This window comes from Gordonia hydrophobica NBRC 16057 (genome assembly GCF_001592365.1).
Lineage (GTDB): Bacteria > Actinomycetota > Actinomycetes > Mycobacteriales > Mycobacteriaceae > Gordonia > Gordonia hydrophobica.
In genome coordinates, this window is record NZ_BCWU01000002.1 from 1 (window position 1) to 461373 (window position 461373).

403 protein-coding genes, 1 tRNA gene, 3 pseudogenes and 1 riboswitch (1 of these 408 only partly in view) are annotated in these 461373 nt (G+C 67.8%); of the genes and pseudogenes, 182 read left to right on the top strand and 225 right to left on the bottom strand.

The genetic code is table 11. The features are described 5' to 3' along the window. Positions 1-412 precede the first annotated feature (412 nt). Positions 413-1759, top strand: coding sequence for a cobyrinic acid a,c-diamide synthase CobB (locus tag GH2_RS03625; protein WP_084247283.1), 1347 nt, complete (start codon positions 413-415; stop codon positions 1757-1759). Positions 1760-1769: 10 nt separating this feature from the next. Here GH2_RS03625 and GH2_RS03630 read toward each other — a convergent pair whose 3' ends face one another. Beyond that, positions 1770-2228 (bottom strand): hypothetical protein, encoded by a 459-nt coding sequence (locus GH2_RS03630; RefSeq protein ID WP_066163335.1) that lies wholly within the window; start codon positions 2226-2228, stop codon positions 1770-1772. Next, entirely contained in the window at positions 2225-2866 is a 642-nt protein-coding gene (locus GH2_RS03635; RefSeq protein WP_066163336.1) for an RNA polymerase sigma factor, read from the bottom strand. The genes GH2_RS03630 and GH2_RS03635 overlap by 4 nt, the downstream gene beginning before the upstream one ends. A 94-nt stretch (positions 2867-2960) precedes the next feature. Here GH2_RS03635 and GH2_RS03640 point away from each other — a divergent pair, with 94 nt between their 5' ends. The 6 genes from GH2_RS03640 to GH2_RS03665 are packed head-to-tail and all read left to right on the top strand — an operon-like array spanning position 2961 to position 5518. Beyond that, complete coding sequence (locus tag GH2_RS03640) at positions 2961-3452, top strand: Asp23/Gls24 family envelope stress response protein (protein WP_066163338.1); 492 nt, start codon at positions 2961-2963, stop codon at positions 3450-3452. Next, positions 3452-3790 (top strand): Asp23/Gls24 family envelope stress response protein, encoded by a 339-nt coding sequence (locus tag GH2_RS03645; protein ID WP_066163341.1) that lies wholly within the window; start codon positions 3452-3454, stop codon positions 3788-3790. Before GH2_RS03640 ends, GH2_RS03645 begins: the two co-directional genes overlap by 1 nt. Further along, positions 3783-3965 carry a hypothetical protein gene (locus GH2_RS03650; RefSeq protein WP_066163343.1) on the top strand — a complete coding sequence of 61 codons (183 nt, stop codon included), beginning with the start codon at positions 3783-3785 and terminating at the stop codon, positions 3963-3965. Before GH2_RS03645 ends, GH2_RS03650 begins: the two co-directional genes overlap by 8 nt. Then, a complete protein-coding gene (locus GH2_RS03655; protein WP_066163347.1) occupies positions 3958-4395 on the top strand; it encodes an Asp23/Gls24 family envelope stress response protein in 438 nt (145 codons plus the stop codon). Before GH2_RS03650 ends, GH2_RS03655 begins: the two co-directional genes overlap by 8 nt. Beyond that, positions 4392-4964 carry an Asp23/Gls24 family envelope stress response protein gene (locus GH2_RS03660; RefSeq protein ID WP_066163349.1) on the top strand — a complete coding sequence of 191 codons (573 nt, stop codon included), beginning with the start codon at positions 4392-4394 and terminating at the stop codon, positions 4962-4964. Before GH2_RS03655 ends, GH2_RS03660 begins: the two co-directional genes overlap by 4 nt. Then, the gene (locus tag GH2_RS03665) at positions 4961-5518 is read left to right on the top strand and encodes a hypothetical protein (RefSeq protein ID WP_066163351.1); all 558 of its coding nucleotides are present in this window, start codon (positions 4961-4963) and stop codon (positions 5516-5518) included. The genes GH2_RS03660 and GH2_RS03665 overlap by 4 nt, the downstream gene beginning before the upstream one ends. A 10-nt stretch (positions 5519-5528) precedes the next feature. Here GH2_RS03665 and GH2_RS03670 read toward each other — a convergent pair whose 3' ends face one another. From GH2_RS03670 to GH2_RS03700, 7 genes are all read right to left on the bottom strand, one after another. Beyond that, positions 5529-6260 (bottom strand): cobalt-precorrin-6A reductase, encoded by a 732-nt coding sequence (locus tag GH2_RS03670; protein WP_066163352.1) that lies wholly within the window; start codon positions 6258-6260, stop codon positions 5529-5531. Then, a complete protein-coding gene (locus GH2_RS03675) occupies positions 6257-7693 on the bottom strand; it encodes a cobyric acid synthase (protein ID WP_066163353.1) in 1437 nt (478 codons plus the stop codon). Before GH2_RS03675 ends, GH2_RS03670 begins: the two co-directional genes overlap by 4 nt. Before the next feature lies 1 nt (position 7694). Continuing rightward, positions 7695-8480 (bottom strand): precorrin-6A synthase (deacetylating), encoded by a 786-nt coding sequence (gene cobF, locus GH2_RS03680; RefSeq protein ID WP_066163355.1) that lies wholly within the window; start codon positions 8478-8480, stop codon positions 7695-7697. Next, positions 8473-12075 carry a cobaltochelatase subunit CobN gene (gene cobN, locus GH2_RS03685; RefSeq protein ID WP_066163356.1) on the bottom strand — a complete coding sequence of 1201 codons (3603 nt, stop codon included), beginning with the start codon at positions 12073-12075 and terminating at the stop codon, positions 8473-8475. The genes cobF and cobN overlap by 8 nt, the downstream gene beginning before the upstream one ends. A gap of 22 nt (positions 12076-12097) precedes the next feature. Beyond that, positions 12098-12291, bottom strand: a riboswitch (cobalamin riboswitch). Positions 12292-12398: 107 nt separating this feature from the next. Further along, entirely contained in the window at positions 12399-13925 is a 1527-nt protein-coding gene (gene purT, locus GH2_RS03690) for a formate-dependent phosphoribosylglycinamide formyltransferase (RefSeq protein WP_066164226.1), read from the bottom strand. A gap of 228 nt (positions 13926-14153) precedes the next feature. Next, positions 14154-15725, bottom strand: coding sequence for an adenylate/guanylate cyclase domain-containing protein (locus tag GH2_RS03695; RefSeq protein ID WP_066163358.1), 1572 nt, complete (start codon positions 15723-15725; stop codon positions 14154-14156). Positions 15726-15737: 12 nt separating this feature from the next. Continuing rightward, the gene (locus GH2_RS03700; protein ID WP_066163361.1) at positions 15738-17024 is read right to left on the bottom strand and encodes an adenylosuccinate synthase; all 1287 of its coding nucleotides are present in this window, start codon (positions 17022-17024) and stop codon (positions 15738-15740) included. Positions 17025-17104: 80 nt separating this feature from the next. Here GH2_RS03700 and GH2_RS03705 point away from each other — a divergent pair, with 80 nt between their 5' ends. The 3 genes from GH2_RS03705 (at position 17105) to GH2_RS03715 (ending at position 19550) form a co-directional block, all read left to right on the top strand. Next, entirely contained in the window at positions 17105-17740 is a 636-nt protein-coding gene (locus GH2_RS03705; protein WP_066164228.1) for a hypothetical protein, read from the top strand. Next, the gene (locus GH2_RS03710) at positions 17737-18516 is read left to right on the top strand and encodes a site-2 protease family protein (protein ID WP_066163363.1); all 780 of its coding nucleotides are present in this window, start codon (positions 17737-17739) and stop codon (positions 18514-18516) included. The genes GH2_RS03705 and GH2_RS03710 overlap by 4 nt, the downstream gene beginning before the upstream one ends. A 101-nt stretch (positions 18517-18617) precedes the next feature. After that, positions 18618-19550: a cation diffusion facilitator family transporter gene (locus GH2_RS03715; protein ID WP_066163365.1), complete on the top strand. Its 933-nt coding sequence runs from the start codon at positions 18618-18620 to the stop codon at positions 19548-19550. Positions 19551-19560: 10 nt separating this feature from the next. Here the strand turns inward: GH2_RS03715 and GH2_RS03720 are convergent, their stop codons facing one another. Together GH2_RS03720 and GH2_RS03725 are read right to left on the bottom strand one after the other, a co-directional pair. Continuing rightward, on the bottom strand, positions 19561-20643 hold the full coding sequence (locus GH2_RS03720; protein ID WP_066164230.1) for an FUSC family protein: 1083 nt from the start codon (positions 20641-20643) through the stop codon (positions 19561-19563). Positions 20644-20744: 101 nt separating this feature from the next. Continuing rightward, entirely contained in the window at positions 20745-21188 is a 444-nt protein-coding gene (locus GH2_RS03725) for a DUF3151 domain-containing protein (protein WP_066163367.1), read from the bottom strand. A gap of 119 nt (positions 21189-21307) precedes the next feature. Between GH2_RS03725 and GH2_RS03730 the strand changes: the two genes are divergently transcribed. After that, a complete protein-coding gene (locus GH2_RS03730; protein WP_066163369.1) occupies positions 21308-22561 on the top strand; it encodes an Rv0361 family membrane protein in 1254 nt (417 codons plus the stop codon). Positions 22562-22628: 67 nt separating this feature from the next. Here GH2_RS03730 and GH2_RS03735 read toward each other — a convergent pair whose 3' ends face one another. Both GH2_RS03735 and fbaA read right to left on the bottom strand, forming a co-directional pair. After that, positions 22629-23306 (bottom strand): class F sortase, encoded by a 678-nt coding sequence (locus GH2_RS03735; RefSeq protein WP_066163371.1) that lies wholly within the window; start codon positions 23304-23306, stop codon positions 22629-22631. 168 nt (positions 23307-23474) lie between these two features. After that, positions 23475-24509, bottom strand: coding sequence for a class II fructose-bisphosphate aldolase (gene fbaA, locus GH2_RS03740; protein WP_066163374.1), 1035 nt, complete (start codon positions 24507-24509; stop codon positions 23475-23477). A gap of 146 nt (positions 24510-24655) precedes the next feature. Here fbaA and GH2_RS03745 point away from each other — a divergent pair, with 146 nt between their 5' ends. Next, positions 24656-25357 carry a DedA family protein gene (locus GH2_RS03745; RefSeq protein WP_066163376.1) on the top strand — a complete coding sequence of 234 codons (702 nt, stop codon included), beginning with the start codon at positions 24656-24658 and terminating at the stop codon, positions 25355-25357. An 82-nt stretch (positions 25358-25439) separates the two neighbouring features. Continuing rightward, the gene (locus GH2_RS03750) at positions 25440-25709 is read left to right on the top strand and encodes a Rossmann-fold NAD(P)-binding domain-containing protein (protein ID WP_066163379.1); all 270 of its coding nucleotides are present in this window, start codon (positions 25440-25442) and stop codon (positions 25707-25709) included. On the opposite strand, the gene GH2_RS03755 is transcribed toward GH2_RS03750, so the two are convergent. Further along, positions 25702-27327: a GMC oxidoreductase gene (locus GH2_RS03755; protein WP_066163380.1), complete on the bottom strand. Its 1626-nt coding sequence runs from the start codon at positions 27325-27327 to the stop codon at positions 25702-25704. The genes GH2_RS03750 and GH2_RS03755 overlap by 8 nt on opposite strands. Before the next feature lie 133 nt (positions 27328-27460). Between GH2_RS03755 and GH2_RS03760 the strand changes: the two genes are divergently transcribed. The 4 genes from GH2_RS03760 to GH2_RS03775 all read left to right on the top strand — a co-directional run bounded on the left by GH2_RS03760 (position 27461) and on the right by GH2_RS03775 (position 31610). Then, positions 27461-28102, top strand: a complete 642-nt coding sequence (locus GH2_RS03760; RefSeq protein ID WP_066163381.1) for a TetR/AcrR family transcriptional regulator — start codon at positions 27461-27463, stop codon at positions 28100-28102. A gap of 424 nt (positions 28103-28526) precedes the next feature. Continuing rightward, the gene (locus GH2_RS03765) at positions 28527-29954 is read left to right on the top strand and encodes an LVIVD repeat-containing protein (RefSeq protein WP_066164233.1); all 1428 of its coding nucleotides are present in this window, start codon (positions 28527-28529) and stop codon (positions 29952-29954) included. Further along, positions 29951-30592 (top strand): DUF305 domain-containing protein, encoded by a 642-nt coding sequence (locus tag GH2_RS03770; protein ID WP_066163383.1) that lies wholly within the window; start codon positions 29951-29953, stop codon positions 30590-30592. Before GH2_RS03765 ends, GH2_RS03770 begins: the two co-directional genes overlap by 4 nt. A gap of 127 nt (positions 30593-30719) precedes the next feature. After that, entirely contained in the window at positions 30720-31610 is an 891-nt protein-coding gene (locus GH2_RS03775) for a PDDEXK family nuclease (protein ID WP_066163387.1), read from the top strand. A 63-nt stretch (positions 31611-31673) separates the two neighbouring features. Here the strand turns inward: GH2_RS03775 and GH2_RS03780 are convergent, their stop codons facing one another. The 3 genes from GH2_RS03780 to GH2_RS03790 all read right to left on the bottom strand — a co-directional run bounded on the left by GH2_RS03780 (position 31674) and on the right by GH2_RS03790 (position 33983). Beyond that, a complete protein-coding gene (locus GH2_RS03780) occupies positions 31674-32312 on the bottom strand; it encodes a TrmH family RNA methyltransferase (protein WP_244885297.1) in 639 nt (212 codons plus the stop codon). A gap of 76 nt (positions 32313-32388) precedes the next feature. Next, positions 32389-32970: an orotate phosphoribosyltransferase gene (gene pyrE / locus GH2_RS03785; protein WP_066163392.1), complete on the bottom strand. Its 582-nt coding sequence runs from the start codon at positions 32968-32970 to the stop codon at positions 32389-32391. An 86-nt stretch (positions 32971-33056) separates the two neighbouring features. Then, on the bottom strand, positions 33057-33983 hold the full coding sequence (locus tag GH2_RS03790; RefSeq protein WP_066163394.1) for a TtfA family protein: 927 nt from the start codon (positions 33981-33983) through the stop codon (positions 33057-33059). 91 nt (positions 33984-34074) lie between these two features. Here GH2_RS03790 and GH2_RS03795 point away from each other — a divergent pair, with 91 nt between their 5' ends. Next, positions 34075-35274, top strand: a complete 1200-nt coding sequence (locus GH2_RS03795; protein ID WP_066163395.1) for a M20 family metallopeptidase — start codon at positions 34075-34077, stop codon at positions 35272-35274. A gap of 7 nt (positions 35275-35281) precedes the next feature. Here GH2_RS03795 and GH2_RS03800 read toward each other — a convergent pair whose 3' ends face one another. The 9 genes from GH2_RS03800 to GH2_RS03835 all read right to left on the bottom strand — a co-directional run bounded on the left by GH2_RS03800 (position 35282) and on the right by GH2_RS03835 (position 45436). Then, the gene (locus GH2_RS03800) at positions 35282-35659 is read right to left on the bottom strand and encodes a PPOX class F420-dependent oxidoreductase (protein ID WP_066163396.1); all 378 of its coding nucleotides are present in this window, start codon (positions 35657-35659) and stop codon (positions 35282-35284) included. A gap of 31 nt (positions 35660-35690) precedes the next feature. Next, positions 35691-36386, bottom strand: coding sequence for a response regulator (locus GH2_RS03805; RefSeq protein ID WP_066163398.1), 696 nt, complete (start codon positions 36384-36386; stop codon positions 35691-35693). Continuing rightward, positions 36386-38914: a DUF4118 domain-containing protein gene (locus GH2_RS03810; RefSeq protein ID WP_066163399.1), complete on the bottom strand. Its 2529-nt coding sequence runs from the start codon at positions 38912-38914 to the stop codon at positions 36386-36388. The genes GH2_RS03805 and GH2_RS03810 overlap by 1 nt, the downstream gene beginning before the upstream one ends. 10 nt (positions 38915-38924) lie before the next feature. Then, positions 38925-39617, bottom strand: a complete 693-nt coding sequence (locus GH2_RS03815; protein WP_084247286.1) for a potassium-transporting ATPase subunit C — start codon at positions 39615-39617, stop codon at positions 38925-38927. Between the two features lie 4 nt (positions 39618-39621). Continuing rightward, complete coding sequence (gene kdpB, locus GH2_RS03820; protein ID WP_066163401.1) at positions 39622-41676, bottom strand: potassium-transporting ATPase subunit KdpB; 2055 nt, start codon at positions 41674-41676, stop codon at positions 39622-39624. Further along, complete coding sequence (kdpA, locus tag GH2_RS03825) at positions 41677-43365, bottom strand: potassium-transporting ATPase subunit KdpA (RefSeq protein WP_066163403.1); 1689 nt, start codon at positions 43363-43365, stop codon at positions 41677-41679. It abuts the gene before it with no gap. Between the two features lie 11 nt (positions 43366-43376). Beyond that, on the bottom strand, positions 43377-43475 hold the full coding sequence (gene kdpF / locus GH2_RS21195; RefSeq protein ID WP_084247287.1) for a K(+)-transporting ATPase subunit F: 99 nt from the start codon (positions 43473-43475) through the stop codon (positions 43377-43379). A 459-nt stretch (positions 43476-43934) separates the two neighbouring features. After that, positions 43935-44729, bottom strand: coding sequence for an ABC transporter permease (locus tag GH2_RS03830; protein WP_066163404.1), 795 nt, complete (start codon positions 44727-44729; stop codon positions 43935-43937). Further along, positions 44726-45436 (bottom strand): ABC transporter ATP-binding protein, encoded by a 711-nt coding sequence (locus GH2_RS03835; protein WP_157085990.1) that lies wholly within the window; start codon positions 45434-45436, stop codon positions 44726-44728. Before GH2_RS03835 ends, GH2_RS03830 begins: the two co-directional genes overlap by 4 nt. A gap of 152 nt (positions 45437-45588) precedes the next feature. Between GH2_RS03835 and GH2_RS03840 the strand changes: the two genes are divergently transcribed. Together GH2_RS03840 and GH2_RS03845 are read left to right on the top strand one after the other, a co-directional pair. Continuing rightward, complete coding sequence (locus tag GH2_RS03840; RefSeq protein ID WP_066163407.1) at positions 45589-46218, top strand: hypothetical protein; 630 nt, start codon at positions 45589-45591, stop codon at positions 46216-46218. 331 nt (positions 46219-46549) lie between these two features. After that, the gene (locus GH2_RS03845) at positions 46550-47131 is read left to right on the top strand and encodes a TetR/AcrR family transcriptional regulator (RefSeq protein WP_066163409.1); all 582 of its coding nucleotides are present in this window, start codon (positions 46550-46552) and stop codon (positions 47129-47131) included. A gap of 7 nt (positions 47132-47138) precedes the next feature. Here GH2_RS03845 and GH2_RS03850 read toward each other — a convergent pair whose 3' ends face one another. The 12 genes from GH2_RS03850 to GH2_RS03900 form a co-directional block, all read right to left on the bottom strand. Further along, on the bottom strand, positions 47139-47948 hold the full coding sequence (locus tag GH2_RS03850) for an enoyl-CoA hydratase/isomerase family protein (RefSeq protein ID WP_169802418.1): 810 nt from the start codon (positions 47946-47948) through the stop codon (positions 47139-47141). Beyond that, positions 47941-49497, bottom strand: a complete 1557-nt coding sequence (locus tag GH2_RS03855) for a class I adenylate-forming enzyme family protein (RefSeq protein ID WP_066163413.1) — start codon at positions 49495-49497, stop codon at positions 47941-47943. Before GH2_RS03855 ends, GH2_RS03850 begins: the two co-directional genes overlap by 8 nt. A gap of 6 nt (positions 49498-49503) precedes the next feature. Further along, entirely contained in the window at positions 49504-50406 is a 903-nt protein-coding gene (locus tag GH2_RS03860; protein ID WP_066163415.1) for an SMP-30/gluconolactonase/LRE family protein, read from the bottom strand. Positions 50407-50449: 43 nt separating this feature from the next. Continuing rightward, the gene (locus GH2_RS03865; protein ID WP_066164236.1) at positions 50450-51592 is read right to left on the bottom strand and encodes an acyl-CoA dehydrogenase family protein; all 1143 of its coding nucleotides are present in this window, start codon (positions 51590-51592) and stop codon (positions 50450-50452) included. Positions 51593-51622: 30 nt separating this feature from the next. Beyond that, positions 51623-52381 carry an SDR family NAD(P)-dependent oxidoreductase gene (locus GH2_RS03870; protein WP_084247289.1) on the bottom strand — a complete coding sequence of 253 codons (759 nt, stop codon included), beginning with the start codon at positions 52379-52381 and terminating at the stop codon, positions 51623-51625. Between the two features lie 3 nt (positions 52382-52384). Then, positions 52385-53161 carry an SDR family NAD(P)-dependent oxidoreductase gene (locus GH2_RS03875; RefSeq protein WP_066163419.1) on the bottom strand — a complete coding sequence of 259 codons (777 nt, stop codon included), beginning with the start codon at positions 53159-53161 and terminating at the stop codon, positions 52385-52387. Continuing rightward, on the bottom strand, positions 53151-53942 hold the full coding sequence (locus tag GH2_RS03880) for an enoyl-CoA hydratase/isomerase family protein (protein ID WP_066163421.1): 792 nt from the start codon (positions 53940-53942) through the stop codon (positions 53151-53153). The genes GH2_RS03875 and GH2_RS03880 overlap by 11 nt, the downstream gene beginning before the upstream one ends. A gap of 5 nt (positions 53943-53947) precedes the next feature. After that, positions 53948-55081, bottom strand: coding sequence for a thiolase family protein (locus tag GH2_RS03885; protein WP_239588348.1), 1134 nt, complete (start codon positions 55079-55081; stop codon positions 53948-53950). Between the two features lie 34 nt (positions 55082-55115). Then, the gene (locus GH2_RS21545; RefSeq protein ID WP_157085991.1) at positions 55116-55316 is read right to left on the bottom strand and encodes a hypothetical protein; all 201 of its coding nucleotides are present in this window, start codon (positions 55314-55316) and stop codon (positions 55116-55118) included. A 10-nt stretch (positions 55317-55326) separates the two neighbouring features. Further along, positions 55327-57207 carry a hydantoinase B/oxoprolinase family protein gene (locus tag GH2_RS03890; protein WP_066163423.1) on the bottom strand — a complete coding sequence of 627 codons (1881 nt, stop codon included), beginning with the start codon at positions 57205-57207 and terminating at the stop codon, positions 55327-55329. Beyond that, complete coding sequence (locus tag GH2_RS03895; protein WP_066163425.1) at positions 57204-59273, bottom strand: hydantoinase/oxoprolinase family protein; 2070 nt, start codon at positions 59271-59273, stop codon at positions 57204-57206. The genes GH2_RS03890 and GH2_RS03895 overlap by 4 nt, the downstream gene beginning before the upstream one ends. Before the next feature lie 403 nt (positions 59274-59676). Beyond that, the gene (locus tag GH2_RS03900; protein ID WP_157085993.1) at positions 59677-59874 is read right to left on the bottom strand and encodes a hypothetical protein; all 198 of its coding nucleotides are present in this window, start codon (positions 59872-59874) and stop codon (positions 59677-59679) included. Positions 59875-60040: 166 nt separating this feature from the next. On the opposite strand from GH2_RS03900, the gene GH2_RS03905 reads away from it, so the two are divergent. Then, a complete protein-coding gene (locus GH2_RS03905) occupies positions 60041-60220 on the top strand; it encodes a hypothetical protein (RefSeq protein WP_066163432.1) in 180 nt (59 codons plus the stop codon). A 75-nt stretch (positions 60221-60295) separates the two neighbouring features. Here the strand turns inward: GH2_RS03905 and clpB are convergent, their stop codons facing one another. The 6 genes from clpB to GH2_RS03930 all read right to left on the bottom strand — a co-directional run bounded on the left by clpB (position 60296) and on the right by GH2_RS03930 (position 66537). Then, the gene (clpB, locus tag GH2_RS03910) at positions 60296-62851 is read right to left on the bottom strand and encodes an ATP-dependent chaperone ClpB (RefSeq protein WP_066163434.1); all 2556 of its coding nucleotides are present in this window, start codon (positions 62849-62851) and stop codon (positions 60296-60298) included. Positions 62852-63337: 486 nt separating this feature from the next. Further along, positions 63338-63544 carry a hypothetical protein gene (locus GH2_RS03915; protein ID WP_157085994.1) on the bottom strand — a complete coding sequence of 69 codons (207 nt, stop codon included), beginning with the start codon at positions 63542-63544 and terminating at the stop codon, positions 63338-63340. A 258-nt stretch (positions 63545-63802) separates the two neighbouring features. Then, positions 63803-63955 (bottom strand): DUF1059 domain-containing protein, encoded by a 153-nt coding sequence (locus GH2_RS21200; protein WP_084247291.1) that lies wholly within the window; start codon positions 63953-63955, stop codon positions 63803-63805. Between the two features lie 185 nt (positions 63956-64140). Then, a complete protein-coding gene (locus GH2_RS03920; protein ID WP_066163438.1) occupies positions 64141-64737 on the bottom strand; it encodes a carboxymuconolactone decarboxylase family protein in 597 nt (198 codons plus the stop codon). A gap of 110 nt (positions 64738-64847) precedes the next feature. Then, positions 64848-65405, bottom strand: coding sequence for a TetR/AcrR family transcriptional regulator (locus GH2_RS03925; RefSeq protein ID WP_066163440.1), 558 nt, complete (start codon positions 65403-65405; stop codon positions 64848-64850). Between the two features lie 121 nt (positions 65406-65526). Continuing rightward, positions 65527-66537, bottom strand: a complete 1011-nt coding sequence (locus GH2_RS03930) for a zinc-dependent alcohol dehydrogenase (RefSeq protein ID WP_066163442.1) — start codon at positions 66535-66537, stop codon at positions 65527-65529. 99 nt (positions 66538-66636) lie between these two features. On the opposite strand from GH2_RS03930, the gene GH2_RS03935 reads away from it, so the two are divergent. Beyond that, positions 66637-67791 (top strand): alcohol dehydrogenase catalytic domain-containing protein, encoded by a 1155-nt coding sequence (locus tag GH2_RS03935; RefSeq protein WP_066163444.1) that lies wholly within the window; start codon positions 66637-66639, stop codon positions 67789-67791. A gap of 72 nt (positions 67792-67863) precedes the next feature. Here the strand turns inward: GH2_RS03935 and GH2_RS03940 are convergent, their stop codons facing one another. The 3 genes and pseudogenes from GH2_RS03940 to GH2_RS03950 form a co-directional block, all read right to left on the bottom strand. Beyond that, positions 67864-68604, bottom strand: a complete 741-nt coding sequence (locus GH2_RS03940) for an RCC1 domain-containing protein (protein WP_244885298.1) — start codon at positions 68602-68604, stop codon at positions 67864-67866. Positions 68605-68886: 282 nt separating this feature from the next. Beyond that, positions 68887-70505 (bottom strand): annotated as a pseudogene (locus tag GH2_RS03945) (long-chain fatty acid--CoA ligase). Positions 70506-70589: 84 nt separating this feature from the next. After that, positions 70590-71729 (bottom strand): acyl-CoA dehydrogenase family protein, encoded by a 1140-nt coding sequence (locus GH2_RS03950; RefSeq protein ID WP_066164241.1) that lies wholly within the window; start codon positions 71727-71729, stop codon positions 70590-70592. A gap of 299 nt (positions 71730-72028) precedes the next feature. Here GH2_RS03950 and GH2_RS03955 point away from each other — a divergent pair, with 299 nt between their 5' ends. The 3 genes from GH2_RS03955 (at position 72029) to GH2_RS03965 (ending at position 74238) form a co-directional block, all read left to right on the top strand. Next, positions 72029-72544: a hypothetical protein gene (locus GH2_RS03955; protein WP_066163446.1), complete on the top strand. Its 516-nt coding sequence runs from the start codon at positions 72029-72031 to the stop codon at positions 72542-72544. After that, positions 72544-73083: a hypothetical protein gene (locus GH2_RS03960; RefSeq protein ID WP_066163448.1), complete on the top strand. Its 540-nt coding sequence runs from the start codon at positions 72544-72546 to the stop codon at positions 73081-73083. The genes GH2_RS03955 and GH2_RS03960 overlap by 1 nt, the downstream gene beginning before the upstream one ends. A 93-nt stretch (positions 73084-73176) precedes the next feature. After that, on the top strand, positions 73177-74238 hold the full coding sequence (locus GH2_RS03965; RefSeq protein WP_066163450.1) for an alpha/beta fold hydrolase: 1062 nt from the start codon (positions 73177-73179) through the stop codon (positions 74236-74238). Between the two features lie 42 nt (positions 74239-74280). Here GH2_RS03965 and GH2_RS03970 read toward each other — a convergent pair whose 3' ends face one another. After that, positions 74281-74952 (bottom strand): GAP family protein, encoded by a 672-nt coding sequence (locus GH2_RS03970; protein ID WP_066163451.1) that lies wholly within the window; start codon positions 74950-74952, stop codon positions 74281-74283. 2 nt (positions 74953-74954) lie between these two features. Beyond that, complete coding sequence (locus tag GH2_RS03975; RefSeq protein ID WP_244885299.1) at positions 74955-75905, bottom strand: DUF1214 domain-containing protein; 951 nt, start codon at positions 75903-75905, stop codon at positions 74955-74957. Positions 75906-76125: 220 nt separating this feature from the next. Between GH2_RS03975 and GH2_RS03980 the strand changes: the two genes are divergently transcribed. Further along, positions 76126-76902, top strand: coding sequence for an alpha/beta fold hydrolase (locus tag GH2_RS03980; protein WP_066163452.1), 777 nt, complete (start codon positions 76126-76128; stop codon positions 76900-76902). A gap of 89 nt (positions 76903-76991) precedes the next feature. On the opposite strand, the gene GH2_RS03985 is transcribed toward GH2_RS03980, so the two are convergent. Next, positions 76992-78791, bottom strand: a complete 1800-nt coding sequence (locus tag GH2_RS03985) for a helix-turn-helix domain-containing protein (RefSeq protein ID WP_157085996.1) — start codon at positions 78789-78791, stop codon at positions 76992-76994. Between the two features lie 195 nt (positions 78792-78986). On the opposite strand from GH2_RS03985, the gene GH2_RS03990 reads away from it, so the two are divergent. The 7 genes from GH2_RS03990 (at position 78987) to GH2_RS04020 (ending at position 85883) form a co-directional block, all read left to right on the top strand. Further along, positions 78987-80615: an AMP-binding protein gene (locus GH2_RS03990; RefSeq protein ID WP_066163457.1), complete on the top strand. Its 1629-nt coding sequence runs from the start codon at positions 78987-78989 to the stop codon at positions 80613-80615. Between the two features lie 53 nt (positions 80616-80668). Next, complete coding sequence (locus GH2_RS03995) at positions 80669-80914, top strand: hypothetical protein (protein WP_157085997.1); 246 nt, start codon at positions 80669-80671, stop codon at positions 80912-80914. Then, on the top strand, positions 80911-82326 hold the full coding sequence (locus GH2_RS04000; RefSeq protein ID WP_066163462.1) for an amidase: 1416 nt from the start codon (positions 80911-80913) through the stop codon (positions 82324-82326). Before GH2_RS03995 ends, GH2_RS04000 begins: the two co-directional genes overlap by 4 nt. 74 nt (positions 82327-82400) lie before the next feature. Then, positions 82401-83024, top strand: a complete 624-nt coding sequence (nthA, locus tag GH2_RS04005) for a nitrile hydratase subunit alpha (RefSeq protein WP_066163464.1) — start codon at positions 82401-82403, stop codon at positions 83022-83024. A 37-nt stretch (positions 83025-83061) separates the two neighbouring features. Continuing rightward, entirely contained in the window at positions 83062-83715 is a 654-nt protein-coding gene (gene nthB / locus GH2_RS04010; RefSeq protein WP_066163466.1) for a nitrile hydratase subunit beta, read from the top strand. Positions 83716-83844: 129 nt separating this feature from the next. After that, entirely contained in the window at positions 83845-85062 is a 1218-nt protein-coding gene (locus GH2_RS04015; RefSeq protein WP_066163468.1) for a GTP-binding protein, read from the top strand. Further along, positions 85059-85883, top strand: coding sequence for an enoyl-CoA hydratase/isomerase family protein (locus tag GH2_RS04020; RefSeq protein ID WP_066163470.1), 825 nt, complete (start codon positions 85059-85061; stop codon positions 85881-85883). The genes GH2_RS04015 and GH2_RS04020 overlap by 4 nt, the downstream gene beginning before the upstream one ends. A gap of 49 nt (positions 85884-85932) precedes the next feature. Here GH2_RS04020 and GH2_RS04025 read toward each other — a convergent pair whose 3' ends face one another. Beyond that, positions 85933-86733 (bottom strand): crotonase/enoyl-CoA hydratase family protein, encoded by an 801-nt coding sequence (locus tag GH2_RS04025; protein ID WP_066163474.1) that lies wholly within the window; start codon positions 86731-86733, stop codon positions 85933-85935. A 39-nt stretch (positions 86734-86772) separates the two neighbouring features. Continuing rightward, positions 86773-87516 (bottom strand): helix-turn-helix domain-containing protein, encoded by a 744-nt coding sequence (locus GH2_RS04030; RefSeq protein WP_244885300.1) that lies wholly within the window; start codon positions 87514-87516, stop codon positions 86773-86775. Between the two features lie 163 nt (positions 87517-87679). Between GH2_RS04030 and GH2_RS04035 the strand changes: the two genes are divergently transcribed. From GH2_RS04035 to GH2_RS04045, 3 genes are read left to right on the top strand one after another with little or no spacing between them, the layout of a single operon-like run. Then, positions 87680-88831 carry an acyl-CoA dehydrogenase family protein gene (locus tag GH2_RS04035; protein ID WP_066163480.1) on the top strand — a complete coding sequence of 384 codons (1152 nt, stop codon included), beginning with the start codon at positions 87680-87682 and terminating at the stop codon, positions 88829-88831. A gap of 26 nt (positions 88832-88857) precedes the next feature. After that, positions 88858-89961: an acyl-CoA dehydrogenase family protein gene (locus GH2_RS04040; RefSeq protein ID WP_084247296.1), complete on the top strand. Its 1104-nt coding sequence runs from the start codon at positions 88858-88860 to the stop codon at positions 89959-89961. Between the two features lie 4 nt (positions 89962-89965). Continuing rightward, positions 89966-90304, top strand: a complete 339-nt coding sequence (locus tag GH2_RS04045) for a DUF1801 domain-containing protein (RefSeq protein ID WP_066163482.1) — start codon at positions 89966-89968, stop codon at positions 90302-90304. A 209-nt stretch (positions 90305-90513) separates the two neighbouring features. Here the strand turns inward: GH2_RS04045 and GH2_RS04050 are convergent, their stop codons facing one another. From GH2_RS04050 to GH2_RS04060, 3 genes are all read right to left on the bottom strand, one after another. Next, positions 90514-91566, bottom strand: a complete 1053-nt coding sequence (locus GH2_RS04050; RefSeq protein ID WP_204700932.1) for an amidohydrolase family protein — start codon at positions 91564-91566, stop codon at positions 90514-90516. 41 nt (positions 91567-91607) lie between these two features. Next, positions 91608-92399, bottom strand: a complete 792-nt coding sequence (locus GH2_RS04055; RefSeq protein ID WP_066163484.1) for an SDR family NAD(P)-dependent oxidoreductase — start codon at positions 92397-92399, stop codon at positions 91608-91610. Between the two features lie 100 nt (positions 92400-92499). Beyond that, positions 92500-93852, bottom strand: a complete 1353-nt coding sequence (locus tag GH2_RS04060; protein WP_066163486.1) for an MFS transporter — start codon at positions 93850-93852, stop codon at positions 92500-92502. A gap of 385 nt (positions 93853-94237) precedes the next feature. Here GH2_RS04060 and eutJ point away from each other — a divergent pair, with 385 nt between their 5' ends. Beyond that, the gene (gene eutJ, locus GH2_RS04065) at positions 94238-95059 is read left to right on the top strand and encodes an ethanolamine utilization protein EutJ (RefSeq protein WP_066163488.1); all 822 of its coding nucleotides are present in this window, start codon (positions 94238-94240) and stop codon (positions 95057-95059) included. Between the two features lie 34 nt (positions 95060-95093). Continuing rightward, a complete protein-coding gene (locus GH2_RS04070; RefSeq protein WP_066163489.1) occupies positions 95094-97280 on the top strand; it encodes a helix-turn-helix domain-containing protein in 2187 nt (728 codons plus the stop codon). Positions 97281-97304: 24 nt separating this feature from the next. On the opposite strand, the gene GH2_RS04075 is transcribed toward GH2_RS04070, so the two are convergent. The 6 genes from GH2_RS04075 to GH2_RS04100 form a co-directional block, all read right to left on the bottom strand. After that, on the bottom strand, positions 97305-98339 hold the full coding sequence (locus GH2_RS04075; protein ID WP_066163491.1) for an alcohol dehydrogenase catalytic domain-containing protein: 1035 nt from the start codon (positions 98337-98339) through the stop codon (positions 97305-97307). Then, on the bottom strand, positions 98336-99670 hold the full coding sequence (locus GH2_RS04080) for a malate dehydrogenase (protein ID WP_066163494.1): 1335 nt from the start codon (positions 99668-99670) through the stop codon (positions 98336-98338). Before GH2_RS04080 ends, GH2_RS04075 begins: the two co-directional genes overlap by 4 nt. Continuing rightward, positions 99667-100302, bottom strand: a complete 636-nt coding sequence (locus GH2_RS04085) for a hypothetical protein (protein WP_066163495.1) — start codon at positions 100300-100302, stop codon at positions 99667-99669. Before GH2_RS04085 ends, GH2_RS04080 begins: the two co-directional genes overlap by 4 nt. Before the next feature lie 41 nt (positions 100303-100343). Next, a complete protein-coding gene (locus GH2_RS04090) occupies positions 100344-101720 on the bottom strand; it encodes an aldehyde dehydrogenase family protein (protein WP_066163496.1) in 1377 nt (458 codons plus the stop codon). A gap of 67 nt (positions 101721-101787) precedes the next feature. Then, the gene (locus GH2_RS04095; protein WP_066163499.1) at positions 101788-102105 is read right to left on the bottom strand and encodes a BMC domain-containing protein; all 318 of its coding nucleotides are present in this window, start codon (positions 102103-102105) and stop codon (positions 101788-101790) included. A 101-nt stretch (positions 102106-102206) separates the two neighbouring features. Continuing rightward, positions 102207-102500, bottom strand: coding sequence for a EutN/CcmL family microcompartment protein (locus GH2_RS04100; RefSeq protein ID WP_066163501.1), 294 nt, complete (start codon positions 102498-102500; stop codon positions 102207-102209). 193 nt (positions 102501-102693) lie between these two features. Here GH2_RS04100 and GH2_RS04105 point away from each other — a divergent pair, with 193 nt between their 5' ends. From GH2_RS04105 to GH2_RS04120, 4 genes are read left to right on the top strand one after another with little or no spacing between them, the layout of a single operon-like run. After that, a complete protein-coding gene (locus tag GH2_RS04105) occupies positions 102694-103704 on the top strand; it encodes a DUF7064 domain-containing protein (protein WP_066163502.1) in 1011 nt (336 codons plus the stop codon). Positions 103705-103719: 15 nt separating this feature from the next. Then, positions 103720-104706 carry an HAD family hydrolase gene (locus GH2_RS04110; protein WP_084247299.1) on the top strand — a complete coding sequence of 329 codons (987 nt, stop codon included), beginning with the start codon at positions 103720-103722 and terminating at the stop codon, positions 104704-104706. Beyond that, entirely contained in the window at positions 104703-105488 is a 786-nt protein-coding gene (gene surE / locus GH2_RS04115; protein ID WP_066163504.1) for a 5'/3'-nucleotidase SurE, read from the top strand. Before GH2_RS04110 ends, surE begins: the two co-directional genes overlap by 4 nt. Positions 105489-105544: 56 nt before the next feature. Next, positions 105545-105826, top strand: coding sequence for a BMC domain-containing protein (locus tag GH2_RS04120; RefSeq protein WP_066163505.1), 282 nt, complete (start codon positions 105545-105547; stop codon positions 105824-105826). Positions 105827-105978: 152 nt separating this feature from the next. Here GH2_RS04120 and GH2_RS04125 read toward each other — a convergent pair whose 3' ends face one another. The 5 genes from GH2_RS04125 to GH2_RS04145 all read right to left on the bottom strand — a co-directional run bounded on the left by GH2_RS04125 (position 105979) and on the right by GH2_RS04145 (position 112063). Next, complete coding sequence (locus tag GH2_RS04125; protein WP_066163507.1) at positions 105979-108474, bottom strand: pyruvate, phosphate dikinase; 2496 nt, start codon at positions 108472-108474, stop codon at positions 105979-105981. A gap of 4 nt (positions 108475-108478) precedes the next feature. Beyond that, complete coding sequence (locus GH2_RS04130) at positions 108479-109099, bottom strand: hypothetical protein (protein WP_066163508.1); 621 nt, start codon at positions 109097-109099, stop codon at positions 108479-108481. Positions 109100-109208: 109 nt separating this feature from the next. After that, positions 109209-110645, bottom strand: coding sequence for a hypothetical protein (locus GH2_RS04135; RefSeq protein WP_066163511.1), 1437 nt, complete (start codon positions 110643-110645; stop codon positions 109209-109211). Between the two features lie 23 nt (positions 110646-110668). Beyond that, entirely contained in the window at positions 110669-111082 is a 414-nt protein-coding gene (locus GH2_RS04140; RefSeq protein ID WP_066163513.1) for a PEP-utilizing enzyme, read from the bottom strand. Positions 111083-111253: 171 nt separating this feature from the next. Further along, a complete protein-coding gene (locus GH2_RS04145; protein WP_066163515.1) occupies positions 111254-112063 on the bottom strand; it encodes an SDR family NAD(P)-dependent oxidoreductase in 810 nt (269 codons plus the stop codon). A gap of 218 nt (positions 112064-112281) precedes the next feature. On the opposite strand from GH2_RS04145, the gene GH2_RS04150 reads away from it, so the two are divergent. Further along, positions 112282-113034 (top strand): IclR family transcriptional regulator, encoded by a 753-nt coding sequence (locus GH2_RS04150; RefSeq protein WP_066163516.1) that lies wholly within the window; start codon positions 112282-112284, stop codon positions 113032-113034. A gap of 78 nt (positions 113035-113112) precedes the next feature. On the opposite strand, the gene GH2_RS04155 is transcribed toward GH2_RS04150, so the two are convergent. Next, entirely contained in the window at positions 113113-114582 is a 1470-nt protein-coding gene (locus tag GH2_RS04155) for an MFS transporter (protein ID WP_066163519.1), read from the bottom strand. Between the two features lie 296 nt (positions 114583-114878). Between GH2_RS04155 and GH2_RS04160 the strand changes: the two genes are divergently transcribed. Further along, positions 114879-115472, top strand: coding sequence for a nuclear transport factor 2 family protein (locus tag GH2_RS04160; protein ID WP_066163520.1), 594 nt, complete (start codon positions 114879-114881; stop codon positions 115470-115472). Positions 115473-115520: 48 nt separating this feature from the next. Next, the gene (locus tag GH2_RS04165; protein WP_169802419.1) at positions 115521-116360 is read left to right on the top strand and encodes an enoyl-CoA hydratase-related protein; all 840 of its coding nucleotides are present in this window, start codon (positions 115521-115523) and stop codon (positions 116358-116360) included. A gap of 123 nt (positions 116361-116483) precedes the next feature. On the opposite strand, the gene GH2_RS04170 is transcribed toward GH2_RS04165, so the two are convergent. The 3 genes from GH2_RS04170 to GH2_RS04180 are packed head-to-tail and all read right to left on the bottom strand — an operon-like array spanning position 116484 to position 120721. Continuing rightward, positions 116484-117869, bottom strand: a complete 1386-nt coding sequence (locus tag GH2_RS04170) for an MFS transporter (RefSeq protein WP_157085998.1) — start codon at positions 117867-117869, stop codon at positions 116484-116486. Positions 117870-117900: 31 nt separating this feature from the next. Next, entirely contained in the window at positions 117901-118689 is a 789-nt protein-coding gene (locus GH2_RS04175; RefSeq protein ID WP_157085999.1) for an enoyl-CoA hydratase/isomerase family protein, read from the bottom strand. Then, entirely contained in the window at positions 118682-120721 is a 2040-nt protein-coding gene (locus GH2_RS04180; protein ID WP_066163526.1) for a CoA transferase, read from the bottom strand. Before GH2_RS04180 ends, GH2_RS04175 begins: the two co-directional genes overlap by 8 nt. A 205-nt stretch (positions 120722-120926) precedes the next feature. Between GH2_RS04180 and GH2_RS04185 the strand changes: the two genes are divergently transcribed. Continuing rightward, entirely contained in the window at positions 120927-121682 is a 756-nt protein-coding gene (locus GH2_RS04185) for an enoyl-CoA hydratase/isomerase family protein (protein ID WP_084247300.1), read from the top strand. Between the two features lie 433 nt (positions 121683-122115). Here the strand turns inward: GH2_RS04185 and GH2_RS04190 are convergent, their stop codons facing one another. From GH2_RS04190 to GH2_RS04200, 3 genes are all read right to left on the bottom strand, one after another. Next, on the bottom strand, positions 122116-123144 hold the full coding sequence (locus tag GH2_RS04190) for a zinc-dependent alcohol dehydrogenase family protein (protein WP_066163528.1): 1029 nt from the start codon (positions 123142-123144) through the stop codon (positions 122116-122118). 25 nt (positions 123145-123169) lie between these two features. Then, on the bottom strand, positions 123170-124636 hold the full coding sequence (locus GH2_RS04195; RefSeq protein WP_066163529.1) for an aldehyde dehydrogenase: 1467 nt from the start codon (positions 124634-124636) through the stop codon (positions 123170-123172). A gap of 150 nt (positions 124637-124786) precedes the next feature. Further along, complete coding sequence (locus tag GH2_RS04200) at positions 124787-125686, bottom strand: aldo/keto reductase (RefSeq protein ID WP_066164251.1); 900 nt, start codon at positions 125684-125686, stop codon at positions 124787-124789. 336 nt (positions 125687-126022) lie between these two features. Here GH2_RS04200 and GH2_RS04205 point away from each other — a divergent pair, with 336 nt between their 5' ends. From GH2_RS04205 to GH2_RS04225, 5 genes are all read left to right on the top strand, one after another. Next, a complete protein-coding gene (locus tag GH2_RS04205; RefSeq protein WP_066163532.1) occupies positions 126023-127207 on the top strand; it encodes an acetyl-CoA C-acetyltransferase in 1185 nt (394 codons plus the stop codon). A gap of 47 nt (positions 127208-127254) precedes the next feature. Continuing rightward, complete coding sequence (locus tag GH2_RS04210; protein ID WP_084247332.1) at positions 127255-127593, top strand: carboxymuconolactone decarboxylase family protein; 339 nt, start codon at positions 127255-127257, stop codon at positions 127591-127593. Positions 127594-127829: 236 nt separating this feature from the next. Then, complete coding sequence (locus tag GH2_RS04215) at positions 127830-129731, top strand: flavin-containing monooxygenase (RefSeq protein WP_066163540.1); 1902 nt, start codon at positions 127830-127832, stop codon at positions 129729-129731. Positions 129732-129952: 221 nt separating this feature from the next. Then, positions 129953-130900, top strand: a complete 948-nt coding sequence (locus tag GH2_RS04220) for an NAD(P)-dependent oxidoreductase (protein WP_066163542.1) — start codon at positions 129953-129955, stop codon at positions 130898-130900. A gap of 47 nt (positions 130901-130947) precedes the next feature. Beyond that, entirely contained in the window at positions 130948-131856 is a 909-nt protein-coding gene (locus tag GH2_RS04225) for an alpha/beta hydrolase (protein ID WP_169802420.1), read from the top strand. An 83-nt stretch (positions 131857-131939) separates the two neighbouring features. On the opposite strand, the gene GH2_RS04230 is transcribed toward GH2_RS04225, so the two are convergent. The 4 genes from GH2_RS04230 to GH2_RS04245 all read right to left on the bottom strand — a co-directional run bounded on the left by GH2_RS04230 (position 131940) and on the right by GH2_RS04245 (position 135350). Further along, a complete protein-coding gene (locus GH2_RS04230; RefSeq protein WP_066163546.1) occupies positions 131940-132329 on the bottom strand; it encodes a carboxymuconolactone decarboxylase family protein in 390 nt (129 codons plus the stop codon). 1 nt (position 132330) lies between these two features. Beyond that, positions 132331-133212 (bottom strand): NAD(P)-dependent oxidoreductase, encoded by an 882-nt coding sequence (locus GH2_RS04235; RefSeq protein ID WP_066163548.1) that lies wholly within the window; start codon positions 133210-133212, stop codon positions 132331-132333. A gap of 27 nt (positions 133213-133239) precedes the next feature. Further along, positions 133240-133638: a cupin domain-containing protein gene (locus GH2_RS04240; RefSeq protein WP_084247301.1), complete on the bottom strand. Its 399-nt coding sequence runs from the start codon at positions 133636-133638 to the stop codon at positions 133240-133242. 119 nt (positions 133639-133757) lie between these two features. Then, positions 133758-135350: an MFS transporter gene (locus tag GH2_RS04245; RefSeq protein ID WP_169802421.1), complete on the bottom strand. Its 1593-nt coding sequence runs from the start codon at positions 135348-135350 to the stop codon at positions 133758-133760. Between the two features lie 202 nt (positions 135351-135552). Between GH2_RS04245 and GH2_RS04250 the strand changes: the two genes are divergently transcribed. From GH2_RS04250 to GH2_RS04265, 4 genes are all read left to right on the top strand, one after another. Further along, complete coding sequence (locus tag GH2_RS04250) at positions 135553-136869, top strand: uracil-xanthine permease family protein (RefSeq protein WP_084247303.1); 1317 nt, start codon at positions 135553-135555, stop codon at positions 136867-136869. A gap of 859 nt (positions 136870-137728) precedes the next feature. Beyond that, complete coding sequence (locus GH2_RS04255) at positions 137729-139081, top strand: HNH endonuclease signature motif containing protein (protein WP_066163553.1); 1353 nt, start codon at positions 137729-137731, stop codon at positions 139079-139081. 376 nt (positions 139082-139457) lie between these two features. After that, entirely contained in the window at positions 139458-140090 is a 633-nt protein-coding gene (locus GH2_RS04260; protein ID WP_066163556.1) for an LGFP repeat-containing protein, read from the top strand. A gap of 277 nt (positions 140091-140367) precedes the next feature. Then, positions 140368-142194: a YhgE/Pip family protein gene (locus tag GH2_RS04265; protein WP_066164253.1), complete on the top strand. Its 1827-nt coding sequence runs from the start codon at positions 140368-140370 to the stop codon at positions 142192-142194. A 12-nt stretch (positions 142195-142206) separates the two neighbouring features. On the opposite strand, the gene GH2_RS04270 is transcribed toward GH2_RS04265, so the two are convergent. Next, positions 142207-143037: a cytochrome c biogenesis CcdA family protein gene (locus GH2_RS04270; protein WP_066163557.1), complete on the bottom strand. Its 831-nt coding sequence runs from the start codon at positions 143035-143037 to the stop codon at positions 142207-142209. A 2-nt stretch (positions 143038-143039) separates the two neighbouring features. Beyond that, complete coding sequence (locus GH2_RS04275) at positions 143040-143744, bottom strand: DsbA family protein (RefSeq protein ID WP_066163559.1); 705 nt, start codon at positions 143742-143744, stop codon at positions 143040-143042. Positions 143745-143825: 81 nt separating this feature from the next. On the opposite strand from GH2_RS04275, the gene GH2_RS04280 reads away from it, so the two are divergent. The 4 genes from GH2_RS04280 to GH2_RS04295 are packed head-to-tail and all read left to right on the top strand — an operon-like array spanning position 143826 to position 146387. Further along, entirely contained in the window at positions 143826-144356 is a 531-nt protein-coding gene (locus tag GH2_RS04280) for a hypothetical protein (protein ID WP_066163560.1), read from the top strand. Beyond that, a complete protein-coding gene (locus GH2_RS04285) occupies positions 144353-144724 on the top strand; it encodes a BlaI/MecI/CopY family transcriptional regulator (protein WP_066163561.1) in 372 nt (123 codons plus the stop codon). Before GH2_RS04280 ends, GH2_RS04285 begins: the two co-directional genes overlap by 4 nt. Continuing rightward, on the top strand, positions 144721-145698 hold the full coding sequence (locus GH2_RS04290; protein WP_066163563.1) for a M56 family metallopeptidase: 978 nt from the start codon (positions 144721-144723) through the stop codon (positions 145696-145698). Before GH2_RS04285 ends, GH2_RS04290 begins: the two co-directional genes overlap by 4 nt. Then, positions 145695-146387 (top strand): DsbA family protein, encoded by a 693-nt coding sequence (locus GH2_RS04295; protein WP_157086000.1) that lies wholly within the window; start codon positions 145695-145697, stop codon positions 146385-146387. Before GH2_RS04290 ends, GH2_RS04295 begins: the two co-directional genes overlap by 4 nt. Positions 146388-146407: 20 nt before the next feature. Here GH2_RS04295 and GH2_RS04300 read toward each other — a convergent pair whose 3' ends face one another. Then, positions 146408-146899, bottom strand: coding sequence for a hypothetical protein (locus tag GH2_RS04300; protein WP_157086001.1), 492 nt, complete (start codon positions 146897-146899; stop codon positions 146408-146410). Between the two features lie 58 nt (positions 146900-146957). Here GH2_RS04300 and ilvD point away from each other — a divergent pair, with 58 nt between their 5' ends. From ilvD to GH2_RS04325, 5 genes are all read left to right on the top strand, one after another. Further along, entirely contained in the window at positions 146958-148670 is a 1713-nt protein-coding gene (gene ilvD, locus GH2_RS04305; RefSeq protein WP_066163569.1) for a dihydroxy-acid dehydratase, read from the top strand. Positions 148671-149222: 552 nt separating this feature from the next. Beyond that, a complete protein-coding gene (locus tag GH2_RS04310) occupies positions 149223-149633 on the top strand; it encodes a helix-turn-helix domain-containing protein (protein WP_066163572.1) in 411 nt (136 codons plus the stop codon). A gap of 119 nt (positions 149634-149752) precedes the next feature. Further along, positions 149753-150559 (top strand): hypothetical protein, encoded by an 807-nt coding sequence (locus tag GH2_RS21550; protein WP_169802417.1) that lies wholly within the window; start codon positions 149753-149755, stop codon positions 150557-150559. Positions 150560-150562: 3 nt separating this feature from the next. After that, positions 150563-151120, top strand: coding sequence for an ImmA/IrrE family metallo-endopeptidase (locus GH2_RS04320; protein WP_066163577.1), 558 nt, complete (start codon positions 150563-150565; stop codon positions 151118-151120). Next, positions 151117-152061, top strand: coding sequence for a hypothetical protein (locus GH2_RS04325; RefSeq protein ID WP_066163579.1), 945 nt, complete (start codon positions 151117-151119; stop codon positions 152059-152061). Before GH2_RS04320 ends, GH2_RS04325 begins: the two co-directional genes overlap by 4 nt. A gap of 12 nt (positions 152062-152073) precedes the next feature. On the opposite strand, the gene GH2_RS04330 is transcribed toward GH2_RS04325, so the two are convergent. Then, positions 152074-152703 (bottom strand): hypothetical protein, encoded by a 630-nt coding sequence (locus GH2_RS04330; RefSeq protein WP_066163583.1) that lies wholly within the window; start codon positions 152701-152703, stop codon positions 152074-152076. 475 nt (positions 152704-153178) lie between these two features. Between GH2_RS04330 and GH2_RS04335 the strand changes: the two genes are divergently transcribed. Together GH2_RS04335 and GH2_RS04340 are read left to right on the top strand one after the other, a co-directional pair. Beyond that, the gene (locus GH2_RS04335) at positions 153179-154648 is read left to right on the top strand and encodes an amidase (protein ID WP_066164256.1); all 1470 of its coding nucleotides are present in this window, start codon (positions 153179-153181) and stop codon (positions 154646-154648) included. A 52-nt stretch (positions 154649-154700) separates the two neighbouring features. Then, positions 154701-155354 (top strand): GntR family transcriptional regulator, encoded by a 654-nt coding sequence (locus GH2_RS04340; protein WP_066164259.1) that lies wholly within the window; start codon positions 154701-154703, stop codon positions 155352-155354. Between the two features lie 27 nt (positions 155355-155381). Here the strand turns inward: GH2_RS04340 and GH2_RS04345 are convergent, their stop codons facing one another. From GH2_RS04345 to GH2_RS04355, 3 genes are read right to left on the bottom strand one after another with little or no spacing between them, the layout of a single operon-like run. Continuing rightward, positions 155382-156845 (bottom strand): NAD-dependent succinate-semialdehyde dehydrogenase, encoded by a 1464-nt coding sequence (locus GH2_RS04345; protein ID WP_066163585.1) that lies wholly within the window; start codon positions 156843-156845, stop codon positions 155382-155384. Beyond that, entirely contained in the window at positions 156842-159775 is a 2934-nt protein-coding gene (locus GH2_RS04350; protein WP_066163587.1) for an FAD-binding and (Fe-S)-binding domain-containing protein, read from the bottom strand. The genes GH2_RS04345 and GH2_RS04350 overlap by 4 nt, the downstream gene beginning before the upstream one ends. Positions 159776-159779: 4 nt before the next feature. After that, on the bottom strand, positions 159780-161066 hold the full coding sequence (locus GH2_RS04355; RefSeq protein ID WP_066164262.1) for an aspartate aminotransferase family protein: 1287 nt from the start codon (positions 161064-161066) through the stop codon (positions 159780-159782). A 79-nt stretch (positions 161067-161145) separates the two neighbouring features. Here GH2_RS04355 and GH2_RS04360 point away from each other — a divergent pair, with 79 nt between their 5' ends. After that, positions 161146-162117, top strand: a complete 972-nt coding sequence (locus GH2_RS04360) for a D-2-hydroxyacid dehydrogenase (protein ID WP_066163588.1) — start codon at positions 161146-161148, stop codon at positions 162115-162117. A gap of 143 nt (positions 162118-162260) precedes the next feature. Here GH2_RS04360 and GH2_RS04365 read toward each other — a convergent pair whose 3' ends face one another. Next, entirely contained in the window at positions 162261-163175 is a 915-nt protein-coding gene (locus GH2_RS04365; protein WP_066163590.1) for a LysR substrate-binding domain-containing protein, read from the bottom strand. 133 nt (positions 163176-163308) lie between these two features. Between GH2_RS04365 and GH2_RS04370 the strand changes: the two genes are divergently transcribed. The 4 genes from GH2_RS04370 to GH2_RS04385 all read left to right on the top strand — a co-directional run bounded on the left by GH2_RS04370 (position 163309) and on the right by GH2_RS04385 (position 167144). Then, positions 163309-164559, top strand: a complete 1251-nt coding sequence (locus tag GH2_RS04370) for a Glu/Leu/Phe/Val dehydrogenase dimerization domain-containing protein (RefSeq protein ID WP_066163592.1) — start codon at positions 163309-163311, stop codon at positions 164557-164559. 46 nt (positions 164560-164605) lie between these two features. Next, entirely contained in the window at positions 164606-165691 is a 1086-nt protein-coding gene (locus GH2_RS04375) for an ATP-binding protein (RefSeq protein WP_066163593.1), read from the top strand. A 74-nt stretch (positions 165692-165765) separates the two neighbouring features. Further along, positions 165766-166416 carry an NAD(P)H-binding protein gene (locus GH2_RS04380; RefSeq protein WP_066163596.1) on the top strand — a complete coding sequence of 217 codons (651 nt, stop codon included), beginning with the start codon at positions 165766-165768 and terminating at the stop codon, positions 166414-166416. 101 nt (positions 166417-166517) lie between these two features. Continuing rightward, positions 166518-167144 carry a TetR/AcrR family transcriptional regulator gene (locus GH2_RS04385; protein ID WP_066163599.1) on the top strand — a complete coding sequence of 209 codons (627 nt, stop codon included), beginning with the start codon at positions 166518-166520 and terminating at the stop codon, positions 167142-167144. 2 nt (positions 167145-167146) lie between these two features. On the opposite strand, the gene GH2_RS04390 is transcribed toward GH2_RS04385, so the two are convergent. After that, positions 167147-168361, bottom strand: a complete 1215-nt coding sequence (locus GH2_RS04390) for an oxygenase MpaB family protein (RefSeq protein WP_066163600.1) — start codon at positions 168359-168361, stop codon at positions 167147-167149. 144 nt (positions 168362-168505) lie between these two features. Between GH2_RS04390 and GH2_RS04395 the strand changes: the two genes are divergently transcribed. Together GH2_RS04395 and GH2_RS04400 are read left to right on the top strand one after the other, a co-directional pair. Then, complete coding sequence (locus GH2_RS04395) at positions 168506-169426, top strand: TIGR03564 family F420-dependent LLM class oxidoreductase (protein ID WP_066163602.1); 921 nt, start codon at positions 168506-168508, stop codon at positions 169424-169426. Between the two features lie 169 nt (positions 169427-169595). After that, entirely contained in the window at positions 169596-170573 is a 978-nt protein-coding gene (locus tag GH2_RS04400) for an ABC transporter substrate-binding protein (protein ID WP_066163604.1), read from the top strand. 261 nt (positions 170574-170834) lie between these two features. Here the strand turns inward: GH2_RS04400 and GH2_RS04405 are convergent, their stop codons facing one another. The 11 genes from GH2_RS04405 to GH2_RS04455 form a co-directional block, all read right to left on the bottom strand. Then, complete coding sequence (locus GH2_RS04405; RefSeq protein WP_066164268.1) at positions 170835-171131, bottom strand: GIY-YIG nuclease family protein; 297 nt, start codon at positions 171129-171131, stop codon at positions 170835-170837. Positions 171132-171505: 374 nt separating this feature from the next. Then, complete coding sequence (locus tag GH2_RS04410) at positions 171506-175990, bottom strand: non-ribosomal peptide synthetase (RefSeq protein ID WP_244885301.1); 4485 nt, start codon at positions 175988-175990, stop codon at positions 171506-171508. Further along, a complete protein-coding gene (locus GH2_RS04415; RefSeq protein ID WP_066163608.1) occupies positions 175987-181218 on the bottom strand; it encodes a non-ribosomal peptide synthetase in 5232 nt (1743 codons plus the stop codon). The genes GH2_RS04410 and GH2_RS04415 overlap by 4 nt, the downstream gene beginning before the upstream one ends. An 82-nt stretch (positions 181219-181300) precedes the next feature. Beyond that, the gene (locus GH2_RS04420; protein ID WP_066163610.1) at positions 181301-182056 is read right to left on the bottom strand and encodes an MTB12 C-terminal domain-containing protein; all 756 of its coding nucleotides are present in this window, start codon (positions 182054-182056) and stop codon (positions 181301-181303) included. 213 nt (positions 182057-182269) lie between these two features. Next, complete coding sequence (locus GH2_RS04425) at positions 182270-185329, bottom strand: SDR family NAD(P)-dependent oxidoreductase (RefSeq protein ID WP_066163613.1); 3060 nt, start codon at positions 185327-185329, stop codon at positions 182270-182272. Next, complete coding sequence (locus GH2_RS04430) at positions 185322-186635, bottom strand: beta-ketoacyl [acyl carrier protein] synthase domain-containing protein (protein ID WP_066163614.1); 1314 nt, start codon at positions 186633-186635, stop codon at positions 185322-185324. Before GH2_RS04430 ends, GH2_RS04425 begins: the two co-directional genes overlap by 8 nt. Next, the gene (locus tag GH2_RS04435; RefSeq protein WP_066163618.1) at positions 186632-187429 is read right to left on the bottom strand and encodes a thioesterase II family protein; all 798 of its coding nucleotides are present in this window, start codon (positions 187427-187429) and stop codon (positions 186632-186634) included. The genes GH2_RS04430 and GH2_RS04435 overlap by 4 nt, the downstream gene beginning before the upstream one ends. Positions 187430-187482: 53 nt before the next feature. Then, complete coding sequence (locus tag GH2_RS04440) at positions 187483-188091, bottom strand: GNAT family N-acetyltransferase (RefSeq protein WP_066163620.1); 609 nt, start codon at positions 188089-188091, stop codon at positions 187483-187485. Beyond that, a complete protein-coding gene (locus tag GH2_RS04445; protein ID WP_066163622.1) occupies positions 188088-189416 on the bottom strand; it encodes a SidA/IucD/PvdA family monooxygenase in 1329 nt (442 codons plus the stop codon). The genes GH2_RS04440 and GH2_RS04445 overlap by 4 nt, the downstream gene beginning before the upstream one ends. Beyond that, on the bottom strand, positions 189413-192907 hold the full coding sequence (locus tag GH2_RS04450; protein WP_066163624.1) for a non-ribosomal peptide synthetase: 3495 nt from the start codon (positions 192905-192907) through the stop codon (positions 189413-189415). The genes GH2_RS04445 and GH2_RS04450 overlap by 4 nt, the downstream gene beginning before the upstream one ends. Beyond that, a complete protein-coding gene (locus GH2_RS04455) occupies positions 192904-194265 on the bottom strand; it encodes a salicylate synthase (RefSeq protein ID WP_066163626.1) in 1362 nt (453 codons plus the stop codon). Before GH2_RS04455 ends, GH2_RS04450 begins: the two co-directional genes overlap by 4 nt. Positions 194266-194365: 100 nt before the next feature. On the opposite strand from GH2_RS04455, the gene GH2_RS04460 reads away from it, so the two are divergent. After that, a complete protein-coding gene (locus GH2_RS04460; RefSeq protein ID WP_066164271.1) occupies positions 194366-196006 on the top strand; it encodes a (2,3-dihydroxybenzoyl)adenylate synthase in 1641 nt (546 codons plus the stop codon). Positions 196007-196112: 106 nt separating this feature from the next. On the opposite strand, the gene GH2_RS04465 is transcribed toward GH2_RS04460, so the two are convergent. Genes GH2_RS04465 through GH2_RS04480 form a run of 4 tightly spaced genes read right to left on the bottom strand, consistent with a single transcriptional unit; the run spans position 196113 to position 200161 of the window. Then, positions 196113-197165 carry a FecCD family ABC transporter permease gene (locus tag GH2_RS04465; protein ID WP_084247333.1) on the bottom strand — a complete coding sequence of 351 codons (1053 nt, stop codon included), beginning with the start codon at positions 197163-197165 and terminating at the stop codon, positions 196113-196115. A gap of 10 nt (positions 197166-197175) precedes the next feature. Further along, positions 197176-198252, bottom strand: coding sequence for a FecCD family ABC transporter permease (locus GH2_RS04470; RefSeq protein ID WP_084247305.1), 1077 nt, complete (start codon positions 198250-198252; stop codon positions 197176-197178). A 17-nt stretch (positions 198253-198269) separates the two neighbouring features. Continuing rightward, the gene (locus GH2_RS04475; protein ID WP_084247306.1) at positions 198270-199136 is read right to left on the bottom strand and encodes an ABC transporter ATP-binding protein; all 867 of its coding nucleotides are present in this window, start codon (positions 199134-199136) and stop codon (positions 198270-198272) included. Then, positions 199133-200161 (bottom strand): ABC transporter substrate-binding protein, encoded by a 1029-nt coding sequence (locus tag GH2_RS04480; protein ID WP_066163628.1) that lies wholly within the window; start codon positions 200159-200161, stop codon positions 199133-199135. Before GH2_RS04480 ends, GH2_RS04475 begins: the two co-directional genes overlap by 4 nt. Positions 200162-200451: 290 nt before the next feature. Between GH2_RS04480 and GH2_RS04485 the strand changes: the two genes are divergently transcribed. The 3 genes from GH2_RS04485 to GH2_RS04495 are packed head-to-tail and all read left to right on the top strand — an operon-like array spanning position 200452 to position 203005. Then, positions 200452-201657 (top strand): cytochrome P450, encoded by a 1206-nt coding sequence (locus GH2_RS04485; RefSeq protein WP_066163630.1) that lies wholly within the window; start codon positions 200452-200454, stop codon positions 201655-201657. After that, positions 201654-201845: a ferredoxin gene (locus GH2_RS04490; protein ID WP_066163631.1), complete on the top strand. Its 192-nt coding sequence runs from the start codon at positions 201654-201656 to the stop codon at positions 201843-201845. Before GH2_RS04485 ends, GH2_RS04490 begins: the two co-directional genes overlap by 4 nt. A gap of 20 nt (positions 201846-201865) precedes the next feature. Then, entirely contained in the window at positions 201866-203005 is a 1140-nt protein-coding gene (locus GH2_RS04495) for an NAD(P)/FAD-dependent oxidoreductase (RefSeq protein WP_244885302.1), read from the top strand. A gap of 233 nt (positions 203006-203238) precedes the next feature. Here GH2_RS04495 and GH2_RS04500 read toward each other — a convergent pair whose 3' ends face one another. Both GH2_RS04500 and GH2_RS04505 read right to left on the bottom strand, forming a co-directional pair. After that, positions 203239-204207, bottom strand: a complete 969-nt coding sequence (locus tag GH2_RS04500) for an alpha/beta hydrolase (protein ID WP_066163635.1) — start codon at positions 204205-204207, stop codon at positions 203239-203241. A 53-nt stretch (positions 204208-204260) separates the two neighbouring features. Next, entirely contained in the window at positions 204261-205850 is a 1590-nt protein-coding gene (locus tag GH2_RS04505; protein WP_084247307.1) for an FAD-dependent monooxygenase, read from the bottom strand. Positions 205851-205897: 47 nt separating this feature from the next. Here GH2_RS04505 and GH2_RS04510 point away from each other — a divergent pair, with 47 nt between their 5' ends. Further along, positions 205898-206689, top strand: a complete 792-nt coding sequence (locus GH2_RS04510; protein ID WP_066164284.1) for an IclR family transcriptional regulator — start codon at positions 205898-205900, stop codon at positions 206687-206689. 8 nt (positions 206690-206697) lie between these two features. Here GH2_RS04510 and GH2_RS04515 read toward each other — a convergent pair whose 3' ends face one another. Beyond that, positions 206698-207390, bottom strand: a complete 693-nt coding sequence (locus GH2_RS04515) for a GntR family transcriptional regulator (RefSeq protein ID WP_066163637.1) — start codon at positions 207388-207390, stop codon at positions 206698-206700. A gap of 165 nt (positions 207391-207555) precedes the next feature. Here GH2_RS04515 and GH2_RS04520 point away from each other — a divergent pair, with 165 nt between their 5' ends. From GH2_RS04520 to GH2_RS04530, 3 genes are read left to right on the top strand one after another with little or no spacing between them, the layout of a single operon-like run. Next, complete coding sequence (locus tag GH2_RS04520; RefSeq protein WP_066163639.1) at positions 207556-208413, top strand: fumarylacetoacetate hydrolase family protein; 858 nt, start codon at positions 207556-207558, stop codon at positions 208411-208413. A 17-nt stretch (positions 208414-208430) separates the two neighbouring features. After that, positions 208431-209372 (top strand): VOC family protein, encoded by a 942-nt coding sequence (locus tag GH2_RS04525; protein ID WP_066163640.1) that lies wholly within the window; start codon positions 208431-208433, stop codon positions 209370-209372. Beyond that, entirely contained in the window at positions 209369-211399 is a 2031-nt protein-coding gene (locus GH2_RS04530) for an acetoacetate--CoA ligase (protein WP_084247308.1), read from the top strand. Before GH2_RS04525 ends, GH2_RS04530 begins: the two co-directional genes overlap by 4 nt. Before the next feature lie 34 nt (positions 211400-211433). On the opposite strand, the gene GH2_RS04535 is transcribed toward GH2_RS04530, so the two are convergent. Continuing rightward, on the bottom strand, positions 211434-212282 hold the full coding sequence (locus tag GH2_RS04535) for a sulfurtransferase (protein WP_066163641.1): 849 nt from the start codon (positions 212280-212282) through the stop codon (positions 211434-211436). A 114-nt stretch (positions 212283-212396) separates the two neighbouring features. Here GH2_RS04535 and GH2_RS04540 point away from each other — a divergent pair, with 114 nt between their 5' ends. Next, positions 212397-212990 (top strand): TetR/AcrR family transcriptional regulator, encoded by a 594-nt coding sequence (locus tag GH2_RS04540; RefSeq protein WP_066163645.1) that lies wholly within the window; start codon positions 212397-212399, stop codon positions 212988-212990. Here GH2_RS04540 and GH2_RS04545 read toward each other — a convergent pair. Continuing rightward, a complete protein-coding gene (locus GH2_RS04545; protein WP_066163647.1) occupies positions 212975-213844 on the bottom strand; it encodes an SDR family oxidoreductase in 870 nt (289 codons plus the stop codon). The genes GH2_RS04540 and GH2_RS04545 overlap by 16 nt on opposite strands. A gap of 43 nt (positions 213845-213887) precedes the next feature. Further along, on the bottom strand, positions 213888-215027 hold the full coding sequence (locus GH2_RS04550) for an amidohydrolase family protein (RefSeq protein WP_066163649.1): 1140 nt from the start codon (positions 215025-215027) through the stop codon (positions 213888-213890). Between the two features lie 124 nt (positions 215028-215151). On the opposite strand from GH2_RS04550, the gene GH2_RS04555 reads away from it, so the two are divergent. Continuing rightward, the gene (locus GH2_RS04555; RefSeq protein ID WP_066164290.1) at positions 215152-216306 is read left to right on the top strand and encodes an FAD-binding oxidoreductase; all 1155 of its coding nucleotides are present in this window, start codon (positions 215152-215154) and stop codon (positions 216304-216306) included. A gap of 5 nt (positions 216307-216311) precedes the next feature. Here GH2_RS04555 and GH2_RS04560 read toward each other — a convergent pair whose 3' ends face one another. From GH2_RS04560 to dnaK, 5 genes are all read right to left on the bottom strand, one after another. Next, positions 216312-216707 carry a DoxX family protein gene (locus tag GH2_RS04560; RefSeq protein ID WP_066163651.1) on the bottom strand — a complete coding sequence of 132 codons (396 nt, stop codon included), beginning with the start codon at positions 216705-216707 and terminating at the stop codon, positions 216312-216314. A gap of 214 nt (positions 216708-216921) precedes the next feature. Then, positions 216922-217338: a heat shock protein transcriptional repressor HspR gene (locus GH2_RS04565; RefSeq protein WP_084247309.1), complete on the bottom strand. Its 417-nt coding sequence runs from the start codon at positions 217336-217338 to the stop codon at positions 216922-216924. A gap of 7 nt (positions 217339-217345) precedes the next feature. Further along, positions 217346-218524: a molecular chaperone DnaJ gene (dnaJ, locus tag GH2_RS04570; protein WP_066163655.1), complete on the bottom strand. Its 1179-nt coding sequence runs from the start codon at positions 218522-218524 to the stop codon at positions 217346-217348. A gap of 141 nt (positions 218525-218665) precedes the next feature. Continuing rightward, positions 218666-219262 (bottom strand): nucleotide exchange factor GrpE, encoded by a 597-nt coding sequence (gene grpE, locus GH2_RS04575; protein WP_066163657.1) that lies wholly within the window; start codon positions 219260-219262, stop codon positions 218666-218668. After that, positions 219259-221100 (bottom strand): molecular chaperone DnaK, encoded by a 1842-nt coding sequence (gene dnaK / locus GH2_RS04580; protein ID WP_066163659.1) that lies wholly within the window; start codon positions 221098-221100, stop codon positions 219259-219261. Before dnaK ends, grpE begins: the two co-directional genes overlap by 4 nt. A gap of 298 nt (positions 221101-221398) precedes the next feature. Here dnaK and GH2_RS04585 point away from each other — a divergent pair, with 298 nt between their 5' ends. The 7 genes from GH2_RS04585 to GH2_RS04615 all read left to right on the top strand — a co-directional run bounded on the left by GH2_RS04585 (position 221399) and on the right by GH2_RS04615 (position 228398). Continuing rightward, positions 221399-222142 carry a nuclear transport factor 2 family protein gene (locus GH2_RS04585; protein WP_066163662.1) on the top strand — a complete coding sequence of 248 codons (744 nt, stop codon included), beginning with the start codon at positions 221399-221401 and terminating at the stop codon, positions 222140-222142. 94 nt (positions 222143-222236) lie between these two features. Further along, positions 222237-222548, top strand: coding sequence for an EthD family reductase (locus GH2_RS04590; RefSeq protein WP_066163664.1), 312 nt, complete (start codon positions 222237-222239; stop codon positions 222546-222548). Positions 222549-222591: 43 nt separating this feature from the next. Next, on the top strand, positions 222592-223386 hold the full coding sequence (locus tag GH2_RS04595; protein WP_066163669.1) for a crotonase/enoyl-CoA hydratase family protein: 795 nt from the start codon (positions 222592-222594) through the stop codon (positions 223384-223386). Positions 223387-223389: 3 nt separating this feature from the next. Next, the gene (macS, locus tag GH2_RS04600) at positions 223390-224604 is read left to right on the top strand and encodes a MacS family sensor histidine kinase (RefSeq protein WP_066163671.1); all 1215 of its coding nucleotides are present in this window, start codon (positions 223390-223392) and stop codon (positions 224602-224604) included. After that, entirely contained in the window at positions 224601-225254 is a 654-nt protein-coding gene (locus GH2_RS04605) for a response regulator (RefSeq protein WP_066163673.1), read from the top strand. The genes macS and GH2_RS04605 overlap by 4 nt, the downstream gene beginning before the upstream one ends. 91 nt (positions 225255-225345) lie before the next feature. Then, positions 225346-227361 (top strand): DUF2339 domain-containing protein, encoded by a 2016-nt coding sequence (locus GH2_RS04610; RefSeq protein ID WP_066163675.1) that lies wholly within the window; start codon positions 225346-225348, stop codon positions 227359-227361. Positions 227362-227510: 149 nt separating this feature from the next. Further along, complete coding sequence (locus GH2_RS04615) at positions 227511-228398, top strand: type IV toxin-antitoxin system AbiEi family antitoxin domain-containing protein (RefSeq protein ID WP_066163677.1); 888 nt, start codon at positions 227511-227513, stop codon at positions 228396-228398. Between the two features lie 64 nt (positions 228399-228462). Here the strand turns inward: GH2_RS04615 and lon are convergent, their stop codons facing one another. The 3 genes from lon to GH2_RS04630 all read right to left on the bottom strand — a co-directional run bounded on the left by lon (position 228463) and on the right by GH2_RS04630 (position 232706). Beyond that, a complete protein-coding gene (lon, locus tag GH2_RS04620; RefSeq protein WP_066163679.1) occupies positions 228463-230811 on the bottom strand; it encodes an endopeptidase La in 2349 nt (782 codons plus the stop codon). Positions 230812-230902: 91 nt separating this feature from the next. Next, on the bottom strand, positions 230903-231508 hold the full coding sequence (locus tag GH2_RS04625; protein ID WP_066163681.1) for a VOC family protein: 606 nt from the start codon (positions 231506-231508) through the stop codon (positions 230903-230905). Between the two features lie 73 nt (positions 231509-231581). Beyond that, positions 231582-232706 (bottom strand): NDMA-dependent alcohol dehydrogenase, encoded by a 1125-nt coding sequence (locus GH2_RS04630; protein ID WP_066163683.1) that lies wholly within the window; start codon positions 232704-232706, stop codon positions 231582-231584. Between the two features lie 183 nt (positions 232707-232889). Here GH2_RS04630 and GH2_RS04635 point away from each other — a divergent pair, with 183 nt between their 5' ends. The 4 genes from GH2_RS04635 (at position 232890) to GH2_RS04650 (ending at position 237758) form a co-directional block, all read left to right on the top strand. Further along, complete coding sequence (locus GH2_RS04635; protein WP_066163684.1) at positions 232890-233882, top strand: alpha/beta hydrolase family protein; 993 nt, start codon at positions 232890-232892, stop codon at positions 233880-233882. 79 nt (positions 233883-233961) lie between these two features. After that, positions 233962-236124, top strand: a complete 2163-nt coding sequence (locus tag GH2_RS04640) for an acyltransferase family protein (RefSeq protein WP_066163686.1) — start codon at positions 233962-233964, stop codon at positions 236122-236124. A 124-nt stretch (positions 236125-236248) separates the two neighbouring features. After that, complete coding sequence (locus GH2_RS04645) at positions 236249-237457, top strand: acyltransferase (protein ID WP_066163688.1); 1209 nt, start codon at positions 236249-236251, stop codon at positions 237455-237457. A 73-nt stretch (positions 237458-237530) separates the two neighbouring features. Beyond that, positions 237531-237758, top strand: a complete 228-nt coding sequence (locus GH2_RS04650) for a hexameric tyrosine-coordinated heme protein (RefSeq protein ID WP_066163690.1) — start codon at positions 237531-237533, stop codon at positions 237756-237758. A gap of 7 nt (positions 237759-237765) precedes the next feature. Here GH2_RS04650 and GH2_RS04655 read toward each other — a convergent pair whose 3' ends face one another. Further along, positions 237766-238485 carry a hypothetical protein gene (locus tag GH2_RS04655; RefSeq protein WP_066163692.1) on the bottom strand — a complete coding sequence of 240 codons (720 nt, stop codon included), beginning with the start codon at positions 238483-238485 and terminating at the stop codon, positions 237766-237768. Positions 238486-238547: 62 nt separating this feature from the next. Continuing rightward, positions 238548-239177, bottom strand: coding sequence for a SanA/YdcF family protein (locus tag GH2_RS04660; RefSeq protein WP_066163694.1), 630 nt, complete (start codon positions 239175-239177; stop codon positions 238548-238550). A 132-nt stretch (positions 239178-239309) separates the two neighbouring features. Between GH2_RS04660 and GH2_RS04665 the strand changes: the two genes are divergently transcribed. Together GH2_RS04665 and GH2_RS04670 are read left to right on the top strand one after the other, a co-directional pair. Further along, positions 239310-240704 (top strand): WS/DGAT/MGAT family O-acyltransferase, encoded by a 1395-nt coding sequence (locus tag GH2_RS04665; RefSeq protein WP_066163696.1) that lies wholly within the window; start codon positions 239310-239312, stop codon positions 240702-240704. A gap of 444 nt (positions 240705-241148) precedes the next feature. Next, complete coding sequence (locus GH2_RS04670; RefSeq protein ID WP_066163698.1) at positions 241149-244496, top strand: (Fe-S)-binding protein; 3348 nt, start codon at positions 241149-241151, stop codon at positions 244494-244496. Between the two features lie 81 nt (positions 244497-244577). Here the strand turns inward: GH2_RS04670 and GH2_RS04675 are convergent, their stop codons facing one another. Next, positions 244578-245414 (bottom strand): type IV toxin-antitoxin system AbiEi family antitoxin, encoded by an 837-nt coding sequence (locus tag GH2_RS04675; RefSeq protein WP_244885303.1) that lies wholly within the window; start codon positions 245412-245414, stop codon positions 244578-244580. A 175-nt stretch (positions 245415-245589) separates the two neighbouring features. After that, on the bottom strand, positions 245590-246465 hold the full coding sequence (locus GH2_RS04680) for an exodeoxyribonuclease III (protein ID WP_066164292.1): 876 nt from the start codon (positions 246463-246465) through the stop codon (positions 245590-245592). 67 nt (positions 246466-246532) lie between these two features. Between GH2_RS04680 and GH2_RS04685 the strand changes: the two genes are divergently transcribed. The 5 genes from GH2_RS04685 (at position 246533) to GH2_RS04705 (ending at position 252593) form a co-directional block, all read left to right on the top strand. Next, positions 246533-247786: a pyridoxal phosphate-dependent aminotransferase gene (locus GH2_RS04685; RefSeq protein ID WP_066163702.1), complete on the top strand. Its 1254-nt coding sequence runs from the start codon at positions 246533-246535 to the stop codon at positions 247784-247786. A gap of 138 nt (positions 247787-247924) precedes the next feature. Then, positions 247925-249697, top strand: coding sequence for an SDR family oxidoreductase (locus GH2_RS04690; protein ID WP_066163703.1), 1773 nt, complete (start codon positions 247925-247927; stop codon positions 249695-249697). Positions 249698-249737: 40 nt separating this feature from the next. After that, a complete protein-coding gene (locus GH2_RS04695; RefSeq protein WP_066163705.1) occupies positions 249738-250646 on the top strand; it encodes a metal-dependent hydrolase in 909 nt (302 codons plus the stop codon). Between the two features lie 5 nt (positions 250647-250651). Beyond that, positions 250652-251779 carry a PDR/VanB family oxidoreductase gene (locus tag GH2_RS04700; protein ID WP_066164294.1) on the top strand — a complete coding sequence of 376 codons (1128 nt, stop codon included), beginning with the start codon at positions 250652-250654 and terminating at the stop codon, positions 251777-251779. Positions 251780-251822: 43 nt separating this feature from the next. Continuing rightward, positions 251823-252593 (top strand): MerR family transcriptional regulator, encoded by a 771-nt coding sequence (locus GH2_RS04705; protein ID WP_066164297.1) that lies wholly within the window; start codon positions 251823-251825, stop codon positions 252591-252593. 4 nt (positions 252594-252597) lie between these two features. Here the strand turns inward: GH2_RS04705 and GH2_RS04710 are convergent, their stop codons facing one another. The 3 genes from GH2_RS04710 to GH2_RS04720 form a co-directional block, all read right to left on the bottom strand. Beyond that, the gene (locus tag GH2_RS04710) at positions 252598-253728 is read right to left on the bottom strand and encodes a hypothetical protein (RefSeq protein ID WP_066163707.1); all 1131 of its coding nucleotides are present in this window, start codon (positions 253726-253728) and stop codon (positions 252598-252600) included. 41 nt (positions 253729-253769) lie between these two features. Then, entirely contained in the window at positions 253770-254336 is a 567-nt protein-coding gene (gene dcd / locus GH2_RS04715; protein WP_066164300.1) for a dCTP deaminase, read from the bottom strand. 442 nt (positions 254337-254778) lie between these two features. Continuing rightward, positions 254779-255696: an ABC transporter substrate-binding protein gene (locus GH2_RS04720; protein WP_066163709.1), complete on the bottom strand. Its 918-nt coding sequence runs from the start codon at positions 255694-255696 to the stop codon at positions 254779-254781. Between the two features lie 49 nt (positions 255697-255745). On the opposite strand from GH2_RS04720, the gene GH2_RS04725 reads away from it, so the two are divergent. The 4 genes from GH2_RS04725 to GH2_RS04740 all read left to right on the top strand — a co-directional run bounded on the left by GH2_RS04725 (position 255746) and on the right by GH2_RS04740 (position 260290). Continuing rightward, positions 255746-256834, top strand: coding sequence for a FecCD family ABC transporter permease (locus tag GH2_RS04725; RefSeq protein WP_084247312.1), 1089 nt, complete (start codon positions 255746-255748; stop codon positions 256832-256834). Then, a complete protein-coding gene (locus GH2_RS04730; protein ID WP_084247313.1) occupies positions 256831-257925 on the top strand; it encodes a FecCD family ABC transporter permease in 1095 nt (364 codons plus the stop codon). Before GH2_RS04725 ends, GH2_RS04730 begins: the two co-directional genes overlap by 4 nt. After that, on the top strand, positions 257922-258731 hold the full coding sequence (locus tag GH2_RS04735; protein WP_066163711.1) for an ABC transporter ATP-binding protein: 810 nt from the start codon (positions 257922-257924) through the stop codon (positions 258729-258731). The genes GH2_RS04730 and GH2_RS04735 overlap by 4 nt, the downstream gene beginning before the upstream one ends. A gap of 62 nt (positions 258732-258793) precedes the next feature. Continuing rightward, positions 258794-260290, top strand: coding sequence for a phospholipase D-like domain-containing protein (locus GH2_RS04740; protein ID WP_066163713.1), 1497 nt, complete (start codon positions 258794-258796; stop codon positions 260288-260290). A gap of 14 nt (positions 260291-260304) precedes the next feature. On the opposite strand, the gene GH2_RS04745 is transcribed toward GH2_RS04740, so the two are convergent. Next, positions 260305-260568 carry a hypothetical protein gene (locus tag GH2_RS04745; protein ID WP_066163715.1) on the bottom strand — a complete coding sequence of 88 codons (264 nt, stop codon included), beginning with the start codon at positions 260566-260568 and terminating at the stop codon, positions 260305-260307. Positions 260569-260714: 146 nt separating this feature from the next. Here GH2_RS04745 and GH2_RS04750 point away from each other — a divergent pair, with 146 nt between their 5' ends. Further along, a complete protein-coding gene (locus tag GH2_RS04750) occupies positions 260715-263387 on the top strand; it encodes a helix-turn-helix transcriptional regulator (RefSeq protein WP_084247314.1) in 2673 nt (890 codons plus the stop codon). Here GH2_RS04750 and GH2_RS21555 read toward each other — a convergent pair. Further along, positions 263382-264269 carry a hypothetical protein gene (locus GH2_RS21555; RefSeq protein WP_066163720.1) on the bottom strand — a complete coding sequence of 296 codons (888 nt, stop codon included), beginning with the start codon at positions 264267-264269 and terminating at the stop codon, positions 263382-263384. The two genes, GH2_RS04750 and GH2_RS21555, sit on opposite strands and share 6 nt — an antisense overlap. Positions 264270-264614: 345 nt before the next feature. Here GH2_RS21555 and GH2_RS04760 point away from each other — a divergent pair, with 345 nt between their 5' ends. From GH2_RS04760 to GH2_RS21220, 3 genes are all read left to right on the top strand, one after another. Continuing rightward, the gene (locus GH2_RS04760; RefSeq protein ID WP_157086003.1) at positions 264615-265298 is read left to right on the top strand and encodes a hypothetical protein; all 684 of its coding nucleotides are present in this window, start codon (positions 264615-264617) and stop codon (positions 265296-265298) included. Between the two features lie 956 nt (positions 265299-266254). Beyond that, entirely contained in the window at positions 266255-267127 is an 873-nt protein-coding gene (locus GH2_RS04765; protein ID WP_084247336.1) for a restriction endonuclease, read from the top strand. A 522-nt stretch (positions 267128-267649) separates the two neighbouring features. After that, entirely contained in the window at positions 267650-268135 is a 486-nt protein-coding gene (locus tag GH2_RS21220; RefSeq protein ID WP_341264544.1) for a site-specific integrase, read from the top strand. Here the strand turns inward: GH2_RS21220 and GH2_RS21560 are convergent. Next, entirely contained in the window at positions 268125-268928 is an 804-nt protein-coding gene (locus tag GH2_RS21560) for a DUF5677 domain-containing protein (RefSeq protein ID WP_157086004.1), read from the bottom strand. The two genes, GH2_RS21220 and GH2_RS21560, sit on opposite strands and share 11 nt — an antisense overlap. 130 nt (positions 268929-269058) lie before the next feature. Further along, positions 269059-269132 (bottom strand) — tRNA-Gly (locus GH2_RS04780). A gap of 152 nt (positions 269133-269284) precedes the next feature. Between GH2_RS04780 and GH2_RS04785 the strand changes: the two genes are divergently transcribed. Continuing rightward, complete coding sequence (locus GH2_RS04785; protein WP_066163727.1) at positions 269285-270619, top strand: family 1 glycosylhydrolase; 1335 nt, start codon at positions 269285-269287, stop codon at positions 270617-270619. Between the two features lie 19 nt (positions 270620-270638). Here GH2_RS04785 and GH2_RS04790 read toward each other — a convergent pair whose 3' ends face one another. From GH2_RS04790 to GH2_RS04800, 3 genes are all read right to left on the bottom strand, one after another. Continuing rightward, complete coding sequence (locus GH2_RS04790; RefSeq protein WP_066163729.1) at positions 270639-270818, bottom strand: type II toxin-antitoxin system antitoxin; 180 nt, start codon at positions 270816-270818, stop codon at positions 270639-270641. Beyond that, positions 270818-271702: an SPFH domain-containing protein gene (locus GH2_RS04795; RefSeq protein WP_066163731.1), complete on the bottom strand. Its 885-nt coding sequence runs from the start codon at positions 271700-271702 to the stop codon at positions 270818-270820. The genes GH2_RS04790 and GH2_RS04795 overlap by 1 nt, the downstream gene beginning before the upstream one ends. A gap of 92 nt (positions 271703-271794) precedes the next feature. Beyond that, a complete protein-coding gene (locus GH2_RS04800) occupies positions 271795-273462 on the bottom strand; it encodes an alkaline phosphatase D family protein (protein WP_066164315.1) in 1668 nt (555 codons plus the stop codon). Positions 273463-273580: 118 nt separating this feature from the next. On the opposite strand from GH2_RS04800, the gene GH2_RS04805 reads away from it, so the two are divergent. Beyond that, a complete protein-coding gene (locus GH2_RS04805; protein WP_066163733.1) occupies positions 273581-274645 on the top strand; it encodes a metallophosphoesterase in 1065 nt (354 codons plus the stop codon). Here GH2_RS04805 and GH2_RS04810 read toward each other — a convergent pair. The 3 genes from GH2_RS04810 to GH2_RS04820 all read right to left on the bottom strand — a co-directional run bounded on the left by GH2_RS04810 (position 274623) and on the right by GH2_RS04820 (position 276858). Beyond that, a complete protein-coding gene (locus GH2_RS04810; protein WP_066163735.1) occupies positions 274623-275330 on the bottom strand; it encodes a DUF998 domain-containing protein in 708 nt (235 codons plus the stop codon). The genes GH2_RS04805 and GH2_RS04810 overlap by 23 nt on opposite strands. A gap of 114 nt (positions 275331-275444) precedes the next feature. Further along, positions 275445-275780 (bottom strand): carboxymuconolactone decarboxylase family protein, encoded by a 336-nt coding sequence (locus tag GH2_RS04815; RefSeq protein WP_066163737.1) that lies wholly within the window; start codon positions 275778-275780, stop codon positions 275445-275447. Positions 275781-275901: 121 nt separating this feature from the next. Next, a complete protein-coding gene (locus GH2_RS04820) occupies positions 275902-276858 on the bottom strand; it encodes an ArgP/LysG family DNA-binding transcriptional regulator (protein WP_066163739.1) in 957 nt (318 codons plus the stop codon). A 73-nt stretch (positions 276859-276931) separates the two neighbouring features. On the opposite strand from GH2_RS04820, the gene GH2_RS04825 reads away from it, so the two are divergent. From GH2_RS04825 to GH2_RS04840, 4 genes are all read left to right on the top strand, one after another. Beyond that, positions 276932-277555, top strand: a complete 624-nt coding sequence (locus GH2_RS04825) for a LysE/ArgO family amino acid transporter (RefSeq protein ID WP_066163741.1) — start codon at positions 276932-276934, stop codon at positions 277553-277555. 61 nt (positions 277556-277616) lie between these two features. Continuing rightward, entirely contained in the window at positions 277617-278861 is a 1245-nt protein-coding gene (locus tag GH2_RS04830; protein ID WP_066163744.1) for an NAD(P)/FAD-dependent oxidoreductase, read from the top strand. A 32-nt stretch (positions 278862-278893) separates the two neighbouring features. After that, positions 278894-279253: an arsenate reductase (glutaredoxin) gene (gene arsC / locus GH2_RS04835; RefSeq protein WP_066163746.1), complete on the top strand. Its 360-nt coding sequence runs from the start codon at positions 278894-278896 to the stop codon at positions 279251-279253. Then, positions 279250-280128 (top strand): alpha/beta fold hydrolase, encoded by an 879-nt coding sequence (locus GH2_RS04840; RefSeq protein WP_066163748.1) that lies wholly within the window; start codon positions 279250-279252, stop codon positions 280126-280128. Before arsC ends, GH2_RS04840 begins: the two co-directional genes overlap by 4 nt. Before the next feature lie 260 nt (positions 280129-280388). Here the strand turns inward: GH2_RS04840 and GH2_RS04845 are convergent, their stop codons facing one another. Then, complete coding sequence (locus tag GH2_RS04845; protein WP_066163750.1) at positions 280389-281558, bottom strand: ATP-grasp domain-containing protein; 1170 nt, start codon at positions 281556-281558, stop codon at positions 280389-280391. 82 nt (positions 281559-281640) lie between these two features. Between GH2_RS04845 and GH2_RS04850 the strand changes: the two genes are divergently transcribed. Both GH2_RS04850 and GH2_RS04855 read left to right on the top strand, forming a co-directional pair. Continuing rightward, positions 281641-282582 carry a hypothetical protein gene (locus tag GH2_RS04850; RefSeq protein ID WP_066163753.1) on the top strand — a complete coding sequence of 314 codons (942 nt, stop codon included), beginning with the start codon at positions 281641-281643 and terminating at the stop codon, positions 282580-282582. A gap of 969 nt (positions 282583-283551) precedes the next feature. Continuing rightward, on the top strand, positions 283552-284919 hold the full coding sequence (locus tag GH2_RS04855) for an HNH endonuclease signature motif containing protein (protein WP_066163755.1): 1368 nt from the start codon (positions 283552-283554) through the stop codon (positions 284917-284919). A gap of 22 nt (positions 284920-284941) precedes the next feature. Here the strand turns inward: GH2_RS04855 and GH2_RS04860 are convergent, their stop codons facing one another. From GH2_RS04860 to GH2_RS04870, 3 genes are read right to left on the bottom strand one after another with little or no spacing between them, the layout of a single operon-like run. Continuing rightward, entirely contained in the window at positions 284942-285715 is a 774-nt protein-coding gene (locus GH2_RS04860) for a thiazole synthase (RefSeq protein WP_066163758.1), read from the bottom strand. A 2-nt stretch (positions 285716-285717) separates the two neighbouring features. Next, on the bottom strand, positions 285718-285915 hold the full coding sequence (gene thiS, locus GH2_RS04865) for a sulfur carrier protein ThiS (protein ID WP_066163760.1): 198 nt from the start codon (positions 285913-285915) through the stop codon (positions 285718-285720). Then, positions 285906-286994 carry an FAD-dependent oxidoreductase gene (locus GH2_RS04870; protein ID WP_066163763.1) on the bottom strand — a complete coding sequence of 363 codons (1089 nt, stop codon included), beginning with the start codon at positions 286992-286994 and terminating at the stop codon, positions 285906-285908. Before GH2_RS04870 ends, thiS begins: the two co-directional genes overlap by 10 nt. Positions 286995-287154: 160 nt before the next feature. Here GH2_RS04870 and thiE point away from each other — a divergent pair, with 160 nt between their 5' ends. Further along, entirely contained in the window at positions 287155-287832 is a 678-nt protein-coding gene (gene thiE / locus GH2_RS04875) for a thiamine phosphate synthase (RefSeq protein ID WP_066164318.1), read from the top strand. 256 nt (positions 287833-288088) lie between these two features. Beyond that, positions 288089-288454 (top strand): hypothetical protein, encoded by a 366-nt coding sequence (locus tag GH2_RS04880; protein ID WP_066163765.1) that lies wholly within the window; start codon positions 288089-288091, stop codon positions 288452-288454. A gap of 7 nt (positions 288455-288461) precedes the next feature. Here GH2_RS04880 and GH2_RS04885 read toward each other — a convergent pair whose 3' ends face one another. Continuing rightward, a complete protein-coding gene (locus GH2_RS04885) occupies positions 288462-288917 on the bottom strand; it encodes an NUDIX hydrolase (protein ID WP_066163768.1) in 456 nt (151 codons plus the stop codon). Positions 288918-289047: 130 nt separating this feature from the next. On the opposite strand from GH2_RS04885, the gene GH2_RS04890 reads away from it, so the two are divergent. The 3 genes from GH2_RS04890 to GH2_RS04900 are packed head-to-tail and all read left to right on the top strand — an operon-like array spanning position 289048 to position 293934. After that, positions 289048-290496 (top strand): GlnX family signal transduction membrane protein, encoded by a 1449-nt coding sequence (locus GH2_RS04890; RefSeq protein ID WP_066163772.1) that lies wholly within the window; start codon positions 289048-289050, stop codon positions 290494-290496. Then, positions 290493-291482 carry a glutamate ABC transporter substrate-binding protein gene (locus tag GH2_RS04895; RefSeq protein ID WP_066163774.1) on the top strand — a complete coding sequence of 330 codons (990 nt, stop codon included), beginning with the start codon at positions 290493-290495 and terminating at the stop codon, positions 291480-291482. Before GH2_RS04890 ends, GH2_RS04895 begins: the two co-directional genes overlap by 4 nt. A gap of 4 nt (positions 291483-291486) precedes the next feature. Beyond that, positions 291487-293934: a serine/threonine-protein kinase gene (locus tag GH2_RS04900; RefSeq protein WP_066163777.1), complete on the top strand. Its 2448-nt coding sequence runs from the start codon at positions 291487-291489 to the stop codon at positions 293932-293934. Between the two features lie 20 nt (positions 293935-293954). Here the strand turns inward: GH2_RS04900 and GH2_RS04905 are convergent, their stop codons facing one another. From GH2_RS04905 to GH2_RS04935, 7 genes are all read right to left on the bottom strand, one after another. Next, positions 293955-294764, bottom strand: a complete 810-nt coding sequence (locus GH2_RS04905; RefSeq protein ID WP_244885305.1) for a putative endonuclease domain-containing protein — start codon at positions 294762-294764, stop codon at positions 293955-293957. Positions 294765-295058: 294 nt separating this feature from the next. After that, on the bottom strand, positions 295059-296750 hold the full coding sequence (locus tag GH2_RS04910) for an AMP-binding protein (protein WP_066164319.1): 1692 nt from the start codon (positions 296748-296750) through the stop codon (positions 295059-295061). Between the two features lie 66 nt (positions 296751-296816). Continuing rightward, a complete protein-coding gene (locus GH2_RS04915; RefSeq protein WP_066163781.1) occupies positions 296817-297359 on the bottom strand; it encodes a DinB family protein in 543 nt (180 codons plus the stop codon). A gap of 87 nt (positions 297360-297446) precedes the next feature. Beyond that, on the bottom strand, positions 297447-298658 hold the full coding sequence (locus GH2_RS04920) for an acetate kinase (protein WP_066163784.1): 1212 nt from the start codon (positions 298656-298658) through the stop codon (positions 297447-297449). Beyond that, positions 298655-300757 (bottom strand): phosphate acetyltransferase, encoded by a 2103-nt coding sequence (gene pta / locus GH2_RS04925; RefSeq protein ID WP_066163787.1) that lies wholly within the window; start codon positions 300755-300757, stop codon positions 298655-298657. The genes GH2_RS04920 and pta overlap by 4 nt, the downstream gene beginning before the upstream one ends. Positions 300758-300784: 27 nt before the next feature. Next, positions 300785-301333, bottom strand: a complete 549-nt coding sequence (locus tag GH2_RS04930; RefSeq protein ID WP_066163789.1) for a TetR/AcrR family transcriptional regulator — start codon at positions 301331-301333, stop codon at positions 300785-300787. 45 nt (positions 301334-301378) lie between these two features. After that, complete coding sequence (locus GH2_RS04935) at positions 301379-301780, bottom strand: DUF5709 domain-containing protein (protein ID WP_066163791.1); 402 nt, start codon at positions 301778-301780, stop codon at positions 301379-301381. 146 nt (positions 301781-301926) lie between these two features. On the opposite strand from GH2_RS04935, the gene GH2_RS04940 reads away from it, so the two are divergent. Then, positions 301927-302844 carry a homoserine O-succinyltransferase gene (locus GH2_RS04940; RefSeq protein WP_066163794.1) on the top strand — a complete coding sequence of 306 codons (918 nt, stop codon included), beginning with the start codon at positions 301927-301929 and terminating at the stop codon, positions 302842-302844. Between the two features lie 12 nt (positions 302845-302856). Here the strand turns inward: GH2_RS04940 and GH2_RS04945 are convergent, their stop codons facing one another. Next, positions 302857-303759 (bottom strand): cation diffusion facilitator family transporter, encoded by a 903-nt coding sequence (locus GH2_RS04945; protein WP_244885306.1) that lies wholly within the window; start codon positions 303757-303759, stop codon positions 302857-302859. Positions 303760-303863: 104 nt separating this feature from the next. On the opposite strand from GH2_RS04945, the gene GH2_RS04950 reads away from it, so the two are divergent. Next, a complete protein-coding gene (locus GH2_RS04950) occupies positions 303864-304433 on the top strand; it encodes a hypothetical protein (protein WP_066163799.1) in 570 nt (189 codons plus the stop codon). A gap of 12 nt (positions 304434-304445) precedes the next feature. Here GH2_RS04950 and GH2_RS04955 read toward each other — a convergent pair whose 3' ends face one another. After that, positions 304446-305042, bottom strand: coding sequence for a DUF308 domain-containing protein (locus GH2_RS04955; RefSeq protein ID WP_066163802.1), 597 nt, complete (start codon positions 305040-305042; stop codon positions 304446-304448). A gap of 24 nt (positions 305043-305066) precedes the next feature. Between GH2_RS04955 and GH2_RS04960 the strand changes: the two genes are divergently transcribed. Then, positions 305067-305909, top strand: coding sequence for an acyl-CoA thioesterase domain-containing protein (locus GH2_RS04960; protein ID WP_066163807.1), 843 nt, complete (start codon positions 305067-305069; stop codon positions 305907-305909). 7 nt (positions 305910-305916) lie between these two features. Here the strand turns inward: GH2_RS04960 and GH2_RS04965 are convergent. Next, positions 305917-307127: pseudogene (locus tag GH2_RS04965) on the bottom strand (phosphatase PAP2 family protein). A gap of 198 nt (positions 307128-307325) precedes the next feature. Here GH2_RS04965 and GH2_RS04970 point away from each other — a divergent pair. After that, positions 307326-308093 carry a deoxyribonuclease IV gene (locus GH2_RS04970; RefSeq protein WP_066163809.1) on the top strand — a complete coding sequence of 256 codons (768 nt, stop codon included), beginning with the start codon at positions 307326-307328 and terminating at the stop codon, positions 308091-308093. Positions 308094-308261: 168 nt separating this feature from the next. Beyond that, entirely contained in the window at positions 308262-310088 is a 1827-nt protein-coding gene (locus GH2_RS04975) for an acyl-CoA dehydrogenase (protein ID WP_066163812.1), read from the top strand. Between the two features lie 253 nt (positions 310089-310341). On the opposite strand, the gene GH2_RS04980 is transcribed toward GH2_RS04975, so the two are convergent. Continuing rightward, positions 310342-310638 (bottom strand): ArsR/SmtB family transcription factor, encoded by a 297-nt coding sequence (locus GH2_RS04980; protein ID WP_157086005.1) that lies wholly within the window; start codon positions 310636-310638, stop codon positions 310342-310344. Positions 310639-310732: 94 nt separating this feature from the next. Between GH2_RS04980 and GH2_RS04985 the strand changes: the two genes are divergently transcribed. After that, positions 310733-311971, top strand: coding sequence for an MFS transporter (locus tag GH2_RS04985; protein ID WP_066163818.1), 1239 nt, complete (start codon positions 310733-310735; stop codon positions 311969-311971). Positions 311972-312042: 71 nt separating this feature from the next. Here GH2_RS04985 and GH2_RS04990 read toward each other — a convergent pair whose 3' ends face one another. After that, positions 312043-312711 carry a hypothetical protein gene (locus tag GH2_RS04990; RefSeq protein WP_157086006.1) on the bottom strand — a complete coding sequence of 223 codons (669 nt, stop codon included), beginning with the start codon at positions 312709-312711 and terminating at the stop codon, positions 312043-312045. A 726-nt stretch (positions 312712-313437) separates the two neighbouring features. Here GH2_RS04990 and GH2_RS04995 point away from each other — a divergent pair. The 3 genes from GH2_RS04995 to GH2_RS05005 all read left to right on the top strand — a co-directional run bounded on the left by GH2_RS04995 (position 313438) and on the right by GH2_RS05005 (position 316063). Beyond that, on the top strand, positions 313438-313929 hold the full coding sequence (locus tag GH2_RS04995; protein ID WP_066163823.1) for a MaoC family dehydratase: 492 nt from the start codon (positions 313438-313440) through the stop codon (positions 313927-313929). A gap of 77 nt (positions 313930-314006) precedes the next feature. Beyond that, a complete protein-coding gene (locus GH2_RS05000) occupies positions 314007-315680 on the top strand; it encodes a PHA/PHB synthase family protein (RefSeq protein WP_066163826.1) in 1674 nt (557 codons plus the stop codon). 101 nt (positions 315681-315781) lie between these two features. Then, positions 315782-316063 carry a hypothetical protein gene (locus GH2_RS05005; RefSeq protein ID WP_066163829.1) on the top strand — a complete coding sequence of 94 codons (282 nt, stop codon included), beginning with the start codon at positions 315782-315784 and terminating at the stop codon, positions 316061-316063. An 83-nt stretch (positions 316064-316146) separates the two neighbouring features. Here the strand turns inward: GH2_RS05005 and GH2_RS05010 are convergent, their stop codons facing one another. From GH2_RS05010 to GH2_RS05030, 5 genes are all read right to left on the bottom strand, one after another. Next, the gene (locus GH2_RS05010) at positions 316147-316521 is read right to left on the bottom strand and encodes a helix-turn-helix domain-containing protein (RefSeq protein WP_066163832.1); all 375 of its coding nucleotides are present in this window, start codon (positions 316519-316521) and stop codon (positions 316147-316149) included. 71 nt (positions 316522-316592) lie between these two features. Then, positions 316593-317111 carry a glycine cleavage system transcriptional repressor gene (locus GH2_RS05015; protein ID WP_066163834.1) on the bottom strand — a complete coding sequence of 173 codons (519 nt, stop codon included), beginning with the start codon at positions 317109-317111 and terminating at the stop codon, positions 316593-316595. 110 nt (positions 317112-317221) lie between these two features. Next, positions 317222-317998, bottom strand: coding sequence for an SDR family NAD(P)-dependent oxidoreductase (locus GH2_RS05020; RefSeq protein ID WP_066163838.1), 777 nt, complete (start codon positions 317996-317998; stop codon positions 317222-317224). Between the two features lie 61 nt (positions 317999-318059). Next, on the bottom strand, positions 318060-319706 hold the full coding sequence (locus tag GH2_RS05025; RefSeq protein WP_244885307.1) for a VanW family protein: 1647 nt from the start codon (positions 319704-319706) through the stop codon (positions 318060-318062). Between the two features lie 273 nt (positions 319707-319979). Next, positions 319980-321287 (bottom strand): acetyl-CoA C-acetyltransferase, encoded by a 1308-nt coding sequence (locus GH2_RS05030; protein ID WP_066164321.1) that lies wholly within the window; start codon positions 321285-321287, stop codon positions 319980-319982. A gap of 215 nt (positions 321288-321502) precedes the next feature. On the opposite strand from GH2_RS05030, the gene GH2_RS05035 reads away from it, so the two are divergent. From GH2_RS05035 to GH2_RS05045, 3 genes are all read left to right on the top strand, one after another. Then, positions 321503-322870: a 3-oxoacyl-ACP reductase gene (locus GH2_RS05035; RefSeq protein ID WP_174545327.1), complete on the top strand. Its 1368-nt coding sequence runs from the start codon at positions 321503-321505 to the stop codon at positions 322868-322870. A 12-nt stretch (positions 322871-322882) separates the two neighbouring features. Then, positions 322883-323767, top strand: a complete 885-nt coding sequence (locus GH2_RS05040) for a MaoC/PaaZ C-terminal domain-containing protein (RefSeq protein ID WP_066163845.1) — start codon at positions 322883-322885, stop codon at positions 323765-323767. Positions 323768-324042: 275 nt separating this feature from the next. Continuing rightward, positions 324043-324840, top strand: a complete 798-nt coding sequence (locus GH2_RS05045; protein WP_157086007.1) for a hypothetical protein — start codon at positions 324043-324045, stop codon at positions 324838-324840. A 7-nt stretch (positions 324841-324847) separates the two neighbouring features. On the opposite strand, the gene GH2_RS05050 is transcribed toward GH2_RS05045, so the two are convergent. Together GH2_RS05050 and GH2_RS05055 are read right to left on the bottom strand one after the other, a co-directional pair. Then, complete coding sequence (locus GH2_RS05050; protein ID WP_066163850.1) at positions 324848-325468, bottom strand: TetR/AcrR family transcriptional regulator; 621 nt, start codon at positions 325466-325468, stop codon at positions 324848-324850. A 30-nt stretch (positions 325469-325498) separates the two neighbouring features. Beyond that, positions 325499-326716, bottom strand: coding sequence for a glycoside hydrolase family 3 N-terminal domain-containing protein (locus GH2_RS05055; RefSeq protein WP_174545322.1), 1218 nt, complete (start codon positions 326714-326716; stop codon positions 325499-325501). Between the two features lie 74 nt (positions 326717-326790). Between GH2_RS05055 and GH2_RS05060 the strand changes: the two genes are divergently transcribed. Beyond that, positions 326791-326991, top strand: coding sequence for a DUF2613 domain-containing protein (locus tag GH2_RS05060; protein WP_066163852.1), 201 nt, complete (start codon positions 326791-326793; stop codon positions 326989-326991). Between the two features lie 29 nt (positions 326992-327020). Further along, positions 327021-331358, top strand: a complete 4338-nt coding sequence (locus tag GH2_RS05065) for a DUF3367 domain-containing protein (protein WP_066163854.1) — start codon at positions 327021-327023, stop codon at positions 331356-331358. A gap of 28 nt (positions 331359-331386) precedes the next feature. Here the strand turns inward: GH2_RS05065 and GH2_RS05070 are convergent, their stop codons facing one another. Together GH2_RS05070 and GH2_RS05075 are read right to left on the bottom strand one after the other, a co-directional pair. Continuing rightward, positions 331387-331815: a hypothetical protein gene (locus GH2_RS05070; protein WP_157086008.1), complete on the bottom strand. Its 429-nt coding sequence runs from the start codon at positions 331813-331815 to the stop codon at positions 331387-331389. A 47-nt stretch (positions 331816-331862) separates the two neighbouring features. Beyond that, on the bottom strand, positions 331863-333050 hold the full coding sequence (locus GH2_RS05075; protein ID WP_066163859.1) for an acyltransferase family protein: 1188 nt from the start codon (positions 333048-333050) through the stop codon (positions 331863-331865). Positions 333051-333108: 58 nt separating this feature from the next. On the opposite strand from GH2_RS05075, the gene pgfA (GH2_RS05080) reads away from it, so the two are divergent. Further along, positions 333109-334191 carry a cell envelope lipid trafficking protein PgfA gene (pgfA, locus tag GH2_RS05080; RefSeq protein WP_066163861.1) on the top strand — a complete coding sequence of 361 codons (1083 nt, stop codon included), beginning with the start codon at positions 333109-333111 and terminating at the stop codon, positions 334189-334191. 2 nt (positions 334192-334193) lie between these two features. On the opposite strand, the gene GH2_RS05085 is transcribed toward pgfA (GH2_RS05080), so the two are convergent. Beyond that, on the bottom strand, positions 334194-335450 hold the full coding sequence (locus tag GH2_RS05085; protein ID WP_239588353.1) for an MATE family efflux transporter: 1257 nt from the start codon (positions 335448-335450) through the stop codon (positions 334194-334196). Positions 335451-335489: 39 nt separating this feature from the next. Between GH2_RS05085 and GH2_RS05090 the strand changes: the two genes are divergently transcribed. Both GH2_RS05090 and GH2_RS05095 read left to right on the top strand, forming a co-directional pair. Further along, entirely contained in the window at positions 335490-336404 is a 915-nt protein-coding gene (locus tag GH2_RS05090) for an HpcH/HpaI aldolase/citrate lyase family protein (protein ID WP_066163864.1), read from the top strand. A gap of 4 nt (positions 336405-336408) precedes the next feature. Continuing rightward, entirely contained in the window at positions 336409-338058 is a 1650-nt protein-coding gene (locus GH2_RS05095) for an MmpA family trehalose lipid delivery protein (protein ID WP_239588354.1), read from the top strand. Here GH2_RS05095 and GH2_RS05100 read toward each other — a convergent pair. From GH2_RS05100 to GH2_RS05130, 7 genes are all read right to left on the bottom strand, one after another. Continuing rightward, positions 338040-339074 carry an ABC transporter substrate-binding protein gene (locus tag GH2_RS05100; RefSeq protein ID WP_066163870.1) on the bottom strand — a complete coding sequence of 345 codons (1035 nt, stop codon included), beginning with the start codon at positions 339072-339074 and terminating at the stop codon, positions 338040-338042. The genes GH2_RS05095 and GH2_RS05100 overlap by 19 nt on opposite strands. Before the next feature lie 64 nt (positions 339075-339138). Beyond that, the gene (locus GH2_RS05105; RefSeq protein WP_066163873.1) at positions 339139-339963 is read right to left on the bottom strand and encodes an SDR family NAD(P)-dependent oxidoreductase; all 825 of its coding nucleotides are present in this window, start codon (positions 339961-339963) and stop codon (positions 339139-339141) included. 23 nt (positions 339964-339986) lie between these two features. Next, the gene (locus GH2_RS05110; protein WP_084247317.1) at positions 339987-340406 is read right to left on the bottom strand and encodes a carboxymuconolactone decarboxylase family protein; all 420 of its coding nucleotides are present in this window, start codon (positions 340404-340406) and stop codon (positions 339987-339989) included. Next, a complete protein-coding gene (locus GH2_RS05115) occupies positions 340406-341218 on the bottom strand; it encodes an ABC transporter ATP-binding protein (RefSeq protein WP_084247318.1) in 813 nt (270 codons plus the stop codon). The genes GH2_RS05110 and GH2_RS05115 overlap by 1 nt, the downstream gene beginning before the upstream one ends. Further along, positions 341218-342117, bottom strand: coding sequence for an ABC transporter permease (locus GH2_RS05120; RefSeq protein WP_239588355.1), 900 nt, complete (start codon positions 342115-342117; stop codon positions 341218-341220). The genes GH2_RS05115 and GH2_RS05120 overlap by 1 nt, the downstream gene beginning before the upstream one ends. Further along, on the bottom strand, positions 342114-343136 hold the full coding sequence (locus tag GH2_RS05125) for an ABC transporter substrate-binding protein (protein ID WP_169802422.1): 1023 nt from the start codon (positions 343134-343136) through the stop codon (positions 342114-342116). The genes GH2_RS05120 and GH2_RS05125 overlap by 4 nt, the downstream gene beginning before the upstream one ends. Before the next feature lie 25 nt (positions 343137-343161). Next, positions 343162-344214: a beta-keto acid cleavage family enzyme gene (locus tag GH2_RS05130; protein WP_066163879.1), complete on the bottom strand. Its 1053-nt coding sequence runs from the start codon at positions 344212-344214 to the stop codon at positions 343162-343164. A gap of 157 nt (positions 344215-344371) precedes the next feature. Here GH2_RS05130 and GH2_RS05135 point away from each other — a divergent pair, with 157 nt between their 5' ends. Both GH2_RS05135 and GH2_RS05140 read left to right on the top strand, forming a co-directional pair. Beyond that, a complete protein-coding gene (locus GH2_RS05135; protein ID WP_066163884.1) occupies positions 344372-345376 on the top strand; it encodes an AraC family transcriptional regulator in 1005 nt (334 codons plus the stop codon). A gap of 290 nt (positions 345377-345666) precedes the next feature. Then, positions 345667-346338 (top strand): ScbR family autoregulator-binding transcription factor, encoded by a 672-nt coding sequence (locus GH2_RS05140; protein ID WP_066163887.1) that lies wholly within the window; start codon positions 345667-345669, stop codon positions 346336-346338. Here the strand turns inward: GH2_RS05140 and GH2_RS05145 are convergent. Then, on the bottom strand, positions 346307-347440 hold the full coding sequence (locus GH2_RS05145) for a glycosyltransferase family 4 protein (protein WP_157086009.1): 1134 nt from the start codon (positions 347438-347440) through the stop codon (positions 346307-346309). The two genes, GH2_RS05140 and GH2_RS05145, sit on opposite strands and share 32 nt — an antisense overlap. A gap of 28 nt (positions 347441-347468) precedes the next feature. Here GH2_RS05145 and GH2_RS05150 point away from each other — a divergent pair, with 28 nt between their 5' ends. Beyond that, entirely contained in the window at positions 347469-348245 is a 777-nt protein-coding gene (locus tag GH2_RS05150; RefSeq protein ID WP_066163892.1) for a class I SAM-dependent methyltransferase, read from the top strand. Positions 348246-349161: 916 nt separating this feature from the next. Next, a complete protein-coding gene (locus GH2_RS05155) occupies positions 349162-350529 on the top strand; it encodes an HNH endonuclease signature motif containing protein (protein WP_066163895.1) in 1368 nt (455 codons plus the stop codon). 108 nt (positions 350530-350637) lie between these two features. On the opposite strand, the gene GH2_RS05160 is transcribed toward GH2_RS05155, so the two are convergent. From GH2_RS05160 to GH2_RS05190, 7 genes are all read right to left on the bottom strand, one after another. Then, entirely contained in the window at positions 350638-351138 is a 501-nt protein-coding gene (locus GH2_RS05160) for a hypothetical protein (protein ID WP_066164337.1), read from the bottom strand. Positions 351139-351171: 33 nt separating this feature from the next. Beyond that, positions 351172-353742, bottom strand: coding sequence for an ABC transporter permease (locus GH2_RS05165; protein ID WP_066163898.1), 2571 nt, complete (start codon positions 353740-353742; stop codon positions 351172-351174). An 18-nt stretch (positions 353743-353760) separates the two neighbouring features. Further along, positions 353761-354591 carry an ABC transporter ATP-binding protein gene (locus GH2_RS05170; protein WP_239588357.1) on the bottom strand — a complete coding sequence of 277 codons (831 nt, stop codon included), beginning with the start codon at positions 354589-354591 and terminating at the stop codon, positions 353761-353763. A 125-nt stretch (positions 354592-354716) separates the two neighbouring features. Next, a complete protein-coding gene (locus GH2_RS05175; protein ID WP_066163901.1) occupies positions 354717-356549 on the bottom strand; it encodes a phosphoenolpyruvate carboxykinase (GTP) in 1833 nt (610 codons plus the stop codon). A 116-nt stretch (positions 356550-356665) separates the two neighbouring features. Next, positions 356666-356959 (bottom strand): DUF6802 family protein, encoded by a 294-nt coding sequence (locus tag GH2_RS05180; RefSeq protein WP_157086010.1) that lies wholly within the window; start codon positions 356957-356959, stop codon positions 356666-356668. Between the two features lie 99 nt (positions 356960-357058). Next, positions 357059-358183 carry a hypothetical protein gene (locus GH2_RS05185; protein WP_066163907.1) on the bottom strand — a complete coding sequence of 375 codons (1125 nt, stop codon included), beginning with the start codon at positions 358181-358183 and terminating at the stop codon, positions 357059-357061. Continuing rightward, positions 358180-358794, bottom strand: a complete 615-nt coding sequence (locus tag GH2_RS05190) for a hypothetical protein (RefSeq protein WP_244885308.1) — start codon at positions 358792-358794, stop codon at positions 358180-358182. Before GH2_RS05190 ends, GH2_RS05185 begins: the two co-directional genes overlap by 4 nt. Before the next feature lie 296 nt (positions 358795-359090). Between GH2_RS05190 and trmB the strand changes: the two genes are divergently transcribed. From trmB to GH2_RS05215, 5 genes are all read left to right on the top strand, one after another. Beyond that, positions 359091-359876 (top strand): tRNA (guanosine(46)-N7)-methyltransferase TrmB, encoded by a 786-nt coding sequence (trmB, locus tag GH2_RS05195; RefSeq protein ID WP_066163913.1) that lies wholly within the window; start codon positions 359091-359093, stop codon positions 359874-359876. Continuing rightward, a complete protein-coding gene (locus GH2_RS05200) occupies positions 359876-360529 on the top strand; it encodes an NYN domain-containing protein (protein WP_066163917.1) in 654 nt (217 codons plus the stop codon). Before trmB ends, GH2_RS05200 begins: the two co-directional genes overlap by 1 nt. A 95-nt stretch (positions 360530-360624) precedes the next feature. Further along, positions 360625-363750 (top strand): MMPL family transporter, encoded by a 3126-nt coding sequence (locus GH2_RS05205; RefSeq protein ID WP_066163920.1) that lies wholly within the window; start codon positions 360625-360627, stop codon positions 363748-363750. Positions 363751-363783: 33 nt separating this feature from the next. Beyond that, a complete protein-coding gene (locus GH2_RS05210; protein ID WP_084247338.1) occupies positions 363784-364980 on the top strand; it encodes a lysylphosphatidylglycerol synthase transmembrane domain-containing protein in 1197 nt (398 codons plus the stop codon). Positions 364981-364984: 4 nt separating this feature from the next. Next, positions 364985-365395 carry a DUF3054 domain-containing protein gene (locus tag GH2_RS05215; RefSeq protein WP_066163923.1) on the top strand — a complete coding sequence of 137 codons (411 nt, stop codon included), beginning with the start codon at positions 364985-364987 and terminating at the stop codon, positions 365393-365395. Here GH2_RS05215 and GH2_RS05220 read toward each other — a convergent pair. Next, entirely contained in the window at positions 365388-367022 is a 1635-nt protein-coding gene (locus GH2_RS05220; protein WP_066163926.1) for an NTF2-like N-terminal transpeptidase domain-containing protein, read from the bottom strand. The genes GH2_RS05215 and GH2_RS05220 overlap by 8 nt on opposite strands. Positions 367023-367152: 130 nt before the next feature. On the opposite strand from GH2_RS05220, the gene GH2_RS05225 reads away from it, so the two are divergent. From GH2_RS05225 to GH2_RS05235, 3 genes are all read left to right on the top strand, one after another. Next, positions 367153-367878, top strand: coding sequence for a pirin family protein (locus tag GH2_RS05225; protein ID WP_157086011.1), 726 nt, complete (start codon positions 367153-367155; stop codon positions 367876-367878). A gap of 31 nt (positions 367879-367909) precedes the next feature. Then, a complete protein-coding gene (locus GH2_RS05230) occupies positions 367910-369892 on the top strand; it encodes a M13 family metallopeptidase (RefSeq protein ID WP_066163931.1) in 1983 nt (660 codons plus the stop codon). A gap of 489 nt (positions 369893-370381) precedes the next feature. Then, the gene (locus GH2_RS05235; RefSeq protein WP_066163934.1) at positions 370382-371338 is read left to right on the top strand and encodes a R2-like ligand-binding oxidase; all 957 of its coding nucleotides are present in this window, start codon (positions 370382-370384) and stop codon (positions 371336-371338) included. A gap of 68 nt (positions 371339-371406) precedes the next feature. Here GH2_RS05235 and GH2_RS05240 read toward each other — a convergent pair whose 3' ends face one another. Beyond that, positions 371407-372510, bottom strand: coding sequence for a L,D-transpeptidase (locus tag GH2_RS05240; RefSeq protein ID WP_157086021.1), 1104 nt, complete (start codon positions 372508-372510; stop codon positions 371407-371409). Positions 372511-372635: 125 nt separating this feature from the next. Next, positions 372636-372941 (bottom strand): hypothetical protein, encoded by a 306-nt coding sequence (locus GH2_RS05245; protein ID WP_066163936.1) that lies wholly within the window; start codon positions 372939-372941, stop codon positions 372636-372638. Positions 372942-372994: 53 nt separating this feature from the next. On the opposite strand from GH2_RS05245, the gene GH2_RS05250 reads away from it, so the two are divergent. Beyond that, positions 372995-373852, top strand: a complete 858-nt coding sequence (locus GH2_RS05250) for an alpha/beta fold hydrolase (RefSeq protein WP_066163939.1) — start codon at positions 372995-372997, stop codon at positions 373850-373852. Positions 373853-373861: 9 nt separating this feature from the next. On the opposite strand, the gene GH2_RS05255 is transcribed toward GH2_RS05250, so the two are convergent. From GH2_RS05255 to GH2_RS05275, 5 genes are read right to left on the bottom strand one after another with little or no spacing between them, the layout of a single operon-like run. Continuing rightward, positions 373862-374479 (bottom strand): TetR/AcrR family transcriptional regulator, encoded by a 618-nt coding sequence (locus GH2_RS05255; RefSeq protein ID WP_066163942.1) that lies wholly within the window; start codon positions 374477-374479, stop codon positions 373862-373864. After that, positions 374476-375654, bottom strand: coding sequence for an NAD(P)/FAD-dependent oxidoreductase (locus GH2_RS05260; protein WP_066163945.1), 1179 nt, complete (start codon positions 375652-375654; stop codon positions 374476-374478). The genes GH2_RS05255 and GH2_RS05260 overlap by 4 nt, the downstream gene beginning before the upstream one ends. Further along, complete coding sequence (locus tag GH2_RS05265; RefSeq protein WP_062394457.1) at positions 375651-375830, bottom strand: rubredoxin; 180 nt, start codon at positions 375828-375830, stop codon at positions 375651-375653. The genes GH2_RS05260 and GH2_RS05265 overlap by 4 nt, the downstream gene beginning before the upstream one ends. 1 nt (position 375831) lies before the next feature. Next, the gene (locus tag GH2_RS05270; protein WP_066163947.1) at positions 375832-375999 is read right to left on the bottom strand and encodes a rubredoxin; all 168 of its coding nucleotides are present in this window, start codon (positions 375997-375999) and stop codon (positions 375832-375834) included. A gap of 2 nt (positions 376000-376001) precedes the next feature. Next, positions 376002-377246: an alkane 1-monooxygenase gene (locus GH2_RS05275; RefSeq protein ID WP_066163949.1), complete on the bottom strand. Its 1245-nt coding sequence runs from the start codon at positions 377244-377246 to the stop codon at positions 376002-376004. A 130-nt stretch (positions 377247-377376) separates the two neighbouring features. Between GH2_RS05275 and GH2_RS05280 the strand changes: the two genes are divergently transcribed. Beyond that, on the top strand, positions 377377-378150 hold the full coding sequence (locus tag GH2_RS05280; protein WP_066163953.1) for an SGNH/GDSL hydrolase family protein: 774 nt from the start codon (positions 377377-377379) through the stop codon (positions 378148-378150). Positions 378151-378510: 360 nt separating this feature from the next. Here GH2_RS05280 and GH2_RS05285 read toward each other — a convergent pair whose 3' ends face one another. The 4 genes from GH2_RS05285 to GH2_RS05300 form a co-directional block, all read right to left on the bottom strand. Beyond that, complete coding sequence (locus tag GH2_RS05285; RefSeq protein WP_307825340.1) at positions 378511-378783, bottom strand: hypothetical protein; 273 nt, start codon at positions 378781-378783, stop codon at positions 378511-378513. A 100-nt stretch (positions 378784-378883) separates the two neighbouring features. After that, on the bottom strand, positions 378884-379423 hold the full coding sequence (locus GH2_RS05290; RefSeq protein WP_066163956.1) for a hypothetical protein: 540 nt from the start codon (positions 379421-379423) through the stop codon (positions 378884-378886). Positions 379424-379658: 235 nt separating this feature from the next. Beyond that, positions 379659-381857 carry a 3-hydroxyacyl-CoA dehydrogenase NAD-binding domain-containing protein gene (locus GH2_RS05295; protein ID WP_066163959.1) on the bottom strand — a complete coding sequence of 733 codons (2199 nt, stop codon included), beginning with the start codon at positions 381855-381857 and terminating at the stop codon, positions 379659-379661. Positions 381858-381890: 33 nt separating this feature from the next. Continuing rightward, the gene (locus GH2_RS05300) at positions 381891-383099 is read right to left on the bottom strand and encodes an acetyl-CoA C-acetyltransferase (RefSeq protein WP_066163962.1); all 1209 of its coding nucleotides are present in this window, start codon (positions 383097-383099) and stop codon (positions 381891-381893) included. Positions 383100-383226: 127 nt separating this feature from the next. On the opposite strand from GH2_RS05300, the gene GH2_RS05305 reads away from it, so the two are divergent. The 3 genes from GH2_RS05305 (at position 383227) to GH2_RS05315 (ending at position 387502) form a co-directional block, all read left to right on the top strand. Beyond that, positions 383227-384417, top strand: a complete 1191-nt coding sequence (locus GH2_RS05305; protein ID WP_239588359.1) for a TetR/AcrR family transcriptional regulator — start codon at positions 383227-383229, stop codon at positions 384415-384417. A gap of 48 nt (positions 384418-384465) precedes the next feature. Beyond that, entirely contained in the window at positions 384466-385374 is a 909-nt protein-coding gene (locus GH2_RS05310) for an adenylate/guanylate cyclase domain-containing protein (protein WP_066163968.1), read from the top strand. Positions 385375-385462: 88 nt separating this feature from the next. Continuing rightward, positions 385463-387502: a TerD family protein gene (locus tag GH2_RS05315; protein WP_157086012.1), complete on the top strand. Its 2040-nt coding sequence runs from the start codon at positions 385463-385465 to the stop codon at positions 387500-387502. An 18-nt stretch (positions 387503-387520) separates the two neighbouring features. Here GH2_RS05315 and GH2_RS05320 read toward each other — a convergent pair whose 3' ends face one another. Further along, positions 387521-388984 (bottom strand): MFS transporter, encoded by a 1464-nt coding sequence (locus GH2_RS05320; RefSeq protein WP_084247323.1) that lies wholly within the window; start codon positions 388982-388984, stop codon positions 387521-387523. Between the two features lie 216 nt (positions 388985-389200). On the opposite strand from GH2_RS05320, the gene GH2_RS05325 reads away from it, so the two are divergent. Further along, entirely contained in the window at positions 389201-389776 is a 576-nt protein-coding gene (locus tag GH2_RS05325) for a TetR/AcrR family transcriptional regulator (protein ID WP_169802423.1), read from the top strand. Positions 389777-389878: 102 nt separating this feature from the next. On the opposite strand, the gene GH2_RS05330 is transcribed toward GH2_RS05325, so the two are convergent. Further along, complete coding sequence (locus tag GH2_RS05330; RefSeq protein ID WP_066163977.1) at positions 389879-390307, bottom strand: hypothetical protein; 429 nt, start codon at positions 390305-390307, stop codon at positions 389879-389881. Positions 390308-390369: 62 nt separating this feature from the next. Continuing rightward, complete coding sequence (locus GH2_RS05335; RefSeq protein WP_084247325.1) at positions 390370-391641, bottom strand: ROK family transcriptional regulator; 1272 nt, start codon at positions 391639-391641, stop codon at positions 390370-390372. Between the two features lie 349 nt (positions 391642-391990). On the opposite strand from GH2_RS05335, the gene GH2_RS05340 reads away from it, so the two are divergent. Next, positions 391991-392650: a histidine phosphatase family protein gene (locus tag GH2_RS05340; protein WP_066163980.1), complete on the top strand. Its 660-nt coding sequence runs from the start codon at positions 391991-391993 to the stop codon at positions 392648-392650. 670 nt (positions 392651-393320) lie between these two features. On the opposite strand, the gene GH2_RS05350 is transcribed toward GH2_RS05340, so the two are convergent. The 4 genes from GH2_RS05350 to GH2_RS05365 form a co-directional block, all read right to left on the bottom strand. Then, positions 393321-394337 carry a phosphotransferase family protein gene (locus GH2_RS05350; protein WP_066164346.1) on the bottom strand — a complete coding sequence of 339 codons (1017 nt, stop codon included), beginning with the start codon at positions 394335-394337 and terminating at the stop codon, positions 393321-393323. Between the two features lie 14 nt (positions 394338-394351). Then, positions 394352-395557, bottom strand: a complete 1206-nt coding sequence (locus GH2_RS05355) for an acyl-CoA dehydrogenase family protein (protein ID WP_066163989.1) — start codon at positions 395555-395557, stop codon at positions 394352-394354. 88 nt (positions 395558-395645) lie between these two features. After that, on the bottom strand, positions 395646-396245 hold the full coding sequence (locus GH2_RS05360) for a TetR/AcrR family transcriptional regulator (RefSeq protein ID WP_066163992.1): 600 nt from the start codon (positions 396243-396245) through the stop codon (positions 395646-395648). A 4-nt stretch (positions 396246-396249) separates the two neighbouring features. After that, positions 396250-396912, bottom strand: coding sequence for a TetR/AcrR family transcriptional regulator (locus tag GH2_RS05365; protein WP_066163995.1), 663 nt, complete (start codon positions 396910-396912; stop codon positions 396250-396252). Between the two features lie 75 nt (positions 396913-396987). Here GH2_RS05365 and GH2_RS05370 point away from each other — a divergent pair, with 75 nt between their 5' ends. Further along, positions 396988-397851: an oxygenase MpaB family protein gene (locus GH2_RS05370; protein WP_066163998.1), complete on the top strand. Its 864-nt coding sequence runs from the start codon at positions 396988-396990 to the stop codon at positions 397849-397851. Between the two features lie 37 nt (positions 397852-397888). On the opposite strand, the gene GH2_RS05375 is transcribed toward GH2_RS05370, so the two are convergent. The 4 genes from GH2_RS05375 to ku form a co-directional block, all read right to left on the bottom strand. Continuing rightward, entirely contained in the window at positions 397889-399205 is a 1317-nt protein-coding gene (locus GH2_RS05375) for an alpha-hydroxy-acid oxidizing protein (RefSeq protein ID WP_066164001.1), read from the bottom strand. Positions 399206-399233: 28 nt separating this feature from the next. Continuing rightward, entirely contained in the window at positions 399234-399710 is a 477-nt protein-coding gene (locus GH2_RS05380) for a DUF4334 domain-containing protein (protein ID WP_066164004.1), read from the bottom strand. A gap of 54 nt (positions 399711-399764) precedes the next feature. Beyond that, entirely contained in the window at positions 399765-401231 is a 1467-nt protein-coding gene (locus GH2_RS05385) for a flavin-containing monooxygenase (protein ID WP_066164009.1), read from the bottom strand. Positions 401232-401325: 94 nt separating this feature from the next. Further along, a complete protein-coding gene (ku, locus tag GH2_RS05390; RefSeq protein WP_174545325.1) occupies positions 401326-402252 on the bottom strand; it encodes a non-homologous end joining protein Ku in 927 nt (308 codons plus the stop codon). A gap of 39 nt (positions 402253-402291) precedes the next feature. Here ku and ligD point away from each other — a divergent pair, with 39 nt between their 5' ends. Beyond that, the gene (gene ligD / locus GH2_RS05395) at positions 402292-404271 is read left to right on the top strand and encodes a non-homologous end-joining DNA ligase (protein ID WP_066164349.1); all 1980 of its coding nucleotides are present in this window, start codon (positions 402292-402294) and stop codon (positions 404269-404271) included. A gap of 10 nt (positions 404272-404281) precedes the next feature. On the opposite strand, the gene GH2_RS05400 is transcribed toward ligD, so the two are convergent. After that, positions 404282-404707, bottom strand: coding sequence for a nitroreductase family deazaflavin-dependent oxidoreductase (locus GH2_RS05400; RefSeq protein ID WP_066164014.1), 426 nt, complete (start codon positions 404705-404707; stop codon positions 404282-404284). A gap of 107 nt (positions 404708-404814) precedes the next feature. Here GH2_RS05400 and GH2_RS05405 point away from each other — a divergent pair, with 107 nt between their 5' ends. The 7 genes and pseudogenes from GH2_RS05405 to GH2_RS05435 all read left to right on the top strand — a co-directional run bounded on the left by GH2_RS05405 (position 404815) and on the right by GH2_RS05435 (position 411779). Next, on the top strand, positions 404815-405408 hold the full coding sequence (locus tag GH2_RS05405) for a CHAP domain-containing protein (protein WP_066164351.1): 594 nt from the start codon (positions 404815-404817) through the stop codon (positions 405406-405408). Between the two features lie 230 nt (positions 405409-405638). After that, a complete protein-coding gene (locus GH2_RS05410; protein WP_066164017.1) occupies positions 405639-406385 on the top strand; it encodes an SDR family NAD(P)-dependent oxidoreductase in 747 nt (248 codons plus the stop codon). A gap of 26 nt (positions 406386-406411) precedes the next feature. Beyond that, positions 406412-407656, top strand: a pseudogene (locus GH2_RS05415) (AMP-binding protein); the annotation flags it as partial. An 81-nt stretch (positions 407657-407737) separates the two neighbouring features. Further along, positions 407738-408109, top strand: a complete 372-nt coding sequence (locus tag GH2_RS21960; protein ID WP_239588403.1) for an AMP-binding enzyme — start codon at positions 407738-407740, stop codon at positions 408107-408109. Continuing rightward, a complete protein-coding gene (locus GH2_RS05425) occupies positions 408106-410136 on the top strand; it encodes an NADPH-dependent 2,4-dienoyl-CoA reductase (RefSeq protein ID WP_066164028.1) in 2031 nt (676 codons plus the stop codon). The genes GH2_RS21960 and GH2_RS05425 overlap by 4 nt, the downstream gene beginning before the upstream one ends. A 25-nt stretch (positions 410137-410161) precedes the next feature. Then, on the top strand, positions 410162-410950 hold the full coding sequence (locus GH2_RS05430) for an enoyl-CoA hydratase/isomerase family protein (protein ID WP_066164030.1): 789 nt from the start codon (positions 410162-410164) through the stop codon (positions 410948-410950). A gap of 31 nt (positions 410951-410981) precedes the next feature. Then, positions 410982-411779, top strand: coding sequence for an enoyl-CoA hydratase/isomerase family protein (locus GH2_RS05435; RefSeq protein ID WP_066164352.1), 798 nt, complete (start codon positions 410982-410984; stop codon positions 411777-411779). Between the two features lie 26 nt (positions 411780-411805). Here the strand turns inward: GH2_RS05435 and GH2_RS05440 are convergent, their stop codons facing one another. Next, positions 411806-412438 (bottom strand): TetR/AcrR family transcriptional regulator, encoded by a 633-nt coding sequence (locus GH2_RS05440; RefSeq protein ID WP_066164033.1) that lies wholly within the window; start codon positions 412436-412438, stop codon positions 411806-411808. A gap of 346 nt (positions 412439-412784) precedes the next feature. On the opposite strand from GH2_RS05440, the gene GH2_RS05445 reads away from it, so the two are divergent. After that, the gene (locus GH2_RS05445; RefSeq protein WP_066164036.1) at positions 412785-413366 is read left to right on the top strand and encodes a TetR/AcrR family transcriptional regulator; all 582 of its coding nucleotides are present in this window, start codon (positions 412785-412787) and stop codon (positions 413364-413366) included. A gap of 130 nt (positions 413367-413496) precedes the next feature. On the opposite strand, the gene GH2_RS05450 is transcribed toward GH2_RS05445, so the two are convergent. Next, a complete protein-coding gene (locus GH2_RS05450) occupies positions 413497-415335 on the bottom strand; it encodes a flavin-containing monooxygenase (protein WP_066164040.1) in 1839 nt (612 codons plus the stop codon). Positions 415336-415534: 199 nt separating this feature from the next. Here GH2_RS05450 and GH2_RS05455 point away from each other — a divergent pair, with 199 nt between their 5' ends. Both GH2_RS05455 and GH2_RS05460 read left to right on the top strand, forming a co-directional pair. Beyond that, positions 415535-416734 carry a GAF domain-containing protein gene (locus GH2_RS05455; RefSeq protein ID WP_239588360.1) on the top strand — a complete coding sequence of 400 codons (1200 nt, stop codon included), beginning with the start codon at positions 415535-415537 and terminating at the stop codon, positions 416732-416734. Positions 416735-416895: 161 nt separating this feature from the next. Then, the gene (locus GH2_RS05460; RefSeq protein WP_066164047.1) at positions 416896-417645 is read left to right on the top strand and encodes a metallophosphoesterase family protein; all 750 of its coding nucleotides are present in this window, start codon (positions 416896-416898) and stop codon (positions 417643-417645) included. A gap of 11 nt (positions 417646-417656) precedes the next feature. Here GH2_RS05460 and GH2_RS05465 read toward each other — a convergent pair whose 3' ends face one another. The 10 genes from GH2_RS05465 to nadB all read right to left on the bottom strand — a co-directional run bounded on the left by GH2_RS05465 (position 417657) and on the right by nadB (position 432291). Further along, complete coding sequence (locus GH2_RS05465; protein WP_066164050.1) at positions 417657-420488, bottom strand: hypothetical protein; 2832 nt, start codon at positions 420486-420488, stop codon at positions 417657-417659. 87 nt (positions 420489-420575) lie between these two features. Then, positions 420576-422339, bottom strand: a complete 1764-nt coding sequence (locus tag GH2_RS05470; RefSeq protein WP_066164053.1) for an HSP90 family protein — start codon at positions 422337-422339, stop codon at positions 420576-420578. 66 nt (positions 422340-422405) lie between these two features. Further along, complete coding sequence (locus GH2_RS05475) at positions 422406-423254, bottom strand: ERCC4 domain-containing protein (RefSeq protein ID WP_244885310.1); 849 nt, start codon at positions 423252-423254, stop codon at positions 422406-422408. A 141-nt stretch (positions 423255-423395) separates the two neighbouring features. Continuing rightward, the gene (gene pntB, locus GH2_RS05480) at positions 423396-424853 is read right to left on the bottom strand and encodes a Re/Si-specific NAD(P)(+) transhydrogenase subunit beta (RefSeq protein WP_066164058.1); all 1458 of its coding nucleotides are present in this window, start codon (positions 424851-424853) and stop codon (positions 423396-423398) included. A gap of 6 nt (positions 424854-424859) precedes the next feature. After that, complete coding sequence (locus GH2_RS05485) at positions 424860-426392, bottom strand: Re/Si-specific NAD(P)(+) transhydrogenase subunit alpha (RefSeq protein WP_066164061.1); 1533 nt, start codon at positions 426390-426392, stop codon at positions 424860-424862. Between the two features lie 273 nt (positions 426393-426665). Then, positions 426666-428129 carry an FAD-binding protein gene (locus GH2_RS05490; protein ID WP_066164063.1) on the bottom strand — a complete coding sequence of 488 codons (1464 nt, stop codon included), beginning with the start codon at positions 428127-428129 and terminating at the stop codon, positions 426666-426668. A 115-nt stretch (positions 428130-428244) separates the two neighbouring features. Further along, entirely contained in the window at positions 428245-428727 is a 483-nt protein-coding gene (locus GH2_RS05495) for a ferritin (protein WP_084247339.1), read from the bottom strand. 245 nt (positions 428728-428972) lie between these two features. Next, complete coding sequence (locus tag GH2_RS05500) at positions 428973-429308, bottom strand: metal-sensitive transcriptional regulator (RefSeq protein WP_066164068.1); 336 nt, start codon at positions 429306-429308, stop codon at positions 428973-428975. 94 nt (positions 429309-429402) lie between these two features. Then, a complete protein-coding gene (locus GH2_RS05505; protein WP_066164071.1) occupies positions 429403-430623 on the bottom strand; it encodes a hypothetical protein in 1221 nt (406 codons plus the stop codon). Between the two features lie 87 nt (positions 430624-430710). Next, positions 430711-432291, bottom strand: a complete 1581-nt coding sequence (gene nadB / locus GH2_RS05510) for an L-aspartate oxidase (protein ID WP_066164074.1) — start codon at positions 432289-432291, stop codon at positions 430711-430713. Between the two features lie 97 nt (positions 432292-432388). Between nadB and GH2_RS05515 the strand changes: the two genes are divergently transcribed. Both GH2_RS05515 and pgfA (GH2_RS05520) read left to right on the top strand, forming a co-directional pair. Continuing rightward, on the top strand, positions 432389-433786 hold the full coding sequence (locus GH2_RS05515) for an ABC1 kinase family protein (protein ID WP_372434376.1): 1398 nt from the start codon (positions 432389-432391) through the stop codon (positions 433784-433786). Positions 433787-433833: 47 nt separating this feature from the next. Continuing rightward, on the top strand, positions 433834-435390 hold the full coding sequence (pgfA, locus tag GH2_RS05520; RefSeq protein WP_066164077.1) for a cell envelope lipid trafficking protein PgfA: 1557 nt from the start codon (positions 433834-433836) through the stop codon (positions 435388-435390). A gap of 19 nt (positions 435391-435409) precedes the next feature. Here pgfA (GH2_RS05520) and GH2_RS05525 read toward each other — a convergent pair whose 3' ends face one another. Beyond that, a complete protein-coding gene (locus GH2_RS05525) occupies positions 435410-437077 on the bottom strand; it encodes an FAD-binding dehydrogenase (RefSeq protein ID WP_066164359.1) in 1668 nt (555 codons plus the stop codon). A gap of 246 nt (positions 437078-437323) precedes the next feature. Here GH2_RS05525 and GH2_RS05530 point away from each other — a divergent pair, with 246 nt between their 5' ends. The 6 genes from GH2_RS05530 (at position 437324) to GH2_RS05555 (ending at position 446080) form a co-directional block, all read left to right on the top strand. After that, positions 437324-439096 carry a long-chain-acyl-CoA synthetase gene (locus tag GH2_RS05530; RefSeq protein WP_066164080.1) on the top strand — a complete coding sequence of 591 codons (1773 nt, stop codon included), beginning with the start codon at positions 437324-437326 and terminating at the stop codon, positions 439094-439096. A 266-nt stretch (positions 439097-439362) separates the two neighbouring features. After that, a complete protein-coding gene (locus GH2_RS05535; protein ID WP_066164083.1) occupies positions 439363-440319 on the top strand; it encodes an alpha/beta hydrolase in 957 nt (318 codons plus the stop codon). A gap of 105 nt (positions 440320-440424) precedes the next feature. After that, the gene (locus GH2_RS05540) at positions 440425-441429 is read left to right on the top strand and encodes a Dyp-type peroxidase (RefSeq protein ID WP_066164085.1); all 1005 of its coding nucleotides are present in this window, start codon (positions 440425-440427) and stop codon (positions 441427-441429) included. Positions 441430-441503: 74 nt separating this feature from the next. After that, on the top strand, positions 441504-442301 hold the full coding sequence (locus GH2_RS05545; RefSeq protein WP_066164087.1) for a family 1 encapsulin nanocompartment shell protein: 798 nt from the start codon (positions 441504-441506) through the stop codon (positions 442299-442301). Positions 442302-442421: 120 nt separating this feature from the next. Next, the gene (locus GH2_RS05550; RefSeq protein WP_066164090.1) at positions 442422-444155 is read left to right on the top strand and encodes an ABC transporter ATP-binding protein; all 1734 of its coding nucleotides are present in this window, start codon (positions 442422-442424) and stop codon (positions 444153-444155) included. Next, positions 444152-446080, top strand: a complete 1929-nt coding sequence (locus tag GH2_RS05555; protein ID WP_066164093.1) for an ABC transporter ATP-binding protein — start codon at positions 444152-444154, stop codon at positions 446078-446080. Before GH2_RS05550 ends, GH2_RS05555 begins: the two co-directional genes overlap by 4 nt. Here GH2_RS05555 and GH2_RS05560 read toward each other — a convergent pair. Both GH2_RS05560 and rnhA read right to left on the bottom strand, forming a co-directional pair. After that, positions 446077-446736 carry a hypothetical protein gene (locus tag GH2_RS05560; protein WP_066164097.1) on the bottom strand — a complete coding sequence of 220 codons (660 nt, stop codon included), beginning with the start codon at positions 446734-446736 and terminating at the stop codon, positions 446077-446079. The genes GH2_RS05555 and GH2_RS05560 overlap by 4 nt on opposite strands. 24 nt (positions 446737-446760) lie before the next feature. Then, positions 446761-447228 carry a ribonuclease HI gene (rnhA, locus tag GH2_RS05565; RefSeq protein WP_066164101.1) on the bottom strand — a complete coding sequence of 156 codons (468 nt, stop codon included), beginning with the start codon at positions 447226-447228 and terminating at the stop codon, positions 446761-446763. A gap of 32 nt (positions 447229-447260) precedes the next feature. Here rnhA and GH2_RS05570 point away from each other — a divergent pair, with 32 nt between their 5' ends. Together GH2_RS05570 and GH2_RS05575 are read left to right on the top strand one after the other, a co-directional pair. Next, entirely contained in the window at positions 447261-447791 is a 531-nt protein-coding gene (locus GH2_RS05570) for a DUF1697 domain-containing protein (protein WP_066164104.1), read from the top strand. Between the two features lie 190 nt (positions 447792-447981). Further along, a complete protein-coding gene (locus tag GH2_RS05575) occupies positions 447982-448662 on the top strand; it encodes a hypothetical protein (protein ID WP_066164364.1) in 681 nt (226 codons plus the stop codon). Positions 448663-448704: 42 nt separating this feature from the next. On the opposite strand, the gene GH2_RS05580 is transcribed toward GH2_RS05575, so the two are convergent. Further along, a complete protein-coding gene (locus GH2_RS05580) occupies positions 448705-450714 on the bottom strand; it encodes a YhgE/Pip domain-containing protein (RefSeq protein WP_066164107.1) in 2010 nt (669 codons plus the stop codon). Further along, positions 450714-451448 carry a hypothetical protein gene (locus GH2_RS05585; RefSeq protein WP_066164110.1) on the bottom strand — a complete coding sequence of 245 codons (735 nt, stop codon included), beginning with the start codon at positions 451446-451448 and terminating at the stop codon, positions 450714-450716. Before GH2_RS05585 ends, GH2_RS05580 begins: the two co-directional genes overlap by 1 nt. Positions 451449-451654: 206 nt before the next feature. Here GH2_RS05585 and GH2_RS05590 point away from each other — a divergent pair, with 206 nt between their 5' ends. Both GH2_RS05590 and GH2_RS05595 read left to right on the top strand, forming a co-directional pair. After that, positions 451655-452023 (top strand): RidA family protein, encoded by a 369-nt coding sequence (locus tag GH2_RS05590; protein WP_066164113.1) that lies wholly within the window; start codon positions 451655-451657, stop codon positions 452021-452023. A gap of 43 nt (positions 452024-452066) precedes the next feature. Continuing rightward, the gene (locus GH2_RS05595) at positions 452067-452600 is read left to right on the top strand and encodes a MarR family winged helix-turn-helix transcriptional regulator (protein ID WP_066164367.1); all 534 of its coding nucleotides are present in this window, start codon (positions 452067-452069) and stop codon (positions 452598-452600) included. A gap of 72 nt (positions 452601-452672) precedes the next feature. Here the strand turns inward: GH2_RS05595 and GH2_RS05600 are convergent, their stop codons facing one another. The 10 genes from GH2_RS05600 to GH2_RS05645 form a co-directional block, all read right to left on the bottom strand. After that, positions 452673-453704, bottom strand: a complete 1032-nt coding sequence (locus GH2_RS05600; protein ID WP_066164116.1) for a Rieske 2Fe-2S domain-containing protein — start codon at positions 453702-453704, stop codon at positions 452673-452675. Next, entirely contained in the window at positions 453704-453922 is a 219-nt protein-coding gene (locus GH2_RS05605) for a recombinase-like helix-turn-helix domain-containing protein (protein WP_066164119.1), read from the bottom strand. Before GH2_RS05605 ends, GH2_RS05600 begins: the two co-directional genes overlap by 1 nt. Positions 453923-453933: 11 nt before the next feature. Further along, a complete protein-coding gene (locus GH2_RS05610; RefSeq protein WP_066164121.1) occupies positions 453934-454917 on the bottom strand; it encodes a PDR/VanB family oxidoreductase in 984 nt (327 codons plus the stop codon). 123 nt (positions 454918-455040) lie between these two features. Beyond that, positions 455041-456678, bottom strand: coding sequence for a thiamine pyrophosphate-binding protein (locus tag GH2_RS05615; RefSeq protein ID WP_066164123.1), 1638 nt, complete (start codon positions 456676-456678; stop codon positions 455041-455043). A gap of 60 nt (positions 456679-456738) precedes the next feature. Continuing rightward, entirely contained in the window at positions 456739-457524 is a 786-nt protein-coding gene (locus GH2_RS05620; RefSeq protein WP_066164126.1) for an SDR family oxidoreductase, read from the bottom strand. Between the two features lie 62 nt (positions 457525-457586). After that, positions 457587-458336 (bottom strand): 3-oxoacyl-ACP reductase family protein, encoded by a 750-nt coding sequence (locus tag GH2_RS05625; protein WP_066164131.1) that lies wholly within the window; start codon positions 458334-458336, stop codon positions 457587-457589. Between the two features lie 5 nt (positions 458337-458341). Beyond that, positions 458342-458842 carry a cupin domain-containing protein gene (locus GH2_RS05630; RefSeq protein ID WP_066164134.1) on the bottom strand — a complete coding sequence of 167 codons (501 nt, stop codon included), beginning with the start codon at positions 458840-458842 and terminating at the stop codon, positions 458342-458344. A 42-nt stretch (positions 458843-458884) separates the two neighbouring features. Further along, entirely contained in the window at positions 458885-459679 is a 795-nt protein-coding gene (locus GH2_RS05635) for an alpha/beta fold hydrolase (RefSeq protein WP_066164137.1), read from the bottom strand. Continuing rightward, positions 459676-460611: a VOC family protein gene (locus tag GH2_RS05640; RefSeq protein ID WP_066164140.1), complete on the bottom strand. Its 936-nt coding sequence runs from the start codon at positions 460609-460611 to the stop codon at positions 459676-459678. Before GH2_RS05640 ends, GH2_RS05635 begins: the two co-directional genes overlap by 4 nt. A 100-nt stretch (positions 460612-460711) precedes the next feature. Further along, positions 460712-461373 carry the 3' portion of an aldehyde dehydrogenase gene (locus GH2_RS05645; protein WP_066164143.1) on the bottom strand. The gene runs 850 nt beyond the window's last position, so 662 of the gene's 1512 nt are visible here — the last part of the coding sequence; the start codon falls outside the window, past its right edge; its stop codon occupies positions 460712-460714.

The following is a 461373-nucleotide window of genomic DNA, read 5'->3' on the forward strand; positions in this document are numbered from 1 at the left end:
CGCGGCACTCGACCAACGTGGAGAAGGCTCCCTCTACGCTGGTCGAGTTCGACGCTGCGAGCCTGCGAGCAACGACGAGTATCGAGACCAACCACACCACACGACCCAGCACACCGCGGTCTCGATACACCACGCACTCGCTACGCTCCCACGCGGCACTCGACCAACGTGGAGAAGGCTCCCTCTACGCTGGTCGAGTTCGACGCTGCGAGCTTGCGAGCAACGACGAGTATCGAGACCGCCACACACCACGACCCAGCACACCGCGGTCTCGATACACCACGCACTCGCTACGCTCCCGCGCGGCACTCGACCAACGTGGGGAGGACTCCTACGCTCCCACGCGGCACTCGACCAACGTGGGGCGCACTCCATCGCTCCCGCGCGGCGCTCGACTGATGGGGCCTGAGCTATGACGTCACTCCCGCGCGTTCTGCTCGCCGCACCCGGCACCGGGCAGGGTAAGACGACGGTCGCGACCGGGCTCATGGCGGCCCTGCGGGCGGCCGGTCATCGGGTCAGCGGGCACAAGGTCGGGCCCGACTACATCGACCCCGGCTACCACGCGTTGGCGTGCGGTCGCCCCGGGCGCAACCTCGACCCGCATCTGGTCGGCGAGGACCTCGTCGTCCCCCTGCTGCAGCACGGCGCGCGCGGCGCCGACATCGCCGTGATCGAAGGCGTGATGGGGTTGTTCGACGGCCGCCTCGGCACGCAGGGGTTCGCATCATCGGCGCATGTGGCGACGGTGACGCGGACACCGGTGATCCTGGTGGTCGACGTCGGGCGCGCGTCACGGTCGATCGGCGCGATCGTGCACGGGATGGCGACCTGGGATCCGGGGGTCGGCGTCGCCGGCGTGATCCTGAACCGCGTCGGCTCGGCCCGTCAGGTCGCCGAGATCCGCGACGCCGTCGGACTGCCCGTCCTCGGTGAGATCCCGCGCGACCCCGACCTCGCCACCCCGTCCCGCCACCTCGGGCTGGTGACTGCGGCCGAACGCGGCGAGTCCGCCGCCGTGGTCGCCCGGCTGGCCGACGTCGTCGCCGAGCACGTCGATCTCGATGCCGTCCTGGACATCGCCCGGGGTGCGGCCGACCTCGACGGCGAACCGTGGAATCCCGCGACGGCCCTGGGCGACGCGGCCGTCGCCGAGCCCGGTCGACGACCCGTGGTCGCGGTGGCCGCGGGCCGTGCGTTCACGTTCCGGTACGCCGAAACCCTCGAACTGCTGGAGGCCGCGGGCTGCGACATCGTCACCTTCGATCCCGCCCACGACCAGCGTCTGCCCGACGGCACCGCCGGCCTGTACCTCGGCGGCGGGTTCCCCGAGGAGCACGCTGCCGAGTTGGTCGACAACGCGGCACTGCGTCAGCAGATCCGCGACGCCGTCGTCGACGGGCTGCCCACCGTCGCCGAATGCGCCGGGCTGCTCTACCTGTGCGCCACCCTCGACGACCGTCCGATGGCCGGCGTCCTCGACGCACACGCCCGCATGACCTCCCGACTCACCCTCCGCTATCCCGAAGCCGTCGCAACCGAGCGAACACTGCTGACCCGACCGGGCGAGCGCATCAGCGGGCACGAGTTCCACCGGACTCAAGTGACGCCCGGAACCGGTTCGACGCCCGCGTGGTTCATCGACCGGGAACCGGTCGGCTTCGCCTCCCCCACGCTCCACGCGTCGTACCTGCACACGCACTGGGCCGGGCACCCGCAACTGGCCGCCCGATTCGCGGCCGCGGTGCGCGCCCGCTGAGCGTCCGACCTCAGTTCAGCCACTCCCGGGTGTAGACGTCCTGCCAGCGGACATGGATGTCGGTGCACGCGGTCGCACTGGTCGACGACCCCAGGGTGTCGACGAGGACCGTCCGGGCGGCCTCGCGCACCGCGTCGGCGCGCCCGTGCAGATCGTCGCGGTACCGCGCGATGAGACCGAGGGTGACGCCGGTCAACACCCCGTCGTCGCCGTGCAGATCGACGCGCACCACCAAGCGGCCCACACCGGCGCGCACACGGGTGGCGAGCAGCTGTCTCACCACCCGGTCGTTGACGGTGACGCGGTGATCGTCGGTCGCCAGTTCCCGCCCCGGTCGGCGTACCCGCGGCAGACCGGTCGTGATCGCTGAGATCAGTCGCGCGACGTCGCCGGAGGGTTCGTCGAGGCGCCGGCTGGCGTCGACCAGCCAGGCATCGGTCGGTTCGTCGCTCGGATTCGGATGCGTCACCGCTGCCCCCTCTCTGATCGTGGTTCGGCGCTCGGTTCACCGGCGTGCACGCTCGCTCCCGGTTTCCACGGTGCCAGGCGAGTGGTGAGAAAAGCACGACTTCGCTGCAGATGGCCGCGGACCGAGCCGTCGGTGAGGGATAGAACCGTCGCGATCTCGGCCAACGACAATCCCTCGACCTCGCGCAGCCACCAGACCGCACGCGGGGTCGCCTGCATCTGCGACAACTCGGTGCGCAGGGCATCACGCAACGCCGTCTGTTCGGCGGCCTCCGCGGGCAGCGGTTCCGGCGCCTCCAGATCGGCGAACCTGGTATCCGGCGCGGGGACATCGCGCCGCCGGCGGTAGTGATCGACCACCTTGCGATGCGCGATGCCCAGGACCCAGGTCCGCACGGTGCTGCGGAACGCGAACTCGGGCAGGCCGCGCCAGAGCGCCAGCACTGTCTCCTGCGCCAGATCCTCACCCGTCTGCGCGTCGCCGACCATGCGCCGCACAAAGCGGAGGACGATCGGCGCCATGCGGGTCACCAGCACCTCGAACGCCTCCGGGTCGCCTGCGGCCGCAGCCGCCGCCAACTCTTCGTCGGTGAACCCGTCGAGTCCGACGTCGTCACCGCCCACCCCGATGTGATACACGTCACCCCCGTCATCGTGTGCAGACTTACCGCCCGGTCGCGACTGACTTTATACCCGCGCCGAGAGCCGCGACGGGATCGAGAAGGGACCTGCGATGACTGACCAGACCACCTCCGAGCGAAACGGAACTGAGACTGTGCCGACGCCGAGCACCAAGGGCAAAGACCTCGAACTCTCGAAGAACTCCAGCACCTCGCTGAACGGTCCGCACGGCACCACGTCGATCGCCGACGTGGTGGTCGCGAAGATCGCGGGCATCGCCGCTCGCGAGATCGACGGCGTCTACGACCTCGGCGGCACCACCGAGCGGGCCGTCGGCAAGGTTCGCGACGTGATCCCGGGTACCGGCCAGAGCGTCACCCAGGGCATCGCCGTCGAAGTCGGTGAGCGCCAGGCGGCCGTCGACGTCTCGATCGTCGCCGAGTTCGGCGTCGCCATCCATCAACTCGCCGGCGCCATCCGCCGGAACGTCATCACCGCGATCGAGCAGATGACGGGCCTGGAGGTGACCGAGGTCAACGTGACGGTGCACGACGTGCACTTCTCCGACGACGACGTCGACTCCGGGGAACCGCGAGTCCAGTGATGTCGTCGCTCGAGAACCGGCTCAGCGACGACGCGCCGCTGGCCAAGCAGGTGGCGCAGGCCGTGTTGGCCGTGCCGGGTGTCGTCGGGCTCGACGGTGGACTGTTCGGAGAAGTCGCGACCTACCTGCCCGGAGAACGGGTCAGCGGGGTGCAGCTCTCCGACGACGAGGGGTCGGTCCACATCGTCGTCGACCTTCGACACGACCTGCGAGCCGTCGCCGCACAGGTCGCGGATGCCGCCGCGGACCTGTGCGGCGTCCCGGTCTCGGTGACGGTCGAGGACGTTGCCGTTCCGCAGCCGACGCAGGAATTGACCGAAGGAGAGTCAGATGGATAAGCCGGCCACGATCGGAGTTCTGGTGGGACTGCTGCTGGCCTTGGCCGCGACGACGGGCGGGTTCGGCGGCTTCCTGCTCGCCGTCGGTCTCGGTGCGGTCGGCCTGCTGGTCGGTCTCCAGCTCCAAGGCACGATCGACGTGCGCGCTCTGGTGCGCAGCGGCAGCCGTGGCTGAGTCGGCGGCGAGTCCCACCCGGACCGGACCCGCCGGACGACTGGTGGTCGACGACGTCGTCTTCGAGAAGATCGCCCTCGGCGCGGCACTCGACGTGGACGGGGTGGTGCGGACCGACGAGTCCGGCGCCGCCCGCCTCGGCACGCTGATCAGTCGGGACACGACTGTCGGCGCCGCCTATCCGCGTGCGCGCGTGGCGAGCGCGGGCGGCGCCGCGCATGTGGTCGACGTGACGCTGGCGGTGGCGTGGCCGTCGCCGATCGCACGCGTCTGTCGCGACGTGCGGTCACGCGTCGGAGACGAACTGCAGCGGCTGACGGGCAACCGACCGCTCCGCGTCAACGTCGCCGTCGCGCGCGTGGTTCCGGAGTCCCGACGGACAGGCGGCCGCACGTTCGTGGAGTTGCCCGACCCCGAGGTGAACTCATGACCGCCCCGCACGACCACCCCGCGCCGACCACCCGCGACGTCGCCGACGAGCCCGCCGCCGGTCCGGTCGCCTTTCCGGGCGCCGCCGTCGCAGGCGGACTGCTCGCCGTGCTGCTGCTGGTCGGGTGCGGGCTGCTGGTGCGCGATCTGCTCGCCGAAGCGGGCGTCATCGACGGCGACACCTGGGTTCACCGGGCAGCCGTCGCCCTCGGAACGCAGACGTGGACCACCTGGATGTGGGCGGTGCCGATCGGCTGCGCCGTGATCGGACTCGGGACACTGTGGCTGGCGCTGAAGCCCCGCCGTCGTACCCATGTGATGATGGCCGATCACCCGATCGTGTGGACGCGGCCGGTCGACGTCGCGCGCCGAATCAGCGCCGCCGTCTCCGACCTGCCCGACGTCCGTCACGCCGTGACCGTCGTCGGCCGCCGACGCATCCGAGTGTTGGTGACCGCCACCGGTCCCGTCGACTCCGAACGAGTCGCTCAGAGCGCCCGCGAGGCCGCCGGTTCGGCCGCCGTCGCCCACCGGATCGGTGTCAAGATCAGGAGAGGAGTCCGCTCATGAACCGTGGCGCCGCCGCCCTGCATCGGCTCTCGATCGCCCTGATCGGGGCGCTGTGCGTCGTCATCGCCGTCGCCGTGGTCCTGACCCGGTTCGCGGTGGATCCGGTGTCGCGGTGGGTCTCCCGGATCGACACCGACGCCGTCGCCGACACCACCGGCGCGACCTGGTTCACCGCGGTGATCGCGGCGGTCGTGCTGGTGGCCCTGTACTGGGCGTGGCGGCTGATCCGCACCACCGTCGCACCGCATCGCCCCGATGTGCTGACCCTGCCCGACAGCGGCCCGGAGGGGACGTTGACCGTGCCGTTGCAGGAGGTGGCCCGCGCCGTCGAGGAGAAGCTCAGCAGTCAGACGGTGCTGCGACAGGTGCGCGTGCAGGCGGTCGACGACCGCGGCGCCAAGATCGTCCGCATCGTCGTCGAAGCGCGTCCCGAACGGTCGTACGACGAGATCATCGCGATCCTCGCCGACCCGATCGAAAGCCTCCGTGAGGCCTTCGCCGGGACCGACGTCCACGTGCAGGCGATGGTGCATTTCGACCGTCTGGAGAAGTGACGGACTCCCGTCATCCGGTGCGCAGCGCCCAGTCGCGCGCGGCCGCGACCTCGGCGACCGTTGCCAGTCCCGCCGGCGTGGCGGGCCGCCGGACGACGACCACCGGGATCCCCAGGTGTGCGGCCGCGGCCATCTTCGGCCAGGTGTAGGCGCCCCCGGAGTCTTTCGTGACCAGCACGTCGGTCGCGTGCTCGCGCATCAACGCCAGCTCCCCGTCGAGCGCATAGGGGCCGCGGCGCAGCAGCAGTTGCCACCGCTCGGGGAGGGTGAAGTCGGGGTCGTCGACGACGCGCGCCAGTGCCGCGGCGTCCGCCAGGGCCGGCACGAATCGTGCCAGTTCCTGCCTGCCGATCGTCAGGAACGGACGCGTCCCGAGGCGCGCGGCCGTCGACGCCGCCTCCTCGTGCGTATCGACCCAGTGCCACGCCGGGGTGCTCGCCGACGCCCACCCCGGTCGAGCCAATCGCAGCAACGGTTTGCCTTCCGCCGCACAGGCTTGCGCCGCATTGCGGGTGATGCCCGCGGCGAACGGATGGGTCGCGTCGACGACGGCGTCGTACTCCACCAGCGCCGCGCGCAGACCGTCGACGCCGCCGAATCCGCCGATCCGGACCTCACCGACCGGCAGCCGCGGATTCTGGACGCGACCGGCGAGCGAACTCGTCACCGCGACTCCGCGTTCCACCAGTTCTGCGGCGAGCGCACGGGCCTCGGCCGTTCCGCCGAGAATCAGGACCGTCATGCCACACCGGCGATCTGCAGGAGGGCCTCCACGTCCAGATGGTCCTCGACGAGGTCGCCGAGCAGATCCAGCCGGCGTTCGCGGGCCGCCGGAAACGACGCCGTCGAACCGATACCCAGGGCCGCGGCGAGGTAGGCCGCGCGGAGGTCGTCGTCCTCCAGAGCGCCGTGCACCATGGTCCCCACAACTGCGTCGACGCTGCCGTCGATCCACCCGTCGCGTCGCGTCGACCCATCCCGGGCGGCGACGGTCCCGTGATGGATCTCGTAGCCCGCGGGGTGATTGAGTCGCAGTGTCTTGTCGGCGCCGAAGACCGTGTCGACGTCGAGCAGTCCGAGGCCTGCGACGCGAGCGCCCGCATCCCCTTCGGTCCCGTCCGGATCGGCGATGGTCTGCCCCAGCATCTGGCAGCCGCCGCAGATCCCGAGCACCGGTCGTCCGGATCGCGCATGCGCGATCACTGCGCGATCGAGTCCGCGGTTGCGCATCCACTGCAGGTCGGCGAGGGTGGCGCGCGTGCCGGGGAGCACCACCAGATCGGCTTCGGCGATTCGTGCGGCGTCGGTGACGAACCGGACGTCCAACTCCGGTTCCAGACCGAGTGCGTCGACGTCGGTCAGGTTGCTGATCCGCGGCAGCCGCACCACGGCGACGACCTTGGCTCCGTCGCTTCGGGTGCGCCGTCCTTCCAGATCCAGCGCGTCCTCGGAGTCGAGCCACAGGTCCGGGTGCCACGGCAGTACCCCGAACGTGGGACGCGAGGTCCGCTGCTGCAAGTCGTCCAACCCGGGCTGCAGCAGGCTCACATCGCCGCGGAACTTGTTGGCGATGAAGCCTTTCACCAGACGCTGGTCGGCGTCGTCGAGCAATGTCAGGGTCCCGTAACTGGCCGCGAACCAGCCGCCGCGATCGATGTCGCCCACAACCACCGTCGGCACGTCGCCGTGCTGCGCCAGCCCCATGTTCACATAGTCGCCTGCGCGGAGGTTGATCTCGGCGGGACTGCCCGCCCCCTCGGCGAGCACGATGTCGTAGCGGCTCACGAGATCGTCGAAGGCGGCGAACGCGGTGGCGGCCAAATGCCGTCGGCCGTCGACGAAGTCGCGCGAGGACACCTCACCGTCGGGCCGACCCATACGGACCACGTGACTGCGCCGGTCGCCGCCCGGCTTCAGGAGGACGGGGTTCATCGCGACCTCGGGGACCGCCCGCGCCGCGAGCGCCTGACTCCACTGGGCGCGCCCGATCTCCCCGAACTCGTGCGTCCCAGATTCGTCCGCCTGCAGCGGCACCACCATCGAGTTGTTCGACATGTTCTGCGCCTTGTACGGCGCCACCCGCAGCCCGCGGCGCGCGAACGCCCGGCACAGGCCGGTGGTGACCACCGATTTCCCCGCATCCGAGGTAGTGCCCGCGATCAGCAGTGCCGCCACGTCAAGCGTCCTTCCGGAGCAGGAAGACGTCCATCATCCAGCCGGCCTTCTCCCGCAGCGTCCCGCGCGCGTTTGCGATCTCGGCGCGGACGTCGCCGACCCGTCCGGCCACCAGGATCTCGTCCGCGGTGCCCAGGTTGCCGCCCCACCAGATCCACCAGTCGTCGAGCCCGCGCAGGGCGACGTCGCGGTTGAGCATGACGACGATGTTGTCGGCCCCGCCGTCGACCGCCTCAGCGAGTGCGCGGCCGGTGGTGACGTGCAGCGGTCGTCCCACGCCGTGCAGCACCAGCCGATGTCGAGCGGCGAGGAGTTGCAGCGCGGAGATCCCCGGGATCACGTCCACCTGAACGTCGGTCCGCTCCGCGATCTGGTCGACGATGCGGATGGTCGAGTCGTAGAACGCGGGATCGCCCCACACCAGGAACCCGACGTCGCCCGCATGCTCGGCGAGGGCGTCGAGGTATTTGTCGACGCGCGCCTCATGCCATGCACGGACCGCCGCGCGGTACTGCTCGTCGGTGCCGGTGAACTGCGCGCGCCGCTCCCGCGAGGCGTCGCTCACCCGCACCAGCGTCGGCGGCTCGTCCAGGTGCCGGGCCAGCAGACGTTCGCGGGCCGCGACCAGCGGATCGGGCCCGTCGGTGCTGACGCCGGACTTGTCGACGATCAGGAAGAAATCGACGGATCGCATCGCCGCGATCGCCTCGACGGTGACCTGGTCCGGGTCGCCCGGCCCGACCCCGATGATCCGCAGACGACGCCGATCCGCCGGCCGATCACTCATCGTCGTCCTCGAGATCCCCCTCCACGTCCAGGTACACCTGCTGCATCTGGGCGAGGGTGTCCGGATCCGGCGACTCCCACAGTCCGCGCGACGACGCCTCGTGCAGCCGTTCGACGATCCCGCGCAGCGCCCACGGATTCGACTTCTTCAGGAACGCCTGGTTGGTCTCGTCGAGCACGTACTCGCGGGCCAGCGACTCGTACATCCAGTCGTGGACCACGCCCGCGGTCGCGTCGAATCCGAAGAGGTAGTCGACGGTCGCGGCGAGTTCGAAGGCGCCCTTGTAGCCGTGGCGCTGCATCGCGGTGATCCAGCGTGGGTTCACCACGCGGGCGCGGAAGACGCGGTTGGTCTCCTCCTGCAGCGTCCGCGTGCGGACGGCGTCGGGCGAGGTGGAGTCGCCGACGTACGCCTTCGGATTGCTGCCGGTCAGCGCGCGCACCGTGGCGATCATGCCGCCGTGGTACTGGAAGTAGTCGTCGCTGTCGGCGATGTCGTGCTCACGGGTGTCGATGTTCTTGGCGGCCACCCGGATGCGCCGGTAATTGGCGCGCATGTCGTCGGTCGCGGGCACCCCGTCGAGGTCGCGGCCGTAGGCGAAGCCGCCCCACGCCGTGTAGACCTCGGCGAGGTCGTTGTCGTCGCGCCAGGATCCCGCCTCGACCGCCTGCAGGATGCCTGCGCCGTACGAGCCCGGTTTGGAACCGAAGATGCGGGTGGTGGCGCGCCGCTGGTCGCCGTGCTCGGCGAGGTCCGCGAGCGCGTGCTTGCGGACGAAGTTCTGCTCCACCGGCTCGTCGAGGTCGGCGACCATGCGGACGGCGTCGTCGAGCATGGCGACCACGTGCGGGAACGCGTCGCGGAAGAAGCCGGAGATCCGCACCGTGACATCGATGCGCGGGCGGCCCAGTTCGTCGAGCGATACCACGACCAGGTCGCGAATGCGGCGCGACGCCTCGTCCCACTCCGGTCGGACACCCAGCAGCGCAAGCACTTCGGCGATGTCGTCGCCCGCGGTGCGCATGGCCGACGTGCCCCACACCGAGAGGCCCACCGAGTCCGGGTATTCGCCCTCATCGTCCAGGTAACGCTTGATCAGCGAGTCGGCCATCGACTGACCGGTCTCCCATGCCAGGCGCGACGGAACGGCCCGCGGATCGACGGTGTAGAAGTTGCGGCCGGTCGGCAGCACGTTCACCAGTCCGCGCAGCGGCGATCCCGACGGGCCCGCGGGTATGAATCCGCCGTCCAGTGCATGGAGCAGCGCGCCGAGCTCGTCGGTGGTGCCCGCCAGGCGCGGCACCACCTGGGTGGCCGCGAACTCGAGTACCGCCTGCACCTGCGGATCGTCGTGCAGGCGGGTGGCGTCGTCGACGTTCCAGCCGCCGGCCTCCATCGCCTCGATCAGCGTGCGTGCCTGCGCCTCCAGTCGGTCGATCTCCGGCAGCGGCAGATCGGCGACGTCGCCGCCCGCGAGCGCGGTCCGCAGCCCGGGGACCGCGCCGCGCTGTCCGCCCCAGATCTGGGAGGCGCGCAGGATCGCGAGCACCAGGTTCACCCGCGCCTCGCCGTCGGGCGCCTGTCCCAGAATGTGCAGGCCGTCGCGGATCTGCGCGTCCTTGATCTCGCACAGCCAGCCGTCGACGTGCAGCAGGAAGTCGTCGAAGGCGGCGTCGTCGGGGCGCTCGTCGAGCCCCAGGTCGCGGTGCATCTCGGCGGCGTGCATCAGCTGCCAGATCTCGCCGCGGATCGCGGCGAGCTTGCCCGGGTCCATCGCGTTGATGCGGTCGTACTCCTCGAGGAGCCCCTCGAGGCGGGCGATGTCGCCGTACGATTCGGCCCGCGCCATCGGCGGCACCAGGTGGTCGACGATCGTCGCGTGCGCACGCCGCTTCGCCTGCGCGCCCTCCCCCGGATCGTTGACCAGGAACGGGTAGATCAGCGGCAGATCGGCGATCGCGGCGTCGGTCCCACACGCCGACGAGAGCGCGGCGTTCTTGCCGGGCAGCCATTCCATCGACCCGTGTTTGCCCAGGTGCACCACGGCGTGCGCGCCGAAACCGTGCGCCACCCAGCGGTAGGCGGCGAGGTAGTGATGGCTCGGGGTGAGGTCCGGGTCGTGGTAGATCGCCACCGGGTTCTCCCCGAATCCGCGCGGCGGCTGGATCATCACCACCACGTTGCCCGCGCGCAGGGTCGCCAGGACGATCTCGCCCGCGTCGTTGACGAACAGCGAACCGGGCGACGGCCCCCACGCCGCGACCATGTCCTCGCGCAACTGCTGCGGCAGATCCGCGGTCCACGCGTCGTAGTCGTCCTTGCCGACCCGGACGTGCGCGTCGGTCAGCTGGGCATTCGTCAGCCACTCCTCGTCCTGGCCGCCCGCCGCGATCAGCGCGTGGATCAGGGCGTCGCCCGCCGCGGTGTCGTCGCCCGAGGCGGACGCCTCGTCGAGGATCCGCACCACATCATTGTCGACGCCGAGGTCGTAGCCCTGCGCGCGCATCTCGCGCAGCACCCGCACCGCACTGACCGGGGTGTCGAGGCCGACGGCGTTGCCGATCCGCGCGTGCTTGGTGGGGTAGGCACTGAGCATGACGGCGATCCGCTTGTCGGCGTTCGCGGTGCGCCGCAGACGGGCGTGGTTCACCGCGATCCCCGCCACGCGCGCGGCGCGTTCGGGGTCGGCGACGTAGTGCGGCAGCCCGTCCTCGTCGATCTCCTTGAACGAGAACGGGACCGTGATGATGCGGCCGTCGAACTCCGGGATCGCGATCTGGCTGGCGTAGTCCATCGGTGTCACGCCGTCGTCGGACGCCTCCCAATCGGCGCGGCTGCTGGTCAGGCACAGACCCTGCAGCACCGGGATGTCGAGGGCCGCCATGCGCGCAACGTCCCACGCTTCGTCGTCCTGCCCCGCACTCGCTGCGGCGGGAGTGCTTCCGCCTGCGGCGAGGACGGTGACGACGACGGCGTCGAGCCCGCCGAGTTCGGCGTAGAGGTCGTCGGACGCGGTGCGCAGCGATCCGGCGAAGATCGGGACGGCGGACCCGCCGCGGGTCTCGATCGCATCGCACAGACCGTGGACGAAGTCGGTGTTCCCGCTGGCGTGGTGCGCACGGTAGTAGAGGACGCCGACGCGGGGGCCGTCGTTGCTGCCGACGGCGGGACGGTCGAGGTGTCCCCAGGCGGGGATCACGGCGGGCGGTTCGAAACCGTCACCGGTCAGCAGCACCGTGTCGCTGAGGAAGGCGTGCAGTTGCCGCAGATTGGCGGGTCCGCCCTCGGCCAGGTAGCGGTGCGCGTCGGCGGCCACGCCGGACGGAACGGTCGACGCCGCCATCAGTTCGGCGTTGGGCGTCTGCTCGCCGCCGAGGACGACGACGGGCTTGCCCGCGGCGCGGATCGCGTCGAGTTCCTCGGCGTACTCCTGGACAGAGCCGAGCAGGCGGACGACGGTCAGGTCGGCCTCGGCCGCATACTCCCCGAGTTGCGCGACGGTGGCGCGCGACGGGTTGGCCCATCGATAGTCGGCGCCGCTGGCGCGCGCAGAGATCAGGTCGGTGTCCGACGTCGACAACAGGGCAACGCGCATGGTGAGTTCTCCAAAACCCTCGTGGAACCATTACGCCGCGGCCGGTCTCCTGGCTTCCGCGTCATCGGCGGGCGGTCGGCCTTCCCGGACTCGCGTCCAGTGGCCCGCACGCACCGAGGTGCGTACGCGAGGACCGCCGTTTCTCTGCGGCTACAGTGGCGAGGGCCGCGCCGGCATCGGACCGGCTTCCCGTACACCACGGCTGGGTCAAGGGTACTAAACGCGGCTACCGAACACGGAGGCCGCTGGTGCGGCCCGATCACTTCCTGCCGTTGATCGGGCCCCGCTGCGGGACCTGAGCAACGGTGGAGAGCTGACAGTGGTCACCCGCGGGGCGGCGGTGGGGGCGCGAAGCCCGGGCGCGGAGGCGGCGGGCCTGCGGGACGCTGTCCACTCGGGCCGACGGGGCCGCGCGGGCCAGGCCGAGCCATCGGTCCCGGACGCATCGGCGGACCGGGCGGCATCGGCGGGCGCGGCATCGGCGGCGCGTCACGTCGAACACCCTGTTCCGGATGGCGAGCGATCTGCGGGCTCGCCTCGATCGTCGTGGTCGGCGCGTCGCCTGCGTCCGAAGCCTCCGGATCCGGCACCGGCTTGATCTCGGTGGGCCCGCCGCCGTCGGCGTGATCGGCACGCAGCGGCTTCACCAACCCGGCGGCGTGCGTCGCCTTTCTGCGGGCCTCCTCGATCGTCGCAGCGCTCGCCACGGCGACGCCGACGCGTCGTCGCGCGAAACTCTCCGGCTTGCCGAACAAGCGCAGATCCACATCGGGGTCGGCGAGTGCGTCGGCGACGCCCGCGAAGGCGATGCCCTTGTCCTCGTGCTGGCCGTAGACCACGGCCGAGGCCCCGGGCCCGCGGGTGGCGGTCGAGACCGGCAGACCGAGGACCGCACGCGCATGGAGCTCGAACTCCGACAGCCGCTGGGAGGCGAGGGTCACCAGCCCGGTGTCGTGCGGGCGCGGGCTGACCTCAGAGAAGTAGACCTCGTCGCCCTTGACGAACAGTTCGACGCCGAACACTCCGCGGCCGCCGAGCTCGCCGTCGCCCATCGCGTTCACGATGCGCGCGGCGATGGAGCGGGAGATATCGTAGGCGGGCAGGCTCATCGGCTGCGGCTGCCAGCTCTCCACGTAATCGCCGTCCACCTGGCGATGCCCGATCGGGTCGCAGAAGTAGGTGGCGAGCGCACCCGTCGCCGGATCCACCGCACGGACGGTGAGCAGGGTGATCTCGTAGTCGAACTCCACGAATCCCTCGACGATCACCCGCTCGTTGTCCACCCGGGCGCCGGTGCGCGCGTACTCCCACGCGGGGTCCACGTCGTCCGGTCCGTGCAGCACCGACTGGCCCTTGCCGGACGACGACATCACCGGCTTCACCACGCACGGGAAGCCGATGCTGCCCACGGCGGTCCGCATCTCGTCGAGGGAGCTGGCGAACAGGTACGGCGACGTCGGGATCCCGAGCTCCTCGTCGGCGAGCCGACGGATCCGTTCCCGGTTCAGCGTCGCCGACACCGCCTTCGCGCTCGGAATCACCTCGGCGATCCCCTCCGCTTCCACCTCTTCGAGAGCGTCGGTCGCGATGGCTTCGATCTCCGGCAACACGTAATGCGGACGGTGCTTGTCGATCACCGAACGCACCTGCGCGGCATCGGTCATGTCGATGACTTCGGCGTGATGCGCCACCTGATGGGCGGGCGCGTCGGCGTACCGGTCGACGGCGATCACCTCCACACCGAGGCGCTGCAACGCAATCGTGACTTCCTTGCCGAGTTCGCCGGAGCCGAGGAGCAACACCTTCACCGCGGTCGGACTCAGTGGAGTCCCGATCACCTTTGCCACCATGCCGAACAGTCTACGGACACCGCCGGGCATCGCACCGGCGCTCCGCCGCACGCGCTATCGACGCCGGCCTTCGAGACGGCATCCATGGTTGGTCGAGCGCGGCCTTCGAACCAGCGGAACTTACGACAGTCTCGATACACCGCCGACTCGCTCCGCTCGCAGGCGGCACTCGACCAACGTAGGAGGCGACCGCCGGCACTCCGCCAACGTGGGACGCTCGCAGGCGGCTCACTGATCGCTCTCGGGCGACGAGTCGCCGATCGGGGTGAAGATCTGGGTGCTCTCGGTGCGGCCGCGCAGCACCGTGGCGCTGCGGACCTGCCAGCGCGCCGCCTCCCCTTCGTCCGCGGCCGCCACTACCCGCTCCGATGCGAACGGTTTGCGCGGCTCCTCCTTCGCGACCTCCGACAACCGCGCACTCTCGTTCACCGGATCGCCGATCACCGTGAACTCGAACCGCTGAATGGCGCCGACGTTGCCCGCGACCACGGTGCCGTAGCTGACACCGATCCCGGCCTTCAGCTCCGGGACCTCGACGGTCAGCCGGTCGGCGATCTCCCGCGCCGCGCGCAATGCCGCGCCTGCGGAGTCGTCGAGTTCCAGCGGGGCGCCGAAGATCGCCAGGACCGCGTCGCCCTCGAACTTGTTGACCAGCCCGCGGTGGGCTTCCACGGCCTCGACGATGACCTGGAAGAACCGGTTGAGCACCTCGACGACCTCGGTCGGCGTGCGCTGGGTGGCGAGCGTCGTCGAACCGATGACGTCGACGAAGATCACCGCGACCGTGCGCTCCGCACCCCCGAGTTCGGGATCCCGGCGCAACGCGGCCGCGGCCACGTCGCGCCCCACGTGGCGGCCGAAGATGTCGCGCATCCGCTCCTGCTCGCGTAGCCCGGACACCATGGCGTTGAAGCCGAGCTGCAGTTCGCCGAGCTCGGACGCGTCGTACACCACGAGGTCGACGTCGTCGCTGACGTCGCCGCCGCGCACCTTCGCCATCCCGGTCTGCACGTTCTGGATGGGTCCGGTGACGTCCCACGCGAACAGGAACATCGTGAGCAGGCCGACGCCCGTCGCGACCAGGACGAGAACGGTGACCGAGATGAAGAAGCTCGTCACCGAGACCGACTGCCCGAGCGCGGCGAACAGGGTGAGAATGAAGATGCCGCTGAGCGGCACACCGGTCCCGATCAGCCAGGCGTTGACCGCCCGCGACCGGACGGTGCTCGCCCGCACCTGAAAATCGGCCTGCACGATCTTCGCGTAGACCGGCCGCAGCAGCACGTCCAGGAACAGGTTGACGATGGCGATGACCACCAGCCCGCTCATCAGCACGATGAGCACGGCTTTGACGATCAGATGGGCGTCGACGACGCCGTACCAGACGCCGATGAGCACGGCCGCTCCCACCCAGAGCAGCCCCTGCAGCGCGGTCAGGCGGCGGCGCGCCCACACCGTCCGTTTCACATCCTGACGGGTCGGCACCCTGTCGTCGATGGACCAGCGCAGCGATCGGACCGTCATGATGGTCCCGACCAGCACGCCGATCAACAGCGCACCGACGATGTAGATCGGGATCGCGACGAAGTTGACCCAGATCAGGTCTCTTCGCAGAAACGACGGGTCGGGGATGCCGACGGTCGCTAATGCGATCGCGATGACGATGCCGATCACCTGCGCGATGACGATGGTCGACGTCATCAGCAACTGAATACGGATCCGCTGCTTCCGGCCGCCTTCGTCCACTCGCCCCAACAGCAATGAGCCGTAGTCACGGCTCAAACCCCGACTACGGCTCATGTGCTGCTCGGCTCAGACGATCTCGTGCCGCACGATGGTCTGGTCGCGACCGGGGCCGACGCCGATGCACGAGATCCGGGCGCCCCCCAGCTCCTCGAGACGGTGGATGTAGTTCTGCGCGTTCTGCGGCAGATCCTCGAAGGTGCGGCAGCCGGAGATGTCCTCCCACCAGCCGGGCATCGTCTCGTAGATCGGCTTCGCGTGGTGGATGCCGGTCTGCGTCATCGGCCAGTCCTCGACGCGTTCTCCGTCGACGTCGTAGGCGACGCAGATCGGGACCTGTTCCAGACTCGACAGCACGTCGAGCTTGGTGAGGAAGTAGTCGGTGATCCCGTTGACGCGCGTGGCGTACCGCGCGATGACGGCGTCGAACCAGCCGCACCGGCGAGCACGACCGGTGGTCACGCCCACCTCGCCGCCGGTCTTGGCCAGGTACTCGCCCCACTCGTCGAACAGCTCGGTCGGGAAGGGACCCTCGCCGACGCGCGTGGTGTAGGCCTTCAGGATGCCGAGCACCGTGGTGATCTTGGTGGGGCCGACGCCCGAACCCACGGCGGCGCCACCCGCCGTGGGGTTCGACGACGTCACGTACGGGTAGGTGCCGTGATCCACGTCGAGCAGAGTGCCCTGCGAGCCCTCGAACAGAACGGTCTCGCCGCGTTCGAGCGCCTGGTTCAGCAGCAGCTGGGTGTCGGCGATGCGGTGCTTGAAGCCCTCCGCGAGCTCGAGCGTGCCGTCGACCACCTGCTGGGGGTCGAGGCCCTTGCGGTTGTAGATCTTGGTGAGGATCTGGTTCTTGATCTCCAGCGCCGCTTCGACCTTCTGGGTGAGGATCTTCTCATCCAGCACGTCGGCGGCGCGGACGCCCACGCGAGCGACCTTGTCCTGGTAACAGGGGCCGATCCCGCGACCGGTGGTGCCGATCTTGCTGTTGCCCAGGAAGCGCTCGGTGACCTTGTCGATCGCGACGTGGTACGGCATCAGCAGATGCGCGTCGGCGGAGATCATCAACGACGAGGTGTCGACGTCGCGATCTTCCAGCCCCTTGAGTTCGGTGAGCAGCACGCTCGGGTCGACGACGACGCCGTTGCCGATCACATTGTTCACGCCCGGCGTCAAGATCCCCGACGGAATCAAGTGCAGCGCGAACTGCTCGCCGTTCGGCAGGACAACCGTGTGTCCCGCATTGTTCCCGCCCTGGTAGCGCACCACCCACTGAAGCTGTCCGCCCAGTAGATCGGTCGCCTTACCTTTGCCTTCGTCGCCCCACTGGGCGCCGATGAGCACAATCGCAGCCATATCAGGTGCTCCTCCTAACGTGCCTACCCTACTGGGTCGCCTCCGGAATGTCGGTCTCAGCCGCGTATATCCTCGTGGACGTGTCCTCACTGCTGATCACCGTGGTCGATGGCGACCATGCGCCGACCTCCCTGACCCGCCGGGTGGCCGGACTGCTGAGCGATTCCTCGGTGACGCGTCTGATCGTCTCACCCGGGTCTGACAGCGCGATGGCGCCCGATGCCTTCTTGGCCCGGGTCGTCGCCGCACTGATGAAGCTGGAGCGCCTCGACGTCGAGGTGGCATACGTGGCTCCGCGCTCCACCCGCGCCACCCGGAACTTCGGCCTCCCGCACGGCGCCGCCGCCGAGCGGCTCGCGACAACCGGGACCGCGCACCAACTTCCACTGATCCGCGACGACGCCGCGACCGTGCTCGTCGGACGCGCGCGCCACCTCGGCGCCGACGGTGCCGCACTCCACGGCGAGTGCATCGCCGACTCCGACACGATCTTCAACGGCGATGCTCGCGGCGTCGAGATCGAGCCGTTGCCGAGCGAGCCGGGTGTCCGCGGGCGCCTGATCCGCCGCCTGCCCGGCGGCTGGAAGACCGGGCGCGCCGTCCAGACCGGCGGCACCAACGTGACCGTCGAACGGGAGGGCGAGCTCACCGAACGGGTGGTGAAACGCTCCACCTTTTATCGCCATCACGTCGACTGGCACCTGGTGCGGCCGTGACCACTCCGACCGCCGTCGCGCTCAAGTCGGTCCGCCCCGGACCCGTCTTCGCCGCGTTCTGCATCGCCGTCGCGGTGGGCGGCTATCTGCTCTACGACACCGGGGCCGACCGCACCGGGACCGCAATGTTCGGCGCGTTCCTCTTCGTCGTCGGCGGGTGGATGATCTCGCTGTCGCTGCACGAATTCGCCCACGCCTTCACCGCTTTCCGGTACGGCGACCGGTCGGTGGAGGTGCGCGGCTACTTGACGCTCGACCCGCGCAAGTACACGCATGCCGCGCTCTCGATCGTGCTGCCGCTGCTGATCGTCGCGATGGGCGGCATCGGCTTCCCCGGCGGCGCGGTGTATCTGAACACTGCAGCCTTCACCCGCGCGCAGCGGAGCAAGGTCTCGCTCGCCGGCCCCGCCACCAACCTCGCGCTCGGCGTGGTGCTGCTACTGGTGCTGCGCGCCGTCGAACCGACCAGCGACAATGCGAACCTCATGGCCGCGACGGCCGCCCTCGCGTTCCTGCAACTGACCGCCACGCTGCTGAACATCCTTCCGGTGCCCGGGTTCGACGGCTACGGCGCGATCGAGCCGTATCTCTCGCACGCGACCCGCGCCGCGGCGGCCAAAATCGCGCCCTTCGGCTTCCTCGTCGTGTTCGTGCTGCTGTTCGTCCCGGCACTCAACCGCGCGTTCTTCTCGCTGATCTATGCGGTGTTCGACGCCTTCGGGGTGAACAGCGTCTTGGTCGCCTACGGCCTCGATCTGTTCGCCTTCTGGCTGTAGACACGTAATTCCCGGCGCCGCTGGGCCATGGCCGATCCCTTCTCCGGACCGGCCTCGTCCAACCGCTTGAATACATGCGTACTTGCGCATATATTGAGGTTATGAGTGAAGCCACGGAGCACGGACACAGTCACGGCCCCACCGCCGCCGACCTCGCGGCGGGCGGCGGCGCCCACCGTCGTATCTGGCCGATGGTCGTCTCGCTGGGGATCATCGCCTTCTTCTTCGTCGTCGAGTTGATCACCGGCATCCTCTTCGGGTCGCTGGCGTTGATCGCCGACGCGGGTCACATGGCGACCGACCTCGTCGCCCTCTCGATGGGACTGCTCGCGCTGCTGCTGGCCCGTCACGGGAGCCTGACCGACGACCGGAGCTTCGGCTGGTACCGCGCCGAGGTGTTCACCGCCGTCGTCAACGCGGTCCTGCTGCTAGGCGTCGGCGCCTACGTACTGTACGAGGCCGTCGAACGGCTCGGCACCGATCCGGAGGTCCCCGGCGGACCGATGATCGTCGTCGCACTCCTGGGCCTGGCCGCCAACGTCGTCGTCATGTATCTGCTGCGCGCGGACGTCGGAAAGTCCCTCGCCGTGCGCGGCGCCTACCTCGAAGTCCTGGCCGACGCGGTCGGCAGCGTGGGCGTCCTCGTCGCGGGCGTCGTCGCGATGACGACCGGGTGGGGATATGCGGACCTGATCGTCGCCGTCCTCATCGCGCTCTGGGTGGTGCCGCGTGCGGTGAAGCTCGCCGTCGACGCCCTGAAGATCCTCAATCAGCAGGCACCGAAGTCGCTGGACCTGGCCGCGCTGCGGATCGAACTGGAAGAGCTCCCGGAGGTACAGGACGTGCACGACCTCCACGTGTGGTCAGTGACCAGCGGTATGGACGTCGCGACTGTCCACCTCAGCAGCACCGGCGACCACTGCGCCGCACTCACCGCCGCCCAGCGGGTGTTCGCAGGACACGGGCTGGCCCACGCGACGGTGCAGGTGGAGCGGCCGGGCGCCGACGGTCAGTGCGAGAGCCTCACGTGGTGATCGGGCGGGCTCACTTGTCCAGGTGCAGCTGAGCGATCGCCGACATCCGCGACAGCCCGGCCACCATCAGCAGATCGACGAGGAGCGAGCGCAGTTCGGCCAGCAGGGCCGCCTCGGACAGGTCCTCGACGTTGTCGGCCAGTGAGGTGCGCGCCTTGCGGACCACCGACCGCACCACCCGCGCGGCGTCGGCCTGATCGGGTTCCTCGCCCGGTTCGGCGAGCATCATCTGCCGCAGCACCTCGAAGACGTCGCCGATGTCGTCGATGATCTCGATCATCGGCGCCTCCACCGCCACGCCACGTTGCGTCAAGCCGAGTGCCCGGCGATTCACCACGCGGAAGTTGCGGACGGCGTTGTCGATCGGGTCGGCGGTGGCCGCGATCTTGCTGAGCCGCTTGCGCGACCGCCAGTACAGCGGCGACAGCAGACCCACCTCGCGGCCCGCGAGGACATCGGCGCGCAGCGTGTCGATCGACCCCTGCGTTCCGCGGGCCCGTGCCAGCACCCGGTACACGCCGTCCTCGTCGTCCTCACGCAAGGCGGTCGCGAGGTCGTGGCTCAGATCGCGGAAGGTGTCGAGGATGCCCGCGGCGTCGCGGCGGGCGCGGCGTGCCGGATTGACCGGTACCAGCGCGCCGACCAGGATCCCGATCAGACCACCGATCACCGCGTCCACGGCCCGTTCGTAGCCCGCGGCGTCGCCCGGCGGCAGCAGTGTCGCCACCAGGACGGCCGACGAGGCCGCCTGGGTCGGCAGCATCGGACCGTTGTCCGCGAACACCGCGACTGCCATGGCGATCGCGACCACCACGGTGATCTGCCAGGCGCCCGAACCGATCCACGTGATGACGACGTCGCCGACCAGGATGCCGATCGACACCCCGAAGATCAGCTCCACTGACCGTCGCCAGCGGCGCGCCAACGACAGTCCGAGCGACACCACCGCCGCGATCGGCGCGAAGAACGGTCGCTGGTGATTCAGGAGGTCGAACGCCACGAACCACGCCAGGCCCGCGGCGATCGCGCACTGGGCGATCGGGACCGACGACAGCCAGAGGCGCCGGACTCGGTCGCGGACCGTCGGATGCAGACCCGCGACGGCCTGCGACCCGAACTCTCGGACCGTCGGCCTCTCGTCAGGCTCTGTGGATTCTGTCACTGCGGCTCTCGGCCGTCACCGACGCCGTCGACTCAGTCCAGCCCCAGCTCGGTGATGGCGCGCGGATCGCTGTCGTTGAGCAGATCCAGGCATCGCACGTACTCGTCCTCCTCGCCGACCGCCTGCGCCGCGCGAGCGAGGGCGCCGACGCAGCGGAGGAATCCGCGGTTCTCCTCGTGACTCCACGGCACCGGGCCGAAACCCTTCCAGCCGTGGCGTCGTAGCTGGTCGAGGCCACGGTGGTACCCGGTCCGCGCGTACGCGTAGGCGGCGATGACCCGCTCGATGTCCGGCTCGGTGCCGTCCAACGCACCGTCGAGCGAGGCCTCGGCGAGGTACGCCCACGCGATCGACGCGGACGGATGCTCCGCAGCCACCGCGGCGGGGCTCTTCCCGTTCAGCAGGTCCGACTCAGCGTCGTCGTCTCCCGGGAGCAGGGTGGGCGGGGGTCCGAGCAGATCTCCAAATGACGTCACACAGTCATTCAATCATTCGTCGGCCGATGCGCCGAGGAGGATCGGTAGCCGCAGGTCCGATATCCTGGCGCTTGCGCTGTTGCGCGATTGTCCCCGACGAACATTGGATTTTAGAGAGAATGTCTGATTCGGATAAAGACACGTCGGCTGCCATCGACAAGGTGGTCGGCGCCTTCCGTGCTCAGCGCGAGCAGGGCAAGGCCGCTGCCTCAGCGGCAGACGAACCCCAGGCAGACACTCCCGCGGCCGACGCGCAGGCGCAGCCCGGACCCACCCCGATCACCAAGCTCGACGATCCCGCACCCACACCGCAGGGCGGCGGCGGGTCCGATGCCCCGACCAAGGCGTTCAAGATCCCGGCCGAGGTCGCTGCAGCAGCCAAGGGCGACGCCGCAGCGAAGGCTGCCGACTCCGGCGCGGAAGACAGCGCTGACGCGGACGACGCCGATGCTGGCGGCGACGATGCTGCCGATGATGCTGCGACCGACGGCACTACGACCGACGACACTGCGACCGGACTCCGCGAGGAGATCGTGGTCGGCGACCCGCTCGCCGCCGGAATCGCACCGGACCCGGCGCCCGCCGATCCGACCGACGCAAAGGCCGACCTCGTCGAACAGTCCATCGAACTGTCCGCCGACGCCGACGGATCCGACGACGACCAGCCGTCCGAGGATGAGACGCCGACCGAGGCCATCTCTGCTGATGAGGTCGCCGCCGCGGCAGCGCAGGCCGGCAAGGACGACGCCGCGGAGCAGGACGCGCCTGCCGCCGACGAGGCCCCGACCACCAAGATGAAGGTCCCTGCGGCAGCCGCTGCGGCAGCAGCCACCGCAGCGACGGCGACTGCCGCGACCGCGAAGCCGAAGACCGACACCGCGCCTGCGCCTGCGCCTGCCCCGAAGTCGGAGCCCCAGGTCGTCGCACCGGCGCAGCCCGAACGCACCAAGCGCAAGACCGGCAAGCTGGTCGCGATCCTGCTCGCCGTCCTGGTGGTGATCGCCGTCATCGCGGTCGGCCTCTGGTACCTCCTGGTCGGCAGCTCCGACCAGAGCAAGGTCGCCGACGCCGCACAGTCGTACCAGAACGCGATGAACGACGGCGACCTCGACGAACTGCGTTCGCTCACCTGCGGCGAGAAGTACGCGTACTACTCCGAGGTCTCCGCGGAGGACTTCCAGAAGGCGTTCGCCGCGCAGAAGGCGCGCAACGAGCTGATGACCTTCGACGACGTCAAGGCCGTCCAGATCGACGGCGACATCGCCCGCGTCGGGGTCGACATGTACCCGAGCAGCGATCCGTCGCAGACCGCACCCGCGCAGATCACCCTGCACAACATCGACGGCGAGTGGAAGGTCTGCACCGAACCCTGATCCTCACGCGAGGATGCGATGCGGGCCGCCGAGATCCTCGGCGGCCCGCTGTCGTCTCCCCGTCGGGTCAGTCCGTACGCAGATGCCCGAAGACCACGACGTCAGCCAGTGCCGGAACGGCGGCGAGGTCGGTCACCGCGTCGTAGGTCACCAGCGCGACCGCCTTCGCGACCCGGCGGGATTCAAAGGTCTTCTGCAGGTTCGCCGGGTCACCGGCACGAACCCCGGCCACCACATCGCTCACCAGATAGGTGACGACCTCGTCTCGGGCGGAGCGCAGCACGATCTCGTCGCCGCGGCGCATGTCGCCGATGGCGTCGAAGGCGCCCGGATCCGTGCGGTTGCCGGATTCTCCGACGAAGACGGAGATGCCGTCCGACCCGGGGCGCGGCCCGTTGGACCACCAGGCTGCGCTCGCCCTGCGCGACGGGAGGCCGAAGATCGAGACCGTCTGCTGCCGGTCCTCCGAATACACGGCCGTCGTCGGCGTGGGCTCCACCCCCGTCTCGACGCCGACCGTCGGCAGGGAGATCCGCGTGGGGAACAGTCCGTCCGCACCCACCGCGGGCGACGGCGTGGCCGTCGCGGACTCGTCCAGCGTGCCGACCGCCTCATGAGCCGGTCCGTCGGGTCCCACCAACCAACACGAGACAGCGACGGTGCAGACTGCCACCGCCGTCAGCACGACCACGGCGAAGACGGTGGCCGTCCTGCCCGACCGGACTCGCGCATCGTGCTCCCCCACCAGAATTCCTCCGTTCGAATCACCCCATCGGCTACTAGACGCTAACACCCGGGGAAAACGGCATCCTCCTCGATGCCATCAACCGATGGCAAATACGCCTCTACGACAAAGAGGACGCCCGGATTGCTCCGGGCGTCCCCTCTACTGCGACTGCGGTGGATCAGATGGTCAGCGACCGATCGTCTTGCCGGACGAGCCGAGGTCGTTGCAGGCCTCGACGACGCGCTCGGCCATGCTGGTCTCGGCCTTCTTCAGGTAGCTGCGCGGGTCGTAGACCTTCTTGTTGCCGACCTCGCCGTCGATCTTCAGCACACCGTCGTAGTTGCCCAGCATGTGGCCGGCGACGGGGCGAGTGAAGGCGTACTGGGTGTCGGTGTCGACGTTCATCTTGATGACGCCGTAGCCGACGGCCTCCTCGATCTCGCTCTTGGCCGAGCCCGAGCCGCCGTGGAAGACGAAGTCGAAGGGCTTGGCGTCGGCGTCGAGACCCAGCTTGGCGATGGCGGCGTCCTGACCTTCCTTGAGGACGCTCGGGCGCAGCTTCACGCCGCCCGGCTTGTAGACGCCGTGCACGTTGCCGAAGGTCGCGGCGAGCAGGTACTGGCCCTTCTCGCCGGTGCCGAGCGCGTCGACGGTCTTCTCGAAGTCCTCGACGGTGGTGTACAGCTTCTCGTTGATCTCGTTCTCGACGCCGTCCTCTTCGCCGCCGACGACACCGATCTCGACCTCGAGGATGATGTTCGCCTCCTTGGCCTTGGCCAGGAGTTCCTGCGCGATCTCGAGGTTCTCGTCGATCGGCACGGCCGAGCCGTCCCACATGTGCGACTGGAACAGCGGGTTCTGTCCGTTCGCGACGCGCTCACGCGAGATCTCGATGAGCGGGCGGACGAAGGTGTCCAGCTTGTCCTTGGGGCAGTGGTCGGTGTGCAGGGCGATGGTGATGTCGTACTGCTCGGCGATCACGTGCGCGAACTCGGCGAGCGCGACCGCGCCGACGACCATGTCCTTGACGCCCAGGCCGGAACCGAACTCCGCGCCGCCGGTCGAGAACTGGATGATGCCGTCGCTGCCGGCGTCGGCGAAGCCCTTGATGGCCGCGTTCACGGTCTCCGACGAGGTGCAGTTGATCGCCGGGTAGGCGTAGCCCTCTTCCTTTGCCTTCTTCAGCATCTCGGCGTACTTCTCGGGGGTTGCGATCGGCATTCTCACGTCCTAGAACCGGTGGATGTTGTCCACGCATCTGTAACTGGTCTCCCCCAGTATGACGGTTCCGGGTGGTCGTCGGGCCAGTCCCCTGCCAACAGGCGGTTTAAGGGTTCTCGAAGGTTGTCGCGGTAGTGTTACGGCCTGTGATCGACACTCTGCTCGCTGAGACCACGACCAATGTGGCGCTGATGCCCGGCTTCATGGACCCGTTCAACCTGATCGGCTACTTCGGAACATGGGCCCTCGCCGGCCTTTTGCTCGTCATCCTGATCGAGTCCGGTGTGCTGTTCCCAGTCCTTCCCGGCGACTCCCTCCTCTTCGTCGCAGGCCTGATCGCCGCGGGCAGCCAGAGCGGCGATCACGCCGCGAAGGTGGCCGACGCCAACTTCAACATCGTGCTGCTGTGCATCGCCGTCCCGATCGCCGCGATCATCGGCGGTCAGATCGGTTACTGGATCGGCCGCTACGCGGGCACGTCGATGTTCAAGCCCGATGCCCGCTTCCTGAAGCAGAAGTATCTGGACGAGGCGCACACCTTCTTCGAGAAGCACGGTCCGATCACCATCCTCCTGGCTCGGTTCGTGCCGATCGTCCGCACGCTCGCACCGATCGTCGCGGGTGCCGCCAAGATGAAGTTCGCGGTCTTCACCGTCTACAACGTGATCGGCGCCATCGTCTGGGGCGCGGGCATCACGCTGCTCGGCTACTGGCTCGGCCAGTTCGAGATCGTGCAGAAGCTCATCGAGCCGATCTTCATTCTCATCGTCCTGGTCTCGGTCCTGCCGATGGTCGTCGAGTGGCTGCGCCGACGCCGGAACAGTTCGGCCGAGTCGGTCGTCGACTGACCGTCTACCGGGCGGTTCGACGCCCAGCAGACGCACAGCTGTCCGGCACGTTCGCGCCAGGTTCACGCGCGATCGTAGAGCCATGAAGAACGCAACGCTCACCCCGACCGACATCCCACTCCTGGTCCTCGGTGACGACGACGTCGCCGCCGTCGCCCGCGATCTGTCCGCACAAGGACTGCCGATGGCCGTGGTCGGAAGCGATTACGCCAGCGTGGTCCCGTTCATGACCGGGCGACGCATCGGGTACACGGTGGCACTGGTCGCGGACGTCGACGATCCGATTCAGCTCGCCGACGTCCTCAGCCGCGTCGAGTCCCGACTCGGCCCGGTGACCCGAACCGTCAGATGATGCTGCCGACGTCGTTCGCGACGATCGAATCGAGGGCGCGCTCCGCGACGGCGGCGATCGTCATCGACGGATTGCAGGCGGCCGCGGTGCCCGGAATCAGCGCGCCGTCGACCACGTACAGACCGCGCTGACCGCGGACGCGGCCTTCCCGATCGCATACCGACCCCATCGCGGCGCCGCCGAGTGGATGCCATGTGGTGTTGAGGAACCGGTTGGAATCGGTGAGCACCGACCCCGCTCCGGCGATCTTCACCGCCGTCGGATGGATGTGTCCCCACTGGATGCGGCGGTCGCCGTCGGCGGGCCAGTGCAGGCGGGCGTCGCCGGTCGCCGAGTCGTAACGGAACTGCCCGCGGGCCCGGCTCACGCCGTAGCCGACCATCATCGTGCTGTGCAGGTCCGGCCCCATCGGCGGGATCGACGCCTGGATCACCGTGTGCGCGTCGGTCGGCTTGTCCCAGTTCAGACTCCCGTAGACCACCGGACCGCCCTGTTCGGCGCCGAAGTCGATCGCCGGGTTCGACCACACGTAGATCCGGTCGCCGTTGGTGCCCCACCCGGTGCCGACGCCGTCGGGGAGATCGTTCACCGCACCGGACTCGCGGGCGCGCAGCAGCAGTCGGGTGGTGTGGACGCTGCCGGCGGCCATCACCAGCGTCGGCGTGGTCATCGTCTTGTGCGTGATCGGCGAGCCGTTCACGTCCGTCTCGGTGACATGCAGGCGCCACGCACCGCTCTTGGTCCTCGCGAGGTCGGTGACCTCGTGCAGCGTCGCGACGGTCAGGAGTCCGGTCGCTCGCGCCTGACGCAAATAGGTCACGTCCACGCTGTGTTTGCCGCCGTTGTTGACCCCGAGCGCCCCCGACCCGTCGGTGTACGACGGCCGCATCTTCCCCGCGAGCTCGTCCAACGCGAACTGCCAGTCGATCGGCATCGGAATCTTCGACACCGGGAGTCCGGCGCGTCGCGCGTGCGCGGCGAACTGTCGCGCCGCGCGATACTGTGGCGTCCGGATCAGCCGGTCCGGCGCCGTCGCCAGGCCCAGCATCTGCGCGACCCGCGGATAGTGCACCCGATGCATCTTCTGCCAATCGAGCTGTTCCGGGAGGAACTCGTTGAAGACGGACTCGATCGGCTCCAGCGTCATGCCCTGGTAGACCAAGCTGCCGCCGCCGAGCCCCGCGGCCGTCACGGCGGTCATGTTGTCGCCGACGACGGCATCGACGAGACCCGCGTACGGCTCGGGCGAGAACGGCCGACCGAACAATTGCGGCGCACTACCGTGCCACAGGGCCCGCTTGTCGGGTCGCGTCGGATTCGGGAAGGTGTTCGCGTTGGGGCCCGTCTTCCATTCACGACCGCGTTCCAGCAGCAGCACGGGAACTCCCGCCTGCGTCAGCCGAAGTGCGGCCACTCCACCGCCGAATCCCGAGCCCACGACGATGACCCGGTGTTCCGACGACGTCGACCGGATACGACGGGGCGCGGCGACCGCCGACCCGCTGGTGCCGGCGACGGCGAATCCTGCCGCCGCGGCCGCCGCACCCGCCAGGAAGGTCCGTCGGGTCACAGACGGGCGGGCCGAGGTCGGTTCAGCAGGGGGAGGAAGTGTCGGCATGGCGGACCTTTCAGTGGAGTTCGGGACAACATTCGGGAGACGGATGGAGAAGAATGCCTAAGTCGGTCGACTTAGTGTTTGGGCAAAGGACGCCCTCGACCGTCCGCGTCGGACGATGAGGGATCATGGAGGGGTGAGTGCCGACCGCAGCCGCAGGGCCGACGAGACCCGGGCCCGCCTTCTGGCGGCCGCTGAACGACTGTTCGCCGAGCGCGGCCTGGCGGCGGTGTCGAATCGGCAGATCAGCGAAGCCGCCGGGCAGAGCAACAACTTCGCGGTCGGCTACCACTTCGGGTCCCGAGCGGAGCTGATCCGCGAACTGCTCCGCTCACATCAGCAACCGATCGACACGATCCGAGCCCGCATGGTGTCCGAGGTCGGCTACGTCTCCCAGGTTCGCGACTGGCTGCGCTGCCTGGTTCAGCCGCAGCTGGAACACATCGGAACCCATGTGGGCCCAACGTATTTCGGTCAGTTCTGGCGGCAGTTGGCGCACGATCCCACCATGGTCGAGGTGGTGTATCGGGAGGCCGCCGAGTCCGCCCCGTTGGCAGAGATCCTCAGCGGCCTCTACCGCACGCTGCCCGCACTGCCCGAGGAAACCGTCCGCATCCGCAACCTGATGTCGCAGAACACCCTGATCTCGACATTCGCCGACTTCGAACTCAGAAGGAACGAACTCGACGCCCTCGACATCACGTCGTGGTCAGGATTCTCCGAATCGATGGTCGACGGCCTGGTGGGACTGTGGCTCGCACCGGTCACCGCGGGCTGACGCCTGAAATCGTGGCGCACCCCCTCTCCGCTTCCGCACTCGACACAGCATCACGCTCACCCATAATCAGTCACGCGACTTAGAAATGGAAGAGTCGTCGGCAAATGTGATTCACAACACTACTCACGAGTAGACCTGCACGCGCCATACCTGTACGGCACACTGACCGAGCCGACACAGGTTCCCCCGACCCTTCCGCGACGACGATGTGGCATCACGCTTCCCATCCGAATCACTCAGGACGGTCAGCGTGCAGACCTGCAATTCCCTTTCCTCATCCCCGTTCACGGCGCCTCGTCGCCGCTGTCGTACTCGGCGCCATCGCTCCGGACCTGCGAGACCCAGCTCTGCAGGCGCCGGGGCGCTGGTGGCGACGATCGCATTCGCGGCGACGCTCGTCGTCGCACCGGCTGCGGCCGCCCCGATGACCGCCGTGCCCGAGGCGCGCTGCGGGCCGGGGTCGTCGCCGGTCGTCGGCGTTCAGGGCGAGGTGCCCGCCGCGGACCGGGCATCGGGCCGCAGCAAGCGCGGCTACTCGTGCAACGTTCACCCCGTCTCGGCCTTCCCCGGCCACGGCGGAGGCATCGTCTCGACGTCGTACGACCACTGCGGGTACCTCGGCACCGTGTTCCCCGGTGCCGCGATCGCACGCGACCCCGGCGTCGAAGTGGTCGACGCGAGCGATCCCCACCGACTCCGCAAGTCGACGACATTGACCGCCCCGGCGCTCCAGGCAGGCACCTGGGAGACGCTGAAGGTGAACACGCCGCGCAAACTGCTCGTGGGCACCGGCGTTCCGTTCCTGTTCGGAGCGGGTTTGATCTCGGTGTACGACGTCTCCGACTGCGCTCGTCCGCGACTGCTGAATCATGTCGCGGGCACTCCGAAGGCGCCGCTGCCGATCACCTCGCACGAGGGTGGGTTCTCCCCCGACGGACGCACGTATTGGACGTCCGGTCTGGGACCGGGCCTGCTGACCGCGGTGGATCTGTCCGTACCCGCGCGGCCGCGCGTGATCTGGCAGGGGCTGACCGGGCTGGAGGCGCATGGTTTCGGCATCAGCCAAGACGGGTCGACGCTGTACCTCTCGCACAACTTCGGCGGCATCAGCATCTACGACATCCGCCAGGTGACCGAGCGGAAGGCCCACCCGAACGTCCCGCTCCGGGGCCGGTTGACGTGGAACGACGCCGGCTGGGCCACCCAGCATTCGGTGCCCGTCGATTACGGCGACCAGCGGGTGCTCTTCACGCCGACCGAGGGCGGATCCGGCGGTGTGAAGGTGATCGACGCAACCGACCCGCGTCGGCCGCGATTGATCAACACGATCAAACTCGCGATCAATCTGCCCGAGAACCAGGACCGCGGCGTGGCTTCCACTTCGGGCGGTGGCATCTTCGGCTACGAGTCGCACTACTGCGCCGCCGACCGCCCGCGGAACCCGACCGCGCTCGCCTGCGGCTGGACGTCGTCCGGTGTCCGCGTGTTCGATGTGCGAGACCCGTTGCACGTCAAAGAGATCGCCTATTACGTACCACCCGCTCGACCCGCGAGCCCGCTCACGGCGTGGAACTCGCCGCATGTGATGAGCGCCGTGATCGGTGTCCCGGTGATGAGCGCGCCGTCGATCCTCGACAGTCTGCGGAAGGGCCGGTTCGATCCCGCGCAGGCCCGCAGCCGTCGCAACGGCATACTGCTGAGCGATCTCTCGACCGACGGCTGCTTCTCGCCTCCCGAATGGCGGGGGAACCGGCTGTACGTCTCGTGCGCGGACAACGGTTTCCAAGTCATCGAACTGACCAACGATGTGTACCGGGCGCCCGCCGACCAGCAGTCGACGGTCGGCTCGTGAACGGCCGGACGGTCGTCACGTCGCTGGGTGCGGTCGCAGTCGCCGTGCTGGCCTTCGTTATCGGCGTGGCCGTTCGCCCGGCGCTGGTCCAAGACCCCTCCGCAGCTCCGTCGCTCACGGTGGTGGAAGTCGGCTACCTGCAAGACATGCTCAGCCACCACCAACAGGCCGTCACCATGTCGCAGCTCGTCGATCGGGACGGTCTGTCGACGCCCATCCGCAGCCTGGCGCGGCAGATCGTTCAGGAGCAGTCGATCGAGATCGGCACCATGGTCGGCTACCTCCAACTCGCCGACGAGCCGATCCAGTCGTCGACCCCGATGGCCTGGATGCACCGCGACGTCGACGGATCGCACCATGCCGACACCACAGCCGAGCACCCCATGCCCGGCATGGCTTCGGCCGACGAGGTGGCGTCGTTGGGGACGTTGGTCGGCGTCGCGGCGGAGAACGAGTTCCTGCGATTGATGCAACGCCACCACTACGGCGGGATCGCGATGACGCAGGATCTGCTGAGCTACGGCTCGGCCGGCGGACCCGTCGTGCGGCTGGCGCGGTCGTCACTGACGATGCAGACCAAGGAGACCGGGCTGATCGGCGCGATGCTGCTCGCCCGCGGCATCAGCGACGGCGGTTGATTCCGAGTGCTCCGGAACGCTGTGGACCGGACTTCCCAGAATTTTGTCGTCGCATCGGTCGTGGCGACCGATGCGACGACGAAATTCTCACATGGAACCGATCCGGCCTCCGCTGCGTCTAATTTGAGTGGGAGATTCTGGGGAGATCGCGAACATTCTGGCCGCCAATGACGGCATCATCACCACGGCGCAGGCGCTGACGGCCGGGCTGACACACGACCAGCTGCGTGGTCGCGTCCGGAGGCGCGAGTGGTTCCGCTTGGCGACCCGGTTGTACCGATCGGCGTCACACGACTTCACCGAGGCTGCGATGGTCCGAGCCGTGGTGCTGGCCTTGCACGGATGCGCCGACAGGACGACGGCGGCCTGGTGGCACGGCATGCTCGAGACGCTGCCGTCGCCGCTGACCGTCAGTTGCGCATCCCGACCGGTCACGCTCGACTGGGCGGTCTCGCTCACCGTGGTGCGCCGACGGCACCGGTCCGACGCCATCGTCCAAGTGCGCGGACTGCCCGTCACGACCAAGCCGCTCACGGCGCTGATGGCCGCCGCCGACCTCCCCGACGGGAGCACGTACCTGGACCGGTGGCTGCAGACCCGCCAGGTCACGCTCGCCGACCTGCAGCGAGCCCTCGAAGCGCACGCCGGGATCCGGGGCATCGTCGAGGCCCGGCGGCTGGTGCAGATCGCGAGCTCCGACAGCGAGTCCGAGGCCGAACGACTCTTCGTGCGCCTGCTGTCCGATCGCAACGTCACGGGGTGGGTCCAGCAGTTGCCGCTCGGCCGCTGGCGGCTGGACTTCGCCTGGCCCGACCAGCAGGTCGCCGTCGAGATCTCCGGTTGGGCTTTTCACCGCGACCCCCGGCGGCGCCGGAACGACCTGTCGAAGGCCAACTACTTGGAAGGCGTCGACTGGAAAGAACTCGAATACGACTGGCATATGCTCAACGACAGCGGCGCCGACTGCGTCCAGGAGGTCATCGATCTGCTGAACAGTCGTGGCGGCGACATCGCGTGACCCCGTGGCAAGAAAAGTGTCGTCGCATCGGTCGTGGCGACCGATGCGACGACACTTTTCTGGTCACCATGCCTGGTCGAGGTCGGCGTGCTGCGCCACCCAGGTGTGCATCACGATCCCGGCGGCGACGCCGGCGTTGATGCTGCGCGTGGACCCGAACTGGGCGATGGAGACGGTGACGTCGGCGCTGTCCTGCGCTTCCTCGCTGACGCCGGGCCCCTCTTGTCCGAACACGAGCACGCACCGCTGCGGGAGTCGGGTGCGTTCCAGCGGCACCGACCCGGGCGTGTTGTCGACGGCGACCACTGCGAGATCCTCGCTGCGCGCCCATGCCATGAGGTCGTCGACGGTGGCGTGGTGCCGGATGTGCTGATAGCGGTCGGTGACCATGGCACCGCGCCGATTCCAGCGGCGTCGGCCCACGATGTGCACCTCGGCGGCCAGGAAGGCGTTCGCAGTGCGGACCACGGTACCGATGTTCGCGTCGTGGCCCCAGTTCTCGATGGCGACGTGGAAGTCGTGGCGGCGGGTGTCGAGGTCCGCGACGATCGCCTCGCGAGTCCAGTAGCGGTACTGGTCCACCACGTTGCGCCGATCGCCCTCGGCGAGCAACGTGCGGTCGTAGCGGGGTTCACCGGGCAGCGGGCCCTCGGACTCCTCGAGCCACGGGCCCACTCCGATCGCGGGCCCGACACCGGTCACCCACTCGGTGGGGCCGGGTCCAGCCTCGGGTGCGGGCCCCGAAGAGTCAGGCCCCGAAGAGTCAGGCCCAGTAGATTCAGGCAAGGCCGAGGTCGGCGAGTCCCAGCAGGGAACGGTAGGGAACGCCGAGTTTCGTGATGACCTCGTCCGCGCCGGTGGCCCGGTCGACGACGGTCGCGACGCCGACCACCTCGGCGCCGGCTTCGCGCGCGGCTTCCACCGCCTGCGACGGCGAGGCTCCGGTGGTCGAGGTGTCCTCCACAACCAGCACGCGGCGGCCGGTGATGTCGGGGCCCTCGATACGACGCTGCATGCCGTGCGTCTTCGCGGCCTTGCGGACGACGAAGGAGTCGATCGCACGCCCGTCGGCGTGCATGATCGACGTCGCGACGGGGTCGGCGCCCAGTGTCAGGCCGCCGACGGAGACGTAGTCCCAGTCCGCGGTCAGCTGTCGCATCAGCGAGCCGATCAGCCTGCTGGCCTCGGCATGGAGGGTGGCGCGTCGCAGGTCGACGTAGTAATCGGCGATCTTGCCCGACGACAGGGTCACCGTTCCGTGAACCACCGCCAGTTCGGTGACGAGCTCGGCGAGGCGTGCTCGCGCGGCCGCGTCGAGCTCGGGTGCACCGGTCGCAGGGGTGGCGTCGGATGACGACATGGGTCACCAGCTCCTAGTCAGCGGAAATTCAGGAAGGGGAAATTCAGGAAGGGGAAATTCAGGAAGGGGAAATCAGTGAGAGACGGTCAGCGGTCGCGCGGGTCGGTGAGCGGCGGCAGGTCCGGCGGCGCGAAGCGCTCCCGACCGGATCGGGGCTCGGGCGCCGGGCGGGGTGAGCGGCCACGGATCGGTTCGATGCGCGGCGGACCGGGGCGGGTCTGCGGCTCAGCCGGGCGCGGCGTCGCATCCAGCAGCGACGGCTTGGGTTCGCGCGGCTCGGCCGCGGCAGCCTCCTCGGAGCGACGGCGTCGTTCCTTGTCGCGCAACGACTCGGTCTTCTCGTCGGCGAGCTCATCGTTGGTCGGGCCGTGCGGGTCACGCGGGTCCGGGGCGTCCTGCGGAACCACGGCGGGCGGCAGCACCCGCAGCAGGTCGACGAACCGGCGGACCGTGTCGAGGGCGACGTCGAGGCGCTCGTCCTCGGTCGTGACCGGCATCGCGCCGAGCGCCCAGTTGCCCTCGTTCCAGAGGATCTCGATGTACGACGGCGTCTCGGTGGCCAGCGTGACCATGCGGCGGTCGCAGATGCGGCGGGCGGCGTCGAGGTTGCTCGCGAACATCACGCGCGACCCCATGGCTCCGAGCAAGTCCACGTCGTCCTCCGCGGGCGCGAGGACGTCCTCGTAGCGCAGGTCGACGGTGACCGACGAGGCGGCCGGGCGACGGACGGCGACGATCGTCGCGGTGTCCTCGAGGTCGAAGACCACGGCCTCGGCGCCGTCGTACACACCGTAGGCGACATCGCGCACCTGGACGTGTTCCGGCGCATCCATCGCGGCACGATGGAAGACGGTCCGCAGCTTGCTGTCGGTCTCGCGGAACTTGAAGGAATGCGTCTCGCCCCACACAGCGCGCTGGTGGTGAACCTGCTGCGACCGGTTCCGGTCCAACCACAACAGGGCGCCCGCACCGGCGAGGGCGAGCACCGCAATCACGAAATACACAATGGCCATCGGACATAGCCTACTATCGAGGCCCCTGAGTGCGCCCGACGACTCGTTGGTCCGTACTCCGATCCCCCGACGTCCAAGGAGATGGCGACCGATGTCCACGCACCCGCACGATCGCATCGACGCTCTGACCCACGCCGTCGACGCCGAGCGGATCGCCGCGCTCACCTGCGCGCTGGTCGCCGAACCGAGCGTGAATCCCGGTGGGACGGAAGAGGAAGCGGTCGCGGTGTTGGCGCAGGCCTGCCGCGACGCCGGCTTCGATGTCGCGTTGTCCGAAGCGGCTCCCGGCCGCCCGAATCTGATCGCCACCGTCAACGGCGACACCGACGGGCCCGGGCTGATGTTCCTCGGCCATTCCGACGTGGTGCCGCCCGGTCCGGGGTGGACGGCCGATCCCTTCGTCCCGCGCCGCGACGGCGACCTCATCATCGGGCGCGGCACCAGCGATATGAAGGGCGGCATCGCCGCTGTCGTCGAAGCGATGATCCTCATCGGCCGCGCCGTCGACGAGGGCATGCCGGTGTCGGGTCCGGTGCGGTTGGTCGTCACCGTCGACGAGGAGGAGCACGGCGTCGGCGTCCGCCATCTGGTGCAGAATCCGCCGCCCGGCGAGTACGTCGGGTGCATCGTCGCCGAGCCCACTCGGCTCGATGTGGTCCGCGGCTGCCGCGGGGCGTCGTACTTCACCGTCGAGGTGACCGGCCGCGCCGCCCACTCGGGACGGCCGAGCGACGGCGCCAGCGCGATCGACGCCGCGGCGAAGGTGATCGGAGTGATCGGCGACGATCAACGCCGGATGGCCGCCGACCCCGACCCGCTGCTCGGATACGGCACCTGGAACGTCGGGACCATCGAGGGCGGGCAGGGTATCTCCGTGGTGGCGCCGACCTGCACGATGGGGGTGGATCGGCGTCTGATGCCGGGCGAGGACGTGGCGGAGATCGGTGAGGCCCTCGCCGCCGAGGTCCGGGCGGCGGGCATCGACGGCGACGGCATCGCCGTCTCGGTCACGCCCACGATGTACCTGCCGGGTTTCGCGACCGCCGAGGACCACCCGCTGGTCGCAGCCTCGGCACAGGCCATCCGCGACGCGGGTGCTGCGACGACCGTCGGCGGCTGGTCTGCGGCCTGCGACGGCGGTTGGACCAGTACCGCCCTCGGCATCCCCACGGTGGTGCTCGGCCCTGGCGACATCAACGGTCAGGCCCACCAGCCCGACGAGTCCGTGCCGCTGAGTGAACTGGTGACGGCCGCGCGAACCTACGTGCGCGCCGCGCTCACGCTGCTCTGAGCGGGCGCTACACCACGTCCCGCACGCGCACGCCGACGGTCGCGTCGGCACCGCGCCGCAGCTTGGACCCGAACGTCGTCAGTCGGCCGATGATCCCGTACTTGCGGTTGATCGCGTCCACCGCACCGCGGCGGTCGACGACCTCAGCCAACCCCGCGACCTGCGGTCCGGTGGTCTTCTTGCCGCTCGCATTGCACGCCTGCACCAGCACGTTGTTGTTGCGGCGGAGGCGCTTCACCTTCCACGAGTCGTCGACGGTCCACAGCAGCATGCTGTCGCCGTCGGGCGCGGCCCACAGTGGCGACGACACCGGCGTCCCGTCCTTCTTGTAGGTGGTGAGCATGACGTACTGGGCGTCGGCGATCTGAGCGACGGTTGCGGCCATGCGCCCGAGCGTACTGCAGGCCGGGCGGCCTTCACCGGACGAAGCGGTAGCCCATTCCGGCTTCGGTGAGCAGATGCTCGGGGCGTGACGGATCGGCCTCGAGCTTGCGCCGCAGGGCGGCGAGGTAGACGCGCAGATAGTTGGTCTGACTGACGTACGTCGGCCCCCACACGGTCGTCAGGATCTCGCGCTGGCTCACCAGATTCGGCTCTGCTCGAACCAACAGTTCCAGCACCGCCCATTCGGTCGGCGTCAGCCGGACGGGCATACCGTCGCGGGTGGCCCGTTTGCCGACGAGGTCCACGGCGATCGATCCCGCGGTGACGATCGGAGTCGCCGCGGCACCGACCGTGGTGGTGCTGCCGCGTCGGATCGCAGCCCGCAGTCGCGCCAGGAACTCCTCCATCCCGAACGGCTTGGTGACGTAGTCGTCGGCGCCGGCGTCGAGGGCGTGGACTTTGTCTGCGGCGTCGGTCCGCGCCGAGAGCACGATCACCGGTACCGACGTCCAGCCTCGCAGGCCGTCGAGCACGGTGAAGCCGTCCATGTCCGGGAGCCCCAGGTCCAGCACGACCACGTCGGGCGTCGACCGGCTCACCGCTTCGAGAGCGTCGGCGCCGGTCGCCGCGGTGGTCACCTCGAAGCCGCGGGCTCGGAGGTTGATGCGCAGCGCGCGCAACAGCTGGGGTTCGTCGTCGACCACCAGGACGTGTCCGTGCTCGGCCATCACCGGTCCTCTCCCCGCACGGGCTCGGTTCCGGCGGGCAACAGCATGGTCATGGTGGTTCCCCCGCCCGGCGTGTGCTCGGCGGTCAGGGTGCCGCCGACGGCGGTCACGAAGCCGCTCGCCACCGACAATCCCAGCCCGACGCCCGACGTCTGCCGGTCCCGATCACCGTACTGGTGGAACGGCACAAAGACGCGGGCACGCTCGTCGGCAGGGATCCCCGGCCCGTGATCGATCACCCGGATGCGACAGCACGCCTTGCCGGTCGGCGCGTCGCTCGGCACCAGGTCGGTGCGGACCGCCACCGCACCGCCGCCATGCCGGAGCCCGTTGTCGATGAGATTGGCCAGTGCGCGTTCCAGCAGGCCCGCGTCGGTGCGGGCCCAGTCGCACGCGAGGTCGACTGAGATGGCCGCGCCGCCGTGCGCAGCGGCAGCGCCCGCTCGATGGATCACCTCGGCGAGGTAGGTGCGGGTCAATTCGGGGCGGACGACGCCCGCGGCGAGGCGCGACGAGTCGAGGAGGTTTCCGACCAGCGATGACAGCTGGTCGACGGATTCCTCGACGGTCGCCAGCAGCTCAGCGGTGTCCTCGTCGTTGAAGACGACGTCAGGGCTGCGCAGGCTCGACGCCGCGGCTTTGGCGGCGGCGAGCGGCGTGCGGAGGTCGTGGCTGACGGCGGTGAGCAGTGCGCGGCGCAACTCATCGGTCCGGGCGAGTTCGTCAGCGACCGCGGCCTCGGCCTCCAGCCGGTCCCGTTCGACGGCGGCAGCCACCTGGCTCGCGACGGCGGCGAGGACGCGCTGGTCGGCCGCACCGACTGCCGGTCCGCGCAGCAGCAGTTCGTATTCGCCGCCCGTTGCCGGGCACACGGTGTCGGCTGCGGCCCCGGACGCGGGCGGGTGCTCTCCCACCGACGCCGCGACGGTCGCGCCTCGGTCGTCGCGGCGCGCAACGGCGACCGCGGTCTGCTGGTACGTCTCTCGGACGCGTTCGAGCAGTCCGGAGACGCCCGCACCGTCGAGCACCGCACCGGAGAACAGCGTCAGCAGTTCCGCATCGCGGGTCGCGCGCTGCGCTTGACGCCTGCGGACAGTCGCCGAATCGACCAGGGCCGCCACCGCGATCGCAATGATCAGCATGACGATCAGAGTGATGACGTTGTCGGGTTCGGCGATGGTGAACGTGAACCGCGGCGGCGCGAAGAAGTAGTTGAGCAGCAGTCCGGAGGTCACCGCCGACAGCGCGGCGGGCACCATGCCGCCGAGCATCGCGACGGCCAGCACCACGACGAAGAACAGGGCAGTCTGGCTCGAGAAGCCGACCAGCGGGTCGATCACGCTGAGCACTCCGGTCAGTGCCAGCGGCAGAAGCACCGCGAGGATCCAGCTGCCCGGCCGATGGAAGCGGGTCCGGCGGATGTCGAGACGCCGCCGGACGGCGGCCCTGTCGTGGGTCACCATGTGGACGTCGATCCGGCCGCTGTCCCGGATCACCGCCGCACCCACGCCCTCGTCGAACAGTCGCTGCCACCGCGACCGGCGCGAGGTGCCGAGAACCAATTGCGTGGCGTTCATGGCACGCGCGAACTCCAGGAGCGTCTGCGGGACGTCGTCGCCCACCACCGAGTAGACGCCCGCGCCGACACCGGTCGCGAGGGCACGCAACGCTGTCAGGTCGGCGGCCCCGCGGTCGGCGAGGCCGTCACCGCGGACCACGTGCAGCACCAGCAGTTCGGCGCTCGACCGCGACGCGATGCGGCTCGCCCGGCGGATCAGGGCCGACGACTCGGGGCCGCCGGTCACTGCCACGACGACCCGTTCGCGCGCCTCCCAGGTGTCGGTGATCGCGTTGGCGGCACGGTAAGCCGCGAGCTTGTCGTCGACGCGATCGGCCAGCCACAGCAGCGCGAGTTCGCGCAATGCCGTGAGATTGCCCTGCCGGAAGAAGTTGGCGAGAGCGTCGTCGATCCGGCCGGCGGCATAGACCTTGCCCTGCTCGAGCCGCTGCCGGAGGGCTCGCGGCTCGATGTCGACGAGCTCGATCTGGTCGGCGGCGCGGACCACGTCGTCGGGGACGGTCTCACGCTGGGTGATCCCGGTGATCTGCGCGACGACGTCGTTGAGGCTCTCCAGGTGCTGGATGTTGACGGTGGACAGGACGTCGATCCCGGCGGCCAGGAGCACGTCGATGTCCTCCCACCGCTTGGCGTTCCGCAGTCCGGGGGCGTTGCTGTGGGCGAGCTCGTCGACCAGCACCACGGCCGGTCGGCGCGCGAGGATCGCCTCCAGATCCATCTCGTGCAGAACGGTGCTGCGATGCTCCACCGCCCGCCGGTCGACCACCTCCAGGCCGTCGATCAGCGCCGCGGTGGCCGTACGACCGTGCGTTTCGACGACGCCGATCACCACATCGACGCCGTCGTCCCGCAGCGTGCGGGCCTGCTCGAGCATCTCGTACGTCTTTCCGACGCCGGGCGCGCAACCGAGGAAGATCTCCAGCTGGCCGCGTTCCTCGGTGTCGGGCATATCGCCGATACTAACGGCATCCGGGGTCATGGAAGGCCTTCGGCGCAGCCACATCAAACGCCTTCGGCGCAGCCACATCAAACGCCTTCGGCGCAGCGGCGGCGAGGTCACGGTTCACCTGTTGGACGTTGACCCGCTCCTCACCGAGGAAACCCAGCTGACGACCCTCCGTGTGCGCGGCGACGATCTCGCGGACCCGCTCCACCGGCAGCCCGGTGACGCGGGCGATGCGCGGGATCTGCAGCGCGGCGTACGCCGAGCTGATGTCCGGATCCAGGCTCGATCCCGAGCCGGTGACCGCGTCCGCGGGGACCTGCGACGGCGCCACGTGCTCGCGCTGCGCGATCATCGCGCGTCGGGCGGCGATGATCTTCACCAGTTCCGGACTGTTGGGTCCCAGGTTGCTCGCGCCGGACGATGACGGGTCGCCGGGCGCCATCGGGTCGTCGACTCCGCCGGCGACGCGGTTGTGCAGGAACGGGTCCGGGTGTCCGGCGGGCACACGCTGGTCGACGCCGATGAGCGTCGACGTGGTGCAGCCCCGCACGTCCGTGACGAAGGACCCCTCGGCGGCGGTCGCGTCGACGCGGGAGATCCCCCACACCGCGACGGGGTACAGGCCGCCGACCACGACGGTCAGGGCGATCAAGGCGAGCAGCGCGACCGCGCACTGTCGCGCGAATCCGGTGACGAAGTTCTTCATGATGTCAGCCCATCCCCGGCAGCAGCCGGTCCAGCAGGTCGATCAGCCAGATCCCGATGAACGGGGTCACGACGCCGCCGAGCCCGAACAGCAGGAGATTGCGGCGCAGCAGGTCGGCGGCGCTCGCCGCCCGGTACCGGACGCCCTTCAGCGACAGCGGGATCAGCGCGATGATGATCAGCGCGTTGAAGACGACCGCGGAGACGATCGCCGACTGCGCCGAGTGCAGCCGCATGATGTTGAGCGCGTCGAGCTGCGGGTCGGTGGACGCGAACAGCGCGGGCAGGATCGCGAAGTACTTGGCGAGGTCGTTGGCCAGCGAGAACGTCGTGAGCGCGCCGCGGGTGATCAGCAGCTGCTTCCCGATCGCCACCACCTCGATGAGTTTGGTCGGGTCGGAGTCGAGGTCCACCATGTTGCCCGCCTCCTTGGCGGCCATGGTGCCGGTGTTCATCGCCAGGCCGACGTCGGCCTGCGCCAATGCGGGCGCGTCGTTGGTGCCGTCGCCGGTCATCGCGACCAGGCGGCCGCCGGACTGCTCGGCGCGGATCAGGTCCAGCTTGTCCTCGGGCGTGGCCTGCGCGATGAAATCGTCGACGCCGGCCTGCGCGGCGATGGCCTTCGCGGTGAGCGGGTTGTCGCCGGTCACCATCACCGTGCGGATCCCCATCGCCCGCAGTTGTGAGAAGCGCTGCGCCATCCCCGGTTTCACGACGTCGGACAGTTCGATCACGCCGAGGACGTGAGCGCGCAGCCCGGTCTTGGTGGCGACCACGAGCGGGGTTCCGCCGCGGGTGGAGATCTCGTCGACGGTGGCGCGCACCTCCTCGGTCAGGCGTCCGCACCACTTCTCGACGGCGTCGGCGGCTCCCTTGCGGAAGCTGCGCCCGTCCGCGTCGACGCCGCTCATCCGGGTCTGCGCGGTGAACGGCACCACCGTCGCGCCGGAGTCGTCGGCGGCCGTGACCTGGTACTCGTCGCGGGCCAGGTCGACGATGCTGCGCCCCTCGGGGGTCTCGTCGGCGAGGCTGCAGCGGTGGGCGACCGCGGCCAGCTCTGCGGTCGAGACGCCGTCGGCCGGGTGGAACGCGGTGGCGCGCCGGTTGCCGAAGGTGATGGTGCCGGTCTTGTCCATGAGGAGGGTGTCGATGTCGCCTGCGGCTTCGACGGCGCGACCGGACATGGCGAGCACGTTGCGCTGCACCAGACGGTCCATGCCCGCGATGCCGATCGACGACAGCAGCGCGCCGATGGTGGTGGGGATCAGGCAGACGAGAAGGGCGATCAGCTTCACCGGGTCGGGGGCCTGGCCCGCGAATCCCTGCATCGGACCGATCGCGAGGACCGCGAGCAGGAAGACGATGGTGAGGGCCGTCAGCAGGATGTTGAGGGCGATCTCGTTGGGCGTCTTCTTGCGCGAGGCGCCCTCGACCAGCGCGATCATCCGATCGACGAAGGTGCTGCCCGGTTCGGCGGTGATCCGCACGACGATCCGGTCGGAGAGGACCACGGTGCCGCCGGTGACCGCCGAGCGATCGCCGCCCGATTCGCGGACGACGGGCGCGGATTCGCCGGTGATCGCGGACTCGTCGACGGTCGCGATGCCGTCGATCACGTCGCCGTCGCCCGCGATGGTCTCGCCGGCCTCGACGACGATCCGCATCCCGACGTGCAGGTCGGATCCCGGCGTCTCGACGATGACGCCGTCGTCGGTGAGCACGCGGGCCACGGTGTCGCGCTTGACCTTGCGGAGGCTGGCGGCCTGCGCCTTGCCGCGCCCCTCGGCGACGGCCTCGGCGAGGCCCGCGAAGATCACCGTGAACCACAGCCACGCGACGATCAGCCACGCGAAGACCGAGCTCGACGCCGCGGCGAGGATCGTCGACACGATGGCGCCGAGGTAGACGACGAACATGACGGGGTTCCGCGCCTGGTCGCGCGGCTTCAGCTTCCGGACGGCCTGCGGCAGCGAGGCGATGAGCTGTCGGGCGTCGAACGCGCCGCTGTGGACGAGTTCGGTGTCGCTCGACGGGGTGTGGGGAACGAGTGTTGCGGTCATCTAGAGTGCCTCCGCGATGGGTCCCAGCGCCATGGCCGGGAAGAAGGTGAGTCCGGCGACGAGGAGCGCGGTGCCGAGGAGCAGGGCGCCGAACAGGACGCCGCTGGTCGGCAGTGCCGCGGCCTGCTGCTCCCCAGTCTTGGGCTTCTGCCGAGCGAGCGATCCGGCCAGGGCGAGGACCAGGACGATCGGCACGATCCGGCCGAGGAGCATGGCGAGGCCGAGGGAGATCTGCAGCCAGTCGCTGGTGGCGGTGAGGCCGCCGAAGGCGCTGCCGTTGTTGTTGGCCGCCGACGCGAAGGCGTACATGACCTCGCTGAATCCGTGTGCGGCGCTGCGGCTTCCGACGGGACCGTCGTTTCCGAGGGCGTCGCCGGTGGAGCCGAGGAGGACCGTGATCGACGCTCCGGTCAGCACCAGGGCGGGCATCACGAGAACGTACAGCGCGGAGAGAGTGATCTCGCGGCGGCCGACCTTCTTGCCGAGGAACTCCGGCGAGCGCCCGACCAGGAGACCGCCGACGAAGACCGTGATGATCGCCAGCACCAGCAGACCGTAGAGGCCGGAGCCGACGCCGCCGGGCGCCACCTCGCCGAGGAGCATGTTCCAGAGGAGGCCGCCGCCGCCCGCGGCGGAGAAGCTGTCGTGCGCGGAGTTCACGGCGCCGGTCGAGGTGCCGGTCGTCGCCACCGCGAACAGCGCGCTGCCGGGGATCCCGAAGCGCGTCTCCTTGCCTTCGAGCATCGCGCCGGCCGCCTGCGATGCGGCGCCGTCGGTACGCGACTCCATCGTCCAGACCAGCGCGAGCATGCCGCCCCAGATCGCGGCCATGACGCCGAGGAGGGTGAGGCCCTGCCTGCGGTCGTGCACAAGGGTGCCGTACGTCCGCGTGAGGCTGACCGGGATGATCAGGATCGCGAGGATCGAGATCACGTTGGTCAACGGCGTCGGGTTCGAGAACGGGTGCGCCGAGTTGGCGCCATACGTGCCGCCGCCGTTGGTGCCGAGCAGCTTGATCGACTCCTGCGAGGCAAACGGCCCCAACGGGATTCGACTGCGCGTGCCGTCGAGCATGGTGATGCCCGCCCCGGTGTGCCACGACTGGACCGCGCCCTGGAACACGAGGATCGCCGCGACGGCCACGGCGAGCGGCAGCAGGATGCGAACGGTGCCGCGGATCAGGTCCACCCAGAAGTTGCCGATCTCGCCGTTGCCGCGATGGTTCGCGATGCCGCGGATCAGGGCGACGGCGACCGCCATCCCGACCGCCGCGGACAGGAAGTTCTGCACCGCGAGACCGAGCATCTGAGTCAGGTTGCTGATGGTGGTCTCCGGCTCGTACGACTGCCAGTTGGTGTTGGCGATGAACGAGATCGCGGTGTTGAACGCGACGGCGGGCGACATCCCCGGCTTGCCGTCCGACCACGGGAGGTGTCCCTGGAGCCGTTGCAGCGCGTAGAGCGACGCGAGCGAGACCGAGGTGAAGGCGAGCACCGACAGCCCGTAACCGCGGGCGGTCTGGTTGCCGCGCGGGTTCACGCCCAGCGCACGGAACATCAGGCGCTCGGGAGCTGCGTCGCGCGGCGTCAAGTAGACGCGCGCCATGTAGTCGCCCAGCGGCACGTACGCCGCGGCGAGGATGACGAGAACGGATGCCAGCTGCAGGAGGCCGGCCGAAAGATCTGTCAACGCACCGGCCTTCAGAACTTGTCCGGGTACAGCAGCGCTGCCACCAGATAGCCGATGAGAGCGACCGCGGCCGCCACCAGGAGCACCGCTACGGTGCCTGCGGCGGTCATCGTCCGGTCCCCCGTTCGAGCACGTACAGCAGGCCGGAGCAGATCGCCATCGCGATCACTCCGATCCCCAGCATCAGCAGATCGGCCATCGTCCTCGCCTCATTCGTCGACGGCCCGCCGTTCGGCGGGCTCGACTCTCACGCTCGCCCGCGGCGGTCGTGCGCGCTAGAGGCCTTAACGCGATCTATACGGCGCCGCGGCGGATCTTGACGGGCCCGCTACGCCCCGCCCCGCATCACGTGGTTTCGACTCACTTCGTTCGCTCAACCATCGGTGGGGACCGCCCCTCCCGCTGGTTGAGCGAGGCCCCTCCCGCTGGTTGAGCGAGGAGCGCAGCGAAGCGAGCACCGCAGTCGAAACCCCTCGCCGCGGGCCGGAAGACTGCAACGCACCAGAATCAGCGATTACGCACGCGGTTTCGACTCACTTCGTTCGCTCAACCATCGGTGATCGGCGGAACTACGGGCTGCGCCTGCTCAGCGTCCCCGCCGCCAGCGCGAGCGCGATGAGGATGCAGGCCGCGACGATCCCGATGTCGCGCCACATCAGCGCCGTCGCTGAGACGTTCGCGGCCACCTCCTGCAGCGCCTGCACCGCGTAGGTCAACGGCATCACCGTCGACAGCGCCTGCATCCAGCCGGGCAGGTCTTCGCGCGCGACGAACAGGCCGCACAGGAACAACTGCGGGATCACCACGACTGGCAGGAACTGCACCGCCTGGAACTCGGTCTGGGCGAACGCGCTGCACAGCAGACCGAGGCCCACGCCGAGCATCGCGTCGAGCATGGCGATGACGAAGACCCAGCCGATCGATCCGGCGAGTTGCAGGTCCAACAGCCAGTACGAGACGCCGACGGCCAGGACCGCCTGCACCGCGGCCAGGATCGAGAACGCGAGGCCGTATCCGCCGAGGAGGTCGAGCCTGCCGAGCGGCGTCGTCAACAGCCGTTCCAGAGTCCCCGAGCGACGTTCGCGGAGCATGGCGATCGACGTGATCAGGAACATCGTGGTGAACGGCAGGATGCCGAGCATCACGGTGCCGATGCGGTCGAACGGGTTCGGCGCGAACGGATTGTGCGGGGCCTCCGAGAACATGAAGTACAGCAGCGTCATCAGGATCACCGGGATCCCGAGGATCAGTGCGACGGTCCGCGGATCGGCGCGGAGCTGCCGCAGCACGCGCACCGCCGTGGCGAACAGCAGCTTCGGGCGGATCGGACCGGTGCGGGTCGTCGTCTCGGTCGAGCCGGTCATGCCGTCGCCCCCTCGATCAGGGTCAGGAAGGCTCTCTCCAGGTTGGTCTCCCCGGTGCGCGCCCGCAGTTCCGCCGGAGTCAGTTGCGCCACCAGACCGCCTGCGCGCATCAGGATCAGCTCGTCGCAGTGCTCGGCCTCGTCCATCACGTGGCTCGACACCAACAGGGTGACCCCGGTGTCGGTCAACCGAGTGAACCGCTGCCAGAGGTCGGCGCGGAGCACCGGGTCCAGGCCGACGGTCGGCTCGTCGAGGATCAGCAGCTGCGGACGTGTGACCAGCGCGCAGGCGATGGAGACCCGGTTCAGCTGCCCGCCCGAGAGGTCCCCGGCCAGATGGCCGACATGGGAGCCGAGGTCGACTGCTTCGATCGCCTCCGCGATCCCGTCCTCCGCGTCGTAGATCTGCGCGAAGTAGCGGACGTTCTGCTCCACGGTGAGGTCGCCGTAAACCGACGCCGCCTGCGTCACGTAGCCGACCTCACGGCGCAGGCTCGGGCTTCCGGCGGGGCGGTCGAGGACGTCGATCCGCCCCGACACGTTCTTCTGCGTTCCGACGATCGCGCGCATCAGGGTCGTCTTGCCGCACCCGGACGGCCCCAGCAGGCCGGTCACCGATCCGCGCGGCACCGAGACCGTGAGGTCGTCGACCGCCGTGACCTTCCCGCGTTGGACGCTGACGTTCTCGCATCTGATCGCCGCAGACATGTCGCCTCGATTCCTCGACGGCCGATAATTCATCGTGCGTTGAATTTAACGCCGATGGTCCCACACCGTCAAGAGTCGCGCCGATTCGATTTGCGCACCGTCGCAACCGTCCGTTTTAGTTGGATGGTCTGTCTCACTCTAGGGAGTTCCACGTGAAGCGTTTGGCAAAGCTCGCCACCGTCGCCGCAGCGTCCGCCGCTGTCGCCACCGTCGGTCTCGTCGCCGTCCCCGGCGACGCCGTCGCAGGCACCGTCTCGACCTACACGCAGCCGGCCTCCGGCGCGGTGTCGATCACGTCGGGCAACAACGAGATCAACGTGATGGTCATCAACCGCACCGACGCCGACAAGTGCACCGTCACCGCCACCCGCAAGGACGGCAAGACCGGCACCAAGACGCTGACCCGCACGGTTTCGCTCAACACGCTGAACCAGCACACCGGCATCGCCAACTTCGGCGGCATGCTGAACAACACCACGTACACCGTCTCCGGCACCTGCGTCGGCCCGAAGCCCGCCCCGGCCGAGGAGAAGAAGGACGGCGAGAAGACCGACGGCACCAAGACCGACACCGTCAAGAACGACGCGGCCGAGACCACCGAGACCGTCACCACCAACCTGCTCGGCGGCACCAACAAGGCAGCCGTGAAGGTCGACAACTCCGTGGTCCCGAAGTACGACCAGTGCCTCCAGATCGTCAAGGGCACCGCCTGGGATCTGGGCCTGCGCGGCAGCACGCTGCAGTTCGTGATGGGCGTCGCGACGCAGTTCTGCCCGCGGTAGTCGCCGCTCTCCGACCCCACGACGGTCCGGTTCCCTTGCGGGAGCCGGACCGTTCGTCGTCTGCCACCGGGCTCCGTGTGGAAACCGCAGCACGCGGACCGACATGAGGCTCGCGTGAACTTCGGCACTTTTCGTCCTAACCAGTCGGATACCCAGTCGGACTAAAAGCGCCAAGATTCGCACACCCGAAGGCCATCGGGAGGCTGGCCCCTGCAGCACCGCGGGTCGCGCCACAGAACCGACTCCGCATCCGAGGAGCGCCTGACCACCGATTGGGTTGCTTAACCGGATAGTATTGAATGGCTCCGGTCCCGAACAGAGATGAGAAGCCATGGCCCGCAAACGTGCGACGACGGTCGACGCCGTCGTCGACGCTGCGGCCCGAGTCTTCGAGCGCAAGGGATACGTCGACGCGACCATCGCCGACATCGCCGCCGAGGCTGGAGTCAGCAAGCCGACGGTTTACCAGTACGCACCGAACAAGCGCTGGCTCTTGGAGACGATCGTCGAGCAGGTGATCTATCCACTCCGCGCGAGCATCGACGAGATCGTCGAGTCCGACGATCCCCTGCGGGAGAAGCTGCTGCGCTACCTGGCCGTGCAGGTCGATTCGACTGTCCGCTACCGCGGCTACTACGCGGTGCTGATCGCCGACCAGCACCAGCTCTCGCCCGAAGCACTGGCCGACTACAAGTCCTGGGCGCACGACGTCAATCGCATCACCGCGGACCTGCTCGAGTCGTGCGCCGACGCCGGTGTGGTCCGGGCCGACGTCGACCCCACCACCATGGCGAACCTGATCATCGGCATGATGATGTCGGTCTCCCGCTGGTACGACGAGGACGGGAAGTTCGGTCCGGACGAGATCCTCAGTCAGTCCGTCCGGCTGCTGTCCGGCTACATCGTTTCCTGACGGTCCGTCACCGTCGGGCGAAGCTCGGCTTCCTCCGGTCCCGAAACGCGCGGAGCCCCTCGTCGAAGTCGCCTCCGGCAGCGATGTAGGCCTCGCACTCCGCGAGTTCTAGCTCCAGCGCCCGTGCCGCGGGCAGATCGGCGGCCCGTTCGACGACGCGCTTCATCCCTGCGATTCCGGCGGCGCTGAACCCGGCGAGCCGCATGCCCAGCCGCTGCACCGCGGATTCCAGATCCGCGCGTGGCACCACCTGGTTCACCAGTCCCACCTCGCGCATCTGTTCCGCACCCCACGACTCGGCGGTGAACAGCAGGTACTTGGCCCGGGTCGCGCCGATGCGCGCGGGCAGTCGTACCAGACCACCGGCGCCGGGAAACATCCCGTAGCGGGCATGGCCGTCGCCGATCCGCGCGTCCTCCGAGGCCACCACCAGATCGCAGGCCAGCAACAGCTCCAGACCACCGGCAACCGCATTGCCGTGAACGGCGGCGATCACCGGCAGCGGATGCTCGGCGATCCGGGTGCAGACCCGACCGATGGACCGGAGGAAGTCCGGGAGCTCCAGCCCCGCGCCGTCAGCGTCACGGTCCAGGACTCGCGACAGATCGGCCCCGGCGCAGAACGACGATCCCGCGCCGGTGAGGGCGATGACGCGCGCCTCCCGGTCGGCTTCCGCGCGGTCGAGCGCCACAGCCAGTCCGTCGACCGCCTCGGGACTCAGCGCGTTCAACTTGTCGGGTCGATCCATCACGATCCACGCCACCGCGCCGTCCCTCGCATAGCGGACCGGTGCGCCGTCCGCCTCCCGATCAAACACGACCGAACCCGCTCTCACCCGGGAAGTGCTCTTCCCGCACGCGGCGGCGCAGGATCTTGCCGAGCGGAGTCTTCGGCAGCGCATCCGCGAACCGCACCGCCGTGACCTTCTTCTTGGCACCGACCCGCTCGCGAGACCAGGCGATCAGCTCGTCGGGTTCGACGGCGCGTCCGTCGCGGACCACGACCACGGCGTGTGGACTCTCACCCCACTTCGGATGGGGGACGCCGACGACGCAGACCTCCTGCACCGCCGGATGCGCCGCGAGCGCATTCTCCAATTCGGCAGGCCAGATGTTGAATCCGCCCGAGTTGATGAGATCCTCCTTGCGGTCGGCGAGGAACAGGAAGCCGTCGTCGTTCACGTATCCCATGTCGCGGGTCCGCACGCCGCCGTCGGCGGTGAGCCGCTGCTTCGTGGCGGCCGGATCGGCCCAGATTCCGGACATGGTGCACGGAGATCCCGCGATCACCTCGCCGACCTGGCCGCGCGGCAGTTCAACGCCGTCCTCGTCCTCGACCCGGAACCAGGCGTTCGGGGTCGCCCGACCCGCCGACGTCAGCAGCCCCAGATCCGCGCGGTGCTGGCTCGGTTTCAAGACCGAGATCGGCAAGACCTCGCTCTGCCCATAGATCTGGTACATCACCTCGCCCCACAGTGCCGCAGCTTTAGCCAGCGAACTCTCCGAGATCGGTGCGGCGCCGTACATCACCGCTCGGAGCGAACTCAGGTCGTAGTCGCGGGCGCGCGGATGCTCGGTGATCAGTTGGATCATGGTGGGCACCACGAGAGTCGACGTGACGCGGTGGCGCTGGACGTTCGCCAGGAAGTCCTCCGCATCGAACGACGGCATCACCACCGTCGCTGCGCCGGCCGCCAGAATCGCGTAGACGAACATGCCCGCCGCGTGGGTCAACGGTCCCGCAGCCAGGTAGCGGTCGGTCTCGTCCATGGCGGGCAGCACCATTGCGTACTCGTCGCCCATGCCCATCGTCGCGGCCACCGAGATCATGATCCCCTTCGGGAATCCCGTAGTGCCCGCGGAGAACCGGATCACGTCCAGGTCACCGGGTGCGAGTTCCACCTCGGGGATCTCCGGCGACGCCGCCGCCACCATCTCGTCGTAGTCGACGACCGCGGATTCGCCGGAGTTCTCGACGTCGCCGATCACGATCACCGTCCGCACCGAGGCCGCTCCTTCCAGGTGCGGCGCGAGGGTCGGATAGTGCGCGGCCTGCACCACCACGGCCGACGCCTCGACGTGGTCGATCAGGTAGCGGTGCCGTTCGGGGACGTCGTGCGCGTGCAGCGAACACCGGACGAAGCCGCCGATCGCACATCCGACCAGAAGCTCGAGCGACTCGAGAGAGTTGTCGCCGAGGAGTGCCACACGGTCGCCCTGGGCGACGCCTCGCTCGGCGAGGGCGTTCGCAAAGCGACTGGCACGCTCGCCCAGCATCCCGTAGGTCAGTTCCCGGTCGCCGCAGATCACGGCGGTGAGGTCGCGGTAGTCGCGACTCACCTTGCGAATCAACCGATTCGGATTCACGACAGCTCACCGCCCTTCCACGGCGGGGACGTCGACGCGGGTGGACACCAGCGACGCCGTCCCCGTCACGCCCTGCGCCGCCTCGAAGAAGCCCTCCGCCAGCGCCAGCATCAGATGGTCCCCACCGGGACCGCCGAGCGCACAGGAATAGAGGTTGACGCCACCGGGCGCGGCCACCTCGTCGACGATCTCCCCAGCCGGCGATACGCGCACACATCGCCGATTCGCCGCGTCTGCGACCCAGACGTGATCCTCCCGATCGATGGTGAGTCCGTCCGGAGCCAGAGCGAGACCTCCAAGCATGGCGGCGGCGCCGCCCGACGGATCCGGCATCGGCCCGAACTCGCCGAGCACGCGGCGACCGCTCAGCGCGCCGTCGTCGCCCACGGTGAAGGCAGTGAGCCGCCCCGCGAAGGTCTCCGCTACGACAAGTGTGGATCCGTCGTCGGTCCCGACGATCCCATTCGGAAACCACAGGTCCTGGGCCGCGATGTGCGCAGAGCCGTCGGGATCGACCCGATAGAGGGCGCCGGTCTCCGGCGGCGCCCCGTTGACGATGTCGAAGCCCATGCCTCCGATCCAGGCGCGGCCCGCCGCATCGACGAACATGTCGTTGATCCAGTGCTCCGACAGACCCGAGAGGTCGGCGTGCACTCGGGTGACGCCGTCGGCGGCGCTGTGTCGCAGCACCGTTCGGTCTTTCAGCGAGACCACCAGCAGGTCGTCGTCGGGGAGCCAGCCGATGCCCGAGCACAGGGCGTCGACTTCCAACAGTTCGGTGCGCGCTCCCCCGTGCTCGACTCGGAACACCGTGCCGCCGAAGGCGTCCGAGGCGTACCAGTGGCCGCGATGCCAGCGCAGCCCTTCAAAGTAGTCGCCGCCGGCGACATGGGTGGTGAAGTCCCTCATCTCTCTTCCTTTCCGACAAGTGGCACCGCGTGCGGTCGCCCCTTCAGAGGCCGTAGGAACGGCCGATGATCTCTCGTTGGATTTCGCTGGTTCCGGCGTAGACCGTCGACACGACGGTTTGCCGCAGGTGTCGTTCCATGTCGAAGGCGGTGGTGTATCCGGCCGCCCCCATGAGCTGCATGCCCTCCATCGCCAGGCGTTTCGCCGTCTCGGTGACCTTGAGCTTCACCATCGACGCCGCGCGGGGCGGTGGGGCCGTCGGATCGTCGTCGAGTCGGCGGGCGAGGTCGTCGACCAGTAGGCGGCAGCACTCCAGTTCGGTGGCCAGGTCGGCAACGCGATGCCGGACCGCTTGGAAGCTCCCGACCGGGCGTCCGAACTGCTGCCGTTCGCGGATGTACTCGAGCGTGTCGTCGAGGATGCGGCGGCCGTGCCCCAGGAACATGGTTCCGCACATCAGTCGATCGGTGTTCAGACACTGCATCATCTGTTCCCAGCCCGAACCGACAGTCCCGATCACCCGATCGACGGGCACCTCGACGTCGGTGAAGAAGACGTCGTTGACCTCGTCGCCGCCGAGCGTCTGGATCGGCCGGATCTCGACGCCGGGCGTGTCTGCTGGAATGTCGAGGACGGTGATTCCGCGATGGCGGTCGGTCTCCTCACTCGTCCGGCACAGGACGAGGATCCGGGATGCGATGTGCGCACACGAGATCCATGTCTTCTGCCCGTTCACCAGGTAGTGATCGCCGCGCAGTTCGGCCCGGCAGCGCAGCGAGGCCGCGTCCGATCCGGTGTCAGGTTCGCTGATCGCCGTCGCCAAGATCTGCCCATCGCAGACACCGCCGAGGATGTCGGTCTTCTGCGCGGGCGAGGCCCACCGCTCCACGATCGTCGAACTGACGAGGCTGATCACCAGTCCGTAGAGCGGAGCTCGTCCGTATGCCATCTCCTCAACGAGTCGGCATGCGTCGACCACCCGGCCGCCGCCACCGCCGTACTCCTCGGGGATCCAACTGCCGGCCCACCCGAGGTCGGTGACCTTTCGGTACAGGTCGGCACTGTGCGTGAGCCGACCGCCGTCGGTCAGCCGATCCCGCTGCTCCCGGGTTCCGCATTCTCGTTCGGTGAATTCTCTGATCGCCGTGACGAAGTCGCGACTGTCCGCGTCGTCGGAGTGGTTCATCGTGTCCTTTCCCATGCTGTTCGCGCGATCTCACGCGCCGTTGTCCAAGCGATAGAGCAGTCCGGAGGTGAATCGCGCGGAATCCGACGCCAGGTGCACCGCCACGTCAGCGACGTCGCGAGGCGTGCCCCAGCGGCCCTGCCGGGTGGCGACGAACTCAGCGGTGTCCATCCCGAGCGCCCGCGCCAGAACTGAGTCGCCGACGGCCACCGCCTCGGTGCGCACCACTCCCGGGACGATCGCGTTCACCCGAATACCGAGCGCGCGCAGTTCGGTCGCGCCAGTCCTGGTCAGTGCTTCCACGCCGGATTTCGCGGCAGCGTACGCGCCCATTCCGCGCAGTCCACGGCCCGCGACGAGCGAGGAGAGGTTGATGATCGCTCCCCCGCCGCCCCGGGCCATGACCGGTGCCGCGTGCTTCATGCCGAAGAAGGTTCCATCGAGGTTCACCGCCAACACGCGCCGCCACTGCGCTGCGTCCAGCTCGACGAGATCGGTTCCCGAGCCGAGACCGGCGTTGTTGACCAGGATGTCGAGGCGACCGTCGCCGATCGCCGCGCGCACCTGCTGCTCATCGGTGACATCGCAGTGGACGAAGCGGCATCGCTCGCCGAGCGCCTCGGCGAGCGCGGCCCCCGCGTCGGCGGCCCGGTCGGCCACCGTCACCGTGGCGCCCTGCGCCACCAGGGCGGTGACGATCGCCGCGCCGATGCCGTTGGCGCCGCCGGTCACCACCGCGGATCGACCGGCGAACTGTTCCCGGCCGGTCATGGTTTCGCACTTCGTCATCGCTCACACCATCCGAATTCCGGCGTCGAGGTCCAGGACCGTGGCGTTGAGGTAGCGGTTGGCGGCGATGTGCTCGACGAGGCTCGCGAACTCCGCCGGATCTCCGAGGCGGGACGGGAACAGGACCATCTGCTCCAGCTCGGCCCGCAGTGCGTCGGAGAATCCCGCGGCCATCGACGTGTCGAACAGGCCCGGCGCCACCGTCACCACCCGGATGCCGAACTCCGCGAGATCGCGGGCCAGGGGCAGGGTGAGGCCGACGACGCCGGCCTTGCTGGCCGCGTAGGCGGCCTGCCCGCGCTGGCCCTGATGCCAGGCGCCGGAGGCCACGTTGACGATGACGCCGCGTTCGCCCTCGTCCGCGGTGTTGCCGCACATGGCCGTCGCACAGTGGCGGATCACGTCGAGCATGCCGACGAGGTTGATATCGACGACCTGTCGGAACCGCTCCAGCGGCAGTGGTCGCACGCCGTTCGTGACCCGTCCCGGGGTCGCCACGCCGGCCGCATTGACGCAGATCCGGATCTCGCCGAGAACATCGACAGCGGCCGCCATCGCCCGTTCCACCGACTCGGGCTCGGTGACGTCGACGTCGATCGGTGTCGCGGCAACGCCGAGTTCGTCCGCGAGGTCTGCCAGCGCCTGCCGGTCGCGGTCGAGCAGCGCCAGTCGGGCGCCGCCCGCGGCCAGTCGCCGCGCGGTCGCGGCGCCGAGACCGGATGCGGCGCCGGTGATCAGCGCGGTGCGTGAGTCAGCGGTCAGCAACGAGTCAGGCGTCATCAGCGGCTCCGTCCGTTCGTCGATCGTTCCGTTCGCGGAACCGCGCGACCGCCGCTCGGTGGTCTGCGCTCCGCAGCGTCTGCCGTTCCAGGTCGAGACCGAACTGCAGCGCTTCGTCGAGTGCGCTCAGCAGGATGCGATTGGCGGTCGCCTTGGTTCCGGCGATCGCCTCGCGAGGACCGTCTGCCAGTCGACGCGCCAGGCCGACCGCGGTGTCGATCGCCGCGCCGGTCGCCACCACTTCGTCGATCAATCCGAACTGGAGCGCTGCGGGGGCGTCGAGCCGGTCCCCGGTGAGCAGGAATCGTTTGGCGCGCAACCCCATCAGCAGCGGCCAGATCACCGCGCCGCCGTCGCCCGCCACCACGCCCATCCCCACGTGCGGGTCGGCGAAGACCGCGGTCTCATCTGCGACGACGATGTCGGCGAACAGGGCCAGGGTGGCACCGAGCCCGATGACCGGACCGGTCACGGCCGCGATCACCGGAACCTCGATCCGCACCAGGTCCTCGATGAGCGATCTGCCATCAGCGAAGAAGTCGTCGAGCTGGTCCTCGTCGGCGGAGCCGATCCAGTCGGCGTCGCCGCCGGCACTGAACGCGCGGCCGACGCCGGAGAGCACCACTGCGCCCGCGCCGCAGTCGCGGCGCAGACGCCCGATCAGGTCGGTGAGCTCACGGTGCATCGGGCCGTCGAAGGCGTTGAGTCGGTCCGGCCGATTCAACCGGATGTGCAGGATGCCGTCGTGTTCCTCGACGAGGAGGGTCGTGTACTCGGTCATCTTCCTCACCTCACCAGCACGCTGACGGTCACGGCCGCCGGTTCCGGGCCGAGGTAGCCGCCGGCGTTCTCGGCGACGGCCACCCGCGCGCCGTCGACCTGCCTGGTGCCGGACTCGCCCCTCAGCTGCTCCACGAGCTCCACGATCTGCGCCGCGCCGGTCGCACCGAGCGGGTGCCCGCGGCTGATCAGACCACCGCTCGGATTGGTCGGTACCGATCCGCCGATGCCGGTCTTCCCCGCGCGGACCAGTGCGACGGCCTCGCCGTGCTCGGCGAGGCCGAGTTGTTCCAGCGCGATCAGCTCGGCCGGCGAAGCGGCATCGTGAACCTCCACCACGTCGACATCTCCGGGTGCCACCCCGGCACGGTGGAACGCCCGCTTCGCGGTGTCGGCCACCACCTGTTCGGCACGGCCGCGCACCCCGGCGCCCACCACGCACGACCGCAGTTCGACGGACCTCGGCGACGGTGCCGACGACACGACCACGGCGGCGGCGCCGTCTCCGATGGGTGCGCACATGGGGACCGTGAGCGCACCCACCACGGGGCGCCCGGCCATGACCTGTTCCACCGAGATCGCCTCGCGCACCTGTGCGCGTGGGTTGGCGGCGCCGTGCGCGCGGTTCTTGGCCGCCACGCGAGCGAAGTCCTCGGCGGTTGCACCGGACGATGCCGCGTACTCGTCGGCGTAGCGCGCGTACACGTGCATGAACGGCGACGAGTCGTCGTCCAGTCCGAACTCCCGCCTCAGTTCCGGGAGCCGATCCTGCGCCATCGCTCCGATCATCGCCCGCACCGCCCGCCGCCGGTCGGCGTGGGTCAGCTGCTCCGTGCCGACGACCAACGCCGTCTCCACGTCGCCCGCCGCCACCGCCGTACGCGCCAACGCCAGTGCCGAAGAGCCTCCGGCACAGGCGTTCTCGATGTTGACCAGCGGAACTCCGGCGAGCTCGGTTCCGTCCAGCCAGGCCTGTCCGCGCACCGACTCCTGTCCGTGCATCGTGCCCGCGAACGCGTTCGCGAGAAAGACCATGCCGACATCGACCGCGCGCAGATCGGCGTCGGCGAGCGCCCGACCGACGGCTTCCCGCACCATGGTCGCGGCGGTCCGGTTCGGAACGGTTCCAAAGTCGGTCATCCCAATGCCTCTGATCAGCACTCTCGTCGGCATGTCACCCTCCCTGGGCGGGCGCGAGGATGCGCGTCCGGTCCGCGGTCGTCAGGCAGTCTTGGCACTTCACCACGCGGAGCCACCCCTGGTAGTCGGCCGCGCGGTACGTGGCCAACGATGCTGCGCCGCAGTGCGAGCAGGCTCCGTCCACCGGATGGCGTTCCTCATGGATCTCTGGCGATTCTGGTTGTGGGAACAGCACGGCTCCTCCTTCAGCTCTCGGGATTCAGCGACACCGCACCGCGGGCGTGCGCTTCGGTCGAATAGATTCCGTTGCGGACATCGGCGACGACGGCGACGGCATCGCGATCGGCAGGATCGCCGTACCCTGCGGCGCCCGGCATCCGAACGTGGATGAAGTCGCCGCCGCCGAAGGGCACCCGGGCGTTCTTGCTCGATCGGAACTCCGCACCGGGGACTGCTTCCGACTCCACCGGTGCACCTGTCTCTGCGTCGGCGAACCCGGCGAGAACCTCGGGAGGCGCCAGATCGGCTCCATCGACCCAGGCGTCCAGCGAGTTCCGGTGCACCCGGATCCAGCCCGTTGCGCCCGACTTTCCGCCCAGCACGCCGATCGTCGGGAATCGACACTGCTCCAACTGCCACATCCCCTCCGACGGGACCAGACTCACCAGGTGGACGTCGATGCCGGCACCTCCCCGATGCTGTCCGGGACCCGCGGTGTCTTCCACGAACTCTCGCTTCAGGACGAGGATCGGATAGGACTCCTCGTCGTATTCGATGGACGGTTCAACGTTGTTGGCGCCCTCGACCATGGTGTGCGCACAGCCGTCACCGTGGGCACTACCGCCGTAGGGCCCCGACAGGAGTCGCATGGTGATGAAGGTGGCCGGCGTCTCCTGACGCGTGTCCAGACCGGCGAGGCCGATGACTCCGACGTCGTCGAAGTTCTCGCCGACAGCCAGTTCCGGCCCGGCCTTCGAGAGCGCGATCTTCACCAGGTTCAGGGCCTTGGTGAACAGGAACGTGTGACCGGAGTTCGTCGACATCGGCGGAAGCGCATGCAGGCACGACCCGGCCGGGACCACGACGTCGATCGGCCGGAAGCTGCCCGCGTTGGGAAGAATCCCCTTGTCCTGCAGCATGTTCGCGACGCCCAGGTGCGCTGCGGAGACCGTGTCCGACCACTGCGAGGCGTACCCGCCCCACTCTTCACGCGAGGATCCGGAGTAGTCGATCTCCAATCGGTCCTCGCATTTACGGACGGTGCATCGCAGCACCATCGGGTCGCCCGCCATGTTGTTGTCGAGATGGTCCTCGGCCTCATAGACGCCGTCGGGGATCTCCCGCAGCGCATGCCGCAAGGCGCGTTCGGAATAGTCCAGGGTGTACTGCACCGCTCCGCGATAGGCGTCGAGGCCGTACATCGCGACGTAGTGCTGCACCATCTCGGCACCCAGTGCCAGTGCCGAACGCACCACCTGGATGTCGTTGACGCTGATCTCCGCGATCCGCGTCTGCTCGCAGAACAGGTCCAGTGTCTCGCGCTGCAGTTCGCCCTGCCGGTAGATCAGTCGCGGCGACATGCGGATCCCCTCGGAGTACATGTCCTGTTGCAGCCCGGCGCCCATGCCCGCGGGTACGGGGCCGCCGATGTCCATCCAATGGGTGATGGCTGCGGCGAATCCGATCAGCTCGTCGCCGACGAAGATCGGCATGCAGGAGCCGATGTCGTTGGCGTGGCTGCCGCCGCGAAAGGCGTCGTTGTAGACGATCATGTCGCCGGGCCGGAAGTTGTCCTGACCGTAGTAGTCGATCGCCATGCGGGCGTAGTACTGGTTGATGACGAAGTGTGCCGGCGCGGCGGTGCCCATCGCGATCGCATCGTGGTCCACGCCGAGAGCGGGGTCGCTCGGCGAGAGCAGCCCGATCCCGAAGTCGTTCACCTCGCTGAGAAGCGGACTCAACGCCGCGGTGTTGATCTTGCGTTGCATCTGCAGCGAGATGAAACGAAGTGCGTGCCTGATGACCTCGGCGGTCGTGAGATCGACGCCGTACCGGTCCAGGACGTCTGCAGCGGCGAGGGGCGCGGCGTCGTCGCTGCGGCCGTCTACCGTGATCGAGGTGCTCATGCTGTCGTCTCCTGTCCTCGTGTCTGTGCTTCATGAGCGTCGCCGAGCTCCACGACGATGTCTCCGACGTCGTTGACCCGTCCCACGTCGCCGGGGATCAGGACCCCGGTGTAGCTCGATCCCTCGATCACCGCTGGGCCGGGCAGCTCCTGTCCGGCTGCCAGGTCCGCGACCCGATAGATCGGCACGGCGGGATGCCGTCGGCCGCCGATGACCATTGGTCGACGCCCGCGGGGGACGCCCGGAGTCGACGTCCGAAGCGGTGCCGGACGCACGGTGCGGTCGTGCTGTGCGACGACGCGCACGCGCGCGTTGGCAAGGTAGATCGGTGCGGGGAGGCTGTAGCCGAACTGTCGCTCGTGCGACTTCGCGAACTCGTCCTGCAGATGCGCCATCGGGTCGTCGTGCGACGGATCCACCACGGTGGCCAACTCCCACCGCTGCCCGTGATACATCGCGTCCACGTAGAACTCGACGTGCGCCCGGTCCGGGCCGCCGGCTGCGTCGAGAAGATCAGCGGCCCGTCCGGTCATGTCCGCGAAGACCCCGGCCAGCAACGCACTGTCGGCGGCAGCCATGACCGGGATGATCTGTTCGTCGAACTCCGCCCCTTCCAGCAGCCCATACGCGGAAAAGACGCCGGCCAGCGCCGGGATGACGACGCGCTGCATCTGCAGGACCCGAGCCACCTGCGTCGCAGCAAGCGGCCCCGCCGCGCCGTAGGCGACGAGCGAGAAGTCGCGCGAGTCGATTCCGCGGTACACCGTCAGATGCCGGATGGCTTCGGCCATGTTGTTGACACCGACACCGACGACCATGGATGCGACGTCCTGCGGACTCGTGTCGAGTTGCTCCGCGAGCTGCGTGTAGGCCTGTTCCGCGGCCGCGCTGTCCGGCACGATCTCACCGCCGAGCGGAGTGTCCGGGTCGAGCCAGCCGAGCAGAAGCAGTGCATCGGTGACAGTCGGCTGCGTTCCGCCGCGCCCGTAGCAGGCCGGACCGGGATCGCTGCCCGCACTCTGCGGCCCTACTTCCAGACCGCCCGCTGGATCCAGGGTGACGATGCTGCCGCCGCCCGCACCGATGCTGTGGATCTCCAAGACCGGCATGCTGACCAGGATGTCGTGCTCGATCTCCAGCTCACGCTGAGTCGACGCCCGACCACCGGTCACTACCGCGACATCGGTGCTCGTCCCGCCCATGTCGAAGCCGACCAGGTTCGGCAGATCCAGCGCACGCGAGTAGCTCTGGACACCCATCACCCCTCCGACCGGACCGCTGTTGAGGGTCGTCACTGGCTTCGCTTTGACGACCGCGGGTGCGCTCAGGCCGCCGTCGTTCGTCATGAACATCAGAGGCGCCCGGTATCCACCCTCTTCCAGACGGTCTGTCAGGACATCTGCGTAGGACTCCATCATCGGTCGCGAGTAGGCATTGAGCACCGCGGTGGAGAGCCGATTGTACTCCTTCGGGTACGGTGCCACCTCGTGTGAGGCACTGACGCTGACGTCCGGGTACGCTTCCCGGATCAGTTCGACGGCACGTTGTTCGTGCGCCGGAAACTTGTATGAATGCAGGAAGCAGACGGCGATGCTGCGGCATCCGTCGCGGTACAGTTCGTCGACTTCCCTGAGCAGCGCATCCTCGTCGAGGGGGACCAGGGCCTCGCCCGACACCGTGTGCCGCTCCCGGACGCCGCGACGGTGCACCCGTTCGACGATCGGCCGGATCTCGTGCGGGCGCCGCCACCGCGGATCTGCCACGGCGTCCGCCGTTCGCGCCGCACGTCCCATGTCGAGCATGTCCCGGAAGCCGTCGGTCGTGATCAGGCCGGTCGGCGCACCGCGGCGGGTCAGGATCGCATTGAGTGCGACAGTGGTCCCGTGCACGATGCCGTCGATCGCGGCGTCGTCGTCCAGTTCCGCTTTCCCGAGCGCCTTCAGCAAGCCGTCGGCCAGCTGGTCGTGGGTGGTCAATGACTTCTCGGCGATCACCGCCGTCTCGCCATCCGCGACGACGAGGTCGGTGAATGTGCCTCCCGTATCAACTCCGATTCGCAGTGACACCGGGTCTCCTCTCCTGTTCGGCTGCGCGCATCGGTCGCGCCGACTCGAATTTCTTAACCAACTATGCAGTAAAGTAACAGAGGTCACAGAGTCGGTCAACCAGATGACGGCAAGGCGATCGTCCGCGAGCACGACACCGTCATTCACGAACCGGACCCACGACGGAGACGAAATCTGCATCCCTGCTGATCGTCGACGACACCGGCCCGGCGCAGGACCGCGCACAGGCCGCGTTAACTGCGATCCTCGACGCCGCCAACGAACTAGGCGGAACAGTGACCGGCGAGCACGACAACCTGGGCGGAGAACTCCCTCGAGGCTCGCGCGATGCACTGCGCGGTGAAGTCCGCGCTGGACACGCAGGGGAACCAGAATCCAGCGAAGGCGTTCTAGGCCCGATCTCTCACAGCTTCTCGATCCGGCCCGCCACCATCTCAACCCACTGACGCACGAGTTGCTCATCGGTGGTCCGACTGGACTCCGCGCCGACAAACCTGCCCATCAGGCGACAAGCAGAGAGTACGGCCAGCGCCACCGTCGCGATCGCCTCGGCCACCGAGCGCTCGACGTCCGGCGCCCGATGCACGATCCATTCGGCCATCCCCTGATACGACTCGAAAACGAGCGCGACCAACGCGTCTGCAAGTCACCGAACAACCACACCGCTACGTCCCGACGGACACCACTACTGCGGTCCTCCGGTCGATGTTCGACGACACCGACGACTCGTCGTCGGTCGCGAACTCGCCGTTCCCGGCGAATTCATCATGCTCGCCCGGATCAACCTCAGCGTGGACGCGGTCTTCGTCGGTCTCGACGCCTCCATCGACTCCTTCAACATCGCGAGCACGCTCGACATAGTGGGCGGGCCGCGCACCGAGGCGACCCGCGAACACCGTCGTTGGGCGCTCGCCCGGGGCCTGCCGTTCGGATTCGATCCACGGTGAGTGGCGCACGTCCGCCGAACGACGACGGTCCCGCTCCCGAAGAGAAGGGAGCGGGACCGTACGTGTTCCGCGGGGTCAGCCGATCGTGAGCGTCTCCCCGTCGGCGCCGACGTTCACCGGGACGGTGTCCCCGTCGCGCACGTCACCGGCCAGCAGCGCCTTGGCGAGCTGGTCGCCGATGGCCTGCTGCACCAGGCGGCGCAGCGGACGCGCACCGTAGAGCGGATCGAACCCGCGCTCGGCGAGCCATTCCTTCGCCTTCGGCGTGACCGCCAACTCCAGGCGACGCTGCCGCAGGCGCTTGGCCAGGCCGTCGAGCTGGATGTCTACGATCCGGACCAGCTGCTCGGGCGAGAGCGCGTCGAAGATGACCACATCGTCGAGCCGGTTGATGAACTCCGGCTTGAACGCCGCGCGGACGGCCGCCATCACCACGTCCTTGTCACCGCCGGCGCCCAAGTTGGACGTCAGGATGAGGATGGTGTTGCGGAAGTCCACCGTGCGCCCCTGACCGTCGGTCAATCGACCTTCGTCGAGGACCTGCAGCAGCACGTCGAAGACGTCCGGGTGGGCCTTCTCGACCTCGTCGAACAGGACCACCGAGTACGGGCGACGACGCACGGCCTCGGTCAGCTGACCGCCGGCCTCGTAGCCGACGTAGCCGGGAGGCGCGCCGACGAGCCGTGCGACGCTGTGCTTCTCGCCGTACTCGCTCATGTCGATGCGAACGATCGCCCGCTCGTCGTCGAACATGAACTCGGCGAGGGCCTTCGCGAGCTCGGTCTTACCGGTACCGGTCGGGCCGAGGAACAGGAACGATCCCAGCGGCCGGTTCGGGTCCGCTACGCCCGCACGGGCACGACGGACCGCGTCCGACACCGCCTTCACCGCGTCGAGCTGCCCGATGACCCGCTTGCCCAGTTCGTCCTCCATGCGCAGGAGCTTGGCGGTCTCGCCCTCGAGCATCTTGCCCGCGGGCACGCCCGTCCACGCCGAGACCACCTCGGCCACCTGGTCGGGACCGACCTCTTCCTGCAGCATCACGTCGCCGGTCTCGGGGTCGCCGCCGCTGGACTCGATCGCGGCGTCGAGCTGCTTCTCCAACCCCGGGATCTTGCCGTAGCGCAGCTCGGCCGCCTTGCCGAGATCACCGTCGCGCTCGGCGCGATCGGCCTCGCCGCGGAGACGTTCCAACTCCTCCTTCACGTCACGGACCGCATCGATGGCGGTCTTCTCCGACTGCCAGCGCGCCGACAGCTCGTTGAGCTTCTCGCGATGGTCCGCGAGTTCGCGACGCAGCGCTTCGAGGCGTTCCTTCGACGCAGCGTCGGTCTCCTTCTCCAGGGCCACCTCTTCCACCTCGAGACGTCGGACGACGCGCTCCACCTCGTCGATCTCGACCGGACGCGAGTCGATCTCCATCCGCAGCCGCGACGCGGCCTCGTCGACCAGGTCGATGGCCTTGTCGGGCAGGAATCGGGATGTGATGTACCGGTCCGACAGGGTCGCGGCCGAGACCAGCGCCGAGTCGGTGATGCGCACGCCGTGGTGCACCTCGTAGCGTTCCTTCAGGCCGCGCAGGATGCCGATGGTGTCCTCCACCGACGGCTCACCGACGTAGACCTGCTGGAAGCGACGTTCCAGCGCCGCGTCCTTCTCGATGTACTTGCGGTACTCCTCGAGGGTCGTCGCACCCACCAGTCGCAGCTCACCACGCGCGAGCAGCGGCTTGATCATGTTGCCCGCGTCCATCGCGGACTCGCCCGTCGCACCGGCGCCGACGATGGTGTGCAACTCGTCGATGAAGGTGATGATCTGCCCGTCGGCGGCCTTGATCTCGTCGAGCATGGCCTTCAGTCGCTCCTCGAACTCACCGCGGTACTTGGCGCCCGCGACCATCGAGCCGAGGTCCAGAGAGATCACGGTCTTGCCACGCAGCGACTCCGGCACATCGCCGGCGACGACCCGCTGGGCCAGACCTTCCACGATCGCCGTCTTGCCGACGCCGGGCTCACCGATCAGCACCGGGTTGTTCTTGGTACGACGCGACAGCACCTGCACCACGCGGCGGATCTCCGAATCGCGGCCGATCACCGGATCGAGCTCGCCCTCGCGCGCCCGCTTGGTCAGGTCGGTGGAGTACTTCTCCAACGACTGGTAGGTGGATTCGGGGTCTTCGCTGGTCACCCGGGCGGTACCGCGCACGGCGACGAACGCGTCGCGCAGCGCCTCCGGCGTCGCACCGGCCCCGCTGAGCAGCTTTGCCGCCTCCGACTCCCCCGTCGCCAATCCCACCATGAGGTGCTCGGTGGAGACGTACTCGTCGGTGAGCTCGGTCGCGAGCTTCTGGGCCGCGGTCACGGCCGCGATGGACTCGCGACTCAACTGCGGCTGAGCGCTCGCGCTCGACACCGTCGGAGCCCGATCGACCAGGTTGCGAGCCTCGTTGCGAATCCGCACGGGGTCGACGCCGACAGCCTTGAGCAGCGGCGCGGCGATGCCGTCGGTCTGCTCGAGGAGCGCGACGAGGATGTGAGCCGGCCGCACATCGGAGTTGCCGGCGGCTGCTGCGTCTTGGACGGCCGCCTGCAGCGCAGCCTGAGTCTTGGTGGTGGGGGTGAAACTGTCCACTGGCGTTCGCCTTCCTGTTGGTCTGTCACGTTCGGTCCATCCAAACTTAAGTCTACGAGGCTCATGTTTGCCTCACGGCATGTTCAACCGATACAGGGTTGAGCGTATTCCGCTTAAGTTTGATAATGGAGTGACGTGCAGCACACAGGCAGTAGCTGGCGCAGGGGACGACAAGGCCAGACGAGGGAGGGGCGCTACTGCAGCGCAGCTGGACCCGACCCCAGTCTCGGCAATTACTTTCGGTGCGCCTCTACCTGCAGGTGGCCCCGCTTGCCATGGTGGAACTACAACTAGGTGACCTGCGGGGTGAATCCGGCGCCTAGTCGTTGGGCGAGGTCACCGAGCTCGAGGTGGGTCGAGCTGGCCTCGATGATGAGGTCGTAGGCTGCGTGCCGCTTTACATGAGCCCGGCGTCGCGGACTTCAGGATCGTTGCCGTAGATCGCGCGGTAGACGAGGAAGATGTCGGCGATCTGGGGCGTCCAGGTCACTGCACGTTGCCCAATCGGTCCAGTAGTGCCTTGTCATCGCTGACGATGTCGTTGATGGCGTCGTCCATGGAGTGCAGAGCCTGCTCACGCAGACCGCGCTGGACTTGTTTGGTGACGAAGTTGCTGACCTGCCCCTTGGGGATCGTCGCACCCAACTCGTCGGCGACGTCGTCGGGCAGGGTGATGAGGATTCGAGCAGTCACGATGGCCTCCAACAATCAGACGGCTATATATACCGAATATATGCCCACGGGTGGAGTCCCTGGCCCCGCCAAGGCAAGCTGAACACTGCGCTGCTGTGTGCGTTCAACGCCATCGTCGAATCCGAGATCCAGGAGACAGACACGACTGGTCGACAGCGCCGACGGCCGCGAAGGGTGCACGACCCTTCAGCGAACGCCGCCGCCCCACCTTCACCGGCGACAGGCATCGGGAGTCCCAGCGGGGGCCGGTCGCCCAGCTCACGCCTCGTCGGCGTACAGCAGAATCTCTTCGCGGGTGTAATCACGGTCCGGGTGCTTGTCGGCCAGATGCTGCTTGACCGCCGCAACCAATTCGTCTTCATCGGCTCCTGCCATGTCATCGCCGCAAGGGCACATGAACTCGGTCTTCATCGGACAACCTCCATCGACAGTCGGGGTAACACAACGACCGTATGAGTTGCCCACATCCATGTCAACACTATGTACATACACTATGTATTGCACATCGTCGCCGATCATAGAACGCCGAGCATTCGAGGGAGAAACTGCAGGTCAGCGACCGGGCGAGTCCAGCCGTTCCACCACGTGATTGCGGTTCACCGTGTGTCTGTGGACTCCGGTGCGCACTGACCAGTCGGCGGATCGGGCAGACTGGGCGTCCCCGGTTCGACGGGAATGCTCAACAGGCGGCATTGAGCCGATATCGCCAGATACTGGGCGGCGATCGCGATGAACTCGGTGCGCTCATCGTCAGGGAGTTCCTGTGCGACGAGGGATTCATCGCCCTCGCCCAGCGGACGCAGGCCTGCGATGGCGTCGGCGACGGCGATGATCGCGCGCTGGCGGGCGGTCCAATCGGGGGCCGGATGTTCGTCGGTGACCGTGGCTCGCACCTGGCTATCGGTCAGTCCGGACGTCTTGCCGAAGTAGGCGACGTGTACGCCCCACTCGTGCTCCGCGCGCAGCCGTCCGGTGACGCGCAGAATGCACAGTTCGCGGTCGGCGTTGCTGATCTGGCCGGTGTAGAGCAGTCCGCGCAGTCCGAGGATCGGGCCTTCCGCGTATTGACGCAAGACTTCGGAGTTCGCCGCCATCGCGAGGTAGAGGAGGGGTGGCCGGTGGGGCGGCGGCACGATGCGGTCAAGGATCTCCCGTGAAGCATCCGGGATCTCGGGTAGCCGAAACTCAGCCATGTCGACTCCTTCGTCGGTCTCGGAGGGTGCGTTGTCCGAGGGCTACCAGTGGCCGCCCTCGACAGTCCCGATCTGTCTCATCGCTCATTCATGCAGTCGACGTCGGTCACTCATGTAGTCCGCAGGGAGTGGCGTACATTCGTCAGCGCTTCGACTGACCGGTGTAGGCGGCAGAGGATGAGCGCACCTTCGATGGCGCAGATGCTCAGTTCTGCCCGGGTCGCGGCGTCGCGGCGCGAGTATCCCTCGGCCGCAAGGATCTCCGCCAAGATCGTGGTCCATTCGTCGATGACATCCGTCGCCGCGTCATGCAACTTCGTGTCCGTGTCGACGTCGAGCGCAACTGCCGCCACCGGACACCCGGCCCGGTACTCCGACTGGAGGAGACCTTCCTGGAAGTAGTCGCAGAACGCGCCGATGACCGTTGAATAGTCGACGCCGCCGTCGGCCGCCTGGCGGAGCCGGCGGGTGACGCGCCCTCCAGCGACCGAGATCGCGGCGAGAAGCATCTCGTTCTTGCCGCCGGGGAAATGGTGGCCTATCGAGCCGCGTGGTGCACCGGAATGATCGAGCACTCTGGTGAACGACGTGCCGTGCACCCCGAGAACCGGGAGAAGGGCAGCGGCGCTGGCGATCATCTTGTCGCGGCTGTCACTGTGCGGCGGCATGATTCGGCCCCTCCTGCGCGCATGGATGCTGACCCGAGGTCGTTGATATGCCATGCATCATACTCGGTCCGCACCGGCTCCCTTCATGGACGGCGTTGAGCCGGCTGTCCCTGTTGCCCCCTCACGTGAGGTCTCGAACGAAGACGGGTTTCGCATGCCGCTCGGGTAGCCGTTCGGGAATCTCATCCCAGCCGAAGACATCGCTCACCACGTCGCGAGGAGTGACCGTTCCGGACGCGGCGAGATCGAGCGCCGCGGGAATGTTCGGTCGCACGTTGTCCCGCGCGATGCGCAAGGACATGCTGTTGAGGTACATGTTCAGCAACGGGAGCTCACCTGGACGGAAGTGGTTGCCCGCGCTCTCACAGAAGCCCTCGGGCTTGAGAGACTGGGCGGCGACCGCCAGCTGGTCCACCCGGCCCGTCGCCTCGACTGCGAGGTCGAAGCCTTTGGGGATCGGCTGGGTCTCAGCGAGGGTGCGGGCACCGTACCGTGCGGCGAGGGCGCGATGCTCCTCGTTCGGCGAAACGTAAACCACCTCCGATGCGCCGAGGGCTCGTGCGATGTCGCAGACGTAGAGGCCGATGCTTCCTCGCGCCATCACCAGGACGGATGCGCCGGGCAGTCGGCGCAGATGGGGAGCGACAAGCCGCCAGGCAAGAGTCCAGTTATCGCTGGCCGAAGCCATCGCGATCGGATCGAGTCCGTGTGGCAGCGGCACCAGCATCGCGTCGGCATAGGGAACTTTGACGAGATCTGAGAGCAGGCCGCCCCACTCCCCGCCGATCGGCGTGCCGTACATCGCCATATCCGGAACGGACGTGCAGTGCGCGGTGTGTCCGGCGCGACACTGATCGCACGTCCCGCAACTGATCGACCAGGGCACCACCGCCAACTGTCCGGGCTCCACGACAGAGACGTCATCGGCAACGTCGATCACCCTGGCGACGCATTCGTGCCCCAACGCGAATGGGGCCGGGATCGGTCCGTGGCCGGCGAGGATCTGCGAGTCCACATCGCAGGTCGTCGCGGCAACGGGAGCGACGATCGCTTCGCCCGGCCCATCGACCGTCGGATCCTTCGCTTCGCGCCACTCGGTCGTCCAGCGTCCGGTGTACATCAGTTCTCGCATGGTTCAGCTCCTCGGATCGGGTGTCACAACACTTGCACTATGAAGGTCATCATATGATGATCGTTATATCAACCGAACCGTGAATGACGAGGAGCAGTTGTGCGAGAGTTGGTTTTCGTTCGGTCGGGTCGACTGGCATGGGCCGAACGCCCGCCCCCGAGCGTCGTCGACGACACTGATGCGCTCGTCCGTCCGTTCATCGCCGGGCGGTGCGACGGGGACACGCTGTGCATACACCGACCGGTGACCCGCGCGATGCAGGCCGGGCTCCGGCTGGGACTGATCGATCCGGTTGTCGCCTCAATCGTCGGCCACGCACCATTCCACGGCCCCTTCGCCATCGGACACGAATGCGTCGCCCAGGTGACCGCCATCGGCTCCCAGGTGCAGAGTCTGTCGGTCGGCGACATCGTCGTCGTGCCCTGGGCGGTGTCGTGCGGTACGTGCGAACGGTGCGCGGCCGGCCTGACGGCAAAGTGCTCGACCATGGCGGCGCAGAGTCCCGGCCGAACGCTCGCGGCGTTCGGCTTCGGCGACGCGACCGGCAGATGGGGCGGAATGATCAGCGATAGTCTGCGGATCCCCTACGCAGACCACATGCTCGTTCCCGTGCCGCAGGGCGTCGATCCGCTGCGGGTGGCGGCTGCGAGCGACAATCTGTCCGACGCCTGGCGCTCGGTCGTCGTGCCGCTTCAGGACAGGCCAGGCGGTTCGGTGCTCGTCGTCGGCGGGGGTGCCCACAGCATCGGACTGTATGCGGCAGGGCTCGCTGTGGCTCACGGTGCCGCTTCTGTCGACTACTTCGACACGGACCAATCGCGCCTTGCCATCGCTGAGTCGTTAGGTGCGAACCCTCGTCCGGTGCGGTCCCTGCGACATCTCGCGAGGCTCGACGAACTCGCCGACCGGTACGACGTCGCCGTCGAAGCGTCGTCCCGTTCCGTCGGGTTGCAGATCGCGCTACGTGCACTTCGGCCCGGAGGGTGCTGCCAGGCGACGGGATACTACCTCGGTCCGGGAACAAAGGTCCCGGTCATGAACATGTATGCCACGAGCTCCACGTTGCAGGCAGGCGTCTCGCACGTGCGCCCCGTCCTGCCCGATCTACTCGCCTTCATCTCAAAGACAGGCTTTCCCGCAGAGCGGGTGACGACCCTCCTCGCGGACTGGAACGACGCCCCTGACGCTTATGCAGAGAAGGCCACCAAAGTCGTACTGCACCGACCTCCGCTACCTGTCGGGGAAGTTCGGTAAGCGATGGGTCGATCCCTCGACGGGCAGTTCAGGAGCTCTCGCACCGATCAAGGAGTTTGAGACGCAGTCCGCTCAACCGAGCCGAAGTCGCCACCGTGCCGTCTCGCACTGACCGTCGTCATTGTTGCCGGCCGCGAGAACGACTCCGTCGCTCCGCAGCCCGAGAGTATGTGTCGACCCCGCGGCCACCGATACGATCTCCCGCCAGGTCGACACGTCGCATTGCCCGTAACTGTTGTCCCCAGCAGCCCACACCCTTCCTCGGGCATCGACGGCGACCGTGTGCGTGCTGCCGGCCGACACTGCGACCACCTCACGCCAGTCCGACACCGCAGGGCCGCCGCACGACGCGTCTCCCGCAGTGAGCACTCCGCCGTCCTCGGTCACGGCCACGGTGTGGAGGTATCCGGCCGCGACCGCACGCACATCGCGCCACCCGGAAACACGGCACTGTCCTCGTCGATTGACGCCGGCCGCGGCGACGGTACCGTCTGCGCGAACGCCGACTGAATGCCAGTCACCAGCGGCAACGTCGATGATCTCGTTCCACCCGTCGACCTGACACGCGCCTTCTTTATCTCGCCCGACGGCGCGGACAGTGCCGTCGCCGAGGAGCGCGAGAGTGCGCCGCCAGCCGGCGGCGATACTCGTGACGCCGACCCAACCCTCGACATCGCACTGACCAGCACCGTTCCAGCCGACCGCGACGACTGTGCCGTCAGCACGCAGACCGACCGTGTGCGAACGTCCGGTGTTGGAGAACGTGTGCACATTCCCTGCGGCCACCGCAACGATGTCCGTCCAGGTGCCCACTCCGCACTCGGCGGTCCGGGGAATCCCCGCTGTCACGACCGTCCCGTCCGAACACACTCCGACTGAGTGACGCCGCCCAGCGGCAATCACCGGCCCCAGCCCTCTCCGGCCGCCCGCTGTCAACACAACTGTGACGTTCGAAGGAGGTGAGGATTCTTGGCGATGCTCGGTGACATACCTTGCCATCGTAACTTTTGAATCTTCGCCGGAAGCCCCGCGTCAACCGGCCATGATGGAGTCAGCCGTCGACCTCCGTGCCCCAGCCATTCAATCGGCGAGCCGTCACAGCTGGACGACGTCGAGCTCTCCTTCGCGGAACCGAGTGCGCAGCTGCTTCTTATCGAACTTTCCGACGCTGGTCTTGGGTACCTCGTTCACCACGGCCCAGCTGTTCGGGAGCTGCCATTTGGCGACCTTTGTCGAGATGAACTCCCGGAGATCGTCCATGTTCAACTCGGAACCTGCTTGCACGACGACCGCGACAAGGGGGCGTTCGTCCCAACGTTCGTCGGGGATGCCGATGACCGCGGCTTCGACGACCTCGGGGTGGGCCATGACCGCGTTCTCCAGGTCGACCGAGGAGATCCACTCGCCGCCCGACTTGATGATGTCCTTGGTTCGATCAGTGAGCGTGAGGAAGCCTTCGGACGTGATCGATCCGACGTCGCCGGTACGCAGCCAGCCGTCATGAAACTTCTCGGGTGCGTCGACTCCGTAATACGCGCCGGTGACCCAGGGCCCGCGAACCTCGATCTCGCCGATGCCGACCCCATCGTGCGGGAGTGGTTCGCCCAGGTCGTCGACGACCCGAGCCTGCACCGATGCCGGCAATCGGCCCTGGGTGTAGCGATACGCCCACCGGTCCTCCCCCTCGGTCCCCTCCGGCGGGCGTGCCATCGAGGCAATAGGAGAGGTCTCGGTAAGGCCCCATGCGTGCAGTACCTGCACCCCCAGTTCTGCGTACGCATGCATGAGCGCCGGGGGCACGGGTGAACCCCCGATGAGCACTTCGCGCATCGACGAGATGTCTGCCGGCGACTGTTGGAGGTGGAGCCGGATGCCTTGCCAGACAGTGGCCACCGCGGCACCGTACGTGGGCTTCTCTGCGGTGATGAGTTCGACCAGTGGCTCGGGCTGGAGGAATCGGTCGGGCAGGATCAGCGATGCACCGACCATGAAGGCCGTGTAGGGCAACCCCCAGGCCATCGCGTGGAACTGCGGGACCACCGCGAGCACCCGGTCACCCTGGGCGATGTTGAGCGACTCGGACATGCAGGTCTCCATCGAGTGGAGGTAGATGGAGCGATGCGAGTAGGCGACGCCTTTCGGATCCCCGTCGTGCCCGATGTGTAACACATCGCGGCTGCGGACCGTTCGTTGATGTCGGGCCAGTCGAAGGAATCGGATTCACGGGCGAGCAGGTCTTCATAGGCATGGACCTGAACCTTGTCCCCAGCAGTGATCGTCGCGGTGCCGTCGCCGGTGACGACGATGTGCTCGACGGTCGGCATCTGCGGCATATGCGGTTCCAGGAGGTCGATCAACGACGGGTCGACGATGATGACCCGGTCTTCCGCGTGATTGACCACGTGGATCAGCTGCTCGGGGAACAGCCTGATGTTCAAGGTATGGAGGACCGCCCCCATCGACGGCACCGCCAGATACGCCTCGAGATGCTCGGCGTTGTTCCACATGAACGTCGCCACGCGCTGGTCGGCGTCGATTCCGAGGCCCCGCAGAGCGTGTGCGAGGGCGGCGCAACGACGGCCGACGTCGGCGTAGCTTCGGCGGCGGGTGCCGCGGTCGGTCATGGTGACGACTTCGGCGGAACCGTGGATCGTGCTGCCGTGGCGCAGCAGCGTTCCGATCGACAGGTCGACATCCTGCATGGTGCTCAGCATGAGTACTCCTGGTGGTAGCGGGGATTGCCGAAAGTGGACGGTTCGGCAGCAAACGTGGCTGAAAGCGATGGGTGGCCCGGGCGATCAGGCTGATAGCGCGCGGCCGATCACCAATCGCTGAATCTGGTTGGTGCCTTCGAAGATCTGCATGACCTTGGCCTCGCGCATGTACCGCTCGACGGGCCAGTCCTTCGTATAGCCGGCGCCGCCGAAGACTTGCACGGCATCGGTGGTCACCTTCATCGCGTTGTCGGTACAGACCAACTTGGCGATCGAGGCTTCCCGGGAGTACGGGCGGCCCGCGTCGGCAAGACGAGCAGCGTGGAGGTAGGTGGCCCGCGCGGATTCGACTGCGGCGGCCATGTCTGCCAACAGGAAGGTCAGGCCCTGATGGTCGATAATCCTGCGGCCGAATGCCTCCCGTTCTTTTGCGTAGGACACCGCTTCGTCGAGCGCTGATTGGGCGAGCCCTACGGCGACCGCGGAGACACCGAGTCGCCCGTTGTCGAGCGCGGAGAACGCGACGCGCAGTCCGGCGCCTTCCATGCCGATGCGTCGCGCCGCCGGGACGCGGGCCCCGTCGAAAAGCATGGTCGCCGTCGTCGAGCTCATCAGACCCATCTTGTCCTCGGACGTGTCAGCGTTCAGTCCGGGAGTGTCGGCGTCGACGTGAAAAGCCGAGATGCCCCCGCTCCCTTCTCCGGTGCGGGCCAGAACAAGGTAGAAGTCGGCTTCGCCACCGTGGGTCGTCCAGGCTTTAGCACCAGTGATCACGTAGTCGTCGCCGTCTCGAACGGCGCGTGTCTTCATTGCGCCGGCATCGGAACCCGAGGGGGGTTCGGACAGGCAGTAGGCACCGAGGAGGTCACCGCCGAGCATGGCCGGCAGCCACCGATCCTGCTGCTCCTTGGTACCGCCATTGACGAGGCCGAGACAGCTGAGGGTGTGGAGGCTGACCCCGAGGCCGACAGCCGACCACGCCGAGGCCAACTCTTCGACGACCTGGAGATAGACCTCGTTGGACTGCCCGCCGCCGCCGTAGTGCTCGTCGAACGGCAGGGTCAGAAGCCCGGTTTCACCCAGGAGCCGAAAGACGTCTCGGGGAAAGCGGTGTTCGCGCTCGTATTGGTCAACGAGTGGACGCATCTCCTTATCTGCGAGGTCGCGGGTCAGTTCGATGAGGTCGGCCGACTCCTGCGTCGGCATCATGCGCGTTGCGGGCAAGGTGACTCCTCCTGGGGTGGTCGGGAATTCGATGAAGTCAGGAAGCGGCGACACCGATCTCGATGCAGCCGATGAGCAGTTTCTGACGTGGAGAGGCGCCCACGATCGGAACGATAGCACGACACCCAACCCATTAGATGGTTGTTCAACTGTCTAGATTGGTTTTCGACCTATTGGTCGACTTTCGATACGAGCCGTACTACAGTCCGGATTCGTGATAGCCGAGTCCCGCACCCCCAGATCCGTTAGCCTTGAGACCAGGCCGGGGTTCGCTGACCACCTCGATCACGGGGGTACCCATGACGACAGCAGCACGACGCGCCATCGCGTGCTTGACCACGATCGCCGCCGTCGCGGCACTGATGTTCGGCACCAGTCCGCATGCCGCGGCCCAGCCCGGCGACCTCCTTCCCAAACCGCAGCGCGTCGACCAGCTCGGCGACTTCGTCTACGCCCAGTTGTTCACTGTCGGTGTGCAGGTCTATGAGCGCGTCGCCGTCAAGGAGAGCATCGTGTACGCGCCGAAGCCGACGAAGCTGTACACGCCGGTCCTTGAACGACTTCACTCGCCGACGGACGGGCATCGGGGCACGCTCCGGTACGGGTTCATCGGATCCCGCCTGCCGGAGGCGTTCTCGACCCAGGGCACGCTGTACAAGCCGTCGACGCTGTTGGGTTCCGGCCACATCTCAGCGCTCGACCCGAAAACCCATGAACCACGCGGCTTCTCGGAATTGTGCGTGAACGACCCCACCAACGGTCGGCCGATCGGACCGCTCGCCGGCGGCAGCCTGGCCCTCTGGTGCCCGTCATAATGAGATCAGACGAGACCGCCCGATCACGGAACGCCGTCTCGAGCTCCTTCTCCCGCCTGCGCACCGTCGCCGCACGCGGCGGCCTGATCGCAGTGGTCGGATCAGCCGGACTTTGCGGCGTCGGACTGGGTGTGGGCGACGCCGGTGCGAGCCCCTTCGTTCCCGGCGGTCGGGATGCCCGGTCCGCGCCGGTGCCGTCGATCGCCTACGGACCCGCCTGCGCGGGCCAGGTGGTGGCGTTCGCCCACGCGCCGGCCGAACGCCCCGGAGTCGTCCGGTTCGGTCCCACCGGGCAGTTCTTCGGAATCAGCGGAACCGGCCGGCCGTGCGCGGTCACCGTGACGATCCACTGGCGCAACCTCGCCACCGGGCGGCACGGCGCGGTCAGCGGCCCGGCCAGTGGCAACCTCCCCGGGCTGGGCGAGAATCAGAGCGGGTTCTCCCGGGAGGTGCGCACCGGCAGCGGCGTCGTCCGGTTCACCGTCACCACCGATCGTCCGCACCTTCGTCAGCCGGCGACCACCATCCGCGCGTACTGAAGGAGCGCGACAGTCCCGAGGCGACGGGATTCCCCCTCTTCCTGCCCTTCGCGCCGAGCACCTCGACGACCACCCGCGAACAAAGGAGACCCGATGATCGACAACCCGTTCTACAGCCACGAGTTCCACGGCGACTACGACCTCATCAGCATCGGCGAACTCACCCTCGAAGAAGGCGGCGTCATCCCCGACTGCACGCTGGCCGTGGCGACGTTCGGCACCCTCAACGACGCCGGGGACAACGCGATCCTCATCCCCACCTGGTACTCGGGCACCCACCAGATCTGGCGCGATGTCTACATCGGCCCCGATCACGCCCTGAATCCGGAGAAGTACTTCATCGTCTGCGTCGACCAGATCGGCAGTGGACTGTCGACGTCGCCGCACAACGCGGACGGGCCGAACGCCGCGCTCTCGATGTCGACGTTTCCGCGCGTACGGATCGGCGACAACGTCGTCGCGCAGGAACGCCTGCTGCGCGAGCACTTCGGGATCGACCGTCTCGCGCTCGTCGTCGGCGGGTCGATGGGCGCGCAGCAGACCTACGAGTGGGCGGTGCGTTTCCCGGACAAGGTGCTGCGTGCCGCGCCCATCGCAGGCACCGCGCAGAACACGCCGGGCGACTACCTGATCGCGGAGGCCATGCGGGAGGCGATCATGTCCGACCCGGGATGGAACGGCGGCGAGTACACGTCGAACGCCGACGTCGTCGACGGCCTCACCCGCCAGGCCCACATCTGGGCGATCTCCGGATTCTCCACCGAGTTCTGGAAGCAGGAGGTCTGGCGTGCACTCGACTTCGGCTCCCGGGAGGAGTTCCTCGCCGGCTTCCTGGATCCGTACTTCACCGTGATGGATCCGAACGCGCTCCTGACCCAGTCGTGGGCGTGGCAGCGCGGCGACGTCGCCCGGCACACCGGCGGCGACCTCGCTGCGGCGCTCGGTCGGATCACCGCGAAGGTGTTCGTGATGCCGATCGACGAGGATCAACTGTTTCCGCCGCGCGACTGCGAACCCGAACAGCAGCTCGTCGCAGGCAGCGAACTGCGGCTGATCGAGGACGTCCTGGGCCATCTCGGGTTGTTCGGGGTGTCGCCGACCTACATGCCGCAGATCGACAAGCATCTGGGAGAGCTACTCGCCATCCCGGTGTGAGCCCGCCGCCTGGGAAAGCAACGCCTGTCACAGCAACGACGGCTACAGCAACGCCAGCCCGTCACCGAAGTTCTGCGTCGCGAGCAGCGCGAACACCACGGTCATGATGGTGGCGTTGTTCGCCACCAGCCACGTCCGGGTGGTGGCGAGAGCGCTGGCCGACGCCGCCGGGGCGATCACGGATGCGAGGACGGGCAACGCGACCGACGCGCCGGCGACCAGCGTGAACACCAGAATCACCCAGGCCGAATCGCCGACCACGGTGCGGGACGCCCCGATGACGGTGCCCGCGGTCGCCGCCATCACGAGATTCTTCGGATTGGCGGCGAGGCCGAACGACAGCGCGACCGTCGTCGCAGGCCGGAGCCCGTCGAGCCGCGACATCCACGACGGCATCTCCGGCTCCGCGCCGGGCGTCGGACGCTTGCGCCACTGACGCACGGCGAGCCACACCAGGAGCAGGCCGAGCGCGATCTTGATGCAGGCGAGGATCGGCTGCGCCTCGTCCTCCGACGTCGCGTCCACCCCGACCCGGGTGAGGAACGAGAACACGGTCGTCGCGACGGCGATCCCGACCAGCCAGCCGAGCAGATACAGGATGCCGAGCCGTCGCGAGTTCGGCGCCATGAGGATGATGATCACCGCGATCACCGGAAGCGGACTCGCCGCGATCCCCACGGCTTGGGGCAGCGTCGAACCGATGGATTCGAGCACGGTCAGTTCCCCGAGTCAGTGACCAGCGGCGGCGGGGTCCACGACGCCGCCTCGGGGCGGGGCCGGTACAGCCGGAACAGGTAGTTCCAGCCGTCGACGATCGGCAGGGTGTTCGGCGCCGTCGGGTCGCCGCCGAACCGGACCGTCACCGCGCCGTCGGCGTCGGGCACGGCGGTGATGCTGTTCAGGTTGTAGCTGTCAGTGTCGTTCGGTTCGAAGAAGCCGTCGGCGTTGTACACCGAGACCGACCAGAAGGCGTCGACCGGCACGTCCGCCACCCGCAGGTGGTAGTCGCCGACCGGGAGTTGCGGCGACACGGTGAGATACAGCGCCTCGCTCTTCGGCAGGCCGCCCCACCCGAACGCGGCACCGATGAGGTGACTCAACCGCTCCACTTCGCCCTTGCGGCCGAACGCCTCGCCGATGTCGTTGACACCGCGCGCGAGGATCTTCAGCGCGCCGCGCACCTCGTCCAGCGTGACCGGGTCGTATTCCGGCGAGACGAACTCCGCTCCCCTGGTCGACGTCGCACTCAGTCCGTCCTGGATGCCCGCGACCACGGCGACGTCGTCCGCCGACTGCGGATCCACGAGAATACGTGCCGCCACCAGGACGAAGTCGCTGCCCACCTCATCGGCGGTCAGTTGGTAGGTCCCCGCGTCGTGCAGGATGCGCGGGATGTGATGCTCCTCGGTGACGATCATGACGGAGATGTAGCGTCCGTCGGCGTCCGGGACGGTCACCGTTCCGCCGTGCGCAACGTCGAGGACGGCGAAGCTGTACAGCGTGTCCCGGTTCATCCGGATGACGGTCTGTTCCTCCACACGCGTCGGTGTGCGCGCGTGCTTCCACCGATTGGACCCGCCCGCACTCTGCGCCAGCGCTGCGAACATTCGTGCGGTTTCCGCACGGGCGAAGTTGTCGACGGTCACGGGGATCGGATTCTGCGACACAGTCCTACTCTCTGCGCTCGCACGCCGAGCACACCGGGGATGGCGAAACCTGGATGGGAGACACCGGTCAAGCGCTGGCGAACCAGTGCCCGAGTGTATCGCGGGAGCGGGTCGTCGTCTCGGAGCGGCGTGCGCTTCCCCAGCGCGGAGTCCACTGAGCCGCACCACAACCGGGTGTCGGCGACATAGAGTGGAGGTAGAGCGAGCCGGAGGCCACGAGATGATCCAGTACACCCAGACCACCGTCGCCGCCGATCACGTCCGGCTCGCAGTCCAACTGCGCGGCCACGGACCGACTCTTCTCCTGCTCCCCGGGCAGGCCAACGATCACCATTGGTGGGACCGCACCCGCAACGACTTCGCCGCCTCCTTCACGACCGTCACCTTCGACTATCGCGGCGCGGGCAAGAGCGAGGAGTCCGACCGCTACAGCACTCGACTGTTCGCCGAAGACGCCCTCACCGTGATGGATTCACTCGCGATCGAGCACTTTCACGTCTACGGGGCGTCGATGGGCGGCCGCACCGCCCAGTGGCTGGCGATCATCGCGCCCGACCGGGTCAGGCGACTCGTTCTCGGGTGCACCACACCGGGCGGCGAGCACGCAGTGGAACGCGGCGACGACGTCCGCCTCCTGCTCGCCAGCCACGAACGCGACGCCGCGCTCGAAGACATGATGTACACGCCGGAGTGGCGCGCCGCCCATCCCGGCCCCTACCAGACCCTCGGCGATCCGACGATGTCCGCCAAGGCCCGGCACGGGCACCTCGCCGCGAGCAATCAGCACGACGCCTGGGATCGCCTCCCTGAGATCGTTGCGCCGACTCTCATCCTGCACGGCACCGACGACCGGTTCGCCCCCGTGGTGAACGCGCAGCTCCTCGCCGACCGCATCCCCGGTGCCCGCGTGCACACCTTCGACGGCGCCCGCCACGGCTACTTCGACGAGTGCCGCGACGAAGCGAGCCCGATGGTGGTCGACTTCTTGTCGGAGTGATCGGGAGGGTTCGGTGGCGGTGGAGCGCTGGGGCAAGAGTCGCGCTTTCCCGTCGACGGCTGTCACCGGGTGGAGGTACCGAGTAGCCGTCAATTCTCCGCCGACGTCGACAACGCCTTCAACCGCAACGCGAGCTGGATCTCCAGCGAGCGGTCACCAGTGCGCCAGTCGGGACCGAGGATGCGATCGACACGGTCCAGCCGCTGGTAGACCGTGTTGACGTGGACGAACAACTCCTCCGCCGTCGCCGAAGCACTCTGCTCGCACTCGAAGTAGACGCGCAGCATGTGCACGATCTCGGTTCCGTGGTCGCGGTCGTAGGTGCGGACGGGGTCGAGGCACTGATCGACGAAGGCCATCAGCGTCGTGGGCCTCACGTCGCTGAACAACGCACCGTACATGCCCAGTTCGCTGGTGGCCGCTCCGTCGCCGGCTCGGCCGAGCGCGACGAGCAGGCGGGCAGCGCTGCGCGCCGCATCGACGTTGCCGGCGACCTCGTCGATCCGATCCGTCGGCCCCGAGGTACCGACGGTCGCGCCGTGCTGGCCCAATCGCACAGCAGCCGCGCGGGCAATCACGCGTGGATCTGCCCCTGGGATCAACAACGCCATCCCGTCGCTGTACGAGGTGACCAACCCTGACAGCTCGCGGGCCACCGCGGTGGTCTCGGCGCGGAGTGCTTGGCTCACCGACTGCTCTGCGGCGATGACCGCTACCGCAATCAGGTCACCGCTGAGGTCGACGTCCACGAGGCCGGCCCGCCGCTCGATGGTGTCCAGATCGTTGGGAGTCGGAGCCAGGATCTCCGCCAGGAGCTCCCCGCGCAGCCGGTTGTCGGCCTCGTCCCGAGCCCGCTGTCCCAGGAGGATCAGCGCGATCAACGCCGACGCGTGGTCGAGGACTTCCTCGATGTCCTCTGTCTCGGCTCGGCTGGCGTATCCGAGTACCCCCAGGGTCTCGGACCCCACCGACACGGGTGTGCAGAAGACAGTCGCCACCGCGTCCTCGCGGCCGTCGGCCGTCGTACTCGCCAGTGACACGGCAACGCGGGTGTGTCCGACCGGGCTCGACGCCGTCCCTTCGTCGACGACGCGCCGTACGACGTCGACCAGCGAGTCTCCGGGCTCACCTGCGGCGTCGATCAGACGACGCCGGTCGTCGTACAGGGCCGCCGCACCGCCGATCAGGGAGACCAGATGGTGGACCAACGCCGGCGCATCCGTGTCCTCACGGACCAGCGTGGTGAGCTCTTTGAGTAGTTCGACCGTGGTGCGCCAACGACGATTCGAGCGCGTCGCCTCACCCAACTGAGCCCGGCTGGCAGCGAGGTCGGCCACCAATGCCGTGTGCCTGGCCGCTGCGGTGATCGTGACCGAGGCGTGTTCGGCGAGCAGGGTCAACAACATGACCTCGTCGTCGGTGAAGTCGCGCTCGGATCGGTCGGACACGAACAGCACCCCGGTGAGTTGACCGTGCTTCTCGACCGGTGCGCCGAGGATCGCCATGACCCCCTCTTCCACGACGATCGGGTCGATGACGTGGGTGTACTGCTGGTCCCGCAGGTAGTTGCGCGTCCACCGCGGCGCCATGGATTGCGCGACCTGCCCGCCGAGGCCGAATCCTCGCCCGAGCCGGATCGTGTCGAAAGCGGGGCCGATCGCACCGTCTGACGCACGCATGTACGTGTCACCGCGATCGGGGTCCACCAGCATCAGGTAGGCGAGGTCGGTACCGATCAACTGTCTCGCCCGCCTGATGAGGGTGTGGATCACGGTGTCCTCGTCCGTGGTCGACGACAGTTCACCGGCGGTCTCGATGAGTTCCCGCTGCAGCAGCGTGTGACGGCGCAGGCGAGCGATCTCGCCGGACACCTCGTTCCTGGAATCCACCACTTGCACACCTCGTTCAGTTGTGGTTTCGGGACGTTCGTCCGCTATCGATCACGTCCGCGACCACCGTAGACGCATGTAGAGGCATCTACAGATACATGGATATTTATAGACGTTCCGATATTGAATGTGAAGGATCTCACTCTTACGGTCGAAGGCAAGCCAATGACATGGAACACACTTGAAAGGACGGCAATGTCGGGATCACACCTCATCGACCGGCCGTGGTTGCCCAGTCTCGCCGTCGATGACTTCGAGTGGCGCATCGACGGACAGTTCAACATCGCAGTGGCCTGCGCGGAGGTTCACCCCGCCGACACCCCAGCGGTCATCGTCGACCGCGGCGACGCCGCACCGGAGGTCTGCACGTTCGGGAATCTCGTCAACCGGTCGCGCCGACTGATCGCCTTCCTCCGGAGTCGCGGCGTCGACCGCGGTGACCGTGTCGCGATCATGTGCGCGCAGTCCGCAGAGACCGTCGTCGCCCACCTGGCGGTGTACCGAATGGGTGCCATCGCGGTACCGCTGTCGGTGAAGTTCGGTCCCGAGGCGGCGCTGTTCCGCATGGCCGACTCCGGTGCCACGGCTGCGGTCTTCGACTCCGCGTGTTTCTCCCGACTCGCCGCCGAACTCCCGGCGCTGGGTGCGCTGACCACGGTGATCGTCACCGGGGAGCAGAGTTCCTCGTCGTCGGTGACCGGATTCGACCACATCGACACCTTCGATCCGGCTGACGACCTTCCAGTCACCGGCCCGGACGACCCGGCGCTACTCATCTACACCTCCGGAACCACGGGGTCGCCCAAGGGCGCCCTGCACGGCCACCGCGTCGTGCTCGGCCACCTACCCGGCGTCCGCCGATCGCAAGACGGATTCCCCCGCCCCGACGACGTCTTCTGGACACCCGCCGACTGGGCGTGGGCCGGCGGTCTGCTCGACGTCCTGCTGCCCAGCCTCTACTACGGGCGACCGGTAGTCGCAGCGGACTCCCGTCCCACCGCCGCCACCATCGACCGCATCCTCCGACAACACCGCGTGACGTGCTCGTTTCTGCCTCCGACACTTCTCAAGACGATGCGCAACTCCGAGGTCGACTATTCCGGTACGGCGCTCCGGGCCTGCTGTTCCGGCGGCGAAGCACTCGGCGAAGCCCTGGTCGACTGGGCACAGCAGGCGCTGGGAGTCAGGATCAACGAGATCTACGGGCAGACCGAGATCAACCTCATCCTCGGCACCTGCCACTCGAACTCGTACAGTCCACCGGGATCGCTGGGGATCGCGACCCCCGGCTTCGACGTCGTGCTCCTCGATGAGGATGCTCACCCCGTCGCGACCGGCGACACCGGCGAGATCTGCGTGCGACTCCCGAGTCCCAACGCCTTCCTCGGCTACTGGAACGCCGTCGAGAAGACCGCCGAGAAGACCGCAGGCGGCTACCTCCACACCGGCGACCTCGCCGTCCAAGACAGTGACGGCTTCTATTGGTTCACGGGACGCAACGACGACCTGATCTCCACCGCGGGGTACCGCGTCGGACCCGGGGAGATCGAGGAACAGATCCTGCGGCATCCGTCGGTCGAGATGGTCGCCGTCGTCGGTGTGCCGGACGAGCTCCGGACCGAGGCGATCGTCGCCTACGTCGTCGCCCGCGACGGCGTCGACACCGGCAATGGCCTCGCCGCTGAACTCCAGCAGTTCGTCAAGAACCGGCTCGCCTTTTACCAGTACCCGCGTGAGGTCGTCTTTCTCGACGCGCTGCCGACCACTGCGACGGGAAAGATCCAGCGCAGTCGACTGCGCGCCGATCACGCGCCGCAGCGGTGACCGGTTCGACCGACCGTTCCCCACGCATCCAAACTCCCGAGGAGGCCCACCTCATGAATCCGAATGACGACGCCACCGTCTCGACCGACGAGGTGGTCGCGGCTGCAGCACTCGTCGACTTACCACTCAGCGACGACGACGCGACCGCGGTCGGCGCACTGCTCAGTCAGTGGATCCCGGCAGCCCAGGAACTCAATGCACGGATGCGTGCCGCCGAGAACACTGCGATCGCCCCCATCACGACCTTCACCACACCCGATTTCCCCCACCAGACATCCGAAGGCGCAGGAGCACCGTGAACCCGCTCGACCTGGACATCATCACCGCCTCGAAGCAGATCGACGACCGCGACCTGTCTCCGGTCGACCTGGTCGAGGCCTGCCTCGACCGCGTCGACCGCGTCAAGGAGACCAATGCCTTCATCACGGTCAACGCCGACGAGGCGCGCGCCGTGGCCCGCGCGTGCACCGATCTCATTGCGGCCGGCTATCGAATCGGTCCTTTGCACGGCATCCCGATCGCTCTCAAAGACAACGTCGGCGTCGCCGGACAACTGACCACAGCGGGCAGCGCCGTGCTGGCCGATCACCGGCCGACGTACGACGCCACTGTGGTGCGGAAGTTGCGCGCGGCAGGCGCGATCATCATCGGTAAGACGAACATGCACGAATTCGCTTGGGGCGGAACATCTGCCAACCCCCACTACGGCTCGGTGAAGAGCCCGTGGGATCTCAGCCGGATGCCCGGTGGATCCAGCGGTGGTTCCGGCGTTGCCGTGGCAACAGGCGCGGGTATGGCGGCGGTGGGCACCGACACGGGCGGATCAGTCCGCCTGCCCTCGTCGCTCAACGGCATCACCGGATTGCGCCCGACCATCGGTCGGGTCAGCAACTACGGTGTGATTCCGTTGGCCTGGACCATGGACACGGTGGGACCGATGGCCCGTTCCGCTCAGGACTGTGCGATCCTCCTCGACGCGTTCGCCGGCCACGACCCGAACGATCCCGGCTCCTCGACGGCGCCCACGGAGCACTACTCGGCTGCGGTGCGTCATCCGAGCGTGGCCGGCCTGCGGATCGGTCTGATCGACGACTACTCCCTCACACACGTTCAGCCGAGTGTCGGCGCGGCCGTCGAGCAGGCACTGCGCACCCTGCTCGAACAGGGCGCAGTCCAGACCGCGGTGCAGGTACCCGACATCGAGGGCAACATCTCGGCCCAGTTGACAATCGAGGCCGCCGAGCCCAGCACCTACCATCAGCGCACCCTGCGTGAGCAGCCCCAGAACTACGGCGACGATGTGCGCCTGCTCCTGCAGACCGGTGAACTCCTGCCGGCGGTGCACTATCTGCAGGCGCAGCGATACCGCGCGATGCTGCGCACGCAGATGCTCGCAGCGCTGGAGCGCGTCGACGTCATCGTCTGTCCCACCCTCCCGTTCACCGCCACCCCGCTCGGCGAGACCACCGTCGAGATCGACGCCGGTGTACCGGAGGACATGCTCGCGGCGATCATGCAGTTCACCGGACTGCCGTCGCTCACCGGGCTGCCCGCGATGAGTGTGCCCTGCGGCTTCGACGACGCCGGCCTGCCCATCGGATTGCAACTCATCGGTCGTCCCTTCGCGGAAGCGTCCCTGCTCCGGGTGGCGGCCGCGTTCCAGAACGCCACCGATTTTCACCGACGGCAGCCGCCCTTTCCCGCAGTTTGATCCGGATCCCCGTCCACGTACTACGCATCCCCACTCCGCAGCCCGCGGCTCCATCCCCACAGGAAGGCAACACCATGTCTGTCACCATCGATCACGCAGTCGACAACGATCTCGGCGAGAAGGCTCCGCGCTCGGCGCGCGGCGAGGCGCTCCGCCGCGCGCTGGAGGCCAAGGGCCTGCTGCCCGAGGGCTATCTCGACGAGTGGAACAACACCGCAGAGAACGTCTTCAGTCCGCGGCGCGGCGCCGAACTCGTCGCACACGCATGGACCGACCCGGAATTCCGCGAGCTCTTGCTCACTGACGGGACGGCTGCGGTGGGCCAGTACGGTTACCTCGGCCCGCAGGGCGAGTACATCGTCGCGTTGGAGGACACGCCGACGCTCAAGCACGTCATCGTGTGCTCGCTCTGCTCGTGCACGGCCTGGCCGATTCTGGGACTCTCGCCGTCGTGGTACAAGAGCTTCGAGTACCGGTCCCGGGTGGTGCGTGAACCGCGCACGGTGCTCGCCGAGATGGGCACCCAGATTCCGGACGGCGTCGAGATCCGGGTCGTCGATGTCACCGCGGACACCCGCTTCATGGTTCTCCCGCAGCGGCCGGCGGGCACCGAGGGGTGGAGCCGCGAACAGCTGGCCGAGATCGTGACCAAGGACTGCTTGATCGGCGTGGCGGTCCCACAGGTCGAATCCGTCTGATCGCGCTCTACTCACTACTTCACGAAGGAATATCATCATGCACGGAATTCACGATCTCGGCGGCGTCCAGAACTTCGGGCCGGTTCCGCATCGGGTCAATGAGTACCCCGACGGTCCGTTCCAGACGGCCGAGTACCACGAGGACTGGGAGCCTCTGGCCTACGGTCTGCTGTTCGCCTGCGCCGACGCCGATCAGTTCAGCGTCGATCAGCTACGGCACTCGATCGAGCGTATGGAGCCGCGCGACTACATGACGAGCAGCTACTTCGAACGCATTCTGGTCGGCACCGCCACTCTGATGGTGGAGAACGGCATGCTCACCCAGGAAGAGCTCGAAGACTTGGCCGGCGGACCGTTTCCGCTCTCGCGCCCAGTGAGCTCGGCCGGGCGGCCGGCGAATCCGAATCTGCAGCAGTTCGAGGTCGGCGACCGGGTACGGGTGGCGACCGAACAGGTACCCGGCCACATTCGGGTGCCCGGATACTGCTTCGGCAAGGAGGGCGTGATCGACCACCGCACCGCACACGAGTGGCGGTTCCCCGACGCGATCGGACACGGCCGCGACGACGGTGGTTCCGAACCCACCTACCACGTCCGATTCGATGCCACCGACGTCTTCGGCACCGACACCGAGGCCGAGTCCATCGTCGTCGACCTCTTCGGCGGCTACCTGGAGCCGGTGCCGGCCTGATCCACCGATGACGGAGACCGCACGACCCGCTCCGCGCCATTGCCCGCGGTGCGGGTCGGCGGTCGCCCCGCCCAGCCCCATCGACGACGCCCCAGACGCTCGCCTGTCTTGTTTCGAAGGAATTCAGCCATGACCGACAACCGGCTTCCCGTCACCGTGCTCTCCGGCTTCCTCGGCGCCGGTAAGACGACCCTGCTCAACCGAGTGCTTCACAACCGCGACGGCCGCCGGATCGCCGTCGTCGTCAACGACATGAGCGAGGTGAACATCGACAGCGCCGAGATCGAGCGCGAGGTGACGTTGAGCCGGTCCCAGGAGAAGATCGTCGAGATGTCCAACGGGTGCATCTGTTGCACCCTGCGAGAAGACCTGCTCGTGGAGATCACCGAACTCGCAGCGAAGGGGTCCTTCGACTACCTCCTCATCGAGTCGTCCGGCATCTCCGAACCACTGCCGGTGGCCGAGACGTTCACGTTCGTCGACACCGACGGCAACGCATTGTCGGATGTGGCACGGCTGGACACCATGGTCACCGTTGTGGACGGCTACAGCTTCCTCCGCGATTTCCGATCTGGCGGCGACATCGTGGCCGAGGCGCCGGAGGATCAGCGCGACTTGTCGGATCTGCTCGTCGATCAGGTCGAGTTCGCCGACGTCATCCTGGTCAGCAAGGCCGACTTGATCAACGCAGCCGAGCTGGCCGAGCTGACGGCGGTGCTGCGTTCGCTCAACGCCACGGCCCGGATCGAGCCGATGATCGACGGCGACGTCCCCCTCGACACCATCATGGACACCGGGAGGTTCTCCCTGGTGAAGGCCGCACAGGCGCCCGGCTGGCTGCAGGAGTTGCGGGGCACCCATATACCCGAGACGTTGGAGTACGGAGTCAGCTCGGCGGTGTATCGGGAGCGCGCGCCGTTCCACCCGGTCAGGTTCCACGACTTCCTCACCGCGGAGTGGACGAACGGTGTGCTGCTGCGCGCCAAGGGCTATTTCTGGAATGCGGCTCGGATGACTGAGATCGGCAGTGTCTCGCAGGCCGGGCATCTCATCCGCCACGGCTACATCGGGCGATGGTGGCAGTTCCTGCCGCCGAGCTACTGGCCCGACGACGAGGAGCGGCGCACCGCGATTCTCGAGAAGTGGGAAGATCCCGTCGGTGACTGCCGCCAGGAGATCGTGTTCATCGGACAGGGAATCGACTGGGACGTCCTGTTCGCCGCTCTAGACGCCTGTCTGCTGACCCAGGAGGAGATCGAACTCGGCCCGGACGCGTGGGAACAGTGGCCGGACCCGCTCGGCGACGGCGACGCCGCCGGTGTCACATCGAAGATCGCACAGGCATGACCGGCAACGCAGCGCCGACGGCGCAGTCTCGGGCAGGCACCGACTATCGGTACCTGACGCTGGATATTCGCGACGGAATCGCGCTGATCACCCTCGACCGCCCGCCCGTCAACGCGCTGAGTCGGGACATGCAGGAAGAGATCCGCGCCGTCGCGCAGACGGTCTCGGCCGACGATCGGGTCGACGCGGTGGTGTTCAGCGGCAGTGAGCGCATCTTCGCAGCCGGCGCGGACATCAAGGAGATGAGCCGGATGTCGTTCTCGCAGATGCGGGCCGAAGCGGGGGCACTCCAGTCGGCGTTCAGTGCGGTTGCCGCGATCGGTCAGCCGACCGTCGCCGCCATCACCGGAGCGGCGCTCGGCGGCGGGATGGAGCTCGCGCTGTGCTGTGATCGTCGGATCGCTGCCGAGACCGCGATGCTGGGGCAGCCCGAAATCCTGCTGGGGATCATTCCTGGCGCGGGCGGTACGCAACGCCTCACCCGGCTCATCGGTCCGGCGGCTGCGAAAGAACTGTGCCTGACCGGGCGCATCCTGAGCGCCGAGGACGCCCTCGACGCGCGCATCGTCGAAGAGGTGGTTCCGGCGGGGACGGCGACCGATCGAGCGGTGGCGTGGGCGCGACAGTTCATCGGTGGGCCACGGGCCGCGTTACGCGCCGTCAAGGAATCCGTCGACCGTGGCGGCGAGGTGGATCTGGCGACCGGCCTCAGCATCGAGCGAGCACTGTTCGAAGGACTCTTCGCCACCGAGGACCGAGACATCGGCATGGCCTCGTTCATCAAGGAGGGGCCGGGGAAGGCGAAGTTCGTCGGTCGCTGAGGGTGGTGATCCCCGCAATCCCTCGATCAACGACTGCGGGGATCGTCGCTCAGCGACCGCTGAAGTCGCCCGGCCGCTTCTCGACGAAGGCGGTCATCGCTTCATCGTGATCGGCGGTGTGGTGCGCGAGGGCCTGCATCGTCGCCGACAGTTCCAGGACTTCACGCAGATCCGAGGTCCGCGACTCCTTCAGCAACCGCTTGGCCATCCGCGTCGCGTGCGGCGGGTTCTTCGCAATGCGCTTCGCCAACGCGACGGCGGTGGGCAACAGTTCGTCGGGCTCGACGACATCGGCGACCAGTCCCCACTCCACTGCGGTCTTGGCGTCGACGCGATCGCCGGTCAGCGCCATCTGCGCCGCACGCTGCGGTCCGATCGCGTGGCTGAGAAGCCAGGCGCCGCCGTCGCCGGGAATGATGCCGAGTTGCACGAACGATTCGGCGAACCACGCCTTCGTCGACGCGATGCGGAGGTCTGCCATCACCGCGAGGTCGCAACCCGCACCGACGGCGGGTCCGTTCACCGCGGCGACCACCGGCACCTCGAGGTCGTTCATCGCAAGCGGAATCCGTTGGATGCCACCGCGATAGCCGTTACGCAGCTCGTACGGCGACCCGGCGAACATGCCCGCCTTCTCGCGCATGTCGTTGACATTGCCGCCCGCCGAGAACGCGGAGCCCGCACCCGTCAGCACGATGCACCGCGTGTCGAGATCGCCTTGCACGCGGCGCGCGTTCTCCACGAACGCCTCGATCACCTCAGCACTGGAGATCGGATTGCGCTGGTCCGGCAGGTTCACCGTCCAGGTCTCCACGTGGTCGGCACGTTCCACCAGCAGCGGTTCGGTCATGATGTTCCCTTTCCTAAGTGTTCACGTCTGCGAACGAGTTCAGTCGCGCTCATCCCATTCCATCGCCTGCTCGCGCAGTGCGGTGATGATCTGCTCTCGGTCGCGCGCCAGATCGGCATGCCGTCCGACGACGCCGACCGCGGCCACCACCCGATCCCCCTCGCGCACCGCGATGGAGATGCCGTCGAGCTCGGGATCCTCGGCGATGTTCGGCAGCACCGACATGTCGGTGGCCCGGATCGACTCCAGCTCGTCGAGGAGCAGTCGTACCCGCGACTGGTCGTCGTCGCCCAGCGTCTCGAGGTAGGCCCAGAGGTCGCGGGGCTCCCAGTCCGCCATCAGGACCAGTCCGCTCGACGTCCTGATCAGCGACCGGCGAAGGAAGCGTTCGGCCAGGTATGCGGTGCGCGGATCGTCGGAGACGTGGTCGATGTACACGATGTCGGAACCGATGGCCACCGCCAGGACGACGCTGGTACGACCCGTCCGTTCGTGCAGGCGCACCAGGTCGTCGTGCACGATGCGATTCACCGCACCGCGACCGGCGACCAGGTTCAGGAAGTGGGGCGCGGCACCGAGTCGATACACCCGGGAGCGCTCGTCGAGATAGCCGGTGGCGACCAGACCGTTCACCAGGCCCTGCACAGACGAGACCGGCGCACCGACATGGCGGGCGATCTCGGTGAGCGAGGCACCCTCGGAGCGCGCGACGAATTCCAGGATGCCCGAGACGCGGTCGACCATCCGATGTCGCGGTCGTACCGTAGCGGGTCGCTGTGTCACCGGAGCCCCTTTCGCAGCATCGACACTGTGTCCATGTGCAGTCACAGCCATCGTCGATGGAGAGACGTTGACCGCGCCGCAGCATGTGAACTATTCTAACACGAGTTATGTATTTACGTAAGTATCAACCCATAGACGTAACCTACCGACCGAAAGAGCGACGATGCCCGCATTGATGCCTCCTGCCACGAGGGAGACGACGGAACTGATCGACCTGCGTCGCCGGGTGCGCGAGTTCCTCCGTGAGCGCCGCGATTCCGGCACCGTCTCCCCGACGGTCGACACCTGGCTCAGCGGGTGGGACGTCGACTTCACCCGGGCGCTCGCCGCGCAGGGCTGGCTCGGCATGACCATCCCCACCGAATACGGCGGGCACGGCCGCACCTTCCTCGAGCGGTTCGTCGTCACCGAGGAACTCCTCGCCGCGAGCGCACCTGTCGCCGCACATTGGATCGCCGACCGGCAGGTGGCGCCGACCATCCTGCGGTACGGCAGCGAAGCCATCAAGCGCGACTACCTGCCGCGCATCACTCGGGGCGAGATGTTCTTCGGCATCGGGATGAGCGAACCTGATTCCGGATCGGACTTGGCGAGCGTCCGCACCCGAGCCGAACAGGTCAACGGCGGCTGGCGCGTCCACGGGACCAAGCTGTGGACCTCCGGCGGCCACGAAGCCGACGCGTTCATCGCCCTGGTGCGGACCGCTCCCGTCGCCCCGACCGCACCGGGCGAGCGCCCGAACCGCCACGCCGGCCTGAGCCAGCTGCTGGTGCGGCTGTCCGACCCGGGCGTCGAGATCCGCCCGGTGATCTCGGCCAACGGTCTGCACCACTTCAACGAGATCCACCTCGACGGCGTGTTCGTCGCCGACGATCATGTGATCGGCGAGCTCGGCGACGGCTGGCGGCAGGTCACCTCGGAGCTGAGCTTTGAACGCAGTGGGCCGGAGCGGTTCCTGTCCACCTACGGACTCGTCGAGGCGATCACCCACACCGACGACGTCGACGTCGACGACACCGAGCTGGGGCGGATCGTCGGACGGCTCGGAGGGCTGCACCAGATGTCGCTGTCGGTGGCCACCGCACTGCAGCGCGGCGACGCCGCCGACGTCCCCGCCGCGCTCGTCAAGGTGCTGGGGACCTCCCTCGAGGGCGACATCGCCGACCTCGCCGACCTCGCTCTGCCCGCAGGCGGAACCGACACGGTGTCGGCCCTCACCCGACGCGCCGTGACGCAGCGACCCGGATTCACCCTGCGCGGCGGGACCAACGAGATTCTGCGGGGCGTCATCGCCCGCGGACTGGGCATGCGGTGAACCGCGACAGCGAAGGAGACCCTCTCATGAACAGTCAGACCCTGCAGACCGCGACGGTCGACTCCGACCTGTTGCAGATGGTGCGCGAAGTCCTCGCCGGCGACGTCACCGACCGCCTCGCTGCCGCGGGCACGGGCGTCGTCTTCGATGACGCCCTGTGGAAGCAGTTGGCCGAGCTCGGCCTCGTCGCGCTGACCACCCCCGAGTCCGACGGCGGATCCGGGGCCGGCTGGCTCGAGGCCGCCGCGCTCTACAGCGAGGCGGCGGCCACGGCCCGGCATCTGCCGCTCGTCGAGACCGATCTGCTCGCCAACTGGTTGCTGCGCACCGCGGGGCTGCCCGCGGGCGACCCGACCACGCCGCGCACGGTGGCGGTGGTCGGCGCCGACGGTCGCGCCGCCGCCGTGCCGTGGCTCGGCGTCGTGGAGTCCGTCGTCATCGTGCGACGCGGCAGCGGCGGCTCCGCGTCGCTCGTCGAGATCGAGTCGACCGCCCTGTCGGCCGTCGCCGACATCACGCCGGTGCCGACCAACTCCGGACAGCCACGCGCCGATCTCACCCTGACCGGTGAGCTTCCCACCGGAACCGACCTCGACGACGCCGCCGCCGTGCTCGACGAGCTCGCGCTGCGCGGCGCCCTCGCCCGGGCGGCGTCGTGCGCAGGCGCCCTCGAGAAGGCCGTCGACCTCGCCGTCGAGCACACCAGTGTTCGCGTTCAGTTCGGCCGTCCGCTCGCCGCGTTCCAAGCAGTACAGCAACTGGTTGCCGACAGTGCCGCCGAAGCGGCACTGGCCCGGGCCGCGGTCGACGCCGCCGTGCTGGAGACCGAGGCCACCGGACTGCGCACACCGGCCGCGGCGACCCGGGTTGCCGTCGCACGATCGTGCGCCGGTCATGCCGCCTCGGTGGTCGTGCGCAACACCCATCAGGCGCACGGCGCGATCGGCACCACGCAGGAACACCCGCTGCACCTGTTCACCCTGGCGGCACTCGACTGGCGCAGCGAGTTCGGCACCACTCGCGCATGGGATCGCGTGCTCGGCCGGCTGGTCCGCCAGGATCCGCCGCAACTGTGGCCGGTCGTGACCGGACAGGCCGAGGCGCAGACCAGCCCTCATCCACTACCGTGATTCCATGACCGCAGACTGGAGGCACGCTCGCGTCGCCGAGATCCGCACCTTGATCAACACGGCGGCGCCGGGCGTCGTCGAAGAGGCCAAGTGGAAGAAGGCGTCGAATCCCGACGGCGTTCCAACGTTCTCCCTCGACGGGCTGATCTGCACGGTCGAGACCTACAAAGCCAAAGTGAAGGTCACGTTCGCCAAGGGCGCGTCACTGCCCGATCCGACAGGCCTGTTCATTCCGACGACCGGCGGCACTCGACGAGCGATCGACACCGTCGAGGACGACGACCTCGACGCCGACGCCTTCGTGGCGATCGTCCAGGCCGCGGTGGCGCTGAACCAGTCGTAGGCACCCGCCGTCGGGCCGGAATAGATCCCGCACCGACGGCGTTGACCCGACTGGATCGGTTGCGTTCCGTGTCCCCCGGGCTCAACCCTTCGCCTTCGCGGAGTTCCGTACGGCTGGAGCCGCGTTGCGCCTTTCGCCGAGAGGCGACCGAACGCGACCGGTCCGCTAACTTCTTTCCGGCCGCGCCCTGACCGCAGCGCTCGTCACCCCTACGAGCGAGACGGCCTGTCGATCCGGTAAACACGCTCTGCCGTCAGCTGAAAGAGTTGCTCCTTCTCCTCGCGTGACGCGCCGCGAACGATGTATTTAAGCGCGTTCCAATACGGAACGAACCCGCACGATCGCCCGTCCACCGGGAAGTTGCTCATCATCATGCAGCGGTCGGCCCCGAACGCGTCGATCGCCTCGACGACGAACGGTTCCCAGGCGCTCGCGAGTTCGCGAGACGTCGGGGGCACCGGCCTCGAATCGAAGCCGAAGCCGAGAAAGACCTGCCCGAGACCGCCCACTTTGCAGACGACGTTCGGTCGTGACGCCAGTTCACGAAGGTCACGACGCCACGCAGCGATCTCCTCCCGGCGTTGGTCTTCCGACAGGCCGATGAGAAGCGGAAAGCCCGTATGGTTCAGCGCGAAGACGGTCTCGGGCACCTCATCGGCGAGACGACTGAAGTCGCTCAGCCGATGATGAAACGCATTCGCGTCGTAGACGAGCCCTCGACGTCCCAACTCGCGTAACCCGGCGACGAGGTCGGGATGATCCAGGATCCCCCGCGGCGGAGGGTTGCTGATGTACGCGCTCATGGCCGGGTCGTCGTACTCGAGCGTGATCTGGCGAATCCCGCGGAAGCGTTCCGGCGCGCGGGCGATGGCTTCGTCGAGCACCTCGCCAACCGCGTGTCCGCGGCGCAGGTCCGCGTAACCGACGATCGCCGCAGCGACGTCGCAATCGCCGTAGAACCCCGTCGCCGCCATCGCCGCGATTCCATTCGCGAACTCGATCTCGCCGATCGAGCGGAGGTGTTCGGGTCCCCAGGTGCGCGCCATCGCCATGATCTCGATGTAGACGGAGCCGACGATCCGGTGGCCGAGAGCCACGTCTCCGGCGTATTCGTCGAGCAGGTAACGCGCGCCGGGGCGGTCGTACAGATGGTGGTGCGCATCGATGATCTCCAGGTCCGGATCGAGAATCTCCTCGTCAGACCTCTCATGACGACGCTCGGTGGGCGGCAGATACGACCCCGCCGGTGCGGCTTCACGCACGATAGGCCTCCCTGCCTCTTGCTGTGCTGTACTCGTCATCCTCAACGTCCTTCGGCGACGCCGGCCGCGAGCATGAGCACCGTCGACATCCCGCCGTCGACGAGGAGGTCCTGACCGGTGATCTGCGAGGCGGCATCGCCGGCCAGAAATATCGCAGCTCGGGCGACGTCGTCGGGTTGACCGATGCGCCGGAGCGGGAGGTTCGCCTCCCGCTTCTCTCTGATGGCCCGCTGCCGCGGATCGCTCATGTCATTGAAGACGCCCGCCGTGGCCCCGGTGATCGTCGGCCCCGGCGAGACGCTGTTGACACGAATCCCATCGGGCCCCCACTCCAGCGCCAACTGACGCACGAGCATCAACAAACCCGCCTTGGCAACCGAGTACGCACCCTGCGGCGGCGCCGGATGGTGCCCGCAGATCGACGCGGTGGCAACGATGCTGCCCTGACTGGCGGACAACAGCGGATGCGCCGCCTGCGCCAGGAGCCAGGTCGCGCGGACGTTCAATGCCACCATCCGGTCGAAGGTCGCGACATCAAGATCCTTCATCGTTGCGAACGCCGCGGCACCCGCGTTGCTCATGAGGGCGTCGAGCCCGCCGAGGACTCGCTCGGCTTCACGGACCACGCGGCCTGGCTCGTCGGGGTCGGTGAGATCGGCGACAACGCTCCCGACCCGGCCGTCGCGCCCCTGGAGTTCGGCAACGACTTCGTTCAAGCCGACGGCGTCGACATCCACGAGAAGCAGATCGCTGCCGTCTGCCGCGGCGATCTCGGCGATGGAACGGCCGATTCCACTGGCCGCGCCCGTGACGATCATTCGGGCACCGGTCATAACACTCTCCTTAGATCAGATTGGGCGTAACGACCCTGCTCAGGATTCGACTCATCACGCCAGTTCGAGAAATTCTTGAACACCATCGAGATGCGCACCTCTAAGCCCGCTGCGCTTGTTCCACTACCGCGTCAGAAGCACTGGCAGTTAGCGGCACCGCCACGTCGTTCTCCTCGCTGTCGTCGAACATCGACTTCGAGTGCCGCCACAGCACGAATGCGATCACGCCGGACAGGAGAACAACCATCGAAGCCGTCAGATACATCGCTTTCGGAGAGACGACAGCAAGCAGCACGCCGACCAACAGCGGTGCGGCGATGGCCCCGATTCGACTGATTCCGCCCATCAAGCCGAGCGCTCGGGCTCGAATGGCGGCCGGGTACAGCCGCGGAGCCGACGTCATGTAGGCCGCGAGTCCCGCACTCATCCCCATGCCGAGGATGACAGCGGCCACGTAGGCGACACCGTTCTGCAGATTCATCGCAAAGACGATCTGCCCGATAACCGAGATACCGATCGAGATCCAACACAGCTTGACCGGAATGATCTTCATGGTCGCCAGAGCCATCAGGAATGCGCCGATAATCGCACCGAAACTGATCACCGTCGCCATCAGCGCGCCGGTCTCCTGGCTCGATGTCGCATCCGAGATCAGTTGCGGGGTCCAGCTGCTGATGAAGAACGATCCTGCAATACCGAAGGTGTAGCCGAACCAGATGAGCAGCGACCGTGCACGGTACTGGGGAGCCAAGACGCCCACGGCAGATTCTTCGTCATCGGTGTCGTCATGCGCTTCGACCTTGGGCGGGATCGAGGTGTCGACACCAACCAGTCCCATGCGACGGACCAACGAATCGAGGCGACGATCGTCCGGCCGCTCCGCGAGGAAGACGGGACTCTCCGGCAGACAGATGAAGGCGATCGCCGCAACCACGAACGAGAAGAGTGCCCCGAAGATGAACAGGGACTGCCACGAACTGTCGAACTGCCGGATGACGACCAGGCTGGCGAATCCGCCGAGAGTGGTTCCCACGGGGTAACCCAGGGTGATCAATCCGACCGCCAGCCCACGACGGTTCTGGCTCGAGCATTCATCACCGAGTACGTGAAGCAATGGGAGCACCGCACCGATGGCGATACCGCTCAGCAGTCGAGTGACCATCAAGAATTCGGCATTCGGCGACAATGCACCGAGCAGCATGCATGCTCCTGCTCCGACGAGCCCGAGTACGATCACCGGCTTTCTGCCGATCCGATCAGCCATCGGCGCCACAACCACCGAACCGATGGCATACCCGACGAATCCCACGCTGATCAACAGCCCCTTCTCGCCTCCGCCGATGAATCCATCCGGCAGGTACGGAAGAGCGTAAGGGACCAGCAATAGATCCAATCCGTCGACAACACCGCAGACGACGCATAAGAGCACCACGGACCACCGGTAGGGATTCATTCTCTGCGACCGCAGAGCAGACACGACATCCATCGGCAAACAACCTTTCGTCATGGACTGAGAACAGACTCTCGAACCCGCACGGGGTGACGAGTCGCGTACGTACACACCCAAGAATTGGACGTATATGTGTACGTTCATCCGCATCGATGAATGTACTCCAGGTCACACTGCTGCACAAGCATTCAGAATGTCGAACGGGGCCGGGTTCGCTGCATCCCGCTCGGAGAGGCAACTCGGTGCATCCGGACCGACGTCGGCCGCTCCTGCCGCATCGGACAACGGTAGCGCATCCGGCTATCCGCCGAAGATAGCCCGCCTCGGCAGGCCCGAGCGATACCCTCATCGCTACCAGCAGTGTGATCCAGACCTCAGGACGTGAACCGTGGCCGTATCTCTCAAGCAGTCGATATCTGACGTGTTGCGGGCCGCAGGCTCCCTCTCGGACAACGCGGCCGCGCAGGTCAGCGGTCCGGTTCGCACGGGCATCGACCTCGGGACAGCGACCTGTGTGCTCGTCACGATCGACGAGGAGGGCGCCCCGGTGTGGATCGACGCGACGCCGACCGCAGCCATCCGAGACGGGGTGGTCGTCGACTTCGCCGAAGCCGCAGCGGCGACGACTCGCCTGCGCGCTCGCGCCGAGGAGCGCCTGCAGCGGGAGCTGACCACCGCGGCGACCTGCTACCCGCCGTGCGTCGGTGAGGCCGAGAGTCGCGCCTGCCGATTCGTTCTCGAAGCAGCGGGATTCGAGGAGGTGTCGTTGATCGACGAGGTGAGCGCGGCCAACCTGGCGCTCGGGGTCAGGGACGGGGTGGTGGTCGACGTCGGCGGCGGCTCCACCGGCGTCGGAGTCTTCCGCAACGGATCCCTGGAACTGCTGGACGACCGTCCCGGCGGCGGGCACCACCTGGATCTCATTCTCTCGGGCGCGTTCGGCATCGACCAGGACGAAGCCGAGCGTCGCAAGCGGGAGGGATCCGACGGCGAGTTCCTGTCGATTCTGCGCCCCGGCTTCGAACGCATCGCGCAGAACATCGCAGACCTGACACGCGGTGCCGACGACCTCGACGTCCACCTCGCAGGCGGTGCCCTGATGTACCCGGGCGCGGACTCGGTGATCGCCGCATTCCTGGACCGGACGGTGCACAGCTATCCGAACGCCAACCTCATCACGCCGCTGGGAATCGCACGATCGGTGGCCTGACCGGGCGGTGCCCGGCGAGACGAGGAGGCATTCGATGACCGTTGAGAACAGCGACGCGGGCAGGGCACTGCCCGACGAGTTCGCCGCACTCCTGGGCCGCGCGCTCGACGACCCCGTGCTCGCCGAGCGCGCCGTCGTCGCGCTGTTGGCCGAGATCGGTGGGGCTCGACTGGCGCGACGGACTGCGGACGGCTGGCACCTCGTGACCGCTCCCGGCGACCTCGAACCGATCAATTCGCAGCTCGCCTCACTCGAGATCGCCGCCGAGTTGTCGAGCGGAGCGGACACCATCGCACCGGCTTACGCGATCCTCGCTGCGGAGCCGGACCACACCCCGCTGACACAGACCGCCGTGCAGCAGATCTGCACCTGGCTCACGCTCTGCCGCACGGCCTCCGAGCGGCACGACGAGCGAGACGAGTACCGCGAAGAACTCGATGCCCTGACCGTTCTGGTCAAACACATGCTGACCGTTCGCGACCTCGACCAGGTGTTGTTGACGATCACCACCGAGACCCTGCGCATGAGCGAATCGGACATCTGCGGGGTGTTTCTCCGCGAAGGCGACGAGATCCACATGCGGTCGTGCGTGGGGCACCGCTTGATGGAGACCGCACGACTGCGCATGAGCGCGGGGCAAGGCGTCGCCGGAATGGTGTTCGAGACGCGCGCCCCCGCTCGCGTCGACAGCTATCTCCAGGACCGGCGCATCAGCACCCATTTCATGTCCCTCGCCGAACAGGAGGAGACGCGCTCGGCACTCGCGGTGCCGCTGATTCTCGGCGACGACCTCATCGGCGTCCTCGAGGTCTGGCGGCGCCGGTATTCGAATTTCACCGAACGCGACGTCCGCCGTCTCGAAGAACTCGCCGACCTCGCGACCATCGCCATCGACAACGCCCGCCTCTACGACTCGCAGCGCACCGCACTCACCGCGCTCGAATCCACCAGGGTGCGGTTGAAGGATCAGGTCGACCTTCTCGACGAGACGGCCCGGCTGCAGAAGTCGTTGATCGACATCGTCCTCGACAACGGTCCGGTGTTTCCGCGGGTGGCCCGGACGCTCGCCGAACACCTGAACTGCACCGTCGCGGTCCTCACCCCGGACGGGACGGTGGACGCCGTCTACCCGCGCGAGACGCCGACCGCTCAGATGGAGCACGCGTTCGCCCGGCATCGTGAATCGGTGAACGTCGGACCTCGCCTGTTGGCGACCGGCTCGGACGATCCGGTCTGGCTGCAGCCCATCGAGATCGGCAGCGATCACTTCGGCGCCGTCTGCGTCCAGGGTCGCGATCTCAGTCGGGAACGGATCGGCGTCGCGTGTTCCCAAGCGGCCGTCGCCTGCACGCTCTTCTATCTGCAACAGCGGGCGGCGAGCCTGGCCCGCGCCGAGGCTCTCGACCAGATTCTGTGGGACCTCATGGACGGCTCGGCCGAGCAGCGCGCTGCAGCGCGCGGCCGCGCCCAGCAGATGGGCGTCCGGCTGAAGGGCTGGCACCGCGTCCTGTACGGCGCGATCGAGAATCTCGAGTCGACCACCGGCAGAGGCGAGGCCAGCGTCTCGGCGGCGGATCGCTCACGCCGAGCAATCCTGCGCACGGTCCGCGACGTCTCACTCCCGCCGCAGGTGACCCTCGCCAGTGTGCGGGGAAACCGCCTCGTCGCACTGGTGCCGATTCAGGACCGCGACCGGTCGCGGTCGTTCCTGAAGGCGTTGAACACCCAACTCGGCACCGACCACGCCGGCGTCACGATCTCGTGGGGCCTGAGCACACCGCGCGAACACCCCGGCCAGTACACCGAGGCGTATGCGGAGGCACGCACGGCGCTCGCCGCGGCGCGCCGCTTGGGCGGAGCGTCGTCGCTGTACGACGACCTCGGCATCGTTCGTCTCCTGCTGGGCCACGAGGACGCCGACTTCCACTCCTTCGTCTACGAGATCACCGGCCCGCTGCAGGCGTACGACCAGAAGAACGACGGTGCGTTGATGAAGACGCTGCAGGCGTACTTCGATGCGAACTGCTCGCAGAAGGACGCCGCCGAACTCCTGTACGTGCACCACAAGACTCTCGCGTACCGCCTCGACCAGATCCGCAAGCTCACCGGGCTCGACCTGTCACAGCACTCGGATCGCATGCGGGCCGATTTGGCTCTCCGCCTGCTCGACGTATCGGAGCAGGCCGAAGAGCCCGGGGGCGACGTGGACCGCGTCGAGTGACGCGCTCGAGGCGGTCCCGCTCGCTCACATCACGATGATCGTCTTGACGCTGCGTCGCTCGTGCATCGCGGTGTAGCCGCGGACCGCGTCGGCCAGCCCCACCCGACCGTCGATGATCACGGTCGGATCGATGACGCCGGCGCGCAGCAGCGCCGTCAGCGCATCGCGATCGCGGATGGCGTTCCCGATCGCGAACGAGAGGGTGATCTCGTCCGCGAAGCACCTCGCCAACGGCATCGTCCACTGGTCTTCGGACGGAACGCCGACCGACACCACCGTGCCGCGACGCCGGACCACACCGAGCGCGGCTTCGAGCCCTCGGGCGCCGCCCGCCGCCTCGATGACCGCATCCGCACCGCGCCCGTCGGTGAGCTCGTCGATCGCCGCACGCGCAGCGTCGGGCGCAACGGCGAGTGCACCGCACCTCTGTGCGAGCTCGCGTCGCTCGGCGACCGGCTCCACGACCACCACGAAGCCCGCTGAGCAGGCCTGCGCGGCTTGACTGGCTATCTGCCCGACTGGACCCCCGCCGACGACTGCCACGGTCGAGCCGGGTGCGAAGTCCGCGCGCTGGACGGCGCCGTAGCCGGTCGCGACGATGTCGCCGAGGAACAGCCCCGCCTCGGGATCGGTGTCGGCGGGAAGTCGCTGCAGCGTCACATCGGCGAACGGAACCCGCACGTATTCGGCCTGCGCGCCGTCGATCTGCGCTCCGAACGCGGTGCCACTGCCGAAGAAGGTTCGCTCCGCGCACTCCCAGTGATATCCACCCCGACACCACCAGCACGCCCCGCAGGCCGTGAAGTCGGCGCCGGTCACCCGATCACCGACCGCGAGTCCGCGGACCGCGGCGCCCGCCTCCACGATCACCCCGACGAATTCGTGGCCGAGTCCGTCGCCCGGAGCCAGCGCTCCGTCCTGATGGATGAGGTGGAGGTCGGTGCCGCAGATTCCCGCGTACTCGACGCGAACGATCGCATCCGCCGGATCGGCGAGCACCGGCTCCGGCACGTCCCGTACCTCGACCTCACCGGCCCCGCGGAACACCACCGCCTTCATCGCGCGCCCGCCCCGTCCAACGCGCCGACCCGGTCACCGATGTGGCGTGCGGCCGTCTGGAGATCGTCGAGCTCTGCCGCGGTGAGGTCCACTTCGACGATCTCGGCGAGACCGGAGCGATCGAGCCGCACCGGCAGGCCGACGTAACCGCCGTCGATGCCGTACTGCCCGCGCGCCGAAACGGTGGCGGTGAGCAGTTCGCCGGTCTGGTTGACCATCGCCAGCACCATCCTCGCGGCCGACAGACCGGGAGCGAAGAACGCGCTGCCTGATTCCAGGAGTCCGACGACCTCGGCCCCCGAGTTTCGCGCCCGATCGACGAGCGCATCCACCGTCCCCGACCCGAGGCGGTCGGCCACCGACCGCCCGGCCACGGTGGCCTGCGACAGCGGAATCACCATCTCGTCGCCGTGACTGCCCAGCGCCAGAGCCGTCAGCTCACGCGGATGGACGCCGGCCACCTGCGCCGCCAACGCTTCGAAGCGCGACGAATCCAGTACTCCGGCCATTCCGATGACCCGGTCGGTCGGCAGACCGGACGTCCGCCAAGCGTGTTCGGTCATCTCGTCGACCGGATTGGTGACGATCACGAAGACCGCGTCGGGCGAGACCGCGACCGCATCGGACACCAGCGAACCGACGATCCCCGCGTTGACGCCGACCAGGTCGCTGCGGGTCATGCCCGGAGTCCGGGCCTTGCCCGCGGTGATCACGACATAGTCCGACGGGCCGGCCTCGGCGAGCGTGCGTACTCCACGGATCCTGGTCGAGAAGCCGAGGATCGGAGCCGAATGGGAGAGGTCGAGGGCGATGCCTGCGGCCCGTTGGCCGGCGATGTCGACGAGGACCACTTCGTCGATCGCGGCCGACTCGGCCAACCGCATCGCCGCGATCATGCCGACGTTGCCCGCGCCCACGACCGTCACCCGCCGGACACGTCCCGACGTCGGTGTCGATCCCGGCCCGCCCACCGCTCGGGTGTCGATGCGCACGTGCGCGGGAAGCGGAGCCCCCCGCCTGTAGAGGGCGGGCGACGGAGGGAACAACGGCGGCGGCGGTGGTCCCTCCCCGGGCATGAAGGCGCGCAGGCTCGTCAGCCGACCGGCGGGCCCCGTCGACGGGGTCGGATCAGTCCGCGTCGACACCGGACCGGTCGCCGGCCCCGACGCGGGTCGCGGCGCAGGAGCCGCGGCGCCGACCACGATCTCGATCCCGGTGTCGCGGGCACGCTCGCGGGCGAGGGGCGTGACGATGTCGCTGCGGCCCACCACCAGTTGGGTACGCCCAGCGCTCTGGGCCGCGTCGACGGCGTCGGCTCCGTGCACGGTCATTTCTTCACCGCCTCGACTCCGGTGAGCTCCTCCAGCGCTCCGATCGCCGCGTCGCGCGCCGCAGCCACTTCGCTCTCGCCGCCCGAGATGAAGAGTCGCCCGAATCGACCGACCGCCCGGATCTCGATGACGCTGATGTCCGCCGCCTTCTCGGCCTCGTTCGCGGCCAGGGCGATGTAGGCCGCCGGCGCACATTCCAGGACGAAGAGGCTGTCACCAGGCATGAGCAGCGAGCCCTTGCGCCACTTGTTGAGCAGTTGCGCCTGGTAGCCGTGCACATTGGAGATGAACTGGGTCGAGGCGATCGTGGGCTTGATTCGATCGGCCTCGGTCATTCCGAGGCCTTCGAGCATGGCGCTGCCTGCTGCGAGCACTTCCGCTTGTTGTTCGGAGTGCAACTCCAACAGCCCGAACTCCCGCTCGATGATCTGCATCGCGGGCCGGACGCCCGCGGCTTTCAACGCGATGTCGGCGGCTTTGAAGACCTCGTTGCCCGGGGCCATCTCGACGAACAGTTCGGCCATGCCCGCGAGCGGCGGGTCGCCGGGGCTGGTCGCCGCGACGTGGGCGGCGCATTGCGGCTGCATGCGATCGATGAACGCATAGGCGCGCAGGGTTGCTTGATGGCTCATGTTTGATCCTTTGTGGAGGTTGGCCTGTGGAGGTGGGCCGGCTACTCGTACACGCCGCGCCAGGGGCGGGCCAGATGAGCCACGCGCTTGATGTTGACCAGATGCAGCGGCGTCACGTTGTCCGAGCAGATGGAGCCGCTCCACGTCCCGGTCCCCAATTGGAACGACGGGTCGACGTTGCAGGAGTAACCCATGCCGCCGAAGAGCGCCGGGCTGTTGACGATGATGCGGCCCGCAGGCAAGTCGCTGAAGCGAGCGACGACGGTCGGCTCGGACGCGTGCAGCGCCACCGTGTGGCCTTCGCCCCCGAGCGCCAGAATCTCCCGGCAACGCCGGTGACCTGCCGCCGCGTCGACTTCGCGATAGACCGTCAGGACCGGTCCCAGGATCTCACGCGAGAGCAGAACATCACGTCCCACGCGGTCGAGTTCGGCGCCGAGCACCTTGGTGTCGGCGGGAACAGTGAATCCCGACATCTCGGCGAGGCGCTTCGCCGTCTGCCCGACCGAATCGGGCCGCAGACCGCCACGCTCGTCGAAGATGGTGCGGGCGAGGGCCGACTGCTGATCGGCCGTCAACCACGCCACGCCGGCGCGCGTCATCTCCCGAATCAGTTGATCGGCGATCGGCGCATCGGCGACGACCGACTGTTCGGCGACGCACGCGGTGCCGTTGTCGAACGATTTCGACGCGACCAGCATCGTCGCGACCTCGGTGATGTCCGCCGCCGACCGGTCGACGTAGGCGGGCACATTGCCTGCACCCACCGCGATCGTCGGTTTGCCGCTGGAGTAGGCCGCCGCCACCATGCTCGGGCCACCGGTCGCCAGTACCAACCGGACGTCACGATGCGACATCAGTTCCTGCGTCGCTGCCAGCGTCGGCTGGTGCAGGCACGACACCAGGTTCTCCGGCGCTCCCGCGGCGACCGCAGCGGCCGCCATGATCTCGGCGGCACGGACCGAGCACTTGACGGCTCGGGGGTGCGGCGCGTGAACGATCGCGTTGCCGGCCTTCACCGCCGCGAGACTCTTGAAGAGAACGGTCGCCGTGGGATTCGTGACCGGAATGATCGCCGCGATCAACCCCATGGGCGAGCCGATGGCCGTGACCTTGCTGGCCTCGTCCGCCCACAGGACGCCGACAGCGCGACGCTCCAGCATCCAGTCGGCAACGAACCCGGTGTTGAACCGGTTCTTGATGATCTTGTCTTCGTACACCCCGTAGCCGGTCTCCTCGGCGGCGAGCCGAGCCAATTCGTCCGATGCTTGGTAGCCGGCTTCAGCCATCGCACGCACGATGGTGTCCAGGAACTCCTGATCGGCACCGTCGATGGCTGCGAACGCGGCCTTGGACGCGGCGACCTGCGTGCGCACATCGGCGATCGCCGCAAGGTCGGGATCGAGCACAGCTGTCATTTCACTTCGCCTCTCTCGTCACCTCCGCCACGGCAGGCGCCGCGGGCGAAGGCATCAGCAGGTGCTCTCACGCGCCCTTCGGACGGGTCAGCAGTGCGAGCACGGACTCGGTCTCCTCATGGGGGCGGGGGATGACGTGAACCGAGACCACATCGCCGGCCTTGCCTGCGGCCACTGCGCCGGCATCGGTCGCGGCCTTCACCGCGCCGACGTCGCCGCGCACCATGATCGTCACCAGACCGCCGCCGATCTCGCGGTGACCCACCAGCTGCACATTCGCGGCCTTGACCATCGCGTCCGCGGCTTCGATCGCACCGACCAAGCCCTTGGTCTCGATGAGTCCCAATGCGCCTGATCCGCGAGCGGATCCATTCTGAACTGCCATTTCTCTGCCTGCTCTCCGTCTGGTTCGATGAGACGCGGGGGCTTTCCCCGCCCTCGTGGGTCCACTGATTTCGAGACGTCGGCCGCCGGTGCGGCCGCCGCTCATTTCTCGTAGGTGACGCTGCCGTCGACGATGAGGCTGTCGACGATGCCGACCACCGCCGCGTCGACCGGGGTGTCGCGGTCGTCGAGACCGACGCGGGCAGCGCTGCCGGTCACCACCAGCACCACCTCGCCGCGTCCGGCCCCGATCAGGTCGATCGCCGCATAGGCTCCGGCGCTCTCCTGGTCCGGCAGTGCCGGATCCAGATCCTGGAGGAGAAGGAGGCTGCGGCCGGCGATCGAGTCGAGCTTCGCTGACGAGACCACCTGTCCCACTACGCGTGCGGTTCGCATTGCGTCTCCATCCGGTCGTTTCTCCGGGCCCGGCGAGGCCCGCATCCACAGTTAAGACCGGCGCAGTGCCGTACTCCCTATCACTGCAAGACAAAACCACGGCACGTCGTTGTCCCCAAAGGAGGTGATGACCATCCCGAGAACAGGCACGCTAAGCAGACGGACACCTGTCCCCGACGAATGAGGAGCCATCATGATCCACGACCACGACGCCGACTTCCACACCCCGACGAGCGACTCCCCGACGTGGGCCGAGACCAACTACTTCGGCTTCTACATCCCCGAGGCGAACATGAACGTCGGCGTGTACGCGCTGTTCCGGCCCAACGTCGGCGTCGTGATCTCGACGATCTCGATCAACTCGAAGTTCGTGGAGGCGCCCTGGCAGGCCGAGTACTGGGATGCGCAGCATCACCTGGCCATCCCGAAGCCGTACAACCTCCGCGACTACTCCCTCGCCAACGGATTGTCGGTGACCTCCGTGGTGCCGAACAAGGTGTGGGATGTGTCGTACGACAACGGCGACGGCGTCAGCCTCTCGTTCCGGTACACCGCGCTGGCCGACGCGTTCGACATCCATGACCCGGAGCAGGACCCGATGGTCGCCGCGGCGTTGGCCAATGCCTCGGCCGACGACACCTTCGCCTGGGGCGAGGCCTACGCCGGGCACTTCGACCAGACCGGAAAGTTCGAAGGCGAACTCCATCTCCGCGGCAAGAAGTACGTCATCGACTGCGTGTCGACCATGGACCACAGCTGGGGGCTGCGCACCGAGCACCAGGGGCACACCATGAGCTGGCTGCACGCACACTTCTCAGACGACTTCGCCATCCACGGCATCTTCGATTTCGACCCGGAGCTGGGCCTCGACGCGGTGACGCCGTTGGCCTTGGAACACGGCTACGTGCTGGAGAACGGCCAGTTGTACGGTCTGTCGCATGCGGAGGGCCGCAGCATCCGCAACCGCGGCTTCTACCCCCACGCCATCGAACTCGAGGTCACCGACAGTCGCGGCAAGAGCCATCGACTCACCGGCCTCGGTCGCACCGCGTTCCCCTGGCAGGCCGGCCCCGGCACCGTCGGCTACAACGTGCTGCTCGAATGGCAGTACGGCGGTGACAAGGCCAGCGGGTGGGGCGAGACGATGGACTTCATCGGTCCCCAGGACGTGACCCGGATCTACAGCGGCCACGCGCGGCGTTGACGCGGAGGAACCACCATGTGCTCACCACCCAAGGCTGTGATCTTCGATCTCGACGGCACCCTGGTGCAGACTCGAGAGTCCTCATGGAAGGTCTTCTCCCCCATCAATTCCCGCCATCAGTTGGGCATCGACACCGCGGAACAGTTCTACGAGCTCTTCGCCCACAACTTCTTCGGATCGCTGCGCCGAGCGTGCGGCGATCCGGCGACGGCCGACGTCGTCACCGCCGAGTTCATGCAGGCGTTGAACGAGCACTACTCGCCGACCATGGTGCCGGGACTCAACGACGTCGTGACGGCGATGGTGCCGCACTCCAAACTCGCGGTGCTGTCGTCGAACACCACCGCGGTGGTCCGCCGCATCCTGCGGCAGAATCGGCTCGAGTACTGCTTCGCCCACGTCTTCGGCGGCGACGTGGAACCGGACAAGACGATCGGGATCGCCCGGTTCCTGGCCGACGCCGCCACCGGGTCCGGGCGCATGTGCCGGGCCTACTATGACGAGCCGAGCGATTCCGCGAGCGACGTCGGCGGCGAGACCGGCCCCCGCGACGTGGTGCTCATCACCGACACCGTCGGCGACGTGGAAGCCGCCGTGTCGGCGGGGATCCGGGCCGTCGGCGTGGCGTGGGGAATGCACACCGAGGAGCAGCTCATCGCAGCGGGCGCCGAGTTCGTCGCGATCTGGCCGCAGGAGTTGCTCGCCTACCTCTACTCCGACGCCGAACCCGCGTGCGGCGGCTCGTGTGCCACTCGGCACGCCGACCCGCCCTCCGCCTCGGTCCGGGAGGCCTCGCGCTCCGCCGCCGAGGTCCGGCACGACCGCCGGCGTCGAACGGCGGCGAAGTTCGCTGCCACCTCCGCCGCATCGGCCGTCACGACCTCGGCACTCGCCACCCCGGCACTCGCCGTCTCGGCACGTGCACTGAATCGTGTTCCCCCGCCGGTCACCGCCCGCGTCGACGATCGACTCCTCGCAGCCATCGGCAGGACGATGCGATGAGCGCCGCGCCCCGCCGCCGGATCCTCGTGACCAACGACGACGGCGTCGACAGCCCCGGGCTGATCGCGCTCGCGGTGACGGCGGCGAACGCGGGCCACGACGTCCTCGTCGCCGCGCCGCACCGTCAGTCCAGCGGCGCCTCGTCCGGCCTCGGCTTCTCTCCCGAGGTCCACCCGGTGGTCGATCGGCGGCGGGTCGACGGCCTGCGCACCGAGGTCATCGCCGTCGCCGCCCAGCCCGGGCTCATCGCACTGCTGGCGATGACCGGGCAGCTCGGTCCGGTGCCCGACGTGGTGCTCTCGGGGATCAACGACGCCTCGAATCTCGGCGCCGCTGTTCTCCATTCCGGCACGGCGGGCGCCGCGCTGGTCGGTGCGGCCCACGGCGCCGTCGGCGTCGCGGTCTCCCTGTACCTCGACGATCAACCCGACAGTGCGGAACGCTCCTGGCACACCGCGGTGAGCGTGGTCGCCGATGTCCTCGACCACCTCGTCGCATCGAGCCCCGGGACCGCGTACAACATCAACGTCCCGAACGTTCCTCATCTCGAGAAGCCCCTGGTGCACGCCGAGTGGCGGCTCGACGGCTGCGTCCCGACGCTGGTGCCGTTCATCGCCGCCGTCACCGACGCCGCGGGGATCGACATGATCTCGCCGGAGATCTCTCGCGGCTCCGGCACCGACATCGCGCTGGTCGGCGCAGGGCACCCCACCGTCTCCCGACTGAGTCTGGTCGGCGACCGCCGCGTCGAATGGGCGCAACAGCCGCCGGACCAGCCGTAGCACGCACGGCGGCCGCTGATCTCGACTCGAAGACCCCACAACATCAAGGAGGCGTCATGGCAGGCGCAGTAGGAATGATCGAATGCCGCGGACTCGTCGGAGCCTTGGAGGCCGGCGATGCGATGGTCAAGGCGGCCAACGTGACGCTCGACGGTTGTCGTGCACTCCGGAACGGTCAGGTCACCGTCCTGGTCCACGGCGACGTCGGCGCGGTGCAGGCTGCGGTCGACGCCGGTGTCGCCGCCGTCCAGCGCGTCGGTGAGCTCTGCGCCGCGCACGTCATCCCCCGCCCGCACTCGGAAGCCGAGACGATCATCGCCGAATCGTTCCCGACCTGATCCACGACCCGCACGAGGAGTGCCCCTGCCGAACCGGCAGGGGCACTCCTCGTCTGTGCGGGTCTGTGCGTGTACGGCAGCGGGCTGTCCACATGGAAACCGGTCGGCGCATCCATCCACGGATGCGCCGACCGGAGTCGGTGCGCTCGCGCTTACCTCGAGGCGGCGAGCCGCGTCGGGCGGATCTCGTCGACCGCCACGGCGAACTGGGTGAGACCCTTGGCCCGCAACGTCGCCATCGTCTGATCCGAGACCTGCCCGGACAGCCTCACCCAGAGATCGTCGGGGGTGCTCAGCCGGCCGATGACCTGGTCGAGCAGTCGCTCGACGTGATCGCTGAGCTGCGTGCGCGGGTCGATGTCGATCAGCTTGTCGCGGACGTAGCTGTCGAGCGGTTCGGCCGCGAGGAGGTGCCGCGTCGGAATCCCGTAGGTCTCCGCCTGCAGCCGGTGCAGTTCCAGCCACACGCGATCCACCTGCGCCACCATCTCTGGCAGGTTCAACAATCCCTGTGTGTTGGTCACGTAGCAGCCCACCTTGATCGGCACGCCGAGGTCGTCGCGAAGCTTCGCCAGCGCGGCAGCCTCAGCGACACCGCTGGTCCGCGGACTCACGAAGCACACGTCGATCTGTCGGTCCGACGACGCCCGCGTCAGCCCGCGCAGCTGCGCGGCCACCAGTTCCGGAGCGCCCAACGGCATCGCGATCTGTGGGTGCAGCGCGAAGAGCCCGGCGCCCGAGAGGAGTTCGGCCACGTCGTCGGAATGGAAGTCGAGCCCGCGGATGTCGATGGCGGTGACCTCGGGATGCGACAGCAGCGGCGCGAACGCCTCCGCCACCGCGTTCTCGAGTTCGATCGCCACCGACGACAGGTCATTGCCCTGGTCCAGGCTCGCCACGATAGCACTGAAGTGCCCGGATGTGACCAGGACGTCGTCGACCGCGGTCACCAACCCGGTCCCTCCGCGCCGGAAGATGTCGCCGACCTGCGCTGCGGTGTGCGCCCGTCCGAGCACGGCCAGATCGGCGGTGCTCGTAGCGGTCATCGCCAGCAGGCGATCGAGTCCGTCGCCCTGGCCGGAGGCACCGTCGACCAGATCGAGGGAGCCCTCGATGACCTCGCCGGTCGAGCCGTCGAGACTGACGGTGTCGCCAGCGCGCCACTGGCGGTCCCCGACCGACATCACGCCGGTCGCCGGGTCGATCACCAACTCGGCGCATCCGACGATGCAGGTGGTGCCGAGCGCTCGCGCGACGACGGCGGCATGCGAGGTGGAGCCGCCCGTGGCCGTGACGATGCCCTTCGCCGCGATCATTCCGTGCAGATCGGTCGGGCTGGTCACCGGACGTGCCAGGATCACCGGTGCACCGGCTTTCGCCGCGTCCTCGGCCGCATCCGAATCGAAGGCCAGCGTGCCGACGACTTGGCCGGGCGACGCGCCGACTCCGACGGTGATCACCCGGCCGGCCGAGCGCGCGTCGGACAGTTGGGTCGGATCGAAGCCGGGCCGCTGGACGTCACGGATGTGGTTCAGCGAGACCGACGCGAGCGCGGTCGCATCGTCGACGATGCCTTCGTCGCGCATGTCGGCGGCGATGCGGATCGCGGCCCGCGCGGTTCGTTTGGCGCTGCGGAACTGCAGCATGTAGAGCTTTCCCCGCTCGACGGTGAACTCGATGTCGAGCATGTCACGCCGCAGTCGTTCCAGGTCCGCGCAGGTCTGCACCAGATCGCGGTAGGCGTCGGGCGCGTTCTCCGCCATCGTCGAGACGGGGTCGGGCGTGAACGTTCCCGACACCACGTCCTCGCCCTGGCTGGCTTCGAGGTACTCGCCGAACATGCCCGGCTCGCCGGTCACCGGGTTGCGGGTGAACACCACACCCGACCCGCTGTCGGCGTCGAGGTTGCCGAACACCATCGTCTGCACCACGACCGCCGTGCCCATGTCGTGTGCGATTCCGTGAAGATTGCGGTAGGTGATCGCGCGCCGGGTGTTCCAGGATCGGAACACCGCCTCCACCGCACCGACCAGTTGGTCGTGCGGATCGGTCGGCACGACGTCGTCGCACTCGTCGGCGAGCCGGTCCGCGCAGAACCCCCACACGGCGTCGTACACCTGTCCCGGATCGGCGCCGTCCGGCAGCGAGCCGAGCAATTCGAGGAACTCGTCGCGCTCGGGTACGTCGAACGCGCCCAGAACGGTCTCGGCGTACATGCCGTGGAAGCGGAAGACGACGTCGGCCATGAACGTGGTCGACCCCGTCGCCTCCGCCAACGCCACGGCCGCGTCGCGGTTGAGCCCGAGGTTGAGCACCGTGTCCATCATGCCCGGCATCGAGACCGGCGCACCGGAGCGGACCGAGAGCAGCAGCGGCATCGGGCCGGCGCCGAACGTCTTCTCCGTCGCTTCTTCCACCGCACGCAGTCGTGCATCGATCTCGTGAGTGAGGTCTTCCGGAACCGATCCGACGTTCAGATAGCGGTGGCAGGCCGCAGTGGAGATCACGAAACCGGGCGGCACGCGGAGTCCGGCCCGCGTCATCTCGATGAGGCCGAACCCCTTGCCGCCGACCTCGTCGAGCTGGACGTCCCCGGGTTGATCGAAGGCGCGGGTGAATTGATATGCGGGGACGGTCGCATTGCTCATCTCGTCATTCCTTCCGCTTGAGGCCGAGGGTGCGGAGCAGGTCTTCGTGGAACTCGAACCAGATGTTGTGCACGGAGTCCCGCGTGGGATCGGACACGAAGGCGATGTCGCCGCCGTCGACCTTTGCGAGAGAGTCGCGGAAGCGGTCGATGTAGATGAGGAATCGCGGGTCGCGGTCGCCCAGGATCTCGAGCAGATTCGACAGCCGGGAGACCAGCCGATCGATCTGCGCGATCATCTTGTTGTCGTAGTCCGGATCGGAGTGATCGTTGACGATCTTCCGGCCGCCGACGTCGATCTGCTGCCAGGCCGACATGGTCTTGAGGAAGCGAGCATTCACATCCTCGAACTTGCTCGCGACGGTCTGGACTGCGGGATCGGTGCGGACGGCCGCATAGACCTCCGCGGCCGATGCGGTGAGCGCGTCGGCGCAGGCATCGGTCGGCAGCGCGTTCTCGCCGACCCGGGCGATGAGGTTGCGTTCGGCGAGCGCGTCGAGCGCGCTCTGCGCGACACCGGCGTCAAGCGTGGTGGTGTCCACGACACCGGTCACGGTGGCCATCTTCTTCAGGGCGACGGCGTTGAGGGCCTCGTAGAGAGTCTTGTCGAGTGCGGTGTACTGCATGTGTGTTTTCCTTGCGAATTGCTGGGACGACTCAGCGGTGGTCGGTGCCGTGGTGGAGCCACGCACCGACCACCGCCGAGTCACGACGTCGTCGAGGAGTTCGGACGGGTCAGGTCCAGCGATACTTGGACGCGCGAAGATCGGCGCCCTCACCGAACGGCAGGTACCCCTTGCCGGAGAAGATGCGCTGCGGCACCACTTCCTGCGCGAACCCGCGCTTATTGATGTCGTAGTAGTAGTTGGCGACGCGCTGGTCCACCTCCCACATGTCGTAGTCGCGGCACGCCTTCTCGTACACGCCGGCCTTGCGCAGGTGCGGCGCGATCATGTCGATGTAGTACACGTACTGCCCCGACCAGATCAGGTCGCGTCGAGGCATCCGCGAGATCTTGCGGTACAGCTTCATCGTCGCCTCCTGCACCTTCGGCACCTCTCCGGCGAGTTCGGCGAAGCTCAGCGATCGCAACTGCTCCATGGGCGTATCGAACTTCTCACGCGCGAAGACGGCGCCACCGACGATGTGCGGCAGGTAGTTCTTGGGTCGCGTGAACGTGGTGGAGATGTCGTTGACGCGGATCTCCTGCAGCCCCATCCCGTTCGGGTCGATCTCGAGGGCGACCGTGTACGAGTACGGCAGACCCGCGTCCTCGCAGACGTCGGCCCAGTGGAAGATCGGCTCGTTGACGAAGAGGTCGCGGAGGATCAGAACGTTCCCGTTGGGCAGCTCGTACGGTCCGGTGTCGCCCAAGCCGAGCCGGTTGTCGAAGTGCTGCAGGAAGGCCAGCAGTTCGGCCGCCGCGTTGAAGCGGGTGAAGCCCTGGTAGTCCGGGCTGCCCTCCTCCAGCGGCGACAACTGTCCGGTGAGCGTGGCGAGGAAGTCCGCATCGTGGATGTTGCAGCGGAAGTTGTCCTGCGAGTTGAGAATGTAGCCGTCCTGCCGCTTGCCCCACAGCACACGCTGCATGAACTTGAGCATCGTGTTGGACTCTTCCACATAGTCGTCGGGGCCGATCGCTTCCAGCGCCAGCAGCGCACAGCGCCCCATGCCGAATCCGACCGCGCCGATCGCCCAGTCGTGGACGGCGTTGACCTTGGTGCCGATCTCGCGCCGCGCCGAGGCGCCGATGTCCATGACGCCCTGCGCGCCGACTTCATCGGTCGCCAACCGGAGGAACTCCGGCCAGCGGTAGAACTCGTGCATGAACGCCAGGATCTCGTACTCCTGGCGCGGGATCATTCCCGATGCGCCCTCGGTGGCGCGCATGACGAGCGTGTCCCAGATGTTCCACGCCAGGTAGTTGTTCAGGTCGTTGAGCTCGTCGATCGTGAACTGGTCCTTGAGGACCTCGTCCTTCGAGACCCGCTCCAGCACGCCGGACTTCGCGCGCTCCCGCATCATTCGGTCGCCCAGGATTCCATCGGCGACCGGCTCCAGACCGACGAAGTTCCCTTCGAAGGTCAAGTCCTGGAAGCGGAGTCCGTTGTCGTCCGGCTGGTAACGCTGCTTGTAGGTGGCTGCTGCGACGGCTTCGGTGTTGCTGCTCATGGTGATTCGTCTCCTGTTCCAGTTCAGACCAGGACGACGCGGCCGGTCTCGGGGTCGTCGCAGACCAGCTGCACCTTCTTGCCGACCAGGGCTTCGATCATCTCGTCGAAGTGGGCCTCGTCGGCGCCACCGACCTCATAGCGAGAGTCACTGTCGGTCAAATACGCCGTCATGACGCACGGCGTTTGAAACTCTCGCGAGAGGATCCCCAGGTGGGATTCGGGTGCGCCGGACATCGTGACGATGCCGAGCGCGCCCATGCTCAGCGCCGGAGTGAGGAATGTGGTGGTCCCGCCTCGTACGAGGAGGATGTGATCAGCCAGCTGACCCGAACTCACGATATCGATGACGTCCTGAGGAGTTTCGAGATACTTGACCTCGCCGACCGGAGTCTTCGACGTTTCGAAGGCATTGAAGCCCTCCGCAACTACCTGCATGGTGTTCCTTCCAGAAACGGACAGTGATGTTCCGTAGCTCACAATGCCCCAAGGGTATGTGTCAGCTCACTTCTCCGCAGGACAGAGATGCCCGGCCTCAACTATCCGTGACGGATAACAGGTGATGCAGCGTCCGCACGCCGTGAGAATCAGTCGGCGAGACCGGCCCACTCACCCGATCGTGACGAGCGAGCCGCCGTCGACGGGCAGACTGACACCGGTGATGAACGCTGCCTCGTCCGAGGCCAGGAACAGCGCAGCGTTCGCGATGTCCCACCCGGTCGGCGTGTGGCCCGCGAGCGGAATCCGCGCAGCCCGCTCCGATGCGATCTCCTCCCGCGATCGGCCACTGCGTTCGGCGCGCGCGTCCACGGCGACCGCGGTCTCGATCCGTCCAGGCAGGATCGCGTTGCACCGAATCCCATACTCGGCGTTGCGCACCGCGAACTGCTGACTGAAGGCGATCATCCCCGCCTTGCTGGTCCGGTACGTGACATACGGGGTGGTGGTCTCGATGGCCGACATCGACGACACGTTCACGACGACCCCGGACCGCTGCGCCCGCATGATCGGTTCGACGGCCTGCGCCGCCATGATGGCCCCGCGCAGGTTGATCGCATTGACGGAGTCGAAGATGTCTTCGGTCAGGCTCTCGAGCGGCTGATCGTTGCCCAACACATTGACGCCGACGTTGTAGTGAAGGATGTCCACCCGCCCCCATCGTCGCATCGTCTCGTCGACGGCCGCCCGAAGCGACTTGGCATCGGTGACGTCGGCGGCGAAGTATGCGCCGTCGGCCCGCGCCGAGTCGTTCGCCATCTCGACGGTCTCCCGAGCAGCATCCGCATTGCGGTCGACCGCCATCACGGCCGCCCCCTCCTGCAAGAATCGCAACGCCGTCGCACGACCGTTGCCGATCGTCGGGCCCGGACTCTGTCCCGCACCGATCACTATCGCGACTTTGTCCTGCAACCTCGTCATTGCTCATCCTCCATGCCGGTCGACTTCCAAACGGTCCATCAGACCAGATGAACCACGTGCGTACATATTACCGTATATGCGTACGTGAATTGGTAGATTTTTCGACCGACTCGCGAACATGCGTACGTCATTTGAGACAGCGATGCGTAAACCGACTACGCTCGTTCGTAACTGAGGACAGTCCCGGCCGAGCCGCGACCGGACACGAAGGATGCTGAATGTCAGTGAACACCCGCGAGGCCAAGCCCGCACCCGCATCGAACGAACATCGGACCGTCAGCCGCGTGATGACGATCCTGGAACTCGTCATCGCCAACGAACCCTCCGGACTTCGGCTGGCCGACCTGCCGGAGATGCTCGACGCCCCCAAGTCGTCGATCCACGGCCTCGCCCGAGGTCTGGTCGCCACCGGCTACCTCCGGGAGCACCAGGGTCGGTATTTCCAGGGTCCCGCCGTGGCGATGCTGGCCTTCAGCGGCCAGGAGGTCCCGGCGGCGTTTCACCATGCACTCGAGGAACTGGTCGAGATCTCGAAGGAGACCGCGATCCTGGCCACGCTGGCCGGCGACACCGTGATCAACATCGACATCATCGAGCCGCAGCAGATGATTCGCGCCACCCCGCCGCTCCATGTCCGCCGCCCGCTCTGGCCCAACAGTTACGGGAAAGTGTTCCTCGCCCACATGAGCGAGCAGCGCCGGAACTCCTATCTGCGCAGAAAGCACGCGGACGAGACCGAACAGGAGCAGATCCGTGCGGAGCTGGAAACGATCCGTACCTCCGGCTTCGCCGTCAACAAGGGCGAAGCCGACGCGGACCTCTACGGCGTCGCGTGTCCGATCGTCACCGGCGGATCGGACGTGACCCTGGCGATCGGTGTCGCGGGCCCCGCGTCGCGGATCGCCGACCGCATCGATGAGATCGCACTGTCCGTCCAACGCGTCGCCCAGGAACTGTCGCCCCCGAACTGATACCGGCACACCGCAGACAGACTTCAGGGCGATTCCACGACGTGCGTCGTGGAATCGCCCTGAGTCGTCGGGAGACGATCAGTCGGTCAACAGCTTCTGTTCCGGCCGCGACTGTGCGGGGATCGTGCGATCCATCTCTTCGAAATCGCTCGTCGTCGGGCTCTGGACCGCCCCCGACTCCGCTTGGTCGACCGACCCGGCAGCCGTGTCGCCGATCTCTTCGAGATCGATGCCGCCGCCTTCGCGCAGCCTCGTGATCACGAAGGCCGACAGCGCGATGATCACCAGCGTCAGCGCCATGACGGCGTAGATGCCGAACGAATCGGCCAGGGCGGTCGCCACGAACGGCGCCGGCGCCGAGAAGACCAGGTTCGAGAAGGTGATCGAGATGGCCGAACCGGAGAAGCGGTACTTGGTCGGGAACTGCTCAGCGTAGAACGCCGCATACGGACCACCGGCGAGCTGCGTCGAGCACATGGCGATGATCACCGCGAGCCCGACCAGCGGCACCGAGCCGAAATGCATGAACGAGAAGAACGCGCCCATACCGATCGCGCAGCCGGCGAGTGCCGTCAGAATCGTCTTACGACGCCCGACGCGGTCGGAGATCCATCCACCGAAAAGGCACGCGGGGACCGCGAGAGCCGAACCGACGACCAGGATGAGGAAAGCGGTGTTGCTCTGCATGCCGCCCTCGGACTTCATCAGACTCAGTCCGTACACGGTCACGAGGTAGAAGGTCGACAGCACGCCGCCCCAGGCGAGCGTGAGCAGGAAGACCGTCTTCGGGAAGGCCGCCACGACTCCGAGCCCGGAATCGCGTTCGATGGCGCCCGCCTGCTGCACGTCGTCCTTCACGACGGTGAACACCGGCGTCTCGTCGAGCTTCATTCGCACCACCGCGGCAACCGCCACGATGGCGATGCTCATCAGGAAGGGCAGTCGCCAACCCCACGACTCCCACTGCTGTTCGGTGAGAACCGACGTCAACAGAACCAGGAGAAGATTGGCGCAGACCTGGCTGATCGGCGAACCCGACGACGGGATGGACCCGAAGAATCCGCGACGGTTGGACGGAGCGTGCTCCATGACCATCAGCTGACTGCCCGTGGCCTCGCCGCCCAACGAGAATCCCTGAAGGAATCTGAGCCCCACAAGAATGGAGGCGATGACGATTCCCTGACCCGTCGGCAGCAGGCCGATGACCACCGATGAGACACCCATGAGAAGCAGAGTCAGGTGAAGCACCGGGCGACGGCCGTACTTGTCGCCGAGGTGACCGAACACGATCGCACCCAGCGGCCTGGCAAGGAATCCCGCACCGAACGTTGCGAACGACGCGAGCAGGCCTGCCGACGGCCCGAGGTCGTGGAAGAACAGTTTGGGGAACAACGTGGCGGCCAAGAGGCCATAGACGGTGAAGTCGAAGTACTCGAGCGCCGAACCGAGCGTTCCGCTGACGACAGCGCGCTTGCTCATCACCGTCACCTGGGTGGCACCGTGAGACTGAGACTCCGGATCACCTGCCTGCGATTGCGACAAGGTCATGCCGCCTCCTTAAGTCGTTCTGCGAACCATGGTGCGCCTTACTGAAGCCAACCACCAGTGTTCTTGATTACGTACGAGCCTACGATATTCTGTACGTAACAGTGTGTCAAGAGTCTCACTCGACAAGAATTCGTGACGGGTCACGCAGACGACCGAGTTCCCCCTCCGTCGCCGAACCGCCTAGTGACGGCCGGCCGAACCGGGCGATGATCGCAGCGTCAAACGTCTGGCCATTCATATTCTCGTTCACTATAGTGAATGCACATACCTATTTATGGCCATAGGAGGTTGCTTAAATGACGAAGCCAGGAGCCGGTGAGTGGCGTGAACCGGAGACGGTCGACGACCTGCTCGCCCTCGCGCAGATCAATGCGGTGCTCGTCGCGTATTGCCAGGGAGTCGACCGACGCGACTGGGACCAGGTACTGAGTTGTTACCACGAGGACGCGTACGAATCACACGGCCAGTACGTCGGCGGGCCGACCGGATTCGTGGACTGGTTGCGCACCAACCACGAGCACGTCGTCTCGAGCATGCACGTCCTCTCCAATGTGACGATCAAACTGTCCGCTACGCATCCGGGCTTCGCGCGCGCCGAGAGCTACTGCCTGAGCAACAAGACCGTGGCCTCCACGAAAGCCGACACGTTCTTCAGCTCGGTCGGGACCGACGACGTCCTCCGCAGAACCGTCGCCGTCCGCTACATCGACACCCTGCAGGAACGCCCCGGCGTCGGCTGGCGCATCCTCCGCCGTGACGTCGCTTTCGAGTGGGTGCGACGAGAACCGAACGAGCACTACTTCCCCTTGACGGACGCGATGGACAACTCGCGCCGGGACGAGGGCGACCTCTGGTTCTCGCCCCTCGCCATCCCTGGCAACGACGCCTGACCCACCCCACCGACTGCGCGCTCACGCGTAAGGAAAGGAGCCATGACCATGGCACCCGCAACTGATTCCACCGATCTCGTCCTGCTTGAGGAGGTCGCCGAGCACGTCTGGCGCGCCACCCTCAATTCACCGGCAGATCTCAATGCACTGTCCGGCGCCATGCGCACCGCGATCTTGAACGCGCAAGCCACGGCACGCGAGAACGGCGCCACCGTGCTGATCCTGAGCGGCGACGACCGCGCGTTCAGCTCCGGGTACAAGCTCGATCCCGGCGTCATGCGGCCCAAGACCGCCGTCGAGGACCGCGCACGACTCGTCGAGGTCACCGACTTCATGAGCGCGTTCCGCGACTCTCCGGTCGTCACGATCACCGAGATCCGCGGCTACTGCCTCGCCGGCGGCACCGACCTGATGCTCGCCAGCGACCTGGCGTTCGCCGCGAACGACGCGGCGCTCGGCGTCCCCAATGTCCGCGGCGTCGGCATCACACTGTTGTTGCCGCTGTGGTCGTGGCTGCTCGGTCCGCAGCGGGCGAAGCTCCTGGCGTTGACCGGCGACACCATCCGCGGCGACGAAGCGGCCGACCTGGGTCTGGTGACCGGCGCGTACGAATCAGATGTTCTCGCCGAGAAGGTGCTCGCCGTCGCGCAACGCATCGCCCAGGTGCCCCATGAACTGACCGCGGTGACGAAGCATGCGCTCAACACGGCGTGGGACAACGCAGGCTACCGCTCGACGGTGGCCCGCGCGGCAGAGCTCGATGCGCTGTCACACGCCACCGACCCGGTGGTGGAGTTCTGGGACAACGTCGTCGAGAACGGGATGAAGGCGGCGTTGACCGAGCGCGACGCCCCGTTCCGCACCGGCCGGGTCCTCGACGTGATCTGACACCTGCAGAACGAGGCGGGGCGTAGGTTGATTCCTACGCCCCGCCTTTTGTCGTTGTCATGGTGTTGTCGCTGCCATCTCGGTGTCGCTGCCATCTCGCGCCCGCTGCGATGGTGCGCGAGTTCAGTTCGCCACGGGGTCACTCTCTGCGCTCGGCGTCGGACCGGAAACGAGGACGACGTCGACGGGAGGTTTCAGATACAGTGCCGCCACCCCGGCCGCGACGACGCAGAGCACCCCGAGGATCAGACCGATCCGCATGCCGGACTCCATGCCGAGATCGCCGGCGATCAGGGCGCCGAAGACCGCCACCGCCGTCGCGCCGCCGAATTGGCGGATCGCATTGAAGAGCGCCGTGGCGGTTCCCGAGTTCTCGTGCGACACGCTGTTCACCAGGAGGCCGATCGCGGACGGCATCGCCAGCGGCCCGGCCATGCCCGCGGGCACCATGACGATCGCCAACCACCAGGGCGGAGCGTCACTCGGCGCGAACGCGAGGAGCGCGAGTCCGACAGCCGACACGAGCATGCCCAGGATCACCGGGCTTCTCGGTCCCCACCGCTCGGCCAGCCGGACCGAGACGATGTTCGCTCCGACCGCCGTCACGGCCATCGGCATGAAGACCAGGCCCGCTTCGAACGATGACAGTCCGCGCGCCTGCTGCAGGTAGAGGCTGAACAGGAAGACCATGCCGAAGAGAGTGCCGATCGCAGCGAACCCGACGAGCGAGGTGAGGATGACGTTCCTCGACCGCAGAATCTTCCGGGGCAGCACCGGGCGCGAACCCCACTTCTGCAGCGCGACGAAGGCGATGATCGCCGCGAGACCGGCCGCCGCAGCGACGACGACAGAACCCGACGTGAAGCCGTGTACGCCGCCCTCGATGGCGACGAAAGTGGCCGCCCCCAGCGCGATGAAGATCGCCAGATGGCCGGCGGCACTGAGTTTGACGGCATTCGTGGGCGATCGCCCGACACCGATGAGCAGTACCAGAATGATGATCCCGATCGGAATGTTCATCAGGAACACCGCACGCCAGCTGACGGCGCTCATCGCTCCACCGACGATGGGTCCGGCCGCGGCGCCGATGGACCCGCCGACCGCCCAGACCCCGATCGCGCGAGCCCGCTCGGCGGGATCACGGAAACCGGTGCTGATCAGAGTGACCGACGCAGGCATCATCAAGGCGGCTCCCGCGCCCTGCAGCAGACGTGCGCCGATCAGTATCTCGATCTCTGGCGCCACGCCGCAGACGACCGAGGCCACCGTGAAGACGGCGACCCCGATCGCGTAGGCCTTCTTGGCCCCGATGCGATCGGTGACGCCGCCCGCCGCCATGAGAAGAGCCGCGAAGGCGAGGGTGTAGGCGTCGACGACCCACTGGAGACCCGTCGCACCGGCACCGAGGTCCGCCTCGATCGAGGGCAGCGAGACACCGACGATCATCACGTCCAGCGTGATGATGAACGACCCGAGCAGGCCGGTGAGGAGCACTAACCGAGTTCGCACACTGACTCCTGCGTGATCGACCTGCGTGGCATCAGTCGCCCGAGAACTGCGGACGCCGCTTGTCTCGCCAGGCCGCGACGCCCTCGGCGAAGTCCGGACTCGCGAGCATCGGATCCTGCAGCTCGCGCTCGCCGTGGAGAATTGAGGCGATGGCGTCGTTCACGTCGGCTCGCAGCGATCGTCGGGTCGTCTGCACGGCGACGGGTGACGAGGTCGCGATCTGTGTCGCCCACTCGATCGCCGTCGCCAGTTGCGCGTCCGGCTCGACGAGTCGGTCGGCGAGACCTCGCGTCACCGCCTCCTCTCCGCCGACTCGTCGTGCGCTGTAGAACATGTCGGCACTGAACTGACCGCCGACGAGGCGTGGAAGAGTGACCGACAGTCCGAAGCCGGGGCTGATGCCCAGCCGATTGAAGTTGGCGAGGAAGTACGTCTCGGGCGCGGCGACCCGGAAGTCCGCGGCCAGCGCCAGGCCCAGTCCCGCGCCGATTGCGGCTCCCTGCACCACGGCGATCATCGGCAACGGCTGCTGGAAGAGTCGAGGCACCACGTCGAACACATGCGGTGCCGTCGTGTTCTTCTCCCGGCTTCCGGTGAATTTCGCGCCGGCGCAGAAATGCCGTCCCTGCGACCGGAGAACAATCGCGCGGCTTCCCTGCGCAGCGACGCGTTCGAACGTCGACGCGAGTTCATCGACGAGATCGAAAGTCAGGTAGTTGTTGCGGCCGTGCCCGAACGTCACGACCGCCACCCGGCCGTCGTCGACCGATTGGACGTCGACGGTCACCCGATCATCCACCGGTGAGTCGCCCTCAGACATCGGCACGCTCTGGCGCCGCGCTCAGGCCGAATCGGTCCGTCCCCACGAACTGCCACGGCAGGCCGGTCAAGCGGTGGCGTCCGAGCGCCGCACTCTCCACCGTCTGGAACAGCCCGGTCCCCTGCAGGTAGGGGTCGGCGGCGAGGTCGTGCGCCGTGTAGACCACCGATGCCGCGATGCCTGCGGCCAACAGTCGCTGGTCCAGCACCGGATCGACGGCGCCGCCGAGGTCGACCAGCTCGCCGAGGACCGTGAGCTGCGGGAGTTCTCGCCCGACGATGCTCTCGAAGTCGCGGACCTCGTCCTCGGTGGACAGGCTCACCGCCATCAGTTGTGCTCCGTTGCGGAAGAAGAAGTCGCCGCCGACCTCACGCGCACGGTAGATCTCGTCCGCATCGAGATCCTTCAGATCCGCGAGCTGTGCCGCGGTGAGTTCGGCCATCGAGATGTCGACGCCGACGTGGGTGGGCCGCGAGTCGGTCAGTGCCCAGGCAAGCGTCCAGGCCGCCACACAGACGCTGGTCAGCGGATCGGCCCAGGGGGTTCCCATGTCGCCCATCTCGCCCTTGGCGTCGCGGGTCGCCGCCACCATGCCGGAGAACGCGTGGATGTTGTGTCCGTAAGCCCGGTACCCGGCGAACGGTCCGGTGCCGCCGAATCCGCTCGACGAGATCGCCAGAACCTGTGAACCCGTCCCTGCGAACACGCTGTCGGTGTCGATGCCGATGGACTTCGCACGCCTGGGCGTCACGTTCTTCATCACGACGTCGAACCCGGTGTAGTCCAGCGCGGGCTTGCCGTCGATGCGCGGCAGATCGAGGGTCGTCTTGTTGAAATTGAGCTGGTTGAAGTACGCGCTCCGGTTGAGCCCCTCGACGCCCTGCGCGAACGGACCTCGTCGACGATAGATGTCGAGACGATCCGGATCCTCGAGCTTGATCACCTGGGCGCCCATGGCGCCGAGCCACGCGGCCCCGAGCGGCACGGCGAGGACGTTCCCCGCATCCAGCACGCGCAGGTCCGACAGTGCGACAGCCGCCGACGCACTATCCGGTGCACCGTCCTCGACGGTCAGCGCGGCCGGCAGCGGCGGCGCAGTCGGACTGGTGAGATCGAGCTCGCGCCCGCCCCGACGTGTCCGTTCTTCCAGCGAAGTGAGGGTGTTGACGACGGTGCACGGCACTCCCTGCCCCTGCAGAATCTGCTCGCACTCCTCCGCGGTGCGGGTGGCCGCCCACTCGGCGAGCTGCGCGTTGACGAAGTCGGCGTTGTCCCGAGCTTCGCTGAGCGTGGCGACCTCGTCGAGCCTGGGCTGCAACGCGCCTTGGAACGCCCACCACTGGTGCTGCTCCAGGACGAGGACGTAGATGCGTCCGTCGAGGCAGTCGAAGAATCCCGACGGGGCGCCGTACCGCGCGCTTCCGCCCTCGTCCGGGCAGTCCGAGAGCGCGTGAGCCATTTCGAGGGAGAGGCCGGTGGCCACCACGGCCTGCTGCGCAGACAGGTCGACATGCAGTGGACCGCCGCCCGCCCGCCGGACGTGCAGTGCGTGGAGCGCACTGACTGCCGCGACGTAGCCGACGAGCTTGAGTCCGATCGAGCCCACCGGAACCGTCGGCGCCCATTCGTCGCCGATCCGCGAGTGTCCCAGGATTCCGCCTGCCGCCAGGAGGCTGAACTCGCTGGCGACGGCGTCGCGTCGGTCAGTGGTGAGTCCGTAGGCGCTCACCGACACCCACACGGCGGTGTTCGCCTCAGCGACGTTCCGGAGATAGTCGTCGGCGGCGGTGTCGACCCCGTTCAGACCGGTCCGCCGGGTCACTCGGTCGACGAGGACCACGTCGTACGCGCTCGCCTGCCGGGCGTCCTCACCGCGGACCACGTCGGCGCCGAGCTGTCGGAGAACCCTCGCCGCGACCGAGGCGACGGTGCTGTCGCCGATCGTCAGGACGCGGGTGCCCTTCAGCCAGTCGACGTCGTTCGGCGCCGACCGAGGCGCTTGCCGGACCTTCACATCGGATGCCAGTGTCACGGGAATCGTCCTTTCGAAGTTCGTTCCGCTTCAGCCGCGGCAATCGACCGGAGAAGGTGGTCGGACCGGGGGTTGATCACCCGTGCGAGGCGGAATAGTGTGAATCACTAGATTCAGAATAACGTACGGTCGTTCCGAATGCCATACGTTTTCTTGGATTCTCGCAGCCCACCCACTGACCGAGGCTTTCTGAAGGAGCGCGACGATGCCCGTTGAGAACCCGACCACCACACCCGATTTGATCGTCGAGGACGCCGCTGTCTACGGCGGCGTCGTCCGCGTGCTGATCCTCAACCGCCCGCGCAGCCGAAACGCGCTGGACACTGCGCTCGCGGCGACCCTGCGCGAGCAGCTCGCAGCGATCAACGACGACCACGCCGTGCGAGCCCTCGTGATCGCCGGGAACGGCGCGCACTTCTGTGCAGGCGGCGATCTCAAAGAGTTCGACTCGCATGCAACGCCGCGGGCGGCCATGCTCAACCGCGCCACCGTGGTCGCCGACGTCCTGCAATCGATCCCGGACTTGCGGGTACCCGTCGTCAGCGCCGTGCACGGCGCCGCACTCGGGGCCGGCGCCGCACTCGCCCTCGCCGCGGACATGACCGTCGTCGGCACCGACTTCTCGCTCGGGTATCCCGAGATCACCGACGGGGTAGCGCCGGCCCTGGTCATGGCACATCCGGTCCATCTGCTGGGGCGAAAGCTCGCCTTCGAGATGCTCACCACCGGTCGCCGGCTCACCGCGGCCGAAGCCCTCGATCACGGACTCGTCAACAGCGTCGTCGACAACGCCGACCTCCGCCGAACGGCTCTCGCGATCGCGACGACGTGGGCGACATCGGATGCCCAGGCACTCCAGACCACCAAGAGCCTCTTCTACCGGGTCACGGAGCTGCCCTTCGCCGCCGCAATACGCGCCGGACTCGACGTCACCGGCGCCACCTGGCAGCCGAAGGCCTGAGAGACGACTGATTCCCGGTGGGCCGTCACTCCTCGGGTCGGTCACGTCCCGCGCCTGCAAGCGCAGCGAGCGCGAGGCTCGATCGAGATCTGCGGCCGTGCGCCGCCGACTACTGTCCCATGGTGCTGAGAACTGCTTGCTCAGCGCCCTCCGACGGCAATATTCCGTCGGAGGCGCCTGAGCGTGCAGTTCTCAGCCGGGATCAGTCGGACGAGGCCTCGCCGATGACCACCGCGTCCCGCCACGGGAGGGGGCCGCGGCTCACGATCCGTCGGAGCACCGCTGGGATCACCACACGATGGCAGCGCAGACCCCCTTGATGCCGGCGGAACTCACGACGGTCTCATCAGATGGGTGCTCGCTCCGCTCGCAGGCAGCACTCGACCGACGTGGGGACGACCATCACCGGGAATCGATCATTCAGTGTCCTGCACTAGACCGCCTCGAAGACGCCCTTACCGGCGTCCTGCCGATCGAACCACTCATACGCCTCGACTGCTTGGTCCAGCGTCCAACGATGCGAGAACAGGTCTTCGACAGGCAGTTTCATCCGGTCCACGTACTCGGCGCAGCGCATCTGCTCGACAGTCGACATCGTCCACGACGTGACGATCGTCAGCTGCCGCCGCAGCGTGTCCTTGGTGTTGAAGGCGATGTCCGCGCCGATTCCGATGAAGCAGATCCGCCCCCACGGTGCAGCCACATCGAGCGCCTGCTGCGCCACCCTGGTGACGCCGGACGTCTCGAGCACCAGCTCGGGCCCGCGTCCGGCCGTCGCTGCGCGGATCGCCTCCACCGCGTCGACCTCCGCCGAGTTGACGACGACGTCGGCACCGAACGCGCGGGCCTGATCGAGCCTGCCCTGCGCGATGTCGACCGCGATCACCCGGGCGCCCAGCGACGCCGCGAACATCGTCGCCGACAGCCCCACCGGTCCTTGCCCGAACACCGCGATGGTCTTCCCCGAGATGTCCCCGAGCCGCAGCAATGCGCCCCATGCGGTGCCGGTGCCGCAGCCGATGGCGGCTCCCGCCGCATAGCTCAGCGAGTCGGGCAGCGGCATGGTCTGGATCGCGGGAATCCGCATGTACTCGGCGTGCGCACCGTGCTCGTTCAGCGTGGGAACGCGGGGCTCCGCCGTCCGACACATCTGCGGCCATCCCGTGCGGCAGTCGATGCACGTGCCGCAGCCCCAATAATGATGAATCATCACGCGGTCGCCCACCTTCGCGGTGGCGGCAGACACCCCGGCGCCCACCTGCACGATCTCTCCGCACGGCTCATGTCCCTGAACCAACAGCTCCGCCGACGGCTTCACTGCCGCCCCGCGGTACACGTGCAGATCGCTGCCGCACATTCCCGATGCCCGGATCTTGACGATCACCTCGCCCGGGCCGGGAGAAGGGACCTCGAAGTCCCGGACTTCCACACCCTTGTCTCCGGTGAAGACGATGCCTTTCATTGGCCAAACCTCCGTAGCGTCCGTCTCAGGACAGTCGATCGGCGAGTTCCGCCGAGATGCCGATGGATTTCGCTTCGACGTACGCCTCGAGACCCTCAGGACCGGCCTCTCGGCCGATGCCGCTCGCCCGAACGCCGCCGACCGGCGCCCGCCAGCCGACAGGAGCGCCGTTGACCTCTACCGCGCCTGTGTGGATCCGCAGCGCGACTCCCACCGCGCGCTCCTCATCGACGGAGAAGACCGAACCGCTGAGCCCGAAGTCCGTTCCGTTCGCGAGGGCGATCGCCTCGTCGACGTCGGTGTATCCCTGCACCGTGAGCACCGGACCGAAGATCTCCTCCTGGACGATCTGCATCGACTGCTGCACATCGGTGAAGATGGTGGGCTCCACGTACCAGCCCTTCCCGAGCTCTGCGGGCCGGCCGCCGCCGATCAGCACGGTGGCGCCGTCACGCCGTCCCGCGTCGACGTAGCCTTCCACGCGACGGCGGTGCGCCTGCGTCACCATCGGCCCGATCTGGGTCGCGGGATCCGCGGGATCGCCGACCGGCATCGACTCCACCATCGCGACCAGTCGGTCGTGCAGATCGTTCTCGCGCTCGCGCGGCACCAGAATGCGCGTCTTGTTGCTGCACGTCTGACCGCTGTTGCGCAGTGAGAGGTTGCGGACGTTCTCCACGACGAGGTCCATGTCGGCGTCGTCCAGAATGAGGGCCGCCGACTTGCCGCCGAGTTCGAGCGTGACCCGGCGCAGATCGTTGCCGCACACAGCCGCGATCCGCCGACCGGCAGCCGTCGACCCGGTGAAGCTGACCTTGTCGACGCCCGGGTGGGAGACCAGGTGTTCGCTCGCCTCGCGATCGGCAGGCACCACGTTCAGCACACCGTCCGGCAGTCCGGCTTCCTGGAAGATCTCGGCCACCAGGTACGAGCTGAGCGGAGCCTCCGGCGACGGCTTCAGAACGACGGTGCAACCGGCGAGCAGCGCCGGAACGATCTTGATCATCGTCGCCAGGACCGGCACGTTCCAGGGCACCACCGCAGCCACCACGCCGACTGGATTGCGTGTCACCAGTGCCTGTCCGATCCCCGAGCGGCGAACCGCGTTCCAGGGGAAGGACTCGGCGACGTCGACCATCGTGTCGAGGAAGATCCGCGGGTTACGCGACTGCATCGTGCGCGCAAGAGTGATCGGGCAGCCCATCTCCGCGCTGACCGTCTCCGCGATGAGCTCTTCACACTGTTGGAAGAGGTCGCTCGCTGCGCGCAGCACTGCGATCCGCCCGTCGACGCTCATCCGCGACCACGAACCGCCGTCGAACGCCGTCCTGGCCGCCGCGACGGCCCGATCCATATCCTCTGCCGAGCCCGACGGAACGGTGGCGATCACCTGTTCCGTCGTCGGTGACACCACGCTGAGCACGTCGCCCGAACTCGGATCCTCCCATTGTCCGTTGATGAACAGACTGTCGTACTTGCCTTGCCAGACCATGCCATGACCTCCTCGTGGCCGGCGGAAACAGCACGTCGTGACAGTCCACCAGCTCGTATCAAATCTATTTCGTTGGGATGTTTCGGTGTGTCAGGAGAGTTCCCGGCCGCACCGCGGCGCGGTCCCCAGCACACTCGTCGTCGGCTTCGCTCACGTGCTCGGGATGTCGATCGCGAAGTCGTCGAGGTTGTAGGCGTCGGGCTCGTTTCCGCCGCGAACGCCCGTGTTCAGCGCATTGATCGCCGCCGCGTCGTCGGGAGACAAGGAGAAGTCGAAGATGTCGAGGTTCTCCCGCATGCGCGCCGGATTCACCGACTTCACGATCGGCTGTCGCCCCGACTCGATGTGCCAGCGCAGCATGATCTGCGCCGGACTCTTGTCGTGACGGGAGGCGATCTGCGCGATCGTCGGGTCGTCCAGCGTGCTCCGTCCCACGCCGGAGTCTCGATAGAACGTGATGCCGCCGATCGGCGACCAGGCTTGGGTCGCGATGCCGCGTGCAGCATTCGCGTCGGCGACTGCCGATTGCTGAAAGTAGGCGTGATATTCGACCTGATTCACCGCGGGTACCACCTCGACCTCGGCGAGCAGTCGGTCGAGATGGTCGGCCATGAAGTTGCTGACACCGATCGCCCCGACCACACCGTCGGCGAGGAGTCGCTCCAAGGCGCGGTACGCGGCAACGGTGAGATCGAATCGTCCCGGCAGCGCCTGATGCAGCAGCATGAGATCGATCCGCTCCACGCCGAGCTTGGCTCGCGAGACCTCCACCGCGCGCATCGTGGACTCGAATCCGTAATCGCTGATCCAGACCTTGCTCTCGACGAACACGTCGTCCCGCGCAACATCGGACTGCGCGATGGCCTGCCCGACTTCACGCTCGTTCAGATAAGAAGCGGCCGTATCGATGTGTCGGTAACCGCAGGCGAGTGCCGCCGTCACCGCATCGACGGTCTGCTCCGGCGGAGCCTGAAACACCCCGAATCCAATGCCGGGCATCAGGCTGCCGTTGTTGAGGGCCCGCGTCTGCAGTCCGTCGAAACCCGCCATCATCGTCTCCTCACCGCAGCACTCATTCGTACTTGTATGTGAACGTTCATACTTTATTTCGTACAATACTAGCGCGCTCCGAGCAGGCGGACAACCACTTTCGACACCGGGAAAATGCGTTCATCAAGTGAACACTGGCAACGAGAAACCTCCGGCGATCGAGCAGATCCAGCCGTTGTCGGCTCAACTATTGCCTGTTCACCGACCTGTCCGCACACTGGTTGAACGGCTTGTCGGCGTTCACTCCTGGATGGCGTTCAGCGCAGTGTCACCCACTCCGGCACCGCCGTCATCCATTCCGGCGCACCGTTGCGCCTCGTTCGCTGAGGAGTCTCCATGACCACAGTTATCGTCGCAGGCGCCCGCACGCCAGTCGGCCGCCTCTCCGGCGCACTCTCCAGGTTCTCGGGGGCAGACCTCGGAGGCATCGCGATTCGTGCAGCTCTGTCCAAGGCCGGAGTCGACGCGGATCAGGTCGGCTACGTCATCATGGGACAGGTCCTCACCGCCGGCGCCGGACAGATCCCGGCCCGTCAGGCCGCCGTCGCCGCAGGCATCGGCATGCAGGTGCCCGCTCTGACGGTCAACAAGGTCTGCCTCTCCGGCATCGACGCCATCATGCTCGCCGATCACCTCATCACAGCGGGGGCGGCGGACATGGTTGTCGCCGGCGGCCAAGAATCGATGTCCCAGGCACCCCACCTGCTGCCCGGCTCGCGCACCGGCTTCAAATACGGCGACACGCCTCTCGTCGACCACCTTGCGCACGACGGCCTGCACGACGCATTCACCGATCAACCGATGGGCGCCCTCACCGAAGACGCCAACTCCTGCTCCCGGGAGGACCAGGACGCCTTCGCCGCCCAGTCCCACCACCGCGCAGCCGCAGCATGGGACGCCGGCATCTTCGACGACGAAGTAGTGCCGATCGAGATCGCGCTGCCCAAGGGGAAGACGCAGACGGTGACCCGCGACGAGGGCGTCCGCTCCGACACCACCGTCGAGACACTGGGGCGCCTGCGCCCCGCCTTCCGAAGCGATGGAACGATCACGGCCGGAAACGCGTCGGCGATCAACGACGGCGCAGCAGCCGTGGTCCTGACGAGCAAGGAGACCGCACAGCGGCTGGGCCTGACCTGGCTGGCCGAGATCGGCGCACACGGTGTGGTCGCCGGCCCCGACTCCACCCTGCAGCTGCAGCCGGCCAACGCGATCGCGGCCGCGTGCGCCGCGGAGGGGATCGAGCCCACCGACCTCGATCTGCTCGAGATCAATGAGGCCTTCGCCGCGGTGGGCATCGCGTCGACGCAAGCCCTCGGCGTCGACCCCGCTCGCGTCAACGTCAACGGCGGCGCCATCTCCATCGGCCATCCGCTCGGCATGTCCGGCGCGCGGATCACCCTGCACCTGGCGCGCGAACTCGCGCGCCGAGGCGGCGGCACCGGTGTCGCCGCACTGTGCGGCGGAGGCGGTCAAGGCTCCGCAGTGATCCTGCGGTCGCCGACCGGAGTCGCGTCGTGACGAAGAGCGTCGAGTACACCGCGGGGCTCGCCATCCGGCGCGAAGTAATGGGAGACGAGTTCGTCGATCGGGCACTGGCCCGGACCTCGGGCACCCACCAGGAAGCCCTGCAGGACGCGATCACCGAGCACGTCTGGAACGGCGTCTGGTCGCGCACCGGCTTGAGCCGACGCGATCGCAGCCTGCTCACCATCGCCTTTCTCACCGCCACGCGCGCACACGCCGAACTGACCGGCCATGTGCGCGGCGGACTCACCAATGGACTGACGCCGGACGAGATCACGGAGGTCATGGTGCACGCCGTCGGCTACTGCGGAGCGCCGGCCGCACTCTCCGCGATGGCGGTGGCGCAGGACGTGTTCGACTCCCAGAAGTCCAGCGACTGACGCACTGACACCCAGCGACCCGGCCACCGCCGCGCACCATCGGAGAAAAGCCGCCGACCGAAAGGTCGGCGGCTTTTCTCGTGCCGAAGTGTTGACTCGGATTCGTCGTACGTTATATCGTATGGACGTACATGATTATGAACATCGTTGAACCCGGCAGCTCCGGAGACGACCGACGGAAGGCACATGCGGTGACCGAGGCAAGCACCCAACCCAGCACCCCCCAATTCACGGAAATGCTCGCCGCAGCACTCGAGCAGGCGAACGTTCCGACGCTGCAGGCGCTGCTCGTCCAGCTGACGGGAGACGAACAGTGGATTCGCGAACCGTTCCTGTCGACACGACCGAAGGGCATCGACGACAACGACTCCGGCGGGCTTCCGGAAGACCTGCAGAAGCGTGTTCGTGACGCCGCTTACCGCGCGATCGCCGACTGGTACGAGGGCAAGACCCCTGCCGTCGAGCGGCCCGATGCCGACCTGATCATTCGCGTCATGTCGGCGACCATGGGCGAAGAGGTTCCCGCCGATTACGGTCCGTTCATGGAGTCCAAGATGGACGCATTCACCCAGCGCACGGCGTCGACCATCCAGAATCCGGTACCTGCGGGCTTCAGCGCGACGATCGTCGGGGCCGGCATGTCCGGCATCTGCGCCGCAGTGAAACTCAAAGAGGCCGGGGTTCCGTTCACGATCCTGGAGAAGGGGTCCGACGTCGGTGGCGTCTGGCGCCAGAACAGCTACCCGGGATGCGGCGTCGACACCGCCAGCCACCTGTACTCCTACTCGTTCGCCCAGGGACACTGGAGTCGCTACTTCGCCGCCAAGGACGAGATCCAGGGCTATTTCCGCCGTGTCGCCGAAGACTTCGGCATCATCGAGCACATTCGGTTCAACGCCGAGGTCGTCGACACCCGATACGACGAGACCACCCAGCGGTGGACCGCCGAGATCCGCAACCCGGACGGCTCCGACGAGCTCGTCGAATCCAACGTCCTGATCGCTGCGGTCGGTGCGTTCGGCACACCGAAGTGGCCGTCCATCGAGGGCATCAACGATTTCGACGGCACGATGATGCATACCGCCCAGTGGGACAACAGCGTCGATCTCACAGGCAAGCGCGTCGCCGTCATCGGCAACGGCGCGAGTGCGATGCAGTTGGTGCCCGCCATCGCCGAGCGGGTCGAGAGCTTGACCGTCTTCCAGCGGTCCAAGCAGTGGGCGGCGCCGTTCGCGAAACTCCACCGTCCGATCCCCACCTCTGTTCAGTTCCTGCTCGACGAGGTTCCGCTGTACGAGTGGTGGTACCGGTTGCGTCTGAGCTGGATCTTCGACAGCAAGGTGTACGAGTCGCTGAAGGTCGATCCCGCGTGGGATCACCCGGAGCGGTCGCTGAACCCGATCAACGACGGACACCGCCGATTCTTCACTCGCTACATCAAGGAACAGCTCGGCGACCGCCAGGACCTGGCCGACAAGGTGATTCCCGACTTCCCGCCGTACGGCAAGCGCATGCTGCTCGACAACGGCTGGTTCCGCACCCTCACCCGCGAGAACGTCGAACTGGTCACGACACCGATCGAGAACATCTCGTCGAGTGGCATCGTGACCGACGACGGCGCCGAGCGCGAGTTCGACATCATCGCCATGGCGAGCGGATTCGACGTGGCGCGATTCCTGGCACCGGTCCCGGTTCACGGTCGCGGCGGCGTCTCGATCCGCGAAGCGTGGGGCGACGAGGACCCGCGCGCCTACCTCGGCACCGTGACCCCCGGGTTCCCGAACTTCTTCACGCTGTACGGACCCAACACGGCGCTCGGTCACGGCGGCAGTTTCATCTTCGTCGTCGAGTGCCAGGTGAACTACGTGCTGGCCGTGCTGAATGAGATGTTCGCCAACGACGTCACCGAGGTGGAGTGCCGCACAGAGGTGTGCGCCGACTACAACGCGCTGATGGAGGACATGCACAGCCGCATGATCTGGACACATCCGGGCATGAGCAGCTACCTCCAGAACTCTCGCGGCCGCGTCGTGATGAACAGCCCGTGGCGGACCACCGACTACTGGCAGTTGACCAAGTCGGCAGATCTCGCCGATTTCGAGACCAAGCAGGCCCCTGCTCTCCTGCCCGTTTCGTAAGTCGATTCTTCGGCGGTAGTGGCTCCCGCCCGATTACGGAACACAGAGGCGCACAGCCGGCGCTCGTCGTTCTCCTCAGACGAGCGTCGGCTTCTGCGTATCCGCGCCACTCGGCGACGCCGGGCGGATCGCGCACTGGCCGCGGGGTGTTGACGCTCACAATTGGACGTCATATCGTATGTATGTACGTATTACTGAATGACGAGGATAAGGGAAAGCACATGCCGAACGTCAAAGTCGGTTACATCGGACTCGGCCACATGGGCCGAGGAATGGCACTGAACATCGCGCGCCACGGATTCGATCTCACGGTCTTCGACCAGTCCGACGACGCCCTCGCGCCCCTCGTCGAAGCGGGTGCTCGACGCGCTGCGAGCATCGCCGACCTCGCCCAGAACGTCGACGTCGTCTTCACCTCCCTCCCCGGCCCGCCCCAGGTCGAGTCCGTGGTGTTCGGCGACGACGGGCTCCTCGCCAGCATCTCCGCCGGTCAGGCCTACTTCGATCTGTCGACGAGTTCACGCGCGCTCGCCTTGCGGATCCACGACGCCTTCGCGGAGAAGGGCGCTCACATGCTGGACGCACCGGTCAGCGGCGGCCCGGCAGGCGCGGCGTCGGGCGACATGGCGTTCTGGGTCGGCGGCGACCGCAGCGTGTACGACGAGCATCTTCCGGTCCTCCTCGCGATGGGCGACAAGCCGCGTCACTGCGGCCCCATCGGGTCCGGCACCGTCGTGAAGCTCGCCAACAACATGACCGGCTACATGATCCTGGCCTCACTCGCCGAGACGTTCTCGACGGCGGTCAAGGCGGGGGTGGACCCGCTCGAACTGTGGGATGCACTGCGGTTGGGCGTCGTCGGGAAGAGCTCGCCGCTCGACATGCTCACCAAACAGTTCCTGCCGGGTCAGTACGAGCCGCCGGCGTTCGCGCTCAAGCTCGCCTTCAAGGACGTCAACCTGGCGACGGAGATGGCGCGCGATCTCGGGGTGCCCATGCGCCTGGCGAACATGACCATGGCCGACATGACCGAGGCATTGGGCCGCGGACTCGGCGAACAGGACTCCCGCGCCTACCTGAAGCTCCAACTCGAGCGTGCGGGGGTGACGATCGCCGTCGACCCGGACGAGCTGGCTCGACGCATGAACGAGACGACGCATCGAACCTAGGGCCGATGGCACGGCATTCCAGGCTCGACAAGAAAGCAGGTGAAACCATGGAGAGTCCGCAGGCATCGGTTCGCTACGACTTCCCCATCCGAATCGTCGACGGTCAGGCCGACCATCTCAGTGCATTCTTCACCGCCGCCCGAGGGCGGCGCACCGGGATCCTGCAGATTCTGGTCCACGGGGTCTCCTACGACCACCGGTACTGGGATGCGGGGCGGATCAACGGCGTCGACTACTCGTACGCGAACTACATGGCCGCGCAGGGATTCGACGTTCTGGCAGTCGATCTTCCGGGCGTGGGAGCCAGCTCCCGCACGAACGGTGGATCGGTCACGATCGACGTCGTCGTCGACGCTCTCAGCGGGCTGATCGGCAGGCTGCGGGAGGGTCCCGATCCGCTCGGCCGCGAGTTCGCGCACATCTGTCTGGTCGGCCACTCCATGGGCGCAGCATTGTCGGTCTGCACCCAGGCGGCGACTCGGTCCGCGGACTCGGTGATCGTGACCGGGACGGGTTTCTCGCCCATTCCCTCGGGGAGCGGGTGGCCGGACGGAACGCGGGAGAAGCTGCTGACGGCGGATTACGCCCTCGTTCCGCCGGAACTGCGGAGAACGTATTACCACTTCGCCCAGACGGATCCCGCCGTGTTCGACTTCGACAATCGTGAACTGCGGACACCGCTCCCCAGCTCACTGTGGGAGGACTGCATCCGCCTCCGCGCGAACCCGAACGGCGTCGCCGGCCGCGTCGACTGCCCCGTTTACCTCCAACTGGGCGGCGACGACCCGATCATGCCCGGAGCGTATGCGGAGCAGGAGGGGCGCGAGTACGCAGCGTCCGCAGAGATCGTGACGGAGTCCATTCCGGACATCGGGCACTGCTTCAACCTGCACCTCAACCACGAGGCCAGTTGGCGGGCGATCGTCCGCTACCTGCAGCGACACGTTCCGGCATAGAATTCGCCCCCGGTCCGATCGGACCGGGGGCGAACTTCTGTCTCATGGGCGATCATGCGCGACGCGGGTGTGAAGCGAGCCGCTCATTTCGCCGCAGCGTTCTCCATCTCGTCGAACACCGTGCGGGCCGTGCTGAACGCAGCGAGCCCCGCAGGCATCCCGACATAGATCGCGATCTGCAGCAGGCACTCTCGGATCTCGTCCTTGGTGAGACCGTTGTTGATCCCTCCGCGAATATGGCCTGCCAGGGCGTCTGGTCGATTGAGAGCCGCGAGCATGCCGATGTTGAGAATGCTGCGGCTGCGGCGATCCAGTCCTGGACGGCCCCACACCTCTCCCCAGCAGTATTCGGTGACCAGGTCCTGGATCGGACGCGAGAACTCATCGGTCGAGGCGAGAATCCGGTCGACGACCTCGTCGCCGTTCACCTCCCGACGAACCTTCAAACCCTCTTCGTACCGACTCTCTGACATGTCATTTCCCTTCTCTGGTGATTGCTTGCCCGCGAACGCTCAGGCAGGTTCGTAGTCGTTGTCCGCAGGCACCACCGAGCTCGTTGACGTGCCACTGGTAGAGGTCGCGTGTCAGATCGCCGAGAAACATCGGGACGCCGGAGGCGGAGCCCAGTTCGCAGACCAGGCGCAGGTCCTTCAGCAGGAGGCCCAGGGTGAAGCCCGGAGCCAGCGCACCGTCGATCACGCGAGGCATGAACTTCTCGAGAAAGACGTTCCGTCCTCCTCCTGCGGTCAAGATCTCGGTGGCGCGGGTCGGATCGATCCCGTTCTTCGCGGCGAGGGCGACGCCCTCCAAGGTGAGAAGCCGTTGCGCACCGGACAGCATGTTGTTCACCAGCTTGATCACCTGACCGGCCCCGGTGTCACCGGCATGAAAGACGTTGCAGGTCACGTCATCGAGGACCGGCTTGATCCGTTCGAAGTCCGCGTCGGGCGCGCCGACCATGATCGCGATCGTGCCCGCCTGCGCTCCACGCCAGCCACCGCTGACCGGTGCATCGATCAGTGCGATGCCGCGCTCGCGCAGTACCGCGGCCATGTCACGGGTCGCATTCGGATTGCCCGTGGTCTGATCGACGATGATCGTGCCCGGTGTCAGCCGCGCGCTGAACTCCGCGTCGAAGACGACGCTCCGGACATGCTCCGAGGTCGGTAGACACAGGAAGATGATGTCGCAGTCGGCGGCGATCTCACCGGCGTTGCGGCAGGCCGTCGCACCCGCGTCGACGAGTCTGCGCACGGCATCGGCGTTTGCGTCGTACACCTTGAGTGGTCGGGCGAGTTGCAGACGCTCAGCCAGCGCGCCGCCCATGTTCCCGAGTCCGATGTATCCGATCTCCATCGCGATTGCTCCTGTCCTCGTCTGGATTCAGTCCGTCGCGTCGTGGTTGGCGCCGTCGTAGTACGCGTCGGGCACTTCCTCGGCCCACTCGGCACCGCCGAACGTCACAGCGAGATGCATCATCGACTGGCCGTCTGTCGCGCCGTGCCAGTGGCGCGTGTTCGGCGGGGTCCACACCATGTCGCCGGTCCGCAGCCGGACGGTTCCGTTCTCGTCGCCGACCAGCGCTTCGCCGTGCTCGACGATGAGCAACTGACCGCCGGGGTGGCTGTGCCAGTGAGTGCGGGCGCAGGGTGTGAAGAACACGCGCCCGAATGAGTTGCCTGCGTCGTCGGCCTGAAGGATGTCGCGCCACATCTCGCCCGTGTACGGCCCCTTCGATCGTTCTGACGGGCTGCCGTCGCCCCGCCTCACCACGGTCAACATCTACTGCCACCTCTCGTCATGACGCCGTGCGCCAGATTTCAGAATTGAACCACTGAGATATACCTAATTCGGTACGTTCATACTTTATTTCGTACGTCCTCGGTGTGTCAACAGTCACGTCAGTGGCGCATGGCGGCGACGCCGGCCACATCGACGCGGAAGGCGTACGACGTCTCCGGATCTCCCCGGACCAGCTCGCGCAGCCGCATCTCGACCTCGTGATCTGCGGCGATCGCCCGCATCCTGATCTGCATCTCATGGTCGACCCACGATGCGACCATGTACTCCTCGTAGTACCGGCCGTCCACGGCGGGATCGGCGAGCAACTGCCACCGCAACGCTCCGGTGCGCAGACGGATGAGCCGGATGTGCGCCATGATGTCGACGAACTCGCCCTCCGTGGCGAAGGGAACGTCGTAGAGCACCCGCACCTGCATGGGACGGGCCTGCGCCTCGGCATCCACCACGATCTCCGGGCTGACCCACGCGGGCACCGCCGACACGTCACGCTCCCCGAGATCACGCAATGGCAGGAACACGCCCAGCAGCGACCCGGTCAGCAGCCACACCGCCGCGATCACCAGCATCGCGACCATCGAGAACGCGCTGCCGATCCAGCCGAACACCGCCGCGCCGAAGGCCTGGCCGGCAAAGGTCGCGATCATCATCACGGAGATTCCACGAGCCCGAACCCAGCCCGGGAGATACATCTGCAGCGCAGCCTGATCCGTGGCCAACACCGTGGTCCACGCCCAGCCTGCCAGCACGGTCGCCGCGCCGAGTACCACCGTGTTCGGAGCCGCCGCGGCAACCGCCAGCGACACACCGGCAACCACGAATCCGATCGTCACGACGGTGTTCTGTCTCGCCATCGCATCCAGACGCGGGAGCGTGACGGCGCCGAGCACGGCACCCGCCCCCTGACAGGCGAGCACGAGCCCGAGCGCCGATGCTCCCGCACCCAGTCGGGTCGCGAGCACCGGCAGCATGCTCAGGAGCGCCATGACGCCGAAGGTGAACCAGAACGTCCTGGAGATCAGCTTCAGCGCCTGGGGCGAGTGTTGAACAAACCTCACACCGATGACAGCCGCCGACAGCCATCGCTCCTGCATCCGATCGGCAGCCGGTGGCGGTATCTTCAGCACCGAGAGCACGATCAACAACACGACCGTGGCCGGGATCGCGGCGGCGAAGGCGACGCCCACCGAGGTCGCGGCCAGAATGAATCCGGCGATCGCCGGGCCGAGCACCCGAGTGCCGTTGGTCGCGATGGTGAGCAGCGCCGACGCACGGGGAATCGCGTTCGTCTCGACCAGATCCGGAACCATCGAGCTGAGCGAGGTAAAGGTCACGACGATCCCGCCCGCCAGAAGGGCCAGCAGCGCGAGCATCGACCACGGGTTCAAGACGCCGCCCAGAGTCAGGCAGACGAGTACCACCTCGCCGGCGAGCACGACCACCTGAACGCCGATGACGAGCACTCGACGATCAAACCGATCCGCCATGACGCCCGCGGGGATGGCTAGGAGCGCCATGGGCAGCGTCATCGCGACCTGAACGTACGGCACCAGCACGTCGCCACCCGGTCTACCCACTAAGAACCATTGCGCCGCGACCGGGAGCATCCATTGCGCCAAGTACGCGGCAGCGACAGCCGACCACAGCACCATGAATCGTCGATCGCGGAGCGGGGACGCAGTCCGATCAGCCACCGCAACCTCCATGTACATACTAATGAATGCGTGTACTTAATAGAGTACAGGCACGAGTCGTTCGCGATGGCCTAACCAGCACTCTCCCGCATCCTCGAGGCCCTCGTTGAGGAGGACACCCGCGGCAGCGGCTGCATCAGGGACACGTCGTCACATCGCGAGTCGTCGTATGTCGCGCCCCGAACATCGCTAATCTCGCTCCATGCTCTCGTGGAAGTCGGTCGACGCCGACGCCGCCGTGGTCGCACCCGATGAACGCCTCTCCTGGCCTCGCACCGTCGGCATCGGCGCGCAGCACGTGGTCGCGATGTTCGGCGCAACGTTCCTGGTCCCAGTCCTCACCGGTTTCCCGCCGTCGACGACGCTGCTGTTCTCCGGAATCGGCACGGTCGTCTTCCTGATCATCACCGGCAATCGGCTCCCGAGTTACCTCGGTTCGAGCTTCGCGGTGATCGCTCCCGTGATCGCAGCGGTCGGCTCACACGGAACCGGCAGCGCACTGGGCGGTTTCATCGTGCTCGGCGCCACCCTGGTCGCCATCGGTGCGGTGGTCCACCTCGTCGGCACTCACTGGATCGACGTCGTTCTTCCACCCGTCGTCACCGGCGCGATCGTCGCATTGATCGGGTTCAATCTCGCGCCCGCCGCGAAGGACAATTTCGAGAAGGGGCCGATCGTCGGGCTGGTCACCCTGGTGTTGATGGTCTTCATCCTCGCCTTCTTCCGCGGGCTGCTCGGCCGACTCGCGATCTTCGTCGCCGTCGTCGCCGGGTATCTGCTGGCGCTGGCGATGGGCGACGTCGACACCGACGCCATCGCGTCGGCCGCCTGGATCGGACTCCCCGAGTTCACCGCCCCGACCTTTCACCTCTCAGTTCTGCCGCTCTTTCTGCCCGCGGTGATCGCGCTGGTCGCCGAGAACATCGGCCACGTCAAGTCCGTCTCTCAGATGACCGGTCGTGACCTCGACCCGATCACCGGTCGCGCGCTGATGGGCGACGGCCTGGCGACGATGCTCGCCGGCGCCGGCGGCGGCACCGCGACAACGACGTACGCCGAGAACATCGGCGTCATGGCCGCGACGCGCGTGTACTCAACGGCCGCCTATTGGATCGCAGCATTCGTTGCGATCGCACTGTCGCTGTGCCCCAAGATCGGTGCGATCATCTCCGCCATTCCGCCGGGCGTCCTGGGCGGCGCGACCATCGTTCTATATGGGCTCGTCGGCCTGCTCGGGGTTCGGATCTGGGTGACCAATCACGTCGACTTCTCCGCGCCGCTCAATCAGATGACCGCCGCCATCCCCCTCATCATCGGCATCGCCGATTTCACGTGGCAGCTGGGCGACCTCACCTTCACCGGTATCTCGCTCGGCTCGATCGCCGCGCTCCTCGTCTACCACGGAATGCGCCTCGCGACCGCCGCGCGGAACGCGGCCGACAGCTCTCGGGATTCCGGCGCGATGGTCGTGCCGAAGTCCGGGCCGACGGGCGCGGACGCGCTCGAGAAGGACCACTGATCCCAGGCCACTCGCCCATCCCCAATCCTCCCTGCGCCGATGCCGCCGCCGAAATAACCTGTGATCGCAGGCCTGACGATAACGGCTGCCTCTGACAATCCGGCCCTGTGCTGATATCCCGATCAGCGCACGGCATCGTTATCGAACCCTTGTTCTTATTCAAAGTGAGGCGTATCATAGTTGTTACAGCTTCATTGGGATGACTGGAAGGTCGTCTCGTGTTGTTTGAGAACTTCATAGCCGTCGCGCACAGGCGACACGGACTGCTTCCGTAGCACGGGGCTTTAAGGGGTGGTCGGTGGGTGCGCACGGAAGCGGGACCGCCGTCGGTTCGAGGGTTCGGCCGGCAGGGGTTTGCGGATCGACGCCGAATCGCCGTGAGTTGCCTCCTTGGGTTGGAGTCACTCCTCGGGTCGGCCCCTGTGGTAAGGGGTCGCGTCTCGGGTCGGCTCCTTGGGTTGGGGCCGGGTCTCGGGTCGGTCTCCTTGGGTTGGAGTCGCGGCTCGGGATGGCTCCTTCGGTTGGAGTCGCCTCTCGAGTAGGCCCCCTGGGTTGGGGCCGGGCGATGCGGGCGATCCAGTGCCGGGCCTTCGGGCCGGCGGCCTGTCCTGCGACGTCGCCAGACCACCCTCCGTTTCGGGTTTCGGGTGGGTCTGGCGGCGGGGGGTGACTGCTTGCGTCGGATCGGTGTCGTGCGTGTTGTCCAACGTCAGCGGCGCATCCGCCCTCGGGCTCGGCGATCCCGGGCCGGAGGCGATGCTCCGCTACACATCTCGGGCGCGCTCCCCATCGGAGCGAGCCCAGCCAGATCGCGACCCGCAACGGGTCGCGTTCGCCAACAAAGGCAAGGGGGATTGCCATGGCTATTGTCGACGTCATCACTGAATTCGCTGACGCGCTCATCGAAGCGCTCAGCCCACCCACACTCGCTGCACCCGGAGGAGAACTCGCGTGCTTGTGTGCGAGTCCTTCGACGGTCGGTTTCGATGACGCTGTCATCGGGCAGACCATGGTGCAGTTGACCCGGGTGGTCAATCTCGCTGGGACGGCGATGTCGGGGTTGACCGACGCCGCCGGCCGGGCCGGACTACCGGCTCGGAAACGAGTCAAAACCAGCACCGACCTGCTCAAGCAGTTGGGCATCACGCCGGCAGCCGCGCATCGATACGCGCGGACCGGGCACGCCGCGCACACGATGCCAGGCGTGATGGTTCACGCACGAACCGGCGGCGTTCCGATCGAACAACTCGATGCCATCGGAAAAGGCATCACGTTCGTGGGTCGACGGGTTCCGCTGGATGAGGATCGACGCGCTGATCTGGCGCGGCGACTCTCCTGCCAGGTTACTCCGGCGGATGTCTCCCAGCGCGCTCGGGAACTCGCCCTGGAATGGCAGCCGGAGATCGATGAGACTGATCCCGATGCGGTACCGGTCGCGGAGAATCCGGATCTCAACGAGATGACGTTGGTGACCGGGGACGACGGCCGCACCACCGGGACGTTCGATCTGGACGCGCTGACCGGCGAGGAACTCAATCAGGCGCTCGATCCATTGTGTAAGCCGATTCCGCAGCCCGATGGTTCGCGGGATCCGAGTACCGCTAAGCAACGTCGATCCGACGCGCTCGCGCAGGTCATTCGCACCTACCTGAACGGGAAAGAGCGGCCGACCGTGTCCGGAGGAGTTCTCCCGCACGTCACCATGATCGTCCCGACCCACTGCGGTGACAGCAGCGCAGCTGGAAGCTCGTCCCAAGTCGCGTCACTCGGTTTCACCGGCCCGATCTCCCCGGCGACCGTCGGACTCGTCCTCTGCGAAGCCGCGATGCGCCGAGTCATCCTCGACCAGAACTCGGCACCGCTGGACGTCGGCCGCGAGCACCGCCTGGTGACCGCCGGACTCCGCCGAGCGCTGGAAGCCCGCGACCGAGGTTGCGCGTTCCCGGGCTGCGGACGCCCGATCTCCTGGACCGACGCTCACCACTGCACACCCTGGTCGGAGGGCGGAGACACTGCGATCGACAACTGCGTCCTCCTCTGCCGCATGCACCACACCCTGATCCACCAAACCGGCTGGGAAGTGTTCATCGGCCACGACCGCCACCCCTGGTTCCGCCCACCCCTCGACCAAGCGAACCCGGACCGCCAGCGCGAACCGATTCGCTCCAACGCGAGAAGGACCATGACCGCCGCGCCAACAGCGGCAGCGTGACCTTCACGCCGCTCCCCACGCGGGCGTGACCAGCTGCCCCCGCGCGGGCCGACCTTCACGCCGCTCCCCACGCGGACCGACACGCGCCGACCTCTCAACTATCACGCGTTCCGGTTCGCGAAAACCGACAAGAATGGCCCGATTCGTCAGATCTTCGAATCCGCCACGGCACCGAATCCGAGGTCGCCGCGGAATCGCGTCAGGCTCACAGCGCTGACCTGCACAAACCCTTCCACCGTTCGGACGACAATCCGCATGGCATGTGCACCACCGGATTTCAATTGAGGCCACTCCCACCGAAGTCCACTGCACGACCCGCCGCACAGCGTTAGGGTGACCCCACCCAGCAACTGCTGGAGAACCGAGAGGGGATTTCATGAATCACGTTGCTCGACGAGTGGCCGGGGTAGTGGCCGCAGCTTCGCTCACCGCGACCGTCGTCGTGGGTTGCAGCAGCAATGACGACGACAACGCTTCCGCATCGTCGGCATCCATGTCGGCGACCGCGACCGATGGTGCAGGCTCCACCGACGCCACCGATGGCGCCGACGCAGGAAACTCGGCAGACAAGGCCGAAGTCACCGCCGCAGACGGATCCACCGTGACCTTGACCGGCTCGATCGCGAAGAAGTACAACTCCGCGACCGAAGCACAGAAGAAGGACCTCGGCAAGGCGCAGACCGGTGCGGACGCATCCGGCACCAGCTCCACCGGCCTCATCTTCCAGCAGTTCGACGGCGGCGTCATCACGGCGAAGTCCGCGGACGCTCCCGGATACATCACCTGGGGCAAGATCCGCGACGCGTGGAACGTCAAGCGCGACGACACGGGCAAGCCGGCAGCCGACGGCAAGGGCGGCTCGGAAGGCCCGCTCGGCGCACCGACCAGCGACGAGACCGACGAGGGCTCGATGAAGGTCTCGACGTTCGACAACGGCAAGATCACCTTCAGCCCGAGCGAGAACAAGACCGAGGTCACCGTCGACGGCAAGGTCGTCGACACCGAGTAACACCGAGTGGCCTGCAGGACACAGGAGACACGTCGCCCGATTCGCCGATCGCGAACGGGCGACGTTTCTCTTCTTCGAATCGACGAGACGCCCGACGCCGACGCCAGTTCAGTGCCCGGGTTCGTGCGCCCCGACACAGAAGTTACTCGAAAGTAGCTTTTCTTTAAGAATCGTTTAAGATCACCGGGTACGCCTGATGCCCGGTGCTGCCGCGGTGGTCGACGACCGACCACCACACGGCCATCGCTCCGGAGCAGTGACCCCTCCGGAGCAGACGATGACCACCGCGCACCCCCGCCCGAAGATTCAGCGATCCCGGCTCGCCCGCCTGATCGTGGCCTTGCTGGTGACCATTCCGCTGGTCCTGGCGGCCGTCTACATGTGGGTGCTGTGGGATCCCACCAAGAAGGTCGACCAGATGCCGGTCGCGATCGTCAACAGCGACACCGGTTTCGTGAAGGACGGCGAGCCGATCGAGGCGGGCAAGAGCGTCGCCGACAATCTGCTGGAGTCCCAGGCACTGGGCTTCCGACTCGTCGACAGACAGACGGCCGTCCGCGGGCTGAACACCGGCGACTTCTACTTCACCATCGAGATCCCCGCCGACTTCAGCGAGACGCTCGGCACCATCGCGACGGTGGCCGACGCACCCGCCCTGATCACCGTGACGTTCAACGACTTCAACACCATCAAGGCGTCGCAGATCGGCGGCGCGGCGATGGAGAAGATCCACCAGTCGGTTCTCCGTGGCGTCGCCACGACCACCGTCGGCGGACTCGTCGACGGCGTGCAGACCCTCGGGGACGGCCTTCGGAAGGCTGCCGACGGTTCGGTGAAGCTCTCCGACGGCGCGGGCACCCTCGCCGACGGCATCACCAACGACCTCCAGCCCGGCGTCCGCACCGCACGCGAGGGCGGAGCCAAGCTCGCGACCGGTGCCGGCACTCTCGCCGACGGCCTCGTCACCTTGCGCGCGGGCACCGATCGCCTCGGCGACGGCGCCACCCAGGTGGCCGACGGCATCGAACGCCTCACCGGCCGGATCCCCCTCGCCGAGGTGGAACGACTGCTGGCACAGGCCCAGACCGTGCTCCCGAACTCGTCACAGCTCTCGACGGTCACCGAACTGATCGAAGGACTCAAGGCCCTCGAGGCGGGCAGCAGGCAGATCGCGACGGAACTCACCGATCCCACCGCGCAGTACCGCAGCGGGCTCAACCGCCTGGTCGACGGCGGCGGCGAGCTCAGCACGGGCGCTTCGGCATTGGCCGCCGGTCTGGTCAAGATCGACGACGGCGTCGCCAAAGTGGCCGACGGCGCCGCCCGGCTCGACGACGGCGCAGGCGAGTTGCGAGAAGGACTGGTCGCCGGCGCAACCAAGGCGCCCGACTTCGGCGACGACGCGTCGCGCATCTCGCTGGCCCGACTCATCTCGACGCCGATCGACAAGCAGACCGTCCACGTCGCGCAAGCACAGTTCCAGGGTCCCGGTGGCGCTGTCACCATTCTGATCATCGCCACCATGCTGATCCCGATCGTGGTGTTCATGAGTTTCCGCGGCCACCGCTTCGTCACCGACGACGAGACCCCGCGCAGCCTGCGCAACACCCTGCGTCGCGGCCTGCTGATCAGCGGCATCAGCCTGGTCGGCGTCCTGGTCGTCGGAGTCGGCGCCTGGCAGTGGCTCAGTCCCGCACCCGACCCCGTCCACTTGTGGCAGGTGGTGCTCATGTCCGCGGCGGCGACGCTCATGAACGTCGCGGCGATCTCGGTCCTGTTCACCCTGTTCGGTTACGTCGTCGGCTCGTTGAGCTCGTTGGCGTGGCTGATGCTGCAGCTGTTCTCGTACGGCGGCATCTGGATGATCGAGACCGTCCCGGCGCCGTTCCAGTGGCTGCACTGGGTCTCGCCGATGACGGTGATGCGGCACGGGTACATCGCGGCCTTCAACGGCGTACCGGGATTCGCGGCCGCGCTCGTCAGCGTGCTGATCCTCGCGACGGTCGGCGGCCTGGCGGTCGCTGCTGCCGTCCGCTACCAGCGCAAGCGGTTCCCCGAGCAGCTCGCCGATCATCCGAACGCGCCGGAGCCCGCGACGGTGTAGGCGGGCCTGCCGCTACTGCGTCGTCGTGCGGCGGCGAGACCTCGCCCACCACAGCAGGGCTCCGGCCGCGATGGCAACGATCACGACGACGTCGACCACCGGGTTCGCCAACACAGAGGCGCCGTCCTGCAGCCGCAGCTGCACCTCGGGATCAACGGGTTCGCTGATCGCGATGAACCCGTTGCTGAACCAGAAAGCGACGCCGACGACGATCAACGCGATCCCGGCGATGAGGTTGGTGGTGTGCAACCGGACCCGGCCGAGCACCACCTCGCGTCCGCGCAGCACGGCACGGACGCGGTCGCCGATTCGGTTCCACAGCGCCGCGATGAGCAGCAGTGGAACCACCATGCCCAGCGCGTAGACGGCCAGCAGCACGCCGGCGCCCGCCATGCCCCGGGTCGCGGCCATGGTCAGCACGGCGCCCAGGATCGGCCCGGTGCAGAACCCGGCGACCCCGCTGACCGCGCCGAGCACGAAGGTCTTGAGCAGGCCCGCGCGACGCACCGACTCCTGTTGCAGTCGGGACATCCCGGGAAGGGCTCGTCCCAGGTCGAATCCGCGGCCCGCGAGCTGGATGACGCCCATCAGCACGATCACCACCGATGCCACCGCGATGATCGTCGTACGATGCTGTGCCACCGCCCCGGCGAGCGCTCCGACCCCGATGCCCACCGGCAGCAGCGTCACCAACAGCCCGATATAGAAGACTCCACCGTGGACCAGCAGCGCGCCGCGGGCGCCCACCGTCGAGGCGAAGAATGCGGGCAGCAACAGTGCAGCACAGGGGCTGAGCAGCGCCAGGATTCCCCCAGCGAACGCTGCGACCAGACCGATGTCCATGGCTAATCTCCGTCGACGGGCAGCATCGCGTCGAGCTTGTCGAGGTAGGTCTCGGGCGGACCGGCACCGGCGATCGGCTGACCGCCGAGGATGAACGACGGCGTGGAGTACGCCCCGACCGTGGCGGCCTCCTGCTCGCTGCGATCGACGGCGGACTTCGTCTCCGGTGACTGCAAGTCCGTGCGGAACCGCTCGACGTCCAGATCGAGAGTCGCCGCTGTGGCGACCAGCGCGTCGTCGGTCAGTTGGTCCGGTGAGGGCTTCTTCCCATCCGCGAACAACGCCCCGTGATAGTCCAGGTAGCGATCTTGGAGAGCCGCGGCGTAGGCGGCCTCTGCGGCCCGCCGCGAGGCGTCGCCGAAGACGCTGATGTCGCGCATCTCCAGCCGCAACTGCCCGGCGTCGACCCGTTCGAGGATCGCGGGCAGCGCATCCCGAGACCACTGGGCGCAGTACGGACACTGGTAGTCGCTGAACGCGACCATCGTGACCAGCGCGTCGACCTTCCCGAACGCCAGTGGATCGGCGGCATCGCGCCGTTCGATACCGATGTCGTACGGATAGACCTCACCGGCCGACGGTTGCGCGGTCGGCGCGTCATCGTCATCGCCGTTGTAGACGACGACGAAGCCGATCAGCGCCGCCGCCACGATCACGACCAGGCTCGGCACCAGCCAGACCGGCCCTCGCGACTCCGTGTTCGACACAGCTTCCCCTCTCCTTTTGATTACTAAGCAAGATAGTAATCAACTATGCACGATAGTCGTCAATGGGGCATACTTGCCGACATGATCGATTCCTCTGTGACCGTGCGAGCGCTGCGCGAATCGCCGCGATTGATCGCACAGGCGGTGCGCGAGGCCACACTGCGCCAGGCCGCGACCGCGGTAGTCGTCGCCATCGCCGTGGCAGCCGTCATCGGCTCGGTGACGGTTCTGATTCCCAACGACGTCTTCGGTCGCGAGATCGCACCCGTCGCCTGGAACTACCCGGTGCTGGCGGTGACCGCGGTGCTGTCCGGCCTGTTGGCGGCCACCTATGTCCGTCCCGACCGCACCACTGCGACCGTCGAGTCCTCGCACGCGACGCGGCCGGGCCGATTCGGTTCGGTCGGGGTGGTCGTATCGTGGTTCGCCGTCGGCTGCCCGGTGTGCAACAAGTTCGCGCTGCTCGCTCTCGGTTACAACGGTGCGCTGTCATGGTTCGCTCCGCTGCAACCGCTGCTCGCCGTTGTCGGCGTGGCGTTGCTCTGGACCGGCCTCGCACTCCGGCTCGCCGCTCAAGACAGGTGCCCCCTGCCGAGCGGGGCCGCGGCATGAGCGCCCAGCCCATGCGGCTCGGGCCGCTGGAACAGCAGGTGATGGACATCCTGTGGGACGCCGGTCCGTCGACCGTCCGCGAGATCATCGACGCCCTGCCCACGCCGTCGGCCTACACCACGATCGCCACCGTCCTGCACAACCTCGACCGCAAGAAGTTGGTCAGCGCGCAGCGCCGCCGCCGCTCGGTCCACTACCGGGCCAAGCACAGCCGGGACCAACACGCCGCGCAGTTGATGAACCAGGCCCTGGCCTCGAGCAAGGATCGGGCAGCTTCGATCCTGCACTTCGTGGACACGATCTCCGACGACGACGCCGCGCTGCTGCGCGAGTACCTGCAACGACCCCGGACGGACGACCAGCCATGAGTCCGTCCGTGCTCCCCGTCCTGTTGGTCGGAGCGCTCGTGATCAGCGCCGTCACCGCACCCCGACTGATCCGCATGGCGGCGCCCGCACTCGCCCCACGACCCCGACTCGCGGTCGGACTGCTGGCCGGCGGCGTCCTGGCGTGGCTGCTCTCGTTCATGGCGCTGGGTCCGCTGTTCGCCTGGATGACGACCGCCAAGCGCGGAGCCGACTCCGCGGGCTTCTGCCGCAAGTGCCTGGAATCGTCGAACCCCTGGGCCACCCCCGTCTTCGACACCGGCATACCGACGACCATCGTCATGGCCGGGCCCGCCCTGCTGGTCGGCATCGGACTCGCCACGCTCGTCGCCCGCGTGATCGCCGGCGAGATCGACGCCGGGCGGGATGCCGCACGGATTCGCCGCCGCGCGCGCCCCGAGCTGATCCGCGGGCACCGGGTGCTGGTCCTCGACGATCCCCGCGCCGAAGCCTTCGCCTTGTCGTCGCGGCACGGTGGCATCGTGCTCAGCACCGGCACGTTCGAGGCGCTCGACCCCGACCAGCTCGACGCCGTCCTCGCCCACGAACAGGCTCACCTGTCGCAGCGCCATCATCTGATCGCGGCGATCAGTCGCCACGCGACGCAGGTGTTCCGACCGATCCCCGCCCTCCACGCCGCGGCGGCGGCCATCCCGCTGTACCTGGAGATCGCCGCCGACAACGCCGCGCGCGACCAGATCGGCACCCGCGCCCTGGTCTCGGCACTGCTCCGACTCGACACGCACCGTCGAACCGCCGACCGCGCATCAATCGTCGGAGTCGCGGCCCTGCATGCCACCGGTCCCGACCGATTCCGCACCCTGGTGTGCGCCCCGTCGTCGACCGGTGGTCGAGCCACGGCGATCGCGACGTCGCTGCAGAGTGCGGTCCTCGTCGCGCTCACCGCGGCGGTGGCGCTGCCGTGGCTCGCCGCGATGACGAGTGGGTGTGCGTGAGGTCCACGCGTCGATCGCTCCTCGTCGTGGCGCTAGCGGTGATCGCGGCGGTGGCCGTCGTGCTCGCGGCCTATCTGCTGCGCGACTCCACCTCCACGCCCGCATCCCCGGCCCCGTCGACGACCCTGCACAACACCGGACCCGCCGGTGATGTGCCGCGGCGCGCTGCCGACGACCCGATGGTCCTCGGCGACGACGACGCGCCGGTGACGTTGGTCGTGTTCAGCGAGCTCACCTGCCCGTACTGCACCCATTTCGCGACCGAGATCCAGCCGAAGCTCGAGGACCGCTACGTGGCAACGGGGCGCCTGCGCATCGAATGGCGCGACGCTCCGACGTCCGGTCCGACCGCCCGGCTGACCGCGCGCGCCGGCCGGGCCGCCGCAGCGCAGGACCGCTTCTGGCCGTTCATGCGCACCGTCGTCCGCAGCGATCACCAGGCGTCGCCTACCATCGACACGCTCGTCCGTCTCGCCGAGACCGCCGGGGTGACCGATCTCGATCGCTTCCGTCGCGAGGCGACCAGCGACGTGTTCGACGCCGAGATCGACGCCGATCTGCAGACCGCGCAACGCTTGTTCATTCCGCCGTCCCCGGCCTTCTGGGTCGACGGCACGCCGCTGCTCTCCGGCCTCCCGTTGCGCGCGTTCACCGATGTCATCGATGGGAAGCTCGCCCTCGGCGGGTGACGACGCGCCCCGACTCGCCGTCAGATCTGCCGGAGCCAGCCGACGATCACGAACACCGAGACGACGGCGACGACCGCGGTCACCACGATCGCCCACAGCGCCGGGCGTCGCCCCTCCACGAGGACCGCCCACCGTCGCTGAAGAAGCCCGAGACCCGCGAACAGCGCGACACAGCAGAGGACGATGCCGACGGCGACGCCGACGTGCGCGGCCCACGCGCCCGCCCGCGACGGTCCGCCCCACGAGTTGTCGTAGGGCCCGCGGTCGACGACACCGTAGAGCAGTCCGCGCAGCACCGACAGCACTCCCGCCCCCAACACGATGAGGTAGGCCGGCAGGCAACTGCTCAGTGCCGCGCCGAACACTCGAACGGACCGCCGGCGGCTCGGATCCGATTCGTCCACGGCGTCGCGGTAGCGTGCGCGGATCAGAGCGCGGCCTGCCGTCGCCGGCAGCAGCGCACCGTCGCGCACCAGCGACACCAGACCGGAGGGCGTCGTCGAACGGCTCACGTCGCCATGCTAGTGAGAATCCGGCCCAAACGGTCCGCGACACTCCTATCGTCGAAGCATGGGCATCGATCCGCACGTCACCGGTCCAGACATCAAACCGCGCAGTCGCGACGTCACCGACGGTCTGGAGCGCAGCGCCGCGCGCGGCATGCTCCGCGCCGTGGGGATGGGCGACGACGATTGGGCCAAGCCGCAGATCGGCGTCGGTTCGTCGTGGAACGAGATCACTCCGTGCAATCTCTCGCTCGACCGCCTCGCGAAAGCCGTTAAGGAAGGCGTGCACGAGGGCGGCGGCTATCCCCTCGAGTTCGGGACCATCTCGGTCTCCGACGGCATCTCGATGGGGCACGAGGGCATGCACTTCTCGCTGGTCTCGCGGGAAGTCATCGCCGACAGCGTCGAAACGGTGATGAGTGCCGAACGGCTCGACGGATCGGTGCTGCTCGCCGGGTGCGACAAATCGCTGCCCGGCATGCTGATGGCCGCTGCCCGCCTCGATCTGGCTTCGGTCTTCCTCTACGCCGGGTCCACGCTGCCCGGCTATGCCGCGCTGTCCGACGGGTCCGAGCGGCAGGTGACGATCATCGACGCCTTCGAAGCGGTGGGCGCCTGCGCACGCGGTTTGATGAGCCGCGAAGACGTCGACACCATCGAGCGGTCGATCTGCCCGGGTGAGGGCGCCTGCGGCGGCATGTACACGGCGAACACCATGGCCAGCGCGGCCGAGGCCTTGGGCATGTCGCTGCCCGGCAGTGCCGCGCCGCCGGCGCCCGACCGCCGGCGTGACCGCTACGCCCGCGAGTCCGGGGCCGCGGTGGTCGAGCTCCTGCGCCGCGGCATCACCGCCCGCGACATCATGACCACAGAGGCTTTCGAGAACGCGATCGCCGTGGTGATGGCGTTCGGCGGTTCCACCAACGCGGTGCTGCACCTCCTCGCGATCGCGTACGAGGCGCAGGTCCCCTTGACTCTCGACGACTTCGCCCGCATCGGTGCACGGGTGCCGCATCTCGCAGACGTGAAACCGTTCGGCAGGCACGTGATGACCGACGTCGACCGCATCGGCGGCGTCCCCGTCATCATGAAGGCGCTGCTCGACGCGGGGCTCCTCCACGGTGACTGCCTCACGGTCACCGGTCGGACCGTCGCCGAGAATCTGGCGAGCATCGCGCCGCCCGATCCCGACGGTCTGGTGCTCCGCGCCATCGGATCCCCGATCCACCCGACCGGTGGCATCACCATCCTGCACGGCAGCCTCGCCCCCGAGGGCGCAGTGGTGAAGTCGGCGGGCTTCGACACCGATGTCTTCGAGGGGTCCGCCCGCGTCTTCGATCGGGAACGCGCCGCGATGGACGCGCTCGAAGACGGCACGATCACCGCGGGCGACGTCGTGGTGATCCGTTACGAGGGCCCGAAGGGCGGGCCCGGGATGCGCGAGATGCTCGCGATCACCGGTGCCATCAAGGGCGCTGGGCTCGGCAAGGACGTGCTGCTCCTGACGGACGGCCGCTTCTCCGGCGGCACCACCGGTCTGTGCGTGGGCCACGTGGCGCCCGAAGCCGTCGACGCCGGTCCGGTCGCCGCGGTTCGGGACGGCGACCGCATTCGCCTCGACGTCGGCCGCGGCACCCTCGATCTGCTGGTCGACGCTGACGAGATCGCTGCCCGCCTCTTGGGATTCGAGCCTCTCCCGCCGCGCTACACCCGCGGTGTGCTGGCGAAGTACTCGAAGCTGGTCACGTCGGCATCGCAGGGCGCCGTCTGCGAGTGAGATACGCGGTCCGACCACGACAGCTCAGATGTCCACAGACCGGCACCGGTGGCGGGTGCTCCCCCCTGGATCACCCGCCACCGGCGGTCCTGCCGCACTCACTTCCCCGACGCCAGGGGTGAAAGTTGGATGGCACCAACACCATCCACGTAGTCGAAACCCTAGGCACCCGGCTCAGCGAGGCACGTCAGTTACCGTACAGCAAACAGACCCCGTCAACCAGTCAGAATCCGGGAAATCCCCGTTAACACGGCACGAATTCGAATCAAAGTCACTGCTCAAGAACTATTTATAGGCGTCGAAAATTTCTTTGATCAGGCATCCCGATGCGCCGATTGCGGCAATTGAAGTTTCCCACAGCAACATCTGATTGCTAGACTGGCAAACGGCAGGGAGGAACGCATGCCGCGGGCTGCGACGAACCGCACCGGGTCTGGTGGAAGTTCTGGGCGAGATGTGAAGTTCGGCGCCGGTCATGGGCGTTACCATGTGTCGGGCATCAATCAGGGGTGACGACCGCCTCCTCGGCAACGAAGGAATCAAGAAGGCACGATGGACGACGGCTTTGCACGACGGCTCAACAAGCTGTTCGAGACTGTGCACCCGCCGGGGCGCAAGCCGCACTCGAACGCGGAGGTCGCGGATGCGGTCACCGCCGCGGGCCACAAGATCTCCAAGCCATACCTGTCGCAGTTGCGCAACGGGCACCGCACCAACCCGTCCGACGAGACCGTCGCTGCGCTCGCACGATTCTTCAAGGTCAAGTCCGACTACTTCTACGACGATCTGTACGCCGCCAAGATCGACCACGACCTGGAACTGCTGTCGCAACTGCGCGGCCGCGGCCTTCGGCGGCTGTCGGCTCGCGCCTTCGACCTCTCCGAAGAGTCCCAGGACATGCTCACCGCCTTCGCGGAGAAACTGCGGCGAGGCGAAGGCCTGCCGGAGAGCCCCCTCGACTGAGAGGCCGGACCGTCCACGTGCAGCCACTCGTTTGAGCGGCCTGAAGTCCCCCGGTAGTTTGGAGATCGATGCTGTCTCGGAATCTCTCGCGCGTCGCGCGACCGTTGAGTGTCGCCGCGATGACCGTGGGCACCCTGTTCGCCCTGCCCGCGGCGGCGCAGGCGGCGCCGCCGTCGTCGTGCGTACCCGGCAGCTGTTCCGACACGACGGGCGCCTCGTCCGTCCCGGAGCTCCCGGAGGCCGCCATCGTTCTCGTACCCGACGGTGACGATCAACCGACCGACGACGAAGCCGACGACCCCGGAATCAGCATCACCGCCGATGACGATGACGGCGGTATCGGCGTTCCCGGTTTCCCAGGCTTCCCCGGCAATAACGGGAACGGGCCCGGCAACAACAGCGGCAGCAACGGCGACAGCCCGGGGAACAACTCCGGCAACGGTCCGGGCAGCAATAACGGAAACGGCAACAGCGGAAACGGTCCGGGCAGCGACGGCCAGATCACGGTGACCAACGAGCCCGACACGCCGAAATCACCCGCCCCCACACGGCGCGTTCCCACGACGACGCCGCGCACACCGTCCGCCGCCGTTCCGGTGCCGACAGCACCCAAGCGGACGACCTCGAGAAAGAAGAGGCCTCGCACCACCACGCCGACCAAGCCCACGACGTCGCGTAAGGCTCCTGCCGCGAGCGCGCCGGCGGCCGAGCCCGCACCTCCCACGCCGTCCGAGACGGTCATCGAACCGGTGGTCACGACTGCGTCGTCACCGACCGCGGGCGACTACGCGGCAGCTGGCGGCGGGATCGGCGCCATGGTCCTGGTCGCCGCCGCCGCGGGCGGCCTCACCTACCGCAACGCCCGAGCACAGCGCGCACAGGTGAACGCCGCTCGTGCCGAATTCCTCTCCCCCGGCGGGCGGTAGTCGATGAGCGGTCCCGTCGACGACGCGCCGAGAGCACGCCGCTCCCACCGCCGGATACACGCGGCGGTCGAAGCCGTCCTCGACGTCGCCGCACAGAAGCACGCCAACTCGCTCGAAGACATCGTCACCGCGGTCGGTGAGAGCCGTCGTCGACCGATCGCCGTCGTCGTCGAAGATCTCGCGCCCGGTGTCTGGGGGCAGCGCCGCGAGTTCGACGACCACGACGAGATCGTGCTGGCGAGGTCGCTGCCCAGCGAGGCCCGGACGCTCGCGCACGAGTTGGGACACGTCGTCTTCCGCCATCCGGGCGCTGCCGCCGACGCGTCGACCGTCGCGGCCGACGACGACCTGATCGCCTACATGCTCGGTTTGGAAGTCGGCAGCGACGACGAGTCCGAATCCGCAGAGCCTGAATCCGAATCCGCGGAATCCGCCGCCGACCACGACCTCCAGGAATGGGAGGCCGAAGCCTTCGCGTCCCGACTGCTGCAGCGAATCGCGCAACTGTATCGTCGGCACTCCTGGCGACCCATGCTCCGCTACGACGAGGCTCTCGGATGACCTGGCTCACCTGGGTGATCGCCGTCCTGTGCGCTGCCGCCGTCGGCGCCCGGCTGGGTCGCCTGACCGTCCGTCCGCCGTCCCTCGCCCGGACCTCCGTGGCGATCGCGGCCATCGCCGTCGCTGCCGCAGCCGCCGTGCGCACCCCCACGGTCGCCACCGTCATCGGCCCGCCGGGCAGCAACGCACCCACTCTCGTCTTCGTCGGCTGCTGGGTGGTGGCCTCCACAGCGACCGCGCTCATCGCGTTCTCCGCGCTGTCACAACTGGGACGACGTGCACTGTCCGTCGCCACCGTCGCGCTCTCGGCCGTTGCGGTGGCCGACCTCGTCGCCCTCGCACTGCTCGGCGAAACAATGGTCGGCGCCACCTTGATCGTCCTGACCGGCCTGTTCGCGCTCGGCGTCGGCCTGCGGTATGCGGCGTGGAATCCACTCGGTCGCGCCATCGCCCTCTACCTGGTCGGCGTCGCCATCATGGTGGTCACCCTGGTGGTGTCACCCGACCACGTTCAGCCCGACGGTGTCTGGTGGGCGGCCACGATCATCATCCTCAGCGCCGCCTGCTGCTCGGTGATGGTCGAGAGTTGGGCGGTCGCTCGTCTAGATCTGCGTCGCACGCTGACACTGCACCGGGCGTTGATCGCCGCACATCCCGAGCTGGCCGATCCTGACTACCGCTCGGCGACGCCGGTCCTGCAGGCCAACGATCGCGTATCCGAGATCCTCGACGGCCTCTACCTCCATGCCGGTGCGGGCCTGGTGCCTGCGGAGGGCTCCGACGTCGACGACAGCCCGCGGACCCGCGCCCGAGCGATCGCCGCCTGGCTGCACGCCACCGATCCAGACCTGATCGACCCCGATCTGCTGAGCACTCCCGCACCGCTGTCGGACCGTCGCTGGGTCCGGTTGATCGCCCGCGAGTACGACCGAGTCGGCTGACCGGCTCTCTGTTCAGACCCGCTGGCCCGCCCGCGCAGTCAGCGGCCGTTCAGAGACCAGCCCGTACATCGTCATGCCGTTCCACTCTCGTGTCGCGAACTGCGATCCGTGCCAGCCGGTGAGGAACCAGTCGCGCAGCCGCGGCGACCCGGTCCAGAGGTAGACCGGGCGATGGTGTTCGCGGCAGAAGTCCTCCACCGTCCGCATCATCTCGATCATCGTGCGCACGCCCCGGGCTTCGGGCGTCGCGGTGATGAACAGGCAGTTCACCGCATCGTCAATCGGCGTCGGCAACGGGGGCGCGGTCCACAGTTCCAGCAGTCGTTCTCGCAGGCCGGGGCTGCGCACTGCGAGTTCGACGTCCTCGGGCGTCAACGGCGGTCGACCATCGGGCGAGACGCTGACGTCGTGGGGTTGCCAGGTCAGCACACACACCAGGCGGCCGTCCCGCTCACCGCCCAAGGCGTACCCGACCCGCAGCAGCGGCTTCAGGAAGAGTTCGGCGAGCCACTCACGCTTATCCTTCTCCTCGACGTACTCGCCGAGCAACCAGCGGTACAGTGGGATGTCGGCAATGCCTTGTTCCATGACCGCGATCGCTTCCGGCAAGCGCGTTTCGTCGAGTGTCACCACGTCGACCATCAACAGACTCCTTCCATCGCAAACGGACCGCCCCGCGCAGTCGCGAGACGGTCCGCTGCTTCCGCGAAGCTCGAACTCAGACGTTCGTGCTCACGATGCAGAATCGCTGCTTCCGCCGGCGGAGCCGGTGGTCAGAGCCTCGATGATCGGGGTAAGGAAATCGATTTCAATACGAGCAGGTCCACCATCAGCCATGTCTTCACTTCTCTCTTTCGGACAGCAGGGACGTTTTACGTCCATAGGACGTACAGAACAGACTGCTCGTAGCGACGTAACCCAGATCACAGTTCTGCGGTGAATGTCACCCGTTTACACTAATCCAGACAGATAACAAGCAGACACACTTGATTCGGCGCTAAATCTGAGTCGGCCATCCACCGGGGACCAGATCACGCCCCCTTGTCGACACCGTTGACTCCCCTCACACTCGGCGTACGATTGTCGACAATCGACACGTTCGGTGGGAGGGATCATCATGGCGCCAACACGGACCGACGTCTGCGCATTCAGTGCTCTGGAACTGTCCAAGGCCTATCTCGACGGGTCGCTGTCTCCGGTCGAGGTGGCCACCGAGGTGCTCGACGCCGTCGGCCGCGTCGACGGCGAGCTGAACGCCTTCTGTCTGGTCGACCGGGAGGGCGCCCTCGCATCGGCTCGCGCCGCCGAAGAGCGCTATCGGGCAGGCTCGCCCCGCGGCCCGCTCGACGGCGTGCCAGTGTCGATCAAAGACATCTTTCTCACCGCCGGACATCCCACCCGCCGCGGCTCACGGCTCGTCGCCGACCGTGACGACGGCACCGTGCCGACGGTCGACGCACCGGTCGTCGCCGCAGCACTCGCCGCCGGATGCGTCCCGTTCGGCAAGACCACCACGCCCGAGCTGGCATGGAAGGGCGTCACCGATTCACTGCTCACCGGGATTACACGCAATCCGCATGATCCGGCCACCACGCCCGGCGGATCCAGCGGCGGGTCGGCCGCCGCCGTCGCCGCCGGTCTCGGACCGCTCTCGATCGGCACGGACGGCGGCGGATCGGTCCGGATCCCGGCGTCGTTCACCGGAACCGTCGCGTTGAAGCCGACCTACGGCGTGGTCCCGATGTATCCGTCGAGTCCGTTCGGCACCCTCGCGCACGCGGGTCCGATGACCCGATCGGTGACCGACGCCGCCGCGTTCATGGACGTCCTCATCCGCCCGGACGCCCGCGACTGGTCGGCCATGCCGCCGTCCGCGACGTCGCCCGACGTCGACGGCTATCTGGTCGCTGCCCTCGACGGGACGCTGGGAGCCCGGCCGCTGGAGGGGCTGCGCGTCGCCTACAGTCCCACCCTGGGTTTCGCGACCAACCAGCCGGATGTGGAGCGCACGGTGGACGCCGCGGTCGCGACCATGGCGGAGCTGGGGGCCACCGTCGAGTCGGTGGATCCGGGACTGTCCGATCCAGTCGACGCCTTCCACATCCTCTGGTTCGCCGGCGCCGCCGCCGTCCTGAAACCCTTCGGCGACGACGCCGTCGACCACGTGGATCCCCGCTTGCGTGAGGCACTCGCCCGCTACCACGACTACACCGCGCAGGATTACCTCGACGCCGTCGCCGAACGGATGGCGTTGGGACGACGGCTCGGCGCACTGCACGACGACTACGACGTCCTGGTCACGCCCACCATGCCGATCACGGCGTTTGCCGCCGGCGCCGACGTGCCGCCCGGGTGGCACAGCCCCGATTGGACCTCGTGGACGCCGTACACCTACGTTTTCAACATGACTCAGCAACCTGCGCTGTCGATCCCGTGCGGCGTCGCCGACAACGGTCTCCCGGTGGGCCTGCAGATCGTCGGCGCCCGCTTCGCCGACCGCCTGGTGATGCGCACCGGTGCCGCGCTCCACGAGCGGATCGCCGACCGCACGCCGCGCCCGCGAGTCCATGCCTGCCAGGGAGCCTGACGCCGTGCCGGAGCAGGCAGCGCGTCGTGCCGACGTGACGGACTATTCGACGATGTCGTTGGAGCCCGTGGTGCAGGAGTCCACGCCGGCGATCATCGCGCGAGCCCTTCGCCAGGCGATCTCCGTCGGCGACTTCCCGCCCGGCTCGCAGGTCGGGGAAGCCGCCCTCGCGAAGCATCTCGGCGTGAGCCGAGGGCCGTTGCGCGAGGCGATGCAGCGCCTGACGCAGGAGGGTCTGCTGGTCTCACACCGCAACCGCGGGTTGTTCGTCCCGGAACTCTCCCCCGCCGCGGTCTCTGACATGTATCTGCTGCGGACCACCGTCGAACGTGCGGCGATCGAGCAGATCTTGCGCGCGGGCGACGGCGCGGTGTGCGCGGCCCGGCTCGACGCGGTCGTCGCACGGATGACCGGGCTCAGTCCGGACTCCTCGGAGATGCTGGTCGCCGACCTGGACTTCCATCGCGAGTTGGTGGAGGCCGCCGACAGCGAACGCCTGTCGCGGGTGCATCAGACGGTGCTGGTCGAGACCAGCATGTGTCTGCGTGCCATGTCGTCGACCTACGGGCCGGACGAGGATCGCGTGTCCGAGCATCGCGCCCTCGCCGACGCGATGAGAGCAGGCGACGTGGCGCGGGCGACGTCGGCCCTCACCGATCACATGCGTGACGGTCTGGGGCGGCTCGTCGGGACTCCCCGCTCGTGAACGTTTGCGCGGGGCGAGACTTTTTCGTCACCGCACCGGAATGGCCACGTACTTCGTCTCCAAGAACTCGTCGATCCCGGTGAGTCCCCCTTCGCGGCCGAGGCCCGACTGCTTCACCCCGCCGAACGGTGCGGCGGGGTTGGAGACCAGGCCGGTGTTGAACCCGACCATGCCCGCCTCCAGCTGTTCGGCGATGCGGAATCCCCGATTCACCGATTCGGTCATCACGTACGAGACCAGGCCGAACTCGGTGTCGTTGGCGAGGGCGACCGCGTCGTCGTCGGAATCGAACGGCACCAGCGCGGCGACGGGCCCGAAGATCTCGGTGCGCATCAGATCGGCGTCGGCCGAGACCGAGGTCAGGACGGTCGGCGGATAGAAGTGTCCGGGACCGTCGGACCGCTGACCACCGCAGACCACCTGCGCTCCGCGTTCCACCGCATCCCCGACGAGGGCCTGGACCTTGTCGACCGCCTTGGCCTCGACCAGCGGCCCGACGTCGGTGCCCGCGACGGCGCCGTCGCCGACCGTCAACGACTGCATCCGGTCTGCGAGTCGTTGCGCGAAATCGTCGATCACACTGCGGTGCACCAGAATCCGGTTGGCAGCGGTGCACGCCTCGCCCATGTTGCGCATCTTGGCCGCCATGACGGCGTCGAGCGCGACGTCGAGATCGGCGTCCTCGCAGACGATGAACGGCGCATTGCCCCCAAGCTCCATCGACGTGCGCAGGACACCGCGCGCACACTGCTCCAGCAGCAGCTTGCCCACCGCCGTGGATCCGGTGAAGGAGAGCTTGCGCGCCTTCCCCGAATCGATCCAGGGCTCCACCACGCTGCCCGCCGACGACGTGGACACCACCGACAGCACGCCGGCGGGCAACCCCGCCTCCACCAGCAGGTCCGTCACATACAGCGAGGTCAACGGGGTCAGTGCGGCCGGCTTGTAGACCATCGTGCAGCCCGCGGCGATCGCCGGGCCGATCTTGCGGGTGATCATCGCCAGCGGGAAGTTCCACGGGGTGATCAGGATGCACGGTCCCACCGGCTCCTGGGTCACCACGAAGCGTGTCTTGCCGTCGGGGCTGCGCCGCGCGTCGCCGCGAATCCGCACGGCCTCCTCGCCGAACCATCGGAAGAACTCGGCGCCGTACGCCACCTCGCCCCGCGCCTGTTCGAGCGGCTTGCCCATCTCGGTCGTCATCAGCAACGCCACCTCGTCGGTGCGTTCGATGAGCAGCTCGTAGGCGCGTCGCAGGATCTCCGACCGCTCGCGGGCGGGCACGGCGGCCCAGTCCCGCTGATGTGCCGCGGCCGTATCGATGGCGGCGACGGCATCGTCGTGACCGCCGTCGGCGAGGGTCGCGATCGTTTCTCCGGTGGCCGGGTTCTCCACGGAGAACGTGGCTCCGGACGTCGCGGTCCGCCAGCGGCCGTCGATGTGGATGCCGGTGCCGAGCCCGGCGATGATGTCAGCGACCTCACGGGTCATGACGCACCTCCTGGTTGGGTGACTGGGTTTCGGATGGGCGTGAGGGGGTCGGGGTCGAGCAGTTCCAGCAGGTGTCTGCCGCGGCGACGGTCGCCGTCGTTCCCGCGCACGGTGGGGTCGACGGTGGCCAGGCGCATGATCTGGGTGGCGCACGAGAAGCCGTCGGTGAGGACCGGGGCGTCCGGGTGTCGGCGCAGCGCGGGTGCGAGCGCCTGCTCGGCGACGGCGTCCGAGACGGCTTCGTGTCCGGCGGTGAAGCCGAAGTCGCCTGCGACACCGCAGCAGCCGGTCGCCTCGACGACGCTGCCGACACCGAGCGCGGTCAGCGCGGCGCGCTGCACGCGGTTCCCGAAGGTCGCGTACTCGTGGCAGTGGGTCTGCACCACCACGTACTCGGGCGGCTCACCCGGCCACTGCGGAGCACATCCCTGCGCCGCCAGTTCACCGAGATACGCGGCGGCGGAACGGACGCGTCCGCCCACCCGACGAGCCCGTGCGGCTTCGTCGACGCCCACGGCATCGACAGTCAGCAGCCGCGGCAGGTCGTCGTGCAGGGTGGCCGCGCAACTCGGTTCCACGACGACGATCGGGGCGTCGCCGCCGAGCTCGTCGAGATGCCGGGCGGTGCGCCGCAGCGTCTTTCGTGCGGCGTCGAGCCGTCCGGTGGTGATCTGAGTGAGGCCGCAGCAGTGGTCCGCGGTGCAGGCGACCGAGCCGTGAACGCCGCCCAGGACGCGGACGGCGGCGCCCGCGACCTCCGGGCGCAGCCCGCGGGTGAAGGAGTCGAGGAACAGCACCACCTCCGGCGGCGCGGGCGCGTTGATCGAACGCGGCGCGTGCCGGAGCTGGTCGCGGAGCGACGCCGCGGACGCGAACTCCGGGAGCACGCGGTCGGCGCCGAGACCGCCGAGCCGCGCCCCGGCACGGCCGACGCGAGTGCGGGTCAGGGCGTTGAGCGGCCGAGCCAGGTACGGCGTCACCCGCAGCCAAGTCGGCAGCATGCCGAGGGTGTAGTGCTCACGCGGGCGGATGCGCCCCCGATAGCGGTGGTACAGGACCTCGGACTTCATAGCGGCCATGTCGACCCCGGTCGGGCAGTCGGACGAGCACGCCTTGCACGCGAGGCACAGATCCATCGACTCGGCGAGCGCGGGCGCGCGCCAGTCGACGGTGTCGACGCCGTCGCGCGTGGCCTCCTGCAGCACCCGGGCACGACCGCGGGTGGAGTCCTTCTCGTCGCCGGTCGCGCGGTACGACGGACACATCACTCCGCCCGTGTGCGTACGGCAGCGGCCGACGCCGATGCACGCCTGCGAACCATGCTCCGCGGTCACGTCGGCGAGGGCGAGGTCGACGTCGATCGGCCGGGTCTGCCGCAGCCCGCCCGGTGCCAGAATCCCTGCGGGATCCCAGATGTCGCCGAAGCGGTCGAAGGCCTGCAGCATCTCGGGCGAGTACATGATCGGCAGCAGCTCCGACCGGGCGCGGCCGTCGCCGTGCTCGCCGGACAGTGATCCCTCATACCGCACGACCAGGTGCGCGGCGTCGGTGCAGAACGCCCGGAAGACGCTGCGGCCCTGCGCCGTGCGGAGATCGAAGTCGATGCGGATGTGCATGCACCCCGCACCGAAGTGGCCGTACATGACACCGGTGAGTCGATGACGATTCAGCAACTCGCGGAACTCGGCGAGGTAGTCGCCAAGCAGATCGGGGCGGACCGCGGCGTCCTCCCATCCGGGCCAGGAAAGGATGGTCTCGCCGGTGTCGGGGTCGGTGAGCCGGGAGCTCAGTCCGGCGCCGTCCTCCCGAACGCGCCACAGGTCGGCGCGTTCGGTCGGATCCGCCACCTGCCGCAGGTCCACGGCCCGGCCGTCGGCGCGCAGGTCCGCCTCCAACGCCACGGCCCGACCGTCGCTCTCACCCGTCTCGTCGATTTCGATGAACAACCAGGCGCTGCCGTCGGGGAGGTCGGCGACCGCGTCGTCGCCGCGCCGCTCCCGCATAGTCGCAACGATCACCTCGTCGACCCCTTCGACGGCCGTCGGTCGGTTCTTCAGCAGGAGCGGGACGTCGCGGGCGGCGTCGACGATGTCGGCGTATCCGGCGACGATCAGCGACGTGCGGGCCGGTCGATCGGCGAGTGCGACGGTCGCAGCCGTCACGACCACGCAGGTGCCTTCGCTGCCGACGAGTGCTCGGGCGACGTCGAAGCCCTCTTCCGGGAGCAGGTGTCGGAGGTGGTAGCCGGACACCTGCCGCGGGATGCGGCCGAGTTCGGTGCGGATGGCGGCGAGATGGTCCGCGGCGAGCGATCGCAGTTCGGCCTCGAGGTGCTCGGCGCGGGCGGCTGCGGCCGCGTCGCCGGGGATCGTCGCCCGAATCCCCGTGCGCGTCGCGGTGATTCGCAGGCCGTCCGCCGTGACGGCGCGCAACTCCACCACGTGGTCGGCGGTACGGCCGTAGCGGACCGAATGGTTCCCGCAGGCGTCGTTGCCGATCGCACCGCCCAGGCAGGCGCGCGTCTGGCTGGACGGATCGGGGGCGAAAGTGAGGCGACGGTCGGTGGCGTCGAAGACCGCGGCACGCAGGCGCGTCAACACCACGCCGGCTTCGGCGGTCGCGGTCCGCGCCTGCTCGTCGACGGCGAGGACGCGGTTGAGGTGGCGGGAGAGATCGACGACGAGTCCACTGCCGATCGAGTTGCCGGACATGGACGTGCCTCCGCCGCGCGCCGTCACCGGGACACCCAACCGATGGCAGACCCGTAGTGCGACAGCGACGTCGTGCTCGGTCTGCGGGAACAGCACCGCCGCGGGCGTCACGCGGTAATTGGACGCGTCGTACGAGTACTCGGCGAGTCGTCGCCGATCATGGTCGGGATTCAGGCCTTCCGCGCGCAGTGCCGTGATCAATGCGTTCGGAGGAGCCATGGTCTCAGCTTTCCACCGTGCGGCGCACGGCGCGAACAAACCGCTCGGTGCCGGTGACGATCTCCTCCTCGGTGACGGTGAGCGCCGGGATGATCCGGACGATGGATCCCAGCGGGCCGCAGGTCAGCGTCAACAGGTCCTCGTCGATGCAGGCCTGTTGCACGGCACCCGCCAGTCGGACCGCTTCGAGGGACTCCGGGCCACCCGCGTTGGCGGTCGGATCCCCGAACTCGACGGCCAGCATCAGGCCGATGCCGCGGACGTCGCTGATGGCGTCGATGCCCGCGAGTCCCTCGCGCAGCCCGGCCAGGAGCTGCCGGCCACGCACCCGGGAGTTCTCGACGAGCCCCTCCCGTTCCACCACATCCAGCGTCGCAACGCCCGCGGCGGCCGACACCGCGTTGCCGCCGTAAGTGCCGCCCTGGGAACCCGGCCAGGCCTTTGCCATGATCTCCTCGGGCGCGGCGATCGCTGAGATCGGGAAGCCCGACGCGATCCCCTTCGCGGTGATGATGACGTCGGGGACCAGGCCTTCGGTGTGCTGGTGTCCCCAGAACTCGCCGGTGCGGCCGACGCCCGCCTGCACCTCGTCGAGCACCAGGAGCGCCCCGTACTTCTCGGTGCGTTCGCGCAGGCCTGCGAGGTACGCGGGCGGCACCTGCAGGTAGCCGCCGTCGCCGAGGACCGGCTCGATGAGGACCGCAGCCAGCTCCTTCGGATGGATGCGGGTGGACATCATGTAGTCGAACTCGCCGAGCGCATAGGCGACGGCGTCGGCCTCCGAGAGCTGCAGGCGCCGTGCGTCGGGGAACGGTGTGGACGCGACGCCCGCCATCATGGGTCCGAAGCCCGCCGAGAACTTGGTGCCCGCGGTGGTCAGCGACGCCGCGGCGACGGTTCGTCCGTGGAAGCCGCGCTGCACGGTGACGATGTACTGCCTCCCGGTGGCCATCCGCGCCAGCCGGACGGCGGCCTCCACCGCCTCGGATCCGGAGTTGGCGTAGAAGACCGAGTCGATGCCGTCGGGCAGATGCTCGCCCAGCTTCTCGGTCAGTTGCAGCAGCGGCTGGTGCATCACGGTCGTGTACTGGGCGTGAATGATCTTGGCGCATTGCTCCTGCGCTGCGGCCACCACGTCGGGATGACAGTGGCCCGTGCTGGTGACGCCGATGCCCGTCGTGAAGTCGAGGTAGCGGCGGCCGTCCGTGCCGTGGATCCACGAGCCGAGCGCGTGGTCGACGACGACAGGCGTCGCCTGCTTGAGAACCGGGGAGAGGGATGCCTTCGTCATGAGGCCAGTGTGTGCCCGTACCGACAGGTTGTCAACGGTCGGATTGTCGACAATCATTGCTGACGTTACGGTGGTGTGCATGAGCGCTGATTCTCCGGTCGTCGTGCTTCTGACCGCCGACGATGTTCCTCCTCCCGCCGACCTCGAGCAGATCCGGCAGCTCGCCGACGTGCGGGATGCGACCGCCGACTCCCTCGCCGACGCACTGCCCGGCGCCGACGTGCTGCTGGTGTGGGACATCTTCTCGGGCGCTCTCGCCGACGCCTGGCACGCCGCGGACTCGCTGCGATGGGTGCACGTCGCCGCGGCCGGGGTCGACACACTGCTCTTCGACGGCCTCCGCGACTCGGACGTCGTCGTCACCAACGCGCGCGGCGTCTTCGACCAACCGATCGCCGAGTACGTCCTGGCCTGCGTGCTCGCGAACGACAAGCAGTTGCATCGGACCGAAGAGTTCCGGCGGCGCGGCGAATGGGTGCACCGCGAAACGCTGCGCGTGGCGGGTCGACGCGCACTGGTGGTCGGCACCGGCGGCATCGGTCGGGCGATCGCGCGGATGCTGACCGCCGTCGGCCTCGACGTCCGGGGCGCGGGCCGCACTCCGCGGGCGCAGGACCCGGACTTCGGCGTCGTGCTCGACGCCGCTCACCTCGCCGATCACCTCGGAGCGGTCGACCATGTGGTGATGGTCGCACCGTTGACCGACGCGACGCACGGCATGCTCGGCGCACGCGAACTCGCGGCACTCCCCGACGGCGCCCACGTCGTCAATGTGGGCCGCGGGCCGCTGATCGATCAGCGGGCCCTGACGGCCGAGATCGCTGCCGGTCGTCTGACCGCGCACCTCGATGTGCTGGTCGACGAGCCGCTGCACGCCGACGATCCCCTGTGGACCCTGCCGGGCGCCCACATCAGCCCGCACATGTCGGGCGACGTGGTCGGCTGGCGCGACACCCTGTCCGCCCAGTTCGTGGCAAAGCTCCACGATTACCGAGCCGGCCGTACGCCCGGCCCCGCAGTCGACAAGCATCGCGGCTACGTCCCGCACTGATCCCAGCCCGCGGCGGTCTCGATGCGCTCCTCCGTCGCTCACTCGACCAACGTGAGAAGCCCAGCGCCACCCCCACGCTGATCGAGTAAGCACGCGAGCGCAGCGAGCCTGCGCATCGAGATCGCCGACCACGACCAGCCGCGTCAGCCCGGCACCGTCAACCCCACCGCCGCTGCGCCGTCGATCATCGCCTCGATGAAGGCGTGCACCGACGCGCGGTCCGCGTCGCGGGCGCGGTAGGCGATCGAGAGATTGCGGTGGAAGTGCCCGGCGAGCGGGGTCACCTCGATGCCGTCGGGCAGCGTCATGGCGCCCAGATCCGACACCAGGGTCACGCCGAGACCGGCTGCGGCGAGAGCCAGGGCCGTCGACTGCTCCCCGGCCGTGTGGTGGACGTCGGGGTCGAAACCGGCTTCGCGGCACGCCAGTCGGACGGCGCGGCCGAAGTGCGACCGCGCGTCCGCCAAGATCCACGGCAGCCCCGCGAGTTCGGCGAGCTCGATCGGCTCGGTCCCGAAGGTGCCGGCGCGCGCGGCCACCGACATCTGTTCGACGGCGATCGGCCGCCACTGCAGCGTGCGGATCTGCGGCATCGCATAGTTGGAGTAGTCGATGACGAACGAGAGGTCGAGCGAGCCGTCGCGCACCGCGTCGGACCCGGCCTCCGGCTCCAGTTCCGTGGTCTGCACGGCGATTCCCGGCGACCGCTCCGCCAGCAGCGCGAGTCCCGTCGGCAGCAGTCCCGACGCGACCGACGCCCAGACCCCCGCGGTCAGCGACGCGGCCGAGCCGTCCCGCAGCGATTCGATGGCATTGCCCGCGCTCTCGACGGCGTCGAGGATCTGTTCGGAGTGGTCGGCGAGGACGCGGCCGGCCTCGGTCAACATGATGCGTCGACCGTGCTTCTGGAACAGCGGGGTCTGCGCTTCCCGCTCCAGCTGCGACAGTTGCTGGGACACCGCGGACGCCGAATAGTGGAGCGCGTCGGCTACCGCAGTCACCGTGCCGCGATACCGAAGCTCCCGAAGCAGTTTGAGTCGATGCAGCGAGACCTCCATACATCGAGGTTACTGAACGATTCACTCCACAAAGTCGACATGGACGCGGCGGTCGGTCCACCACGACCATGAAGGGGAGGAGGTTCCGACCGGACTCCTCGAATTGCCGCACGCGACTCGTGAGGAGGCGGACATGACGCTCACCCCGATGGACCCGACAGCCCTCGGAACCGGGACCCCGAAGACCACGACCCCGGACCCGACGACGACACCGTCGGTCCTCCCCGCGTCGGATCGGCGGCCGCCGTACCTGCGGATCGAATGGGTCGACGAGGTGACCGGCGCCGTCGGCTATCTGGTGGTCGACTCGCTGGTGCACGGCATGGCGACCGGCGGCACGCGGATGCGCGCCGGATGCACCATCGACGAGGTGGCCGACCTCGCCCGCGGCATGTCGAACAAGACCGCCGCCTTCAACCTCCCGGTCGGCGGCGCCAAGGGCGGCATCGACTTCGATCCCAAGGATCCGCGCGCCGTCGACGTCCTCACCCGCTACTGCGAGGCGATGCGCCCGTTCCTGGACCGGCACTGGGTCACGGCCGAGGACCTCGGCGTCTCGCAGGAGACCATCGACGTCGTCTTCGACCGCCTCGGGATGCGGCAGTCGTACCACGCGGCGATCGAGCGGTCCGCTGATCCGGCAGCGACTGCGGACCGGGTGCTGCACGGCCTGCACGCGCACGCCCCGGGCGGGCTGCTGGGCGATGTGATCGGCGGATACGGTGTCGCGCAGGCGTGTCTCGCGGTGACACGAGTCCGCGGTACCGCACCCGCCGAGACCAGCGTCGCCGTGCAGGGCGTCGGCACGATGGGCGGCGGCGCCGCGTTCTACCTGCACGAGGCGGGCATGCGCGTGGTCGCGCTGGCCGACGCCGTCGGCACCCTCTACGACGCCGACGGCCTGGACGTGCCGCTGCTGTTGGCGTCGCGGAACCGCTACGGCGAGATCGACCGCGCCGTGGTGCCGGAGCGGGTTGCCCGCTTCCCCCGCGAAGCGGTCCTCGCGACGCACTGCGACATCCTGGTGCCTGCCGCGGTCTCGTACGCGATCACTGCCGAGAACGCCTCCGACGTGGCCGCCGCGGTGATCGTGGAGGCGGCGAACGCACCGACGACCGCGGACGCCGAGCTGGATCTCACGGCGCGTGGCATCGCGGTGATCCCGGACTTCATCGCCAACGCGGGCGCCGTCGCCTGGGCGTGGTGGCTGTTGCTCGGTCACGTCGGCGACGACTACCGCGACTCGTTCACCCGGCTGCGCACCGAGATGGACGCGAAGGTGTCGTCGCTGCTGCACGGCTGGACCTGCGCCGCCGGGCCCATCCGCTGGGCGGCCGACGTCTCCCAGACCGTCCGATCGCCCGAACCGCTCGTGGTGCCCTGAGCGCAGAAGGGTCACCGAGCGCGCACGCCGCTTAAGATTCTTCACTATGGCCCCCACCCTGCCGATCGGCGCTCTCCTGAACTCAGCGAACCCCGCCCTCCTCGACCCGCGAAAGCTCAACCGCCACACCTTCTGGTGCGGCCAGAGCGGATCCGGTAAGACGTATGCGCTGGGGGTCCTCCTGGAACAGGTGCTGCTGCACACCCGACTGCCGATCGTCGTGCTGGATCCGAACTCCGACTTCGTCCGGCTCGGCGAGATCCGCGACGACGCCCCGGCGACCGACGCCGCGACGCTCGCCGACCGCACCATTCGGGTGCTCCACTCGAAACCGGGTGTGGGAGAGCAACTCCGCATCCGGTTCTTCGGGATGGATGTGCGCTCCCGCGCCGCCATTCTCAAACTGCATCCGATCCACGACGCGGCCGAGTACAACACGCTGCTGCGCGCCGAGGGGCGGGGCGTGGAGATCCTCGACGGCGAACCGCTGATTCAGTGGCTCCGCAGCGGGGACGACCCCGACCTGCACGCCATCGCCCTGCGGCTGGAGAATCTCGGCGTCACCGACTGGGATCTGTGGGCGTACGAGAACGAGGATGTCACCGAGGTGGTCGACGAGAAGGCCGACGCCACGGTCATCGACCTCGGTTCGTTCGACGCCAAGGAACAGATGCAGACCGCAGCGCTCGCCGTGCTGGAACACCTGTGGAACCACCGGCACGAGCGGACCGGACGCCTCATCGTGATCGACGAGGCGCACAATCTGTGCTCGCCGAATCCCAGCACTCCGCTGGAGAAGCTGCTGACCGAGCGGATCGTGCAGATCGCCGCCGAGGGGCGCAAGTACGGGATCTGGCTCCTGTTGTCGACGCAGCGGCCGTCGAAGGTGCATCCGAACGCGCTGTCGCAGTGCGACAACCTGGCGCTGATGCGCATGAGTTCGGCGCACGACCTCGCCGAACTGGGGCTGGTCTTCGGGTACGCCCCCGCCGATCTGCTCGAGCGGGCCATGCACTTCACCCAGGGCCAGGCGCTGTTCGCGGGCGGTTTCGCTCCGGAGCCGCAGCTGATTCAGGTCGGCAGTCGCCTCACCGAAGAAGGCGGATCCGACGTCGCGGTGCCGCTGCGCTGACCCGTCCGGGGCGGAACCCCGCAGACCGACGCGGACGCCGCCCCGTCGGTCGCGACGCGGGTACGGTCGACGGCATGGCTAACATCACGATCATCGGCGGTCACGGAAAGATCGCCCTGCTGCTGGCACCCCTCCTCGTCGGACGCGGCGACACCGTCACCTCGATCATTCGCAACGCCGATCACGCCGCCGAGGTCGAGGCGACCGGCGCCACCGCGCTGGTCCTCGACGTGGAGACGGCCACCGAGCCCCAACTCACCGACGCGCTGCAGGGCGCGGACGCCGTCGTCTTCAGCGCGGGCGCCGGCGGCGGCAACCCACCGCGAACCTATGCCGTCGACCGCGACGCCGCGATCACCTCGATGCGTGCCGCGACCGCTGCGGGCGTGCGCCGATACGTGATGGTGTCGTACCTGGGCGCCGGACCCGATCACGGAGTGCCTTCGGACAACTCGTTCTTCCCCTACGCCGAGGCGAAGGCCGCCGCCGACACCGCGCTGCGCGCGACCGACCTCGACTGGACCATCCTGATGCCCGGCGCGCTCACCCTGGATCCGCCGTCCGGCGCCATCGACCCGACCGCCCAGCGGGCCTCCGACAACCCCGGGACCGCTCGCGCGAACGTCGCCCTGGTCGCCGCGGCCGCCCTGGCGACGCCGTCGACCATCGGCAAGGACATCCCCTTCACCGACGGAGACGTGCCGATCGCCGACGCCGTGCGCTGAGTCGCCGCGCTCGGGACATCGAATCTCAGGGCACATCAGGCTCGGGCCATTACCGGCTTTCGCTGGTCCACGCGGCACCGAGAACTTAAACTCCTATCCTGATGCCTCCCAGTACCACCCGCCGCAGACGGGCCGAACATCTCGGCCCGGAACGTCGTCGACCACAGATTCTGGACGCGGCGCTCGAGATCGCCGTCAACGAGGGGATCTCCTCGGTGACGATCGCGTCGGTCGCGGAGAAGCTCGACGTGACCCGGCCGGTCATCTACACGTGCTTCGCGAATCGCGTCGACCTCATCGCCGAACTGGTTCGCCGCGAGGAGGAACGGCTGAACCAGACGGTCGGAGCGGTCCTGCGACGGCGGGCCGTGAACGCCGACGCCGAGGTGTTCGTCGAGGGCTTCCGCGCCCTGCTGAGCACCGTCGTCGACCATCCGAACACGTGGCGGCTGGTGTACGGCGCCCCGGACTCCGCGGTCGCCGAGTACTTCGGGCGCGGTCGTGCCGCATCGGTGAAGCGCTGCACCGAACTGCTGCGACCGACGCTGCTGAAGTGGGGGATGCCCGCCGACGAGGTGGCCCACAAGCTCGGCGCGCTGGTGGAACTGTGGGTGTCGTCCAGCGAAGGCATGGTGCGCACGTATCTCGCCGACAGCAGTTGGGATCCGGACGAACTCGCCGAGTTCATGGGCACCAGCGTCTATCGGGCGTTGCGCACCACGGTCTGAGGTCAGCGACGCAGCGCCTTGGTGGCGTCGAACTTCTCTTCCCGCTGTCCCAGGTGCCACGCGTGCCAGCGGCGCCACCGCCGCATCTGCCCGGCCTGCCAGCGTTCGTCGACGCCCGGCACTGCACGTCGCAGCACTTCGACGACGGCGATGAGCGGCGCGCGGCCGATCAGGATCATCAGTCCCGGAATCCCACTGGGCAGTCGGTACCGGCGGCGGTTCCACGGCAGCATGAACAGCCGGGTGTACCCGGCCTGCAGGTGCAGGTGGAACAGTCCGCGCAGGCGGGCCCGACCGCGCACGCCGGCGGGCGGGCGGAACGACGGGACGAACGACTCGACGAGTTCGGGACCGAGGTCGCCGGAGTCGTGTTTGCGGGTCGCGTCGAAGTAATACAGCAGGCGCAGACCGTCGGCGTAGCTCTGCGGATACATGTCGTCGACGCTGCAGCCGACGAGATGGCCGAGGTAGCGATTGAAATGCAGGACGGCGCGTACTTCCGCGGGGCTGGTCAGGAAGCCGAGCGCCGTCAACCCGAACGCCGGTCCCACGCTGCCGCCGAGGAGGGTCAGGAGCATCTCGCTCTGACTGATCGGCAGACCGTGCGCCTGCGCGTTCCACTCGGGGTGCGCGGCGACGCGGGCCCGGACCGACACATGCATCACCCGGACCTTCAGGGAGACCTCGCGCGCTCTGGAGCCGGGAGTGAGGACGGCTCCTGGCTTGCACACCTCGAGCCACCAGCGGCTGGTCTCCAGATAGCGGTTCAGTGCGCTGGCGCCGGCGTATCCGCCGGAGAGCGACAACGGCACGGCGAGCGACCCCTCGGTGTAGGTGTCCATGGTTCCGGCGTTGCCGACGGCACCGAGGTTGTACCCCCACCGCCGCCACACGGCGGCGCCCTGCTCGATCAGATCGGCATCCAGCCAGTCGGGAATCGTCTCGAACTCGGCGAACAGCGCGCGCATCGAGTCCGGCGCATCGGGCACGTTGTCGATACCGACGCGCAGCGCCTCGTCGAGGAGTGCGCCGGCCTTCTCGCCGCCCATCGCGCCGTGGTAGGTCTCGGCGACGAACCGCTCGGCGGTCGGATCGCCTGCGGTCTGGCCTGCGAGGAAGGCGGACTGGACGGCGGGAGTCGGGAACAGGTCGATCCGGGTCGCCCGTTTGACGCGATCGCGCACTCTCTGGTGCGCCGGAGAGATCATCAGTTCCATCGCCGTTCCCGTCGTTCCGTGGCGGTCGTACGACCACCACCTCAGCAATGAGACTACTTGAGAAATTCATCTCATGGCAGTGGTGAACTCGATCGCTATGATCGGCACACAGTCATCCCCATCCGAGACCGCAGGAGCCCTCGCATGCAGACCAGTGTCGTCTGGACCGTCAATGCCCGCACCGCTTCCATCGACAAGGCCGTTGCCGGCCTCGCAGAGATCAAAGAAGACGGCTTCCGTCGGGTCTGGACCACGCAGATGCCGAACGAACCCGATGCACTGACGATGATCACCGCCGCCGGTCGCGAGATCCCCGACATCGAGTTCGGCACCAGCGTCCTGCCGATTCAGGTGCAGCACCCGATGCTGTTGGCGCAGCGCGCACTGACCACCCAGGCGGCGATCGGACCGCGCCTGCACCTCGGACTCGGCCTGAGCCACCAGGTGGTCACCGAAGGCATGTGGGGCGTCTCGTACAAGCGTCCCGTCCAGCGCACCACCGAGTACCTCGACGGCCTGCTCCCCCTCCTCAACGGCGAGAAGGTCAGCGCCGCAGGCGAACTCATCACCACCCGCGGCACTCTGACGATGGCCGACATCCCTGCGCCGCCGGTCTACTTCGCCGCCCTCGGCCCCAAGATGCTCGGTGTCGCGGGAAGCCGCACCGCAGGCACCGTCACCTGGATGACCGGCCCCAAGACTCTCCGCGATCACATCGTCCCCACCCTGCGCGCCGCGGCCGTCGACGCCGGTCGTGCCGCGTCGGACGTCCGGACCGTCGCGATGCTCCCGGTGTCGGTGACCGACGACGCCGACGCCGCCCGCGCGGCCGCCGCAGAGCAGTTCGCCATCTACGACACGCTGCCCTCCTACAAGGCGATGCTCGATCGCGAAGGTTTCACCGGCCCTGCCGACGCCGCGATCGTCGGTGACGAGGCGACCGTCGCCGACCGCATCCGCGAGCTGGGCAGCTTCGGCGTCGACGAGTACGTCGGCATCCTCTTCGACCGGGATCCGGAGGTTCGCGCCCGGACGCGCGCACTGCTGCGAACGCTGGATCAGTAGCGCTCGCACCGGGTAACCGTTCCCACCTGAGGCGTTGGTTCCCGCTCATCGTCGGACAATGAGCGCGAACCAACGCCGCAAGCGGGAACGACGAGGTGCAGCGGGAGCAGCGTCGTACTACCCAGTACCGGCTTACCTAACTTAGGCAAGCCTGCGTTATGCTTCTGGAATGAAGTCGACAGTCAAGACTCTCCTGACCGTGCTCGCCGGCGTTCTGGCCCTGGTGCTGACGGTGTCTGCGTGCAGCCCGCCCGCAGAGGACGAGGACAGCGGCGGCCCCATCCAGGTGAACACCGCGAACGGGTCGGTCACGATCAACGGCACCCCCAAACGGATCGTCACGCTCGGCTCGCAATGGATGGACACCGCGCTGGCCTTCGGGGTCACACCTGTCGCCTACCTCGACAACATCAAACTCCTGACCGGCTCGCCGTCGCCCTGGGTCGAGAACAAGCTCGACGGCGCCACCGCACTCGACCCGGAGAACCTGGTCGCCGAGATCGCCAAGGCCGATCCCGATCTGATTCTGGCCGAGGGTTACATGCCCACGTCGCAGCCGGAGAACTTCAAGAAGATCCAGGAGATCGCACCCACCATCCCCGGTATCACCGGCAAGCAGGTCGATCCCTGGCAGGACTTGGTGAAGCTGATGGGCACCCTCCTGCGCGATGACGCGAAGGCCACGCAGATCACCGACGACGTGAACGGCCAGATCGCGGAGCTCAAGGCGTCGCTGCCGGGCATCGAAGGCAAGACCTACGCGATGGCGTACATGTACTCCGACGACCAGATCCAGGTGCTGGCCGACCCCGACGACGGCGCCGCTTACCTCTTCAACGAACTCGGTATGAAGGTCGCACCGAAGTTGCTGGCTGAGTTCCGAAAGACCAAGAACCCGCGATTCCCGATCTCGACCGAGAACGTCCCGATGCTGGAGGCGGACGTCCTGATCATCACCGCCAACTCGCCCGCACTGAAGAAGGCGCTGGCGAAGCTCCCCGGATACTCGGACCTGACGTCGGTCAAGAATGGCGCAGTCGCAGACATGTCGCTCGCCGACATCACCGGCATCAATCAGCCAACGCCGCTGGCGATTCCCTACCTGCTCGACAAGCTGAAGCCGGCGTTTGAGAAGGCCGCCAAGTGACTCGATGACCGTGAGCCCGCACGCTGGTCGAGTAAGCCGCCCCCTCACGTTGGTCGAGTAAGCCGCCCCTCACGCTGGTCGAGTAAGCCGCACCTTACGTTGGTCGAGTAAGCGGAGCGCATCGAGACCGCCCAACAGCGCACCCCCTCACCGCACGTCTCACGCTGGTCAGGTAAGCGGCCCCTACGCTGGTCGAGTAAGCCGTCCTCCCACGCTGGTCGAGTAAGCGAAGCGCATCGAGACCGCCGTACAGCGCACCCCTCACCGCTGACCCGGCCGAAATCCCTTCTTCGACGCACGGTGGAGCGCCTCGAAGTCACCCGCGATCAATGCTTCACGCTTCGCTCGCGACCAGTTCTGCACCCGCTTCTCCATGGCGTATGCATCACCGATCGTGTCGAACTCTTCGCAGAAGACCAGCTCCACCGGGCGACGCGAACTCGTGTACCCGCAGCCCTTTCCCGATTGGTGCTGCTCGAAGCGAGCCTCGACGTTCTTGGTACTTCCGACGTAATAGCTGCCGTCGCTGCATCTGAGGATGTACATGTAGCCGCGCATGAAGAAACTGTGGACCGCCCGGATTCCCGCCGACAACAGCGTTGTCCACAGGTTCCGGCACTTCATCCACAGTTCCAGCCAGCGGCGGTCTCGATGCGCTTCGCTTACTCGACCAACGTAGGGGGCGGGCCCCACGCTGATCGAGTGTCACCTGCGAGCGCAGCGAGCACGTGACGAATCGAGATCCACGCAACGACCGGCTGGATATCGTGCGCTCCAAGCCGTGCTCGCGGCGGTCTCGATGCGCTCCGCTTACTCGACCAACGTAAGGGGCGACTTACTCGACCAACGTAGGGGGCGACTTACCCGAGCAACGTAAGGGGCGACCTGCTCGACCAACGTCAGGGCGCGGCCCACCTACCAACGTAAGGCGTTCACGAGAGGGCGGTCACTGATCTTGACCACAGGGTCGAGAGTGTGGCTATGTCGGCGGGCGAGAGGAGTTCGGCGCTGTGGCGCCAGTTCGTCACCAGCTGGGGGCCGTCGTCGGTCGCCCGCACCACGGCCACGATGTCCAGGGCGTAGCGCAGCGGCAGGTCGGGTTCGGGGTCGGTCGGCAGGTGCTCGTTCAACTCCAGGTCGACGACCGGCTGCCAGGGGCCGGGCTCCTCATCGGCGACGCCGAGGTCGAACCTGCCCAGATAGTTGAACTCCACCTGCGGGTCGACGCCCGCGATCAGCTCGGGATCGGCGTCCGCATACCGGAGCAGACCGTAGTCGAGCCCGCGGTTCGGAATCGCCTTCAGTTCCGCGGCAACCGATTCCAGCAGCGCCCGCCCGCGATCACGATCGGCCTCCACCACGTCGACCGTCACGACCTCACCCGCCGCCAGGCGGACCGGGAACACCGTCGTGAACCAGCCGAGAGTGCGGCCGGTGTCGACGTCGTCGCCCACCGTCGCATCCTCACGACCGTGGCCCTCCAACGCGATCAACGACCCCGCGGCGGGATCCTGCCCGCGCTCCGCGCGCCATGACGCGAACGTCACCGCCAACGCCGTCAGCAGGAACTCCCGCAATCCGATCCGCTGGCCGACACCGTCGAGGATCCGGGCCGTCACCGCGGTATCGGTCAGCACCGGCGCCGCACACAGATCAGCCCACGTGTCGCGACCGATCTCCGGCGTCCGAGCACCGATCACCGGGTCGTCGGCGCGCACCTGCGACCGCCAGTAGTCACGCTGCGCCGACACCTCATCGGACCCCGTGCGGGCCAGCAGCTCTCGGCTCCACGCGCGATAGTCGGTGTACTCGTGCACCGGCCTCGGAACACTTCCGTGCATCACCGCAGCCCCGGCTTCGACGAGGTCAGCGAATAGGATCTGCCAGCTCACCGCGTCAACGGCCAGATGGTGGATCGCCAGCAGCAGGAGATCACCGCCGGGTTCGACGATCCGCACCGCGGCGAGCATCTCCCCCCGATCCGGGTCGACGGCCTCGTTCGCCTGCCGTGCGGCGAGGGTGACGAGTTCGCCGCGGGTCCGGGGTTCGTCGAGGGTCCAGAACCGGCTGGCGGCGTCGACGACGCCCGGCTCCCTCGTCACCAGCGCACCCCCGGCACGGGTGGCGCGGAGCATGTCGTGCCCGTCGAGCACCGCCTGCAGCACCGCCGTCACCTGCGCGTCGGTCACCGCGTCGGGCAGCCGGAACAGGACGGTCTGGGTGAAGCGTCGCCAGTCGCCACCCTCGTACATCCACTGGACGATGGGCAGCTCCGGCACCACGCCGTACTCACGGTCCGCAACGATCCGCGACAGGCGTTCGCCGCGCCGGACCGCAGCGGCCAGATCGCGCACGGTGGGGAACGTCATCACATCGCGGGCGGCGATCTCGTCGCCGCCCGTCCGCAGCGCGGTCACCAGCGCCATCGCGACAATGCTGTCCATCCCGAGATCGAAGAAGTCGTCGTCCAGACCGGGCCGGGCCCCGAGGACCCCGGCGACCGAGTCCGCGACCCGCTCCTGCACGTCGTCGAGCTCCTCATCAGACGCGCCGCCGCCGGCCAACGCGGCCTTCGCCGACTCCCCGAGCACCACCGCGTCGGTCTTGCCGTTGGCATTGACCGGGAGCACCGGCAGCACCAGCACCCGCGTCGGAATCATATGCGCGGGAAGCCGATACGACAGCCCCTCGCGCACTGTCGCGGCATCGAGATCGCGACCCGCGACGACGCCGACGAGCGCCGCACCGATCGGACGGTCGACGACGACCACGGCGGCATCGCGCACCCCGGGGACCGACCGCAAACCGGCCTCCACCTCGCCCACTTCGATGCGGTAGCCGCGGATCTTGACCTGGTGGTCACCGCGCCCGACGAACAGGATGTCGCCGATCGCATTGCGGCGCACCAGGTCTCCGGTCCGGTACATCCGCTGCCCGGGACGGTCGGGGTCGGCGACGAACGCTCCCGCGGTCTGACCGGGCCGCCCCTGGTACCCGCGCGTCACCTGATCACCGGTCAGATACAGCTCACCGATGACCCCGTCCGGCACCGGGCGCAGCCGGGAGTCGAGGACCCGCGCGGTCATCCGGTCGGTGGCTCCGGCGATGGTCGGGACGGGCGACGCCGACACGCGCGCGACCAGTGCCTCGACCGTGGTCTCGGTGGGTCCGTAGCAGTTGAAGACCGCGGTCCGCGGCAGACCGCCGAGCTGGTTCCACAGGGCCGGTCCGATCGCTTCGCCGCCGAGCGCGAGCACCGTCAACGTCGGGCGTCCCGGCTCCCCCGACACCAGTCCGGCGGCCGAGAGCTGCCCGAACATCGACGGCGTCGTGTCGATCATGTCGATCTCCCGCGCGCCGAGCGCCGCGACGAGGCGCGCAGCGTCGCGCGTCTCGGCGTCGGCGAACAGGTGCACTTCGTGGCCGTCGAGCAGTGCGGCGAGCGGCTGCCAGGAGGCGTCGAAGGAGAAGGTCCAGGCATGGGCCACCCGCATCGGACGACTCAGGCGTTCCCGGCCGACGGACAGCACCCGATCCCGATGGTCGCGCGCGTACGAGGCGAGCGCGCCCTGCGTCCCCACGACGCCCTTCGGCTCGCCGGTGGATCCTGAGGTGAAGATCAGATACGCGGCATCTCCCGGCGCCCGGGAGGCTGTCGCCATCGCGGATGCTTCACGTGGAACATCGTCGCGCACAGCCCAGTCCGCGATGACGGTGCGCCCGGTGAACATCTCGACCGAATCGGGATCGGTGAGCACCACCTCGGCACCGGACTGGGTCAACAGATTCTCGATGCGCGCTGCGGGCATGGCGACGTCGATCGGAACGTACGCGGCACCTGCGAGCATGGCGGCGAGGATGCCTGCGATCGAGCGCCCGGATCGGCGCGGTGCGAGGGCGACGACCGAGCCCCGGTCGACGCCGGCGTCGCGCAGGTCGGCGGCGAGGCTCGCGGACCACCGCAGCAGTTCCGTGTACGTCCAGGCGCCGTCGTCGGCGACGAGCGCGACCGCGTCGGGCGTCGCCGCGACCTGGTCGAGAAACAGGCCGATCGCCGTCGTGCCCGCGGGCAGCGCGGATCCGCGGGACGGCTGTGCGGCCCATGCCTTCTCGTGATCGAGCAGGACGTCGAGCCGTCCGGTGGGAGCGTCCGCGGCGGCGGGCAGCTGCGCGAGCACGCTGATGACGCGGTCGACGAGTTGCGCGGGGTCGATGGCCCCGAGTGCGTCCGGAACCGATTCGGTCATCACCACCAGCTCGCCCGCGGTCTCGTACGCCACGACGGTGAGCGGATAGTGCGCCAGGGATTCCATCGCGAGCGGCAGGAAGCGGGTGCCGTCGGCCGCGGTGACCGGATCGGTCGCCGTCCCGATGGGCGCGTTCTCGTAGACGAAGAGCGTGTCGAAGAGCGTGGGTGTTCCGGCGGCACGGGCGATGTCGGCGAGACCGAGGAAGCCGCGATCGCGCATCTGCGCCGACGACCGCTGCATCGCGGTGATCGCCTCCAGCACCGTGCCGGTCGATCGCAGATCGGCGCGGACCGGGACCGTGTTGATGAACAGACCGACCATCTCCGACGCGCCGGGCAGACTCTGCGGTCGACCGGAGATGGTGGTGCCGAAGACCACGTCGTCGGTGTCGGCGAGGCGCCCGAGCACCACCGACCACGCGTACTGGGTCACCGCCGCGGGGGTGAGTCCGTGTCTGCGCGCCCAGCCGAGGATGCGGTCGGTCTCCGCGGCGTCGATCGTTCGCCGGTGCCGAATCGGTTCGGCGGCAGGCGTTCCCGGTGCACCGATCAGCAGCGGTGCGACGCCGTCGAGGTAGCGCGTCCACTCGGCGAGGGCCGCGTCGTGATCCTGCTGCGCCAGCCACGCGATGTAGTTGCGGTAGGGCTTCGCGGGCGCCAGGCCGGCGACCGAACCGCCCGCGCTGTATGCGGCGAGGAGTTCGCGGAAGAAGAGGGCGACGGCCCACCCGTCCATGAGGATGTGGTGCGCGGTCAGCAGCATCCGGTGGCGGCCGCCGGGCAGTGCGGCGAGCACCACCCGCAGTGCGGGACCGCGGCGGAGGTCGAAGCGCTGCATGCGTTCGGCGCGGGCGAGGTCGTCGAAGGCCTCGGGCGTGGTCTGCACTGCGCGCCACGGAACACTGACCTGCGCCGGCACGATCTGCACCGGGTGCGGCACGCCCTGATCCCACAGGCTTACCCGCAGGTTGGGGTGCCGTGCCAGGAGTGCGTCGACGCTGCGCTGCAGCACATCGGCGTCGAGCGGTCCGCTGATCTCGACGACGAACTGCATGCTGTAGACGTCGAGTCCGTCGCCGGCCATCTCCGACAGCGAGAACAGTCCCGCCTGCAACGGGGAGAGCGCGAGGACGTCCTCGATCGCGGCCTTGGTGGTCTGCGTGGTCACTGCTGTGCCTCCCATGCGGAGCCGAGCGCCGACAGCATGTCACCGGACAGACCGGAGGCCGCCATCGGCGCGGCGTCGACCGTGAGTCGGTGCGACGCGTCGGATGCCTCGTCGCGGGCCGCGTCGACGGCGTCGGCGAGCTCGGCGATCGAGTAATGATCAAAGATCTGCTGCGGATCCAGCGCGATGCCCGATGCGGCGGCCCGCGCCGACCACTGGATGGAGATCACGCTGTCGCCGCCGACGGCGAAGAAGTTGTCATCGCGGCCGATTCCGCTGACGGACAACAGTTCTTCGAGCATCGCGACGAGTGCGCGTTCGGTCGCGGTCTGTGTTCCGCCACCGGCGGTGAAGACCTCGGCGACCTCTGCCGCGGCCGGGGCCGCCGCGTAATTGTCGATCACCGTCGAGCCGGGCGAGAGCGCCCGGAGCGTCTCGGCGAGCGCCTCACCTGCGCCGGGGCCGTCGACGATCCACGTCGCGACGGACGCGCAGTGGGTCAGCCCGGCGTGCGGGAGTCCGGTGAGGGTGGTCGGGCGCGCCTGGATCCGGCGAGGAGATCCGGCGGCGATGAGTTCGGCGAGCACCGCGGGATCGTCGCCGTGCGTCGACGCGTCGAGGGTGTCCGGGAGCGGCACCACGACCAGGTCGCCGAGCCGTCGTTCCGGATGGCGCGCGAGTTCACCGAGCAGCGCGACGAAGCGGTCGACGATGCCGCGTGCGGTGTCGGCGTCGTACAGGTCTTCGCTCGCGACCAGCCGTACCTGCAGGCTGCCGTCGTCGCGGGTGATGGCGATGAGGTTCAGGTCCAGGAACGAGGTGTCGACGTCCATCGGGAGCACCCGCACGCTCGTGCCGTCGGCGAGGGCGACCGGAGCTTCTCCCGCCGCGTCGCGGAAATGGACCATGCTCTGGAACAACGGGTTTCGTGCTCTGGTGCGGCGCGGATTGAGGGCTTCGACGAGCCGCTCGATCGGGACGTCCTGGTGCGCGAAGGCGTCGAGGACGGCGTCTCGAGAACGGTGCAGCGTCTCGGCGAGCGTCGGGGCGCCGGACAGGTCGGTGCGCAGGACCACCATGTTCGCGAGGAGACCGACGATCCGGTCGGTGCCCGCGTCCACGCGCCCGGCGGCGGGTGTGCCGACGGCGATGTCGTCTCCGCCGCCGAGGCTGCTCAGCGTTGCCGACCAGACAGCGGTGAGCGCCATGAAATCGGTGACTCCGTTGGCCGCGAAGACGGTTTTCAATTCCGCGTACCGGGCCGCCGAGACCTCGGCGTCGACCACGTGTCCACGGTGACTGAGTCCTTCGGGACGCGGCCGGTCGGCGGCCACCAGGATCTCGTCGGGCAGACCGGCCAAGCGGTCGCGCCAGAAGTCGATCTGCGCGCGCCCGAACCGCGCGGCCGCGCTGTCCGGATCGGTGTCGAGGCCGAAGATCCGGTGCTGCCAGACGGCGACGTCGGAGCACTCGACGCCCGCCTCGCGCGCGGGCAGCGCGGTGCCCTCCACGCGTGCCCGATAGGCGGCCGCGAGGTCGTCGACGATGAGGGCCACGCTGCCGTGGTCCACCACCATGTGGTGGATGACGAGGGTGAGCCGGGTGGTCTGTGCGCCGCGGATCAGGTGCGCCCGCAGCAACGACGGTTCGGTCAACGAGTAGACGACGGCACCGGCTTCGGCGACCGCGGCGTCCACGTCGTCGACCGTGGTCACGGTCAGGTCTGCCGCGACGCTGTCGGCGACCACCTGCACGGGCAGCCCGTCGACCTCCCGGAACGAGGTCCGCAGCGACGGATGCCGTGCCACCACGTCGCCGACGGCCCCGCGCAGCACGTCCGGATCGACGGGGCCGTCGACCCCCAGCGTCACGACGATGTTGTTCTCCGCGGTCGCTCCGCTGAAGCGATGGTTGAACCACATGGCCAACTGCGAGAACGACAGCGGCGGCTGCGGGCCCGCGACACCGGCTTCCAACGGCGGTCGAGACGGCGTCGGATCGGCGACGGCACCGCGCGCGATGCTGCCGAAGGCGTCGGCCCGGTCGGAGCCCCCGTCCGAACCGCTGTCGGCATCGAGGTCGACGCCGAGTTCGGCCTGCGCTTTCGCGGCGAGCAGAGTGGCCAGTCCGGCGACGGTCGGCTTCTCGAACGGTGCACGCACGTCGACGTCGAGACCGAACTCCGCGGTCAGCGCGGTCACCAGTCGAGCGGCGAGAAGCGAGTGCCCACCGAGGTCGAAGAAGTTGTCGTCGGCGCCGATCTCCCGCCCGGCGAAGAGTTGGGCGAAGACCGCGGCGACCCGGCGTTGAGTCGGCGTCGACGGTTCGACGAATGCAACGACCTCCGGCTCCGGAACTGGCAGTGCGGCGCGATCGAGCTTGCCGTGCACCGTGATCGGGACCTCGCTGATCGGCACGATCGCCTCCGGAACCATATGTGCAGGAAGCCGTCCGGCCACGTGATCACGAACGGCGCCGCCGTCGACCACCCGGCCCGGCTCGGCGATCACATAGCCGAGGAGCCGATCGTCGACGACGATCACCAACGCGCGCTGCACCTCGGGGTGCGCGGTGAGGACGGCTTCGATCTCGCCCGGCTCGATGCGGAAGCCGCGCACCTTGATCTGGTCGTCGGAACGGCCGACGAAGCGGAGTTCGCCGTCCGAGCCGCGGCGGGCGAGATCGCCGGTGCGGTACAGCCGCTCCCCCGCTGCGAAGGGGTTCGCGACGAACCGCGACGCCGTGAGCGCGGCGCGCCGCAGGTAGCCGCGGGCCAACTGTCGACCGCCGAGATACAGCTCGCCGACCACGCCGTCGGGCACCGGCTGCAGTCCGCCGTCGAGCAGGTGCGCGGTGACCCCGGGATTGGGGCGGCCGATCGGGACCACCGCACCGCCGCGCGGACCGTCGACCCGGTGGTGGGTGGCCGCCACGACGGCCTCGGTGGGGCCGTAGTTGTTCGAGAGGTCGGCGGTGAACCCCGTGGTGAACGCGTCCGCGACCTCGCCCGGCAGCGCTTCGCCGCCGACGGGCACGGTGCGCAGGGTGGTCCATTGCTTCACTTCTGGGATCAGGAGGAGGGTCGAGAGCATGCTCGGCACCATGTGCATCACCGTGACGTGTTCGCGGACCAGCAGGTCGGCGAGGTATTTGATGTCGGTGAGGGCGCCGCGCTTGGGCACCACCAGGGTGGCGCCGGCGGTGAGGGTCGCGAAGATCTCGAACATCGAGGCGTCGAAGCTGACCGACGAGGTCTGCACCAGGCGGTCGTCGGGGCCGACGACGCTCGTGGCCCCGAAGGCGCGGAGATGTTCGGCGATCGCGCGATGGTCGACGGCGACGCCCTTCGGTGTGCCGGTGGAGCCGGACGTGTAGATGATGTACGCCAGCGACGACGCCGTCGGACCGGTCAGTGCGGCAGTGTCGGTCTCGGGTGCCGCGTCGGCGCGCAGGCGAGCGACCGCGTCGGCATTGAGCACCAGGGCGGGGCGAGCGTCCTCGAGGAGGAAGGCGGCGCGGTCGGCGGGGTACTCGGGGTCGACCGGAAGGTACGCGGCTCCGGCTTTCATGACGGCGAGGGCGGCGACGACGAAGTCCTCGCTCGCCGACATCCGGAGGGCGACGATAGAGTCCGGTTCGAGGACGGCGCCCGCCTCCGTCCGGATCCGTCGCGCGAGCCGGGTGGCAGCGTCGTCGAGGTCGGCGTACGTCAGGCTCCGCTCATCGGTGACGAGCGCGGGATGCGTCGGCCGGTCGGCGACGGCGGCGGCGAACATGTCGACGAGCGTTTCGGGGCGATCGGCGACGGCGGGTCCGGATGCGGCGGCGACGGCGGCGGCGCGCGCTGCGTCGTCGAGCAGTCGGGCATCGCGGATCGGCCGGTCCGGGTGCGCCAGCGCATCGGTGAGGAAGGTCGCGTACGACGACAGCAACGCCTCGGCATCGGCGGCGTCGAAGCGGTCGGTCGCATACTGCAGTTCCAGGATCGGCGCGCTGCCGGAGACGACGGCGAACTCCAACGGCAGTTGTGCGGTCGGTGTGTGGAGGTCGTCGAGGTGCGTGCCGGTGACGCCGTCGAGCTGCAGCCCGCCGAGATCGCTGCGGAGGGTGAGGCTGGCGGAGACCAGCCCCGCCAGCCCGGCGGCACGGTCCTGCGCGGTGGCGGCGACCACCCGATCGATGGGCGCGCGATTGGCGGCGAGGCCGGCGGCGAGCGTCTCGCGGGAGGCGTCGATCAGCGAGGTCAGCGATGCTCGGGAGTCCACGGCACCGCGGAGCAGGACGGAGTTGCCGAAATAGCCGATCAGGTTCTCGGCGCCCGCCGGGCGGACGGTGGTCGGGACGGCCAGGACGACGTCGTCGGCGCGGTACACCCGGTGCAGGAAGGCCTGGGTCGCGGCGACGAGGACGGCGAAGACCGTGGTGCCCTGCGCGCGGGCGAGTTCGGTTGCGGCGTCGGAGAGGCGACGGTCGAGCGGGCGGTGCGCGCGGCCGCTCCCCGCGGCGCCGGTGGCGGCGGGCAGATCCAGCAGTTCGGGCACCGGGCTCAGCGCCTGCGTCCAGTAGGCGAGGTCGGCGTCGAGGTGGTCGGCGGTCGGGTCGGGGATGTCGGCGTAGTGGCGAGGCAGCGGCGGGAGGTCGTCGCCGCGGTAGGCGATCACCAAGTCGGCGAACAGCACCCGCCACGACTCGTCGTCCCACGCCACGTGATGCACGGTCAGCAGGACCACGCGGTGATCGTCGGCGAGTTCGAGGACGCTCACGCGCAGCGGAGCTTCGGCATCGAGGCGGAACGGTGTCCGAGCCTCGCGTGCGGCGAGGACGCTGATGCGTCGCTGCGCCGCGCTGCCGGAGAGTTCGCGCAGGTCGACGACGCTCCACGCGATCGGCTCGTCGACCCGGTGCTCCATGACCGGCTCGCCGTGGTCCCCCAACAGATAGTGCGCGCGGAGCGTCTCGTGCCGCGCGACCACGGCGGTGAGCGCGGCGTGGAGCCGTTCGGTGTCGATCTCGCCGCGCAAGCGGAATCCGACGGAGACGTTGAGCGAGGTGTCGAGCGGGTTGCGGTGCCCCGCGAACCAGAGTCGCTGTGCGGCGATCGGCAGCGCGGTCCGTTCCCCGTGGGCGCGCGCGGGCACCGTCGGCGCCTCCTCGGTGCGGGTCAGCCCTGCGTCTTCGAGTCGCTGGCGCAGAAGTTCACGGCGGCGGGTGGCGCGGTCAATCGTCATATCGATACTTTAGCCTAGCCTAACCTAATCAAACGACCCGGGGCGCAAGCCCCGGGTCGTTTCATTTCGCTACTGTCTCAGGTCATAGACTGCACGGAATATTCGCGTACGACCCCAGCTGACACACCGATTTGTTGGTCATCTTCCAGCGGCCGTCCTGCCAAACCCACGTCAGCGTCATGTACGCGGGCTGGTAGCCGGGCGAGGTGAACTTGATGCGCGCGGACGCCGTGGTTCCGTTGACGGTGACCGGATCGATGATCGTGTACCTGAAGCCCATCGGCTTGAACTTGCTGGCGAGCGTCAAGACGCCCTGCGCCTGGTTGACCGCGCGCATGCCACCCTCGAGTCGCTGCGCCTTCTGCGAGTTCGACGCCCCCGAGGCGATGAAGTCGAGGTCGTTCTGCAACTGCGCGGCAGTCGGCTTCGTCGGCGCGTTCGACGCCGTCGTCGGCGCGGAGGTGGCGGCCGGAGTGTTCGCGGCAGGCGCGTCGGCCACCGGCGCTTGCGCGGCGGGCGTGCCGCCGTCGACCGGAGCGGCAGGCGCTGCCGACTCCGACGGCTGGTCGGCGGCAGAGGTCGGCGCCACCGCTTGCGGCTGCTGCGTCTGCTGCTGCGCACCGAGGTTGACGACGGTCGCCGGCGGCTCTTGCGCCGTGGCACGGGTGCCGACGTCGCTCAGCATCAGCCCGACCAGGCCGATCGCGAGAACGATCGCGGACACCACCGCGGAGATCCCTGCTGCCATCATCACCGTGGGCCAGCTGACCGAGGAACCCGATCCACCGGCCGCTGCGGGCTCACCCTCCGGCTGCGCCACTTGCTCGTCGTCATACATTCCGCTATTGAACCAAACCTAAGAAAGGTGAGTCTAGCCTTAGTGTGGTTAGCCTGATCACGGTTGAGCGACCAGCCGGACACCACGGCCTACTTTTGCTATGCGCCCACAATCTGCCCGCACAGCGACGTTCACCGGCAATGTTCCAGCGGACGACGATGTGCGGGCAGATGTCAGCAATGATGTCTGGCGCAGGACACGGGTGTCCTGCACTTAACTGGCAGCCGGAACCTCACCCATCAGGTCGACGACCTCGTTCAGGCTCGCGCCGCCGAGGATCGCCTCGACGGGAAGGTCGCAGGCAAGGGTCGACTGGACGCGCTTGCGGAAATCGAGCGCCTGCAGCGAGTCCATGCCGAGCGCGACCAACGGCGCGCTCGGATCGATGTCACCGACGCCCAGCCCCATCGTCGCCACGAGTTCGGCGGTGAGATCCGCGGCGAGGACACCCGATTCCATCGCTCGGACGACAACGGGCTCCGGCTCCGGCTCGGTCACCGCTTCCGGTTGCTCGACCGGTGCGTCGACGAGGACGTCGACGTCGACCTCCGGGGCGTCCGGCACCTCGGCGATCAACGCGTCGACTCCGGTCAGTGCAAGGAGCGCTCGCAGATCCGGCCACGAGGCGGCGAGGACCTGCGCATCGAGTCCGCGGACCGCCAGCCCCGCGTCGAGCGCCGCGGTCGGCGCCATCGGAACCACCCCGGTCGCGGTCACCCGTGCCACGCCCGCCGCGTCCAGCGGCCCCTGCACCGCCCACAGTCCCCAACCGATCGCGGCCACGTTCCTGCCTTCGGCACGCAGACATGCGGCTTCCACCTCCAGCAGTCGATTCGACGCGGCGTACAGCGCCTGGTCACGACCGCCGAGTGTCGCGGCCAGAGACGAACAGATCAGCACCCGCCCCACCGAGCCGACGGTGTCGAGGAACCGGCGCAGGCCGAACACCTTCGCGTCGAGCGCCTTTCGTACGTCGTCGTCGGAGATCTGAGCCAGCGGCCGATCGACGTAGTCGAGTGCGGCGTGCACCACGACGGTGACCGGCGGCAGATCCGCGGCCACCGCGGCGACGGACTCCGGATCGGTGAGGTCGCAGCGGCGGATGTCGACGTCGACGCCGAAGCGGTTCGCCATCCGGGTCGCGGCCCGGTGCGCCCGGTCGCCGCCGCCGGACCGGCTGAGCAGCGTGATCCGTCGGGCTCCGTCGCGTGCGAACCGTTCTGCCATCACGAGACCGACCTGCCCGGTGCCCCCGGTGATCACGACATGCGTCAGATCGTCGACGTCGGGTTCCGACGCGTCCACGGGCACCAGCCGTTTGACGTAGACGGCGCCGTCGCGGACGGCGAGGGCCGACTCTCCCGCGACATGAACCGCGGACAGGACGTCGTCGGCCGACACGCCTCCCGCCGGGAGATCCAACTGTGCCACCCGCACGCCGGTCTGTTCGCCGGTCAGGCATCGGAGCCCGGCTGCGATCGCGGCATGCGCAGGATCGGCGACGTCGGCGTCGGAGACCGTCTCTGCAGCCGTGGTGACGATCCAGAGCATCGCGGGCAGTTCCGTCAAGCCGCCCCGCCAGCGGGACTCGGCGAGGATCGCCGCGACATCCGCGTCCACCGCGCCGCGTCCCTCGGGTAAGAGCAGCAGCGCGGCGTCCATCGGACCGATGTCGGCGGCGCCGTCGGGCACCTGCCAGGCGACGGCCCCGTGCTGCGGTGCGCTGTCGCAGATCGCCGCGGCCAGACCGAGGTCCGCACCCGCGGGTGTGAGGATCGCGATCCGTTGCGGCGGGAGCAGACTCCGACGAGCGGGCTGATGCCAGGCGGTCTGGAGGGTGCGGACGTCGTGGTCGGTACGCGGCTGCGCCCAGCCCGCATGGTTGACGCGGTCGTCGCCGCCGGCGTCGGACCGCGCCCACAGTCGGGTCTTTCGCATCGCCGAGTTCGGGAAGCCCTCCAGGGGAAGCTCCCTGGTGCGGCCGGGCACGGCCCAGCACGACCAGTCGAAGTCGGCGTCGGCCGCGGCCACGGTGAGCACGTTGCGGGTGAACAGTTCGTGGTCGGGGCATTCGCGACGACGGGTGCCGAGGATCGTCGTCCCGGCGGTCTCGGCGAGCGTCTCCGACAACGCCAGGACCAGCGTCGGGTGTTCGGCGATCTCGATGAACGTGTCGGCGCCCGCGTGCGCCGCCTGCTCCACCGCGCGGTCGAAGCGGACGCGGTTGCGCAGGTTCCAGAACCAGTAGTCGCGCACCGGCATGGTCTGGTCGACGGCTTCGCCGAGGGTGGCTCCGATGCACGGGATCTGCGGTTCGGAGAAGTCCTCGCGCATGCCGTGGGCGTCGAACGCCGTGATGAGCGCCTCGGCGAACTTGCTGACGATGCTCGTGTGAGCGGGGTAGGCGACGCGGATCTCCTTCGCGAACTTCCCTTCCGCTTCCAGCGCGGCGATGAGCCCGAGGACCGCCTCCCGTTCGCCCGAGACGCACAGGATGTGCGCGGAGTTCACCACCGACAGTTCCATCCAGCCGGAGTTCCGGGACAGGAGCCGTTCCGCTTCATCGAGGTCGACGCCGATCACAGCCATCGTGTAGCCGCGCGGCGCGATCCGATCGACGGTGCGCGCGCGTTCGGTGACCACCACCAGTCCCTCGCGGAGGGTCGCGATCCCGCTGCGAACAGCGGCGGCGATCTCGCCTTGCGAGTGACCGACGGTCATCACGGGCCGCACGCCCGCGGCGTCCCACATCGCGGTGAGCCCGAGCATGTGCATGAACAGCGCAGGCTGCACCACCGTCACGTCGTCGGTCTCCACCGCGTCGCCGCGACCGAGGACGTAGTCGAGCGGTGAGGTCCCGAACAGCGCGAGGGACTCGGTGTGGCAGTCGTCGACTGCGGCGCGGTACGCCGCCGACTGCGCGTAGTCGACGGCACCCATCCCGGGCCGCTGGCTCCCCTGCCCCGGATAGACGTAGGCGAACCGGTGCGACGACGCCGTTCCGCGCACCACCGCGGCGTGCGGCTCGCCGTCCGCGACCGCGTCGAGTGCGGTGAGGAGATGGTCGCGGTCTGTGGCGGCGATCAGCGCGCGATGCCTCCGGACCGGGCGGGAGTCGAGCAGGAATGCGGCGATCCGGTGCACGTCGAGGTCCGGCTGCGCGCGCACATAGCGGGCGACGGCAGCCGCGTACCGCCCGAGGTTCTCCTCGGCGTCGGCCGAGACGACGACCGGAATCCGTCCGTCAGGGAGTTGGTAGTGGAGTTCAGACACGAGCGGCCTCCGGCATGTCGACGATGAGGTGAGCGTTGGTTCCCGAGACGCCGAAGCTGGAGATCGCGGCGAACCGGTGTCCATCGCGGGCCGGCCAGGGTTCGGCGGCAGCGGCGAGGCGGAGACCTGCGGTGTCCCAATCGATCTCGTCGGTCGGCTCATCGGCATACAGGCTGGGGACGATGGTCGCGTGACGACCGCACTGCAGCACCTTGATGAGGCCGAGGACACCGGACGCGGCCTGGGCGTGACCGGCGTTGGACTTCACCGAGCCGACCGCTGCGGGATGCTCCGATCCGCGGGCGACACCGTAGACCGACGCGAGCGCGTCGAGTTCCATCGGATCGCCCAGCGTCGCGGTGCCGTGCCCTTCGATCAGGTCGACGACGGCGGCGTCGATCCCGGCCGCGGCCACGGCGGCGTCGATGACCCGCCGCTGGGCCTGCGGATTCGGCACGACGATCGGGCCGCCCGCTCCGTTGTGGTTGACGCGCGATCCCGCGATGACCCCGTAGATCCGATGGTGCGCGGCGCGGGCGGCCGCCGCTGTCTCGATGATCACCGCACCGGCGCCCTCGCCCCAGACGGTGCCGGTCGCCCCCGACGAGTACGACCGGCACCGCCCGTCCTCGGCGAGCGCGTTACTGCGCGAGAACTCGAAGAACGCTCCGGGAGAACCCATCACGCAGACGCCGCCGGCGATCGCCCAGGCGCAGTCGCCCGCCCGAATCGCGGCCGCGGCCTGGTGCACCGCCGTCAACGACGACGCGCAGGCGGTGTCGACGACCACCGACGGCCCCAGCAGCCCCAAAGCGTGCGAGATCCGACCCGAGACGGCGCCGAGCGCCGCGCCGGCGATGCGATGCCCGGAGTACTCGTTCACGCTCGCGGCGCGCGGTCCGTACTCCATCACCGAGGCCCCGAAGTAGACGCCGACCTCCTGACCCGCCAGGGAACTCGGATCGATGCCCGCGTTCTCGACGGCCCGCCACGCGACGCGCATCGCCACCCGCTGCTGCGGATCCATGGCGGTCGCTTCGCGGGGACTGAGACCGAAGAACTGCGGATCGAATTCCCCTGCTCCGTCCAGGAACCCGCCTGCGTCGGGTACCGCGCCCCAGCCGGGAACTCGGTCCAGTGCGAGCACCTGGTCGATGGGCCAGTCGCGGTCGCGCGGCATCGGACCGATCAGATCGGCGCCCGCTGCCAGCGCCGCATAGAAGTCCTCGGGGGTGTCGATGCCGCCCGGGGCTTCGACGGCCATCCCCGCGATGACGATGGCGGAATCGGCGATGCGGTCGGTCATTTCGCCTCCCCGCTGCTCGTGGCGGCCGCGTGCGCGGCCAGAATCGCGACCAGTTCGGCGGGGTTCTCGTTGAGGTAGAAGTGACCGCCGTCGACGACCGTGACCTCGACGTCGTCCGCGTGGTCGGACCAGGAGTGCAGTTGGAACGGCTTGATGACCGGGTCGTCGGCGCCGCCGATCACCTGAATCGGGACGCCGACGCGCACGTCCGCGGCGGACTCATACGCGTCGAAGGCGCGGTAGTCGGCGCGCAGCGCGGGCAACGCCATCCGCATCACCGACTCGCTGCTCATCACGGCACCACCGGTGCCCTGCAGCCCGGTCAGGTGCGCCATCAACTCCTCGTCCGAATCCGGATGCTTCGGCAACGACGCGACGCGGCTCGGCGCCGTCGCCGCCGAGACCACCAGTCGCACCGGCGCCCGGTCAGCGTCCTGCAGGCGTCGCGTGAGCTCGAACGCGACGATCGACCCCATGCTGTGCCCGAAGACGACGATCGGCCGGCCCGCCAGCTGCTCATCGGCGAGGACGGCGTCGAAGGCCTCGGCTGCGAGGTCGGTGAGCGCCGTCGCCGCGGGTTCGCGCATCCGATCCTGCCTGCCCGGATACTGCATGATCCGGACGTCGAAGTGCGCCGAGAGCAGCCCGGACAACTCCCGGTACGACGACGCGCCGCCGCCCGCGTGCGGGAAGACGATCAGGACGGGTGCATCGGCGTTCGACGGCTTGTGGAATGCGCGCAGGGCCGGGGGTCTCGACGGGCTCACCCGGGGAGAGGTGGTGGTTGTGGTCATGGGGAGGGATCCAGTTCGTGAGTGGGGTGGGGAGGTTTTCGGTTGCGGAGCCGCTAGGACGGCCTGTCCAGCAGGTGGAGGGCGATGCGACGATTCGGGCGGACTTGGAACTCGCCGTGATCGGTCCAGCCGCGTTTGACGAGTGCTCGCCGCATCGGCGTGTTGGTCGACGCCGGTTCCACCGCGATGCGGCGGCAGGCGGGATCCGCGTCGAACAGGGCGTCGGCGAGGTCGCGGATCAGACCCGAGACCAGCCCTCGTCCGAGGAGGTCGGGGTCGGCGGTCGCGACGTGGAGGCCGAGATCGTGCGGATCGACGTCGTAGAGCCGGGCGATCTCGTCGCGCGCGACGCGATAGATCTCCAGGTAGCCGACGTCGACGCCGTCGCGCGAGAAGATGACCGGCCTCGAGAAGTGGCCCGCCAGCCGATAGGCGGCGTCGGTGCGCCACCGGGTCGCGTCCCAAGCCTGCTCCCATGTGCGGACCAGGTGCTCGCGCGCGAACCACTCCTGCAGAAGCGCCGGGTCATCGCCGAGCGGATCGACGAGCCGCAGGGCGAACTCACCGTCCAGCGTCGGCACCGGCGGCGCTGCGGCGGCGACCACCGCGGCGTCGACGTCGGTGATCTCGCGATCGATCCGGTAGGACTCGGTGGTGCTCATCGGCTCCTCACGGTCTGTGCGTCACTGCGAATGGCGCTGCGGTCAACAGCACTGCGCAGCACCCGATTCGAGAGCTCGCCGAGACAGCTCAGGTTCGGAAAGCCCGGTCCTTGGGCGAACCCGGCGAGGTTCGGCAGGTACAGCGGCGACGCCAGCCCGGTGACGGTGAGATCGTGTCCGATCGTCTCTTCGAGCGTCCGCAGGTCCGGGCGCGCTCCGATCGCGAGTTCCAGTTCGTCGAGGGTTTCGGCGTCGAAGAGGTCCAGGAACCACAGCGGGCGGCCGCCGGTGGCGTCGACGACGAGGTCGAAGGACTGTTCGGTGGACGTGCATCCGGGATTGTCGAGGGTCAGCGTGACCGATTCGCCGTCGCGTCGAGCACGGGTGACGCGACCGCGGACATGGTTGATTCGATTGTCGGCCAGGAGGTTCGACTGCACGCTGACGGAGAAGACGCCGCGGTCGGTGCGGCGGATGACGTCACGACGTTCGGGCGCCGGGAGCGACGGCCACCCGGTGGGGTCGGAGAACACCGAGTTCTCGAAGTAGCTCTCACCACGCGTGTAGATGGTGGGCGCGGGCGAGATCACCGAGATCGACATGGCCTCATGCCGAACCAGTTCGTCGAGGGCCGACGCCGCGGTCTCGCCGCCGCCGATCACCGCGGCCCGCGACGACGCGGGGATCTCCCTGCGCGACACCGCGTTCCAGAACTTCGATACCGACAGCACGCGGGGATCGTCGAGCAGCGGCTCATCGCTGGAACCGGGACCGGTGACGAGGAGACCATCACCGTGGACGCCCTCGACGACGCCGTCGGGGGTGCGGTAGCCCACGGTCCAGCCGCCCGCGTCGGCGAGCCGGATCTGCTCCACGGTGCCGATCCGGACCTCGACGCCGGACTTGGCGGCCACCCACTCCAGGTAGCGCGCCCACACGTTGTGGTGCGGGTTGGGGCGACCGCGGTCGATCCACTCGGTGTAGGTCTGGTGCGCGACGAGGAACGACATCCAGCTGTACTCGAGCATGCCCGCATTGATCTGGGCGGCGTGCCTGCGGTGCGGCGCGCCGCGGTACGGGAAGCCCAGGTCCTTCTCCGGGCTGGTGCCGAGCCGGTGGCGGCCGTCGGTCCAGCCGCCGAGCGGCAGCCAGTTGCCGCCGACCGCGTGCTGGTCGACGACCACCACGCGCGGTGCGGGCAGACCGAGGTCGGCCATCACCCGAGCCTTCGCGGCAACGGCAAGGGCTTTCGGTCCGGCACCGATCACGACGAGCGTGCCCGCGCCGCCCTCGGCCGGATCCGTGCTCGCAGGACTGTGCGTCATTGTGCGATCAACTCCTCGTCGTCCATCGCCGCGATCTCCAGGTAGACGGCGGCCACCTGTTCCAGGCGCCCGGGTCGTTCGTCGGCGGCGTCGAGCCGGGTGGCGAGATCGGCGACGGTGCGGGCCGCGAAGATGTCCGCGACGCCGGCCTGCGGGGCGTCGAGCAGATCGCGGATGCGGGCGATCACCGTGGTGGCCAGGACCGAGTCGCCGCCGGAGGCGAAGAAGTCGTCGTCGATGCCCATCCGCCGATCGCCGCCGAGGACCTCGGCGATGATGTCGAGCAGCGCGCGGTGCAGGTCGGTCTCGGGGTCGCGGACCGGACCGTCGTGCGTGGCGGCGGCGAGGAGCCCGGCCGTGATCGCAGCGCGGTCGAGTTTGCCGTTGCCGGTGAGCGGCAGTTCGTCGCGGACCTCGACGACCGCCGGAATCATGTAGGCGGGCAGCAGAGTCTCGAGTTCTGCGCGCAGTCCGTCTCCGGTCGGCGCCTGCCCGGCCTCCCGCGCGACGACGGCGGCGAGGGTCGCCGGGCCGTTCCCGGTGACGAGGACAGCGACGGCGTGCCGGACCGCGGTCAGGGTGCGCAGGGCGCCCTCGATCTCGCCGAGTTCCACGCGGAATCCGCGGATCTTGACCTGATTGTCGGCGCGGCCGAGGAATTCGATGGTGCCGTCGGCCCAGTACCGGGCCAGGTCGCCGGTGCGGTACCAGCGGCGCCCCTGATAGGTGACGAAGCGTTCGGCAGTGCGCTGCGGCTCGTTGCGGTAGCCGTGGGCGACGCCGTCGCCGCCGACCCACAGTTCGCCGGTCACCCAGTCGGGGCAGTCCACGCCGAGTTCGCTGACCACACGGCAGACGACGTTGTTCAGCGGTGTGCCGAACGGAACGCTGGTCCAGTGCGCAGGCGGCGTCTGGACTTCGCAGACCGTGCCGTGGATCGCGATCTCGGTGGCGCCGCCGAGACCGGCGAACCGCGCGCCGGGGGCCAGTGCCCGCAGGCGCCCGGGCAGGTCGGCGCCCACCCAGTCGCCGCCGAGGAGGACCGCGCGGAGCGAGTCGCCGAGACCGCCCTCGCCGCTCTCGGCGAGCGTCAGCAGCATGTCGAGTGCGCTCGGTACGCAGGTCAGCACGCTGGCGCGGTGGTCGACCAGGAGCTCGCGCCAGGCGGCGGGGTCCTTGGCGTCGTCGGCGCCGACGGCGATCACGGCGCCGCCCGCGCTGTAGAGGCCGAACAGGTCGTACACCGAGATGTCGAATTCGAGGGCGGCGACGGTGAGCGAGCGGTCGTCGCGGCCGATGCCGAAGCGCGCGTTCACGTCGTCGATCGTGTTCATCGCGGCGCGGTGCGGCACTTCCACGCCCTTCGGCGTGCCCGTGGAGCCGGAGGTGAACAGCACGTAGGCGACGTCCTCGGGGTCTGGCAGGTGCGGCCCGGAGAGCGGCTTGGACGTGAGCGCGTCCGCGAGTTCCAGGACCGGAACACTGAGGGCGTCGGGCTCGGCGACGCCGTCGGTGAGCAGGGCCTTGCAGTCGCCGGTCTGCAGGATCGCGGCGCGGCGCGCGGCCGGTTGGTCGGCGGACACCGGCACCCACACGGCGCCCGCGGCGTACACGCCGAGCGTGGCGATCACCTGGCGATAGCCCTTGCCGATCTGGATCCCGATCGCGTCGCCGGGTGCGACGCCCGCGAAGCGGATGCCTGCGGCGACGGCGAGCGCCTGCGCGGCGAGCTCGCCGTAGGTCAGCGAGCCGTGACGCCAGACGAGCGCCGTGCGATCGGGGTCGTCGGCGGCGACGGCGAAGAAGCCCTCGTGCAGCACGCGCCCGGAGGTCGGATGCTCGGTGTCGTTGACGGTGCTGCGCACGGCGCGCTGGTCGGCGGGCAGTTGCGGCAGCGCCTCGGCGAACCACCCGGCGGACCCGGGCACCGCGAGGCTGGTGAGGGTGTCGCGGAAATGCGCGAACATCGCCTCGACCACCCCGTCGGGGAACTGGTCGATCCGCACGTCCCAGTTGGTGAGGAGTCCACCGGCCACCTCGGTGACCTGGGCGTCGAGCAACACCTGTGGGCCCTGCGAGATGATGTGCGCGGGCTGCCCGAGACGGTCGTAGACCTCCTCGGCGAACAGTTCGCCGAGGCCGAGGGCGCTGGTGAAGACGACGGGCGCGAGGACCGTCTCCCCGCGGCTGCGACCGAGGTCGCGCAAGACGTCGAGGGCGCCGTATGCGCTGTGCGACGCCGCCTCGTGCATGCGGCCCGCGATGTCGCGCGCGAGGTCGAGGACTGAACCGCGGCCCGGCTCAGTGAGCACCCGGAGGTCGACGTCGACCAGGATCGACGAGCTGAAGTCGCCGGAGACGGCGTCGATCTCGGGATGGATCGGCAGGCGCTGAAAGAGCGGAACGTTCAGCAGGAACCGCGGACTCGACGACCACGCGCCGATGCTCGCGGCGTACACGGCCGCGACCACCGCTGCCGGAGTGACTGCGTGCTCGCGCGCCGCGGCCAGGAACGCCTCGCGCGCCGCCGGGTTCAGCCAGTGGTTCATGCGGGTGACCTGCGGCGCATCGCTGCGCGGTTGACCGGCCGGGCGGGACGGCAACAGCGGTCCGCCGGGCAGATCGGCCAGCCGGTCGGTCCACCACGCGCGATCGCCGTCCCGTGCCGGATCCGGATGCTGCGCGCGGTGACGCAGATAATGCCGGTAGTCGACAGTCAGCGGCGGGAGGTCGGCGCCGTCGTACAGGGCGACGAGGTCGCGGAGCAGCGTGCGGTAGCTCATCGCGTCGGCAGCGAGCATGTCGATGTCGAAGTGCAGCCGGTGCCTGCCGCCGGGCAGGAGGGTGAGCGTGAGGTCGAAGACCTGGCCCTCAGCGATGTCGAGAACCTGGTGGCTCCTCCGCTCCCGTCGCTGCGCCAGAAGCGCGTCGACGTCGGCGGCGTCACGCAGGTCGTCGACGACGAGGGCCGCGCGCGGCAGTCGTGGGAGCACGCGCTGGCGACCGTCCGCCCCGAACTGCGCCCGCAGTTGGCCGTGCCGTGCGGCGAGCGCTTCGGCGGCCGTCGCGAGGCGGTCGGCGTCGAGCCCGTCGCCGTCGAACTCCACGTAGAGGTGCGCGGCCACGCCGCCCAGATCGGCGGCGCCGGTCCGCCCCACCCAGTAGGCGTGCTGCATGGGTGCGAGCGGGAAGGCGTCGGACTCCCAGTCAGCGGCGTCGAACTCCACCGTCGCGGCGGTCTCGGTCTCGGTGCGCGGCGCCAGCAGCGGCGCCCAGGCGTCGACGGTCGGCGCAGCGGCCAGATCGGCGAAGTTGACGTCGTAGCCGCGCTTGCGCCAGCCGCCGGCCAGTCGCATCATGCGGATCGAGTCGAGGCCGAGGCCGATGAGGTCGTCGCCATCGGCGATGGAGCTCGGATCGACGGAGAGGAGGGCGGCGACGTCGTCGCGGATCTGGTTCTGGACCGCGGTGTCGGCGGCCGGCCCGCTCACTGAGCCGCCCGCACGACGAAGGGGGCCACGCTGCCGAGCTTCTCGCAGGTCTCCTCGAACTCGCGGTCCGGGCGCGACTGACCGACGATCCCGGCGCCGGCGCGAAGCCAGGCCTGATCGCCCTCGGCGAAGATTGAGCGCAGGGTGAGGGTCGCTTCCAGTTCGCCGCTCGAGTCGGCGACCAGCACGGCCCCGGAGTACAGCTCCCGGCGGTCCGGCTCCAGTCGGTAGATCGCTGCGAGCGCGGGCGCCTTCGGGATGCCGGAGGCGGTGATCGACGGGAACAGAACGCCGAGTGCGCGCCACGGGCCCGCCTCGGGATCCAGCCGTCCGGACACCGTGGACGCCAGGTGCTGGACGCTGCCGCGCTCCCGCACCTCCATGAACTCGTCGACGCGGGTGGTGCCGGGCAGCGCCACCGACTCGATCTCGGTGAAGCAGGCCCGCACGGACATCGCGTGCTCGGCGATCTCCTTCTCGTCGGCGAGGAGCTCTTCCTTCGCCGCGGCGTCGACCTCCGCGCCGCGGCCGAAGGCCCGGGTGCCGGCCAGAGGTTCGGTGATGACCGTGCCGAGTCCGTCGGCGGCCACCACCAGTTCGGGACTGAAGCCTGCGGCCTGGAGACCTCCGAGCTGCAGCAGGTACGACCGCGCCGGGCTGTTGCCCCGACGTCCGCGGACGTAGGTGGCGGGGATGTCGACGTCGAAGCCGATCTCGACACGGCGCGAGAGGATCACCTTCTGGTAGCGGCCGTCGTTGATCTCGCGGACCGCGGTCGCGACGCGGCCCCGGTAGTCGTCGAGGTCGGCGGAGACGTCGATGCTCTCCTCGACGCCGCTGCGCACATCGGTGTCGGCGATCGCGCGCAGCCGTGCGAGGGTCTCCTCGTCGGCGCCGGGAGCGGAGATGCCGTCGGGGTCGACGAACGCTTCCAGGCCGGGAACGATGAAGTGGGCCAGGACGACGTCGTCGAGGACGTGGTCCATCAGACCGTAATGCGGTGCGCAGTAATCGAATCCGACCCATCCGTAGAGTCGCCAGTGCGGGAGCCCGAGACCGTCGAGCGCTTCGGTGAGTGCTGCCGCAGGCTCGCCCTCCCATGGGATCTCGCGTTGCTCGGCGTTCTCGCCCGGTGCGGCGTCGACGATCACGTGGTTCTTCGTGAGGATGATGCGCGCCTGCGGGCGAGCGGCGAACATCCAGCGTCCGTCGCGCTCGTACACCACGTACTCGCCGAACTCTCCGGATGCCGCCCAGGCGCCGCAGACGGCCGCCGCGCGGGCTGGAAACTCGTCGTTCGACGGCGTCTCCGAGCCGACCGACCCGGCCGTAACCGGAGAAGCAGGTGCCACAACCATTTTTCTTTCCCATCGCTCAGCCTGATAGTTAGGTGAGGCTAATCTACATCACCACTAGATCAATAGGTTAGGCTGCCCTAGCAATTGGATAGGAGTGATCATGCCATCGTTCCCGCGCGATCTCGCGACCGGGTTTGTTCCCCACCCCGACGCACTCGCTGAGCAGTACCGCGCCCTCGGCGTCTTCGACGACCGCCCGCTGTGGGCGCCGCTCGCCGACCGCGCGGACTCCGACGCCCCCGCGGTCTCGGACGCCGAAACCGGCCGGACGCTCTCCTATCGAGCGCTGCTGCAGGCGGCGGATCGTCGTGCCGCGGGGTTCGCCGCCGTCGGCCTCCAACCCGGTGACCGCGTGGTGCTCCACCTGTCGAACTCCGCCGAGTTCGCCGTCACGTTCTTCGGCCTGCTGCGCGCAGGCCTCGCGCCCGTGATGACCCTGCCCGCGCATCGGATCACCGAGATCGCCCACTTGGCCGCCGGTTCCGGCGCACGCGCATACATCTGCGACGACGCGCGCGGCGGCTACGACTTCCGCGGATTGGCCGCCGATCTGATCGCGCGGGTGCCCGGCGTCGAGCACGTCTTCGTCACCGGCGATCCAGGCTCGTTCGCGCCGCTCCCCGACGCCGACACCCCGTGGACGCCGCCGACCGTCGACCCGGATCTACCCGCCCTGTTCCTGGTCTCCGGCGGGACCACCGGGCTGCCGAAGCTGATCGCCCGCACCCACAACGACTACGCGTTCAACGCCCGCATCTCCGCGGAGATCGCCGCGCTGACCGCCGACGACGTCTACCTCGCCGCGCTGCCGGCCGCCCACAACTTCCCGCTCTCCTGCCCGGGGCTCCTCGGGATGATCGGCGTCGGCGGGCACACCGTCTTCACCCAGAATCCCAGTCCCGACGCCGCCTTCGACGTCATCGAGAAGTACCGCGTGACGGTCGCCGCGCTGGTGCCCGCACTGGCACAGCTCTGGTGCGCCGCAACGGAGTGGGAGCCCGCCGACATCTCGTCGCTGCGGCTGCTGCAGGTCGGCGGCGCCAAGCTCGCCGCACCCGATGCCGTCGCGATCGATGCCGCGATGGGACCGATCGTCCAGCAGGTGTTCGGGATGGCCGAGGGGCTGATCTGCTACACCCGCGTCGACGACGCCCGCGAGCTGGTCCACGTCTGCCAGGGCGCCCCGATGAGCCCGCTCGACGAGGTCCGCATCGTCGACGAGCACGGCCGCGAAGTGCCCGACGGCGAGGAGGGGGAACTGCAGGTCCGCGGGCCGTACACCATCCGCGGCTACTACCGCGCGCCGGAGCACAACGCGCGCAGCTTCTCCGGCGACGGTTTCTACTCGTCCGGCGACCTGGTCCGCCGACTGCCGTCCGGGCATCTGGCGGTGACCGGACGGATCAAGGACACCATCGTCCGGGCCGGTGAGAACGTGGCCGCCGACGACGTCGAAGAGCATCTGCTGGCGCATCCGGCGATCGCGCACACCGCGGTGGTCGGCCTCCCCGACGATGCGCTCGGAGAGCTGATCTGCGCGGTGGTCGTGCCGGGCCGCGACGCCGCCGCCCCGTCCCTCCCCGACATCCGCAGCTTCCTCGCCGACCGCGGCCTCGCCTCGTTCAAGCTCCCCGACCGCCTCCACACCCTCGGCACCCTGCCGGTGACCTCCGTCGGGAAGATCGACAAGGCCGCACTGCGCACGACGCTGGCTCCGGCGTCGCCGCCGACTGTCGGATAGCGCTGAAAACTGCCGTCACAGCGACCTCCGGCGGCAATGTTCCGTTGGAGGCGCCTGAGCGGGCAGTTTTCAGCAGCAGTGACGACCGCCCGAGAATCAGGAGACATCACCGGCGGTCGGTCGCCGACAGGAGCCAGAGGAGGTAGAGGCCGCCGAGGGCTCCGGTGACGAGGCCGACGGGGATCTGGAACGGACTGAGGACCCGCTGCGCCGCGAAGTCGGCCACCACGAGCAGGGTCGAGCCCATCGCGATGGAGACGACCAGCGTGATGCCCGCCGACCGGGCCAGACGTTGAGCCAGCTGCGGTGCGGCCAGGGCCAGGAACCCGATCGGGCCGGCGGCCGCGACCGAGACCGCCGCCAACGCCACGCCGAGGAACAGGATCCGGGTGCGGACGCGGTGCGCGCTGACGCCGAGACCCGCGGCGGCGTCGTCGCCCATCTCGAGGGCCGCGAGCGGGCGCGACACCGCGAGCGTGAGCGGAATCAGCACGGCCACGGCGAGCAGCAACGGCCACACCTGCGTCCATGAGATCGCGTTGAGGCTGCCGAACTGCCAGGCCCGCGCGGTCTCCGCGGCCTCGATGTCAGCGCGGGTGATCAGGTAGTCGTTGACCGAGGCCAGCATCGCGCCGACGGCGATTCCGACGAGAATCAGTCGGTCGCCGCCCACCCCGCGACCGGACGACAGCACGTAGACCACCAGCGCGGTCGCCAGACCGCCGATGATCGTCCCGGCCGCGATCGCGGCCGACGAGGTGACTCCCGCAAGCAGGATCGCGGCGAGCCCTCCCGATGCGGCGCCGGTGGTGAAGCCGACGATGTCGGGACTGCCCAGTGGGTTTCGCGACACGGTCTGAAACAGCGCGCCCGACAGCCCCATCGCGCCGCCGATCGCCCACGCCGCCAAGGTTCTCGGCAACCGCTGATCGACGACGATCAGGCGGTCAGTGGAGTCCCCGCGACCGACGAGCGCACGTCCGATGTCGCCGAGACCCACGTGATAGATGCCGGTGGTCACCGCCAGAACCGAGACGGCCAGGCCGAGAACGACCAGAACGACCGTGGCGCCGACCGCGCGCCGCTGCATCCGCACGGTGCGTCCGCCGGGCAGCCGGGCGACCCAGTGGACCGGCGCGCGTCGGGCCTTCGATGTCATCACCGGCATCTCACGACCTCCCCGTTCGCGCGCGGAGGATGAGAAGCAACAGCACCGGGGCGCCGATGAACGCCGTGACGATGCCGACCTCCAATTCGGCGGGGCGAGCGATGAGCCGACCGACGATATCGCTCGCCAGCAGCAGGATCGGCCCGGCGACCAGTGACAACGCCAGGTTCCTCCGGTGGTCGACACCCGCCACCAGCCGGACCGCATGCGGTACGACGAGGCCGACGAAGGCGATCGGTCCGGCCGCTGCGGTGGCGGCTCCACACAGGATCACGACGACGACGAAGCCGAGCACACGCACTCGTCCGACCGTCAGTCCGAGTGCGGCACCCACCTCGTCGCCGAGTGCCAGGGCGTTGAAATGGTTGCCCAGGACCAGCGCGATACCCAGCCCGACGGCGACGAACGGGGTCACCCACAGCGCCACCTCCATGGTCCTGTTCTCCAACGATCCGACGACCCAGAAGCGATAGGAGTCGAATGTCGACGAGTCGAACATCGTGATGATCCCGATGAACGAGCTCAGACTCGTCGAGAGGGCGATGCCTGCTAGGACCAGACGCGTGTGACTCGTCGGACCGGTCCGACGAGTCCCGAGGACGAAGACGACCACCGCCGCCACCGCCGCGCCGACGAACGCGAACCACATGTATCCGGCCGGCGTCGCGACGCCGAGGGTCGCTATCGCCAGCACCACCGCGATGGACGCACCCGAGTTGACGCCCAGGATTCCAGGCTCGGCCAGCGGGTTCCGGGTGATCGCCTGCATCACGACACCGGCGACGGCGAGCGCGGCGCCGCAGATCACGGCGAGCAGGGTTCGCGGCATCCGCAGTTCCCAGACGATGATCGACGCGCGTGAATCATCGTGGTCGACGAGCGCGGTGAGGACGTCGCCGATCGGGATGCTCCGCGAACCGACCGCACAGCTGAGAACGCACAGCGCCACGAGGACGACGAGTCCGAGGAGCCACGCCGTCGAATATCGCAGCCGACGCGGCGAATCCGGCTCTTCTGATTCACTCGGCTTGGTGTCACGGGCATCACCGGCCGGGGATGCAGCTGTCGCGTATGTCATGTCGTATCGGCTGTGCGTTATTTCGTGATGACCACGGCGGCGTCGCCCGTCGTGGCCGGACGCGGCGACCGCGGTCCCACGCGCGGCAGCATCAGCGGGGTCCCGGTCACCGGATCGGCGGTGACCAGGGCGTCGACCCCGAACACCTCCCGGACGAGCTCTTCGGTCAGGACGTCGTGCGGTGCTCCGCTGCCGATGACGTGCCCGTCCTTCATCGCGATCAGGGTGTGCGCGTAACGACAGGCCTGGTTGAGGTCGTGGAGGACGGCGACGATCGTCTTTCCCTCCTCCTCGTTGAGCACGCGGCACAGCTCGAGGACCTCCACCTGGTGCGCGATGTCCAGGTAGGTGGTCGGCTCGTCGAGCAGCACGATCGACGTCTCCTGGGCGAGGGCCATCGCCAGCCACACGCGTTGTCGCTGTCCGCCGGAGAGCTCGTCGACGAACCGGTCGGCGAGGTCGTCGACCCGGGTGCGCTCCATCGCCGCGTCCGTGACCTGCTGATCGTGCGGCGACCACTGACGAAGAAGCCCCTGGTGCGGGAATCGCCCGCGGGCCACGAGATCGCGGACGGTGATGCCGTCCGGTGCGATCGACGATTGCGGCAGGAGTCCGATTTCGCGGGCGACGGCTTTGGCTGGATGGTCGGCGATCGCCTTGCCGTCGAGCAGGACTCGCCCGCGGACCGGTGGAAGTAGTCGGGTCAGTGCACGCAGCAGCGTCGACTTCCCGCAGGCGTTCGGTCCGACGATGACGGTGAACGATCCGTCGTCGATCACGAGGTCGAGGCCGTCGGAGACGAGCCGCCCTCCGGAGTAGCCGATCGCGATGTCCTCGGCGACCAGCCGGGGACCCAGTCCTTTCGACACGACCGCTCCGGTCACCGGCCGAGCTTGGCGCGCAACTGGTCGAGGACTTCCCTGGCGGCGGTCGGACCGACGTTCAGATAGAAGACGTCGTCGTCGACGGCGACCGCGTGCTCGTCGGAGACGGCCTGCAGCGTCTTCCACAGCGGTGCCCCCGTGACAGCGCCGGTGTCACCGCCCTGAACGCCGTAGAAGATCCAGTCGGCGTCGGCCTGGTCGAGCTGCTCGTTGCTGATGTCGTGCGAGGTCTCGTCGGTGAACCACTGTGTCTGCGGCCGCGCCAGCCCGGCGTCCTCGGCAACCGAGCCGCTGAACGACGCCACCCCGAACACGCGGAGTCGGTCGCCGTTCTTGCGCAGGAACGAGACCGTCGGCGAGCCGTCGACGGTCTTCCCGAAGTCGGCGGCGTCGTTCTGGTACTCGTCGAGCCACGTCTGGGCCTGATCGCGTTTGCCGAGCGCGTCGGCCAGGAGCAGGAGGTCTTGCTTCCAGTAGAGGCCGGTCCCCTGGGTGACGACGGTGGGCGCCATCGCCGCGAGGCTCGCGTACAGCTTGTCCGAGTCCTTGCCCGCCTTGTTCATGAGGATCAGGTCGGGTTTCAGGTTCGCGACGGCCTCGAGACTCGGCTCGAAGCGACTGCCGACGTCGGCGACGCGGTCGAGTTCGGCCTTGCGGTCGGGAAAGGCGTTGTACAGGTACTTGGGAACGAGGGCGGCGCCGTCGCCGCTCGTGGATCCGACCGGGACGACGCCGAGCGTCAGCAGTGCGTCGGCCTGCCCGGTCGAGATCACGACCACGCGCTTCGGAGCCGCCGCCACGTCGGTCTCACCCTTGAAGTGCTTCACCGTCCGGGGAAACACGCCGTCGGCCGCTCCGCTCCCCTTGCCCGCGGGCATGGTGCGCGGCGTCACGAACGAGGTCGGGCTCGCGGACGTCGACTCCGAGTCGTCGACGCCGGCATCGGAAGACGAGCATCCGGACAGCACCATGGCGGACGCGGCGACCATCGCAGCCGCACAGAGGCTGATTCGCTTGAAGAACATGACCCAGATATTAGGGTAGGCAAGCCACAATTCGGTAGTCGGTGGTTCGGCGGGCAGATCGACTCGGCCTCCTCAGACCGAACATCGCCGCACAGTCGCCGGCCGACGAATATTCGCTTCTAATTTCGAAATTACCTTGCTAGATCGAACTTCGTGATGGTTGTATGGCTTGTATCACAAGCAGTCGGATCGCCGTACAGCCCTTCGACAGGTAATTAGCCCCGGGCTGCCGACACGCGAGCGCCCGATCGCGATATCGGCAACAACGCAAATGAGAGCAGGAATAGAGCATGGAAGCCGCCATCTACACCGAAGACCTTTTTAGCGACGTCGGTATTACGGAGCCTTACCAGCGCTACCGCGAGATTCGAGACCTCGGTGCCGCAGTCTGGCTCCCGCGCGAGCAGGTGTACGCGGTTGGCCGATACAACGAAGTGCGGCAAGCCCTCGGCGACCACGAGACCTTCATTTCTGGTCAGGGCGTGATGATCAACGAGCAGGTCAATGAGATGAGCCGTGGCACCACTGTGGCAAGTGATCCGCCGCTACACGACCACCTCCGACAGGTCGTGGCGCACCGGCTCACGCCGAGGGCCTTGCGGGAACAGCGCTCGCACGTCGATTCGCGGGCTGCGACCGTGGTGGATTCGATTCTGCGTCACGGCGGCGATGTGGTTGATGCGGTGACTTTGATCGCGCAGCCCATGCCGATGGCAGTGGTGCCGGACTTCCTGGGATTCCCCGAGGAATGTCGACCCCATCTACTCACCTGGGCCAAAGCAGCGGCGGATCTCGGCGGACCGGTGAGCAACCGCACGCCCGTTGCCGCTGAGCGTGCAGCGGAGATGGTGGCCTACATCGCCGGGTTGACTCGACGGCGCGGCGTGCTACCCGACTCGTTGGGGGACGATGTCCTCAAATCGGCAGACGCTGGAATCATCACTGCTCAGCAGTGCCCAAGTCTGCTGCTGGACTACTTCGGCCCCTCGCTGGAGACCACAGTCAGTGCTATCAGTTCAGCAATTGCATTGTTTTCCCAGAATCCAGACCAGTGGGACAAAGTGCGGGCCGATCCCGCACTACTCAGCGGAGCCTTCAACGAGGCCATCCGGCTCGAGTCACCGATTCGGGGATTCAGCCGCGTCGCTGCTCGTGAGACTGAACTCGGTGGAGTCGACATCCCAGCCGGCGCGCGAGTCCTGTTGCTTTTCGGTTCGGCGAATCGGGACGAGCGCAAATGGGACCGGCCCGACGAGTTCGATGTGACGCGTGCCAACGCTGACCACCTGGCGCTGGGACACGGACTGCACGGCTGCGCCGGCCAAGGCCTTGCTCGGCTGGAGTTCGGGACCCTGATGACGCGCCTAGCTGCCGAAGTCGCCCGATTCGAGCCGGCCGGTGAGCCGAGAATGCTGGTGAACAACACCACGCGGGCCTACGAGAAGTTGCCGATCCGCCTGCACCTCGATCGTGAGCCGATGGGGGCGGACGCATGAAGATTGTCGCCGACCTGGCTCGATGTGAAGGTCATGGACTGTGCGTGGACGTTGCTCCCGACATGTACGAACTCGACGATGACGCGATCGTCGTGGTGGTCCGCCCTGATGTTCCAAGCTCGCTCGAGAAAGTCGCGGAAGCAGGCGCCCGAGTTTGTCCGGTAGCTGCCCTGAAGGTCCTGAAATGACAATGCGCAGAATCGTTGTCGTGGGTGGTTCGATCACCGCGACGACCGCAGCGGAAACGCTCAGACTGGAGGGTTTCGACGGGGCGATCACCATCCTGAGTCAAGAGAGCCGGGCCCCTTACACGCGGGTGCCGCTCTCGAAAGGGGCGCTCGCGGGCAGGGAAGACGTCGACGACATCACTCTTCCGCTGCCTTCCGACGACATCGAGCTGCGGCCCGGCGTTCGGGCCGAAAGTCTGGATCTGTCCCGACGAATTGTGTGGACCGAGCAGGGACCGGTGCCTTGGGACGGGTTGGTGATCGCGACCGGTGCTCGTGCGCGCCGATTGGCACCGGAACTGAACGAATTCGTAGTCCGGGAGCACGCCGATTGCTTGCGACTTCAAGAGGCTTCGACCGATGCCGACAGCATTCTGGTGGTGGGCGGCGGGTTCTTGGGAATGGAAATCGCTTCGACGCTGCGAGAGCTGGGCAAATCCGTCACAGTCGTGGACCGGGAGCCCCCATTACAGCGGTTGCTCGGGGAGACGGTCGCCGCGCGCATTCGCCAGGTCGCGGCTGATCGCGGAGTGCAATTCCATATCGCTCCGGATGGCGTGACGTTGTTCGGTGACCAGGCCACGCCGCCGCGCGGCGTACAAACTGCTGCCGGCCGGACGCTGGAAGCAGATGTCGTGATCTCCGCCGCCGGTGACGTACCGAATGTCGACTGGCTGGCCCGCAGCGGCCTGAGATACACGGACAGCGGTCTACGCGTCGACTCGCGGGGGCGAGTCCGGCCCGACGTCGTGGCCGCGGGCGATGTGGCTGCGTGTCCGGCACCCGGTGGCGGTCACGCGCGCATTCCGAGCTGGACCAACGCCATTGACCAGGCGCGGGTGGCCGCCCGCGCGCTGATCCGAGGGGATGCGGCACCGCGCTACGATCCCTCGTACTACTTCTGGACTGAGCAATTCGGCTTGGACATCAAGGTCAGCGGTGCGCTGGTGTCAGACACCGAACTACAGGTCAACGACGGCTGGACTGCCGATGCGAACCCGGCGCTGCTCATCTGGGGAGAAGCGGATGCTCCGCTTCGAGTACTGGGCTGGAATCACAAACTGCGCCCGGCGCAGCTCAAGCGAATGACGCGACGATCTCCCCGAGTCATGTCGACATAGCTCACGTGGGCCCCTATTCACAACCAGAATAGGGGCCTACTGTCGTTCTGCGTTAAAGGTCAAGATGTGTGTACAGATCCGCTGTGTCTGATGTCTGACCTCAGCTGACTGTGAGTCGAACATGCTTTGAATGGATGTTCAGCACCTGCACACGTGATCACGAAAGGCACCGTGGCCGCAACACCCTGAGATCGGGGTGGTGCGGCCACGTGACATGCTGCCGGCGGTCGCGCTTATCGGGCGGCAGGAAGGCTCGCGATCCACCTCTTCACGATCTCAACATACTGGTGAGGTACGAGCTGGTGCAGGATGTGCGGAGCCTCGGGCAGATCGACGACGTCCACACTGACTCCGGTGGCACGGATCATCTCGACCGCCTTACTGACTTGCAGGTCCGACATGGCGCCCACCAGACCGGCAGTCGCCTCATCGATCATTCGGGCGTGGTGAGTCACCAGCATCGGAACCTTGACCTGCGAAAGCATGTAGTCGTGCGGGCAGGTCTGCGCGACTGTGCCCTCGTAGAACGCCCGACCCCATTCCGGGTCATACTCGACCAGGTTCTGTGGCGCTTCTTCGGGCAGCGGCACCTGTCGGAGCATGGGGATCTCGGAGGACTTCATCGCGGCGAGAAACCCCTTGTAATCACCGACCGACCATTGGTCTCCGAGGTAATCGCGCCAATTCACAAAGATGTGGCCGGCAGCCTGACGGATGGTATGCCCGACCTTCGAGTTCAGTTCCGAGGCGAAGAAGGGTGCGTCTTCAGCCACTGCGGCCCGGATCTGTCCAGGCAGGGCGAACGCCGCCAACCAGGCCGCCAGCACCCCTCCGGAGGAGTTGCCGGAGACGATGACCGGTCGCCCGATCACCAGGTCGATGAATCTGACGAGGTCGTTGCCGAAATTGTCGAGGCTATAGCGTCCCGGCGTCCACGTGCTGCGGCCCTGTCCGCGCAGATCGACGGCAAAGACATGAAAGTCGTCGGCGAGCAGTCCCATCGCCTCCTCGTATCCCCACCACGACTCACTTTGCGAAGGAAGGAGGAGCAGGGCCGGATTCGCTGCCGAACCTGCTTCCGCGTAGTTCAGGTCGATTTCGCCGAGATCGACCAGTTTTTCCTCGTAGCCGTGGGAGACGAGGAGGTGCTCCGGCGCACCGTGCCTCACGGTCCGACGTTCCTTGCCCTGTTGAATTGCCATTGTCAAATTCCCTTCGGTGTGGATTCCGTGACGATCGTCGCGGAGAGATGGAGTCATGCTCGTCCTGCCGGACGGTCAGTGACCGGCTTGGCCGTGGTGTTCAGGTGGCCGGATACCACCCTGAGATCGATCTCTGTCGGGTCCCGGCCGACCCAGGCAATGTGCTGATCAGGTCGGACGAGGACAAACTGTCCTGGTGCGCCGGTGGCCGCGGGTGTGACAGGTACCAGCGAGAGCGGAATGGACCGCCGCCGGCACTCCTGGACCAACGACGAGACTGCGGCGGACTCGTCGCCGTGCGGGATCAGGAGGCTATAGCCCTTCCCGAGCAGGTCGTACAGCGAGCGATTCGGATCCATCCACCGGTGCGGGAGGCGTGCACCGGGAACGAAACTCGGCCGGTAATGACGAACGTCGCGGTCGGCGTCGGTCGGACCGGTTGCGACGACGGGCGACTGCGCATAGCTGTACCCCAGTACCAGACCCAAAGAATAGAACTCCTCGGCTTTGGTCTCCTGGAGGGCTCCAGGGGTCCGGGCGATGGCCAATCCGGAAGCACGCAGATTGGTCGCCGCCGACTCTATGGTCTCTTGTGCGATGTGCCGTCGCTCGTGTTCGTAGGATTCAAGCAGTCCCCGGCCACCCCAGCCGGCGATCACCGCTGCCAGCTTCCAGCCGATATTCACCGCGTCTCCGACACAGGTGTTGAATCCGTGACCGCCGAACGGCGGATTCAGGTGGGCACTTTCGCCGACGAGAAAGACACGCTGGGAAGCGAATCGGTCAGCGAGCAGCATGCGCGGGGTCCACGCATCCATGGAGTGGATCTCGGCGTCGAAGTCCGTCTCGGGTAGCCCGACCAAGTCCGCGATCAACCTTTTGACCTGCGCCGGGTCCGTGATGTCGCCGGCGGCAGCCAGGCTCGCCCACCAGCGACCCGCGTGGTCGAGTGGTCCCAGTGCGCCCGGTGTGGCTGCGCCGACCGCCCAATAATGGACGGCGTCGCCCACCGCCGGTCGCAGCCGCGGAGCGGTGAACACGACGTTCAAGTTCGCGTGTGGCGCGGAGGTACCGGACAACGATGCACCGATAGATTCGCGGGTAGGGCTCCAGCCGCCATCGCATCCGATGACGAAACGCGCTGTCAGCGCTTCCTCGGCCGCATTCGATCCTTCAACAGTGACGTGGACGAACTCGTCGTGCTCGATGATCGCGATGACTCGGCAGCCCAGGCGGAAATCGACCAGGCCAGTGTCGAGCAGATGCTCGCGAAGCACGTCCTCGACCACTGGCTGTGGGATCTGCTGGCTCGTCTCGGCAGCGAAGTCCAACGGTTCGGCGGACAGCCCGAAAGCGTGATCGAACTCGGTGATGATGGACCCATTGGCGTTGTCGCAGAATACGACTCGTTGGCTCCATGCGGGCTTGATCTCCGCCCTATCGCGGATGGCGTGGGCGATTCCCCAACGGCGAAAGTGCTCCATCGTCCTGATACTGGTGGTCTTGGCTCGCGGCCGATCGTGGGCGACGGAGGTGCGCGGCTCGATGAGAACGGAGGCGATTCCGTGATGGGCGAGTTCAGCCGCGGTAGCCAGGCCAGACGGACCGCCCCCGACGATGACAACGTCGTGATCGAAGTTCATGCCTGTATGTTTCGGCGTATGACGTGCGAACCACGATGGGGATTCCGATGAGTGGAACGGGAAATGGGACACGGCGCTCCGGTCGACCGGTCGAAGGGGAGCCGCTACTGGTGCGCGCCTTCCGAATTCTGCGGGCTTTCCGAACTCCCGGAGAGTCACTGACCTTGAGTTTGCTGGCCGCTCGTGCCGAACTACCGAAGAGCTCAACCTTGCGAATCGCGACGCAACTGGTAGACGTCGGAGCGCTGGAGCGTCGAAATGACGGTCGCTTCGTCATGGGCCTTCGAATGTTGGAGTTGGCCGCGGTCGCCCCCCGCGGTCATGGCCTGCGGAGCGCGGCGCTGCCGTATATGGAGGATCTCCACCGAGTGACGAATCAACATGTGCAGCTAGCGGTTCGCGAAGGTAATGAGGCGGTACTGGTGGAACGACTCTCGGCCCGTGACGCTGTCGCGGTGGCCCATCGCGTTGGAGGGCGACTGCCGTTGGATAAGACCGGCGTGGGCATTGCACTCCTTGCCTGGGCTCCGGCGAGCGTGTATCAGACGGTACTCGGTACGGACTCCCCCGGCGGCGCGTCACCAGCCCATCAGCGGCGCGTACGCGATCTGATGGCACGGGCACGCCGGGATGGTGTGGTGGCTTTGACCGGCGACAATCCGCTGGGCACGGAACCGACGGAGGTGACCACGATCGCTGCGCCGATCATTGATGAGCGTGGCCAAGCCCTGGGCGCCATCTCGATCATTCAGCCCGGCGGCGGCACCGGCGTGAATGTACTGCGGGTCGCTTTGCGCACGGCGAGCCTGGGAATCGCACGCACGGTCGCGTCGCCGTAGGGCCGGCCCTAGCTCGCGGGGTGTCGCGCGGCTTGTGCGGCGATCAGCAATTCGGTGGTCCGGCGGATGTGCGCGTCCGTCCGTTCTGCGGCCAGGTCGGCCTGGCGGCTGATCGCCGCGTCCATCAGTCCCCGATGTTCGGCGGCGATGTCTCGATGGGCGATCTCCTGCTCCGGCGCAGACCAGCACCGATAGACCTCGGCGACTGAGCGCAGCCGATGGGCGATGTCGAAGAGGTAGGAGTTGGCGCAGCCGCTGAGGATCGCGAGATGAAACTGTTCATGCGCCGCGATCCAGTCGGCCTGAATCTGACCGGCGCTCGTGGCTTCGGTGAGTCGTGCGAGAGCATGATGTTTGGCTACGACGTCGGCCTCCCAGGCCAGGTCGCCATCGGCTACAGCGGTGCGCGTCACCAGCGTCTCGATGGCCACGCGCGCCTCTGTCAGCTGATTGAGCCGGTCGACGGACACTTCGATCACGCGGAAACCGAGCTGAGGTTCGGAGGTGGCCAGCCCCTGCTCGACGAGACGAGGCAGCACCTCGCGCAAGACGCCGGTACTGACCGCATAGCGCGCACCGAGGTCTGCGAAGCCCAGCCGAGCACCCGGCTCAAGCTGCCCGTTGAGGATATCCAGCCGGATCTGATCCAGTACGCGATCGGCCCGGGTAGGGATTGAAGCGCGCACACGACCGCTGGACATAGTCAGAGCATACCGAATGTTCCGATGATCAAGACAGTCACGACAACTCGAGCACTATTTCGAAATTTGATTGACGTATCGAATTGTGTGTGGTTGCGTGGTCTGTTATCACCACCCGAAAATCCTTCGCGAGGTCGGTGATTCGGAGAGAAATGAGAACTACACGTGCGAATCGCAAACCGTGCCGGCAGAGCCGTCTTGGTATCGGCCGACTCCTCGTCTTTCGCAGATCTGGAGCAGGTCTCGAACGGGCGATTCGGCCCGGCGGTCCCGGAAATCTATGACCGCTGGGACGAGCTTTTGGAGTGGTTCGCCGCGACCGGCGCAGATCTGTCGACAACCGGTGAGGCCCTGGCACCCGCCGATCTCGGAGCTCCGTCTCCCGGACCACGGCAGATCTTCGCGATCGGGCTGAACTATCAGGACCATGCCGACGAGGCGGGTTTGCCTCATCCGGAGGTGCCACCGACATTCACCAAGTGGGTCGGCAGCTTCGCCGGGCCCGAAGGGAACCTCCAGCTGCCGACCGGAACAGTGGACTGGGAAGCCGAGCTGGTCGCGGTGATCGGCCGACGCGCCGATAAGGTCCACGTCGACAATGCATGGAGCCATGTAGCCGGTGTGACCGTCGGACAGGACTATTCCGAGCGAACTCTGCAACTGACCGGCCCAGCGCCCCAGTTCTCACTTGGTAAGTCCTTCGCCGGATTCTCCCCGCAGGGGCCATGGCTGACATCCATCGATGAGCTTGCCAATCCCGACGACCTCGCTATCGAGTGCCGGATCAACGGTGAAGTCGTTCAGCAGAGCTCCACCGCCCGATTGATCTTCTCAGTACCGCAGATCATCGCCCATCTGTCGTCAGTTCTTCCCCTGTTTCCCGGCGACGTGATCTTCACCGGAACACCCGCGGGGGTGGGCGGCGCCCGCAAACCACCTCGATTCCTCGCTGCCGGAGACGTTGTCGAAACGGCGATCGCCGGGCTGGGCCAGATTCGCCAAACCTGTGTCACCAGCTACTGACTGACTGGAGCTACCACATGCCTCTTCATCGACTGACCGGCATCACCCTCGGCGTACCCGATGTCGCCAGGACCGCTGCCTACTACGCCGACTTCGGTCTGACCAGCATCGACGACGGTGCGGCGACCACTGATCGGGTACGCATGGGCACCATCGACGGCGGGGAACAACTGGCCATCACCCAGACCCGTCGGCGTCGCCTTCTTCAGTTGGGTGTCGGCGTGGACGATCCAGACGATATCGATCGGATCGCACACTCGCTGAGAAGCCTCGGCTTCCAGGCTGCCCGCACCGATCGCAGCATCGAAGCCACCGAGCCCGGCACCAAAGTGGTGGTTCGCGTGGAGGTGGCCGACCGCATCAATTCCGATGCGGCTCCTGCCGCGGCCACCAATCGGCCCGGTGCGATCGACCGTCCCAATCAGCGCGCCGCGAGCGTTACCAGAGAGAATAGGGTCCGTCCGCGAAAGCTCGGCCATGTGGTACTCGGTTCGACGGACCAGGAGGCCTCTCAGCGGTTCTTCACCGACGGAATCGGCTTCAAAGTCAGTGATCTAGTCAAGGATTCGGCGGCATTCCTGCGGTGCTCCACCGACCATCACAATGTGTTGGTCCAGGCGGCACCGGTGGACCTGCTGCACCACACGTCCTGGCAGGTGGACGATGTGGACGAAGTAGGTCGGGGCGCTGCGGCCATGCTGGCAGCGGACCCGGATCGACACGTTTGGGGACTGGGCCGCCACGCGATCGGTTCGAATTTCTTCTGGTATTTGAAAGATCCCGCGGGCAACTTCTCCGAGTACTACTCCGACATCGACTGCATCGTTGATGACGCGCTGTGGAAGCCGGGTGTATGGGAAGGAGCGCGGGCGCTCTTCGATTGGGGGCCACCCCCGCCACCGTCATTTCTCGCTCCCGAGGACCTGGCCGCACTGATGACGGGATCGCATTCGGAATGACCAACGTATCCGAACAATCGGTCAGGAGAACGGCGGCAGGCGTGATCCCGGCGAACACCACGATGGCCGAGTTCGCCGTGGCGGCCGGGCAACGGCACTCAGCCGATTTCTCGACTTATCCGGCGCTCCATGCCTGGTCGGTGGATGCGCCCGAGCAGTTCTGGGCCCAGGTGTGGGACTACTTCGACGTGGTCGCTTCGAGGCGATTCGATACGGTCCTCGACGGGGCGGCGATGCCTGGCGCCCGTTGGTTCAGCGGCGCCCGGCTCAACTACGCCGACCAGGTCCTGCGAGAGGCTGAGCGTCGTACCGGGCCAGCCATTGTGGTGCTCGGCGAGGATCTGGGTCGAATCGAAGTGAGCTGGCCCGAACTTCGCGACCGGGTGGCGGCGTTTGCGGCAACCCTGCGGGCTTCCGGCGTGGTTCCTGGCGATCGGGTGGTCGGCTATCTGCCCAATGCGGAGGAGGCAATCGTCGCCTTCCTCGGATCAGCTGCCGTGGGCGCCACCTGGGCTGCCTGTGCACCGGACTACGGCGTCACCGCGGCTGCAGATCGGCTTGAGCAACTTGCACCGAAAGTTCTCGTCGGTGTCACGGCAACCCGCTTCGGCGGATCCTGCCGAGACCGTCGACCAGTGCTGGCCGAGCTGGCGCAGCGACTCGCACCGGACCTGGTCATCACTGTCCCCCGGGACGGGCTGGACGTCGACCACACGGCGGCGCCGACGATCGCGCGCTGGATCAGTTGGGATCAGTCGCTGCGCCGGGGCGATCCGCCCGTCGATCTGGTGACCGAACAAGTCGCACCGGACCATCCGCTCTGGGTGCTGTTCTCCTCGGGCACCACCGGGGTGCCGAAAGGAATCGTGCACGGGCACGCCGGTGTCGTCGTAACGCATTTGGCCGTGCTCGGATTGCACCAAGATCTCGGCCGCGAGGACATCTTCTTCTGGTACACGACCACTAACTGGATGCTCTGGAACATCGTGGTGGGGGCATTGCTGCTCGGGGCTACCACTGTGACCTACGAGGGCAGCCCGATCCACCCGGACGCCGACCTGCTGTGGCGCATTGTTGAGCAAGAGAAGGTGACGCAGTTCGGCACCAGCCCCGGCCTGCTGCGGGCCGCGATGTCGGCCGGGCTGACACCCGGCTGCGACCACGACCTGCGCGCACTCGAGAAAATCCTGGTGACGGGTGCCCCGGTGTCGGAGGCCCTGAGCACCTGGGTCCATGAATCAGTGTCGCGGAGTATGCCGCTGTATTCCACGAGCGGAGGCACCGATGTGGTGAGTTCGTTCGTGGGGGGTTGCCCAGGAATGCCGATTCGTCCCGGCGAGAATTCGGGTCCCCTGCTCGGGGTTGCGGCGGCCGCCTGGGATGAGGCCGGCAAGCCGGTTCGGGATATGGTCGGCGAACTCGTGGTGACCGTGCCGATGCCTTCGATGCCCGTCAAGTTCTGGAACGATCCTGATGGCAGCCGATATCGGGAAGCGTATTTCAGTACCTATCCGAATGTGTGGCGCCACGGGGACTGGGTAACGCACACTGCGTCAGGGAGTTTCATCGTTCACGGACGCTCCGACTCCACGCTGAACCGTAACGGCATACGCATCGGATCGGCGGATCTATACCACGTGGCTGAGAGCATCGAAGGGATCGCCGAGGCGCTGGTGCTCGGTGTCGAGATGAGTGACGGAAGCTATCGGATGCCGATGTTTCTGGTGTTGGAAGGGGAGTCGCCAGATCGGCAAGAGCTTGTGGCGCACTTGGAGTACCGGCTACGGACCGAGTGCTCACCCCGGCACGTGCCTGACGAGTTCCACTTCGTGGAGGCTATTCCGCACACGAAGACCGGCAAGAAGCTGGAGGTTCCGCTCAAGCGAATCTTGCAGGGCGCCGCGGCCAGTGAGGTACTGAGCATGGGTGTCGTGGATCGACCGGAGTTGATCGATTTCTACGTCCGGCTCGCCGCGGAATGGGCGACGGCCGGGCGCGGACCAACTGCTACTGGCACCCCGAGGTAGACCGAGCCCGGCCCCGATGGACCCGACCGGATCGCTATCGACCCAGCTCGACCTCCCGCGACGCGTCGGCCGACCACTGCGAGTACGACCCCGGGAACAGCGTCGCGTCGACGCCGATGCTCGCAAGCGCAGCGATCTGGTGTGCCGCGGTGACTCCGGAGCCACAGTAGACGACGACATCGCGCTGGTCGGCGCCCAGCGCCTGGAAACGCTCGCGGAGTTCGTCGGCAGGTTTGAAGGTTCCGTCCGCGGTCACATTGGCGCCGGTCGGCGCGTTCACCGCACCCGGGATGTGGCCGGGCCGCGGATCGACGGGCTCGTTCTCGCCGGCGAAACGCTCGGGAGCGCGGGCGTCGAGGAGCAGGGTGGACGCGGGATCGAGAGCGGCGACGTCGTCGATCGTCGCGGTCGGCAGGTGTCCCTCCGACAGCACGACCGTCCCGACGCGCGGCGTCGCGTCGCCGGTGGAGATCCGCATGCCTGCGGCCTTCCAGGCGCCGAGACCGCCGTCGAGGATGGTGACCTCCGACAGACCCGCCCAGCGCAGCAGCCACCACGCGCGGGCCGCGGCCTTGCCCTCCCAGTCGTCGTAGACCACGACGCGGGACAGGGCGTCGACGCCCCACCGCCGGGCCGCCGCCTGCAGGTCGTCGATCGCGGGCAACGGGTGCCGACCGCCTTCGGAAGTGGCCGGCGCGGCGAGTTCGGTGTCGAGGTCGACGTACACCGATCCCGGCAGGTGACCTGCGCGGTAGTGGCTGTGCCCGTCCGAATCGCCGAGTCGCCAACGGACGTCGAGCACCACCGGCGGCCGCGACGACAGCATCGCCTCGACCAACTCGTCGACCGTCGTGAACACCGCATCACTGCCCTGCGCACCCATGCCGCATCGACCCCTTTCGCGTCGCGGCGCCGGAACGTGATCCGGCCCCACAACGAGGGTAGGACCGCGCCCCGACCACCCGCACACGGCATACCGACATGCGACAATCGGGCCATGCCCCAGCCCTCCGATGCCACCGAATCCGCCGATGCCGCAGCCACCCTGCGGCGCCGTTTCCTGGACGCAGCGATGCGCGTGCTGGCGCGCGACGGCTACGCCGGATTCAAGCAGTCGACGGTGTGCGCGGAGACCGGCCTGACCACCGGCGGCTTCTACCACTCGTTCCCGAGTTGGAAAGACTTCGAGATCGCGTTGATCGAGCACTGGCAGACCAATGCGACGGCCAACGTCGTCGCCACCCTGCGCACCATCGGCAGCCCGGAGCAACGGGTGCGGGCGCTGAGCGACGTCGCGAAGGGGTTGCCGCACCACACCGAGCGCGCCCTGCGCGTGTGGGCGGAGAAAGACCCCGACGTCGCGCGGGCCGTCGCGGAGGTGGACCAGACGCGGTACGACGCGATCGCCGAGTTCGCCGGTGAACTCCTGGCCGACCCCGACGCGCCGGAGCGCTTGGCCGCGCATTCGATGCTGGTGTTGATCGGCTATCAGTGCTCGAGCATCGACGCCGCCGCCTTCGGTGCGACACTCGAGCACATCCGGGACGAGGCGCTGGCCCTCCCACGCAAGCCCGCTCAGACGTCCGAGTAGTCCGCCACCTGCCCGGTGCGCGGTGCCCGCAGCATCGCGGTCAGCATGCGCGGAACCCGGCGGAGGGGCAGCGGCGCGGGCCAGTCCGTCGGCCGCAGGAGGGCTTCGGTGCCGCCGTCGACGGTGATCACCGACCCGGCCATGAAGTCGGCGGCGGGCGACAGCATGGTCAGCACCCACTCCGCGAGCTGCTCCGGAGTTCCGTACTCCCGGACCGGGACGGGATATGAGCGGACCTGCTTGCCGGTCTCGCCTGCCAGCTGTGCGCGGAGCAGCGGAGTCAAGACCGGGCCGGGCGCGATGATGTTGACGCGGATTCCCGACCCCGCCCAGTCCGCGGTGACCGCATGTTCCCGAACCCAGCGGCTGACCGCGATCTTCGACGACGCGTACGCCGCCGGCGCCGACAACGGGCCGCGGCGACGCAGGATCGCGGTGGCACCTGCGGTGTCACCGCGCAGCAGTCGGCGGACGGCGCCGCGCGGGACCAGCGGCGTCGACGTCGTCGAATTGGATCCGAAGACCACGACTTTCGCGTTTCCGGCCGCGGCGAGTTCCGGTTGGAGCGCGAGGAGGACTTCGGTGACGCCGAGGACGTTCACCTCCACGGTGAGCCGCTCCTTGCCGCGCAGCGCGCCCACCCCTGCGGCGAACACCGCGCCGTCGAGTCGGCCGTCGGCGGCCTCGAGGATCTGGCGGACCGCCGTCGCACGCCCGAGCCGCGTCGACAGATCGGCCACGACGTCCGCGTCCCGTTGGTCGACCCCGATCACCCGATGTCCGTCGGCGCGGAGCCGCTGAGCCACCGCGTGCCCCATCCCCGACGCCGAGCCGGTCACCACATATTCGCCCATAGCTGCTCCTGAGTCGTCTACGCCAACGACTGTAGAACACGTTCTAATTCGATGGTGGCGCGGGCACGCCGTAGATGCGCTCCGCATTGCGCGCGAACAGCTGTTGCAGCAGGTAGGGGCCGCGGTCCCCGAGCACGTCGAGCAGCGCGCCGACGGACATGTCGATGGTGGAGTTGGGACGGTCGATCGGCGAATCGGAGCCGAACACCACGCGATCGGGGCCGAATCGGTCCACCGCGTGCAGCACCAGCGGCCCGATCATGTCGGCGAGGACCGCGCGCGTGCCGATGTTGCCTGCCGTCTCCAGTCCGTACCCGAGGTTCGACAGCCCGAGCCCGGACACCTTGATCACCACATTGGGGCGTTGCGCGATCATCGCGATTCGCTCGCGCCACAGCCCGAGGATCTCCGCGCGCGCGGCGGCCGTCATCCCCGTCCGCGCACCGGTCGGGCCGAACACGCCTGCGGGCATCCCGAGGTGTTCGATCACGATGGTCGTCTCGGGGAACCGCCGCGCCAGCATGTCGAGCTGACCGAGCTGGTGCGAATAGGCGAACGAGACGAACGTCAGGTCGCGCTCCGCGATGGCCTCGAACCCGTTCAAGAAGCTGGTCGACGCCACCGCGTCCGGCTCGTCACACCAGTCGGGGATCTCCGGGTCGGGGTGCTGCGCCCATTTGAAACGCACGCCGCGGATCTTGTCGGACAGCGCCAACTGGCGATCGAGCTGCCGCGCGAAATCCCGGTGCCGCGGATCGACGGCGCTGACCGTCGCCCCCAGGTCCGGCCCGGACCGCCCGTGCGGCAGCGCCAAGACGTACTTGAGCTCGTCGTACGACGAGTCCATCAGCGCTTCGGGACTCTTCATGGCCCGCCAGTGCGCCTCGATCGAGACCACACTGCGGACGCCGACGCCCGCTACCGCGTAGAGCGCGTCGGCGTCGTGCGCGTACGACGCCAACTCGTACGCCGACCGCAGAACACTCGGATCCAGACCGAGCCGACCGTCGTCTCCGGTGGAGAACTTCGAGGCGAACCACAGGATCGGCGGGGGAACAAAACGCTGCATCGGCAACCGCGACAGCCGCTCGAAGCGGGCCAGCGCCCACGACGATCGCGTGGGATTGAAGTAGTGGACGTGTGCGTCGACGATTCCGGGGAGCAGGCCTTCGAGCGTCGTCACAGACCAAGCGTGCCACACCGCACAGAAGTCACAGTGCGCGATATCGCAGCACGTCCCCGCCTGCGACTACAGTGGACGACGCCCGATCCCCATACCAGCGGATACGCAGAGAGTGAGCAGCAGCGTGACGCAGCCCGAGCAGCCGGCACTGACCCGTGCGCGCACCCTGGTCGCAGGCAATTCGGAGCGGTTCGCTCGCAATGTGTTTGCGCGGTTGTTCGCCATGAAGCCGGTCCTGCGTGAGCTGTTCCCGGCGGAGATGGCGCGCGTGCGGGAGTCGTTCGTCGACGTGGTCGATCACGTCCTGGCATCCATCGCCGCCCCCGACGGTCATGGCGAACTGGTCGACTTCCTAGCCCAGTTGGGTCGAGATCACCGCAAGTACGGAGTGGTCAGCGAGCACTACTGGTTGATGTACGACGCGCTCATGTCGGAGTTCGAGTACGCCTTCGGTGCCGGCTGGACCGACGCCGCCGAGGAATCGGTCGGTCAGGCGATGCTCCTGCTGACCGGGGTGATGCGGGGAGCCGCCGAGAGCGCCTCCGAGCCGGTGCAATGGCAGGCGCGCGTGGTGCAGAAGTTCTCGATCACCCGCGACCGCGCGATCGTCCGGCTGGTCGCGACCGGCCCCCACCCGGCCTACGCGGCGGGACAATATCTGGAGACGCAGATTCCACAGTGGCCGCGGACCTGGCGCAACCTGTCCCCCGCGATCCCCGACAATCCCAACGGCGAGTTGGAGTTTCACGTTCGTGCGGTGCCCGGCGGACGAATCAGCAGAACCATCGTCAGCGAAACCCGCGTCGGCGACGTGTGGACGTTCGCGCAACGGCACGGAACCATGCAGCTGGATCCGGCGAAGCCGTCCCTGCTGATCGCCGGCGGCACCGGCCTGGCACCGCTGCGCGCCCTGCTCATCGATTACGCCCAATACGCCGAACCCGCGCCGGTGCACCTGTTCTACGGGACCGAATACCCGGGTGAACTGTATGAACTCGGTGTGCTGCGCCAACTCGCGGCCACCAACCCGTGGTTGCGGATCACCGGCGTCACCGAGAACGTCGACGATCCCTGGTGGCTCACCGACGCGGCCGATCCACGGCAGTGGGGACTGGAGTTGGTGTACGGGCGAGTCGGCGAAGTCGCCGCCGGCTACGCGGACTGGAGCGATCGTCAGGTGTTGCTGTGCGGCCCGGCGCCGATGGTGTTCCACACCGCACTGCGGCTGCGTGCCGCAGGGGTCGACGCCGACGCGATCGCGCACGATCCGCTGACGTAGCGACCCTACTTCGTGGCGCCCGCCAGAATCACCAGCGCACCACCGAGCAGCGAGACGTTCTTCAAGAACTGCACCTGCTGCATCTTGCGCTGCATCGGGTCGTCGAACTCCCAGAAGCCATGACCCGCGAACGTGGTGGGGATCAGCGACGCCGCGATGATGCCCGCACCCGCGCGGGATCCGAGTCCGGTCGCGACCATCGCCCCGCCGACCGCCATCGCGGCGCCGTTGGCGCGGACGACGGTGTCGTTGTCGACCGGGACCGGCACCACGCCACGCGCTCGGTCGAGCAACGGAGCCGCCGCAGCCACGCGGCCTCCCGGCTCGGTGGCCGCGTCGTATCCCAGCATCATGTACGGGATTCCGGTCAGTGCTCGGCCGGCAGCGCGGAGAAGTCGCATGAGGGTCCTTTCGAGGCGATCAGGTGCTCGGCCGAGCGTACCTGCGCGTGGTGGGGGTGGGGTGAGACCCAGCCCGGGGGCGATCTCGACGCGCAGGCTCGCTTCGCTCGCGTGCTTGCTCGATCAGCGTAAGAGGGGCGTGTGGAGGGAGCGCGCGATCAGCGTAAGAGGGCGCGCCTGGTCAGCGTGGAAGGCGCGCGCGACCAGCGCGCGGTCAGCGACCGCGCTTGGTGCGGGGCTGCCAGACCACGAGGGCGTTGGTCCGGGGCACCGGAACCAGCTCGCCGTGACGGGCACGTGGGGCGTTCTCCAGCTGTTGGACGAGGTCGGCGACCTGCTTGTGGAGGGCCTCCACCTCGTCGCTGAGTTCGATGATCCGTTTGATGCCTGCGAGGTTGACGCCCTCGTCCTGCGAGAGTCGCTGGATCTCGCGGAGCATCTCGACGTCGCGGTTCGAGTACCGGCGACCCCCGCCGCGCGTGCGCTGCGGGGTCACCAGCCCCAGCCGGTCGTAGGTCCGGAGCGTCTGAGCGTGCATGCCCGCCAACTCCGCGGCCACCGAGATCATGAAGGTCGCGGCGTCGGCGACCTCGTCATTCCTGCGTCGATCGTTCCGATCCATGCCTGCCATGGGTCATTCACCGCCCCCATCCGGCGCGAGGGTCGAAGCCGCTGGCGCGTTCGGCCTCCGCGTACTGTTTCATCGCTGCGGTCGCAGCGTCGTCGAGCGAGGTCGGGACCGCCACCTTCACGGTGACGAGCAGGTCGCCCGAGCCGCCCGAACGCTTCGGCACACCGCGCCCCTTGAGGCGCAGCGTACGCCCATCGGACGTGCCCGCCGGGATCTTGACGCCGACAGAGCCGTCGAGCGTCGGGACCGAGACGGTCGCACCGAGGACCAGTTCCGAGATCGACACCGGCAGCTCCACCCGGAGGTCGTTGCCGCTGCGGGTGAAGACCTTGTCGGCCAGCACGTGCACGGTCACATACAGGTCGCCCGACGGCGCACCTCGCATGCCCGCCTCGCCCTGCCCGGCCAGGCGGATCCGCTGACCGTCTTCGACGCCCTGGGGGACCCGGACGTTGATCGTGCGCGGACGCACGGTGATGCCGGAGCCCTGGCAGTCGGGGCACGGGTCGTCGATCTTGGTGCCGGTGCCCTGGCAGTCGGGGCAGGGCTCGGAGAACCCGAAGTGTCCCTGATTCCGCGTCACATACGCCGACCCGTTGCAGGTCGGGCAGGTGCGCGGGCTGGAACCCGGCTTGGCTCCGCTGCCGTGACACTTGGTACACGGTGACGGGCTCGTGACTCGCAGCGTGACCTTCGAACCCTGGACCGCGTCGCGGAACGCGAGCGTCGTCTCGGTCTCGAGATCGTTGCCGCGCCGCTGCCGCTGCGTGCTGCCAGACGGACCGCCGCGCCCGCCGAGGAGGTCGCCGAACAGATCGCCCAGCCCGCCTCCGCCGCCGGCACCGCCGCCGCCTCCGAAGAGGTCGCCGATGTCGAAGCCGCCGGCGCCGCCGCCACCGCTGAATCCGCCGCCGCCGAAGCCGCTTCCACCGCGGAACCGGCCGCTCGCCATCAGCGTGCGCGCCTCGTCGTACTCTTTGCGTTTGGTCTCGTCGGCCAGCACGCTGTGTGCCTCCGACACTTTCTTGAATCGTTCCTCGGCCGCCGTGTCGCCCGGGTTGGCGTCCGGGTGCAGCTCGCGGGCGAGCTTCCGGTAGGCCTTCTTGATCTGGTCCGCGGTGGCGTCGGAAGAAACGCCGAGGTCGGCGTAGAAATCACGGTCGAGCCATTCACGCTGTGGTGCCATCAGACGTCACCTCCTTGAAAAGTCTGTCCTGGTAATGTGCCGCTCCTGGTTTGAGGCGCACGGGTCCGCAGGTCGCGTCGTGAGTGCAGCGGCGTCGGGGGCGTGGACGAGCCTGAGCCCGCCCACGACCCCGCGCGCACATCACTGCTCCGGTGCGGGTTCCGGATCGGTGACCGTCACCATCGCGTGGCGGATCACCTTGTCGCCCAGGCGGTATCCCACCCGGAAGACGTTGCCGATGACCGGAGTGTCGCCACTCCCGTCGTTCTGAATCGCTTCGTGGAGCTCGGGGTCGAAGACCTCGCCCGGCTCCGCGAACTTCGCCAGCTTCTCGGCCGCGAGGACGTCGCCGAGCTTGTCGGCGAACGCCCGCAGCGGGCCTGACTCGAGGTCGCCGTGGTCGCGAGCACGGTCGAGGTCGTCGAGGATCGGCAGCAGCTTCTCCACGAGAACCTGCTTGCCGCGATCGACGGCCTGCAACTGTTCCTCGGCACTGCGACGCCGGAAGTTGGCGAACTGAGCGCGCTCACGCTGAAGCGCTTCGGTCAACTCGGTGACCTGGGCGTCAGCGGCGCTCGTCTCGTCGCCGGCCGGCTGGGCCGCCGCGTCGTCCGCGGCGCCCTCAGCCCGCTGCTCGGCAACCCTGGGTTCACCCGTCTCCGGGTCCACCTTCCGGTTGTCGGCAATCGTGACCGGCTCATCGACGTTCTCGCCGACGGGTCCGTCTGCTTGTGTCACTTGTTCTCGCCTTCAGCCGGGTCGTCCACGACCTCCGCGTCGACGACGTCGTCGGCACCGGCGTCACCGGTGGCCGCGCCGGCCTCACCCTCGGCCTGAGCGCTGGCGTAGATCGCCTGACCCATCTCCTGCGAGATCTCCGACAGCTTCTCGATCGCGGTGCGGATGGCGCCGGTGTCGGTGCCCTTCAGCGCCTCGTTGGCGTCGGCGACGGCCGCGGTGACCTTCTCCTTGACGTCGGCCGGGACCTTGTCGTCGTTCTCCTTGAGGAACTTCTCGGTCTGGTTGACCAGCGACTCCGCCTGGTTGCGGGTCTCGGCCTCTTCGCGACGAACGCGGTCCTCTTCGGCGTGTGCCTCGGCGTCCTTCACCATGCGGTCGATCTCGTCCTTCGAGAGGCCCGAGCCGTCCTGGATCCGGATGCTGTTCTCCTTGCCGGTGCCCTTGTCCTTCGCGGTGACGTGCACGATGCCGTTGGCGTCGATGTCGAAGGTCACCTCGATCTGCGGGACACCCTGCGGCGCCGGAGCGATGCCGCCGAGTTCGAACGATCCGAGCAGCTTGTTGTGCGAGGCGATCTCACGCTCACCCTGGTACACCTGGATCTGCACCGACGGCTGGTTGTCCTCAGCGGTGGTGTAGGTCTCCGAGCGCTTGGTCGGGATGGTGGTGTTGCGCTCGATCAGCTTGTGCATGACGCCGCCCTTGGTCTCGATGCCGAGCGACAGCGGGGTCACGTCGAGCAGGAGCACGTCCTTGACCTCGCCGCGCAGCACGCCGGCCTGCAGGGCGGCGCCCACGGCGACGACCTCGTCCGGGTTGACGCCCTTGTTGGGCTCCTGACCGCCGGTGAGCTCCTTGACCAGCTCGGTGACCGACGGCATCCGGGTGGAGCCGCCGACCAGCACGACGTGGTCGATGTCGCCGACCGCGATGCCTGCGTCGGCGATCACGGCCTGGAAGGGCTTGCGGGTGCGCTCCAGCAGATCGCTCGTGATCTTCTGGAACTCGCTGCGGGAGAGCTGCTCATCGAGGAACAGCGGGTTCTTGTCCGCGTCGACGGTGATGTACGGCAGGTTGATCGAGGTGCTCTGCGATGCCGAGAGCTCGATCTTCGCCTTCTCTGCGGCCTCGCGGAGGCGCTGCAGAGCCATCTTGTCCTTGGTCAGGTCGATGCCGTTGGCGCTCTTGAACTTCTCCACCAGCCAGTCGACCACGCGCTGATCCCAGTCGTCGCCGCCGAGCTCGTTATCGCCCGAGGTGGCACGGACCTCGACCACGCCGTCGCCGATCTCCAGCAGCGAGACGTCGAAGGTGCCGCCACCGAGGTCGAAGACCAGGATGGTCTGCTCCTTCTCGCCCTTGTCCAGGCCGTAGGCCAGCGCAGCGGCGGTCGGCTCGTTGACGATGCGCAGGACGTTGAGGCCTGCGATCTGGCCGGCTTCCTTGGTGGCCTGACGCTGGGAGTCGTTGAAGTAGGCGGGCACGGTGATGACCGCGTCGGTCACGTCCTCGCCGAGGTACGACTCGGCGTCGCGCTTCAGCTTCATCAGCGTGCGGGCGCTGATCTCCTGCGGGGTGTACTTCTTGTCGTCGATGGCGACGGACCAGTCGGTGCCCATGTGGCGCTTGACCGAACGGATGGTGCGGTCGACGTTGGTGACCGCCTGGTTCTTGGCGGGCTGGCCGACCAGGACCTCGCCGTTGCGCGCGAACGCGACGACCGACGGCGTGGTGCGTGAGCCTTCAGCATTGGCGATGACGGCGGGCTCGCCGCCTTCGAGAACCGACACCACGGAGTTGGTGGTGCCGAGGTCGATTCCGACAGCACGTGACATGTGTGTTCCTCCTAGATCCGGCTCGTCTGGTGTAAGGCCGGGTAGTTCTTAGGGCCGTTAGGCCTGCATGGTCTTCGCGAAACCTCAGCGCCTGCGACTCAGGTTTAGTCGAGAGTCTCGTCGACGTCAACCTTGTTGAGCGTTTGTCACTCAAGTTTCTCGATCGGTTCAACCGCGCCGCGCGTCGGATCATTCCCCAGAGTTGAGCCCTATCGACTCAATGTTGCGTGACGTCCCTCACTTGCACAGCTCGGCTAGGGTCGAACTAGAACGCGTTCCAAATATTCAGGAGCCCCGCATGGACATCCGCACCGCGATGCTGGCGACCGTCGAACGATCGCCGGCCGCCGTCGCGAATCACGACAAGGCCGCCTGGTTGGCGCTGTTCGACACCGACGGGATCGTCAACGACCCCGTCGGCTCCACGCCGCACCGCGGCGACCAGCGATTGGCTGCCTTTTACGACACGTTCATCGCACCCAACTCCGTCGTCTTCCATCCCGACCACGACATCGTCTGCGGCGACACCGTGGTCCGGGATCTCACGCTCGAGATCACGATGGGCGACGGCGTCGTCCTGAGTGTGCCCGCGCACCTACGCTATGTCTTGGCGACGCCCAGCCTGATCGCCGGACTGTATGCGCACTGGGAATTGCCGAGCATGGTCGGGCAGCTGCTGGGCACCGGGATCGGCGCCGTGCCGGTCTCGGGCCGACTGTCGCTGCGACTCCTGCGAAATCAAGGACTGACCGGGTCTGCGGGTTTCGCCCGCGGCTTCCTCGGTGTCGGAGCCGCCCAGAAGCGGCTCGCGGCGGAGTTCTTCGGCGATCCCTCGCCAGACCTGCCGGTCCGCTACGGGACGGACGACGACGCTCCGGCCGCATCGCTGGCCGACCGCCTGGCCGGATGGCGGATCGGCAAGACCATCGCCGCCGGCGAGTTCGTGACCTTGTCCCTGGCCCGCGGCGACGAGCGCGCGGTCGCGCTGTGCCGGTTCGCGCGTCGAACCCTGACTCACGTGACCGTGTACGTCGAAGCGTGACACGTGCGGGATTCTGCCGAGCAGATTTCGTGCCCTCGACGCAGGCATCACCGGTAACGTCGGCAGCGCTCCGTCCCGTCCGAACAGGAGAACCATGTACCGCTTGACCGTTCTGTACAACCAACCCACCGACCCCGCCGCGTTTGACGAGTACTACACCAGCACGCACATGCCGCTCGCGGCGAAACTGCCCGGGCTGCGGAGCGTCGCGGTGTCGAAGGGCGACACGCTCGACGGCAGTACCCCGGACGTGTACCAGGTCGCCGAACTGTACTTCGATTCCAAGCAGGAGCTCATGGCCTCCCTCAGCTCCGATGAGGGTCGTGCCGTGAGTGCCGACGTCGCCAATTTCGCGACCGGCGGCGCCTCGATGGTGTTCACCGACGTCACCGAGCTCCCGCTGTAGAGGACGCCTTCGGTCGCGGGCGCTTCTCCGCCACAATAGTTCTATGAGGAACATCGACTACGACGTCCGCGACCAGGTGGCGCATGTCCGGCTGAACCGTCCGGAGAAGCACAACGGTCTGACCTTCGACATGATCGACGACCTCGCCCGCGCCGCCGACCGCGTCGCGAAGGACCGCGGCGTCCGCGCCGTGATCCTGTCCGGCGAGGGACCGTCGTTCTGCTCGGGCCTCGACTTCGCGGCCGCGGGCAAAGAACGCGGCCGGATGATGCGGAACATGGTGCCGAAACGCTCGTCGGCCGCCAACAACTTTCAGGCGGCCGGCTGGGCGTGGCGCGGCGTCCCGGTGCCCGTGGTCGCGGTGATCGACGGCCATTGTTACGGCGGCGGCCTGCAGATCGCCCTCGGCGCCGACTTCCGCTACAGCACCCCGACCGCCGACTACTCGATCATGGAAGCCAAGTGGGGCCTTATCCCCGACATGTCGCTGTCGGCGAGCATCGCCCAGCTCACGACCATCGACGTCGCCAAGCGGCTGTCGATGACCGGTGAGACGTTCTCCGCGCCGCAGGCGCTGGACTGGGGTCTGATCAGCGAGGTGCACGACGACCCGTACGCGGCGGCGGAGGCCTTCGCGGAGCTGATCAAGCAGCGGTCGCCCGACGCGGTGGGGTCGTCGAAGATCCTCTTCGAGAACACCTGGTACAACGGTTCCCGCCTCGGCTTTCCCGTGGAGCAGGCACTGCAGCTGCGGCTGCTGCGCGGTAAGAACTCGGCGATCGCCCGCAAGGCCGGTCTCGCCAAAGAGAGCCCGCAGTTCATCGAGCGCCAGATCTGATCGATGACCCGTCCGCCGCGCGTCAGCGCGCGTCCAGCCGATCCGGCGGCACTGTGGCGCGGGCTGGACGACGACGACCCCGTCGGTCCGCTGTGGCGTGCGGCGCAGATCTTCCGCCTCGTCAGCTTCGTCTACGCCCTCGGCTTCATGGTGGCGGTGAACGGCGACCTGGAGCATCCCGCGATCGCGTGGACTCTGTTCGCGGTGTTGGCCCTCGCGAACATCTGGTGGACCACCGGTTATCTGGCGGGCTTCGGGCGGCGCTGGTGGTTCGTGGGCGTCGAGGTGGTGGTTTCGGGCGCGATGATGCTGTCGACCGAGTTCGTCGCCTCGGGCGACTGGATCGCCGACAACCAGACGTGGCCGACGACGCTGTGGATGACCAATGCCGCGCTGTCCGCAGCGCTGCTCGGCGGTGCGCGGTGGGGGCTGGTCGGCGCGGTCGCGATCAGCGTGACGAACTTCTACGTCAAGGGCGAGTTCATGATGAACTTCGGCCGCAACGCGACCGCCATCCTGCTGATCGCCGCGTCGATGGCCGTCGGAATGGGCGCCTCCCGGGCCCGCCTGATGCACGCCCGGCTCACCACCGCCATCGCGTTGGCCGCGCAGTCGGCCGAGCGTGAACGCCTGGCTCGCGAAGTGCACGACGGCGTGTTGCAGGTGCTCGCGTTGATCTCCCGACGCGGACGGGAGATCGGCGGTCCGACCGCGGAACTCGCCGATCTCGCCGCCGAACAGGAACGCGTGCTGCGCCACTTGATCGCCGACGCTCCCACCACACCCGAGAACGTCGCCGACCGCGACCTCGGACCGGCGTTGCGTGGATTCGCCGCGGACCGAATTCGGGTCAGCACGCCGGGTGAGCCCGTGCTGCTCGACGCCGCCGTCGTCGATGAGGTGCTCGCCGCCGTCGGAAACATCCTCGACAACGTTAACCGGCACGCGGGCCCCGACGCTCAGACGTTCGTCCTGCTGGAGGACCTCGACGACGAGGTGGTCGTGAGTGTCCGCGACGACGGCGTGGGCATCGAGCCCGGTCGGCTGGAACAAGCCGTCGACGAGGGGCGGATGGGGATCTCGCGCTCGATCATCGGTCGGATCGAGGACCTCGGGGGCCGCGCGCGTCTGGAGTCGGCCCCGGGCGCCGGGACAGAATGGGAGTTGACCGTCCCGGTCGGCGCCACGCCGCCGGGCAGTAGAGAGGCGCTTTCATGACCGACACCCCACTGCGCGTGATGGTGGTGGACGACCATCCGATGTGGCGCGAGGGCGTCGCGCGCGATCTGACCGACGAGGGCTTCGACGTCGTCGCGACCGCCGACAGGTGTGCGAGCGCGGCCGCCCGCGCCGCCGCGGTCCGGCCCGACGTCGTGTTGATGGACATGCAGATGCCCGACGGGTCCGGCGCATCGGCGACCGCCCAAGTCCTGCAGGCGCATCCGGGAGCGCGAGTACTGGTGCTGTCGGCGTCGGACGAGCGCGACGACGTGCTGGAGGCGATCAAGGCCGGAGCGCTCGGCTACCTGGTGAAGAGTGCGCAGCGCTCGGAACTGGTGGCTGCGGTCCGCGCGACGGGCGACGGTCAGGCCGTCTTCACACCGGGCCTGGCGGGTCTGGTCCTCGGCGAGTACCGACGAATCGCCCGCTCCCCCGAACCGGGCACGCCGACGTTGACCGGACGCGAGACCGAGGTGCTGCGGCACGTCGCGAAGGGGCTGTCGTCGCGGCAGATCGCGACCCGTCTGGAGATCAGTCCGCGCACCGTCGAGAATCACGTCGGCGCCGCGCTCCGGAAGCTGCAGTTGGGCAATCGCGTGGAGCTCGCGCGCTATGCGATCGAGCACGGACTCGACGAGGACACGTAGTCACCGCGCACCTCACGCACGCGCAAGTCCCCACGCCGTCTGCGTAGTTCTGCGCATGTCTGCACCGCGTTCGACGACGAGGCTGGATGGCATGAACACGAACATCGATCCAGCAGTCGCGGCGGCCCGCCTCGGCGACGAGCTGTCACGCATCGCGGGCCAGATGTCGGCGGTGTCCGACGATTTCGCCGTCCTCGCCGAACGCTTCGCGACCACGACGGCCGCCCCGGCCGACCGTGCCGCTGCTGCGCCCGAGCCGACGACGACGGCACCGGTCCCGGCTCCGCGACCCGCGACGCCGCAGCCCACTCCGATCCGGCAGTTTCCAACACAGGCACCACCCCCGCCCCAGCCACAACCACAGCCACAGCACCAGCCACAGCCGCAACTGCAGTACGCCACCGGTGTCCACGTCGCGTCCGCCCCGTTCGGTCCTCCGCCGCCCCATGGTCCGCGACCGGCGGCGCCGTGGACGCCGTATCCGGCACCGCCGCGACCCCGCCCCAAGGCGCCCAGCTTCGGCGAACGCCTGTCCGATGCCGCCGAACGCGGGGTCGTCGGTCGGGTCCTGGCCGCGGTCGGTGTCGGCATCACCCTGATCGGCATCGTCCTGCTGTTGGTCCTGGCCGCCCAGGCCGGACTGCTGCGTCCCGAAGTCCGCGTCGCCGGCGGCGCCGCGATCGCGGCGGCACTGGTCGCGGCCGGCTGCTGGATCGGTCGTCGCGAGGAGAAGCGGTCCGGCGCCCTCGCACTCGTCGCGACCGGTGTCGCCGCCGCCCTGTTCGACGTGCTCGCGGCCACCTCGATCTATCACTGGTTGCCGGAGATCGCCGCACTCGTCGTCGGCGGTGCGATCGCCGCGGGCGGTCTGTACGTGGCGCACCGGTGGAGCAGTCAGACACTCGGCCTGATGGTGTCGATCCCGATGCTCGTGTTCGCTCCGATCGCCGCGGGCGGAGTGGACTCGCTCCTCGTCTGCTTCCTGCTCGTCTATGCGTCGACGACCCTGTGGATCCAGGTCGGCCGCGACTGGACCGCGCTGTTCGTGGTCAACACCGTCGCGACCACATTCCCGCTGATGGTGTTGGCAGCGTTCCCCGCCGACACCGCCCCCTGGCTGCTGGTCGTGGCCGGTGTGGTGAACCTCGTGCTGGCACTCGGATCAGCGGTCGTGCTGTCCGCGTCGAGCAGCAAGGCGGTGATCCTCGGCGTCAGCGTGGTCGTCACCGGCCTTCCGCTTCCGATCATGGCCGGCGGTGGAGCACTGGAGCGCCCCACCGCGACCGCGGTGGTCGCACTCGGCAGCGTCCTGTTCGTGCTCGCGGCGCTCGGCACCCGAGGTCGGACGAGCATCCCGTTCGTGTGCCGCGCCGTGTGGCTCACCGGCGCCGCGGTGCTGTCAGCGCTGTCGCTGGGAATCGCACTGCAGGGCGACACCGTTCCGCTCGGCTTCTTGAGCGCGTCGATCGTCGTGATCGTCGGCAGTCGTTGGGGCGACGACCTCACCGCTGCGCTACGCGTCGTCGCCTCGGTCTTCGGCGTGCTGGGGTTGCTGACCCTGCTGGCGCTCGGCGGCGCGGAGCAGGTCTTGACCACCGGTTCGTCGTCGTCGACGAGCCAGGCGACCCTGCTGATCGGCGCGCTCCTGGGCATTGCCGCCACGACTCTCGTGGTCCGCGAGTTGGGCGAACACCATGTCCGCAGTGCGCAGCAGTTCTGGCTGCTCGGCGGTGTGATCGATCTGTGGCTGATCACCGTGCTCTGCGTCAGCGTCGGCAAGCTCGCCGCCGACGGTGGGATCAGCGGATTCCGCGCCGGACACCTCGCCGCCACGCTGATCTGGTTCGGCGCCGCCGCTGCCGGCCTGCTGTGGGCACGCACCCTGCACGGTTCCGCCCGCTCCCTCGCCCTCGCCACCGGTCTCGCGGTCCTCGCTGCCGCGGTCGCCAAACTGTTCCTGTTCGACCTCGCCGCCCTGGCCGGCGTCTTCCGCGTCATCGCCTTCATCGTCGCCGGACTGGTCCTGCTGGCACTCGGCGTGGCGTACGCGCAGAGCCTGTCGTCCGACGAGAACCGTGCTCAGCAGGTGGGTCCCGCGCCGCAGTAACCCTTCCGAAAACCTCGGCTCCCGAATCGCCCTCAACGGCGGGTTCGGGAGCCGAGATTTTTGTGCGGAACCGATCGGGCCACGGCAGCGTCTAATCTCATATGGGGGCATTACCGATAATCGAAGCAAAATGGACCGAATCCGCCGAGATGGCGGTCGCACATCATCTGGCCGCGCACGACCGCATCATCACCACTCTCGAAGCCGTGGCCTGCGGCTTCACCGAGAGACAGATCGCCTCACGGGTGAAACGCGGCCTCTGGGCGCGACTCGCGCGCGGTGTGTTCTTCTCCGTGGAGCACCCGTTCACCGATGCAGCGAGAATCCGGGCGATCGCCGCCGCTCACTCCGCGACCATTGATCGAGCCTCCGCCGCGTGGTGGCACGGATTCCGCGACGACCACCCCGGCCGGGTCACCGCCTCGATTCCACGAACATGCAAGCTCGGCACCCGGTGCGACGTGCCCGCCGATCTGCGTCGCCGCACCTACCCGAGCGAGGATGTCACCGCGTTGCGCGGCATTCCGGTGACCGGCCCGGCACTCTCGATCCTCGGTGCGGCATCGATGCTCGACGATGAGCCCGCGCTCAACTTCCTGGACAGAATGTTGCAGAAAGGGACTGTGACGGTTCCGGAGCTCACCGCATCTCTGGATCGCAACAGCGGAATTCACGGACTCGGTCGCGCACGGCGACTGGTGACGGTCGTCGCCGACGCATCCGAATTCGAGGCCGAGCGCCTGTTCGTCCGACTGCTGAAGCAGGAGCAGTTGACCGGGTGGACGCAGCAGGCCTGGCTGTGCGGCTACCGCTACGACTTCGCGTTCCCGGCCGAACGCATCGCGATCGAGATCCACGGGCATGCCTTCCACAAATGGGAGGACCGGTGGAACCGCGACCTGACCAAGGCCAACGCTGTCGCCACTGCCGGATGGCTGCCGCTGGCCTACTCCTGGGAGATGCTCAACTTTCACCGGGAGCGGTCGATGACCGAGTTGACGCAGGCGATCGCCGCCCGCCGCGGCGAATTGATGTGAAGCGAAAAACCTCGGCTCCCGAACCCACCTCAACGGCAGGTTCGGGAGCCGAGATTTTTGTGCGTCAGGCAGCGGCCGCAGTAGCCTCCGCCGGTTCCAACGCCTGGGCGACGATCTGCGCGACGTCGGTCATCGGCTTCACGTCCAGCGCGGCAAGGACCTCGGCCGGGACGTCGTCCAGGTCGGGCTCATTGCGCTGCGGGATGAAGACCGTCGTCAACCCGTTGCGCTGCGCCGCCAGCAGCTTCTGCTTGACGCCGCCGATCGGCAGGACCCGCCCGTTGAGCGTGACCTCGCCGGTCATGCCGACCTCACTTTGCACCCGCCGCCCGGTCAGCATCGACACCAGCGCGGTGACCATCGTGACGCCTGCCGACGGCCCGTCCTTCGGGACCGCGCCGGCCGGGAAGTGGATGTGCACGGTGCCGCTGAACGCGGACGGATCGATGCCGAACTCCGCGGCGTGCGCCTGCACGTAGCTGAGCGCGATCTGCGCCGACTCCTTCATCACATCGCCCAGCTGGCCGGTGAGCTTCAACTGCGGACCGGCTGCATCCTTGCCGGACTCGGCAGCCCCCGCGGACTTCAGCGCTTCGATGAACAGCACGTCACCGCCCATCCCGGTCACTGCGAGCCCGGTGGCGACGCCGGGCACCTCGGTGCGCTCGGCGGTCTCGGGCGTGAAGCGCGGCCGACCGAGGTACTCGGTCAACGACGCGGCGTCGACGGTCACCGGATCCGCGGCGCCGATCTCCTTCACCGCGACCTTGCGTGCCACCTTCGCGAGCATCCGCTCGAACTGCCGTACGCCCGGCTCACGGGTGTAGTTCGCAGCGATCTCGCGGAGCGCATCCTCGGCGATCGTCACCTCGTCCGCCGTCAGCGCGGCCCGTTCCAGCTGGCGCGGAACCAGGTAGTCGCGGGCGATCGCGACCTTGTCGTCCTCGGTGTAGCCGTCGATCGTGACCAATTCCATCCGGTCCAGCAGCGCCGACGGGATGTTCTCGACCACGTTGGCGGTCGCCAGGAATACGACGTCCGACAGGTCCAGATCCAGGTCGAGGTAGTGGTCGCGGAACGTGTGGTTCTGCGCCGGATCCAAGACCTCGAGGAGCGCGGCCGACGGGTCGCCGCGGTAGTCGGAGCCCACCTTGTCGATCTCATCGAGCAGCACCACCGGGTTCATCGATCCGGCCTCGCCGATCGCTCGGACGATCCGACCGGGCAGCGCGCCCACGTAGGTGCGCCGGTGACCGCGGATCTCCGCCTCATCCCGGACACCGCCGAGCGCGACGCGGACGAACTTGCGGCCCAGCGCGCGGGCGACCGACTCGCCCAGCGACGTCTTGCCGACTCCGGGAGGCCCGGCGAGGACCATCACCGCACCGGATCCGCGACCGCCGACGACCGACAGACCGCGCTCGGCGCGACGGGCCCGCACCGCCAGGTACTCGACGATCCGGTCCTTGACGTCGTCCAGCCCGTGGTGGTCGGCGTCCAGGATCTCGCGCGCACCCGCCAGGTCGGTGGAGTCGTCGGTCGTGACCGACCACGGAAGGTCGAGCACGGTGTCGAGCCACGTGCGGATCCAGCCGGTCTCCGGACTCTGATCGGACGCGCGCTCGAGCTTCCCGACCTCGCGAAGCGCCGCCTCCCGCACGTCGTCCGGCAGGTCGGCGGCCTCCACGCGGCCGCGGTAGTCGTCGGCGCCGTCGGGCTCGTCTTCGCCGAGTTCCTTGCGGATGGCGTTGAGCTGCTGCCGGAGCAGGAACTCCTTCTGCGTCTTCTCCATTCCGTCGCGGACGTCGGCCGCGATCTTGTCGCTGACCTCGGTCTCCGCGAGATGTTCCCCGGTCCAGTCGATCAGCAGACGCAGCCGCTCGTCGACGTCCGCGGTCTCCAGCAGTTGCCGTTTCTGTTCGTCGCTGATCCACGACGAATAGCCCGACGTGTCGGCCAGCGCGGCCGGATCGGTGAGGCGGTTGACCGCGTCGATCACCTGCCACGCTTCACGACGCTGCAGCATCGCGAGGACCACCTTGCGGTACTCGGCGGCCAGTTCTCGGGTCGCGTCGGTGGGTTCGCGTTCCTCGACCAGGTCGACTTGGACCCACAGCGCCGCACCCGGGCCGGACGTTCCGGTTCCGATGTGCGCGCGCTGCTCGCCGCGGACCACGGCCGCGTACCCTTCGCGACCCTGCACACGTCCCACCTGCACGATCGACGCGAGGACACCGTGCGTCGGATAGCGGTCGTCGAGCCGGGGAGCGATCAGGATCTTGCCGTCTTCACTCGCCCGCGCCGCGTCGACCGCAGCCTGTCCGGCGTCGTCGAGGGGCACCGGAACAACCATGCCGGGCAGAACCACGAGGTCGGGGACGAACAGGACGGGGACGGAAATGTTGTCAGACATGACACCTCCAAAGTTCAGTCTGGTTGACTCAACCCAGAGGACCGATCATTCATTCCGCCCCCGGTGTTCGCCCTGAGCGATCATGCGACGGTCATGCCGCGGCGCGCCACTCGAACCCGTCGGGATCGACGAACCCGCCGGCCTCAGCGTCGACCACGAGGCGGTGCGAGCCGCTGCCGTCGGCCGGGACTCCGGCATCTTTGGCCGCGGCCTTCCGGCCGTAGAGGGCGAGGGTCACCGCACCCTCGGCGCTGAACTCGACGTACTTGCGTCCGAAGCTCTTCGCGACCGACAGCCCCTGCTGCACGTAGAACTCCTTGGTCGCGACGATGTCGTCGACGCCGATCAGCAACACCATCGAGTCGACCACCCGCAGCGGCGCCCCGGTGACCTTCTTCGACGATGCGGCGATCTTCCACAGGGTGCCGTCGGGCGCTTCGAGCACACCGCCGTAGCCCCAGAACGACTTCTTGGCGGGCTTCACCACTCGGGCGCCGGCCGCGACGGCGGGCGCGATGAAGGAGTCGACGACCGCCGGATCCGCGACCACGAGGGAGATCACGAAGCCGCGGAACCCGGACGACGGTGCGTTCGATTCCTCGAAGCGAAGCCGGTCGACGACGCCGAAGGCGGAGTAGAAGGTCCGCGCCGCATCGACGTCGGCGACCTGGAGGGTGAGAGCGTTGATGTTGGTCATGTCCTCAACGCTAGAAGCGCTGCGCCGGCGACGCTTCTCGAAAACTGCTCGATGCCGAGCGGGGTTCGAGGGCCTACCAATCGGCCTCGTCGAAGACGATCATGCCGCGGATGTTGTTGCCCTCGAGCATGTCGTCGTAGGCCTTGTTGATGTCCTCGAGACGGTAGGTCTGGGTGACGAGGTCGGCAAGGTTCAGCGCTCCCGACCGGTACTCGTTGAGCAGCTTCGGAATCTGCGTCCGGGGACCGGCACCGCCGAAGATGGCGCCCTGCAGGCGCTTCTGCAGCAGTGTCATCTCGAACAGGTTGAGCTTCACGTCCATCGCCGCGTAATCGCCCATGCCGACGACGACCGCCGTGCCGCCCTTGCCGGTCAGCGCCATCGCGGGCGCGATGTGCTCCCCCTTGATCTCGCCGATCGTGAGGACGACGACGTCGGCCATGGTGCCCCAGCTCATCTCGCCGACCGGGCCGATCGCAGCCTCCATGCTCTCGAAGGTGTGGGTGGCGCCCAGCTTCTCGGCCATGTCGCGCTTGAACTTGACCGGGTCGACCGCGACGATGTTCCGCGCACCGGCAGCCTTGGCGCCCTGGACGGCGTTGATGCCGACGCCGCCGATGCCGACGACGACCACGGTGTCGCCGACCTTGGCGCCGCCGATCTCGGTCATCGATCCCCAGCCCGTCGCGATGCCGCAGCCGAGGAGGGCCGCGTTCTGCAGCGGGATGTCGTCCTCGATCTTCACCAGCGACGCCTGGTTGACGGTGATGTACGGCGAGAACGTGCCGAGCAGGCACATCGGGGTGACGCCGACGTCGCCCTGGGTGATGCGGTGCGTCTTGTCGGAGATCGAGAGACCGGTCAGCAGCCCCGCGCCCTCGTCGCAGATGTTCTGCGCGCCACGCGAACACGGTCCGCAGACGCCGCAGGCGGGGATGAACGCGGTGACGACGTGATCGCCCTCGGCGAAGCGCGTGACGCCCGGCCCCACCTTGATCACGGTTCCCGCACCCTCGTGACCGCCGACGACCGGCATCGGCACCGGGCTCTGGCCGGTCCGCAGATGGTGGTCGGAGTGGCAGAGACCGGAACTGGCCAGCCGCACCTGCACCTCTCCGGCGACCGGATCGCCGAGTTCCACCTCCTCGACCTTCCACTCCTCATTCACGCCGTGCAGAACTGCGGCTTTCGTCTTCATCGCGACTCACGCTTTCTCTCGACTGAGTGGGGACCGTCACAGTCACCCGATTCTCATCTTGTCCCGATTCCGCCGCGTTCGCCGCGATTCGCGAGGGTCCACCGCAATCGACCCCCCACTCACACCGAAGCGACGGACTGCGTTAAGCAAACCGCCAGGCACGGCAACGGAGAATCGGTGGCGATGAAGCTGCCACGCCCGCACCCGCTCGTCAGCGCGACGCTGTCGACGGCCCTCGTCGCGATCGCGTGCGCTGTGGTGCTGATCTGGGGAAGCATCGCTCCCGCACCGCGTCCGGCCGCGGATCAGACGGATCCCCACGACGCGGCGAACGTCGCCGCCACGCACGCCGACCACGCGCACCAGAACGGTCCGACGCGGCGCATCCACTATCCGACCCGCTCCGCGGACCCCCGCCAGAACTATGCCGACCTGTCTCTGCCCGCCGACTACGCGCGCCGCACCGACATCCCCGTCGTCGTGCTGGTGCACGGTGGATCGTGGGCGTCCACGGTGAGCGCACGGAGCTTCGACCGTCTCGCAGGCGATCTCACCGCACGCGGCGTCGCCGTCTACAACGTCGAGTATCGGCGCATCGGCTCCGGCGGCGGATGGCCGACGACGTTCTCCGACGTCGGCGCGGCACTGGACGAGCTGCCGGTCGTCGCCGCCGAGTACCCCCGGCTCGACCTGGCCCGATCGGTACTCGTCGGACACAGCGCGGGCGCTCAGCTGGTCGCCTGGGCCGGGCTCCGGACCGCGGAGCAACCCGGTCCGGGGCTCGGCGCGCCGACCTGGACACCGCGACGGATCGTCAGCGTCTCCGGACCGCTCGACCTCGCCTGGTCGGCGACGCACGGCGACAGCCGCGTGGTCCGGGCGCTGGGCGGAACGCCGTCCGAGGTGGCCGCACGCTACCGGGCCGTGGACCCCGTGCACCTCGCCGCCCGAGGCTCCGCCGCGAGCGGTCCAGAGCTCATCGTGCTGCACGGCACCTCCGACCGCGTGGTCCCCGACGTCGACTCGGTGCGATTCGTCGCCGAGTATCGTGCGCACGGTGGGCGAGCAGACCTGCGCCTGCTGTCCGGGCAGACGCACTCGTCCATGTTCCGCGCCCACTCGAAGGCCTATCAGTCCCTCGTTCAGACGATCGTCGACGCTGCGGACGCGCCGTGAGTGCGGCGGCGCGCACACCGACACTCGCCCAGACAGTGCGAATGGATTTAGCCGTCGTCAGCCCAGTAGCATCCGCCATGTGAAGTTCGCTGGAACCGAGGCTGGCACCCAGTCCAAGACTCCACTGCCGTCGCGCCACAATGAGGACGCCGCGGCCGGCCAGTCGTCCGGCTATCGGCTCGACCTCGACGGCCTGCGCGGCATCGCGATCTTCCTCGTCGCCGTCTTCCACGTCTGGTTCGGCCGGGTGTCGGGCGGCGTCGACGTCTTCCTCACCCTGTCCGGCTACTTCTTCGTCGCATCGCTGCTCAAGCACGTCGTCAAGTCCCAGCCCGCCGACGTCTCGTGGCGGACGGCGATCGACCCGTGGCCCCGACTGAGCCGGCTGCTCCGACGCCTGATCCCCGCACTGTTCCTGCTGCTGGCGGCCATCGCCGTCGGCGTGTGGCTGCTGATGCCGAGCACGCGGTGGGGTCCGCTCGGCAAGGAGATCCTCGCCTCCGCGTTCTACTACCAGAACTATCACCTGGCCTTCCTGTCGCAGGACTACGGCGCGGCGAACTCCGCCATCAGCCCGATGCAGCACCTGTGGTCGATGTCGATGCAGGGTCAGTTCTTCGTTCTCACGCTCCTCACCGCGCTCGCCTTGGGGGGGCTGCTCAAGTGGGGCGGCAAGCACTTCGAGGTCTTGACCCGGTACAACGTGATCCGGGCGATCGTCGGTGGCGCCCTGCTGCTGGTCACGCTGATCTCGTTCGCCTGGGCCAACTACCGGCAGGGAATCAACCAGCCGTTCAACTACTACGACACGATCGCCCGCATCTGGGAGCCGATGGCCGGCGGCCTGCTCGCCATCTGGATGCCCAGACTGCGCCTGGCGAACTGGATCCGCACGGTGCTGACGGTGTTCGCGGTCGCGATGATCGCCTCGTCGGGCATCTGGATCGAAGGCGTCGCCGAATACCCGGCGATGCTCGCGCTGGTGCCCGCCGGCTCCACGCTGCTCCTGATGTGGGTCGGCTCGTCGGCCACCGCACCCCGCGCGATCCCCGGCAACGACCTCAGTCCCGCCGGTCAGGTCCTGGCGCATCCCTGGATCGTGTGGCTCGGATCGATCGCCTACTCGCTGTACCTGATTCACTGGCCGCTGCTGATCTTCTATCTGAACTGGCGCGCGCAGGACGACGCGTCGTTCGCCGAAGGCACGGCGATCCTGATCGCCTCGGTGATCCTCGCGTGGCTGATGACCAAGTTCGTCGAGACACCGCTCCGCGCGGGCCGCGACACCGGGTTCTCGCAGACCTACCGCCGCATTCTGGCCGTCGTGCTGATCGGCGCCACCGTCTTCGGTCTCGGCAGCGCCGCGTACTGGCAGCATCGCCAGAGTCAGTTGATCGTCGACACCACCAACCTCGACCCGCGCGAGTATCCGGGCGCGGCCGAACTGCTCATCGGTGCGCCGACCCCCGCCGTGCCCGTCGCACCGTCGCCGGAAGCCGCGAGCGATGACTGGCCGCTCAGCCACGGTCCGCACTTCTCGAACTTCGGCGACCCCGCGATCAAGGTGGGCGCCTACGGTGATGTGACGGCGCAGCGCACCATCGCGGTGGTCGGCGGGTCGCACTCCGAGCACTGGATGACGGCGCTCGACAAGCTAGGCAGGCAGCGCGGTTTCCGCGTCACCACCTACATGAAGGCAGGCTGCGCGCTCTCGACCGAGGCCGAAGTCGAGATCGATGGTCGCACCCTCACCGAGTGCACCGACTGGTCGCGCCGCGTCGTCGACAAGCTCGCGGTCGACAAACCCGACTTCGTCTTCACCACGGCCACCCGCCCCGCACCGAAGGGGCAGCGCGGCGACGTGGTCCCGACCGGCTACATCGACTTCTTCACAGAGTTCCGCGACCGCGGGCAGCGCGTGATCGCCGTGCGCGACACCCCGTGGACGCGCGGCCCGCAGTCGCCGCCGGACTGCATCGCCGACGGCAAGCTGCCCCGGGTGTGCGGTACGCCTCGGGAGCGGGCGCTCTCCCCGGAGAACCCCGCGGACGCGTTGAAACCCGATTTCCCGAACATGACCTTCCTGGACTACAGCGACGGCTTCTGCACGCCCACCTACTGCCCGGCCGTGGTCGGCAACATCCTGGTGTGGCACGACTACCACCATGTGACGACGGCGTTCATGCGCAGTCTGGTGCCGTTCATGGACCCGGACTTCGGCGCCGCCACCGGTTGGTGGTGACCCGTCGCCAGGGTTCGCACCGCGGACACACAGGGGACGCACAGAGATCGCTGCTAGCGTGAGCCGCTGGCGCTGCTAGCACGACAGCAGAGCCGTCCGCTATCCGCTAGTCGTATGAGGTCTCATGTCGTCCACGGTCGCTCTCTCCCCGGTGACCACCGGCACCACCACCGCGCCCACCGCTCCGCAGGCCGCCCGCAAGCGGCCCTACCTGCACCAGGTGGACCTGGTCCGCACCACGACCTTCGCGCTCGTCATCTTCATGCACGTGCTGACGTCGACGACCGCCGAGTACTCGAGCATGGGAACCAACTCGACGTCCCTACTGTTGCACGCGACCCGCAACATCTTCTTCGCGCTGACCGGCTTCGTGTTGATGTACCAGTACCTCGATCGGCCTGATTTCAGCACGACGTCGTTCTGGCGGCGGCGGATGAAGCTGGTCATCGTCCCGTATCTGGTGTGGTCGGTGCTGTACTGGGTCATCACCGGGATGTGGCTCAACGGCCGATTCGGCGACATTCCGACGAGCCTCGGTGAACTCGGCAAGAACCTCTTGTGGGGCACCTCCGCCTATCACCTGTACTTCCTGTTGGTGATGCTCCAGGCGTATCTGCTGTTTCCGCTGCTGCGCAAGCTCATCATCCGCACCCGCGGACACCATGGGGTCGTTCTCGCGGTCAGCGCAGCGCTGCAGGTGACCGTGCTGTGCCTCATCTCGTACTGGCACCCGCCCGCAGGACTGGCGACCGAGCTGTGGAATCACCTGTACGCAACGTTCATCCCCTATCAGCTGCTGATCGTGATCGGCGCGATCGCCGCCGCGCACCGCGAGCGCGTCAGCGAACTCCTCCGCGGTCGCGGCGCCCTGGTGGCCTGCGCGTTCCTCGGCTCCGCCGCCTTCGCCATCGGCGCGTACGTGCACCGCGTGCTGGTCGGCGGTGCGCCCGTCTGGTCAGCCAACAGCGCGTTCGAACTCACGCTGCTGCCGTTCCTCGTCGCCGCGGTGATCGCCGTCTATGCCCTGGGGCTGCACTGGGCGACGTATCGCCGGCAGCATCAGCCGGTCTTCTCGAAGTTCGTGTCATACGCCTCCAACCGGTCGTTCCCGGTGTTTCTGGTGCACGTCATGGTGCTGACGTTCCTCCTGCGTCCGCAGACCGACGCCGGCGAGAAGTGGTTCGTGGCCGCCCTGCCGCAACCCTTCGCGACGATCACCGTCTACCTGCTGACGCTGGCCATCTCCCTCATGGTCGTCGAGGTGCTGCGCCGGCTGCCCGGGGCGCTGTATCTGACCGGCCGCCCGCGCCTTCCGCTGCGACCGACGATTTAACGGAACTCTTTCCGGTTAAGCTCGAAGGCGTCCGCATCGGCCCGGCGGACACCGCGATTCGAGAGGGACTCCCATGACCGACACCTGGCTTGCCAGCCTCATCACCGACACCCCGCAGGCGGGTTTCGAGCTCGCCATCACACTCAGCCGCCGCGGCGTCAAATACACGCAGCCCGACGGCGAGGTGCTCCACAAGCTCCGTCCGGAATACGCCGAGGACGCCGAGGCGTTGATCGCCGGCTCGCAGGTCGTGGCGACCAACTTCCAGACCGTCGCCGCCGCCAACAACTATTGGCGCTGACCCGCCGTCACTCCCGGCGTCGGTCGGCGTCGGAGACCAGATGACAGACGACCGCGGCCGCTCGGCCGCGGTCGTTCGCCGTCACCAGCACCACCTCGGAACACCCTTCGGCTCGCGCCTGCAGCAGTCCTTCGATCGGCGCCGCGCTGCGGGACGCGAGGCAGACGCTGACGAATCGACGCCCGGGTGCCAGCCGAAGACCACCCGGCACCACCGCGACGATCGGCATCTCGTCGCCGACCGTCGACAACACATGCTCGACGGCGGTCCCCGGACTGTCGTGGTCCAGTTGCACGTCGGCGGTACGACGCCCCGCCGTCGTCACGGGTTCCTGCGGTGCCGACGCCGACAGCGGCATCGCACCCACGACCAACGCGCCGCCGTCGACCGTCAGTAGCACGGCGCCGCGGCGGTGCGCGAGGATCGACGCGCCGACAGCGATCGACGACGGCACCCCGCAGCCGTCGTCGACCATGTCGAGCGCCTGGACGCCCGGCACACCCCCGAGTCCGAGTCGCACGCAGATACCTGCCGCCGTGTCGGCCGCATCTGCGGCGCCGACGTTGATCACCGCGGCCAGCGCGCGGCGATCCAACCCGGCCTGCGCCAGCGCCCGCTCCGCCGACCTCAGTCGCGAGTCGATCCCGTCGGCGTCGACGGCGATGCCGGTGAGGCGAACGCGAGTCGACGCCGCCCCGACCCTAGCGACACTCGGATGGTCAGGCATGACTTCACGCTACGTCTGGCCCCGCGCCCGATCTATCGTCCGAATGACACCGCCACCTGCACTCATGCGCCCCGCGCACGCACCGCGTCGAACACCGCCCGCGGCCGCGATCCGAGCGCCTCCCGAAGCTGATTGCGTACCAGACTCACCACCGAGCAGTCCTGGCACGGCGCGATGACGCCCACGATGTCGATGCCCCACGCACGGCACAGGGTCACCGCCCGCGCGATGTGGAAGTTCTGCGTCACGATGGTCGCCGACCTGATCCCGTCCAGGGTGGCGGCACGACGACAGGTCGCGTTGGTGTTGAGACCGAGCCGGTCGTCATGAATCGCGTGCGCGGGGACGCCGTGCTGTTCGAGGTAGGCGCGCATCACCTGGACCTCGTTGCCCGCGTCGTCGGAGTCGTTGCCCGAGGCGAGGATCTGCGTGACGTGACCGGCCCGATAGGCGTCGACGGCGACGTCGAGCCGAGCGCGCAGATAGACGCCGGGCTCACCGTCGGACACTTTGGCGCCGAGGACGATCATCGTGCGCGGAGCGTCGTCGGCGATCGCAGCGGCGTCGATCACGCGACCGCGGGCTGCGACCACCATCCACAACGACGTGACCGCGACCATGACCTCGACCGCGATCACCGCCGCGAGTGCGGCGACGCGCAGGGGCGGCACAGCGGGTCTGAGGCGAGTCACCGACTCAACGTAGACGATCCGCTCAGGCCCGCACGCAACTAGATTCGACACACACGCGTGGGCGCGGAATGCGACGTGCCACAATTGCGCGCAAGCGAGACGCGTGTGCTCGCCGGAGCGTTAGGGGAACTCATGCAATACATGCCGGTCACCGAGTCGATGTTCCTCATCGGCGAGACGCGCGATCAACCGATGCACGTCGGCGGACTGCAGTTGTTCATCCCCCGAGACGGACAGACCGCGGCCGATCTGGCCGATGAGATCTCGCAGCGGTTCCACGAGGCGACCGACATCGCTCCGATGTTCCGCAAACGCCCCGCGACGCCCGCGCAGGTGGCCGGTTACGCCGCGTGGACGCAGGATGAGGAGATCGACTTCGACTACCACATCCGGCACATCATCCTGCCGCGCCCGGGCGAGGTGAAAGACCTGCTGCGGTACGTCTCGCAGAACCACGGCGCACTCCTCGACCGGCGCCGCCCGATGTGGGAGGCCCACATCATCGAGGGACTGCAGGACGGTCGGGTGGCCCTGTACACCAAGATCCACCACTCCGTGGTCGACGGTGTGTCCGCGCTCCGACTGCTGCAGCGAGCGCTCTCCACCGACCCCGAGGATCGTTCGGGGACGGCGCCCTGGTCCATGGACCTGGTCCGCCGCAAGCGAAGGCAGTCGGCGAAGGAGAACGACAAGAGCCTGCTCGGAACCCTCACCGGCGCCGCGGGGTCCATCGTCGACGTCGCAGGCCAGGTGGTCGGCCTCGGTCCCGCCGCCGCGAAGATCGCGACCGCGGGCGTCATGGACAAGGACTACGTGGCGCCGCTGCAGATGGCGCCGACGACCATGCTGAACCAGTCGATCGGCTCGGCGCGTCGGTTCGCTGCGCAGGACTGGCCGATCGAGCGACTGCAGGCTGCGGCGCGTGCGCAGAAGATGACCGTGAACGATCTGATCGTCGCGATGTGCGCGGGCGCCCTCCGCAGCTATCTCGACGAGCACGACGACCTCCCCGACGAGTCGTTGATCGCCGCGATGCCGGTCTCGCTGCACAGCGAGGACGACGCCGACGGCAATGCGGTCACCGTGATCTCCGTCCGAATGGCGACCGACCTGGCCTCACCCGCCGAGCGCGTGGCGGCGATCAAAGCGTCCACGGCCAGCGCCAAGAAGGTGGTCCGCGGGCTCAAGCCGCTGCAGGCGCTGGCACTGGGCGCGGCTCTCGGTTGGCCTCTGGCCTTCGCCTCGGTGCCCGGATTCGTGCAGTACACCCCGCGCGGGTTCAACCTGCTGATCTCCAACGTCCCGGGCCCCAGCGAGCCGCTGTACTGGAACGGCGCCAAGCTCGACGGCTGCTATCCGGTCTCGATTCCGATGGAGGGACTGGCGATGAACATCACCGTCACCACCGTCGCGGGCAAGGCCGGGTTCGGCATCATCGGCGCACGGGCACAGCTGCCCAGCCTGCAGCGGATCCTGACGCACTTGGAGAATGCGCTGGCCGAGGTGGAGGCGCTGCCTCCCGCTTAAGTCAGCCCACTGGTAGCGAGGGCGACCGTCGCGCCGGTGGCGAAGAAGTCAGTCACTGCTCGGCGAATGCGGTTCCATGCGGTCATGTCGTACTCCCCACTTCTCATGTCCCACTGGCACCCACGGTAAATGAGAGTGATGACCATCACTGCGAATCGGTGAATCCGGCCACATAACACTCAGCACTCGGATCCCGCACAGCGCCGCACGGCGACGCCGCCACATTCGAAGGCAACGACTGGACCTGCTTATTACTCATGAGTAACATTGGCTGGAACCTGGGCTGTAGCACGGGATGCGCTCACGAGGTTAGGTAAACCTTGGCAGCGCTGAGCAGGGTTGACCCTTTACGGTTACCAGGAATATAGGTGACGGCGGAGTGCAGCGGTCTGACGTACTCGGCACGTCTTCGGTACGACCTGGAAAGAAAGGCCGGTACTTCCAGTGAATACGACTACCGTCGCGATCGGAGCCATCGCCGCGCTGATCAGCCTCGTGTGTTGGGCGCTGTTCCTGCGTGGCGTGTTCACGATGGTGCGCTCGATCGCCCAGGGGCAGAAGGTCGAGTCCGAGCGATTCGCCTATCCGCTCAAACGCCTGTGGACGATGCTCAAGGAGTTCGCCGCCCACACCCGGATGAACAAGTTCCGGACCGTCGGCTGGGCGCACTGGCTGGTGATGTTCGGCTTCCTGATCGGCGCGATCTTCTGGTTCGAAGCCTACGGACAGATCTTCAACCCGGAGTTCCACTGGCCCGTGATCGGCGCGTGGAACATCTACATCTTCGCCGACGAGGTTCTCGGACTCGGCACCGTCATCGGCATCTCGGTGCTGATCCTCCTCCGACAGCTCAACCACCCGCGCGTGCCCGCGAAACTCTCGCGCTTCTCCGGCTCACGGTTCGGCGCGGCGTACTTCGTCGAGGCGGTCGTGCTGATCGAGGGCCTCGGCATGATCTTCGTGAAGACCTTCAAGATCGCCTCCGACCTGGAGAATCCGCCCGTCTGGACGTCGTTCTTCACGCACTACTTCGCCCAGCTCTTCGACGGCATCTCCATCTACTGGGTCACCGCCGCCGCCGTCATCAAGCTGATGAGCGGCATGATCTGGCTCGCCGTGGTCGGCCTCAACATCGACTGGGGCGTGGCCTGGCACCGCTTCGCCGCGTTCCCCAACATCCTCTTCAAGCGTGAGTCCGACGGCGGCGTCGCCCTCGGTGCCGCCAAGCCGATGATGAGCCAGGGCAAGGTCCTGGACATGGAGACCGCCGACCCCGACGTCGACGCGTTCGGCGCAGGCAAGATCGAGGACTTCAGTTGGAAGGGCTGGCTGGACTTCACGACGTGCACCGAGTGCGGTCGCTGCCAGAGCCAGTGCCCCGCGTGGAACACCGGCAAGCCGCTGTCGCCGAAGCTGATGATGATGTCGCTGCGCGACCACGGTCAGGCCAAGGCGCCGTACCTGTTCGCGGGCGGCAAGAAGGATCTGGAAGGCAACGAGATCGGCATCGTCGACGCCGACGGCAATGTCGACGAGGCGCAGCTCGCCAAGGTCCCCGAGGCCGCGCGCCTGGAGGCCGAGCGCAAGCTGGTCGGCGAGTCCGAGGGCACCACGGGCGCCGTGATCGACGCCGAAGCGCTCTGGAGCTGCACCATGTGCGGCGCCTGCGTGGAGCAGTGCCCGGTCGATATCGAGCACGTCGACCACTTCATCGATATGCGTCGCTACCAGGTGCTGATCGAGTCGGATTTCCCGTCCGAGCTCGCAGGCATGTTCAAGAATCTCGAGAACAAGGGCAACCCGTGGGGCCAGAACGCCTCGCAGCGCACCGCCTGGATCGACGAGATGGACTTCGACATCCCGGTCTACGGCCAGGACGTGGAATCGTTCGAAGGCTACGAGTACCTCTTCTGGGTCGGCTGTGCCGGCGCTTATGAGGACCGCGCCAAGAAGACCACGAAGGCAGTCGCCGAGCTGCTCGACATCGCCGCGGTGGACTTCATGGTCCTCGGCCAGGGCGAGACCTGCACCGGCGACTCCGCTCGCCGCGCAGGCAACGAGTTCCTGTTCCAGATGCTGGCGCAGCAGAACATCGAGACCTTCAACGAGGTCTTCGCGACCGCACCGCAACAGCGTAAGAAGATCGTCGTCACCTGTGCGCACTGCTTCAACGCGATCGGCAACGAGTACCGGCAGGTCGGCGGCGAGTACGAGGTCATCCACCACACGCAGCTGCTGAACCGACTGGTCCGCGAGAAGCGGTTGGTTCCCGTCGCCGCGCCGGCCGGTGAGCAGATCACCTACCACGATCCCTGCTACCTGGGACGCCACAACAAGGTCTACGACGCTCCCCGCGAGCTGATCGAGTCGTCCGGATCCACCCTCACCGAGATGCCTCGCCACGGCGAGCGCTCCATGTGCTGTGGCGCCGGCGGTGCCCGCATGTGGATGGAAGAGCAGATCGGCAAGCGCATCAACGTCGATCGCGTCGACGAAGCGCTGAACACGCTGAACGAGCGGCCGAAGAACGCCGACGGCAGCAAGGCGGTCCGCAAGATCGCCACCGGCTGCCCGTTCTGCCGCGTGATGCTGACCGACGGCGTCACCGCGCAGACCGCGAACACCGAGGACGAGGGCCAGGTCGAGGTCGTCGACGTCGCGCAGATCATGCTCGAGGGCGTGCTCCGCGGTCGCCAGCAGGTTGAACGCGGAGGCCAGTTCCTGGGCCCAATCCAGTCGGAGCTCGCTCCTACTCCGGAACCCGAGCCGGTCAAGACTGCTCCGGCGCCCGCGGCTGCTGCCGCGGCACCGGCCGAGGCCAAGCCCGCGGTGGGTCTGGCACCCAAGAGCGGCGGCCTGAAGAAGCCCGGTGGACTCAAGAAGCCGGGCGGCGCACCCAAGCCAGGTGGCGCGGCACCTGCAGCGGAGGCCGCTCCCGCAGCCGAGGCGGCACCGGTCAAGGGACTCGCCATGGGCGGCGGACTCAAGAAGCCCGGCGGGCTCAAGAAGCCGGGCGGCGCACCCAAGCCGGGCGGCGCGGCAGCACCTGCCTCGGCCCCGGCGGAGGCGGCGACCACGGAATCTGCGACCGCAGAAACTGCGGCTACGCAGGCGACCGAGGGCAAGGCCAAGGGCTTCGGCATGGCGGGCGGCTTGAAGAAGCCGGGTGCCAAGAAGCCAGGCGCTCCCAAGCCCGCTGCGGCCGCGGCTCCTGCTGCCGAGGCAGCGCCGGCAGGCGACGCGGCTCCGGCCGCCGATGCTCCCACTGCCGATGCTCCCGCTGCCGTGACCGAGGGCACCGAAGGCAAGGCCAAGGGCTTCGGCATGGCAGGCGGCATCAAGAAGCCCGGCGCCAAGAAGCCAGGCGCACCCAAGCCCGCTGCAGCAGCACCCGCCGCAGCAGCACCGGAGGCACCGACCGAGGCCGCTCCCGTCGAGGAGGCTGCCCCGGCCGCCGACGCTCCCACTGCTGCCGTCACCGAGGGCACCGAAGGCAAGGCCAAGGGCTTCGGCATGGCGGGCGGCATCAAGAAGCCCGGCGCCAAGAGGCCCGGCGCACCGAAGCCCGCTGCAGCAGCTCCCGCCGCAGCAGCACCGGAGGCACCGGTCGAGAGTGCTCCCGTTGACGAGGCTGCCGCCGAACCGGCTCCCGCCGAGGAGGCGGCCCCGGCCGAGACGACCGCTCCTGCGGCTCCCGCCGGAGACGACAGCCGCACCATCGCGGAGACCGGCGCCTCCAAGGCTAAGGGCTTCGGCCTCGCTGCAGGCAAGAAGCGGCCGGGCAAGAAGTAGTACCGGCTTCGCCCGACATCGTTGGCGACATCGACAACCTCTGAGGTTGTCGATGTCGCCAACGTGTTTCTCTGGGTCTTCTCAGACCGATTGCCGCAGCAGAATCGCTTCCGCGAGTTCTGCCATGCAGGCGTCCGGTTCCATCGTGAGCCGCGCCCACGTGAAGATGAGCGGCAACCAGCCCATCCTGACCAGCTGGTTGGTCTTCCGCTGGTCTCGTTCCCACTCGTGATGGTCGTGGTGGAAGTTCCAGCCGTGGATCTCGACGCCGATCTGCTCCTGGGTCCACGCGAAGTCGAGTCGGTAGTCGCAAAACGGTACCTGCTGGGTCCAGCCGGTGATTCCACGCTCACGCAGCAGCGAGACGAACAACCGCTCGGCGACCGACTCCGATTCGTCCTCGGCCGCGGTCAACAACCAGCGGGCGCGCCGCATGCCGTGCGCACCGCTGTTGCGTTCGAGGCTGCGCCGCAGATCGATGAGATCCACCTGCTTGCGCTGCAGGGCACGATCCATCACGGCGATCCCGTCGTCGAGTTCGGCGGCCGCCGCCAGCACGGTGAGCGGGAGCCTGGTCACGGGCAGTCCCCGCACCACCTCGACGTCCTCGGCCGGAAAGGTCCGCCGCTTGGTCTCGACGCGGAAGCCGCAGCGCGCGCCGCGCTTGGAACGCGGCACGGACACCGTGAGGGGAGACGGCAGCTCCGGGATCAGTCCGTGCCACCACGCGGCCGTGGTCCGGTCGGCGATCCCGCCCTGGGCGGCCACCGCGATCCGGACCTGCGCGGCATCCGAGAGGCAGTGCTCGGCGGAGAGGTACACCCCCATCGCCTCAGCGGTCCAGAGCCCCGCATCCAGGCGGCGCTGGATCTGTCTGCTGGTCACGCCGAGCGCGTGCGCTCGATCCGCGGTGATCACCCCGTCATGCTCGGCGAAGTGTCTGGCGACGGCCAATTCAGGCCGATGGATATCGTCTCTGTCGCTTCTCACCTCGATTAGACGCAGCGCACCGCGCCACGGTTCCACGACACGCCGAACTTCGGCGACATGGACACCCGTCGAGGTCGTCCATGTCGCCAACGTTGTCCCGTCGCTACGGCATCCGTTCGTACCCGACCACCACCGCAGCGTGATCGGAGACTCGCTGGTCCGGCGACGCCTCCTTGTCGACCTCCACCCAGCGCGCGCGGGCGGCGAGGGCGGGGGTGGCCAAGTGGTGATCGATCCGCCAGCCGACATCCTTGGCGAACGAGGCGCCCGCCCAACTCCACCAGGTCAGCGGACCGGGGCGGTCGCCGTGCAGCGTGCGAACCACATCGATCAGTTTCCGCGGCGAGAGCCGGGCGGAGAACCACTCCCGCTCCTCGGGAAGGAATCCCTCCATCCTCCGCGCGGCGCGCCAGTTGGTGACGTCGTGCTCCAGGTGCGCGATGTTGAGGTCGCCGACGAGCAGGAACTCGCGCCCGGCACGTCTCGCGGCCAGCCGATTGCGCTCGAGTTCACGGGCGAAGCCGTCGAGGAACGCCATTTTGCGGCGATACTTGGCTCCACCGTCCGGCTTCTCCCGCATGGAGCCCGGCCGCTGCAGTTCGGCGGGCAGGCCGCCCTTCGGCAGGTACAGGCACGCGACGGTCACCGGCTGGTCGGCCAGGTCCACCTCCACATACCGCCCGTGCGAGGCGTACTCCCCCAGTCCGCGTGCCTTGGGCGGATGGGTCACCCACGTACGCACCGCGGCGGGCGGCAGCCGCGTCAGAAGCGCCACCCCGTTGCGTCCGGGAATCGAACCGACGTCGAACGACGCGGTGTACCCGGGAAAGTCGCCCACCAGGTCGGCCGGGCAGCGGAGTTCCTGCAGGCCGATCACGTCGGCCCCGCGACGCTGCAGCCACTCGTCGAATCCCCGCCGCCGGGCGGCACGGATTCCGTTGACGTTGAAGGAGACGACCGTCAGCTGCGCAGCTTTCACGACCCCAGCTTGCCGCAGAAACACCACGCGGTGCGCCGAGGCGGCGGGCGGCTGACAGAATGTACTCATGAGTCGCCCTCGTGTTTCGCATCCCATCACCAAGCTGCGCCCGCTGGAGCAGTCCGAGAAGCTGCAGAACGTCTGCTACGAGATCCGCGGCCCGGTGCACGAGCACGCCGCGCGTCTGGAGTCTGAGGGACACCGGATCATGAAGCTCAATATCGGCAACCCGGCGCTCTTCGGCTTCGAGGCGCCCGACGTGATCATGCGGGACATGATTCACGCGCTGCCCTTCTCGCAGGGCTACTCGGAGTCTGCGGGCGTGCTCTCGGCACGCCGCGCCGTGGTCACCCGGTACGAGACGGTCCCCGACTTCCCGTATTTCGACGTCGACGACGTGCTCCTCGGCAACGGTGTCTCCGAGCTGATCACCATGACGATGCAGGCGCTGCTCAACAACGGCGACGAGGTCCTCATTCCCGCCCCGGACTACCCGCTGTGGACGGCGATGACCGCGTTGTCCGGCGGCAATGCGGTGCACTACCAGTGCGACGAGGACAACGGCTGGAATCCGAGCATCGAGGACATCGAGTCCAAGATCACCGAGCGCACCAAGGCGCTCGTGGTGATCAACCCGAACAACCCGACCGGCGCGGTCTACTCGCGCGAGGTGCTGGAGAAGATGGTCGACGTGGCCCGCAGGCACTCGCTGCTGATCCTGGCCGACGAGATCTACGACAAGATCCTGTACGACGACGCCGAGCACATCAGCATCGCGACGCTGGCTCCCGATCTGCTGGTGTTGACGTTCAACGGCCTGTCGAAGGCCTACCGTGTGTGCGGTTACCGCGCGGGCTGGGTGGTCCGCACCGGCCCCAAGGACCACGCGAAGGGCTTCATCGAGGGCATGACGATCCTCGCCTCCACACGTCTGTGCGCCAATGTTCCGGCGCAGCACGCGATCCAGGTGGCGCTCGGCGGCTATCAGAGCATCGACGCGCTGACCATGCCGGGCGGCCGCCTCTACGAGCAGCGGAACGTCACGTGGAACAAGCTCAACGAGATCCCAGGCGTCTCCTGTGTGAAGCCGATGGGTGCGCTGTACGCCTTCCCACGGCTGGATCCGGAGGTGTACCAGATCCACGACGACGAGCGGTTCGTCCAGGATCTGCTCCTGCAGGAGAAGATTCTGGTGGTGCAGGGATCGGGCTTCAACCTCCCCGACACCAATCACTTCCGCATCGTGACACTGCCGTGGGCACAGGACCTCGCCGAGGCGATCGAACGCATCGGAAACTTCCTTTCCTCCTACCGACAGTAGTAGTCGAACAACCGAGAACACCCCGTCGACCTGCGCGAATCGAGAACATTCGACCCCGCCAACAAGTGCTAACAACTGCTAGCAGTTATTTGTTACTAGTGGTAACGTCTACTCAACCGCATTGGATGGGAGACGGAAATGGCCGATTGGCATCGCTTCAACGTCAGGGGCGACGGCGTCGAGCTCGCCGCGTTCTCGTACGGCTTGCCGGGTGAGACCACACCCGGCAAGCCGGTCGTGCTGCTGGTCCACGGATGGCCCGACAGCCATCACCTGTGGGATCTGGTGGCCCCGCAGTTGGCCGAGCACTATCGGGTCTACGCCTACGACACCCGCGGCTTCGGGGAGAGTGATCGCCCCGCGCAGGTCGCCGCCTACCGCCTGGACACGCTGGCGGCGGACATGTTCGCCGTCGCACGCGCCGTGAATTCCGCAGGGAAGACGCACATCGTCGCCCACGACTGGGGCTCGGTGCAGGCGTGGGAGACCGTCACCACCGAGGGCGCTGACGACGCGATCGCGTCGTTCACCTCGGTCTCCGGTCCCAATCTCGATTTCCTCGGCGAATGGGCGCGAGGCAAGCTCGCCAACCCGACGCCGAGCAACATCGCCCAGGCGCTGTCGCAGGTCGCCTCGTCGGCGTACACCGCGTTCTTCCAGGTTCCGGTCGCCTCCGACGCCTTCTTCCGCGCGTTCGGCTCCGACAAGGTGTGGACCGAGTTCCTCCACTTCATCGAGGGCACCCCGCGGGAGAACGCGACGTTCGGGCCCACGCTGCGCGACGACATGATCAACGGTCTCAAGCTGTATCGCGCGAACATCCGCGGCAAGCTGGCGAGCCCGAAACCCCGTCCGACGCGCGTCCCGGTCCTCGAGATCGTCAACGACCACGACATCGCGCTGCGGCCGGCCATCTACGAGCGCACCCACACGCACGCTGCGAATCTGTGGCGCAAGCGCACGACGACGGGCCACTGGCTGCCGTACACCAACCCCGACTACCTCGCCACGACCGCCATCGAGTTCATCGATGCCATCGAGAACGGCGCGTCGGGCACACCGAACACCATCGACCGCGCGCATGTCACCGGCCCCGCGGGCGACCTGATCGGCAAACTCGCCGTCGTGACCGGTGCGGGCAGCGGCATCGGCCGCGAGACCGCCTACGCACTGGCCGACCTCGGGGCGGAGGTGGTCCTGGCCGACATCGACCTCGCCGCCGCAGAGGCGACCGCCACCGACTGCAAGGGCAAGGGCGTCCTCGCGACGGCGTATCGACTCGACGTCTCGAACACCGGGGCCGTGACCGAGTTCGCCGACCAGGTCCGCAACCTACACGGCGTCGCCGACATCGTCGTGAACAACGCGGGCATCGCGCTGGCGGGTTCGGCGCTGGCCGCGACCGACGAGCAGGTGGACCGACTGTTCGACATCAACCTCCGCGGCGTCATCAGCGGCAGCCGCGCCTTCGGTCGTCAGATGGTCGAGCGCGGCGCGGGCGGCCACATCGTGAACCTGGCATCGGCGGCGGCCTTCACCCCGTCCCGCGACCTGGGGCTGTACTCGTCGAGCAAGGCGGGCGTCCTGATGTTCTCCGAGTCGCTGCGCGCCGAACTGGCCGAGCACAAGATCGGCGTCACCGCGATCTGCCCCGGCATCGTCCACACCAACATCACGTCGAACGCGCAGTTCGCCGGCGCCGCCGACGAGGACGCGACCCGTGAGAAGGTCGACGGCTTCTACGCCAAGCGCAACTTCACGCCCGATCGTGTGGCCGCCGACATCGTCGCCGCCATCCGGAAGAACAAGGCCGTCGTTCCGGTGACGCCGGAGGCCGAGGTCGGCTACCGCGTCTACCGCTTCTTCCCCTGGGCGTCGCGCATCGGCGCCCGCCACAAGCTTGCCGACTGAGCACGACGAACCGACAATACGAGTACACCGGAGGATAGACATGACTACTGAAGCAACTCGCTCGACCGTCGAGACCGACCCCGGCAAGGTCGAACTCCACGCCCGGAACGTCGCCTTCGACTTGACGAACGCTCCGCTGCACTGGATCCCGAATCACCCCATGTCGTCGAACATGATCACGGTGCTGAACCTGCTGCTCCCCGAGGGCGAGCGCTGGTTCGTCGAGACCTTCAACGAGGCGCTGCCGCTGATCAAGGACGAGGCACTCGCCGCGGACATGCGCGGCTTCGTCGGCCAGGAGGCGATGCACGCGGAGGTCCACGACCGCGCCGTCGAGAGTTGGCTGCGCGGTCACGGGATCGATCCGACCGGCTACCTGAAACAGATGGAGTGGATCTTCCACAAGGTCCTCGGCCCCCGCGACGGCACGCCCGAGAACAAGCAGAAGCACTTGATCGAACGCCTGTGGTTGATCGCGGCGATCGAGCACTACACGGCGCTCCTCGGCGACTTCGCACTCAACTGCACGTGGACCGAGAACGGCGCCGATCCGAACATGGCCGACATGTTCACCTGGCACGGCGCCGAAGAGGTGGAGCACCGCGCGGTGGCGCACGACGCCGCCTCGTACTTCGCCGACAGCCCGCTCCGCCGCGCCCGCGCGATGAGTCTGGCGCTCCCGTTCCTGGTCTGGCTGCTGGCCCGCGGTTTCCGCTTCATCAACAGCCAGGACCCGTCGATCGCCGACCAGAGCATCCCCGCCAAGGGCAAGCTCTACCTCGGCAGCTACTTCCGTGATTCGCGGATCGGCGTCTTCCCGAAGATCTCGAAACTCGCCGTCGCGACGATCGCCTACTTCAAGCCCGGATTCGCGCCGACCGACATCGGCGACACCGCCCAGGCCGTGGCCTTCTTGGCGTCGTCTCCCGGGGCACGACGAGCGGCGTGACCATCATGACCAGCGAGTCGTCCCGTCACCTGACCGACCTCTCCACCGAGCCGCCGCACCTGTACGGACGCTATCGACGCGACCCGCTGATGCGTCTGCTGACCGGCATCGGCAAGTACTGGTTTCCGATCTGGCGGCCGCTGGCGCCCTTGCACGACCGTTCCGCCGACGACGGCATCCTGACGCTCGACATCGTCGACCGCGAGGTGGTCGCGGTCGACGAGAACGTGATCGCGCTGACCTTCGCCGCCCCGGACCACTCGATCCTCCCCGAGTGGCATCCGGGCGCTCACCTGGACCTGATGCTTCCCTCCGGCCGGATGCGCGAGTACTCGCTGTGCGGCGACCCCGGCGATCGGCGGACCTACCGGATCGCGGTGCGCCGCATCCCGGACGGCGGCGGCGGATCGATCGAGGTGCACGACACGCTCCGCGTCGGGGACTCGATCCAGATCAAGGGACCGCGCAACGCGTTCCCGATGGTGCTGCCCGGCTTCGGGTCGTCGTCGCGCCGACTGCGCTTCATCGCCGCGGGCATCGGCATCACCCCGATCCTGCCGATGCTGGCGATGGTCGACCGGTACGGCCTGGACTGGACCATGGTCTATTGCGGACGGACGGCGGACTCCATTCCGTTCATCGACGAGTTGGCCCGCTACGGCGACAAGGTCACGGTGCGCACCGACGATGTGGACGGACTGCCGAGCATGGCCGATCTGGTGGGTCCGACGCCCGACGCCGACGCCGCGCTGTCGGTGTACTGCTGCGGTCCGGTGCCGATGCTCGAGGCATTGCGCGTCCACCTGGCCGACCGCGACGACATCGAGTTGCATTTCGAGCGCTTCTCGCCGCCGCCGATCCTCGACGGCACCGAGTTCACCGTGGAGATCGCGTCGACCGGCCACCGCGAGACGGTCGCCGCCGACGAGTCGGTGCTCACGGCGTTGCGGCGCGTCGATCCGGCCGTCCCGTACTCCTGCCAGCAGGGTTTCTGCGGAACCTGTCGCATGCGGACCACCGCGGGCGACGTCGATCATCGTGATTCGTTGCTCACCGAGCCGGAGCGCGACGAGGGCTGGTTCCTGCCCTGCATCTCGCGGTGCGATTCGGAGTCGCTGACCGTCGACATGTGAGCGCCGCCCCGCGGGCGTGCCGCGATTTGGGACAATGCTGGTCATGACCGAGTACCGAATCGACGATCTGGCGCGTGCCGCGGGAACCACGACGCGCAATGTGCGGGGTTACCAGGATCGCGGCTTGATTCCGCGGCCGGTGCGGCGCGGTCGGATCGCGATCTACGGTGACGAGCATCTGGCGAAGCTCCGGGTCATCAACGACCTGCTGGCGCGCGGTTTCACGATGACGCACATCGGTGAGTTCTTCACCCGCGTCCAGACCGGCGACGACATCGCCGAATCGCTCGGACTGCGCGAGGCCGTGTCACGCCCGTGGTCGCAGACCGCGACGGAGACGGTGTCCGCGGACGCCCTCTTCGACCGCCTGAACACCAGCGATCCGCAGTTGCTCGGAATGCTGGAGGAGTTCGGACTCATCGAACCGATCGGCGACGACGAGAGCCCCGCGCAGTACGAGATCAAAGACGTCGAGACCATCGAGGCCTATCAGCGGCTGATGCAGATCGGCGTGCCGCTCCCCTACATCCTCGGGTTGCAGCGCCAGCTCGACGAGGACATGGGCCGTGCCGCGCGGACCCTGGTGAGCGCCGGCCGTCGTGCAGTCACCGAGGGCCGGTTCGACGGCTGGATCCCGGAGAAGGGCGCCGAGTCGGACTGGGCGTCGACGTTCATCAACGAACTGCGCACCACCGGCCGCATCGCCGCCCACAACACGCTGTATCGGGCGCTCGACCGCGAACTCGCGCGCCAGCTCGACGACTACCTGAACGTCGCGCAGAGCCGTCGAGAGCAGCGCATCGCGTCTGAGTAGGCGCTCAGCCGATCACGATCGGCGGCAGACCCGGGATCGGGTTCGGAATCGTGCGCCGTTTGGCTCGGGTCGGTGCGGGCGGTTGGGGCCCCGGCTTCGCCTCGGTCGGCCGCTCCGTCGTGGTCGACGGCGGCGGCGGTGGTGGTGGCGGTGGTGTGCTGTACGACGACATCGGCGCTCGCGCGGCCTCCAGATCGGCCGGATTCACCATCCCGTCCACGTGTTCCGGTTCCGGTCCCGACGAGGTGGGTGACGGCGTCGACGTGCTGGTCGTCGCCGCATCCCGCTCGGGTCCACTGCTTTCGTGCGCGTTCATCGCCAGTGCGACGCCGCCGCCCCCGATGCCCAACATGATCACGATGCCCAGCGCCACCACTCGGCCGCGCAGGCCCTGCGGGGTCGGCGGTTCCGCGGGTTCGGCCGGGGCATCGCCGATCGGGACGTCGTGCCCGACGTCGAGCGGATTGCCGAACCGATCGAGCCCGTAGTCGGCAGGGTCGACGAGCGCGGGATTGTCTCCGGTGCCCTCCCACGCGCGGATCTCGGGCGGTGCCGCCACCGGTGCGAGCAGATCGGTCGGGCGGTCGTCGCCGCCGAACGTCGCCGGGAACGGATCGCCCGGAAGCAGGACGGAGAAGCCGCGTTCGGTCAGCGCCTCCCACAGACCGGGCCAGGCGTCGTGCCCCGGTCCCAGCAGGATCGCGTCGACGGGCTCGGGACCGGCCAACTCCACCACCATGCCGTGCGCACGGTTGGCTTCGGGGACAGTGGCCTCGATGACCTCGTCGAGGCTCAGGCGGACCAGTCGCAGCAGTTCGAAACCCATGGTCAGCGAGCTGTCGTGGTCGACGAGGGCGCGCCGCCCCCGAGCCACCACCGCCACCAGCTCTCCGAACGCGTCCGGCGACGCGGCCTCCACTGATCCGGTGTCCCGCAGGTAGGCGGCGATGCGTGCGTCCAGGACCTCCGGCCGGATGCGGGATTCGGTCGTCGACCGCACCGTCACCCCGGCGACCACGCGGCCCGCCCACAGTCCGGTGTCGCCGAAGTCGAGGGCGATGATCGCACCGCTCGGATCGTCGGGCAGGTCGAAATCGCGCAGCCACGACGGCTGCGAACTGAATGGACTCGTCACGACGACCTCCTCCCCTGGCTGCGCCGCTTCTCTGCTGTCCGCTACTTCGCGAAGTTCAGATAGGCTTTCGACGGCGTCGGACCGCGCTGGCCCTGGTACTTGGAGCCGACGGCCGCACTGCCGTACGGGCTCTCCGCCGGACTCGACAGACGGAACAGGCACAACTGGCCGATCTTCATACCCGGCCACAGCGTGATCGGCAGGTTGGCGACATTGGAGAGTTCGAGGGTGATGTGGCCGGAGAAGCCCGGATCGATGAAGCCCGCGGTGGAGTGCGTCAGGAGCCCGAGGCGGCCGAGCGACGACTTGCCCTCCAGGCGGCCGGCGAGGTCGTCGGGCAGCGAGCAGACCTCGCGCGTGGAACCGAGGACGAATTCGCCGGGGTGGAGCACGAACGGCTCCCCGTCGGCGGGCTCGACGAGCGTCGTCAACTCGTCCTGCCGCTGCGCCGGATCGATGTGGGTGTACTTGGTGTTGTTGAAGACCCGGAACAGCGAGTCCAGGCGCACGTCGACGCTCGACGGTTGGACCAGCCCCGGGTCGAACGGGTCGATACCGAGACGTCCAGCGTCGATCTCGGCACGAATATCACGGTCGGAAAGCAGCACGTCGCCCAGGATAGTCGACTTCCCACGCTGGTCGAGTTCCACCTGCGAGCGCTCCCCACGCTGGTCGAGTCCCACCTGCGAGCGCTCCCCACGCTGGTCGAGTCCCGCCTGCGACCGCTCCCCACGCTGGTCGAGTCCCACCTGCGACCGCTCCCCACGCTGGTCGAGTCCCGCCTGCGACCGCTCCCCACGCTGGTCGAGTCCCGCCTGCGACCGCTCCCCACGCTGGTCGAGTCCCGCCTGCGACCGCTCCCCACGCTGGTCGAGTCCCGCCTGCGACCGCTCCCCACGCTGGTCGAGTCCCGCCTGCGACCGCTCCCCACGCTGGTCGAGTCCCGCCTGCGAGCGGAGCGAGCACGCGGTTATCGAGACCGCCGCGACGTCGCAGGCTTCGACACGGCGCGCCTGAGCCCGACCGCCACCGGCATCAATCGCGAGCGGATCAGAACGTCGGCAACTGCGGAACCAGCTTCTCGGCGACCCACGCGAGGGTCACCGGGTTCGGCATCGACATGGCCTGCCCCAGGCTCTGGCCGACCGTGACGACGTGGTTCTCGCGGGTCACGTTGAGCGCGCGGAAGGGGGCGTCGTTGGCGACGTCGACGTCGTAGTCCAGGTACACCATCATGTCGACGTCGCCGAGGATCGCGAGGTTCTCCGCGGACACCTCGGTGTAGAAGGCCTTGCCTGCGAGCTCTTCGACGCGGGGCAGCGGCGGGATGCCGAGTTCCTGCATGGTCTGCCCACGGCCGTCGCTGAGCGCGTACGCGTACAGCGCACCGTCGGATTTCGGCAGCACCACGACCCCGGTGTGCTTGGCGAGGTCGGGACGGTCGACCGCCACCTGCTTCAGCGTCGCTTCGGTCTTGGCGATGAGTTCGTCGCCCTCGGACGCCTTGTCGACGCCGGCGGCGATCGCCTTCACCTGCTCTCGCCACGGCACGCCCCACGCCTCGAAGCCTGCGGGGCGACGGACCACCCGTGCGATCTCCTCGAGCTTGGCGTAGGTGGCGTCGTCGTAGCCGGTGTTGACCGCGACGATCACGTCCGGCCGCGCGGCGGCGATCTTCTCGATCGCCTCACTCGACATCTCGGACCCGCTGTCTTGAATCAGCGTCGGCGTGCTGGTCAGCAGCGGTTTAGCCCATTCGCCGACCACCTCGGTCGCATTCTTCGACCACGGTGCGACGGCGACCGGTTGGATGCCGAGACTCAGCAGCGTGTCGACGTCGCCGAACCCGATCGACGCGACGCGCAGCGCGTCGCCCGACTCGTCGGAACTGTCGGAGCCGCAGCCGGCGAGTCCGACCACGGCGACCGCCGCAACGACCACCGCGACCAGACGTGCGCGCAAACGCATGGGGACCTCCTGTGAGAAGACAAGGAGAATGAGGTTAGCATTACCAACTATGACATTGGCCGAGCTGCCTACCGCACGCGGCGCTGCTGCGGATGCGACTCCGGGCGCCGCCGCTCGTCGTCGGCGACTGCTGGGACTCGCGGCGCTCCTCGTCGCGCTGATCGGCGCCGCGGTCGCGTCGATCCTGGTGGGATCCAACATGATCTCGCCGTCGTTGATCTGGCAGGGGCTGTGGCACCCGTACACCACCGACACCGTGCCCGCGGATCCATTGCTGAATCAGGCCGCGATCATCGCGCAGACCGGTCGCGTGCCCCGCACCCTCCTATCGTTGGTCGTCGGCATGGCGCTCGGTGTGGCGGGCGCGCTGATGCAGGGACACACGCGCAACCCCATCGCCGACCCCGGCCTGCTCGGCGTCACCCAGGGCGCGGCGCTCGCCGTGGTCCTCGCGATCTACCTCGTCGGAATCACCTCGCCGATGCAGTACGTGTGGTTCGCGTTCGCGGGCGCGGCCGTCGCCTCGGTGGTCGTGTTCGGCCTCTCCAGCATCGGCGGGGCGGCGGCGTCACCGCTGACTCTGGTGCTCGCAGGCACCGGCGTCGCCTTCTTTCTCAGCGCGATGACCTCGGCCGTCGCCCTCAGCGACGAACGCTCACTCGACGCCCTCCGCTTCTGGAACGCCGGGTCCGTCGCGGGCCGCGGCTACGACGTCCTGCTGGCGACCGTGCCGTTCATCGTGATCGGACTGGTGCTCGCCGTGGTGAACTCGCCCGCGCTGAACCTGCTGAATCTGGGCGACGACGTTGCCCGCGGCCTCGGTCAGAACGTCGACGCGGCGCGCTCGATCGGAATTCTGGCGATCACCCTGCTGGCCGGTGCGGGCACCGCGGCCTGCGGCAGCATCGCGTTCCTCGGCCTGGTGGTGCCGCACGTCGCCCGGTTCATCACCGGCCCCGATCACCGCTGGCTGATCCCGTACTCGGCGCTGTCCGGCGCGCTGATCCTGATGCTCGCCGACGTCGTCGGACGCCTCGTCGCCTGGCCGGGCGAGTTGGAGGCCGGCATCGTGGTCTCGCTCGTCGGCGCGCCGTGCTTCGTCGCACTGGTGTGGTGGAAGCGGGCGGTGCGACTGTGACCGACCTCCGCCCCAACCCGTCCGTCAACGCCTCGCCCGACGTCCCGCCGCTGCCGAGCGCCCTGCGCATCGGGGACGACGTCAGCGTGGTCTTCCGCCTCCGACCGGTGGCCGTGACACTGGTCGCGGCCGTGCTGACGTTCGTCTTCTTCTGCGCGAGCATCCGGATCGGCGACCTTCCGATGTCGTTCGGCGACGTGATCCGCGCGCTGATCGGAACCGGCGATCAGGTGAATCAGTTCATCGTCCACGACCTCCGGCTGCCCCGCGCCCTGATGGGCGTCATCGTCGGCGCCGCACTCGGGATGTCGGGCGCCATCGTCCAGTCCATCTCGCACAACCCGCTGGCCAGCCCCGACATCCTCGGCATCAGTTCAGGTGCGGGCGTCGCCGCCGTCTTCCTGCTCACCACGGGCAGCACCGCGGCCGGACTGTCGCGGTACGGCATGCCCGCCGCGGCGCTCGCCGGCGGCCTGCTCACCGGAGTGATCGTCTACGTGCTCGCCGCGCGCGGCGGCATGGACGGCATCCGACTGGTGCTGATCGGCGTCGCAATCAACGCGCTCATGCACGCCGTCATCACCTGGCTGCTGGTCCGCGCGGATCTGCGCGACGTCGGCGCCGCGAAGACCTGGTTGGTCGGCTCCCTCGAGGCCCGCACCTGGGATCAACTCGTCGGCGTGGCCATCGTCGTCGGGATCGCAGCGCTCATCGCCCTCGGCGCGTCGTTCGCCCTGCGCGCCGTCCAACTCGGCGACGACGTCGCCCAGGGCCTCGGCGTCGGTATCGGTCGCACCCGCGCGGTGCTGCTGATCGCGGCGGTCGTGCTGGCGGCGGTGTCGGTCGCCGGCGCCGGTCCGATCGCGTTCGTCGCCTTCGTGTCGCCGCAGGTGGCGCTGCGGTTGACCGGCCAGTCCGCGCCGCCGTTGGTGGCCTCGGCCGTCATCGGCGCGATGCTGCTGTCCGGGGCCGACCTCATCACCCGCCTGTGGCTGCCCGACTACCTGCCCGTCGGCATCGTCACCGCGGCCGTCGGCGGACCGTTCCTCGTCTACCTGCTCGTCCGCCAGAACCTCAAGGGGAAGCGATGACCCAGACCTCTCACGAATCGCGTCTCGGCGCGCGCAGCATCACCGCCGGATACGGCGGCGCCCCGATCATCCAGGATCTGGACCTGGAACTGCCGACCGGCGTGGTCACGACCATCATCGGCCCCAACGGGTGCGGCAAATCGACGCTGCTCCGTACCCTCGCCCGGCTGCTGAAGCCGTCCGACGGATCCGTCCTCCTGGACGGCAAAGACATCGCCTCGTACCGCACCAAGGAGGTCGCGACCAGGCTCGGGCTGCTGCCGCAGTCGCCGGTCGCACCCGAGGGCCTGACGGTCGCCGACCTCGTCGCGCGCGGCAGGCACCCGCATCAGAGTTGGATCAGCCAGTGGTCGTCGAGCGATCAGGGCGTCGTCGACGCGGTGCTCCGCAAGACCGGCATCCGCGATCTCGCCGACCGCACCGTCGACTCGTTGTCCGGCGGCCAGCGGCAACGCGTGTGGATCTCCATGACGCTCGCCCAGGGAACTGATCTGCTGCTTCTCGACGAGCCGACCACGTTCCTCGATCTCGCGCACGCGCTGGACGTGTTGGACCTGGTCGACGACCTGCACGAGGAGGGCCGCACCATCGTCATGGTGCTGCACGACCTCAATCTGGCCGTCCGCTACAGCGACAACCTGGTCGCGATGAAGGACGGGCGCGTCGTCGCGCAGGGCCCGCCGTCCACGGTGCTGACCGAGGAGCTGCTGTTCGAGGTGTTCGGCCTGCACTCCCGCGTCGTCGACGACCCGGTCAGCGACCGGCCGATGATCGTCCCGATCGGACGGAATCACACGACGCTCTGAGACCGGCGGGGTGATGCGGAACAATCAACTGGTCCGATCCCCTACGGCAGGCTGGCGGTTCCATGGAGAACGTGCGCGAGATCGTCGTCGCAGGAGACACCTGCTGGCGTACGGGGCACGCCGACCGCCTGTCGGTGATCATCGACGCCGACGACTACTTCAGGCACGCGAAAGCGGCCCTGTTGCAAGCACGACGGCGAGTGATGCTGATCGGCTGGGAGGTCGATTCGCGGATCCGGCTGGACCCGACGTCCCACGACCCCGAGGTCCCCGATGTGCTCGGTGAACTGCTGCCCTGGCTCACCCGCACGCGACCGGACCTGGAGATCTACGTCCTGCGCTGGAGTGTCGGGGTGCTGACCGGTCTCGGTCGCGGTCTGCTGCCGCCCACCCTGCAGGATCTGCTCACCGGGCGCCGATTGCATTATCGGGTCGACGCCGCGCACCCGTTCTCGTCGGCGCACCATCAGAAGATCCTGGTGATCGACGACCGCTTCGCGTTCTGCGGGGGCATCGACATGACCGTCGACCGGTGGGACACCTCCGATCATCGTTCCTCGCATCCCGAGCGCGTCAATCCCGACGGCAAACCGTACGGTCCGTGGCACGACGCCACGCTGGCGCTGGACGGCGACGCCGCACGAATCGTCGCCGATGTGGCTCGCGATCGGTGGGAGACGGCGACCGGCACGCCGGTCGCGCCGATCGAGATCGACACGGAGCCCGTCTGGCCGCCCGATCTGGCGGTCGATGTCCGCGACTGCGTGGTCGGAGTGTCGCGCACGCTGCCCGAGGACGGCGCGCGGAGCGAGGTGCTGGAGATCCGGCGGCTCTACCTCGCCGCGATCGCCGCCGCCCGCGACCTGCTCTACATCGAGAGTCAGTATTTGGCCTCGCGGGACATCGCGGAGGCCCTCGCCGCGCGGCTCGCCGAACCGGACGGACCCGAGATCGTCGTCGTGCTGCCGCGCCATGCGGACGGCCAGGTGGAACGCCGGTCGATGGACGGGGCTCGGCACCGGTTGCTCCGTCTGCTCTGGCATGCGGATTCACATGAGCGCTTCCATGCGTATTATCCGGTCACCGCCGAGTCGGAGAACATCTACGTGCACGCCAAGGTGCTGATCGTGGACGACCGGCTGCTCCGCATCGGCTCGTCGAACCTGAACAATCGATCGTTGGGTTTCGACAGTGAATGCGATGTGGCCCTCGACGTGGCAGGCAACACCGGCCGGGCCGAGGAGATCGCCGCCACGATCCGCCGGATCAGAACCCGGCTGATCACCGAACACCTCGGCACTACCGCCGACGATCTCGACAGTGCCGTGACCACCGCGGGATCGCTGGCCGGCGCCATCGAGGCGTTGAGCGGCGACGGCCGGGGTTTACGTGTGTTCGATCGCGAGGTCGTGGCAGACGAGGACTCCGTCCTCGCCGAAGACGAATTGATCGACCCTGAAGGCGTCTCGACCAACGGACTCAACCGCGTGCACCGGATGCTGCTGCGGCGGGCCGGCGCCGTCGGTGCGACGATCCGCCGCCCGTGGCGCCGCCGCTGATTCAGTCTCGAGCGTCAGCCTCGACCGGCGGCCGCGTAGTACGGGCCGGCGTCCGCCGGATCCAGATCCGATGCGTCGCCGTAGCCAGCGGCGATGAGGTCGAAGGCGTCGAACTCTTCGCGGTCGAACGGGCCGGCGGTCTTGGTGTAGGCCAGCCCGAGGCTGGTGTAGAACACCGTTCCGACGCTGATCGCATCGATGTCGGTCCAGTCCGGTGTGCGCGGCGCGAACAGTTCCGGGTCGATGACCGGCGGGACGAGATGGGCTGTGATCGTCATCAGGTTCCTCTCCCTACGCGCCTTCGGGAGTGCCCCGGTTCGGCGCCCTGTTGTGAACTGTGCCACAACGATCGGCTCGGGTGTGTCACCGACGCGCGGGGCGATGGGTTGGTCTACGGACCGCGCAACCGAAAGGCTCGACAAGAATGCCGGACGCGCATGCAGTACACCGGTCGGCAGGCGATGATGAGGTGATGCTCCGCAAGCACCTGGTCTGTCGCCCCGCTTTCGAGGTCGCCTGCGCCGACGTGGCGAGCGCGGTGGCGACCGGCACGGCCGCACAGATCTTCATCGTCGGAGCGCCGGGCGTCGGCAAGACGACCCTACTGCAGCACGTGGTCGCCGCCGTCGACGACGTTCGCATCCACTCCAGCACCGCATGCGAAACCGATTCGACGACGCCGTATGCCATCTCTCGCCAACTGTTCGGCGCCGACGGCTTCTGCTCGGATCAGGCGGCGGCCGAACAACGATTCGCCGAGCTGACCGCCGAATTCAGTCGCCGCGGTCCGACGATCCTCGTCGTCGACAATGCGCAGTCAGCGGATCGCGAGTCGCTGGATCTGCTGCATCGGCTGATCGTCGTCGGGCGCGACCTACCGCTGGTGGTCGTTGCGGCGTTCACCCCGTTGCCCACCCGATCCTCGCTCAGCAGGATGCGAGCGATCGGCGGGTCAGTCCGCACGATCGAATTGGGCGCCTTCACGAGGGCCGAAGTGTCCGCGGCTGTCGCGTGCCGCGGCCGGGCGTCGGCACAGCTCACCGCCGACATCCTCGAATCGACAGGTGGAAATCCGTATCTCGTCGCACGCGCCCTCGAGCGGGGCCGACGGCCGGACGACAGTTCCGGTGCGTTCGACGCGGAGATCGCGGCGTATGTCGATCTCCTCGATCCGAGCGCCCGCGAAGTGGTCGATGTCGTCGCGGCTGCGGGCGGCCCACTCCTCCCGGCCACCCTGTCCACCATCCGCGGCCAGGCCCCGACGGCCCTCGTCACGCCCTTAGCCGCCGGTGTCAGTTCCGGACTGCTGGTCGTTACGGAGACCGGTGAGGTCGACTGCGCCAGCGAGGTCCACCGTCGAGTCGTGATCGACGCGGTCCAGCCGGCCGTGCGGACCCTCCTCGACGAGGCGATCGCGTACGGCCTGGTCCATGGGGGAGGCACTCCCGAACAGATCTCTCGGCATCAGGCTCGGCGCGGCAGTGCGCCGGCCTCGCGACACGCCGTGTCGATCCCGATTCTGGGAAGTTTCGACACCGGCGAGTTGGACGCTGCGGTCACCAGCGAACCGGACGTCGCCCACGTCGTCGTTCTGGCCGAGTCGGGCAGGTTCGCCGAGGCGGCCGCGGCGGCGAGCCGGCTACGGGACACCGCGATGGATGCGGAGAGTCGGCTCACCCTGTTGTTCGCCGAACTCGGCGCAGCCCTGTTCGCCGCCGATCCGCACCGCAGCCGCTCCGTCATCGACGAGATCCGGTTGCACCGCTTGACTCCGGAGACCATCGAATGGTTGCGGCTGCTCCCCGTGTGGCTCGACGACCTCAACGGCCGCCACTCACCGCGCACCGCCTACGCCGCGCCGGCCGGCGAGGCTCCGTTGCCCGGTTTCACTCTCGACACGATCGGCGTCGGAATACACGACATGGTCCGGGGCGACTGCGTGCGGGCGCTCGCCGATTTCGAGCGAGGTGAGACACGTAATCGCCACGACAGCCCGGTCAGCGCTGAACGTCCGCTGCAGGGCACCTGGGCGCGATGGGCCGCGCTGCATGCTTACGGCCCGACGGCGGCCGCCGGGCGGCGACTGCCGAACGCCGTTGTGGGAAGCAGCATGTCTGATCTGTGGCTCATCCCGATGCACCACTCGGTGTCGGCCGAGGTCTGTTTGGCCCTCGGTCGGTTCGACGACGCGGCGCATGCCGCGAACGAGGCGCTTGACGCGGCGCGGCGAACCGGCTGGGCATTGACGTCGATGGCTGCGGCGTGCCTCGCCTCCGTCCACGTCCACCGTGGCGACCTCGACCGCGCCGACGAGACCCTCGCGTCATGGCGCCGGGAGTCTCATCCGCTTGCCTTCGGTTTCCCCGACCCGGAGTTGGTACGGGCAGAGATCGACAGCGCCCGCGGCCGGCACGGCGCGGCCGCTCGTCGGGCACAGAGCGCATGGCAGACCGCGGTCCGTTCCGACTGCACTCTGTGGCTGCTGCGGCGAGCACCGACAGTTCTCCGGCTCGCCACCCAAGCCGACGATGCGGCCCTGCGGGATTCAGTGACGACGGACCTCGCACGCCTGTCCGCGTCCGGCGCTCCGGCGCTCGCTACCGGGATCGACCTGTGCAGAGCGTTGCAGTCCGGCGATCTGCGGGCCGCCGACGCCGCCGCCGACGGCTGCCGCATGGTCGGTGACACAGTCGGCGAACTCGCGGCCCTCGAGGAGATCGCGTGCTCGTACGCTGCGTCAGATTTGCGCGATCCAGCACGGGCCACGGCCGACCGTGCCATGCGACTGGCCGACCGCATCGGCAGTCCCACCAGCCAGATCCGGATCCGCGCGCGGATGGGCCGGTACGACATCCGATTCGGTTCGACTGCCATCCGCACGGAGCCGGCTATCGGCTGGGCATCACTGACCCGCTCGGAGCGACGGATCGCCGAACTCGTCAGCAGCGGACGCACCAGCACACAGATCGCCGAGCAACTGGGGATCTCACCGCGCACCGTGCAGACGCACGTCTCCCACGCGCTGGCCAAACTGGGCCTGACGTCGCGCACCCAGTTGGCGGCCGAGGCTGTAAGGGTCACTGGGACTGAATCATGAACCGAAGTCGAGAGATCCGAAGTCGAGGGATCCGTTGCCACCTGAACCGCAGGTGGAGCCCTTCGCCGGCTGATCAGCGAAGGTCAGAACGATCGTCGGCCCCCCGGTCGCCGCCACAGCGGTGAACCCTGCCGGATACTGAGACGACCCCGCCCCGCCGCCTCCAGCATTCCCCGGGGAGACGTCCCCGGCACCGCCCCCGCCACCGTGCACGCCGCCGCCGCCACCACTGCCGCCGAAGACGCCGTCACCCCCCGCACCGCCGGCGCCACCGACTGCATTGGCGCCCGAAGCGATCGGCGCGTTCGGGATTGATCGCGCTACACCGCCCTTGCCACCGTCTCCACCGGACGACCCACCCCGAGCATCCGGGTAGAACTTGCCACCACCACCGCCGCCGCCGGCAACGATCGAAGTGGATCCCGCTGTGAGTGCCGACGCTCCGCCGCCGCCTCCGCCGGGGGCGAACCCGCGGCCACCGGCCCCACCGGGGCGCTTGGCACCGGTTCCTCCGGCACCGCCGTCCCCACCAGACGCACCGTCGGTGGCGACGACCAAGTCCACTCTGCACGAACCCGTCAGTTGCATCGTCCCGGTCACCTCCGTACCCTTGCCGCCCGCACTCTGGTACCCGTCGCCGCCGGTGCCGCCGACCACTTTCACCTCGACAGTCTGCACACCTCCCGGCAACGTGTACGTACCGCTATAGCCCGAATCGAAGGTGCACACGCGCTTGGCGTTGCTCGACACACAGTTGAAGGCGGGTGCGGCGTCGCCGACACCGGCGGCAAAGACCGTTCCGGACGTGGCGAGTGCCGCCGCGAAACCGACCGCAGCAAATCGCCGGGCCGGGCCGAGTGACGTCGTTGCTGGTGCATTCATGCGATTGTCTCCTTCGAGAATGGGCGGCACTCTGGGCCGTCACGTCCAGGCGGAACCGCTCCAGAACACCACGCCCGAACGACCGAGACATACGTCAAATGACGTAGATCGCCAAATAATCCAGGATCTCCAAATCCCGGTCACCACGGCTGGCCGTGCAGACACGGAGTCGCACTATCGGCCGGTTCAGACAGGCCCACGTCACTCAACCGCGCCACGAGTGCAGCTGTCGTCGACGATAAGTGCGCCAGAACCCCGAACTCGGGCGAGGTCTCCGACTCATTCCGACTCGACAGGTCGTCATGCCGGGATTGCTTGTCGTTCAAGGGAATTACCTGCCACCTCGTGTCCTACCATGTCGAGAGCAAATCTCGCAGACAGGATAAAACAAATGAAGCGACCGTTCACGTATCTCGAGGAATGCGCCGCATGAGTGGAGTTGACACAGGATCCGACTGGTCCGTCGTGCTGTTGATCGGCTGGTTCATCGTTGGCCTAGTCATGGCTGTCGTCGTCAGCATGATCGCTCAAGGCAAGAATCGCGACGGCGTGGGCTGGGGACTACTGGGGTTCTTCTTCGGCTTCTTCGCACTCATCGTGGCACTCATCGTTCCCGAGATCGCACGGGTTCCACGCGGCATGATCTCGGTGACCTGCCCTCGGTGCAACGCGAAACAGAACATAATGCGGACGGAGTCCTCGTACGACTGTTGGCAATGCCACTTGGTGAGCCCAGCCCCGCAAGGTCCACCGATACCCGTTCGGCTGACTCCCGAACAGGAAGCACGGAACCGCGAATTGTTCCGGCAATCACGACCATTCCGCTACACACGGATCGGAGCGATCGTTGGCGCGGTGTGGGCCGTCGTCAGCAACACCATCAACATGATGCTCGCCGGTGACGGCATCACCGGTTTCGCGGTGATGTCGACCATCGTCGGAGTCATCTTCCTCGGAACAGTCGGCGGCCTGATCGGCGCGGCCGCAGGAATGATTACCGACAAAGTGAAGGCTCGGCCCGGAGGCTGATTCCCTCCGAGAACAGCGATCACTTCGACTGGTCGCACCTCATGTCGCCCTGTCTTGCGCCACCGTCTGAGTGCACGGGGAGGGCAAGACCGGCCGAGGGAGCATTAAAGGCCAGAATATGTACAGATCCGCCGGTGGTTTCCGATGCCTGACCTCAAGTGATTGCTGGTCGAACATGCTTTGGGAAAGCATGTCCCGCGTCAGATTCTTGCCTGCAACCACGACACGGACACCCGAGAACGCCGCCCGCGGAATCGTCTCGCTGACTTCAGCTCCCGAACCCGCCATCGACGGTAGGTTCGGGAGCCGACGTTTTCGCGTGAGACCGAGAATGAGGGTTAAAGACCATCAATGCGGAAAGCCCGCAAAATCGCTCTGACCATTACCTTTAAGGAGACGGCAACCGGAATCGAACCCGCACTCCCAGCTTGGGAAGTGCTTTCGGGCAATCACCGCTGAGTCGCAAACAGCGAGGTAAGAAGCCTGCTCGATTTCTCAAGTTCGCGATTTGACCTGGCCATATGCGGACGTTCGGTGCGGTTCGCGGTCGGTTCAGGACGCCCTAGACCGGGCGGCGGTTCGCTCAAGTCGCGGCCCTACGCGGCCCCGATTGGTGGCCGCCAGCCAACACCAGCAACCGGCCTACTGTGCTCGTGCGAACGGATCGGCTAGCTTGCACTGCCGGCATTCGTAGGAGGCGGCCTCACGCGGAATGTTTGGCTTCGCGATACTCGGTCAGTCGAGCGTGGAACGCGAAGCTGTCAGGTCGAGAACATCTTGAATATCGGTTACCGGCTGGACACGACGCCAGTGCACTGTTGGACGGAATTGGTCTGAACGACTGACACCTGCCGTAGGTATAACTGATGCTGAACTTGGCGATCGTTTCGTGGATCGGCCTGAGGGGATTGCGAGGAGCCGCGTACCGACAGGGCTTCACATGGGAAGCTATGAGCATGTCCCCAAAGGTCCCCAGTTACCGGCAGATGCTTTGGCCAACACTGCAATCAGTCATTTCGCTCGGCGGCTCAGCTTCCATCGAAGAGTTGGATACGGCAGTTATCGACTTGGAGCGGTACCCCGAGGAGATGCAAGCTGTACTCCACGGGGATGGTCCTGGGACGGAGGTCAATTATCGGCTCGCCTGGGCGCGCACCTATCTGAAGGGGATGGGCCTTCTCACGAACAGTAAGCGAGGTGTGTGGAGCGTGACGGAGGCTGGGCGTGCGGCTACGCCGGGCGTTATCGAGCCTCTGCACGCAGAATATAGGTTGCGCACCAAACAGACTCGCGATGAGAAGCGTCAGGACAAACCGGACGATGACGTTCCGGAGCATAGGGACGTAGACGAGTCTGACTGGCAGGAAGTCCTTCTCGACACACTCCTGGCAATGTCGCCGAAGGGGTTTGAGAACCTGGCGCGTCGACTGCTCCGCGAATCTGGCTTCTCCAGTGTTGTCGTAACAGGACAAAGCGGTGATGGCGGGATCGACGGGATGGGAGTTCTTCAAGTCTCGTTGCTCAGCTTTCCCGTCTACTTCCAATGCAAGCGCTACAAGGGCAGCGTTGGTTCTGGTGCAGTTCGAGACTTTCGCGGCGCAATGGTCGGCCGGGGCGAAAAGGGGTTGCTCATCACCACTGGTGCATTCACAAAGGAAGCCCAGGTTGAGTCCAAGCGAGACGGTGCACCTCCCATCGATCTGATCGACGGCGCTCGGCTCTGCGAACTGCTGAAGGAGAATTCGTTGGGGGTCGATACGACACCGCGTGTCGTCGAAGACATCACGATCCACCCTGACTTCTTTCGCTCGTTAGAACCTGGCTTATAGGGCGCTGAACCCTCGCCCGGGCGATGAGTTCGGGTGAGGGTTCACGGTGGCAGCCATACCACCGCGCGCCGGGCAGCACCCGCAACCGGTCGCCGCTCGCAGCTAGAAGCCAGGCAGGTTCGCAGAGCGCAGCAATATAGGATCGGGTTGAGTTCGCCTCCAGAGTGAACAAGATTCGTCCATTCGGTCCGTGATCAACGTTCGCCAGGGAGTGTCGGCGATCTCCCGTCGGTCATCCGCACCGAATTGGAGCACCTCTTGTCTCTCACCCGCCCGCAGACAAACGGTAGGCGACGTGGTGTTGCCGCAGAGGCAGGTCAACCCCAATGTACGACCGGAGTCCGCGCAACTCGACGTCCGCCGAACGCTCCACGTCACCCCAGACGGCGACGTCTACGATACGCCGAAGACTCGCGGAGTCGCCGTTCAGTGCCGCTGCCTCCCGCTACGGCGCAGGCCCTCCGCGACTACTTCGCACGGCGTCCACGCCGAGACGAGCGTACCGCGCCGCTGTTCCCAGTAATGCGGCTGATTCCCGGCAAGCCGACCTGCGTCAAGAACACCGCAGCCGGAACGCCGAACCAGCGACAAGCCGCAGCCTTGACCGCGCTCTCCGTCGCCGAAGCAGCCGAGCGCATCGAGCTGGACTGGACGCTCGCCCACCGGCACGGCAACTTCTACAAGGCGGTGTTCCGGCCCACAGTGCCCCGCACGAACCACCTCGCGGCAGAACAGCGCGCCGCGAACAATTCGCCATTCGCCGGCAAGCCGATCGCGCTGCGCGAGGGCCTGAAGTTCCATAGCCTGCGCCACACCTACGCGAGCCTCTGCGTCGCCGCAGGCATCCCGCCGTTGGAGATCGCACGATTCATGGGCCACGCCAAGGTCACCACCACCCTCAGCGTGTCCGCGCACCTCTTCGAGGACGACCACACCGACGCGATGGACGCCCTGGCAGGGATGGGCGCTCCGGCGAGCGGCGAGAACGTAGTGTCGCTCAGGATTTAGGAGGATTCTGCCGCAACCACGCCTTCTCCGTTGGCTTGAGGTCGAGCGCGATTCCAAGCTCGCGAGAAGTAGCCCTCAGTCGGTTCTTAAGACGGTCATCCTTGGCCTTGTATTGGAACGCTATCTGCGCCCATACTGTCGCGGCGACCGCTAAGAACAGCCATGCATCGGTTGCGTCGAACTTGGGTACGCGCAGCGCCATGAAGCTGGTGGGCGGGTCATCTTGATCTTGGGCGATATACTCGTCTGCAAGGTCAACTGAGGGATGAGTGAAGGCACAAAGAAGCTTGTAGTACTGATACGAGCCATCTGCGCCGACCCCTATCTCGTCGCAGATATCCTTGAAGTTTTTGGCAACGGATTGCGCAGAGGCGGGATCTGCGAGATCATCGTAGGCAACTCGAGCCTTTTCGACCGAGTCAGCCGCTGAACGGAATGTATCGTTCGTCGACTCCCGCAAGGCGCGGACGAGAATCCCACTCTGCCGTCGACTTTCATTTATCCATGCATTGGGCGCGTCATCCACTTGTGCTATCCACTGGGCAGTAATCCCAGTCTCGTAGACTGTTCTGACGAGCGGCATTAGAAGAAGAGGGCTTACTCCTCCCCGATGCGACTGCGCGATGTACTCAAGCAAGTTCGTATTGTTCATCGCAAGCCCGTACAGGCAACCGACGCGCACCAAGTCGACGGATTTCGAGACAGGCTCCCGATCAAGATAAGCGTGCCAGTCCTTGACGAGTTCGGACGCAATCTCGCACAGTCGTTCAGATCCAATCGGCCCCTCTGTCATGGAGCAATGATCGCACGCGCATCCGACACTTCCGCAAATTCCGGCACATAGGGCAGCAGTCACACGCCGGGGTGGACGGTCCCAGACATGCGAAGAGCCCTGGTAAGAAACGCTCTGACCAGGGCCTTCATGGAGCCGGCGACGGGAATCGAACCCGCACTCTCAGCTTGGGAAGCTGATGTTCTACCACTAAACTACGCCGGCATCGCGCGGTGAAATCGCGCACCTTGACACTAGCAAACGGCAGCGGCGGCACGCCCACCGAGGGACCCGGTGTCGCTGCCCAATCTCGACCCCTCCTCGATGGACGACCGAAATCGTCGTACGAACGAACTAATGAGACTAGAGTCACACCCATGCTCGGAGTCTCCGCCGGTTTCCGCGGTACCCCGTCTCGCATCGAGGGGGCTGTCGGCATCGTCGTGCTCACGCTCGTCATCGCACTGACGACGGCGCTGGCGCCTGCCGCCGACGCGAAGCCCGGCAGCGGTCTGCCGAGCGGGTTCCTGTGGGGCGTCGCGTCGTCCGGCTTCCAGTCCGAGGGAAGCTCACCGGACAGCAATTGGACCAGGTACATCGCGGAGGGCAAGACCGACGATGCGATCGGCACGTCGGTTGACTTCCGACATCGCTATGCCTCCGACATCGCGCTCGCCCAGCAGCTCGGCGTGAAGGTCTACCGCATCGGCATCGAATGGGCGCGCATCGAGAAGGCTCCGGGACAGCTCGACGTCCGCGAACTGGACTACTACGACGCCCTGGTGAAGGCGATCATCGGCGCGGGAATGCGACCGATGATCACGCTGGACCATTGGGTGTACCCGGGCTGGATCGCCGCCCGCGGCGGGTGGAAGGACTCGCGCACGCTGGAGGCGTGGCTGACCTACAACCAGCTGATCGTCGAACGCTACGCCCAGTATCACCCGCTGTGGATCACCATCAACGAACCAAGCACATACGTTCTCAAGGAGGTTCAGAAGGGCGGTCTGCCCGCCGACGACGCGCGGCTGATGTTCGACCGCCTGGTCCAGGCCCACAAGGCGATCTACCGCTTCATCCACCGCAAAGACCCGGGCGCGCAGGTCAGCTCGAACGTCGCGTACGTCCCGACCGCCGAGCCACTGCTCGACGCGCTGTTCCTCGACCGCGTTCGGAAACAGCTCGACTTCGTCGGCCTGGACTATTACTACTCCATCTCGCCGACCGATCTGACCGCGATCCACGCGGCCAAGGACGAGTTCTGGAAGGCGTCGATCGCCGCGGACGGCATCTTCTACGCGCTGCGCGACATGAGCCGACGCTTCCCCGGCAAGCCGCTGTACATCGTTGAATCGGGGATGGCGACGAAGAACGGCGCCCTGCGGCCCGACCGCTACCGCCGGGCCGACCACCTGCGCGACCTCGTCTACTGGGTCCAGAAGGCCCGCCGCTCCGGCATCCCGGTGATCGGGATGAACTATTGGAGCCTCACCGACAACTACGAGTGGGGCAGCTACACACCGCGATTCGGCCTGTACACGGTGAACGTGAAGACCGACCCGACGCTGCGTCGGACACCGACCGCCGCCGTCCCGGCGTTCCGGAAGATCATCGCCGACAACGGTGTGGGACGGAGCTACCGACCGACGCGACCGCCGACGCTGTGTTCGCTGGCGGCCGCGCCGCTGAGTTGCCTCCAGCCGGCGAGGTGAGCTGACCCAACGGATTGGGCTATGGCGTGCGGCCCGCCTGTTTCAATGCCATCCGCAGTGCGTACTCCAGCTGGCCGTTGATGCTGCGCAGGTCGTCGGCCGCCCATTTCGCAATCGCCTCGTGCACGTCCGGATCGAGCCGCAGCAAGACCTTCTTCGGTTGACGCTTCGCCGGACGGGAAGCGCCCGACTCGGCCATCAGCCGTACAGGGTGCCTGCGTTGACGACGGGCTGCGTGGCCCGATCACCGCAGAGCACGACCAGAAGGTTCGAGACCATCGCCGCACGACGTTCCTCGTCGAGTTCGACGACGCCCTGCTCGGCGAGCCGGTCCAACGCCAGGCCCACCATGCCGACGGCGCCCTCGACGATCTGCTGCCGCGCGGCGACCACCTGCGCCGCCTGCTGACGCACCAGCATGGCCTGCGCGATCTCCGGCGCATACGCGAGGTGTGTGATCCGCGCTTCGATGATCTCGATGCCCGCGCGCTCGGTGCGCTCACGCAGCTCGACGGTCAGCTCCTCGGCGATCGTGGCGCCGTCGCGCAGGCTGATGGTGTCGGCCTGGTGCGAGTCGTACGGGTAGCTGGTCGCGAGGTGCCGGACGGCGGCCTCGGACTGAATCGCGACGTACTCCTCGTAGTCGTCGACCGCGAACGCCGCCTTGAAGGTGTCGACCACCTGATAGACGACGACAGCTGCGATCTCGACGGGGTTGCCGTCGGCGTCGTTGACCTTCAGTTTCTGCGTCTCGAAGTTCCGGACGCGCAGCGAGATGGTGCGCCGATCCGTCAGCGGTGTGACGAGGTAGAAGCCCGCCTCGCTGACCGAGCCGATGTACCGGCCGAAGAACTGCAGCACCTTGGCCTCGTTGGGGCTCACCACCGTCAGACCGGTCAATGACAGCAGTGCCACCAGCCCGAGGATCACCGCGAGCACGGTCACCACGATCAACGCGGCCGACCCGCCGTTCGCCACCCATGCGAGGGTGCCGATCGCCAGCGCGATGCCGACCAGAAGGAGACCGAGGCCTCCCAGTAATCCGACGAACCCGTTGGCCCGCCACGCTTTCCGAAAGCTCACCGCTCCACCTTCCGTTCTCGGCGGCCAGATCGTCGCCACTATCGGAATGATATCACTTTGGTAGCTTGCTTCGACGCGACGAGCCAGGTCGATCAGCGCACGCGCGTCACGCGCCTGCTGCCGGAACGGACCTGCCAGGCCTGCCCGTGATACGCGCCGGTGCGACGGTCGGCGCGGTCGCGGACGAAGTACCAGTCCATCCGCGCGGCGGCGTCGTCGACGGTCAGGACCGCGTAACCATGCGCATCGGTATCGACCCAGCGGATGTGGTTGTTGGTCGCGCTGATCGCGGCCGACGCGGCGTTGCCCACGGTGTGCTCGGGCACCTTGACCATGTCGTCGATGTTGTTCGACGTCACCGACGTCACCACGAACTCGGTGCCGAGCGTGCCCGCCGCCGGATACGCGGCGGCCTTGCGCGGGATGTCGTTCGCGAACGACATGTGGATGTCGCCGGTCAGGAAGACCACGTTGCGTTTGCCCGCGCGATCGGCGGCGTCGAGCAGCGTGGCCCGGTCGCGGGTGTAGCCGTCCCACTGGTCGCCGTTGAGCGGAATCCCGTTCTCCGGGACGCCGATCAGGTCGGTCAACGCGCCCGTGGTGTCGGGGTCGAGCGGCGGCAGCAGGAACGGCGTGATCATCACCGAGTTGCCCACCAGCTGCCACCGCGTGGTGGACGTGGTGACGCCGCCGGTGATCCACTCCATCTGCGTGCGCCCGGTGATGGTGGTCTTGTCGCTGTCGGACCGCTTGCTGAAGCGCGACGCCTCCTTGTCGCGGTAGGTCCGCAGGTCGAGCATCGAGAGCTCGAGGAGATTCCCGTACCGCAGCCGACGATAGATGTGCCGATTGCTCTCGGTCACGACCGGACGCACCGGCATCCACTCGTAGTAGGCCTTGTCCGCGTTCGCCTTCCGCGCCGCCCACGATCCCTGCGTGCGCCGATTGTGGTTCTCCGCACCCGCCCGGTAGGAGTTGTCGGCCGACTCGTGATCGTCCCAAGTGACGATGAAGGGGTGCACCGCGTGCAGTTCCCGCAGGTCGGGGTCGGTCTTGTACTGGCCGTGACGGATTCGGTAGTCGGCCAGCGAGACGATGTCGTGGGCCGGCTCATGCCTGCGCACCGGCCCGGTCTTGCCGCCGTACTCACCCGCGCCGTACTCGTAGATGTAGTCGCCCAGGTGCACCACGGCGTCGAGTTCGGTCCGCTTGGCCAGATGCCGATAGGCCGCGAAGTAACCCGCTTCCCAGTTGGAGCAACTGACGACGCCGAACTTCACCGATGCCACGTCGGCATCGGCGGCCGGCGCGGTCCGAGTACGCCCGATCGGCGACACCGCCCCCGCCGCCGGCCCGCCGGTCACCCGGAAGCGGTACCAGTACCGGGTACGCGGCGCCAGGCCCGCGACGTCGACCTTGACCGTGTGGTCGCGCGAGGCGTCGGTGGACGTGGACCCGGAGGCCACGATCGACCCGAACCCCTTGTCGGACGCCACTTCCCACGTCAGGGTCGACGGCGCGCCACGTCCCGAGCCGGGGGTCGCCGCGGCTGTCGGTGTGACACGGGTCCAGATGATCACGCCGTTCGGGAGCGGATCGCCGGACGCGACGCCGTGCCGGAACGCGGTCGTCGACGGGGTGTCGCCGCGGGCGTCGCCGGGACCGATCAACGACGGAACGCCGAGCGCCAACGCGCCGGCGCCTGCCGCTCCGACAAACGTGCGGCGGGAGACGGGGAGGGAATTTCGTATCTCAGACATCGGGGCGAACCATCCCAGACGCACATTGCCGGATGGTGAACTCCGGGCGTCGTCGAGCTTGCCGATAGTGTTCGCAGAAAGGCGATCTCGTTCATCTGATCATGCGACGATCGTCGCCATGACTGACAACAGCCCCCAGTCGCGCCATTCCGGACTCGACCGCCGTACGTTCCTCGCAGGTGCCGCAGCCGTCGGCACCGCCGCGGGCCTCGGCACACTCGGAGTCGGCGAGGCGTCCGCCGCCAAACGATTTCCGCTCCCCACCCGATCCGACGCACTGCACGTGCTGGTGACCGGCGACGCCGGAACCGGCGAGAAGCCGCAGTACGCGGTCACCGACGCCGCGCTCGCCATCCACAACGTCACACCGTTCGACGTCGCGCTCGGCCTGGGCGACAACATCTACGAGTCCGGCCCGGCGGGACCGGACGACCGCCAGTTCCAGACCAAGTTCGAGAAGCCTAACGCCGGCCTCGACTTCCCCTGGCTGATGGCGCTGGGCAACCACGACAACACCGCGATCTTCCCGGGCGACGGCGGGTGGCTGCTCCGCGGCGACGCCGAAGTCGGGTATCACCGCCGGTCACGCCGCTGGTACATGCCCGCCCGCTACTACTCGGTCTCGCTGGGGGTCGCCGACTTCTTCGTCCTCGACATGAACCCGCTCGCCGCTTACATCCCGCCGTTCCTCTCCCCCGAGTGGGAGCCGGGCGGCCACTACATGACGCGGCAGGCGGCGTGGCTAGACAAGGAGCTGCGTGCGTCGACGGCGCCGTGGAAGTTCGTGTGCACGCACCACCCGTACGCCAACAACGGTCCGCACGGCCCAGCCGGCGACTTCGACGGTCTGCCTGCGCCGCTCAACGGCATCGAGATGAAGCGGTTCATCGAGAAGCACGTCGCGGGTCGCGCCAACTTCCTGTTCTCCGGTCACGACCACAGCCAGCAGGTGTTGGAGAACGTCAGCGGACTCAAGGGCACCCGGCAGATCGTGTCGGGCGCCGCGGCGAAGACGGTCAGCAAGTCGTCGTCGAAGCGCTACCGCGCCAAGTACGAGAACTACCGCGACCGCGGTTTCATGACGTTGAACATCACCTCCACCGAAGTGGCCCTGAACGCCTACGAGGTCGCGCCGAATCGAACGGGTTCTCACCGCGCGTTCACGACGACGTACCGTCGCTGACCGCCGGCGGTCGTGCGGTGGGTGGCGCCCACCGCACGATCGCCAGGCCCCAGAACACCAGCCACACGCTCATGCCGCCGACCTGGATCCGCTGGGCGAGGCCGAGCCGGTAGTCGCCGTCGAGCCGGTCGGCCGCCAGCATCCAGACCGTGGCCAGCACCACGATCGCGAACACCAGCCCGCCGCCGAACCGCAGCCACGGCCAGTCGCGGCGACGCCACGCGGCCAGTGACGCCGCCACCATGGCGACGAAGATCGCGATCACCGCGACCGAACTGGTGAGCGCGTGGATGTGGTGCAGTTGCGGCAGCAGACCGCGCGACTGATCCGGGCAGTTCGGGTCCCGCCCCGCGAGGCATTCGATGGGCATCAGCGCGTCAGAGATCGTCGCCGCACCGAACACCCCGATCGCGACGGCGGCGGTGATCGAGAAGCGATTGCGCACCATCATCGGCGGCACGACCAGGCCGAGCGCGGCGAGCAGCGCGAAAATGCCGGTCAGGACGTCGCCCGTCACGTACACGGAGCGGTGCGGCATGTGCGCACTGTCGAGCTCGGACAGGAACGACCGCATCGGGTCGAGGCCGGAGTGCAGGAAGTAGTCGAGCACCCAGGACGAATAACAGATTCCGGCGAGCGCGAGAAGCACCCCGATCACTGCTGTCCGGACACGGGTTGCTCGCATGATGGTTGAGACTACTCAGGATCGGACGTCCGGATCAGATTCCCCGCTCGGCGTCGCGATAGCGCCCAGCGTCGACGCCGCGGCTGAGCGGGGAATCTGGTCCGAGCCTGCGTCTCAGTCGGGGACCTCGTCGAACATCTTCAGCGCCAACGTGGCATGGGTGCCGCCGGCACCGGCACGCAGCGCCGCCGCGAGCAGACCCGCTTCGGCGACCTCCTCACGCGTCGCTCCCGCTTTCTTGGCCGCCGCCGTGTGCGCATTGAGGCAGTACACGCATTGCGTGACGGTTGCACTGGCGATCGCGATCAGCTCCCGGTACTTGCGCGGAATCGCGCCGTCCTCGCGCGCGACGATGGCGTCGAAAGCGACCCATGCCTTGAACTCATCGGGAGCGGCTTTACGCAGCTCGGGCAGGTACTTCATGTCGTCGGTGTCGTGGAAGTGGGTCACGGCGCCTCCTTGGTGGTCGGTGCGGTTCGTTCAGTCGAGACAGGTGTCCTGCCCACGCAGAACAGCTGACCACGGATAGCCTCATCGGGCGCGCGATTTCCTCGATTCTCACCTCACCTCGTCATCGGCTGCCGAGCGGTCGCGCCTGTGCCGCGGTCGCGCGACGGGGCGGCACCAGACCTGCCCGGGCGTGCTCGACGATGAGCTCGGTCAGCGCCGTCACCGCGGGCGACTGCAACGTCCAGTGCTGCCAGAACAACGGGACATCGATCGGCTTCGACGACAGTTTCACCAGATCCCGCCCGGTGTGGGCGTCGTCGAGTTCCACTTCGGGCACCGCGCCCCACCCGATGCCCGCGGCGATGGCGCGCCGGTACTCGGCGGCCGCGGGAACGTAGCTGACGGGCGGCGAGATCGGTTCGGCCACCAGTTGTTTGAGAGCCTTCAGCTGAAGGTGATCGTTGGCGTCGAACATCACCATCGGCGCATAGGCCAGATCCCGCGCGCGGGGCCCGTCGGGCAGCCAGTGCGCGAGGAATGACGGCGACGCCACGGGAAAGTACCGCAGCGAGCCGAGTTCGATGGTGGCGCAACCGCGCACGCCGATCGGATCGGAGGTGACCGCCCCGATCACGTCGCCCGCCCGCAGCAGGGCAGAGGTGACGGATTCGTCGTCGCGATTCACGTCCACGGTGACGGCGTGCTCGCGGTGCAGTTGCGCGAGGACCGGCAGGAACCAGGTGGCCAGCGAATCAGCGTTGCACGCGATCGAGAGCTCCACCCGCGGGAGATGTCGCGGGTCGCCGTCGAACTCCGGCGCCGAGCCGAGGAGTTCACCGCGCGCTTCGGCGACCAGCACGTCCCACTGTTCGCCCAACCGAGCGAGGACCGCGCCGTCGCTGGTGACGGTCACCGGTTTGGTCCGGCGCACCAGGACGCGACCGACCGACTGCTCCAGCGCCTTGATCCGCTGGCTGACCGCGGACGGGGTGACGTGCAGCGCGACGGCCGCTGCTTCGAAGGTCCCCTCCCGCAGCACAGCACTCAACGTCGCGAGTCCTTCAGCAGAGAATTCCATAGTTAGTGAGTCTAATGTTTCTTAAGAATCATTCGCTGGACTAAGCATATGCGCATTCCTAGCGTGGACGTACGTGACCACCACGTACCTTCTCACCGCACTCGTCGGCCTCGTGACCGGCGCAGGACTCATCATCGCGATCGGCCCGCAGAACGTCTTCGTCATTCGCCAAGGCATCGCCGGCCGCTACGTGGTTCCGGTGATCGCAGTGTGCGCCGTCTCCGACATCATCCTCATCGGAGCGGGCACCGCGGGCCTCGGCGCCGTCGTCCCTGCTCACCCGAATGCGATCGTCGTCGCTCGTTACCTGGGCGGCGCATATCTGATCCTGTTGGGCGTGTTCGCCGCGAAGCGCGCCTGGCGCCCCACGACCGCCGCGCATCCGGGCGCCGAGACCGGCCGAACGGTGGGCCTGTGGACCGCACTCGGAACCGCCCTGGCCCTGACCTGGCTCAACCCGCACACCTACCTCGACACCGTCCTCACCCTGGGTTCCATCGCGAACAGCCATGCGGACGCCAAGTGGGCCTTCGCCGTCGGCGCCTGCCTCTCGTCGCTGCTGTGGTTCGCGACGCTCGGATTCGGCGCCACCAAGATGGCGCCGATGTTCGCCTCGACGCGAGCGTGGCGACTGCTCGACGCCGCCATCGCCACGGTGATGATCGCGCTCGGCGCGCTGCTGATCATCAGCGCGTAGGCTCCGGTGCTACTACAATCAATAATCATCAGCGATAGAAGAAACAGCGAGGAGACGTGACATGACCGACACGAAACAGACCTCTGCCCGCGCGGTGATCATCGGCGGCGGCCTCGCCGGCGCCAAAACCGCAGAGGGGCTGCGCGACAACGGATTCGCAGGGTCGATCATCATCATCACCGATGAATCCGTCGCCCCGTACGAGCGGCCGCCGCTCTCCAAGGAGTTCATCGCCGGATCCAAGTCGTTGCCGGACTTCACCGTGCACGACGACGCGTGGTACCGCGACAAGGACGTGGACGTGTGGTTCGATACGCGCGTCACCGCCTTCGATCCCGTCGTCAAGACGGTGACCATCGACGACGGCTCCCACATCAAGTACACGACGCTGATCCTCGCGACCGGCTCGGCGTCCGTGCATCCGCCGATCGACGGAGCCGACGCCGACGGCGTGCACTATCTGCGGTCGATCGACGACGCGACGGCGCTGCTCTCCGTGCTCGGTGAGGGTAAGCGTCTGGCGATCATCGGCGGCGGGTGGATCGGGCTGGAGATCGCGGCCGGGGCGCGCGGTCGCGGCACCGAGGTGACTGTCGTCGAGTCCGCTGCCCAGCCGCTGCAGGCGGCACTCGGCGCGGAGATCGGCGCCGCCTTCGCCGACCTGCACCGCCAGCACGGAGTGGACCTGCGGCTGGAGAGCACCGTCGCCGCGATCACCGTCGCAGACGGTCGTGCCACCGGCCTCACCCTGGCCGACGGAACCGGCATCGACGCCGACGCCGTCCTCATCGCGGTGGGCGCCCGCCCCGAGATCGCGCTCGCCGAAGCTGCGGGCCTGACGATCGCCGACCGCGGTGTCGCCACCGATGCGGGCCTGCGCACCAGCGCGCCCGACGTGTATGCGGTCGGCGACATCGCCGCGGCCGAGCATCCGGCGCTCGGGACGCGGATCCGCACCGAGCACTGGGCCAACGCACTCAACCAGCCCGCGGTCGCCGCGCAGAACATCGTCGGCGGAAACGCCGAGTACACGCGGATGCCCTACTTCTTCACCGACCAGTACGACCTCGGCATGGAGTACCGCGGCCACAGCGACGGCTACACGTCGGTCGTGACCCGCGGCGACGTCGCCGGACGCGAGTTCCTCGCCTTCTGGGTGAACGACGACGGCGTGGTGCTGGCGGGGATGAACGTGAACATCTGGGATGCGGGCGACGACATCGCCGCGCTGGTCGAAGCCCGCCGACCGGTTGACACCGCCACCCTCGCCGACCCGGCCGTGCCGCTCGGCACGCTGCTCTCCTGATCGCTGATCCACTCCCACCGAAAGGAGTCGCGATGGACGCGACCATCTATTACAACCCCAGCTGCAGTAAATCTCGCGCGGCACTGCAGACCTTGCGCGATGCAGGCGCCGAGGTCAACGTCGTCGAATACCTGTCGGACACCCCGACCAAGGACGAGCTCCGGACGCTGATCTCGTCGGCCGGGCTCTCGGTGCGCGACGCGATCCGGACGGGTGAGCCGGTGTACGCCGAATTCGGTCTGGACGACGCCGACGACGACGCACTGCTCGACGCGATGGTGGCGAACCCGTCGCTGATCCAACGCCCGCTGGTGGTGACCGACGGCGGCACGGTGATGGCGCGGACCGCAGAGAGTCTGGAGCAGATCGTCGCCGGATTGTCGCGCGGGTGACGTCGTCCGAGGTGTCTGATCCGGAGCTCGTCAACGTCGCCGAGGGGCTGGTCATCTCGGCGACTCGCATCGGCGACGGCCCCGCGGTCCTGCTCAGCGGGGGGCTGGGCATGCCTGCGGCCGTCTGGCCGTTCACCGGGATCCCCGACGCGCTGGTCGACGCCGGGTTCTCGGTCATCACCTATTCTTCCCGCGGCTTGAAGCCGTCGTCTGCGCCCGCTGCGCCGTACACGATTCCGCAGATGGCCGACGACGCGATCGCCGTCCTCGGCCACTTCGGCGTCGACGAGGCGATCATCGTCGGCTATTCGATGGGCTGCTATGTGACGCAGGCGCTGGCGTCGCAGTGGTCGGGACGGGTGCACGGCGTCGCGATGATGGCGGGGCTGCGGTCGTCGGCGATCGGCGAGTTGGTGAACGAGATGGAGATCGGCTTGATCGATCGACTCGGTGATCTCCCCGACGCGGTGTCCGTCTTCGAACAGCTGATGACGACGCTGACGCCGGACCAGTTGGTCGACGACACCGCCGTGCGCTCCTGGCGCAAACTGCTCACCTCCGGCGATTCGCCGTGGGCGGGGCCCGATGGGCTCCGCGGTCAGCTGTCGGCGTCGCAGAGTTGGATGCTGGCGAAGGAACCGACCCCGGCACGGCTGGCGGGCATCACCGCTCCGACGCTGGTGCTGTCGTACCAGCACGACGTGTTCTTTCCTCCCGCGGGAAGTCGCGAGGCGGCGTCGCACCTACCCGACGCCGAGTTCCACGAACTCCCCGGCCAGGCGCACGGCGGCGTCATGCTCGACCCCGAGCGCCGCGCCGTCGGCCTACTGACCGACTTCTGCCGCCGGGTGCGTCCCCCGACCTCCCCACGCTGATCGAGTAGCCTCCCCCACGCTGATCGAGTAACCCGGGACGTAGTCACGAGCCTCCCCACGCTGACCGAGGAACCCGAGACGTAGCCACGAGCCTCCCCACGCTGACCGAGGAACCCGAGACGTAGCCACGAGCCTCCCCACGCTGACCGAGGAACCCAGGACGTAGCCACGAGCCTCCCCACGCTGACCGAGGAACCCGGGACGTAGTCACGGGCGTATCGAGATCGCCCACATCTCCCAACCCGCGGACCACCTCGACCTCAGATCTTGTGCCCGTCCCACTCGTGGTCGTGCATGAACGCCTCGGCAAGGCCGACCTTGTATTTGGCGCCGTGCGTCAGGATCGCGATGTACGCCGGGATCAGCATGGCCGCAGGCTTGCGATCGAGGGGGTCGTAGATGACGTCGTGTGCCGCGCGGAAGTCGCGGAGGAAGGTGCGGAACTTGTTGTTCGGCTTGGCATTCTTGCGCCAGCCGTACAGCGCCATTCCGACGCCGATCATGGTGACTCGCCCGACTTGCGGCGTGATGACCTCGGTGTTCTCACCGAAGAACGCACGGTCAACGCGATCTTCGCGGGTGAACATCATGATCCCGCTGGTCCCGCGGGGATTGCATTCGATGGTATACAGACCGCGGGTGGGGTGATCGAAGAAGTCCAGTCCCATGTGGCCGGTGAAGTTCACCGACTTCGCGAAGCGCTGTACCCATTCGAGGATCTCCGGGTGATCGACGTGCTCGAAGGTGAGGCACGAATTGCCGTCGATCGCGTACGACACCGGGTACGTCGCGTGTGCGAAGACCTCGCCGTCGCGGCACACCGAGTAGGTGCAGTACCGGTCGCCCGCTTCCAGCCATTCCTGCGCGATCCACGGATTGTCCGGGTCGTAGGTGAGGAAGTCGAGTGAGTCTCCGGGCTGGACCTTATAGACCTTCTGCGACCCTCGCGAGTATGTCTGTTTCACCGCGAACGGGGTGTCGAAATCGAGCTTCGCGACGTCGTCCGCCGACGCCAGTTTCTGGAACTTCAGGGTCTGAAACCCGCGCTCCGCCAATGCTTCCTGGTACGAGAACTTGTTGTGCAGCATGTCCTCGACGTCGAAGGGAGACAGGAACAGTTCGCACGACGCGGGGAACAGGCCGGCCATCATCGAGATGATGTCGGTCTCCTCGTGAATCGGAATCACCATGTCGATGCCTTCGGACTTCACGAGGTCGGCCACCTCGCGGCAGTACTCCTGCGGCTTGAACTTCGGCGGGCTCACGCGGTGGAACGACGACACCGCGTTGGAGTACCGGCTCACAGTGATGGGCAGGCTGTCGCAGGTCGAAACGCGATGCCCGGCCGCCGCGAGCCATCTCGCCAGGTTGAGCGTCAGAAACGACCTGCCGAACGTGATCAAAATATGTTTGCGCGCACCAGAGTCCACTACTACACAGTAGACAAGGGAACACATCTGCCGTGTAGCGTGTTCTTACCTAGGACTCATAAACGACTCAGAGGAATCTTCGTTGTACGCAATAGGGATCATTGCAGCTTCGATGGCTGCAGTGGCCTACGGAGTTTCGACTGTGCTCAGAGCGCTCGGCGCCCGCCGCGTCGCGGTGGAACAACGAGAAGAGGGCAAGGCCGGAATCGACGGTTCGTCGTCGCCGTCCATCGAATCGACGTTCACCACCATCGCCGACCCGGCGTTCATTTTCGGCACCGTGATGGTGGTCGTGGGATTCGCGGGCGGAGCCGTCGCTGCGCGCTTCTTGCCCCTGTTCTTGGCGCAGTCGATCGTCTCGGCCAATCTTGTGGTGACCGCACTGCTCGGCACCCTGTTGCTGTCGATCACGCTGCACACCCGCGACTGGGTCGCGATCTGGCTTGTGGTGCTCTCACTGTTCATGCTTGGCGTGTCGTCGTCGCCGAACGTCCAGGACGACGCCGAGATGGTCTTTCACTGGGGCCTGCTGATCGCAACGTTCCTCCTGGTGACTGTCTCGCTGATCGGCGTGTACCGGGGCGGCGTCTTCGCCCCGGCCATCGGCGGCGCGGGGGCGGGACTGTTGTTCGGCGTCATCGCGTGCGCCGTTCGCGTGCTCCACGGACTGGAGCCGTTCAACGTCGTCACCATCCTCACTGACCCTGCGGCATGGGCGATCGCCATCGCCGGCGCCATCGGCTTCTATGTTCAGACCGTCGCACTGCAGGTCGGCGCGGTGAACGGCGTAACGGCCATGCTCGTCGTCGGCGAGACGGCCGGGCCGAGCATCATCGGCGTCGCCTTCCTCGGCGATTCCGCCCATCCGGGACTCGGTTGGCTGGCCGTGGTCGGCTTCGTCGGTGCCGTGGTCGGCGCGGTCCTCGTCGCCTGGTACAGCACCGGCGAACCCGATCACTTCGGCGAGGCCCCGCCGGAGAAGGGCGGCTGGCGCCGCGGCCGGGAGAGTCGGAGCGAGGCGTGATCGTTTCACGCGCCGTCGACGCACGCTGACCTTCACCGCGTGCTGAGGTCCCACGCGACCTCTCGAGCAACACCGCTTAAGCATTCACCTGCAACACCTCTCGATCTCCACCTGAGGCGGCGCTTCTCGCCCGCTGTCTGACCTGCGGCGCGAATCGGCGCCTCCGGCGTGAGCGGTTCTCACCTCTGTGGTCCATGCGCTCCCTTCCAGCTCCAATTGGTGATCGTCGTGGGCCGACGATAGCGGTTGGGTCGGACAATTTGGACATTTATGATCTCAACTTCGAACACTTGTTTTCATATTCTGTGTCTTGTATCATAGTTTGTACAGCTTCATTGAGCTGGCCGAAAGGTCGTCTCGTGTTGTTTGAGAACTTCATAGCCGTCGCGCACAGGCGACACGGACTGCTTCCGTAGCAAGGGGCTTTAAGGGGTGGTCGGTGGGTGCGCACGGAAGCGGGACCGCCGTCGGTTCGAGGGTTCGGCCGGCAGGGGTATGCGGATCGACGCCGAATCGCCGTGGTGGCTCCTTGGGTTGGAGTCACTCCTCGGGTCGGCCCCTGGGTAGGGGCTGTGTCTCGGGTCGGCTCCTTGGGTTGGAGTCGCGTCTCGGGATGGCATGACTCCTCGGTTTGGAGTCACTGCTCGAGTTGGCCCCTTGGGTTGGGGCCGGGCGATGCGGGTGATCTAGTGCCGGGCCTTCGGGCCGGCGGCCTGTCCTGCGACGTCGTCAGACCACCCTCCGTTTCGGGTTTCGGGTGGGTCTGGCGGCGGGGTTGACTGCTTGCGTCGGATCGGTGTCGTGCGTGTTGTCCAACGTCAGCGGCGCATCCGCTCTCCTACTCGGTGATCCCGGGCCGGAAGCGATGCTCCGCTACACATTTCGGGCGCGCCCCCTACCGGAGCGTGCTCAGCCAAGATCGCGACCTGCATCGGGTCGTGTTCGCCAACAAGGGCAAGGGGGATTGCCATGGCTATTGTCGACGTCATCACTGAATTCGCTGACGCGCTCATCGAAGCGCTCAGCCCACCCACTCTCGCTGCACCCGGAGGAGAACTCGCCCGCTTATGCGCGAGTCCTTCGACGGTCGGTTTCGATGATGCCGTCATCGGGCAGACCATGGTGCAGTTGACTCGGGTGGTCAATCTCGCTGGGACGGCGATGTCGGGGTTGACCGACGCCGCCGGCCGAGCCGGACTACCGGCCCGGAAACGAGTCAAAACCAGCACCGACCTGCTCAAGCAGTTAGGCATCACGCCCGCGGCCGCGCATCGATACGCGCGGACCGGGCACGCCGCGCACACGATGCCGGGCGTGATGGTCCACGCACGAACCGGCGGCATCCCGATCGAACAACTCGACGCGATCGGGAAAGCCATCACGTTCGTCGGCAAGCGGGTTCCGCTGGATGAGGATCGACGGGCGGATCTGGCTCGGCGACTCTCCTGCCAAGTCACTCCGGCCGATGTGTCCCAGCGGGCTCGGGAACTCGCCCTGGAATGGCAACCGGAGATCGACGAGACCGACCCAGATGCGGTGCCGGTCGCCGAAAACCCCGATCTCAACGAGATGACGTTGGTGACTGGGGACGACGGCCGAACGACCGGGACGCTCGATCTGGACGCACTGACCAGCGAAGAACTCAATCAGGCGCTCGATCCCTTGTGTAAGCCGATTCCGCAGCCCGACGGCTCACGCGATCCGCGAACCGCAAAGCAACGTCGATCCGATGCGCTTGCGCAGGTCATTCGCACCTACCTGAACGGGAAGGAGCGGCCGACGGTCTCGGGAGGAGTTCTTCCGCACGTCACCATGATCGTCCCGACCCAGTGCGGTGACGGCACGAGCGCACCAGGTTCGTCGCCCGAGAGTTCGTCCCAAGTCGCGTCACTCGGATTCACCGGCCCAGTCTCCCAAGCGACTGTCGGACTGGTCCTCTGCGAGGCAGGGATGCGCCGGGTCATCGTCGACCAGAACTCAGCACCACTGGATGTCGGCCGCGAACACCGCCTGGTGACCGCAGGCCTCCGCCGAGCACTGGAAGCCCGCGACCGGGGCTGCGCATTCCCGGGCTGCGGACGCCCGATCTCCTGGACCGACGCCCACCACTGCGTCCCCTGGTCGGAGGGCGGAGACACCGCGATCGACAACTGCGTCCTCCTCTGCCGCATGCACCACACCCTGATCCACCAAACCGGCTGGGAAGTCTTCATCAGCCACGACCGCCACCCCTGGTTCCGCCCACCCCTCGACCCGCAGCACCCGGACCGCCGTCGCGAACCGATTCGTTCGAACGCACGGAGGACCATGACCTCGGCTCCGACCGCCGCGGCGTGAGGCGCAGTCGATCGTGTCCTCGCTAGTTCATTGCGGGTGAGGACGCATGCGCCCAGAATCGCTTCGGAATCCGGCCGGCGTTGGCGGCCAGGTAGCCGCCGATCACGGCGTGCTTCATTGCCGACGCCATCGCGGCGGGATCGTCTGCGCGAGTGACCGCGGACGCCAACAGGACGGCGTCGCAGCCGAGCTCCATGGCGAGCGCGGCATCGCTGGCGGTGCCGATGCCCGCATCGAGCACCACCGGCACCTGCGCGCGCGACACGATCATCTCGATGTTGTGCGGATTCGAGATCCCCAGTCCGGTGCCGATCGGTGAGCCGAGCGGCATCACCGCAGCGACACCCGCATCCTCCAGTCGCAACGCCAGCACCGGGTCGTCGTTGGTGTAGGCGAGCACCTGGAATCCGTCGGCCACCAGCGCTGCGGCCGCGTCGACCAGTTCGAGCGGATCGGGCAGCAACGTGCGGTCGTCGGCGACCACCTCGAGTTTGCACAGGTCGGTCTCACACGCCTCACGCGCCAACTGCGCAGTCAGCACCGCTTCGGCGGTGGTGTGACAGCCCGCGGTGTTCGGTAAGACCGCGATGTCGAGTCGGCGCAGCAGATCGAGCACGCCCGTCCCCGACTCGGGGCTGATACGACGCATCGCCACCGTGGTGAGCTCCGTGCCGGACGCGACCAACGCGCGCTCGAGGACCGCGAGGTTGGGTGCGCCGCCGGTCCCGGTGATGAGTCGGGACTCGAATGAGCGGTCGCCGACGACGAACGGTGGGAGCGAAACCGGATCCGTCACCGTCAGCCGCCCTGGACTGCGGTGAGGATGTCGATCTCGGCATACGGCTTCAGAACCGTCTCCCACTCCGCCTTCGGACGGACGATCCCGTCGACCGCGACCGCGACACCGCAGTCGGGCAGATCGAGGTGGGCCAGCAGTTGGCTGACGGTGAGCGCCTCGTCGAGGGTCAGCGTGTTGCCGTTGACGGTCAGTTCCATGTGAGACTCCTGGATCGCTGGTGCGTGCTGGACGCGGTGTCGGGTGAAAGCAGTTCGGTGACGATGTGCGCCGTCCACGGGGAGAGCGCGATGCCGTTGCGGCCGTGGCCCGCGGCGACGACCACGCGCTCGTCGACCCGTTCGACGATGGGCACACCGTCGGGCGACGACGGCCGAATGCCCGCGCTCACTTCGGCGAGCTCGTAGGTGCGCAGGCTCGGCATCATCTCGCCCGCATCGGCAAGAAGGTCGGAGACACCGCCGGCGAGCGGCGCGCGGTCGGCGGCGTCGTACGCCTCGTACTGGGTGGCGCCGAGAACGATCCCGTCCTCGCGGGGAACCAGGTACGCCGGACGTCCATGCCACCGCGCTCGAATCACATGGGCGGGAGGCGGAACCGAGAATCGGGTTCGACGCAGTCGCAGGATCTCGCCCTTCTCGCCGCGCAGTTCCACGCCGGGCAGCAGGGTTCGTGTGCCGAGCCCGGCCGCGACCAGCACCTGGTCGCCGGGGACGTCGGCGAGGTCGTCGACGTGGGCGTCGATCCGGGCCGCACCTGCAGCGTCGAGTGCGCGTTGAAGTCCAGCGATCAACTTGCGGTTGTCGACGGAGCCCTCACCGATCGCTCGGAAACCGCCCGCAATGCCCCGGACCAGTGCGGGTTCGGCAGCACGTAAGTCTGCCGGGGTGACGGCGGGCAGGCGATCGGCATCGTCGGGTTCCTCCGAGAGGAGAAACCGCACCTGCGCGCGGAGATGCTCCATGTCGGCGGCGGTCGCACCGATGAGCAGGCTGTCGGCTGCCGTCGCGATGGTCGGATCACCGAGCCGCTCGATGAGCGCGGGCCATCGGGCGACCGAGTCTCGAGAGATCGCGAGCAGTCGGTCCTCGCCCGGGTGCCCCTCGGCGAAGCAGCCGAGCATGCCGCCCGCAACATGCGCCGCCCGGGTGGTCGGCCCGGCGTCGTACACCCGGACGCGCCACCCGCTGTCGACGGCGGCGAGCGCACACGTGAGGCCGACGGCGCCGCCGCCGACCACGGAGAGGTCACCGCGCGAGCCTCGATCAGGAGCACACAACGTAGAACTGCCCTTCCTTCGCCGGCATGATCCGGATCAGGTGTGACGGTCAGCGTCGGCGCGACGCACTCTCAGCCCGGCGGACCCCCGGACTCCCGTGTTGGTTGACACCGTCGAGCTTACCGCTGCGCGCAAGGGCCGGTGCCCTATGGTGACGGGCATGAATCCCCGCAGCCGGCTCGACGACGCCCACCTCTACCTGTGCACCGACGCGCGGCGGGAGCGCGGCGACCTCGTCGACTTCGTTCGTGCCGCACTGGCGGGCGGCGTCGACATCGTGCAGCTGCGCGACAAGAACTCGCCCGGCGAACGGGAGTTCGGCGAACTCACCGCACTGCAAGAGTTGGACCTGTTGGCGCAGCTCAAGGAGCTGACCGTCGAGGCGGGCGCCCTGCTGGCGGTCAACGACCGCGCCGACATCGCCGTCGCCGCGGGCGCCGACGTCTTCCACGTGGGCCAGGACGACCTCCCGCCCGCCGTCGCACGGACCATCGTCGGACCGGAGACGGTGATCGGTCGATCGACCCACGACCTCGAGCAGGCACGCGGCGCGGCGGCCGACCCCGCTGTGGACTACTTCTGCACGGGCCCGCTGTGGACCACGCCGACCAAGCCGGGGCGGCCTGCGACGGGACTCGATCTGCTGCGCGAGACCGCGGCGCAGGCGCCGACCAAACCGTGGTTCGCGATCGGGGGCGTGGACCTGCCGCGGGTAGCGCAGGTGACGGCGACCGGGGCGCGACGGATCGTCGTCGTCCGAGCCATCACCGGAGCAGACGATCCGGAGGCCGCTGCGCGCGCGCTGAAATCCGTTTGCCTTTCCGCGCACCCCGAGTAGACTGCCTCCCATCATGTTGTGGAACCTTCTTGTAGCCCGCCGCAGCGGGGTCTGATTCGACCGACCCCCCGCTGCGGGTTCGTCGTCTCTCCACTTCCGGGACTGTCGGTCACCGATACTTCGACCGAAATGAAGCTTCCCGATGCGTTCCATTCAGATCTCCCCGGCATCCTGTACTCGTAACGGATACAACCACCGGTCGCAGGCCCGCTCGGCCCGGCGGCTGCCCCACTGGTTTCCGCGAGAGGCGGCAGGCATGACCACTGCGAACTTCGACCAGACCTACGCCCCCGACGGGCGGATCGCCCTGCACACCCTGTCCGTTGAGCCCACCCGCGGCGACACCGTCACGTGCCGCGCCCGCATCACCCTCGGCCGCCGCTCGCACGAGGTGAGCGCGACCGCCGTCGGCACCATCGGAGCGATGACCGAGATGCTGTACGCGCTGGGCGCAGGCGTCGAGATCGTCTCCCTCTCGCAGGAACACGTCGACGACGAGATCGTCACCTATCTGCGCTGCGAGCGGAACGCGCGCCAGTGCGTCTCGTACGGGCGCGGCCGGACGGGCGACGAGGCCGCCGTCAACGCGCTGATCGCCGGCGCCAACCAGCTCAGCGACTGACGCGCGCCTACAGCCGCGGCCGCAGGTCCGGCCACGACGTGGCCAACCCCGGATGCAGCGGCAGCGCGGCGACCTCGGTCGCGGGCACCCACCGCAGCTCCGCGGATTCGGCGTTGCCGACGGTCGCGATCAGCGTCGGGGCCTTGGCGATGACGGTGGTGTAGTTCCACCCCTCCGTTTGGAACGTGACGATCGCTTCGACGACGTCGACGTCGGACGCCGCGATCCCCGCTTCCTCGTTCGCCTCGCGCACGGCAGCCTGCTCCGCGGTCTCGTGCGAGTCGCGCGCACCGCCCGGCAGACCCCATGTCCCGCCCTGATGGGACCAGATCGCGCGATGCTGGAGGAGCACTGCGACGTCGTCGTCGACGGGTGCGCACAACAGTAGCCCGGCGGCACCGAACCGACCCCAGTACCGCGCCCCGTCGAGGCCGAACACCCAGCCGTCACCGTCTCCGCGCACTTCGCAAACCTCCTGCACCCTCGTTCGCCGAACCTGTTGCGAACCATTGACGAATCACCGTACCGGGCTGGCCAACCCAGCGCCGCAGCGAAGACTAGGGTTGTCACCGAGAACACCGGAAGGAAATGTCGTGGCCCGGCAGGTTTATCGAGTGCGTTCGGCGCTCACGCATGCCGGCCGCAGCGTGCTTCCCGAGCGCGGCTCCCCCAGCCCGACACTCCGGCAGGTGATCGCCGACCGGCGCGAGATCGCCGCCATGACCCGCGAGCGGGTCTCGTCTCCGCTCGTCACCGCCCGGTTCTACGCCACCACGACCCCCGGCAAACTGCTGATCATCCTGCTCGCGACGGTGCTCGCCTGCGGACTCACCGGCTGGTACTCGTCGGTGTCGTTGACCGACCGGAGCCAAACCCTCGAAGCGCTGGTCGACCGCGCCGAACCCCAGGCCGAGGCCGCCGAGGTGCTGTACAGCTCGCTGTCGGTGGCCGACGCCGCCGCCAACTCCGCGTTCATCTCCGGCGGCCGCGAATCTCCCGACTTGCGGACCGAGTACACGAACGCGATGGCGACCGCGTCGTCGGCGATGATCGCCGCGGCCGACGGACTGTCGGTGGCGTCCGACTCGGTGGACCGGGACAAACCCGCCCGCGACGACCTGAAGACTCTCGCCACCAGTATCCCGGTCTACACCGGCCTCATCGAGACCGCGCGCACCAACAACCGGCTGGCGTATCCGGTCGGCTCGGCCTATCTGACCGAGGCGTCGACCCTGATGCTGGGCACCATTCTGCCTGCCGCCCAGCGACTGTACGAGGACCGGTCGTCGGCGATCTCCGACCCGCAGCGCACGCTGACCGTTCCGCCGTGGGGCGTGTACGTGGCGCTGCTGATGATCATCGGGATGCTGGTGTTGGTCGGTCGGTATCTGGCTCGACGAACCCGCAGGCACTTCAACATCGGACTCATCGGCGCCCTGACTGCGCTCGTCGTCGGCACCGTCTGGCTGCTGGCGTCGGGACTGCTCTCGGTCGCGGCGGCGAACACCGCCAAGACGTCGGGGGCCGACCCGCTGCACACGTTGACCACCATGCGCATCCTCACCCAGCAGGCTCGGTCCGCCGAGACGCTCGCGCTGGCCCGGCGTTCCGAACCGGGCGAACTGGACGCTGGTTTCAGCCAGGATCTGCAGCAGATCGGCGAGTCGGCCACCAAGCTGATGAACAACCCCACGCACTCGGACAACCGCGGTCTCACGGACCCGATCTCCGATGTGAAGTCGGCCCTCGCCCGCTGGCAGAACGCGCACGACGAGGTGGGACGACGACTCGCGAGTGGCGACTTCACCGCGGCGCGCGCGTTGACGATCGGCAACGGCAACATCAGCACGGCGACCGGATTCAACGAGGTCAACGACGCCCTGGTCAAAGCAATCGCCGAAGCCCGCACCACCTTCCGGCACAACATCAGCACCGCGCAGCAGCTCCTCGGGTTCACCGGCACCGGGATCGGCGCGCTGTGCGGCGTGGCAGCGCTCGCGGTGATCGCAGGCATGATCCCTCGGATCCGGGAGTACCGATGACCGCTACCCGCTTCGGCACCCCCGCCGGCCTCGCGGTGATCGCGCTGGTCGCGCTCCTCACGCTGACCGGGTGCAACTTCGAGCCGACGGCGGCCGGCGACCCGCCCACCGCGATCGCGCACGCGCCGCTGCCGCCGAACGTGCAGTACGGCGTCGACCGGAACACGCCGTCGACGTCGACCGACTGCGACACCACCTCGAGCCTGCGGCCGACCACGATGCCCGAGCCGCGGCGCATGCCCGCGCGGTCGACGATGGCCCGGATCGCCGAGCGCGGCAGGCTGATCGTCGGCACCGACTTGGGCAGCAATCCGCTGAGCTTCCGCGACCCGATCACCGGCGACGTCAAGGGGTTCGACATCGATGTCGCGCACTGGATCGCCGACGCGATCTTCGGCGACCCGAACCTCATCGAGTACCGCATGCTCTCGAACGAGACCCGCCTCGACGCACTCGAGAACCGCACCGTGGACATCGTCGTGAAAACCATGTCCATCACATGTGAACGGCTCAAGGTCATCGACTTCTCGGTGCCCTACTTCGCGGCGTCGCAGCAGATCCTCGCGTACCGCAACTCCGGGATCTTCCAGGCCTCCGACCTCGCGGGCAAGACCGTCTGCGCCACCCGCGCCTCCACCTCCATCGCCCGCGTGCAGCGCGCGGTGCCGAGCGCCAAATACGTCACGACCGGGAGTTGGGCCGACTGCCTGGTGATGATGCAGCAGGGTCAGGTGGAGGCCATCACCTCGGACAACACCATCCTCGCCGGAATCGCCGTGCAGGACCCGTGGGTCCACGTCGTCGGCGACAGTCTGGGGACCGAGAACTACGGCGTCGGGATTCCGAAGGGCGAGGAGGACCTCGTCCGCTTCGTCAACGGTGTCCTCGCCCAGCGTGAGGCCGACGGCAGCTGGCAGCGGTCGTACACCGAGTGGCTGTCGTTGCTGGGTCCGGGTTTTCCGCCGACGATGACGTATCGGGATTGACGCCATGGCAGACAAGAGCGAGAAGAAGAAGCGCAAGAAGAGTCGGGACGACGAACCGGTCGCCACGCAGGCGTCGGAGGCTCCGGTCGAGACGCAGGCGTCGATGATCGATCTCGCGGACACCGGTGGAGCGCAGACCCAGGCCGGCACCATGCCCGCACCGATGCCGACGGTCGGCACCGAGGCGGCCACCACCGGGATGATGACGCAGTCGACGCAGGTCCGGCACATCCTCGACGACATCGCCGCGTCGCGCCGGAAGAGTCGCAAGAACACCCACGTGCACGACCGCAGGCTGGGCGCCGAACTGGTGCAGCTGCCGGAGATCACCGACATCGACCCGGCCGACGCCGTGCTCGCCGATCCAGTGATCGCACCGAGTAAGCGGCTGTGCTGGAGTTGCGGTGAGCCGGTCGGCCGCAAGTCCGGGCGAGGCAAGGGCCCGCTGAACGGCAATTGTTGGAACTGCGGGTCGCGGTACTCGTTCGTCCCCGGACTCAAGCGCGGGACGATGGTCGCCGACCAGTACGAGATCGCCGGCGCCATCGCACACGGCGGCATGGGATGGATCTACCTCGCGGTGGACCACAACGTGTCCGACCGCCCCGTCGTGCTCAAGGGCCTGCTGAACTCCTCGGATTCACAGGCGCAGGCGGTCGCGATCTCCGAGCGGCAGTTCCTCGCCTCGGTCAACGATCCCGGCATCGTGAAGATCTTCAACTTCGTCGAGTGGGTCACCGACGACGGACACCCCGTCGGCTACATCGTGATGGAGTACATCGGCGGTCACACGCTCAAGCAGCTGACCACCGAGTCGGGCAAGCCCAAGCTTCTGCCGATCGAGCAGGCGATGGCGTACATCCTCGAGGTGCTGTCGGCCGTCGGCTATCTGCATTCGGTGGGCCTGGTCTACAACGACGTGAAGCCCGACAACATCATGATCACCTCCGACGAGGTGAAGCTCATCGACATGGGCGCCGTCTCGGCGATCAACGGCATCGGGCATCTCTACGGCACACCGGGATTCCAGGCGCCGGAGATCGTCCAGACCGGACCGCAGATCGTCACCGACATCTACAGCATCGGACGCACCCTGGCGGTGCTGACCGTGCCGATGCCGATGACGGCCGGACGGTACGACGACGGGCTGCCCGACCCGGCGCAGGAGCAGTTGTTCGTCGACAACCCGTCGTTCTACTTCCTGCTGCAGCGCTCCACATCGTTGGATCCGAGCGAGCGGTTCGCGTCGGCAGAGGAGATGACCACCCAGGTCCTCAACGTGCTGCGCGAGACCGTCGCCCTGCACACCGGGGTCCCGCGGCCGTCGATGTCGACGGTGTTCACCCCGCAGCGCTCAACGTTCGGAACCGAGCTGCTGCTGGCGCCGGTCGACGGCTTCTTCGATCCGAAGGACGCCTCGATCCACGACCCGGCCGACATCGCCCGCGCCCTGCCGGTGCCCCTCGTCGACCCCTCCGATCCCGCCGCCGGCGTGCTGACGTCGGCGGCGCTGTCGTATCCGCGGCAGACGCTCGACACCATTCGCGCGGCCCGGGCCGACGGTTTCAAGGCCCTGATCACCAGCGACCGCAGCGCCGTCGACGCGGAGAACGACCATCTGCATCCCTCCGTGGAACTCGATCTCGCCGAGGCCCGCGCCCACTTGGAGCTCGGCAATCTCGACACCGCCCTGCAGCTGTTGCGCGAGGTCGCGGTGCATCACGGCGACTCGTGGAAATTGCATTGGTATCTGGGCATCTGTTCACTGCTGAACGCGGAGCCGGAGCTGGCGTTCGAGCGCTTCCACGAGGTCCTCGAGGCCATGCCGGGCGAGGTCGCCCCCAAGCTGGCCGTCGCGGGCACCGCCGAGCTCATCGGCTACTGGCTGTCCGCGGAGGAGTACACCTCCAACGAGCAGTTGGCGCAGGTGGAACGCTGGTACGAGATCGCGCGACAGAACTATCACGATCTCTGGCTCACCGACCACGCGATCGTCTCGGCGGCGTTCGGCCTGGCACGCATGCTGTTGGCCGAGGGGCGGTTCGCCGCCGCGATCGAACCGCTCGACGAGGTCCCGACCACCAGCAGGCACTACGGCACCGCCCAGATCTCGGCGATCGTCACGCTCGTCCACGGGCGGGCCTCCGACGAGGTGACCCGGGGCGAGCTGTTCGAGTCCGCCGAACGTTTCGAGGAGATCAGCTGGGACGATCCGCGACGCGGACGCCTGCAGTTGATCATCCTGGGCACCGCCCTCGGCTGGATCGACGCCCACCTCGACGACGACCACGCGGCCGACGACTTCCTCGGGTTCCCGTTCAACGAACACGGCCTGCGCGTCGGCACCGAGCGGTCCCTGCGCGAGTTGGCGAAAGCGACGCGCGACAACCGCGCCCACCGCTTCCTCCTCGTCGACCTGGCGAACCTCATCCGCCCGGCGACCCTGTTCTGAGGGACGTCCCCACCGTGAACTCAGAGGAGTGCGCATGTCTTACCGCACGGCATGGCCGATCCGTCCCACCCGAGATTGTTCAGGACCACGCCGACTTTGCCTGCGGTCCGGCACGACCGATCAATGACCTGCCCCCAGCCCAGGCGGATGCTCGACTTCCGCGCGAACACCGCCGCGTCGAGGTCTCGCTCCATGTCGGCGTCACGTGCGGTGGCACTGTCGTGGTTCAGACGGCCGTCCAGTTCCACGATCAGTCGCCACTCGGGGTATTCGACGTCGCGGAAACCTCGTCGTCCCACACCTGTTGCCGACTGTCGGATCGACGTGGGCAACCCGTGGGCGCGTTCAACGTCGGTGAGATAACTGCGCTCCAGTACCGAACAGGCTCCGTCGCGAACGTCGATCAATACCCTCTCGAGGAAGGTACGACGGCCTGTGCGCGACCGCGCCGCCAATACTTCGAGAAGTCGGTCAGCAGTGGTCAACCTTGCCTGCACCACACCGGACAGACAGGCGACCGCTTCGAACTCTGTCCCTGCCTCACCGGCCACGTCCAGGACCGCGTGCTCCAGCCGGACGCGCGGCGGGCTGGTGTGCGGCAGGACACGCTCGTCGTAGAACGAGCTATAGTGTAATCCCACTCCTGGCGGTCGAACCAAGTGTCGATCGGCGCTGACAACCACCTGCAGCGGCTTCGCATCCCAACCGAGTTCGGATCCTCCCGCAGCGATGATCGCCGATTCGTGGCTGAGAGCGGCGGGCGCCAACGCCAGCACGATCGCCCACTCCCGCTGACGTCGCGTCAAATGTCCGGTGTGTGTGACGTACACGCCGGAGTACACGACGACCCAGTGCCGACATCGCAATCGTTGACGAACGAACGCCCGATCCAACCCACAGTCGAACACTTGGCTTCGTGCGACGACACCGTCCTGCGCTCGGAGCAATGCATCCAATCGCCGACAGCACATCTCCCTGACTTCCCCCGTGATCCCCATATCTCGAGTGTGAGCCGCACCCCGAAGCTCATCAAGGCCATTCAGCACATTGTGGATAGATCCGGCGATTTCCACCGTTGTCCGAGCCCCGCTGCGGGGCCCGGACAACGGTGGAAGCAGCAGAAGTCAGTTCACCAGGTCTTCGTACCGGTACTCGGTCGGGATCTCCTCGCCGGCCGACGACGCCGCCGACTCACGCTGCTGCAGTTCGACGCGGCGGATCTTGCCGGAGATCGTCTTCGGCAGTTCGTAGAACTCGACGCGGCGAACCTTGAGATAGGGCGCCAGGTGATCGCGGGCGTACTCCATGATCGTCTTCGCGGTCTCGGCGTTCGCCTCCCAGCCCGCGGCGAGCGTGACGTACGCCTTCGGGACCGCGAGGCGCGTCTCGTCGGGCTGCGGCACGATGGCCGCTTCGACGACGGCCGGGTGCTCGATGAGGACGCTCTCGAGCTCGAACGGCGAGACCTTGTAGTCGGACGACTTGAAGACGTCGTCGGTGCGGCCGATGTAGGTGATGTAGCCGTTCTCGTCACGGGAGGCCACGTCGCCCGTGTGGTAGTAGCCGCCCGCCATGACGGCGTCGTTGCGTTCCGGGTCGCCGAGGTACCCGGTCATCAGGTTGAGCGGCCGGGTGGTCAGATCGAGGCAGATCTCGCCCTCGTCGGCGAGCTCACCGGTCACCGGGTCGACGAGGACGACGGGAACCCCGGGCATCGGGCGGCCCATCGATCCCGCCTTGAGCGGCTGGCCCGACGTGTTCGCGATCTGGAGCGTGGTCTCGGTCTGGCCGTAGCCGTCGCGGATCACCAGACCCCATGCTTCCTCGACGCGCCGGATCACGTCGGGGTTGAGCGGCTCACCCGCACCGAGGATCTCGCGCAGACCGGACGGCTTCTGCCCGAGGTCGGCCTGGATCAGCATGCGCCACACGGTCGGCGGAGCGCAGAAGGTGTTGACCTGCGCGCGATCGAGCTGGTGCATGAGCGCCGCGGCGTCGAACCGCGAGTAGTTGTAGACGAAGATGGTGGCCTCGGCGATCCACGGCGCGAAGAACAGACTCCAGGCGTGCTTGGCCCAGCCGGGCGAGCTGATGGTGAGGTGGACGTCGCCGGGCTTCACGCCGATCCACGCCATGGTGGTGAAGTGCCCGACGGCGTAGCTGATCTGCGAGTGCGCGACCAGCTTCGGCTTGCTGGTGGTGCCGGAGGTGAAGTAGATGAGCATGGTGTCGTCGACGTCGGTGGTCGTGGTGAACGGCCGGGCGGACTCGGCGTCGGCACTGGCGGCGTACGACGTCCAGCCGTCGGCGTCGCCGCCGACGACGATGCGTCGGTAGTCGCCCGGGACGGCGTCGAACTTCGCGGTGTCGCCGACGTTCGCGATGACGGTCCCCGCTCCGCCGCGCTCGATGCGGTCGATGAGGTCGGCGGGGCCCAGCGCCGCGGTGGTCGGCATGACGATGGCGCCGAGCTTCGCGATCGCGAGCATCAATTCCCAGAGCTCCACCTGGTTGCCGAGCATCAGGATGACCCGGTCGCCCTTGCCGACGCCGAGGCTCTGCAACCAGGTGGCGACACGATCGGAGTTCGCGGCCATCTCGTCGAAGGTCACCGTGACTTCGGAGCCGTCCTCTTCGGTGATCCAGAGTGCGCGGCGCTGGTTGCCGCGGGCGAAGGCGTCGAACCAGTCGATCGCCCAGTTGAAGGAGCCGGTGATCTCGGGCCACTGGAACTCGGCGACGGCACGGTCGTAGTCGCCGATGAGATCGATCATGGTGTCCCGGCTGGCGCGGTAGCGGTCAGTGTTCGTGGTCATGATCACATGATCCATGTCACAGCGGACGGTGACCACCCTCCGAAGAGGGGTGCGGAGCAGCCGGCCTCACCCCGCGAACAGCGCGCCCATCGTGGTCTGCCCGTCCAACGCCTCCCGAATGATGTCGGCGTGCCCACAGTGGTGCGCCGTCTCTCGAAGCAAGTGCAGTACCAGCTTGCGGACACTCCACCATTCCCGCTCCGGCTGCCACGGCGCCGTCGGCTGGGGAATCACATCGTCGAGGCAAGCCACTTCGGCGATGACGCGATCGAACTCGGCCGACGAGCGCGCGTAGTCGTCGAGCGCGCCGGCGAGCGTCTCGTGCTCGCCCAGCACATACGCCTCTTCCAGCGCAGTCATGTCGAGCTCGGCGTTCTCGTCGCGCTCAACGATCTCGCCGGCCATGCCCGACTGCACGTGGGCAACGTGCTTGATCAAGCCGCCGACAGTGAGGTCACTGACCGTCGACGTGGTCCGCGCTTGGGCTTCGGTTAGTCCGCGTGCGGTGATCGCCAGCAGCGCGCGCTGGTCGGCGAGGAGAGTCAACAGATCCGCTCGCTCGGCATCGAGATCGTAGGTCAGGGTCACGGGGGTGTACGTACCGGCCATGATGGCGCCTTTCGGTGGTCCTCGGGTATTCCAAGGTCCACGCTATGGCGCATACCGGCCAGCATCTGTCCTCTTTGACGAGGAGGGTCAACTCCCGTACGCGACCTCCATCGCCTGCCGAGCGATCGCCAACTCCTCATTGGTCGGAACGACGAGCACGGTGATCGCCGACGCGTCGGTCGAGATGACCCGCGGCTCGGCGGACCGTATCGCGTTGCGCTCGGCATCGATCTCGATGCCGTAGTTCTCCAGGCCGGCGAGGGAGTCGGCGCGGACGGGCGCCGCGTTCTCGCCGACGCCTGCGGTGAACACGATGGCATCGACGCGACCGAGCTCGATCATGTAGGCGCCGATGTAGCGGCGGAGTCGGTGCAGGTAGACGTCGTACGCGCGCTGCGCGGACTCGTCGCCGGCGTCGGCGCGTTCGAGGACCGAGCGGAAGTCGTTCTCGCCGCACAGCCCCTTGAGACCTGAGCGCTTGTTGACGAGGGTGTCGATGTCGTCGATCGACATGCCCGCCACCCGTGCGAGCTGGAAGACGATGCCCGCGTCGATGTCGCCGGTGCGGGTGCCCATCACCAGTCCCTCGACCGGCGTCATGCCCATGGTCGTGTCGATCGGCCGCCCGGCGGCCACCGCCGACATGGAGGCGCCGTTGCCGAGGTGCAGGACGATCTGATTGAGCTCGTCGTACCCGCGGCCGAGGGTCTCGGCCGTCTTGCGCGACACGTATTCGTGGCTGGTTCCGTGGAAGCCGTAGCGGCGGATCGCGTACTCGTCGGCGACGGCGGCGTCGAGCGCGTAGGTCGCGGCGGCGTCGGGCAGGTCGTGGAAGAAGGCGGTGTCGAACACCGCGACGGCCGGAACCTCCGGCAGCAGCGCGGTGACGGCGTTGATGCCGACCAGGTTCGCCGGATTGTGCAGGGGTGCGAGCGGACAGATCCGCTCGATCTCGCTGCGCACGGTGCCGTTGATGAGTGTGGGTTCGAAGAACGACCGTCCGCCGTGCACCACACGATGTCCGACGGCGGCCAGACCCGAGTCGGCGACGTCGACGCCGTCGGCCGCGAACAGGTCGAGAACCGCAGCGATGGCGGCGTCATGATCGGCGAGCGCGCCGTCGACCACCACCTCCTGCCCCCGATACCAGTGCTTGATCCGCGACTGCCCCTCGCCGATCTGCTCGGCGAGACCGTCGGCGATCACCTCCTCGGTGCGCGGGTCCAGGACCTGGTATTTCAGGGACGACGACCCCGCGTTGACCACCAGGACACTGCCGTCGATCGGCGTCACGCTCATGCGTCGCTCCCCTTCTGCATCTTCTTGTTGTTCTGCGCCTGGATGGCGGTGATCGCGACCGTGTTGACGATGTCGGAGACCAGTGCGCCGCGCGAGAGGTCGTTCATCGGCTTGTTGAGGCCCTGCAGCACCGGGCCGATCGCGACGGCGCCCGCACTGCGCTGCACCGCCTTGTACGTGTTGTTGCCGGTGTTGAGGTCGGGGAAGATCAAGACCGTCGCGCGGCCCGCCACCGGGGAGTCCGGCATCTTCGACGCCGCCACCGACGGTTCGACGGCCGCGTCGTACTGGATGGGCCCCTCGACGAGGAGTTCCGGCGCGCGCTCACGGACCAGGTCCGTCGCGGTCGCGACCTTCTCCACGTCTTTGCCGGAACCGGATCCACCGGTGGAGTACGAGAGCATCGCCACCCGCTGCTCGATCCCGAACGCGGCCGCGGTCTCCGCCGACGACATCGCGATGTCAGCCAGCTCCTCAGCGGTCGGATCCGGCACCACCGCGCAGTCCCCATACGTGAGGACCTTGTCCGACAGACACATGAAGAACACGCTCGAGACCGTCGACACGCCGGGCACGGTCTTGATGATCTCGAACGCCGGCCGGATGGTCTGGGCGGTGGTGTGGACCGCGCCCGAGACCATGCCGTCCACGCGGCCGGTGTGCAGCAGCATGGTGCCGAAGTACGATTCGTCGCGCACCACCTCGGACGCCCGCTCCAAGGTCATGCCCTTGTGCTTGCGCAGTTCCACGTAGAGGGGCGCGAACTCGTCGGCGAGCGGCGAGGTGGCCGGGTCGATGATCTCGACCTCGGAGAAGTCGATGCCCAGTTCGGCGGCACGACGTCGGACGGTGTCCGGATCACCGAGGATGGTCAAGGTCGCGACGCGTCGTCGGAGCAGCCGTTCGGCAGCGCGCAGGATGCGGTCGTCGTTGCCCTCGGGGAGCACGATCCGCTGCGGATCGGACTTCGCCTGCGTGAGCAATTGGTACTCGAACATCTGCGGCGTCACGACGTCGGGCTTGTGCAGGTCGAGTTCGGCGAGCAGCTCTCGCGGCGACACGTACTGCTCCATGAGGCCGATCGCGGCGTCGATCTTCCGGAACGAGCCGCGCGCCATGGCGCCGCGGGTGTTCGACGCGGTCCGCGCGGTCTCGTAGGTTCCGTGTTCGCAGGCGATGATCGGAAGCGTCGGGCGCAGCCCCTTGACGAGCGCGTCGATCATCGGGTGCGGACGCAGACCGCCGTTGATGACGATGCCCGCCAGTCGCGGGAACCCTTCCGCTGCGTCGGCGTTCACCAGAGCGAGCAGGACGTCGGAACGGTCGGCGGGAGCGATCACCACCATCGACTCGCTGAGCCGTTCCAGGATGTGTTCGACGGTCATGCCGCCGACCATCACTTCGAGGGCCTCGCGATCCAGCAGATCCACGTCGCCCGAGTAGAGGGTGCCCTCAAGGGCGTCGCACAGCTCGGCCATCGTCGGGGCGACGAGGAGCGGCTCCTCGGGCAGCGCCCACGAGCGGATGCCGGTGCCCTGCAACGCCGCCTCCACCGCCGCCCGGGCGTCCGGGTCGCAGCGATTGGCGACGATGCCGACGGTGCTGGCATGCGCGGACTTGATGTCGGCGAGCAGCAGTTCGGCGACCGCCTTCACCTCCGCGGGCGACCGCTCGAAAGCCTTGACCACCAGGATGATCGGCGCCGAGAGGTTGGCCGCGATGCGGGCGTTGAAGCTCAGTTCCGACGGCGACGCGATGTCGGTGTAGTCCGACCCGATCACCAGCACGTTGTCGCACTGCTCGGCGACGGCGTGGTAGCGAGCGACGATCTCACCGATCGCCGCGTCGGGGTCGGCGTGCACGTCGTCGTAGTGGACGCCGATGCACTGCTCGTACGGGATCTCGACCGACGCATACTGATGAAGCAGGTCGAGGATGTAGTCGCCCTCGTCCGCGGAGCCGCGGGAGATGGGGCGGAACACGCCCACACGACCGCCGGCGGCGGTCAGCACCATCAGGGCACCGAGTGCGACGGTCGACTTTCCGGTGTCGCCTTCTGCGGACGCGACGTAGATGCTGCGGGCGCTGGTGCCACTCATGGCTCCGACAGTACTGGGTCGACGCCGTCAGCGAATGACGGCACGCACCACCAGATCCGCGATCTCGTCGTCAGACAGCACGCTCTCCGGAACCAGCATGCACGAGTACACGATCCGCACCGTGAACTCGCTGCCCGCGCGGGCATTCGGGTACAGCGCCGCGATTTCGTCCGGCTCGGCGTCGGGCAGCGTGGCGTCGACGATGAGGTCGATGAGCGACGGGCCCTCGGAGTCTTTGGTGCTGATGAGTGCGCGGAGCACCTCTTCGGGTTCGTTGCGCAGGACGTACTGCAGGGCCTCGTGTTCCCGGATGTATTCCAGGCTGTGGCGGACGCGGGCCCGCACGCGGTCGGCGGGGTCGTCGTGCTCCTGACCCCACGCATGGAGGTGGACGCGGAGTTGTTCGAGTTCGCGCGACATGATGGCGGCGACGAGTGCGTCGCGCCCACCGAACATGCGGTAGGCGGTGGCGCGCGCGACGCCCGCCTGCCGCGCCACCGACGTCAAGCTGAGGGCCTTGGCGCCGAAGCGCGACACCAGCGCCACTCCGACATCCACCATCCGGTCACGATCCATGAGGTAAACGGTATCGAATCCGGAACCGCGGTCTGGAGCGGTCCGCTATTCCTCGTCGAGGTAGTGCATCGCCGCTTCTTCGGCAGATGCACCCGCACCGTCGACGCCTGCGTCGCTGGCGAGCATCTGACTGTCCACGTCGACGCCGAACCCCGCGTCGGGAGCGATCAGCCGCCCGGCGCGACGATTCCCGACCTCGCTGCGTTCCGGATAGTCCGGGTCCTCGGCGCCGTCCTCGCCGTCGTCGTACGACGTGTCCGGCTCCTCCTCGGCGAGCCGAGCGTCGAGCGTCTCGTGCTCGTGACTGCCGGGTGCGTAGTCGGGCGGTGAGTAGCCGCGGTCCAGGACGTCGCCCACCTCCGCGTCCTCGAGGGTGTCCTCGGGCTGCAGTTGGTCGGTGTCGTCGTGGTCGTATTCACCGCCGTCGTACGAATCCCGCGCGCTCATGGCTCCAGGCTAACGCGGATGAGACCGCAGAGAGGTCTGGTCGGCGAGGCCCGGTCGACACCTGCTGCCGTCCGCACGGCCGCACCGATCTCCGCTGGTCACTCGGCCACGGACCAGCGAATTCGGCTCAGTGGCACAATCGAGGCATGCCGGTGAACATTCCACGGGATCTCCCTGCCCGCGCCGTCCTCGAGGACGAGGGCATCTTCGTGATGTCCGACGATCGCGCCCGCTCGCAGGACATCCGGCCGATGCGCATTGCCATCCTGAACCTGATGCCGACCAAGGCGACCACCGAGACCCAGTTGCTGCGCGTGCTGGGCAGCACGCCGCTGCAGGTGGAGGTGACGTTGCTGCACATGGCCAGCCACGCCTCGCGCAACACCCCGCCCGAGCATCTCGAGGCGTTCTACACCACCTTCGACGACGTCGCCGACCAGTACTTCGACGGCATGATCGTCACCGGCGCCCCGATCGAGCTGCTGCAGTTCGAGGACGTCGACTACTGGCCCGAGATGACCCGGATTCTGGACTGGAGTCGCCGGCACGTCTACTCGACGATGCACATCTGCTGGGGCGCGCAGGCCGCCCTGTACCACCATTACGGCGTGCCGAAGTACGAGCTGCCGCACAAGCTGTCGGGCATCTTCGACCACCGGGTGCTGACGCCGCACTCGCCGCTGCTGCACGGAATCGACGATGTTCTGACGGTGCCGCAGTCGCGCCATACCGATGTGCACGCCGCCGACATCGAAGCGTCCGGCGCCGTCGACGTGCTGGCCGTCGGCGACGACGCGGGCGTGCTGCTCGCCGCGACACCGGATCTGCGTCAGGTGTTCATCACCGGGCACCCCGAGTACGACCGCGACACCCTGGATCGTGAGTACAAGCGCGACGCGGACGCCGGAATGGACCCGCTGGTGCCCGCGAACTACTACCCCGACGACGACCCGGCGCGCGAGCCCGCCGTCCGGTGGCGCACCTACGGCGTCACGCTGTACGCCAATTGGCTGAACCACTGCGTGTACCAGCGCGTTCCGTTCGAGCAGAACGCCGACCTCTGACCCGGGCGCCGATCAGCGGCGCCACGGTTCGTAGCTGCGCGGGTCCTCGATCGGCTCCAGATGGATCGTGGGCCGCAGATCGTCGACGGCCTCGTGGAGCGCGTCCTCCACGTCTTCGAGGAGGTCGTGCCCGCGCTGCACGGTCCAGTCCCCCGGCACCAGCATGTGCATCTGGATGAAGCGCAGGTGTCCCGCCTCCCGTGTGCGGACGTCGTGGAAGTCGACGCCGTCGCCCCGATAGCGGTCCAGGACGGCGTCCACCGCGGCGCGCTCCTCGTCCGGGATGGCCGTGTCCATCAGCCCCATCGTCGACGCCCGCATCAGCTTGTAGCCGACGAAGATGATGTTGACCGCGACGATGATCGCGATGATCGGATCCAGCCGGGTCCAGCCCGTCAGGTACACCGCGCCCACCCCGACGATGACGCCGGCCGTGGTCCACACGTCGGTCATCAGATGCTTGCCGTCGGCTTCGAGCGTGAGCGACCGGAACTTCCGTCCGACGCGCATCAACTGCCAGGCGACGAGTCCGTTGATCACCGACGCGAGCACCGAGATCGCCAGACCGACACCGACCTGTTCCAACTCGCGCGGAGCGAACAGGCGGTCGACGGCGGTCACGATGATGACGATCGCGGCGATCACGATCATGACGCCCTCGATGACGGCCGAGAAGTACTCGCTCTTCACGTGCCCGAAGTTGTGGTCGTCGTCGGCGGGCTTCGCGGCGATCCGGAGCGCGAAGAACGCGACGACGGCGGCCACCAGATTGACGACCGACTCCGCGGCGTCGGACAGCAGACCCACCGAACCGGTGATCTGCCAGGCGAGGGTCTTGAGCGCGATCACGACGATCGACGCCGCGATGCTCAGGAGCGCCCACTTGCTCAGGTCACGGGTCTGTTGTTCGGTCACCGGTTCATCATCGCGCATGCACGACGGGTTGGCCCCGCGGTCGGTTCCACCTGTCGTTCCGCAGGCGATTGAAACTTCTCGGTGTGACTGAGATCATAGAAGGCATGCTCGACGAGTTGAACGACCAAGCCCAGGCCGACTACGACGCCGGCCAGTTCAGCGCCGCGCTCGCCGGCTTCTCCGTCCTCCGCGAGATCCGTGCCCGAAGGGAGGGCCCGTACTCGGTCAAGTACCTGGCCGCGGTGCACGACAGCGTCCGCTGCATGTCGCAACTCGAGCGGTGGGCCGACTCCGACCTGCTGTGCAGCGAGCTGCACAGCAAGTACGTGCGAACGCTCGGCCGCGGTGAGGCCATCACCGTCGACGTCGCCAAGCACTGGGCGTGGTCGATGATGCACTTGCGCGATCTCCGCGCCGCGATCGGCCTCTACCTGACGACCGCGGACGCCATGTGGGACACGGACGCGGCAGGCGCCGCGCAGTTGATCGGCGCCGCCGCCGCGATTCCCGCGGTCCGCCCGGCAGCGATGGTCTGGAAGGGCATCGTCGACGGCGTCGCCCTGCGGCATCCCGACGAGCTGCTGAACGTGTTGACGATCTGGACGTCGCGCCTGTCGGCGAACGAATCCGTCGAACCGACGATCACGCTCGACGGCTTGGCGATGACGGCGTAGGCCGCGCGGGGCTCAGTCCACGGCGGGCGCGTCCAACGCCTCGGCCAGCGCGGTGACCTTGGCGGGCACCGTGAGCAGGGTGACGACGCTGACGGCGATCAGCAGCACGGCAAGAATCCACAAAATGGTGCTGAGCGTGTAGATGGCCGGCAGCGTGATCATCGCGATGCCTGCCACGACCGAGACCGCACCGGCGAGCATGGCGAGCCACCGCGGTCCGAGCTGCCGGGTGAGGCGCAACCCGAACAGATCCTGAATGCCGCCGATGATCCAGCCGACGCCGATGAAGACGCCGAGCAGCACCAGCGACTTGGCCGGGTTGATCGTGGCGAGCACACCGACGGCGAAGACGATGCCGCCGAGCACGCCCAGCAGCAGGCGGACGCCCGCGGTCGCACGCGTGACCGCGAAGGCGACGAACAGGCGCGTGAGACCGGTGACGATCAACGAGACACCGAACAGGACGCCGACGATCAACAGCGACGCCTTCGGCCAGACGAGCGCGGCTATTCCCATGGCGATGCCGATCAGCGACGAGAAGATCACGAAGGTGCGGATCGCGCCGACCGCGTCGTTCGGCAAGACGGACGGTGATGCTGGAGTGCTCATGCACGCAGCGTAGCGTGACGACGTATGCCTGCTAAGACGTTCTTCACCGTCGGCGAACCCGGACGATACGATCCGACGGACTTCGCGATGAGCATGTGGGGGCCGGACTCGCTGAACGGTCCAGCGGTGTGCGGCGTCGCGGCGGCAGCAGCAGAGAAGGCCGGGCACCGCGAGGGATTCACGCCCGCGCGCTTCACTCTCGACCTGTTCAAGAATGCCCGGCGCCTGCCGACGGTGCCGACGACCAGGATTCTGCGCGAGGGGCGTCGCATCCGCGTCGTCGAGGTCTCGGTCACCCAGTACGACGGCGACTCCGAGATCCTGGCCGCGCGCGGCACCGTGGTCTTCCTGAAGAACGGGACCAACCCACCCGGCGGCCGGTGGTCACGACCGGCCGAGGCGAACACCTTCCGCCCGCCGGCGGACTCCGCCGACACCGACCTGCCGTACTTCCGTACCGACCGGACGGAGTGGTCCCGCAGCATGGACGACTGCCAGAACGCCGACCGACTGAGCCTGTGGTCGAAGCCGATCCCGGTCGCCGACGGCGAGGAGTTGACCCCGTTCCAGCGCGCGGTGATCGCCGCCGAATCGACCAGCCTGGTGACGAATGTCGGCGACGGCGGCATCGGCTTCATCAATTGCGACCTGACCGTCGCGCTCACGCGGCTTCCCGTAGGGAACCGAATCGGCGTGGAGTCGGACTCGCACGTCGAGGACGCGGGACTCTCCGTCGGGACCGCCACGCTGCACGACGAGTGCGGTCAATTCGGGATCGGCCTGGTGACCGCGATCGACAACACCCACGCGATGATCGACTTCAGCACGGTGACGCCCCCGAGCTTCCGGGCCGCCGAGCGGAGCTGAGGCCCGGTCAGCTCACCGCGTGCTCCCTCGGCATCTCCGCACGCCGTCGTGCATTCCGCGGCAGAATGTACCGCGCGTCGACGACGCGATACGTCGCGTACACCAGGGCCGCCAGCCCCCAGCCGAGCAGGATGTCGACGACGTAGTGCTCGGCGGTGTAGACGAGGGCGAACGCCATCACGAGGGCGTACCCGGTGAACATCGTCTTGCCGAACCAGCGGGTCCGCGGCCACATGAACAGCGCGAGGAGCATCGTCAAGCCCGCGTGCAGTGACGGAATCGCCGCGACGAGGTTCGATTTCGCCTGCCCGAACCGGATCGCGCGGAGCACCATGTCCAACCCGAGAACGCTCCAGCCGCGGCTGGAGATCCGCTCGGTGTAGGGTTCCGCGCCGGGGTGCTCGGGGTGCACCTGACCGAGCAGATTGTCCTCGACCACACCTTCCGGCTGGTACATGCACGGCGGATCGTGCGGATGGTCGACGACCTGCTCGGCGGTGCACTTGGCCGCGGCCCACGGCGGTGCGGCGGGCACGAGCGTGTAGCCGACCAAACCCACGAAACTCAACGCGATGAAGCAGGCCGCGAACCGGCGCAGACGGCGCGGTCGCGCACCCAGAGCGCCGCCGCCGTGGCATACGGGACGATGAAGTACGACATGTAGACGACACTGACGATGACCTCCCACCACGGCGGCGACGACTCCTTGAGGTGCGACTGCAACCAGACCGTGGGGTTGACGCCGAACAAGTGGTGATCGACGTCGGCGGCAAGGTGCCAGTGCGTCGGCATGTCGAGCCAGACCGCGATGTTGCGCGTCCAGTCGTAGAGCATCAGGATCAGGACGAACGGCAGCCAGTCGATGAAGATCGTGATGACGCGGCGACGGCCGACAGTCGCCGCGGCCATGCCGAAGGCGAGGAAGAAGATCAGGCTGGTCCGGTCGGCCGCGATGCCTGCGAACCAGAAGTAGACGGCGATCGACACCGCCCACATCAGCAGGAGGACGCGGCGGAGCAACGCGTAGTTGCGAACCTTCTCCTCGACCACCGCGACCACCGACGCGCCGTCCGGGTCGGCGTCGTTCTGGCTGGCGTCATTCGACGCCGGCGGCGGGGTCTCGGCGCCGCGTACGGAGTCGTCGCTGGGCGGCGCGGACGGGTCTGGGCCGATGTCGGCGTCGCCGGACTCCCTAGAATCCGTCGTGTCCAGACTCACGAGGTGTCCTCCAGTCTCCCGATCGACACAGGCCGACCCGGTCTCGAACACTAGTGGATGTTCATGCCTGATTCACCACAACGCGCCATCTGGTTCACCTCGCGTTGGGAATTTGCACCCGCAGAATCAGCCCGGTCCGCGGCATCTGCACGCACCTATCCGGTGCGGGACACCAGTGCACGACACTAAGCTGGAGGCATGCGTGTCGGAGCCCATCTACGCCAGGACGAGAACCCCGTCGCCACTGCCGAAGACCTCGGCATCGACATCTTTCAGATGTTCGTGACCGACCCCCAGAGCTGGAAGAAGCCGCAGCCGCATCCCCACGCGGACGAGATCCGGGAGTCCGCGATCGACGTCGTGGTGCATTCCAGCTATCAGATCAACGTCGCGAGTTTGAACAACCGCCTCCGAATGCCGTCGCGCAAAGCCGTCGAGGAGCAGGCGAAGGCCGCTGCGGAGCTGGGTGCGATCGGACTGGTCGTCCACGGCGGGCATCTGAAGGACGGCGAAGACGCCGCCGAAGGCTTCACGAATTGGCGGAAGTTGTTCGAGCGACAGGAGGACAAGGGCGGATTCGGCGTCCCGATCCTCATCGAGAACACGGCGGGCGGCGATCACGCGATGGCCCGCACGCTCGAGTCCATCGAACGCCTGTGGGACGCCGTCGGCGATTTTCCGCAGGCCGGATTCTGCCTCGACACCTGCCACGCATGGGCCGGCGGCGAGGACCTGGTGGGCCTGGTCGAACGAATCAAGGCCATCACCGGCCGCATCGACTTGATCCACCTGAACAATTCACGCGACGAGTTCGACTCCGGCCGCGACCGCCACGCCAATCTGGAGTCCGGTCAGATCGACGCCGACATCCTCGCCGAGTTGATGAAGACGGCCGACGCGCCCGGCGTTCTGGAGACGCCTGCCGACGGCATCGCCGCCGATCTGGAGTACCTGCGATCGCATTGACCCACACGATCCGCTTGCAATTGTTAGCGGGACCACACTCCGTCTTATTGTTCCCAGCCCACGACGCCGGTATTCTGACTATAGTTACCGGCAAGTAACTTACTCCGTGTCAGCCGCCGGAGCCTTGACCGGACAAACGAATCTCTAGAACAGCGAGTTAGGAAAACCATGGGCCATTACAAGTCCAACCTGCGTGACCTGCACTTCAACCTCTTCGAGATGTACGAACTCGACAAGGTGCTCGCCACCGGAGAGTTCGGCGACCTCGATCACGAGACCGCCGTCGACATGCTCCGCGAGGTCCGCACCCTCGCCGAAGGTCCGATCGCCGATTCGTTCATCGACGCGGACCGCAATCCGCCGGTCTTCGACCCGGAGAACCACACCGTCACCATCCCCGACAGCTTCAAGAAGAGCTACAACGCCTTCATCGAAGCCGGCTGGGACAAGGTCGGCGTCGACGAGGCCCTCGGCGGACTGCCCGCCCCGCGCTCGCTGTACTGGGCGCTCGGCGAGATGATCCTCGGCGCCAACCCGCCGGTCTTCATGTACGGCGCGGGCTCCGGCTTCTCGAACATCTTCTACGACAACGGCACCGACGAGCAGAAGAAGTGGGCGACGATCTGCTCCGAGCGCGGCTGGGGCGCCACCATGGTCCTCACCGAGCCGGACGCCGGTTCGGACGTCGGCGCAGGCACCACCAAGGCCACGAAGCAGGAAGACGGCACCTGGCACATCGAGGGCGTCAAGCGCTTCATCACCTCGGCCGACCAGGACATGACCGAGAACATCTTCCACCTCGTCCTGGCTCGCCCCGAGGGCGCCGGACCGGGCACCAAGGGCCTCTCGCTCTTCTTCGTCCCCAAGTTCCACTTCGACCACGAGACCGGCGAGCTGCAGGACCGCAACGGCGCCTTCGTCACCGGCGTCGAGCACAAGATGGGCATCAAGGCCTCGGCCACCTGTGAGGTCAGCTTCGGCCTGCACGGCACCCCGGCCAAGGGCTGGCTCGTCGGCGAAGTCCACTCCGGCATCGCCCAGATGTTCGACGTGATCGAGCACGCTCGCATGATGGTCGGCACCAAGGCCATCTCGACGCTGTCGACCGGATACCTGAACGCTCTCGAGTACGCCAAGGAGCGCGTCCAGGGCGCCGACCTGACGCAGATGATGGACAAGGCCGCACCGCGCGTCACCATCACCCACCACCCGGACGTCCGTCGCGCACTGCTGACCCAGAAGGCGTACGCCGAGGGCCTGCGCGCCGTGTACCTGTACACCGCGTCGCACCAGGACCCCGCCGCCGCACAGATCGTCTCCGGCGCCGACGCCGAGCTGGCCCACAAGGTCAACGACCTGCTGCTCCCGATCGTCAAGGGCGTCGGCTCCGAGCGCGCGTACGAGAAGCTCACCGAGTCGCTGCAGACCCTCGGCGGTTCCGGCTTCCTGCAGGACTACCCGATCGAGCAGTACATCCGCGACTCGAAGATCGACTCGCTGTACGAGGGCACCACCGCCATCCAGGCGCAGGACTTCTTCTTCCGCAAGATCATCCGCGACAAGGGCCAGGCACTGGGCCACGTCGCCGGCCAGATCCAGGACTTCATCGACAACGGCAAGGGCTTCGATGCCGAGCGCGCGCTGCTGAAGACCGCCAACGAGGACGTCCAGGCCATGGCGGCCAAGCTCACCGGCTGGCTGATGGGTGCACAGGAAGACCCGAAGAAGCTGTACCTGGTCGGTACCGCGTCGGTCCGCTTCCTGATGGCCGTCGGCGACCTCGTCATCGGCTGGCTGCTGCTGCGCCAGGCCGTCGTCGCACAGGCCGCGCTCGACGCGGGCGCCACCGGCGACGACAAGGCCTTCTACGAGGGCAAGGTCGCCTCGGGCGTGTTCTTCGCCAAGAACATGCTGCCGCTGTTGACCTCGGTCCGCACCGTGGTCGAGAACAACGTCGATAACGACATCATGGAGCTCGACGAAGCCGCGTTCTGATCTGATTCGGCTGAACTGTCGCAGAGAACCCCGCCGGGCGCCCGGCGGGGTTCTCTGTGTCTTCCCAGATCTCCCCGACAGCCGGCACTAACTCCCCCACGTTGGTCGAGTGCTGCGTGTGAGCGGAGCGAGCACGCAGTAATCGAGACCGTCGCGAGTTTCGCTGGGACAAGGCATCGTCCGCTGCCATCGTGCGGTGTGTTGGGAAGCGGCAGTCGACGGCAGGACGGACGGTGCGATTGACGGACGCGCCCTACGCGTTCGCAGCAGTCAACACCGAGGTCAACAACCCGGGATACAACGCGTCGACGGCGTCGTTCCGCAGGCGGTACCGCGCGCACTGGCCCTCCGCGATCCGCTCGACGAGCCCCGCCTCGCGGAGGATCTTGAAGTGGTGACTGGCCGTCGCCTTGGTGACGGTGTCATAGAGCGCGGTGCAGGCCAGCGGCTCGGCCGCATGGCCCAGGCGTCGGAGCATCTCCAGCCGAACGGGATCGGCAAGTGCGCTCAGCACGGACTGCAGGTCGGCGACGCTGTCGGTCGGGGTCATCTCGGTCACTCTCGCAAACAATCAGTTTGATGAACATCGAACACGGGACTATCGTCGAAGCGGTTCGATACTCATCAAACATACCCGAGGATCCATGGTCATCGAAGCCGTCGCCGAGACGAACTCCACCCGCACGGTCCATCCGCAGCGGTGGTCGTTCCTGCTGTTGCTGGCCTTGCTCGCCCTGGCATTGGGATGTTCCGGGCTGCCCTCGCCGCTCTACCCGATCTATCAGGAGCAGTGGGGCATGAGCCCGCTGACCATCACGGTCATCTTCGCCGTCTATGCGATCGGCGCGCTGGGATCGGCACTCACCGTCGGTCCGATCTCCGACGCGGTCGGCCGCAAGCCGGTGCTGATCACCGCGCTCGTCTTGATCCTGACCGGCCTGGTCCTGTTCCTGATCGCCAACAGCGCATGGGTGCTCATCGTCGCCCGATTCCTGCACGGCATCGCGATCGGCGCGATCACCGTCACCGCGGGTGCCGCACTCCTCGACGTCCGCCCGTTCGCCGGTGCTCGTAACGGTGTGGCCAGCGGCGTCGCCCTGAATGTCGGCATCACGATCACCGTGATCGGCGCGGCCGCTGCGGCGCAGTGGGCGACCAGCCCGCTCCGGATTCCGTATGCGATCGTCATCGTCGTCGTGGCCGCGATGCTCGCCGCGGTGATCGCACTGACCGAGCCCCACACCGAACGCACCGGCGGCCGAGTCCGCCTGCGGGCGCCGTCGATCCCCAAGGCGATCCGCGCCGACTTCTGGTTCTCCGGCATCGGCATCATGGCCGCCTGGTCGGTGCTGGGCGTCTTCCTCAGCCTGTACCCGGCGCTCACCCAGCACGCCACGGGGCACACCTCGGTGATGTTCGTCGGCATCGTCGTCAGCGCCATGGCCGCGGCTGCGGCCGTATCGCAGTGGCTCGGCGGGCGGATCGATCCGCGGAAGGCCGCGATCGGCGGCAACCTGGGCATGATCGTCGCCCTGATGTGCGCGATCTGGGCGCTTGCGAGCGGTTCGACGGCCTTCATCATCATCGACTCGATCGTGCTCGGCGCGGTGTTCGGTCTCGCGTTCGGCGGCTCACTCCGTCACCTGAACGACGTCGCGCCGCCCGACGCCCGCGGCGCGGTGATGAGCGCGTACTACCTGCTCGGCTACATCGCCATGGGCGTCCCGACCGTCGTCGCCGGGGCGCTGGCGTCCGCGCTCGGCACCGCGCAGATCTTCCCGTGGTTCGCCGTCGCCGTAGCGCTCGCCTGCTTGGCCGCAGCGCTGCTGGGCATCAGCGGCACCCGGCGTCCGACGATCGCGGAGACCGACGTCGCGGTGTGAGAACGCCACCCACTGAGAACGGTTCAGCCCCGACGACGATCGTCGGGGCTGAACGCTTCGATATGCGGACTCTAGCTGGCGCTGGAGCCGTTGCCGCCACAGTCGACGAACAAGCCGGTCGACTTCGCGGTCGCGGTGATCGAATCCGGCACTGTGCTTCCGTCCGGAGTACCCGTGAAGTAGATGACGAAGCGGTGGAGCCCCTCAAGCGTGCCACTCTTCACCTTGACGGTGGCCGTCCTCGTGTCAGTACTGGTCGTGACGGTCAAACTGTCCGGGCCAAGCGCCTTGGGCCACTTCGTGAGGTTATTGGCGCCGTCGATGCCAAACCAGGTTGAATCCGCGGCGAACACCTCCGAGGTGTACGCGTAGCCCGCGGGTAGCTTCACCTCGAGCTTGTAGTTCCTGATGTCGCCATCGGTTGCGACAATGGTGCGCCAGAACGGCTTCGAGAAGTCGCCCCACAACTGCATTTCCGTCGCACCGTTGTCGCCGCGCCTCGGGGTAACACCGCCGTCAATCGTGTTGGTAACGCCGCTGTCGGTCCGCGTCTTGGTGGCTGAGGATCGCCAGTCCACATGGCAGCCCCTGCTCTTGTTATCCGGGTTGCTATTACCGAAGATGCTGCTGAAGCCGGCGAGCGGCCCCGGCAGAGCAGGGGTGGCGAGTGCGGTGGCCGGTGCCACCGACGTGACGATCGCGGCCGCCGCGGCGACGGCGGCAAAACGACGTTTGGACAAGACAGTCTCCTCCCGTGAGGGATCGCAGCCGTACGGCTCTCGATGCACGGTCCGGACCATCTCCGAACCCACAGCGTCACGGTAGCCCGGCACACACGGTCATCACCGCCAGAAACTGCAAACGACCAGGACAAACGGTCAAGGTTCGCCCGACCGGACGACGCCGCGACCAGGCCTGCTCGCTCCCGTTCATCCGGCCGCCCACCGTCGAACAAACGCAATGACAGGCGGCGACGCAGAACCGACGCCATTCGTCAACCGGTAGCGAAGAATTGGACGAATATCGTTGCCGTCTAATGCAATTCCCCCTCCGAACGGCGACCGGAGATCAATGGCACCCCTGACGAATTCATAAACGGGAATTCGATCTTGTCAGAATTACCGAGACGCACCCCCGCACAAACCGAGAACTCATTACCGATAAGTAGGGACTCGTCTGTACTCGCCAGTAGATTGAAACCGGCCCACAACATGCCTCCGACCTGCACTAACAATAGGGACTAACGGCCCGCGTTACATGCCTCACACCCGTTTGCAGTCACCGAGCTAATTACTTATTGTCAGTATTGATCGGAGTTATAGATCAGGCTTTCCTCACCCCGCATCGATGCCTTTCGTCACCGAACCCGAAAGGCCGCCGGGCGAATTCTCTGATGTTCCGATATCACCGCATCCCTGGCCGCGCAGCAGTATTCGCGCGGTCTCTGTCAACGATTGGAAATACTGGTGACCGAGTCCACCGTCACGTCGACCACCACTCCCGCTCGCAGCGTTCGCCTCGCCGATCTCCCGTCGCTCGCCGGCCAGGATCTGGGGGCGTCGGCTCGCATCCGCATCACCCAGGAGCAGATCGACACCTTCGCCGATGCGACGAACGACCACCAGTGGATCCACGTCGACGCCGAGCGCGCGAAGAAGGGCCCGTTCGGGACCACCATCGCCCACGGCTACCTGACGCTCTCGCTCGCCGTCCCGCTGTTCTGGGATCTGCTCGACGTCGACGACGCCACCCAGGTCATCAACTACGGACTCAACAAGGTCCGCTTCCCCGCGCCGGTTCCGGTGGATTCCGAGGTGGGCGCCACCGCCCACGTCGCCGCAGTAGAACCGGTCACGGGTGGATTCCAGTTGACCGTCGGCTTGACGTTCACCATCGAGGGCCTGGACCGGCCGGTCTGCGTGTGCGAGATGATCATCCGCTACCTCGGCCCCGCCTGAGCCTGCTCAGCACCGCAAGCGCCGCGTCACCGACGCACTCCAAGTCTCCCTCCCCGTTCGACAGATCGCGAGTACCCATGAGCCTCCTCCCGACCCGCATCACTGCCGAGATCGATCCGCTCGGCTGGCTGGAATCCACCTTCCGCACCGGCACTGACATCGCCAAGAACCCGCGCAGCGTCGCCCGCGCCGCCGGCCGTTTCGTGAACCGGATCGCAACGGTCCCCGATAACACCGCCCGGGTCGCCTTCGGCCTCGGCGATGTGGATGCGGCACCCGAATCCGTTCGAGATCGACGATTCTCCGACACCGCGTGGCACGAGAACCCGGCGTACTTCGCCGTCCTCGAGTCCTATTTCGCCGCGCGGGCCCTGGCCCTCGACCTCGTCGACTCCGCCGAGTCCGACGCCGTGACGACGGCCAAAGCGCGCGCATTCGTCGAGCTGCTGTGCGATGCGCTGTCGCCGAGCAACTCACCGCTCCTCAACCCGACGGTGCTCACCACGGCCATCAACACCGGCGGCAAGTCGCTGGTGCGCGGCGCCCGCTACGCAGCATCCGATCTGGTCAATCGCAACGGCCGCCCGGTGCGCGTCGACATGGACGCCTTCACCGTCGGCGAGAACATGGCCTGCACCGAGGGGCAGGTGGTCTTCCGCAATGAGCTCATCGAGCTGATCCAGTACGCACCGCAGACCGACCAGGTCCATGCGACTCCGCTGCTCGCGAGCCCGCCGTGGATCAACAAGTACTACATCATGGACCTCGGCCCCGGCCGGAGTCTCATCGAGTGGGCCGTTCAGCACGGCCGCACCGTGTTCGCGATCTCGTACCGGAACCCCGACGAGTCGATGCGCTCGGTCACCTTCGACGACTACTTGGAACTCGGCATCCGTTCGGCGCTCGGCGCCGTCCAGGACATCACCGGCGCACCGAAGGTCGACGTCCTCGCCGTCTGCCTCGGCGGCGCGATGACCGCGATCGCCGCGGGCACCGGTGACGACCGCATCGGGGACCTGACACTGATCAACACGATCCTCGACTACTCCGAGACCGGCGACCTCGGCTTCATGACCGATCCGAAGACGCTCGACAATCTCGACGCCTTGATGGCGAAGAAGGGGTACCTGAGCGGGGACAGCATGGCGCAGACCTTCGACCTGCTGCGCGCCAACGACCTGATCTTCAGCTACTGGGTCTCCCGGTGGATGCTCGGCGAGGCCCCGCCCGCCTTCGATCTGCTGGTGTGGAACGAGGACTCCACCAACATGCCCGCCGCGATGCACACGCAGTATCTGCGGCAGCTCTACAGCGAGAACCTGCTCGCGCAGGGCGAGTTGAAGATGTGCGACACCGCGGTGGACCTGAGCGCCTTCGACGGCGACGTGTACATCGTCGGTGCGATCGGCGACCACATCGTGCCCTGGAAGACCTCGTACGCGGGCGCCAAGCTCTTCGGCAAGGATGCGCGCTACATCCTCTCCAACGGCGGTCATATCGCAGGCATCGTCAACCCGGCGAGCAAGAAGACCTGGAGCGCCGCGATCGGTGCCCCCGACGCCCCGTCGCCGGAGCTTCCCGCCGATCCCGATGCGTGGCGCGACGCGGCGACCGTGACGAAGAACTCGTGGTGGGACGACTGGGCGGTGTGGTCGAGCACCCGGGCCGGCGAACTGCAGGATCCCCCCACGATGGGCAGTGCTGCGCATCCCGTCATCACGCCCGCCCCGGGGACGTACGTGCTGGAGTGATCGACGCAACACCGCCGACTCAGCGCGCGTTAGCAATCAGTGTGCTAACTTGTTAACTGACGGGGCGGAGAGCACCGCACACTACTTCCCAAGGAGACACCATGACCGCTCAGAACGCCGCAAGCAAGGTCGCCAAGGCCATCGACGACTCCACCAAGCAGATCAACGACGTCCAGGCCACGCTGCTGTCCGCGAGCAAGCAGGCCGCTCTGGCCACGCTCGACGTGTACGAGAAGTCGGTCGACACCGCGCTCGACTTCCAGAAGAAGATCGTCGAGTCCACCGGCCTCACCGCCGCCAGCGGCATCGTCGACGCCCAGGTCAAGCTGTTCACCGACCTCAACACCGCTGGCGTCCAGGCTGTCCGCGCGGCCTTCGCCTGACAGGCACCGCACGCCACGAGCAACGACGGCGCGAACCCGATCATCGGGTTCGCGCCGTCGTTTGCGTTCGCGGTCTGTCGGGATCAGCGGTCGGCAGCGCCGCGTCGCCGATTCGCGACCGTCACGCTGGCGAAACTCTGGTACATCTCCTCGAGTGCGGCCCGCTGTGCACGCGTGAGATCGGGATCGCGGCGGATGGCGGCGACCACGTCCGGCTGCCCCTGCGGGTCCGACGTCCGCGTCGACGCGGCCAGCACGTCGGCGGACAGCTTCAGATTGTCGGCGATCGCCTCAAGGACACGGTCGCTCGGTTCACGCAGATTCCGCTCGATCTGCGACAGGTAGGGATTCGAGATCCCGACCATCTCGGCCAATCGACGCATCGGCATCGCCGCCAGTTCACGCTGGGTCCGGATGAGTTCACCGAGCGTGAGCGGACTGCGGTCGCCGTCGTTCATGACCCCGATGGTAGTCGCGGTCGGTGTCCGGGCCGACGCCGCCGTCGGACGGTCGTCGACGACGTGTTCGGTTACTCGCCGTCGATCCCGAGGTCGACCAGCAACTCGGCAGCGATCCGTTCCAGATCGGAGCGGATCGTCGCCGCGTCGGCCGACGGCGGCACCAGCACCTCGAGCTGGGCTTCGAACAGCATGCCGCCCGCCATCGGCGCCTCCCGCGTGCCCGTCGTCATCCGTTCGATCGTCACGCCGCTCGCACTGAGTGCCGCGGACAGCTCGCGGACGATGCCCGGACGATCGTTGCCGAGCACATCGATCGTCAGCGACGCCCACTCGCCTTCACGGATCTCGGCGGCGCCGGCCGAATGCACGGCGACCTCAAGCAACCCCTCGAGACCGGTGACCGCGGCGATCACCTCGCCCGATCGGTCCTGTGGGACGGTGACCACCACGATGCCAGCGAACTTTCCGGCCAGCTGCGCCAGCTGACCGCGTTCCCAGTTGCCGCCGCTGCTCGCGATCGCGTCGGCCAACGCCGACACGAGCCCCGGACGGTCGTCGCCGATCACCGACAGCACCAGATTCCGCATGCCCGAATCATAACGACCGCCGCGGCCCGCCACCGGGCACCGGAAAACATTTCTGCCGTTGATCGGGCCCCGCTGCGGGGCCCGATCAACGGCAGAAAAGAGGGTCGAGCCTACTTCGGAGGCATCCGGATGCCGCCGTCGACGCGGATCACCTCGGCGTTCATGTACGAGTTGGTGATGAGTTCCTCCACCATCGAGGCCAACTCGTCCGGCACACCGAGCCGCTTGGGGAACAGGACGCTCTCGCCCAGCTTGGCCTTGAAGGCCTCCGACTCCGGGCCGCTGCCGTAGATCGGGGTGTCGATGAGGCCGGGAGCGATGCAGTTGACGCGGACGCCGACCGCGGACAGGTCACGAGCGACCGGCAGGGTCATGCCGACGACGCCGCCCTTCGACGACGAGTACGCGGCCTGACCGATCTGACCGTCGAATGCGGCGACCGACGCGAGGTTGACGATCGCGCCGCGCTCGCCGTTCTCGTTCGGCTCGTTGCGGCTCATCGCGGTTGCCGCGAGACGGACGGTGTCGAAGGTGCCGACCAGGTTGATGGCGATGACCTTCTTGTACAGGTCCAGGTTGTGCGCCGACGCGAACTCGCCATCCTTGCCGACCGTGCGCTGCGCCCAGCCGATGCCCGCGGAGTTGACGACCGCACGCAGCGGGCCCAGCTCGACGGCTTTGTTGACCGCGGCCTCGATCTGAGCGGTGTCGGTGACGTCGACGCTGACGAAAGCGCCGCCGATCTCCTTCGCGAGGGCCTCGCCGTCCTCGGCCTTGAGGTCGGCGATGACGACCTTGGCGCCCTGCGCCGCGAGTCGACGGGCCGAGGCCGCACCGATGCCGGACGCGCCTCCGGTCACGATTGCACTTGCTCCATTGATATCCATGTTTCGGAGCTTATCGCTCGGTGACCGCACGCACAGCGCGGGGTCTGAAACAGGTTTCAGTTCAGCCGCAGCGGACGATCGGCTCCGGCGCATACCGCACAGTGCGGGTGTGACGGCTGATCTCCGCGCCGGTCTTCACGCTGCGGATGACCCGGGTGTTCGACGCGGTGAAGCCGGGGGCACCGCTCGCAGGCACGCAGTCGCCGCCCGCGGGCAGTCGAACGGTGGTCGGCGACGTCGGATCGGTACGACTCCCGGTGATCGACTCCACGTCCACGGTCTTGGTGCTCCACATCCGCACCGTGATGTTCGACGAACTCCATCCCGTCTCGATGACGATGCCGTACGGGGTGTTGTTGGTGAACTGCAGGTCGATCGCCCCCTCGAACACCGTCGCCTCCCGCGCCTCGGGATACCGGGAGATGTAGTAGGAGTGCTCCGTGTGGCCCGCGTCGTCGAGACCGGCGAAGTATGCGGCGTTGTACAGCGTCGTCGCGAACTGGGAGATACCGCCGCCGACGGCCTTCGACGGCCGCCCGTGATCGATGATCCCGGACTCGACATACCCCTGAGCGGTACCGCGCGGCCCGGTGTAGCCGTTCAACGAGAAGGTCTCGCCGGGCAGCACCACTGCGCCGTTCACCTCTTGCGCCACAAGGCGGATGTTCTCGCCCGACGGCCCGCTGAAGCCACCGGTCGTGAACTCCGAGACCACCTCTTTGACACCCAGTTTGCGCGCTCCCTTCGTGTCGAGCGCAGGCTTGGTGATCGTGTACGCCACCTTGCCCGCCCGATCACCGGTCGCCACCGAGAGCTGACCGATGCGGTCCGCGGTGCGCCGCCAGTTCACCTTGGCACCGTCGGTCGACGGCACCACCGACGGTGCTCCGCCGCCGAGGCTGAAACTCGCGTTCACCGGCTGCGACTCAGTGGGCGCCGTGCGCTCGCCGAGCACCTTTCGCGCGTCCTTGGCGGCGACCTTCGGGGTCAGCCCGCCGCGGCCGTCGGCCACGAAGGTCACCAGCGACCCCATCTCGCGGGGCGTCACGGTGATCCGATCGCCGCGCCCGGCGAGGGAGACCTTCGACGCCGTCACGTTCTGCGCCGGACCGTCGAGCGTCGCCTGCACCGTCTCGGCGGAGACCGTCGGGGCGAACGGTTCCATCGCGAGGTCCAGGGTGTGCCCGCTCAGCCACTGCTCGGCGATCGTCTGCTTCGCCGCCGCACGGTCGATCCGCAGTCCCTTGGACGGAAAGTCACCGACGGGTTCAACGCCGTCGAAGTGCACACCGCCCTCGACGGCCGCCTTCTCCAGTTGGTTGGTGTGCTTGTCCAGCTCCGCGTTGAACTTGGCGTCGTCGATGTGCACGACGGGTGTGACGGGACGCGCGACCCCGATCATGCCGAGGAATCGGTCCCAGGGGTTGGCCGGCTGGTCCATGAGGCGCTCGAGCGTCGCTTCGACGTCGAACGTCGCACCGAGCGCTCCCGGATCGATCTTCGCCGAGCCGGACGAGGTCGCCACCGTCAACGGACCGTGCGAGGCGGTCGTCAGCTTGGTCAGCACGTCTCGCGCATGCGCCTCGTCCATGTTCCCCAGATCGAACTCCGCGATCTGCGCGCTGCGCGCGGTGTGGCCGTGCGTGAGGATCGCATCGACACCGACTGCGATGCCGATCAGGAGCAGTCCGCCGACGACGCCACGCACAATCCACCTACGGCGGCTGGGGGTCTGGGCGGAAGAAGTCACAACGTCCGAATGGTAGCGGCAAAAGCGAGAGGATGCGGAATACAAGACTCCGGCTGAACCGCCGGGTCGGGGGTCTGGCGGTTCAGCCGGAGCTAACCCGTATATAGCTGCACCGCTCCGGAGCGTTACACACTGCGGGAAATTCTCTCGAGAAAACTTCTGAGAACGACGAAAGTCCCGGTCAGCGGGATCTGTGTCCCACCGACCGGGCTTCGTCGACAGCGAGTGCGATCAGCCTTCGACGATCGCAGTGACGCCCTGGCCACCTGCCGCGCAGATCGAGACCAGCGCACGACCGCCGCCGTTCTCCTTGATCTGCTTGGCGGCCTGCGCGATGATGCGCCCGCCGGTCGCCGCGAACGGATGGCCCGCCGCGAGCGACGACCCGTTCACGTTGAGCTTGCTGCGATCGATGGAGCCGAGCGCCTTCTCGAGGCCCAGCCGCTCGGTGCAGTACTCCTCCGACTCCCATGCCTGGAGGTGGCAGAGGACGACGGACGCGAAGGCCTCGTGGATCTCGTAGAAGTCGAAGTCCTGCAGGGTCAGCCCGTTGCGCTCCAGCAGACGCGGAACGGCGTAGGTCGGCGACATCAGCAGACCGTCGGGACCGTTGACGTAGTCGACGGCGGCGGTCTCGGTGTCGCGGAGGTAGGCCAGCACCGGGAGGTTCTTCTCAGCGGCCCACTCGTCGGTCGAGAGCAGGACGGCCGACGCGCCGTCGCTCAGCGGCGTGGAGTTGCCCGCGGTCATGGTGGCCTCGCCCAGGCTGACTCCGAAGACCGGCTTCAGGGTGGCGAGCTTCTCCACCGTGGAGTTGGGGCGCAGGTTCTCGTCGCGGGTCAGGCCTAGGAACGGGGTGACGAGGTCGTCGAAGAAGCCACGGTCGTAGGCAGCGCCCATCTTCTGGTGGCTGGCGGCCGCGAGTTCGTCCTGCTCGGCGCGACCGATGCCGAACTCCTTGGCGGTGATGGCGGCGTGCTCGCCCATCGACAGGCCGGTGCGGGGCTCGCCGTTGCGCGGGATCTCGATCCCGAGTTTGGTCACCAGACCGAGCGCGGCCTTGATGCGGTCGGCGGTGCTCTTGGCGCGGTTCACCTCGAGCATCTGGCGGCGCATGTCCTCCGAGACGCCGATCGGCGCGTCGGACGTGGTGTCGACCCCGCCGCCGATGGCGACGTCGTAGCGGCTGTTCGCGATGCCGTCGGCGACGATCTGGATGGCCTGCAGGCCGGTGCCGCAGGCCTGCTGGACGTCCATCGCCGGCGTGTACGGCGAGAGCGAGGAGCCGAGGACCGACTCGCGGACCAGGTTGAAGTCTCGGGAGTGCTTCAGCACCGCGCCGCCCGCAACCATGCCGAGCTCTTCACCCTGCAGGTTGAAGCGGCTGATGAGACCCTGCAGAGCAGCGGTGAACATGTCCTGGTTGCCGACGCTGGCGTACGCGCGGTCCTGGCGGGCGAAGGGGATGCGGTTGCCGCCGAGGATGGCGACCGGCCGCTGCTGGCGGGTTTCCGGCTTACGGGGGGTGTATGAGACCACGAAGCTCACTCCTGACAGATTCTTCGACGTCGAACGTATCGACCTTGAGAGTATTCTTACTCGCGAGTAAGTTAGTTGTCGACTCCTGGAGCCTGCGGCACATGTCACAGTGGTTCGCACTACTGCGCACGGACGCCGTCCGCATAGGGTCACCGGCAGAGACGTCGACCCGGCATGTGAAGGCCCAGGGGATTCGTTCACAGACATCGAAGGAGATAGTCGTGGCAGGAAACACCGACCTGTATTCGTCCATCGTCAACAGCGGCCCCGGCGCGTTCATCGCGTCCCGCGTCGGCCTCCCGCAGCCGCCGACCCTGCGTCGCTACTCGGCGTCGCAGCCTGCCCTCGGCGGCCCCGTTCTGCTCGGCGGGTCCGGCCGACTGGTGGAACCGATTCGCGAGATCCTCACCGCAGGCGACGACTACACGCTCGTCGAGAGCGTCGCCGGAGGTCGTTCCGCGGAGAAGCTGGGTGCGGCGGTCTTCGACGCGACCGGCATCAGCAAGCCCGCCGAGCTGGAGCAGCTCTTCGAGTTCTTCACCCCGATCATGCGGTCCACCGGCAACTCGGCCCGTCTCGTCGTGCTCGGCACCACCCCCGAGCTGACCGCGGCCGCCGACGACCACGTTGCCCAGCGCGCCCTCGAGGGCTTCACCCGCTCGCTCGGCAAGGAACTGCGCAACGGCGCCACCGCCCAGCTGGTGTACGTCTCGCCGAAGGCCAAGACCGGCGTGTCCGGCCTCGAATCCACCCTCCGCTTCCTGCTGTCCGCGAAGTCCACGTACGTCGACGCCCAGGTGATCCGCGTCGGCGACGCCGACGGCGCATCGGTCGAGAGCTGGGACAAGCCGCTCGCAGGCAAGGTCGCCCTGGTCACCGGTGCTGCGCGCGGCATCGGCGCAACCATCGCCGAGGTTCTGGCCCGCGACGGCGCCCACGTCATCGCCGCCGACATCCCCGCGGCGGGCGAGGCCCTGAGCGAGACCGCCAACAAGGTCGGCGGCACCGCACTGCCGCTCGATGTGACCGCAGCCGACGCCGGTGAGAAGATCGCCGAGCACGTGCTCGAGCGCCACGGCGGCCTCGACATCATCGTCAACAACGCAGGCATCACCCGCGACAAGCTGCTCGCCAACATGGACGCGGGCCGCTGGAACTCGGTCATCAGCGTCAACCTGATCGCGCCGCAGACCCTCGTCAACGAGCTCGTCGAGCGCAAGGCCCTCCGCTCCGGCGGCGCGGTCGTCGACGTGTCGTCGATCGCAGGCATCGCAGGCAACCGCGGCCAGACCAACTACGGCGCGTCCAAGGCCGGCGTCATCGGCCTGGTCGACACCTACGCCCCCATCCTGGCCAAGGAGGGCATCACCATCAACGCGGTGGCGCCGGGCTTCATCGAGACCGCGATGACCGCGGCCATCCCCCTCGCCACCCGCGAGGTCGGCCGCCGGATGAACTCACTGCAGCAGGGCGGCCAGACCGTCGACGTCGCCGAGACTGTCGCCTACTTCGCCAGCCCGGCGAGCAACGCAGTCACCGGCAACGTGGTCCGTGTCTGCGGCCAGAGCCTGCTCGGCGCCTGAGTCGGGCTCGCAATGACCAAGACCATCACGTTGACGTCCTTGCCGGGCGCGGGTCAGCTGTACCCGAAGGCTGTCGCAGCGATGCTGCCGGTCATCGGGAAGCCTGCGCGCGTCAGCCCGACGGCGTCGCTCCCGGACACCACGTATCGCATCGAGAACCTGCGCATCGACCAGGCTCAACTCGCCGAGTACTGCCGAACCACGGGTCTGCAGTTCGGCGCCACGGTGCCGCTGCCGTTCCTGTTCGTCCTGCAGTTCCCGCTCGCGATGAGCATCATGGTGTCGTCGGCGTTCCCGTTCGGCGCCGTCGGATCGGTGCACCTCGAGAACACGATCGAGCGCCTGCGCACCATCGGCGTCGACGAGCCGCTCACCATCTCCGCACACGCGGAGAACCTGCGCGAGCACCGCAAAGGCATGCTCGTCGACGTGGTCTCGGAGTTCCACGTCGGCCGCGAACTGGTGGCCGTGCAGACCGGCACGTTCCTCAAGCAGCAGCGCACCAGCCTCTCCGACGGTGAACGCGGTCCGGCGCCGAAGGACGCCGCTCCGCCGCCGCCCGACCGCGTGGTGAGCGTCGACCTGGGGTTGATCCGGCAGTACGCGAATGCCTCGGGCGACCGGAATCCGATCCACATGGCCGATCTCACCGCGAAGGCGTTCGGTTTCAGCACGGCCATCGCGCACGGCATGTGGAGTGCCGCGGCGGTGCTCGCGAACGTGGAGGCGCAGCTGCCCGACGCGGTCGTCTACTCGGTGCGTTTCGGCAAGCCGATCCTGCTGCCCGCCACGCTGAACATGTACACCAGCAAGGCCGACGGCGGGTACGACTTCCAGATCCTGCATCGCACGAAGGGATACCCGCACCTCACCGCGACGGCGCGCCCTCGCGACTGAGGCTGCTGCCGCACTGAACGCTCTATGCGTCGATGTTCGCTCACGCTCTGACCGTGGGCGAATATCGACGCATAGAGCGTTTTCTGCGCCGTCCGCCTCGACCGTGACCGATACGCTCGAATCGTCGCGCAACTCTGAGAACCGACGGCGATCCTCTCCCGACCGACCCCGTCGAGTTCGTCCAGCACTACCTGACAGCGCTCGCCCTCAGCGAAGCCGAGAATGCGAAGGCATACCTGTCGGCGTCGCACGAATCCTCGGTGGATCTGTCCGCCATGCCCCAACTGTCCGAGAAGGTGCTGGCCGCATCGAACTACCTCGCGCCGTTGCACGACATCCGCGTCGACGACGCGCAGCAGACGAGCGGGGACTCGTACGAGGTTCCCGCGTCGTTCACGATGGGCGACCAAGTGGTGCATCGAACGTTCCGGGTCCGGACCGGCGACTACGTCGCGATTCACGATGGACTGATCGAAGCCGCGCCCGCCGGCTTCGGGGCCTCAGGCCTTCGGTTCAACGGGCAGTCGACGGGCACCGCTTCCGTCTGGTTGTTCCCTGGCGCCTATGTGATCGAGCCCGACTACTCGAGCTTCCGCTTCACGGGCGGCGCCGATCCCGTCCTCCTCGTCGATCGTTCCGCCACCGCCCAGATCGACGCACTCCGTCCAGAGATCACCGCCTCTGTACAGGCGAATTTCCGCCGACTGGTGTCCGCCTCGGTGGATGCCTGCCTGGCCTCACCGGATCCAGACACCGAGTGCGGGCTCAGCGTCGCTCGGGTCGACGGCCGACCGGCCGCAACCGCAGGCGCGGTCCGCCGCCTCGCGTCCGATGCCCTGCGGGCCGAACTGCGCGCCCAGATCGCCGATCCGTCTCGGATGACGCCGATGGACGGAATCCCGATCGACGACCCGCCCCGGTACTTGCAGATCCAATTCTCCGACGACGCCGTCGCCGACCTGACCGCGACCGTCACCCCACGCCAGGGTCCGCCACATCACGCGAGCGTCTCTCGGCTGCGCAGAGCCACGATCGATTTCGGCACGATCCTGCCACGCGTGACGTGGCGGTAGCGTCGAGTCAGTCCTCGTCGCCGGACCCGTCCGCGCCCTCGCCGACGGCGCGGAGGCCGCGCCAGATGATGCCGAGTAGGAGGTCCGTCGCACGCTCCAGGTCGATGTCGCCGTCGGCGATACGATCAGCGACGGCCTCACCGGCACCGACCAGGGCGACGGCGGTGACTTCGAAGTCGACGTCGCTGCCGCCGGTCGTGGTGCCGCGGCGAATGAGGTCGGTGATCATCGCGGTAATGCTCTTGCGCGAGTCGGCGACGATGTGCGCGAATGACGCGGTGCCGATGGCCACGCGATAGAGCAGCCGCCACGCCTCCGCGTTCTGGTAGACGAACCGCAGGAACTCGCGAACGAGCACTCGCGCCTGGTCCTTCTGCCGCATCGACGGATCGAAGCCCTCGGTCATCGCGTCCATGAAGCGACCGGATTCACGGGCGATGCAGGCGCTGAACAGCTCGTCCTTGGAGCCGTAGTACAAATACAGCATCGGCTTGGAGATCTTGGCCTCGGCCGCGATCGCGTCCATGGACGTGTCGGCGTATCCGTTGGCCGAGAAGGCCGCGATGGCGGCGTCGAGCATCTGCTGTTCCCGCACCGCGCGCGGCAGCCTCTTCGTTCCGCTAGCCATACTCTCAACTTACCATTCGGTAAGTATTTGTCAGCCGCAGTGCAGAACACCCTTCGCGGTCAGAATCCGGGTCACCGAACGGTTCACCCGTTCAGTCGACAGCTTCCCGGCCTTGACCGCCTTCTCCAACGAATCGAGCACCGAGCCGACCTTATCGGTGGACAGCCACAGACCGACATCGGCTCCCGCCTTGATCGCCCTCAGCACCGCTTCTTCGATCGTGTACTTGTCGGTGATCGCCTGCATGCCCGACAGATCGTCGGTGAAGACCACGCCGTTGAACGCGGGTCCGTTGTACTTCTTGCCGTTGCGCAGCATTCCGATCGCTCCCGCGCTGATGCTCGCCGGCGTCTGCGCACCGGTGAGCCCGGGGACGATCAAGTGTCCGACCATCACGCCAGCGGTTCCCGGCTCTCGGAGCAGGTTCCGGAACGGCACCAGATCGGTCTGCTGCATCTGCGACAGCGGCGGCGCGACGACGGCGCCGAGGTGCGAATCGCCGGAGCCGTGACCGTGTCCGGGGAAGTGCTTGAACACCGGCATGACGCCCGCGTCCTCGAGCCCCTTCGCAAAGGCCCCCGCGTACTCGGTGACGACCTGGGGATCGTTGGAGAACGACCGGTCGCCGATGACCGTGTCGTCGGCCTGATCGCTGACGTCGGCCGACGGCGCGAAGTCGACGGTGATGCCGAGCTTCGCCATCTGCTCGCCTGCGTCCTTCGCCATCGTCCGCACCTGCTGCGGCGTCTTGGTCTTGGCCAGTTCGCGCGCGGACGGCATGTCGATCCCGAGGCTCTTCAACCGGCTGACCCGACCACCTTCCTGGTCGACGGTCACCATCAGCGGGATCTTCCGACTCTTGGCGAGCTTCGCGGTGGATCCGTCGGTCAGCATCGACAGGTCGGTCCAACTGCCGACGAAGATGCCGCCGATGTGCTCGGACCGCACCACCTGCTTCGCGTCGGCGGCATCGGTGACGCCGACGACCAACATCTGCGCGAGCTTGTCGCGGAGCGTCATCGTCGCGAGCTCCTCGGCGCCGCATGCCGCGGGCTTCGGCGCAGCACTGCTCGACGACGACGCCGCGGTGGCGGACGACGACGTGGACACGGGGGTCGTGCTCGCCACGTTGTCGACCGGCGTGTCCGAGCACGCGGTGGTGACCAGCAGACCGGCCGCGGCAGCGACGGCGAGGATCGTGCGGGCGCCGTGGGAACGACGCGGACGGAGGTGAGTCAGTGCACGCATCGTCCCAGTGTTTCATGCCACGCTGCTGCTTTCACGGGCACGACCGCCGGTCGCCGGGATGGTAGCTTGGGGCAATGCTGCGTGAACGACTGCTCTACGGTGCCCTCGCCGGGGTCGCCGGCATCGTCGTCGGCATCGGCGCCGTGTTCCTCGGCGGGCAACTCGCGTCCGAGAACAAGCCTGCGACCGATGTGAACAGCTTCAACGCCGACACCGGCTTCGTCCAAGGCTCGGTCGACTACGGCTCGCGCGGCAACGGTGGGGCCAACCACTGACCGGTGACGTCACCCGTCACCGCCCCGATGTGACCGCCGCCGACCGCACCCTGCGTCGTCGCGACGGCGTCGTCGTGGCCGCGATCGCCCTGCTCGTCTCGTTCCTGCAGCGCCCCGGACTCATTTCGCCGGACACCAAACTCGACCTCACGGCCGATCCGATCGGGTTCCTGACCCGCGCGGCCCATCTGTGGTCGCCGACGGCGCCGATGGGCCAGGTGCAGAACCAGGCCTACGGATACTTCTTCCCGCACGGAGCGTTCTTCGCGCTCGGCGACGTGCTGCATCTCCCGCCGTGGATCACCCAGCGACTGTGGTGGGCGATCCTCCTGACGGTCGGCTTCCTCGGCATCGTCCGCCTCGCCGAAGCACTGCGGATCGGTTCGTTCTGGTCGCGGCTGATCGCCGCCTGGGCCTTCGTGCTGGCGCCGCGTGTGATGACGACGCTCGGCACCATCTCGTCGGAGACGCTGCCGATGATGCTGGCGCCGTGGGTCCTGCTGCCGGTGGTCCGCGCCCTCGACGACCGGCGATCGCCGCGCCCGCTCTGGGCCGACGCAGCCCGGTCGGCATGCGCGATCGCCCTGATGGGAGCGGTCAACGCGGTCGCCACCGTCGCCGCGGTCGCGGTCACGGTGATCTGGTGGCTGATGGTGCTGGTGCGCGACCCGGAGCGGCGTCGAACCCTGGTGTTCGGCGGCTGGTGGTGCTTGGGCGCGGCCGCCGCGTGCCTGTGGTGGATCGTGCCGTTGCTGATCCTGTCGCGGATCTCGCCGCCGTTCCTCGACTTCATCGAGTCGTCCCGCGTCACCACCGAGTGGACCTCGTTGACCGAGGTGCTGCGCGGCACCGATTCCTGGACGCCGTTCGTCTCGTCGGAACGGGCGGTCGGCGCGGTGCTGGTGTCGGAGCCCGCGGCAGTGGTGGCCACCGGTGTGGTCGCGGCGGCCGGGCTCGCCGGTCTCACCATGCGCGCGATGCCGTTTCGGGGCCGCTTCCTGGTGCTGCTGGTGGTCGGACTGCTGGCGATCTGCCTCGGCTACCCGGGCGGGCTCTCGTCGCCGGTGCGCGACGCCGTCGTCGCCGTCCTCGACGGTCCGGGCGCCGCACTGCGCAATATCCACAAATTCGATCCGCTGGTCCGACTGCCGCTGGTCCTCGGCATCGCGCATCTGCTTTCGCGGGTACGACTTCCGGCTCGCGAGGCCCACGTCGAACGGGGTTTCGCCGCGGCGTTGGTGGTGGTGATCGCAGCCTTCGGCTCGGGGTCGCTGCTCTGGACCGGAGGGCTGGCGCCCGCGTCGAGTTACCGCGACATCCCCGCGTACTGGCATGACGCCGCCGACTGGCTCCGCGACGCCCAACGCGATTCGGCGTCGCCGACACGAGCGTTGGTGGTTCCGGGCGCGCCGTTCGCCGATCAACTGTGGGGCCTGACCCGCGACGAGCCGCTGCAGGCACTGGCGCAGGAACCGTGGGCGGTGCGCGATGCGATCCCGCTGACGCCGCCGGGCGCCATCCGGGCGATGGACTCGGTGGAACGTGCGCTCAGTTCCGGCCGCGGATCCCCCGGCCTGGCCGCCACCCTGGCCCAACAGGGCGTCGGCTACGTGGTGCTTCGAGCCGATCTGGACCCGTCGTCGCGGTCGGCGCGGCCGCTGTCGGTGGCCCAGGCCATCACCCGGTCACCGGGTATCACGCAGGTGGCGCAGTTCGGTCCGACCGTCGCGCCGCCGACGCTCGACGGGGTGGTCGTCGACGACGGACTGCGACCGAAGCTGCCCGCGATCACCGTCTATCGCGTCGACGGCGCGGCAGGCGGCCCGACGCTGGTCGACGTGGACGCGATGCCTCGGGTGAGCGGCGGCCCGGAGTCCCTCCTGTCGGTGGAAGACGCCCGGCGACGCGCCGGACTCGGGCCGTTGGGGCCTGCGCTCCTCGCCGCCGACGCCGCGCGCGCGGGACTGCCGCCGTCGTCGATGACCGTCACTGACACCCCGGTCGACCGCGAGGTGGACTTCGGTCGCGTCGACGACCACTCGTCGGCCATCCGCGCGCCCGACGATCCGCGCCTCACGAAGAACCGCGTCGCGGACTATCCCGTCGACGGCCAACCGCTGGTTCACGCACAGTGGCTGCTCGACAATCAGCCCGGCCAGGTGCGGGTCACCACGTCGGGCTCGGCGGCCGACGCGACCCAGCCGGGACGGACCTCGCCGGCCAACGCCGCCGCAGCAGCGTTCGACGACGACGCCGAGACGGCGTGGGTCAGTCGCGGGTTGGAGTCCGCGGTGGGCCAGCGGATGACCGTGCAGTTCACCCGCCCGCGCACTGATCTCGCTGTCACCGTGACCACCGCGAAGGCGATCGGCCCCGACGTGACGAGCGTGCTGATCTCGACCGACACCGGCAGCACCGTGGCGCAGGGGCTGGAACCCGGCGTCCCGACCCGCGTGCTGGCGCCGGCCGGGTCCACGAGCCGCGTCGAAGTGCGGGCCATCGCCACCGCCAACGGTTCGGGCGGCAATCAGTTCGCGATCGCCGACCTGGCCCTGGCCGATGCGAACTCCGGCGTGCCGCTCACCATCCGGCAGCGCACGGTGCTCCCGACGCTCGATGCGGCCGACCGCGTCGAGCAGTGGGTGCTGGGACCGGAACTGGGCCAGCGCTCCGATTGCGTCACCGCGCGTGACGGCCGGGTCCGCTGTTCACCGGCGCTCGGGCTGAGTTCGGAGACGCCCGGTGTCTTCGGCCGCACACTGTCGGTACCGACGACGACGGTCGTCGACCCGACGGTCACCCTGCGGCCGACGCCGGGCGGCGAACTCTCGGCGCTGCTCGCCCGCCCCGGCGTCATCCACGCCGAGGGCCAGGCGTCGGTGAGCGATCCGCTCGGCAACGCGTCGGCCGCGGTCGACGGCGACGCCGACACCACCTGGGTGGCGCCCTCCCCCTCCGTGTCGGACCGCAAGAAGTACCGTCCCCGGCTCACGCTGCGTCTTCCGACGGCACGCGACGTCTCGGGGCTGCGCATCCAGACGCCCGACGATTACCCCGCCCGACCGACCCGAGTGACGGTGGAACTGCGCTACGGCGATCGCCGCGTCAGCACTACGACGGCGACGGTCGGCGACGACGGCACCGTCCGTTTCGCGTCGCATCGCGCCGACACCGTGGTGATCACCGTCGAGAAGCGCAGCGATCTGATCAACATCAACGACCTGGGTTTCGCCGAGGACGCCCCGGTCGGCATCAGCGAGGTCCAGGTGCTTCCCGGCGCGACGAATCAGCCGTTCGACGACGCCCGGCCCGTCGAGATCCGCTGCGACAGCGATCCGCGCGGGCCGTACGGACTCGGGGTCTCCGCGTCCGGGCAGGTGATCCGGCTGCAGGTCGCCACCACCGCGGGAGCGCTTCGGCGCGGCGAGCCCGTCACCGCCACCCGCTGTCCTGGACCGCCGCTGACCCTGGCCGCCGGGGAGCAGGAGGTGTCGGTGAATCCGGGCGCCGCATTCACCGTCGACGCGGTCTCGCTGCGTGTTCCGGATGCCGGCGCCCCGAGCACGACCGCAACGCATCCGCACGTCGACCGCTGGGACGCGACGCGACGCGCGGTGACGGTCGACGCCGCCGACGCCGACCGCGTCCTCGTGGTTCCGGAGAGCACCAACCCGGGGTGGCATGCGCGCATCGACGGCCGCGATCTGACCTCCGTCGTCGTCAACGGTTGGCAACAGGGCTGGCTGGTACCCGCAGGCACCGCTGGCACCGTGGCACTGACCTACGACCTCGACTCCCCCTACCGCTGGGCGCTGGGTCTGGGCCTGGCCGCGATGGCCGCACTCTTCCTGCTGACCGCTCTCCACGCCGCACGAGGCGCGCCCCCTCACGCTGGTCGAGTAGGTCGAGGCGCGCCCCCTCACGCTGGTCGAGTAGGTCGAGGCGCGCCCCTTCTCCACGCACCTCCCCACGCTGGTCGAGTAGGTCGAGGCGCTAGCCGAGACCGTATCGAGACCGCCGCACCCCGCAACCCAACCACGACCACAGCCCCAACCAACCCAACTACCACCCTCACCACCACTCTCACCCTCACCCTCACCACCGCCGCCCTCCTCGCCGCCTTCCTCCTCACCGGCCCCTGGGGCGCCGCGATCGCGGCCGTCACCGGGGCGGTGGTCTGGCGGCTGCCCGAACGACGTCGGCCGGTGCTGACGTTCGGTGCGATGCTCGCCGCGACGGCGGTGCTGGCCGCCGGTCCGTGGCACAGCGGCGTCGCCTACACCGGGGACAGCGCGTGGGGGCAGGCACTGGCGCTGATCGCGGTCACCGCCGCGGTCGCGTCGGCCATCGTGCGACGACGCGAGTGATCAGGCGGCGCAACGAGCAGCGGCCCGCTCACACCAGGACCGTTGCCAGCGCGATGCCGACGCCGATCACCGCGAAGGCCCCGTGGGCCAGCACCAGCCCGATCGGAAGGTTCTGCTCGGGGCCCGCGCCGTCGGCCGACGCCAACTGGGTGGCGCGCGGACGGTAGCTGGGGATCCAGCGCACGAACATCGTGATGCCGAGGACGGCCGCGATCACCATGAGCGCGACGGCGACCCACGCCGCGTACTGGCGGCCGATCACGACGAAGCACACCCACGCGGTCACGGCGGCGATTCCGAAGACCATGTGCCCGAGGACCAGTTCCGCAGGCAGTCGTCGATGACGGCCGCGCTTCGTGGTCGCCCGCTGCACGTCACCCATCGTCATCCATGCTCCGACGGTCACGGCCCCGGTCACGCCGACGCAGATCAGCACAATCAGCCCGGCTACACCCATTGCTCAGACATTAGGCGAACCGGACGGCATCACGTGACCGCGGGGCGTCAACCGGGACGGCCTGCCGAAACAGTCTCGCTGCGCCCGACGGCCCGGCGGCGCTCCCACTGCGACAGCCACGACCGCAGCGGCTGTTCCACGAACGCGTAGCTCGCGGCCGAGACGGCGATGGTCGCGATCACCGTCATCGTCCACACCAGCACGAACTGGCCGGCGAACATCGGGACCCCGAACAGGCCGAACACGATCGACAGCACGGCCAGATGCCAGATGAAGATCCCGTACGACCACCGCCCCAGGGCGTTCATGACCGGCGAGTCCAAGAATCGGAACGGACCGTCGCCCAGCACGAGCGGCGCCAGGACCGCATAGGCGGCGACCGCACCGAGCGCCATCTTGATCACGTACGTCGCATGCGTCATGTCGCCGAGACCCACCGGCCCCGCGATCGGCGTGCACGCCAGCCCATAGGAGACCACGAACACGGCGGCCATCACCCTGCGGTCGGCGCTGATCCGGATCACCCGGGAACGACGCGTCGTCGCGCCGACGGCGAGGGCCGCCGTGATCTCCGCGAGCAGCAGTCCCGCGATGAACCACGAGAGATAGCCGGGCAGCCAATTGCGGGCTTCGACGCCGTCCGGCAGGTTCACCAGGCGAGTGATCCAGGTCCATCCGAGGCTGACGGCCGCGACCGCGAGCAGAATCGGCACGCGGTGCCCGGCCCGCGCCCCGCGCGCCCGGTACAGGGCCAGCCCGAGCACCGGCAGCACCGCGTAGAACGCCACTTCCACCGACAGACTCCACATCTGGGTAAGCCCGGGCGCCAAGGTCAGCGGCACGAACACCTGCGTCAGACTCAGATTGGCCAGCCACACGGTGAGCGACGCGCCGCGCGCCTGCGGCAACAACAGCAGCACCACCGCCACGACCAGCGCATACGCCGGCCAGATCCGGACGACGCGGTGCCGGAAGTAGCGGCCGACGGCGGGACGCGGTGCCGCGTCGTCCCGGGCGGCCGCCGCATACGGCCGCCACAGCAGGAAGCCGCTGAGCGCGAAGAAGAGAGCGACGGCGAGGTCGAGTCTGCCGAGCACCTCGCCGAGCACCGGCCACTCGGTCGCCCGCGTCTGGAACGCCACGTGGGTCGTCAGCACCCCGATCGACGCCACCGCCCGCAACCCTTCGAGTTGCGGATAGAAGCGCCGGGACGGCGCAGTCGGAGAGGCAGCCATGTCGTCGACCAGGGTATCGGGAACCGTGGCAGCGGTGCCTCCGCATACAGTCGGTGCCATGTCCGAACGCGCCTCCGCCGACGCCCCGCGATTCTCGGCCCGGGACCTGCTGGCGCCGACCGCGATCTTCTTCGGCACACTGCTGGTGGCAGCGGCGGTCGCCATGGGACCGCTGATCGGTTCGGGCCTCACCAAGGTCCCGCTCAGCATCGACCGGACGTCGGTGTCGGACGGCGCGGACGACACCGACGTCCTGAACCGCTGCTCCCTCGACGCCCCGGCGGCCCAGGTCCTGCAGGCACGCGTGCAGCAACGACGTCGCGTCGTCGCGGTCCGCCCCGCCGACGCGGATGTGGTGACCTTGCAGGCGGGAACCGCGCTCGGCGTCGACGAGTATCTGGTCGACGGCAAGCGGGTGGACGCCGAGAAGGTCTGCAAGGAGGCGACGCTCACCGCGATCATCGACCGGGTGACCCTCGATCGGCGGAGCGCGTCGCCGCGAGCGGACTCCAGCATCCAGTACGACGACGCGCGTGCCGCGGTCCCGGTTCCCGACCGGCGCGGCCGCACCTATGTTCTGCCGTTCGGCTTCGACCAGCCGGGCGACTACTTCGATCCGGTGACCAGGCAGACGCTGCCGCTGCAGAACGTCGGCGAGACGGAGGTGGCGGGGCGGACCGTCGCACACCTGCGGACGCTGGTTCCCGACACCGACATCGGCGCGCTCGGCACCGACCCGCGCGGCGTGATCGCGAAACCCGCATCGTGGTTCGGCCGATTCGCCGGCGTCTCACCGACCACCGATCTCACGGCCACACTGCACCACCGGGCCACCGTCGATCTGTTCGTCGACACCGCGACCGGCGTCGTCGTCGACGAGCGCCTCGAGGTCCATGAGGAGTACCGGTTCACCGCGGACACCGTCGGCGAGAACAGCGCTCTGGCCGACTATCGATTGACCAACCTGAGCACCGTCCTCACCGGCGACGCGCAGACGCGGACCGACGGCGCCGCGCAGGCCGCCGACCGCGCGTGGCCGGTCACGCTGACCACGGTGATCCTGCCGATCGTGTTCGGCGTCCTCGGCGGTGTCGTGCTCATCGTCACCGGGATCATCCTGTGGCGCCGATCCCGCACCTGAGTTCAGATGCGGTCGGGGCCGCGACCGGACCGTTCCAGCGTCAGCCACGCCGCGGTGGCGGCCACCGCGCACGCGGCCGCGATCACCGACACCGCGACGAGGCCGGTCACCGAGCCGACGGCCGTCACGATCACGACCACTTCCACCACCAGCACCGCGAGGGCGGGCAGCGCGCCCCGCGCGCGATTGCGGGCGATGGCCGTCAGCAGCATCAACTGCAATACCGCGAGCAGCGCGCCGGCGAGCGCGAACGCCCACATCAGTCCGGCGACGCCGCGGTAGTCGTCGGAGATCACGATCGGCACCAGCGGCCCGCCGACGGCGGCGAGGACCGTCAAACCCGCCCCGATCGCGGCGAGCACGGCGACGGCGCGCCGCAACGCCGCCGCCGACCGCACCGGATCGGCGAGCCTCGGGTACGCGACCACCCCGATGGCCTGCGGCAGCCAGAACGCGGCTTTGGTGGCGACGGCGCCCAGCGCATAGACCCCTGCGTCGGCGGGCGAGAGCACCGCCCGCGACAGCAGCAGGTCCACCGACACCGCGACGATCATCACGAACTGCACGCCCGACGCCGCCAGCACCGCCGAGGCAGACACCTCGACGTCGCGCAACCGGTCCCCCGGAACGCCCTCGCGGGTGGCGATCACACCGACCGCGATCGCGGCGACGACGGTGCCGAGCGTCCCCGCGAGCAGAGCGCCGGTGGCGTCGGCGCCCGCGACCACGGCGCCGATCACCGGTACCGACCGCAGGATCCCGACCGCGGCGAGCACCGACCCGAGGAGCCGGAACCGCCCGGCGCCCTGCAGAAATCCCTGTCCGCCCGCGATCACGGCGAGCGGGGCAGCGCTGCTCAGGGACGCCGCCGTCGCAGCCGGTCCGGTGCGCGCCACCGCCATCATCACCAGCGTCGCGACCACCGACAGCGCCGCGACCGCGAGGAAGACCACGCCGATCAGGCGCCGCAACCGCGCGGGCGACGATCCCCGGACCACCTGCCGGGCGATCACCGCCTGCAGCGCGAGCGCGGGAACGGACGCTACGAGCATCGCGGCGCCCAGCACCGCGAACTCGCCGTACCCGTCCGGACCCAGCAGGCGACTCGCGGGCACCTGGACGACGTAGGCGAGGACGTTCGCCAGCAGCGTTCCCGCCGTCACCCAGCCGACCGAACGCACCACGGCGTCGCGGCGAAGCGGTGCGGCACGGGAGACCATGCTGACCAGTGTGCACGGCAGGTGCACGATAGACTTCATCGGCAGTATCCACCCGATCGAGACGAGCGTTGACAGTCGATGTACGACACCGAACCCTTTCACGAGCCTGATCCGTCCGACGTCGGTTCCCGCATCGACCCGGTACTGGCTCGGAGCTGGCTGCTGGTGAACGGCGCCCAGTACGACCGGTTCGACGCCGCGTCACGCTCCCGCGCCGACATCGTGATCCTCGACATCGAAGACGCCGTGGCGCCAAAGGACAAGGACAGTGCCCGCGACAACGTGGTCCGCTGGCTGGCCGACGGGCACTCCGACTGGGTACGGATCAACGGCTTCGGCAGCCCATGGTGGGCGGCCGATCTGGCGGCGTTGACCGGGACGTCCATCGGCGGCATCATGCTGGCGATGGTGGAGTCGGTCGATCACGTCACCGAGACCGCGCGACGGGTTCCCGGCGTGCCGATCGTCGCGTTGGTCGAGACCGCGCGCGGGTTGGAGCGAATCACCGAGATCGCATCGGCCAAAGGCACCTTCCGCCTGGCGTTCGGCATCGGCGACTTCCGCCGCGACACCGGTTTCGGTGAACTGCCGACGACTCTCGCCTACGCGCGGTCGCGGTTCACGATCGCTGCGAAGTCCGCGAACCTGCCGTCGGCGATCGACGGTCCCACCGTCGGCTCCAGCGCCCTGAAACTGTCGGAGGCGACGGCCGTGAGCTCGGAGTTCGGCATGACCGGCAAGATCTGCCTGACGCCGGACCAGTGCGGGCCGGTCAACGAGGGGCTGTCGCCGTCGCAGGACGAGATCAAGTGGGCGCGGGAGTTCTTCGCGGAGTTCGAGGCCGACGGCGGCGAGATCCGGAACGGTTCCGACCTGCCTCGCATCGCGCGCGGCACCAAGATCTTGGAGTTGGCGCGCGCGTACAAGATCGTTCCGGACGATTTCGTCATGAACGATCACATGCCTGCGCCGACCGACACCTACCACTTCTGACCTCTTGCTGTATGCGGTCAGCGGGCTGCTCACCGCGCTGATCTGCGCACCGCTCTTCGGCGACTACCTGCTGTACCGCGACGCGGTCGCGGTACCACGGTTCCCGATCACCGCCGACGCATTCGGCATCGGCGGGGCCGCCCCCCGCTCCGTCCCGCAGGACGGTCTGCTCGCGGTGGCGTCGTCGGTGATCGACGGCGGCTGGCTGGTCGCCGGACTCACCGCGCTCGCCCTGTTCGCGGCGGGCGTCGGGTACGGCAGGCTGGCACAACGGCTGGTCCCCGACGTCGGGACCACGGGCGCCGTCGCCGCCGCCGTGTTCGCGATCTGGAATCCGTACGTCGCCGAACGGCTCCTGCAGGGGCACTGGAGTCTGCTCGCCGGGTACGCCGCACTCGGGTGGGCGTTCTGCGCGGTGCTCGACGTCGCCGACCGGCCGGGTCTGCGGTCCTGGGCTCGGCTGGCCGGGGTGTGTGCCGCGGGCGGCCTCACCCCGACCGGTTCGGTGCTGGTGGCGGCCGTCGTCGTCACCAGTGCGATCGCCGTCCGCCTCCCGTGGCGTCGGGCGGGTGTCGCTGCCGGATGCTGGTTGGTGACGGCCGCTCCGTGGTTGGTCGGCGCGGCGGCCGCCGACGGCGTCGGTTCGTCGGGCGGAGCGGCGGCGTTCGCGCTGCGGAGTGAGCCGTGGCTGGGTTCGGTGGGCACGGCCCTCAGCCTCGGCGGCATCTGGAACGCGGACGCGACCCCGGCCAGCAGGACGTCGCCGTGGGCTGCGGTGGCGACCGGCGCCCTGCTCGCGGTCGTGGCGATCGGCGCAGGGATGCTGTTGCGACGACGGCCGCTCGACCGGACCGTCGCCGCGCTCGGCGTGCTGGCCGGCGGCGTGGTGGTGCTGGTGGTCGTTGCGGCCACGCCGCCGGGCATCGCCACCATGGACGCGATCCTGACGCACGTCCCGGGTGCGGGTCTGCTGCGTGACACCCAGAAGTTCCTGGCGCTCGCCGTGCCGTTCGCGAGCGTCGCGGCGGCCGCGGCGGTGCTCGCGCTGCGCAGGCTGGTCCCGTCCGGGTTCGCGCTCGCGGCGGTCGGCGCGCTGATCGCGGCACCGCTGCCCGACCTCGCGTGGGGCGTGGGCGGCGCCATCGCACCGGTCTCCTATCCCGCCGACTACGCCGCGGTCGCCGCGCTGATCGACGACCACCGCGACGGGTCCGTCGCGGTGTGGCCCGCGACGCAGGTGCGACACCTGTCGTGGGCCGACGGGCCGTCGTTGACGCCGTTGCCCCGGATGCTGAACGCACCGGTGGTCGTGTCCGGGGCGTTGACGATCGACGGTCAGACCGTCGACGAGCCCACCGGCCGGACCGCCGACGTCGTCGCCGCACTCGACGCCGGCGGAGATCCCCGACGGCTCGCCGCGCTGGGCGTCGGCTGGGTGGTCGTCGAGGAGGCCGACCCGCCCGGCATGCTCGCTGCCGCGACGCCCGCATATGCGGCGGACCATCTGCGCGCCTACCGCATCGCGAACGTGACGCCGCCACCCGCGCCGGGGGTCACGGCGTGGGTGGCGGCGTCAGTCGCGTTCGCGCTGTGGGTCGGCGCGATCGTCGTCGGTGCAGCGGCGCGGATGCGTCGTTACCGCGGGTCCCCCTGAGCGCACGGCTCGTAGGTGGACGACGCGAAGTCGGGCACGGTCGGCGCGGGTGACGCCACCAGCGGGGCCTGAGCGTCCCACGCCGACTTCTCGATCGTCGGCGCGAGGTAGGCGCTCTTCAACTTGGCCCACGACTGCGCGCCCGCTGCGGGCGACGCGCCGATCAGATCGCCGAGGTGCTTGCCCATGACCTCGTTGTTCTTCGCGTCCTGGGAGAACGAGTAGGCGTCCCAGATGGCCCGGCAGTAGTTGCCCATGTCCTTCGGACGGTTCTCCAGCGCCTGACAGGATCCCGTGTAGTACGCCTGGACCAGCGGTGAGAGCGCGTTGCCCGAACGGCCGACGATGTCGGTGACGCGGGTGACCTCCGACGGTGGCAGTTGTTCCTCCATCGTCGGGCCGTAGTACATCGCGTCGACCTGCTTGGCCTTGAACGCCTGGACCGCGGTGGCAGGCACCCCGACGGCGACGAAGGTGACGTCCTTGGCCGGATCCAGACCGGCCTGCTCCAGCAGTGCCGACGTCCACAGTTCGGTGCCGGAACCGCGGGCGATGACGCCGATCGTCTTACCCTTCAGCGACGCCAGCGTCGTCGTGGGATCGGTCGGGTCGCCGGTCACGGCAAGGTCCGGCTGGGCGACGAGTTCGAGCGAGTTGCCGATGGTGCTGCCCATCGCCTTCACGCACGCTCCCTTGTCGAGGGCGGGCCACATCAGCGCGGGCACCATGGTGTCGACGTCGAGGTCACCCGCGATCAACGCGGTGGCGAGGCTGTTGGCGTTGTCCATCGTGACCAAGTCGACGTTCAGGCCGCGCTCGGTGAAGAAGCCCTCCTGGTCGGCGACGTAGGTCATCAGGTCGGCGGGGACGCCGCGGGCGAGGCCGACTTTCAGCGTATCGCCCTGGCCGTCGGCGGCCTGCTGCTCGCCGCCGCCGCAGGCGACCACGGCGAGGGCGGTGCCGACGGCGACCGTGAGAGCGGCGAGGGATCGTCGCCAGCGGGTTGTTCGGCTCATGGGGTGTTCCTTTCCAAGGATCCGTCGCGGATCGCACGGAGTGTGGAGATCGATGGCGGACACATCAGATGACGACTCCGCCGTTGGGGCTGATGACCTGTCCGACCAGGTAGTGGTTCTCCGTGGCGAGATAGACCGCGAGGGAGGCGTACTCCTCGGGGCGGCCGAGTCGGCCCGCCGGGATCATCTGGTACAGATTCTGTCGCTGCTCGTCGGAGGCGTGCTCCAGATACTCCTCGAACGGCGGGGTCAGCACACCGCCGCAGGCGATGGCGTTCACATAGACGCCCGCGCCCGCGACGTCGAGCGCCACCGTCTTGGTGAGGCTGGCGACGGCCGCCTTGCTCGCCGAGTAGCCGGGACTGTGCATGCTCGCGGTCGAGATGCCCGCGACCGAGGAGATGTTGATGATCCGCCCGTATTGCTGCGGGACCATGTACTTCAACGCCTCTTGCGTGCAGTAGAAGACGCCGTTGGCGTTGACGTCCCACCACCGCAGCCAGTCGTCCTCGGTCAGGCTGCTGGTGACGCCGACGGCCTGGCGGGGCATCGGTGTCGTGACGTACGCGTAATGCTTGTTGCGACGCTCCTCGTCGGCCGGTCTGGTCGGCACCTTGGCCGCGTTGTTGACGAGGATGTGCACGGTGCCGAACCGTTCGGCCGCGGTGGCGAACATGCTCGCGACCTCGGTGGGCGACGACACGTCGCAGACCACCGGCAGGCACCGGCGACCGAGGGCTTCGATCTCGCGGGCGACGTCGTGCAGCTTCTGCTCCTGGATGTCGCAGATGACGACATCGGCGCCGTCCTGCGCCATGGCGGTCGCGATCGCGCGACCGAGCCCCTGCGCCGCGCCGGTGACCAGCGCGACCTTGTCTTGCAGACGCATTCAGTTCTCTTCTCTGTGCAGACTCAGTCGGCGGACGATGTCGGTGAATCGGGCCAGAGGCCTCGGGCCTGCATCTCCTCCTGCAGGATCGGGGCGCCGATGTTGCACGAGTGGATGCCGACGATGGTGGCGAGTTTGAGCACCTCGAGGATCTCCTCCGGCGTGACGCCCATGTCGAGAGCGGCCTGGATGTGGCGCCGGGTCCCCGGCGCGTACATGTGGGTGGCGGATGCGTCGACGGCGATGCACAGCAGTTGGACGACCTTCGGCGGGATCACCCCGCTCAGGTAGGGCTGCATCGCCATGTCCATGTACTTCTCAGTCCACGACGGATCCATCGCGTACAGACCGTCCCAGAGATTGTTCCATCCGCCGCCCGCCTTCATGGCGTCGACGACCGGGGTGTCGGTGACGGTGGGCGCGGTTGTTGCATCGGCGCTCATCAGTGCTCTTCCTCCTGGTTGAGTGCGTCGCGCAGTTCGGCGAGCATCGCGCGGTAGCGGGCCGACTCGCCGAGCGTCGCGGTGTCGCGCGGTCGGTCCAGGTCGACGGCGAGGTCGACCACCACTTCGCCCGCCCGCATCGCGACCACCCGGTCGGCGATGGTGAGGGCCTCGGTCAGGTCGTGTGTCACGAAGACCACGGTCTGCCGCTCCTGCGACCAGACGTTGAGGAACTCGTCGCGCACCACGTCGCGCGTCTGGGCGTCCAGCGCGGAGAACGGCTCGTCCATCAGGATCAGCGCCGGTTTCATCACCCAGGTGCGGGCGAGCGCCACGCGCTGACGCATGCCCTGCGACAGCTGCCACGGATAACGGTCCGCGACGTGTTCCAGACCCACCCGGGCCAGCATGTCCATCGCCCGATCACGTCGTTCGGCCTTGCCGACGCGCGCGATCTCCATCCCGAGTTCCACGTTGCGGCGCGCGGTGCGCCACGGGTACAGCGCATCACGCGCGAACATGTACCCCATCTGCGAACGGGCCTGCTGCGGTGTGCTGCCGAGCACCGACACCGAGCCGGTGGTCGGCGCCGACAGTCCGCCGAGGATGTTCAGTGCGGTGGTCTTGCCGCACCCGCTGTGGCCGACGAGGACCAGGAGTTCGCCGCGTCGACCCGTCAAGGACAGGTTGTTGACGCCGGAGAACGTGGTGGCGCCTGCCGGGGTGTAGTCGATGGTGGCGCCGTCGATCGTGAACGCCGGGGCATCGGTCGCGGTCTTCGCCGCGGTGTACGCGGTCTGCTGCTGAGTCATCACGAGTCCTGAGGAGGTTGCCAACGGAGGATCGACTTCTCGATCCGACCGGAGAGTGCGTTGAACGCTGCGGCGATGATCGCGAGGACGATCAGTGCCGCGTACACGGTGCCGAGATCGAACGCCGCGGACGACGCCGAGATCTGTTGGCCGAGGCCTGCGGTCGACGCGATGAGTTCGGCACCGACCACGCCGAGCAGCGAGTAGATCAGGCCGAGCCGCAGCCCGGCGAAGATCGACGGGATCGCCACCGGGAACAGCACCTTGCAGAAGCGCTGCCACTTGCTCGCGCCCATCACGACGGACAGCCGCAGCAGTTCGGGATCGGCGCTGGAGACGCCGGCTCGGGTGTTGATCGTCACGATGAACACGACGAGGGTGAACGCCAGCACGATCTTCGAGGTGGAGCCGATGCCGAAGTAGATGACGAACACCGGTGCCAGCGCGATGCGCGGCATCGCGTTGATCGCATCGAGGAACGGCGACACGACGGCCTCGACACTCGGCGAGAGCGCCAGGCCGATGCCGACCAGGACACCGACGACGGCACTGGCCACCAGGGCGATCAAGGCCGCCGACACGGTCGAGGACAGGTCGCTCCAGAACGTGCCCTTCGACTGCCAGTCCAGGAACGCCTGCCACACGAGCTGCGGATTGGAGATCACCAGCTTGTTGGTGGACGACACCGTGTAGGTGAGCTGCCACAGGCCCAGCAGCGCGGCCAGGAGCAGTACCTGCACGCCGAGCAGCGGCAGGCCCGACAGCTTGGCCTTGGAGCCCGTGGCCCCGACCACCACCTTCTTGCCCTTCCGCTTCAGGGCGGACGGTCGCTTCCGGCCGCTACGGCTGTCGACCGATTCGGTCGCTGCGACGCCGTCGATCGCGGAACTGACGGTCATCGGGGATCACCTCCGGCACACGGCGTGTAGACGGCCGTCGCGTAGTCGGGGACCGCGGGCGGCGGCGAACCGGCGAACGGCGCCTGCGCCTCCCACGACTGCTTGCTGATGGAGAACGGCAGATACGTGTTCTTGATGGACTGCCAGAGCGCCGGCGCACCCTGCGCCGAGACACCGACCAGTTCGCCGAGCCATTCGGCGACCCGTTGGTCATTGGCGGCGTCGCGCGTGTAGTCGTAGGCGTCCCACATCGCCTTGCAGTAGTTGGTGATGTCGTTCGGCCGTTGCTCGATGGTCTGGCACGACGCCGTCGGGTAGCCCTGCACCAGCGGAGACAGCGCATTGCCGTCCCGACCCACGATCTCGGTCACTCGCGTCACCTCCGACGGCGGAAGTTGTTCTTCCATCGTCGGGCCGTAGTACATGGCGTCGACCTGCTTGGCCTTGAAGGCTGCGATCGCGGTGGCCGGCGCACCGACTGCGACGAACGAGACGTCCGTGGCGGGATCGAGGCCCGCCTGCGTGAGCATCTGGGAGATCCACAGCTCCATGCCGGAGCCGCGCGAGGTGACGCCGATGGTCTTGCCCTTCAACGACCCCATCGTGGTGTCGGGGTCGGTCGGATCGCCGGTCACCGGGGTTCCGGGCTGTGCGATCACCTCGAGCGTGTTGCCGAGCGTCGAACCGAGTGCCTTGACGCAGGCGCCCCTGTCGATCGCAGGCCACATGGTGCCGGGCACCATGGTCCCGATCGTCAGATCGCCGGACACCACCGCCGCGGACTGCGCGGTGGTGAGCGACGGCGGCATCAGTTCCACGTTGACGCCGCGCTTCTCGAACAGTCCCGCCTTGTCGGCGACGACCGCCATCAGATCGCCGGGGACTCCCTGGGTGATCCCCACTTTCACCACTGCGCCGTCGGAGGCGTCGCCGCCGCCGCATGCGGTCAGGGTGAGCGCCGCACACACCGCGGCGGCCGCGCCGAGCACCGTGGCCGCCCGTCTGCCGAATCTCGTCATTGCGAGTCTTCTCTCAGTCGACGGATCAGGCGTGGTGGGTGAAGCCGACCTGGCCGGGCTGCCGATTGGGTGCGAAACCGAGCTTGGCCAGCGTCTCATCCGCATCGGCATAACTCTCACCGATCTTGTAGATGTCCCGCGCCTCCTTACCCGTCGCGACCTCCCGACCCAACTCCTCCGACAACCGCACCAACTGCTTGATCTGCGCCACCGAGCCCATCTTCTCGCCCTTGGCACCCCAAATGGTGTCCTCGTTACCGCACCGACTGTGCAACCCCAACGCAATCGCCAACGCATTCACCGGCGCCACCGACCGCATCAACGTCTCCAACGTCAAGCACGCACCATCGGGAACCCGCTGAATGAAGTTCATGATGTTGTACGGATTCGGGCCATCGAACCCGCCACCGATCCCCACCCACGTCAGATTCAACGGACCGGTGTACACACCCCGACGGATCAACCGCTCCACCGTCTCCAACTGCGGGATACTCGACAGCTGGAAATGCGGCTGGATCCCCGCCGCCTGCAACCTGCGCAGATGCTCCTCCACCCACTCCGGGCCCGCAGGCACCGTCATCTCCCGATAGGTGTCCGACAACTCCGGACGCGCCAACGACGTACCGGCGATATCGTCCGCAGTCATCAACTCCATGATGTTCATCTGGCTGGTGTTGATCGCGATCGTCACCTGATCAGGCTTGGGATCGAGCTCCGCCAGCATGTGCCGCGTATCATCCGAGAGCCACTTGGCATCAGCGCCATCACCTTCCGGGGCGAACGAGATCGACCCGCCGACCTGCAGGATCATCTCCGGCACCGCCTCCCGCAGCCCGGCCAGCAGCTCGTTGAACTTCGACAGCCGCTTCGAGCCGTGACCGTCCTCCTCGCGCACATGAATGTGCAGCACCGTCGCCCCGGCCTCATAGCAGTCCACCGCCTTCTGCACATGCTCGTCCATCGTCAGCGGCAGATCCTCACGGAAATCGTCCAGCTCCCACTCCGGCCCGTACGGGGCCGCAGTGATGACCAACTTGTCCTGCAACTCAGGGAAAAGCGCGTCGTCGTGAAAATGCATGATGAACTCCTTGTTCGAAACGGGCTGATGGTTCCGGTCGGTGAGTGATGTGACACATCAGAACTTTGATGTGATGCGATTCATGCTAGGAGTTCGCCATTCGCCATACTTGACCAATTGGGGCATAAAACTTGACCGATTGGGATATTGTTCGGGGATGCTGATGCTCCGCAGTGCCGTCCTGAACGGCTACGTCGACCAGGCGGAGGCGTTCGATCTGAACCCCCACGCACTGATGCGGGTCTGCGGCATCGACCCCGGCGCCTTCACTTCAGGAACGGAGTGGATCTCCGCCCAGGCCGTCGACCGACTCCTGGAACTGTCCGCAGCACAGTCCGGACACATCGAGTTCGGACTGCGCATGTCAGCGGACCGAGGGCTGTCGAACCTCGGCCCGGTCGGCTTGGCGGCCCGCGAAGAGCCAGACGTCCGCAGCGCGTTGGGAATACTCTTGCGCCACCTCAATCTGCACAACGAGGCGATCGATCTGGCGCTGTCCGAGCAGCACGGACTGGCGACCCTCACCGTGCGCGCGGCACCAGGCATCGAGATCGGCCGGCAGTCGACGGAACTGGTGCTCGCCTCCGTGTTTCGCATCCTCGGCGACGTGCTCCCCGCGGGCTGGGAGCCGACCACCGTCTACTTCGCGCACGCCGCACCGGCCGATCTGTCGACGCATCATCGCACGATGGGCGAGCACCTCGTCTTCGACCACGAGTTCTCCGGCATCCTCACCCCGACCAGCGATCTGGACCAGGCGAACCCGCTGTCGAATCCGCAGTTCCGACCGTTCGCTCAGGAATACCTCGGGCTGCTGGCGCCCGCCGCGGGGCCCACCCTGTCGATCCAGGTCCACGATCTGATCGCGACGCTGCTCCCGACCGGGAACTGCACGGCGGCCAAGATCGCACGGACCTTGGGCATGGATCGCCGGACGCTGAACCGGAAGTTGTCTGCCACGGACGCCTCGTACTCGTCGATCCTCGACGACGTACGACGCGAGTACGCCGCGGACGCAGTGCTTCGCGGCCGCACCTCGTTCACCGACATCGCTGTCCATCTCGGGTTCTCCGAGCTCAGCGCCTTCTCCCGGTGGTTCCGCGGTGCGTACGGCGTGAGCCCGCGCGCGTGGGCCGCCGATTCCCGTCGCGCGCACGAGTGAGCGGCGCGTCGAACAGCAGGACGCCAGTGCGCCATCCCCGCGATCTACTGAGCGCGGGAGTCGCGCACTGGCGTCGGTGTCCGATCCCGGTCATGTCCTGAGGCACCCCTCGGCCCTGTCGGCGGAATTCCTCCGTGTCCCAGCCGATGTGCAGCCTCAGTCTCATACCCGAAAAACCGGTTCACCGGTACGTAACGCTATACTCTTCAGTAACCAGTCGCAAGTCGATCACCGCAGGTTATCGGCGTATTCGCGCAATGCCAGGGCGATTCATCCACCAAGGGGAACCGATGGCTCAGCAGGCGAGAGCAGCTCAGACGCGTCAGCAGATCGTGCTCGGAGCAGCGAAACTCTTCAGTCGTGTCGGATATGAGCGAGCGCGGCTCAACGACATCGTCGGCGAGACCGGACTGACGCGCGGCGCCATCTACTTCCACTTTCAGTCCAAAGACGCGCTGGCGAAGATCATCGTCGACGAATTCCAGGCGACGTCGATCGAGGCGGTCGCCGCGATCGCTGCCACCGACGCATGCGGCATGTGTCAGATCGCGATGCTCAACCGCGAGATGGGCCGCCTCCTCGGCGCCGACCCGGTGGTACGCGCGGGCATCCGGCTGACCGTCGAACTCAATTCCGGTGAGGCGCCGATCCCCGTCTACCTGGCGTGGATCGAAGCATTGAAATACCTGGTCTCCCTCGGGATCGAGCAGGGCGACGTCCGCCCCGGCCTAACTCCCCACGATGCCGCCGTCTTCATCACCGAGGCATTCGTCGGCGCCCAGATCCTGTCGCATGCGGTGTCGGGACTCGACGATCTCCCCGAACGGATCGACCGCCTGACCGGCTTTCTGTTGAACGGGCTGATGCCCGACGACCGGCTGGCCGCGCATCCGGAGATCGCGAAGGCGCGGTTGGCGACGGCGCAGGACGCTAGGACTGCAGCACCTGCTCGAAGACAGTGACGAATCCGTCCGTCGTGGTGTGCCATGAGAACCGGTCGGACCGATCGCGAGCCGCCTCCCCCAACGCCGTTCGACGGCCCGGATCGGCCGCGAGGTCCGCGGCGGCGGCAGCCAGTTCGTCGACGTCGTCGACCAGGACGCCGGTGACGCCGTCGACGATCGAGTCGACGAGTCCGGCGGAGCTGCGGTAGCCGATGGTCGGGACACCGTGCTGGGCGGCTTCGATGACCGCCAGCCCCCAGCCCTCCTTCCGCGACGGCATCAGATGCAGGTCTGCGCCCGCCAGGACCTCGTGCTTTCGCCGGTCGCTGACATGCCCGTGGAAGGTGACACGGTCCATCACGCCGTGGGCTGCGGCGGCCTGGTGCAGTCGGTCCGCCCACCAGCCGTCGCCGACCACATCGAGGTGGACGTCGACGCCGTTCGCGACGAGGCGTGCCACGACGGTGAGCGCGTCCTCGATCTGCTTGTGCGGGACCAGGCGGGAGACGGCGACCAGACGCAGCGTGCCGGTCCGCGCGGGCTGGTCGATGCCGTCGGGCACCGGGTCGATCCCGCCGCGCACCACGGTGATGGTGTCGCGGTCGACGCCGAGCGTCGCAAGCTCGGTCGCCGACGGGTCGGAGACCGTCACATAGCGGTTGCGCCGGTGCACCCACGGCGAGAGCTGCGACTCGATGAACCAGCCGATCTTCGCCAAGACCGGACCGGCCACCGGCCACTGCTCACGATGACAGTGGTGAACGAGGACGACGGTCGGCGCCGGCGTCACGAGTCGGGCGAAGAACGGGACGCCGTTCTGGGTGTCGACGACCACGTCGGGACGATAGCCGGGGAGTCGGCCCCGCCCCAGGCGCGCTGCAACGAGCGTCGCCAGCGCGCGGGGATACACGCCGAGCCGCCCACCCGCCCGGAGGATCCGCACGCCGTCGCGCATCTGTTTGCGCGGGGCGCCGGGGTAGTGCGCGGTCAGCAGCGTGACGCGGGATCCGCGTTGCGCCAGTTCCGCACCGACGCGTTCCAGGTAACGTTCGCTGCCGCCGCCCTGGGGGTGGCCGGTGTCGCGCCAGCAGAGCAGCAGGACATCGGTCGGAGAATTCACTCGGCCCAGGATATGCGACGCTGACTCCATGCCGCTTCGCTCCCTGTCGTGGACCCAGACCCCCGCCCCCGAGTTCGCTCGGCACGCGACGCTGCAACGAGCCGTGCATCTGCTTCGCGAGTTCCGGTACGAGCAGCCCGAGCCCGCCCGCTTTTATTCGGCGCTCGCCGACGACACCGCGTTGATGGTCGCCGGCCTGCACCCGGAGCCGCTCGACGGCGCCGTCGTCCTGGATGTCGGCGGCGGCCCGGGATTCTTCGCGGATGCGTTCACCGCGCGCGGTGCGCGGTACCTGTCGGTGGAACCCGACGCCGGCGAGATGACGGCGGCCGGGATCGACCAGCGGACAGCCGTGCGCGCACAGGGCGAGCACCTGCCGTTTCGGACCGGCAGCGTGGACGTCTGCTACTCGTCGAACGTCGCCGAGCACACGCCGACTCCCTGGGCGATGGCCGACGAGATGGTGCGGGTGACGCGCCCCGGCGGCACCATCATCCTCAGTTACACCCTGTGGTGGGGTCCGTTCGGCGGCCATGAGATGGGTCTGACGCATTATGCGGGCGGTCACCGTGCGGCGCGGTGGTACACCCGCAAGCACGGGCGCCTGCCGAAGAACCTGTTCGGCGTCTCCCTGTTCCCCATCACCGCAGCGGCCGGCCTGCGGTGGGCACGGTCGACGACCGACGCCGAGTTGTCGACAGCCCTCCCGAGATATATCCCCAAATTCGCGTGGCCGGTTGTCCACATCCCGGTGATACGCGAGGTCGCCGCGACGAACCTGGTGCTAGTCCTTCGCAAATGCTGAGGTCAGCACCCATTTCCTAGGGGTTGTGAAGAGCCCTTGGATCCATCCACACTGTGGAAATCACATGTGTGTAATTCATGCACACTGTGGATGAAGTCTGTGGATAACTCCCCGCCGAGGCTCGAACATGTGGACGCAATATAGATCGTTCACGCCACTACGGATCGACACTGATTACTCACCTTAGTCGAAACTGTGTTCGCGTGATTGCGGCTTAGTGGGCACGAATCCGTCTCGCCGAGGCTTCTCGGCGGCCGCGTAGTGATGCTCAGAGCGCGTCGAAACTTTATGACTCGAACACTTGTTTTCTATACTTGTGATGTGTAGCATAGTCAGTACAGCTTCATTGGGAGGACTGGAAGGTCGTCTCGTGTTGTTTGAGAACTTCATAGCCGTCGCGCACAGGCGACACGGACTGCTTCCGTAGCAAGGGGCTTTAAGGGGTGGTCGGTGGGTGCGCACGGAAGCGGGACCGCCGTCGGCCGGGGTTCGGCCGGCAGGGGTTGTGCGGATCGACGCCGAATCGTCGCGGGTGGCCCTTGGGTTGGGGTCACTCCTCGGGTCGGCTCCTTGGGTTGGAGTCGCGTCTCGAGTTGGCTCCTTGGGTTGGGGTCGGGCGGTTCGGGTGATCCAGTGCCGGGCCTTCGGGCCGGCGGCCTGTCCTGCGACGTCGCCAGACCACCTCTGCCCTCCTCAGGTTTCGGGTGGGTCTGGCGGCGTGGGTGACTGCTTGCGTCGGATCGGTGTCGTGCGTGTTGTCCAACGTCAGCGGTTGCGTCTGCTCTCCTGCTCGGTGACCCCGTGCCGGAGACGATGCTCCGCTTCACATTTTCGAGTCGCGTTCGACAGAACGCACTCAGCCAGGATCGCGGCCGTTATCGGGTCGTGCTCGCCAAGGAAGGCAAGGGGATTTGTCATGGCTATTGTCGACGTCATCACTGAGTTCGCTGACGCGCTCATCGAAGCGCTCAGCCCACCCACCCTCGCTGCGCCCGGAGGGGAACTCGCGCGTTTATGCGAGAGTCCTTCGACGGTCGGTTTCGATGACGCCGTCATCGGACAGGCCATGGCGCAGTTGACTCGGGTGGTCAATCTCGCGGGGACGGCGATGTCGGGACTGACCGACGCCGCCGGACGCGCCGGCCTACCGGCTCGCAAACGCGTCAAAACCAGCACCGACCTCCTCAAGCAGTTAGGCATCACGCCCGCAGCCGCGCACCGATACGCGCGAACCGGGCACGCCGCACACGAAATGCCGGGCGTGATGGCGCACGCACGGACCGGCGGGATCCCGATCGAACAACTCGACGCCATCGGCAAAGGCATCGCCTTCGTCGATCGACGAGTGCCACTCGATCAGGACCGGCGTGCCGATCTGGCTCGACGGCTCTCCTGCCAGGTCACTCCGGCCGATGTGTCCCACCGCGCTCGCGAACTCGCTCTCGAATGGGCACCCGCTGTTGACGAAGCTGATCCGGATGCGGTGCCGGTCGCCGAAAACCCCGATCTCAACGAGATGACGTTGGTGACCGGAGACGATGGCCGAACGACCGGCACGCTTGATCTGGACGCGCTGGCCGGCGAAGAGCTCAATCAGGCGCTGGACCCGCTGTGTAAGCCGGTTCCGCAGCCGGACGGCTCGCGGGATCCGCGCTCGGCCAAGCAACGTCGATCCGATGCGTTCGCCCAGGTGATTCGCACTTACCTGAGTGGCAGGGAGCGGCCGACGGTGTCGGGCGGGGTTCTCCCGCACGTCACCATGATCGTCCGGACCCAATCCGGTGACAGCAAGAGCACACCAGATTCGGCACCCGAGGGCTCATCGCAGGTCGCGTCACTCGGCTTCACGGGCCCGATCTCCCCGACGACGGTCGGACTGGTTCTCTGCGAGGCAGCGATGCGGCGGGTGATCCTCGACCAAAACTCCGCACCACTCGACGTCGGCCGCGAACACCGCCTGGTCACCGCGGGCCTCCGCCGGGCACTGGAAGCCCGCGACCGAGGCTGCGCCTTCCCCGGCTGCGGGCGGCCGATCTCCTGGACCGACGCCCACCACTGCACGCCGTGGTCGGAGGGCGGAGACACCGCGATCGATAATTGCGTCCTGCTCTGCCGCATGCACCACACCGTGATTCACCAGACCGGCTGGGAAGTCTTCATCGGCCCGGATCGCCACCCCTGGTTCCGCCCACCAGCCGACCCGCACCACCCGGACCGCCGCCGCGAGCCGATTCGCTCAAACGCACGAAGGACCATGACCGCAGCACCAACAGCCGCCGCGTAACCCGGACGCAGGAAGCAGCGTGGGGCAACCCTTCACGCAACTCCCCACGCGGGCGCAACCCCTTCACGCCGCTCCCCACGCGGGCGTGACCATCCCGCGAGGCAAAACTCAGTGCGGCAGTTTCCCTGAGCAGCGCAGCGCACCACCGTGGCTGGTACTGGACGAGATCAGCGTCTCGCCTTGGAGGATGGTGCAGGTGACGGGACCGCGAACCACCATCGCAGTCATCTCCACTCGGCGGCCGGACACCGTCGTCGACGTCGACCACGGCGCGCCCGTCGCAGCAACCACCTCGCGTCCGTTCTCCGTCCGGAACGAGAGGCCGACCACGTCGCCCGAGCCGGTGAGCTGATAGGTCACCGAGCCCGGCTGCACCGTCGTGGTGGTCCGGGTCGGGCTCGGCACCGCCGATGTGCTCTGCTCGTCGGTCGTTGTCGGCGCCGACGTCGTCGTCGGGGTGGTCGACGTCGCGCTGGTGCTGGCTGCGGGTTCCCCGGAGGACTGCTGGCCGAACACCAGGAAGCCCACCAGCGCCAGCACCACCACCGCGAGCACCACCACCAGCGACAACAGCACGGTGCGACTGCGGCTCGACCCGGAACTACTCATGCCGATCACCGTATACCGGGCAGGTCGGCACCGTCATTCAGCCGTGATCGCTTCCAGCGGTCGCGTGCGTGCCGCAGTGACGGCAGGCCACAGCGCGGCGATGACGCCGACGACGGCCGCGCCGACCAGCGTTCCGCCGATCAACGCCCACGGGATGACGACGCCCTCCAGTCCCCAGTGCGCGAGCGTCCGAACCAGCGGGATGCCGATCGCCAACCCCAGCACCGTGCCGAGCAGTGCGCCGAAGACCGCGATGTACGTGGACTCCAGGTAGATGGTGCGACGCACCTGAGCGCGGCTGGTGCCGACGGCGCGGAGCATGCCGATCTCCTGCTCCCGTTCCACCACCGACAGTGCGAGCGTGTTGATGATGCCGAGGACCGCGATCACCAGCGACAGGCCCAGCAGGGCATACAGCGTGATCATCATCTGATCGATCTGCGACGAGATAGAGTTCTTGAACTGCGAGCGGTCCTGCACCTGCGCGGTGAGGAACTCCGCCGTCGCATCCTCGAGCTGCGTGCGCAGCTGATCGGCGTTGGCGCCCGACTTCGCGACCACGAGCACCGGCCCACTGATCCGCTTCATCACATCGGGCACCAGCTTCTCGTACGACTCCCAGCCGACCATCATCGACGCGATCGCTTCGTTCGCTGCGAAGATGCCGGTCACCCGGGTCTCGACGTTCTCTCCGTTGGTGCTGACGAACGTGACGTCCTGGCCCAACTTCCACCCGTTGTCGCGGGCCGACGTGTCGCTGACCAGGAGTCCGTCGCCGGGCAGTTGCTCCGTGCCCTCGAGCATCGTGATGGAGGCGACGTCGCCGATGGTGCCGCCGTACGGCGAGCTCAGGTAGACGTCCTTGCCGTCGTACTCGGCGGCGCCGTACGCCTGCGCGACCACCTTGTCCGCATCGGGCGCGTCGGTGACGTAGTCCGCGACCGACAGCGGCAGCGGCATGTTGTTGGTGCCGGTCACGACGAAGTCGGCGCGCAGACCGTTGTCGACGGCGGAGTCGACGGTCCCCTTGAACGACCACCCCAGCGTTCCGATGATCACCACCAGCATCAGGCCGAGGGTGAGCGCGAACGCAGTGGCCGCGGAACGCCGCGGGTTGCGGACCGCATTGGTCCGCGCCAGCTTGCCGACCGTGCCGAACGGCTTCTCGAAGAGCGCGCCGAACGCACCGACGACGGGCCGCGAGATCGCGGGCGCCGCCAGCACCACCGCGATGATCGCCAGGAGCGCACCAACACCGACGATCAGCGCCGGGCCGGTGCCCTCGCCGAGTCCGCCGATCACGAGCGCCACGATGCCGAGGACACCGATGACGGCACCGATCAACGTCCGGACCCGCAGCGAGCCCGCGCCGGGCTCCACCGTGCTCTCCCGCATCGCTTCGACCGGCGGGATCCGCGAGGCACGGCGCGCCGGAATCCAGGCGCTGAGCAGGGTGACGACCACGCCGACGAAGACCGCGGAGACGATGGCGCCGACGCCGACTTCGATGCCGTTGGACGGCACCCCCTGCGACTCGGTGAACGCGATCATCACCGCGGCGATGCCGATGCCGAGCGCCAACCCGAGAGCACCGCCGAGAATGCCGACGATGAGCGCTTCCAACAGCACGGACCGCGAGACGTTCTTCCGGCTGGCGCCGATGGCGCGCAGCAACGCCAGCTCGCGGTTTCGCTGCGCGACGATCATCGAGAAGGTGTTGTAGATGATGAACGTGCCGACCAGCAGGCCGATCGCTGCGAAGGCGAGCAGGATGGCACGGAAGATCGTCAGGAACTGGTTGATGCTCTCCTTCTGATCCTCACGGACCTGCTCGCCGGTGCGGACGTCGTACACCTTGTCCAGGTCGATCTGCTGGCCCTGTTGCTCGAGCAGCTTCGCGAGATGGGCGTGCACGGCGTCGCGCAATTGCGTGTCGGACACCCCGTCGCGGGCCGCGAGATCGACGGTGGCGACGTGCTTGCCGTCGGAGAAGAGCGTCGACGCACTCGCGCTGTCGAACAGGACACCGACGTAGCCGCCGGTCGACGACGGCATGTCGGTGATGCCGACGACCGTCACCTCCATCGGCTTCGACAGGCCGGCACCGACGACGAGCTTGGTCTTGCTGCCGACCTTCAGATCACCCTTCTCGGCGGCCTCCGAGTTCACGGCGATCTCGCCCGAACGCTGCGGCGCCCGCCCCTGGACGACCGTCGCCTGTTCACCGACCGCCTTGTCAGGGGCCGTGTAGCTTATGCCGACACTGGGCGCGCCGCCGGTCTGGATGGCGCGGCCCGACGCATCGGCCAGGGTCACCGAACCGGTGTTGCCGGTCGCCACCCGTGCAATTCCGAGCGACTGCTTGTTCTTCTCGAGGTCGTCGACCATCGAGTTCGGGATGCCCGAGGACTGCTGCCCGGTCGCACTGACCTCGACGGAGACCCCCTTGGCCACATTGTCGAAGATCGAGTTGAACGCGCTCGACACGGTCGAGGTGAAGATGACCGCACCGGCGACGAAGCTGGTGCCGAGCACCACCGAGAACACCGTGAGGACGAGCCGGAGCTTATGGGACGCAAGGCTTCTGAACGAAACCTTGCGCATCACATTCGATGCCATGTGTCAGTTCCCCTCGCCGAGACCGGTCTGCTGAGCAGCGGTGTCGGTCGGCGTCGGCGCCTGCGCATCGGTCTGCGCCGGATCGTCGAGATTGCGCATCACCTCGAAGACGTCGTCCGCCGTGGGACGCTGCAGTTCGCGGACGATCTTGCCGTCGGCCAGGAAGACCACGCGATCGGCGTACGACGCCGCACGCGGATCGTGGGTCACGATCACGACGGTCTGGTTGAACTCGTCCGTCGCCGCACGCAGGATGTCCAGCACCTCGCCGGACGAACGGGAGTCGAGGTTGCCGGTGGGCTCGTCGCCGAAGATGATGTCGGGGCGGCCGACGAGCGCACGCGCACAGGCGACGCGCTGCTGCTGTCCGCCGGAGAGTTCGCTCGGTCGGTGCGTCAGACGCTGGCGGATGCCGAGCCGGTCGACGACGGTGTCGAACCACTCGCGGTCCACGTCGCGGCCCGCGATGCCCTGCGGCAGCGTGATGTTCTCCTCGGCTGTCAGCGTCGGCACGAGGTTGAACGCCTGAAAGACGAACCCGATGCGGTCGCGCCGCAGCTTGGTCATCTCCTTGTCGCCGAGACCGTTCAGATTCACATCGCCGATCGCGACGGTCCCGTCGGTGACGGTGTCCAACCCCGCGAGGCAGTGCATCAGAGTAGATTTTCCCGAACCCGAGGGGCCCATGATGGCGGTGAACTCACCGCTGCGGAAGCCGATCGACACGCCGGCGAGAGCGTGCACGACGGTGTCGCCGCTGCCGTAGGTCTTGACCACGTTGTCCGCGCTCGCCGCGATCATCGCGTGCTTGCCTGCCGGTGCTGTCTGCGTCATGGCATCAACGGTGTCAGACGCGGGCCCGCCGTGCATCAGGGAGTCCCCGGAAAGTCATGTGAGATTGGTATGAAAAATGCGATCCGACCGGATCTACCGGTCGGATCGCATTCGTCGTGGTCACATCACGCGAGGCGCGTGCGCAGTTCCTCGAGCTGAGACGCCATCTCGGCGGGCAGCTTGCCCTTGCCGTCGTCGATGAAGTTGAACCATTCCTCGATGGTCGGCAACTCCTCGCGCCACTCGTCCTTGCTCACGGCGAGCGCCTCGGCCAGATCGGCGGTCGGCGTGTCCAGACCGGTCAGGTCCAGCTCGTCCGGAGCGGCGACGGTGCCGAAGGGGGTCTCGACGCCCTCCACGTTGCCCTCGATGCGGTCGACCATCCACTTCAGGACGCGGCTGTTCTCGCCGAATCCCGGCCACAGGAAGCGGCCGTCCTCGCCGCGGCGGAACCAGTTCACGTAGAACACGGCGGGCAGCTGTGCGCCCTCGGTGTTGCCGATGTCCAGCCAGTGCTGGATGTAGTCACCGACGTGGTAGCCCATGAACGGCAGCATCGCCATCGGGTCGCGGCGCACCGTGCCGACCGTGCCTTCGGCGGCGGCGGTCTGCTCGGAGCCGACGGTCGCGCCCATGAAGACGGCGTGCTCCCAGTCGCGAGCCTGCGTGACCAACGGGATGGTGGTCTTGCGGCGTCCACCGAACAGGATCGCCGAGATCGGCACGCCCTGCGGGTCGTCCCACTCAGCGGCGAGCGTCGGGCACTGCGACATCGGGGTGCAGTAGCGCGAGTTCGGGTGCGCGGCCTTGCCCTCGGACTCGGGGGTCCAGTCGTTGCCGTGCCAGTCGATCAGGTGTGCGGGCTTCGGGCCGTCGATGCCCTCCCACCAGATGTCGCCGTCGTCGGTGAGCGCGACGTTGGTGTAGATGGTGTTGCCCGCGTCGACGGTCTTCATGGCGGTCGGGTTGGAGTCGTAGCTGGTGCCCGGCGCGACGCCGAAGAAGCCGAACTCCGGGTTCACCGCGTACAGGCGGCCGTCCTCGCCGAACCGCATCCAGGCGATGTCGTCGCCGACGGTCTCGGCCTTCCAGCCGTCGAGGGTGGGCTCGATCATGGCGAGGTTGGTCTTACCGCAGGCCGACGGGAACGCCGCGGCCACGAAGTAGACCTTGTTCTCCGGGCTGGTGAGCTTGAGGATGAGCATGTGCTCGGCCATCCAGCCCTCGTCGTGGGCCATGGCCGACGCGATGCGCAGCGCGTAGCACTTCTTGCCGAGCAGCGCGTTGCCGCCGTAGCCCGAACCGTACGACCAGATCACCCGGTCCTCGGGGAAGTGGACGATGTACTTGTCGGGGTTGCACGGCCATGCAACGTCAGCCTGGCCGCCCTCGAGCGGTGCGCCGACCGAGTGCAGGCCCTGGACGAAGAAGCCCTCGTCGCCGAGCGCCTCGAGCACCTTCGGGCCGACGCGGGTCATGATCCGCATCGAGAGGACGACGTACGCGGAGTCGGTGATCTCGATGCCGAGCTTCGGATCGTCGGCGCCGAGCGGACCCATGCAGAACGGGATGACGTACATGGTGCGGCCGCGCATGCTGCCGCGGTACAGCTCGGTCATGGTCGCACGCATCTCGGCGGGCTCGACCCAGTTGTTGGTGGGTCCGGCCTGGTCCTCGGTGGCGCTGCAGATGAAGGTGCGCGACTCGACACGGGCGACGTCCGCGGGATCCGAGAGCGCCAGGTACGAGTTGGGCTTCTTCTCGTCGTTCAGCTTGGTGATGGTGCCGGCCTCGACGAGTTCCGCAGTGAGGCGGTCCCACTCCTCGTCGCTGCCGTCCGACCAGACCACCCGGTCAGGCTGCGTCAGTTCGGCAACCTCGGCCACCCAGGCGATCAGCCCGGCGTGATTGGTAGGGGCGCTTCCGGGCTCGATGCCCGGAATGGTCGCAGCGGTCATGCGGATCTCCTCATCGAAATTCACGGTGCCTGCGCGCAGTGGCTGTGCGAACGCATTCTGGCCACAGGATACGCCCGTTCTCTGCGGACGAAAGCCGGGGGCAGGACAGGGTCACCTCAGTCAACTCGCCCGAGCGTCGACGGATTCCATTGCTCACCGGTGTCCTCCAGGTCCCAGACCGCAACTCGCCCATCTGACCGCAGTACCGACATTCGGTCCACGCGCCCGTCGCCGTCCGAATCGGTGACAATGACGTTGGATCCATCGAGTTCGCTGGTCAACGAGTCGGCACGACCGTCGCCGTCGGCATCGAACTCGGCCGGGCCGAGGTCCCAGACAGCGCCGTCGCCGTACCACCAGAGATTGTCGTGAGAGTCGACACCAGCATCGCCCGATGTGTCACCGGTCACCGCCCAGACGGGATCGTCACCGGCGCCTCCGAGCGGCGCAATGAGACCATCTTCACTCTGCGGCGTCGGTTCAGACGTGAAATCATCCATCGCTTCTCGTCAAACGCGCGTCGGACGCGTTCGGTTCCAAATCTCTCGGCTGACGTGTGCTTCAGTGGCCCCCGCGTGGGCACCGATCCACTGCTCGATCGCGGCGCGCCGGGCGCCGATCAGTTCGACGGCCCACCGCTCGGTTCGCGCCCGTTCGGTGGCCGCTCGTCGAACCGACACCACCCACAGCGCCATCAGCGTGCCCGCGACCACACTCAGCACGGTACCGCCGATTCCCAAACCGGCCCAGGCGAGTGTCGGCGCGATCACCATCCGGCCGACGCCGAATCCCATCGAGGCTCCGAGCAGCAACATGACCGCGTCTTCGGGGCCCGCAGCCCGTCGCGGCGGACCGCCCGGAGCCGCAGTCGCTCCGCTGAGATCCAACGGGTGCAGACCGGCTCCCTCCCCCTCCAGTCCGCCGGTGGCCGCCGCCCGCACCTGCGCCAGTCGGTCCAGGAACAACCCCCGCGACCGCTGCTCCACCGCGTCCAGGACATGGGTCAACCAGTCGGCGAAACCGTCGGCGGCGCACACCTCGGGAATCCGCCCGTGCACGTCGGCGAGCGCAGCCCTGGTCGACGACGCAGCTTCGGCGCGGGCGGCGACGATGCCCGCACGGAGTCCGGCCATCCGGTCGGCGCGCACCACGGCGGACGCTTCGAGTTGCGACTCCGAGTCCTCAGTTCCCGCCGGGACCGCCCGGGTCGGCACCTGGTTCCGGTCCGGCTCGGCCGAACACCACGCCGCGAGTTCGGGAATTCCCGACGCACAGTCGGGCTCGGCGACCAGGGCGACCGCGGTCGCGAACACCGGCAGGCGATGGTCGGGATCGAGTCGCGCGCGTGAAGCGGCCAGTGTCCTCGGCCAGCAACTGAACGCATCGACGCCGCAGCCGACGAGCGCGGTCGGCGTCTCCGTCTCCGCGAAGGCATCGAGGAAGACGTCCTCCTCGTGGTCGGCGGGCATCGACGAATCGAGCGCGATGACGGCGACGTCCGCCGACTCGGCGTGCCGACGCGCCGCGGCCGCGGTTCCGACGACCACCGTCTCGCCGTCCCACCCGCAGTCGTGCAGCGCCCGGGCCAGCAACTCTGGTTCGGCTCCGGCGGTCCCAGCGATCACCAGCGTCATCGCACCGATTCCGCGATCAACCGGCGTTCGGCGGCCGCCCGGTTCGGTCCCCGCGCGGCGAGCAGCCGCAGCGCGGACAGTCGTCGTACGCGCCGCCCCTGCGCGATGCGGTCGGCGGCACCGGTGATCGGCGCGATCAGGGCATCGATGCCGCTCAGCGTGCGCAGCATCGTCGTCAGGTCGTCGGCAGTCGCCGTCGGCATCGTTGCAAGGTGGCCGAAGACCGCGGTCAGGCCCGCCCGACCGAGGAGCGCCATCATGCGGGCGCGCTCGCGCTGGGAGCAGTCCCCATCGCTGAACGCGGCGGCAGCCGTCGGCACGGTGACGCCCGACTGCTCCCATCCGCGCAACAGCACTACATCGTCCGGGGTGAGGTGCGCTGCGGCGAGCAGTCCCGACACCGGCAGCACCGGCCGACCCAGGTCCCTGGCCGCCGTGTCCGCCAACGACAGCATCCGCGTCCGGGCGTCGGACTTCCCCGCCACCACGATCACCGGGATCGACGCACCGTCGATCGCCACCCGGTCCCGCGCTCTGGCCTGCGCGCCGATGACCCGAATATGCAGATCCGGCACAGGATCGCCCTCGCGGCCGCCGCCGTCGATCGCCACGACTCCGAACCGCGCCGTCAGCGCGGCCGTCAGTGTTGTGCACCCCGCTCCCCGGAGCCCCGAGACCTGCAGCACCAGTGGCTGAGCTCGCGACTGCGCGACCGCCGTCCCTGCCGCACCATGCACTGTTCGTCTGGACTGTTCCACCCCGTCGACCTCCCCCAAGGCGATTGTTGTGAAACGACCCTACCGCTCAGTTCCGACATAGTTCGCCAGACGCGGAAATCCGGTTCTCGAACACACCCGAAAGGCGAGTCCATTGTGATCGAGTAGGGAAAATAGGACACCATGGAGAGGTGAATACCGACGCCGCCGAGGGATCGGCGCCCGATACCGACCGTTCTCGGCTCTATCCGCGGGTCACCAGTTTCCGCTTTCGCCGCGGCAGTCTGACCCCCGGACAGCAGCGGAATTGGGCGAATCTGTGGCCGCAGTTGGGGCGCGATCTCCGGACCGGCCCCGACCGGACCGACGAACCCGCCTTGGACGCCGTCGCCTGGTTCGGCCGCGAGGCGCCGCTGATCATCGAGGTCGGCAGCGGCACCGGTATCTCCACAGCCGCCATGGCCGAAGCCGAACCGGAGACCGACGTCGTCGCCGTCGAGGTGTATCAGCCGGGCCTGGCCCAGCTCATCGGGCTCGTCGACCGCGCAGGCCTGACCAATGTGCGCATGATTCGCGGCGACGCCACGGTGGTCCTGTCCGAACTGGTGGCACCGGACTCCCTTACCGGCGTCCGCGTCTTCTTCCCCGACCCGTGGCCCAAGTCGCGGCACCACAAGCGGCGCTTCCTGCAGTCCGGCACCATCGAGTTGATCGCCGATCGACTCAAGCCCGGCGGCGTGCTGCACATCGCGACCGACCACGCCGAGTACGCCCTGTGGATCGCCGAGCTGATGGCGACCCAGAATCCCGCGCGTCCGCACGTCGTCCCGCTGACCTTCGATTCGCCGATCCTGCTGGAGCGGCCGACGACCAAATTCGAGGGACGCGCACAGACCGAGGGCCGCGAGGTCAATGAGTTCGTCTACGTGAAGCCGCTCCCGAAGGCGACGCGCACGACCGGCAGCGAGGATCAGTGATGTCACCGGAGTTCTCCGAGTCGATCACCGGCGCGAGCACGACGCCGCGCATGCTGCTGGTGTGGGATGCACCGAACATGGACATGGGCCTGGGCGGCATCCTCGGCGGCCGGCCGACGGCGGCGCATCGGCCGCGCTTCGACGCCCTCGGCCGCTGGATCCTCAAACGCACCGCAGCGCTGGGCGCCGCACTGCACACCGAGGTGGAGCCCGAGGCCACGGTCTTCACCAACATCGTTCCGGGCAGCGCCGACGTCGTGCGGCCCTGGGTCGAAGCCCTCCGCAATGTCGGTTACTCGGTCTTCGCCAAACCTAAGCTCACCGACGACAGCGATGTCGATTCCGACATGCTCGATCACATTCAGGTACGGCGTCACACTCCCGGTTTGGCGGGTGTCATCGTTGCATCGGCAGATGGGCAGGCCTTCCGTGAACCGCTGCTGGAGTTGGCCGCGGCCGGTGTCGCGGTTACCGTCATCGGCTTCCGCGAACATGCTAGCTGGGCGCTGACCTGCGAAGAGTTCGAGTTCATCGACCTCGAGGAGATCCCCGGTGTCTTCCGGGAACCGCTGCCGCGCATCAGCCTGGACTCGCTGCCCGACGAGGGCGCGTGGCTCACGCCGTTCCGACCGCTCAGCGCATTGCTGAAGTAGCTCAGCCTTGTAGAACTTAAGTTTACGAGGAAGTCTTCTCAGACAAACCTGCGACAATCGCACTTTCGATACCCGCAAGTAGGAAGGACACCGGCGTGTTCGGATCCATCGGCTCATTCGTCTATCGAATGCGCTACACCGTCATCGCCGTCCTCATCGCACTGATGGGCGGCCTGGGACTGTACGGCCTCGGCCTCTCACAGCACCTGTCCCAGAGCGGATGGTTCGATCCGAACTCCGAGTCGGTCACCGGATCGGTCGTCGCCGACAGCGCGCTCGGCCGCGACCACAAGTCCGATGTCATCCTGCTGATCACGCCGCCCGACGGCACCAAGGTCGACGACGCCGCATTCGGCGCCAAGATCGAGAACATCGTGAACGACCTGGTCAAGGACCACCCGGACATCGTCAGCCGGGACTCGAGCGACGGCCACGCCGGCATCATCGATCCGTTCGACGCGGCAACCGACGGCGCCGGCGCGACGGCCGCGAAGATGAAGCAAGAGCGCATGTGGACGGCGGACCGCAAACACGGCTTCGTCTCCATCGGCGTTGCGGGCGACGACGACACCACGATCCTGGCCAACTACAAAACGATCGAGCCGTTCTTCGACAATCTCGCCGAACGGTACGACCTCCCCGGCACCCATTTCCAGCTCGCGGGTCTGCAACCGATCGCCGCGGGCATGAGCCAGGGAATGGACGACGACATCCACCGCGCCGAGCTGATCGCTCTGCCGGTGGTCGCCATCATGCTGTTCTTCGTCTTCGGTGGCGTCGTGGCCGCCATCCTCCCGGTCTTCATCGGTGGTCTCACGATCGCCGGTTCGCTGGGCATCATGACCGTTTTGGCACAGCTCACCGAGCTCAATGTCTTCGCCCAATCCGTGGTGACGCTGATCGGTCTGGGCATCGCGATCGACTACGGTCTGTTCATCGTCAGCAGATTCCGAGAAGAGCTGGCAGAAGGCTATACGGTCGAGGCCGCGGTCCGAAGAACCGTGATGACCGCAGGTCAGACGGTCGTGTTCTCGGCGACGATCATCGTCGCAGCGCTCGCCTGTCTGCTGATGTTCCCGCAGGCGTTCCTGAAGTCGGTGTCCTACGGCGCCCTCGCCTCGGTCGCGCTCGCCGCGATCCTGTCGATCACCGTACTGCCGGCGATTCTCGCGATCCTCGGCACCCGCATCGACGCCCTCGGCCTCCCGTTCCTCCGGCGCACCAAGACTCGCGAAGAAGTGGAGTCCGGGTTCTGGGGCAAGCTGGCGGGCTGGGTGATGAAACACCCGGTCAAGACCGCCGCACCCACCATCCTCTTGCTGCTGGCACTGATCATCCCGTTCGGGAACATCCAGTTCGGCGGTATGAGCGAGGCTTACCTGCCACCGGACCACCAGAACCGCATCGCGCAGGAGGACTTCGACAAGTACTTCCCGTCCGAGCGCACCGAAGACCTCAAGCTCGTCATCCTCTACGACCAGAACGACCAGGACGCCGCGGGCAAGATCGAGCAGATCGCCGACGAGGCGAACAAGATCCCCGGCTTCACCCGCCAGTTCTCATCGAGCGCCGATGACGGCGGTCAGGACGGCATCTACGGCGACCCGGAGACCGGTTGGGGCGTCGTGCAGATGTCGGCGGGCCTCCTCGACCGCAACACTGCGCCCGAGGCGATCAAGGAACTCCGCAGCATCGACACCCAGGGTCTGCAGATGTACGTCGCAGGCACCCCGGCGTTGACGCAGGATTCGATCGACTCGTTGATCTCCCGGCTCCCGCTCATGGCCGTGGTGCTGGTTCTGGTCACCGCGTTGCTGATGTTCCTGGCCTTCGGGTCCATCATCCTGCCGATCAAGGCGGCCCTGATGACCGCGCTCGGCCTGGGCTCAACGCTGGGCATCCTCACGTGGATCTTCATCGACGGCCACGGCGCGTCCATCGCGAACTTCACCCCGGGACCGCTGTTCGCCGCGGTGTTGGTCCTGATCATCGCCATCATCTACGGACTCTCGACCGACTACGAGATATTCCTGCTCTCCCGCATGGTGGAGGCCAGAGCCCAGGGCGCCTCGACCACCGAGGCCATCCGCGTCGGCACCGCCCACACCGGACGGATCATCACGGCCGCCGCCGCGATCCTGGTGGTCGTGACCGGAGCCTTCGGACTCTCGGAGATCGTGATGATGAAGTACATCGCGTACGGCATGATCGCCGCGCTCATCCTCGACGCGACCGTTATCCGCATGCTCCTGGTGCCGTCGATCATGAAGCTGCTCGGCGACGACTGCTGGTGGTCGCCACGCTGGATGCAGCGGCTGCAGCAGAAGATCGGTCTCGGTGAGACGATCCTCGAGGACGATCCGAGCCAAAAGCGACCCGACTACTTCGAGTCGCTTCCCGGCGGCACCTCCGGCGGCGTGGTGGCCGCAGCCGAGGCTCCGACCACGGCGTTGCGTGCGATGAGCGCCCGCCCGGTGTCCGGCCGGGCGGAGCCGACCGGACGGTGGCGCTCGCTCGCCCGTGCGGACGACACGTCCGACGACGCCGGCGAGAGCCCCGCACCGACCGCCGACAGCACCCTCGACGAGCTGGTCGACGACACCGTCGAACCGCCGAAGAGTACCGATCGGAAGAGCTCCGGTCCCGACACCGGCTCATGGAAGCTGGGGTTGAGCGGGGTCCGGCTCACGAGCCCCGATCAGCGTCCGAAGCCCGAGGGCGCGGGCACGGTGACCGCACCGAAGCCCGCCGCTCCGAAGCCTGCCGCACCGCGACCGGCGCCGAACCGCGCGCAGCCGCGCCCCGCGTCGGAGGTCGGCCGCCCGCAGACCGGCCGACGTCCGGTGGGAGCACCGCCGCGCCGGGTGCCGCCGACTCCGGAGCAGTCCGGACCTCATCCGGCGCAGCGCACCACCGCGCCCCGGCCGACCCCGCGCCCTGCGCCCACCGCTCCGCGCGGCCCCGAGCCGCGCAGGCAGCCTGCGCAGCCGAGCGCGCAGCAGCCGGTGTCCCAGCAGCCGGTTCGCCGACAACAGCAGGCGCCGACTCCGCAGAAGCCGCCCGCCCAGACACCGCCCACGCCGCAGCCCCACGCGGCCGAGCCCGAGTCCGCTGCTCCGTCGCGCGAATTGCGTTCCGACCGCGGCGAGACCGGCAGCCAGATCAGCGTGCAGGATCTGCTGCGTCGCAGCCGGTCGCAGCAACCGAACGACAAGGAATAGGCACTGACCTGGCGGGCCGTTAGGGTGGAACGCATGCCCGCAGACGACGAAGGAGGCGTCGCGAAGGAGACCCCGGACACCGGGAAGCCCTCGCGACCGTGGCGGCGCTGGCTCCGGTGGTCGCTCGTCGTCCTCGTCATCGCCGTGCTGACAACCGAGGGCGTGCTCATCTGGCCCAAACTCTCCCAGGCGTGGGAGCAACTCGCCCACCTGCGGTGGGAGTGGGTGTTCGTGTCGATCGTGGCCGCGATGCTGTCGATGGACAGCTACGGTCACGTGCAGCGGGTGCTGATGCGGTCGGCGGGCGTCCGCGTCCGCCAGCGGGAGTCGCTCGCAGTGATCCTGGCGTCGAACTCGGTCTCCCAGACCATGCCCGGCGGCCAGGTGCTGGCGCCCGCGTTCATCTACCGCGAGAGCCGTCGATGGGGCGCCACGCCGGTCGTCGCCTCCTGGCAGTTGGTGATGTCCGGACTGCTGGCCGGCGCGGGTCTGGCCCTGCTGGGCCTGGGCGGCGCACTCCTCGCCGGTGCCAAGACCAGCCCGTTCTCGGTCATCTTCACCGTTTCGATGTTCGTCGTCTTCGTCGCCGTGGTCCAGTACATGGCGAGCCACCCGCAGGCGCTGGAGATCATCGCGGCGCGGCTGCTCTCGTGGTTCAACGGTTTGCGCGACAAGCCCGCCGAGTACGGCACCGACAAACTGCACCAGATCATCACACAGCTGCAGGCGGTGAAACTCGACCGGCGCAACGCCACCGAGGCGTTCGGCTGGAGCCTGTTCAACTGGGTCGCCGACGTCGGCTGTCTGGCTGCCGCGTGCTACGCGGTCGACGCCCATCCCTCGATTCCCGGGCTGATGGTGGCCTATGCCGCAGGCAAGGCCGTCGGCACCGCGATTCCGCTGCTGCCCGCAGGCATCGGCGTCGTCGACAGCGTGATGTTCGCAGCCCTGGTGCAGGCGGGCATGACCGGCGCGGACGCCGTCACCGCGGTCCTGGTCTACCGGATCGTGAGCTACGTGCTCGTCTCCCTCGTCGGCTGGATCATCATCGCCATCCGGTACCGCGGCAGGTTCAAGTCCGGCCGCAGCCTCGACGACGAGATCGCCGACGACACCACCCAGAAGAACCCTGCGCTCGATCCGGAGACGGGCCAACCCGCGCCTGGCCGCCCGAAGCGCCCGCAGCCCCGGAACCAGAACTCGTCGGACGGTCGGCCGTCACTAGAGTGAAGTCATGACCGCTCCGTCCCCTGCCCGGCGTTTCGCCGTGCCCGCAGTCCTCGACGTCGTCGCCGTGGTCGTGTTCATCGCGATCGGTCGACGCAGCCATGACGAGTCCGGTTCGGTGACCGGCTTCCTCACCAGCCTGTGGCCGTTCCTCGTGGGTCTCGCCGCAGGCTGGGCGATCGCCGCCGCCGTCACGCGCGGGCGCAGCTTCGCGCCCTCCGCGCTGGTGCCGTCGGGCGTCGTCGTCTGGATCTCGACGGTCGTGATCGGCATGCTGCTGCGGGTGGCCTCCGCGCAGGGCACCGCCCTGGCCTTCTGCATCGTGGCATCCATCGCGACGGCCGTCCTGCTGCTCGGCTGGCGCGCGGTCGCCCTGGTGATCGCCAAGCGGGCAGCGCCCGGGCACGCTGCTACCTGACGCGGAAGTACTTCTGCAGCACCTGCAGCGCGGCCGTTCCCGAACGATCGCCCTCGCAGTAGACGACGAAGACCTTGCCGCCCTGCGAGCCGACGAACCAGCCGGGTCCCTGCGGCCCGTTGGTTCCCACGAGCGCCCGGAGTCCGGGCGCACCGGTGATGTCGCTGGCGTCGCCGTTCTTGGCCGTCGCCGCCATCTTCTCCCGGATCTGCCGCACGACGGCGTCGTCGAGCTTCCCGAGCTCGCCCCCGGCCACCTTGCTCTCGGCACCCTTGATCACGAAGGGCGCGACCGCGGAGTCCTGCCCGTCGGCGGCGCGTTCGAGCGCCACGCCGAGCGCCGCCATGCTCGTGATCGACGCCATGAAGTCCTTGGGGCGGTAGGCGGCCGCGGTGATTCGCGGTTTGGCGCCCTGCGGCATGCTCAATCCCGGAATCGTGTACTCCAGGCCGAGGCCGAGCGAGTTGAGGGCCGAGTCGACGGTCGACTTGTCCTTGGCTTTGCCTGCACCCTCCAGCGCGTCGAACACCGGATCCAGCGTGGCGCCCACCGGGTACGCGGTGCCCGCATCGATGTTCTTCTTCGCAGCGGCGTCGTTCTGCGCCATCGCCAGGATGCCGCCGGTCTTCGCGTCGAGCGCCATCATGGTGGCCGGCTGCGCCACTTCGACGACGGCGGCGCCGAGCGCGAGCTGCTGCGCCGGGCTGATCGTGGTGTTCACATCCGGCGCGGCGCCACCCTGATGACCTGCGAGTTTCTGGGGCGCCGAGCCCGGAGTCACCAGCTGCACCTGCCAACCGGCGGTCGCGTCGCGGATCGCGTTCCAGTAGTTGGTGATGCCCGAACTCAGCGGGGTCGAGAGGCGACGGTCGCTCATCACCAGCATGCCCGACTTGTGCACGTTGACGCCCGCGATGCGCGACGGGTCGCTGTCGAGCATCGCCATGTCGGAGTCTCGCAGCGTCACCGCGACGACTTCCTGCCCCTGCGCGGAATCGAGCTGCTGGTTGATCGACTTGACGGTGACCTTCGGCGCCACCTGCTGCACGCTGGAGGCGAGTGCACGGACCGTCTTGGCGAGGTCCTTGGTGGTCGCGGGGTTCACGGTGAGCTCGTTGACCGGCTCCATCTGCATGAACGGTTTGCCGCTGTCGGTCCGGACGGTCGGGGCGGGCTTGGCGTCGGTCCGGACCTCCTGCAGGCGCCCGTCGGCGGTCAGCCCGGTGTAGAGCAGACCCGGATCCCACTGGACCTTCCATCCGGACGACAGCCTGCGGGCCGAGCCGGACGTCTTGGTCTCGAACGTGTGCTTATCGGACCAGGTCCAGGTGGTGGTGAGACTGAACGAGGCGCTGCCGTCGCTGTATTCGACCAGACGTCCGGTGTCGACGGACAGCTCCTTGGCGTGCATTCCCGCGAAGGTGACGCCCAACGACTGCGCCGCCTGACTGGGCGACGTCGTCATGTCGGCGGCGCCCTGGGTGTCCTGCCGACTCATCGCCTCGGCGAACGACTGCACCGCGCGCGAGGCGTCGGTCTCGTCATCGGACGAGCACGACGTCATCGCGAGAACCATCGCGAGCATGGCAACGATCGCGGTCGCTCCGCGTGCACCCCGCAAACTCATAGTCCCAATTATCACTCTAATCCCACCCGTTTCGCTTCCCCCTGCTTCCTTTCCGGAAACTATGTGGTCACAATCCCACAACACCGCCGTAGCCGCCGCCGACCACGCCGACCCGAGGACAATGACGCCTATGAGTAAGTACATCATCCGCGCGGGCGAGCGTGCACGGACAACGACCGAGTGGCTCGATTCGGCGCACTCGTTCTCGTTCGGTGATCACTACGACCCGGCGAACACCCATCACGGGGTGCTCCTGGTCCAGAACGAGGACGTCGTCGCGCCCGGACAGGGCTTCGACACCCACCCGCACGCCGAGACCGAGATCGTCACCTGGGTGCTGTCCGGGTCGCTGGTGCATCAGGACTCCGAAGGCCATTCCGGAATCGTCTACCCGGGTCTCGCGCAGCGGATGAGCGCCGGGCGCGGCATCTCGCACTCCGAACGCAACGACGACGCCGAGTCGCCGGCGCAGCCCGTGCACTTCGTCCAGATGTGGGTGATGCCCGACGAGCACGGGATCGATCCCGGCTACGAGCAACTCGACATCGCCGCCGAACTGCAGCCGGGCAGGCTCGTCACCGTCGCCTCCGGATCGCCCGACCACGATTCGGCGATCCGCATCGCCAATCGCGCCGCCACCCTGTCGGCGGCACGACTGAACGCGGGACAACACGTCACGGTGCCCGGCGGCCGCTTCACCCATCTGTTCGTGACCCACGGCGACGTCGAGGTGGACGGCGACCGACTGTCCACCTCGGACGCCGTTCGCGCCGACGACTTCGGCGGCACCACGGTCCGCGCCGTCACCGACGCCGAGGTCCTGATCTGGTCGATGGATTCTCGGCTCGGCGAGTGAGCGCATACCCTCGGAGCGGTTCGATGACACTATGGAGTGCGTGACTATCGAGCAGACATCCGGACTGGACCTCGACTGGGTCGACCCCTCCGTCCGCGCCGCCGACGATCTCTTCACCCACGTCAACGGGAAGTGGCTGAGCAGCCACCAGATACCCGACGACCGCAGCATCGACGGCGCCTTCCACGTCTTGCGCGACAACGCCGAAGCCGACGTCCACGCCATCGTCGAAGAGTGCGCCGACGCTCCCAGCGAGGCGGGCTCCGCGGCCGCCAAGATCGGCGATCTGTACGCGTCGTTCATGGACGTCGACCGCATCGAGTCGCTGGGCATCACGCCGATCGCCGCCGAGTTGCAGCAGATCGCGGACGTCGCCGACACCGCCGAGTTCGTCGCTCTCCTCGGCCGGATGCAGCGCGACGGCGTCGGCGGACTGTTCGGGGTCTACGTCGACACCGACTCCCGCCAGTCCGACCGCTACCTGGTCCACCTGGGCCAGAGCGGACTCGGACTGCCCGACGAGTCGTACTACCGCGAGGGCAACCACGCGGCCGTTCGCGACGCGTACCGCGCGCACATCGCCGCCATGCTCGCGCTCACCGGCGCCACGGACGCCGACGCGCAGGCCGACGCGATCTTCGCGCTCGAGACGGCGATCGCCGCGCACCACTGGGACGTGGTCCGTCGGCGCGACGCCGAGGCCACCTACAACCTGCGCACGCTCACCGAGTTCACCGAGCTCGCCGCCGGGTACGACGTCGCCTCCTGGCTGGGCGGCATCGGCGCGGGCGACGCCTTCGCCGAGGTCAACATCGGGCAGCCGTCGTTCGTCGAGGGTGCGGCCGCGCTGCTGGCGTCGCAGCCGCTGTCGGCGTGGAAGAGCTGGCTCACCTGGCGGTTGCTGCGGACCGTCGCCGCCTATCTGCCGAGCGCGTTCGTCGACGAGAACTTCGCGTTCTACGGCAAGACCCTGACCGGCGCGGAGGTGATCCGCGACCGGTGGAAGCGCGGCGTCGGCTTCGTCGAGCAGGCCGCCGGGTTCGCCGTCGGCGAGGTCTACGTCCAGCGCCACTTCCCGCCCGAGGCCAAGGCCCGGATGGACGAGCTCATCGCGAATCTGGTGGAGGCGTACCGCCGCAACATCGTCGACCTGCCGTGGATGACGCCGCAGACGCGCGAGAAGGCGCTGACCAAGCTCGCCAAGTTCACGCCGAAGATCGGCTACCCCGCCACGTGGATCGACTACACGACGCTCGAGGTGGACCGCACCGACCTGATTGGCAACTCGCGCCGCGCCGCCGCATTCGAGACCGCCCGCGACCTGGCGAAGATCGGCAAGCCGGTCGACCGCGACGAGTGGTTCATGACGCCGCAGACGGTCAACGCCTACTACAACCCGGGGATGAACGAGATCGTCTTCCCGGCCGCCATCCTGCAGCCACCGTTCTTCGACCCCGACGCCGACGACGCCGCCAACTACGGCGGGATCGGCGCGGTGATCGGCCACGAGATCGGCCACGGCTTCGACGACCAGGGCGCCAAGTACGACGGCGACGGCAACCTCGTGGACTGGTGGACCGACGACGACCGCACCGAGTTCGGCAAGCGGACCTCGGCGCTCGCCGCGCAGTACTCGGCGTTCACCCCCACCGGGCTCGACGAGAAGTACACGGTGAACGGCGAGTTCACCCTCGGCGAGAACATCGGCGACCTCGGCGGACTGTCGATCGCGCTGGTCGCGTACGGCGTCGCACTCGAGAAGTCCGGCACCGACGCACCGATCATCGACGACCTCACCGGCATCCAGCGCGTCTTCTTCAACTGGGCGCAGATCTGGCGGACCAAGACGCGCGACGAGGAGGCCATCCGTCGTCTGTCGATCGATCCGCACTCGCCGCCCGAGTTCCGCTGCAACGGTGTGGTCCGCAACGTCGACGCGTTCTACGACGCCTTCGACGTGGTCGCGGGCGACGACCTGTACCTGCCCCCGGAGGAACGCGTCCGGATCTGGTGACGGTTCGGCGGTCTCGATGCGCTCCTCCGTCGCTCACTCAACCAACGTAAGGGACGGCGGCGGCCTCGATGCGCTCCTCCCTCGCTCACTCAACCAACGTAAGGGACGGCGGCGGCCTCGATGCGCTCCTCCCTCGCTCACTCAACCAACGTAAGGGACGGCGGCGGCCTCGATGCGCTCCTCCCTCGCTCACTCAACCAACGTAAGGGACGGCGGCGGCCTCGATGCGCTCCTTCGTCGCTTACTCGACCAACGTGAGGGGCGGCGGCCTCGGTCGCTCACTCGACCAACGTGAGGGGCGGCGCCGTCCTCCCCACGCTGATCGAGTAAGCAGGGGAGCGAAGCGAGCCTGCGCATCGAGATCGCCGCGGGCCGGGTCCGCCGACAGATCAGGTACCCACACCTCTCCGGCCGAATCCGCCACCGCCGAACCTGTTCCGGACTAGCGTCACCAGCACCGGCGACATCGACCTTCGGAAGTGACTCACAGTGACCGCATCCTCCTCGAATCCGACTGCCAGGCAAGGCTTCACCTCGCTGCGGGAAGGAGGGATGAACTGGGACTCGTTCCCGCTGCGGCTGTTCGCGAAGGGCAATGCGAAGGTGTGGAATCCGGCGGACATCGACTTCACGCAGGACGCCGTCGACTGGGCGGGCCTCACCGACGACCAGCGCCGCAACGCCACCTATCTGGTCGCGCAGTTCGTCGCGGGCGAGGAGGCCGTCACCCAGGACATCCAGCCGTTCATGGCGGCGATGGCGTCGGAGAACCGGTTCGGCGACGAGATGTACCTGTCGCAGTTCTGCTACGAGGAGGCCAAGCACGCGCAGACGTTCCGTCTCTGGATGGACGCCGTCGGCCTCACCGAGGACCTGCACCCGTACGTGGCGGAGAACCCCTACTACCGCGAACTGTTCTACGAGCAGTTGCCGCAGTCGTTGCACGTCCTGCAGACCGACCCGTCGCCGCGGAACCAGATCCGCGCCAGCGTCACCTACAACCACGTGATCGAGGGCAGCCTCGCCCTCACCGGCTACTACGCTTGGAATCGCGTCTGCGTGGAGCACGGGATCCTGCCGGGCATGCAGAAGCTGATCGGCCACATCGCCGACGACGAGCGACGGCACATGGCGTGGGGAACGTTCACCTGCCGCAGGCACATCGCGTCCGACGACGCGCTCTGGGACGCGGTCACCGAGCGGATGGGCGAACTGCTGCCGCTGGCACTCGGCATGATCACGTGGGTGCAGGACAAGTTTCCGGAGTCGCCATTCGGCATCGACAACTCGGTGTTCGCCGAGTACGCCGCCGATCGCGCTCAGCGGAGGCTGGGCGCGATCGAGTCCGCGCGCGGTCGGCACGTCGAAGACATCGACCTCGACTACTCGCCCGCCACGCTGGAGGACACCTTCGGCGAGGAGGACCGAGCGTCACTGAAGCGCTGACGCTCGCACGACCCTCCCGTTGCGGGCCGGCCGCTCACGTCAGCGGCGCGGCCTCTACTGCGCGGACTCTACTGGGCGCCGCCGGCCTGCCACTGCGCCCACGACAGTTCCCAGTCGCCGTAGATGTCCCAGACCGGGAGCGGCGGACCGCCGGAGTTGGTGATCTCGACGACGTCGCCGATCCCGAAGGTGTCGAACATCCACTTCGAGTCGGCCGGACTCAGATTGACGCAGCCGTGCGAGACGTTGGCCGCTCCCTGCTGGCCCACCGACCAGGGCGCGGAGTGGACGAACTCGCCGTCGTTGGAGATCCGGAGATCGTTGTAGACCGTCTCGCGGTAGTAGCCGGGATCGCCCTGGCACACGCCGTACGTGCAGGAGTCCATGATGGTCACCGCCGCCTTCTCCGAGATCACGTGCGGTCCGGTGTGCGACGGGTGGTCCGGCTCGCCGAGGCTCATCGGCATCTGCTTCACCTGCTGCCCGTTGTGGAACACGGTGAGCAGTTCGGTGGCGCCGTCGGCCTTCGCGACCCACGAGTCGTGGACGGTGTAGTCCACCTTCGTGTCCTCGGCGCCGTAGACGCCGTCGCCGAGATCGACGCCGTAGACGTCGGCCTCCAGATGGATCTTGGTCCCCGGCTTCCAGTAATTCGGGCCGCGGTAGTGCACATGCTGGTCGTCCATCCAGTACCAGGCGCCCGGCTGCGACGGGGTGGTCTTGACCACGAGATGTTTGAGGACCTCGGCCTTGTTCGTCACCGGCGCGGTGAACTGGACCACCATCGGCTGTCCGATGCCGATCCCGACGTCGGCGACCAGTTCCGGCGCCGGAACCACGTTCGCGTAGGCGGTCGACGACGGCGCGATCGTGTCGACCGTGAACGTCTTGACCGTCGGCACCTTGTCGGCGTTCACCGCAGTCGCCTTGACCGTGTAGGTGTGGCCGTAGCCCAGGTCCTCGGTGGTGGTCCACTGCTTGCCGCCCGCAGCGGCCTGGCTCGTCACCTGCTTGCCGTCCGCGTTCGTGACGGTCACGGTCGTCAGGGTGCCGCCGGTCGCGTCGACGACGATGGGCGTCGTCGGATTGATCGGCGTGCCGTTCGCAACCGGGACGGCGATCGTCGCCAACGCTGCGGGAGGAACCGGATCGCTGCCGCACGCTGCGAGCATCACTGCCACGGCGAACAGACACGCCACCGACGCGACGACCTTCGATCGATTCACTTCTCTCCCCTTGCTCTCGGCGACACCGGTCGCCACACCACAATTGTCCACCCGGACCGGCGGCATCGCCCCTATCGGGCGTCGACGATCGCGAGCGTCGCCGCCGTCGCCCCGACGGCCGCACCGGTCACGACCAGCACCGACGGCCACGCACCGAGCTTGCGTGCGAGCGGATGTGAGATTCCGAACGCGCCGAGGTACGTTGCCGACAAAGCGGCCGTAACCGCCGGACCGCGGCCGAGCCAACGGCGACCGGCGGCCACTCCCGCGGCGCCGAGGACAACTCCGCCGAGCGGCCGTTTTCCGGTGTAGCGGGCGGCCGCGAAGCCGCCGATCAGACCGGCGGCGACGAGGGGGACGGAGACATCGATGTTCATGGCGTCCAGAGTACGACTGTCCAGAAACTAGAACACGTTCTATTGTGGGTGGCATGGACGTGAGCTACGAGGCAACCAAGCGCGAGATCAGCACCGACCAGGGAGTCATCCGCTACCACGAGGCGGGTGAGCAGCACGACGACGTCCTGCTCCTGCTGCACGGCAGCGGGCCGGGCGTCAACGGCTGGCGCAATTACCGCGGGAACCTGGAGTTCTTCGCGCGCACCCACCACACCTACATCGTCGAGTTCCCCGGATTCGGCGTCTCCGACCCGGTCGAGGGCCACCCGGTCCTCACCGCAGGCGCCTCGGTGATCCGCTTCATGGACGCGCTGAGCATGCCGTCCGCGGCCATGGTCGGGAACTCGATGGGCGGCGTCGTCGGCATCAACCTGGCCATCAAGCACCCCGAGCGCGTCGAGAAGCTCGTGACCATCGGCGGCGTGGGCCCCAACCTCTTCAGTTCCAGCCCGTCCGAGGGCATTCGCCTGCTGCAGGAGTTCACCGACGCGCCCGACCGCGACAAGCTGCTGCGCTGGCTGAACTCGATGGTCTACGACCCGAGCGTCGTCACCGACGAGTTGATCGAAGAACGGTGGGCCGCCGCCAACGATCCGGCCGCGCAGCAGACGGCCGCCATGATGTACGGCTCCAAGGCCTTCGCGATGATGCAGCAGTTCATGGCGACCTCCGACACCCCGCCCTACTGGGCGATGATGCATAAGGTGACGTGCCCGACCCTGCTGACCTGGGGTCGCGACGACCGCGTCAGCCCGCCCGACATGTCGCTGGCGCCGATGCGCCTGATCCCGAACGCGGAACTACACATCTTCCCCCGGTGCGGCCACTGGGTGATGATCGAGGCGAAGGACGCCTTCGAGGCGACCGTCGGCGCATTCCTGCAGCGCTGACGGCGCGGCTCAACCGCGGGCGACGACGATGCTCGGCGCGAGCACGACGGCCAGGTCGTCGGCGACGTCGGAGTCGGCGTTCACATCGGGAGGCATCGCCACGTAGCTGAGCGCCGTCCGCGCGATCATCCGCGCCACCCGGCCCGCCATCGGCCCGTCGAGTCCGATCCAGGACTCGACGAGCATCACTTCGAGCCGGGCGCTCGCCGCCGTGATGATCGGCGCGGCGTCGGTCGTGATGAGTTTGAGCAGGTCCGGCTTCGCCTCCCCGGACAGCAGCGACTGGATCAGCGGGTCGTCCGCCGCATTCGCGAAGAAGCGTGCGAAGCCGGTCCGCAGGGCGCCCTCGACGTCGTCGACGTTCTCGTCGACCGCGCGGACGATGTCGCCAGTGAACTCCTCCGCCAGTCGGAGCGCGTAGGCCTGCGACAGACCGGCGCGCGAGGAGAATTCGTTGTACACGGTCTGGCGGCTGACCCCGGCCTGCCGGGCCACGTCGGCCATCGTGACCCGCGCCCAGTCCTTCTCCCTCAACAGCGTCCGCAGACCGTCGAGCAGGGTGCTTCGCAGAAGGTGCTTACTGGCTTCGGCGAAGCTGGTCGTCGGGGCGGCCGGCGGAGAACTCACACCCTCGAGCCTAACGCCGCCGCGATCTCCGAGCGGCAGGCGCGTGCCGCGGCGGCACGGCCGACAGCCACCGCGCCGATCAGATCGTCGCCGTCGTAGGTCGTCACCAGTGCGTCGCCGTCGCCGAGAGATCCCTCGATCCGGACGTCGTCGGTCCCCGTGGGCCACCCCACCATCTGAACGTTGACGCCGTACTGGATGGTCCACGCCCGCGGGACCTCGGTGAACGACGGCGCCGGTGTGCCCGCGAGGTCCGCCAGAACCGATTTCGCGGCGGCTCGCCCCTGGTCGGTCGCACCGAACCAGTGCTCCCCGCGCGCGGGCTCCCCCGTCCGCAGATCGGGCAACGCTGCGGCGTCGCCCGCGGCGTAGACGCCGGGAGCACTGGTGGCCAGCGTGCTGTCGACCACGATTCCGTGGGGGCCGACCGCCAGGCCCGCCCCCTCGGCGAGGGCGACGTCCGGGCGCGCGCCGATCGCCGCGACGACCGTCCCGACCAGCTGCGTCCCGTCGGTCAGCTGCACCCGACGTGCGGTGGCGGAGTCGGCGACCGACGCGGTCCGCAGCCAGACGCCGTTCCCGACGTGGAGTCCGGCGAGGTAGTCGGACACCTGATGCGGAACCACCCGGCCGACGACGCGATCGGCCGCCTCGACCACCGTCGCGGTCATGCCGTGCGCCGCGACGGACGCGGCGAGTTCCAGACCGATCAGCCCGCCGCCGATCACCACGAGCCGCTGGGACCGAGACAGATCGTCGCGAATGGCGGCCGCGTCGGCGCGGGTCCGGAGGGTCGGCACGGCCGGGTCCAGCCAGCCGGGCCGGATCGGCCGGCCGCCCGTCGCCACGATGAGCGCCCGGTAGCGGACCGACGCGCCGTCGTCCAGGCTCACCGTGCGCGCGTCGACGTCGATCCCGGTGACCCGGACGCCCGCGCGGACGTCGATCGTCTTCTGGGCCCAGAACTCCGGTTTCTGCAGCGCGATCCGACCTTCCGAGAGGTCGGCGGCGAGCAGGTCTTTGGAGAGTGCCGTGCGGCGGTACGGCAGACCGGACTCCGCGCCGATCACCGTCACGGGCCCGTCGTACCCGTCGGCCCGCAGCGTGGTGGCCGCGGTGACGCCTGCGGTTCCTGCACCGACGATGACGATCCCGGGTCCGGTCGGCGCCGTCATGACCGAGCGACCTCGACCATCGTGAAGTCGGCCTTCGCGGCGCCGCAGTCCGGGCAGCTCCAGTCATCCGGGATGTCGTCCCAGCGGGTGCCGGGCTCGATGCCGTCTTCGGGCCAGCCCTCGGCCTCGTCGTACTCGAACCCGCACTGCTCGCAGCGGAAGAGTTTGAAATTCATGTCATGCTCCGATCTTGTCGAAATCGATCTTTTCGCGGACCCCGCAGTCGGGGCAGGTCCAGTCGTCGGGGACGTCGCTCCACGGGGTCCCCGCCGGGAATCCCTCACGGGGTGCGCCCGCGGCTTCGTCGTAGGTGTAGTCGCAGATCTCGCAGCGGTAGGCGCTCATGCTCATGCCTTCGCGTACCTGGCGAGGACCTTGTCCCGCTTGCCGGGCTGAATGTTGGCGCGGGTGACGTCGCCGTCGTAGTGGTCCAGGACACGGTGGTCCATGACCTTCCGCCAGATCGGCGGGAAGTAGGCGAGGGTGATCATGCTCGCGTAGCCGCTGGGTAGGTTGGGGGCGCCGTCGAAGCTCCGCAGCGTCTGGTAGCGACGCGTGGGGTTCGCGTGATGATCCGAGTGCCGCTGCAGGTGGTAGAGGAAGATGTTGGTGCAGATGTGGTCGCTGTTCCACGAGTGCTGCGGGGTGCAGCGCTCGTAGCGGCCGCGCTCGTTCTTCTGCCGCAGCAGTCCGTAGTGCTCCAAGTAGTTGACGGTCTCCAGCAGGGAGAATCCGTAGACGGCCTGGATGGCGACGAACGGCAGGATCTGCCACCCGAAGATCGCGGTCAGTCCGCCCCACAGGACGATCGACATGGCCCAGGCGTTCAGGACGTCGTTGCTCGGATGAAAGACGGGCTTGTCCGCGCGCCGCAGTCGTGTGGCCTCGAGCTCCCACGCGGACTTCAGGCTGCCGAACACGCTGCGCGGCAAGAAGGTCCAGAAGTTCTCGCCGAACCGGGAGCTCGCGGGGTCCTCCGGCGTCGCCACGCGGACGTGGTGGCCGCGGTTGTGCTCGATGTAGAAGTGGCCGTAGAAGGTCTGCGCCAGGGTGATCTTCGAGAGCCAGCGCTCCAAGCTGACCTTCTTGTGCCCGAGCTCGTGCGCGGTGTTGATGCCGATGCCGCCCATCGCGCCGATCGAGAAGGCCAGGCCGATCTTCGACGCCAGGCCGAGGCCGCCGTCGATGCCGAGCCAGTGCAGGTCACTCGCGGTCCAGAGGTAGCAGGCGAAGACGATGCTGACCATCTGGAACGGGATGTACACGTACGTGCAGTAGCGGTAGTACTTGTCGTTCTCGAGCTGCTCCATCACCTCCTCGGGCGGGTTCTGCCCGTCGGGACCGAAGAAGATGTCGAGGATCGGCAGCAGCACGTAGATCAGGATCGGACCGATCCACCACCAGGCGGGCGAGACGGTGGAGAGCCAGCCCCAGCCGAGGCTGTCCGACATCGCGTTGAACAGTGCGACGAAGCCGGTCGCGAGGAAGACCGCGGTGGGCGGCACCAGGCCGAGCAGCCACAGGTGGCGCTTCTTGTCCCGCCATTCGACGTCGACGACAACTGTCTCGTTGTCGATTGCTGGGTTCGCCATGTCAGTCCTCCGTAGTCCGGCGAGCTTTGGTGAACTTGACATTAGACGTTGTTAAGTCGCTTGTCTATACATTTCTCTTGATTTGTAAACTTCGGTGGGCGGCAGCGCCCCGCGATCTATCATCGGATCCATGCGTTATTCACGGTTCGTCGCGATCGGCGACTCGCAGACCGAAGGCATGGGCGACGGCGACGCCGAGCGCGGATACCGTGGCTGGGCCGACCGCCTCGCCGAACACCTGGCCGCGAACCAACCCGACTTCCGCTACGCCAACCTGGCGGTACGCGGCAAGAACACCCGCGACGTGCTCACCCAGCAGCTGGAGCCCGCCGTCGCATTGCGCCCCGACCTCATCGCGGCACCGCTCGGCATGAACGACGTGATCGGCCGCATCGATCTCGACGACGTGCACGCCGACCTCGACGTCATCTACCGCCGGCTCGCCGAGACCGGCGCCGAGGTCATCGTGTCGACGTTCCCCGACATCTCCGAGATCAATCCGTTCGGGCGCGTCTTCCAGGATCGACTGCTGGACATGAACGGCATGATGCGCGACTTCGCTCGCGACTACGGGTTCGTCCTCGTCGACCTCTATGCCGCGCCCGTCCTGCGCGACCGCCGGTCGTGGTCGCGCGATCGCCTGCACGCCTCCTCCGCAGGCCACGAGCGTTTTGCCGCGGGCGCAGCGTTCGCGCTCGGCCTCCCCGAGGGCGCGCAGGACTGGGGCAGTCCACTGCCGCCGCGATCGGAGCCCAATCGGATCGTCCGCATCGCCGATGACGCCCGCTGGCTCATGGAGTCGTTCTCCCCGTGGATCATTCGCAAGATGCGCGGGCGGTCGTTGGGCGACGGGCGCCTCCCGAAACGCGCCGAGCTGCTCCCGGTCGCGTCGCCCGGCAGCTGACCCGCAGCGGGCGTCCCGCCGCCGTCCCACCAAAGAGTTGTGCCGTATTTCGTTACCCGATTCGGGTAACGAAATACGGCACAAAAGGTTTTCTTCCAAGAAACGTTGTCACTCCGGCCGTAAGCGGCCTACAGCACTCACGGGTCGTCGATGCAGTTCCGTTCGCCATGTCTGTCCATCCCGCGCCTCCCCGCTCGGTCTGATCATCGTGCCCCGTGCGCGCCATCGTCGCCAGTGCGCAATCCACAGGCTCCGGCACCAACGCCACACCTATTCACAGGGCCTGCAATCAAGCAGTGAGCCCCGGTGGACCGTGCGGTTCACCGGGTCTCACCGGCAGCGTGAACGATCGGTGAGGTGTCAGGCCTGACCCAGCGCCTTGACCATCTCGGCGTACTTCGGCGCCATCTGCGCTGCCATCGCCTTCGACGCCGACAGCGGGCGCAGCATGATCGTGAACTGGTCGATCAGACCGTCGTCATTGAGGTGAATGAAGTCGCAGCCGTGGACCTGCAGTCCGTCGACCATCGCGGTGAAGATCAGCGCGTGGCCGTTCGCGTCGTCGACGTACTCGTGCTGGTACTCGAAGTCGGTCAGCGTCGTCGAGACGGCGTGCAGGATGCCGCCGACCACCGCCCGGCCCTAATAGGGCTTGAACGCCAGCGGACTGAGCAGTTCGACGTCGTCGGCGAGCAGCGCCGGAATGGCGGAGAAGTCGTTGGCCTCGACCGCCTTACGGAACTCGATCATGCGACGCCGCCTTCCGCGCCTCGCCGACTCGGCCGATCTGATCGCGCTCCGCGCGGTTCGCGGACAACCGCTTCTGCGCCATCGACGCCGCTCGGGTCGGATCGCCCGTCGTCAGGGTGAAGAGTTGTTCGAGACCGAAGACCTGTCCTGCGCCGCCCCAGTGGCCCTCGGGGATCTCCAGCGGGAACACCCAGACGCGTTCTGCGCCTTCGGTTCCGTCACCGCCCTCGGCACGCAGAACGGCCGAGGTGATGTACGAGACGATCTCCGCCTTGCGGTCGGCTCCGTTGATGTTGCCCTGCGGCACGGACGCCAGAATGCGGTAGCGAGGCTTCGCCGACGGCGATCCACCCACATACAGGGCCGACCGATGAACGTAAGCCCAGCCGATCTCGCGAGCAAAGGGGTTGGTGGGATCGGCGCCCTCGATCTTGAGCATGAACGTCGTGAGGTCATCGATCAGGGCGGCCTCGGCGTCGGGCGTCAGCGCACCGTCGGGAATGAACAGGTCGAGCATCGGCATGGCGTTTCTCCATTCATGTGGACTGATCCAGAGCCACGGACGGTGACCCGGTCGGCTGGTCGACGATTCCCGCGTCATCGCGAGGACCTCGAATAGACCATTACGTCTAGACGATACAGTCCAGACGGGTGCACGACAAGACCTTGACACCGATCCATCCATCGACCTGACCAAACCAGTCAGCCCCGGTGAACCGCATGGTTCACCGGGGCTGACTGGTTGCGCAGCTAGACGATCACTTCGTGACGAGGTTCTCGTTCGTCAGCTTCTCGACGCCCGAGTCCGCCTTCTCGACCAGCGAGGCCGGCGGCTCGAAGTGAGCACCGTACTTGGAGGCGAGGTCGCGTGCGCGGGCGACGAAGCCCTTCAGACCGCCCTCGTACTGGTTGATGTACTGCACGACGCCACCGGTCCACGCCGGGAAGCCGATGCCGAAGATCGAGCCGATGTTGGCGTCCTCTACCGAGGTCAGCACGCCCTCGTCGAAGCACTTCACGGTCTCGAGCGCCTCGGCGAAGAGCATGCGCTCCTTCAGGTCCTCGAGCGGCATCTCGGCCGAGCCCGACTTGAAGTTCTCCCGCACGCCCGGCCAGATCAGACCGCGCTTGCCGTCGGTGTAGTCGTAGAAGCCTGCACCGTCCTTCTTCGACGTGCGGCCCAGCTCCACCATCTTGTCGATGACGTCGTACGAGCCGTGCGCCGGGAACTCGGTGCCCGCGGCCTCGGCGGCGGCCTTGCTCTCCTTGCGGATCTTCTGCATCAGGGTGAGCGTCAGCTCGTCCGACAGCTGCAGCGGCGGAGCCGGGTAGCCGGCCTGGCTGCCCGCCTGCTCGATGAACGCAGGCTCGATGCCCTCACCGACGGCCGCGATCGCCTCGTTGATGAAGGTGCCGATGACGCGCGAGGTGAAGAAGCCGCGGCTGTCGTTGACGACGATCGGCGTCTTGCGGATCTGCAGGGTGTAGTCGATGACCTTGGCGAGCACCTCGTCCTTGGTCTTCTCACCGCAGATGATCTCCACCAGCGGCATCTTGTCGACCGGCGAGAAGAAGTGGATGCCGATGAAGTCCTCGGGGCGGTTGACGCCCTCGGCCAGACCGGTGATCGGCAGCGTCGAGGTGTTGGAGCCGAGCACCGCGTCGGGCTCGACGATGTCCTGGATCTCCTGGAAGACCTTGTTCTTGACCTCGACCGACTCGAACGCCGCCTCGATCACGAAGTCGACGCCCGCGAAGTCCTGCGGGTCGACGGTCGGCGTGATGCGGGCGAGCAGCGCGTCGCTGCGCTCCTGCGTGGTCTTGCCGCGCGAGAGAGCCTTCTCTTCGAGCTTCTCCGAGTAGCCCTTGCCGCGCTTGGCCGCCTCGATGTCGATGTCCTTGAGGACCACCTCGATGCCCGCCTTGGCCGAGACGTAGGCGATCGCGGCGCCCATCATGCCCGCGCCGATGACGCCGACCTTCTTGGCCTGGTACTTCTCGAAGCCGTCGGGGCGCGAGCCGCCGCCGTTGATGTGCTGGAGGTCGAAGAAGAACGCCTTGATCATGTTCTGGGCAACCTGACCGGTCACCAGCGAGACGAAGTAGCGGGTCTCGACCAGGTCGGCGGTGTCGATGTCGACGTAGGCGCCTTCGATCGCAGCGGCCATGATGGCGCGCGGCGCAGGCATGTTGGCGCCCTTGATCTGCTTGCGCAGCAGCGCCGGGAAGGCGGGCAGGTTCGCTGCCATCGCCGGGTTGGTCGGTGCGCCGCCCGGGATCTTGTAGCCCTTGACGTCGAACGGCTGCTGAGCCTCCGGGTTCGCCTTGATCCAGGCCTTGGCGGCGGGGACCAGATCGTCGATAGATGCGACGACCTCGTGGACCAGGCCGATCTCCTTGGCCTTGGTCGGGTTGAGTCGCGGGCCCTGCAGCAGAACGCCCATGAGCGCCTGCTGGATGCCGAGGAGTCGGACGGTGCGGACCACGCCGCCGCCGCCGGGGAGCAGGCCGAGGGTCACCTCGGGAAGGCCGACCACGGCGCCCTTCACGTCGGCGACCACACGGTAGTGGCAGTGGAGGGCGATCTCGAGACCGCCGCCGAGCGCCGCACCGTTGATGGCTGCGACGACCGGCTTGCCGAGGGTCTCCAGCCGACGAAGGACGGCCTTCATCGAGTTGGTGCTGGAGTTGATCGCCGTGGCCAGTTCTTCCTTGGTCTGGTCGGCGGGCGGGTTGGTCATGTCCTTGAGGTCGCCGCCGGCGAAGAAGGTCTTCTTCGCCGAGGTCAGCACGACACCGGTGATGTCGTCCTTCTCCGCCTCCAGGCGGTCGACGGTCGCGGCCATCGCCGCCATGTAGGTGGCGTTCATGGTGTTGGCGCCCTGGTTGGGGTCGTCCATGGTGAGGATGACGACGCCGTCGGCGTCCTTCTCCCACGCGATCATGTTGTCAGTCATGATGAAGTCTGTTTCCTTCTGGTTCCGGGGCGATCAGAGACGCTCGATGATGGTCGCGACGCCCATGCCGCCGCCGATGCACAGGGTGATCAGGCCGTAGCGGCCGCCGACGCGCTCGAGCTCGTCGAGGGTGCTGCCCAGGATCATCGCGCCGGTGGCGCCGAGGGGGTGTCCGAGCGCGATCGCGCCGCCGTTGATGTTGACCTTCTCGTGCGGAACGTTGAGGTCCTTCATCCACTTCATGACGACCGACGCGAACGCCTCGTTGAGCTCGAAGACGTCGATGTCGTCGATGGTCAGGCCGGCCCGCTTGAGCGCGAGCTCGGTGGCCGGGGTGGGGCCGGTGAGCATGATCGACGGCTCCGAGCCGACCTCGCCGTAGGAGACGACGCGCGCCCGCGGGGTCAGGCCGTTGCGCTTGCCCGCCTCTTCGCTGCCGACCAGGACCAGGCCCGATCCGTCGACGATGCCGGAGCTGTTGCCGCCGGTGTGGACGTGGTTGACCTTCTCCACGTTCGGGTACTTCTGCCGGATGACGTCGTCGAAGCCTGCCATGTCGGCGAGGCCCTGGAAGGCGGGCTTCAGCTTGCCGAGGCTCTCGACGGTGGTGCCGGGGCGACGGTGCTCGTCGTTGTCGAGCAGGGTGACGCCGTTGATGTCCTTGACCGGGATGATCGACTTGGCGAACCGACCCTCGTCCCACGCCTGCGCGGCGCGACGCTGCGACTCGGCGGCGTAGGTGTCCACGTCCTCACGCGAGAAGCCCTCGATCGTCGCGATCGTGTCGGCGCCGATGCCCTGCGGGTTGATGTAGTAGTCGTACGCGGTGGCCGGGTCGGTGAACAGGGCACCGCCGTCGCTGCCCATCGGCACGCGCGACATCGACTCCACGCCACCGGCGAGGACCAGGTCGTCGAACTCCGACTTGACCTTGGCGGCGGCCAAGTTCACAGCTTCCAGGCCCGACGAGCAGAAGCGGTTGATCTGCGTTCCGGGAACGGTCTCGCCGAGACCCGAGACGATCGCTGCCGTACGCGCGATGACCGCGCCCTGCTCACCGACCGGCGACACGACTCCCAGGATGAGGTCGTTGATCTGCTTCGGGTCGAGATCGCCGTGACGGGCGAGAAGTCCGTCGATCAGACCGGAGACGAGGTCGATCGGCTTGACGCTGTGCAGCGAGCCTCCACGCTGCTTGCCACGGGGCGTACGCACAGCCTCGTAGATAAATGCTTCGGACACAGGTGTTCCTTTCACACGAACCGATTGTGGTTACAGATCATAGGCTAACGCGTCATAACTTATTTGGCTATACCCAATGGTCATTGCCACTCGACAGTCCATCGAAATGAGCTATGGTCGTATCACCATGACACGCTCGAAGCAGGCCGGGACTCCGCGTCCGGCGAACCGGAAAAGGCAGCTGATCGATCACAGCGCGCAGCTGTTCCTTCAGCACGGGTACCCCCAAGTGTCCATGGCCGACATCGCCCGGGCAGCCGGTGTCACCGCCCCTTCGCTGTATCGTCATTTCGCCGACAAGCAGGCGTTGCTCTACGCCGCAGTCCTCGCCGGCGTCGACGGTCTGCAGGCCGGTACCGACACCGCGCTCGCCGCGGCCGACGGCGATCGGCACGCATTCATCGCATCAGTCTGCGGATCCATGGCGCGCAGGCAGAACGCGTCGACGCTCTGGCGCTGGACCGGGACCTATCTCACTCCGGAGCAGAATCGCGAGGTGGTCAAAGGAACCCGCGTCGCACTCGCGCAGTGGGCGGACCTGTTGTTCACCGACCGCGAGTTGCTCGATTGGGAACAGCGCCAACTGGTCTGGACCATGTTGAGCGTCGTGGGGAGCCTGTCAGTGCATCGTGCACGACTGCCTGCGGCCCAGGCCGTGCGTGAACTGACGGCGGCCGCGGAGCGACTCGTCGAACTCACTCCGTCGCTCGCCACCGACCTGCGGGTGCCGCCGCCCATCGATGTCCCCGGCGACGACCGGCGCACCGAGATCCTCGACGCCGCCGCCGAGTTGTTCTCCGCGCGAGGCTACGGCCCGGTGACCGTCGACGAGATCGGCGCGGCCGTCGGCATCACCGGCCCCAGTGTGTACAAGCACTTTCCGTCGAAGGCCGCGATCCTCATCGAGATCGGTCGACGCAGCGGCGCCCGCCTGGAGGTCGGTGTGATGGCCGCGTACGCGGCCGGTTCCGACGACGCCGATCGGCTGGCGCTGATGGTCGACTCGTACGTCGCCACCATCACCTCGATCCCCGATCTCTCGGTCTCGTTCAACAACGCGTCCGCGCTGTCCGGCGACCCGTCGTCCCGGGAACTGATCGACATCCAGCGCCGTTACGTCATGCGCTGGATCTCGCTGCTCACCGCGATCCACGGCATCGGCGAGGCCGAGGCCGCGGTCGCGGTCCATGCCGCGTTGTCGATGGTGAACGACGCCGTGCGCGTGCGGAGAGGGGTCGAGAGGCCCGACTTCCCGGCGCAGATGGCGTATCTGATGCGGGGCGTGCTGGGGCTGTCACCGTCGCCCGACCAGCCGTAGCCACCCGTAGCCGCCCCGTCGGCGTCGCCGACTCGATAGCGTGAGCGCATGATTGTGCCACGGCATGACGCCACGTATTCGCGCAATGAACTCATCGCCGCGATCGGCGTCGACCAGACCTACGGCGAGAAGATCTGGACCGCCTTCGGTTTCGGACGTCAGAAGTCCGACGCCAAGCTGTTCACCGACGACGACGTGGAGGCGTTCCGCCTGTTCGCGCGCGGGGCGGCCGTCGTCGACGAGTCCGCGCAGATAGCGACGGCGCGAACCATCGGACTGTCACTGGCCCGATTGGCCGATTGGCAGGCCGACCAACTCCTCGAGTTCTCCGAGAATCCCGACGTGACCTGGACGCTCGACGAGATGGCCAAGGCGCTCAGCCGCATCCAGCGGCTCGTCTGGCGGATCCACCTGTCGATCGCACTGGAAGGCAGCCGATCGTCGCACACCGGTCACGACGACCACGACGACTGGACCACCACGGTCGGCTTCGTCGACCTCGTGGGATACACCAGCCTCTCGCGGCAGCTCGACCACCGCGAGCTCAACGAGCTGATCACGAGTTTCGAGCATGCCGTCTCCACCGTGATCACCATGCACGACGGGCAGGTGATCAAGACCCTGGGCGACGGCATCCTGTTCGCGAACAGCGACCCGATCCGAGCCGCCCGGACCGCACTCGCCATCGCTGACCTGAGCGGCGTCCCGCCGCTTCCCCAGTTGCGCATCGGCATCGCCGAAGGCGAGGTCCTCGCCCGCCTCGGCGACGTCTTCGGCGAGCCGGTCAACATCGCGGCCCGGCTCTGCGGATCGGCGCGCCCGGGGACGATCCTGATCGACGACAACATGGCCGCGGCCATCGACGACGACGAGCGATTCCGAGTCCGCAGCATCGCCCCGCTCAGCGTCCGCGGCTATCGACGCCTGCGCGCGAGCACCCTGTCGCGGCCGAAATAGTCGAGATCGGTTGACCGCGATCGCTCGACCGGACGATAGAACCGGAACCCGGCACAACCACTGAGGTGTCGGAGGTACGTTCCACAAGGTGACTGTTGCATCGCTCAACGAAGTGGGAACATCGTCGCCGACCGACGGCATGCGGCTGTCCAAGGGTGCCAACCTCACCCTCGCCTCCGCCGACAGCAGCGCGGAGACGATCACCGTGACCGTCGAGGTCACCGCTGACCACGATCTCACCACAGACACCAGCGTGCTTCTCCTCGGCCACGACGGCCGAGTCCGGTCCAGTGACGATCTGGTCTTCTACAACCAGGCGAGCGGAGCCGACGGCAGCGTCCGCCTGCTCGACCGCATCGACGCAGGCGACGGGCCGACGAGCGACGCCATCGAGATCGATCTCGCGCGCATCCCGGCCGATGTCGAGCGGATCGTGATCGGAGCCAGCATCGACGACATCGAGCGAACGTTCGGCGATGTGCGCGATGCCACGCTCATCGTCTCCACCGATGCGGGCACCGTCGCCCGGTATCCGATCGACGGGCTGACCGCTGAGCGGGCACTGGTGTTCGGCGAGGTCTATCGTCGCCACGCGGACTGGAAGCTCCGCGCCGTCGGGCAGGGTTACGCGGGCGGTCTGGCCGCACTGGTGACAGAGTTCGGCGTCGAGGTGGACGCCGACGACGGCGTCGACCCCGATGCGGGACCCGAGGGAGCCGAGCCTTCCACCCTGGAGCCTTCTACCCCCGACTCGCCCGTCACCGATTCGTCCACCACTGAGTCGTCCACCACCGGGGAACCTGCGCCGGAGTCGGCGAATGTGCAGATCAAGAGGACGCGGCGCGCTGTGAAGCTGCCGAAGGACTGGACCCAGCGCACCAGCCCGTACCTCGCGGTCCCGGCGGAGAAGCTGCCGTACCACCGGGCCGGGCTGTTTCCCGCGGTCCATGCGAAGACCTCGGTCAATCACGAGCAGCGGGCCACGTCGATCCTGCTCGCGACGATGGAGATCGTCCGTGAGTTCGGACGCGCAGTTCTGGGCCAGGTCGGAGCTCCCGGCGGTCGAATCGAGTCGTTCGTCGAACCGGAGTTCACCGTGAACGGCGCACAGGCGCGCCCCGACGGATTGATTCGCGTGACTCGCGGCGCGAGCGTCTGGACGGCACTGGTCGAGGTCAAGATCGGCGGCCGCCGACTCGACGCGGCGCAGGTGAACACCTATCTCACCGTCGCGAAGGCGAACCGCTTCGACGCCGTGATCACCATCAGTCCCGATCTGACACCCGCCTCGGGCGACTGGCCGGTGGATCCCGACCCGAAGCTCATCAAGTCGGTGCAGCTCCACCACATCGCGTGGGAGGAGGTGATCGCCGCTGCGTCGATCACGCTCCAGCACACCGGCATCGGGAATCGAGAACGCAGTCGAGTACTTCACGAGTTCCTCACCTACGCAGTCCATCCGGCCAGCGGCATGCAGGTGTTCGACGACATGGGCACCCACTGGGTTCGGGTGCGCGATGCGGTGAAGACCCGGACCATCAGCCCGACGGACTCGGCGACGAACGAGGTCGGAGAGAACTTCGACCGCCTCACGCGGCACACGTCGCTCGTCTTGTCGGCGCTGCTCGGCCAACGGGTGCAGGCGATCCCGCCCGCCGAACACAAGGACGCCGTCAGTCGTGCACGGCAGCTCGCCGACTCCGGCCGACTGTTCGGCACCCTCCGCACCGCAGGCCTCGTCGGCCCCGTCGTCATCGAGGCCGACCTCGCCCGCGATCGCGCCATCTGCGCCGTCACCGTCGCCGCGCCGCGCGACGGCCGTCCCCTCACCCACGTGAATTGGCTGCTCCGCCAGCTCACCGACGTCGGTCCGCGCACTCGGATCGTTGCACACCATGCAGGAACGCGAGACACGACCGCAGTTCTGCTCGGCAAGGCCCTCGAGGATCCGACCGTCCTGGTTCCCGCCGACGGCCGCAGCATCCGCGAGTTCACGGTCTCTGCGGACAAGTCGACGGGGACCAAACGGGCCGGCTCGTCGGGCGGATTCGCCACCACCGTCACGGCGTTCGTCCTCGAGTTCTACGACGAGATCGCCTGCGTCCTCAAGGCTCCCACGCGGTCGTGAGCACGCGCCGGTCCTGCCTCAGCCGACCTTGACCGTCTCGACCTCCGCGGCCGTCTCGGACGCGACGTCGAGCACTTCACCGTGATCGGGCTGTCGCGGGATCACCGCGGTCACCGCGAAGGCCAGCACTGCGGCACCGCCCGCGATCAGCATGATGGTGGTGAATGCGCTGCCGCTGGCGAACTCGCGGCCCATGAGATCGACGGTCATCTGCGCGACGACCACGCCGGAGATCGCCGAGGCGAACGAGGTTCCGAGCGACCGCATGAGCGTGTTGAAGCTGTTGGCCGCACCGGTCTGCGATGCGGGCACCGCACCCATGATCAGTGCGGGCATCGCGCCGTACGCCAGACCCGTTCCGATGCCGATGATGATGCCGATGAGCACCAGCTGCCACTCCGAGTGCAGGGCGAACGCACCGACGAAGTAGCCGACGGCGACGACGACGGCACCGCACATGAGGGTGATCTTGGGGCCGAAGGTGTTGGTGATGTACGACGAGACGGGGGCTGCGACCAGCAGCATGATGCCCATCGGGGCCATCACCAGGCCGGCCATCAGCATGGAACCGCCCAGACCCGACCCGGTCTGTTCGGGAAGCTGAACCACCTGCGGAAACACCATCGACGTGGCGAACATCGCGAAGCCGAACGCCACCGACGCGATGTTGGTCAGCAGCACCTGCGGCCGAGCCGACACCCGCAGGTCGACGATCGGGGCCTTGGTCCGCAGCTCCCACGCTCCCCAGACGCCGAACGCGATCACCGCGACGAGGAAGCAGGCGAGGGTGGTCGACGAGGTCCATCCCCACGTCGCACCCTTCGACACACCGAGGAGCAACGCCACCAACGCCGCCGACAGCGTCAGCGCGCCGGCGAAGTCGAATCCGCCGCCCGAGCGTGCGGGCGACTCCGGGACGACGAGCGTCACGACGACGAAGCTGACGACGCCGAGGATCGCCGACACCCAGAACAGCCAGTGCCACGACGCGTACTCGGCGATCACCGCGGCGATCGGCAGACCGAACGCGCCGCCGACGCCCAGCGATGCGCTCATCATCGCCACCGCGCCCGCAAGCTTCTCCTTCGGCAACACATCGCGCATCACGCTGATCCCGAGCGGGATCACACCGGCAGCGAGCCCCTGCAGGGTGCGTCCGACGATCATCGGCAGCACCGAGTCGCTCAGCGCACCGACCACCGATCCCACCGTCATCAGCACGATGCTGACCAGCAGCATGCGCCGTTTGCCGAACATGTCGCCCAGCCGGCCCATGGTCGGCGTCGCGACCGCCGCGGCGAGCAGCGTCGCGGTGATGACCCACGCGGTGTCGTCGGCCTCGGCGTTCAAGTACTCCGGCAGGTGCGGGATGATCGGAATGACGAGCGTCTGCATCAGCGAGACGACGATTCCGGCCAACGCCAGCACGGCCACGACGGCGCCGGTCTTCGGCGGCGCCCCGCTCGGTGAGTTCACGGACATAACTTCTTCACTCCCCATGTTCAGGTCCTGATCGACACTGGTCGCATCGAGTGGTCACATCAACCGTCTCGGCCTGCCAGCCGACTAACCGGAGGCGGCTCCGGTTCGATACCTTAAAGCGGAGGACCCTCCGCTTGCAAGAGCGGGTGAATCAGATCACGCGGGTATGGTGACGCCAGGCGGCCCCGCGGAGGGCGTACCAGAAGGAGACGACCTGTGGGAACGGACTCAGCACCGGCGCCGACGAATGTGCGCGCGGACGCGCGGACCAATCGAGCGCGCATTCTCCAGGCCGCGACACTGGTCCTCGGCCGGGACGGTGCAGACGCCACCCTGAGTTCCATCGCAGGCGAAGCGGGCGTGGGCATCGGCACGCTGTACCGGCACTTCCCCAACCGCGGACTGCTCGTCGAGGCCGTCTACCGCAACCGAGTGGTCGACTTGTGCGACGCGGCGGCCCCGCTCCTCGCTGCCGGGCCGACCGCGCACGACGCGCTGCGCGCATGGGTCGGCAGATTCGCCGCGATGCTCGTCGCGGACCGTGACGTGCCTGCTGCCCTGCAGCCCGTGCTGGCCTCCGACGACGGGTTCCGCCAGGAGTCCAGCGCCCTGTTGCGGGGCGCAGTGCAGTCACTCCTCGACGCGGGACTCCCCAGCGACGAATTCCGAACGGACGTCACGCCGGTCGACATCCTGCGGATGGTCACCGGCTTCTCGTACTTGGCGGGTTCACTGGGCGAGGTCGCCACGCCGATCGACGTCATGATGAACGGACTCCGCCCCACCGATTGAGGCCGTGTTACCTGGTGGCAGTCGCCCCCACCTTGGTCGAGCGCTGCCCGCGAGCGGAGCGAGCACGCCGTTGTCGGACCGCCGCGAGTTCGGCGACCTCGACTATCGCCGGTCGCGCTCGTCGTCGGTCTTGACTCCCATGAGGCCGAACACCGGCGTCGTCACCTTCTCCAGTGCCGCCACGGTCTCGGCCTGCCGCTGGGCGAACTCGGCGACGATCCCCGACAGCTCCGCCTGCGCCTCCGCGAACTTGGCGATGGTCTCGGCGAGCTGGCGCTGTTGAACGATGAAGTCGTGCATCGGCTCGGCGATGACGCCCGCCAGTCCCGTTGCGCTGCCTGCCAATCCGGTGACCGCAGTGCTGAGTTCAGCGACCTGTTTCAGCAGTTCGTCCGGTGCGTTGCCTCCGGCGGTCGCGATGGCCCGGACTCGCTGCAGCGTCTCGCCTGCGACGCGCAGCGCCTGCTCCTGCGATCGCGCGAACAACCCAGCGGGATCGTCCGTCGAGCGATCCTCGTTCTCCTGCGCCATGGCAGCAGGGTAGCCCCATCCGGGGCGCCTGAGCGGTAGTTCCGTCCAGGTGCGTGCCGGTGTCAGGCGGTCCGAGCCAACGCCTCCAGCGGGTCGGCGTAGATGGCGTCGAGCGCGACGGCGCCCGCGGCCTTCTGCTGCACGGTGATCGCCGAGCGGGCGACGCGGACGTCGCGCTGAGTGATGACGGTGGTGGCGCGCAGGGCCTTGCTGACCGCCGGGAGCGCCTCCGGGTAGTCGGTGAACGCCTGACCGCCGAGGATCACGTGGTCCGGGTTGAAGATGTCGGAGATCAGCGCCACCGTGCGACCGAGCACTTCGCCGCGCTCGGTCAGGATGGCGTTGGCGACGGCGTCGCCGGTCCGCGCTTCGGCCCGCAGTTCGTCGAGCGACGAGACGTCGATGCCCGCCTTCTGCGCCGCGTAGAGCACCGCGGTATCACTGACCGCCTGCTCCAGCCGACCGGTGTTGTCCGGATCAAGCAGGGTGGTGGGCCCGGTCGGGAAGTGACCGATGGTCGGCGGACCCGCCGCCGGAGTGTGCACTGCACCGTCGACGCTGAATGCGATGCCGACCATTTCGCGAGCGTAGAAGTACAGGAAGTTCTGGTTCTGGTCTGCGGGATTGACCACCTGTTCGGCGGCGGCCATCGCCTCGACGTGCGAGGCCACCGACACCGGCAGTTCCAGCGCCTCGGCGATCAGGCGACCGACGGGCACGCCCTGCCAGCCGAGTCGCGGATGATCCACGACGCCGCCGTCGACCACGCGACCGCCGATGGCGACACCGGCCCAGAGCAGGCGCTTGCCGACCCACCGGTCGGCGAACCGGCGGGCGCTGGCGCCGATCTGCGCCACCACCTCGTCGGGCGTGGCCGCCTGCGGCGTCGGGATGGAGATGGCGCCCGCAACGCGATGCTGGAGGTCGTGCGTCGTGATCGAGGTGACCTGATAGCCGATGTGAATCCCGACGGTGAGGAACCCGTCGGTGTTGACCTCGAACGGCACGCGCGGTCGACCGACGGCGCCGGGCGGCGTCAGATCGGCGCGCTCACGGATCAGACCGGCCTTCAGCAGAGCACTGACCTGGCGGTTCACCGTCGAGATGGACAGACCGGTGAGCGCGGCGGCGTCGTCCCGGAACACCGGGCCGGAGACGCGTGCGGCGCGCAGCACCAGCGCTGCGGCCTTGGTGGAGAACTGCAGGTCGGCAGTCGTGACGTACAGGGGTGCCGGCGTCCGCTGCGAGGTCTTGACGGCGGTACGGGCCGGGGTGCGCACCGCACCGATGTGGGCAGAGTTCGCAAGGATGGGGCGATCGAGCGTGGAAGTCATGATATTCGGATGTCCTGTTGCCGAGGCGAGGCCGCATTCGTGGGCCACCGCTCAAGTGGGCTCACGCCGATCAGCGTGAGTCGGAGCTGGGTCAGCGCATTCGACAGCAACAAAGGACCCGAGCCAGCGGCAGACGACACCCCAGAGCGGTGGTCACATAGGTGACCTCCGGGACGGCGAAGGGCTGACTGGTCATAATCACCGAAGTTAGCAAGGGCCCACCGCGGTGGCAAGCCGACGCCGACCGATATCGTGGAAATGTGACGCCCGCCTCGACCTGCACTGGTGGTGGTGGGCACTTCTGATTCGTTCGCCCGCACTCGGGCGGCGACGCGACAGCGAGGTAAGCGTGGGAGTTCTGTACATCGTCCGGCACGGGCAGGCGCCCGCGCACGCCTACGGTCCGGATGCGGCGACCATCGGCGGCCCCGGTCTCACCGGCCTCGGCTTTGTGCAGGCCAGGGCTGCAGGCCAGGCGCTCGCGCGGCGCGTGCCGTCGTTCGACGCGGCGTTCTGCGGCGATCTGCCCCGCCAACAGGCGACGCTCGCCGGCGTTCTGGAGGCGTTCGACGACGCGCCCGACGCGGTGGTCGACCCCGAGTGGAACGAGTACACGACTCCGGAACTGCCGGAGGCCAAGGACATCTACCGCGGCGGCGGCAAAGTGTTCCAGGACGCGATCACCCGTGCGCTCGGTGAGTGGATCGACGGCGCCGACATCGGGCCCGAGACGTTCGCGGCGTACGCGGCGCGCACCCGGGCCGCCGCCGACCGTGCCGCGGCGGCGGCCGGATCAGGCCAGAACGTGCTGGTCGTATCGTCGGCGGGTTCCATCACCCAGCTCATCGCCCAATTGTGGGGCGTTCCCGACCAGGCCTGGCCCGCGATGTCGCGCACCTTCGTCAACACGTCCATCACCACGGTCCTGGCCGGCCGACGCGGTATGACGCTGGTGTCGTTCAACGAGCACGCGCACGTCGCCGGCGACGAGTTGTTCTCGTACCGGTAGCGCGGACCCAGCCCGCGGCGGCCTCGATGTCCGCCCCTCACGCTGGTCGAGTAAGCACGCGAGCGCAGCGAGCCTGCGCATCGAGACCAAACCCAGGCCGGTCCCCACAGCGATCTCGATGCGCTCCTCCGTCGCTCACTCGACCAACGTAGGAAGAACCCGCCCCCTCACGCTGGTCGAGTAAGCACGCGAGCGCAGCGAGCCTGCGCATCGAGACCAAACCCAGGCCGGTCCCCGCCGCGGCCTCGATGCGCTCGTACCTCGCTTACTCGACCAACGTGACGAAGACCCAGCCCGCCGCGGTCTCGATGCGCTCGTACCTCGCTCACTCGACCAACGTATGAAAGAACCCCGCCCCCTCACGCTGGTCGAGTAAGCACGCGAGCGCAGCGAGCCTGCGCATCGAGACCCAACCCAGGCCGACTCCCGCCGCGGCCTCGATGCGCTCCTTCGTCGCTCACTCGACCAACGTGACGAAGACCCAGCCCGCCGCGGTCTCGATGCGCTCGTTCCTCGCTTACTCGACCAACGTAGGAAGAACCCGCCCCTCACGCTGGTCGAGTAAGCACGCGAGCGCAGCGAGCCTGCGCATCGAGACCGAACCCGGTCTCGATGCGCTCGTACTCGACCAACGTGATGAAGACCCAGCCCGCGACCGGCGTGAGACGAACTAGCCGATGGCGCGGAGACCGGCGGCGATGAACGCGCCGGTCGCCTCGGCGGCGCGCTCGGCGCCCGCGGAGCCCGACGACCCGCCCGAGAGCGCCCGGTGGGTGATGCCCTCGGCGATCACGCCGAGCTTCAGGTTCGCCAGGCCGAGGTAGAAGGACCAGTCCCCGAGGTCGGCTCCGGTCACGTCGGCGTACCGCTGGGCGAACCCGTCCGCGTCCGGGTAGCGGTCGCTGGTCCAGGCGGCATCGAAGCCGAGGACCGCAGAGAACGCCGGATCGCGGTAGACGCACATCAGCGCGACGTCGGTGATCGGATCACCGAGCGCCGCCAGTTCCCAGTCCACCACCGCCGCGATCTTTCCGGGGTCGTCGGGCGCGAGGATGGTGTTGTCGATGCGGAAGTCGCCGTGCACGATCGAACTGCGCGCCTGCGTCGGCACCCGCTCGGCGAGCGCGGTCGCCAGCTTCTCGACGTCGTCCAACTCGCGAGTCTTCACGATGCCCCACTGGCGCGCCCACAGCTTGATCTGCCGCGCGGCGAACCCCTCCGGCCTGCCGAACTCGCCGAGCCCGACCGCCTGATAGTCCACGGCGTGCAGGTCCGCGATGGTCCGGACCAGCGCATCGGCGCCGGCGGTGACCTCGTCGTCGGAGAGCACGGACAGATCGTCGATGGACCGGATCACGCGGCCGTCGACGAACTCGACGACGGTGCAGGGCGCCCCGATCGTCGCCCCGTCACGGTCGATCGCGACCGTGGTCGGCACCGGAACGGCACTGCCGACCAGCGCCGACGTCACGTCCCATTCGCGATTCATATCGTGCGCCGACGGCGTCAACCCACCCATCGGCGGGCGGCGGGCCACCCAGTGGTGCACGTCGTCGCGCACCTCGAACGTCAGGTTCGACCGTCCGCCGCTGATCAACTCGACGCGCAGGTCACCGACGACGTCGACCCCCGCCGAATCGAGCAGTCGTCGCAGGTCATCGGCTTTCAGGCCCGGATGTTCGGTCACCGGATCTCCTTCGGTCACTGCGCGGCCCGCGCCTTGCGGACGCGTCCGACGGCGCGCTTGGCGATGGCCCAGCGGTGGACTTCGCTGGGGCCGTCGTAGATGCGGAACGGCCGAAGCTCGGCGGCCAGTCGGGCGAGCGGCAGGTCTTCGGAGACGCCGAGGCCGCCGCACATCTGCATGGCGCGATCGGCGACACGGGAGAACGCCTCGGCGCCGAAAGTCTTGGCGATCGACGTCGAATCGGAGGCGTGCTCGCCCAGGTCGAGTTCGTAGCAGGCGCGCACCAGCAGGGCGCGCGCAGCGGCGAGGTCGATCTCGTTGTCGGCGATCATCTGCTGCATCATGCCGAGATCCGCGAGCCGCCCGCCGAAGCCTTCGCGCTGCTCCACGTAGTCGACGGCGATCCGATGCGCCCGGACGGCACTGCCCATCCAGCGCATCACATGCGTCATGCGCGCCGGGCCGAGGCGGACCTGCGCGTAGCGGTAGCCCTCGTGGGGTTCGCCGAGGACGTCCTCGTCGGGCACGAAGACATCGGTGTAGCGGACCTCACAGTGGCCGCCGATCATCGCCTTGTCGGTGGTGTGCACGTGGCGCTCCACGACGATGCCCTCGGTGTCCGACGGGGCCAGGAACATGGTGGCGCCGCCGCGATCGCCGGGTTTGCCCACGGTGCGCGCCATGATGATGTGGAAGGCCGCCCCGTCGGCGCCGGTGATGAATCGTTTGAAGCCGTTGATCTTCCAGCCGCCGGGCACCTTCTCGGCCATGGTGTTCAACGCGTTCGGATCCGCGCCCGCACCGGGTGCCGGCTCGGTCATCGCGAACGCGCTGCGCATCTCGCCCTGCGCCAGCGGCGCCAGGTATTTGACCTTCTGCTCGTCGGTCGCGATGTGGGCGAGCATGTGGACGTTGCCTTCGTCGGGCGCCCCGATGTGCAGCGCGACCGGACCGAACGTCGACCCGCCCGCTGCTTCGAAGACCGGCGCACGGTCGGACATGTTCAGACCCAGTCCACCGAACTCGACCGGCGCATGCGGAGCGAACACGCCGGCAGCCCGGGCCTTGGCATTGAGTTCGCGGCGGATGTCGTCACCGCCCGCTGCGGTGATGTCGCCCGCGAACTCGGTCTCGACGGGCAGAACCTCGTCGGCGATGAACGCCTCCGTGCGCGAGACCAGGTCTTGTACCTGCGCGCTGTAAGCAAGATCGACAGCCATGGAACCCTCCAGAAATCGCCACCGAACGAGCGCTCGGTCAGCGTTAGGGTGCCATGTTCACCGACGGACCGTCAAGCCGTCGTGCGAATCAGCGCGGCTGATAGCCGACGATCGCTCGCGCGAAGTCCAGATTCTGTTTGATCAATTCGTCGGCGCTCATCAGCCCGTCGACCCGATACCAGGTGGATACGCCGACGCACATCGTCGCGACCGCCCGCGCCGCACCCTTGGGTGCCGCCGTGGTGAACGCGCCCTCCGCCACGCCCGCTACGACGACGTCGTCGACCATGCGCTGCTGCTTGATCCGATGTCCGATGTACACGCGGTGATACTCCGGATCCAGACTGCGCAGCTCGGTGGAACCGACGAAGGCCTGCTCGCGGCGATACATGTGGAAACGCAACAGCGATTCGACGACGGCGTCGAACTTGTCGACCGGGTTGTCCCCCGCCTCGATGAGCGCCTCTTCCGAGCGCCGCAGCAGATCGGACATCGTCAGTTCCAGCAGCCCCTGCAACAGGGACTGCTTGGACGGATAGTGGTGATACAGCCCGGGGACCGACAGTCCGGCGCGCGCGGCGATATCGCGGACCGAGGTGCCGTGATAACCGTGCTCGACGAAGGCGTCCAGCGCCGCCGCAAGCGGCACCGGAAGGTCGCTCGCGCCGTAATCGCGCCAGTTCGTCATACAGCTAACTTAGCTTTGCGTCCGCCGGATCCGCGGCCCGACTCTCGGGAAGGAGCATCTGAACGCAGATGCCGACCAACGCCGAGCGGTCCAGATCGAGCAATCCTTCGGTCCACGACGCGAGGACTCGCCCCAGTCCGCCGACCTGAAAATGCGCAGCCGCCAGGGTCTCCTGACCACCGCTGACCTTGGCCACCGCGGGCGCGCTCTGGAACGTGAGATCGGTGAAGAGCCGGATCATCTCGGCGCGCTTGGTGGCGATCACCGGACTCCGCAGGGTGTCGGAGAAGATGACACGACCTTTGCGCGGGTCACCCTCGATCACGTCGACGATGGCTTCGACGGCGCCGATCACCTTCCCTCGCGGGCTCGACCCCGCGCCGAAGCCGGCGAGAGCCCGTTCGGCGATCTGGCCGATGATCATGTCGTAGGTCGCCTCGACGAGGACGTCGGCGTTCGCGAAGCTCTCGTAGAAGTACCGCGGGGTGAGCGCGGCGCGCGCACAGATGCCCCGCACGGTCACCGATCCCGGTTCGGGCTCGGCGAGCATGTCGAGGGTCGCGTCCATCAGCGCGGCGCGCCGCCGTGCGACGCGGGCGTCGCCCGACTCACCACCGTAGGCGCGGAGGCCCGCTGCTGATTCGTCGGAGTTGCTCACATCAAACATCTTGACACCTCGGTGGTCCCAGCGTTGAATCAAAGGGGAAACATGCGTTATCACTTTACCGAACCGGGAGTTCCGATGACCGCTGAAGCAACCGATGCCAATACCGCACACGTCCCGTCGCGACGCACCGAACTCGACGCGCAGGTGGTCGACGATCTGGACATGGTCGGCCTCGCGCTCTTGGGCGGTCCGGCCAACGTGATCATGCAGCTCGCCGTGCCCGCAGTCGGATACGGAGTCTTCGAGAGCAAGGTCGATTCGGGCAACCTGTTCAAAGTTCCGGTCAAGCGCACCCGCACCACGCTCACCTACCTCGCCGTGGCGGCGATGGGCAGCGCGGAAGACCGCCGTCGCTACCGGCAAGCGGTCAACAAGTCGCACACGCAGGTCCGCTCCACCGACGACAGCCCGGTGAAGTACAACGCGTTCGACCCCACGCTGCAGCTCTGGGTGGCCGCGTGCCTGTACCGCGGGTGGGAGGATTCGCAGCGCTTCTTCGGCGACCCGTCGAAGATCACCGAGGAGGCCTATCGCCAGGGCGCCGTCATGGGGACCACCCTGCAGATGCCGCCGGAGATATGGCCCGCCACCCGCGCCGACTTCGAGAGGTACTGGATCGAGACCGTCGACGGCCTGGAGGTCGACGAGACCATCCGCGAGTACCTGATGCGCATCGTGCGCATGGACTTCATGCCCAAGCCCGTCGCGTTGACCATGGGGTGGTTCTCCGAGACGATGACCATCGGGTTTCTCCCTGACGAGTTCCGCCGCAAGATGGGCATCGCCCCCACGCGCGCGCAAGAGCGGTTCTTCGCCGCCCACAACGCGATCGCCCGCCGCGTGCTGCGCGTCCTCCCCCGCCCCCTCACAGCGTTCCCGTTCAACCTCCTGCTGGCCGACGTCCGCTGGCGGATGCGTACCGGTCGCCCGCTGATCTGAGCATTCCCGCGGCGGGAACGAGGCGATGCGGCGAGAGTCAGCCCAGCCGCTTGAGCGCTCGCCGATCGAGGTCCGCCACATCCCGATGGCCCGACAGTCCCAACGTCAGGTCCAGTTCGCCGATGATGTTGGCGACGGCGTCGCGGGCGCCGTCGGTGCCGTCGAGGGCCAGACCGTACATGTGAGGGCGGCCGATGCACACGGCGTCGGCCCCCAGCGCGAGGCCCTTGAACACGTCCGAGCCGGTGTAGAACCCCGAGTCGACGAGGATCTTGAGCTTGCGGTCCTTGTTCCGTCCGCCGCTCCCCACGCCGTCGACCGCGTCGACGATGTCGACCAGCGCATCGGTCGACGAGATGGAGCCGTCGACCTGCCGGCCACCGTGGTTCGAGACGATGATGCCGTCGATTCCCGCCTCGACGGCCAGCAGCGCGTCGTCGGGATGCAGGATTCCCTTGAGCACGATCGGCAGCGCGGTGCGGTCGCGCAGGGTGGCGATGTCGTCCCAGTTCAACGACGGCCGCGAGTAGATGTCGAGGAACGTCTGGACCGCGGCGCGGGGTTCGGGCTTGGTGAGGTTGTCGCGGAGATCGCCGGGCACGTTACGGGCGATGGAGAACAGCGTTTTGATCGCGCCGAGGGAGATCGCCGGTTTCTCACCGGTCGCGGCTTTGAGACGTTCGGCGACGATCTCCCAGAACGACGGGTCCGAGGTGTACTGGCTGATGCCCTCGGCACGCGCGAACGGCAGCGAACCGAGGTTCAGATCCTGCGGGCGCCATCCGAGCATGGTGGTGTCGAGGGTGACCACGAGCGCGGCGGCGCCCATCTTCTCCGCGCGGTTGATGAGGCTGGTGACCAGCCGCTCGTCGCTGGACCAGTAGAGCTGGAACCAGCGCGGCGCGCCGGGCTTCACCGTGTCCATTGCGGCCGCGACGTCCTCCATCGGCGCGCAGCCCTGGTTGGAGAAGATGTACGGCACGCCCAGTTGCGCGGCGGCCTCACCGATGTGGACGTCGGCGTTCGGGTGCGCGAGCGCGCCCGCACCGACCGGTGAGAAGAGGATCGGAGCCTCGAGTCGCTGGCCGAAGAGTTCGGTCTCCAGGTTCCGCTGCGACGTGTCGCGGAGCATGCGGGGAACGATCGCCCAGCGGTCGAGCGCGTCGCGGTTGGCATCCATGGTCCGGCCCTCGCCGGCGCCGCCTGCGATGTACGCCCACCCGCGTCGGCTCATCACCGCCTGCGCGCGCCGTTCCAATTCCGCGAAGTCGGCGGGCACCGTGGGCTTACGCCCGTGAATTCCCGCGGTGTAGATGTCGTTCTGCCGAGCTCTGCCGAAGGCGATCGAAACCATGGGTTTCATTGTGGCGCAGAGCGCCGGCTCAGTCTCGCACCAGAAAGAAGTAGAAGTGCCGGTCGCGAACCAGAGAGGTCTTGCCGTTCATGATCCCCATGAGTGTGGTGGCGTCGACGCGTTTGAAGTGGTCGATCACCGGCTGACCGTCGTAGACCATCGACGCGGTGACCTCGCCGCGGAAGCCGACCTCCCACAGGCTCGCCTCCCCCTTGCCGATCTCTTTGTTGGAGTACAGCTTCCCGTCGTCGTCGCGGCACACCATCGGCGCGACGTCGTACCGACTGCGGAACCACTTGCCGTGCCAGCGCACCGTCGCCAACTGCCCGTCCATCGGATGTCCGGACGGAAGCTCACCGCCGCGCCAGTCGCCGAGGATCTCATCGACGGTGACCGTCGGGAGCGCCGCCCAGATCGCGTCGAGCCGGTCGGGATCGCTGATCTCCTGCGATTCGACGCGGCGGAAGAAGTCGGCGACGGCATCATCGCGAGTCAAGTGAGACATATCCATAGGATACGTCTCAATCCGGTCGAGTGCCGCCTCTCCACGCTTGTCGCGTCACGCGAACGTCATCTCCTCTTCGACGTCGTACTTGCGCGCGTCGATCGCGTCGAGGATCAGGTTGTGTCGCACCTGCCACGGTGCGCGGTCGCCGGCCTTCGGCAATCGTCCGCCCGCACGTTTCACATAGCCCGAATCGAGTTCCAACAACGGGTGCGCCTTCGGCGTGGCACCGCGCAGCGACGGCACCGCACGAGTGAAACCGTGATCGCGCATGTAGCGGAGCAGTTCGGCCACCGCTTGCGCCGTGAGATCGACCCGGAGCGTCCACGATGCATTGGTGTAACCGACCGACCACGCCAGGTTGGGGACGTCGTTGAGCATGTAGCCGCGGTAGGCGTACTTCTCACCGGGCTCGATCGGCTCGCCGTCGATCGACAGGTGCGCGCCGCCGAAGGTGACCAGGTCCAGGCCGGTCGCCGTGACGATGATGTCGGCCTCGAGGTGACGTCCCGACTCGAGATCGATCCCGGTGGCGGTGATCTGTGCGATGGTGTCGGTCGCGACGTCGGCCGTGCCGTTCTTGATGGCGCGGTAGAAGTCCCCGTCGGGGATGATGCACAGCCGTTGATCCCACGGCTCGTACCTCGGTTTGAAGTGCGTGTCGACGTCGAAGCCCTTGGGCAACAGAGAAATCGCGATCCGGCGCAGCATCCGGCGGGAGAGTTTCGGGAACGCCCGGCAGAACAGGAACAGCAGCATGGTGGCGATGGCGTTGCGCCAGCGCGTGATGTTGTGCGACACCTGCGGCGGCAACACTCGCTGCAGGAGCTTCGTCAGCCCGTCCTCCCACGGCAGCGGGAACATGTAGCTCGGCGACCGCTGCAGCATGGTGACACTGCCCGCCTGGGGCGCCATCGAGGGAATGAGGGTCACGGCGGTGGCGCCGGAGCCGATCACCACGACGTTCTTACCCGCGTAATCGAGGTCCTCGGGCCAGAACTGCGGGTGCACGAACGTTCCCTGGAAGTCCTTCTCGCCGGGGAACTCCGGGCGGTAGCCGGTCTCGTATCGGTAGTAACCGGTGCACATGTAGAGGAACCGCGTGACGATGGCCGTGGGCTCGCCGTCGATCAGCGCGTCGACGGTCCAGAGGTCGGTCGAGGTGTCGAAATCGGCGCCGGCGACGTCGACGTTGAACGTGATGTGCTCGGCGATGCCGAAATCGCTCGCCGTCTGCTCCAGGTATTCCCGGATCTCGCCGCCCTGCGCCACGGTGCGCTTTCCACGCCACGGGTTCCACGGGAAACTGAGGGTGAAGATGTCCGAGTCGGACCGCACGCCCGGGTACCGAAACAGGTCCCAGGTGCCTCCGATACGACTGCGCCGCTCCACGATTCGGTAATCGAGTCCCGGATTCTGCTCCCGCAACCGATAGGCGGTGTCGATCCCGGACAGTCCGGCTCCGACGATCAAGACGTCGAGCGGATCCTCGTTGGTCCCGTGCTGGCGAACATCACTCATCTCCGCTGGGCCTCCCCTGGCGTCACCGAATCACTATGGTCTGCATCACTGTACAGACCAGATCGGACAGTGCCGCCGGTCTCGCCGCCCCGGGTCAGCCCGCCGCGCGCCGGGGCGCGGCCTTCTTCGCTGCCGACTTCTTCGTCGCAGCCGCCTTCTTGGCAGCCGTCTTCCTGGCGGGCGTCTTCTTTGCCGTCTTCTTCGGCTCGTCCTCGCCGTCGTCCCCATCGTCGTCGGCGACGTCGCGCCCGCGACCCTTGACCGACGCCCGCAGCGCGGCGAGCAGGTCCGCGACCTCCGAGTCGTCGTCGTCCGCCGCCTCTTCCGCCTCGGGGAACGCTTCGCCGCCCCCGGCGCGCGCCTCGATCAGTTTGCTCAATTCCGCCTGGTAGGTGTCCTCGAACTGGCTGGGATCGAAGTCCGACGCCATGGTCTCGATCAACGACGCCGCCATGTCGAGTTCCTGGTCGCGGATCTCGACGTCGGAGTTCAAGAAGTCGAAATCGGGGACACGGACCTCGTCGGGCCACAGCAGGGTCTGCAATGTCATGACGCCGTCGATCACCCGCAGCGCGGCCAGTCGCGTCTTGTTCCGCAACGTGAAGTTGGCGATGGCGAGGCGTTCGGTGGTCTCGAGCGCCTTGGCGAGCAGCACATACGCCTTGGGCGATTTGGACGACGGCTCCAGGTAGTACGGCTTGTCGAAGTAGATCGGATCCACTTGCTCGATCGGCACGAACTCCAGGATCTCGATCTCGGGACTCTTGCTGACCGGCAGCGACGCGAGGTCGTCCTTCGTCAGGATCACCCGGTCGCCGCTCTCGGATTCGTAGGCGTTGGCGATCTTCGAGAACTCGACCTCGGTGTCGGTTCCCTCGCGGACTCGGCGGTATCGGATCCGCGCCCCGTCCGCAGAATCGACCTGATGCGAGGTCCGGTCGTGACTCTCCGTGGCTGAGTAGACCTTGACCGGCACGTTGACCAGACCAAAGCTCAGATCGCCTCTCCAGATCGAGCGCATGTCGGCCATTGTGCCAGTACCGAGGGCACAATGGCGTCCATGACGCGATCGCAGCTGGAGGTCGACGGGCGCTCTGTCGCGCTCACGAACCTTGAGAAGGTGCTGTATCCCGACACCGGCACCCGGAAGTTCGACGTCGTCGACTATTACATCCGCATCGCCGAGGCGATGCTGCCTCACCTCGCGTCGCGTCCGGTCACGCGGAAGCGCTGGCCGGGCGGCACCGAGTCCGCGCCGTTCTTCGAGAAGACCCTGCCCGCGGGCACCCCCGACTGGGTGGCTCGCTTCACCATCGAGCACGCCGAACGCAAGACCGTCTATCCGGTGGTCCGGTCCGCGGCGGATCTGGTGTGGCTGGCGCAGGTCGCCGCCCTCGAACTGCATGTGCCGCAGTGGCGGATCGATCTCTCCGACGACGTCGACCGTCGCACCGATCGCATCGTCCTGGACCTCGACCCAGGACCGGGCGTGCGCCTCGACGAGTGTGCGCGCGTCGCGATCGACATCAAGGGCATGCTCGACGGCGCGGGCCTGCCGTCGTTCCCGGTCACCAGCGGCAGCAAGGGGATTCACGTCTACGCACGCCTGGCCGCACCGGTGCGCTCGGAGTCGGCACGAGCGGTCGCGAAGCAGATCGCGACCGCCATGGCGCAGACGTCTCCGCAGACGGTGACCGCCGTGATGGCCAAGGCGCAGCGCGACGGGAAGGTCTTCATCGACTGGAGCCAGAACACCGCCGCCAAGACCACGCTCGCTCCGTATTCGCTGCGAGGACGGTCCCGCCCGTTCGCCGCCGCACCCCGGACCTGGGACGAACTCACAGAGCCCGGCTTGACGCAGCTGGAGTTCACCGACGTGCTCGATCGCTACGACCTCGACGGCGATCTCCTCGCAGAACTGTCCGGCGCGGCGTCGCCGAGGATCGCCCCGGCGCCGGCCGACGACACCGTGATCGACCTGGGCGAGTATCGGAAGAAGCACTCGTCCCGCTCGCGGCGCGCCAGTGCGACACCGCCGCCGCCCGACACAGTGGCACCGCACCCCACGGCCCCGTCCCCCCTCGCGCGCCCCACTGTGCGATCGGCGCTCCTCGAACTCCGTCCGATGCTGGCCACCGACGACCCGATCGACGGTCTGGCCGACGACTGGGCGTACGAGGGCAAGTGGGACGGTTTCCGCACGCTGATCCGGGTGATCGGCGGGCGGGCACGGCTGATCTCCCGGTCGGGCAACGATCTGACCGGCGATTTCCCCGAGCTGACCGTGGTCGCCGACTGCCTGCGACGCGACGGCGAACCGGTCGACGCGGTGCTCGACGGCGAGATCGTCGCCGTGAACTCAGCGGGCATCACCGATTTCTCCCTGCTCGCCTCCCGGAAACGGACCGCGGAACCGCACGAGCTGCGAGTCCATCTGTTCGACGTCCTGTACCTCGACGGCGTCGAGCTCTGGGATCAGCCGTGGGACGTGCGGCGCGAGGTCCTCGACTCCTTGGACTACTTCGACGGCGAGCCGCTGATCGACGTCCCGCCCCTTCTTCCCGGCCCCGCTGAGGTCGCCGTCGCCGTCGCCCGTGAACGCGGGTGGGAAGGGGTGGTCGCGAAACGACGCGCCGCCCGCTACACGAGCGGACGGCGCAGTCCGGATTGGCGCAAGCAGAAGAACTGGAACAGCGTCGAAGTGGTGATCGGCGGGTACCGGCCCGGCCGTGGATCGGAGTCGAGGATCGGTTCGCTCCTCGTGGGTCTGCCCGCCGAACGCGGCCTGCGCTACCTCGGTCGCGTCGGCACCGGATTCACCGACGCCGAACTCGACGACCTCCTCGAGGAGCTGCGACCGCTGCAGATCAGCAGATGCCCGTTCGTCGACGACATCGACAAGCCCGTCGCGGGCAGCGCCACCTGGGTCCTGCCGAAACTCGTCGCCGACGTCGCGTTCATGGACTGGACGTCGACCGGGCACCTGCGCCACCCGAGTTGGCGCGGCATCCGCCGCGACAAGCTGCCGGGTGATCTGTAGGCGATCGCGCCTATTCCAGCACGAACACCGGAATCAATCGGCTCGTCTTCTCCTGGTACTCGGCGTAGGGCGGGTAGGCGGCGACAGCCACCTCCCACCAGTGGTCACGCTCCTCACCGGCAGGCAATTCCCGCGCGGTCATGGTCTTGACGAGGTCTCCGTCCTGCACCGTGATCTCCGGGTGCGCCTTCACGTTGAAGTACCACGACGGGTGCTGCGGGGCGCCGCCCTTCGACGCGACCATCGCGTACTTGCCGTTCTCCTCGACCCGCATCAGCGGCGTGTACCGCTGTTTGCCGGACTTGGCGCCGACGGTCGTGTAGAGCACGATCTGCATGCCCATCACTTGCACTGCGTCGGTGGTGCCTGCCGCGAGGACCTTCTCGGTCTGATCGCGGACCCAGTCGGTGGGGCTCAGTTCAGGAGTTTCACTCATGGGATCGATGGTAGGTCCGTCGGCGAGTGGTCGGCCACGATTTCTCGCGGTTGGTGCGTCACACCGCGACCCCGCCGACGGGCCGCCGCCTCGTTACCCTGGCACCCATGTCGCCGAAACGCCGCAGGTTCGCCATCGCTCTCGCGGTGGTCGCCGCACTCCTGTGCGGTGCGACGGTGGTCGCCGTCCAGGCGGGTGCCATCGGCTTCGTGACCACGTGGTGGAACAACCGCGACCGGGCGTTCCCCGACCTCGACACGGCCGCGATGTCGCCGACGCAGCAGCGGATCGTCGCCGTCACCCGCGCTGAGTTCGAGTCACAGCCCGACGGCACCCGGTTCTCCGAGGGGATCGACGAGGACTGGTGTGCCGACTTCGTCAGCTGGGTGATGCGCGAGTCCGGGGCCCCGTTCGCCAATCCGCATTCGGGTCACTGGCGCATCCCCGGCGTCTACACGCTGACCGAGTACTTCCAGGCGCAAGGCCGCTTCAGGCCGGCCGACTCCGGCTACACACCGAAGACCGGTGACGTGATGCTGTACTCCACCGCATCATTCTTCCGGCAGCACACCAATATCGTGCTCGACTACGCCGACGGCCGCGTCACGACCGTTGGTGGCAACGAGTGGGGCGGGCACGTGAAGGTGAACGAGTTCGCAATCGGCGGATACGTGGGCCTGGTCGGCTACGGCGTGCTGTAGCCGCCGCCGACCCCCGAAACAGCACGCCGACGAGAGAGCCGATCCCGGTATTTCGGGATCGGCTCTCTGTCTGCGATGCGCCACTACGTTCTACCGAACATACTATCTATCGACTTGTTAGATGGTTTCTCGACCACACGGTTGATTATATTGGTCTTTCCTCCTTACGATGAGTCCGAATCGCAGGTCAACGGACTGTTACGCCTCCCACCCGAACGGAGACCCCCTTGATGAACTCCCAGAAAATCGCCCTGGTGACCGGCGCCGCGTCCGGAATCGGTCGCGCGATCGCCCTTCACCTGGCAGGCACTGGCGCGCACGTCGCGCTCGTCGATCGCGACGCGGACGGCCTGGCGGCCACCGTCGCCGACATCGCCGCCGGCGGCGGCGAATCGACACCCTTCCCGACCGACCTCGCCGATCCTGCGGACATCCTGCAACTGCGCGACGACGTCGCCGGTCGGCTCGCACTGCCCGACGTCATCGTCAACGCCGCGGGCTTCGACCGGGTGGAGCCGTTCCTCGACAACGACGACGCCCTGTGGACCGGGCTCGTCGCAGTCAACTACCTCGGGCCGGTGCGACTCTGTCACGCCTTCCTCACCTCGATCGTGGCCGCGGAACGCACCGTGAAGATCGTCAACATCGCCTCCGACGCTGGACGCGTCGGCAGCATGGGCGAGACCGTGTACGCGGGCACGAAGGGCGCGCTCATCGCGTTCAGCAAATCTCTCGCCCGCGAGATGGCCCGCCACCAGATCAACGTCAACTGCGTGTGCCCCGGCCCGACCGACACGCCGCTGTTCGACACGCTCCCCGAGAAGATCCGCGCGGGCCTCACCCGCGCGATCCCGTTCCGTCGGCTCGGCACGGCCGACGAAGTAGCGGCTGCGGTGGGCTTCTTCGCCTCCTCCGACGCCGACTTCGTCACCGGCCAGGTGTTGAGCGTGTCCGGCGGACTGACGATGGCCGGCTGACCGAAGACCGGAGACAGGAGCAGGACATGCAGCACCCCGACAACGGCGTCGACATCGAATCCGATTCGCCCACAATCGATCCGACGGCCCGCGCAGACTACGTCGCCCACGGGTGGTGGCGTGAGCGCACCCTGATCGACGACCTCGGCGACCATGCGGGCAGTCGCGGCGACAAACCCGCGATCATCGCGCACCGCGCCGTCGACGGCACCACAACCCTCACCTACGCCGAGCTCGCCGCGACCGTCGACCGTTACGCGGCCGCGCTCCTGGATCTCGGGGTCCGACCCGGCGACATCGTCTCGTTCCAGCTCCCGAACTGGTGGCAGGTCAGCGCCTTGCACCTCGCAGCGGGACGGATCGGCGCCGTGACCAACGCGATCCTGCCGATCCTCCGACACCGGGAGCTCGGCTTCATCCTCGGCAGGCTGCGGTCGACGGTCTTCGTCACCGCGAGAACGCACAACGGGTTCGACTACGCCGCAATGGCCGCCGAGGTCGCCGCGGGCATCGACGGACTCGACCACGTCTTCGCCATCGGCCCGGGGCCGTTGCCCGACGGTGTCGCATCATTCGACGCGTTCTTCGACGACCCCGCGCATGCCGCGGCCCACCCGCGCGCCGAGCTCGACCGCCTGCGCCCCGACCCCGATGCGATCTCGCAGATCCAGTTCACCTCGGGAACCACCGGTGAGCCCAAGGGCGTGGTCCACACGTGGAACACGGTGTACGCCGGGTTCATGCCGTCGGTCGTCGCCCTCGGCCTGACCGCCGACGACGTCCCGCTCGGCTTCTCCCCGCTCGCTCACACGACGGGTTTCTACACCGCGGTGTCGATGCCGATCTGCCTGGGCCAGACAGTGATCCTGCAGGACCTGTGGGATCCGGACGTCACGCTACGACTCGCCGACGAGTTCGGTGGGACCTGAGCCCTTGCGGCGACGCCGTTCGTCGTCGACCTCTGCGCCGCCGCCGAGCGATCCGGCCGTCGGCCGCGCACCCTGCGCCGGATCAGCTCGGCCGGCGCACCGATCCCGCCGTCGTTGATCGCCCGCGCTCGACAAGCGCTCGACGCGCAGGTGTTCGCCGTCTGGGGCATGACCGAAGTCGGCGCGCTGACCTCCACTCTCGCCTCCGACGCGCCCGACCGCGCCGCACGCAGCGACGGTCGCCCGATGGCGTGGAACGAACTCCGGATCTTCGGTGACGGCACCGACGAGGCCCCGCGCGGCACGGTGGGGCGACTCGCCGCGCGCGGTGCGTCGGTACTGGTCACCTACTTCCAGCGCCCGGATCTGTTCGCGGCGTCGTTCATCGTCGACGACTGGTTCGACACCGGCGATCTCGCCGTGATGGACGACGACGGGTACATCCGGATCGCCGGTCGCTCGAAGGACCTGGTGATCCGCGGCGGCGAGAACATCCCGGTCGTCGAGGTCGAAGGGCTGCTGCTCGAGCATCCCGACGTCGACGAGATCAGCATCGTCGGTGTCCCCGACGACCGCCTCGGTGAGCGGGCGGCTGCCGTCGTCGTGCCCACTGATCGGGCAGCGCCGCCGACGCTCGCCGACCTGACCGAGTTCCTCGCGCGCAAGCAGACGGCGAAGCAGTTCTGGCCCGAGTACCTGACCGTCGTCGACGCACTCCCCCGCACCGCCACCGGCAAGATCCAGAAGTTCCGTGTCCTCGAACTCGTCTCCCTTGAAGGAGGGCAGCCGTCATGACCGCACATCCACGACTCCTCGAACCGCTGCAAATCCGCGACATCACCGTGCGCAACCGCATGGTGATGGGTGCGATGCACACCCGTCTCGAGACCCTCGACAGGCCGGTGGAGCGGCTCGTGGAGTTCTACCGCGCCCGCGCGAAGGGCGAGATCGGGCTGATCCTGACCGGCGGCTTCGCACCGCATCCGGACGGCCGGATGGATCCGGAGAGCGGCGTCCTGGACTCCCCCGAGGCGATCGTCGAAGGCGGTCACCGCGAGATCACCCGCGCCGTGCACGACGAAGGCGCCACCATCGTCCTGCAGATCCTCCATGCCGGCCGCTACGCCAAGGTGCCCGGGTGCGTCGGGCCGACCGATGAACGTGCTCGCATCAACCGATTCGTGCCGCGGACTCTCGCCACCGACGAGGTCTGGGATGTCGTCGATCAGTTCGTCACGACCGCCCGACTGGCCCGCGAGGCGGGCTACGACGGCGTCGAGATCATGGGGTCGGAGGGCTACCTGCTCAACGAGTTCATCGCCGAACGCACCAACACCCGGACCGACGAGTGGGGCGGCGACCGCGACGGCCGGTTCAAACTGCCCCTCGAGATCGTGCGTGCCGTGCGCGCCGCGGTCGGACCCGATTTCCTGGTGGTGTACCGGATCTCGTCGATCGATCTGGTGTCGGGCGGGCTGACCGCCGACGACGTCGCCGAATTGGCGCGCCGCGTCGAGCAGACGGGCGCCGACATCATCAACACCGGAATCGGCTGGCACGAGTCGACGGTGCCGACCATCGCCGCGAGCGTTCCCCGCGCAGCATGGGCGTTCGCCACCCGTCTGGTGAAAGACGCGGTGAGCGTCCCGGTCATCGCCTCGAACCGGATCAACATGCCCGACGTCGCCGAGGATCTCCTGGTCGACGGCGTGGCCGATCTCGTGTCGATGGCGCGGCCGCTGCTCGCCGATCCGGAGTTCGCCAAGAAGGTCCGCGAGGAGCGAACCGACGAGATCTGCACGTGCATCGGCTGCAATCAGGCGTGCCTCGACGCGATCTTCACCGATCGCGCGGCGACGTGCATGGTGAACCCGAAGGCCGGACGCGAGCTCGACTTCCTGCTCCCGATGCCGACGATCCGACGACGTGTGGCCGTCGTCGGCGCGGGCCCCGCCGGTCTGGCGTACTCGGTCAACGCCGCCGAACGAGGTCATCTGGTGACTCTGTTCGACGGCAGCGACCAGATCGGCGGCCAGCTCAACATGGCGCGGCAGGTCCCCGGCAAGAACGAGTTCAACGAGGCCCTCCGCTACTTCCGGACGCGCCTGGCAGGGTTGGGCGTCGAGATGCGGCTCGGCACCGTCGCCGGCGTCGCGGAGCTGGCAGGCTTCGACACCGTCGCGGTCGCCACGGGCGTCACACCGCGAATTCCAGCCATCGACGGCATCGACCATCCCAAGGTCATGACCTACATCGACGTGCTGACCGGTGCCAAGACGCCCGGAGACTCCGTCGCGATCATCGGAGCGGGCGGCATCGGCTTCGACGTCGCCGAGTTCCTCCTCGGCGACGAGAAGGAGTCGGTGGACCCGCACGCCTTCGCCGAGGCGTGGATGGTCGACCAGTCTCTCGCCCGTCCGGGCGGCCTCCTCGCCGAAGCGCGCCGCGAGTCGGGCCCGGCATCGCACGCGATCACCCTGATGCAGCGCAAGCCGGAGCGACTCGGTCGGAATCTCGGCAAATCGACCGGCTGGATCCTCAAGAGCCGCCTCGTCCACGCCGGCATGTCGGAGGTGGCGGGCGCCACCTATCTGCGGATCGACGACGAGGGCCTGCACTACAGCGTCGACGGCGACGCCCACGTCCTCGACGTCGACACCGTCATCGTCTGCGCCGGGCAGGTCAGCGAACGCACCCTCTACGACGAGCTCGTGGCCGCAGGCGTCGAACCCGTCCTCATCGGCGGCGCCCACACGGCAGGCGAACTCGACGCCGTCGCCGCGATCGGGCAGGCCACCCGCGCTGCCTACGAACTCACCTGACATCTCCACCCGAAAGGACTCCACCATGCAGTTCGACAGCTATCAACGACTTCTGTTCGAGCGCCGCGAGAACGGCGTTCTGCTCATCACCATCAACCGACCCGAGAAGCACAACGCCGCCGACTCGGCGATGCTCGCCGAGTTCACGCGCGTCTGGAAAGACGTCGCCGCCGACGAGGCCACGCGCGCCGTCGTCATCACCGGAGCCGGCCGCGCCTTCTCCGCGGGCGGCGACCTGAGCGAGGAGATCGACAAGCTCGACGACTTCCCCTCGGTGGTGAAGACGCTCGAGGAGGCCCGCGGCCTCGTCGCAGGCATGGTCGAGTGCGACAAGCCGGTGGTCTCCGCGATCAACGGCGCCGCGGCGGGAGCCGGTCTCGCGATCGCGCTGCTGTCCGACATCAGCATCATCGGCGAGGACGTCGCCTTCACCGACGGCCATGTGAAGATCGGGCTCGCGGCGGGCGATCACTCCGTCATCATCTGGCCGCTCCTGTGCGGCATGGCGAAGGCGAAGTACCTGCTCTTGACCGCCGACCGCATCGACGGCCGCGAGGCCGAGCGGATCGGCCTGGTCAGCAAGGCGGTCCCGCGCGAGGAGGTCCTCACCGAAGCCCTGCGCATCGCCGACCAGTTGGCCCGCAGTCCGCGCTACGCGGTCCAGTGGACCAAGCATGCGCTGAACAACTGGTTGCGGCTGGCCATGCCGTCGTTCGAGGCGTCGCTCGGTCTGGAGATGTTGACGTTCTTCTCGCCGGATGCGAAAGAAGGCATGTCGGCGTTCTTGGAACGCCGACATGCCCAGTTCGAGTGACCGACCGAACCCTGCACCGCAAGGAGAGATGATGACTGAGAACCTCAACGACCGTCTGCTCTGGGACGCCGACGACGGCGTCGTGCGCATCACCCTGGCCCGGCCCGACCGCGGAAACGCCCTCGACCTCGCGATGGCCCGCGCCTTCCGCGAGGCGACCGAACGCGTGCGAGTCGGCGCGGCGCGCGGCGAGCTCCGCGTCGTCGTCCTCGATGCGCAGGGCAAGCTGTTCTGCGTCGGTGGCGACCTCGAGGAGTTCGTCGACGCCGACGACCGCTCCGCGAACATCGTCGAGACCGCCGACGAACTGCACGCGGGCATCGAGATCCTGCACACCGTCCCGGTGCCGGTGGTCAGCGTGATTCAGGGTTCCGCCGCGGGCGGCGGACTCGGGATCGCCCTCACCGGCGACATCGTGCTGGCCTCCGCGGAGGCGAAGCTCCGCGTGGCGTACAGCGCGGCGGGCCTGTCGCCCGACTGCGGCACCACGTGGGTGCTGGCGCGCAGGCTCGGCACCGCCAGAGCACTCGACCTCGCCCTCACCAACCGGTTCTTGACCGCCGACGAGGCGCAGGCATGGGGACTCATCAGTCGATCCGTACCGGCCGACGCGCTCGCCGCGACGGCGGCCGAGGTGATCGACACCCTGCGAACCGGGTCGACCCCCGCGCAGGCGGCGATCAAGAATCTGATGACCAGCGCCGACGAGACGTCGTTGCGGATCCAGTTGCAGCGCGAAGCGGCGACGATCGGGCGGATCGTCGACGGCGACGACGCCGTCGAGGGCATGACCGCGTTCCTCGAGAAGCGCGTGCCCCGGTTCGCCTAGACGACCGACCGCGGCCGCGCTACGACTCAGCCGAAGAGTCGCAGCGCGGCCGCAACCGTGTCGGCCCGCAGTTCCGGCGAGCTCTCTGACCGTGCCTCCGGGCGCAACCAGACCGACGCCTGGTTGAGGATGCCGTGCAGGCACTGCAGGGTGACGTTGAGGTTGGGAACCGAGAACTCGCCGTCGGCGATGCCGCGCTCGGCCACCGTGCGGAACACCTCGTCGTGCCGCCGACGCATGTCTTTCATCGGCTCTTCAAAGGCCTCGGGCCACGCGCGCGGCCACGAGAAGGCCGCGGCGACCTCGGGGGCCGTCTCCGTCAGAATGAGGATCTGCTCGTCGATCAGCGCGGCGAGCATCTCACGCGCGGGTACCTCGCCGACGGCTTCCTCACGGGCCCGCAGGCGTCGGAGCACTTCTTGGGTCAGCGCCTCGAGCGCTTCCGCCACCAGCTCGTCTTTGGACGAGAAGTAGTGATAGAGCGTCGCTTTCGCGATATCTGTCTGCTCGGCGACGTCTTCCAGACTCATCCCCGAGTACCCGACATCGGCCAGCACGGTGTTCGCGACCTTGATGATCTCGGCTTTCCTGCGGTCGCGTCGACGGGAAACCCGCGTCGAGCCCTTGACCGGCTGCCCCTCACCGACGTCGGCGCTCAACCCACCACTCCTCACCAGTTCTGATACCCGTCCAGAGTACTAGGGCGTGCCGGGGCCGCGGCAGGAGGAACGGTCCGAGACCGGTGACGAGCCTCGACTACCCGACGAGGGCTCGGCAGTCGCGCGCCACCCCTTCGGCATGCGGGTGTGAGCTCGCGCGAACCGGGAGGCCGTGCCGGATCGCATGAGCCTGATGGATCGCACGCGCGACCATGCTCACGGTTCGCCACAACGATGTCAGCACTGCCAGTCCTCCTCATTCCGCGGGACGCATGGGTGTATCGGCGAAGCTCTCAGCTCCGCCCACGCGTCGTATACCGACCTGTATACCACTATACTCACCTGTATGGCTATCGACGTGCAACCCCGGACTCTCACCCCTGCGGCGCGCGCGATCCTCGACTCGGCCGCACGGCTGTTCTATGCGGAGGGCATCAACTCGGTCGGTGTCGACACCATCGCCGCCGACGCCGGCGTGACGAAGAAGACGCTGTACGACCAGTTCGGGTCCAAAGCCGCCGTCGTCGTCGCCTACCTGACCGAACGGGACGAACGCTTCCGCGAGTGGGTCGATGCGTCGATCGCGAAGGAGTCGTCGGCCGATGCCAAGGTTCTCGCGGTGTTCGACGCGCTGAGCTCGTGGATGAATGCCAACAGTTTCCGCGGCTGCGCCTTCGTCCACGCTCACAGCGAGCTGATCGGCGACCCGGACCACCCGGCCCACGCCGTGATCCGGTCGGAGAAGGTCTGGTTGCGCGAGCTCTTCGAGGAGCTCGTCGGCGCCCGCCCGAGCCCCGACGCACCCAGCCTCGCGGTCCAGCTCGTCACCTTGATCGAAGGGGCCAGCATCATGCGCTCGATCTCGGACGTCTCCGATGCGATCCCCGACGCGCGAGCAGCCGCGGCCACTCTGCTGCGCAACCGCTGATCCGGCCGCCCCACCCGGCGCCGACAGACCCGAAACGCCCTGGGCGTCGACGTTCGCTCAGGGTTGAAGTCCTAGCGAATATCGACGCCCAGGGCGTTTGACGTGCCTGCGCGGGCGAGCGCGCCGTCCGTCAGCTCAGGTGGTGCACCTCCTGCAGGCCGTAGACGGGGGTGTCGAGGCCCTCGAAGCGGGCCTTGAGCTGGAGCGCCAGGTACAGGGAGTAGTGGCGCGACTGGTGCAGATTGCCGCCGTGGAACCAGAGGCCGGGCTGCTGGGTGGGCTTCCACATGTTGCGCTGCTCGCCCTCCCACGGGCCCGGATCCTTGGTGGTGTCGGAGCCGAGGCCCCACACCTTGCCGACGCGGTCGGCGATCTCCTGGCCCATCAGATCCGCGGCCCAGCCGTTCATGGAGCCGTAGCCGGTGGCGTAGACGACGACGTCCGCGGGCAGCTCGGTGCCGTCGTCGAGCACCACCGAGTTCTCCGTCAGATGGTCGACGCCGCCGTGCGCCAGCTTGATGGTGCCGTCGGCGACCAGCTCGCACGCGCCGACGTCGATGTAGTAGCCCGAGCCGCGCCGCAGATACTTCATGAACAGGCCCGAGTCGTCGTCGCCGAAGTCGAGGTCGAACCCCGCATCCTCCAGTCGCTGGTAGTAGTCCTTGTCGCGCTCGCGGATCTCGTCGTACAGCGGGATCTGGAACTGGTGCATGATCTTGTACGGCAGCGACGCGAAGGTCATGTCGGCCTTCTTGGTCGTCATGCCGTTCTGGACGGCCTGTTCTGAGTAGAGCGCGCCGAGGCCGATCTCCATCAGCGAGCTCGACCGGACGATATGGGTCGACGATCGCTGGACCATCGTCGTGTCGATGCCCGACTCGACGAGCGCCTTGCAGATGTCGTGCGCCGAGTTGTTGGCACCGATGACCACGACCTTCTTGCCGATGTAGCCGTCCGGTCCGGGGTGCTTGCTCGAGTGGTGCTGATCGCCCGCGAAGACGTCCTGGCCGGTGAAGTTCGGGACGTTGGCCTTGCCGGACATGCCGGTGGCGAGCACCAGTTGCGTCGGATGCAGCGTCATCGGCTCACCGTCGCGGACCACTTCGACGGTCCACTTGCCCGCCGCCTCGTCGTAGGTGGCCGACGTGCACTCGGTCTTGCTCCAGTACGGCACCTCCATCACCTTGGTGTAGAACTCCAGCCAGTCGCCGACCTTGTCCTTCGGCGCGAAGACCGGCCAGTTGGCCGGGAACGGCAGGTATGGGAGGTGGTCGTACCAGACCGGATCGTGCAGGCACAGAGTCTTGTACCGGCCGCGCCACTGGTCGCCGGGACGGTCGTGCTTGTCGACGACGATCGACGGGACGCCCAGCTGACGCAGTCGGGCGCCGAGCGCGATGCCGCCCTGCCCGCCGCCGATGACGAGGACGTACGGCTGGACGGCGCGCCCGAGCTCGGCTTCCTCGTCCTCGCGCTTCTCCGCCCACGACCGCGGGTCGGGGTCGCTGCCGTGCACGGCGCCCATCGGCCGCGAGAACCCGTTGCGCTCCTCGTGACCCTTCAGCTCCTGCAGGGTGGTGAGCAGCGTCCAGGCGCGGTCGACGCCGTCGGCGTCCTCGCGGATGCGCAGGTGGCCGTCGCCGCGGCCGCTCGCGGTCTCGAACTCGATGAACGCTTCGGCGACGCCGTCGGAGTCCGTCGCGTCCTCCGTGCGGGCGAAACCGCCGGCGGCGGTCTCCTGCTGCCGCTCGGACAGCATCGCGATGATCTGGTCGTGGCCTTCGACGGTCTTGAGGTTCCACGTGAACGAGACGAGGTCGCGCCAGTACGAGTCGGCGACGAACAGCTCGGCGACGGTCGTCGGATCGCCCGAGGCCAGCGCGGTGTTGAAGCGGCTGAGCCACGCGTCGATCCGCTCGCTGGGCGTTCGCGCCACGGTCCCGGCCGGCCGGTCGATTGTCTGCGTCATGGGAGTGTCCTTTCACTGCCGGTTCATCACGTCTGTGATTCACAGCACACCCGATGCCAACTGTGACGACAAGGGTTGCAGGGGGTTGCAACCACGCCCCGACGTTGCAGCGCATTGCATCGTGCTTGACGCGCACGACCGCTGCGGCCACGCTGGGGTGACCACTATGACGTGGAACACAGCGGCGAAAGGACGGGGCATGCAGCCGGAACCTGCGATCACCTCGGCCGACGACCCGCGTGAATTCGCCGCGACCCTGTCCGCGATGTACGACGCCGCCATGTCCGGCGGCAAGATGCCCGCGCATCCGCGCGCCGTGATCAGCGAATCGTGGGCCCGCGCCGCCGACGCCGGCGTCGACCCCGAGCACGGGACCGACGACGACCCGCTGACCTTCGCTGCCGTGCAGCAGCGCCGCGCCGAGTCCGGCCTCGCCGACAGTTTGGAGGCCATCGTCGGCGGCCTGAGCGCCGTCGTCACCGACAGCGACAACCTCGTCATCGTGGCCGATGCCTCCGGACACGTGCTCTGGCGCGCCGGCGAGAGTCGCGCACTGCGGCGCGCCGATCGGCTCAGGTTCACCGAAGGCGCATCGTGGACCGAGAAGCACGTCGGCACCAATGCGATCGGCACCGCACTCGCCGCCCACCGTCCCGTCCAGGTGTTCTCGGCCGAGCACTTCGTCCGCTCGCATCACGCGTGGACCTGCACCGCCGCACCGATCCGCGATCCGCGCACCGGCGAACTGCTCGGCGTGATCGACGTCAGCGGACCGGCGCCGTCGATCCATCCGGCCACCCTCGCCCTGGTCCACTCCGTCGCTCTCCTGACCGAAGCGCAACTGCGCGAACAGCATCGCGCTCAGCTGGACCTGCTGCGCAGCGTCGGAGCACCGATCGTCAGCCGGGTCGGGCAACCCGCAGTGGTGATCGATCAGCACGGCTGGGTCGCAGCCGTGAACCAGGTGCCCGCCGTAGCCCGCATCGCGATGTCCCGTCCGCTGGTGGCGGGTCGCTCGGTGATCGGCTCGCTGGGGCTGTGCGACGTGGATCCGCTTCCCGGCGGGTGGCTGGTCCGCGCCGCGCAGAACGCCGATCCCCACGGCACCGTGATCTCGGTGACCGCCGAGACCGACGGCTCCGTGAGCGTCCACGTCGAGTCGGGGGCCGCGGGATGGACGTTCCGGCCGTCGCCCCGACACCTGCAGATCATCGAGCTCCTGGCCGACCATCCGGAGGGCCTCACCGCGTCAGCGCTGGCGACCGAGCTGTTCGGCTCACCCGATCGCACGGTGTCCGCCCGCGCCGAGATGTCGCGCCTGCGCAAACACCTGCGGGAACTCCTCGCGAGCTCCCCCTACCGGTTCACCGAGTCCGTCCAGGTCCGCTTCGCGGCCTGACCCGGGCGGGGCGGCACCGGTCCCGCGCGGTCGCGGCGTGCTCGCGCCCACATCGGCGGTTCCGACACGACCTGACCTCAGACTGCGATGTCGTCTAATGTCGTCACGAGATAACGGCGCTAGCCTGGATCAGGAAACAGCCGATGCCCTGAAGGAGTCGCATGTTCGTCGTCGCGCAGATCAGCGACCTCCACTTCGATGGGACGACAGACCGCCGCAAGCGGGTCGCTGCGGTGATGGACTACTTGAACGGTCGCTGCGGCGGTCCCCGGAACATCGATGCGCTGCTGGTCACCGGGGACATCGCCGACGAGGGGCTCCCCGAGGAGTACCGCGAGGCCGTCGAGGCGCTCAGCACCGACATCCCGACGCTGATGACGCTCGGCAATCACGACGACCGGACGGCGTTCAACTCCGTGGTGTACGACATGGAGTCGTGCAGCGAGCCGGTCAACTCCGCGCTGCGGCTCGACGGCCTGCTCATCTTGGCGCTCGACTCGTCGATCTCGGGACGCTCCGACGGCTATCTGGCTCGCGGCACCCTGGACTGGGCGCGCACCCAGATCGCCGAAGCCGACCCCGGCACGGCCGTCCTCGTCGGATTTCACCATCCCGCGCTCCCGATCGGGATTCCGTTCATCGACGACCGCTGCCAACTCGACCCCGCGCTGCTCGCCGAGTTCATCGACGAACACCCCACCATCGTCGGCACCGTGTCCGGCCATGCGCACACGCCCGCGGCGACGATGTTCGCCGGCCGCCCGCACATCGTCGCCCCCGGCGTCGCCTCGACGCTCAACCTCCCCTTCGAGGGCACCGACGTCGTCAACACCGTGCAGCGCCCGGGTGTGGCCTTCCACCTCATCGACGACGGCGCCCTGACCACCCATTTCCGCGGCATCCCCTCCTGACCGACCGTCCTTTAGAAGTCGTCCAGGTAGTCGTCGAGGTCGAGTAGGCCCGCGTGGTCCGGGTCCAGGTCCAGGCCCCGCTCGACCAACGTCCGGGCGCGCTCCCGAGCGGCGTCATCGTCGGAGACCAACTCGACGAGCGCAGCCAGATGCAACCCGGTGATCTCCAGATCCGTCCACTGTCCCGCCACCGCCCGGTCAATCGCGGCGGCCAGGATGGCGGCCGCCTGCGGCGGATCGTCGTGGCGGACGATCTCGGCACGGGCGAGCTCGAGCCGCACCCGCTTGTAGGCCACCTGCTCCGCCGAGTCCGGATCCCCGTCCAGTGCGTCGTAGACGTCGGCGGCCTTCTGCAGGTAGTTCGACGCGGCGACACCATCACCGCCGAAGTACGCGGCCAGCGCTGCGGTGCGGTACGCGTCGCCGACCTCGAACAGGGCGCCGATCCGGGTGTAGAGGTCGGCGGCGACACCGAGGTCGTCCACCGCCTCCGCGTAACGTTCCAGATCCATCAGCTCGCCGGCCCGCCCCTGCCGGACTTGCGCGACGTAGCCGGGATGCTCGTCGCCGGCCATCAGTTGCAGGACCGTGGTGAACGAGGTGACGGCGTCGGCGGGGAGACCCGCCGCGACCTGCGCCCGGCCGAGCACCTGCCAACCGATCATCGCGCTGCGGGTGTCGCCGCGCTCGTCCATGCGGGTGATCACCGGTCGTACCGCGTCGATGACGTCGCGCGGATCGTCCTCACGGAGCAGCCGGACGTGCGCCGAGTCCAGCATCGCGCCGTCGGCCGCGTGTGCGGCGCCGTCGACCGTCCAGACGGCGACCGCCTGTTCGTGATCATCGACCGCGTCGTTCAGCCGATCCATCGCGACCGCCAATTCGGCGCGCTGCTGCAGCATGGCACCGCGCTGGGAGTAGCGCGCATGCTCCACGGCCTCGTCCAGCAGGTGCCGCGCGGCCCGGAGATCCTGCGCGGACTGCACCCGCGCCGCGAAGCTCAACGCTTCCGCAAGCTCCGCCTGCGACTCCAGGACCTGGTCGGGGTGGGTCGCCGTCCGGACCATCTGCCGGGCGGCGAGGAGCGCGGCGTTGACCGCCTCGTCGGCAGGCCGTTCGCGACTCAGGAGGAGCGAGGCGGCAAGCAGGTGCAACGCCACCCGCATCGCTTCCACGTCCACCCGCCGATCGCGCGTCGAGGCCGACACGCCGTCGCTGAGCGGCAGCTCCCCTCGGTCGGCGGCCGCGAGCACGTCGAGTGCCCGCGCGATCGCCGCCTCGGCGCGCTCTGGATCTGTACCGCCCACCGCCGCGGCGACGATCCGCAGGTACGCGGCCTGCGAGATCGCCGACCACGACGGGGCGGGATCGGCGATGTCCGACAGCGCCGGCGAATCCACGGTGCCCAGCTCCGCCGCGGTGAGGTCGGCCATCAGCGCGGTCTGCGCCGCCATGCCCGGGAACTCTGACCGGATCGACGCCGCCACCTCGCGCATCGCCTCCACCGAAGCGGCAGGATCGGTTCGACGCAGATTCGACGCGAACACCACCTGCATGCGCGCGCGGTCGACGCCGGTCAGCTCGTCCGCCTTCGTGGCGAGGGCGTCGAGGCACGCGCTCGCACGGCGATCCGAGACCGAGCTGAACGCGCTGAACCCCGACAGCAGCTCGATCGCCGTGCGCTCGGCGATCGGCGTCAATCGTGCTGCGGGCGCACCGACGGCCGAGAGCGCGAGGATGCCCTCGATCTGCTCGGTGACCATCGAGTTGGCGTTGCGCACGTCGAATGCCCGAGCCGTCTCCCGTGCCGTCCGCGCGAGGTCGGCGGCCACGTCTGCGGTGGACCGCACCGCGGATCCCCGGCCCGACGGGTCCCCGGTGGTGATCACCGCGTCGGGGTCCGACGCCGCCACGGCTGCGAGAACAGCGGACAGCGCGGCGGCGCGGCGGGCCCGATCATGCGGCGTGGCCACGCTGTCGAGGCAGGTCAGGCGCTCCATCGCGATGCGGCGCGCGTGGTCGAGTTCGTTGAGCCGCAGCAGCACGATCATCGCGGTCGTCAACGATTCCGAGTGTGGCAGATCTCCGTAGTTCCGCTCGAGTTCGGTGACGCCGCGCAGCGCGTCGTCCCGACGCCCCAGCTGGGCGTACGACTCGACGAGCCCCATGTAGCTCTCGCCGGGGAAGAAATTGCAGCCGGTACCGTCATCCACGAGGTCGGCCTCAGCCACCGCGATCGCCCGCTCGTGCACACCCCACTGCGCGTACAGCGTCGCCACCAGCGACCGCGTGCCGCGATCGCACATGTGGGCGGGGCTCCGGAAGTCGGTGATGCCGTCGAGCAGTCCGAGCGCACGCTCACGGTCGCCGCGGTGCCACAGGATCTGCGCACGGGAGCACGCCGCGTGGGCCGTCGACGCGAATCCGGTTCCGTCGACCCGGCGTTCCCAGTCGGCGACGATCGCGTCCGCCTGGTCCAGCGACACCTCGGGCAGGCCGGTGATGGACTCGACCAGTTCGGCGAGGATCCGGTGCAGGGCGAGGTACCGGTCCGATGTCAGCGCGAGCTCGTTCTCGTGCTTGTCGAGGAATCGCATCATCCAGACGCCCAGGGTCAGTTGATCGGCGAGCCCGCCGTCCCAGGCTGCGGCCGTCGCCGCTTCCAGTCGCGCGACGAATCTCCAGTACGGATCGCCGATCTCGTCGGCGCGAGCGATCAACGACCCGAACGCAGCGAAATCCTCATGCCCGAAGCGGGGATCGCCGTAGCGGGCGTTCCAGATGTCGGCGCGCAGCCTGTCGAGATCGCTCGCGTGCGTCGGTGCGGTGTCGGGGTGACTCACAGCGTGTCCTCAGTGGTGGTCGTAGCGGGTGGGATCGGGGCGGCGTTCACGAGAGCAGGTGGTAGATCTCGTCGTGCAACGGCGAGGTCACGCCGACGTCGGCCGGGTGGCGAGATCGGCGAGCAGCATGATCGCCGAGTCGACGTCCCGCGCCAAGGCGTGCGGCAACGAGCGACGTGCACGGATCAGCGCCTGACCGAGGATCGTGCGGACCAGCGCACCGACCACCACCGGATCCGAGACACCGGGCAGTCGTGCCACCAATTCGTTCGCGACATTGAGCACCAGGACCGGACGGGTCGACGGCGGCTCCGCCTGCGCGTGGTCGATCGCGGCGACGGCCGCCAGCCAGACGTCGGTCTCGTCCGCAGCCTCCAGCATCTCGCGCCGATCGTGCGCTAGCTTCGCCGAGTCGTCGGTCAGCAGCAACGCGGACAGCGTGTCCGGATCGACGGACGTCAGCGCAACGTCGCAGTCGAAGGCCGCCAGCGTGGTCTCGGCGGTCGTGAGCACGTCCGCGAATCGGTCGCGGGTCGCGCTGTCGGTGTCGCCGAGCGCCGCAAGCAGCACCTCCTGGGTGACGTGTTCGCCGACGATCCGCGGATCGGTCCTGAGCAGAGTGCGGATCACCGCCGACTCGAAGGCGTACCCGGCGTTGACGAGTCCGAATCCACGGCCACCGAGGATGTCTGCCAGCACCCGGAAGTCGTCGACGCTGCCGGTGTAGCGGAGGTCGGTGAACCGGGCCCGGAAGGTGGCGAGCGGCATCGGACCGTAGTTGGTCTCGAACTCGCAGAACCGGTCGACGAAATCAAGCAGTTCCGGCCGATGCACGGCCAGCCCCTTGATCCCCTGTTCGTGGACCGCGAGGAACTTCTCGCGCAGCTCGGGCCGGGCGGCCAAGCCGGTCAACCAGTCGTGGACCTGCGTCCCGACCGCGTCGGCCACCTCGTGGAACAGGTCGTCGTGGATCAGGCTCTCCCGCGACGCCGTCGGAGTGAGCCCGGTGCCCAGCACCACGACGCGCACGAAGTACGCCCACTCCGGGACCAGATCGGCCACGTCGCCGACGAGCAGCCCCTTCAAGTAGACGCGGTGATGATCGCGGCGGACCAGATCGCCGCCGCTGGGTCGTACGAAGGCGATGCCGCGCAGGCCCGCCTGCGGGACGGACAGTTCCACCGAGTCGAGCGGGGTGAAGCCGAACTCCTCCTGACAGAACGCGACCTGGGCGGCCGCCCGCATCCCGGGGTTGTCGGCGAACAGGTCTTGCGGCGGGTTGACCCGCTGCCCGTTCACGAGCACGGGCGTACGGTTCAGTGCCGTGTACTCCGCGGCCAGCGCCGCGACGGCCTCGGCCTGCAGCCACCGTTCCATCCCCGGGCGAGCGACGATTCGCACCGTGGTGCCGACCGTGGATCGGTCTCCGGTCTCGGACCACACCGCACCTGCGGCGTCGCCGATCCATCGGACCGGCGCACTTCCCTCCGCCTTCGACGAGACCTCGATCCGATCGCCCGCCAGGAAGCCGCTGAGCAGCCCGACCCCGAACTGGCCGATCGTCTCCTGATCGGAGAACCCCAGCGCGTCGCGCTTCGAACTGCGTCCGATGGTGCCGAGAAGTCCGGCGATCTGTTCCTCGCTCATCCCGACGCCGTGGTCGACGATGAGGAATTCGGCACCGTCGGCGGTGATCTCGATCGGTGTCTCGGCGGTGCCTCGCACGCGCTGCGCATCGATCGCGTTCTGCAGGAGTTCGCGGACGAAGACGCCCGGCGTCGAATACAGATTGGTGCCCAGAACATCGATCAGTCCGCGCAGGTCGACGTCGAAGACCCCCGTTTGCTCCATGCGGAGAATGGTAGGGGAGCCTACCGACACCGTCATCTGTTGGGCCGACGCGCACGAGGCCTCGGCTCAGCCGTTCCGTTGCTCCCATGCCGTGCGGATCGCGCCGGGGATCCGCCCGCGTGCGGGCACCGCGAGCCCCTGGGCCGCTGCCCACGCACGGATCTCGGCCGGTGAGGCCGCGGGACCCTCCGCGATGGTCGCGACCACCGAGTCGGTCCCGAGCCGCTGCGAGTATTCGTGCACCGCCGCACCGAGCCAGCGGTACGACCACTCCTGCGCCAGACTCCGGTTGTCACAGAAGACGATCGGAACCTTCGGGAACCGGATCTGCGCTTCGGCGACGGCTTCGGCCAGCGATGCTCCCGCGGCGTGCTCCTGTTTGAAGACCTGGCTGTACGGCGCCTCCACGACCACCGCCGCGCGAAACAGTTCGGACATCTCAGCGAGGGCATAGTCGAGTTTGCCTGCGAGCAGGCTGGACGCGAGGTCTGCCATGCTCTTGCGTTCGATGCCGGCGACCAACTCGTCGCCGACGAACACGCCGTAGTCGCCCACGCGCAGCTTGCGCTTGGCGACGTTGGCCTGCTGGTGGCCGAACTTCCACGCATAGCGTTCGCCGGTGTCCACGACAATGTCGAGCACCGCGCCGTGAGCGCGTGCCGTCGGCAGGGCGACGTTCGGTCTGGCCTGTTTCGCCGTCTGGCGTGACTGCCAGAAGATCATCCCCCGCCCGCGTGCCCGCGTGATGACGAACTGCGACCGCGACTGACGTGCGCGGTCGACGACGAGATCGATCGCCGCCCCGCGTCTGCTGACCGACTTCACCGGCAGCGCCTCGACGATCTCTGCGCCCTCGGGCCAGCCCTCGGCCCGGTGGCAGTACACCTTGGCCGGCCCGGGCCAGGTGTCGCGCACTTTGAGCACGATGCCGCGCGGCCCGAGCGGGATGCGGACCAGGTACGTCGACTCCCCCCTCCCCCCCCCCGGAAAACACTCATGCCGTACTTCCAGCCCTCGGGGAGGGCCGAAAGTACGGCATGAGTCGTTGTGGACTTCTTAGAGCGCGGCGATGATGTCTTCGACGCGGTCTTTGGCGTCGCCGAACAGCATCTGGGTGTTCTCGCGGAAGAACAGCGGGTTCTGCACACCGGCGTAACCGGCGGCCATCGAACGCTTGAAGACGATGACGTCCTTGGCGTTCCAGACCTCCAGCACCGGCATGCCCGCGATCGGCGAGCCCGGGTCCTCAGCAGCGGCCGGGTTCACCGTGTCGTTGGCACCGATGACCAGCACGACGTCGGTCTCGTCGAAGTCGTCGTTGATCTCATCGAGCTCGAGCACGATGTCGTACGGCAACTTGGCCTCGGCCAGCAGCACGTTCATGTGCCCGGGCAGCCGACCGGCGACCGGGTGAATACCGAACCGCACATCGATGCCCTTGGCACGCAGCTTCGCGGTCAGATCAGCGACCGGGTACTGCGCCTGCGCAACAGCCATACCGTAACCCGGCGTGATGACCACCGACTTGGCGCCCGCCAACAACTCAGCGGCCGCATCGGCCTGAATCTCCCGGTGCTCACCGTAATCAGTGTCATCGGACGTGGGCGCCTCGATACCGAAACCACCCGCGATCACCGAGATGAACGACCGGTTCATCGCCTGGCACATGATGTAACTCAGGTACGCACCCGACGAACCGACCAGCGCACCGGTCACGATCAACAGATCGTTACCGAGCAGGAAGCCCGACGCGGCCGCCGCCCAACCGGAGTACGAGTTCAGCATCGAGATGACCACCGGCATGTCGCCGCCGCCGATCGACGCCACCAGATGCCAGCCCAGGAACAACGCCAACGCCGTGATGACACCCAACAGAATGAACGCCGCCGTCTGATCGGCATGAGTGTCCATCGCCACGTAGAAACCGGTCAGGACCGCGAACACCACCAGCGAACCGACATTGATCACGTTCTTGCCCGGCAGCATCAACGGCGCGGACTTCATCTTCGCCGACAACTTCAAGTTCGCCACGATCGAACCGGTCAAGGTCACCGCACCGATGAAGATGCCGATCGCGATCTCGGCCTCATGAATATTGGTCAACGACCGCAGGTTCTTACCCGGGTCGACCACATCGGAACCGTCGAAACCACCGATGGCGCCGTTCCAGCCGATCAGCACCGCCGCCAGACCGACGAACGAGTGCAGCAACGCGATGAGCTCGGGCATGCCGGTCATCTCGACGATCTTCGCCTGCCACAGACCGACCAGCGCACCGATGACGATGGCGCCGAACAACAGCAGGATCGGAATCAACTTCACATCGATCTCATCGAGATCGAAGACCCGCTCGAGCACCACCGCGATGGTGGCGACCAACGCGATCGCCATACCGACGATGCCGTAGGTCAAACCACTCTTGGCCGACTCATGCTTCGACAGACCCGCGAGCGAGAGAACGAACAGCAGTGAGGCGATGACATACGCCGCAATAGAGACTGCAGTAATGGTCATGGGTGATCACGCCCCCTTGCTGAACATGGCGAGCATGCGGCGAGTCACCGCGAAACCACCAAAGACGTTGATGGATGCGACCAGGATCGCGAGCGTCGCGAGCACCTGAATCGTGACGTTGTCGGTCGCCAACTGCAACAACGCACCGACGATCACCACACCCGAGATCGCATTCGTCACCGACATCAACGGCGTGTGCAACGCATGCGCCACATTGCCGATCACGTAGTAACCGATCACGATCGCCAGCATCAACACCATGAAGTGCTGCGGCAACGGCGGCGGCGCAAACGCCACCACCACACCGAAGATGATGATCCCGGCCAGCGCGAACGCCACCTTCTTCGCCGCCGACATCGCAACCTTGGGCTCGGCGACCGGCGCCGGCTCCGCAGCAGCGGCCTTCGGAGCCGCCGACACCTGCACCGGCGGCGGCGGCCACATGCCCTCACCATCACGGGTCACCGTGATACCGCGCTGAACGATGTCGTCCATGTCCAGGGTCAGCTCGCCGTTCTTCTCCGGCGTCAGCAACTTCACCAGATTGACGATGTTGGTGCCGTACAACTGCGAGGTCTGCGCCGCCAACCGCCCGGCCAGATCCGTGTAACCCAGAATCGTCACACCGTTGTCGGTGACGACCTTCTCATCAGCCACCGCACCCGCAGCGTTACCACCGCTCGAGGCCGCCATATCAACGATCACCGAACCGTGCTTCATCGCCGCCACCGTCTCCGCGGTCAACAGCCGCGGTGCCGGACGACCCGGAATCTGCGCCGTCGTGATGACGATGTCGGCGCCGCGCGCCTCCTCGTCATACATCGACGCCGTCGCAGCCTCCTGCTCGGCCGTCATCTCCTTGGCGTAACCGTCCTCGGACTTCTCCGCCTCGAAATCGACCTGCACGAACTCCGCGCCCATCGACTGGACCTGCTCGGCCACCTCCGGACGCACATCGAACGCACGCACGACCGCACCCATCGCCGACGCCGCACCGATCGCAGCCAGACCCGCCACACCGGCGCCCACCACGAACACCCGCGCCGGCGGAATCTTGCCCGCCGCCGTCACCTGACCGGTGAACATCCGACCGAACTCATGCGCCGCCTCGACCACCGCGCGGTAACCCGCCACATTGGCCATCGACGACAACACGTCCATCGACTGCGCACGCGAGATACGCGGCACCGCGTCCATCGCCAGCGCGGTGACGCCCGCGTTCTGCAGCTTCTCCAACAGCTCCGGATTACGGCCCGGAGCCATCATCGAAATCAACACCGCACCACGACGCAGACGCGCGATCTCCTCATCAGAAGGCGCATTCACCTTCACAACGACATCGGCGCCCCACACCTGCTCAGACGAACCGATACGCGTACCCGCATCAGTGAACGCAGCATCAGGCTGCTCCGCGCGCTCACCAGCCCCAGCCTCGACGATCACGTCGTAACCAAGCGATTGAAGTTGACCGACCGTCTTACCAGTCGCGGCGACGAGAGTCTCGCCCACCTTAGATTCCCGGGGGATGCCGATCAGCATGTCACTGCCTCTCCCACACTCATAGCCTCACCTTGTTCACAGAACGCAGCGCCCGAGACCTCGACACCGCGCTGAATGACATCAGGAAAGAACCCGCCGGGATGAACGGGGCGTCATGCCTGAGCCGGCCAGTGCTTCATCGAACTCGCGCGACACGCCGCAGGAGTCATTAGACCTAGCCTGCTGATGGAAAACGTGGCATGAACTTAGCACGCGACAGGCAACGCCCTCCGTGCCGGTTAGTTAGGTCACGTACCGACGAGTAAGTCGGTTCTAACTCTTGACAGCCCCGGCGGCGTGGCGTCCAGCGCGACGTCCAAAGTATGACCCCTCACCCAGTTGCGTGCCGCTGGAATAGCCTTTTCCGTCTTGCGCGAGGTTCGCGGCGCAGGCTCCGGCGGCGTACAGACCGGTGATCGGACTGCCGTCCTCGGTGAGGACTTCGCCGTCGACCGACGTCGCCATCCCGCCGACTGTGAAGCCTGCGTAGAGCGCTTTTCCGAGGGTCATGTCGAACGCCGCCCACGGTCCGGTGTCTTGCGGCGCCAGGAACTCGGCGCTCTTGTGGAAGTCCGGGTCCTCACCCTTCGCGGCGTACTCGTTGTACCGGTCCAGGGTCGCGGCCAGTGCCGACCGGTCCAGCCCGAGCCCGTCCGCCATCTCGTCGACCGTCTCCCACCCGTCGATGAAGGGCGCGAGGGGGAACTCGGGTCGCTGCATGTGCGCCTCGTCGACGATCAGGTAGGCCGCATGGTCGGTCTGGTCCATCACGAATCCCGAGGTGCGGGAGTGATACGAGTCCTCTGCGACGAACCGCTGCGCCTCTTTATTGACGGCCAGGCCGGTGAGGAGGATCGACGGCGGGTACACCGGCGCCGTGATGAACGCCTGATCCATGTGTTTGAGGGCGGCGCCGACCGAGGCGCCGAGTCGGATGCCGAGGCCGTCGTCGTAGGTGTTGCCGAGAGTGAAGGGCTTCTCGGCGAGCTGCGGCACCCACTGCGCGACCATGTCGGGGTTCATCACGAACCCGCCCGCGGCGATGACGACCGCCGACGCCTTCACGAACCCCGACCGCGGTCCGTCTTTCCAGGCGACGCCGACGACGGCGCCCGCGTCGTCGACCACCAGTTGCCGGGCGCCGACCTCGTAGCGGATCTCGACCTCGAGATCGGCCAGCCGCTTCACCAAGAGGTCGATGACCATGCCGGCACCGCCGGTGTCGCCGGGCACGGGCACCTTGTGACCGCGTGGCGCGGGCACGGCCTGTTCGCAGAACGGCCACACCTTCTCATTGCCCGTGTACATCAGCCCCTGAGTCTGCGGCTGAATCACGGCCTTCTCCGGATAGAAGGAGCGCTCGAACTGGAATCCGAGTGATTCGAGCCAATTGAAATGGTCGACGCTGTCGTTGCAGTACGCGGCGATCTTGTCCGGTTCGGGTTCGAGCGAGACCGCGGTGAGGTACTTCGCCATCTCCTCGGGACTGTCGTCGTGACCGGTCGCCTGCTGCACCGCGGTGCCGCCGCCGAGATAGAAGTGTCCGCCCGCCATGCAGGTGGTCGCGCCCGCCGCTGCGGAGCGCTCCAGCACAAGCACGGACGCGCCGGCCGCTGCGGCCTCGGCGGCGGCACAGCAGCCGCCGATGCCCGCGCCGATCACGAGCACGTCGACGGTGTCGCTGTAGTCGGTGACGTCGGAGGCGCTGACGATGTCGGGGAGATCCAGTCCACTCATGGTCGACAGCGTAGTCGAGAACTAGAACGTGTTCTAGAGAGTGAGTCATCCTCTCGCCGACAACGACTGCGGGCCGACACCCAAGGTGCCGGCCCGCAGTCGTCAGATGAGTGGATCAGGCCGAAGCCAGCTCCGCGTCGATCCGGAGCAGACCCGGGCCCTCTTCGTTGACGAGCTTGAGGCGGCCGACGATCTCGCTGACCGCGTCCTCCTCCTCGATCTGCTCGCTGACGAACCAGTCGATGGTCGGACGCGAGTCGATGTCGCCCTGCTCTTGAGCCAGACGGTACAGACCGCGGATGGCCTCGGAGATCTCCCGCTCAGCGTCGAGCGCGATCTCGAACAGTTCGGTGACGGTGTCGGCCTTGATCGACGGCACGACGACGTCGCCGATCACCGGACGATTGTCGCGAGCGACCAGGTGGTCGATCAGTCGGTCGGCATGACCGAGCTCCTCGGTCGAATGCGCCCGCATCCACGACGCCATTCCGGGCAGATCGCGCAATTCCAGCTCAACGGCGAGCTGGCGGTACAGCATGGCCGAACCGAACTCCCGAGTGATCTGCTTACCGAATTCGACTTCAAGTTCTTCGTTCATCTTCATTGCTAGCTCCCCTGCCATGAATTCACCGACGAAACCTTCGTCGCACGTGTTCCACAGTAGGCCTAAAAAATGGCCTCTACCAGCAAGGAAAGGTTCACCAAAGCATCATTAGGTACGGGATGCCTAAGTATTTTCCACCCTTTCGCCCGCCGGTCATGTGGCGGCGAATACCTTCGCAGCAGGCGAATTCAGCAGATCACGAGAAACAGCAATCGGCAGCTATTCCGACGACCGGGAGATCAGGACTTGACGAGGCGTGTGATGGCCTTCATCGCCTCGTCGACCTTCGCATTCGCGGCCTCGTCGCTCTCACGCGCAGCCTCGACGACGCAGTGATTCATATGGTCGTGCAGCAGCCCGAGACCGACAGACTCGAGGGCCTTCGTCATCGCGGACACCTGGGTGAGGATGTCGATGCAGTAGGCCTCTTCGTCGACCATGCGCTGCAGCCCGCGAGCCTGCCCCTCGATCAACTTGAGTCGGCGAATGAACTTGTCCTTCTCCGCCAAGTAGCCGTGCCCGGCGTGGCCGTGTCCCTCGTGACCGCGCTCCCCGGTCGTGTCCACACTGGTCATGACGCCTCCTATATACCCCCAATGGGTATATTCACAATACGCCGAAAATGATGCGCCGTCTACCCCTAGGGGGTATTAGGATCGACAGGCCCGGTCACCGAGACCGGAGAATCTCCGACAGCCGGGCGAGCGCCTGCCCCACATCGTGCAGCGCGGCCGACACCTCGCCGTCGCCGTCGGCTTCGGGCAGTCCCTGCAGGCGGTCCGCCGCATCCTCCACGGCCGCGGTCACCGCCGCGAGATCACCGCCGTCCGCCAGCCGTCGACGCGCCGTCGGCACGCCCATGCGGACCGGATCCCCGTTCGACGAGATCACTTCGACCATCGGAGTGGTGAGGACCGACGCTGCTCCCGGCCGCACCTGGAGCCACGGCGACTCATGCGAGTCCGCGGCCTCGACAGGCTCCGCGGGGCCGCTGGCGACGCCGTGGCGACCCGACGACGTCGCAGGCTCCCGACGGTCCCTGCGCCGACGACCGCGCCCCGGATCCGGGACCTCCTCGACGTCGATGATCTCCTCGTCGGCCGCCTGCGCGGGCTCGAACCGGTCGGGTCCGGACACCAGCAGTTCGGGCTCCACCGGGCCCGCCGCATGATGCTGCGCCACGTACGCGCCGCGCGAATCCGGCCAGGACGGCGCCGCGCTGCGGAAGCTGCCCTCCGGGAACGCCAGAAGCTCGGTGTGCGGCAGATCCTTCAGCGACGGCATCCCCGCGAAGAGCGCATCCAGCGACGAGACACTGATCGATTCGTCTTCCGGCGGCAGCGGCGGAATGAGCGGCTGCGGTTCCCGCGGTGCGACGCGGCCCGCCTGCGGAGTCTCGGCACCCGGTGCACGCCGGGCAGCAGGCATCCACGGCGGCGGCACCGCGGGCGTGGACGGTTGCGGCGCGGCGGCCTGTTGCTCGTCGGATGGCAGCGGCGCCGTGCGCTCATGGCGTCCGCGGTCTCCGACGGGGCGAGACGACGGCGCCGCCTGCGCAGGGAAGCCGTGCGCGGGGAAATCCTGTCCCACCGGCTCCGCGTATCGATGCGGGCCGCCGTGTCCGCCGAAGAACACGCACGGTGCGCCGTCGAGCGCTTCGGCTGAACACTCGACCTCGTCGGCGAGATTCTGTGCACCGCGTGCGTAGTCGCCCCACAGCAGCCAGCGGCGTCGGCCCTCATGCTTCTGAGCGCCGTCCGACCCGTGCGCGCCGTCGTGACCTGCGGGAAGCACGCAGGCGACGAGCCAGTCGTGGTCGGGAGTCAGCGCGAGTGCGACACGTTCCTGCGGAGAGGCGACGACCGACGACCAGCAACCGCCACTGCGCATCGCAACATCACCTTTCCACGGGGACCCCTGTGGCGACGAGTGTACGGAGGACCCCCGACAGGGGCCAGAGCCCGTCGGCCCGCGTCGTCAGCCGACCGGGACCGCGGCAACGAATTGTCCGTCCGCATAACGGATTCGACGCGGCACGCCCACCTCGTCGGTCTGTGGGAAGTCGGCACGATAGTGACAGCCTCGCGATTCTTCACGCGCCTGTGCCGCCGCCACGACCGCCCGTGCGGTGAGCGTGAGGTTCGCGTCCTCGATGTCGGCGACGGTCGCCACGGCGCGCGGGGGCGCTGTCTCCAGCAGTGCCGCCACCTCGGCGAGCCCGGCGGCCGTGCGGTCCAGCGCGACCTCGGCCGACATCGCGTCCTGCAGAAGTGTGCGATCGCACGCCGGAAGAACCGCCTGGCCGGGCGTGTCCGGAGTCGGCACGGCAACGAGAGCGACCGCGGGCTCGGAGGCCGACGCCCGAGCGGTGGCCCGTCCCATCACCAGTCCCTCGAGCAGGCTGTTCGACGCCAACCGGTTGGCGCCGTGCAGTCCGGTCCGGGCCGACTCGCCCGCGGCGTACAGGCCGGGAACGCTGGTCCGACCGTCTCCGTCGGTCACCACGCCGCCGCACAGGTAGTGGGCGCCGGGGACCACCGGGAGCCGGTGGGCGTCGATCCCGAGTCCGGACGCGCGGACGCCCGCGGTGACGGTCGGGAATCGCCGCTCGAAGTCGGAGACCGGGGAGATGTCCAGCCAGACGTGCGGAGCCCCGGTCCTGCGCATGGCGGCGGTGACCGCACGCGCCACCACATCACGCGGCGCCAGGTCGCCGAGCGGGTGGACCCCGTCGGTCACCGAGCGACCGTCGACATCGACGAGGACGCCGCCCTCTCCGCGGACCGCCTCGCTCACCAGCGTGCGGCGCCCCCGCGCCCCGGGCACGTACAGCATGGTCGGGTGGAACTGGACGAACTCGAGGTCGGCCACCTCGGCGCCCGCGCGCAGGGCGAGTGCGATGCCGTCGCCGGTGGACCCCGACGGATTGGTGGTGGCCGAGTACACGTGACCGAGGCCGCCGGTCGCCAGCAGAACCGCCGACGCGGCCACCGTGCCGCGGTCGGCCCCGCGGACGTACTCCACCCCGACTGCACGTCCGTCGACCGTCAGGAGCCGGGTGGCGACCGCGTGATCGAGCACGCGGATCGGCGCCGCCGCGATCGCCGCGGCGAGGGCCTGCTGCACTCGTGCGCCGGTGGCGTCGCCGCCCGCGTGGAGGATCCGGCGGACGCTGTGCCCGCCCTCCCTGGTGCGGAGGAAGCGCCCGTCGGGGCCGGCGTCGAACTCCGCACCCCAGTCGATGAGCTGCGCAATCGCCTCCCAGCCGTCGGCCAGGATCGGTTCGGTCGCGAGCGCATCGGTGAGTCCGGCCCCCGCGGCGAGGGTGTCGGCGAGGTGCAGCGCCACCGAGTCCTCGGGGTTGTCCGGCTCCACCACCGCGATGCCGCCCTGAGCGTAGAACGTCGACGTCGAGTGCTCGACGCCCGACGGTTCGCACGCCCGCCCCTTGGTCAACACGGTGACCGATCGGCCGCCGCTCGCAGCGACCAGCGCCGCGGTCAGTCCCGCGACGCCGGCGCCGACGACGACGAGATCGCTGCGGATCATCTCGCTCATGACTACTCCCACTGGTTATCGACTACCAATCGAAAACGTGACGTCGAGCGTACGCCGAGGACTCGGCCCGAGGAAAGGCAGTCCACTACAATGCCGAATGGTGATGACCAACAGGGGCGAAGAGACAGCAGCGGTCCGCGACCGCCTACCCAAGGTGTCTGCACTCTCCGAGGTCACCCGATTCGCCAGAATGGCCGGCCACGCCGCATTCGGGACCGGGCGCCTGGTGACGACGTCGGCCGCCGGACTGCTGCAGGGTCGACCGCCGGGAACCGCTGACGTCGCTCATGAGGTGCGCCGCACCTTCGAGCAGCTCGGCCCCACGTATGTGAAGTTCGGCCAGTTGATCGCGTCCAGCCCCGGCGTCTTCGGCACCACGATGGCCGACGAGTTCGAGACCCTCCTGGATCGCGTCGCGCCCGCCGACCCCGCGGCCATTCGCCGGATCTTCACCGAAGAGCTGGGCGGTCCACCCGAGGAGGTGTTCGCCGAGTTCGACGCGACGCCGATCGCATCGGCGTCCATCGCGCAGGTCCACACCGCCACCCTCCACTCCGGCGAGGACGTGGTCGTCAAGATCCAGCGCCCCGGGATCGCCGACCGACTGGCGCCCGACGTCGCCATCCTGGAGCGCCTCGCCGGACTCATCGAGATCTCCGAATACGGCCGCATGCTCAGCGCGCGCCATGTGGCTCGCGACTTCGCCGACGGGCTCGACTCCGAGCTGGACTTCCGCAATGAGGCCGCCAGCATGGCCGAGTGGTTCGCGTGTCTGCAACAGGGACCGTTCGGCGACCGGGTCCGGGTCCCGGCCGTGTACGACGACCTCACCACCGCGCGCGTCATGACGATGGAGCGGATCCACGCCACCCGGATCGACGACGTGCGCGCCGTCCGCGCCGCCGGGCACGACGGCGAGGCGCTCTGCCGCAACCTGCTGTTGTCGCTGCTCGACTCGGCGTTCCACGGCGGCGTGTTCCACGGCGACCTGCACGCGGGCAACGTGCTCGTCGACGCCGACGGCACCCTGGTCATGATCGACTTCGGGATCGTCGGACGCTTCGACACCCGCACTCGACGCATCCTGCGGCAACTCGTCGTCGATCTGATCGTGAAACAGGACTACGACGCGGCGGGCCGTGCCATCTTCCTGCTCGGCGCCGTGCACAAGCCGGGGTCCACGGCGAAGGGCGGCGCGGATCTGAAGAATCTGACGACGCCACTGTCGACGACCGAGATGGCCGCGATGTCGTACACCGACCTGGGCCGACAGCTCGCTGCCGTGGCGAAAGCCCACGACGCGCGACTTCCCCGGGAGTTGGTGCTCGTCGGCAAACAACTGTTGTATGTAGAGAAGTACATGAAGCTGCTGGCTCCGCGCTGGAAGGCGATCTCCGATCGGGAGATCTACGGCTACATGGCGGGGATCATGAAAGAGGCTGAACGTGATCGCCGCGCCCGAGGCTCCGCGCCTCGTGGTACGCGCACCGACTGACCGCCGCACGACCGACCGCACCCGATCTGACTAGGAGACCACCGGATATGAAACGCGCCGCGCTGGCACTGCTCGCCTTCCTCGGCGTCGCGTGCATCGCCGCAGCCATCGCCGTGCCGACGTACCTGGTGCCGAAGCTGAAGGTGGTCCCGCTCGACCTCGACATCACCTCGGTCGCGACCAGCGTTCCGGACGACGGCGACGCCGGGAACCGGTTTCCGGCCACCATCCTCGATCGCTGCTCCATCACCGCGTCGAGGGCCGCGACCCTCGACGTGCACCTGACGCAGCAGCGCCGTTCGGTCATCATCGATCCCTCCAACGCCGATCAGGCCACGCTCCAGTCGGGGCAGACCCTGCAGATCGACCGGACCCGCGACGCCAAGGGCAAGGAGAGCGAGCCCTCGATGGCTGGGGCCGACGGCGAGCGCAAATGCGACGACGGCCTGCTGAACGCGACCGTCGACCGGGTGTCGGTGAGCCGCAAGACCGCCGCCCCGAACGGCGCGGTTAGCTCGTTGCAGGTGGACGCGGTCCCGGAGGGCGGCAACGTCGAGGACGGATCGGTGAAGATCGACGACCGCCAGGGCTTCCAGTACAAGTTCGGCTTCGACGTCACCAAGCGTGACTATTACTACTACGACACCACCACGCGCCAGGACGCGATCGCCAAATTCGTCGACGAGAAGACGATCAACGGCGTCAAGACCTATCACTTCCGCGCCGACGTTCCCGAGCGCGACCTCTCCGACCTGCCGAACCCGCAGGGCGAGGCCACGACGGGCACCATCTTGAACATGCCCGCCAAATGGTGGGGCATCCGCGGCAAGGGCGTGAAGTCCAGCGACATCATCACGATGCACCGCTACGGCAAGGCCGTGCGCAACGTGTACGTGGAGCCCACCACCGGCACCATCATCTTCGGCGAGGAGGAGCAGGAGCAGTACTTCCGGTCGCCCGATCAGTCCGACGACGTGCCCGCCGCCGTCGCGAAGTACCAGCTGACCGCGTTGAAGGGGAAGTTCGCCTGGGACGACCAGACCGTTTCCCAGCAGGCTGAGCGCGCCGACAAGTACCTCGGTCAACTGCGGCTCGGGGGTGTGATCGTGCCGATCATCCTCGGCATTCTGGGCGTCGTCCTGCTGCTGGCCTGGGCCGTTCTGGTCTGGTTGGGCCGCCGACGCGACAAGGACGATCCCGAGCCCACCGACACCGAACCCGCCGTCGGACCCACGCCGAACGGTGGCGACGGCAGCGATGCGGCCGAGCCCGAGCAGACCACCGTCTTCCCGGCGACCGCCGCGGCGGCCCCCTACGAGCAGGTCGCGGCCGAGGACACCACGGTCCTGCCCCCGCTGCCCGACGACTCCTCGACCCAGGCCATCCCCGCGTACGAGACGCCCGACGGCGGGCAGAGCGCCTGGCAGGAGCCACCGACCGAGGCCTTCCCGTCGCCCTACGCACGTCCGCAGCAGGGGGCCGAGAGTCCCGCCGACGTGACCGACACCGAGGCCTTCCGCGCGCCGTCGGACGGTTTCAGCCCCTACGTCACCGACCCCACCCGGCCGATGCCCGACTTCGATCGGTATCGCCGGGAGGAGTGAGCGAGGCGGTGGAGGCCGCTCAGCCCCGCTTCGCGACCGCCCGCCCCGCGGCGCGACCGGAGAAGATGCAGCCGCCGAGGAACGTGCCCTCCAGTGCGTTGTAGCCGTGGACGCCGCCGCCGCCGAAGCCTGCGACCTCGCCCGCGGCGTACAGGCCGTCGAACGCCGTGCCGTCGGGGTGCATCACCTGCGAGTCGAGGTTGGTCTCGAGCCCGCCGAGAGTCTTGCGGGTGAGGATGTTCAGACGCACGGCGATGAGCGGACCGTGCGCGGGGTCGAGGAGTTTGTGCGGCTTGGCCACCCGCACCACCTTGTCGCCGAGGTAGGCACGTGCGTTGTGAACCGCCATCAACTGCGCGTCCTTGCTGTAGGCGTTGTCGACCTGACTGTCGCGTGCGGAGATGGTCCGCTCCAGGGACTGCAGGTCGATGTGCCCGCCGCGACCGATCTCGTTCATCCCGGCGACGAGGTCGGCGAGGTTGTCGCGCACCACGAAGTCCACGCCGTGCTTGGTGAACGCCTCGACGGGCCCCGGCATCCCCTTCGCCAGGCGACTCTTCGCCGCCGTCTTCAACGACTTCTCGGTGATGTCCGGGTTCTGCTCCGACCCGGACAGCGCGAACTCCTTCTCGATGATCGACTTCGTGAGCACGAACCACGAGTAGTCGTACCCGGTGTCGAGGATCGCCTTCATCGTCGCGTTGGTGTCGTATCCGGGGAAGTTGGGCGCAGGCAGCCGGTTGCCGTCGGCGTCGAGCCACAGGGACGACGGTCCGGGGATGATGCGGATGGCGTGGTCGTTCCAGACGGGGTCCCAGTTCTGGATGCCCTCGGTGTAGTGCCACATCCGGTCGCGGTTGACGATGTTGCCGCCCGCGGCCTCGGTGATGCCGAGCATCCGGCCGTCCACGTAGTCCGGAACGCCGGCGATCATGAACTTCGGCGCGGGACCGAGCCGATCGGTCGGCCAGTTCTCCCGCACCAGATCGTGGTTGTGCCCGATGCCCCCGGAGGTGACGATCACGGCGCCGCCGTGGAGCTCGAAGTCCTTCACCTCGACGCGCGACGACGGCACTCCGCGCTCCGCGTCCGTCGGTTCCAGCACCCGGCCGCGCACGCCGACCGCGGCGCCGTCGGACACGATCAGCTCGTCGACGCGGTGTCGGAACGCGAAGGTCACCAGACCGCGCTTCTCGGCGTCGAGCACCGGTTCAGCGAAGACGCGCATCACCTCGGGGCCGGTGCCCCAGGTGAGGTGGAAGCGCGGCACGGAGTTGCCGTGTCCGTCGGCGAACCCGCCGCCGCGCTCCGCCCACCCGACGACCGGGGTGAATCGGAGCCCGAGGTCGTGCAGATACTGCCGCTTGATGGTGGACGCGAACTCCACATACGCGCGCGCCCACTGCCGCGGCCAGTAGTCCTCGTCGTCGCGGTCGAAGCCGGCCGAGCCCATCCAGTCCTGCAGCGCCAGCTCCGGTGAGTCCTTGATGCCGAGTCGTCGCTGCTCCGGACTGTCCACCAGGAACAGTCCCCCGAGCGACCAGAACGCCTGTCCGCCGAGGTTCTGCCGGTTCTCCTGATCGACGACGATGACCTTGCGGCCCGCCTGGGTGAGCTCGTAGGTGGCGACCAGTCCCGCCAACCCCGCTCCGACGACGATGGCGTCTGCCTGGACGTTCTCCGACACGAGCACCGACCTCTCCGCGGACCACGGTGTCCGCCGAATCCGATGTGTCCCATCGCACAGGGGCACGTTCACGCCAGAGACTACCCGTGAACCGGCGTCGCAGGAATCGGGACGAACCGGTTGATCATGACCCTCCCGCGCGTGACTCATGCCACTCGCATCTCGAGTGGAGTCCTGCAATACTGACTGACACAGATCTGTAAATTCGTTCCAATCGGGGTGGGTCACGTGGTGTCAGGAAGAGCTTTGAACACAGGATCGGCAACCGAGTCGGCGCCCGCGGGCACCGTCACCTGGACGTCGTTGGCGAAGGGTACGGTCGGCCTCGTCAAGGACCTGCCGCTGATCGCGCGGCAGCGACCGTCACTGCTTCATCTGAACCCACAGCGGCGGTGGAGCATCGGGAAGGCGTTCGCCGACGCCGCAGCCAAGCACCCCGACAGCCCGTTCCTGCGCGTGCGCGAGCGCGTCATCACCTACGACGAGTGCAATCGCCGCGCCAACCGGTGGGCCGCCGTGCTCGCCGAACGTGGCGTCCGGCGCGGCGACGTCGTCGCGGTGGTCGCGCACAACAGTCCCGAATGCGTCATCGCCATGCTGGCGATCGTGAAACTGGGCGCGATCACCGGAATGATCAACTACAACCAGACCGGCGACGCGTTGAACCACAGTTTCGGCGTGCTGACCGCCGCGCTGCGCGATGACACGGCGCTGGTGGTGGTGCACGACGACGAGTCCGCCGCCCTGCTCGACGGCGTCGACGAGACCATCGCGACACTCCCGCTCCGCTTCGCCGATCTCGACGACACCGGTGTCGCCCTCGCCGCCCAGGACCCCGGCGTCGACGAGAATCCGGCGGCGACGGCACAGATCCGGGCCGACGATCCGGCCTATTACATCTTCACGTCGGGGACCACCGGGTGGCCCAAGGCCAGCATCATGAGCCACGGGCGATGGCAGGTGGCGATGAACGGGTTCGGCCTCGGCCTGCGGTTGCGCCCGGACGACGTCCTGTTCGTGACGCTGCCCTTCTATCACAACAACGCGCTCACGATCAGCGTCGCGACCGCCATCGGCGCGGGCGCCTGCCTGGCTGTGAGCCCGAAGTTCTCGGCGTCGCGGTTCTGGGACGAGGCGATCGCGAACGACGCGACGGCGTTCTGCTACATCGGCGAACTCTGCCGCTACCTGCTCGCCCAACTGCGCAAGCTCGTCGACCGCGCCCACCGGATCCGCATGGCGGCGGGCAACGGCCTCCGTCCGGAGATCTGGGACGAGTTCGTCGACCGTTTCGGCATCGACCGCGTGGTGGAGTTCTATGCGGCGAGCGAATCGAACATCGGCTTCGTCAACATCCTGGACCAGCCGAAGACCGTCGGCTTCTGCCCGCTCCCGTTTCTGGTCGTCGAAGCCGATCAAGACACCGGGCTCCCCCGCCGCGACGCCGAGGGCCGCGTGATCAGGGTCCCGAAGGGCCGACCCGGACTGCTGCTCGGCAAGATCAGCATGCTGGCCCGGATCGACGGCTACACCGACCCGGCCGCCACCGAGAAGAAGATCGTCCGCGACGCGGTGCGGAAGGGCGATCAGTACTTCAATTCCGGCGACCTCGTCGTCGACCGCGGCTTCCGCCACATCGCCTTCGTCGACCGTCTCGGCGACACCTTCCGCTGGAAGGGCGAGAACGTCGCGACCACCGAGGTGGAGGCCGCACTCAACGCCGTGGCCGGGATCAGCGAGTCCGTCGTCTACGGCGTCCAGATCCCCGACTCCGACGGACGCGCCGGCATGGCCGCCGTCGTCGTCGACGACGCCTTCGACCCAGCGGCGCTGGCCGCCGCGCTGCGTGCCCGACTCCCGCACTACGCGGTGCCGCTGTACCTGCGAGTGGTCCCGGAGTTGACCCAGACGTCGACCTTCAAGAATCAGCGGGTCGCGTTGCGGGAACAGGGCTATTCCGACACGAACGGCGATCCGGTCTATGCGTTGGAGTCCGACGGCTATGCCGAGATGTCCTGATTCAGGCTGCGGCGACAAATTTCACATCGCCCGGTTCCGGTTATGAATTTGTTACCTGACCGCAGCAAACACGTCCCGAAACGGCCACGACCAGCACCGAATACACCGCTAGCCTTTGCGGCGTCCGGGTGCGTCCGATAACCTCACCACTCGTGCGGGGGTACGCAACGGGTCACCCGGCCCGGACGTCGCCGCCGAAGTTCACCCGATGAACGGGCACGACGAGAACGGGTCGCGCGAGCGGCCGCCGAACCGAAGGACTTTTCATGCTGAAGAGCGTTGGCAAACGCCTGCTCGTGGCTGTCGCCGCTGTTGCGACGCTCGCGGGCACCGCGGTTGCAGTCGCACCGCAGGCCCAGGCCGCCGGAACCACCGAGTACGTGTACTCGAAGTCGATGAACCGGAAGATTCCGGTCCGCATCGTCGACGGTGGCGGCAGCGGGGCCAAGCCGACCCTGTACCTCCTCGACGGCCTGCGCGCCCCGAACAACACCAGCGGCTGGCTGCAGAACACCAACGTCGACCGCTGGATGGTCGGCAAGGGCACCAACGTCGCCATCCCGTTCGGCGGTGGCGGCAGCTTCTACACCAACTGGGAGCGACGCGACCCGAAGCTCGGCACCCAGAAGTGGGAGACCTTCCTGACCAAGGAGCTCCCCGCCTACATGAAGGCGAAGCACAACAGCGACAACCGCCGCAACGGCATCGCGGGTCTGTCGATGTCCGGCACCGCCGCGCTGAACCTGGCCTCGCGCCACCCTGGCTTCTACAAGGCCGTCGCGTCGTACAGCGGTTACCCGACCGTCACCATGCCCGGGTTCACCCAGGGCATCCAGCAGTCGGTCGCCGTCATGGGCGGCAACCCGACCAACATGTGGGGCTTCTACCCCGCCGGTGAGTGGTTCGCCAACGATCCGTTCCTGTCGGCAGGCAACCTCGCAGGCCACTACGTCTACGTCTCGTCGGGCACCGGCGTCGGCAGCAAGTACGACTCGAGCGTCACGCCGGGCAGCGGCAACTTCAACCCGACCAAGTTCGCGCAGATGGTCCCGCTCGAGGTCGCCGCGTCGACCAGCTCGCAGCTGTACATCGCCCGTCTCGCGACCGTTCCGGGCGTGCGCCTCACCACGCACATCAGCCCCGACGGCGTGCACTGGTGGGACTACTGGCAGGCCCGCTTCAAGCAGTCCTGGAACACCACGTTCCGCCCCGCGTTCTTCTGATCGCACCTGGCTCTCACCGATGGCCGGCACCCGCTACGGGTGCCGGCCATCGGCGTTCTCCGCCGGTCTCCGGCCCATGTCGGTGCGCCGCGTTAGTCTGGTGCCGTGGACACCGGACAGAACATCGTGACCGACAAGACGCCGTCTGCATTGTTTCTCGTGCTGACAGTGAACGACGGCGGAGAAGACGCCGTCCGCGACGGGATCGAAGGCCTCGACGGCATCGTGACCACGGTGTCGTCACGGTTTCCCGACGCCACCCTGACCGCCATCATCGGCATCGGCTCGCAGGCGTGGGACCGACTGTTCAGCGGGCCTCGCCCCGCTGAGCTGCATCCGTTCATCGAACTCACCGGCGAGGTCCACACGGCGCCGTCGACGCCGGGTGATGTCCTGCTGCACATCAAGTCCAGCCGCCCCGACCTCACCTTCGAGGTCGGCCGACTCTGGACCGCCACACTCGGCGACGCCGTCAGCACCGTCGACGAGACCCACGGCTTCCGCTACTTCGACATGCGCGATCTCACCGGGTTCGTCGACGGAACCGAGAATCCGGCGGGCGCCGACGCGGTCGCGACCATCACCGTCGACGCCGACACCGATCCCGACTTCGCAGGCGGCAGTTACGTCGCCGTCCAGAAGTACGTCACCGACCTCGCCGCGTGGAACGCGCTGCCGGTCCCCGACCAGGAAGACGCGTTCGGGCGTTCCAAATTCGAGAACGTCGAGATGGCCGACGACGTCAAACCGACCAACGCGCACACGGCGCTCACCAACCTCCCGGACGTCGACGGGGAGGCGCAGGAGATCCTCCGCGACAACATGCCCTTCGGCGACGTGGCAGGCGACGGCGAGAAGGGCACCTACTTCATCGCCTACTCGAAGACTCCGGAGATCACCGAGGTGATGCTGCGCAACATGTTCATCGGCGACCCCGAAGGCAACCACGACCGGCTCCTCGACTTCACCACGGCGATCACCGGTACCCAGTTCTTCGCGCCGTCGGCGCAGTTCCTCGCTGATCTGCCGCCCGCCCCCAGCGCGGCCGACGAGGAACCGGAGCCGGAACCCGAGCCCGACGGCTCACTGGGAATCGGCTCGCTCAGATAGACGTTGGACCGACACAGACCTCCCGTGAGGCACGACCGAATTTCGCACGATCACTCGAGATAGGAATTTCGACGATGGACAATCTGCACCGCAGTCTCGCTCCGATCTCCGCCGCCGCGTGGAAGGAGATCGAGGAAGAGGCCTCCCGCTCGTTCAAGCGCAACGTCGCCGGCCGTCGTCTGGTGGACGTGAAGGGCCCGCTGGGATTGGACGTCGACTCGGTGACCCGCGGTCACCGCACCAAGATCGACTCCCCCGCCGACGGCATCGAGGCCTTCCTCCGCCACACGCAGCCGCTGGTGGAGCTGAAGGTGCCGTTCACCGTCACCCGCGAGGCCATCGACAACGTCGACCGCGGTGCCGCCGACTCCGACTGGGATCCGGTCGTCCGCGCCGCGCGCGAGCTCGCGCTGGCCGAGGACCGCGCGATCTTCGAGGGCTACACCGCGGCCCAGATCACCGGCGTCGGACACGAATCGGGCGTCAATCAGATCGCCCTGCCCGACGACGTCCGCGACTACCCCGAGATGATCAGCCAGGCCATCAGCAAACTGCGCCTCGACTCGGTCGACGGACCGTACTCGCTCGCCCTCTCGGCCGAGAAGTACACGCAGGTCAACGAGACCTCCGACCACGGCTACCCGATCCGCGAGCACATCCGCCGCATCCTGGTCGACGGCGAGATCGTCTGGGCGCCCGCGATCGACGGCGGTTTCCTGGTCTCCACGCGCGGGGGCGACTTCGACCTCACCATCGGTCAGGACGTCTCGATCGGGTACGACTCGCACGACGCCGACTCGGTGAATCTGTACTTCTTCGAGTCGTTCACCTACCTCACGTACACGCCGGAGGCCGCCGTCGCGCTGACGTAACGTGACCCGCCCGCCTGTGCCGTTCTCCGTTCCCGATCCGGAGAGCGGCACAGTCCGTTTGAGCGGCTCCTCCGGCAAAACCTCGTCGCACCTGTCGGCACCCGCACGTAGTGTGTACACGTGCTCACTCGCCTGCTGCGGACCTACGTGCTGCGTTATCGCGGCGCCGTCGCCGCGGTCGTCCTCCTGCAATTGGTGTCGACCGCAGCCATGCTCTATCTCCCGACGCTCAACGCGGACATCATCGACTACGGTGTCGCCCGCGGCGACACCGGCTACATCCTCTCCACCGGCGGCTGGATGCTCGCGATCTCCTTCGCGCAGATCATCTGCTCGGTCGCAGCGATGTACTTCGGTGCGCAGGCCGCGCTCGGCGGCGGCCGCGACATCCGCCACGACCTCCTGCATCGGGTCAACGGATTCTCCACCCGCGAGGTGGGTCGCTTCGGTGCGCCGTCGTTGATCACCCGCACCACCAACGACGTCCAGCAGGTGCAGCTGCTCGCGGTGATGGCGATGTCGATCCTGGTGGCCGCGCCGATCATGGGCATCGGCGGCATCATCATGGGTGTGCGCGTCGCCGCCCCGATCTCCTGGGTGCTGGCGATCGCGGTGCCGGTCCTCGGCCTCACGATGGGGTTGATCATCTCCCGGATGATTCCGGGCTTCCGCGCCATGCAGACCCGGATCGACGACGTCAACCGCGTGATGCGCGAGCAGATCACCGGTATCCGCGTGGTGCGTGCGTTCGTCCGCGAGCGGCACGAGACCGAGCGGTTCGGCGTCGCCAACGACCGGCTCGCCGACGCCTCGCTGCGCGTCGGCCGGATGATGGCGCTGATGTTCCCGGCGGTCATGCTGATCACCAACCTGACGCTGGTCGCCGTACTGTGGTTCGGCGCCCACTCGGTGGACGACGGCACCGTCGAGATCGGCGCGCTCACCGCGATGATCAGCTATGTCATGCAGATCATGATGTCGGTGATGATGGCGTCGTTCCTCGCGATGATGGCCCCGCGCGCCGGAGTCTGCGCCGACCGCATCTGCGAGGTGCTCGACACCGAGACCACGGTCACCGCACCCGACAACCCGCAGCCGATCGTCGGCGACCCCGCCGTGCTCAGCCTGAACGACGTCGAGTTCCGCTATCCCGGCGCCGACGAGCCGGTGCTGTCGCGCATCTCGTTCTCGACGGCGCCGGGCACCGTCACCGCGATCGTCGGATCCACCGGCTCCGGCAAGACCACGCTGATCAACCTGCTGCCTCGCATGCTCGACGTGACCGGCGGCTCCATCAGCATCGGCGGCACCGATCTGCGCGACGCCGACCCCGACCGCCTGCGGCAGCACTTCGGTCTGATCCCGCAGCGCCCCTACCTGTTCTCCGGCACCATCGAGAGCAACCTCCGCCACGGCCGCTCCGACGCCACCGAGGACGAGATGTGGGAGGCGCTCACCATCGCGCAGGCCGCCGACTTCGTCCGTGCGATGCCCGACGGCCTCCAGACCACGATCGCGCAGGGCGGCACCACCGTGTCCGGCGGTCAACGGCAGCGGCTCGCCATCGCGCGCGCCCTGATTCGCAAACCGTCGATCTACCTCTTCGACGACTCGTTCTCCGCCCTCGACCTCGCCACGGATGCGCGGCTCCGCGAAGCCCTGGTCCCCGCCACTCGCGACGCCGCGATGGTCGTCGTCGCACAGCGCATCTCGACGATCACCGCGGCCGACCAGATCGTCGTCCTGGACCGCGGCACCGTCGTGGGGCTCGGCACCCACGCCGAGCTGTTGAAGACCTGTCCCACCTACGCCGAGATCGCCGAATCTCAGTTGTCGATCGGAGCGGGCGCATGAGCCGCGGCGGACCTCCCGGAGCCACCCCGACGCTGGAGAAGGCGAAGTCGTTCACACCGTCGCTGAAACGCCTGGTGCGACGACTCGGCGACTACCGCGGTCGGATGCTGATCATCATCGGCTCGATGGTCGGGTCCGTCGCGTTGACCGCGTACGCGCCGCGCGTGCTCGGCAACGCCACCGACGAATTGTTCTCCGGTGTGATCGGCGCGCGGCTCCCCGAGGGGATCACCAAGGCGCAGGCCGTCGAGCAGCTTCGTGAGCACGGGCAGAACACGTTCGCGGACATGGTCGCGTCGATGGACGTGATTCCCGGTCAGGGAGTCGACTTCGGGGCCGTCGGCCGTATTCTCCTCGGCGTCCTCGCGCTGTACCTCGGCTCCGCCGTCCTCGGCTGGCTGGGCGCCTACCTGCTCAACATCGTGGTGGTCGGCACCGTCACCAAGCTGCGCGCGCAGGTGGAGGCGAAGATCCATCGCCTGCCGCTCTCGTTCTACGACGCGTCGGCGCGCGGCGACCTCCTCAGCCGTGTCACCAACGACCTCGACAACCTGTCGCAGTCGCTGCAGCAGACCATCAGCCAGTTGGTGAACTCGCTGCTCATGGTCATCGCGATCCTCATCATGATGCTCACGATCTCGCCGTTGCTGTCGCTGATCGCGGTGGCGACGATCCCCGTCGCCGCCATTGCCACGGCGGCGATCGCCAAGCGGTCCAAGCCGCACTTCATCGGGCAGTGGACGTCGACCGGCGCCCTCAACGCGCAGATCGAGGAGGCGTTCACCGGGCACGAATTGGTGACCGCGTTCGGGCGTCGCGCCCAGGTGGAGGCCGAGTTCGACGACCGGAACGAGAAGCTCTACGCGTCGAGCTGGCGGGCGCAGTTCATCTCCGGCATCGTGATGCCGACGATCATGTTCCTCGGGAACCTGAACTACGTCGCGGTCGCCGTGGTCGGCGGCCTGCGGGTCGCATCCGGCCAGCTGAGCCTCGGCGAGGTGCAGGCGTTCATCCAGTACTCGCGTCAGTTCACGCAGCCGCTCACGCAGATCGGCTCCATGTTCAATCTGATGCAGAGCGGCGTCGCCTCGGCCGAGCGGATCTTCGACATCCTCGACGAGGAGGAAGAGGGCACCGACCCGGCCCGCCCCGTGACCCCGGCCGCCGACCGCGGGCACATCGTGTTCGACGACGTCTCGTTCCGTTACCAGGACGATCGCCCGCTGATCGAGAATCTCTCGCTGGAGGCCCAGCCCGGCGACATGATCGCGATCGTGGGGCCCACCGGCGCGGGCAAGACCACGCTGGTGAACCTGATCATGCGGTTCTACGAGGTCGACGAGGGCCGGATCTTCGTCGATGACGCCGACGCCGCCCAGATGACGCGCGACGACCTCCGCGAACGCACCGGTATGGTGCTGCAGGACTCCTGGCTGTTCGGCGGCACCATCTACGACAACATCGCCTACGGCGACCCGTCGGCCAGCCGGGAAGACGTCATGGAAGCGGCGTGGATCAGCCATGTCGACCACTTCGTCCGCACCCTGCCCGACGGCTATGACACCGTCATCGACGACGAGGGCGGCGGCGTCAGCGCGGGTGAGCGGCAGCTGATCACGATCGCCCGCGCCTTCCTCGCGAAGCCGACGGTCCTGATCCTCGACGAGGCGACGAGTTCGGTCGACACCCGTACCGAACTCCTCATCGGCAAGGCGATGGCGAACCTCCGCAAGGACCGCACGAGTTTCGTGATCGCGCACCGCCTCTCGACGATCCGCAACGCTGACCTGATCGTCGTGATGGAGGACGGTCACATCGTCGAACAGGGCGACCACGACGCCCTGCTGAAGAAGCGGGGCGCCTACTACCGCCTGTACAACGCCCAGTTCTCGGCGCCGGTCGACGAGGTGGACGCGCCGGTCTAGTCCACCCCGATACCGGTCGCGATCCGCAGCTCCTCGGGATCGCGACCGTTCGCGCTGTTCATGTCGCACCGCACCGTCCCGTATCCGCACGGGAGCGCGCCGCCACAGCCGATCGTGCCGTCGGTGTATTGATGGGCGATCATCCGTCGGCGAACGTCCTGCACCTGGGCCGAGAACCGCGGGCTGCGCCCGTAGCTCGGGACGATGAACCCGATGGGCGGACGGTCGCGCCACAGCCCGGGATCGGCGCTCGGGTTCCAGTACCCGATGACACGGCGGGGTCGCCCGTCGATGCGCGGCCCGCGCCAGTCCCCGATGCCCCACACCAGCCGATTGATGCCGTCGGAGTGGTCGCCGACCAGTTGACCGCCCCACGATTCGACGTCGACCATCGACACCACATCCGGACGGTTCTCGGACTGCATCGCTCGGTGAACGTCCAGGCAGTCGCGCCAGTTGGACCGATAGACCACGTAGACGATCACACCGCGCAACCGCCCGGAGTCGAGCCACCGGCGAGCGGTGTCCCAGTTGTGGGACCAGCGGCGATCGCGGTAGGTGCCGTCGTTGCTGCGGATCGACAACCAGCTGTACGGGTACGAGTCGTCGAGCGGCGGCTGCCATTCGGAGATGTCCGCGAACAGCGTGTCAGTCATGGTCGCCCCCTTCTGCGCAGCCGGTCACCGGGCGCCGTCGCGCAACTCCCTCGCCGCACTGCTCGCCAACGTGTCGGCGATCTCGTTGTACTTGTCGCCCGCGTGGCCCTTCACCCAGCGCCACTCCACCTCGTGGTTCTTCTCGGCCTCGATCAGCTTTTTCCAGAGGTCGGCGTTCTTGACCGGCTGCTTGCTCGCCGTCTTCCACCCGTTGCGCTGCCAGCCGGCGACCCACTTGGTGATGCCGTTGCGGACATAGCTTGAGTCGGTGTACAGGATCACCGACGAGCGTCGCTTGAGCGCGTTGAGCGCCTCGATCGCGCCCATCAGCTCCATGCGGTTGTTGGTGGTGTCGGGCTCGGCGCCCGAGATCTCCTTCTCGACGTCTCCGTAGCGGAGAACTGCGCCCCATCCTCCGGGGCCGGGATTACCCAGGCAGGCACCGTCGGTCGAGATCTCCACTATCTTCGAGGTGGTTCCGGCGTCGCTCATGACGCACAACGCTACCGGGTCAGGAGTCGGGTATGGCTGTCGGTCACGTGGTCCTCCTCCGCGCCGTCAACGTGGGTGGCGCCACGCTGCCGATGGCGCGATTGCGGGAGATCGCCGCCGAACTCGGCGCCACGGATGTCTCCACGTACATCGCCTCGGGGAATCTCCTATGCAACCCGCCTGGGGATCCGGACTCCTTCGACCGGGCCCTCGAACAGGCGATCTCCAACGAGTTCGGCTACTTCCGCGAGGCGATCGGCCGCAGCCCCGACGAGTTGGAACGGGCACTCGCCGCCTACCCGTTCGGCGCCGCTCCCCACGGCCACCTCTACTTCCTGACCGGCGAACCCGCCGCTGAGGCGGCGGCGTCGTTCTGCGCTCAGGACTTCGGCGGGGGCGAACGCCTGCAGGTGATCGGTCGGGAGCTGCACATCGACTACCCCGCAGGCGCAGGCGCCACCAAGCTCACGCCGGCGAAGATCGCGAAGGCGCTCGGTGTCACCGGCACCGGCCGCAACCTCCGGACCGTCGCCAAGCTGATCGAGTTGTCCAGAGCCGGATAGATTTCCCCGCTCAGCGTCGGCATCGCCGCTCAGGCGAACGCCGACGCTGAGCGGGGAATCTGGTGCGGTGCGCGCCGCCATCGCCCTGCCGTCGTGCCAGATCTGTGGAAATCGCGCGATCAATCCACAGTCTGCCGATCAGGCAGCGAACGCGGTCTCACGGCATCGTTGTCCGGGCGAGAGTGCTCTCATGAACTCCCTGCCCGACGGCGTGTACCCCTACCGCGAGCTTCTCGCGACCTTCGGCAGAGCCGAACTCGACCGCCTGATCGGGTCCGGAGTCATCCGGCGCATCCGCCACGGTTGGTACGCCGCCGGAGACCCGCCCGCCGCCGATGTCGCCGCCGTGCGTCGCGGCGGAGTCATCAGCTGCGTGACCGCACTGAATCGCCGTGGAGTGTGGACTCCCGAAGACCATCGCCTCCACGTCCGCGGCAACAGTGCATCGGTGCGCACGCGAAAAGGCCCGTTCTGCAAGCAGTTCCGCCGCCCTGAACCGGAACAGGGTCTCGTCGACGACATCCCGACCGCGCTCCGCCACGCGGCGCGTTGCCTCAACGACGAGGGCTTCGTCGTGGTGTGCGATTCCATTCTGAATCGGGGGCTCATGACGATGGAACAGATCGAGTACCAGTTCCGCGACGCACCCCGACGGATCCAGCAGCTCCTCGACCGGTGCGATCCGCAGGCGGAGTCCGGGCCCGAGACGATGACCCGGTTCCGGCTTCGCAGCAGGAACATTCACGTGCGCAGTCAGGTCCGGATCGTGTTCTGTTGGCCGACGACCGAGGCGACGATCCTGGCAGCGGTGCGCGCGGGCGCCCATACCCACTCGCACCTGGATAGAGTTCCCCGCTCAGCATCGACATAGCCGCTCAGGCCAATGCCACCGCTGAGCGGGGAATCTGATCGGTCAGACTTCGATCGGCGGGTAGAGCTGAACCATCGTGTACTGCCGGTTCCGTCTGGCCGCCCAGGTGCTGATCGCGAGGCAGACCGCGGAGATCCCGCCGAGGACGGCGACGGCGATCCACAGGCGCGAGTCGATGCCTCCGCTGATCAGCTGGCGCAGTCCGGTCACCGCGTAACTCATCGGATCGTACGGATGGAACCACTGCGCCGGTTTCGCCGTCGTCTCCACCGGATAGATGCCACCGGAGGCGACGATCTGGACCATCAGGAAGGCCAGCGACACCACTCTGCCGACGGCCACCCCCAAGACCGCGTTGAACATCTGTATCAACGCCAGGAAGGTTCCGGAGACCAGCAGCATGAACGCGAGCATGCCGATGGGGTGCACGGCGTCGAGGCCGACAGCGAAGTGCGCGACGGCGAACATCACGACCACCTGCGCCGTCGCGATGAGGATGGCGGGCCAGTACGACGACAGCACCGATCGGATCCCGCCGAGCCCGGCGATCACCGGACGCGACTGCAGCGGCTTCAACATCATCCAGATGATGATCGCGCCGATGAACATCGCGAGCGGCAGGAAGAACGGAGCGAATCCCGCGCCGAAGGTCGGCGCCCTGTTGTGCGTGAAGGAGCTGAGCTCCACCGGCTGCGACAGGTTGGTCGCCGTCTTCTCCCGCTGCTCGTCACTGCCGAAGTTCGGCAGCTGCTTGACGCCGTCGGCCAGGCCGACGGCGAGCTCGTCCGCTCCCGCCGAGAGCTTCGGCGTCCCGTCGGCCAGCTCGCCCGCACCGGTGGCCAGCTGCTCGCTGCCGTCGGTCAACTGGACCAGCCCGTCGTGCAGTTTGGCCGCACCGGCCTGAAGCTGATTCGCACCGCTCTGCAGCTCCCCGACCTTGCCCGCGAGCTGTCCGTTCTCGAGCATGAGCAGGGTGGAGCGCAGCGGCGAGTTCTTGTCGCCGAGTTGGGCGGACAGATTGTCGGACTGCTGCGCCAGCCGGTTGACCTTGGCCGTCGTCGAGGGGTTCACGCCCTGCGTCTTCAAGAAGTCCTGAACCGGCGCAAGCGCATTCGCCAGCGCACGCATGTTCGGGTCGGAGCTGCGTCGCAGCCCCGCGACCACCTGCGCCACCGATTGCTCCGCCTGCGACTGTCCGGCTCCCGCAGCGCTGATGACGCCGAGCACGTCGGACAGATCGGACGACAGCGCCGCGGCGTCGTTCGCGTACTGAGACGGCTTGATCCCCGAGGACTGCACCTGGCTCAAGAGGCTGGTCAACGGTGCGGTGGCCGAGTTGATGCCGTTGGCGAGCTGTGTGGTTCCGTCGGCGAGTTCGGCCGACCCCTCACGCGCCGTGATCATGTTGGTCGCCAGCTCCTTCGAGCCTGCGGCCAGTTTCTGAGCGCCGGCATCGGCCTGGGTGAGTCCGTCGGCGAGCTGCTCCGAACCGGTGGCCGCCTTCTTCAACCCGTCACCGGCGGTCGTGAGGCCCACCAGAACCTGGTCGACGGCCTGGCCGCCGATCTTGTCGTTGAGCGCCTGCGTGACCTGGGCTGCGGCGTTCTGCCCGATGATGCCTGCGAGGTAGTTGTTCGCATCGTTGTAGGTGAACTGGATCTTGGCCTTGTGCGGTTGCGCGGTCAGCGCCGACGCGATCGACGACGAGAAGTCCTCGGGGATCGAGATCGTGAAGTAGTACTTGCCGCTCGCGAGCCCGTCGGCCGCCTGCTGCGCACTGACGGCGTGCAGGTCGAGCTCTCCCGAGCTGAGCAGCTGGTCGCGCACCTGCTCGCCCGCGTTGAGGGTGGTTCCGTTCGCCTCCACCGGCTCGTCCTGGTTGACGAGCGCGACGGGGACCTTCGCCACCTCGTCGAACGGATTCCAGAACACCCACAGGTACATGGCGCCGTAGAGCAGCGGCATCAGGATGATGGTGAGGATCGCGATGCGCGGCATCGTCCCCTTGGAAAAGCGTTTCAGCTCAGTGCCGAGCGACATTCCCGCCAGCATCAGTTCTCCCCCTGCACATCTGTGCGGACAATGGTTTCGGTGGCCTCTCCGGCAGGCAGCATCGACGGCACGTCGATGAATGCGCGGTAGCCGAGGGCCGGGTCGACGGGATTGACCGTCGTGGTGACGACCGTCTGGTGCTGCCCGAGCGCGACCAGTCGGGAGACCACGATCCGGTGGTTCTCGTCGCTGGTCACCTGATCGACGTTGCCGACGACGAGCAGCGGTAACGCCTTCGTGTTGGCGAGCGCCACCCGCAGCAGCAGGCCGTCGAGCTCCGAGAGCTCTTCGACGTAACTACTGAGTGCGGGCAGCGGCAGCTCGCCGAACACCGGTCGGCAGATCCGCTCCAGGTCGGCCTGGCTCGCTTTCCCGATCAGCCGATACCAGGGGGCGTCCCACCGGATCTTCTCGGTCAGCAGGTCCACGACCCGCACGGAGGCGTAGACGTCGTCGAGCGCCGCCATGCCCGCGAGGGTCGAGACGGCGAAGACGTCTTTGGCGCGGGTGCGGCCGAAGACGTCGAGAGTTCCGGCGTTGGGCTTCATCCGTCCGGCGAGGGTCATCTGCAACGCGGTCCGCCCGGCACCGGCCTCGGCGCGCAGGATGGTCAGTCCACCGGCCGGGATGTCCAGATCCAGCGGACCGTACACCTGGCCCCACGGGCCCTTCTGCGAGATTCCACGTGCGACGACAGCCATGGATTCGCGTGCTGTGTCGAGGAGATCGGTCATGATTCAGCAGCGTAGTCGGCTCATCGCCCGATCCCGAGTTCATCCGCGCGACAGTCTGCGAACACACGTTATCAGATTTACAGTGGTTCACGTCACCGCATTCCATTCGGAACGGAGCAGAGCCTGCGAGGTGACGCTCCAGACCTTGCATTCATTTCCTTTACCACTAAGATATTTAGTGAGTATTCTTCTACCGGAGGTCATCCATGACGACGAGCGTCTCGCCCCAGCACCCGTACAGCCCGGCCTTCCGCGCCGGCGACACCGTCTACGTCTCGGGCGCCCTGTCCGTCGATGCCGACTACCAGCCGGTCGCCGGTCGGGATCAGGCGCTCGACGCCGCCGTCGTCCGGATGACCGAGCGATTGGAGACGGTCGGAGCCGGCCTGGGCGACGTGGTTAAACTGACCTATTACGTGACTGACCTCTCACTGCGCGAGGAAGCGAACCGACAGTTCGAGCGACTCTTCGCGGTCCCTCGTCCGGCACGGACATTTCTCGAAGTGAGCAACCTGCCGTACGGCGCCACCGTGGAGATCGATGCGATCGCCCACGTCGGACAGGGCGAGCACTAGTCATTCACCGATGCGCAACGGTTCGCTCGAAGGAGGCAGCAGCATGACAACGCGCGACGAGCAGGACGCCGTCGACGACATCGTCGGGCAGTGGGGTCACGAACGTCCCGACATGGACGTCTCGGCGCTCCAGGTGTTCGGCCGCCTCCACCGCGCCTACCTGCTGTACCAGACGTCGCTGTCGAGCCTGTTCTCCGACTACGACCTCAACATGGCCTCGTTCGACGTCCTCGCCTCGCTGCGTCGCAACGGCGCGCCGTACCGGATGACCTCGGGCGAACTCGCCAAGACGATGCTGGTCACCACGGGCGGCGTCACCCTGCGCGTGGACCGACTGGAGAAGGCGGGTCTGGTGGAACGCAAACGCGATCCGGACGACCGCCGGATCGTGTACGTGTGCCTGACCACCACCGGACTCAGCTTGATCGACCAGACCGCGAGCGCGCATTTCGCCAACGAACTGCGGCTCCTGCAGGGTTTGGACGAGGCCGATCAGCGCGCACTCTCGACACTGCTGCAGAAGCTCGAGACGTCGATCATCGACGCCGAAGCGGAGGGCGAAGCGCACAGCGCCTGATCGCCTGCCTCACCATCCGACCGCGACCGCGCCCCGTCCTTTCGGACGGGGCGCGGTCGTCGTCGGGGCAGATCAGGCGTCGGCCAGCAGCTTGGCCTGCTCCTCGGCCTGCGCGCGGTACATGCGCCGGAGGCGGATCACCCCGAGGTCGTGCTGGTAGAGGTTCTCGGCCTGGTCCGCGTCGGGCGCCATGCCCTCCAGCATCGCGCGGTCCTGCTGCAGCACCGCCCAATGCCGCTCCTCGAGGGTGGTGCGATACAGGAAGCGCCAGACGTCGCGCTCCCAGCCGACCACGCGGCGATACCGCCAGAAGAAGATCGCGGTAGTGCCCGCGTCGATCGGCGTCGCCATGCCGACGATGCCGAACGGTCCGCCGGGGCCGGCCGTGGCCGGGTACGGAATCTCCAGGTCGACCCAGTCCACGCCGCTGCGGCAGAACTCCACCCAGTCGAAGTTCATGCCACGCTGATCGGTCTTCTCGAAGAAGAAGCCGCGGTCGGTCTCGCGGATCCGGAACCGCGCGGACTGCGCACCGCCGAACATCGAGTGCGACTCGTGGTGCAGGAAGGCGCCGTGCATGGGGTCGAGCAGATTCTCGACCGCGAATCGCCAGGGCGCTTCCCACTCGGTGTAGCAGAGGAACTCCGAGATGCCTTCGTCGGCAAGCGGATCGGGCACCTCGAGCGGCGTGGGTTCGGTCTCCGGATCGATGCCGAACCAGGCGATGATCGCGCCGCCGATCTCCTGCACCGGCAGCGCGCGCACCAACTTCTTGCCCTCGAGGTTGCAGCCCGGCATTCCGGGAACGGAGAGCACAGTGCCGTCGCCGTCGACCTGAACGCCGTGGTACTTGCACGCGATCCGGTCGCCGAGGTGCATGCCGTGCGACAGCGGCGCACCGCGGTGCGGGCAGCGGTCGGCGAGCATGCGGACGGTGCCGTCGGACTGTCGGTACAGAACCCAGTCCTCACCGAGCCGACGCAGCTTGCGGATGGCGCCGCGCTCCACCCAGGTCGACGGGCAGACGGCATGCCACTGGTCGCGCAGGCCGGTCGCGAAGATCTCGTCGGCCGAGAGCGCTCCCCGGCTGTAGAAGCGTGCCATTATCGGTTCCCCAATCGTGCGATTTCGGTGGTGAAGGAGTCGGCCGTCCAGACCTGCCCGTCGGGCGCGAAGACACCCGCGGCGTTGAGGCCTTCGACGAGGCCTTCCAGGCTGTGCTCACCCTCGCCGAACACCCCCTCGATCGCGACCGCGAGCTGATGCTCGTAGGGAGTGGGATCGCCGGTCCGCGTTTGGATCGGCACCATGTACAGACTCATCGATTCTTCTCCTAGAGGTCCAGTACGAGTTGGGCTGTGGTTGCTCGCGAAACGCAGATCATCATCGTTTCGCCGGATTCCTGCTCCGCGGAGGAGAGGACGTAGTCGCGGTGATCGGGCGTGCCACACAGGACACGGGTCTCACAGCTGCCGCACATGCCTTCGCGGCAGGAGTTCGGCACGTCGACGCCTGCGTTCTCCAGCGCGTCGATGATCGGGATGTCGGGGCCCACTTCGACGGTGACGCTGGACCTCTCGCACCGAACGCTGATCGGCGAGTCCGCTGGCTCCGCCTCGTTCTCGGCACGGGCCTTCGGCTTGAACCGTTCCAAGCGGACGGCGTCGGAGTCCCAGTCGCAGCAGGTGCCTTCGACGGCGCTGAGCAGGCCTTCGGGTCCGCAGGTGTAGACCAGCGTGTCCGGGCGCGGCGCACCGAGCAGCGCTTTCAGGTCGATCACGCCTTCGGCGTCTTCGCTGACGACGCGGACCCGCTCACCGTAGGCGGCGAGATCGGGCAGGAACGCCATGGTGTCTCGGCTGCGTCCGCCGTAGTGCAGTTCCCACTGCGCTCCGGCGTTCTCGGCCGCCAAGATCATCGGCAGCATCGGCGTGATGCCGATACCGCCGGCGACGAAGACGTACTCGGCCGCCTCCAGCAGCTCGAAGTTGTTGCGCGGCAGGCTCACCGCGACCAGGTGGCCCGGCCGGAGAGTCTCGTGCACATACTTGGAGCCGCCGCGGGTCGACGGGTCACGCAGCACCGCGATCCGGTACGACGTCCGGTCGGCCGGATCGCCGCACAGCGAGTACTGCCGGACGATCCCCTTGCCGAGGTGGATGTCGATGTGCGCACCCGGCTGCCAGGTCGGCAACGTGGCTCCGTTCTGCTCCTCGAGGCGGACGGCGATCACGCCGTCGGCCTCCCAACGCATCTCCCGGACCACCAGTTCGTAGGTCCCGGTTTCGAGGTTCTGCGGTCCTGCTTCGAGGCTCATCGCTGACACCCTCCCAGCCGTACTTATTTGCTTTAGTGGTTAATAGCTTAGCACTTAATTGTTATTGGTGTCACATGTTTTCTCGGATGTCGCCCACGACATCCGTCTGCGGTACCCGTGGCTCTACGGCACGGTGACCGGCGGAGTGAACGGCTTGGGCATGGGACCGAACGACGCGAGATCGACCTCGACCAGCACCGGAGCCTGCTGCGCGACGGCGTCACGGAGCACGGACTCGGCGTCGTCGACCGTGCCGATACGCCGGTAGTCGATCCCGACGGCGCCGGCGAGCTGCGCGAAGTCGGGCGTTGCGAGATCGACCGCGTACGTGGGGCCGGTCGCCGCCTGCATATTGCGCAGCACGCCGTAGCCCGCATCGTTGAACACCAACAGGACCAACCACGGTCGCTCCTGCGCGACGGTGAGCAGCTCGCCCAGATGCACCGCCAGGCCGCCGTCTCCTGCGATGCCGAGGGTCGGCCGGGTCTCGTCGGCCAGCGCCGCGCCGATCGCCATCCCCAGCCCCTGCCCGATGCCGCCCCCATGCGGGAAGATGTTGGTCCGCGGATCGGAGAACGGCAGCAGGCGGTTGCCCCAGGCACTGGAGGCGATGGTGACATCGCGCGCCACCGGTGAGGAGCTCGGGAAGGCGGTGCGGACGGCATCGCACAGGAGGGCGTGGTCGCCCAGGCTCTCGCGCTGCGTGGCCCGCACAGCGTTCCGTGTCGCCGTCGCGCGCGCCGTCCACTCCGGGTCCACCAGGCCGTCGAAGGAGACGGTGTCGAGGAGCTCGGCGAGCACCGCGTCGACGTCGGCGACCACCGCGACGGTCGCCTGGAACACGCGCCCCGGCGCTGCGGGGTCGAGGTCCACCTGCACGTGCCGACCGGGGATCGGAAGGGAGTAGTCGCCGGTCTCGTTGCTGCGGAAGTGCGTGCCGAGCGAGATCAGCAGGTCGGCGTCGGCCAGGAGCTCGCGTCCGCCGGGGGTGGCTGCGTAGTTGCCGACGCAGAGGTCGTGCCCCTCGTCGACGGCGCCGCGACCCGAGTTGCTGGTGAGCAGCGGAACACCCCACTGCTCGATCAACGACGTCAACTGTTTGCCCGCGCGAGTTGCGCCGCCGCCCGCCCAGATCACCGGGCGTCGGGCCGCGGCGATCTCCGCCCGAACGGCGTCCATGTCGGCGGTCGACGGCCGCGGCAGCTCGACGGCGGCGGGGACCCGTCCGACGGTGCGCTCCTGCGCCGCGTACTGCAGATCGATGGGCCACTCGATCGAGACCGGACCGCCGCGCGGGGTGAGGGCGCGGCGGACGCCGTCGCGCAGGATCTCGCCGGCCGACACGGCGTCGGTGATGGTGGCGGCGTGGGCGGAGATCGCGGCCAGCATGCCCAGCTGGTCCTTGGTCTCGTGGATGAAGCCGCGGCCCGACCCGAGGTACTGCGACTGCACCTGTCCGGTGATGTGCAGAACCGAGGTGTCGGCGCTGAGCGATTCGATCAGCGAGCCCGCGGCATTGCCCGCACCGGTTCCGGTGCTGGTGAGCGCGCAGCCCAGCCCGCCCGAAGCGCGCGCATAGCCGTCGGCGGCGTTGACCGCACCGGCTTCGTGCCGCACCGGGACGAATCGCAGGTGCTTGGCGACGGCCTCGACCAGCGGGAGGTTGTGGACGCTGACGATGCCGAAGACGGTGTCGACTCCGGCTTCGCGTAGAACGTCGACGAGCAGGTCGCCGCCGTTGGCCTGGGGTTTCTGGTTCATGGGAATCTCCGCTGGTCAGGGCTGGTAGAGCTGGGGATGTGGGTGGGGTGAGTTCGTCGTTCAGACGTATCGCGAGACGCCGCCCGCCACCTCGACGGTGGTGCCGGTGACGTACGACGACCGCGGCGACAGAAGCATCGCCACCACCGCCGCGACCTCGTCGGCGCGGCCGAATCGGTCGAGGGCGACACCGCGGTCGGCGACGATGTCGTGCTCCCAGTCCGCGAACGGGCGAGCGTCGCCGGACTCTGCGTAGCGGCGCTGCCACTGCCCGGTGTCGATGAGGCCGAGCAGCACCGAGTTCACACGGATCCTCGGCGCGAGGTCGAACGACAGCGACTTGCTGAGATTCAGCAGCCCGGCGCGCGCCGCGGAGGTCGCGATCAGTCGCGTCTCCGGCTGCTTCGCGAGCACGGCATTGATGTTCACGATCGACGCCGCATCGGACGCGGCGAGGTGACCGCGCGCGGCGTCGACCGTGTTCAGGACGCCGGCGAACTTGAGATCGAGCTCGTCGTGCCAGTCGGCCAAGCTGGTCTCCCACAGCGGCGCCATCCGTGACCCGCCCGCATTGTTGACCAGCCCGTCGATGCCGCCGAAGCGGTCGACGGCGCCGGTGACGAGGGCGGCGACGTCGTCGCGGTTGCGGACGTCGGCGGAGACCGCGAGCACGCGGTCACCCGCATCGGGCGCGACGTCCGCGATCGCTGCGGTCAAGCGGTCGCCGTCCCGCGCGCACGTCGCGACGCAGGCGCCTTCGGCGAGGAGTTCGGCGACGGTCGCCAGCCCGACGCCCGAGCTGCCGCCGGTGACGACGTAGGTGCGGTCGGAGAGGAGGAGATCCATGGTGGTGCTCTCTGGTGAACGAGGTGCGGATGGACAGCGGTGCGGGTGGACGGCGGTGTGGCTCAGTGAAAGACGAAGCCGCCGTCGATGACGAGCTGCTGCCCCGTGATGTACGAGGCCTCGTCGCCGAGGAGGAACGCGACCGCACCCACCAGATCGGCGGGCTGCTGCGGCCGGTCGAGCGCCCGATTCCGGCGGTACAGTTCGTGCCGATGCTCGGGGACCTTCTCAGCGGACTCCGATTCGGTGAGCCCCGGCGACACCGTGTTGACGGTGATGCCGTACTCGCCGAGGTCGCGCGCCATCCCGCGGGTCAACGCCGAGACGCCGCCCTTCGACGAGATGTAGTGACACAGTTTCGCTGAGCCGTAGAGCGCCGCGTCGGACCCGATGGTCACGATCCGTCCGGCCCGCTGCCCGATGAGGTGCGGTGCGACGGCGCGGCTGACCAGGAAGGTGCCGCGGAGGTTGACGTCCAGAACGCGATCCCACTCCTCGACGGTCAGCTCGTGGATCGCCCGCCCGCCGACGCCGTCGGCCAGGGCCGCATTGTTGATCAGGCCGTAGATCGGGCCGTCGGCGGTCACCGTCGCCACCATGGCGTCGACGGATTCGGCGGACCGCACGTCCAGCGGGGCGAACCGCGCGTCGATCCCGTCCGCGACGAGGCTCTCGACCGCCGCCTGCCCCCAGTCCGCGCGGATGTCGGTGATCCACACACGGGCGCCGTCGCGGCCGACGCGGCGCGCGATCGCCAAGCCGAGCCCGCGTCCGCTGCCGGTGATGACGATGGTCTTTCCGTGGAACGGCATGGCGGTCAGTCTCGTGTGATGCCGTGCATCACCGAGGTCTCCGGGTAGGTCGGGACCTGCGGCTTCTGCGCGCCGATGATGACGCAGAACAGGGCGGGCTGGGCGGTGACGTTCTTGAGGCTGCGCGGCACCCCCGCCGGGACGACGATCATGTCGCGGTAGCCGAGGGTGCGCTTCGCGATCTCGGCGCCGCGGTGGACGGCCACCTCGATCTCGCCTTCCAGGACGAAGAACGCTTCTTCGGCGTCGAAGTGGGTGTGTTCGGGGCCCTCGGCGCCGGCCGGAAGCAGCATGTTCGAGAAGGTGAAGCCCTGCGACTTGATGGTGCGGGTGTCGGTCGAGTGGTCGCCGGTGGCACCCGATCCGACGTACCGGATCTGGGCGCGGGCGAACTGATCGCCCGCTTTGGTCTGGAAGCCGAGCGCGTCCCAGTCCTCGAAGCGGCTCTCGCGGGTGAGGATGATCGAGTCGGCGTAATCGGCGAGGTCGGCGGTCTGGTAGTCCATGGCGGAACTCCTTGTCTGTTCGTTTTCTTGTGGTTGGTCGGGTCAGTGGTTGCGGAGTCGTTCCGCGATCTGAATGAACGACTCGAGCCAGGCGTTGAAGGCCGCCGGCGAGTCCTGGTTGGCGAGATGCCCTGCGCCGCGGAGCATCACATACACGGCGCCGGGGATGCCGCCGGCGAGGAGCTGGGCGGCGTCGACGCCGGTGATCTCGTCGCGGTCGCCCGCCATCACCAGCGTCGTCAGCTCGATCGACGGCAGATCCGCGGTGTGATCGGTGGCCGCCATCGACTCGGCTGCACTGGTGTAGCCGGCCGGTCGGATCGTCGCGAGCATGGCGTCGGCGACGGCGGCGATGTGGCCGTCGTCCGCTCCCGCGCCCGCCAGTCTGGTGGCGCGCGCAGTCGTGAAAGCCGTCGGGTCGGCCGCCAGCTCGGCTGCTCGACTGCGCATGGCCGCCGCGCCCTCGTCGGTGGCTCCGGAGCCGACGGTCGAGCTGCCGAGCACCAGGCTGCGGACCAGGTCCGGGCGGCGCAGCGCGAGTCGGGTGGCGATCACGCCGCCCCACGACATGCCGAGGACGTGCGCGCCGACGTCGCCGCAGCACTCCTCGATCAGCGCGGCGACGCGGTCCGCGTAGTCGTCCATCGACAGCGGGGAGTCGACGTCGTCGGACGCGCCGTAGCCGGGGGCGTCCCACGCGATCAGCCGCATGCGGCCGCCGAGTTCGGCGTACTGCGGGTCGAAGGTCGCGGCGCTTCCGCCGATGCCGTGCAGCATCACCAGCGTCGGGCCGTCCCCCTCGTCGCGGACGTGCAGTCCGGTGAGCAGTGCGTTCATCGGGCGACTCCCATCAGTTCCGGGTGGCGGTCGAAGGCGCCGGGGTCGGGCACACCGGCCATGTGCGATCGGACGTCTGCCGACGGCGGCCCCGCGGTCCCCCAGGTGTCCGAGAGTTCGGGCACCCGCCGCCACACGCGGCACAACCAGCGGTCCTCGTCGATCTGCGCGACGCCGGACGTGTACTCGCACACCAGACCTGCTGGATCGGCGAAGTACGAGAAGGTGTTGTCGCCCGGGCCGTGTCGCCCCGGCCCCCACAGTGGCAGGATCCGGTTGTGCCGGAGGCGGCCGATGCCGCGCATGAACTGATTGATCGTCGGCATCTCGTAGGCGACGTGGTTCAACGACGCCCACTCGGCCTGATTGAACGCGATGCTGTGATGGTCGGAGTTGCAGCGCAGGAAGGCCATCTGGTGCTCGGACCAGTCCGAGACACGCATGCCGAGCACGTCGCAGTAGAACTGCACGGACGCGTCGATGTCGACGGTGTTGAGGACCACGTGGGTGACGCCTACCGGCACCGGGTCCTCCCGGCGGAGCATCGGCACCGCCAGTGCGTCGGCGAGGAGCGAGACGACGCGGCCCTCGTGGTCGACGAAGCTGACGCCGTATCCGGCCGAGATCTCTCCGGTGGGACCGGGCCCCGCGACGATCGGGATGTTCCGTGCCTCGAGGCGACGGGCGGCCTCGTCGACGTCGGACGGCGTGGCGACGGCGAAGGTGATGCGCCCCAGCCCGTTCCGATCGGCGTCGGTGAGCTGCAGGACGTGATGCTCCTCCCCCGTGCCGCGCAGCCAGGCCTGTCCGTCACCGTGTTCGACGGCCTGCAGCCCCCAGACGTTGGTGTAGAAGTCGACGGAGTCGGCGCACGCGGTGGTGCGAAGTTCTACGGAGCGAAGCCGTCGGAGGCTCGCGATCGGCTGGTTCATCGGGGCTCCTCCTTTATCTTTGTCATTGCTATCTTAGCGCTAAACTATTTGATGCGTACAGTGCTTCCGAGAAGATTCTTCACGGTCGTCGTGGCTGCGGTCAGCCTGCGGTGTCAACCCTCGGCGTCCGCGGCGCCCAGGGGTGAGGCGTGTCGGACATGCCGAGGTAGACGCCTTTGGCGCGGGAGTACGCCGCGATCCCCTCGCGCCCCTTCTCGGTGTCCAGACCACTCTCCTTGATGCCGCCGAACGGCGTGGAGATGGAGAACGCCTTATAGGTGTTGATCCAGACCGTGCCCGCCTGAATCCGGTCGGCGAGCCGCAATGCGCGCCGGTAGTCCCGCGTCCAGATGCCCGACGCCAGACCGAAGACGCTGTCGTTGGCCTGCGCCACGAGATCGTCCTCGTCGCGGAAGGGCAGCGCGAGCAGCACCGGACCGAAGATCTCCTCCTGACAGACACGCGCCGAGTTGGCGAGTCCGTCGATGATCGTCGGCAGGTAGTACGCACCGTCGGCCAGGCGCGGGTCGTCGGGCACACCCCCGCCGCAGCGGACGGTGCCGCCTTCGGCACGAGCGAGGTCGACGTACGCGGCGACGCTGTCGCGGTGCTTCGGGTGCACCAGCGGCCCCACGTGCGTGGCGTCGTCGAATCCGTTGCCCACCACCAGTTGTCGAGTGCGTTCCACCAGTCGATCGAGGAAGTCGTCGTAGAGGGACTCCGCGACGAACAGGCGCGATCCGGCGATGCAGCTCTGTCCCG

Excerpts from the sequence above, each read along its gene's own strand:
- GH2_RS03625 (WP_084247283.1), top strand. The coding sequence starts at position 413 with ATGACGTCACTCCCGCGCGTTCTGCTCGCCGCACCCGGCACCGGGCAG.
- GH2_RS03640 (WP_066163338.1), top strand. The coding sequence starts at position 2,961 with ATGACTGACCAGACCACCTCCGAGCGAAACGGAACTGAGACTGTGCCG.
- GH2_RS03645 (WP_066163341.1), top strand. The coding sequence starts at position 3,452 with ATGTCGTCGCTCGAGAACCGGCTCAGCGACGACGCGCCGCTGGCCAAG.
- GH2_RS03650 (WP_066163343.1), top strand. The coding sequence starts at position 3,783 with ATGGATAAGCCGGCCACGATCGGAGTTCTGGTGGGACTGCTGCTGGCC.
- GH2_RS03660 (WP_066163349.1), top strand. The coding sequence starts at position 4,392 with ATGACCGCCCCGCACGACCACCCCGCGCCGACCACCCGCGACGTCGCC.
- GH2_RS03665 (WP_066163351.1), top strand. The coding sequence starts at position 4,961 with ATGAACCGTGGCGCCGCCGCCCTGCATCGGCTCTCGATCGCCCTGATC.
- GH2_RS03670 (WP_066163352.1), bottom strand. The coding sequence starts at position 6,260 with ATGACGGTCCTGATTCTCGGCGGAACGGCCGAGGCCCGTGCGCTCGCC.
- cobF (WP_066163355.1), bottom strand. The coding sequence starts at position 8,480 with ATGAGTGATCGGCCGGCGGATCGGCGTCGTCTGCGGATCATCGGGGTC.
- cobN (WP_066163356.1), bottom strand. The coding sequence starts at position 12,075 with ATGCGCGTTGCCCTGTTGTCGACGTCGGACACCGACCTGATCTCTGCG.
- purT (WP_066164226.1), bottom strand. The coding sequence starts at position 13,925 with ATGGTGGCAAAGGTGATCGGGACTCCACTGAGTCCGACCGCGGTGAAG.
- GH2_RS03695 (WP_066163358.1), bottom strand. The coding sequence starts at position 15,725 with ATGAGCCGTAGTCGGGGTTTGAGCCGTGACTACGGCTCATTGCTGTTG.
- GH2_RS03700 (WP_066163361.1), bottom strand. The coding sequence starts at position 17,024 with ATGGCTGCGATTGTGCTCATCGGCGCCCAGTGGGGCGACGAAGGCAAA.
- GH2_RS03715 (WP_066163365.1), top strand. The coding sequence starts at position 18,618 with ATGAGTGAAGCCACGGAGCACGGACACAGTCACGGCCCCACCGCCGCC.
- GH2_RS03730 (WP_066163369.1), top strand. The coding sequence starts at position 21,308 with ATGTCTGATTCGGATAAAGACACGTCGGCTGCCATCGACAAGGTGGTC.
- fbaA (WP_066163374.1), bottom strand. The coding sequence starts at position 24,509 with ATGCCGATCGCAACCCCCGAGAAGTACGCCGAGATGCTGAAGAAGGCA.
- GH2_RS03750 (WP_066163379.1), top strand. The coding sequence starts at position 25,440 with ATGAAGAACGCAACGCTCACCCCGACCGACATCCCACTCCTGGTCCTC.
- GH2_RS03755 (WP_066163380.1), bottom strand. The coding sequence starts at position 27,327 with ATGCCGACACTTCCTCCCCCTGCTGAACCGACCTCGGCCCGCCCGTCT.
- GH2_RS03765 (WP_066164233.1), top strand. The coding sequence starts at position 28,527 with ATGACCGCCGTGCCCGAGGCGCGCTGCGGGCCGGGGTCGTCGCCGGTC.
- pyrE (WP_066163392.1), bottom strand. The coding sequence starts at position 32,970 with ATGTCGTCATCCGACGCCACCCCTGCGACCGGTGCACCCGAGCTCGAC.
- GH2_RS03790 (WP_066163394.1), bottom strand. The coding sequence starts at position 33,983 with ATGGCCATTGTGTATTTCGTGATTGCGGTGCTCGCCCTCGCCGGTGCG.
- GH2_RS03795 (WP_066163395.1), top strand. The coding sequence starts at position 34,075 with ATGTCCACGCACCCGCACGATCGCATCGACGCTCTGACCCACGCCGTC.
- GH2_RS03800 (WP_066163396.1), bottom strand. The coding sequence starts at position 35,659 with ATGGCCGCAACCGTCGCTCAGATCGCCGACGCCCAGTACGTCATGCTC.
- GH2_RS03805 (WP_066163398.1), bottom strand. The coding sequence starts at position 36,386 with ATGGCCGAGCACGGACACGTCCTGGTGGTCGACGACGAACCCCAGCTG.
- GH2_RS03810 (WP_066163399.1), bottom strand. The coding sequence starts at position 38,914 with ATGCCCGACACCGAGGAACGCGGCCAGCTGGAGATCTTCCTCGGTTGC.
- GH2_RS03815 (WP_084247286.1), bottom strand. The coding sequence starts at position 39,617 with ATGAAGAACTTCGTCACCGGATTCGCGCGACAGTGCGCGGTCGCGCTG.
- kdpB (WP_066163401.1), bottom strand. The coding sequence starts at position 41,676 with ATGACCGCAACACTCGTTCCCCACACCCCGTCGAGCGACACCGAACTC.
- kdpF (WP_084247287.1), bottom strand. The coding sequence starts at position 43,475 with ATGACCGCCGCAGGCACCGTAGCGGTGCTCCTGGTGGCGGCCGCGGTC.
- GH2_RS03830 (WP_066163404.1), bottom strand. The coding sequence starts at position 44,729 with ATGACCGGCTCGACCGAGACGACGACCCGCACCGGTCCGATCCGCCCG.
- GH2_RS03835 (WP_157085990.1), bottom strand. The coding sequence starts at position 45,436 with ATGTCTGCGGCGATCAGATGCGAGAACGTCAGCGTCCAACGCGGGAAG.
- GH2_RS03845 (WP_066163409.1), top strand. The coding sequence starts at position 46,550 with ATGGCCCGCAAACGTGCGACGACGGTCGACGCCGTCGTCGACGCTGCG.
- GH2_RS03860 (WP_066163415.1), bottom strand. The coding sequence starts at position 50,406 with ATGAGGGACTTCACCACCCATGTCGCCGGCGGCGACTACTTTGAAGGG.
- GH2_RS03865 (WP_066164236.1), bottom strand. The coding sequence starts at position 51,592 with ATGAACCACTCCGACGACGCGGACAGTCGCGACTTCGTCACGGCGATC.
- GH2_RS03870 (WP_084247289.1), bottom strand. The coding sequence starts at position 52,381 with ATGACGAAGTGCGAAACCATGACCGGCCGGGAACAGTTCGCCGGTCGA.
- GH2_RS03875 (WP_066163419.1), bottom strand. The coding sequence starts at position 53,161 with ATGACGCCTGACTCGTTGCTGACCGCTGACTCACGCACCGCGCTGATC.
- GH2_RS03880 (WP_066163421.1), bottom strand. The coding sequence starts at position 53,942 with ATGACCGAGTACACGACCCTCCTCGTCGAGGAACACGACGGCATCCTG.
- GH2_RS03885 (WP_239588348.1), bottom strand. The coding sequence starts at position 55,081 with ATGACCGACTTTGGAACCGTTCCGAACCGGACCGCCGCGACCATGGTG.
- GH2_RS03890 (WP_066163423.1), bottom strand. The coding sequence starts at position 57,207 with ATGAGCACCTCGATCACGGTAGACGGCCGCAGCGACGACGCCGCGCCC.
- GH2_RS03900 (WP_157085993.1), bottom strand. The coding sequence starts at position 59,874 with ATGGCCGAATGGATCGTGCATCGGGCGCCGGACGTCGAGCGCTCGGTG.
- GH2_RS03905 (WP_066163432.1), top strand. The coding sequence starts at position 60,041 with ATGCTCGCCCGGATCAACCTCAGCGTGGACGCGGTCTTCGTCGGTCTC.
- GH2_RS21200 (WP_084247291.1), bottom strand. The coding sequence starts at position 63,955 with ATGAAGACCGAGTTCATGTGCCCTTGCGGCGATGACATGGCAGGAGCC.
- GH2_RS03920 (WP_066163438.1), bottom strand. The coding sequence starts at position 64,737 with ATGGCTGAGTTTCGGCTACCCGAGATCCCGGATGCTTCACGGGAGATC.
- GH2_RS03925 (WP_066163440.1), bottom strand. The coding sequence starts at position 65,405 with ATGCCGCCGCACAGTGACAGCCGCGACAAGATGATCGCCAGCGCCGCT.
- GH2_RS03930 (WP_066163442.1), bottom strand. The coding sequence starts at position 66,537 with ATGCGAGAACTGATGTACACCGGACGCTGGACGACCGAGTGGCGCGAA.
- GH2_RS03955 (WP_066163446.1), top strand. The coding sequence starts at position 72,029 with ATGACGACAGCAGCACGACGCGCCATCGCGTGCTTGACCACGATCGCC.
- GH2_RS03960 (WP_066163448.1), top strand. The coding sequence starts at position 72,544 with ATGAGATCAGACGAGACCGCCCGATCACGGAACGCCGTCTCGAGCTCC.
- GH2_RS03965 (WP_066163450.1), top strand. The coding sequence starts at position 73,177 with ATGATCGACAACCCGTTCTACAGCCACGAGTTCCACGGCGACTACGAC.
- GH2_RS03980 (WP_066163452.1), top strand. The coding sequence starts at position 76,126 with ATGATCCAGTACACCCAGACCACCGTCGCCGCCGATCACGTCCGGCTC.
- GH2_RS03990 (WP_066163457.1), top strand. The coding sequence starts at position 78,987 with ATGTCGGGATCACACCTCATCGACCGGCCGTGGTTGCCCAGTCTCGCC.
- GH2_RS03995 (WP_157085997.1), top strand. The coding sequence starts at position 80,669 with ATGAATCCGAATGACGACGCCACCGTCTCGACCGACGAGGTGGTCGCG.
- nthA (WP_066163464.1), top strand. The coding sequence starts at position 82,401 with ATGTCTGTCACCATCGATCACGCAGTCGACAACGATCTCGGCGAGAAG.
- nthB (WP_066163466.1), top strand. The coding sequence starts at position 83,062 with ATGCACGGAATTCACGATCTCGGCGGCGTCCAGAACTTCGGGCCGGTT.
- GH2_RS04015 (WP_066163468.1), top strand. The coding sequence starts at position 83,845 with ATGACCGACAACCGGCTTCCCGTCACCGTGCTCTCCGGCTTCCTCGGC.
- GH2_RS04020 (WP_066163470.1), top strand. The coding sequence starts at position 85,059 with ATGACCGGCAACGCAGCGCCGACGGCGCAGTCTCGGGCAGGCACCGAC.
- GH2_RS04025 (WP_066163474.1), bottom strand. The coding sequence starts at position 86,733 with ATGACCGAACCGCTGCTGGTGGAACGTGCCGACCACGTGGAGACCTGG.
- GH2_RS04035 (WP_066163480.1), top strand. The coding sequence starts at position 87,680 with ATGCCCGCATTGATGCCTCCTGCCACGAGGGAGACGACGGAACTGATC.
- GH2_RS04040 (WP_084247296.1), top strand. The coding sequence starts at position 88,858 with ATGAACAGTCAGACCCTGCAGACCGCGACGGTCGACTCCGACCTGTTG.
- GH2_RS04045 (WP_066163482.1), top strand. The coding sequence starts at position 89,966 with ATGACCGCAGACTGGAGGCACGCTCGCGTCGCCGAGATCCGCACCTTG.
- GH2_RS04055 (WP_066163484.1), bottom strand. The coding sequence starts at position 92,399 with ATGACCGGTGCCCGAATGATCGTCACGGGCGCGGCCAGTGGAATCGGC.
- GH2_RS04060 (WP_066163486.1), bottom strand. The coding sequence starts at position 93,852 with ATGAATCCCTACCGGTGGTCCGTGGTGCTCTTATGCGTCGTCTGCGGT.
- GH2_RS04070 (WP_066163489.1), top strand. The coding sequence starts at position 95,094 with ATGACCGTTGAGAACAGCGACGCGGGCAGGGCACTGCCCGACGAGTTC.
- GH2_RS04075 (WP_066163491.1), bottom strand. The coding sequence starts at position 98,339 with ATGAAGGCGGTGGTGTTCCGCGGGGCCGGTGAGGTCGAGGTACGGGAC.
- GH2_RS04080 (WP_066163494.1), bottom strand. The coding sequence starts at position 99,670 with ATGACCGTGCACGGAGCCGACGCCGTCGACGCGGCCCAGAGCGCTGGG.
- GH2_RS04085 (WP_066163495.1), bottom strand. The coding sequence starts at position 100,302 with ATGAGCCATCAAGCAACCCTGCGCGCCTATGCGTTCATCGATCGCATG.
- GH2_RS04090 (WP_066163496.1), bottom strand. The coding sequence starts at position 101,720 with ATGACAGCTGTGCTCGATCCCGACCTTGCGGCGATCGCCGATGTGCGC.
- GH2_RS04095 (WP_066163499.1), bottom strand. The coding sequence starts at position 102,105 with ATGGCAGTTCAGAATGGATCCGCTCGCGGATCAGGCGCATTGGGACTC.
- GH2_RS04100 (WP_066163501.1), bottom strand. The coding sequence starts at position 102,500 with ATGCGAACCGCACGCGTAGTGGGACAGGTGGTCTCGTCAGCGAAGCTC.
- GH2_RS04105 (WP_066163502.1), top strand. The coding sequence starts at position 102,694 with ATGATCCACGACCACGACGCCGACTTCCACACCCCGACGAGCGACTCC.
- GH2_RS04110 (WP_084247299.1), top strand. The coding sequence starts at position 103,720 with ATGTGCTCACCACCCAAGGCTGTGATCTTCGATCTCGACGGCACCCTG.
- surE (WP_066163504.1), top strand. The coding sequence starts at position 104,703 with ATGAGCGCCGCGCCCCGCCGCCGGATCCTCGTGACCAACGACGACGGC.
- GH2_RS04120 (WP_066163505.1), top strand. The coding sequence starts at position 105,545 with ATGGCAGGCGCAGTAGGAATGATCGAATGCCGCGGACTCGTCGGAGCC.
- GH2_RS04125 (WP_066163507.1), bottom strand. The coding sequence starts at position 108,474 with ATGAGCAATGCGACCGTCCCCGCATATCAATTCACCCGCGCCTTCGAT.
- GH2_RS04130 (WP_066163508.1), bottom strand. The coding sequence starts at position 109,099 with ATGCAGTACACCGCACTCGACAAGACTCTCTACGAGGCCCTCAACGCC.
- GH2_RS04135 (WP_066163511.1), bottom strand. The coding sequence starts at position 110,645 with ATGAGCAGCAACACCGAAGCCGTCGCAGCAGCCACCTACAAGCAGCGT.
- GH2_RS04140 (WP_066163513.1), bottom strand. The coding sequence starts at position 111,082 with ATGCAGGTAGTTGCGGAGGGCTTCAATGCCTTCGAAACGTCGAAGACT.
- GH2_RS04145 (WP_066163515.1), bottom strand. The coding sequence starts at position 112,063 with ATGACGAGGTTGCAGGACAAAGTCGCGATAGTGATCGGTGCGGGACAG.
- GH2_RS04150 (WP_066163516.1), top strand. The coding sequence starts at position 112,282 with ATGTCAGTGAACACCCGCGAGGCCAAGCCCGCACCCGCATCGAACGAA.
- GH2_RS04155 (WP_066163519.1), bottom strand. The coding sequence starts at position 114,582 with ATGACCTTGTCGCAATCGCAGGCAGGTGATCCGGAGTCTCAGTCTCAC.
- GH2_RS04160 (WP_066163520.1), top strand. The coding sequence starts at position 114,879 with ATGACGAAGCCAGGAGCCGGTGAGTGGCGTGAACCGGAGACGGTCGAC.
- GH2_RS04165 (WP_169802419.1), top strand. The coding sequence starts at position 115,521 with ATGGCACCCGCAACTGATTCCACCGATCTCGTCCTGCTTGAGGAGGTC.
- GH2_RS04175 (WP_157085999.1), bottom strand. The coding sequence starts at position 118,689 with ATGTCTGAGGGCGACTCACCGGTGGATGATCGGGTGACCGTCGACGTC.
- GH2_RS04185 (WP_084247300.1), top strand. The coding sequence starts at position 120,927 with ATGCCCGTTGAGAACCCGACCACCACACCCGATTTGATCGTCGAGGAC.
- GH2_RS04190 (WP_066163528.1), bottom strand. The coding sequence starts at position 123,144 with ATGAAAGGCATCGTCTTCACCGGAGACAAGGGTGTGGAAGTCCGGGAC.
- GH2_RS04195 (WP_066163529.1), bottom strand. The coding sequence starts at position 124,636 with ATGGTCTGGCAAGGCAAGTACGACAGTCTGTTCATCAACGGACAATGG.
- GH2_RS04200 (WP_066164251.1), bottom strand. The coding sequence starts at position 125,686 with ATGGCGGGTTTCGACGGACTGCAGACGCGGGCCCTCAACAACGGCAGC.
- GH2_RS04205 (WP_066163532.1), top strand. The coding sequence starts at position 126,023 with ATGACCACAGTTATCGTCGCAGGCGCCCGCACGCCAGTCGGCCGCCTC.
- GH2_RS04210 (WP_084247332.1), top strand. The coding sequence starts at position 127,255 with ATGGGAGACGAGTTCGTCGATCGGGCACTGGCCCGGACCTCGGGCACC.
- GH2_RS04215 (WP_066163540.1), top strand. The coding sequence starts at position 127,830 with ATGCTCGCCGCAGCACTCGAGCAGGCGAACGTTCCGACGCTGCAGGCG.
- GH2_RS04220 (WP_066163542.1), top strand. The coding sequence starts at position 129,953 with ATGCCGAACGTCAAAGTCGGTTACATCGGACTCGGCCACATGGGCCGA.
- GH2_RS04225 (WP_169802420.1), top strand. The coding sequence starts at position 130,948 with ATGGAGAGTCCGCAGGCATCGGTTCGCTACGACTTCCCCATCCGAATC.
- GH2_RS04230 (WP_066163546.1), bottom strand. The coding sequence starts at position 132,329 with ATGTCAGAGAGTCGGTACGAAGAGGGTTTGAAGGTTCGTCGGGAGGTG.
- GH2_RS04235 (WP_066163548.1), bottom strand. The coding sequence starts at position 133,212 with ATGGAGATCGGATACATCGGACTCGGGAACATGGGCGGCGCGCTGGCT.
- GH2_RS04240 (WP_084247301.1), bottom strand. The coding sequence starts at position 133,638 with ATGTTGACCGTGGTGAGGCGGGGCGACGGCAGCCCGTCAGAACGATCG.
- GH2_RS04250 (WP_084247303.1), top strand. The coding sequence starts at position 135,553 with ATGCTCTCGTGGAAGTCGGTCGACGCCGACGCCGCCGTGGTCGCACCC.
- GH2_RS04255 (WP_066163553.1), top strand. The coding sequence starts at position 137,729 with ATGGCTATTGTCGACGTCATCACTGAATTCGCTGACGCGCTCATCGAA.
- GH2_RS04260 (WP_066163556.1), top strand. The coding sequence starts at position 139,458 with ATGAATCACGTTGCTCGACGAGTGGCCGGGGTAGTGGCCGCAGCTTCG.
- GH2_RS04265 (WP_066164253.1), top strand. The coding sequence starts at position 140,368 with ATGACCACCGCGCACCCCCGCCCGAAGATTCAGCGATCCCGGCTCGCC.
- GH2_RS04270 (WP_066163557.1), bottom strand. The coding sequence starts at position 143,037 with ATGGACATCGGTCTGGTCGCAGCGTTCGCTGGGGGAATCCTGGCGCTG.
- GH2_RS04280 (WP_066163560.1), top strand. The coding sequence starts at position 143,826 with ATGATCGATTCCTCTGTGACCGTGCGAGCGCTGCGCGAATCGCCGCGA.
- GH2_RS04285 (WP_066163561.1), top strand. The coding sequence starts at position 144,353 with ATGAGCGCCCAGCCCATGCGGCTCGGGCCGCTGGAACAGCAGGTGATG.
- GH2_RS04290 (WP_066163563.1), top strand. The coding sequence starts at position 144,721 with ATGAGTCCGTCCGTGCTCCCCGTCCTGTTGGTCGGAGCGCTCGTGATC.
- ilvD (WP_066163569.1), top strand. The coding sequence starts at position 146,958 with ATGGGCATCGATCCGCACGTCACCGGTCCAGACATCAAACCGCGCAGT.
- GH2_RS04310 (WP_066163572.1), top strand. The coding sequence starts at position 149,223 with ATGGACGACGGCTTTGCACGACGGCTCAACAAGCTGTTCGAGACTGTG.
- GH2_RS21550 (WP_169802417.1), top strand. The coding sequence starts at position 149,753 with ATGACCGTGGGCACCCTGTTCGCCCTGCCCGCGGCGGCGCAGGCGGCG.
- GH2_RS04320 (WP_066163577.1), top strand. The coding sequence starts at position 150,563 with ATGAGCGGTCCCGTCGACGACGCGCCGAGAGCACGCCGCTCCCACCGC.
- GH2_RS04325 (WP_066163579.1), top strand. The coding sequence starts at position 151,117 with ATGACCTGGCTCACCTGGGTGATCGCCGTCCTGTGCGCTGCCGCCGTC.
- GH2_RS04330 (WP_066163583.1), bottom strand. The coding sequence starts at position 152,703 with ATGGTCGACGTGGTGACACTCGACGAAACGCGCTTGCCGGAAGCGATC.
- GH2_RS04335 (WP_066164256.1), top strand. The coding sequence starts at position 153,179 with ATGGCGCCAACACGGACCGACGTCTGCGCATTCAGTGCTCTGGAACTG.
- GH2_RS04340 (WP_066164259.1), top strand. The coding sequence starts at position 154,701 with ATGTCGTTGGAGCCCGTGGTGCAGGAGTCCACGCCGGCGATCATCGCG.
- GH2_RS04345 (WP_066163585.1), bottom strand. The coding sequence starts at position 156,845 with ATGACCCGTGAGGTCGCTGACATCATCGCCGGGCTCGGCACCGGCATC.
- GH2_RS04350 (WP_066163587.1), bottom strand. The coding sequence starts at position 159,775 with ATGGCTCCTCCGAACGCATTGATCACGGCACTGCGCGCGGAAGGCCTG.
- GH2_RS04355 (WP_066164262.1), bottom strand. The coding sequence starts at position 161,066 with ATGACGAAGGCATCCCTCTCCCCGGTTCTCAAGCAGGCGACGCCTGTC.
- GH2_RS04360 (WP_066163588.1), top strand. The coding sequence starts at position 161,146 with ATGAGCGCTGATTCTCCGGTCGTCGTGCTTCTGACCGCCGACGATGTT.
- GH2_RS04365 (WP_066163590.1), bottom strand. The coding sequence starts at position 163,175 with ATGGAGGTCTCGCTGCATCGACTCAAACTGCTTCGGGAGCTTCGGTAT.
- GH2_RS04370 (WP_066163592.1), top strand. The coding sequence starts at position 163,309 with ATGACGCTCACCCCGATGGACCCGACAGCCCTCGGAACCGGGACCCCG.
- GH2_RS04375 (WP_066163593.1), top strand. The coding sequence starts at position 164,606 with ATGGCCCCCACCCTGCCGATCGGCGCTCTCCTGAACTCAGCGAACCCC.
- GH2_RS04380 (WP_066163596.1), top strand. The coding sequence starts at position 165,766 with ATGGCTAACATCACGATCATCGGCGGTCACGGAAAGATCGCCCTGCTG.
- GH2_RS04385 (WP_066163599.1), top strand. The coding sequence starts at position 166,518 with ATGCCTCCCAGTACCACCCGCCGCAGACGGGCCGAACATCTCGGCCCG.
- GH2_RS04390 (WP_066163600.1), bottom strand. The coding sequence starts at position 168,361 with ATGGAACTGATGATCTCTCCGGCGCACCAGAGAGTGCGCGATCGCGTC.
- GH2_RS04395 (WP_066163602.1), top strand. The coding sequence starts at position 168,506 with ATGCAGACCAGTGTCGTCTGGACCGTCAATGCCCGCACCGCTTCCATC.
- GH2_RS04400 (WP_066163604.1), top strand. The coding sequence starts at position 169,596 with ATGAAGTCGACAGTCAAGACTCTCCTGACCGTGCTCGCCGGCGTTCTG.
- GH2_RS04405 (WP_066164268.1), bottom strand. The coding sequence starts at position 171,131 with ATGCGCGGCTACATGTACATCCTCAGATGCAGCGACGGCAGCTATTAC.
- GH2_RS04415 (WP_066163608.1), bottom strand. The coding sequence starts at position 181,218 with ATGACGATTGACCGCGCCACCCGCCGCCGTGAACTTCTGCGCCAGCGA.
- GH2_RS04420 (WP_066163610.1), bottom strand. The coding sequence starts at position 182,056 with ATGTATGACGACGAGCAAGTGGCGCAGCCGGAGGGTGAGCCCGCAGCG.
- GH2_RS04430 (WP_066163614.1), bottom strand. The coding sequence starts at position 186,635 with ATGACCGACCGCATCGCCGATTCCGCCATCGTCATCGCGGGGATGGCC.
- GH2_RS04435 (WP_066163618.1), bottom strand. The coding sequence starts at position 187,429 with ATGACCACAACCACCACCTCTCCCCGGGTGAGCCCGTCGAGACCCCCG.
- GH2_RS04440 (WP_066163620.1), bottom strand. The coding sequence starts at position 188,091 with ATGAGCACCACCGAGTCCTACCGGATCGATCGCGAGATCACCGACGTC.
- GH2_RS04445 (WP_066163622.1), bottom strand. The coding sequence starts at position 189,416 with ATGACGCACAGTCCTGCGAGCACGGATCCGGCCGAGGGCGGCGCGGGC.
- GH2_RS04455 (WP_066163626.1), bottom strand. The coding sequence starts at position 194,265 with ATGGTTGTGGCACCTGCTTCTCCGGTTACGGCCGGGTCGGTCGGCTCG.
- GH2_RS04460 (WP_066164271.1), top strand. The coding sequence starts at position 194,366 with ATGCCATCGTTCCCGCGCGATCTCGCGACCGGGTTTGTTCCCCACCCC.
- GH2_RS04465 (WP_084247333.1), bottom strand. The coding sequence starts at position 197,165 with ATGACATCGAAGGCCCGACGCGCGCCGGTCCACTGGGTCGCCCGGCTG.
- GH2_RS04470 (WP_084247305.1), bottom strand. The coding sequence starts at position 198,252 with ATGACATACGCGACAGCTGCATCCCCGGCCGGTGATGCCCGTGACACC.
- GH2_RS04480 (WP_066163628.1), bottom strand. The coding sequence starts at position 200,161 with ATGTTCTTCAAGCGAATCAGCCTCTGTGCGGCTGCGATGGTCGCCGCG.
- GH2_RS04485 (WP_066163630.1), top strand. The coding sequence starts at position 200,452 with ATGGAAGCCGCCATCTACACCGAAGACCTTTTTAGCGACGTCGGTATT.
- GH2_RS04490 (WP_066163631.1), top strand. The coding sequence starts at position 201,654 with ATGAAGATTGTCGCCGACCTGGCTCGATGTGAAGGTCATGGACTGTGC.
- GH2_RS04500 (WP_066163635.1), bottom strand. The coding sequence starts at position 204,207 with ATGGCAATTCAACAGGGCAAGGAACGTCGGACCGTGAGGCACGGTGCG.
- GH2_RS04505 (WP_084247307.1), bottom strand. The coding sequence starts at position 205,850 with ATGAACTTCGATCACGACGTTGTCATCGTCGGGGGCGGTCCGTCTGGC.
- GH2_RS04510 (WP_066164284.1), top strand. The coding sequence starts at position 205,898 with ATGAGTGGAACGGGAAATGGGACACGGCGCTCCGGTCGACCGGTCGAA.
- GH2_RS04515 (WP_066163637.1), bottom strand. The coding sequence starts at position 207,390 with ATGTCCAGCGGTCGTGTGCGCGCTTCAATCCCTACCCGGGCCGATCGC.
- GH2_RS04525 (WP_066163640.1), top strand. The coding sequence starts at position 208,431 with ATGCCTCTTCATCGACTGACCGGCATCACCCTCGGCGTACCCGATGTC.
- GH2_RS04530 (WP_084247308.1), top strand. The coding sequence starts at position 209,369 with ATGACCAACGTATCCGAACAATCGGTCAGGAGAACGGCGGCAGGCGTG.
- GH2_RS04535 (WP_066163641.1), bottom strand. The coding sequence starts at position 212,282 with ATGGGTGCGCAGGGCAGTGATGCGGTGTTCACGACGGTCGACGAGTTG.
- GH2_RS04540 (WP_066163645.1), top strand. The coding sequence starts at position 212,397 with ATGCCCCAGCCCTCCGATGCCACCGAATCCGCCGATGCCGCAGCCACC.
- GH2_RS04545 (WP_066163647.1), bottom strand. The coding sequence starts at position 213,844 with ATGGGCGAATATGTGGTGACCGGCTCGGCGTCGGGGATGGGGCACGCG.
- GH2_RS04560 (WP_066163651.1), bottom strand. The coding sequence starts at position 216,707 with ATGCGACTTCTCCGCGCTGCCGGCCGAGCACTGACCGGAATCCCGTAC.
- GH2_RS04565 (WP_084247309.1), bottom strand. The coding sequence starts at position 217,338 with ATGGCAGGCATGGATCGGAACGATCGACGCAGGAATGACGAGGTCGCC.
- dnaJ (WP_066163655.1), bottom strand. The coding sequence starts at position 218,524 with ATGGCACCACAGCGTGAATGGCTCGACCGTGATTTCTACGCCGACCTC.
- dnaK (WP_066163659.1), bottom strand. The coding sequence starts at position 221,100 with ATGTCACGTGCTGTCGGAATCGACCTCGGCACCACCAACTCCGTGGTG.
- GH2_RS04585 (WP_066163662.1), top strand. The coding sequence starts at position 221,399 with ATGGACATCCGCACCGCGATGCTGGCGACCGTCGAACGATCGCCGGCC.
- GH2_RS04590 (WP_066163664.1), top strand. The coding sequence starts at position 222,237 with ATGTACCGCTTGACCGTTCTGTACAACCAACCCACCGACCCCGCCGCG.
- GH2_RS04595 (WP_066163669.1), top strand. The coding sequence starts at position 222,592 with ATGAGGAACATCGACTACGACGTCCGCGACCAGGTGGCGCATGTCCGG.
- macS (WP_066163671.1), top strand. The coding sequence starts at position 223,390 with ATGACCCGTCCGCCGCGCGTCAGCGCGCGTCCAGCCGATCCGGCGGCA.
- GH2_RS04605 (WP_066163673.1), top strand. The coding sequence starts at position 224,601 with ATGACCGACACCCCACTGCGCGTGATGGTGGTGGACGACCATCCGATG.
- GH2_RS04610 (WP_066163675.1), top strand. The coding sequence starts at position 225,346 with ATGAACACGAACATCGATCCAGCAGTCGCGGCGGCCCGCCTCGGCGAC.
- GH2_RS04615 (WP_066163677.1), top strand. The coding sequence starts at position 227,511 with ATGGCGGTCGCACATCATCTGGCCGCGCACGACCGCATCATCACCACT.
- lon (WP_066163679.1), bottom strand. The coding sequence starts at position 230,811 with ATGTCTGACAACATTTCCGTCCCCGTCCTGTTCGTCCCCGACCTCGTG.
- GH2_RS04625 (WP_066163681.1), bottom strand. The coding sequence starts at position 231,508 with ATGACCAACATCAACGCTCTCACCCTCCAGGTCGCCGACGTCGATGCG.
- GH2_RS04630 (WP_066163683.1), bottom strand. The coding sequence starts at position 232,706 with ATGAAGACGAAAGCCGCAGTTCTGCACGGCGTGAATGAGGAGTGGAAG.
- GH2_RS04635 (WP_066163684.1), top strand. The coding sequence starts at position 232,890 with ATGAAGCTGCCACGCCCGCACCCGCTCGTCAGCGCGACGCTGTCGACG.
- GH2_RS04645 (WP_066163688.1), top strand. The coding sequence starts at position 236,249 with ATGTCGTCCACGGTCGCTCTCTCCCCGGTGACCACCGGCACCACCACC.
- GH2_RS04650 (WP_066163690.1), top strand. The coding sequence starts at position 237,531 with ATGACCGACACCTGGCTTGCCAGCCTCATCACCGACACCCCGCAGGCG.
- GH2_RS04655 (WP_066163692.1), bottom strand. The coding sequence starts at position 238,485 with ATGCCTGACCATCCGAGTGTCGCTAGGGTCGGGGCGGCGTCGACTCGC.
- GH2_RS04665 (WP_066163696.1), top strand. The coding sequence starts at position 239,310 with ATGCAATACATGCCGGTCACCGAGTCGATGTTCCTCATCGGCGAGACG.
- GH2_RS04685 (WP_066163702.1), top strand. The coding sequence starts at position 246,533 with ATGAGTCGCCCTCGTGTTTCGCATCCCATCACCAAGCTGCGCCCGCTG.
- GH2_RS04690 (WP_066163703.1), top strand. The coding sequence starts at position 247,925 with ATGGCCGATTGGCATCGCTTCAACGTCAGGGGCGACGGCGTCGAGCTC.
- GH2_RS04695 (WP_066163705.1), top strand. The coding sequence starts at position 249,738 with ATGACTACTGAAGCAACTCGCTCGACCGTCGAGACCGACCCCGGCAAG.
- GH2_RS04700 (WP_066164294.1), top strand. The coding sequence starts at position 250,652 with ATGACCAGCGAGTCGTCCCGTCACCTGACCGACCTCTCCACCGAGCCG.
- GH2_RS04705 (WP_066164297.1), top strand. The coding sequence starts at position 251,823 with ATGACCGAGTACCGAATCGACGATCTGGCGCGTGCCGCGGGAACCACG.
- GH2_RS04720 (WP_066163709.1), bottom strand. The coding sequence starts at position 255,696 with ATGCGTTTGCGCGCACGTCTGGTCGCGGTGGTCGTTGCGGCGGTCGCC.
- GH2_RS04725 (WP_084247312.1), top strand. The coding sequence starts at position 255,746 with ATGACATTGGCCGAGCTGCCTACCGCACGCGGCGCTGCTGCGGATGCG.
- GH2_RS04735 (WP_066163711.1), top strand. The coding sequence starts at position 257,922 with ATGACCCAGACCTCTCACGAATCGCGTCTCGGCGCGCGCAGCATCACC.
- GH2_RS04740 (WP_066163713.1), top strand. The coding sequence starts at position 258,794 with ATGGAGAACGTGCGCGAGATCGTCGTCGCAGGAGACACCTGCTGGCGT.
- GH2_RS04745 (WP_066163715.1), bottom strand. The coding sequence starts at position 260,568 with ATGACGATCACAGCCCATCTCGTCCCGCCGGTCATCGACCCGGAACTG.
- GH2_RS04750 (WP_084247314.1), top strand. The coding sequence starts at position 260,715 with ATGCCGGACGCGCATGCAGTACACCGGTCGGCAGGCGATGATGAGGTG.
- GH2_RS21555 (WP_066163720.1), bottom strand. The coding sequence starts at position 264,269 with ATGAATGCACCAGCAACGACGTCACTCGGCCCGGCCCGGCGATTTGCT.
- GH2_RS04765 (WP_084247336.1), top strand. The coding sequence starts at position 266,255 with ATGTCCCCAAAGGTCCCCAGTTACCGGCAGATGCTTTGGCCAACACTG.
- GH2_RS21220 (WP_341264544.1), top strand. The coding sequence starts at position 267,650 with ATGCGGCTGATTCCCGGCAAGCCGACCTGCGTCAAGAACACCGCAGCC.
- GH2_RS21560 (WP_157086004.1), bottom strand. The coding sequence starts at position 268,928 with ATGACAGAGGGGCCGATTGGATCTGAACGACTGTGCGAGATTGCGTCC.
- GH2_RS04785 (WP_066163727.1), top strand. The coding sequence starts at position 269,285 with ATGCTCGGAGTCTCCGCCGGTTTCCGCGGTACCCCGTCTCGCATCGAG.
- GH2_RS04790 (WP_066163729.1), bottom strand. The coding sequence starts at position 270,818 with ATGGCCGAGTCGGGCGCTTCCCGTCCGGCGAAGCGTCAACCGAAGAAG.
- GH2_RS04800 (WP_066164315.1), bottom strand. The coding sequence starts at position 273,462 with ATGTCTGAGATACGAAATTCCCTCCCCGTCTCCCGCCGCACGTTTGTC.
- GH2_RS04805 (WP_066163733.1), top strand. The coding sequence starts at position 273,581 with ATGACTGACAACAGCCCCCAGTCGCGCCATTCCGGACTCGACCGCCGT.
- GH2_RS04810 (WP_066163735.1), bottom strand. The coding sequence starts at position 275,330 with ATGCGAGCAACCCGTGTCCGGACAGCAGTGATCGGGGTGCTTCTCGCG.
- GH2_RS04820 (WP_066163739.1), bottom strand. The coding sequence starts at position 276,858 with ATGGAATTCTCTGCTGAAGGACTCGCGACGTTGAGTGCTGTGCTGCGG.
- GH2_RS04830 (WP_066163744.1), top strand. The coding sequence starts at position 277,617 with ATGACCGACACGAAACAGACCTCTGCCCGCGCGGTGATCATCGGCGGC.
- arsC (WP_066163746.1), top strand. The coding sequence starts at position 278,894 with ATGGACGCGACCATCTATTACAACCCCAGCTGCAGTAAATCTCGCGCG.
- GH2_RS04855 (WP_066163755.1), top strand. The coding sequence starts at position 283,552 with ATGGCTATTGTCGACGTCATCACTGAATTCGCTGACGCGCTCATCGAA.
- thiS (WP_066163760.1), bottom strand. The coding sequence starts at position 285,915 with ATGGAACTGACCGTCAACGGCAACACGCTGACCCTCGACGAGGCGCTC.
- thiE (WP_066164318.1), top strand. The coding sequence starts at position 287,155 with ATGAATCCCCGCAGCCGGCTCGACGACGCCCACCTCTACCTGTGCACC.
- GH2_RS04880 (WP_066163765.1), top strand. The coding sequence starts at position 288,089 with ATGACCACTGCGAACTTCGACCAGACCTACGCCCCCGACGGGCGGATC.
- GH2_RS04895 (WP_066163774.1), top strand. The coding sequence starts at position 290,493 with ATGACCGCTACCCGCTTCGGCACCCCCGCCGGCCTCGCGGTGATCGCG.
- GH2_RS04900 (WP_066163777.1), top strand. The coding sequence starts at position 291,487 with ATGGCAGACAAGAGCGAGAAGAAGAAGCGCAAGAAGAGTCGGGACGAC.
- GH2_RS04910 (WP_066164319.1), bottom strand. The coding sequence starts at position 296,750 with ATGACCACGAACACTGACCGCTACCGCGCCAGCCGGGACACCATGATC.
- GH2_RS04915 (WP_066163781.1), bottom strand. The coding sequence starts at position 297,359 with ATGGCCGGTACGTACACCCCCGTGACCCTGACCTACGATCTCGATGCC.
- GH2_RS04920 (WP_066163784.1), bottom strand. The coding sequence starts at position 298,658 with ATGAGCGTGACGCCGATCGACGGCAGTGTCCTGGTGGTCAACGCGGGG.
- pta (WP_066163787.1), bottom strand. The coding sequence starts at position 300,757 with ATGAGTGGCACCAGCGCCCGCAGCATCTACGTCGCGTCCGCAGAAGGC.
- GH2_RS04930 (WP_066163789.1), bottom strand. The coding sequence starts at position 301,333 with ATGGATCGTGACCGGATGGTGGATGTCGGAGTGGCGCTGGTGTCGCGC.
- GH2_RS04935 (WP_066163791.1), bottom strand. The coding sequence starts at position 301,780 with ATGAGCGCGCGGGATTCGTACGACGGCGGTGAATACGACCACGACGAC.
- GH2_RS04940 (WP_066163794.1), top strand. The coding sequence starts at position 301,927 with ATGCCGGTGAACATTCCACGGGATCTCCCTGCCCGCGCCGTCCTCGAG.
- GH2_RS04950 (WP_066163799.1), top strand. The coding sequence starts at position 303,864 with ATGCTCGACGAGTTGAACGACCAAGCCCAGGCCGACTACGACGCCGGC.
- GH2_RS04955 (WP_066163802.1), bottom strand. The coding sequence starts at position 305,042 with ATGAGCACTCCAGCATCACCGTCCGTCTTGCCGAACGACGCGGTCGGC.
- GH2_RS04960 (WP_066163807.1), top strand. The coding sequence starts at position 305,067 with ATGCCTGCTAAGACGTTCTTCACCGTCGGCGAACCCGGACGATACGAT.
- GH2_RS04970 (WP_066163809.1), top strand. The coding sequence starts at position 307,326 with ATGCGTGTCGGAGCCCATCTACGCCAGGACGAGAACCCCGTCGCCACT.
- GH2_RS04975 (WP_066163812.1), top strand. The coding sequence starts at position 308,262 with ATGGGCCATTACAAGTCCAACCTGCGTGACCTGCACTTCAACCTCTTC.
- GH2_RS04980 (WP_157086005.1), bottom strand. The coding sequence starts at position 310,638 with ATGACCCCGACCGACAGCGTCGCCGACCTGCAGTCCGTGCTGAGCGCA.
- GH2_RS04985 (WP_066163818.1), top strand. The coding sequence starts at position 310,733 with ATGGTCATCGAAGCCGTCGCCGAGACGAACTCCACCCGCACGGTCCAT.
- GH2_RS05000 (WP_066163826.1), top strand. The coding sequence starts at position 314,007 with ATGAGCCTCCTCCCGACCCGCATCACTGCCGAGATCGATCCGCTCGGC.
- GH2_RS05005 (WP_066163829.1), top strand. The coding sequence starts at position 315,782 with ATGACCGCTCAGAACGCCGCAAGCAAGGTCGCCAAGGCCATCGACGAC.
- GH2_RS05010 (WP_066163832.1), bottom strand. The coding sequence starts at position 316,521 with ATGAACGACGGCGACCGCAGTCCGCTCACGCTCGGTGAACTCATCCGG.
- GH2_RS05015 (WP_066163834.1), bottom strand. The coding sequence starts at position 317,111 with ATGCGGAATCTGGTGCTGTCGGTGATCGGCGACGACCGTCCGGGGCTC.
- GH2_RS05020 (WP_066163838.1), bottom strand. The coding sequence starts at position 317,998 with ATGGATATCAATGGAGCAAGTGCAATCGTGACCGGAGGCGCGTCCGGC.
- GH2_RS05040 (WP_066163845.1), top strand. The coding sequence starts at position 322,883 with ATGACCAAGACCATCACGTTGACGTCCTTGCCGGGCGCGGGTCAGCTG.
- GH2_RS05045 (WP_157086007.1), top strand. The coding sequence starts at position 324,043 with ATGCCCCAACTGTCCGAGAAGGTGCTGGCCGCATCGAACTACCTCGCG.
- GH2_RS05050 (WP_066163850.1), bottom strand. The coding sequence starts at position 325,468 with ATGGCTAGCGGAACGAAGAGGCTGCCGCGCGCGGTGCGGGAACAGCAG.
- GH2_RS05055 (WP_174545322.1), bottom strand. The coding sequence starts at position 326,716 with ATGCGTGCACTGACTCACCTCCGTCCGCGTCGTTCCCACGGCGCCCGC.
- GH2_RS05060 (WP_066163852.1), top strand. The coding sequence starts at position 326,791 with ATGCTGCGTGAACGACTGCTCTACGGTGCCCTCGCCGGGGTCGCCGGC.
- GH2_RS05070 (WP_157086008.1), bottom strand. The coding sequence starts at position 331,815 with ATGGGTGTAGCCGGGCTGATTGTGCTGATCTGCGTCGGCGTGACCGGG.
- GH2_RS05075 (WP_066163859.1), bottom strand. The coding sequence starts at position 333,050 with ATGGCTGCCTCTCCGACTGCGCCGTCCCGGCGCTTCTATCCGCAACTC.
- pgfA (WP_066163861.1), top strand. The coding sequence starts at position 333,109 with ATGTCCGAACGCGCCTCCGCCGACGCCCCGCGATTCTCGGCCCGGGAC.
- GH2_RS05085 (WP_239588353.1), bottom strand. The coding sequence starts at position 335,450 with ATGAAGTCTATCGTGCACCTGCCGTGCACACTGGTCAGCATGGTCTCC.
- GH2_RS05090 (WP_066163864.1), top strand. The coding sequence starts at position 335,490 with ATGTACGACACCGAACCCTTTCACGAGCCTGATCCGTCCGACGTCGGT.
- GH2_RS05100 (WP_066163870.1), bottom strand. The coding sequence starts at position 339,074 with ATGAGCCGAACAACCCGCTGGCGACGATCCCTCGCCGCTCTCACGGTC.
- GH2_RS05105 (WP_066163873.1), bottom strand. The coding sequence starts at position 339,963 with ATGCGTCTGCAAGACAAGGTCGCGCTGGTCACCGGCGCGGCGCAGGGG.
- GH2_RS05110 (WP_084247317.1), bottom strand. The coding sequence starts at position 340,406 with ATGAGCGCCGATGCAACAACCGCGCCCACCGTCACCGACACCCCGGTC.
- GH2_RS05115 (WP_084247318.1), bottom strand. The coding sequence starts at position 341,218 with ATGACTCAGCAGCAGACCGCGTACACCGCGGCGAAGACCGCGACCGAT.
- GH2_RS05120 (WP_239588355.1), bottom strand. The coding sequence starts at position 342,117 with ATGACCGTCAGTTCCGCGATCGACGGCGTCGCAGCGACCGAATCGGTC.
- GH2_RS05125 (WP_169802422.1), bottom strand. The coding sequence starts at position 343,136 with ATGACGAGATTCGGCAGACGGGCGGCCACGGTGCTCGGCGCGGCCGCC.
- GH2_RS05130 (WP_066163879.1), bottom strand. The coding sequence starts at position 344,214 with ATGCATTTTCACGACGACGCGCTTTTCCCTGAGTTGCAGGACAAGTTG.
- GH2_RS05135 (WP_066163884.1), top strand. The coding sequence starts at position 344,372 with ATGCTGATGCTCCGCAGTGCCGTCCTGAACGGCTACGTCGACCAGGCG.
- GH2_RS05140 (WP_066163887.1), top strand. The coding sequence starts at position 345,667 with ATGGCTCAGCAGGCGAGAGCAGCTCAGACGCGTCAGCAGATCGTGCTC.
- GH2_RS05150 (WP_066163892.1), top strand. The coding sequence starts at position 347,469 with ATGCCGCTTCGCTCCCTGTCGTGGACCCAGACCCCCGCCCCCGAGTTC.
- GH2_RS05155 (WP_066163895.1), top strand. The coding sequence starts at position 349,162 with ATGGCTATTGTCGACGTCATCACTGAGTTCGCTGACGCGCTCATCGAA.
- GH2_RS05160 (WP_066164337.1), bottom strand. The coding sequence starts at position 351,138 with ATGAGTAGTTCCGGGTCGAGCCGCAGTCGCACCGTGCTGTTGTCGCTG.
- GH2_RS05165 (WP_066163898.1), bottom strand. The coding sequence starts at position 353,742 with ATGCGCAAGGTTTCGTTCAGAAGCCTTGCGTCCCATAAGCTCCGGCTC.
- GH2_RS05170 (WP_239588357.1), bottom strand. The coding sequence starts at position 354,591 with ATGACGCAGACAGCACCGGCAGGCAAGCACGCGATGATCGCGGCGAGC.
- GH2_RS05175 (WP_066163901.1), bottom strand. The coding sequence starts at position 356,549 with ATGACCGCTGCGACCATTCCGGGCATCGAGCCCGGAAGCGCCCCTACC.
- GH2_RS05185 (WP_066163907.1), bottom strand. The coding sequence starts at position 358,183 with ATGACGCTGGTGATCGCTGGGACCGCCGGAGCCGAACCAGAGTTGCTG.
- GH2_RS05200 (WP_066163917.1), top strand. The coding sequence starts at position 359,876 with ATGTCACCGGAGTTCTCCGAGTCGATCACCGGCGCGAGCACGACGCCG.
- GH2_RS05210 (WP_084247338.1), top strand. The coding sequence starts at position 363,784 with ATGCCCGCAGACGACGAAGGAGGCGTCGCGAAGGAGACCCCGGACACC.
- GH2_RS05215 (WP_066163923.1), top strand. The coding sequence starts at position 364,985 with ATGACCGCTCCGTCCCCTGCCCGGCGTTTCGCCGTGCCCGCAGTCCTC.
- GH2_RS05220 (WP_066163926.1), bottom strand. The coding sequence starts at position 367,022 with ATGAGTTTGCGGGGTGCACGCGGAGCGACCGCGATCGTTGCCATGCTC.
- GH2_RS05225 (WP_157086011.1), top strand. The coding sequence starts at position 367,153 with ATGAGTAAGTACATCATCCGCGCGGGCGAGCGTGCACGGACAACGACC.
- GH2_RS05230 (WP_066163931.1), top strand. The coding sequence starts at position 367,910 with ATGGAGTGCGTGACTATCGAGCAGACATCCGGACTGGACCTCGACTGG.
- GH2_RS05240 (WP_157086021.1), bottom strand. The coding sequence starts at position 372,510 with ATGCTCGCAGCGTGCGGCAGCGATCCGGTTCCTCCCGCAGCGTTGGCG.
- GH2_RS05245 (WP_066163936.1), bottom strand. The coding sequence starts at position 372,941 with ATGAACATCGATGTCTCCGTCCCCCTCGTCGCCGCCGGTCTGATCGGC.
- GH2_RS05250 (WP_066163939.1), top strand. The coding sequence starts at position 372,995 with ATGGACGTGAGCTACGAGGCAACCAAGCGCGAGATCAGCACCGACCAG.
- GH2_RS05260 (WP_066163945.1), bottom strand. The coding sequence starts at position 375,654 with ATGACGGCGCCGACCGGACCCGGGATCGTCATCGTCGGTGCAGGAACC.
- GH2_RS05265 (WP_062394457.1), bottom strand. The coding sequence starts at position 375,830 with ATGAATTTCAAACTCTTCCGCTGCGAGCAGTGCGGGTTCGAGTACGAC.
- GH2_RS05270 (WP_066163947.1), bottom strand. The coding sequence starts at position 375,999 with ATGAGCGCCTACCGCTGCGAGATCTGCGACTACACCTACGACGAAGCC.
- GH2_RS05275 (WP_066163949.1), bottom strand. The coding sequence starts at position 377,246 with ATGGCGAACCCAGCAATCGACAACGAGACAGTTGTCGTCGACGTCGAA.
- GH2_RS05280 (WP_066163953.1), top strand. The coding sequence starts at position 377,377 with ATGCGTTATTCACGGTTCGTCGCGATCGGCGACTCGCAGACCGAAGGC.
- GH2_RS05290 (WP_066163956.1), bottom strand. The coding sequence starts at position 379,423 with ATGCCGATGCTCGACCTGTTCATTCCCGACGGTGCGCTGACGCCCGAC.
- GH2_RS05295 (WP_066163959.1), bottom strand. The coding sequence starts at position 381,857 with ATGACTGACAACATGATCGCGTGGGAGAAGGACGCCGACGGCGTCGTC.
- GH2_RS05305 (WP_239588359.1), top strand. The coding sequence starts at position 383,227 with ATGACACGCTCGAAGCAGGCCGGGACTCCGCGTCCGGCGAACCGGAAA.
- GH2_RS05310 (WP_066163968.1), top strand. The coding sequence starts at position 384,466 with ATGATTGTGCCACGGCATGACGCCACGTATTCGCGCAATGAACTCATC.
- GH2_RS05320 (WP_084247323.1), bottom strand. The coding sequence starts at position 388,984 with ATGTCCGTGAACTCACCGAGCGGGGCGCCGCCGAAGACCGGCGCCGTC.
- GH2_RS05330 (WP_066163977.1), bottom strand. The coding sequence starts at position 390,307 with ATGGCGCAGGAGAACGAGGATCGCTCGACGGACGATCCCGCTGGGTTG.
- GH2_RS05335 (WP_084247325.1), bottom strand. The coding sequence starts at position 391,641 with ATGACTTCCACGCTCGATCGCCCCATCCTTGCGAACTCTGCCCACATC.
- GH2_RS05355 (WP_066163989.1), bottom strand. The coding sequence starts at position 395,557 with ATGGCTGTCGATCTTGCTTACAGCGCGCAGGTACAAGACCTGGTCTCG.
- GH2_RS05360 (WP_066163992.1), bottom strand. The coding sequence starts at position 396,245 with ATGACGAACTGGCGCGATTACGGCGCGAGCGACCTTCCGGTGCCGCTT.
- GH2_RS05365 (WP_066163995.1), bottom strand. The coding sequence starts at position 396,912 with ATGTTTGATGTGAGCAACTCCGACGAATCAGCAGCGGGCCTCCGCGCC.
- GH2_RS05370 (WP_066163998.1), top strand. The coding sequence starts at position 396,988 with ATGACCGCTGAAGCAACCGATGCCAATACCGCACACGTCCCGTCGCGA.
- GH2_RS05375 (WP_066164001.1), bottom strand. The coding sequence starts at position 399,205 with ATGGTTTCGATCGCCTTCGGCAGAGCTCGGCAGAACGACATCTACACC.
- GH2_RS05380 (WP_066164004.1), bottom strand. The coding sequence starts at position 399,710 with ATGTCTCACTTGACTCGCGATGATGCCGTCGCCGACTTCTTCCGCCGC.
- GH2_RS05385 (WP_066164009.1), bottom strand. The coding sequence starts at position 401,231 with ATGAGTGATGTTCGCCAGCACGGGACCAACGAGGATCCGCTCGACGTC.
- ku (WP_174545325.1), bottom strand. The coding sequence starts at position 402,252 with ATGCGCTCGATCTGGAGAGGCGATCTGAGCTTTGGTCTGGTCAACGTG.
- ligD (WP_066164349.1), top strand. The coding sequence starts at position 402,292 with ATGACGCGATCGCAGCTGGAGGTCGACGGGCGCTCTGTCGCGCTCACG.
- GH2_RS05400 (WP_066164014.1), bottom strand. The coding sequence starts at position 404,707 with ATGAGTGAAACTCCTGAACTGAGCCCCACCGACTGGGTCCGCGATCAG.
- GH2_RS05405 (WP_066164351.1), top strand. The coding sequence starts at position 404,815 with ATGTCGCCGAAACGCCGCAGGTTCGCCATCGCTCTCGCGGTGGTCGCC.
- GH2_RS05410 (WP_066164017.1), top strand. The coding sequence starts at position 405,639 with ATGAACTCCCAGAAAATCGCCCTGGTGACCGGCGCCGCGTCCGGAATC.
- GH2_RS21960 (WP_239588403.1), top strand. The coding sequence starts at position 407,738 with ATGGACGACGACGGGTACATCCGGATCGCCGGTCGCTCGAAGGACCTG.
- GH2_RS05425 (WP_066164028.1), top strand. The coding sequence starts at position 408,106 with ATGACCGCACATCCACGACTCCTCGAACCGCTGCAAATCCGCGACATC.
- GH2_RS05430 (WP_066164030.1), top strand. The coding sequence starts at position 410,162 with ATGCAGTTCGACAGCTATCAACGACTTCTGTTCGAGCGCCGCGAGAAC.
- GH2_RS05435 (WP_066164352.1), top strand. The coding sequence starts at position 410,982 with ATGACTGAGAACCTCAACGACCGTCTGCTCTGGGACGCCGACGACGGC.
- GH2_RS05445 (WP_066164036.1), top strand. The coding sequence starts at position 412,785 with ATGGCTATCGACGTGCAACCCCGGACTCTCACCCCTGCGGCGCGCGCG.
- GH2_RS05450 (WP_066164040.1), bottom strand. The coding sequence starts at position 415,335 with ATGACGCAGACAATCGACCGGCCGGCCGGGACCGTGGCGCGAACGCCC.
- GH2_RS05455 (WP_239588360.1), top strand. The coding sequence starts at position 415,535 with ATGCAGCCGGAACCTGCGATCACCTCGGCCGACGACCCGCGTGAATTC.
- GH2_RS05460 (WP_066164047.1), top strand. The coding sequence starts at position 416,896 with ATGTTCGTCGTCGCGCAGATCAGCGACCTCCACTTCGATGGGACGACA.
- GH2_RS05470 (WP_066164053.1), bottom strand. The coding sequence starts at position 422,339 with ATGGAGCAAACGGGGGTCTTCGACGTCGACCTGCGCGGACTGATCGAT.
- pntB (WP_066164058.1), bottom strand. The coding sequence starts at position 424,853 with ATGACCATTACTGCAGTCTCTATTGCGGCGTATGTCATCGCCTCACTG.
- GH2_RS05485 (WP_066164061.1), bottom strand. The coding sequence starts at position 426,392 with ATGCTGATCGGCATCCCCCGGGAATCTAAGGTGGGCGAGACTCTCGTC.
- GH2_RS05490 (WP_066164063.1), bottom strand. The coding sequence starts at position 428,129 with ATGAGTGGACTGGATCTCCCCGACATCGTCAGCGCCTCCGACGTCACC.
- GH2_RS05495 (WP_084247339.1), bottom strand. The coding sequence starts at position 428,727 with ATGAACGAAGAACTTGAAGTCGAATTCGGTAAGCAGATCACTCGGGAG.
- GH2_RS05500 (WP_066164068.1), bottom strand. The coding sequence starts at position 429,308 with ATGACCAGTGTGGACACGACCGGGGAGCGCGGTCACGAGGGACACGGC.
- GH2_RS05505 (WP_066164071.1), bottom strand. The coding sequence starts at position 430,623 with ATGCGCAGTGGCGGTTGCTGGTCGTCGGTCGTCGCCTCTCCGCAGGAA.
- nadB (WP_066164074.1), bottom strand. The coding sequence starts at position 432,291 with ATGAGCGAGATGATCCGCAGCGATCTCGTCGTCGTCGGCGCCGGCGTC.
- GH2_RS05515 (WP_372434376.1), top strand. The coding sequence starts at position 432,389 with ATGGTGATGACCAACAGGGGCGAAGAGACAGCAGCGGTCCGCGACCGC.
- pgfA (WP_066164077.1), top strand. The coding sequence starts at position 433,834 with ATGAAACGCGCCGCGCTGGCACTGCTCGCCTTCCTCGGCGTCGCGTGC.
- GH2_RS05535 (WP_066164083.1), top strand. The coding sequence starts at position 439,363 with ATGCTGAAGAGCGTTGGCAAACGCCTGCTCGTGGCTGTCGCCGCTGTT.
- GH2_RS05545 (WP_066164087.1), top strand. The coding sequence starts at position 441,504 with ATGGACAATCTGCACCGCAGTCTCGCTCCGATCTCCGCCGCCGCGTGG.
- GH2_RS05555 (WP_066164093.1), top strand. The coding sequence starts at position 444,152 with ATGAGCCGCGGCGGACCTCCCGGAGCCACCCCGACGCTGGAGAAGGCG.
- GH2_RS05560 (WP_066164097.1), bottom strand. The coding sequence starts at position 446,736 with ATGACTGACACGCTGTTCGCGGACATCTCCGAATGGCAGCCGCCGCTC.
- rnhA (WP_066164101.1), bottom strand. The coding sequence starts at position 447,228 with ATGAGCGACGCCGGAACCACCTCGAAGATAGTGGAGATCTCGACCGAC.
- GH2_RS05570 (WP_066164104.1), top strand. The coding sequence starts at position 447,261 with ATGGCTGTCGGTCACGTGGTCCTCCTCCGCGCCGTCAACGTGGGTGGC.
- GH2_RS05575 (WP_066164364.1), top strand. The coding sequence starts at position 447,982 with ATGAACTCCCTGCCCGACGGCGTGTACCCCTACCGCGAGCTTCTCGCG.
- GH2_RS05580 (WP_066164107.1), bottom strand. The coding sequence starts at position 450,714 with ATGCTGGCGGGAATGTCGCTCGGCACTGAGCTGAAACGCTTTTCCAAG.
- GH2_RS05585 (WP_066164110.1), bottom strand. The coding sequence starts at position 451,448 with ATGACCGATCTCCTCGACACAGCACGCGAATCCATGGCTGTCGTCGCA.
- GH2_RS05590 (WP_066164113.1), top strand. The coding sequence starts at position 451,655 with ATGACGACGAGCGTCTCGCCCCAGCACCCGTACAGCCCGGCCTTCCGC.
- GH2_RS05595 (WP_066164367.1), top strand. The coding sequence starts at position 452,067 with ATGACAACGCGCGACGAGCAGGACGCCGTCGACGACATCGTCGGGCAG.
- GH2_RS05600 (WP_066164116.1), bottom strand. The coding sequence starts at position 453,704 with ATGGCACGCTTCTACAGCCGGGGAGCGCTCTCGGCCGACGAGATCTTC.
- GH2_RS05605 (WP_066164119.1), bottom strand. The coding sequence starts at position 453,922 with ATGAGTCTGTACATGGTGCCGATCCAAACGCGGACCGGCGATCCCACT.
- GH2_RS05610 (WP_066164121.1), bottom strand. The coding sequence starts at position 454,917 with ATGAGCCTCGAAGCAGGACCGCAGAACCTCGAAACCGGGACCTACGAA.
- GH2_RS05615 (WP_066164123.1), bottom strand. The coding sequence starts at position 456,678 with ATGAACCAGAAACCCCAGGCCAACGGCGGCGACCTGCTCGTCGACGTT.
- GH2_RS05620 (WP_066164126.1), bottom strand. The coding sequence starts at position 457,524 with ATGGATCTCCTCCTCTCCGACCGCACCTACGTCGTCACCGGCGGCAGC.
- GH2_RS05625 (WP_066164131.1), bottom strand. The coding sequence starts at position 458,336 with ATGCCGTTCCACGGAAAGACCATCGTCATCACCGGCAGCGGACGCGGG.
- GH2_RS05630 (WP_066164134.1), bottom strand. The coding sequence starts at position 458,842 with ATGGACTACCAGACCGCCGACCTCGCCGATTACGCCGACTCGATCATC.
- GH2_RS05635 (WP_066164137.1), bottom strand. The coding sequence starts at position 459,679 with ATGAACGCACTGCTCACCGGACTGCACGTCCGCGACGAGGGGGACGGC.
- GH2_RS05640 (WP_066164140.1), bottom strand. The coding sequence starts at position 460,611 with ATGAACCAGCCGATCGCGAGCCTCCGACGGCTTCGCTCCGTAGAACTT.